A 450,845-nucleotide genomic window follows, 5' to 3' on the forward strand; every position below is an offset into this window, starting at 1 on the left:
AGGTGTCACATATATTGTATTTGTGGTTTCCCCATCTACTTGAACATTAGCTCTCTTTTCTCCAGGACTAGAATCATTCATTTTTCCAATAAAGATAAGAATCCTGTTTTCGCTCGCATATCCGCCCAAAATGTCATCAATTTTATCTTTCTCAGGAAATTTTTCTAAATCATCAAGATGCTTGTTTAAAAAAGCTTTACCTCGTTCTTCTTTCTTAGCCATAGCCCATATAGCTAGTAATAATTGCCCATGCGATGGGTCTTTTGCTTCAGTATCTGGAATGAGATTATCAAGATCCAACTCACTTATTGCTAAGAAATTATATTTTTTGACCATTCGGTAATTGAATTTACCTAATTGCTCCAATAAGTCCTTCTTCTTATCAATACCATGCTTTATCTGTAGCTGGAATAAGCCCAATGGAATGTAGTCTTCAGATTTGTATTCATCAGTTGTACTCATCTTATTAATTGTATATAAGGCATCATCTTTGTATTCTTCTGTATGTAGCTTATGTTGATGAAGATATTTATATTGAGCTCCGGACTCGGATGTAAATTCAGACAGCGCCTCTGCAATATTGACAAGGCGAGCAATACCTAATGCAGAACTCTTATATTTATCATCAATTCTTGCAAATAAAGAACGAATCAACTGTTCGGGCCATTTAGAATCATTTCCTTTATCTGCTCTATTTTTTATCGCTGCTAAGGCTGGTCCGGTTCCCCCAACATCTGCCCAAGTCTCAAGTGCGGCTCGTAAAGCTCCAGTGGGTTCAATACCTTCTTTGACATACTCCAGTTTTGGAGCGATGAACTTAGGATCTTTATCGTCCTCTAACGTCAATCGATTTTCACTATCAAAAAAATCTCCCCCAGACGTGGTTGAAGCACTTGAACCAACAGATTCTATCTCTATACCTTTACCAGCAGCCCATTTGGTGACATAAGTCGCCAGGCTAGGATTTTCTGTAATGTATTTTCTAATTTCAGCAGCATCATTAACTACCTCATTGGTCAGATTAATTTTACTTATATCTACACTATTAGAGTTCGTTAGGCATGCATTGAAAACCACAACAGCCTTATCCTTTCCAGTTTTTTTGACAAGTTTTTCAAGGATATCATCAAGAAATTCAGAGCTGTTTATGAGATTTATCCCTTCTACCGTATTTTCCTTATAATCATTAGTCATTCCAGTTACCTCGATTGAGCGTGCATTTCCATGCCCAGCAATCATCACTTGGTCAATCACACCATCTTTTGCATGTGTTCCCAAAAATGCATTCATTTTTGTTTTCGCACTTGCTAAGTTTTCTTCACCCTCAATCATTAAAACATATAGCTCAGAATTAGTTATCAATTTTGTGAGTTTGCTATCGCGAAAAAAAGCTCCATTGTGATCCAACTGGGAATGTAGTATAAGTGTCAGGGGTTTCTCCTTGCTAGTGTTTTCGAAGTTTTCTTTTAATTTATCCAGCGCATTTTTTTCAAACCGGTGATAATTCCTGATTGGCCCCTTTATAACTGTATCATTATATATAACTGGATCAACACCATCATTGATTTTAAGACTTAAATATGCCCAAATCTCTCTTCCATTTTTAGCCGCAAGGTGAGGTTTACAAGTATCATAATATGTTATGAAGTCTTCTACACGATTGACACCATTAAATTTGTAAAGATGACCAAACATCTCATCAGTAAAAATATGAGCGAGAAGGTTTGGTGACAATTTTTTTTCAAGTTTGAGTATATTTTTCCCAAAATCCAATGCTATATCTATGTCAGTCTGCTTTTCGCAATGAGCACTTTTCTTCTGAACACCTCTTGTATATGCCATGATCTCTGCACTTTTGTTTGGATCAATTGTATCTGAACCATCTGTGTTTTTGATCTTCGTCCATAGGTCTAATAACTTAAAATCCCCACACGCACCATCGACACCATGATTGTTTCGGAGAAAACTCAATAGTGATATAATAGGAAATCGTTCCTTTTGATCTTTAACACCTCTATGCCAATCTGCCTGTTTATTGGCGTATGCCAGCAGTTGAGTTACTGTCATGTCCATCACATCATTGTATTTTTTAAAGTCAGAAACTGTTTTTATTACACGTTGTATTGCTAATAAAGAATTTAGATTTTTATCAAACCCGACTTTGTAATTGCTATTCACTTTATTTTTTAATTGTCTAGTGGGTGTCATCCTACCTTCTTCATAATTTTGATTTGGACTTGATTCTCCTCGAAAGTTAGTTAAACCTTGTGCCCTTGCTCCCATAACATCTGCTTCTCTCTCTAAACCAGCATCGTCATTAATATTTACTTTACTTTTTAACTGTCTGGTTGGTTGTACTCTACCCTGTTTTTGCTGTACTACATGCCAAGCCTCATGCGGTAAATGTTTTTGCTGACCTGGAGCCAAATGAATATCTGTGCCTTGTGCATAGGCATGTGCGTGTAGCTGTGCCGGTTTGCTAGAGTTGTAATGTACCTTTACATCATCCATACTATAACCTGAGAGGTTTTCGATACCAGATTTGAGTTTGTTGGGTAAGCCGGTTTTGTTTTTGTATTGGATGGGATTAGTGGTATCCTCAGCACTACCCATTGCAGATCTTAATTTTCGTTGTATTGCTATAGCCGGACGATTATCTACTATAGTAGCTTCACCACCTTTGTCTGTTCTAGGTTCTTGCTGTACTCTCTGTACGGTATTCTTTTGTGATTCTTGGATATTTTCTAGCGGTGCTTTCATTTTATTAAACTAAAAGTGGAACGATATATGATATACAGATTACAAATCTGATCGATCCGGTTTATATTCTTTTCTTCCCATTGTTAACACCACTAGTCACAGACTAGTCGTATCCGGGATTAAAAGTTAACTGGTATATGTAACCCAGATTATAAATCCTCGCTATCGGATTGTTAGGTACAATGATTAATCTTTACCTTTTTTAATTCTTTTTCCAAAATTGTAAATACCATTAGTAATAATACCTGGCATAGTAAATGGATAATCGAACGTTTTTTTGTTTATCAATGTGTAATTCTCCCGCTCAAAATCTTCTAAAGAATCCTCATAATCACTAATTTGCTGTATATGTGCATTTCCTATTTTCCATATCCCAGGATGTTCTAGTCCAAATTGGTGTGCAAATCGTTGCATATGATATCCTCTTCTTGTACTGTAAGAATTGGGCCTCTTTTGATATTTTTTCCTGTTTTTATATAAATATGCTGCAGTTAACGGATTTCTTCTATCAATATTAGGTCCTAAATACTTGTTTACTAAGTTTTCTATTATGTCTGTCACTTCATTAAGTTTTTCCTCAAACAACGGTCCCTGATCCATATCCTTGATCTCTGTAAACAGCTGTTTGTTATCTTCGGCTTTTAAAAAATTATGAAACTCCAATAATCCCTCATTATCAATAGTTTCCGGATGTTCATACTCAACAACTCCTATCTTTTTAAGTTCAAGACTTCTCATTTCATTTTTTATTCCATGAAATAATTCTAATATATCTTTAGTTTTTTTTGCTTTTCTATAGCCTCCAATCATCACTAATAAAAAACATAGTCTATCAAGAAATCGTAATACTCGTGAATCTCCATAAAAAGAACGATCTACATTATCTAAGGAATCAATATCATGATGTAATTCATCTTCTGTCCAATAAGACATCCTGGTATTAAACTTCTCATTTACATAAATTTGCTCTACTCTTCGTGTTCTTTTGTCTGAGACATTATGATTTTCTCCTACGATATTTAATTTACCGGGATCTATGTTTTTATCTAATGCTTTTAACTGTATAAACGTAGTAGTATTCATTTGATGTTGTAGCAACCGTTGTTGTACTATTTTCTCTCGATTCTTTAATTGTAATGCCTTTTCCCCCATCACATCAGCCTCTTTCTCCAGGCTGGCATCATCATTAATGTTCACTTTACTTTTTAGCTGTCTTGTGGGCTTTACTCTTCCTTGTTTCTGCTGTACTACGTGCCAGGCTTCATGCGGTAAATGTTGTTGTTGTCCAGGTGCTAAGTGAATGTCCGTGCCCTGAGCATAGGCATGAGCTTGTAGTTGGGCAGGTTTACTGGAGTTATAATGTACTTTTACATCATCCATACTGTAGCCAGAGAGGTTTTCGATACCAGATTTTAGATGATCTGGTAGTCCTGTTTTATTGGCTTTTCGCTGTACTGGATTTGTGTTACTCATAGAACTATTTATTACACCTTGTAACTTACGCTGATCGATAGTAGAGGCACGGTTATCCATAAGTTGGGCCGTGCCTCTGGTACTAGGCTCACTAGCAACACTTGGGGTAATCGGATTTTGAAGTTCTTGTGTTTTATCTGCTTGTATTTTCATGTTTTTTCGTTTTTAAACTTGAATACTAGTATTATACTACTTTGTCATGCTGAGCCTTTCGAAGCAAACTATATTTTAAAAACCCCTTCAACAAGCTCAGGGTGACAATCAGATTGGTATGCGATGGTGGATCCCGATACTTTTTTCATCAAGTATTCCTCTGCATATTTCATAATCAATACCGGGATAATTCCCCCTTATTTTCCCACCATCTATTAAAATATTTATGTTTCTTATATAGTATCGTATCGTTTAGTTTAAAATAATCCCTTCCTTCTGTAATTCCTTTCGTATAGCCGTTTCCAGACTTTGTTGAGTGATCGTTTTTTCGTTATTAGTTACGGCTTGTAGCGTACATTTGCGCACTACATTCATCATTAATCCACCAGAAATACCATAATTCTCGGCTATCTGCCATAGATCAGCTTCTTCATCCAGTGGTAATTTCACAGCAAAGGATTGTTTCCAAAGTTGATAGCGTTCTTCTACGCCTGGCATCATAAACTCTATCATCGATTGAAATCTCCGGGTAAAAGCATCATCTATATTATCCTTTAGATTACTTGCGAGGATCACTACTCCGGGGAAATCCTCGATGCGTTGTAATAAATATCCAATCTCCTGGTTTCCATATCGATCATTGGCACTACTTACTTGGGTACGTTGCCCAAACAAAGAATCTGCCTCATCAAAAAATAAGATCCAATCGTGTTGTTGTGCCTGATCAAATACCTTCGCTAGGTTTTTCTCGGTTTCGCCAATGTATTTAGAGACCGTCATGCTCAGGTCAATTTTATAGACTTGTCTACCAGTACTTTTCCCTAGTAAAGCAGCAGCCATACTTTTACCGGTCCCCGGCGGGCCAAAGAACAGACTTTTATACCCCGGTTTTAGTCTCTTGCCCAATTCTAATGCTTCTAAAACAGTTTGCCCATGAGTCACCCAATCCCTGATTTCCTGTAAGCTACGGGCTGTGGATCTAGAGACGATGAGATCCTGCCACGATAACTTCGTATGCAACTGTTGCGCAGGAAAATCAGGGCTATACATTGCTTGATAGGGTGTGCCAGTTAATATATTGGCTACATATTCGTTAGCAATCATCCAGATACTACTCAGTAACGGGTTATTCCCTTTGGTTCTGGATACGTTGATCATCCCTTGTCGTATTGGTAAAAAATCCTGCGTAATCAAAGTATGATATTGTAAACGCTTGTTAAGATCATCTCCAGCTAGTAAGAACATTGCAGTTTCTGCTGTAGGAATCAAGCCTAAATGTCCTTCTAACAATAATCCTCCGAATTCACTATATCGGCGGTCATAGTCTTTGTTTTTTGTCAGTAATATGTCCAGAACTTCTGGTTTAATATGAGGAACCAATGCCAGAATCAGTAACAATCGTTCTGCAACCTTGAGTTTGTGTTGTTGTATAATAAAATGAGCGTAGCTTCCTTCTTTGCCTGATAGGTTTGGCGGCACTAATTCCTCTATAGACGTATATGGGGTTTCTTGCTGAAAATGTAGTTCCAAACGAGTTTGAAGCACTAGGCTTAGCCATGAAAGTTCTGCTACTAATACCTCAGCATTATGATCACTAATATGCCTATCAGTTGACTTCTTTATACCATTGTTTTCATCGATGACCATTTGTTTTTTCATAGTGCAACTATTTATTTTTATATGTTCTCTTGGTCAACTCTTGAACCTTTTATTCTCTCTGAATACGAGCTGAATCGAAAACTTATTTTTGATGTCAGTCTGAGCTTGTCGAAGACCTGTTTAAACACATATCTTAATTATACTTTGATAGCACTTAGACAGGCTCAGTGTGACATTTATTTTTTATACATTTTATTTATAACCATTCTACTACAATAATATCTTGCATCCAGGGAAGCTTTACGGTATGAAAACCCCAAGGCAATTTTTCTAAAGTAATATCATGAGTTTCTCGTTGTACTTGCAATAACCAATGTCCATCTCTGGTGCGTAAGGACCCCGGGCGACATAGATAAGAAGTTCTAAATCCATCTATGGATAAGTTTTTCCAATGCGGACCTTGTCCTATCACCGCGGTTAGCAATCCTTCTGCAATTGTTGTTTCTTCATCCGATAGTCTGATTGGGGATATTACTTCTTCTATTGTGATACCACATAACAATTTGTTTAATGGTAATGCTCCTTCAAACAGTTCCTGATCATCTTCTTCACATAAATACTGTAATGCACATATGGCAATATGACGAGCCGTTTCATTGATAAAGGTTTTATCTTTGATCAACTCCAAGTTCTCAAAAAAGCGTTCTAAAAATGGCCAAAAGAGTACTAGCCCTGCATTTTTTATGGGAATAAAATCAGTGTCTTCAAAAGGAGAGGACAACTGTTCTATCTCCATTAATGTCGGTTTTGATGCTATTTCTTGCAATTCTTTTTGTATTCCCTGGATATAGGTTGCCAAGGGTCTTAATACACTATTGACATCTACCGTTTGCTCTTGCGTGTCACTTATATCTTTTAGCAGTTGTATGCATTGTTTCAACGTATTAACAGGCAACTGATCGAAAAAAGGATTGTTTATGATGGTTGATAGTTGTCTAAAAAATTCTTGCCATACGATATTCTTAGCTTGCCTAGTTTTATAGCTAGCTACTAAAGATTTGATCTCATAGACATCCTGTGCTTGATATTTTTTGCTACTTCCTTGATAATCTATTCCTAATGATACCAACGTAGCTTGGAAACACTCTTGTTCAAACGACTTATAGTCTTTGGTTGTATCAAACTTCTGAAACGCTGTTTTCCAAAAAGTAGCCTGTATCTTTTGCGATGTGATGCCGTATTTTTTGTGAATTCTATGTTGAAATTTTTCTAAAGCAGACACTATTTCTTGTACAGGAATCTCCGAAATCAACTGAAAAGATTGAAGCAATTGTGTCGCCGTACTTATATATACAAAACGTTCTAGCTGCTGGGTACTCCATCTCAATTGTTTTAGCAAGGTGATGAAAGTGGTGTTCGGCTTTTGCAACAATTCTTCTAATTGCTCCAAAACATATGCTTTGGTTGTGTCCTTTGCCCACCACGGCAATATCCCGGTTTTCAGATAATATGCTACTGTTCTAATAGGTGTTTTTTCTTTGAGTTGACTGACCTCATCTTTTTGTTCCACTTCATCAGATTGCTGATATCCAGTGAATGCTTCTTGAAGTTTTTTTTGTAATTCTTCCTCAAAAACAGTCGCGAAATCTTTTACAGATACCTTTCCTAAATCTAATGTAAGTCGATCAATCTGCAACGGTTGATCACCCATATTATTAGTAGTATTCCCAAATATACGATCCATAACCGTTGTTAACTGATGCCGACACAGCGCACTTAGTTCTTGCTGTACAGCAAAAGTATCTGCAGTAGAAGGCAAGTGAATTTCTAGAATCTGTTTATTAATAATATGTTTTTGCTGTGTCATAGTACTACTTATCCATTGTTGATTTCTTCTAGAAAACGATGATGGGCATGGTCAAATCGTTGCATTTCTTCTTGATCCAACCATTGGATATTGGTCTTGATATGTACCGGGGTCTCCTCACGTATCGTTAATGCAATGAATTTCTTAAAATCTTCATCTTGATATTGTTCTATCCACGCTGGCATTGCGAAAGTTAGTTGTAAAGAATACGGATCTTTTGGAGCGGTTGTATGCATCCATCGACCTACTTTCTCCTCTTCTATAAAAGGCTCTGCGATTTCGAACCCATCTTCCAATATTGAAACTACTTTATGTACCCCATTATAATTTTTGGTTCTGGTAATTTCTATCTCATCTCCTACTCGTAACCAATGTATTCCTGTTTTGCAAAATATGTGATCTGATGCTGTAGAAGACGTTTCAATACTATTAATACATGTAGATTGTAGATAGTACCGAATATCGGGTGTACGCTGAAATAAACCTCCAGTTTCTGACTCTTGAAAAGGAGCCTTGATTTCAAAAAAATCATCTCCGATCGCTAACACAGTATAAACCCCTTCGAATTGTGCATTACCAGTGATACGTATTTCTTCTCCAAGTTCTAAGGTATGATTTTCGACGATGCATCGTGTAAATTCCTCTGTGATGGCTACTTCAAATCTTTCGATTTGTAATGGAATATACTTTGCGGTAAATGAATAAGGATATCTTTTTCTAGGTCGTAACAAAATATGTTCTACCATATGCATTCCAGCAGTATTACCATCTCCTATGTTTCTACGGCTATAGTCCTCGATTCCTATTTTTAATGCAATTCGCTTTTCTAATCCAGAGCTATTTTTGGTATCCCAAAAATCTTTAGTCATATCATACGCTTTGGCTTTACATGCACTGACAACAGGATATTCTTTTAAAAATCGAGCCTTATCCTTTATTATTTTTTTATCTATAGCGGAAGTATCGTTAGTCAGATCTTTTAAGACCAGACCATAAGCTGTAAACTTCTCTGCAAATCGTGCCAGTAAATGATTCAAAAATTTATTTTTTCGTAATAATGTAGTAGTAGTATCGGCTGTTATTTCGCTTAGATAACTTTCATAATTTTCTTTATTACCAATCACTTCTGATACTCCGGGAACGCATTCCAACAGGGACTGGTTAAAATAGGTTCTGGTATCTTCTCCATCAAAACTCATGAGTTTTTTGAAATGTGCTAATTGCGAAAAATAATTAGCCAATGTTTGCTCAAAAAACAGCAAATACCCACTAAGCTGCTTTGCATGTGCTTTTCTTGCAGGAGAAGCCGAATCTGGAAGTCCCATTTCACCAATACCGTAATTCGTGGGAAATTGGTTTTGTATCGAATCATAATTTTCTAGTTGCTGTGCCTGTGTTTCTGGCATGATCATATCCAACTCTTTACCTGATACAGCTTTGGAAACACTCTCAACTCTTTTTTGATTGTATCTCTTTTTGATCCTTTCGGGATCGATGCTTACTGCCAGCCCTTTGGACGTAAATGATAATTCTACTAACGTGCGTTCGATATCCAAAATTGGAGTTTTGGAAGGATCTAGTGGCAGCAACCAATTTTTTACTGTATTGGTTCCAGTACCCAATGCAATTTTGTCAATAGCTAATACTCCGGTTTGATCCATAATTTCTTTAATCACATCAGAAGTTTGGATCTCTTCTTTTCGATAGTTTTGTATAAGATCCTGATCATCGATAAAACCGTTTAGCAGTCTTGGCCCATCAAAAATTTCATCGGTTCTTTTTCCTTTTTCTAGCTGTTGTTGCAAAGTATAGAAAGGAATACGAGGTGAAAAATGTGTTCCCACACTACACAAAATATTAGCTACCATCTCATTAACATCATCTACCGTATCCGCAATTTCGATAACTCCATGTAATCGGACACCTTGTGTATCTAGTAATTTTATTTCTTCGAAATCTTCGCAAATCGTGCGACATCCGTAAAGCCTTTCTTTTACATCCTTAATTATTGTACTCCCTGGAATATCAAACAACCCATCTTTTTCAATAAAAACCCGAAACAATCCTTTAGGTGTGTTGTTCTCCTCTCCATCCGCTACCGAGATCCCGCTTATTCTTTTTTGGGTTACTTTTTCTATCCAGGCATTTTTAACCCCATCGACATCAATCACCACTTTGCGAATATCCAATAAAGTCACTGGATTTGTGGTTAAAATAGTGGCCGGACTATAGAGATTTTTATAGGTACTCTCGGTATCACTACCTATGATATACTGGATATCATAGTCCACTCGATAGGCCAAATCCGTAATGGCATAGCAAACTTGTTCTAAGATGGTAATCCCTGGATCGTGGATATTATGATCTGTCCAGGTATCCCCTGCCATTTTTTGAATTAGTTGCATCCCTTCAGCTCGTAGGAATTCATAGCTCAATGCGGAATCTTGTGGAACTTCTCTAGGTATTGTTATTGACGGTGTCATAATAGTATGTTTTTTGGTAAACTTTTACTTCACGGCTTGCAGTAAGATGCCTTCAAAACCGGAAGCATAATTGTCATTACCCCCAGATCCAAACTGCTCTACGTGTACTTTATCTCCAGCCTGCAACAATGTAAGTACCGTTCTGGAATTCATATGAAGTTTCGTTCTAGCAATCAACCAAGAACGTTCTTGTCGTTCTTCTTCTGTAGATCCTGCTCCATTAACAAATCCAGTATCATTTAACCGCAGCTTCCATCCGACATCGCCATCATCTGTATTATGACGCATGCACATGGTAAACAGATACATTCCTTTTATCGGGGCTCTGAAATGCCTATTATCTTTGAAGTGACCTCCCATGTTATAGTTAACTTGCTTAAATTGAAGCGGGTTTTTGGTCCCTTTCATATTAGTACTAAGCGAAACTGAAAAAGCAACTACATACTGTTGCGGGATATGGATATGACCGTGTGTAGTCATTCCACCTTCTGCAAAAATTTCAAGCCTTCTTGATGACTCTTTTTGATCTGAAGACATTCCAAAAATTCGCATACCAAAGTTCTCATTTGCAGCGATTTTAGCAGAATGTTCAAATTGACCCGCATTACCCCCTCCAAACAAAATACAATTGTTTGTAATATGCATTGCCTCATCAGGTACCGATGTTTTTCCTGTTCCAGTTATGGATAATGGAGCTTTTGGTGCATTGGTACCGATACCAAGTTTTGTTTGAAAGAAACTAGCATCTTCCTTTTTCGAAACTTCAAAAATGGTAGTCCGTTCATTAGAAGTATCAATGACCGATAATAATGAGGATGTATTTTTACTTTCTACCGTAAGTTTGGATGCGGGTTCTAAGGTTCCTACACCGACATTACCTTCTCCTGATTTGATAAACAATCGACTTTGACCCGTAATATCTTTGATATTAAATCCAGGTTGATTGCTATTGGGTTCTTCTGAATTTACTCTGGGATTCAGATTGAAAGACCATTGTGGATTATCATCGGTTAAGCTTTCGTAAACATCCAGTACCTCCTGGGTGCCTAAGGGTTCCCCCTCAGCCTGTATTGATAGCGGATTGCCCTGTACTTTGGCAATACCATCTTCTGCCTGGTTGAGTCCTGCTTCTATAAAATCGGCAAACTCTTCTTGTGTCGGTTTGTCATTGATCTTAAAATATTCTTTAAGTTCTGTTCGATTTTTCTTATTGATTTCCATACGATTATATTCTTTTTGTTCTATCTTTTTTTATCTATGAACAGTTGCTCTAAAGTTGGCTAACTGGGTTTGATTTAATCTTTTAGGCTTTTTTTAAAATATTTCTCTTCGTCCCATTGAGTGATTTTATCATTAGCAATAGCGGTTGATAAAATTTTATCGAGATGCAAACAATGCTATGAACCTTAAATCGACCTCGATACAATTTTTCTCCATTATTATTCCGAAAAATCAGATTTAAAATGCATCAAGTAGATCATTACATATTTCTATTGTCTCCACTTCAAACTTTTATCGTACTATAAAGTCTTTGTTGATTTCCATATAGTTAATTCCTTCAAAACTGTCTTCTTCAAATCCACCTTCATTGACCACATATACTTCGTGTATCTGTGCTGCCACCATAATCATATCAGGTTGAGAGGGGATGACTATCGATTTTCCATCATGAAGACTTCTTACATCAGTAAACGTCTCTCCATCTTCGCTCTGAAATAACTTCAGATTGGCTACATAATCGATATAGGGTCTTTCTGCAATAAAATTGATGATCACACTGGCATGAAGTGATCCTCCGATCTGTATATCTCTATCTTCACCATATGCCCATGGTGACATAAAGCGTTTGATCTCTTCTATCAACTTGTCTTTATAAAAATCTTCATCGTATCCTTCGTAAAATTTCACAATACACTCTGTAGATACTTGCAGGTACAAAGGGTTTGTTACTACTATATCTGCATAGCTAGGCGCATGCATTTGTGCATATTTTTCAATCTGAAACAGGGTGTCAGCCGCTACCTTTGGAGCAAAGGGGTCGAAGGGTAATTTTCCTTTAATATCTGGTACCACAATCACATCTACTCCTCCTGTTCTATCTTTTGCCGGAAGACATTTAGTCTTGTATATCTGAGGAAACTGATTCAATATTAAATGTTCATAATCCCACATTGTAAGTGCCCTGTTTTTATGTCGTAACCGTTCGCTAACACGTTTGTATAATGCATCTCCGTTTTCGGCTGGTTTTCCTTTGCTAGAGGTAAAGGGTTGTGTAATCTTGGCAACCTCCCGTATTGGATTAAGCACTTCTGTAATCGTATCGATGGATAAGGGATTTTCGAAATGTGTAGGATCTACTTCTATTCCAGAAAGTGTAGCACTTAATACCTGACTTCTAATATCAATGGTATCTGATACACCATTTATATCTTTAAAAACACATATTTTAATCCAATGTAAATCGTTAGGCATTAAGGTGCCACCGGTAGTTGCATCTGCAGGTATTTTTATTTTTACAATCCCTGTATTTACCAATCCATTTGTTGTATCTTCTAAAATTCCTGAAGGTGTTATAACCACCCATTCATTATTTCGAATATAACTCCACTGCAATTCAGGTTTTTGAATATCGGGATCAGCACTCCCTTCTGCCATCTGAAACAAAATAGATAGTATCTGTGGCGCTTTCAATTGATCGATTCCCAGATACAACGAACCTTCATCTGTATAAACAGGTATTAGATTTGCCTTGTTTCCTGGGGATATAAGGTCATATCCAAACGGATGTATATGCCAGATCTTGTTTGTGCTTTTTGAAGACTGTACATCTGCTGTGATATCTGCACAAGCTATATAAGAAACTCCTAGTTTTTTTAGCTTAGGCTGATATGGCAAATTAATCCGTAGATTTTTTATTTCTTCTTTTCCGGATAATGCTTGCTTTGTAAATAAAGTATTATATGCGGTATGCTGAAAATTTACAGGTGTTAATTCTATTCTAAAATATCGATCCCAGGATACTACCTCCTCTTCATCCATCTCGATATCAAAACGCTCTTTGTATTCATAATCCGGACTTGTTTCTTTCATTCTAGAAGGTATATCCGTAATCGGAATGGCACCTTCTTTTGTAAACAAAGGGAAACCTTCTGATACTTTATTTCCTTCAGTATTTTCTATCATAGTAGATAGTAACACTTCTGCATTACTATCATGAAAAAATACATCTGCTTTAAAATCACTGTCATCTTCAATAATTGCAGCATTTGTTGCTAATCGTTGTTCGATGAGTTTAGACAGCTCTTCTTCGCTAAGTGCTGCAAGTTCTTCTTCTGTGTGATTGGCCTGTATTAACCAGTAATTCTTATAATATTCTGTAAGAGATTTGGGTTGTTGTACCCATTCCAGCTCCAGATGTAAGTCTTTTATTCTTTTCTGAGCTATTTCGTCATTTGCAATATAGAAACTGCTTCCTATTTCTGGTTGGAATCCAAAAGGCTCAAAAGGTTTTTTGGTATCAATGGTATTTTGATCGTTCTGTAAAATACTCTGTTGCATTCCCTGTACATCTACCTTGATATGTGCTTTTTGTAATCCAAGGTTTATTAAATGTTGATAGCCGCTTCGGTAGCGTTCTTCCCCTTTATTTTCTTCTAAAAAATGATGAAGTGTACATACCAACGTTGGATGCTCTGATGCTACAAAAGAAGAAGATTCTGATCCAAAAGGTGTGACTGGCGAATCATTATCCTGAAGTTGTATTTTAATTTTTAAGGAATTTAGATACACCTGATCTGGTGCATATTTTTGTGCTTTCTCGACATTCTTGTCAATCAACCCTACTTCTTGAACCTCTAGTATCGAAGTATCCTTAATCCCTATAATTTTATATATTTTTTGAGTGGTATCTACGATAAATTTACCAACATCTGTGATATCAAAGCTTTGATTATCGATGCTAGTAATCGTAGTGTCATTTATTCTAATATCCAAAGCAATTTCTGAAGTCTCCCCTAAATAATTCCCTAAGGAATAGGTTACTTTATTAGGTGTAAACCACTGTTCATTACTACTAAGATAGGTCTGAAAAGGATCGTTTTTATCAAAAATCGACTGTAAGCTTTCTATCGTACGATTTTCTTGTCCCAGATCTAGTAGTATCTCAATAGTACGTTTACCATCTTGGAGCAGTAAGGTAGGAGAACTTATAGCAAAACCAATCTCAGATGGTTTTAGGGAATGATCCGATATACCTGATTGTCTATTACCAAAAGTCTTAAATCGCTTACTTTCTGCTTCTTCATCGTATTTGCTAAAAACAAATTCTTTGGCATCCGTTGTGGCATAAATATCTGATAACTTTTCTATGCTAGGCGGAAATATAGAGACCGATCGCATCTGGCGCTCAGCGAATTCTAAAATACGATATACTTTATCCCTATCATCTTTGGGAGCCTTAGCATCTGCTTGGGTTTGCATGATATGTATAAAATCAGGCTTCTCTAATTGCAGTTCTACTTTTACATACTCTAACGCTTCTTCATCTGTAGTCTGTATATCTTCGAATACCTGATCTAACAAAGTTTTTTCTCCATTATATAAGGGCAATGCATCTCCGGGATTTGGATTTCCGTATACTTTTCTCATCATTACATCAAATCCTTCAACATCCTGTAATTCTCTAAGGTTTTGTTGTCTTTGATGTATGATTTTATTCTTATAAGCCTGTTCCAAGTGCTCATATACAGGCTGCCAATCTGTAAGGATCCCTTCTTTTTCTTCTTGATGTTTTAGAAAAATAAGATCAAAATGATCTTTTTTTAAAAATAGCTCTTGGGTTACATAGGAAATCGCAGCTGAATCCCCTTGTTTCACTTCTTCATTCAGCTCAAAAATATCTGCAATCCGATTCCCTGGAAAATCCGGAAGAGCATCTCCAGGATTCGGGTGTCCCAGAGCCATTTCTATCATATCAATAAACGCTGCATCCTTGGTTTTATCGCGTTCTTGATGTACCTTTTGGATGGTAAGAAATTCTTTTGTTACAAAAACATTTTTAAGCTGTGTGATTTGAGCCTTGCTAATTACTGTATCTTCATTAGTGATGTACAGCAATTGATTACCCGAAGCATCTTCTCCAGCCTCTAATACAGTTCCCTTGTTTACTTCTAAGTATTCAGTATTCTCTTCTAACTCTAATAATACATTGACCACATCTGGCACTGCTCCTTTTATACTCAATCCGAGACGTTCTCTAAAATAAAAATCAAGATGTCTTCCTGTAAGTCCATTCATTTTGGATTTCACATGATTTAATAACTTTAAGAAAGTCATAAACAGTGCTACATGAGGTTTGGATAGTTTGGCTTTCTTTTCTGAATCGTTATAAAAACGTTCAGGATTTTCTACATATGCAGCTAATAGATCAGCCCACCGTTTTTGTTGAATCCTTCTTTCTTCCGGAGAATTTTGGTTAAATATTTGCGGATCGTCAATTAAAAAAGACTCCCAAGTAGTAGTAGGTCTGTTTTCTGTATCAAAAAACTGAAGTTCTTTGGCTATACGTTGTGCTTCGGTAATCAGTTCTTCGATGCTACGATCTTCTATCGCTACATAATCTGGACGAATCGCATCTGTATTACGATCCTGCTGACTGGTTCCGTCTCTAAGGAGTATATTATCTGAATTTTGAATATGAGTCATTGTTTCTACTACTTTACTAGGTTTAAGTGGCTTGTATTTTTGTATTCGTAGGTATTAATTCTCCTTGTCCGGGATACATCGGCACAGGGTCTGGTGCGTTCGTTGGAGGCGGTTGTTTTGCCTGTGTTGTAACTTTGAACTCAGCTATAAACATATTCCCTTTCAGAATAATACTTTTAGTACCACTTTTACTTTTTTTTGTTAATTGATCTGAACCTAATTTTTTTATGATTAAAGTTCCTTGACCTGGAACTATAAAAGGAGGTGCTACATATGAACAATTGGTCACTTCTACTTTTGCTTCATCACCGTCTACACAAACTTTTTTTCCTTTAATGGTTGCCTTTCCTGAAGCTACCATTTTTCCTGGTTGTACACTTACCAAGGCACTCCCAAATACAGGAAGAAAATTAACCTGATCACCATCTATAATTATTGTATCCATTTTTTTGTTTTGTAATTTCTTTTTAAAGATCAAATGCCACAGTGGCTGCTTCATTAACATAGAAGGGATATACCAGATTAAATCGATTGTTAGTCGTTCGGACTATATAATCCACAGCGATCTGCACCATGCCTTTTTCCGGATCTATGTCTGCGACGTCTACTGCATTTACCTGAATTCTTGGTTCATGTAATAATAGTGCACGGGATACCATATTGCTCAATTCGGTAGCAAATCGCTGATCCATTTCCTCAAACAAAAACTGAGTAAGATCACATCCAAAATCAGGATGCATCATCCGCTCATTTAAAGAAGTAGACAATAAAATCTGAAGACTTTGTTTGATATCTTCTTCTCCTGTTGTAAGTCCAACATCTGCACCTCCTCCTGAAAAAGAAGGAGGGAACGCCCAACCGTTTCCTAAAAACTTATTGTCCATCTTTTACTGACATTTTGGATGATTCACTATTTGCCATCTGGCTATTATCCTCATAGGATTTTAATTGTGAAGCTCCTTGTTGTTGTATTTTCTCTATGAGTCCTGCTACCTTGATATACGGCTGTTGACCAAGTCCAGCAAGTATTGTATTGGTTTCTGAGACCGTTAATTCGAGTTGTATATTATTTTTATCCATATGTATACTTATATTAAATCCACCTTTTTCCCTTTTATTTTAATTTTCCCTTTAGCATTAATACTAAGATCTCCCTTAGCATCTATCATGAAATCTTTAGCACTCATCAACTTGACACCATTTTTGCCTAACTCTATTATATTTCCGTGAGCATCTTCTATATTAATCTTCTTTTCTTTTTGGTTGATACAAATAGTCTGTTCATTTGTATGGTCTGTATCTGCGGTAGATAAGGTTACAGTCTCTTTTTCTTTATCAAAGAGAAGTTGAAAATTAGACTTGGTAAAAATTCCCTGGTACGTATTTTTTTTCTTTACTGTATTAGGCACTTTATTACTATGCATTGCTCCCAATACAATGGCTTGTCTAGGATCATCATTTAAGAAACCTATCACCACACGATCTCCTTTTTCTGGCGGAAAGAAAATTCCATGATCTGCTCCCGCATCCAACGAAGTAAACATCGCCAATACCCCAGTAGGTTCTCCTTCTTGATGAAACGCCGGTATATGTACCTGAAGCCTGAAGCCATGATCTGCATCTTCGATATGACCTAAAACAGTACCAATCTGCAGACCATTTACACCTGGAAGCAATCCGGCTGCTTGTGTTTCTATAACATCTGATTGAGCGCTAAACCAGTTTGCATCCATACCTATTTGTAGATAGGTATACCATCCTGAGCCCATAACGAATGTATTACGAACACCTGTGATGATGTGATTTCCGTTAAATCGACTTACATTTTCAATTTTTATCGTCTGTCCTACCTTAAGCTTTCCATTTCCATCAATTTTAATGGTTCCCTGTACTGCAGAAAGTCTGGATTTTATATACTGTGCATCCGACCAGGATTGAAGTTCAAAAGGATTTGCGGGCACCGGATGAATCAATTGTGCTTCTGTAGCTCCCACCGTATCTGATAACATCGGTACATCATACCCTATGCTTCCTAACGTTTGTTCTTCGGCTTTTTTAGGAAAACTTAATGCCAATTCTTCGCTCTTGGTATCTAAGCCAAACGTATGAATCTTCTCATATTGCCCTTGACTACTCAATTTTAAATCAAAATGTGCCAAATCAATGCCAAAGGTTAAGGTAAGATCTGGATTTTTGATATTTGGTGTTTTTACCGATAGTTCCCCATTATCAACTGCTACTAGCTGCCCATTAGCTTCTGCTCTTGATATCATAAAGTCCCAATCCGACACATAGTATTGTACCATTTGCGGATGTGTATACAACGTATCATCAATTTCGTTTACTTTTAGATCTTGGTATTTGCTAATTAGATCTTTTATGATTTTAGTGTCTGTAAGATCTTTATAGACCCTATTTTTTCGTAAACTGGTCATTTTAACACAAGGATCACAAAGCTCTATGATTAGTTCTGATTGATATTCAGATCTTTCTATTTCCTGATTAATAACAATACCTTCAAAAATCTTTTCTTCAGTAGTGTTTTTTCCTTCATATCGCATAAAGATTTCTATCAGGGATCCTGGTAAAAAAGCATCTCCATCCAGTGTTTCGAACTTTTGTTTCGCCACACAACCATCATGCAACTTCAGTTCTGCCATGGGTATTTTATTAAACTCTTTACTAGTATCCAAAGACATCAGTTGATACGTCCCCAATGGAATAACCCTTCCGTTGCTTTTGATGGTATTTGTTACTACTGTTGATGCCATATGTTATTTTTCAATTGGTGGAAAATAAATTTCTTGTCCTGGTGTAAGATTCCTAAAACTCTTAAGTTTATTAACCCGTGCTACTAATGGATAATACATAGGTGAACCATATATATCCTGACACATTAATGGTAACTGATCACCTGCTTTTACCATTCGATAATGTGTTAAATCGGGAGATTCTAATCCTAATTTTTTCTTTTGTTCATCAATTGCATCATCTTCTACAAAAGAAATATTGAGCTCTGCACGTAACGGATGTCCGCTCCTATCAAACAGGGTATAATTAATATCTAAGCTAGCCAGTCTACAATTAAAGTTTATTGTTTTCCCCCAACTCAATACCAAAAAAGGTGGTTCATGAAGTTTACCTTTGACTTTTACAATGTTTGTCAAAAAATAATCTATTTGATCTTTTACACTTTTTTGGATTCCTAATGCTAGTTTTGCTATAGTTTCCGCTCCATATTGATGTACATTAGTTCCATCAAAAATCAATTTCATTCTTACGGTAGATAATGCACTGTAGGTAAACTCAGCATCTTCCTTATTCAGAGGATTATTAGGGTTTCTAGCAAACTTATTAGTAAAATTTTGCTGCACTAATTCTGGGTTATACATCACCTCAAAATCAAGTCCATTCGCTGTTCTTTCCTGATTATCAAAAGAGGTAATTTTAAGTTTTTGGAGTTTAAAGGGTCGTAATTTATCCAATACTGACATAGCTATCTAAGGTTTTTCTTTTTCAATATTTTTAATACCTGTTGTACACATTCCTGTACCAAAGCGTTCTGTTCTTTTCCTGCAACCTGGGATGTTTCCGTATTAGATTGCTCCGTATCTGATACTATGGCTCTAATAACGATTTCTTTGATCTCAACAGCCATCTTTTATATCCTTATAATTTGAAATCGTGTATAGGCTAACTCCATAGTGTCAATAGCTACGGTATTGGATTGCGCATCCAGATCAGATACGGACCATTTTACTGGATATGCTTTTAGAAACATCCATCCTCCTATTGGAATACCTTCTTCATTAAATACAGTAACTAATACATTGGAAGGATTAAACTTAAATAATGAAAATGTCGCATTGAATTCTAAATTTAAAGGAGAAGGAATCTCACTTGTAACATATCCTCTTTCTAACACCAAATTGTTATAATTCATCATTTTTGGTGCGCGATGCATATGTAAATTTTCTCCACCTTCATTAATAGTTTCTAACTGTACATCTGTGCTAATACCACTCACTTTTTGAAACCTAAGATCAATAGGATTGGGAACTATCCCACCTGCCAAAAAGAACACTCCAAATCTGTGTGATAATGTGGGTTCCCGGTCTGCAAAATTGATTGCTTTTAAAACATCTAACATAGTGTAATCTTTAATTGTGTTTTATTCTTAAATCGTGAGCTATCAAATTCAGACTTTCAAAGGCGATTTCACTCGCACTTGCACTGAATGATGGTGCATCTAATTTGAAAGGTAATGCTCGGGAAACCTCCCAAATTACGATGCCCATCCCAGCTTCATCACATAGTTCTATTCTGATATCTTTTTTTTCTCCAGACTTGATCCAGTCATACAGATCACTGCGACGTTTGACGATCCCTCTTTTTAAGGTGATATTAATCGGTTTTCGTTGACCTCGAATCAAATGATCCCCTACAGCCCAGCTAAAGCCGTGTCTGTATAATACATGGTCATGATCAATTTCTAATCCCGAAATCTCTGAAAAAGACATGATTTCAATCCCATTAATAGTTACCTGATAATTATAAACGGGTAAGGGATACTTTTCTATAATTCTTTGTTTGTCAATTGCCACGATTTGCTATCTTTTAGATATACATTAACCCTACACCTTTCTGAGTTGGTCTAGTATGAAATTAGAATATTACTTGTTTTACTATTTTGCTACGAATGACTTTAGCGACTATGCTTCTTCCATTGTGACTCTAGATGCCATTAGATCCAAAGATTCTATAGCCACATCGTTAGAACTAGCGTCGAAAGAAGGCGCTGTAAGTTTGGTAGGAAATGCATCGATGACCTTCCAGCTTACCACGGTACTACCGGTTTCGTCTAAAAGATGTACTACAATATCTCTTTTGTCGATTTGGTTGAGTTGAATATCATTGATCCAATCATAAAAAATAGGAATACTTTTTCCTTTTACCAGTCCTTTTTTCATAGAGATGTTTACCGGTTGTATCTGCCCAGGCATATACATAATATTAGGCCCTACTTTACCTCCTGTAGCAAAGCTTTCTTTATAGGTATGTGTTTCGAAAGATAGTTCTAGCCCTGATACTTCAGAGAAACTAATTGACTCTCCATTAATATCTACCCTATAATTATAAATAGGTAATGGATAATCCGTTTTTATTTGTGCTTTTGTTAACGCCATTTTTTTATTTTTTATATGTTTTCTTCTCTATAGATTAGGCCTCCTGTAGTTTGTGGGAGAATTTTAATATGATAAACTCAGCAGGACGTACCGCAGCAAGTCCTATTTCTGCAATCATTCTTCCATTGAGAATGTCTTCTTGTGTCATCGTTTTTCCTAAGCCGATATTTACAAAATAGGCTTGTTCTTCTGTGGCTCCTGCCAGGCCACCTTGTTGCCAGATTCCATAAAGGAAACTTTCGATCATGGCCTTTACCTTTAACCAGGTTACAGCATCATTAGATTCAAAAACAGCAAACTGAGATGCTTTTTTGGTAGATTCTTCAATCATATTGAATAATCTTCTAACTGGTACATATCGCCATTCATTAGAATTTCCGTCCAACGTACGAGCACCCCATACCAAGGTTCCTTTACCTACAAAACCACGAATGGCATTGATGGATTTACCATTATTGGAATCTATATTCAATTGTTCCTGATCCTTGGATGTTATTTTCTTTACAGGTGCTATCACTCCATTTAAACTTACATTTGCAGGAGCTTTCCATACACCTCTTTCTCGATCTGTAGTTGCATAGGCACCTGCCACTGCTGGACTAGGAGGTAAGATGATTCGTTGTTTTGAGACTTCGCTCACTATTCTATTGTATAACTCCGATTGCGTTTCTTTGATAGCAAATAAATTAGTGTCTGCTCCATCACCTCCACTTACGACTAGATTCTCTGCTCTTGTATTCGATTTTACGAGCGCAGCGCTCTCTATTACAATAATGTCAAAATCACCCTTACCTGTAGAATCGTCCCAAGCTTCAATAACTTTAGATGCTTCTGTACCATCTCCTACATTGGTAATTGTCAATGTTGCTTCCTCAATACTAAAAGAGGGTGTATTACCAGATCCTTTGTTAATTTTTACTTTAGGATTATCTTGTGCAGCTCCGTTATATACGATAGTAATAGCTTCATCTATTTCTAGCTTAATGGTTTCTTGTGCTGAAGAACCAGAGATGATCACATTTTCTTCTTGATACTTGTACGTAAGTGAAGTCTGTAAATAGGGTGTATATGCTGCCCCGTATTTTAGGTTTTTAGTACCAATACCGTTTCTAAAAGTTGCAGCTCTTTCATCCTTATTTTGGATATCAAAAATGCAAAACCTGTCTTTTAATTCCTGGCATTGACTTAAGGCAGTTTGGCATACCAAATGATAATCAGCTGGTTCTAATTGAGTGGCTTCCCCTAACATAATTAAGGTAGGTTCATCTTCTTTACTTACCGCTTCTAAACCTGCCATAAAAGAAGCCGAGTTAGGCGTATCCTCATAGCTCCCGATTGATACAATATAACAATCCCCTCCGCCGTTTTTAAAATATAAATCAATCGCATGATACAAAGTATGCTTCGGAGGAGTAACGGCTATATCATTTATTACTCCTTCGTTTACAGTTACATTAAAAGATGCAGACTGAGCACCTCCAAAAAGCTCTTTGAATTCCAACAGTGTGGATATTCTATAGGCGGTATTTTTGATACTCTCACCATTTTTTTCGGTTTTCTCAGTATATCCAATAAAAGCAGGTACTGCTGTGGAAACTTCTGCTACAGATTGTGGTAATAGAGGTACTTCCTCTGTATACACACCTGGTGTTGAAAATTTAGACATATATTTAAAGTTTTAAAATATTTATAATTAGCATCACGTAAATCGATGTGATTCTTTCAGTATGCTTTTTTCTTACTTAATTTTAATTATTTGAATACCGTTTTGTTCTTCTTTTGGATTTGGTAAATGGCTCATAAGCACATCACCATTTTTGATCAATTTGATATTTTTTATAGGTTTATTGCTGTAGGGAACCAAATCTTTAGACTCAAAAGCCTTTATTTGAGTATTGGGGAAATTTAATCGTAAGGAAGTTACAATCTGATCTGTAGTATTTTCGCTAATAATCATTTCATTAAAACTGATTTGCTCGTCTCTAGATTCTAATGTTATGTTTGGATCATCTGTATTAGAAATAAAGTAATACTTCCATTGTATAGCCTTAGCAGCAAACTGGATCTGGTATGTAAATGACATGCTATCTTCCTCTAGCTGCATTTCACTTCCTTTGATTTCTACTTTTGCCAGAGCAGGAAATCCCTGACAAGTTCCTTCCTGATCAATTGCACTAGCCACTAATCCAACTTGTTTTTTATGTAATTTTTCATTGGTAAAAAGCATCATTTTACCTTCTTCTACCGTAGACATATCTGTGAATTCCCGAACCGTATCTGAAGTGGGAAAAATGTAAAAAGCAAATACATCATTCTGGATCTTTTCAGAAAAACCTGTGTTTTCTTCATCAATTCCAACGAGGCAACGTATTCCTGTGGTTGTTTTTTTAAGAAGCAATCCTCGTCTTTTTAAAAGCTCCTCTGTTTCTACTACCGGAGTGAGTAGCAAATCGGCTGTTTCTCCCGTAAAATAAGAGTGTTCTATAGTAATAGAAAAGAATTCTTGATACTTCATCATCTTGTTTTTATCTCAGCTTTATCAGCTATTTTCTTATGCTTGGTTATTTATACTATTTTCTTGTTCTGTTTCCTCATCTTCTTTGGTTTCTGGAAGAGGGTATTTTTCGCCAATTGCCAGATTGATATCTTGTAGAGGAGTTCCCACAAATTCTATACTTTGCTCATCAATAAAGGATAGTAATCGTACTCTATACAGTACTGATGGCAAGTAAGAAGTGTTTAGAGAGTGCCAGACTTGATTTTGTTCTTCTAAAGGAAGTGAAATTAGTTCTACAATCAATTTCTCTATATTTTCCTCAGAAAGTTGCGGGGAGTTAAGTGGATTAAAAATCCTATTGACTTGAAAAAATTTGATTACGTGGGATAAAAATTTTAGCGCCTGATCATATTTACTGAACTTGGATACAAAAAGAATCAAAAGCTCAATTCTAATTTCGGGATTGGTTTGTGTTCTTATACCATCTCTTACAATTCCTGAATATTGATCGGGATTTCTAAATTTTCTATCTTCTGAAATATTGATAAGAAATGGAGTAATCTTATCATTAGTAAAAGAAACTGGATCATTATTACTCGTACTAATAAATTCTATTAAATCTGATTCTGTAGTTCCTACTACATTTTTAAAATACTCATTGAGCTTATCCTTCAAAACGCTTAATACAACATCAACCATAGCACACTATAAGTTTATTAATTTTTTGTTGTATCAAAAGTAGCCCACGATGTCTTGTCTCTACTAGAACAAGTCCGGCAAATCCATAAAGATTTCCGACATAGCGATGCTAAAAATCCGACATGCTATAATATTTACGACGTTTGGCAGTGCGCTGCGCAAATTATTTTATCGAAGGGTAGTGAAACCGAAGATATTGATCGATGATTAGAAGACAACGTATATTCTTAAAACACTCCGACCTATTGTTAATTTAATAAACATAAGCAGGTTAATAAAGCCCTTAGAACATTTTGATATATAAATTTCTACATCTTAGAGATTATTTGAAGGGTACAAACTTTTATTAGCTATAAGCATAGCGTTTTTTGTCAATTTAGTAATCGTTGGATAATCAAAATTATCATTTTCATCTTTGATCATTAAATTAGATCCGATCCCTACACAATATGCTCCGGCATTAAACCATTCTCTGATGTTACTTTCTTCTGTAGTAACTCCACCACTAGGCATAATATTTGTCCAAGGACACGGAGCTTTTACTCCTTTTATAAAACCTGGACCTCCAATTTGGCTGGCTGGAAAAATTTTCACGACTTCTGCTCCTAACTCTTCAGCATAATTAATCTCTGATAAGGTTCCACATCCAGGAATCCATGCGATTTTTCTTCGATTACATACTTTTGCCATATCAGAGTTCAAAACTGGAGATACTATAAAATTAGCTCCGTTCTGCATGAAAAGAGAAGCTGTTCCTGCATCGACTATAGAACCAATACCTAATATCATTCCTGGAAGCTCTTTATTCACCCATTTGATTAATTCAGAAAAGATTTCATGTGCATGATCTCCTCGATTGGTAAATTCGAAAACTCTGGCACCCCCATCATAACAGGCTTTAATAATTTTTTTTACAATCGAAATGTCTTTATTATAAAATAAGGGGATAATCTTAGTACTTCCCATTACTTGTATTGTTTCTATTCTAGTATATTGTGACATGTTATCTTTTTATTCTTCCTGTTAAACCACCATTTACAACCAATTGAATTTCATTTTCTGTAACTAAATTAGCATCGCCTTCTATAGTATGTTTTAATGCACAAGCAGCATTAGCAAATTCTAATGCTTTTTGATCTTTATAATGCAACAATCCATGAATTAATCCAGCGGCAAATGCATCCCCTGTGCCAATTCTATCCACAATATGAGTCATCTCTAATTCTTTAGTCTCATACAACTCTTTCCCATCCCACATGCGCGATTTAATTTTATGCCAATTGGCATTAACAGAAACCCTTGTTTTATCAAAAACTCGGTTTATACTTGGAAACGCTGATATCAGATGTTTACAACTTGCTACAAATCCATTTACATCATTTTCAAAATTAGTATTTAATAATTCATTTATTTCGTTTGGGCCGCCTATAAAAGTATCTGATAACCCTACCAATTCTCCTAATATTTCTTTAGAGTTACCTCCATATTGCCAAAGATTTGCGCGATATGCAGGATCTGCAGATATAGAAATATTTTTATCCTTAGCAATTTGTAATGCTTTCTTTAATCCCTGGGAAGCTCCTTTTGACAAAGCTGGAGTAATTCCTGTCCAATGAAACCAATCGCAATCATTAAAAGCTAAATCCCAATCTATTATTTCTGAATTCATCATGGCAAATGCAGAATGAGATCTATTATAAGAAATCGTACTAGATCTCATAATTGCTCCAACTTCTAGGAAATATAATCCTAAGGGATAAGTAGAAGTCATAAGCATACTTGTATCTACTCCATATTGGTTTAAAAAACTTTTTGCTGCTTCACCAACAAAATCTTCTGGAACAGCAGCAACATGTTTAACGTCATTTCCTAATTGAGCTAATGATATTGCCACATTTACTTCGGTTCCTCCAAAATAATATTCTAATTGATTGGACTGAACTAGTTTTTTGTTCCCCAGCGGTGAAATTCTCATTAGAATCTCACCAAAAGTCATTATTTTTTTCATTCTATGTTTATAATTTTACAATCACCTTTTTTCCCTAAAAAAAGATTCTTTAATTTGGCTCAGTTTTTATTAAAACCCCACTCAATATATCTTTCTATTTTTGATATGAGACATACAAAAGTTTAATTGTATTCAATTCCGTTGGGGGAAGAATATCACAAATAAATAATGCTTTTATACTTATGTTCTTCTACATATAAATTTTAAAAACTACATAAAAGTGGGGTTAAAAAAATTAGTTATTTATTCATTGTATACATTAGTTTTTGATCAATTTTAAAGTTGATTTACTTTTATCTAAATTATCTATTACAATAAAATAAGCTCCTTTTGGTAAACGTTCTATATTGATCATATGATCATGGCTCAGTTTTTCCTCAATATATTTGGCTCCTTTTATATCATATACATGTATATCATGCTCAATTTCTTTGTTCAATCCTCGAATAAATACTGTTGCAGTAGAAGGATTAGGAAAAAGACTTAACGTTCTCAAATCTTTATTTTTACTAAGCGTTCTATTATTATTTATTCTGGTTAATGTAATTTTATCCAAATTCCATTGCCATGGATTCGTCCCAGATGCAAGTACTCGTACTGTATGATTTCCTGATGTCAAATTTGTTATCGTATTAGAAGATACTAGTGCACTATAATTATCCCACTGACCACTATTAGTAACATTATCATTAGCTACTACAACACCATCGATTAATAACTGAACCTGAGCATTATTAGATGGAGTAGATATCTGATACTCAATTTTATAATTCCCAGAGCTACCTACATTGATTGTATATTCTGTCCAATCACCAGTATTGACATAATTGATACTAGTTCCTGTGGCGTTTACACCAAAGCCAGGACCTCCCGCATTACTATCATTATAAGTGCCTCCTGTATTAATAAAGTCTTCTGCCTCTATTACAATATCATCTGTAGTAGGGTTACTTGTTACTGTTACCGTAGCTGTCGTTGTAAATCCTCCATCAGTAGTATTCAGCGTAATTGTTGTAGTACCGTTTCCTATAGCGGTTAAAACACCGCTTTGATTTACGATAGCTACAGAAGTATTACTGGAAGTAAAAGTCATTGTTTTCACAGAAGCATTCGCGGGAATCACAGCACCTGTTAAATAACCGGTTTCACCCACAGCCAAAGACAAATTATTTGGTGTTACAGTCACCCCAGTTACAGGAATAGTATTGTTAGATGAGATAGGTTTATATACCCGCAGCCAATCTACTTTCATAGTGTTTCTTGCAGGATCATTTAATTGCGCATCGGTTGGAGTACGACCAGCTAATACATGCCAATCTTGAGATTCTACATTAATAATAATATCCATTTCTTTTGTAAATCCATTCCCTCCTTGATAATTAAAAGGGTCTATAACACTTACAGAAGATGTATTACTTGCTGCTTGTAAAGTTTGAAATGAATAACTACTCCCAGTAGCATATTGTACCGCTAACTGAAATCCATCACTACCTGTATCCAGAGCTCCATTAGTCATGGTCGGATAGGTATAAAACCAGGTACCATTTCTTTTTGTTGCAAATGCTTTATCATATAAAACTCTTACTAATTCTCCATCCACATAATATTCAAAATGAAAAGGACTGATCCAGTTTACCCCAATACGCACATATCGTCTATTACCATTATTCCATGACCATTCTCCCCAATTATTTACATCTGATCTACTCCACCAACTATTACGATCTCTTGGTTGGTAATCTGTAAATGGATTACGAACAAAAGAGTGGTGACTTAAGTGAATAAATTCAGAAAAAAATGCATTACCCTGCTCATCACCACCATAACATTCTATAATATCAATTTCTTGTGTATCATCAGGGCTTAGCAACCAAACATCAGAAGCCAATACAATATCTGCTACACTTACATTTGCTTCTACATAAACCGGAAATTTCACTCTACTATTAGATGTTATACATCCTGCATTAACACCCGGCACTCCTAATTTTGCAGTACTAGGGTTTCTAGAGGCTCGTAGCACTAAATCACTTCCATTAACCGATACATGATTATATTGCCAGTAGGTTGTACCTGGGCCATCCCATCCGTTATGATAGAAGTTATACCATTTATTACTTCCGAAATTTGAACGTTGATTCGTTTCATTAAACGTATAATTAAAACTATCTGAAGGTCCTTCTTGAAGTTCCCATGTTTTACCTTGACCTGCATTGGCAGGGACTGAAATCCCATTCCAATCTTGAGCTTGTAGTTGTAAAAAAACCAAGCAAAACGCAATTAATAATGTTTGTGTTTTCATATAAAAATGATTTGTGTTAGTTAAAATTTATTTTTGGTATTAACGGTTTTAAAAGTGTTGATATCGTTCTTTGATGATATCAACACTTTTAAAATACCTACTATGCCTTATGGGTTTCTTAAATCTGAAAAATTATATCAATTAGTTTTTGATCAATTTTAAAGTCGTCCTTTTTCTTTCGGAATTATTAATCGTAATAAAATAGGCCCCTTTTGGTAAACTCTCTATATCTACCATATGGTCGTGACTAAGTTTTTCTTCAAGATATTTGGCTCCTTTTATATCATATACACGTATGTCATGCTCAATTTCTTTGTTCAATCCTCGAATAAATACTTTTCCTGTAGAAGGGTTAGGAAAAAGACTTAGCTCTCCTAAATCTTTATTTTTGCTCAGTGTCCTATTATTATTGTTTATTCTGGTCAATATAATTTTATCCAAATTCCATTGCCATGGATTCGTCCCAGATGCAAGTACTCGTACTGTATGATTTCCTGATGTCAAATTTGCTATAGTATTAGAAGATACTAAGGCAGTATAACTATCCCACTGACCATTATTAGTAACATTATCGGTAGCTACTACAACACCATCGATTAATAACTGAATCTGAGCATTATTAGATGGAGTGGATATCTGATATTCAATTTTATAATCCCCGGTAGTGCTTACATTGATTGTATATTCTGCCCAATCCCCATTATTAACATAATTGATGTTCGTTGGGGTTCTGTTTACACCAAGACCTGGTCCGCCGGCAAAACTATCACTAAAAGTTCCTCCGGTATTTACAAAATCTTCTGCTTCGATTATGATTATGTCATTTGTAGGAGGGGGGGTATTGTCATTTACAGTAACTGTGGTAGAGGAAGTAAACCCTCCATCTACTGTTGTTGCTGTTATAATTGCATTACCATTAGCGTTTGCAGTTACTATACCATTAGTGTCTATAGTAGCTATTGCTGCATTATTAGTACTCCATGTTACATTTTTATTAGTTGCATTGGCAGGAGAAATGGTGGCATTAATTGTTGATGTCTGCCCTTGATTTAGGATAATAGTATCTGGAGAAACATCAACTCCTGTAACAGCAATAGGGTCGGGATCAGTACTACCATCTGATCTACCAGGTTTCTTAGAGAAATCCCATGTTAATAAATTAACTATGTTAACTTCTCCAACATGTTGAAAATCTACAACAATAGTGTTGTTTGTTTGTACCAAACTTGCCGGAACCGGAATTTCTAAAGCTCCAAACCATTTTGACCTATTTTGAGTTTCTCCTCTCCAATCAAAAGGAGTTTCTACTTCAACTCCATTAAAAGTTAATTTATTAATAGATAAGAATCCATTCTCGGTTTGAGGTGCATCAAAAAGAGTAACTGTCATTTTTATCATTGCTTCGGCTTTGTCTGCATCAATAGGTACCGTAACATTATTTACAAAAAATGTATTATCTCCACTATTAATAGCTACTCTTTGATTGTTACTAACAGGTTCTCCGTAAAATTTGTTTTCTACTGAAGTTTGATTGATTGCAACGACATTAGGCAATGTATATTTTAATATCATTGTTGCTTCTGCCCCTAACGTAACTGATGATGGAATATTATTAGTAGTATTATCATCTAAAACAATATTTCTAACTCCTTCTAAATAAAGATGCTTTATACGAACACTTGTTGGATTATTATCATTATCCTCGAATAAATTCAGACTAATAGTCGTATTTTGTTCTTGTAGGTTATTTAAAATTAAGTACACTTCATTACCATCAACATAACTATCCACCTGTATATCAGGGTCTGAGGATTTAGTATCAACTCTTGTTCCATCAACATCATCCCATAGTTCGTACCATTTTACAAGCTCACTATATTCCCAAACACCATCACCGTCGTCATCACGTAAAGTTTTATAATGATATACAACTTCTGGTATACCATCACCATTATTATCGATATCTCTAAACTGCGCTTTTAATAAGTGAAAAGGCATTGATAATTCGATATAATCAGGTCTTTCTAAAAACTGCATCATCATTGCACTAAAAGGTTTTAGGTTTTCCCAATCAAATCGGGTATCGTGTGGCATTGGGTCCCATGAATTAGCAACTGCTCCATATTCAGAAATAATAACAGGCTTTCTATTATTTTTCCCATTCATAAATACATCGTACCATTCTAACATTTCTAAAGTAGCTTCCACATGTCCACCTGATCTTCTTTGTCCTCCTTGATTCTGATATTGAGGCCAATCATAAAAGTGCACTGAATAAAAATCCATATTATCACCAACTCTGTCAATAAATTCTTTCCAAATTACATCCCATTGGTACCATGGTGTATCTCTTGGACGATTAAATAAAGGTGTATCCACCTGGCTTCTTGCATATGCCTTAGCTACTTCATCTGCTGCTGTATTTCCATAAAAACCATCTACATAACTAGCTGTTGCAAAGCGAGAAATACCATCACCCCTAAATAGATCATGTAATCCCCAAGTCATACCTCCAATTTTAGGAGCACGATTACCTAATCTTTGTTTAATACCTTGAGCTACCAAATTGTGGTACTCCATAATATCTTCCCAACTTGACATCATAAATTGCCCGGTATTTAAAGGGAAATCAGGTTCGTTGATTACTTCCCAGTATTCTGGCATAACAACACCTTCTTGACTTGCGTTTTCAACAAAAAACTCTTCTAGATATTGAACCATCCAAGCTGCAGAAGTTTCTATGTCTTGAGGAATCCAGGTGAAACCATTTTCTCTTCCCCATGTAGATCCATTTAATCCATTTTCAAAATAAGAAAGTGTTGGATAAGTAGGATGTGGGTTAGTTCCCATTATTGCTCCTCTAGATTGCTCGTTCTTATATTTAAGCAAACCTCTGTCTGTTATTCTTTGCTGATACTCACCTTGCCAAAAATCTAATAATACAGATAAACTATCAGGATCATGATGTTGTCTGTTATTTTCATCTTCTGGTGAGAATTGATGTAAAAAAGATGCAACTCCGTTATCACGACCTAACTGCACATCTAGATCTTCGAACAAGCGTTCAGCTTTATCTAATTCTCCTTCCCATGCGTTTTCATAAAGACTGGAGTGCATGGTAATATGTCTTTCTCTTCCAAAATCAGATATTCCTCCTACAGAATGTTTGATATTTAGATTTACATCTACTTCTACGTTTTGGGCTCTGTTTACTATGGGATATAATAAAATGAGGCCCATTACTAAATAATGATTAATTGTTTTCATGTTAAATACGTTTGTGTTTATATAATTTAAAGGGTTAATACGCAATTATGTGATATACATTGATTGTTAGTGAACTCTAGGTTGTTTATAATTCACCGTCTAAAAAGCGAATCGCTTTTTACTAAAATGGATATCATGGATAAGCTTGAGATTACTAAAAAGTAACTTCTGCGCTCTATTTTTTAAATCATTAAACAGCTAAAACCAAAAGTAGATTTACTTCAATTTGCTCTCTAGTCTAGTTCAGAATAGACATTAGTTTATATAAACTTTTTATTCCAAAAATGGATAAAAGCAAATTATAAGAGTAAAAAAAATGAAGTCTTGTGGATTGGTTAACGTGCTATATATAGCCTGGTCCATAAGCCTTTTCTTAGGTTATAAGTGTTTTAAGAGTTTGTGTTAATAGGTTAATAATTTTATCAGTACTTATATCTTATGTATTTTATAAATAGTAGTTTTTAAATCAGACATATATTGATTCATGATAAAAATGAGGTCACTTATAGTAAATAGTTTTTCTAATAAATAACCTCATTTTTCAGTATTCAAAATTGACTAAACAAATTTTATTTAATTAAGGCCTAAGAATTACTTCACTAACTGATAAATCATCAATATAAACTCTAAGATCATTATCATTGCCTTCATTTAAGAACCTAATCATTATCTCTTTAGGTCCATCAGAAGCAGTAGTGGTAATAATTATTGAATTAAATACCCACTCGTTAAGAGGAATATTAAGGAATGGAATTACTGGTCCTGCAATACTATAATTAGGCCCCCCTGTTTGATTAAAATAATATCTAAACTCTGGGTCAAATCCTGTAGTAGCACGATCAATACTAGTTTCTAAATACGACCAAACCCCTAGTTGATATGTTTTTCCTGTTTCAAATGGAAATTCTTTCCCTTGGTTATATATAACACTATTGGTATTAGCACTTGCAGTAACAAGACCACTGTTTATACCGGTATGAGCTCTTGTGTTATTCACTGTTAAAGTTGCATCAAGTGAGGTCCCAAAAGCAAATCCTCCATCTATCCAATCCGAAGAAAGTGAGTTTTCAAAACCAGGATCTGTTGTAGCAGCTGTTGCCTCTAGCAAATTTGGACTTTGTTCAAATATATTCATTGGTACATCAGTAAAACTATCTGATTGGACTCCATCAGCAGTGGATAGCCCTCCCGCTGTATATGAGACCGTTACCGTATCGTCTATATATATCAACTCTCCGTCTAAAGTAATATTCAAAATATTTCTTTCAGTAGGGTTAATACTTACACTACTAATTGTAGCAGGTATTACACTACCTCCATTTTCAATAGCAATAGAAAAATCCGTCGCATTAATTGTTGTTTCATCCATTTCTCTACTAAATTCGAGGGCTAGAGTACCATCCCTTTTTCCTTCAACATTACCTAATGTTACAGGGTCTGTAGAAGGAATAACTTTAATTAATTTTTCAAACGATATAGTATCACCTCCAAAAGGTCTTGGTGTATTCGCTATTACTTTGAAATCATATACTCCTATACGTTTATAAGACACATCAACCTGATTCATAGTACCTACCACTTCATCCGGATCTCCTCCATCCAGTGTCCAAGCAATATTTTGTGGTAAACCTACAGGATCAAAAGTGTAACGAACAGATCGACTTGCGATAACTTCATTTTCTACATTATTTGATAAATTAAGAGCAGCCCCAAGAGAACCATCTGGATTAATATAGTTTGCTTTTAGGTCAATTTTAATAGGCTCTAGTACAGTAACTACTATCGTTGTATCTAATTTGGTTCCTCTTTGTACACCATTTACGAATGCACTTTCTTCAAAAGTTTGAGTTAATGTTACATTATGTTGCCCAACTCTATTAAAAATGGGTTTTATCCTACTTTCACTAGATTCAGTAATATTAGCTACACCTTCTGGAATGCTCCAGGTTCTAGAGATAACACCCGAAGAAATGTCTCCAAATGAAAGAGAAGTATTCACACGTATAGCATTACCTTGAGTTTGCTCTGAAGTAAAGATTACTCTTTTACTCGGAATATCAGTATCAACATCATCATTTTGACAATTGGTCATCAAAAGAATTGTAGTTACCAAAAGCATTATTATTTTTAAATATTTTTTCATATCATCAATTTTTTATTAACCACCAATTTGATCGTTTGTTTGTAATTCAATAGCAGGTACCGGTAAATAATCATGAATTTGTGGGTTATAATTTTCACTAGGAGTACGAAAATCTGGTCTTACTTTCTCTCTAATGAATAAGGGCGCAACCCCTGCACCACTGCCAGGCACATTAGGATCTGCAATTACATCTAAAATTCCTGATTGATTTTGAGTTCTCCACAACTCATCTTGGGCAAGCTCATTCAATACACTTCCTGCAATTCCCCAACGTACTAAATCTTTCCATCGAAAACCTTCAAAACATAATTCTAATGGTCTTTCTACTCTTCTAATATGAGTTCTTACACTTTCTACACTTGCAACTGCAAAAGATCGTGGCCTTGATGCTACCTGTTCACTAATATGAAACTCAGGAATGCCTCCATCATCTGTTATGTATTGTCTTAATGTAATTACACCTGCTCTTGTTCTCACTCTATCTATGAAATCAATAGCAGTATCAAAATCTCCATTAGCTTCTAAAACAGCCTCTGCATACATTAAATAAACATCAGCCAATCGAATAACTCTATAATTAATTTCGGATCTTCTATTACCATCTTCCTGTTCGAGATGATACCAGTTCGAGTATTTTTTAACATAAGAACTTTGTCCAAATACCCATCCAGGTCTACTTCCTATTGGCAAACCATAATAAAGTCCATCTCCATCAATAGGTACTATACTTGCTCCCATTCTTTTAGACTGGGTATTACCATCATTAATAGGGTTACTGGGATCAATTTCATCCCTAACAAAAAGTTCATGCATGTAGTATGTGGGCAATATAGTATTAAAACCACCAAACCTTAGATGGCCAGTCGATAGTGCTACATCAGCTGTTTCTGAACCTGCTACACCTGGGTAATTGTCTACGACAATACCATTTCCTCCTGGATTAAACTCTACAGAAAAGGGTACTTCAAAAATAGATTCTACATTAAAACCTTCTTCATGAGAGAAATTATCTAGGTTATTAGGAGCCAAACTATAAATACCAGCATCAATAACTTCTCTAAATTCTCCGGCTGCTTGAGACCATTCCTTACTATATAAATAGCTTTTTCCTAACAAAGAAGTAGCAGCTCCCCAGGTAACCCTTCCTTCTTCATTATCAGGCCATGACTGAGGTAAATTTGCTTTGGCGAATAAAAGGTCTGGTAGAATCACCTGATCGGTAATTTCTTCTATTGAACTAAATGGAATCGATAATTCTTCATTCGTATTAGGAACTGAAGTTCTTATCACACCGCCACCATAAGAATGTGCTATCTCAAAATAGAAATATGATCTTAGAAAACGAACTTGAGCCTCTACCAAAATAGCTTCTTCTTGAGTAGGGAAAACGTCACTATTAACTTCTAACTGGTCAAGGATCTGATTTGCTCTAAAAACACCAATATATAATGCACTCCACTTATTAACGACATGAGCATCTCCATCATTAACATTTAAATTAGAAAGACGAAACCATGGAATATAAAAATCCTCTGATCCAGCCTCATCTCCACGTACCATTTCCAAAGGTATCCCAGCTCCACTAATTGCCTGAAATTGTAATGCACCATATGTAGCAATTAAAGCGGCATCAAAATCTTGGGGAGTCTTCCAAAAAGTAGCTTCTGTAACTGCATTTGGGTTTTCTATATCTAACACATCTTTATCGCAACTTATCGTAAGAAGCGAAATAAAACATAATATCAGAAAAACTTTAATTTTATTATATTGTATCATAATACTTAATATTTTTTTTAGAAATCAAGTTGAAGACCAAATAAAAATCTTCTTGTAATAGGATAAGACACGGCATCTACTCCTCTTGTAAAAATTCCATCTCCAGCTACTTCGGGATCAAAACCTGTATAATCTGTAAAAGTAAAAGGATTTTGTGCTGTAGTATAAATTCTAACTTTACTGAAAAAATCAGGTAATGAAGTCTCTGGAATAGAATATCCTAATGTGATATTACGTATACGCAAATAGGATCCGTCTTCTAAAAAGAAGTTTGATCTAGGCCTAACACTACTAGAGATTCCGTTATCTCGCGCTGGAATGTCAGAGGTTGGATTTGACGGTGTCCATTGGCCAAATTGCTCTAAATGTCTACCATATACAAAAGCTACTAAACGAGAAGCATTATAAACTTCGGCACCATAAGCCAAATAGTTTTGGATAAAAAAATCAAAGCCTTTATATTCTAAGTTTATATTAAGACCCGCTTCAAATTCTGGTTGACCCGAACCTGAATATACTCTGTCATCATCATTAATCAGACCATCTCGAGCATCAGGAACACCATCTCCATTGGTATCAACAGTAAGTTGATCTATAAAAGCAAGGTCACCTAGCTGTGCTGCGTTACCACCAATTCTACTATTATAATCATCGACCTGTTCCTGGGTTTTTAAAATTCCATCATTTTGAATTAAGAAGAAGGCACCTGCTTCGTATCCTTCAGCCAAGAAAGTTGTTAAATCATTATTCGCTTGACTAAATATAGTCTGTCCCCCAGCAAAACCTCTTGATACGCCATTAAGATCGGTAACTTCATTTTTATTTTTAGTAAAAGTCCCAGATACACCCCACTTTAAACCATATTTTGTTTGGTCTCTATACGATAATGCAATTTCAATTCCTTTATTGGTAAGATTTCCTGCATTTACAAGGCGAGCTCCAAAAACATTACCTTGGACAGGGGTATTAGCTCCTGCAGAAGCAGGTAATCTCTCTTGTAACAAAAGATCTTCTCTGTCATTTTGATACACATCCAATGTAAGGTTCAATTTATTACTAAACATTCCCAAATCAAGACCTATATTTTTAGATATTTTAGTTTCCCACTTGATATTTTCATCAAAAAAGCGTCGGGCAGTTTGACCAAATTCTAATTCACCACCAAAAATATAATTTACCCCAGTTTCAATTTGTGGATTAAACAGATACGGGGGAATATTTTGATTTCCAATTTCTGCCCAACTGGCTCTTATTTTTAAATTGTTAATAGCGTCTAGGTTTGCATTCCTAAAGAATGGTTCTTCACTAACATTCCAACCTACAGAAAATCCAAAAAAGTTACCAAATCTATTATTAGGTCCAAAATTAGAAGATCCATCCCTTCTATAACTTCCAGAAATAAGATAACGATCATCAAAATTATATTGAATCCTCGTTAAAAGTCCTGTTAAAACGTTCTTGGTATCAATTCCAAGTGGGGTTGTACCATTTTCTCCTTGTGAAAGCACGCTAGTAGCATTACTGGGCAAACCTATTATACCCGTTTGAACATTTTTTGAATCAAACTGTTCATAGGACGTCAATGCTAATAATTTTAAACCATGCTTCCCAAAATCTTTAGAATAATTTATAGAGTTTTCTATAGTACTTCTTTCAGAAAATATAAAACTTTCGTCAAGTAATGCATCTACATTAGAACCATTGGGGACAAGTGCCCCAGTATTATCGAATAACAGATATTGAGGTCGAAAGAATTTACGCCTGAAATCAAATGTGTTTCTACCCAAATTAGCTCTATAGGTTAACCCCTCAAGAATTTCAAAATCTACACTAAATGCAATATTAGAAGTTCTTGTCACTCTATCATCTTCATTATTAAGTAATCTTGTTAAAAAACCTAATAATACTGGGTTTGAACTACTACCTTGATTTAATTGAACAACTCCGTTTACAGGACTTATATCTGCAATTGGAGCCTGAAAAGGCCTTTGAGATATTGCAAATTCATATAAGCCAAATGGTTCTTGTTCTCTATTTTCTTCGGTAAACCCAATACTAGAGAATATTTTAAGCCTGTCCTTTTTGTATTCACCAGTTATCCTGGTAGTTAACCTATCAAAACCCGAATTAATCAAAACACCATCTTGTTCAAAATAAGAACCATTAAGGTTAAGTGTTAAATTTTCGCTTCCCCCGGAAACGTTAATACTATGATTTTGCATTAACGCATTATCATTTTGGATATCATTAACAAAATCACTATCAAAATCTAAGGCATTTGGACTCAAAAACAATAATTGGTTTGTAGTTCCTAATCTTTCATTAACTGCTAAATCAGAAAAATACTGTTGATCAGTATTCATTAAAGGAATTCCCGAGGTGATATTTTGGGCAGCAATGTACGTATCATATTCTACTCTTAATTGTCCTTTATTTCCTCTTTTGGTAGTAATTAAAATTACACCATTTGCAGCCCTTGTACCATATATAGATGCAGAAGCTCCATCTTTTAATACATTTATAGATTCAATTTGATTTGGAGCTATGTTTGGATTACCTTGAAAAGGTACTCCATCAACTACAAACAAAGGCCCTAAAGACCCTGGACTCAAAGACCCGACACCTCTAATCTGAATATTAGCGACATCGCCAGGACGGCCATTAGCCTGTATGTTAACACCTGCAATTTGCCCTTGTATCGACTCTCCCAAATCTGATACAGGAGCTTTGGAAATGATATCTGAGCTCAACCTTGTTACAGCTCCAGTAACTTCAATTTTCCTTTGAGTACCGTATCCAACCACAACAACCTGCTCCAGCTCTTGACTTGATACCTCCATAACCACATTAATTGTAGTTTGCTCCTCTGTCTTAATGGATTGCGTTATAAATCCAACGGATGAAAAAACTAAAATTTCACCTTTGTTGACTTTAATAGTATAATTTCCATCAAAATCTGAGACAGTTCCCCTGTCAGTCCCCTGTACTAAAATATTTACCCCAAGTATAGGAATACTACCATCTGTTATTGTACCTGAAATATTTACTTTTTCTTGCGCTTGTGCAGTCGCAGAAAAAATGATCAAAGTAAACATCCATAACAAATGATATTTTCTTTCAAAAATTGTTTTGTTTTTTTTCATAAATAAAATAGCTTAATAAAAATCTGTGTCTTTTGAAGATTCCGCATGTTTTTAAAAAACCTATCGCGAAATATTCAAAACAAACATATAAATCTTAAATTTTTATTAAAAAAAAACAGACTAGACTAAAACTAGACGGTCATTTCTCAGGTATAAAACCAAGTCTAAAAAGCTAAAAAACAACTACTTAATTTAAAACGAATGATCTCGGGAATTTTGGATTTTGTGAATTTTTAAAAATTTGTATCCCTTATATTTTATCTGTATCTAAAATTACATAGTAGTTAAACATACTCACCTATTATTAATGAATTGACATTTTTAGGTATTTGATATTATTAAAATCAAAAAGCTCTTTTCTCAAAAAAAACATATCTGCTTATTTTTTTATTACTTGTGTTGATCAAAACAATTTCAATAGTTTTTGAACACAATAATAAATGAAGACTTTATATTATTTCAATCAAATAAATCCCAGTATACCATAGTAAAAACCTATAATTATACGATAATGCATAGACTCATCATCAATATAATCTGTCTTGTTAATTTGTCTTTAAAAAAGGATAGATAACGAAAAGGGTATAGGGGTTCTTTTAAAGTCTTTTTAAGTTTTATCAGAGTATTGTATAGTTTTTGTCTAGTGTCATTTTTATTCTTAAAAAATAAAGAGTACTAATTTTAAAGCATCAAAATTCTGGGCAATACCATAGTCTTTTTTGTTTTAAAACCTCGAAAATGATTTCTAATACTATTTATAGTATTCTTTTCTTCCGTTTTTTGAGTCTTTTATTAAACAAAAGACAGATTATTTATTCATAAATCTTTATGCTTTATAATCGTCTTTGCGCTTTACATTATAGACTAAAGAATAGAGTGACGACTAAAAAAATCCATCTCTTAAAGCCCTGAATAAAATAATTACTTAAACTAAATTCTTATGAAAATGAAACTGTTTTTATTAATCACTTGTGCCTATGTTTTTATTAATTCCTGTTCTAGTGATAATACAACTACCGAAACTCCAATAACAGAAGCAGAAACTCCTGACCCAGAACCAGATCCTGATCCTGTAGATCCAGATAGTGTTGGCACTGATTGGGAAGGTATCGCCGTTCCTGCTTCTGCGGGTGAAGGTAAATCATGGAAGCTACAAAGCGACTCCTCTGATGATTTTAATTACTCCTTTGCAGCAACCTCAGCTGAAGCTACTTTTGGAAATAAGTGGACTAATTTTTATCATAACAATTGGGAAGGTCCCGGACCTACAAAATGGGTAAGACAAAATGTATCTGTTTCTGGTGGCGAATTACAAATAAAAGCATCTAGAAATGATGGTGAAATGAAATCATTTGATGTAGATTGTGATACCGACGGAGTAACAGAAACCTGGACTTTACCAACGACAAGAGCCGGATGTATAACCTCTACCAAAAGAGTCTTATATCCTGTATATATCGAAGCTCGTGTAAGAGTAGCAAATGCAGTAACTGCTTCTGATGTTTGGTTATTAAGTCCTGATGATACACAAGAAATTGATATTATCGAAGCTTATGGTGGAAAAGGTGAGGATGATCGAAATGTTTGGCTTGCAGAACGCGTACATTTGAGTCATCATACTTTTATTCGTGATCCTTTTCAGGATTATCAGCCTACAGATATTGGTAGTTGGTGGAGAAAAGACGGAGTAAATCAATGGGGAGGAAAATGGGTACGCGTAGGAGTATACTGGAGAGATCCTAAGCATCTTGAATATTACATAGATGGAGAACATGTAAGAACATTATCTGATAATGCTTTTGCAAGTCGTGACATAAATGGTAATTGGCAATATACCTATCCCAAACCTTTAGAAGGAGGAGTAATTCCTAAGGGCGGAAATGGGTTTCAGGCGACAAATACTGCTACAAGTCTTGAAGAAGCTCAAAATTCATCAACAACAAGTGTAATTGATCCATTAAATTACTTGGCAAATGGAATGAACTTGGATAAAGAAATGGATATTATCATCAATGTTGAAGATCAAAACTGGAATGCTTGTAACGGACGTACACCTAAAGATTCTGAGATTCAAAACACAGATGACCATACATTTAAAGTAGACTGGATTCGTGTTTATAAACCAATAGATGCTAATTAATCTTTTTATCTAAATATAACAACAAAAAGCAGCCTTGTATTCTTACCAAATACAAGGCCGTTGTTTTAACATATTTGAAATAGTTAAAAAAGTTTGATTATAAAAAAATAGAGAGATTTCTCCCTAAAAATCAAACTCAATATATTTTAAATTATATAAAATTTATAAGTATCCTTATAAAGAATGGTACCTTTAAGATCATAGTTAAATCTTGACTTCTATAATCAAAATTTTCGATCAAAAAATTCAGCTAAAAGAACAACAATTTTATTGCATTCCGTTTCCTACTGCAATAACAACAACTCCTATAGTCATAGTTATCAAACCTAGATATAAAAACATTTTAGGTTTTGTACCGGTTTTACTCCATTCACCAGTTAAGAGTCCTGTAATTATAGCAACTGCTACACATGATGTATTAAAAATCGCATAACCGACTGTATTACCCGAAGACCCAAGTTTATAAGCTGCAAAGGCAAACGTTCCTGAAGCTGCAAAATTCAATAAAGCCATTATAAAAGTAGATATTATGTTTTTGCCTGTATGAGAAGAACTAAACTTACCCCATAGTTTTTTTACACTCAATTGATACATAAAATAAGGTATAACAAAAAGACCTCCAGAAACATATATAACAATCATCACCATAACGGCAGTTACCCATTCTGGATTTCCTGCTTGTTGACTAGCTTCATGTAAATAAGGTCTTCCAAAAGCATTAGCATAACTAAAGCCTGTTGCTAATAACCCACCTGCAACGGCTATAATAATACCAATGATCATAGACGAATTTTTATTATTACTGGTATCTTGATTTTCTGTATTTTCATTTTGTCTAAGAATACCTGCTTTTCCGTTAAAGAACACACCTAAAAGCACAATAATAATTCCTATTAAAATCACGCTAAACACATTGGAAGGTGGTAAACCATCTACAAGAAATGGCAACAATGAACCTACTAAAATTACAGTCCCTATGAATATAGAAAACCCTAAAGACAAACCAATATGATTAATTGCTTTACCCCACATCATTGCTCCAACTCCCCAAAGAACACTAGCAAAAACCATTTTCCAAAGAATATCTGTAGGGATATTAGTAATAATACTATTAAATCCTGTAACTAATAAAAAACCCGCCGCAATCGGAATGATGAACATGTTAATTAAAAACATCATTCCCCAGGTATTCTCAAATTCATAGCCTTTGGTGTATTTTTCTGGTAATGCATATAAACCTAACATGAGACCTGCAATAATGGCAATTAAAACTCCTAAAATCATAATATTGAATTTTACTTAGATGAAGTGTGAATATTTATTTGTTGTATGGTATTTATTAAGTAGTGTAAAATTTAAAGATTGTTTTACTGGTGTATGGGTCTCTTGGATATGTGATTGCTTTTGGAGCGATATCAAGATTTGGCCCATTAGGATATCTATGCGTCTCACAACAAAAAGCTTTATATCTACCATATTGATCTCCATTTTCTCTTTTTAAATGATCTGAAGTAAAGTATCCCGAATAAAAAAGCATTCCAGGTTCTGTAGTTAAAACATCCATTGCTCTACCACTTTTAAAATGTTCAATAGAAGCTACTTTCTTTAGTTGGAAATCTTTTTTAAAAAGGAAGTACGTATCAAAACCTGTTTCCATCTGATTCAAAGCTTTACTAAATAGTTTCCCTTTTCTAAAATCTTCCGGTCGATCAACCACTTCTATTTTATTACCTTGCGGAACTCCTTTTTCATCTCCTTCAAGAAATGCTTCAGAATGTATAGTTACTTTATGGTTGTGAATAGTTTCTTTAAAACCCGACAAATTAAAATAAGAATGGTTGGTTAACGAGATAGGAGTGGCTTTATCTGTCTCTGCATGGTAAGAAATAATTAATTCATTGTTGTTATTAAGGGTAAATCGTGCTTTTACATTTACATTTCCAGGATAACCCTCTTCCATGTGGCCGCTGTGAAGAGTTAATGCTAAAAGAACTTCATTTTCTCCTTCTGTAGATTCATCTATTTGCCACATACGTCGATCAAACCCTTGAATTCCACCATGCAAATGGTTTCCTCTATCATTTCCTGCAAGAGTATACTCTTCGTCTTCTAATCTAAATTTACCTTCATGAATTCTAGAAGCATATCTACCTATTGTTCCTCCAAAATAAGGAGCATTATTTTTATACTCCTCAGAAAAATACCCTTCTATATTTTCAAAACCACAAGTAATTTCCCTGACATTACCTTTTGCATCAGGAGTAAGAATAGATGTGATCGTAGCTCCATAATCCGCTATTTTTACCACCACACCATTATTATTAGACAATGTATATAGGGATACTATATCTTTTTCGAAGTTTCCAAAATTTGTTTTCTCTATTTTCATAATGATCAAAATGGGTGGTTATTATTGTTGTTAACTGCGATTTTGGTTATACTTATTTTTTTTCGAAAGGATTTAGCTTTTTCCAGTCAAAAACTACCCCTATCCCAGGAAAATCTGGAGCCACTGCCCTGTGATTTTCAACTACCAAAGGTCTGGTTGTGTATTCATCAATTGGGAAACTATGTACTTCAAGCCAACCTGCATTTTCTTGTGAAGAAACCAAACTAACATGTAGTTCCTGCATCCCATGTGAACATACAGGAATACTATGTTCTTTAGCCATTTTTGCTACCTTAAGCCATCCTGTTACCCCACCACAATTAGAAGCATCTGGTTGTATAAATGATAGCCTGGATTGTTTAAAGGCATATTCAAATTCATGAATGGTATGTAGATTTTCTCCCATTGCGAGGGGAAAACCTGTTGTATTTACAATTTCGCCATAACCTGTATAATCATCTGGTATTATAGGCTCTTCAAACCAGGTTATATCAAACTCTTTGAACCTTTCAATAGCCTCTATTGCCTTTTCAATACTCATCGAGTAATTAGCATCAACCATAAAAATTATGTCAGTACCTATGTACTCTCTAACCGCTTTGATTCTTTCTATATCCTCATCCAAATTTTCTCTACCAATTTTAATTTTGACAGCATTAAATCCTCTGGACAAATATGTTTTCATATTATTAAGGAGTTTCTCTATAGGAAACATTAGATCAATCCCCCCACAATATGCTTTACACGTATTATTTGCTCCTCCTACTGCTTTCCATAATGGTTGTCCCATCTTCTTACAGCGAATATCCCAAAGCGCAATATCAATAGTAGAAATTGCAAAAGAGGCTATTCCTCCTCGGCCTACATAATGTATATGCCACTCCAGAAAATCATAGATTCCCTCGATATCAGATCCATCTTTACCTAATAATACATTTTTAAAATCATGTTCGAGCATTGCTTTAATGGCATGACCACCTTTTCCACCTGTATAGGTATATCCAGTTCCTGTACTGCCATCACTAAGGGTAATGGTAGTTGTGACTAATTCAAAATGATAATGATCTCCATGTTTAGCATCCGATAATACTTCTGGTAAAGGCACTTCGAATAACCTAATATCAATTTCTATAATTTCGTTATTCATATATTTATATATTCGATTTATTTATAGTTTAGGTAAAAAGTCTTCTTTTCTAAGTATTGTTCAAAACCATATTTACCATCTTCTCCACCACTTCCAGATAATTTATATCCGTTATGAAATCCTTGATGTTGCTCACCATGCCCTCGGTTTATATAAATTTCTCCATATTCTAATTCATCTTTACATCTCATTATAGTTTTCATATCTTTTGTAAATATCATTGCTGCTAAACCATATTCACAATCATTTGCATATGTTACAACCTCTTCAAAAGTTTTAAATTTTAGGACTGGTAAGATTGGTCCAAAAGATTCTTCATGAACAATAGTCATATCCTGTGTTACATCGGTAAGTACTGTTGGTTCGAACCAGTACCCTTTTTCAAATTCGGATCCTTTTGGTCGCTTTCCGCCTGTGGCTATGGTTGCTCCTTCTTTAACACTAACTTCTACCAGATGCTCCATGTGTTTTAATTCTGAAGCATTTACTTTAGGTCCCATATCTGTATCTTCTAACATCGGATCCCCAACCTTAAGAGCTTTTGTAGCTGTTATAAATTTATCCATGAATTTATCATAGATTCCCTCATGCACATACATGCGTTCATTACATGTACAAACCTGACCGCAATTATCAAAACGAGAATGTAAAGCAGAAGCTACGGCTGCATCAATATCTGCATCTTCAAACACTATAAAAGGTGCTTTTCCTCCTAACTCGAGTTGAACATGAGTTAAATTTTGAGCTGCATTTCTAGCAATTTGTTGTCCTACAGGAGTAGAACCTGTCATGGTAATCATTTTTGTAACAGGATGTTCTACCAAAGCATTCCCCATAGCTCTTCCCGGTCCTGTTACAATATTAATTACCCCATTAGGAATCCCTACTTCTTTAGCTATATCTCCAAGTTCTAAGGTAGCAAGAGGTGTTTCTGAAGTGGGTTTGATTACCAAAGTATTTCCCGCGACCAAAGCTGGTCCTAATTTTCTTCCGGCTAGAGCCAAAGGAAAATTCCAGGCGGTAATAGCTACTACAACACCTCTTGGTATTTTTTGGATCCATATTTGCTCATTTTCATTATCTGAAGGTAAAATATCACCTTCAATTCTTCTAGCCCATTCGCAAGCATATTGAATAAAAGTAGCGGTAACTTCTACTTCCATTCTAGCTACTTTAAGTAATTTCCCTTGTTCTTTTACTAATAATTCTGCTAAATATTCTTTTTTAGCTAATATTTTATCGGCAAATTTATATAGTAATTCAGCTCTTTGTCGAGCAGGAATTTTCTTCCAGGACTTAAATGCTTTATCTGCTGCTTCAAGTGCATTAATACCTTCTTCAGGAGTTCCATTTTGTATCTTGGCAATCACTTCTTCTGTTGAAGGACTTATAACATCAATAGTTTCTCCAGATGTTGATTTAACCCACTCCCCATTAATAAACAGTTGATATTCTTTTACGTTGCTCATTTTATTATTTTTTGATGTTGTTCACTAATTATCTCCCCATCCATCCTCCATCAACAACTGTAATGGAACCACTCATATAATTTGCAGCTTCGGATGCTAAAAACACTACAGGGCCAGCAAAATCTTCGGGATTCCCCCATCTACCAGCTGGAATTCTAGAAAGAATTGAAGTAGATCTATCTGGGTCATTTCGTAAGGCTTCTGTATTATCTGTTGCAATATATCCCGGTGCAATAGCATTTACATTCACTCCTTTTCCTGCCCATTCATTAGCAAAAGCCATTGTCATCTGGCCAATAGCTCCTTTACTAGCTGCATATCCAGGTACAGTAATTCCTCCTTGAAAAGTTAGCAAGGATGCTGTAAATATAATTTTACCATCCCCTCTATTAATCATCTCTTTTCCTATCTCTCTGGTAAGGATAAATTGAGCATTTTGATTCACCTCAATTACTTTATCCCAGTATTCATCAGAATGTTCTGCTGCTGGAGCTCTTAATATTGTTCCTGCATTATTCACTAGAATATCAATAACGGGAAAGTCTGATTTTAATAGATTAATAAAGTTGTACAAAGATTTTCTATCAGAAAAATCACATTGATATGCCTTAAAGGTTTTTCCTATTGCATTTATTTCTTTCTCTATTTCACTTCCTTCTTTTTCTAAACTAGCCGAAACACCAATAATATTTGCTCCTGCTTGTGCTAGACCAATTGCCATAGCTTTTCCTATTCCTCTTTTACAACCAGTTACAAGGGCGGTTTTTCCTTCTAAACTGAATTTATTTAAAATACTCATTAATTTGTGTGTTGTTAGTTTATGTTTATTGTTGACAATCCATTAATATCTTAAGCCCGTCAGGTTTTTTATCTATATTTTCAAACACTTCCTGAATTTTGGTAAGTGGTTGTATATCGGTTATTAATTTTTCAAAGTGGAGTTCATTATCGGTAATTAATTGAATGGATTTTTCATAATCTTCTTTTTCATATACCCTGGCACCGATAAGTTTAAGTTCTTTCCAGAAAAACTTAAATAAATCAACATTTTTCTTTTCTCCATGAATTGCTACCATTACAATTCTTCCTCTAATTCCTGCAACTTCTGTCATAATATCTAGAGCAGGTTGTACTCCTGCAACCTCAAAAACCACATCTGCTAATCGTCCGTCAGTTTTTTCTTTAACGTATTGTATCAAATCCATTTTTACCGGATTTACCGCATCAAGCCCCAGATCTTTTGCTTTGGCAATTCTTACAGGATTCACTTCAGATACGATTACATTCGCTCCCGTATCTTTGGCTACCATAGCTACGAGTAGACCAATTGGCCCTCCTCCTAATATTACTGCTGTTTCTCCTGACTTCAATTCGCTAAGTCTGACATCATGCACCGCTACTGATAACGGTTCTATAAGCGCTGCGAGTTTTAAATCTGTAGCTGTTCTTAATTTATGAAGTGTAAAAGCCGGTACGTTCCAGTATTGTTGCATCGATCCAGGGCTATCTATCCCTATAAATTTTAGATCTTCGCAAATATGATTAAATCCTTTATCAGAAGGCTTTACACCACGATCATCCAGAGGTCTTACAACTACTTTATCTCCGACTTCGTATCCAATAACATTTTCACCTAGTGCATCAATAGTACCAGACATTTCGTGACCAATAGTTATAGGAATATTTACTCTTTTATCCATCATACCATGATAGATATGCACATCTGTACCACATACACCAGAATATGCCACTTTAATACGCACATCACCTTTTACAGGTGCTTCAAGGTCTTTCTCTATTACATTGAAGGTTTTATTACCCTCGTATCTAGTTGCTTTCAATGTTGTTATGTTAAGTTATTAATTGTCTTTTTGTGTTGTTTCTTTTTTCTTCCCATCCGGTTTTTTGGCTCCTTTAGCTACGTGAGACGTCTTTCTGTAGGAATCGAAACGCATAATACTTTGTTCATGCCAGTTGTTATATACATGAGACAGCCCCCAATCAAAAATCTGAGTCGGATTATCATCCGGAGTATTTAAAGTTCGATTTAAACCAATAGCATGAGGCATATTTGCACCTTTTACAGCACCTTTGATTTCAAAATTTATTCCGTCTGGTGACCATTGTATCGTATTACGTTCTGGTCCATCTGTAGTAATTAGAGAAGCAATACCTCCTTTTGTCGGCCATACACAAATTTCATGACCCGAATTAGAAATAGGGTTATACTTAGATTTGATATAAGGGCCTTTAGGGTTATCTGCTATAGCCACACCGTGACGGATTTGACGTCCTCCAAATAAGATTTCTTCTCCCATTTGTTCTCCTTTGTAATACAAATAAAATTTACCTTTATAAGGTATAATACACGGATCATGAACTTTATGAGAATCAAAATCTCCCTTTTTCTCGACTAAAAATCTATTTTGTTCTGTTCCTTTCCAAACTCCATTATCAGCGGGACTTAGAATAGGAGTTTCACTCTTTGTCCAAGGACCATTTGGAGAAGTAGACCAGGCTAATCCCACTTGATTCTTAACGCGAACGTTATATGGGGATTTTACCGTTTGGTAACACAGATAATACATATCCTCATGTTTCATGATTTCTACTGTAAATACTGATCTGTCATCATATGCCCCTTTTTTCCCCCTTGGTACTGCCATACCTTCTTCTTTCCATGTCCAGCCATCTTCTGATGTTGCAAACCATATATCGCAGCGATCCCAAGGAAAAACTTTGTCATTTTCTATATCTCCTCCAAAACCATCAGTTTTACCCACACTTTTTGAATACCACACATAATACTTACCATTTTCTTTAATCATAGCTGATGGATCACGACGTACTACCCCCTCTTCATGTGCTAAATCTCCTTTTAATGGTTTCATTGCATTAAAGACTCGATACCAATCATTTTCTACATATTCCCATTGCAAAGCTCTTTTGGAAGCCGCACTCAAATGATCTTTATCTGTAATACCAAATCGATCTAGTTTTTCTTGTGACACATCTAATCCTAGGTCATTTATATTTTCCTTAGTTTTAGTTTCTTCTACTTTTGGAGTTTTGATTTCTGCTTGGTTACTACAAGCAATCAAAAGAACAAGAGATAAGAAGTACACTATGCATTTATAATTTAAGTTCATGAGAATATTCTTTTTGAGTTTTTAGTTATTCAATGGTAATACGAATAGTATTACCGGTTAAATTTTTTGAAGTTGCTTTAATTGTCACATCTGCTTTTTTGGTTTTTGATTGTAAAAGCAGCAAACATCTGCCTTTATGTGTTACAATTTTGTTTGATTGATAATCTTGCACATTACTTGCCCAACCATTATCCACACCGAGAATCTTTGCTTCTCCTTCTACTGTAAAGATCACTTCTTCATCACTGGTTGTAACAGGAATACCATGTTTATCTACTAATTGTGCTACCACATGAGCTGTATTATACCCATCAGCTTTTAGCTTTATTTTATCTGTTGTAATTTTTATACGCTCTGCCTTACCTGAAGTATGTATTGTTCTAATTTCTTCAACTTCTCCATTGTTTAATCCAACAATTTTTAATTCACCTTTGGTATAAGGAACTATCCATTTATATATCCTGTCTTCAAAATCTTTTAGTCTTTTGATTCCTAAACTCTCTCCATTAAGACACAGTTCGATTTCATTACAGTTTGAATATACTTCTACCACAACCTTATCTTTCTCTTCATAATTCCAATGATCATTTACATCATGCCAAACCCACAATGCTTTTTTCCATGCATCTTTTACTTTTTCTACAGCTAATCCAGTGTTTTTTTCTTCTATGTATATTGATTTATCCAGAGTTTGCGTAGTGGCGTATATATGAGGCTCTTCGTTCCACAATGTCTTCATCATATGGTACGAAGGTTTTTCGAAACCAGCTACATCTAGCATACCACTGGGAGTAGCTTTTCTTGGCCATTGATCGTTTGATTCTCCCATATAATCAATTCCTGTCCATAGGAAAGTTCCAGAGATAAAAGGTCGTTCTTCAACAGCTTTCCATTCATGCCATTGCACAAGGTTTTCTGTACCCATGATGGGTTTTTCTGGATAATTTTTATGCCCATAATCATACAGAATTCGTCTATAACTATAGCCAATAACATCAAGCGCATCTGCATAACCAGAAAGATGACTTGCCGAAGGTAAAATACAATTGGCTGTGATATATCGAGTAGTATCCATTTCTCTGGTCCACTTCGCCAATTTCTTAGCCGTTTCACCAATATCATATTTCCCTTTGGGTAAGGTTTCTAGTTTTTCTTTAATCTGATCTATGGTATGTGGAGGTTCTTCCCAAAAATAATTTCCATTCCAGTTCATATTATTAAAAAAGCCTGTTGCATCTGCATTTCTTGGATAGGTCCATTCTATCTCATTTCCTATACTCCATTGAAAAATAGAAGGGTGATTGCGATGCGCTAACATAGTATTCTTAAGGTCTCGTTCTGCCCATTTTTGAAAATGTTGAGTATACCCTCGAGTTACATCATCTACACTTTTCTCATTTGTATTTAATCTTTTATCTTTTGGATTATCCCATTCATCAAAAAATTCATCTTGAACCAAAAATCCCATTTCATCACATAGATCCAGGAATTCTTGTGAACCAGGATTATGAGCAATTCTAATCGCATTACATCCTGCATCTTTAAGTTTTTGCAATCTTCTTATCCAAACATCTTTGGGTACAGCGGCACCTACAAGTCCTGCATCATGATGAAGGCAAACTCCTTTTATAGCAGTACTAATATCATTTAAGAAAAAGCCTTTATCTGCATCAAATTTTATGCTTCTTACTCCAAAGCGTACATCATTTTTATCTATCAACTTACCCTCTTGTGCAATGGTGATAATTGCTGTATACATTCTTGGTGATGTTATACTCCACAAAAAAGGTTTTGGTATATTAAGAATGCTTTCCACGTCAATTTTCTGACTAGCTTTTACCTTGTATTTTTTTGAATATTCTGAAACAGACGTATTCTCATCATCATAAATCTTAATTTGTAAATCAAAATCTTGTTCTGATGTGTTATTGTTTTTTATAGTTGTTTTTATATGAGTCTTAGCAATGTCTTTAGATATTTCTGGAGTAGTCACAAAAACTCCCCATACTGGAATATGTAGATTGTTTTTATGTATTAGTTTCACATTTCTATAGATCCCAGACCCTGTATACCATCTACTGTCTACAAATCTGCTATGATCAACCTCAACTTTTATAGTGTTCAATTCACCATTATCTCTTAGTCTTTTGGTGATGTCAAAATAAAAAGGAGAATATCCATATGGATGGATTCCCAGTAACTGATCATTTAAATAGACTTTGCTATTGTTATAAACACCATCAAACAACACATACGTTGTTTTAGAATCATCTATATTTAATAAAAAATCTTTTTTATATATTCCGATACCTCCAGGCAGATACCCAGTTGCTCCTTCTCCTTTTGGATCAAATGAAAAACCTACACTCCAATCATGAGGTAAATTTATGTTTTTCCAGTCTGTATCTTCAATTTTTACAGGTGTTCCAGAGCGTTCTAAAAGTTTGAATTTCCAATCAAAATTAAAATCATGTTTACCTATTTTTGAATATTTTTGGGCACTACTTACAAAAAAAACGCACAGCAGAAGTAACGTAAGGAAGGATCTCAATACCATATCTAAATTGTAGAATAAAATTTTCTTACAAAGATCAATACTAATATTAGAACCTTGTTTTAACCACAACTAGACATAAACTAGACATTTCATTTTTTACCCCTTAAATAACTAGACAAAAACACGATTTTATAGGTAGGGGACAATACACAAACATCACTCCTCTAATAATTTTTGTTAATTTATAAGAAAAAATTACTTTTTTAAACTTTTACCTAAACATTCCTCAACCAACAACTAAACAATTATTTAGTTAGATTTGGTTCATTAGATTCATTGTTTGGAAGATAATTTCTGTTAATTCTAGATTATGGAGCGTCAAAAAATATTGAAAAGAATCAAAATGATGAAAAAAATATTATTAGTATCCGGTTTTTTAATATTTACTTTATCTCAGAATTTTATATTCGGACAGGTACCATATCAAACAAATCAATATTTAGAAGAAGCAAGAAAAAATAAGTTTGTCAATTTTGATAAGGCCGTACATAATTATGAAAAGAGTATTGACTATTTTACTTATAAAAAGGATACTTTAAATCTTATCAATAGTATTCATGAATTATCTGAATTATACGGACACAATCTAAATTATGGTAAATCATATGATGGATACTGGAAAGCCCTATTTCTAGCAGAAGAAAGTAATGATGAATTTTCTAAATCAAGAGTATATCAATCTTTAGGTTGGTTATACAGTTTTTACAATAGAAATAAAAAAGCATTAGAAAATTTTGACAACGCTTTACGCATCAGTAAAAATCTGTTCTCAAAAAAAGAAATTGATGCGGGTTATCTTATCAGTGATTATTTCTCGATAGCTAGTTTTTATCGGTACAATAGGGACTTTGAAACTGCAAAAAAATATGTAGATAGCTGTTATATCCACTTTCGTTCTCAAAATAGTGACGTTCAAAATTATTTTTTAGAATCAGAACGAGGATTTTTATTAGCTACTAGCGGAGAATTTGATATTGCCGAAGAGATGCTTACAAATTCTTATGAATATTTTAAAAAAAATAATGAATCCTATTTGGTTATTGTACACTACTTTTTTGCACAATTATATCAAATGAAAAGAGATGTAGATAAAAGTAAATTTCACTATACGCAATCTTTAGAATTATCTGGCAAATACAATAGCCATATGAATTATCAAATCATAAATCATAAAGAATTATCTCAAATCTATTATGGTTCTGAAAAATACAAACAAGCTTTCTTTCATCTGAATAAAGCCATTGGCTTAGAAAACAAAATATTTGGTATCAATAGTAAAAACAATGAATATTTATTTGAGATAAAAGACAAATATCGAATCCAAAAAAACAAACAAGAACAGATACTAAATGAGCAAAAATTATTAAAATTAGAACATAAACAGAAAATATCAACACTAAGATCTATATTATTGTTTGTTACACTATTTTCACTTATTGTATTTGGTTTTATGGTATTCAAAAACTTAAAACGAAAACACAAAAGAGAAAAGATTTTATTAAAACAAAAACAGAAACTCAAGCTAAAAGAAAATAAAAAGGCAATAGAATTAAAAAACAAAGAATTAGCAAAATCTGCTCTACAACTCATAGAAAAAGATGAATTTATTGCTGGTTTAAAAAACACTCTTACCGACAATAAAGAAGATCTAAATCCAAACTCGATAAATAAAGTCATAAAATCTATTAAGTCTGGTGTTGGTAGTAACTGGAAAGAGTTTGAAGCAAGATTTATAGATATCAATCAAGATTTTTACAAAAAAATCAAAAAGGATTTCCCACCATTAACCCAGACAGATTTAAAAATTTGTGCACTAATAAAACTTAACTTTTCAAGTAAGGACATGTCTTCACTTCTTGGAATCTCAATAGAAAGTGTGCACACCTCAAGGTATCGACTAAGAAAAAAACTAAAATTAGAAAGAAATGATAATCTAGTTGAATTTGTTTCACAATACTAATCTCAACATGTTTTTTTATTGAACAAAATCTAAAAACAAGATTAAGGGAGTTTTTATTTTTTGTTGTCTGTCATCAAATCTTCTTTGCTATACTAGTAAATCATAATGTATCATGATGATCACATATATATTATCTTTTAGTTATTGTAGCATCAGAATTCATAATCGTACTAGCAACAACTGCATTTGCCGCTATCATAGGGAGGTTTTCATTTTCTTGAAAGCGGATATCTCCAGAATTTAACCAACCTCTTGCCTTATCAATATTTTCTGTAAACTTTTTAAATTCCTCATTTTGTAACTCCATCAACAGTTGTAATTCTTTTGTTGTTATCGTCTTTCCTGTTAATCGTATATACGCATCGCTAATTGCATCTTCAATACTCAAAAACGAAGTCATATTTTTACCTATTACTTTTGCTGTTTCTATATACGTAGGATCATTAAGGAGTACCAATGCCTGTAAAGGAGTATTGGTTTCTTGTCTTCTGGTAGTGCAGATATCTCTTGTAGGGGCATCAAAAGTAGCTATAGTAGGATTGGGAGCTGTTCTTTTCCATATAGTATACATACTTCTTCTATATAGATCTTCTCCCGATCCTCTTTCATATGCTATATGTGTCATTTTCCATAATCCTTTTGGCTGGTATGGCTTTACACTCTCCCCTCCTATTTTTTGATTTAACAACCCACTAGCGAGTAATACATTATCTCGTAACATTTCTCCCGACAATCTCTTTCTGGGACCTCTAGCCAGTAATTCATTATCCGGATCTATCTCTCTTAACACATCTGACACATTAGAATCTTGCTGGTACGTATTAGACATTACAATTAACTTATTTAATGTCTTAAGGTTCCATCCTGTTTTTATAAATTTTATTGCCAGCCAATCTAATAATTCAGGATGTGTTGGCAAGGTTCCCTGATTTCCAAAATCTTCAGAAGTTTCTACAATACCGGTACCAAAGAAATTCTGCCAGTATCTATTTACCGCTACTCTTGCCGTTAAAGGATGGTTGGGGTCTATTAACCATTTAGCGAGACCTAACCTATTTTTGGGTAATTTTTCTGACATAGATGGTAGACTTTCTGGAGTATCCGAAAATACCTCTTCACCGTAAACATCATATTGTCCTCTTTCTAACACATAGGTTTTACGTAAATTCAGAGAGTCTTTCATCACCATAATTTCCTTGATATTATCAACACTATCTGCATATTGAGTACGCAATTCTTGTAATAATGATAATGCTTTTTTTACAGGCTTTGATTTTGTAGACAAATAATAGTTTACTAATTGATCTTTATCTTTTTTAGACAATTCATTTTCGTTTTTTGATAGTATTGGATCAAGAAATTTGCTATTTGATATTTTAAGAATTTCCAGATTGGTTAATTCCTTATCAAAGACCATAAGATCATCTACTATTGATTTAGCAATTCCTTTACCTCTCCATCTTGCTCCAATTTGTAATCCAGGTTCTATAGGTTCTGGATAAATATAGTCTTCATAATTGTGAAAGATAATATCCTTATACAGGTTATCTATTTCTACATTAGACTTCATTTCCTGACCGTCAAGGTATATTTTAAAGCCTTTTGCTTTACTGGAACCGTCATAGGTTAAGGTAAGATGTACCCATTGATCTCTGGGTACTTCTTTAATAGTTCGTTTTACAATAGCATTATCTGGCCATACATGTGCCATCAAAAGTTCTAGCGTATTATCGGGTTTAATAGTTAAGTGATACCCTCTATAACTATGCAATCTGGTTCCCTGTGCTTTATGAAAAATCACTCCTTCTTTTAGATCTTTGGGTACAAATATTCGTACTGCGATACTAAAAGCCTCACTACGTTGAAAAATACCGATATCACCCAAATCTAACCATGCATCCCCGTCAAGCTGAAGTCCTTTGCCAGAATACCCCAGAGTTAAAGTTGTTTTTTCATTGTTCGTAAATTGGGTCTTCATCGTACCATGTTCTCTACGATTAAGTTTATTTTGTAATGAATTATTTTCAAAGTCAAAATAGGCTGATAGATGATCTGTATCTTTAAATGAATCTGTTTTATATTTTTCTTCTGCAATCCAATCCTTTGCATTTTGTAACTGATTACTTTTTATTTCCTGAATGTTTTGAGTCTCTTTATCAATCAGAGTATTGATATAGGACATCATTTTTTCTTCTTCTTTCGTTGGGAGAAGTAATGTAGGTACGGGCATAGACCAATCCCATGGAATTTGGCCAGACTCATTTATCTGATTAAAAAAACTATACAACTCATAATAATTTTTTTGTGAAATAGGATCGTATTTATGATCATGGCATTTTGCACAAGCTACCGTTAATCCCATGATACCCTGTCCCATAACATTGGTTCTATCTGAAACGTATTCTGATCGAAATTCTTCATCTATAATTCCTCCTTCAAGATTTTGAGGATGTAGACGATTAAATCCTGTTGCTAATACCTGTTCTTTTGTAGGGTTATCTAATAAATCCCCTGCCAACTGCCATGTAATAAACTTGTCATAAGATAAATTTTCATTGAAAGATTGAATTACCCAATCTCGCCAGGGGCTCATATCCCGATATCGATCTACGAAATATCCATGAGTATCGGCATACCTGGCTAAATCTAACCAATCAACAGCCATTTTTTCTCCGTAATGAGGAGAATCTAAAAGACGATCTACTTGTTTTTCATACGCATCTGTAGATGTATCATTTGTGAAATCTAAAATCTCTTTTTTGGTAGGTGGTAATCCTGTGAGATCAAGTGAAACGCGTCGTAATAGTAGTTCTTTATTCGCTTTTTTAGAAGGTGTGATATTATGCTCTTCTAATTTGGCCAAGACAAAATTATCAATCGGATTAGCTACCAGGTTCTCATTATTCACTTTGGGTATTTTGGGTAAAGATGCTGGTATAAAAGCCCAATGATCTTTATACTCTGCTCCTTCATCAATCCATTTAATCAGTATTGCTTTTTCTTCTGGAGATAGTGACAAATATGATTCTGGTGTTGGCATCACCACGTTAGGGTCATTTGATAAAATTCTATGAAAAACTTCAGATTTTTTTAGGTTGCCCGGAGTTATAGCAAATTTTCCTGGAGACTCTTTTAACTCTATAAGTGCGGTCTCTGGATCATGCAATTGAAGCCCTCCCGATATTTTTGCTTTATCTGGTCCATGACAGCTAAAACATTTATCAGATAAAATTGGTTTTACATGAATATTATAATCTAGTTGCTCTGGGAGTTTTTCATATGCATGAGCTACATCTTCTGGTAATGAAGGGGTACAACCAACACATAGTAATAAAAGCAAAAATGCAGAAAGAAAGAATTTTATTTTCATAACTAATTTAGAACTAAACTTCAGTTACAAAATTAGTGCTTCACTCTTTTTTTGATTTTAATTGAACTAGACAAAAACTATACAAGTACCCTCTAAAAACTAAATCATTGAAGAAAAAATATTTTTTTTAAGTGAATGAAGTAAGAAGTATTGAAACAAAAAAACAGCTACATTTCTGTAGCTGTTTCTTATCTATTTATTTTCTTACTCAGACTTAGCACGGAAAACATTTCCGCGCCATCATATCTGAGCTATCGGGGTCACAGACTAGCGGGAGCGGGTGTACGATCTGGAGTTACAAATCCGTACTATCGGGTATTTCCCTTCCAAGTATTTGACAAATCATTACTATTTATATATGATTTCTTCTTATACCTAAAACAGTTACCGTTAATAGCAATATAAATATTCGAGCTATCCAGTTTTAAATACATACTATATTTGTTTCCAAATTTCGTGTCTACTTCTTTAGACTCATTAAAAGTGGTGATAATATGACTTATCTTATTAGAGTCTTTTATCCTTATAGTATCAAACTTTTTATTATCAACAATCATGATTTCATTTATGTTATTTTCTGTTATTATCTTTTTTTTACAGCTAAAAAAAAGATATAAAACAAAAAACAAAAAATACGTTTTATTCATTTTTAGCTTTTTTTCTTTTTACTACCTCCACCAGAAAACTTTGCAGAATTAAAATCTTTATTTACAGCTTCTCCAGGATCTTTTAAAATATATGTACTTTTCATTTTTTTAGTCTCTCTAAATAATCTATTGGGAGTACTTGCATCGTAAGAAAGGGTTACAGGCTCCTCTGCGTCTATATAACTATCACTAGCTGTTTCAATACCTTGTATGCAATAATCCGTACAATTAAATCTAATATTATTGTATTTCTGTTTTTCTTCAATAAAAGACTCCATAGTTGATTTCACCTCTTGATCTTTGTCAAATGAAGTTCTTAAAAGAATTGCGCCATCAGGAGCTTTCCAATCTTCAGCTCCTCTTGTTGGATCATCATACAATAACTCTCTTAACTCTTTAACCATTCCATTGTCTGCATCAGCTCCCATAAAATAATCAGGTTTTCTATCACGATCTACACTATCTGTGATTGGATTAAAATTATCATCTGGCCATAAATTATAAAATGTAAAAGTACCATCTGGGATATAATTTCCATCCACATCTTTTTTATAATTTCCATCATCATCTTTTTCATAATTTGTCACAGCTATTGCAGCATGGCCCCATCTTTCATTGTTAGTTGTCCAAATAAGAAGGATTACATCCATCCCATCAGGATCAACATACTTAACAGGATTGTTAATTGTATAGTTATAAGAGGAATAACCATAATATTTTTCTGCCATTGGATCTAAGTTCATCCATCTCCCTAATGTGGGATCATAATTACGCGCAGTAATATCAATCCAGCCCAAACCAAGTTCATTCTGTTCTTCTTTCCCACCAAACTTCAATAATTGTGCAGTAGAGTTCCCTAAAGAAGATATTGTATTGTTATATCCTTTATGAGTAAGGCCAAAGGGATAATAATTGTTCTCTTCTATAATTTCTAGATTTCCTACATCATTTTTGGTATAACTTAAACGAACATTATCAAGGTGATCTTTGTATTGGTAGACATATCGATACCCCTCGACTCCGCTCGGGGTGACAGTAGGAGTTGCATATCCTTCAGGAGTACTCATATATTGCAATACGTTATTCTTATAAATATAATTCCCAGCATATTCAGTTTCTATTAAAGAACTTCCACTTGGTGCAATTTTCTTCAACTTAGTACCAGTGGCATCATAAATATAAGTAATATCTCCTGTTCCTTCACTATTGGATATAGAAACTGTTTCTGGTAAATTTAAATGATTGTAGGTTATACTAGTAATTCCTTTATTTTGATCACTAATCATATTACCATTAACATCATAAGTGAAATCATTGTTGGTATTCGTACCATCTTCAAATCCACCAGCTCCACTCCATTGATCTTTTACCTTCAATAATTTATTACCATGATCATAGTTATAGGTAAGGTAATCCATAGCCGCTCCAGCTACTTGACTTCCTTTTTTAGCTCTATTCAAGGTCAATAAATTTCCATTTTTATCATAGGAAATATTAGTAACATTAAACCATCCTGGTTCATCTAATAGTTCTGTATTATATCCTGCCGATTGTATTCTATTTAATGCGTCATAACTATAGTTATAATGTCGTTTTTTATTGTCATTTTGAGTTTCCCATTCGGTTCTACTAATATTTCCATTATATAAAGGGTTGTTTCCTTGATTATAACCGATACTAAATCCAAATAAATCTCCATTACTCGTAGTCCCTTCATTAATTGAGGTTAACCATCCTCTCACATTGTATTGATAGTTTACTTCTTGCAACCTACTTGCATTGAGTGTAGTCGAAGTGCCACCTACTTTTTTACTCGTTAATTGTCCTAATGCATCATAATTATTTTCTGCAATAACTTCTTCTGCTTGCGTATTGATCTTTTGGGTTTGTTTTAATAGTCGCCCCGTATGATCATAAGTAAATTTGTCTACTGTTACGATAGCCGCATTAGTACCTTTAGTATGCGTAGTTTTGGTTTCTTCTACTCTACCTACAAAATCCAACTTGCTTTCTATGATATCGGTAGTATTGAGATAGTCATTTTTACTTGCAACATAAATGGGTCTTGCTTTGTCATCATAATAAGTAACGGTAGTGATCCAATCATTAATTCCTAACACGCGTACTTTACCACCCGTAGCTAGCGATCGGGTACGATCTGTGGTGCCTACTCCGTAGACCGTTCCCGGATTCGATAGCCCATTGATATCAAAACTATAATTATCATAATAGTTAACTGTTAGTATTTCTAGATCTGCAGTTGGGAACGCTACATTGCTATAATACACTGTAGTTCCTCCTAAAGTAGTAGCTGGTTCTCTTGTTTCCCAAAACGTACTCACTCCGCTCATTGCCAGGAGTAAAGTTCCTCTATTACGTGTACTCTTGTACTTACCAGTATATGCTACTCTTCCTAAGGCATCATATTTGGTAAACAACCATTCTCCTTTAGCCTTTTGATTAGCATCTTGAGTTAATATCGGTTGATCAAGTTTATCGTATATGATATACTCCCATCCCTTGCCTGGGATTTTCTTTTCTACCAGGCGATTTCTATGATCATATTTGTATTGGTAACACAACTCAGAAAGCTCGATATTATATACTGGATCATTGGTAGTCACCTTTGGTGGAATCACATAGGTTAGATTGTCGAATTGATCATATACATAATACGTATCATGAGGGATTCCTTCATTAAACGTTTGTTTTAAAACCACTCTCCCTCTTTTGTCCTTGTATTCTTTGCTTGTATGATCCTTAGGATGCGTTTGATTAGGTTGCCAGTTTTCATCTTTGATTATCGTAACATATAATTCCCCAGCAACATAAAATCCATCTTTTACCAATTGTGGTTTCCCTGTATTTCCACCAGAAAAAGTAACCTTAAAACGTACTACCTCATCAACAATATTAGTATCCCAGTCAAACTTGATCGTATGATCATCATTATTTGTTGGGTTTGCTTTCCAATCCTTCCCCGGAGCACCTTGTTCTGCTACTCTATTTAAAGGTGAAGGTTCAAAAATACTTTCAGAATACGCGTTAACATCTGCCAAAGCCATTCCTGTAAAGTCATCGCCATAGGTATTTTGGTAATAACTATTAATAGTCGTATTTACATTTACAGTTCCATAACTCCCCAAAGGAGTAGTTGTATTGGTTGCTCTTTCAAAAGGTAAATGTTGTTTTGCCTGTCTGCCATAGACATCATATCCGATATGGGTAACAATATCCTTTGCTGTTGGTGAAGCTTTGATTCCTACTTGTTGCTTTGGTCGTCCTAATCCGTCAAAATAAGTTATGTTCTCGATCACATCTCTATTAGTAGTAACCCCTGTCATCGATTCCATCTCATTTTGATATACTCTGGTAAAGACATAATTCTCATTACTAATAGTAATCTCCTGATAAGGAGTACCTGCACATCCACTATTTTCTCCTGGCACTTCTGGACACTGATCATTGGCATTGGTGACATATCCTGCTGGAGCAATACATTGCGTTAAGGTGTCATTGGGGTCACCAAATCCATCACCATCAATATCTGCATACCATATTGGGATAGGTTGAATACTATAATTTACTGTTCTCGCCGCACTCCAGCATAGAGAACTATTGTTTCTGGCTCTTAGGTAGTATACACTGCCACTAGTACGGGTAATTGAAGTACTAGAGTTCGAAGTACTCGTGCCTGAAGCACTACTTTGCCAATACCATGTTACTCCGCTAGGAGCACTACCTTTGGTAAGTACACTACTACCACAATTATTAACTACACTAGCAGTAGGGACAGCAGGAATAGTATTAATACTATAGCCAACACTCTTAGACGAACTCCAACATCCTGTACTATTGTTTCTGGCTCTTAGGTAATATACACTGCCACTGGTACGGGTAATTGAAGCACTTGCATTAGAAGTACTCGTACCTGAAGCACTACTTTGCCAATACCAAGTGATACCACTTGGAGCACTACCTTTGGTAAGTACACTACTACCACAATTATTAACTACACTAGCAGTAGGAACAGCAGGTATAGCCTTAATACTATACCCAACACTATTAGATGAACTCCAACATCCTGTGCTATTGTTTCTGGCTCTTAAGTAATATACACTGCCACTGGTACGGGTAATCGAAGTACTTGCATTAGAAGTACTCGTACCTGTAGCACTACTTTGCCAATACCATGTGATACCACTTGGAGCATTACCTTTGGTAAGCACACTGCTACCACAATTATTGACTACACCAGCAGTAGGAACAGAAGGTATAGCATTAATACTATAGCCAACACTCTTAGCCGAACTCCAACATTCTGTGCTATTGTTTCTGGCTCTTAAATAATATACACTGCCACTAGTACGAGTAATCGAAGCACTTGCATTAGAAGTACTCGTACCCGAAGCACTACTCTGCCAATACCATGTCACTCCACTAGGAGCAGTACCTTTGGTAAGTACACTACTACCACAGTTATTAGATACAGTTGGCGCAGTTGGTTGTGCTGGAACTGCCTTGATATAATAATTAACTTTCCTTACCGTTCCCCAACATAAAGAACTATTGTTTCTGGCTCTTAGATAGTATGCATTACCACTAGTACGAGTAATTGAAGTACTAGAGTTCGAAGTACTCGTGCCTGAAGCACTACTTTGCCAATACCATGTTACTCCGCTAGGAGCACTACCTTTGGTAAGCACACTACTACCACAATTATTAGATACAGTTGGTGCAGTTGGTTGTCCAGGCACTACTTTAATACTATAGTTTACTGTTTTTGAAACACTCCAACATAGAGAACTATTATTTCTGGCTCTTAGGTAATATACACTGCCACTAATACGAGTAATCGAAGTATTTGCATTAGAAGTACTCGTACCCGAAGGGCTGCTCTGCCAATACCATGTCACTCCACTTGGAGCAGTACCTTTGGTAAGCACACTGTTACCACAGTTATTTACAACACTAGCAGTAGGAACAGAAGGTATAGCCTTAATACTATAGCCAACACTCTTAGCTGAACTCCAACATCCTGTGCTATTGTTTCTGGCTCTTAGGTAATATACACTGCCACTAGTACGGGTAATTGAAGCACTTGCATTAGAAGTACTCGTACCTGTAGCACTACTCTGCCAATACCATGTAATACCACTTGGAGCACTACCCTTGGTAAGTACACTACTACCACAATTATTCACAACACTAGCAGTGGGAACAGCGGGTATAGTATTAATACTATAAAGAATACTTCTACCATTACTCCAGCATCCTGTAGTATTATGTCTAGCACGAAGGAAATATACACTCCCACTAGTACGGGTAATCGATTGAGCTGAATTTGCTGTACTGGTTCCCGAATCACTACTTTGCCAATACCAGGTATTACCACTTGGAGGAGTGCCTCTAGTGATAACTGTATTTCCACAATTTTTAGTAATTGATGGAGCTGAAGGAAAACTTGGTGCTGCTATAATATTATAACCAACACTTCTGGCTGTGCCCCAACATCCTGTACTATTGTTTTTTCCTCGTAAATAATGAACACTACCACTTGTTAATGTGATCGATACTCCAGATCTTCCTGTATTTGTACCTGAAGCACTAGTTTGCCAAAACCATGTAATGCCACTTGGAGGATTACCTCTTGTAAGAACACTATTCCCACAATTATTGTTTACTGATACAGTCGAAGGGATTGGTGGTTTTGGAGATTCATCTACACTACCATCACAATCATTATCTTTACCATCACATAACTCTGGTGCTCCAGGGAATATAAATTCGTCAAAATCATTACAATCTCCTTTTTTACTTGCATATCCTGGGTGATTTTGTCCGTCATCAAAAATAAATGTATCCGACCTTCCATATCCATCATTATCACCATCCAGGTATAATAATCCAGTACCACTTCCTCCACCAAATTGTGAAAAAGCACTTGCTGTACCCATCATTACAATGATAAGTACTATATAGTTTTTTATTATATTTTTCATTGTCTTAGTCCTCATTAGTTCTTATACCCATATTTGTTTTCAGAAATCAATTTTCCAGTATCATCTTTTACATGCTCCAGGCGATTAAATATGTCATAATGATATGTCATCGTATACCCTCTTGGGTCGGTCACACTAGTCACTCCAATTAATGGGTCATAGGTAAAAGAAGTAATCTGTGCATTGACAAAATATGTATGTGACCTCAAGTCATCAATTAACCCACGAATCGTTGCTTCTTGCGTTGGCGTGGTTTCCTGATTTGTATTGGTTTTTAATTGAGTAATCAAGGTATGTACTGCAGCAGGCATATCGATATAACTGGCATGATCAATCTTGGCAATTGGATACCGGTCATTATACCCCCAGATATAGATGGTATGGCTACCATCGGTTTGTGTAACCTCTAAAGGATTACCTTGACTATCGTAATTCAAATATTCAATACGATTTTCTAAATCTCGACTCCCCTTAGCCACTTGTACGCTCTTAGGTAGAGTGATGCTTCCAAAAATCTGGTACTTGGTAAGTTGTTTTGTTGCTAATACATTATTGATACGGGTTTCCTGCTGAATAGGTTCTGTAATACGATAGTACACACTCTTTTTCAGATTAGAAATTGCACTATATTCTGTAGCAGTTAATGGACTCCCCAATGCATCTGCAGAAGACACATCATCAGGATAATAAGTTTTTGTTTCGACACTATCCCCATTACTATCTGTTGTAGTTGTAGTTGTTGGAAATGTTCTTCCCTGATATCCTTGATCAAAGGTGTATTGTGTTGTTATCTTTACATTTCCAGATGGGTAATAACTTGTTTTTTCGGTTCCTGTCATCAGGTATCGATCACTAAAGTTATTGTACATTGTATATTCAGGGCTAGCACTACCGATATATCCCATCGCAATATTCCCTGACAAAAACTCCCCTTTTCGAGTATAGATATTGCTCAGTTCTTCTACGATAGAGAAATTCTGACTCGATGGATTGAACTTATATACTTTTGTTCCTAATAACAGACCTCTTTGGTGAGAATAATCTTTTGCTGGAGCAAAAGGGTATCCTTCTCCTGGGAGAAATTGATTGTTTTCGCTATACCTATGATCATCCGGAATAAATCTATAGGTATACTCCGTTTTCCCTTGTGAATTATCTGTATTAAATTCAGTCACATTCGTATATCCCACATGATACGAGCTCAATCCGTTTTGAGGAAAGAGACTGTTGGATTGGATAATATTAAATGTGCAATTTAAACTCCCATCAAAAAAAGGAGCTCTTAGATATATGAAAGAAGGAGGATTAGACGCAAAACCACTAGATAACTCAGGATGTGCAAACTGTCTATACTCGTATTTTTTAGTATTTATAAGTGAACCATTGGTATCTTTAAATCTCATCTCCTTGATACGAAGTCCTCCTGTAAAAGCTATAGAGGTACTACTACCATTATTATCCACAACCTCTTTTTTATAGAAATATAGACTAGCCGTATTATCATATCGAGGAATTCCATTCTCCAGACTAGTAGGAATTAGTCCGTTTTGAGCATTAACTGTATACGTCCCTGCTTCTAATTCAAAAGGTTGCGCATCACTACTGTTTCCTCTAAAAGTTCTTAAAGTATTCCCGCTAGCATCGGCAAGCCATAGCGTTGGACAATCATTAGAACCAAGATTATTATCACAAGCGGCAACAGCAGTACTTCTGTAATAGATCAACGTTTTTTCTGGCAATGTGAAAGAAGAACTTAACACTTCACTAGAATCTGGAGAAGTCGTTATTTGTGAACCAGTAATGATTACAGATTTTAGTGTATTTCCTGCAAAAAATGCTTTCCCTCCAGTTACTGTATTGGATTCATAAACAAATTCTGTACTTCCTTTAGTGGGGTATACGATTTCCTTTAATAATAGGGTCTGAGCAAAATCGGAATTGACTGCACGATCTGCTCCATTAACATCAACCGGATTTCCATACCCATTGGTATACACTGCTCCAGGATATAAAACATCGTTATCAGCTCCATTAGAATAATCCCAAAAATCTTTGTTAAATGATAATCGCTCTGGAAAAGCATGATCCTCATAATAACTGAAACTGTGTTCTTTATTAATTACACTCCCTTTTTGTTGTTTGATTTTTTTAAGGTATAATTTCTTAGTACGTTGATCTAAATCACCATATGTTCCTAACCTCTCCCAAGGAGCAGTAGTAAAATATCCATGTTCAAAACGGTAACTATCAATAACATTATCATTAGCATCTTTAAGCGTAACCGCGGTTAAGGCTTTATCATTCTTAAGATCATTACGTGAAGTATCGTAATTAAACTGAATACTCCCTTGTGTTCCTTCTATAGTGGTAAGGTACGTTGGTAGATAACGATCTTCAGAAAGTGAAGTAGATACATCTGGGACATTACAGTTCCCATTTGCTCCCGGTACAATTGATGGAAGATATTTTTTTTGATCCAAAAGACTATAATATACTACATCTGTAGTCCCTTTGGAATAGTTAAAACGAACACTATTCCCTTTATAATCTCTAATCTGAGTTAAATACCATCCAGAAGTATGAAAAGTAAATCCTGACGGAAGTTGTGAGTTTTCTCCATAAATCAGATTGCGTTTAACTTCTGTCACTAACTCTGAAGATCCAGGAATAATCCCAAAAGTATAGGTCATTCCTTGAGGAGTAATTACTTCCCAACCCAAAATGGTCGTAATATTATTTACCTGACCTGTAATTTTTCTAATCTGGTGATCATTTTTAGGGTGGCTATAAATTTCGCCTTGTTGATCAAAAAAGAATTTGCCGCTCCCTCCCGGAAAATTAAAATAATATAAATCAGACTCATAATCCTGAGTTTTACTGCGTACTGCATCATCAAAAGCCAGTGCTTGTTGTTGTGGAGTTAAATTAAAGAAAGCATCTACAGTATTAGTAGTATTCAAAAACCCTTCTTTTTCATCATCTGGGATACCTCTTACTTGTCTGGTAATCATCCCTCCTGCAGCAAGACTCCAGCCTATACCTATACGTGAAGCAATTTCGTTAACCTTAATACCAGAAGCATGATAATTTACCGATACGGGAACTTCTATCCCAAACTCGGATAAACTCATCAAAGGAATTGAAATATTAGGAGTTCCTGTATTTAAACCTACAGGGATGTCGGTATATTTCCCAATAGCAGCAACCTCTGGTGTTGGTGGTGATAACTGTGGTAATTCCTGGCCAAAAGTGAAGGCATAAAGCATGCCTATGACACATAGCAAGTGTTTTCTAATCATAATGGATTGAATTTTTTGTTTAATGATATTGCTTATAAACCTATACTGGGTTTCGTTTTCGTACTACTTAGGAGTACGGGTATCTCCCCAACTATTCAGTGCTTTTTAAAATCATTTGAATGAACATATAGTTTTACCTTGCAATACTAAGGCAGACCCGTCCCGTTTTTTGAGACTGAGGAAAAAATATTTTTAGTGTACTTATATTCTCTTCATCAAAACTGACAAATATCATACTTTCAAAAAGGGAGGTTGGATACTTTTGACCTATCAAAACAACACTAAAGAGTTAGACACTATAACATTACATACTATAAAATGGCGCCAAAATGGAAGAGATCAATACGGTAAGATTATATGGTGCTGGAGGACATGCTCAAATCATACATTCAGTTTTAAAGCAAAACAGGGTTGCTGTTACAGAAATATTTGATGACAATCCTTCTGGTTGTCATCCCAAGTTTAAACATATATCAATTTTAGAAATAGATAAAGACTTTTCTCAAGAAGGAGATCCTTTTATTATCGCTATTGGAGATAATTTTCAGCGATCTGAGATTGCTAAATTTTTACAAAGTGAATTTGCAACAGCGATACATTCATCCGCCATTATAGATCCAGATATAAAAATAGGAAAAGGCACTGTTGTTTATGCCGGAGCTGTAATCCAACCCAATACTACTATTGGAAAGCACGTAATTATAAATACATTGGCAAGTGTAGATCACGATAATGTAATTGAGGATTTTGTTCATATTTCGCCCAACACCACCCTCTGCGGACTCGTTCATGTGGGTGAAGGGTCTCATATCGGTGCCGGAGCAGTCGTTGTACCAAAAATTAAGATTGGCAAATGGTGCATCATTGGAGCAGGAACAGTAGTTATACGAGACATTCCAGATTACGCAGTCGTAGTTGGTAATCCAGGAAAAATTATTAAAATGAACTATCCTGAGGAGTCAAAGAAGTAAGAAAATAGTGCTTACTATATCAATAATTATTCTACCTCCATGAAATAGTTACTATTCAAAAAGAGATTGCACTCCGTTTTCTAATGTATACAGTGTTGAAATCTCCTTATCACTTAAGTTTCTATTAAAAATAGATAATTCATCCATTAGTCCGATATACCCTAAACCTAAATAGATATTAGATTTATCCAGTTCCCATGTAAATGGATCTGAAATGTTTTTTCTAGTTCCTTTTAATTCACCATTCATATAAAGAGAAGCTTGACCATTTTCTGTATTAAGGTTAGAAAAATTGATCAGGATATGAGTCCATTCACCTTTTCTGAACGGTGGATTTTTCACTACTGGTTCTAATTGCTTTATAAAAATTGGATTTTCGTTATCAGGTCCATTAGGAGTTGGATTCCATACATCTCTATCCCCAATCACACCTAATCTAAAATCTCTGGGGTTTTCTTTAGTAAAATCTACCCAAATCGAAGCATCATTATAACTTACATCTGTAATTTGTATAGGATCGCAATATCCTGGTTTTAAATCTGTGGCTGGATCTAAACTTAGCCAAAATGAAATAGCACCACTCCAATCACTTGTGTTATACGCAATATTTTTTGCACTTGGGTAGTATATATTCCCACGACTTCTTTCTGTAAACAAAAGTCCATCACCATAACGTCCTTTATCTTTTGCAATACTAATATCTGGTTTATGTAAACCTACTTGTGCAGAATCACGAGCTTTACGCGAGGGAACGGTATAAAGGTTATCATCTCCTAGTGCAAAATCTGCCTGTACACCTTTATCAAAAGAGGCATATAAGGTAAGGGATGATTTTAAATCTGCTTGGGTTGTATCCTGAGCGCAAGAAGCGAGCAACATAGGTAAAACACCAAAAAATATAACTAGTTTTATAAACGTTTGATTTTGCATTATAGTAGTCTTAAAAAATAATGCCTTAAAGGTATACAATTATAGTGTGAAAGAAATCCTAAAAACTAAAAGTGATAAAACACTATACTTTATTGATCATTTTGAGTTTAGAAGTAATCATTAGATATTTTTTATAAAAGCCCGAAAGTTTTCTATGTTTTAATTCTAGATGCCTACCTCGTTATGAATTATTTAGAATTTTCAGGCTTTTGATCTTAATACAATTGATATCAACCGTTTATTATTAAATATCTTTAGCTATAAGCTTTTATTACATGTTAATGTCTTAACTCATTAAAATGTTACCACATCCTGAAAAAAAAATCATTGTCTTCTACTTATATACTTCTAGAATTAAAAATTTACAACAAGAGACTAGTTCTGGCTAGTTTAGAAATAACCCACTTGGATCTTAAAAGTGAGATTAATCCCCAAGTAGATTAGCTCCTAAGTATCAGATATGTTTATAACATATCTGATCTACTATGGTTCTAGACATATCAACGTTGGATCTGTTGGTGAATAACAAACAAAAGACTCTGGCTGACAAGGATTTGGCCTACAACTTCCCGGGCATGTTTCACACCCTTGTGGTATGCCGTTAAAACCACCGTTAATTGTTCCTTTTTCTGATCTTTCCAGAGTTTTCACCCCTTCTAGATTTAAAATGTTTTGTAACATAATTAAAAAATTAAATATTTATGAAAACCTGAACTTTTATAGACACTCAGGATATATGTCTTTTGATATGCGATGAGTTTTTAATGTATTGACCTCTTAAAATGTTACCTCAATTTTTATAGAATGCATAAAAAAACAGCTACAAGTTGGTACCTATAACTGTTTTTTGTTTTTGAAAAAATCTCAGATTGCAAATCTGAATGATCTGGTGTTAATCTCTCCAAGTCAAATCAACATTGCTCCCATAACTACATTGTGGCGGAGCATCAAAGGGTAATGCGCAGAAAAATCCATTCCAGTCTCCTCTACAATGATCACATTCTTCTTCATTGGTAGGTGGAATTCCAGATCCTTTGAGGTGTACCAATTGATTTTTGTTGAGTTTTGAAACTCCTTCTAATTTTAAAATGTTGTGTAACATAACTAAACGTTTAAGTATTAATGAAACCCAAATTAATTTATAGACACTTGGGATTTATGTCTATTCTATTTTTCAAATGCCTAACCATTTGTTAGAAAAAAGTCAGAACTTGGATCACCAATACTTTCTATCATTTCATGTGTTCCTTCTTTTCCAATAAATAATGGTGTTGTATTTTTTTTAGTAAATGCACCGCCCTTTATTGTATTCATTTGGTTTAACCTGGCTATAGAAAACTTGTTAAGTGATAAGTTTTTTGATATCCTTTTTTGATTATTTTTTTTCATAATGTTTATACTTATTTTATATGTACCGTATTTTTTATTATTCTTAAGGTAAGCTCGGATTAAAAAGGTAAATCCGAGCTATCTGGATTTAAATTCAGGTGTTTTTAAGTAAGACAATACCCGTCTATACATACTCCACCTGGAGCCTCATTTCTACAATCACTCGTTGTTCGACATGTACGAAGACATGAATCAGGATTAGCATGCCCTCCCAATATTGACTTTTGAGATTGTTTTTTTAATGATGCAACTCCCTTTAATTTTAAAATGTTTTGTAACATAACTATACATTTAATGATTTAAGAAACCCAAATTGATTTATAGACACTTGGGAATTATGTCTTTATATGCATGATGAACCTTTAATGTATTAACTATTCAAAATGTTACCCCTTGTTCTTTCTCTATTATTGCATTATTTCAAGAATATTTTGATTCTATCTTTTTAAATGAACATCGATATTAGCAGAACCAGCATTATTAAATGATTTTATGAAATCATCATAACCATCTCCATTAAAATCGCCTGTATTCCAATTTTCATTTCCATACATTCCTCCTTGTCGGGTTTCCCATCGTTGCATAGAAAAATTACTTCCATTTGAAATATGAACATCAAAACTAGCACGACTATCATCTTGGAAAACTTTAGCAAAATCATCTTTCCCATCTCCGTCAAAATCACCTGACATCCATATTTCATTTCCATACATTCCTCCTTGTTTAGCTCCCCAATGTTCCAAAGAGAAACTGTTCCCGTTTGAAACATGAACATCAAAATATGCTAAAGAGTTACCATCAGGAAAAGCTTTGGCAAAATCATCTTTTCCATCACCATTAAAATCTCCAGTGACCCATTTCTCGTTTCCGTACATTCCTCCTTGTTGTGTTGCCCACCTTTGTATTACAAAGCTAGTTCCATTCGAAACATGAACATCAAAGCTAGCTCGATTTCCATCTTGAAAAACCTTTGCAAAATCATCTTTTCCGTCACCATTAAAATCTCCAGACAACCATGTTTCATTTCCATACATTCCTCCTTGTTTGGCTCCCCAATGCTCTAATGAGAAGCTACTCCCGTTTGAAATATGTACATCAAAATATGCTAAGTAGTTATTATCAGGAAAAGCTTTGGCTATATCGTCTTTTCCATCTCCATTGAAGTCTCCAGTCACCCATTTTTCATTTCCGTATATTCCACCCTGTTGAGTTGCCCATCTATAAATTGAAAAACTGCTTCCATTAGAAACATGAACATCCATACTGGCTAAACCGTTATCATCAAAAACTTTAGCAAAATCGTCTTTCCCGTCTCCATTAAAATCTCCTGTCAGCCATATTTGATTATCCCAAAAACCTCCTTGCCGATGTGCCCAACTTTTCATTTCTAGTAACCCTGGTTGTGGAAATAAATAAGTAATCGCTTTAATATCGCCCAAACTGAAATTATCAATCGTACATGCTGCTCCTCCATTCATTACAGATTGAGAATCTGTATTTGGCGTTCCTGGAATTGAAATCCCGAAAGATGAATTTGTATGAGTAATTCCTAAATTATGCCCTATTTCATGTTGTACATTAGAAATTCTCATGTTTTGAGTAATTGATTTATTACAATATTGATTAGAATCAAAATCGGGATTAACCCAAATTTTCTTGCCTGGTAATCCATTTACCGTTGGCCATGAACCTCGTCCAAAAGTATTTGAACCCAAATTAACATTTGGATCCTGTGAATCATATATAATTTCAATATGAGCCTTGGTAATTGAGTTTGTTATTTTTAGATTAAGTCCAGAATTAATAGAGTTCCATCGGTAAATAGCATCAATACTAGCATTTTGCCAGTCTGAATTCATTCCTGGATGTATATAAATATTAATATCATTAATAATCAAAAGGTTCTGATGTCTTCTTTGTTTAGCACTAGCGGTTTGTTTGGAAGCATATTCTTGATTTTTATAAAAAACTATATCATCATCTACTAGATAATAGGCGCCTTTATCTACGATTATATCCCTCGGAAAACCCCAACTCATTATAGATTTTAATACTAAATCATTTTGAGGTTCTGATGCAACTTCTTTTCCAACAAAGTCATCATCTTTAGAACATCCTATAGTTAACATCAAGATCAAAAGGGATAAAAAACTTAAGTAACTTAATTTATTGTTTTTCATTATTTTATGTTTTTAATATGTTTAAGTCAGTTTAATGTATTAAGCAAAGAAAATGTTACCCTCCTTGTTGTATGTTTTTTTTGGATAAAAAAACGAGTAGTTAAAAAATTGAATCAAAAAGACTCAAAACCTAGTCTATTATGTTCAAAAAGAAACCCAAAAGCTTCTATAAAGAACCATTCGGGTTAATTAGTTAATGAATAGTATAGTCTTCCTTTACTTTCTAGAAAAACGTTGTTTTAAATCGTCATAAATTGGTTTTGCACTGTTTACTCCTTTTTATTTGCTTCATTTATCTGTCCATAGCACAGTTGTCACCCTGAATTTATTTCAGGATCTTATAAATAAGAGTTTGATTATTAACAAAGTGAGATGCTGAAATAAATTCAGCATGACACCGATAGGCTGATATGACGAAAAACGGATAATTAAATAAATTTATTTTATAAAAAGAGCTCCCTGATCAGAGAGCTCTTTTTTAACCAATGCTTTTTTTGAATACTAGATCATTTGACTATAAATCGTAAGGTATTATTCTTACCTCCTTCTTGTTCTATTCTTAAAAAATACATTCCCGTGGTTAACTGTTTATCAAACACAATTGTTTTTTCTTCTGTGTCTGATTTTACATTTTCACTGTGAACTAGTACTGCAGTAGCGCTATATATTGTATACTTAAAATTATTTTTTACACCAGAAAGTGTTATACTATTTCCCTCTATAATCGTAGGATATAAGATGATCTCATTATCCGTATTTTTGCCAATCACGTCAATAAATTTTGAGTCTCCTCCTTCTTCTCCTTCTTCATTAGAAAATGGATTTCCGGGACCTTCCTTACATATAAATCCCGAAGGAGCTTCTCTAATTATCATGAATTGATCTGATACATTAAACCTTACTTTTACTTGTGGAAACCGTAATACTTCTGATTCTGAATTTGACTTTGCTTGTGCTTCAGATCTATTTCCAGAACTTTTAGAAAATCCAATCAACGGACGTAGTATCCCTCGACATAAAAAGTAGTGTGCAATAAAATATGTATCTTCTACTGATATACTGGTATTACTATCTAGAACAAAAACTTCTTTTCCCGGATTAGTAAACTTTTGCAACTCTCCAATACCCGAAAAACTCTGCAATCCTATATTATTTATGATATGTATACTTCCTACTTTTTTAAGGGTTTTCAATGCATCTAGATTAGTAATATTACCAGCTATTGATTCTGCTATGGTAATTCTACCTTTAACAATTTCATAATCAAAGTCATCTACTTCTGCTTGTGAAGTTAGCATGATATCTCCTACAAAAGTTTTGTAACAGGCTACTAATATAGAATTTACAGTACTAGTCTGTGCTGCATTATTTTCTATTGTTATACCTCCTCCAACAGCATTAACGGTTTTTAATAGGTGTACAACTCCACAAGCATTTTCTAAACTTCTATTATTTGTTATTTTTAAAGTTTTGGTAACAGTTTTGGTATTCTGTAATCCATCTACATCTGCTAATTGGGAATTATTAAAAATTGAAATAAGACCATCAATTCTTTCTAGATTTTCTAATCCTGAAAGAGATCTTAAATTTGGATTACCTCCTATTTCAAGCTGAATTATATTCTTACCTATAGCATTAGAAATTCCTGAAATATTTTCTAAGTTTTTATTATTGTACAATACCAACCTGTTAGCAAGAGAAGTTAAATTAGACAAATCGTTGAAATTTGTTATATCACAATTATTTAAAACTAGTGCTCTTACATCTTTTAATCCAGAAAAACCACTGAAATCGCTTAGGTTGTTATTTTTAATTCTTAATTCTTTAATTGAAAGGATATTAGCAAACACATGGATATCGCTTAACTTAAAATTGTTAGTCAATTCTAGATTACCTTTTATTTCATTAAGCTTAGTTAAACCATCTAAATTTGACAAATCATTACCTATAATTCGTATATCTGTACCGATGGTAGTTAAATTACTAAGTCCTGTAAAACTCACCATACTTCTATGTCCTTTAATCTCTAGAAAACCTCCTATTTGTTTTAGATTCACAAAACCATCTAAATCGGTTAACCCTTCATTTGCAAGTAGATTTAAATTCCCATTTAAAGTTGTTAACGTGTTGAATGCTCTTAAAGAAGTTATTTTTTTATTAATAGAAATCACCAAATTGCCATTAATTATTTCTAAACCAGATAATCCATCAATATTTGCCAAAATTGCATTTTTTGATAATTCAAGAGAACCATTAATCATTTTAAGGTTATGAAAAGCATCCAGATTAGTGATACTAGTATTGCTTTTAATATAAAGTCCTCCTCCCAAAGTTTCTAGTGTAGCTAAACTTGATAAGTCTGTAATATCTCCTGCTACATCTTCCTGGATCGTTAGATTTCCGGTTATTTCACAATAGTCAAAAGTATCGACCTGGGCTTGAGAAGTAAGTATTAAATTACCTTCATAGATCTTACAAGTATTACAATTAGCAATAATATCCTGTACAGAACTGGTATTAGCCGAATTACTATTAATTGATGGATATACCTGCACATAGCTAGGATCATAGGTTATAATGGGTATTATACCGCATGCATTGGATAACTTTGGGTTTCTTTTTACTCGTAAAGAAAAACCTTCAAACCCATCTAAACGGGTAACATTAGATAGTCCGTTAAGGTTATCTAGCATAGCATTATTTTCAATGACAAGTCTTTCTGTTATTTCAGTGATTTTAGATAAACCATCAATATTATTTAATACCGTATTGTTTGAAATTGTGATAGATCCAAATCCAATATTTGAGAGATTAGAAAGTCCATCCAAATTTGATAATGTCTCGTTTGATATAATTTTAAGGTTTCCTTTAATTGATGTTAGCATTAAAAGGTCGTTTAGGTCTACAATTGCTCCTGGAGATTTTTCCTGGATAACTAAATCCCCATCAACAGAGGTATAGTCAAATAAATCAATATCTGATTGTTCATCTATAGTCAAGTTTCCAGGATACACTTGGGCAAAGGTTGTATGTAAACAACAAAGAATTAGAATATAAAGTAGTGTACTGTTTTTCATTTTCTATTTATTTTAAATTGTTAAAAATTTGATTTCGGGTTTAATGTATTTGTAGTTATAATTGTTACCCTAAAAAATTTAGAAATGCATAAAAAAAGTTCTCGATAGATGAGAACCTTTTGTATTATATGAATATTATTTACTTTATCTAATTATAAATCGAAAGTTAGAGTTTTCACTTTCTTCCAGTATTTTTATTATATATATTCCTGAAGTAAGTTGTTTTTTAAAATGTATGGTTACATTTTTTGACCCTTTGAGCATAGTCTTTTCTTCTATTAATCGACCTGATATAGTATATATTTTGTAGTTAAAATCATTTTCTAAACCAGTAATATGAATCTCTTTTCCATTAGAAATGGTTGGATATACATTTTTATTTATTTTTTGAGATAATAGCTCAGAAGGGTTAACCTTGGATCCATCTTCACCATCTTCATTTGCAAATGGATTACCTGGTGTTGAATCTTTATCACAACTCTCTGCACTTTCAGGAAAAAGATATACAATAAAATCTTGTGTTGATTTTTTTCTAACCTTTAATCGCAATGCAATATTATCACATAAAAAGTATGATCTCGCTTCTTTAAAAACACCCTCTGGGAGAGCAGGATTATTATCTAATTCTAAATCTCCACCAATACTACCTTTATTTTTTAATCTACCTAATACATAAACATCCTTAAGTTCTGTATTATTTTTTATGATTAAATTTTCACCTACTCCTTTAAGATTCCTTAATTTTTCTATATTTTTTATCTTACCCGTCATTTCATCTGATATGATTAAAGAACCTTTTATATAGCAATAATCAAAAGCATCGACTTCTTCTTGTGTTTTTAACCATACATCATTTTCGGGATGAGTACATGCTAAGGATTGGCAATTATTAATAATATCTATTACATTACTTGTAATTTCTGAATTATTTGCAACAGAAATTGATCCAATTGCGGCTTCGGTCTGGAACAACTCTACAATACTACAAGCACTGATTAATTTTTTATTAGCAGTCAAAATAAAATTTCCTTTTATTTTTTTTAAATTCAATAAAGAATTAATACTTACCAGTGCCTCATTATTCTTAATAATAAGGTTTCCTTCAATTACCTCAAGACTACTTAATCCTTCTAATTTTCTAAAACCACTATTTTGAATGTTTAAATCCCCATGAACAATCGGGATACTAGATAGTCCATTACTATTAGAAAGTGCTCTATTATTTATAATGGTGATATTTTTACCAATTTTTTTTATTAAACGCAATCCGTTGATGTTCTTGAGTGAATTATTGCCTTTAATTTCAATACTTCCTGTTATTTCTTTAATCCCCTCAAGTCCATCGAGGTTTGACAACTTACTATTTCGTATAATCTTTAAATCTCCATCCAGAAAGGTAAGTTGAGATAAGCTTTTAATATTTGTGATTATAGATTGAGAAGTAGAAATAACATCAGGGTTTTCTACATACTCTCTGATAATCAAATTGCCTATAATTTTAGTCCCTTTAAAATTATCTACCTCTTTTTGCGAAGACAGGACAACATCACCTTTATGAGTTTGTGCATAAAAAAATGAAGTTATAAACACCGCTAGTAAAAAACATAATTTCTTTCTCATTCTAATTTTTGGTTTAGTTCTGTTTTTCGTTTAAGACAATTAATTACTACTCCTACGTTTCAAGGTTTCTTAATCAAATTGCACCTTTAATGTATTTTCTAAATAAAATGTTACTGTAGAGTACTCCAATTTTATTTAAGACTTATCCCGAGATATTATATATTTCTTTTTAAACCAATAAAAAAAACATAAAAGCAAAACTAAAATAAGTACAATACCTATTGGAAAAAATGTGTCCATATACCTATTACTCACCAGATCAATGGAGCCTGTATCTCCTATCAAATAAAAACCTCCCCAATAAAAGGGAGCAGCCTGATAAACATTAGTTTCCTCTAGATACTGTAATTTAGCTTGTTGTAATGCCTCGGCCTTATTCATCCCTTTTTCAAGATTAACATAGAAATTTTTCATCAACACCGGAGTAGTCTCATCAGAGACTTCCCAATTGGTCAGCAATAAACTTTTGGTTCCTGCATATTGAAATGCTCTCCCCAGACTCATAATTCCTTCTCCTCCAGAAATTTTTCCTGCACCTGTATTACAGGCACTCAATACAGCAAGTTCTGCAGGTATTTCTAAACCATAAATTTCTTGATTATATAAGTAGTTGTCTTGGTTAGATCCTTCTACCTGAGTAAAATGTAATTTAGAATTCTCAGGCTGTTTATTATCTATTTCGCCATGAACTGCCATATGTATTACCGCATAACGATTGGCATTTTTTTTAAAATTAGATTCTATCGCATGTTTCCCATAAAAGTAAGCTCCCCCTACAATATCAGAAATCGCTTTTATTTCTTTTCTTGCTCCTGGTAAATTGTCTTTTGTGTTTCTTAACGTATTCATAGAAATTACCTGATTTGTAGAAAAAGAATCATCATCATTCGAAAATGAAAAAGCTAAACATTCATTTAATACATCTGTCTTTCTGGTTTTATCAGTAAAAAATAAATCAGCAGAATTAGCATAACTAATCATCTGCTTTTTAACAAAATAAGGTAATTTTTTTGGATTTTGATTTTCGGAATCTTCTGTTAACAAGAGATCAAAATTAAGATGCCATAACATTCTATCGGGTATGATAATTAAATGTTTATTATACTTGTCGATAGGCATAGGAGCGATGAGTTGCAGATACAGTTCACGTCCAATTTTAGTATACCTCTCTATGTTTTTTGAAGTAATTGCATTTCTAAATTGAATTATTTTCTCTTTACTGCTTGTAGTTTGTATTTCTTCTACAGAAAATATGTGCTTTGATATCATAAAAGCATATGTACTGGTATCAGTCACAAAATATTCTAATAGTGTTGTTTTTTCTGGAATTCTTTTTTGGATTTCAGTAACAGAAATAACAGAAGCATCATACTTAAGTTGATGGTATTTGGGGTACTGAAATTCAATTTCTTTCATTAATGAATCCTTTTTCTTAGTATATGAAAAAACCAAATCAGTAAATTTGTTTATCCTCATAGAATCTTTAATTGTTTTTTGTTTATACTCATGAAGTTTTGAGGTATAATACCCTAACTTATCTCTCACTTCATCCATGAGTTTAATCTTACTCTCTTCTATTCCGACAAAATGCTTTGCTTTTATTTTTCTAAGTTGCTCATCTAATAATCGAGCTCTATTTTTTTCTGAAAAATAGAATGCCTTTTTTGCATATTTCTCATCTTTTGTTTTTGCATATAATAACAAAGCAACCTTAACTGCATCTTGATATACATTCACTGTAGTTTTTTCTAATGCTACTTTATCTGTAGTTAACATATATGAATTTCTGATTTTATCAATTAACGAATCGCAATACAAGAAGCTTGTGAGTGATTGTTCAAAATCTTTATCTATTTTATTGTTTTCTGCTCTTAGTTTAAGACTCTTTGCTTTTCCATAAACAGCTGATAACATGGTATAACTATTAAAATAGTCATCTAAAGACGGTAGTTTTTGCAGAGAGGCGTCTTTAAAACTTTTAGCCCCAGCAATAATAGCATTATGATACTCTTCTATTGCCATAGAATATTCCTTATTCATTTCATATATCCTAGCCTTATTATTATAACATTCTGCTGTATTTTGGTTTTTCTTTCCAAAGTTTTTGAGAGCTATTTTTAGATTTTTATCATAATACTCAATAGCATCTGGGTATTTTTGTTGCAATTCGTATAGTTTTCCCAATTCATCGTTAACCAACAACATTTCTCTATGATCTTCACCAAGTATTTTTTTGATAATATCTCTTGCATTCGTCAAGTAATCTAATGAAGTATTATAATCTTTTTTTAACGCATATGTCCCTCCAATATTTACCTTTACTGTAGCGGTTTCAAAATTATAATCACCATATATGTCTTGGTTAATCTTAAGTGCTTTATTATAATACCTAAGTGCTTGGTCTAATTTATTTAACCTTGTATATTGTGTAGCAATACCGGCATAAAACAATGCAAAACTTTCAGAGTCCTCTTTGTTTGTTTGCTTTAAAATATGTAATCCCTTTTGAAAATACTGTAGTGCTCTAAAATCCTCTTCTATATAACTATAATTAGCGCCAAGATTATAGTATTTCCTAGTTAGTTTAGCGTGATTTTCTCCATTGGTCTCTATGATTAGAGCGATAGCTTTTTCATAAAAAGGTACTGCCTGGTGGTAAAACCCAGCTCTGCTATATAGCACAGCCATGTTTAAATATACTGTATTAAGAATGTTTTTATCTTTCTTATTGTAAAGTTGCTCATTAATATCTAAAGCTTTAGAATAGTATTTTTTTGCATCGTCTACAAATCCTAATCTATCGTATACAATCCCTATATTATTATATAAAATTCCAGTTTTTATATGACTGAAACCAACGTTTACTTCTGTTATTTTTAATGCTTTTTCATAATAGCCTAAAGCTTCATAAAATTGATTTCTTTTTTTATTTACCTTAGCTATAATTGATAATGCATTTGCTTCTTCTAGAGAATTTTTATCCAATAGTTCATTACAAATGTTAATTACCTGATTAGAAAAATCAGTTACCTGATCAAAATCTCTGAGACTATAATGATTTTTGGCAATTTTATTAAGACTTTGTACATATCTCTTCCAAGCTTTATGCCTCATAAATATTGAAGCCGCATTTTCAAATGAATTAATGGATTTTTGATATGCTCTTTCTTTTAGAAGCGAGTCTCCTTTTACAAAATATTGATGAGCTTGTAATGTATCTTCTTTAACCTGTGCATGTATAGTAATATGAGTAAATATTAACATTGCACCCCATACCATCTTTAATATTATTTTCATAAATGTTACTATATTTTCTCTTACCACAAAATTCACACCAAAATCAGAGCTTTATTTTACTCTTCTATTTAACTCTCCAAAAATAAATATGTTACTTTTATGATCATTATTTCGCAAAAAAAAGGTAACAACTTATGTATATTTAACATTAACCGATGAGTAACAGCAATCAAGACAGTATTATTGAAGGAATTGTTGCAGGAGATGAAAGGATTATAAAAAAATTTTATGAAAAACACTTACCTCAGGTAAAAAGCTATATCTTAAAAAATTCTGGTAGTGAAGCTGATGCTGAGGATGTTTTTCAAGATGCAATGGTTTTTGTGTATGAAAAACTCGAGAATAACTCTCTGCAACTTACTTCCTCATTAGGTACGTTTGTATATTCTGTATGTAGAAATTTATGGCGAAATAAGCTCAAAGGGAATAAAAAAACTGTACATAATGAAAGCATACTTTCAATATCTAAAGCTAATGATATGGATATCATTGATCAGATCAATGATAATGAAAGGCGCTATGTATTTCAAAAATGTTTTTTAAAATTAGGGACAGGTTGTCAGGAACTTCTTTCTCTCTTTTTTGAAGGAGTATCTATGAAAGATATTGCAAAGCAAAAAGGGTATTCTGAAGCTTATACTCGAAAGAAAAAATTTGAATGTAAAAACAAGTTGGTAGCGATGGTAAAAGAAGATCCTATTTTTGAAGAAATCAAAATAAATACTAAATAGCTTTTATTATGAAAATGACGCAAGAATTATCAGAACAGATCGAAGCCTATATTGAAGGTTCATTATCTGGTAAAGCATTAACAGATTTTGAAAAGACTATAAAAGCTAATCCCGAATTGGAAGAAGAAGTTAAAATACAAACCGAACTCTTTAACAATCTTAGAAATAAAAAATCTCTTGACTTTAGAAAAAAACTAATTGAAATAAATAAAGAGATTAACGATGAAAAGGCTTCTGAGAAATCCAACACTTTTACTTTTTGGAAAATAGCAGCATCAATTTTAATTTTAATTGGTATTTCTTCTATTCTATGGTTTACTAATACTACTTCTGAAAATTTATTTGCTCAATATTATACCCCATATCCCATTGGAGATATCAAAAGAGGAGATCAAACTTCTATTGATGATAACTTTAAAAAAGTAGTATTGAATTATAAGAAAAAAGAATATCAAAAAGTTATTCCTTTTCTTGAGAGTACAATAGAAAAAAATCCTAATGATGAGCAATTAAAACTATGTTTAGGGAATAGTTATTTAAATACAAATCAGTTAAAAAAAGCTGAAGCATTGTTTCTGAGCTTTTCTGCAGAAAGCAAATACTATTCTGATGCAATATGGTTTCTATCTCTTACATATCTAAAAATGGAAAAAGAAGAGCAAACAATTTCTCTACTCGAAAAACTCAGTTCATCTAATAACATTCATACAGAAAATGCTGGTAATCTATTGAAAGATCTTGAATAATGAAGTAAAAATATCCTTGTATAAAGAATAATTTAGGAGTAAACTCTTAAATTACTTAATCTGCAATACCTGTTCTACTTATTCTAATGCTTTCACCATTATCATCTTTTTCTAACTTCACAGACATTCCACCACCTTCGCTTCGTATAGTATAGGTAATCACAAAATCATTTTCTTCATTTTTGCGAGTTACCTCTAGTTCATCAGACCAGCTATATTCCTTTTTATCGGGGTTTGTAATGATGAGTGTCTCCCCTTCAAAATCTAAGTTGGGAAAACCCAATTTTTCAGGGACATTAAACAATTGCTTTGCCAATAAAAATGCTTCTGACCATCTATCTGTTTTCAAAAATATGGTTTCTTCCCTTAGATAATACCCATCATAATCCCTTGTGATAGTTTCAAACAAAACTATCTTACCTGGACTACTTGGCCTGGCTCTTTCTACATAATCAGATACTTTTTCTTCTACACGTGGAGGAGCAATATCGGTTAGGTATCCATCAAAAACATACCCTTCTTTGTTATTGTAATTCACTTTTACCATGACTCCAGAAATATTATCTGCTTTTAACCAATTCTTTTTACTACTGGTGTCTTTTTCTAGATCTTCAACATATACTTTTTCACCGTATTTTATGGTAAATAATCTTTCTGATTTTAATGAAGCTGTATTCCTAAGAGATAAGCCATTTTTTGCCAAAATATAATACGCTTTAGTCGGTTGAGCATGGACAACACCAATTATAAAAAGAGTAAGAAAGAATATTTTGTTTTGAATTAGCCTCATCCTGTTCTGATTTTATCGAATAAAAATAAGAAATGCTTCTCTTATGGGAAGCATCTCTTATTTTATATATTTAGTAAAACAGTTTATTTTACGATCTGTTTTCCTTTAAATTTCCATTCTGTAATTCCCCCATCCAAGTCATAAATTTTAGTGAACCCAGCCTTTTTCATATATGCAGAACATTTACCGCTTCTTCCTCCTCGTCCGCAATATACCGCTACAGGTTTTGTTTTATCTACTTTGGCTATAAGGGCTTCAAAATTATCATCTCTAAAATCAATATTTGATGCTCCATCAATATGTCCATCTGCATACTCACCAGGAGTTCTCACATCAATAAGCTGTACTTTTCCCATTTCTAATAGTGAATCCATTTCTTCAACTGTAATTAACTCTACTGTAGAAGATTTATCTTCAACTTGTTTACAATTAAAAAGTAATAAAGAAAAGAAAGTAACTAATAAAAAAGGTTTAATTCTCATATATGTTATTCTGTGGTCTCGCCTTCCCATGCCATAAAACCTCCAATTAGGTTATATGTGGTCTCGAAACCCATTTGATTCATTAATGCACATGCTTGTCCACTACGCGCTCCAGAGCGACAATAAATATAATAATTTTTAGATTTATCTAATTTTTCAACCTCATCAAGAAACTCTTGCCCCAGACGAATGTCTATATTTAACATTTTTGGTATAAAACCTTCTTCTACCTCTTCTTCTGTTCTTACATCCAAGATTACCGCATTATCATCATTAACAATACGTTCTTGCCATTCTTCTTGAGTAATATCTGCCATTATAAAATATATTCTACGTAAAAATTAGACTCCTGTTATTTATATTCCTTACAAATATAAAGAGTACTTCATAAAATGTATAAAAACTATACATTCATTTATAAAAAACTTAAAAAAAATAAAAATTATAGAAAGAGTTCTACGCTTTTATACTACATCCAATAGCTTTTGTAATTTCTACGGGTACTTTTTCTCCTTTAAGTAAAGCATTTACTGCATCCTCAACATATTTTTCGGTGGCAGAAGAGGCATCTTTGTAGTTATTATCAATAGCTCCTATATATCGAACAATATTTCCTTTATCAGTTTTCTCAAGAACATATACATGAGGTGTTTTGGTTGCACCATACTGAGGATATATCTTTTGGCCATCATCAAAAAGGTAAGGAAAAGTGAAACCTTTATCTTTTGCCCGTATGATCATATTATCAAAACTATCATCTGGGTAAGCTTTTGGATTATTAGGATTTATAGCAATAACGGGATATCCTTTGGTTTTAAAATTCTTGTCCAAAGCAATAATTCTATCCTCATAAGCCACAGAGTATGGGCAATGATTACATGTGAAAATCACAATAAAGCCCTTAGCATCTTTATAATCAGCCAGTGCAATATCGGTATTATCAATATTTTTTAGTTTAAAATCTGTAGCTATGTCTCCAATTGAATATCCTCCATCAGTTTCAGGATTAGATACTTTGTCTATAGCAAAAGCACTTATAGCAATAATAAAAGCTACTCCAACAAGAATTTTTAACGTTTTCATATGCATTTAGATTTACAATAATAGTTAATAAAGATATTTAAAGCATTTTTTTGAGCTCTTTTTCCAATTCATTATAGGTAAAAGATCTTTCATAAAAATTAACGGTTCCTCCTTTGTATATAATTGTAGCTGGTATAGAACCAGACCAATTCTTACTTACTTTTGGTATCCAATTATTAGCATCTGGATCATCCAATAGGACTACCTTACTTTCTATTTTTTGTTTTTTAACAAAAGGAATTAATTTAGACTCTACATGCTTAGGCAAATCCAGACTTACCAAAATAACTTCTACTTCATCATCAGGGTACCTACTATTAATCAACTCAAAATAAGGGAGTTCTGCTACACAAGGTTTACACCAAGTAGCCCAGAAATTAATAACCCTAGTTTTTTCATCATTAATCGTTAATAAAGGTTTGAAGCTTTCAAAATCATACACTGGTATTTCTACTCCTTTACTTTTAAAAACATCTTTAGCATCAAGAGCAATTGTCTGCTCTCCTTTACAGTTAGCAAAAAATATAACCAGCACTATATATAAAATCCATTTTAACATGACGCCAATGTATCAAAACCATTGTTTAGGGAAAAGAAAATTAACAAGGTTTCCATCTTTTATCTAAATATTTTCAGAATTTTTCACAAATGTTTAACCTAATAGTAATACTATTCTTAATGGCAATAATACTATTTAACCTTGCTTTAAATTTAATTTTAACAAAGAATTAATATCATTTTATAATTTTAAAAAGAAAAACCGACATACATTTGTACATACAAATATTGTACATACAATTGAAAATAGAAAACATTATAAAGACAGAAGTTGAGCTTCCAATTTCCAGAAAGGCAATAGTTAATCTACTCTATACCGAAAATTGGATAATGGAAAAAATCAATCTTGAATTAAAGACATATGACATCTCCATTCAACAATTTAACGTATTGCGTATTTTAAAAGGTCAAAAAGGCAAACCCGCTAACCTTTCTACAATACAAGAAAGAATGGTAAGCAAAATGAGTAACACGACAAGATTGGTTGACAAGCTTATTCACAAAGGGTATGTAAAAAGAGATACTTGTCCGTCTAATAGAAGAAAAGTTGAAATTACTATTACTCAGGAAGGAAAAACATTTATAGATAACATAAGTCCGATAATGACCACGTTCGAGGACCAGCTAACATCAAATCTTTCAAAAGAGGATTTGACACATCTCAATGAGCTCCTCAATAAACTAAGAGATATAAATTAATCATTAACTATATATAACTATTTATTTTAAAAATCATGAAAACTAAACTTAAAACATTAATCTTAGCTATTGCAGCTATAGCTACCACTTCTACTTTTGCACAAAAAAAAGAAGTTAAAGCTTCAGAAAGTACAATCAACTGGACTGGTAAAAAAGTTACTGGATCACATACCGGAACACTTAATTTATCTGAAGGCTTTCTTGTATTTGACGGAGAAAATATTACCGGAGGAGAATTTACTGTTGATATGACCACACTAAAGGTTACAGATCTTGAAGCAGGGCAAGGAAAAGAAAAACTTGAAGGACACTTAAGTTCTGATGATTTCTTTAGTACCGCAAATCATAAAACAGCAAAACTAGTGGTAAAAAAAGCTAAAAAAACTGATAAAGGCTATAAAATTGCAGGAGATTTAACTATCAAAGGAAAAACAAACCCTATCGATTTTGATTTGGCCATTAATGGTAATGCTGCTTCTACTACGCTTAAAGTAGACAGAACCAAATATGATATTAAATACGGATCTGGAAGTTTCTTTGACAATTTAGGCGATAAAGCGATCAGTGATGAGTTCGAATTAGCTGTTAATTTAAAAATGTAAAATTTTATAGCTTCAAATTATAATTAATTTATATATTTGAGCCAAGAAATAAAAAATGAAAGTAATCTTAACAAATAATTGGTGGTGGTTATCTCAAAACGAAAACGTCGTGAGATAGTTCCTGTTATTATGTTAAGTAAACATATCAAAGGCTTGTCAAATCACGACAAGCCTTTTTTTTGTTACCTAATCAAAGACTTTAAATTATAAATCAGTAAAGTATAAAATGAGTTATAAATTAACCACACATTTCAAACAAATCCTGGCAGACACCTTTACTCCAGTAAGTGTTTATCTAAAGATTCGAGATCGTTTCCCCAATAGCTTACTATTAGAAAATAACGACTATCGAGGCAGTGAAAATAGTTTTTCTTATATCTGTTGTAATCCAATTGCAAATATCAAAATAGAAAACGAAATTATTTATCAATCTTTCCCTGATAAAAGCATTAAAGAAATTCCTATTACAGAAGACACTAATATCCCTGAAATTGTTGAACAATTTGGTAAGCAATTTGAAACCACAAAAAGTAACTTCAAATTTATTAACAATGGTCTTTTTGGATATATAGCATATGATGCTGTTCGATATTTTGAAGATATATCGATTTCTAAAAAAGAAGGTGCGCTAGACATTCCTGATTTACAATACACAGTATATCAAAACATTATTGCTATTAGTAATTTTACCAATGAAGCCTATATTTTTGCACATTGTTACGAATCTGAAAGTAATATCTCTGAAATTGAATCTTTACTTAAGGTTAAAAACTTTGCTTCATATAATTTCGCTACTATAGGAGATACAACTTCAAACCTTAACGACGAACAATATAAAGAACATGTAACATTGGCAAAAAAGCACTGCCTAAGAGGCGATGTTTTTCAGTTAGTACTGTCCAAGCGCTTTTCGCAGAAGTTTAAAGGAGATGAGTTTAATGTATATCGAGCACTACGAAGTGTTAACCCTTCTCCGTACCTGTTTTATTTTGATTATGGAGATTTTAAAATATTCGGAAGTTCTCCTGAGGCTCAATTGGTGGTAAAGGATGATATGGCAGAAATTCATCCTATTGCCGGAACCTTTAAACGTACAGGAAATGATGAACAAGATGCAGAATTAGCAAAAAAATTATCTGAGGATGAAAAAGAAAATGCAGAACATGTAATGTTGGTTGATTTGGCACGCAATGACCTAAGTCGCAACGGAAGTGATGTTACCGTAGAAACCTATAGAGAAGTTCAATTTTATTCTCACGTAATTCATTTGGTGAGTAAGGTCACTGGTAAAAAACACCAGGATACAACTACCATGCAAGTTGTAGCTGATACCTTTCCTGCAGGAACTTTAAGTGGGGCACCAAAGCACATGGCCATGCAACTTATAGAAAAATACGAGACCGTAAATCGTGATTTCTATGGTGGAGCTATTGGTTTTATGGATTTTTCGGGAAACTTTAATCATGCTATTATGATTCGTACTTTTTTAAGTAAAAATCACCAATTACATTGGCAAGCTGGAGCTGGATTGGTTAACGAATCAAACGAAGAAAACGAATTACAGGAAGTATATAATAAATTAGGAGCATTAACCAAAGCATTAAAACTTGCTGAAGAAATATAGGAGCTTAGAAACTCCAAAATCAAAAAATGAGTAAAAAAATATTAGTAATAGACAATTACGATTCATTTGTATACAATCTGGTTCATTATTTAGAAGATTTAGGTTGTGAAGTTATCGTAAAACGTAATGATCAGTTACGATTAGAAGATGTTGAACAATACCAGAAAATCTTACTTTCTCCAGGCCCTGGTATACCCGAAGAAGCTGGTTTATTAAAAGACATCATTAAAACGTACGCCAATACCAAAAGTATTTTTGGAGTCTGTCTGGGGCAACAAGCTATAGGCGAAGTTTTTGGCGGGGATTTAGTCAACCTTGAAAATGTATATCATGGTGTTGCTACAAACATCACATTATCAGTAAAAGATGAACCTCTTTTTGATGGGTTAAATGAAAACTTTGATGTAGGTCGATATCACTCATGGGTAGTCGCTGATCAAAACTTACCAGACTGTCTCCAAGCAACATCTTATGACGAAAATGGTCAAATTATGTCTTTACGCCATAAAGAATTAGATGTACGTGGAGTACAATTTCACCCAGAATCAGTATTAACTCCTGATGGAAAAAAAATACTGGAAAACTGGATAAAGGATTAATTTTTTCATGCTCTCAATAATGAGAGACTCAATATTAAATAATAAAAGAATTTCTGCTTTTGTAGAAATGATAAGAAATAATTTTTAGATGAAAAATTTACTAAATCGATTAATCAATCACGAAACCATCTCTAAAGAAGAAGCAAAAGGTGTTTTGGTCAATATTTCTAAAGGAGAATATAATCAAAGTCAAATTGCATCATTCCTTACAGTATATATGATGCGTAGTATTACTGTAGAAGAATTGGAAGGATTTAGAGATGCCTTACTAGAACTTTGTATTGCTATAGATTTAAGTGAGTATAATCCGGTGGATCTTTGTGGTACAGGTGGTGATGGAAAAGATACTTTTAATATATCAACGCTTTCTTCTTTTGTTTCTGCCGGAGCAGGAATTAAGGTGACTAAACATGGTAATTATGGAGTTTCGTCTAAATGTGGAAGTTCTAACGTGATGGAACATCTCGGTATTAAATTTAGTAATGATAAAGATTTTTTAAGACGAAGTATTGATAAAGCTGGTATTTGTGTCCTACATGCTCCATTGTTTCATCCTGCCATGAAAAATGTAGCACCAATTCGTAAAGAATTAGGTGTAAAAACATTCTTTAATATGCTTGGCCCTATGGTAAATCCAGCATTTCCTAAAAATCAGATGGTTGGAGTTTTTAATCTCGAACTAGCAAGAATGTACGGGTATTTATACCAAAATACAGATAAAAACTTTACTATAATTCATGCATTAGACGGATACGATGAAATTTCTTTAACAGGAAGCACAAAAACCATTTCTAATCGTACAGAAGGAATGTTAACACCACTGGACTTTGGAGTATCCGCATTAAGACAAGAACAAATTGCTGGTGGTGATTCAATAGAAGAATCTGCTAATATATTTATGAATATTCTAAGTGGCAAAGGCTCAGAAGCACAAAACAATGTGGTTTGTGCTAATGCAGGAATGGCAATTGCTACAGTTAAAGGCCTTGAACCAAAACAAGGGTTCGAAAAAGCAAAGGAGGCACTACTTTCTCTAAAAGGACTTGCTGCATTGAAAAAAGTACAAGAGCTTAGTAAAAATTAAGAAAACAAATTTTGTTTTTCAGGATAAACTGGAATTTAAATACTAACTATAATTAAGAAGATCCTGAAACAAGTTCAGGATGATAGGAAATGAACATATTAGACAAAATAATAGCCGATAAACACAAAGAAGTAAAGCTTAAAAAAAGTTTAATTCCGGTTACGCAACTTGAAAATTCTGTATTGTTTGAGCGTAAAACAAATTCGTTAGCAAACGCATTACGAACTAGTGCTACAGGTATTATAGCAGAACACAAGCGCAGGTCTCCTTCTAAATCTGTAATTAATCAAAATGTAAGTGTCCAAGATGTTGCAGAAGGATATGAAAAAGCTGACGTATGTGGAATGTCTGTTTTGACCGATGGAAAGTATTTTGGAGGTTCTTTGGATGATCTTCTTTTAGCAAGATCTTCTGTTAAAATGCCTTTACTTCGCAAAGAATTTATCATCGATGAATATCAACTATTAGAAGCTAAAGCCCATGGAGCAGATGCCATCTTACTAATTGCTGCAGTATTAACACGCGATCAGATTAAATCCCTATCAGAATTTGCAAAAAGCTTATCTCTGGATGTGTTATTAGAGGTTCATAATCAAGAAGAGCTTCAGAAATCGATTATGCCTTCATTAGATATGTTGGGAGTAAATAACAGAAATCTAAAAACCTTTGAAGTGAGTACCGATATCAGCAAATCACTAAGTACGCAAATACCAGATGATTTTGTTAAAGTTTCAGAAAGCGGAATTAGCAGCATCGAGGCCATAAAAGATTTAAAACAATATGATTATAAAGGTTTCTTAATTGGCGAAAATTTTATGAAGACAGAAAACCCGGGAGCTAGCGCTATAGAATTTATAAAACAACTAAAATGAATACAATATTAGTAACTGGAGTAACAGGAAATATAGGCTCACATGTATTGTTTGAACTACTGTTTGATTTGTATTCAAAAAGTGAAGAGGCAACTATCTATGTCTTGATTCGTAAACAACCTAAAAAATCTGCAAAACAACGTTTATTAGACGAAGTTTTTACAGAACAGCTTATTCCCAAAAAAATAGTTCCTTTCTATAAAGAATACTTAGAAAAATACATCCACGTCATTGAAGGAGAAATCAACAACTTTATACTTCCCGATGATGCGGGAAATGATTTGATCGTATATCATTTAGCTGCTTCAGTAAATTTAAGCAATACCGAAAAAGCAAAAAACGAAATTGCTCATGTAAATTATGTCAATACACAAGCATTTTTTGAGACTATTAAATCGAGAACAAAAAAATTAGTCTTTGTAAGTACAGCTTTCTCCAGAGGTGAAATAGAAGGTGAAATTACCGACGATTATCACTCTGTTACAAATTTTGATTTTAGAAACTTTTACGAAGCTTATAAAATGAAAGTTGAAAAATTGATCTTACAAATTGCCAAAGAAAATAATTTCAGTTGTACCATTGCCCGTCCAAGTGTCGTATCCGGAAGACTTATTGACTATCCAAAATTTGTAAGCAGTCGATATATTGTATTCTATGCTATTGGTGAGTTCTTCAAAAAAATAAAAAAGACACATCCAGAGCTGGGAAAAGTTAGAATGGTATTAAACATGGATGGAGGACTTAATATTGTCCCCGTAGATTATGTGGCCAAAGGAATCATTCGTGCAACAGATATCGATGAAGAGCAACTCAATATTACATTAACTCAAAATGTTCCAACACAACATATTATCAAAAGTATTTTACAAAAATGTGGTGTAGAGATTGAATTGGTTGATGAAGAACCAAAAGACAAAACAAGGATTGAAAAATTATTTTATAAAACAATTGGTAGTCAATTGGTAAAATATTCAACATCCAAAAAACATAATTTTGAGTCTAAATTGATAAGAGAATTACTAGCTGATATTGAAGAACCTAATATGCTCGATAGCTTTAGTGAGGTATACAATTTTGCTCACAATATTAATTTTGATAATAACAATATTAAATTAGAACCAAATCTTTAACATTGAAAACTAAAAATATAAAAATAAAGGTTTGTGGAATGAAGTTTCCCGAAAACATTAAGGATGTTGCTCTATTACAACCAGACTATTTAGGGTTTATTTTCTATGAGAAATCTCCAAGAAATTTTGAAGGAGGTATCCCTAATATTTCAGAAAAAATCAAAAAAACTGGAGTTTTTGTGGATGCTTCTATCGATTTTATTATCAAAAACGTAAAACAACATGATTTCAAAGCTATCCAGTTACATGGTAATGAAAGTGTTGAATTTTGTATTGAGCTTAAAAATGAGCTTAATAGCCCTGACAGGTTTTTAAAACCTATAGGGTCTCAGCATATAGAATTATGGAAAGTATTTTCTATCAAAGATCAATTTGATTTTGATATCCTAAAACCATATGAAGGAATTGTAGACTGCTTCTTATTTGATACCAAAGGCAAAGAAAAAGGTGGTAATGGATATGTTTTTGATTGGCGGGTTTTAGAAGGATACTCTTCTTCTACTCCATTTATTTTAAGTGGCGGTATTGGTTTAGCCGAAATTGATGCTGTTCAAAATTTTCTAAACAGACCAGAATCTAAATACCTATATGCCATTGACGTTAATAGCAAGTTTGAAGATTCACCTGGATTAAAGAATACAGAAAACATAAAAAAATTTAAAAAACAAATAGTATCACTCTTAGGAGAATAAAAAATTATAGTATGACTTATCAAGCAAATGAAAAAGGATATTATGGAGATTTTGGAGGAGCATATATTCCCGAAATGCTATATCCTAACGTAGAAGAATTAAGAACTACATATCTCGATATTATGAATGAACCTTCTTTTAAAGAAGAGTTTAATCAATTACTAAAAGATTATGTGGGCCGTCCATCTCCTTTATATTATGCTAAACGACTTTCAGAAAAACATAACACAAAAGTATACCTAAAGCGTGAAGACCTTAATCATACTGGAGCTCATAAAGTAAATAACACCATCGGTCAAATACTTGTAGCCAAAAAATTAGGTAAAAACCGAATCATTGCAGAAACCGGAGCTGGACAACATGGGGTTGCTACTGCAACAGTTTGTGCCTTGATGGGGGTAGAATGTATTGTTTATATGGGAGAAATTGATATTAAAAGACAAGCTCCTAATGTGGCTCGTATGAAGATGCTTGGTGCAGAAGTAAGACCTGCTAAATCTGGAAGCAAGACGCTTAAAGATGCCACCAATGAAGCAATACGAGATTGGATCAATAACCCTGTAGATACGCATTATATTATTGGTTCTGCTATTGGCCCACATCCCTACCCAGATATGGTGACACGATTTCAATCTATAATCTCTGAAGAAATCAAATGGCAATTAAAAGAAAAAGAAGGAAAAGAACATCCTGATTATGTAGTCGCTTGTATTGGGGGCGGAAGTAATGCTGCAGGAACATATTATCACTTTCTGGATAACCCAAACGTAGGCATTATTGCCGTTGAAGCAGCCGGAAAAGGAATACATAGTGGAGAAAGCGCAGCTACATCTCAACTAGGTAAAGAAGGTATTATTCATGGTTGTAAAACGCTATTGATGCAAACTCCTGATGGACAAATTACAGAACCTTATTCAATTTCTGCAGGGCTTGATTACCCTGGCGTTGGACCTTTACATGCGCATCTATATAAATCTGGACGAGGAGAATTTTATTCCGTAACAGATGATGATGCCATGACTGCCGGGTTAGAACTATCACAATTAGAAGGTATTATTCCTGCTATAGAAACCTCTCATGCATTGGCTATTTTTAATGATAAAAAATTTAAGCCCGATGATATCGTTGTGATCAGTCTTTCTGGCCGAGGAGATAAAGATCTTAATACATACATAGATTATTTTAAACTGTAAAATAGTTTATTTTATCTATTTCAAAAAAGAATTAAAACTTGTCATTCCAGCCTTGACTGGAATCCACAATACAAACTAAAGAATGAAAAGATTCTCTCCTTCGAGAGAATGACATAAAATAGAACTTTTATGAACAGAATTAATACAGCCCTAGAACAAGACAAAAAAATACTTTCTATATATTTTACTGCCGGATACCCATCACTTCATGATACTACAAAAGTGATTCAGGATTTAGAAAAAAATGGAGTAGATATGATAGAAATCGGATTACCTTTTAGTGATCCCTTAGCCGATGGACCAACTATTCAGGAAAGCTCTACCATAGCGCTAAAAAATGGTATGACGACTTCTATTCTATTTGACCAGCTAAAAGATATTCGAAAAACCGTAAATATCCCTTTAATCATAATGGGGTATTTTAATCCAATGATGCAATATGGTATAGAGGCATTTTGTGCCAAATGTCAAGAAATAGGTATTGATGGGTTGATTATTCCAGACCTACCAGTAGCAGAATATCATGAGCATTATCAGGAAACATTTGAAAAATACGGATTAATTAATGTATTACTTATTACTCCTCAAACTTCTGATGAACGAATACGATTTATCGATAGTGTCTCTAACGGTTTTATATACATGGTGAGCTCTGCAAGTACAACAGGAGCCAAAAACACCTTTGGAAACACACAACAAAAATATTTTGAGCGTATCCAATCTCTTAATTTAAAAAACCCACAAATTGTAGGTTTTGGGATAAGCAATAATGAAACATTTATGCAGGCCACTAAAACAAGCCAAGGAGCTATTATTGGTTCTGCTTTTATAAAACATTTGACTCGCCAAGGAGTAGATAAGATTGGAGATTTTGTAAAAGAAATACGATAACCATCCTATAAAAAATAATTGATATGCTCATTAAAAAAATCACAACATCTGTACTCCTAATTATAATATCATTACAATTTAGTTTTGGGCAATCCGATTTTAAAACCAGATTATCCAATGCCGGATTAGAATTAACAAAACAAGAAGTTACTTATGATCCTGCTTATTTCTCTATTGATTATCCAAATGGAGATGTCCCTAGTGATAAAGGAGTCTGCACAGATGTCGTGATAAGAGCATATCGAAAACTAGATATCGATCTACAAAAAGAGGTACATCTGGATATGAAAACTAATTTTAATCTATATCCAAAAAACTGGGGATTATCTAAAACCGATAAAAATATCGATCATAGAAGAGTTCCTAATCTAATGAAATTCTTTTCTCGATTTGGAAAAGTAAAACCTATTTCCAAAATATCAGATGATTATATTCCTGGAGATATTGTCTGTTGGAATCTTGGTGGAGGAATTACTCATATCGGATTAGTTGTTGACAAAAAATCTGCTGATAAAAAACGATATATGATTGTTCATAATATTGGCAGTGGTCAAGTATTAGCTGATTGTCTTTTTGACTATAAAATTATTGGTCATTATTCTTACAAAAAGTAGTTTTCAAAATTCTAAACCTTAATCTAAGCACATCTGTATTGTATCTTTAATATTCGTAAAGTATTTGCTCGTCCCAAAACTCTAGATTTAAAAGTACTTTATTACTATCTACTATTCGAATTGGTCTTAAATCAAAAGAGTATGTTTTTGAAATAAAAGCATTGCATAACTCTTCGTTTTTAAGCAGAATTCTTAGGTCTCGTTGTTCTGGATTAGATTCGGCAACTCTATTAGCATCTACCAATTCAGTTACCCAGGTTTCACCACTACAACCTCCAGATCCGATGATAACTTCTAAACAATCTCCAGTTATCTCAACACTTTGAATTGAAAATACAGAAGATTCATTATTCTTATATTTTAGAATATCTATACTAGTTATTTGGTCACATTTAGAATCTATAAATTCATCATTATCATCTGAATCACTACAGGACACAAATAACATCAAGAAAAGGCAGAAAATTGTAAAGATCTTTTTCATGTTCTTCTTTATACCAAGATGATGAAATCTAGAAAAGGTTGTGTGCAAACTCATATTTTATTCTCGGTTTAACACATAGTAAGTTTAAAGATTTGTGTGATTTATCAAATAGATCGCAATTTTTGGATTAAAATCTATTTTTTATTTATAACATTATTCTTGTTTCATTCAATATCAGGTGACCAATGAGGATCTAAGGATTTACCATGTCCTTTAGGACACTTTCCATATCCAAAAGAACTAGAACTCCAGTGTTTACTACAGTAAAATTCACAGCAACTATCACAATAGCCAGCCATATCATAAAATTGATCTCGTATTTTACTCGCAATATATGGTTTTGTAAATGCATCAATTATCCTCAATTTTCGTTTCAAATTGATAGCATCTCCAATCTCTCCATTATTTCCTCCCGGGCCAGAATATAGTAAATAAGTAGCATCAAAGTTTCTAATTTTTTTGTATTGATTTAATTTTTCATTACTCCATTCATTAGCTCCTTTAGGATATAGATTTGGTTCTACAATTTCAATTTTGGCAACTGAATTATTACACTCCGAACACATGGGTTCAAAACAGATTGACTTTATATTAAGTTCTTCTATTCCTTGACTTAATGAAACATCTATTTTCTTAACGAGTCGATATTTTTTCTTATCAAATTCTTCTTTATGTTTTTCATCATGTGAGTATTCTTTAACAAGTTCGATTACCCCTTCTTCACATAGTTTTTCTAAGTCATCATAAGAGATATCGTTTAAGGAAAAAGATTCAGGCTTTCCATTGATTTCGAGAAACCAGGGATACCACATTACACCCCAAAATTCCCAGTGATATTCAAATTCAAAACAATTAGCCTTTTCACATTTTTCTCGGATTTCAGAAATTAAAACATGTAATCTTTCATTCATTCTAAAGTGCTTTAATCATTTCTTCATATTCGCAAATTTTCGTTTCCAATCTTTTATTTAAATAATCATTCTTATTTTTTAGAGTAGATGAGATTAGCTTTGCTTCATTACAATATTTAATTATTTTATCTTTACTCCAATGTTGTGGTGGGGTTTGTAAATTTGTTATTCTATCAGCAATTTTAACAAGACCAACCTCTTTTTTTAATTTATTTATGCGAGTTAAGCTATCTATCATTTTTTCCTCTTTGGACACTAACTTTTCATCTTTTGTTAATGCGCAAACCGCTTGAGCAATAGTTTCATTAAATTCTTTTTTAATTTCATCAAAATCTGCTGTTGTATCTTCAATTGTATCATGTAATATAGCTATCTGAATCGCAAAATCAATATCAAAAGTTTTATCAAAATTATATGCAATTAATACTTCCATAGCAACATTAGAAATATGTAACAGATAATTAGAATTTGTTCCTGGGACTTTCTGCTCACTGTGTTTTTCGCCAGCAAACTTCATTGCTTTTTGATATAATTCTTGTGTCATTTTATTATTTAACTTATAGTGGATAGCCTCTACTGCATTATAGGTTTACATCTCACAGGGAATAAACAAATTAAGCAAACCTTATTAATTTTTATTTAATAGTTCTTAATCATCCCAGACCTGAACCCCAATACATCTCTAATATCATACTAATTCCTATATAAATGTACACATATCTCCCAATATTGATATATACATAAGCCAGTAATTCTTTTCTTATTGTTTTTCTTTTTATACAATTCTATCTATGATAGCATTAACCTGATCAACCATGAATCTGTATTCTGTTTTGCAAATATGTTTTTCATCCTTGTCTGGTTTGAAGAAAAAACAGAAAATTATATTTAAATCCGTATATTAGTATATAACACATAATCAATTAATTAACGCAAAATTTAATTTATGGGCAAAGGAGATAAAAAAACACGTCGTGGTAAAATATGGATAGGAACTTATGGTAGATTAAGACGCCGAAAAAAAGCAACGGCCGTACCTAAAGTTGCAAAACCTAAAGCTAAATCAACAACTAAAGCCAAACCAAAAACAGAAGTAGAACCTGAACCAAAGGCCAAACCAGTAGCAAAAAAAAGTACAGAAAAGAAAGTGGAAAAAGAAACATAAACAAGATGAATACATATTTTAGAAACCCTAAATTCAATACGATTGATTTTAGGGTTTTCTTTTTCTTTTGTAGTTCTATCGAGATTAATTATCATTGTATTTCTAAATATAAAATCCATGGCCAAAAAATTACTAGTATTATTAATGACCATTCTTATTGTTTCTTGTAATGACAGTAAGACGCAAAAGACTTCAGACGCTCTCGATGAAGTCGAGTCTAATGAGAGAAAAGATAACACCAATAATCCAGTTGATGAAAATTCTAGCAATACATCTAACCTCAACGGAGTTGATTTTTCAGCAGAAGTAAAGAATTTTATCACCTGTAAAAAAGCTGCTACAGAACGTAATGACTGTAGAAATAGTATTACTAAAATTATCACTAAAACATATGATCTTACAGAATTTAATGATCCTAAATTAGGCTATGTAGTTTATGATAGTATACGACCTATTGTAGAAAGATCAAGAGAATGGTTACAACTTGGCTCTATAAATCAAGAGACAATAAATCAGGCCTTAGCGCATACCAATCGTGGAGGTTTATCATTAATCATCGATACTGCTAACACGTATGGACATGTAGTGATGATTATTCCTGGTGAGACTAAAAAATCAGGTTCATGGGCAATGAAATTACCTAATGTTTTATCCTTAACAAATTACAAGCCAGAAAAATCATTCTATAATAAATCACTCTCCTATGCAATGCAAAAAAGTGATGATTTAAAGATTTTTTTGAGGCAATAAAAAAATAAAATCTCTAGTTAAAAGAATTTTTGATACTGCATTACCCTATAATCAATCGTATTGAATTTAGGGTTTTGTTTTTTTAACTCTTTATACTCTTGTAAACTACCAATAGCTCTATTCGCAGCTCCTGATGGCGCTGTTAATGACACGGTTTTTATTATTCTATTTTCACGGCTCTGCTTACTTAATATAAATTGATGTATTCTCGGAATTTCATTTGACACCACTTCTAGTTTCATATCATATTCTTTGAGATGTTTTCTGAAAAAATATTCAGGGCCGTTTTTACTATTACCTCCGGTAAATATTAAAGTATCTATTTTTGGATATTGCAACAAATATCCTATGAGATCTCTTAACTTAATGTTTTGCATTCCCAAATCTGAAGCATCAATCTTTTGACGATTACAACTATGAACTATATCACAGACTCCAATACCTCTTGATGTTAAGAAATCTTTTCTTTGCTTTGCCGCCATCTCTGTAGTCTCAAAAACCAAATTAAGTCCAAAAATCCGATCCAGAACCGGCCATAGTAATCCGTTACTGCTACCATAGCAGAAATCTACATCCTTTTCATTAAGTTCTCTAGTGGTAAACCGTGGTGGTGGAAGCGTTCCTACAATTAATTTTGTTGCTCCTTCTGGAAAAAAGGGTTCGTATGGATGGGTATGTATGAACACTATAAAGATTTACAAATTATGATTCACGAAGGTAGGAGTTATATCTAAAAAGTAAAAATGGTAGTTTTTTTAAATTTTAATTTCTGTTTATATATATGATATCGCGTGAGGGATAGTAGTGGCATCCTTTTTTATTTGTCTACTTCGACAAGCTTAGCATAACAAATAAGAAAGATATAGCGAATAGCCCGACCCGAAATGTAGTGCAGGGGCACGCCCAAAAAGATACACTATCAATTATAAAAAGGATTCCAGCCTGCGCTGGAATGACAAATAGGAAATTCTAATCCTATGCATCAGATATTTTTAGAACTGGAAGTAAATAAAGGGTTGAAAATCGGCCGCATACGTTTGATAACATATAATAGCGACTACCATAGCTACAACTGCTTTAATCACTATATTACTTTTTATAAACTGCTCTAAAATCCAATCTTTGGTCTTATAAGGCAACCAATGTGTAATATACCCAATCCCCATTATGATGAAAACTGTACGGTATTCCCAAAGTACAAGCAACGCATTTTTCCAGTCCATATTGGTTGCTACTTGTTGATAGAAGCGACTAATATGATCCATACTATTACCTCTAAAATAGATTCGTGTAAACGTGATAAATATAAAGGTAAATCCTATTTTCCATACCGTAGCCAACCATGCGTTAGAATTTTCATAAGGACTGATTTTTCGCCAATATTTATAAACAACAACTCCTAATCCGTTTAATCCTCCCCAGATTACAAATTTCCAGGAAGCTCCATGCCATAACCCTCCTACTAGCATGGTAATCATAATATTTACATTTCGATTAAAATGCCATGCTAATTTTGAAGAAAATAGAGTAATGATTAATACCAACCCTATCCCCGCAGTTGCTATAATGGCAATTCCAAAATCTGCATAAGCAAATACTCCTAAAAAAGTAAACACTGTTATGAAGATATATGAAAAAATACTTCCATTACGATTACCTCCTATGGGTATATATAAATAATCTTTGAGCCAACTTGATAAGGAAATATGCCATCGCCTCCAAAAATCTCCACAATGAATTGCTTTATAGGGTGAATTAAAGTTAACAGGTAATTTATATCCCATAAGTAATGCTAATCCGATAGCTATATCGGTATATCCAGAGAAATCTCCATAGATTTGCAATGAATATCCAAACATTGCCATAATATTAGTAAATCCAGAGAACATCTCGGGGACATCAAAGACCCTATCCATAAAATTAGCCGCAATATAATCGGCAAAGAGCATTTTTTTGATTAACCCCTTTAGGATCATAAAAGTAGCATTACCAAAGTCTTGTTTGGTAATATTAATCTCTTTTCGAATCTGCGGTACAAAATCTGCCGCTCTTACAATTGGTCCAGCCACTAATTGAGGAAAGAAACTCACAAAGAAACCAAAATCTATAATCGATTTTAGAGGTTTGATTTGTTTTCGATAAATATCTACACTATAACTAATGGTTTGAAAAGTATAAAAGGAAATTCCTACAGGAAGAATAATTTTATCAACCGTAAAATAATCCACTTCACTCCAGGTGTTAGCCCATTGTGCCAGATAATTTATAACTTCATAATCAGTTTGAAATAAATAATTATAGGAATCTGTAAAGAAATAAGCATACTTAAAATAACAGAGCGTCCCCAGGTTAATAATAACACTTATCGCAACTAATATTTTTTTAAAAATAATAGATTTACTATTATAAATAGCCTTACCCAGAAAAAAATCATTGACCGTGCTAAACAATAATATCCCTATAAAAAGACCACTGGTTTTATAATAGAATAAAAGGCTTATTGCAAAAAGATAAGCACTTCGTAGCGCTTTTTTACGGTAAACTATGGCATAAATAAAATAGATTGCTGCAAAGAAAATCCAGAAATTTGCCTGTGTAAAGATTAATGGGAAATCTTCTGAAAAAGAAAATATGTCAATGAGTCTATTCATTAATAATCTGAGTCAAAATAGAGTTTGGTTCCAATTGTAGTTCGTTCTCCCATGAATGTGCCAATGCTTCTAACAAAAGGTCTGCTTTTATTCGGTATCCCATTACTGTAAAATGAATCCGATCGCGAGGCATCAATTTATGAGTATACCAACTCTGCGAAGAATTGAACCCTCCCATAATTTCATAAAAATCCCAAACCGCCATTTTCTGTTCTTTGGCAACTTCATAAATAATTTTTTCTGCCACTCGAGTTCTAGGATTAGGAAATTTCTTCTTATAATATGAATCATTAGGTACAGTAAGTAATACAGCACAATCTGGATTTGCCTTTTGTACCAATTTAATTAAATCAGTATAATATGTTTTATATGAATCCGGATTAAAATCAGGGTGGTATGCATCATTGGTACCTATTGATACAATAAATAAATCAGGAGTATATAACATTAGTTGATCTTCAAAATATTTACAACGATCATAATAGGAAAAACTACCTCCGTTTACTCCGATAGAAGTATATTCAATCCCTTTATTTTCATTCATTAATTCTATCCCCATCATTAAAAACTCTGCATTTTCTACATTTTCAACTTTGCGAATACAAAACTCGACTTCATCTACTGTTGTATTTAAAGTATACTCGATAAAATGTGCTTTCTTATCCTCTTTGACCTCAGAAATTATAGAATCTTGTTTAAAAGATATTTCATAGTCTGTACTCCAATTATCATAAAAGATCCTGATTTTATTAAAATCATACATATTTTCATGATAGTTATTCCCATTAACTTTTAATTTAACATTGGATATTGTATCCTTAAAAACTGCGGTTACACCTGATAATCCCCACGCTACGCTATCTTTTCTTACCGAACATCTGTATCCTTTCCATTCCCCATCAAATTTGACTCTATAGTTTCCTGGGTTATTAGTTTTGGCAATACTGTAAGGATAAATAAATCCTCGTTGCCCTTTTGAGGTTGGGCTCATTGTCTGAAGATAAGACCTCAAACGGTTTGAATAAATATCTGCCTGGATATGAGAACCTCCAATATGAAAAATATGAAGATTTTCTTCTCCTCCTTTTGCAATCGTATCTAGTTTATGAAAGAGTTTTTTAAACGCTGGAGAATCCTCTGCCATCTTGATAGTGTTCGCTTTCCAATTCACAAAAGGATATTTATCTCGTACGGTGTCTAAAACATAAGTTTGTGCCATTGCTGGTAAGGCAAAAAGGCATAGGTAAAAGAGTAATTTGCTACGCATCATCATTGTTTTCAGGTTCTTTAAGGTCAAGGTATAGGGCTGTAAAAAATAGTTCTGAAATTATTTTGGTTCCTTTCCAGGTAAAATGCATATAATCTTTGGCTGTGAGTTTTTCATCTACCCATAGTTTCATAGATCCTTTTCCTCCCATCGCATCAAACATACTCCAATATGCAACATTATTCTCTAGACAGGTTTCTGTTAGTTTTGCATTAAGGTACGGTAACATCGGGTAGGTTTCCATTTTACCGTTTACCGGAAGACACATATCTGTAGGTCCAATAAATATGAAACTTGTATTTTTTGCACGTCGTCTGATCCAATTTACCTGGCTCGTTACTCGTTTAGCATATTTTTCTACATCTATAGAATCCTTAAGATATGGCATTGTGTTTCCACCATATTGCATGATCACAATTTTAGGCTTCAATTGCCTTACCATTTGGCTATAGGTCGACGCATTAGAATTTGCAAAAATAGTTCCCGAAGCGCCTCTCATTGCCACATTATCAATTTGTACTCTAGAACCACCATCTAAGGTAAGTCCATAAAAATCTGCACTAACTTTGCCTTCTAGTTCGATTTTTAAATCTGTTGGAGTAACCGAAGTTCGAATTTTGTATTGATGGTATCCTCCATCTGCAATCAGGCTATCTTGTTGAATCAGATTACCATCATTATATACTGATATTTTTATTGGGAAATTGCAATTACCATAGTGTAGACCAATATTTGTAAATCGCCTGAATTTGGCATATGTTTTCTTTGATTTACCAATCTTTACAGAAGCTTTTATGATTGGTAAGGAATCAAGTGCTGTACTATCTGGAAGTACTTTTTGATATGCTGTAAACCGTGAAACTGATAAATAGGCTCCATATTTTTTATGAGAAAACTTTTTCTTGGTTGGATCAAAAAACGCAAAACGCTCCCAGTGTTCACTTGGCTCTACAACAGCGCTTATCTGTCTATAGACTGGTAACACAGGAATAAACCCAGGACCGCTCCCACCATACATCCCCTGGAGTCTGTTACGTAAATACCCTGTTATACGATCTCCTTCGATTTGAGAATCTCCATAATGTATAATACGACATGATTTTGAAGAGAGTTTTTCTCTTAATTCTGTTGCAAAATCCGGGTTTTCTTCTGGATATTTAATCCTAACGATTCGAGTAGTATCAATTTTGGAGAAATCAGGTAATTGTTTTATTTCTTCTGCTAAAGCAATATCATTCTTGGTTTCACTTGTTTCAATATCTAATGGTGTTACAATTTGCGTAACTTCTAAAACATCTTGTCGTGTCAGAGATGAATCTTTCTCTAAACCCAAAAAAGTAGTATATGCCGGATATTTAACAGCTACTCCCTCATAAGAAAATCCATCATCCTGAGTTTGAGCTTTCTGAACGCCCCCTTTTTCACTCAAAAACATGAGACCGAACAATCCCCCTAATACGAATAGGATAAATAATGATATTTGAATAGGTCTGATTCTCAATGTTTCCCAGAAATGTTAAGGCAATGTAAAAATAGAAAGATTTTCTGAACTACAAAGTAGTTTCATGAGTATAGACTATTATTATCCTGTATAAAAGGGTAAAAAAAGAGTCATATTGTGACTATGACTCTTTAGATTATAAACAAAATGATACATTATTTGACTATGCATCAATCTCGATTCCACCTCCCGATCCACCACATTGAGTAGCATTACGTATTATCGCCGGGTAGTTTAAAAGGCAAAATTGACTAGCCCCAGAAGGCTGGCTGGCAGTTGTACCAGGACAATTACAATCAAGTCTGCAAGGACCTAAATGAAAAAACGGATAGCAATTCCCTCTTGATCCACCACCAGAGATGGTTTTTTGTTCTTTTTTACTAATTTTTGAAGTTCCTTTAAGGTTTAAGAGTTTTTTAAACATAATACATGAATTAAAATTAAAAATCCTTGAAAATTTACCGACACCAAGGTTTATGTCTATTTATCAAAGAGTAATTGTAAAGTATACGTTTAACAGAAAACAACAACTGAAAAGTTCAGTATGATGTATTTGTCATTAAAGGGTAGATATATTTAGTAATACTTCTAAAAGTAAGAAATTCAAACACATAAACATATTAAGCATATGTTATATTTTGAAAAAAGCAATAGTACTAAACACAATTATTTCAAAAAAGGAATACATATTATGGGATGTCTAAATAGAAGAAACTAATTTCTTTACATCATGTACTACTGTTCTATATTTATTACGATTAGGCTTGGACATGTGTTGTGCCTCTGTAAGGATTTCGAATAAAATCTCTTTTGCGTCTTCTGTTTTTCCCTTTTTTAGCAAAAATTGAGCGAGAGTATAGCGCTCTTTATAATTAGAGTATCGTTGATCTATTTGCCGTAGATGTTCTTCTGCTTTTTCAGACTGTTGATCTTCTTCTAATGCTAAACCATATAAAAACTGACTTCGGGAACCTTTAAAATCTGATCTATCTACTATCTTTTCTGCACTCGAAATAATTTTTTCGTAATTTTTAATTTGATAATATCCCTCTATAAGTTTTTTAAGCACTCCAACATCATTGTTTGTATTATGTGCTTTTTCATATTCTTGTATAGCATAAGTATAATCTCCTGCTTCTAATAATGCATCTGCCAAATTTACTCTGTTCTGAAAAGTATCTGCAAAATCTAATTGTTTCTGTAAATCCTTAATTTTTTTAGTAGGATTGATAACATTAACAATTTCATCCTGAACCACATCCAAATCTTTCTTATTAAAAACTTGAGTAAATAAGTATATAATACTTCCTAATACAGGCAGAAGCATAATAACAAAAAACCAATAATAATTACTTTTATTCTTGATCGCGTGATAAACACAATAGCCTTGTAAGGCAATGATTAAAAAGTACTGCATCCCGTAAAAGTAGGTAAAACTATTTAAGCATAATTACTAAATCATCAGCATTTACCATTGTACCAGGTTTGAGTACAATTTTCTTGATTACAGCATTTTCGTTAGCCGTAATAGTCGTTTCCATTTTCATAGCTTCAATAACAAATAACGGATCATTCTTTTTAACCTCTTGACCCGTTTTAACTAATACAGAAGATAAAGAACCTTGCAGCGGAGCTCCTATTTGTTTGATATCTGTTTTATCAACTTTGGCATTTATCACTTTATCTACCTTAATTGATTTGTCTTGTACTTCTACATTTCTGGTTTGACCATTTACTTTAAAGAATATAGTAACTTTTCCATCTTCATGAGGTTCTCCTATTGATATCAATTCTATCAGCAGAATTTTCCCTTTATCCAACTCTATAATGATTTCTTCTCCAGGAGTCATCCCATAGAAAAAGTTTTTGGTCGGAATATTCATCACATTACCATATTTTAAATGATGATTATATGCTCCTGTAAAAACTTTTGGGTATAGTTTATAAGAAAGGAAATCGGTAATATCCAATGCCCTTCCCATTCCTTTTTTAAATACTTTTTCGAAGTCTTTAAATTCAGTTTCAAAATCTACAGGCTCCAAATGTGCATTAGGTCTATTCGTAAATGGTTTCTGATCCTTAAGAATTGATTTCTGTAATTTTTTAGGAAACTTCCCTACGGGTTGCCCCAATTCACCTTTAAACAAACTCACTACTGATTGTGGAAATGAAATTGTTTCTCCTCTTTCTTTTACATCCTCTATAGTTAAGTTATTACTTACTAAATACTGAGCCATATCGCCCACTACTTTAGAACTTGGTGTAACCTTAACGATATCTCCAAAAAGCTCATTAACCTCTCCATACATTTTAGTAATTTCATGAAAACGATCAGAAAGTCCCAATGCTTCTGCTTGCGGTTTAAGGTTTGAATATTGTCCTCCCGGAATCTCATGTTGATACACTTCTCCTGTTCCTGCTTTTAGCCCAGACTCAAAAACATAGTAATATTCACGTACTGCTTCCCAATAATTAGAATACTCATTTAACTTGGAAGTATCCATAACATTTTCACGTTCGTGAAACCTCATCATCTCAAGTACTGCATTAAAATTTGGTTGAGCTGTTAATCCCGAAAGACCTCCCAGAGCTACATCCACTACATCTACTCCTGCCTCAATTGCTTTGAGATATGTTGCCGATTGCACTGAAGAGGTATCGTGTGTATGTAAATGTACTGGAATATTAATTTCTGATTTTAAGGCAGAAACTAATTCATAAGCTGCATACGGTTTAAGTAATCCTGCCATATCTTTTATACCAAGAATATGAGCTCCTGCATTCTCAATATCTTTTGCTAACTGAATATAATAATCAAGCGTATACTTAGTTCTATTAGGATCTAATATATCTCCCGTATAACACAATGAGCCTTCTGCTAAGCCTTGTGTTCTTGTACGAACATGTTCTATACATGGAGCTATGGATTTCATCCAGTTTAACGAATCAAAAATTCTAAAAACATCAACTCCATTCTCCCAGGATTGTTCTACAAACTTTCCTATCAAATTATCAGGATATGCGGTATATCCTACTCCGTTAGATCCACGAATTAGCATCTGAAGTAATAGATTAGGCATAGCTTTTCTTAATGCGCGTAGTCTTTCCCATGGATTTTCATTAAGAAAACGTAAACAAACATCAAAAGTAGCACCTCCCCAAACTTCCATACTAAAGATTTCTGGATGATTTTTAGCAAACCCTTCTGCCACTTTTATCATATCATAAGTTCTCATCCTTGTTGCGATTAGACTTTGATGAGCATCTCGCATTGTAGTATCAGTAAAATGAACTTTCTTTTCATTTTTTAACCATGTGGCAAACTTCTCCGGGCCTAATTCGGTTAATATATTTTTAGTTCCTTTTGAATATCCTGCGGTTTCATCAAATTTTGGAACTATAGGGGTAACAAAAGTTTTAGTTGGGTCTATTTTTTTAACATCCGGATTTCCATTCACTATAATATCACCCAAAAAATTTGCTAGTTTGGTGGCGCGGTTCCTAGATTCTCGGATTGTAAATAAAGATTTTGTATTCTGAATAAAATTAACGGTTACCTCTCCTTTTCTAAAAGTTTCATGTTTTAGAATATTATCTAAAAATGGCATATTGGTTTTTACGCCACGTATTCTAAATTCTGAAAGTGCTCGCCGCATTTTTCTGCATGCTCCATCCAAAGTTCTACTATTTGCAGAAACTTTAACCAACATCGAGTCAAAGAATGGAGAAATCGTTACTCCCTGATATACACTTCCTGCATCTAATCGGATTCCAAATCCAGAAGCACTTCTATAGGTTGTTATCGTACCATAATCTGGCTTAAAATCATTTTCTGGATCCTCTGTAGTTATTCTACACTGTAATGCAAACCCAGTGGTTTTAAGACTTTCCTGACTTTCTATTTTTATTTGTTTATCCGATAGTTTATATCCTCCTGCAATAAAAACCTGAGCTTTGATTAAGTCTATTCCTGTGACAATTTCTGTAACGGTATGTTCTACTTGTACACGAGGATTTACTTCAATAAAATAGATACTACTATCTTCATCCACCAGAAATTCTACGGTACCAATATTATTATAGTCTACGGCTTTGCATATTTTAAGCGCATATTCATACAAATCTTGTTTTATTTGTTCTGACACTCCAAAAGAAGGAGCGTATTCTATTACTTTTTGATATCGTCGTTGCACAGAGCAATCACGTTCAAAAAGGTGTACCATATTTCCATATTGATCAGCTACAATTTGTACTTCTATGTGTTTTGGATTCTCTACAAACTTTTCAAGAAAAACCGTATCATCTCCAAAAGCATTAAGAGCTTCTCTACGTGACTCGGGATAAGCTTTTTCTAATTCTTCTTTATTGCGAATTACTCTCATACCTCGGCCTCCTCCTCCTGAAGCTGCTTTTAACATAACAGGAAATCCAATACGCTTAGCTTCTTTTATAGCTATTTTAATATCCACCAGATCTTCCTTATTGCTTTGAATGATTGGTATATCATTATCTATAGCTACTTTTTTAGCTGTAATTTTATCTCCCAAAGAGCGAAGAACAGAAACTTTAGGTCCTATAAAAATGATATCATTCTCTAGGCATTGTTGCGCAAAATCAGCATTCTCTGAAAGAAACCCGTACCCTGGATGAATTGCATCAACATCATTATCCTTAGCTACTTTGATGATCGCTTCGATATTAAGATATGGTTTTAACGGCTGGTGATTCTCACCTATTTGATAAGCTTCATCTGCTTTATACCTATGCAAAGAATATCGATCTTCATACGTATATACCCCTACCGTTTGCAATCCAATTTCTGTACATGCTCTAAAAATTCGGATTGCAATTTCCCCTCGATTAGCAACTAAAACCTTCTTGATTTGCATATTGTAAATTTTGAGTTAAAAACACTTTTAGCGAACATTCGCTGCGAAGATATTGATAAGAAATATGCTATGCAATAGAATACTCAAAATATATAAGTCAAAATAACTTATAACGTGACTTAGAAACTAAAAAAACTCTATTGCATAACCAAAAACTAACGGTTGTATTATTAAAAAAATAACATTCGAAATAATTTGAATAAATTCTTTTAAATCTTTTTTTATTGTAAAAATAAATTTAGTATGATGTACACCCTCATATCCCTGCAACTCTCATTATAATTATCCTAACGAATACTTATATATATTTCTGCTAAGTACACACAAAAAGAGACAGGGGGAAAACCCCTGTTAAGAAAAGCACAATTAACAAAAAAATTAACTCGATTTTAATTTTCTCAAAAACCTTATCATTTAGTTTTGCCGTCCAATAAATAAACATAAACAATCTATTAAACCTTTTTATTATGAAAAACAAAATCATCCCATTTGTCAGTTTAATTATAGCTACCGCTTTTTTATTCAGTTGTAGTAGTGATGATGATGGGGATAATAATGGAGGCATAAATGCCGAAGCCTCTACTTCTAAACAATACAAGAGTTTGGAAGCAGCTACTGATCAAATAAACGATTTAACATCGGGTGCTATTAATACTGGTATGCGATCTTCTGGCAAATTCAGTCAAAAAATGAGTGATTGCTACACTATAAATCAGGAATTAAATGAAGATCAGACAGGTGGTACTGTAACCATCGATTTTGGAGATGGATGTGAAGTTGAAGAAGGAGATGTCATTTCTGGTAAAATATTAATGTCCTTCTCTTTTGATTTTAACGGCGAAAACATTTCTATCACATCAGATCAAACTATGGAAAATCTTGTTTTCAACGATATGACTGTAAATGGTACAACCAAACTGATTATTTCTATTACAGAACAAGGAGAAATCATTAATACCACTTCTAATATAGGTTTTGCATGGGCAGATGGTTTAACTGCTACCATTGAAGAAACTGGAAAAAATGAATTTTTTACAAATAATGATACTTTTGAGTTTTATAGCTTAAGTACTAATAATGGTAGTGCGAAGTTTAGTAACGGCGATTTATTTTCATTTACAACTACAACTCCTCTACGTATTGAAGATAATTGTGAATATCCTGTAAGTGGAATTATCAAAAACACCGAAAATACAGTTACCAAGACTTTAGATTTTGGAAATGGTGAATGTGACAGTATTGTAACTGTAACTGATGCTGAAGGAAATACAACCAATGTTGATCTTGAAACAGCAGATGATGATTTAATATTCTAATTCTATTGTTAACTTGTAAAAAGCCGTTTCAGTTAAATAACTCAAACGGCTTTTTTGTAGTATCCAATTAAGAATTAATATTACTTCTGTATTTTATTATAATACGCTTTCTCCGTTACTTCGGACCATTTCGCAATTCTATTTTGAAAATTAGAATAGCTCTCATATACTTCTTTTGACAAAGGATCATCACCTATCATTTCTTGTAATGCTTCCTCTGTGTATCCTCTTAATGCATCCAAAGTTTCTTTAGAAAATTCTCGAATCTCGACATTTTCTTCATTCACTAATTTATCTAGATAGATACCATTTTGTTTATCAAACTCTGACAAAACCCATACCTGAGCTCTTTTAGCTGCTGCTTGTAATACCGCTTGTAAATGAGGCGGCAAACCGTCATGTAAATTTTTATTAATAAAAAACTCTAACTGGGAACCTGTTTCATGCCATCCCGGAGTATAATAGTATTTTGCAATTTTGTGAAATCCCATTTTATAATCGTGATATGGACCAATCCATTCTGTTGCATCAATTACTCCTCTTTCTAAACTTGTATACACTTCACTTCCTGCTACCAACACTGCAGCTCCGCCTGCTTTTTCTAGCACTTTTCCTCCAATCCCCGGAAGGCGCATTTTTAATCCTTTAAAATCTTCTATAGAATTAATTTCTCTATTAAACCATCCTCCCATCTGAACACCGGTATTTCCACCCATAAACGGAACAAGGTTAAATTTAGCATAAGTTTTTTTCCATAACTCATATCCTCCTCCAACTTCTAACCAAGACGTTATTTGTTGACTATTCATACCAAAAGGTACTGCAGCAAAAAACTGAGCAGCAGGTGTTTTTCCGGCCCAATAATACGCTGCGCCACACCCCATCTCAACACTACCTTGGGATACCGCATCAAAAGCTTCTAATGGAGGAACCAATTCTCCTCCTCCATATACCTTAATTTTGATTTGTCCATTAGACAACTCATCAACCCATTCAGCATATTTTTCTGCGACCTCACCTACTACAGGAAAATTAGGTGGCCATGTTGTGGTCATCTTCCAATAAAATACTTTATCCGGTTTGCTTACGTCATATGAATTGGTATTCATACTTGCAGGAGGATCTCCCAGGCAAGAAAAGAATAACGTGGATATCAATACCAATATCAGTGATTTTTTTGCTTTATATTTTTGAGTTTTATCGAACTTCATATGTACTATAAATAAGTTATGAAATATACTTTTAGCTTTATCTAATAGAACTAAAATCAAAATTATTTAGAGATAAAAATAATCTCAGGAAAAAATACTACTACCCCAACAATAATCAATTGAATGATTATAAAAGGTATAATTCCTCTATAAATTTGACTGGTCTTTACACTTTCTGGAGCTACCCCTTTAAGATAAAATAGTGCAAATCCAAAAGGTGGAGTTAAAAATGATGTTTGTAAGTTTAATGCAATCAAAATCCCAACCCACAACATATCCATCCCAAAAGCATTAAAAATAGGGGTTACTACAGGAACTATAATAAAAACAATTTCTATAAAATCAATAAAAAACCCAGCTATAAAAATTACTACCATTACTAATAACAAAAATAGTAAAGGTGTTAGGTTTGATGACATAATCAATTCCTGTAAATACGAATCTCCACCAAGAGTTCTAAATACTAACGTAAATGTTGTTGCTCCTAAGAGAATAAAAAATACCATTGAGGTAAGCTTAGCAGTTTCTTGAGCTACTTCTTTTAAAATATTGAATGAAAACTTCTTTTGTATAATAGTCAATATTGTAGCTCCAATCGCTCCTATTGCAGAGGCTTCTGTTGGAGAAGCCACTCCAGTAAAAATAGACCCTAATACCAGTACAATTAATAGTATTGGTAGAAATAATACTTTTATAATTTTTATTGTAAAGTTATCTCCCCTGAATTCTTTTATTTCCTCTGCAGGAATACTGGGAGCATCTTCTTTATGAATAAAAGATTTTATCAGGATATAAAGAATATATAAACCAACAAGTATAATCCCGGGTAACAAAGCTGCAGAAAACAAAGCACCCACATCTACAGATGCTGCTCCTCTCGATGAACTATTAATCGTATCTGCTAGTAAAACCAGTACAATAGAAGGTGGTATAATCTGTCCTAAAGTTCCTGAAGATGCAATTACTCCCGTAGCTAGTTCTGTTTTATATCCTCGTTTTAACATAGTAGGTAAGCTTATTAACCCCATAGTCACTACAGTTGCGCCTACTATACCTGTAGAAGCTGCTAATAATGCCCCCACAATCACAACAGAAATTGCCAAACCACCTCTAACTCGTCCAAACATCATAGCCATAGTTTCTAATAAACTCTGAGCTAGTCCAGATTTTTCTAACATAATTCCCATAAAAATAAACAAAGGTACAGCCATTAATACATAGTTATTCACTACCCCCATAATTCTGGATGGAAGTAAATAAAAAGTGGACATCTGAAACTGTTCCGGAGCAAAAATTGATACTCCAAAAGCAAATGCTACTGAGATCCCCCCTAGTGTAAAAGCTACCGGGTATCCTCTTAAAATCAGAATAAAAATGATTACAAATAATAGTATTGCTAAGTACTCCATTTACTGATCTTTATTAAATATAGTTTGAATTGATTTCAGCATATTAGAGAGTCCTTGAAGTGATAAAAAAACAAACCCCAAAGTAATACAAAATTTAAGTACATATAAAGCTGGTAAGCCTCCTGGCTGAGGAGAGCTTTCTCCAATCATAAAAGATGATAGCCCATAATACCATGAGGAAACAATGACTACATAACACCATGGTATTAATAAAAAAGCGCCCCCTAAAAGATCAACCCATGCTTTTCCTTTTTTAGAAAGTTTATTATAGAATACATCTACCCTAACATGCTTTCCGTATTTAAAGGTATATCCTGAAGCTAATAAGAATAACATTCCGAAAAGATAAATCTCTATTTCTATTATCCATACATAAGTAAACTTAAATATATATCGAGCAATCACATCAAGACCTATAACCACAGCAAGTAAAGCAGCAATCCAACTAACCAGCACCCCTATTTTTTCACCAATCTTATCAAGGAAATTGATAATTTTTTGCATCTAATAATTTGTGTTGTAAATATTAGGGATGAAGATACTAAAATTAGATACATTTAAGAATGGTACTTACTTAAAAGCTAATACCTACCCAGGAACACTATGTTTAATAGTAAGAAAAAAACACTTTTTCTTAAGAATCGGATGATAATGATTACACTATCTCACAAAAACCAACTCATTAGGTTTGGTGGTATATTCTTCACTAAAACCATAACCTTCATAGTTAAATCCTTTTAAATCCTCGATAGTTTTTGCATTAGTATCAATAATATAACGCACCATCATACCTCGCGCCTTTTTTGCAAAAAAGCTAATCATTTTAAGTTTATCTCCTTTCCAATCCTTAAATTGAGGGGTGATTACAGGAACTTTTAATGCTTTTGTATCTACTGCACTAAAGTATTCATTACTCGCAAGATTGATGAATAATTCATCCTCCTGTAGCTCTTCGTTTATCTGTTGCGTAACCGTTTTTTTCCAAAACTCATACAAATTATTTTTTCGTCCTATCTTAAGTTTTGTACCCATCTCAAGACGATATGGCTGCATAAGATCCAAGGGTTTTAAGATGCCATATAATCCAGAAAGTATTCTTAATTGATCTTGTAACAGATTTAATTTTTCTTCTGATAGTGTGTACGCATCCAATCCTGTGTATACATCACCGCTAAATGCATATATTGCAGGTCTTGCATTTTCTACAGTAAAAGGAAGACTCCACTCCTGATTACGTTGCCAATTGAGTTGTGCAAGTTTATCACTTATACTCATTAACTCAGAAAGCTTTTTTGGAGATTTCTTTTTGAGCACTCCATTTAACTTTTCTGCTTCTGGTAGAAAGACTGGAGATGAATGTTTTTTAGTGGGTAATGCGGTTTCAAAATCTAATGATTTGGCTGGAGATACTACAATTTTCATTTATACAACTTTTTTGTTTTTCAAAAATACGATTGTGTATTTAGAATTAAAACTTACTGACCTATTTCTTCTCTATTTAGGTATATATAAAAGTTATTCTATTTGATATATTCTTTTATTTGTTTTGCAAACGTTTCTTCATCTTTAAATGCCAGAAGATTTCCATCTGGATCAAAAAACTTTGCTACAACACCCCAACTATGTTCCTGATATTCTACTGGTATCTTTTCTGCACTTAAATCGAGGACTATCTCTTTTACGTTTATAACGTGCATTCGAATACAACTAAATGCCTTTTTGACACCTCCATCAAGACTCAAATAATCTGCCCTATCTTCCTTTTCTATCATTAAATATGTTCCAAAAAAATCAAAACATGTTAATTCTTTATTTTGAAACAAAATATCCAGTTTTAAAACGGTACTATAAAATAGTATACATTCTTTATATTTTCTCACATAAAGAATATGTCCTGTTCGTTTAATATCCATACAAAAGAATTTTATAGTTAAAATACAATTGTATGTTGTACATATAAATCATTCATACTATTTCTTAATTATTCATTCATAAAAAAAATTTATCAACACTACCAAAACATAGGCCATTCATCATAAAACACTGGTTTTGAAAACAATGTACAATTTGAAAAATGTTAAAAAAAACCAAAAATATTTTTCCGAAGCAAAATAATTTAATTACTTTTAACACAAATAACGTAACACATAGAGGTAAAACCCTCATTTCGTCAAAAATTGTATGAATCCAAAACTTAGGTAAGAAAAGGATTCGTAGTCTAATTATTCACAAATCTCCTTAGTACAATAAAACTAAACTCTTTTAGACAATTTTTTGGTGTAACTATTTTAATTATGTGTACTATGTTAAGATCTTGGTGTAAACCTACTATTTCCATTTTTTTTATAATCATTTTCTTGTATTCTTGTGAAAAAGAAGAAATCATTTCTATTGAAGAACAACAAGTAGAAGAGTTATCTATTTCAGAAACTGTTCAGGATTCTACCTATACCGATGCAGAATTATTAAAGGTATTAGAAGAAGAGTTGGAATTTATAGAACTTGAAGAAAAAGGAAATATTGTAGATATTTCTCATATGGATATCGTCAAAGAAAATCCTAAAAAAGTCTATGTACATTATCTCCCATGGTTTCAGAATAAAGATTTTGATGGGTATTGGGGCCAACATTGGACTATGAGCAATCAGAATCCCGAAATCAAAAATGAAAATAATACGTTACAAATTGCCTCTTATTATTATCCTCTTATTGGTCCTTACTCATCTAGTGATCCAGACTTACAAGAATATCATTTTCTAATGATGAAACTTTCTGGAGTCGATGGTGTAATCTTTGACTGGTATGGCAGTAGAGACTTACATGACTATGGGCTAATTAAACAATCTACAGAAACTTTTATTGGTACTCTAGAAGATTTGGGAATGCAATTTGCCATCATGTATGAAGATCGAGTGGCAGCACAAGCTGCAGCTCAGTCATTATCTTCAAACATCATAGAAGCTGCTCAAGAAGATCTTACATACATTAATGAACAGTATTTTTCGAGTCCAGAATATATCAAATACAATGATAAAAACGTACTATTTATATTTGGTCCTGATTTTTTGACTACAGAAAATGAATGGAATCAAGTATTTGATATTTTACCCGCAGATAATCGTCCTGATTTCTTGACCTTATGGGCTGCTAAGAATCGGGTTGGGGTAAATGCAACAGGCGAATTTTTATGGGTAGATAAAGATCACCTTCTTGCTCATGACTACTATTATGATACATATCAAATGCAAAACAATATTACTGTTGGATCCTCTTATCCAGGATTTAAAAGTTTCTATGCAGAAGGTGGATGGTCTGATGGAATAAATGACTGGACGATTGATACTGATCAAGGACATACTTTTGTAGAAACTCTTAACTATACTCATCATGAACTCTCAGATTTTATTCAGATTATTACATGGAATGACTTTGGAGAAGGGACTATGATAGAACCTACAGCAGAATTTGGGTTCACTTATTTACAAATCCTTCAGCAATATACTGGTGTTTCTTTTACTCCTGATGATCTGCAAATCGCCTTAGATTTATACAATACACGAAAAGATTATAAAAACAACTCTCGAGTTCAAAAAATTCTAAATCGATCATATAAATATATCAAAAAACTTAAACTAAAACGAGCCGATAAAATTCTTAAAGCGATAAGAAGATTTTATTAAAACCTTCTTTCTATAAACAAAAAAGCCTGTCTATATAGACAGGCTTGTGTTTTAAAAAAGTCAAATGTATATTATAATACTTTCACGTTTACCGCGTTCATTCCTTTTTTACCTTCTTTAAGGTCAAACTCTACTTCGTCACCTTCACGTACTTCATCAATTAAGCCTGAAATGTGTACAAAATGATCTTTGTTTGATCCTTCTTCTGTGATGAATCCAAATCCTTTGGAGTCATTAAAAAATTTTACTGTTCCTTTGTTCATTATAAAATATTAAAACGCGAAGTTACTATTATTTCACCATTAATCCTTATTTATTTACAAATAAAGTTTTTGATAACCTATATTTAATCTTTTATAAATACTTTGATAATAAACAAAATAGCTGTATCACGCGTTCTTTTTCAAATTTAAATTGTGGCATTTATTTTTTTCATTTCCCCTCCTTTTTACAGTTATTTTCTACCTCTTTCAGCATTGCGCTCAATTCGTTTTTCCCTAACCATTTTCCTTTAACCATAACACCTTCAATAGTTTTTGTATTACGAATATCTATTAGAGGGTTTTTATTTAGTAACACCAAATCAGCCAACTTTCCTTCTGTAATTGTACCACTTACTGAAGTTCTGTTTAGGTATTTTGCAGGGTTCACTGTAGCTGTTTTTAGGGTCTCATAAGGAGATAACCCTGCATTGCATATCAGCTCTAACTCCCGATGTAATGAAAAACCAGGTAAAAAAAGGCCATATGTATCACTTCCTGCAAATAACAGTACTTCTGCATCATTTAATATTTTGGTAAAGTCCTTCTGCCATTGCAATTCTTTACTAAGTCTAATCAGAGATGCTGGCGCGGTAAACCAAGTATTAGAACGGTAATGAGTTGAATCTGATAAACAATATGCAACATAAGCTTTAGGTCGATATTTTATAACATCACTTTTCTTTAAAACAGCAAATTTTTTATCGTCTGCATATCTACTAATCATCTCATAAACCCCTAAAGTTGGGGATACGTATAAACCGCTCTGTTTAATTATCATAGCAGCTTGTTTTAAATACGAAGTATCTGCCTTTTGTTGAGTATTGAATATATTCATAAACTCTTCTACATGTGCTATAGATTTCATCCTTAATGAATATTCTAAAGGAAGTTTACGTTGTCCGTGACCTACAACAGGAATATTATACTTACCGGTCTCTTCCAACAATTTTGTATATATTTCTTTAGGAAGGTTGTCGGCTATTTTTAAAAAGTCATACCCTCTTTGATGATGTGTTTTTACGACATCAATTACATCTGTGACTGTTTTTAGATCATTTGCCTTCAGATAAGGTCCTGTAGTAACATAATAAGGCCCAAACAATTCATTGTTTTTAACTTTTTCTCTAATAGCTATATGATCTTGACCTTCATACTCTGCCATATTTCTTGCAGTTGTGACTCCATTAGCGATCAAAAGTTTAAATTCATCTTTCACATCATTTTCAAGATGATAATGCATTTCTGCTAAACCTGGAATCAAATATTTATCTTTTGCCTGAATAATGACATCTATCTTTTGTGATATTTTTTTTGAAGCAGGTTCTATTATTGATATTTTTCCATTTACAGTGATCACTCTTTGATTATAAAGAATGATTTCTTTATTCATCGGAATCACATTTACATTTTCAAAAGAAGTAGTTTTTCCATTTGTATTCTGGGAATATAACATAGCAAAATTGCCTGCCCATAACATACTACCTATTATTAAAGCTTTACTAAATCTAGACATCATATTGTTTTAAGGATTATTGATGTCAAAGCTAATAACGATAGAAGTTTTGAATGTTCTGGATTGTCAGAACCTGAGAAATCCGAACTTATTTATTTTGTTTCTTGAACTGATTGGGAGACATTCCTAATTCTTTTTTAAAAGCAGTATAAAAAGTAGTTTTCGAATTAAAACCAGCTTCTAGACCAATAGCAAGAATACTGTATTTGTCAAATTCTGAATCTAAAATCATTTGCTGAACATCTTTTAGCCGATAACTATTTATGAATTCTGAAAAATTCTTACCACTTTCCATATTAATTTGTTCTGAAAGGTATCCGCTACTAATCCCTAGTTTTTTGGCAACTATATCACGACTAATATCAGGATTATGATGAATGTTTTCAGACTCTATAAGCATTAATAATTGCTCTATATAGGGGTTTACATCCTTTTTTACAGTTTTTTTTTGATCGTGCTTCGCTCTTTTAAAACGATGACTAATTTCATATTGATCATTTGATAATTTAAACTGATATAATCCTTTATAAATCAACCAATACATAAATACAGAGACTCCAACCCATAAATAAGTCAAAGGCATTTTATAACCATACATAAATCTCATTCCTTCCAAAACAATTCCATAAATTTCTAAAAGAGAAATAAAAATCCATATCCGTTTAATCCATTTAATGTCAAACTGTGTTTTTAAATAAAATAAGAACCAAAACGAAGTCACCATAAAAGCTACCGGATAAACAACCGAGAGTATGCTTATTATTTTGTAAAATAAAAAAACAACTTCCTTTTTATTTGTCAATGCAATTTTATAAACCTCAAAAATTGTATCTAAAGATATAATGGCATTAATACTGCTTAAGAAAAGGAAAGGAACATACAATAAATAAAGCTTACGGCTTCCTCCCAAAGGGTGTCTTATTTTTTTTATAAAAAAAATAAATAATGTAACCGGGTAAAGGAATTGCCATAAAAACACATCTAGAATTGAAATCACAAAAGGGTTTTTTTCTAGATCCCAAAACCAGTTATTTACTCCAATTATTGATAAAATAATAAGAGTATACCCCAAATATGTATTGTCTTTATTTTTAAAAAATTTCGAAAACAGGATGACAATACCTAAAATAAATCCATGAATAACCCCAATCAGAACAAATATTTCTAAGAAAGAAATTTCCATGATGTAGGTATTAAAGGTTTATCTTAATCACCAGCTAATTGATTTTTGGCATAATTCCTCCATCGCTCTACACAGTGTTGGATGTCATCAGGAATAGGAGTTTCGAAATGCATTTTTTTTCCGGTTATCGGGTGTTCAAAACCAAGAGTTCTGGCATGTAAAGCTTGTCGAGGTAAAATTTTAAAGCAATTTTCGACAAACTGTCTGTATTTAGTAAATGTAGTACCTTTTAATATTTTATCTCCTCCATAGCGTTCATCATTAAAAAGCGTATGACCAATATGTTTCATATGCACTCTTATTTGATGAGTTCTTCCTGTTTCAAGTGTACACGAAACTAGGGTAGCATACCCTAATCGTTCAATAACTTTATAATGAGTAATTGCAGGTTTCCCTTTTTCTTCCTCTTCTCCTTCAAAAACAGTATTCTGTAATCTATTCTTAGGGTGACGACCTATATTACCTTCTATAGTCCCCTCCTCTTCGCTAATATTTCCCCATACAATAGCCACATATTCTCTTTCACTGGTTTTATTAAAGAATTGCTTTGACAAATGAGTCATTGCCTCCTCTGTTTTAGCAACTACGAGTAATCCACTGGTATCCTTGTCAATACGATGCACTAATCCAGGACGATTACTACTATTATTAGGTAGATTATCAAAATGATAAATTAAAGCATTAATTAAAGTTCCTGAATAATTTCCATGACCAGGATGTACAACCATCCCTGCTGGTTTATTAACCACAAGCAAGGCATCATCTTCATACACAATATCCAGTGGTATATCTTCTGGAGTTAATAGATTTTCGTAAGGAGGATGTGAAAATAATACCCGAACTACATCGTTAGGTTTTACTTTATGATTTGATTTAACGGCTATATCATTCACAAATACGCTACCATCTTTAGCCGCTTGTTGAATCTTATTTCTAGTTGCGTTTTCAACAAAATTCATTAAAAATTTATCTACCCGCAAAGGAACCTGTCCCGCACCTGCAACAAAACGATAATGCTCATATAAATCATCATCGGTAGTATCAAAATCTTCTATGTTCAAGTTTTCCTCCAAAATATTTTATATTAATTGGAAAGGTTTATTGTCCCTCTTTTTCCATCCCCTAGTACCAAATCTATGGTAGAAGTTTTCATTAGTTTAGTTCCTGGCTTTAGTCTTTTTCCTTTATGTCTTAGTTCTAAAACCATATCTCTTGCAATATTTGGCTGATATGTAACGGTGCCTATTTTAAAACCAAGAGCAATTAATTTTGGTTCTGCCTGCCTTCTTGTTCTTTGTATTACTTCTGGCACTTCTATCTTACGATAACCTGATGGGTTTAAAGTCACATATATCTTACGGTTTTCTTTTACTTCACTACCTGCAACTGGATTTTGTTCAATAACAGAATATCTAGGAAAGTCCGGGTTAAAACTCGCAGAATCCTGAACTTCGTATCTCAAATCTTTTTCTTCAAGTACTTTTCCTACCTCATCCAAAGTCTTTTTACTTAAACTTGGTACTACAATACGTTGATCATGATTTGTAGTACCTTCTAACCACTGTAGTGCTACATATGAGAGAATAGCAATCATCGCAACTGCTATCACCAGTTGAATCAAGAATATTTTACTATAAACAAACTTAAAAAGGTCCTTGAGAAAATTGATAAATACGCTCATAAATACATTATATAATTTGGACAAATATATAAAAACGGAAAGTTTTACGCTTTTCTTATTAGAGAAATGATATTTTTGTTTTCAAAAGCCAATCAATGAAGAAAAACATCGCCATTTTGATGGGAGGATATTCAAGCGAATTTGAAATCTCTATCCAAAGCGGAAATGTAGTCTATAATAAACTTGATAGAGACCAATATATCCCTTATCGCATTCACATTACTAAGGACAATTGGTACTATGTAGATGATACTGACCAAAAACATCCCATAGACAAAAATGATTTCTCATTAACTTTAGATGGGACAAAAATTATTTTTGATGCTGCTTTTAATACGGTTCACGGTACACCTGGTGAAGATGGTTTGCTTCAAGCTTATTTTGATTTAATAGGAATTCCGCAAACTGCTTGTGATTTTTATCAGGCTGCACTTACATTCAATAAACGTGATTGTATCAGTACCTTAAAACCTTACGGAATACCTACTGCAACTAATTATTTTTTAAACCAAGGAGATCATATTGATAGCAAAACTATTTTGGACACTGTTGGATTACCTTGTTTTGTAAAAGCTAATAAAGCTGGTAGCAGTTATGGCGTATCCAAAGTGAAAACTGAAGCAGAATTACTTCCTGCAATAGAAATCGCTTATAAAGAAGATGATGAAATTATCATCGAATCTTTTTTAAGTGGAACTGAGGTTTCTGTTGGGGTCATTCAACATAACGGAAAAGATGTTGTACTGCCAATCACAGAAATTGTAACAGAAAATGAATTCTTTGATTATGAAGCAAAATATTTAGGAAAATCTGAAGAAATTACTCCAGCACGTTTGTCTGAAGAAGATACCAAAAAAGTTAAGGACCTGGCACTAAAAGTGTATCAAATTCTAAAAATGAAAGGATTTTCTAGAAGTGAATATATTTTTCATCACGGCGAACCTTATTTTGTAGAAATGAATACAAATCCTGGATTAAGTGAGGCCAGCATTCTTCCTCAGCAAGCTCATAAAGCAGGAATTAATTTGCAAGAATTATTTTCTAATGCTATAGAATCTTGCTTAACAGCAAAAAAATAGAAGTATTAACTAGTGATTTATATTTTCTAATTTCTTAAATGATAAATTCATTTATCTTTGTGAATACAACAATCAATACTCACTCATGAGAAGAGCTGTTTTTCCGGGATCCTTTGATCCAATAACTCTGGGGCACTATGATATTATAGAAAGAGGCCTTACACTTTTTGATGAAATTATTCTTGCTATAGGTATAAATGCCGAAAAAAAATATATGTTCTCTCTAGAAGAACGAAAGCACTTTATGGAAGAAGCGTTTAAAAACGAATCTAAAATTAAAGTAATAACTTATGAAGGGCTAACTGTGGATTTTTGCAAACAACAAAATGCTAATTTTATTCTTAGAGGACTTCGCAATCCTGGGGATTTTGAGTTTGAAAAGGCAATTGCCCATACCAATAGAAAAATGTCTGATATTGAAACTGTATTTCTATTAACCTCTTCTGGAAAAAGTTATATCTCTTCATCCATAGTTCGTGATGTGATTCGACACGGTGGGGATTATACAGGATTAGTTCCAGATACGGTACGTGTAAAATAATCTCTTAAAACAGATAACACCAATTTGGCTTAGTGCTCCTTAATAATTAATACAGAGCTATCTGATTTTTGATCATATTTATAAACACAAACTCATGAAACGCACAATAGGAGCTCTCTCATTAGTAGTCAAAGACTATGATGAGGCTATTCAATTTTATACAGAGAAACTTAATTTTGTTTTAATAGAAGATCGCATTGTAGATGATGAAAAGCGTTGGGTACTCATTGCTCCTCACAAACAAGCAGAAACCCATATTCTATTAGCTCAAGCAGCATCCTCTTCGCAGGAAAAAGCTATTGGTTCTCAAACTGGTGGTCGAGTTTTTCTATTCTTACATACAGATAATTTCTGGAGAGATTATAATAACATGAAATCTAAAGGAGTTTTATTTCGAGAGGAACCCCGAGAAGAAATCTATGGAACAGTAGTCGTTTTTGAAGATTTGTATGGCAATACATGGGATTTGATTGAAAAAAAGACTTTGTAATCAAAGCTATAATTATAACAAATGTTTTTATTGAAGTAACTTTTGGTTAATTCTCTAAAAAATCAGAATTCTTCTAATTAAAAAATACCAAAACTCCATAAATTGAGTTTTTAACCTTAACTAAAACTCTAAATTATGATAGCCAAAAATCTAAAGTATATCTTATACTTTTTTCTTTTCACTACATTTATAGCTTGTAGTAGTGATGACAATACAGAACCCGAAGAAACAGGAGAAGAAGTTACTCCAACTCCTACCCCCACTCCAACTCCTACCCCTACTCCTGACACTAATCCTAATAATGGAGAATGTGAGAGTGGAAAAACTGCAGTATTTACAGAAAAAGACGGTTTACTTATTGTAGAAGCCGAAAATGGAAATTTCTCTGGTTCTGCGTGGGAATTAACAAAAAGCCTTTCTGATTTTTCTGGAGATGGTTATTTGGTATGGAACGGTGCAGATTCTTTTGGTGAACCTGGTAATGGATTATTAACCTATAAAATCAGAATTGCTCAACCTGGAACATATCGATTCATATGGCGTTCATATATTACCATAGGAAATAATGGCACTGAACATAATGATTCCTGGTTGAGAATCCCTGATGCAAAACACTTCTACGGGAAAAAAGGGAATGGAAATATTGTATATCCAAACGGAACTACACTGGATCCAATTCCTGAAAGCGATGGGCAAGCAACTACTACTCCTATGGGCTCAAGTAAAAATGGATGGTTTAAAATTTATATGAACAGTGCTAGCAAATGGCATTGGCAATCTTCTACAAGTGACAATGATGGGCACAATATTTTTGTAGTCTTTGATAGTGCTGGAGATTATACAATTGAAATCTCAGGAAGATCAAAAGGACATGGGATCGACAAGTTTGTATTATTTACAGAAGGCGTAACACAAGAAACGGCTATAAAAGACGACGCTGTTAAAAGCGAAATAAAATGTGAGTAATACGATCATAAAAAACAATATAAAAAAGCTCTTCAAAAAATGAAGAGCTTTTTTATTACAACATCTTAACAAATATCCTTCTTTTAAAAAAATAAACAGAAGTATCATTAAACCATTTACAATATTATAAGTCCTAGATATAAACCTGCTATTATGAATACATTAAGTGACAAAGAAATTCAACATCTATACTGGCGATTTGGTTTTGGAATTTCACCATCACAATTAAAGACAGCAAGAATATTATCCAAAAGACAAATTATAGATCAACTATTTTCAGAAAGTAGGCAGAGTACTGCATTAACAATGGATCTCGGAGCATTAGAGAAAAATCCTTCAGAATTATCCAAAGAAGAAAGAAAAAAGCTACGGAAGCTCCAAAGAAAAAAAATGAATGAACTTAATATTATTTGGTTCACTCAATTAACGACAACAGAAGAAATTTTACGTGAGAAAATGACATTATTTTTTCATAATCATTTTGCGGTTAGACTTAAAATGCCAAGAGTTTGTATACATCTCAATAACATCATCCGTAAACATGCATTAGGAAATTTTGGAGACATGTTAATGGAAGTTTCTAAATCTCCAGCCATGCTAATTTTTCTAAATAATCGTCAAAATCGAAAAAATCACCCTAATGAAAATTTTGCTCGGGAAGTTATGGAACTTTTTACACTAGGTAGAGATAATGGCTATACTGAAAAAGATATTAAAGAAGCTGCTAGAGCCTTTACAGGATGGAATTTTAAGAAAGACGGAGCTTTTATTTTTAGAAGTAATCATCATGATTATGGAACAAAGACAGTTTTAGGAAAAACAGGTGACTTTACAGGTGAAGATGTTATCAAGATACTCTTAAAAGAAAAACAAACAGCTCAATACATTACCAAAAAATTCTATCAGTATTTTGTAAATCCGATACCAGATCAAGATCGCATAAAACAATTGTCTGATATTTTATATAACTCTGATTATGACCTAGGGGTATTAATACAATCTACAATTGAAAGTAATTGGTTTTATAACACAAAAAATATTGGAGTGAAGATTAAATCTCCTATAGAACTCATGGTAGGTCTTAACAGGCCTTTCAAAGTAAAGTATGATGACCCTAAAGTAATACTATATCTACAACGCAAACTAAATCAGATGCTATTTTTTCCACCTAATGTTGCAGGATGGCCTGGTGGAAAAACCTGGATAGATAATTCTACCCTAATGCTACGTCTTAAATTAGCATCAGTAATACTTAATAGCGGTATTATAGAGTGGAATGATAAAGGTGATATGCCTGAGAACGTAATGATGAAACAGAAGTATTATCAAAAAATGAAAACTCAAATCGAGAAAAAAGTAAAAGCCACCCCCGATTGGGATAACTTTATGTCAGGTTTAGATCAAAAAGATAAAATAACATTATCATACTACTTACTTCAACCAGAACCGTCTAAAATTGCAAAAAAAGTGTTGAAGGATTTGGATTCATCAGACACTAAAAATTTTATTGTCGAATTATTAAGTCTACCTGAATATCAACTTTGCTAAGTCAAAAAATATGAAACGAAGAGATTTTTTAAAACAATCAGTTTTTGCATCAGGGATGACATTGATTCCTTCTTTTTTAAAGGGTATGGAGTTTTTATCCCCACAACAATTATCTGGATATAAAAATGTAATCATTATTCAACTTTCTGGTGGAAACGATGGTTTAAATAGTATTATCCCCATTAGCAATGATATCTATCACAACTTAAGACCCTCTATTGCAAAAAAACAAACACAAACTTTAAAAATAACAAATGATCTGGCTTTTAATGAAAACCTTAAAGTAATCAAAGAACTATATGATCAGGGGCAGGTTTCAATAATTAATAATGTAGGGTATCCAAACCCAAATCGATCACATTTTAGAAGTACTGATATATGGCAAACTGCGAGTGATACAAATCAATATTTACATACAGGATGGATAGGAAGATACTTAGATTCAAACTGTCAAAATCCATATCAAGCAGTAGAAGTAGATAATTCTCTTTCTCTTGCCATGAAAGGTAATCAAATGAATGGTATAGCAGTTTCTGATCCTAATCAACTGTATAAAACTACTCGAGAGCCATTTTTTAAAAATATCGTTGCCAATACTACAAAAGAAATGTTAGACGAGGACAATCAAGGATATCTATACAAAACGATGTTAGAGACCTACTCTTCTGCTTCTTATATTCATGAAACTTCCAAAATTTATACAACCACAACCGAATACCCTCAACATCATTTTGCTAAAAACCTAAAAACTATAGCTGATTTTATAATCTCAGGTTTAAAAACAAGGGTATATTATAGTTCATTAGGAGGGTTCGACAGCCATGTAAACCAATTGAATAGTCAGGATAGATTACTCAAAGTATACTCAGAAGCTATAGGTGCTTTGGTGAGTGATCTAAAGAAGAATAATCGTTTTAATGATACATTAATCCTAACTTTTTCAGAATTTGGAAGAAGAGTAAAACAAAATGGAAGTCGAGGAACTGATCATGGAGCGGCCAATAATGTGACGGCCATTAGCGGTTCTCTAAAAAAAGCAGGGATTTATAACGAATTACCCGACCTCTCTAATCTTGACGATAATGGAGATATAAAATATACAGTCGATTTTAGAAGTATATATGCTACAATTTTAAATAATTGGCTAGAAGTAGACAGCCACGATGTTCTAAATTCAGATTTTAAGAATTTAGAATTCATCTAATATCAAACATTAATCATTTAAAATCCAGTAGTTCTAAAATGTGATATTGCACCAGGGAATCAACTCTTTAATACGTTCTTTCTCTTTATTGGAAAAAAGATTTTTAGGAATATCGAGATATTCTAGTTTTTTTAGATTTTTAATACTCTCTGGTAAATAGGTTAATTTATTACCTCTTAAGTCCAGATGTATTAGCTCTGATAGTTCTCCTATAGCATCAGGAAGTTCCAGAATTTCGTTCTCTGCAAGGTCCAAAATTTCTAAATTAGACAATTTACCAATAGATTCGGGAAGTTCTGTGAGCCTATTATCTGACAAATCAAGTCGCTCTAAATGAATTAACTTTCCTATACTTTTTGGTAATTCGACAAGCTCATTATTTTGAGCATCTAATTTCTGTAAATGTGTTAAGCTTCCTATCGACTTAGGAAATGTACCAAGTTCATTATATTCTACTTCCAGCCATTCGAGGCAGCGCAGAGCTCCAAAAGATTTAGGTAGGGTTTTAATGTTATTAGAAGAAATTCGTAGTCTTTCTATGTTTTTTAATTTTCCGATAGTATTGGGGAGGTATTCAATTTCATTATCCATAAAATCTACTTCTCTCAAACTTTTCATATTTCCAATAGATTCAGGTAATGATTTTAATTTACCCTTATTTATTTCCAATTCATTGACCTTTTTTAATTTTCCAATGGATTCGGGTAACTCAACAATTTGAGAAGCACCTATATCTATATTAATAAGGTTAGCTAATTCTCCAAAATTATCAGGTAATCTAATTAAATTTCTGGCCTGTATCTTTATCGCTATTAAATTAGTAAAATTGCCAACAGCTTCTGATAGTTCATTTTTTTTCAGACAATGAATCCTTAATAACTTTACCTTTTTAGGAGTTTCTAAAGCTTTTCTCAAAGTACAGTCTTCTTTGTATACCTTTTTATATTCTTGTCCATTAATTGATAAGGCGTACATCAAAACGAAAAGTAAACCGTATTTATTGATCATTGGTTTTAGGTTTAATACTTCCTCTAAATTTATGTCGCTAAAATAACAGTAAAATCCAAACTACTCTCCCCTGTTTATAGTGAAAATATTATCTCTCTACAATTTGGTTTCACATAATAATTCTTAAACATTTAAACAAACAATATGATTTTTTTTAAAGTTATTAATACTACTGACACACCCTTGTCATAATACCTATATAATTTTATCCTGGTATTAATTTTTAACAATCAAAAATCATGATAAAAACAAAACTTGACCCTTTTTGGGTTATTGGGGTTTCGGTGCGTACTACTAAAAAAAACGAAAAGTTTGCAAAAGACATTCCTGCTTTATGGGATACATTTATGGCTGATGGAACAATGCACAAAATACCTAATAGAATTGAAGATTCTATTTATGCAATATACACAGATTATGAAAGTGATCATACCGAAAGCTATACTATGGTGTTGGGCTGTAAAGTAGAAAATCTGGATTCGATTCCCGAAGGTATGACAGGTGTACAAGTACAAAAAAGTATGTATTCTCGATTTACAGCAAAAGGAGATATCACTCAAGGTGTAATTTATGATAAATGGATAAACATATGGGAAACAGATTTAGATCGAACTTATAGTACCGATTTTGAAGTTTATGGAGAGGAAGCTCAGAACCCTAGAGATGCAGAAGTGGATATTTTTGTAGCAATTAAATAAGATCATAACCTAAAGAAATACCTCATAAGAAAAATTAAAAATTGATATTATTTTTTTATGAGGTATTTCTTTAAACGTATTAGTTATTTTTATAAAAGACTAAATCATTCATGGATACTTTCATTAATAACTTCTTTAATATAATTTTTTCTATATTCTCTTGGAGAACTCCCTTGTTTTCTCTTAAAAGTTCTATTAAAATTTGACAGCGTCTTAAATCCTGATTTATATGAAATTTCATTAATAGCCATTTCTGTTTCCAGCAATAATTTGGTAGCCACTCGTATTCTAAAATCAAGAATATATTGTGTAAAATTCATATTCGTCCTTTTTTTGAAAAAATGGCTAAAAGCTGACTCAGACATATTAGCTATTTTTGCAATGGTACTTAGAGTAATATCATTAGCATAATTGTTCTCTATATAATGAAGTACAGCATTGATTCTACGACTTTTTCCTTGAGAAATATGATTAGCAATGGGAGAACTTGCTAAAATCTTTTTATCTGAAGATATAGCCAAATCTTTTAAAATTTCTAGAAATAATAGAAATGTATCAAAATCATCTTTTTCACATAACTGAATTATTTTTTTACCAATCCTATCCTTGGTTGGATTAGAAAAAGTAATTCCTTTTCTCGAAAATTCTAATAGTTCCTTTATTTCTTTAAATAGATCATAATTAAGTAATTTAGACCCTAAAAAATTTTCTTGAAACTGAATTGTAATCACTGTTGCATTACTTGTGCATTCTTCAGTTTTCCATATATGTTGTAGATAAGGACCTATTAATACTAGGTCTGTATTCTCACAATCCTCAATAGAATCTCCCACAATTCTCTTACCACTAAAATTTAAAATAAAGTTAATCTCATACTCTGGATGAAAATGAAGAGGATAATCAAAACGAGCATTTTCATGTTTCAAAATTATAAAAGGATCCTCTGATTTTACTGGTGTTACTTCTCTAATTATTTTCATTTGGGGTTTAATGTTTGATATTTAGAAATTATCTAAAAATACCATTTTTCGTTAATCAAGAAATTAAAAAATAGAAATCTTTAGATCCAAAACCTTATAACAATTTGATTATCAACATTCTGAATCAAAACTGAAACAAACTTCTTTACTAAATTCATAAAACGCACACAAATAAACATTAAAGTACCATTAGCACGTTATCAACTCTATTACTTTTACAAAAAATTAACATTTAAGTCCTTATATCTATGAGAAAAACTTTACCAAAGTATTTATTTTTAACTACAATTGCTATGCTTTGCTTTGCTAGTATGTCTGCACAAATTGTCATAACGGGGCAAGTTACAGACAGTTCCGGAATGCCTATTCCGGCAGCTGCAGTAGTAGAAATGGGTACCACGAACGGAATCGTTACCAATTTTGATGGTGAATACACCATTGAAGTTGCTGACAAAAATGCCATTCTAGAGTATACATATATAGGGTTTACATCCCAAAGTATACCTATAGACGGAAAGTCTGTAATCAATATAGTTTTGCAAGAAGAAACTTCTCAACTTGAACAAGTTGTTGTTATTGGTTATCAATCAGTACGTAAAAGTGATTTAACAGGAGCTGTGGCAACAATAAACTTAGAAGCTGAGAGCCTGTCTGAGATTCCTGCAAACTCTGTAGAAGAATTATTAATCGGTAGAATTCCTGGTTTAGTTATTGGGAATCCGTCTGATGCTCCCGGGGCCGGATTAAATGTAAGAATACGAGGAGCAAGTTCATTTACCGCAACAACTCCTCTAATTGTTGTTGATGGTTTTCCACTAGGAGATGCCGGAAATTTAAAGCAAATTAATCCTGCAGATATAGTTTCTGTAGAAGTACTAAAAGATGCATCTGCAGCTTCTATTTATGGTTCTAGAGGAGCTAATGGGGTCATACTAGTGACCACTCGAAGAGGCAAAGAAGGGAAGATGCAAGTTAATTTTTCTGCACTAACTACAATTAGTAGGTTTTCATCAAAATTTGATTCATTTGAAAACCCTGTGGACTTAGCTGTATTAACCGATGAAAGCCGAATAAACTCAGGACTTACACCACTCTATATTGGAGCGCCTGATATTAATGGTACATTTTTTCCTTCAATAGATCAACTAAGAGCTGGTTACCCTACTACAGACTATATCGAATATTCTTTTAGAGAGCCCTTAAATTATAATTACAATCTAAGTATTTGGGGAGGTAATGAGAGTACTAAATACAATTTTGGACTTAACCTAAATACACAAAACGGAGTAGTACGCGATGATGATTTATCAAAATTCACAGTAAGTTTTGGAATTGATCAAAAACTAACGGAAAAACTTAGTCTAGCTACAAACATTAATTTTTCTCGAGGAAGAAGAAATGATAATAGCGGCTTATCTTTTAATAGAAATCCGATTTTTCCTTTATTTAATGAAGATGGTAGTTTTTTTAGAGCAAATGATAATGATTTTGGCAATCCAGCAGCGCTTACTTCTTTAAGAGTAAACGAATCTACCACTTTGGATTTAACATCTTCTTCTATACTTCTTTGGGATATTAATGATGCTTTACAATTTAAGTCTCAATTTAACTATAGTTTAGGTTCTTCTTTTCAAGAGCGATTTTTCCCTTCAATATTTACTCAATTAGGTACAGAGGGTAATGGCGTAGGATTTCATGACAACTTTCAAAATCAACGTGTAGTTGTTGATGCATATTTCACCTATAATAAAACAGTAGGTCAAGATCATGATTTTACATTGTTAGGAGGGTATTCTAGTGAATATTTTGAAGTTCGTACCTCTCAATTAAGAGCGCAGGATTTTGCAAATCAATCCTTAGGAGCAGGAAATTTGGGATTAGGTAATGAACAAAGAGTATCCAACAACTTTGAAACCTCAACATTATCATCTTTAATATCACGTGTTAATTACTCCTATAAAAACAAAATTTTATTTACATACACAGGAAGACTAGATGGCTCTTCAAATTTTGGAGAAAATAATAAATATGCTTTTTTTCCATCTGGTGCTATAAGTTGGAAAATGCAAAATGAGCCTTTCATTAGTAACAACCTTCCATTTATTAATGAACTTAAACCTCGAGTGAGTTGGGGGATTGTTGGAAATCAAGCTATCGGAGCATTCGAAACTTTAAATAGACTGGGAGAAGGTCGTTTTTTTACTAATGGCGGTTTTGTTACAACAATTGGTCCTGGTATCATTAGTAACAATGGAATATTTGCAGAATCTCGTGGGTTAGGTAACCCAGATCTAAAATGGGAAACGACAGAAATATTTAACATAGGATTAGATTTTGCTGCGTTTAACAGAACTGTAAGTTTTACCTTAGACTTTTATAACAAAATCACCAATGATTTATTGTTAGATAGTAACCTACCTCCCACTTCTGGGTTTGATTTTTTAAGAATCAATGCTGGTGAAATAGAAAACAAAGGAGTTGAAGTTAGTCTTAATCTAGATATTATTAGAAAAGAAGATTTTAATTTCTCTGCAGGTATAATTTTTAACAAGAATATAAATAAGGTTACCAGTTTGGGGCCTTCTGAATTTACTTCAGTTTTAAATGATGATTTTGGTAATCAGTTTAGATTTACCGGAGTTAACTTCAGAAATCAATTTCGCTCACCAATAAATACACTAACACTTGACCAACCTATAAATGTATTTTATGGAGCTAGAGTTAGACGTATTATTCAAACTGAAGAAGAAGGATTAGCATCTGGTTTTTCTGGAGCTAATGCTCAAGCAGGAGAATATTTGTATGAAGACCTTAACAAAGATGGCGTTATTGATCCTTTTGGAGCCGACAGAACCGTAATCGGAGATCCAAACCCAGATTTTACTGGAAGTTTAACATTAGATTTCTCATACAAAAACTGGGAATTGACCGCATTATTTAATGGTTCTTTTGGTGGAGATGTAGTTGATATTAATAAATTCAGCACTCAAGCTGGTGGAGGTAAAGCAAGTAATTTATTTGAACGCTGGACTCCTGATAATCGCACAAATGAATACCCTTCTTTAAGAGAAACCAGAAATGTAGCATTCTCTGATTGGTGGATACAAGATGGTTCTTTTGTAAGAATTCAAAATCTTAGGTTAGGATATAATATTGATGCTTCTAATATAAACTCTCTTGACGGAGCAAAAGTTTACATCAATGCAGACAACGTATACAATTTTACCAACTATGATGGTCTAGACCCAGAAGTTAATCCACAAGGAGTAGATGAAAATAGTATTCCAAGATTACGAAGGTTTACATTAGGTGTCGAAGTCAATTTTTAGTTTAAAAAATGAATATCATGAAAAAAATATATAACATATTTCTAGCAATTACGGTTTTAGGTATAGGGTCTTGTTCCCTTGATCCAGACCCCACTACATTTCTATCTGATTCTAATTTTTTCAGTACTGCAGAAGAAACCAATTCGGCTGTATTGCATTCTTATCAGGCAATGACTTTTTTGGACTATTTAAGACCATATATGAATATCCCTATTACTGCTTCTGAGGAAGCTTTTCCTAAAGAAGGGGAAGGGTTGAATATTAACCAATTTGAAGAATGGAATGTTGATGACAGAAATCAAAATTTAGAACAGTTTTTTAGACTTTCTTATGTCGGACTCAATAGAGCCAATACGGTAATTGAAAAAACCAAAGAAGCCAGTTATGATGAATCTTTGAGAGCAAAATATCATGGAGAAGGTTTATTTTTAAGAGCTTGGCACCATTTTATGCTAGTAAGATTATTTGGATCTACACCTCTTAGAGTATCGGCTGTGGACCAATTAGATGAAGTTCGCGGTATTCCTGACGCTTCTATAGAAGAAGTATATACATCAATACAATCAGATTTAAAAGAAGCAATAAACCTATTACCAATACAGAGAGAAGGAGGAAGAGCCGATAGAGTCGCTGCACAGGCATTATTATCCAAAGTATATATAACCATGGCTTCTGCGCGTCAATCAGGCAGTCCTGGTTACGAATGGGTATCAGATGCAGATACATTTTATGGCTTAGCCTCTGAGATGGCTTCTGCTGTCATTAACGGGCAATCAGAATACACTTTTGATCCTGATCTATTAAACATTTATAATGTTGCAGAACCTCAAAGTTTTAATGGACCAGAACATATATTTTTTATTCCTCAGGATAGAAATGGATTAGTAGAAGGAGAATTCTCTAAATTGTCTAAGTTCTTTATTCCCGCAGATACTCCAACAACATCATTTCTCGCAGACGGCACAGCTACTCATGGTGGTTTTGGAGTCTATGTATCAGAGCTTCCTTTTCTAGCCTCATTTGATAATACCGATCGCCGTAAAACAGAGCTTATAGTAAATGAATTATTTGATGAAAACGGAATTTCCTCATGGACTCCTTCAGGAGGGGAATCGGCTCCTTTTTCAAGAAAATATATAGATCCTAAGTTTATTGGAGATAACACAAGCACGCATCCTTACTTATTAAGGTTTACTGATATATTATTGATATATGCAGAAGCAGAAGGACCATCAGCAGAAGGCTATACCGCTGTAAATCGAGTAAGACAAAGAGCTGGTCTTCCTGACCTAACTCCTGGCTTATCTATCACTGATTTTAGAGATAAGATTATTGAGGAACGTTCTTTTGAACTTGCTTTTGAAGCAAATAGGCTATATGATTTACGCAGAACCAATACCGTAGAGAGCGTCTTACAGGATATTTATGGAAAAGTTATTGTTAATAACCCTTACTTCTATCCAATACCAGCAATAGAAAGACAATTAAACCCAACAAACTAAAGAGAAGGAATTATGGAAAAAAACATTTTAAAAAAAATATTCCTAACTATAATAGTGATTACAATCACTATTTCTTGTCAAGAAGATCCATTTGAAGATACTGTTAGTAACGACAGACAATTTTTGAGTTTTACTATACCGGGTCAAGTTGGCCCTGCTGTTATTAGACCTACAGGAGATAATGAAGGTACTGTCGAAATATTCGCTGTATTATCTAACGTAGATTTATCAAATATTATCCCTGTACTTTCTATATCTGAATATGCACAAGTAAGTCCGGGTAACGGAGATATCGTAAATTTTAATAATGATGATCTTTCTATAACATATCAAGTGATTTCGGCATCTGGAAAAGTTCGAAATTGGGTTGTTAAAATCACACCTTATGAATCTGCTATAGAAGGAAAATGGAATGTAGATAAAATACTATATGACTGGCAGGTTGGCATTAATCAAACATGGGGGTATGGTGTATTTGGAACATATGACGAAATTACGGGATATGACCCTGAAGCATATGTTCCAGAGGTATTTTCTAAGGACTTTCCTAATGTAGCTTTTGAAGAAGATAATACTATAGAATTTATAACTAATCAAATTAACGAAAATGGAAACCCAGAAGGAACTTTCTCTTTTGGAGCAGGTGCAGATAATGAATTTTCATCCTTCATTCTTGATCCAGATCGTACTGGTGTTGCCAGAGATTATTCTGCTCGGTTTAGAAAAATACACCAAGGAGATGGAGTATGGGAATTTAATGAAGGAACCAAAACCTTAACTCTTTGGAAAGGAAGTAAAGCTGGAGCTAAAACAGAAGGTATAGTCTCTACAGATGATTTGGGTAATATAAGAATCGCATATAATACTTGGGAAGATGATTTCCCAGATGATCCAAATGACGGCGAAGCTCATATCCAAACTGCTATTACTTTATATTATCATTTTATCAAATAATAGCAACCTACATATCTTTCAGTTTTTGTCTTGTACTTACATGACAATTTTAATACTCGAAAGATCTTTAAAAACGCAAAATACAAGAAATGAAAAAAGAAATAACTATAAGGAAAATGATTAATTTTTTTAGTCTAGTCCTATTAATAAGTTTTACGAGTTGTAATGATGATTGGGAACCAACGATTGATCCAATAGAATCAGGTGATCTAGTGGTTAAAACCTCTCAAGTAATTAATGAGTCTTATATCGGGAATGGAGCACAATGGGATCCATATCCACAAGCATATAGATACTGGGGAACACCGATTAGTGATGCTGATTGGAATAAACTATATACAAGATTAGATTACATGAAACCTAGTTTTATGCGTGTTGTAATAGGTTCTTATGATAAATATGCATTAGCTGGTGCAGATGAATACAACCCTGAAGATCTGTTTGAAGGTCTAAATAAAATATTACAATATTGTCAGGATAATAACATAACTGTAATGTTAGGAGATTGGGGATACAATCAGGTGGATATCAATAGTGAAATGATTTTTGAAAACAGGCTAAAGAATGCTGCACGATACATAGATTTTTTAGTTAGAGAAAAAGGGTTTACATGTATTAAACATTATAGTACGATTAATGAACCTAATCTTGGAGGTTCTGCAACTGATGGAAATTATGAACTATGGAAAAACGCTACTCAATATTTTTATCAAGAATTAGAAGCCCTTGGAGTTACAGGTAAAGTAGGAATAGCTGGTCCAGACATTGCTCCTTTTACTAGAGATATAACCTCATGGATAACCGATACAACAAATGATTTTGGGGATAAAATATCGCTATATGATATACATACATATCCTCCAAGAGAGTGGATGTTCAATGGTGATTATGACGAGTTCTTAAAAATTTACAAAGATGCTACCCCTGCAGGTTCCCAAATCGTTATAGGAGAATTTGGGTTTAAGTATGAAACAAGTACTTCTACAATGGATACAGAGTTATTTAGGCAAAACCTTAGTGCAATTAACTCAGACCCAAATGTTGCACGTGATTCTAATACATTGATAGATGAGTTTTTTCATGGAGTTGATATTGCTGCGGCAACTATGAAAATTGTGAATGCAGGATACTCTGGAGCTGCCACATGGAATCTGGATGATGCAATGCATAGTGGTTCAACATCTGGGCAGGATCTAAAAATTTGGGGATTCTGGAATATTTTAGGACAAGAACTTTTGGGTAAACCCGAAAAAGAGGAATTAAGACCTCATTTCTACTCATATTCTTTACTTACTAGATACATGCAAACAGGAGCCAAAGTCTTTACCGTTGACATTCCTAACAGAATTGGCTTGGATGCAATCGCAGTAGAAAAAGATGGAAAATATATGATTGCAATTAATAATATATATACTGAAGAACATTCTCTAAACATAAAATTTGATAACAAATTACAGCTTTTTGAAGCCAAGAAATTTATATACAGAGAAAATGACAGAAAAGTTGATGATAATGGTTTTCCGGTTCCTACTGAAGAAGGATTAACTCTAGATTTTGGTGCTGGAGAAGATATTATTATTCCTGCACAAACACTAACAGTCATTACTAACTTTGACTATTAAACGATAAAAAATAATAACCCATATTCTTTTAATCATAAACAATATTCTTAAACATATTAAACTTGTCTATGGTTATTTACACTAAAAAAAGATCAAAAAATGTCTCATGACAATACTATCCAGCGACAGATAGATACATTTCGCTTAGAAAAATATATAAACAATCCTATTTTAAAACCAAACTATACAAATGACTGGGAAAGCCTTGTAGTTTGCAATCCTGGAGTATGGTACGAAAACGGGAAATTCTCCATGTTATATAGAGCTGCTGGAGATGACGAAGAACACTATATAAGATTTGGCTTAGCAGAGAGTACCGACGGAATTAATTTTACAAGAGTATCTGATCAACCTGTATTTTCACCAAGCGTTGATGGCCCTGATATGGGAGGAGTAGAAGATCCTCGTATTGCTAAATTTGGAGATGATTTCTATATTACATATGCTTATAGACCATTTCCTCCAGGACAATATTGGAAATTTGAACATGATGTCATTCTCCTTCCAGAATCTGGAGAAGATACTCCTTTGGTATACAAAAAAAACATAGCAAACTCTGGTCTGGCTATTTCTAAAAATTTAAAAAAATTTAAACGCTTGGGAAGAATTACATCTTCTCATCTAGACGATCGTGATGTGATTCTTTTTCCTGAAAAGATAAACGGTAGATTTGCAATGTTACATAGACCGAAAGAATGGATTGGTGAAAAATATGGTGTAGATCAACCTGCCATCTGGATTCGATTCTCTGACGATCTAATGGTGTGGGAGGAAGAAAGCACTCTACTTTTTGGAGGAAGAACAGGGACTTGGGAAGAAAAAATTGGAGGAAGCACTCCCCCACTTAAAACCAAAGATGGTTGGTTAATCATATATCACGGAGTAGAAAATGGAGGTCAGGGATATTACAGAGCAGGAGCAGCTTTATTAGATCTTTATGACCCAACCAAAGTAATAGGAAGGTTATCAGATTGGATTATGGAACCTGAGCATGATTATGAATTAGAAGGATATTATAAAGGTTGTGTATTTCCTACTGGGAATGTCATTATTGATGATACATTATATGTCTATTATGGAGGAGCCGATAAATACATTGGTTTAGCAACCTGTAGTGTAAATGAACTGCTAAAACAACTAAAAAAATAATTTTCAATGAAAAAAGCAGCAATCAAAATCATTCTATTTTGTCTCTTTTGGGGAAATTTTTCCTGTAAAAATGAAATAAAAGAACCAAAACCAGTGGATGCCACCATTTCATTTTTAGAACAAAACACTATAGATTTTCCATTTATTGGACATGGTGTACAATGGTCTGCGTATCCACATGCCGACTCCGAGGACGCAGAATGGGGATTTTTAATGACTGATGAAAAATGGGAAGAGTTATATCGAAGACTAGACTATGTAAATCCACATATTATTAGAGTGATCGATTCTGCTGGTTGGCGCTATTATAAAGGTCTAGATAAAAAAGGAAATCCAATTATAGACTACAATTCACAAGAAGTAGCAACACTATATAAGCTATTGGATTATTGCCAGAAAAATAATATCACTGTATTATTTGGCGAATGGGGAGCTCCTGATTTTGGAAGAGAGGATAAAAACATCCCTTATATTCAATTAGCAAATGATGATCGATGGATTTCGATGATATCAGGTTTTTTACAACATTTAATTATAGATAAGAAATATACTTGTATTACCTACTATAATTTGGTAAATGAGCCAAATGGTTATTGGGCTTCCACAGATGGTGACTGGGATCAATGGAAAAATGGATATCTCAAATTAGCGGCAAAATTTAAAGAAACAGGCTTAGATAAATACGTACAACTTGCAGGTCCGGATGCAGTAGTACAATGGAATCATCCTACTCATCCTAAAAAAGCTATAGATTGGGTATATTCTACTGTTAGCGAACTCGATAGCGTAACTGCTTCTTATGATATTCATATTTATGCTGATCAACATCTGGTAAGAACAGGAAATTTAGAACGATTTTTACTCCCAATGGCAAAAGCAGCTCAAGATCAAAAGAAACCTTTTATTCTTGGAGAATTAGGAATGAAGTATACAGGTGAACTAAAAGAAGAAAATACAAAAAGAGGGCAAGCCGATCCATACGCCGGTGCAGATGACTCTAGCATGTTTGTCTATGATTATTTTTATGGAGTAGATATGGCTGATGCAACTGTACAAAGTATGTTAGCCGGTTTTGGTAGTGCAATTGCATGGGATCTCGATGATGCCATGCATACCGTTGGAGATTTAGGAGATAAAACTCAATTAAAAAAATGGGGAATGTGGAATATTTTAGGAAAAGAGTTAACGGGTGATATCAAAGAGTTAACTCCCAGGCCTTGGTCCTATACCTGGACATTACTTTGTAATTTATTACCTCCTGGATCAAGTATTATAAAAGGCACTGATTTACCAGAAGATGACAAAATAAGATATGTCGCAGCAAAACATGAGGATAATTTTACAGCAATTGTTGTAAATCAATCCAAAGAAGAAAAAAAATATTATCTAAAAACCGATATTTCTATTGCTGAAAAAACAGTATTTCTATATGAATATTCAGAAAATAACAGACCTGTAAATGCTTCAGGATTTCCCACTATGACAAAGGTACTAACAGATAAAATAGATGACCAAGGTGTTTACATTGAAGTAAAGCCTAATAGTGTCGTATTTGTAAGCACTATAGTTGTAAAGTAGTGAATATTATACCCAATGTAAAATCTTCTAAGAATTCAATTACAATATTAAAGTAAATTATGGGATACAATTTAGAATTAATAGATATTTTAGTTTTAGTCATATACTTCATTTTTGTAGTGTGGTTTGGTTTAAGGTATTCTAAAAAAGGTAGCTCTTCTACAGATAATTATTTTCTTGCTGGACGAAATATGACATGGCCCATTATTGGTTTCTCTTTATTTGCTGCTAGTATTTCCAGTACCACATTAATTGGTAAAAGTGGAGATGCCTATTCAACAGGAATTGCTGTTTTTAATTATGATTTAATTTCTGTTTTGGTAATGGTCTTTTTTGCCATGTTCTTTTTACCATTTTATATCAAATCAGGAATCTTTACTATTCCAGAATTTTTAGAAAAACGTTTTGATGTTCGGTCTCGGTATTATTTTTCTTTTATAACGCTACTTGGGTCTACTTTCCTTGATGCTGCAGGAGCTTTGTATGCCGCCGCATTGTTAATGAAATTGGTTTTTCCTGCTCTAAGTATTATAGAGTTATCTGTAATATTTGCCATTATTGTAGCTGCATATACTATTCCTGGAGGATTATCTGCAGCAATAAGAGTCGACTTGATACAAGGTATTATATTACTAGTGGGTACATTTATTTTGACATTTTTAGTGATGCAAAATGGAGGTATTGATTATCTAAAAGAACTTTTATTGAAAGAAGATTTAATGATGAAACTCATTAGACCAATGAACGATAGTTCTGTACCATGGTTAGGAATGATAGTAGGAATTCCTATTCTAGGATTTTATTTCTGGGGAAACAATCAAGTATTAGTACAAAGAGTACTTACAGCAAAATCAGTAGATCATGGTCGAAAAGGTATTCTTATGGTAGGTTTTTTAACAGTTCTAATCTTATTCGTCATCATTTTTCCTGCTGTCATTGGTAAACATTTATTTCCTGGCTTAGAGAAGAATGATATGATATATCCAAAATTAGTGATAGAAATAATGCCCGTTGGAATCTTAGGGCTTATGTTGGCAGCTATGGTCGCTGCACTTACCTCTTCGTTAAGCGCATTATTGAATTCTGTAGCTACTTTATTTACAATGGATTTTTATGTTAAAGCAAAAAAGAAGACTTCTCAAAAAGAGCAAGTCATTGTAGGTAAAATTGTTTCCATAATAGTCCTAATTTTAGCTTTGGTATGGATACCTTTTCTTGCAAAATTTGATTCTCTATTGAAATACTATCAAGAGATGCTTACGTATATAGCACCGCCAGTGGTAGCTGTATTCTTTTTGGGAATCTTTTGGAAAAGAATAAATAGACATGGAGCCTTTTGGGGACTTATGGGAGGAGCATTAATGGCTATAACAACTGTATTTCTTAAAATAGTTTTTAATTATGAACTACTTGGAGATTTTCATTTTCTTTTAAAAGTTCCTTTTTATTTTATAGGTAGCAGCTTGATTATTATTATAGTGAGTTTATTGAGTACGCCTGATGATTCAGAAAAGATTAAAGATTTTATCTGGACACGAAAAATATATCAGGAAGAGACTGAAGAATTAAAAGGAACACCTTTTTATAAAAATTTTAGATTTTGGTCAATAGTTTTAATCGTCTTCTGTTTTACAGTATTGTTTATGTATCAGTAAAAATGCTATCATTTTAATAAAAAATTCATGATAGTACTACCTATAAGCATAATACAATCACTTTTACCTATAAATAACAATTAGTTTTATACAAAGAATTTAAACCCTAAATTATGAATTATAACATTACTAAAAATCTTTTTTTTACTTTGAAAAGCATCCATTTAAGGATGCTAATACTCTTTTTTTTGTCCTTTACAAGTTTTATTATTCAGGCTCAAGATCCGGGAGCACCTACTGGATTATCTATTTCTAATGTAACCTCTACAGGGTTTACTCTTACTTGGGATGCGCAACCTACGGCCACAGGAACTAATATTTTCATTGTAGATCCTGCTGCCAGTAGTGGGGATGTATATATTACAACAGTAGCTGCTGGAGTCAATACTTTTGATTATTCAGGCACTTATGGTTCTATAACCATTCAGGATGGCGTAACTTACCTTGCTAAAATTCAACCTTTATTAGATCCTGATTTTAATAATTATGCTGATACTAGTGTAACTACTGCTGCTCCTACAGCAGACCCGGGAGCTCCAACGGGATTGGCAACTTCCAATATCACTTCTACTGGTTTCACACTTACCTGGGATGCAGATCCTAATGCAACTGGAGGAACTAATATTTTTATTGTTGACCCTGCAGCTAGTAGTGGAGATGTTTATGTCACCACAGTAGCAGCTGGAGTTAATACTTTTGATTATTCAGGTACTTATGGCTCTGTTAACATTCAGGATGGGGTGACTTATATTGCAAAAATACAAGCATTACCCGATGCTGATTTTAATGCTTATGCAGATGTATCTGTAACTACTGGCGGAACTCCTCCTCCTGTTGATCCAGGAACTCCCACTGGATTAACCATTTCTAATGTGACAGCTACTGGTTTCACACTTACCTGGGATGCAGACCCTTTAGCCATCAATGGAACTAATATATTTATTGTAGACCCAGCAGCTAGTAGTGGGGATATTTATATTACAACCGTAGCAGCTGGAGTTAACACTTTTGATTATTCTGGTACTTATGGCTCAGTCACAATACAAGATGGAATGACATATCTTGCCAAAATACAAGCATTACCAGATGCCGATTTTAATGCTTATGCAGATATTTCTGTAACTGCAAGTACTCCACCACCACCTGTTATTGAACCAGGAAAACCAACAGGTTTATCCATTTCTAATATCACTTCTTCTGGTTTTACACTTACCTGGGATACAGACCCTTTAGCCACAAATGGTACGAATATTTTTATTGCAGATCCAGTAGCTGGTAGTGGAGATGTATTTATCACAACTGTAGCAGCCGGAATTAACACTTTTGATTATACTGGTACTTATGGATCTATAACCATTCAGAATGGAGTAACTTACCTTGCTAAAATTCAAGCCTTGCCAGACACGAATAGCAGTGCATTTGCCGACATAGAAATTACTGCTCGTGATATTTCAGACCCAGAAACACCAACAGGATTACAAGTTTCTACTATTACAGCGACAAGTTTTACCATTAGTTGGGATGCAGATGCTAACGCTACCGAAGGATTTAATGTTTTTATTACCGAGCCCGGTGTTAGCAGCCAAGATATATTTGTAGCGAATATTCCTGCTGGTTCAACAAGCTTTGATTTTTCTGGTACATACGAGTCCATTACAATTCAGGATGGAAGAACTTATCTTGCAAAAATACAGGCTTTACCAGATGCTAATAGTAATGCTTTAGGTAGTATTGAAGCTACACTTCCAGAATGCCCTGCTGGTAATACAATGAGCTTATACCCTATTCCTGCAACAGATATTGTAAATGTTTTAAACCATGGTTCTTCTGTTATCAAAAAAATGACGTTGACTAATACTAATGGTGAAATAATAAAGATATCAAATGAAGCGCAACTAAATATTAATGATGTTGTATCTGGATACTATTTTGTTATCATTGAGGATCAAAACAGAAATAAAACCGTAAGAAAAGTAGTAAAACAATAATAGTTATTATCTACTTTTATTTGTTAGAGTGTCAATTTTTAGCAGAATGTAGTCATTTTTACAACTAAGATAAAGTTATTTTTACGGCGAAAAATCACCTCGAAAATTGAGGTATTTAGAACACTAAAAATCTTTTTTTGTCTTAAAACCTGTGCCTCTTGGCATTCTGTATCAGCAGCATCCCTACTTATGTTCAGGATCCAGGGGCACCATTTAGAATTAATAAAAAAGATTACATTATCAATTAAATAGAACAGATTAAATTGTCAAAATGTGAAGCCTTACTAGAGAAGTAAGGCTTTTTTTTATGTTTAATTCGTTAAAACATGAAACTATTTTTAGTTCTTAGAGTGTCTATTTTTAGCAGAATTTAGTCATTCTCACATTGACATTAAGTTTAATTTTACCCAAGAAGATGAATTCTCGATTTAGGAATTTTAGAATTAAACATCTTCGCCCCAAAAATTAAGTGCTTCTGGCTACCTTTTCTTCCCCCCTTAAATTTATTTTCCAATTTATAGGTTTGTTTCAGAGGCACTATCTGGGGTTAATATCTCAGTTTATATATTATCATCAAAAAAGCTACCTTGAGTTAACAGGTAGCCTTATTGATTGGCTGATAATTACTTATTTTTTAATCAACTTAATCATTGGTGCATTATCTACAGAAATAAAATACATACCTCTGCTTAAACCTGTGACATCTATTATATTATCAATAGCATTCGAATTTATCTTTTTTGATATTATTTCTTTTCCACTGAGGTTTAAAATACGCACATGAGCATCCTCGCTTAAGTTATAAATTGTAAATTTATCAGCAACTGGATTAGGCGCTATTAATAGATTTTGTTTATTAAAATGTAAGGACCGGTTTACTTTTTTATTTTCTGTTACCGTTACATTATTAATCTGGTCTGCATCTATCGCTTCTTGCCAATTTGTACCTAAAGGTCGTATATGCGTTTTAAATATATACCCAGATCCTGGTACTGGTGGTGAAGCTAAATTAACTGTGATTGATTTTACCTCTCTTCCCATAGGAACTATCCCTTTTTGCTGTCCCATCCAATTAGTAGACGACCAAAATTCTACTACTATTTCTCGATCTGTTGATGCCTCATAATCCAAATTAAAAGTATAAGAAGTAGTTGATGGAATTGCGGTTGGTGCATCCTTAAACGATACAAGGTCATCATACTCTATTATCTCCGAAATTATTATGTTATCTATCTGAGCCGTATCTAAAACTTTTTCTTTATTTGACCCAATCGGTCGTATATATGCTTTTAAAGAATATTGATCTCCTGGGACAGTAGGAGATTTTAATCTTAACATAATGGATTTTGATCCAAAACCAGCAGGAACAATTAACCGTTTACTGCTCGCCAATTGACCTTTTGGAGACCAAAACTCTGCTACAATCTCTCTATCTACTGTTGCTTCATACTTAACATTTATACTGTATCTATCGGCTATTGGAAGAGTTTTAATAATTTCAGGGAAAATAATAGAATCCTCACCCCCCACTACATCTTTATCGTACTTTTCGACTTCTAAAATCATAGAACTTACTCTTCCCCCACTATCAGGAAAGTTTACTGTAATTGTATTATCAACTTTTAATAATCCCATTGGAAAAGGGACATCTATTGTTCCAAAAAAATCATCTCTGTTTTTTTGGTCATACCCCTTCCAATTCGAAGGCACATGTACTTCTATACCATTTATTTTTACTATTGGAGATTTAGACTTATTATGTTTTCTTCCGATTGCCATTTTTAACGTAGCATAGCCGCTCCCAATATTCACCCCATTGTAAGCAAAAGAAATTTCTGTATTTGCTTCAATTTTCTGTAGGTGTTTGTCTGAGTAGTAGTTTGTACTTCTAATTGCATTTGAAAATACTAATGTAGTACCAAATGTATATTCTAAAACAACGGTTTCATTAGGAATTAACACTATAGTATTAGGTATTTTTTCAATTTCAATATCTGTATATACTGGATTGGCATTGTCATAAATCTTTAAACTTTTAACTCTTACCTTTTCTACACCTTGTAAATCAGAAATCATATTTAATGTAATGCTTTGTGCCGTATCATCCAGGTTATTTAATGCTACATAAACCTTATTATTTTTAGTAAAACCATGAATTTGAACATCGGGATTACTACTATTTACGTGGATTCTTTTTCCTTCTACATCAGACCATAATTTATAAAAATCTATTTTGGATGTATAACTCCAATCTGCTAAGATTGGTCTATTAGGGTTATCCGTAGGTATTATAGTCAATGGTCTCCATAGCGCCGGAACGTAAGTTTGATAATTGTTTGAAGCATTTATGTACCACGTAGCTTTACCTGTAATAAAAGGGATTGAAATTGCCATTCTATCTTCTCTATCTAATAGGTTAAACAAAATTGAGTTAATCGATTTTAGTGTCAGTGCACTTTTAATATCGCTATATCCCGCAGGATATCCTCTTTCTATCCCACCATACTCAGTAATGGCATGAGGTTTTACTACACCCCATTTGGTATAACTATAGGTCTCAATAAGATCTAAAATCGCTTCTGAATTACTTCCAGATCGTTTATTATCTTGTCCTGTAACATTAATCCCATCATAAAGATGAGTAGCAAAGGCGTCCATATGTTCTCCTGCAACATCCATAAACATTTTCATACGTGTATCCCAATGACCAAAATCCCAAAGCTCCATTGATGGCCAGGCACTAGAGTAACCAATTACCTTCATTTTTGCCAGCTCTGGTGTTTCATCAAACTTCTTACCAATAGCACCAAACCATTCTGCCATTCGAACTCTCATTTTTTGACCATCTGGTTGTTGTTCTGCAAATACAGCATCTCCAGAATGCACAAAAGGCTCGTTCATAGGTTCAAAAAACTCTGGTCGGCCGGTATCATTTACATGATTTTTATAATATTCTGCAGCCCAAGCTGCTCCAACCTCCTTACTTAAATTATACCGCACCACATTTCTAGGATGTTCGGTAGCTATAAAACGAGTAACATTACGTGTTGTAGTATCATCAGAATTGTTATAAGAAGGATACTCCCCTACAACTCCGGTTTTACTTTTTGCATATGAGAATGCTCCCCAAAATCCTCTGCCGGGTGTTACATTAAAATCTGTATAAAGTTTTTTGTGATCAGTATCATTTGAATTACTATGAATGGTGAAATATTTGGTTCTATCAAGTTCTGATATTTCTCCTAAATATCGTTCTGTAGATATATCAACATCTACTTTCGTCTGTGCAACGACGTGCTGTAATGACAAGATTGCCATTACCCACAGGGTAATGTTTAGAGTTTTCATGTTTTTGTGTTTTAATTTTGTTACTGGTTAATAAATATTATGATATGAATAGTTTTATCTAGAAATGAAGAAACCTGTTACAAGTTTCAAACTAGACAAAATGCCTTATTTTCAATTAGATATTATAATTTAGCATTATCACAAAGTAACTATGACACGTTTTTTTTAAAGAGACTATCAAAAAAACATCAACATGCAGTTTAGGAAACATAATTCCCCAAATTAAAAAGAAGAAAAAATAAACTGCTTAAAAGATTTGAAACAGCGCTTCTCTTTTTAAATGTCAATTTTACATTTAAAAATAATGAATATATTAACATTATGTATAAATTTTAACTAAATAAATACGGGTTTTTAACCTAAATCAGCAAAAACCAGAATATCACTATGCAAATCCATGAAACCGCTTTTGTAGTATCCACCTATCGATCTTATTTTGAAGAAATCAGCAAAGATATTTATGCCAAATTATGGAATAATGAAGCAACTGATGCTTTGATACCCAATATTTTGGAAAGTATTTCTAAAGATGAAGCAATTTTACATAGTCTTAGAAATCGTTTTTTCTATGAACGAATGATATCTTTCTTTACTGAAAATAATGGGGGTACTCTTATCAATTTTGGATCTGGATTCAGTATGTATCAATTTTTGATAAATGATAATGTAAGCACTATAGAAATAGATCAAAAAGATATCATCGAATATAAAAAAGAAAGAATTGATGATTGGATTAATCAAGGTAAACTTCCTCGAAGAGAAATTCGTTATACCGCAATAGACTTCAATCAAAGTGCTGAAGAAGAAATTATTGATACACTTCAGCCTTTAATCAAAAAAAGGCCCGTTTTTATTCTAGTCGAAGGAGTTTTATTTTTTTTAACTTCAAAAACCACTGATAAACTTTTTAGAGTTTTCAATAGACTACAAAATCAAGGAGGTTTAGTAGGTAGTGTAAGTTACCTTCCTGAAGTTAAAGAAACTTCGGTATATAATCGTTTACTTCATTATTTTGACAGTAATAACAACACCAATGATTCATTTAATCATCAGACGATAACAAACTCATTTTACAAAAATATAGAAGGTTACCTTTTGGAAGAGCATATAGACGAATTCGAACTAGCTAAAATTTATGCTCCTGATAACATCATTAAGAGTAAAACTGATATTCTTAATGAGAATATGTATATTTTACGTAAAAGTTAGATGTTGATGTTTTTTTCATTTCTAAAACAAAATTGTATCATTATTTTTTCCAAAATATTCTTATTTCGAATTATTTTTTTGTGTTTCATTGAGAATTGAAAATCGAGTATGTTTTTATGTGGGAAATTTCCCCATACCTGTGCAATGTTTTCCGATCTCCTAACAGCTTTATTTGCCTTTAAGCATAAAACTGATCATTGTCTGTAAGAATAATCTTATACGCTGAAAACCAAGCTTATACGTTGATTTTTATTAAACTTTTTGGTGACTTCAATAATAAATTCTTGTTAACTTTGCCCAAAAGTAAATTAGTAAAATATAAATTAATCAAAATCACTTATTATGAAACAAAAGTACTTATTGGGGTATTCTTTTATTGCTTTATTTTTAATTTTTGCTTCTTGTAGCAAAGATGAAAATGAAATCGTTGAAAATGGAATTGTGGAATCTGAAAAAGTTACATTAGAGCCTGATTTTATTGAAAATGATGGATCAGAAGGAATAGAAGATGAAGTACAATTAGAAGAAGAGGAAGCACCTTCTTTAACAGAAAATAACTCAAAAACTTACGGTCACCGTAGATATAAATTACTTACTCCGTCAGATGTAACTCCTGCAGATTTAGAAGCATGTGGTCAAACGACAACTATGCCATTATTGGTAGGGTCTAGAAAAATAGAAGTTGGTAACGTTAACGTATCTAATGATGAGGAAAATTTATACTTAACCTTTAAGGCTAATAGCAATTACCTTATGAAAAAAGTATATCTATATATTGGGGCAAAACAAAATATTCCTTTTTATTCTAATGGTTTTCCTAACCTACGTAAATTTAACTACAAAGCTTTTCCATACTATTTTGGGGGGATGAAAGAAGCTACTTATGTTATTCCATTATCTTCAATAGAATTAGATTGCTTCGAGATAGTAGCCTATTCTAAAATATACAGTAAGAAAAGTAATTGTTTCTATACTTCGTTTGCTTATGACCAAACTTTAGATCAAGAATATACTTATTATAATCATTACTATGGTTGTGTTTACTATGGTGATTGGATAAGATCATTTGAGTATTGCAAGCAAACATGTAAAGCTGATTGTACAGAAGTTTATGGATATCATGAAGATTGCGGAATCTGTGAAAATGGTAATCTTAATACATTCTTTGCATATTCTTTCCTTGATCGTAGAGGTGAAGCTGGTGTTGATGTAGAATTAATCACAAGTCCTGAGGGATGTGATATTACCAATAGTGAAGAAGTTGGACATATCAATATTTCTTCTATCAGTGAAACTAAGTTAAAAATAGAGTATCAACTAAGTACTGGGTATGAAATGTGTGAGTTAAGTTTTAGTTATGGTATTTCTAGATTTAATACTCCTAATAACTATTCTCAGCAATTTGACACTCCTACAACTTCTTATAGTTTTGAAATAGATAAGCTTACAGGAGCTAACATTTATTTAGATAGTAAGGCTCAAATTACTAGTAGTAATTAATCAGTGTAATAAGTTTTCCTAATTATAAGGAACTTACAATAAAAAAACCGGGATAAGATTTAAAATCTTATCCCGGTTTTTTATTAAATCACTTTTTGTTTTATTTCATAGCTTTTGCCATAACATGATATCTTGGATCGTCAATATCATGCTCTATAACACTAGCCAATCTGGGAGAAGCTTTAATCATAAGCGCTTGGCACTCTTCGCTAAGGTGCTTAATTTTAACCCTCTTACCAGCTTCTTCATATTTTCCTACAAGATTAAAAATAGCTTCTAATGCTGAGTGATCGCTAACTCGTGATTCTATAAAATCAATTTCTATATACTCAGGATCATTAGCTACATCAAACTTATTATTAAATGCTTGTATACTACCAAAGAAAAGAGGGCCCCATATTTCATAGATTTTGGTTCCATCTTCTCGAACATGTTTTCTAGCTCTAATTCGCCTTGCGTTTTCCCAGGCAAATACTAAGGCAGACATAATTACTCCAGCAATTACAGCAACTGCCAGGTCAAAGAAAACCGTTAGTGAAGAAACTGCTATTAACACAATGGCATCTGCCAAAGGAATCTTATTTAGAATTCTAAAACTAGACCAAGCAAATGTACCTATTACTACCATAAACATTACACCAACTAAAGCAGCAATAGGAACTTGTTCTATAAGTCCTGAAGCAAATAATATAAATAATAACAATGTCACAGCTGCAACAATTCCAGAAAGCCTTGTTCGACCACCACCTTTAATATTAATAATGGATTGACCAATCATTGCACAACCACCCATTCCACCAAAAAGTCCAGTTATGATATTCGCACCTCCTTGAGCTAAACACTCTCTATTAGAATTACCACGAGTCTCGGTCAATTCATCGATAAGATTTAATGTCATTAAAGATTCTATTAATCCAATGGCCGCAAGAATCAAAGCATAAGGACCAATAAATTTAAAAGTCTCCCAGTTCATAGGTATTTTACTAAAAATATCGAACTGGAACTTTGGTAATCCTCCTTTTAAACCTTCTCCTCCACCATCTCTAATAAAACTACCTACGGTAGCGACATCAAGTTTTCCCAGAATTACAATTGCAGATACCACTACAATAGCAAGCAGGGCTTCTGGAAGTTTATTCGTTAATTTTGGCAATCCCCACATGATTAACATGGTGAGCAACACCAAACTTAACATTAATAACAATTCATTTGTTGGTATCCAAGACTTTACCTTACCTTTTTTATTAATGCTATATATAGCATTGTCTTCAAAATTAAAAGTAACTTCTTTTGTAATTAAATCAAAAACCTGCCCTTCATACACCATGTATTTTCCTTCATTAGAATTGATTTCTTCTAATCGATTACTATCAAAATTGAATACTGCTCTATCTGTAGTCACATCATAGACCTTGTTATCGTCTCTAATTTCAAATTTTTTCTCTACCGATTCTGTTTTATATTTATCATTCCCAAAAACGTCTTTCTCACCTTCTTTAAACATCCCTAATTGAGAAAGGAAAATCACGATTGCCAGACCATTTACAAATCCCATCATTACGGGATGCGGAATCAAACGTACAAACTTACCTAGCTTAAAAACACCAGCTAGCATTTGTATTACTCCCATAAGAATTACAGTTGCAAATAAATAATATAACCCTAGTTCTTCTCCTGGATCACCCATAGCGTTTCCTTCTGCTACCAAGCTTACCATTACTACTGCTAATGCTCCAGTAGCTCCAGAAATCATCCCTGGACGTCCTCCAAAAATAGATGTTATAAATCCAATCATAAATGCAGCATATAACCCTACTAATGGATCAACACCAGCTACAAAGGCAAAAGCAACCGCTTCCGGAACTAAAGCTAAAGCAACTGTTAATCCCGATAAAATATCATTTTTGGCATTAGCCACTCTTTTTCTAACAAACTCAGTCATAGTTATGGTATTTCAGGCTGCAAAAATACAGTTATTTTGTGGCTTCACAAGTAAAATAGAATTCTATTACAATCACTAAATCTAACTAAAACGTTATAGAAGATTATAAAATTCGAAATCTTAGTATATTTGATCTTTACACACATCATATATGCAAAAAATTACTTTTATTCTAGGTTTCTTAGCTATCATTTCATGTACCCATAAAGAGAAATCTGATACCAAAGATTTCAATTTCACAACTACTTTTGAGAAAAGTAACGGGAACAAAACTGCCATATATCCGGAGGTTATAACATACTATCAGCATTTAGCAGACACATATTCTTCTGTTAATATCGAGGAAATCGGAATGACCGACAGCGGAAATCCTTTGCATATAATTACACTAAATCCTGATACTACTTTCGATTTTAACGAGATTCGAAAAGCCAAACGAATTATACTTATTAATAACGGAATTCATCCTGGTGAAAGTGATGGTATAGATGCTACTATGTTATTGTATAGAGATATTGCTGAAGGTAAAATCAAACCTCCGGCAAATACCGTATTAGTGACAATTCCAGTATATAATATTGGAGGAGCCTTAAATCGAAACTCTGGAACACGAACGAATCAAAATGGCCCTGAAGCTTATGGTTTTAGAGGAAATGCACGTAATTATGATCTAAATCGTGATTTTATAAAGAATGACACAAAAAATGCCCGTGCTTTTGCAGAAGTATTTCATGCAGTACAACCAGACGTTTTTATAGATAATCATGTGAGTAATGGGGCTGATTACCAATATACTCTTACTCACCTTTTTACTCAACATAATAAGCTGGGTAATGAATTAGGCGATTACTTACATCAAGAAATGCATCCACAATTAGAATCTTTACTAAAAAAGAAAAACTGGGATATCACGCCCTATGTAAATGTTTGGGGAACTACACCTGACAAAGGCTGGACTCAATTTCTTGACTCTCCAAGATATTCTACTGGATACACAACACTTTGGAATACTCTGGGAATGATGGTAGAAACTCACATGCTAAAATCTTATAAAAAAAGAGTTGAAGGAACATATGAGCTTATGAAATCGATGATTGAAATCACCGAGAGAGACGGAAGTAAAATTCGTTCTTTACGAGAGACAACCTTCAATAAACAAACCGAACAAAAAGAATACCCTGTGAATTGGAAAGTAGATACTACACAAATCACAAAATTTAATTTTAAAGGATATGAAGGTGAATTTGTAACTAGTAAAGTTACAGGAGCAAAACGATTAAAATATGATCAAAATAAACCATATCAAAGAGAAATTAGCTATCAGAATTATTTTAAAGCCATCACATCAATCAAAGTCCCTAACGCTTATGTAATACCAAAAGGATGGTGGAAAGTGGTTGATTTATTAAAATTAAATCAAATTGAATTTGAGGTGCTGAAAAAAGATTCAATCATTGCAGTAGAAACCTATTTTATTAAGGATTATAAAACTCGAAAAGCTCCTTATGAAGGGCATTATCTTCATTATCAAACTTCAGTAAATAAAAAATTAGAATCCATAACCTTTGCTAAAGGAGATATTATAATCCCAACAAACCAAAAAGGATTTAGGTATATTATAGAAACTTTAGAGCCTGAAGCTTCTGACTCATTCTTTAATTGGAATTTCTTCGATACCATTCTGCAACAAAAAGAAGGATTCTCACCTTATGTTTGGGAAGACAAAGCTTTTGAAATATTAGAAAAAGACGAAAATTTAAAAATAGCATTTGAAGAAAAGAAAAAAGATACTGCTTTTGCTAATAATTGGTATGCACAACTGGACTGGATACACAAACATTCTAATCATTATGAAAAGGCACACTTACGGTATCCTATTTACAGAATTTTAAAATAAATCCTACTCTAAATTTAATCTATCAATTCTAGCTTCAATACCAGAAGTTTGCATTTCTTTTTCTATGCTATCAAAGTTAGTTTTATCAACGCTTCTCTCTATACTTCCTTTTTTTAGGTAATGTAAATAATCACAGGTTTGGTGTAATGTCGAAAAAATGTGAGAAGAAAGTATAATAATTTTATCTAGTTCTTTTAACTTAGATAATACTTGATTGATTATAATATTACTATGAATATCAACTCCATTAAATGGCTCATCGAGAATAAAAACATCATTATTCTGAAGTAGAATTGCTGTAAGAGCCAGTTTCTTTTTCATTCCTGTTGAGTAAGTCTCTGCATATTTATCAAGTGGTAAATCAAAAATGTTTTTTTCTTTAAAATCTCCTATCTTGATTTTCCTGGCATTACACAACAGCTGTAAATATTCTTTCCCGGTGATCTTAGAAAAAAAATAAGGATTAGTTGGCAAAAAGCCAATCGATTTTTTTATTTCACCTTTGTTATATTCAATTTTTCCTTTAAAGCTTTCCATTCCCGAAATACAGCGAAATAACGTTGTTTTTCCCGCTCCATTTTCTCCAACAATACCGTGAATCTCTCCTTTTTTAAAAGATAGACATATGTCATTAAGCACATGGTGATTATTGTACGCTTTATATAAAGAATCAATAGATATCATTTCAAAAGGGAATTTAAATTACGTTGCGCTTTAAAATAGAAATACGGAATAACTATCAACATAGCAGGCGGAAACAAAATACACAATACTCCTATTATCCCCTGAAACATTCCAACACCGTCTCTAAGAAAAGCATATTTTATTACTATATACATAATCATGTATAACAATCCCAAAAACGAAAAGATTAAGGCGATATGCATTTGATTTATATAAAATATTGATAAAATCAAAAAAATCGGAAAAGTCAATACAATACTATACTTAGATGCTATACTTATTTTATGTTTTAAAAACCCTTGTGGGTTCATATCATGAATCCAAATATAAAACTGAGGATCAGGTTTTGAATAATACATAGAGCATATAAAGAAAATAGATAGTATCGAAAAGATGCCTAAATTAAAATTATTAACATTGATAGAAATAATAGCAATGCCATAGGACAATAAAAACATCCAGAATGTTTTGCGAAATCCAATAACAAACTCAAATGGCCATCTAAAAAACGGTGTAGGCAGGGTTAAATTAAATTTACCTGGCTTTTTTATAAAGGAAATGAAAATAGTCATTCCAAAAACTATCAAAGCCTCTTCATAGTACATTCGAAATATCAAAAACAAAATAAATGGTATTGCTAACAGTATATGATTTATTACCACAATACTTTTAAAATCAGTCAATAAAAAATGTTGCTTGATAAGTTCATCATGCTTTGGGTAGCGTATTATAAAAACTGTCACTATCCCTATTAACATATAAAAGTAATTTGGATACATTACTTTATCAAAAAAACTTGTAGACCCCCAATAAAACAAACCAGGGATGATTAGATATGCTATAAGTGGCTCTATTCCAAAATCTTTTAGATGACGATTAAGCCGTTTAAAAAGTAAAATAAAATAGAGTTTCATTAATCAGGATAAATAATCATGAGAAAATAATTGTTTGATATTCGCATAGGAATCCAATAAAGCTTTTCTCGCTTTTTTTCTATCCTTCCATTTCACTTTAGTAATTCCTTCATCTTTTTGTGGGATAAGTTCCCCATCATATCCTGTTTTCATTTCAAACCAATACGTAACCTTCAACCTAAACTCTCCACTTCTTTTAAAAACGTGATAGCTTCGATATAAAAATTTAGTAATTTCTAATCCAGACACTCCTGTTTCTTCTTCTACCTCACGTATTGCAGCAGTTTCCATATCTTCATTCTTTTCGGCCTTACCTTTAGGCAAATCCCATTTTCCATTACGACGAATGAACAAAATGTCCTTATCAGTGTTATATACCTTTCCCCCTCCCGCAACAACAACGGGTAATTTGGTATATAAATGCTCTATAAGTTTATCTTCTCTTTTATGATACAGGTGATACTTTGCCCCTTCGTTTGTAGTTTCTTTTTTTAAAATATCTCTTATAATTGTTGGAAAGTCAGCCTCTTTGATTGGGATCATTTTATAATCCTCTATAGACTTTTTTGTAGATAGAATAATAGGTGTATTATTCACAAAAACTTTATACATTTGCAACTATGATTTTTGATAAAGATACAGCAAAAAAAACTGCTGAATTACTACTGCAAATTAATGCAATTAAATTAAATCCGCAAGACCCTTTTACCTGGGCTTCTGGATGGAAATCTCCGATCTATTGTGACAATAGAGTTACGCTTTCATATCCTGAAATTCGTAATTACCTAAGAGAAAACCTCGCTCGATTCATTGAGCAAGAATATGGCAAACCTGATGTAATTGCCGGAGTGGCTACGGGAGCTATTGGTATCGGAATGTTAGTAGCACAACAACTTGATCTTCCTTTTATCTATGTACGCCCGGAAGCAAAAAAGCATGGAAGAAAAAATCAAATCGAAGGTATTATCCCTACCAATAAAAATGTTGTAGTTGTTGAAGATTTAATTAGTACAGGAAAAAGTAGTTTAAATGCAGTAAAAGCACTTAAAGAAGTTAATGCTAATGTAAAAGGAATGGTTGCTATTTTCAATTACGGTTTTGATATTGCTGTAGAAAACTTTAAAGAAGCCGCATTATCCTTGCACACACTAAGCAATTATGACAACCTGCTAGAACAAGCGTTGGACACCAATTACATAACAAAAGAACAACAACAAACATTACAAAGCTGGAGAACTAATCCTTCAGAGTGGAACATATAATAATTTAATGCTATGAACTTAGAAAGCCCTACGGTAACTGTAAATAAATCTGCAGAAGATGTATTCGAATTTTTGACCAAAGTGGAGAATTTTGAACAGTTAATGCCAGAAAGCAAACAAAAATTTGAAAAAATAAGTGATTCTCGATTTCTTTTTCAATTAAAAGGAATGCCAGAGTTAGTCTTAGATCAAAAAGAAAATACAAGTCCTAGCAAAGTTGTTTTAGGAGCTGCAAGTGATAAACTTCCTTTCACCTTAACAGCTGATATTATTGATTCTGGAGATGGAAAAAGTACAACCAAGCTAACTTTTGATGGGCAATTTAATGCAATGATGTCGATGATGATCAAAAACCCTATTCAAAATTTCATCAATACCCTTAGCGAAAATATAGGAAAACTATAATTAATACAATAGTTTAATTTCTTTCAGGTCAAAATCAGAGATGACTTCATCTTCTAATAGAACTTGTAGTTTACCCTCTTTGGTAATACTCTGAATGATTCCAACAAAAGATTCTCCCTTTACATCCAAAAATGTAGAGGGTTTATTTTTTCTAAACAACAATCCCTCATACTCTTTTTTTAATTTTCCAAAATTAGAAACAGATAACATTGAGAATCTCAGTTCTATTTTGGTTAACAATGAATTTAGAACTTCCTCCACATCATAACTTTGTCCCATTCTCATTTTTAGTGACGTTGCCAGAGGTAGATTATCAAATTTAATTTGATTAATATTAATTCCAACACCTATAATTACTCCCGTTAGACTGCCATTCTTGACTACATTTTCTATCAAAATACCACATATTTTTTGTTTATCTGACAGAATGTCGTTAGGCCATTTTATAGATAATTTTGGGATCATAAACTCTTTTAATGTATCATAAACTGCCAAGGACACAGCAATAGAAATATGAAACTGATCCATTAACTCTATTCCTTTAATCTGCATAAACACACTACATGTGAGGTTTTCTCCCGGGTTGCTTTGCCAAGTTGTACCCATTTGACCTTTACCAGTAAGTTGTTTTCTAGCAATAACACAAACAGAGTCGGTTAATTGTTTTTCACGATTAAGATCTCTAAGAAAAATATTTGTGGAATCAATGGCATCAACTTTGATTATATGCATACAATAAGGTGTAAAAGTTTTGCAAATGTCTAACTAATACAGACATTAAAATCATAAAAAGTAATAACTTTACACAAATTAAAAAAATGCATGACTAAAAAAGAAATCGGTAACGATCAATTAATTGCTCAAATATTAAAAGGTATTGAAGAAGTAAAAGGTAATGATATTAATATTTTAGATCTTAGAGATATCGAAAATACAGTCTGTAATTACTTTGTCATCTGCAATGGAACCTCCAATACTCAGGTAAACGCGATTGTTAATTCCATCCAAAAAACAGTTAGCAAAGAACTTAAAGATAAGCCTTGGCATGTAGAAGGCAGTGAAAATGCAGAATGGGTATTAATTGATTATGTAAATGTAGTGGTTCATGTTTTCCAGAAACATATAAGAGAATTCTATGATATAGAAGGACTCTGGGGAGATGCAAAAACTACAATTATCCAAACAAATTATTAAAAGAAAACCGTAAATGGCCAAAGACAATAAAAAACCCGAACTTAATAAAAAACCAAAATTTAGCGCATATTGGATTTATGCTATAATCATTGTTGGATTTTTAGTATTGAATTTTATGGGAGGAAGTGGGTTAGGATCAGCTCCTAGCACATCCCCATCAGAGTTTCAAGATTTTTTGAGTAATGGAGAAGTAGAAAAAGTGGTGATTATAAATCGCCGTAAAGCTCAGGTATTTCTTACCGGAGAAGCTAAATCATTAGATAAGCACATAAAAAATCAGAACAAATCTATTTTACCTGCTAGTCCTAACGATCCAGATTATCAATTTGAATTTGGTGATTTACAGAATTTTGAAAATAAAATTGCTACGATAAAGAAGGAAAATAATTTATCTACACAAGTAAATTACGATACAGAAAGTAATGTATGGGGAGAAATCTTCATTACCTTATTACCTTTTGCGTTAATTATTGGAGTTTGGATATTTATCATGAGAAGAATGAGCGGTGGTTCTGGAGGAGGTGCCGGCGGACAAATTTTTAATATTGGAAAGTCCAAAGCAAAGCTTTTTGATCAAAATACAGAAGTTAAGGTTTCTTTTGAAAACGTAGCTGGATTAGAAGGAGCAAAAGAAGAAGTTCAAGAAATTGTTGATTTCCTTAAAAATCCTGAAAAATACACTTCTTTAGGTGGGAAAATTCCTAAGGGAGCATTATTGGTAGGACCTCCGGGAACAGGTAAAACGCTTTTAGCTAAGGCCGTTGCTGGTGAAGCCAAAGTACCTTTCTTTTCTTTATCAGGATCAGATTTTGTTGAAATGTTTGTAGGTGTCGGAGCTTCTCGTGTACGAGATTTATTTAAGCAGGCAAAAGAAAAGTCTCCAGCCATAATTTTTATTGATGAGATTGATGCTGTAGGTAGAGCCAGAGGAAAAAGTAATTTCTCCGGATCTAATGATGAAAGAGAAAACACACTAAACCAATTATTAACAGAAATGGATGGTTTTGGCACAAACACTAACGTAATTGTGATTGCTGCAACTAACCGAGCTGATGTATTAGATAAAGCATTACTTCGTGCTGGTCGTTTTGATCGCCAGATATATGTCGATCTTCCAGACATCCGTGAGCGTAAAGAAATATTTGATGTTCATTTAAAACCTTTGAAAAAAGTTGAAAATGAATTAGATACTGAATTCATGGCGAAGCAAACTCCTGGTTTCTCTGGTGCTGATATTGCCAATGTATGTAATGAAGCTGCTCTAATAGCTGCCAGAAAAGGCAATAAAGCGGTTGGAAAACAAGATTTCCTTGATGCCGTTGATAGAATTGTAGGCGGACTAGAAAAAAAGAATAAAATCATTACTCCTCAGGAAAAACGAGCTATAGCTTTTCATGAAGCAGGACATGCAACCGTAAGCTGGATGTTAGAACATGCTGCTCCATTAGTAAAAGTGACTATTGTTCCTAGAGGTCAATCTCTTGGTGCCGCATGGTATTTACCAGAAGAGCGTCTAATCGTAAGGCCTAATCAAATGCTTGATGAAATGTGTGCCGCTTTAGGTGGTCGTGCTGCCGAGAAAGTAATATTTGATGAAATCTCTACAGGTGCATTAAGTGATCTTGAAAAAGTCACTAAGCAAGCAAGAGCTATGGTTACAGTTTACGGACTAAATGATAAGGTAGGAAATCTTACATATTATGATTCTTCTGGGCAAAGTGAATACAATTTCACAAAACCGTATAGTGAACAAACCAGTGAGCTAATTGATAAAGAAATCTCGAATATTATCGAAGTTCAATATCAAAGAGCAATTGACTTATTAGAAAAACATAAGGATAAACTTACAGAACTAGCAGAAGTACTTCTTGAAAAAGAAGTTATTTTCAAAGATAACTTAGAAAAAATCTTTGGAGAACGACCTTTTGGTAAAAAAGAGGAGGAAATCATCATAGAACCTTCTTAAATATAATATTTTTTACTTGTAAATTGAAAAATCTTAACCTAACGGAATATTAGGTTAAGATTTTTTTTATCTTTGAATGTAATGTAAAACCGTAATTTCCCAATCCTAATTCAAAAAATGAGTCTATTTAGAAGAATTTTTTCATCAAAATCTAAATCAGACCAAAAGAGTAAAGAACGTCACATAGACGATCGCAGTAAATACATGCCGGAAATTGATTTACCGATTGACGAAAGTTTCATGATCAATTTTAAAAGAAATGGTGGTAAGTTTATTTATTGTGATAATAACAATGAAGTTTTAGACTCTTTTGATAAGATTTTATTGGAAAATGATTGGTACGAAAAAGATGTATGTTCATTTGACATGGGACTAGAACATAGATTCTCTGGTTTTAATCTTAATTTTGTAAAAAACGCTTCTACATCTTCTTTCTTTTTTGCCACTTGTGAATATTTGATTGCCGATAGTGGAGCCATACTCATCTCATCAAACCAACTAAAAGAGAAAAAGCTTACCGAACTACCAGATCATTTTGTAATTTTAGCAGCTACTAGTCAACTAGTTAAAAGTATCGGGGAAGGACTAAAAGGTATAAAGAGTAAAAACAAAAATTCAATCCCTTCCAACATTACTACGATAAAGGATTTTGAACCTCAAAAAGAAAAGGATTTCTTAAGCTACGGAAGTAGTTCAAAAAATTTATATTTGCTCCTGCTGGAAGATTTATAATATGAAGGAACTGCTCACTAGGTCTTTGTCGGGATTACTATATGTCTCGATATTACTAATATCAATATTCATCAATAGATATACTTTTATTGGGGTATTTTTTGTTTTTGGAATCATTTCTATATATGAATTCCAAAAACTAATTCATCTCAAAAACAAAAGATTGTATATCATATTCATTACTTTTTTAGGAATCCTACAGGTATTTCAAGATCAGATTTATGTTATTATTCCTTTTTTAGTTTTAACTATCATTACAGAATTGTTTTTGGTAAAAGATTTAGTTACCATTCGTATTATTCCAATGTTCGAAAAACGAAAATATCGAACTAGTATCTTTTATCTTATAACAGCTATTATATTTCTAACTCTTATCCCTAGTTACTCTGGTCAATATCAACCTATAATCATTGCTGGTGCTTTTTTGATTACCTGGACGAATGATTCTTTTGCATATTTAGTTGGGAAAAATTTTGGAAAACATAAATTGTTAGAACGCATATCTCCTAAAAAAACAATTGAAGGATTTGTTGGAGGTTTTATCTTCTCAATATTAGCTGGTTATTTAATTGCCGTGCTCTCACATTCGTTATCTATTACCATTTGGTTGATTATAAGCATTATTATGAGTATTTTTGGCACATTAGGTGATCTTATTCAATCTAAGTTTAAACGACAAGCAGGTGTTAAAGATAGTGGTACAATAATGCCTGGCCATGGTGGCATATATGATCGATTAGATAGTGTTATATTTGCCAGCCCATTTTTATATGCATTTTTACAAATCTTACATCATGTTTCATAAAGAAGGATATAAAATAATTTCAGTTACACTAGTGCTTTTTCTTGGTATTAATGTAGCATCTTACGTCGCTATTCAAAACGACGAATGGCAAATTGCCATATTTTCGATTACTTTAATATTTCTGATTTTAATATTACAATTTTTCAGAAACCCTAAAAGAAAAACAAAAGTTGATGACCATACCGTTGTTGCTCCCGTTGACGGAAAAGTAGTTGTAATTGAAGAAGTATTTGAAAAAGAACATTTTAACGACAACAGACTTCAGGTTTCAATCTTTATGTCTCCTATAAATGTGCATGTAACTAGACACCCAATTAATGGAGATGTTGTTTTAAGCAAGTACCACCCTGGAAAGTATCTTGTAGCATGGCACCCTAAAGCTTCTGAAGAAAATGAAAGAACAACGGTTGTAGTAAAAAATAGTGGTATAGAAGTACTATATAGACAAATTGCAGGTGCACTAGCCAAAAGGATAGTAAACTATGCAAAAGAAGGAGAAAAAGTAGTTCAGGGATCTGATAGTGGATTTATTAAATTTGGATCTAGAGTTGATGTCTTTTTACCGATAGGAACAGAAATAAATGTAACTCTAGATCAAAAAGTTAAAGGAGGAGAGAGCATTATTGCTAATGTATAGTCATGACCGAAGAGGAATTAAATATTAATTTCAAGCGTGCGTTTGAGCGCGCCAGCAACACCAAAATACAATTGCCTCCAGATGTTATGCTTCATTTTTATGCTTATTACAAACAAGCAATACATGCTGAAGGCTCTGGATTCTACAACCCTTCTGGAGATAGCGAATTGAGAAACGCTTTTAAACTAAATGCACTTTTTCAAGTAAAAAGCCTTACACCAGACGAAGCTAAATTAAAATATATCGAATTAGTTAATAAATACATTACAGATTCGGAATAACTATACTCCAGCTGCTGTATTTGTTAATGCATCCAATGCATTAGAAATAGTGGTTAATAAATCTTCATTGCCTTTTATCCCATGACGTTCTTGTAGAAAAACAGGAGTATTATACGATATGTTTACTTTACCATCATTATCTTGCCAAACTAGTATTTTCTGAGGTAAATCTATCCCTATTGTCTGTACATTTTGCATCAATGGTGTCCCTAAATTAGGGTTACCAAAAACTACCAACCGAGTTGGGTTTAATTCTAAATTTACAGATTCTGCATTAGCTTGATGATTAACCTCGGCAACTAATCTTAGATTACTATTGTTTTGTATTGCTGCTATCAAACTATTATATGTGTCTTCAAAATTTTGATTACTAATCTTTGTAAGAATCCCTTCTTCTTTATCTATAGATTCAGCATTGTTTATCTCTAATTCTCCACTGCTATTTAATGTTGCAAAATTCTTTAATGCTTCTGCTATGGTGTTTAATGATTTTACATCTTGTAGATCATATCTCTTTTGGAGATAATCTGTATTATTAAAAGCTACTCTTACGTTATTTGACGCATCTCGAAACACAAATAGTTTTTGAGGCAAATCTAATCCTGCTAACTGGTTTTTCTGCATTAAAGGTGTTCCAAGGGCAGGATTTCCAAAAATAATGACTTTTGTACTATCCAACTCCTTATTCACTGATAATGCATTTGCTCTATGATCTACCTGGGCAACTATATTTATTGGTCCTACTGCTTCTAAAGCTTGTACAATATCAGCTTCAGTAACCGCAAAACCAGTTTCACTAACTATATTAGATATCCCTGGCACAGAAATATTTACTGGATTAGATACATCATCATTATCATCACAAGAAGATATAAAAACTAAAAAAAGAAACATATAGAGCACACAATTTTTCATTTGTTTTTCATTTTAATATTAGCAAATACTTGGATATATTGGCTTTTGCCTGATATAAAATGAAAACCATAAAGAGTACTCTTTATTTTCTGATTTATTATAAGATTAACAAATCTTCACAAAATAATGAGGTTTTTAACATCATAAAGCGAGTACCTCCTCTATAAAAATCACAAAAAAACCTTGATTATTTTATAAATCAAGGCTTTATATAAAATTAAAAAAAAGATGAAATTAACTTCTAAGCCCTTCCAAACTTGACTTTAAGGTGGCTATTTTAGCTTCAGCATCAGCTTCTTTCTTTCTCTCTGTTGCAATAACTTGCTCAGGAGCATTATTTACAAAGCGCTCATTTTGCAACTTTTTCTGTACAGATTTCAAAAAACCTTCTGTATACAGCAATTCATCTGTTAACTTTTTAATCTCTTCCTCTACATCAATCGCTCCAGAAATCGGAATAAAATACTCATTAGACTTTACCCTGAAAGAAAGGGCTCCTTCTACTTTTTCTTCAACATAATTTAATCCCGATAGATTTCCAAGTTTACTAATTACAGTATCAAAAGTTGTTTTTAGTTTTTCGCTATTAAGAACAAATAACTCTATTGTATCTTTAAACGGTATATTTTTCTCCTTACGTATGGTACGGATTCCAGAAATTATATCTCCTGCAACTTCAAATTCTTTGATTAAATCTTCATTAACAGATGTCTCTTCTGGCCAACTAGCAATAATTAGAGCCTCTTCAGCACTTCTGTCAGAAATCTGTTGCCATATCTCTTCAGAAATAAAAGGCACAAAAGGGTGTAAAATCTTAAGATTATCTTCTAATATAGCTATTACCTCTTGATATGTATTAATATCAATTGGACTACCATATGAAGGCTTAACCATTTCTAAAAACCAACCACAGAAATCATCCCATATCAATTTATAAGTAGTCATTAATGCATCACTAATCCTATATTTGTTATAGTTATTTTCTAATTCTACAAGTGCTTTCTGAAATTTTGAACGATACCAATTAATAGCCACAACTGAAGCCTCTGGTTGTTCAATTGTCGTATCTACCTTCCACCCCAAAACGAGCCTGGAAGCATTAAATATTTTATTTACAAATGCACTACCTTGTTTGCACAAATCCTCATCAAACATTAAATCATTTCCGGCAGGTGAACTTAATAACATCCCTACCCTGATACCATCTGCACCATATTGACCGATTAAATCCAGTGGGTCTGGCGAGTTACCCAAAGACTTAGACATCTTACGTCTTTGCTTATCTCGCACTATCCCAGTAAGATATACATTTGTAAATGGTTTTTCCTTACGATATTCATATCCAGCAATGATCATACGAGCTACCCAGAAAAACAAAATCTCTGGAGCAGTAACCAAATCGTTAGTTGGATAATAATAGTTAATTTCTTTATTATCAGGTTCTAGAATACCATTAAAAACGCTCATTGGCCATAACCATGAAGAAAACCAAGTATCCAAAGCATCAGGATCTTGTGTAAGATCTGTATCTTTTAACGAATCATTGCCCGTTTTTTCTTGTGCAAGAGAAAGTGCTTCTTCTCTACTCTCTGCAACTACGAAATCTTCCTTACCAGGACCATAAAAATATGCCGGGATTTGATGCCCCCACCAAAGTTGACGTGAGATATTCCAATCTCTAACATTCTCCATCCAATAACGATAGGTACTGATAAATTTCTCAGGAACTAAATTCACTTCTTTATCCAGCACAGCATCTAAAGCTGGTTGAGCCAGGTCTTTCATTTTCAAAAACCACTGATCACTCAATTTTGGTTCTATTACCGCTTTAGTTCGCTCACTAGTACCTACTTTATTCAGGTGAGTTTCAGTTTTCTCTAAAGCTCCAATACTCTCGAGTTCTTTAACAATCTCTTTACGAACAACAAAGCGGTCTTTTCCTTCATAATGTAATCCAGCAGCATTTAACGTCGCATTATCATTAAAAATATCAATAACTTCAAGACTATGTTTATCTCCTAAAACCTTATCATTAGGATCATGCGCTGGTGTCACTTTCAGGCATCCTGTACCAAATTCCATATCCACATACTCATCTTCTATTATTGGAATCACACGATTAGCAATAGGCACAATCGCTTTTTTACCCTTAAGATGTGTAAATCTTTCATCATTTGGGTTAATACAAATTGCAGTATCTCCCATAATAGTTTCGGGACGTGTTGTAGCAATAGTTAGTGTATCTTCACTCCCATCAATTTTATAGTTTAAATAATATAACCCACCTTGTTTTTCTTCATAAATCACTTCTTCATCAGATAAAGTAGTCTTGGCCTGAGGATCCCAATTTACCATTCTATACCCTCTATAAATAAGGCCTTTATTATATAAATCCACAAAAACCTTAATCACAGAAGCAGAGAGATTTTCATCCATTGTAAACGCAGTACGTTCCCAATCACATGAAGCACCTAACTTTTTAAGTTGCTCTAGAATGATACCTCCATGTTTATGAGTCCATTCCCATGCATGTCCTAAAAATTCTTCCCGTGTAAGATCGTTTTTGTTAATTCCTTCTTCTTTTAACTTTGCAACAACCTTAGCCTCAGTAGCAATTGATGCATGATCTGTACCTGGCACCCAACAAGCATTATACCCATTAAGACGAGCCCTTCTAATAAGTACATCCTGGATAGTATTATTGAGCATATGCCCCATATGAAGAACACCTGTAACATTTGGTGGAGGAATAACAATAGTATATGACTCTCTTTCATCAACTTCAGAATGGAAATAATTGTTTTCCATCCAGTAAGAATACCATTTCTCTTCTACCGATTTTGCATCATATTTTTCCGCTAAAGCCATACTTTGGTCTGGTTTTTGAATTTAGAAGTGCAAAAGTAATTATTATAGTATGAAGTACGAAGTTAGAAATATGAAAATTTAAAAAAACCTAAGGTCAAAAATCACTAAATATTATACTTTAACATAAGCTATATAACCTAGTATTCACCTTATACTCTAACTTTTTCTGTTTAATTTGTCCCTTCTCTCTTTGAGTTGTGATTTTGCAGTTGAATAAAAAGTAAGTACTTTTACACTTAATAAAAACCTACATTATGAAAAAAATAATGATGATTTTATGTGTTTGTTTTCTGGGTATAACCCTAAACGCACAGGATAAGGCACAAATAAAATTTAAATCAGAAGTCGTCGATTATGGAGAAATCGCTAAAGGTAGTGATGGGGTTCGTCAATTTGAATTTACGAACACAGGAAAATCACCTTTAATCATTTCTAGAGTATATTCTAGTTGTGGGTGCACAATTCCAAAAAAGCCAGAAAAACCGATTGCTCCAGGAGAATCAGGTGTTATTGAAGTAAAATATGACACTAAAAGAGTTGGACCAATACGTAAAACAATTACTGTGTACTCTAATGCTGAAGAAGCTACAAAAGCAATTAAAATTAAAGGAACAGTACTTGACAAAAGCGTTCTGGAAAAAAACTAAAATAATTATTAGTATATCATAAAAAAGGGATGTTATCAGATAACATCCCTTTTTCTTTTTTTAAATCACCTTCTTGAGATAAAAATGATACTTTATCTCCACTCCTAACCGTTCTATTTTCATCGTTATCTTCTTCCCTTCCTCAGAATAGAACAATTCGTTAAGGTCTGAAAGTTTATAATTAAATGCTTTTTTCCCATTTACCTCTAAAATAATATCTCCCTTTTGCAACCCAGCAAGATTGGCAGGTGAATTAATTCTAACATCAGAAATCTCATATCTGGGAAGAAGCACAAAATCATTAGATAACTCAAGTGTCTTTTTTGTGACTACTTCATTTAACCCAAGATGAACTGTGTTATTTTCTTTATATCCTTTAATGGCAGTAAAACCACTATGCTGGATTGTAAGTCCACTCATGTTATAATTAAAAGGCTTTCCGAAATATCCATTTTTTTTAAAAGATATTTTTTCGCCAGGATAATCCACAATCAAATTGAACCTTCGCAGAATATTACCTCCTAACGAACCTTGTCTATCATTTTGAGATATCCCCTGTATATAAATTGAATCCGGAAAGGAAGCTGTAATCTCTTTCATCACAAAATCTCCTAAACGAAGCTCCTTAATTTTGGTTTTTTGTCCATATATATCACCATTAAATCCTTTTCCTAAAAAATCTCTAAATGAATTCCCCCTAACATGAATACCATTTTCTTCATTCTCAAATAACCATAATGAAGAACCAGACCCAGAATCCAATAATAGATTAACATCAATCAATCCTTTATCCGATTTATATTTAGCTGTAACAAATGGTCTTTTTCTATTATTACGGAATTTGATTTTAGTCTTGTAACATTTTTCACATTTTTTATATGCATAGGTTTCAGGCTTATTTATTTTTATAACTCTTTTAGAGTAATTGATCTCCACTACAAAATCTTTAAAGAGATCATAACCTATAATACCATGTATAGGAAACCCCATTCGAGGGGAAAAATTAATGGTTTCATCCAAAACCAAGTAAATTTTATGGTTTCTACTCGTTGCTTTACCTATTTTAACTTCATTATTAATTGACTTTATAGCTTCTACCGGCTCATTATCTCCCAAACCTCTAAGGTAAATTTTTGAAGCATCTTTAAGTTCAAGCGAGCTTTTATTGTCAACGCTAAAGATAATTGTAGACCCCACACCCGTATCCAAAATAAAGGAAAGTTCAACTCCATTTACAACAACTGGTATGATAATAAGGTTATTTGCTAATTCAAATCTAAGTTTGTTATGTTTTTTTCCTACAGGAAGTCTGAAATCCTTTTGAGCAAAAAGAACAACATTTAATAATAGTAATACTACTAAAACCTTACTTTTGAGAAAATGGCAAAAATTCAATGATAAAATCTTCATTACACTAAATATAGAAAAATAGTTGAAAAATCACATCAATTATACCGTTATATCTTAAATATTTTAAGAAATTTACGGCTATTTTTATTTTATTAAATTAGATCAGATGCCAATAGTATCATATAAAGGCAAAGCTATGCCAGAATCGCCAATTAGAAAATTGGCTCCTTTTGCAGAAAAAGCTGTAAAAGAAGGCAAGCACATATACCATCTTAATATCGGTCAACCAGATATCAAAACACCGATTGAAGCCATGGACGCGATACGAAACCATAATTTAGATATTTTGGCATATAGTCATTCTGCCGGTTTTGAAAGTTTTAGAAAAAAACTAGCAGGATATTACGCAAAACATGATATTACTATTTCATCTGATGATATTTTGGTAACCACCGGAGGGAGTGAAGCACTAATCTTTACCATGGGAAGCATTACCGATCCAGGTGATGAAATTATAGTTCCCGAACCTTTTTATGCTAATTATTATAGTTTTTCGACTCAATCAACAGTAACCGTAGTTCCTGTAATTTCTAAAATCGAGACTGGGTTTGCATTACCTTCAATCAAAGAATTCGAAAAACTTATTACCAAAAAAACTAAAGCAATCTTAATATGTAACCCTGGTAATCCAACAGGATATCTGTATAGTAAGGAAGAGATTAAGCAATTATCAGCACTAGCAATTAAGTATGATTTATTTCTAATCTCTGATGAAGTCTATCGAGAATTTGTTTATGATGATTCAGAACACTATTCTATTCTTCAGGAAAAAGGATTGAATGAACATGCAATTATTGTAGATTCTGTCTCAAAACGTTATAGTATGTGTGGAGCTCGTATTGGATGTATTGTAAGCAAAAACAAAAGCGTAATGCAAACCGCTATGAAATTTGCCCAAGCTCGATTAAGCCCTCCTACTTTAGCACAAATTGCCAGTGAGGCTGCATTAGAAGCTCCAGACTCATATTACACAGAAACTATTGCAAAATATAAATTAAGGCGAGACACTCTTGTTTCTGGACTTAGAGAAATCCCAGGCGTAAAAGTAGCTATGCCAAAAGGTGCTTTTTATTGCATCGCAGAATTACCAATTAAAGATGCTGATCATTTTACTCAGTGGCTTTTAGACAAATTTGATGTGGATAAACAAACGGTTATGTTAGCACCTGCTTCTGGATTTTATTCAAGTCCGGAAAAAGGAAAAAACCAAGTACGAATTGCTTATGTACTTAACCGAAGAGATCTTAAAAAAGCAATTGAAATTCTAAGGCTAGCTCTAGAAAAATATAAGACAGATGAAGATTGAGCACAAAAAATCTCTAAAAGAATATAACACATTTGGAATCAACGCTATTGCATCAGAATTTGTTGCAATCACATCAGAATCCGAACTTAAGTACATCCTTTCAGAACATAGTAAAAAGAACCTTTTTATTTTAAGTGGAGGGAGCAATATGTTGCTAACAAAAAATCTGGATGCGTTAGTTCTCCATATAGCGATAAAAGGAATTGAAGTAGTAGAAGAATCTGAAACTACAGTTTTAATTTCTGCCTGCGCAGGAGAAAATTGGCACGATTTTGTTCAGTATTGCATTCAGAATAATTATGGGGGATTAGAAAATTTATCTCTAATTCCGGGTTATGTAGGTAGTGCTCCGATTCAAAACATTGGCGCATACGGTGTCGAACTAAAGGATACCATGGTTAGCTGCGAGGCTATTAACATTATAACCCAGGAAAAACAAATTTTTCAAAAAAAAGATTGCAAGTTTGAGTATCGCAATTCTATTTTTAAAAATGAAGTAAAAGGAGAATATATTATCACAAAAGTAACTTTTAAACTGACCAAAAAAGATCATAATCTCAATACTGATTATGGAGCAATAGAAAGTGCATTAAAAGAACAACACATCAAAACCCCTACAATTAAGAATATTTCTGAAGCAGTAATTCAAATACGTCGAAGCAAACTTCCTGACCCATCAGAGATAGGAAATAGCGGAAGCTTTTTTAAAAACCCTGTCATTTCTAAAGGTCTTTTTACCAAACTTCAAAAAGTACATCCAAGTATCCCATCATATATCATAGACGAAAATAACATTAAAATCCCGGCAGGTTGGCTTATTGAACAATCAGGGTTTAAAGGAAAGCGTTGGGGTGATGCCGGAGTTCATGAAAAGCAAGCATTGGTACTTGTAAATCATGGTAATGCTTCTGGAAAAGAAATTCTTGATATAGCAACAAGAATTCAACAAGAGGTCAAACAAAAATTTGATATTACCTTGGAAACAGAAGTAAATATCATATAAACGTGTTATCAAACTATGATCTACAACATTATAGTTCAATAATTCTGTACTTAAATATTTATTAAATACCTGCTTAGCCATACATTCTTTGTATCTTTGTGATCTATTTTGATGTATTTGATTATGAAATGAGGTATTGATATTTTAGAAGGTCTACTACTAAATGCTTAATAACAAATTTCATTTGAAAATTTAAAACAATAAATAAAAACGAATGAAACTTTTATTGCTAACAATTGGCTTATTACTTTTGGCCTTTGGAGGAATCGCTATCAAATTATGGGCTAAAAAAGATGGTAAATTCGCGGGTACCTGCGCAAGTCAAAGCCCTTTTCTTAATAAAGATGGAGAGTCATGTTCTTTATGTGGTAAAACTCCAGATCAGTTTTCAAACTGTAATGATGATGGGCATTCTAAATAGCCTTATCTTTTTTATCTATTCTATTCAAAAAAAAGTCATTGAAAAAAAAAGAACATCTTATTTTATTAGAAGATCATATTAAGAAGGCAAAAGAAGGAAAGCAAATATCTTTTAATTATCTTCTTGATACATTTTGGAATGATGTTTATAATTTTCAACTGAAAAGGACACAGGATGAATATGAAGCAGAAGACATTACTATTCAGAGTTTTTCAAGAGCATTCGATAAGATTAATACGTTTAAAGAAGAATATAATTTCAAAACATGGTTAATTCAAATTTCGAAGAATATCCATATTGATTTATTACGAAAAAAAAATGCGTCTATACAATCCAAAACGACGACTCAGGTAGATGATTCTGTATATAAAATAGTGGATGACAACCCTACACCTGAAGATAAATTAATAACAGAACAAAACTTAGCTCAACTACTCCTTTATATAAAACAGCTGAAGCCTAATTATCAAAGAATAATCAATTTGCGTTATTTTCAGGAATTAAGTTATAAAGAAATTGCAGATACTCTTAATGAGTCAATGAATAATGTAAAAGTAAAATTATTAAGAGCTAAAAAATTACTCTCGGAAATAATTAACAGCTCTAAAAGCTAATACTTAGCTGCCAAAATTATCTTAAATTAAATGAGGTAAACCTTTTAATTACACTATATAGCGGCTCAATCCATTTATCGTTTATTTTTTTGTCATATTTAACAAACTTTTGAACCAGTCCTTTTGGTGCAGAAATCTCTTTTTCTATTGCAGTAATGTTAATATATCTCTGATTATTAAGCAACCATTTTTCTACACGCTTTCGATTATTTTTTATTTTTTTAGTGCTTACTACTTCTTCGAGCATCATTTTTTTCTCTTTTGAAAATATAACTACCAAATTCAAAAAAAATTTTATGTTAACTTAATTTTAACTTGATGTTAGCACTTTGTTTAGATATGGTTTAACTGTACTCAAAATTAAAATCATAATCACCATTAAATCAATATTCTAAAAAAAAGGAAGTTGCTTTTATTATTCTCGACACATAAATAAAAAAATATGTACCCAACTTAATCCTTATATCATTTTCGCTAAGAAAAGGATATGATAATCATAGAACAATACTAAATCTTACTATTTCTTAATGCCTTTACAATTTCAATATATCAATACAACTTTAATAAGAACTTATTATTAATCTAAGCTTTCTTTGTATTTTTGCTAAAAATATTGCTTGTATGAATAATGATGTTGCCAGTGTAGCACCTCCTAAAGGAAAACCAAAATGGTTACGAGTTAAACTTCCTACCGGAAAAAAATATACAGAACTTAGGGGATTAGTAGACAAATATAACCTACACACAATTTGTACTTCGGGGAGTTGCCCTAATATGGGAGAATGCTGGAGTGAAGGTACAGCCACTTTTATGATTTTAGGTAACATTTGTACGCGTTCTTGTGGTTTTTGTGGAGTAAAGACAGGAAGACCCGAAACTGTAGATTGGGAGGAACCTGAAAAAGTAGCTCGATCTATAAAAATAATGAACATAAAACATGCTGTTGTTACTTCTGTAGATAGAGATGATCTTTCTGATGGAGGTTCAATTATTTGGTCAGAAACTATCCAAGCCATTCGCAGAATGAATCCAGAAACAACATTAGAGACGTTAATTCCGGATTTTCAAGGAAAAACAAAAAATATAGATAGAATTATCGCTGTAAAGCCAGAAGTAGTTTCTCATAATATGGAAACTGTAAAAAGACTAACACGCGAAGTTCGTATTCAGGCTAAATATGAACAAAGCCTTCAGGTATTGAAATATCTTAAAGATAATGGAATTGACCGCACAAAAAGTGGAATCATGCTTGGCCTTGGCGAAAAAGAAGAAGAAGTTATTCAAACATTGACAGATTTAAGATCAGTTAATTTGGATATTGTGACTATTGGACAATATTTACAGCCAAGTAAGAAACATCTACCTGTAAAAGAATTCATAACTCCGGACCAGTTTAAAAAATATGAAGAAATAGGCTTAGATATGGGATTTAGACATGTAGAAAGTGGCGCCCTGGTAAGATCTTCATATAAAGCTCAAAAACATTTAACATAATTCTAAATCAAGGGTAAGAGTTTAATGAATACACCTATAAGAATTGCAATCAACGGATTTGGAAGAATAGGTCGTAATCTTTTTAGATTATTAATCGATCACCAAAGCATAGAAGTCGTAGCTATAAATGACCTTGCAGATACAAAGACATTAAGTCATCTTTTAAAATATGATAGTATTCATGGACTTTTACCTTTTGAGGTATCTCATGATAATAATCATATTATTGTTGATGGAAAATCTACACCACTACTTAATGAAACTGATCCGGCACATTGTAATTGGAAAAAATATGATGTAGATATTGTCATTGAAGCAACAGGGAAATTCAAAACAAAAAATAAAGCAGAAGGGCATCTAAAAGCTGGAGCTAAAAAAGTTATTCTTTCTGCACCTTCTATAGAAGATAGTATTAAAACTGTTGTTTTAGGTGTAAATGAGGAAATTATAGATGACTCAGAAACCATAATATCAAATGCTTCCTGTACTACAAACAATGCAGCACCAATGATAAAGGTCGTTAATGACTTATGCGGAATAGAACAAGCTTACATCACTACTATTCATAGTTACACAACAGATCAAAGTTTACATGATCAACCTCATAGAGACTTAAGAAGAGCTAGAGCTGCCAGCCAATCCATTGTTCCTACAACAACGGGAGCCGCAAAAGCTTTAACAAAAATTTTTCCTGAATTGAGTAGTGTTATTGGTGGATGTGGTATTCGTGTTCCTGTCCCCAACGGATCCCTTACAGACATTACTTTTAATGTAAAAAAAGAAACATCTATTCAAGAAATTAACGAAGAGTTTAAAAAAGCATCAAACACATATTTAAAAGGAATTCTTTCATACACAGAAGACCCAATCGTATCTGTTGATATTATAGGTAATCCTCACTCCTGTATCTTTGATTCGTTGATGACATCTGTTATAGGAAAAATGGTAAAAATTATTGGTTGGTATGATAATGAAATCGGCTATAGCAGTAGAATAATTGATTTAATTATTAACATTTGTAAGAAATAACTATCTTAGTTGAGATATTTCAGAGGAAAAATGCCAACCCAAATCAGATATTTTATAATAAAAATTTTACTTATTTGTTGTTTTTTCAGCTATTCACAAACAAGTGAATTTGAAGAAAACATTCAGATAAAGGATTCTATTGACAATTATTTACTCAATGCTTACAGGTCTATTGATCAAGCTCAATTAAAACAAGCTCTATTTAATATTTCTTTGGCAAAAGAAATAGCTATGGATGATCGAGACCGAAGCTATCAAGCAAAAACGAGCTTAGTCCTGGCAAAATTATATAGTCAACTAGGGGATTTAAAAAAAGCAGAAGAACAAGTCCTTGACGCAATTAAAATTCAAAAAGAAGATAATGACAAGGTGATGTTAACTTGCTCATATGCACTTTATGGTTCTATTGCAACACAAACAAAAGACTATAAAACCGCTGAAGATGTATTAAAGAAGGCTCTTGCATTTACCAAAAATAATCATAATGAAGATGAAGAAGGATTCATCAATCTAAATCTTGGTATTTTGTCTCTGGAGCAAGGACAGCCAGAAGTAGCAATACAATACTTCAATAAAGGTCTTCCAAAAATCACCTCTTTAAATCAATTTTATAATAAAGCAAAACTATATATAAACAAAGCTAAAGCCCAATTATCTCTAGAGCAATATGATGAAGCCAAAGAGTCTAACGATCTTGCTATGCAAATAGGAAAAAAGATGGGTTATGCTGTAATTAGATCAGAATGCTATAAACTATATAGTGATATTTACGATAAAAAAGAGGATTATTTAACTTCTTTACAAAACCTAAGAACTCATCAAAAAATCAAAGACTCTTTATTTAATACAAATAAAGAAATTATAGTTCAGGAAGCAGGTGCAAAATTAAATTTAAATGAAAACAATGTCCTTATTGAAGAATTAACTGAAGAAAACATCCAACAACAAAAATCTTTAAAACTTGGACGCTTAACCACCATCCTGAGTATTGCACTTATTACAATACTCTCTTTACTGACACTTTCTCTTTATAAAAACAATAACTTGAGAGCCAGAGCTAATGAGCTATTGCAAAATAAAAATACAGAACTTATACTAGCCAAAGAAAATGCAGAAAGAGCTAGTGAAGCTAAAGTTCAATTTCTCTCCACAATAACTCATGAACTAAGAACACCATTATATGCTGTTACTGGATTAACTCATTTACTTCTTGAGGAAAGTCCTACACCTAACCAGAAAGAACATCTTAATTCCCTTAAGTTTTCTGGCGAATACCTACTATCGCTTATAAACAACATACTAGATCTAAATAAACTAGAAGCCAATAAAGTAGAAATAGAAAACACATCATTTAATTTAAAGAAAAGAATAAATGACGTATTAATTGCTTTAGGAAAATCTGCTAATGATAGAAATAATAAACTTCATTATGAATTTGATGAATCTATACCTTCTAAACTAAAAGGAGACCCATTAAAAATATCTCAAATCTTAATCAATCTTATTGGTAATTCTATAAAATTTACCCAAAAAGGAGATATCTGGATACGGGTAAAACCAATTAGCAAATCCGAAAACAAAGTACTTCTCAATTTTGAAATTGAAGATAATGGAGTGGGGATTTCTGAAAAGAAGCAACAAAGTATATTTGAAAATTTCACACAAGGCTCTGTTCAGATAAATAGAAAGTTTGGCGGAACAGGATTAGGACTCTCTATCGTAAAAAATCTTCTATCCTTAATGAATAGTGAAATCGAATTAGAAAGTAAATTAGGAAAAGGATCCAAGTTTTTATTTAATCTTGAATTCGAAATTTTTGAAGATAAAAGCCCTAATTATGCTGAAGAAGCTAAAAGAATAGACTATAACATCCTAATAGACAAACGAATTCTTGTTGTAGAAGATAATAAGATCAATCAACTGATTACCAGAAAAATATTAGAAAAAAATAAAATAAAGTGTGATGTTGCTGATAATGGTGACATTGCCGTTAATAAAGTCAAAGAAAATACTTTCGATTTGATTCTTATGGATATTCATATGCCAGGAATTAGCGGAATTGAAGCCACTAAACAAATTAGAGAATTCAATAAAGAAATACCAATAATTGCATTAACAGCAGTTACTCTTGACGATAATCTAGATGAATTCTATGATAACGGTTTTAATGACATCATACCTAAACCTTATAAGACTGAAGAGTTTTTCACTAAACTCCATAAAGCTTTTGTAAAAAATCAAACAACAGCCTAAACTGGCATAGCTTTTGATAAAAGCTTAACAAAGCTTATCTTATTACAGGTAAGTATTTGAGTTAGCCATACACATATAATAAAAAGAGACTTTAACTAAGGTCTCTTTTTATATACTCCAGCAATTTATCATCAAATACATTAGCATCTTGAATAAAACTGACCTCTATAGGTTGATACCACAATTCATCTTCAGATATATGAGAAGATAACCTCACATAATCTTTTTCTGTAGTTATAATAAATTCATGAGTTCTTAATTCATCTAATTCTTTATCTGTAAAACTATGGTGGTCTGGGAAATTAATATGTTTAAACTCTAGCCCTAAAGAGGTGTAATAATCGATTAGAGGCATCGGATTTGCAATACCAGTAACTAATGTAAATGACTGGTTTTTTATAGAATGTATTGATTTGGTTTCTGACACATTCACAACATCCTTACCATAGGCAATAGAAGTAAAAAACAAGAATTGATCAGGTTTCAAAGCCAATTTGCTTGCGATTTCCTCCCTTTCTTTTAAAGATAGATTCTCAGGACATTTGGTAACTACAATAATATTAGCCCTATTAGCTCCTTTTCTTGATTCTCTTAAGTTTCCTGTTGGCAAAACAATATCATCGCAATACAAGTTATAATATGCAGTGAGTAGAATATAAAAACCCGCTTTCACTTTTCGATGTTGATACGCATCATCCAATAAGATCACTTCTGGTCTGGGATTTAATGATCGCAAATTAGCTATACCATTACGTCGATCAGCATCTACCGCAACTATAACATCAGTAAATTTTTTCTTAAACTGAAGAGGTTCATCACCTACCGCTTTTGCAGTAGCAGAGGTAGTAACCACTCGAAAACCTTTAGTCTCTCTTTTATATCCCCTACTTAATGTTGCTAAACGTTTTTTATCATTCAATAATCTAATTAAATATTCGATCATTGGAGATTTACCAGTTCCTCCTACACTAAGATTTCCTACCGCAATAATAGGAAAACTATAAGTATTAGATTTCTTTATTCCAACATCATACATTTTATTCCGCAACCAGGTAACGAAGTAATAAAAAGGGACAATTGGCAAAAGTATCTTACGCAATAAGTTCACACGCTATTTTTTTATATACACTCAGCAAACAAAAGTATAAAACGAAACTTTGATTATTGAGAAAAGTTTTTTTACATTCAATTTTTATTACTTTAATAAGCTTTTAAAACCTCAATTAGCACAATTTAATCAAAAAAATATACCATAATGCAAATAAAAGAAGTTACCCAACATCTAGAAGCTATGGCACCCTTAGCATATGCAGAAGATTTCGACAATGTTGGATTACTGGTCGGCAATCCAGAAACTATAGTAACTGGGGTATTAGTTACTTTAGATACTCTTGAAACTATAGTAGATGAAGCCATAGAAAATAACTGCAATCTAATTGTAAGTTTCCACCCAATTGTTTTTAAAGGCATTAAAAAATTCAATGGAAATAATTATGTAGAACGTGTAGTAATTAAGGCTATTAAAAATGATATAGCCATTTTTTCTATGCACACTGCTTTAGACAATGCATTATATGGTGTAAACGATATGATGTGCGAACAGCTAGGGCTGATAAATCGTAAAATTCTGATTCCGCAAAGCGGAAATATTAAAAAACTAATGACTTTTGCTCCTATAGCTGAAGCTGGAACACTACGCACTAAACTTTTTGAAGCCGGAGCAGGATCAATAGGTAATTATGATAATTGCAGTTTTTCATCAGAGGGAACAGGAACTTTTAGAGCCTTAGAAAATGCAAACCCTTCTATTGGAGAAACAGGAAAAATTCATCATGAAAAAGAAATTCAAATTCAGGTTACTTACCCCAAACATTGCGAAAGCAAGATCCTAAAAGTCCTATTTGAAAATCACTCTTATGAAGAAGTAGCGTATGAAATCACTACTCTAGAAAATAAAAATCAAAATATTGGGATAGGAATGATTGGCGAACTTCCTCAAGCTTATGATGAATTAGAATTTCTCAAACACATTAAAAAAGTATTTAAGACAGGTTGTGTAAAACATTCTGCACTCGGCAACAAGCCTATCAAAAAAGTAGCTGTTCTGGGCGGTAGTGGTAGTTTTGCCATAACAAACGCGCAAAGAGCCGGGGCAGATATTTTTATTACTTCAGATCTAAAATACCACCAGTTTTACGAGGCAGAAGGAAAACTTATATTAGCCGATATTGGGCACTATGAAAGCGAACAATACACAAAAAACCTAATTGTTAGCTATCTTAGAAAAAAAATCAGTAATTTTGCCATCATTTTATCGGATAAAAACACCAATCCCATTCAATACATATAAAATATGGCAAAGAAAGAAGTTACTGTTGAGCAAAAATTAAGAGCTTTATATGACTTGCAATTAATTGACTCTAGAGTTGATGAGATCAGAAACGTGCGGGGAGAATTACCTTTAGAGGTTGAAGATCTTGAAGATGAAGTAGCCGGATTAAACAAAAGATTAGAAAAGCTAAATAACGATCTTGACACTATCGACGAAGGTATCAAGAACAAAAAGAACCTAATAGAGGAAGCTAAATCTCTAATCAAAAAATACGGAGAACAGCAAAAAAATGTTCGTAATAATCGCGAATATAACTCTCTTAGTAAAGAGGTTGAATTTCAAGAATTAGAAATTCAATTAGCAGAAAAGCACATCAAAGAGCATAAAGCACAGATTGTTCAGAAAAACGAGATCATCGATCAGACTAAGGGGAAGCTTGCAGAACGTAACGAGCATCTTAATCACAAAAAAGGTGAACTAGATGCTATCTTAGCAGAAACTGAGAAAGAAGAACAATCATTAATAGCTAAATCTGAAGATTACCAAAAGGATATCGAAGATCGTTTGATTGCAGCTTATAAAAGAATCAGAAAAAATGTAAAGAATGGACTAGCAGTAGTAGCCATAGAACGTGGAGCTTCTGGAGGATCGTTTTTTACTATTCCACCACAAGTACAAATGGAAATAGCTTCTCGTAAGAAAATTATTACCGACGAGCATAGTGGTAGAATTTTAGTTGATCAAGAATTAGCTAGAGAAGAAAAAGAAAAAATGGAAGCTCTTTTTGCTAAACTATAGTTGAAAAGAATTCCGAATGTCACATAATAAAAGGCCTCAGTTTTTACTGAGGTCTTTTTGATTAAATACAATTGAGTCTTTTACAAATCGAGCATAAAATGAATCATATCCTCATCATAGGCTTTGTCTGGCCAGAACCCAACTCTTCTGCAGCAGGAAGTCGAATGCTGCAATTAATAGCATTATTCACTTCACAAAACTGGAAAGTTACTTTTGCTTGCCCAGCCGTAGAAACTAATCACACGGCTAATTTTAATCATCCAAATATCTCCAAAGTAACTATCGAAATAAATAATTCCAGTTTTGACCATTTTATCAAAAAAACACAACCAACAATAGTTGTGTTTGATCGATTTATGATAGAAGAACAGTTCGGATGGAGGGTAGCTCAACATTGCCCCAACGCATTAAGAATACTAAATACCGAAGATTTACATTCTCTTAGAAAAACGAGACAAGAATGTTTTAAAAATAAAAGGAAATTTGAGATCGAAGATCTTCTAAACAACGACTATACAAAAAGAGAAATAGCAAGTATTTACCGATGCGACATCTCACTAATAATTTCAGACTATGAAGTTAAACTTCTTAAAGAAAATTTCAAAATAGATCAAAAATTACTGCACTATTTACCTTTTTTATTAGATCCTATTACAATAGAAACCAAAAACAACTGGCCAGATTACAAAAATCGCAAGCATTTTATTACTATTGGAAATTTTAGACATGAACCTAACTGGAATAGTATTTTATTCCTTAAAGAAACCATCTGGCCGTTAATTAAAGAAGAACTCCCAGAGGCTGAATTACATATCTACGGATCATACCCTCCCCCTAAAGCCATGAAGCTTCATAATCCAAAAGACAGATTTCATATCAAAGGATGGGCAAAAAACTCCACAGAAGTACTACAAAACGCACGCGTATGCCTTGCTCCATTGCGATTTGGAGCCGGAATAAAAGGCAAACTTACAGAATCAATGTTATGCGGCACACCAAGCATAACAACAAGTATTGGAGCAGAAGGAATGTTAAACGAAGAATCAGACTGGAACGGCTTTATTACAAATGATCCCAAAAAATTTGCTCAAGCAGCCATAAAACTATATTCTACCCCCAATCTTTGGACACAATCTCAACAGAATGGAATAGAAATTATAAATACCAGATTTCAAAAAAATATGTTTTCTCAAAATATTTTAAACGAAATAAAAAACATCCAAAACAACCTAAAAGAGCATAGGACACAAAACTTTATAGGAACAATGCTACATTACCACACACTAAGAAGTACCGAATTTATGTCTCGATGGATTGAAGAAAAAAATAAATAAAAGAAATATGTAGCACCCCACCCCATCTAAATAAACCCCGAAACAAACTTAAATCATTTTCATAAATCAACAGAAAGCAAAAAACAAATGAAGTTTATAGTTATTTGAGGAAAACTACAATCAAAAAAACCCTCCCTTATCAGATGATCAAAAAATTAAACCCCTTGATTAAAAACAGAATAAAACTATCTAGAAAGGACTCATACACAAAACCCCACTAACTTTTGAACTGCTTCACGTCAAATGCAAAACAAAAAAGCTTCTCCATAATATGGAAAAGCTCATTATATTATAAAACGTAAAGAACTATATAATTATAGTGCAGCTACGTGTTTTGCTAATTGCGATTTTAAGTTAGCAGCTTTATTCTTATGAATAACATTATTCTTAGCTAACTTGTCAAGCATAGAAACTACTGTTGGAAACAAAGTCTCTGCCTCTTTCTTATCAGACTCACGTAATTTTTTGATAGCATTACGAGTTGTTTTATGCTGATATCTGTTTCTAAGACGCTTTGTCTCGTTACTTCTAATTCTTTTTAATGCTGACTTATGATTTGCCATCTCTCTTCTATTAAATTTCTTTACTATATCATTCGTAGCCCGTAGGGGAATCGAACCCCTCTTACCAGGATGAAAACCTGGCGTCCTAGCCGATAGACGAACGGGCCATTTTCCTTTTTCAAGGATTGCAAATTTATAGCTTTCACTTTAAATCTGCAATTAATTTCAATATTCGTAGCCCGTAGGGGAATCGAACCCCTCTTACCAGGATGAAAACCTGGCGTCCTAGCCGATAGACGAACGGGCCATGTTGTCTAATTGCGGATGCAAAAATACAACTATTTTTCAATGCCACAAGTGTTATTTTATTTTTTTCTAAAACTTAATATGCCTTAGCAAATAATACACGGTTTTTAGAAGGCTTACCGCTATAAACACATTGCCCATCTTCTGCTTTTACATCAAAAGGAATACAACGTATAGTAGCCTTTGTTAGCTCTTTTATCTTTTGTTCTGTTTCTTCAGTCCCATCCCAATGAGCAGAAATAAATCCTCCCTTATGTTCTATTACATCTTTAAATTCATCGAAAGAATTCACTTCGGTAATATGATCATCTCTAAATTGAGTTGCTTTCTGATGTAAACTTTCCTGAATTTCCACTAATAAAGATTCTATAGTAGTTACCACCTCATCTTTTGCTACGAATTGCTTCGTAAATGTATCACGACGAGCAAGTTCTACTGTTCCTTTTTCTAAATCTTTTGGTCCAATAGCAATCCGTAAAGGCACTCCTTGCAATTCGTATTGAGCAAACTTAGCTCCTGGCCTATGAGTATCTCTATTATCAAATTTTACTGAAATTCCTTTAGATCTTAAATCTAAAACTAAGTCATTAGCTACTTCAGAAATTTGAGCTAATTGCTCTTCTCCTTTATAGATCGGAACAATTACCACCTGAATTGGAGCTAGATTTGGAGGTAAGACCAAACCATTATCATCACTATGAGTCATTATCAAAGCCCCCATCAGACGTGTAGAAACACCCCAAGAAGTAGCCCAAACATAATCCATTTTACCCTCCTTTGATGTAAATTTTACATCAAAAGCTTTAGCAAAATTCTGTCCCAAAAAATGTGAAGTACCCGCTTGTAGAGCTTTACCATCTTGCATCAATGCTTCGATACAATATGTGTCCTCAGCCCCTGCAAAACGCTCACTTTCAGTTTTTCTCCCTTTAATAACAGGAATAGCCATAAACTCCTCTACAAAATCAGCATACACATTATTCATTTGCTCAGTCTCAGCAATTGCTTCTGCTCTGGTTTCATGCGCTGTATGCCCTTCTTGCCATAAAAACTCTGCTGTCCTTAAAAACAATCGTGTACGCATCTCCCAACGCACTACATTAGCCCATTGATTAATTAGTAATGGCAAATCTCTATACGATTGAATCCATCCTTTATATGTATTCCAGATAATAGCTTCTGAGGTTGGACGAACAATCAGCTCTTCTTCTAATTTTGCCTTTGGATCTACAATTAATTTAGAAGCATCTTCAGGATCTGTTTTTAACCTATAATGAGTAACCACAGCACACTCTTTTGCAAATCCTTCTGCATTTTTTTCTTCTGCTTCAAATAGACTTTTTGGAACAAATAATGGAAAATATGCATTTTGATGCCCTGTTTCCTTAAATTTTTTATCCAATTCTGCCTGCATTTTTTCCCAAATAGCATATCCATATGGTTTAATTACCATACAACCTCTTACCGCCGAATTCTCGGCTAAATCAGCCTTGACGACTAATTCGTTATACCATTTTGAATAATCTTCGCTACGTTTTGTTAAATTCTTACCCATAAACCTCTATTTGGCACAAATGTTGTGGCTTTGTTAAATATAATTTAATTAGCGCAAAACTAACTAAATTTGTAATGTTCAACAATAAAATAAGAAGATATGCGACTTAAAAATTATTTTCAGAGAAACGGTGCAATAGGGTTTTTACTTTTAAGCACTTTATTTATGTTGACGTCTTGTGGTTCATATGAGTACGTACCTTATAGAGATGGAGTCTATGGAGAAACAGGAGGCCAAAGAAATGTAGAGACTCAACCGCGTAATACAGATAAAAAATCCAATTATTATTCTAGCTACTTCTCAGAAAAATCAGCATTGATCGACGAGGCTATTGAACAAGATGCTATTTTTACAGATGTAGATTCTTATTCTAGCGAAGGGTATAATGTCGCAGATACTACCGCTACAACTGCTCTAGGTTATGAAGCCGGGCAACCTGCATGGGGAAGTAACCCTACAGAAATTAGCGTTAACCTATACAATACCGGTTGGAATAACTGGGGTCCTGGATGGGGATGGAATGGATGGTATGGTCCCGGATGGGGATGGAATGCCGGATGGGGATGGAATGGATGGAATGCCGGATGGGGTTGGAATGGATGGAATGCTGGATGGGGTTGGAACGCCGGATGGGGTTGGAATGGCCCTGGATGGGGAATTGGATGGGGATGGGGACGCCCTTGGTATGGTAGAGGCTTTTACGGACGTGGATATGGAGGTTACTATAATCGCGGATACCGAGGTTATTATGGAAGAGGAAACCGATATGCATCTTATAATATAGGATCAAGAAATTCATACGCCTATTCTACAAGAAGCCGCAGAGGCTACAGTTCGAGATATAGTACAAGAACGAGAAATTCTTCGGGCTACAACACTAGAAGCAGACAAGGTTATTCTAACAGGCAAGGCTATTCTAATAGACGAGTAAATGCCGCGAGAAGAACTCGATCTTCATCAGGCAACTATTACAACAGATCCTCAAACAACAATTATTCTTCTCGCTCTAGATCTTCTTCGGTAGGTAGAAGCAGTACTGGCACCAGAAGATATTCTAGCCCTACATCAAGAACAAGAAGTAGTGGTTATTCACCATCATCACGTAGTTCTTCTTCTAGAAGCAGAAGTTCTGGATACTCAAGAGGAAGCTCATCAAGAAGTAGTGGATACTCTAGATCAGGAGGTAGCAGATCAAGAAGTAGTGGTAGCCGAGGAGGAAGTAGAGGCCGTGGAAGAAACTAAGGACTTTCATCTAACTTTTTTATTATTAATTTCTTATCCTTATTTAAGATATTCTGTAATTCATAATTAAAATAACGAATGAAAAAGCTATTCTTATGTATAGGTATACTATCTATGCCTTTTTTGAACGCTCAGGACATAACCGATGCGCTACGGTATTCTCAGCAAGATATTTTAGGAACTGCCCGATTTAGAGGGATGAGTGGTGCATTTGGTGCATTAGGTGGAGATTTATCAGCATTACAGGTTAATCCCGCTGGGTCTGCAGTTTTCTTAAACTCTTATGGATCTGTGACCCTTTCAACAAATCGAATTAGTAACGACGCATTCTATTTTAACACTTTCAATTCTACGAATACCAATAACGTAAATTTTAATCAAGTGGGTGCTGTATTCGTTTATAACAACAACAATAATACTTCTGGAATTAACAAATTATCACTGGGTATCGTATATGACCAAACCTCTGACAATGCAAATGAATTTTTTGTATCAGGTAGAAGCACAAATTCTATTGACACCTTTTTTCTTTCTGAAGCCCAAGGTATCCCACAAGGTTTGATCTCCAGAAGATCTAGAGAAACAGTAGGTGATCTTTACAGCTTTCTTGGAGAAAATGAAGGCTATAGCGCCCAGCAAGCTTTCCTAGGTCGCGAAGCTTTTGTTATAGAAGCCAATGACGTTAATGATCCCAATAACACCACCTATTTTTCAAATGTTGCTCCAGGTGTTTTTGATCAGGAATATTTTTATGAAAGCACAGGTTTAAACGGAAAATTCTCTTTAAACGGAGGAGCGCAAATAAATCAAAATCTTTATATCGGAATCAATCTTAACTCTCACTTCATTAACTTTGACAGAGTAACCGAGTTTTTTGAAGGCAATAACAATACAGGGAGCAATGTAAATGAAATCATATTTACAAACAGATTATCTACCATTGGAGCTGGCTTTTCTGCTCAAATTGGAGGAATAGCTAAACTATCCAAAATGATTCGAGTAGGAGCATCTTTTGAGTCTCCCACATGGTATTATATAGAAGAAGAAACTACACAGCGATTAGAAACTTTAAGTGACACCGATGGAAGAGCTATTGTAAATCCTAATGTAATTAACATTTTCCCAGAATACAAACTGCGTACTCCTGCAAAAGCCACGGGAAGCATCGCCTTTTTATTCGAACAACAAGGATTAATAAGTTTAGATTATTCTTATAAAGACTACTCTACAACACAACTTAGCTCTGATGAAGGAGGAAATTTTGCAAATCTTAATCAAGAAATCGAAAATAGTCTACAAAGTTCTTCAACAATCAGAATTGGTACAGAATGGAAATATGACAGATGGAGTTTTAGAGGAGGATATAGTTTTGAAGAAAGTCCGTATAAAGACGAACTTATCATGGGAGATAGAACAGGGTTCTCTATAGGAGCTGGATATGATTTTGGAAAATTCAAATTCGATGTAGCATATGACTACACTCAACAAGAACGAGAAGAACAATTTTACCCTAACTCTGCTTTTACAAATTTCGCAGTTATTGACACTTATGTTGATAGCCTGACTTTTACTCTTGGTGTAAACTTTTAAAGTAAAGCATTAGTATAAATAAAAAATAGCTGGAAGATGATTTCTCCCAGCTATTTTTTATTTATAATTATATATCTACTTATCGTATTAAGGAAAAATTACCTGCAAAAACCCTTCTCCTCATATTTGGATCCCTAGGTTCATTAAACTCAACTCTAAACCAATAATCTGAAGAAGGCATGTTTCTACCATTATATGTACCATCCCATCCTGGCCCTCCTGCCCTAAGCTGCTTCAACAACTTACCATAGCGGTCAAATATATAAATCTGTGCTGTGGGCTGATTCTCTATATTAATAAGACTCCAGGTATCATGAAAACCATCTCCATTTGGAGTAAAATACTTAGGATATCCCAAAATCATAATAACTTCTGATCTCTCTTCACTATCAGGGCAATTTGCATATCGCGCTGTCACAAAATAATCCCCAGGAGGAACATTAGTGAATACAGGAGATGACTGAAAAGGTCTATATTCTATAAAACCATTTCCTAGATCGCGATCTAGTCTATATTCAAAATCTTCAAAACCTGCATTTTCAACCTCTGGAGTAGCTTCTACCTCTGCTGTTATTGTATAACTCCCGGCAAAAGACTCTTCAGCAATACTATATCCAACTGACACTACTGCGTTAGAAACATCCAACACCACCAAATCATCTCTACCAACCTCAACTGTCCTAGCAGCATCTGAATACCCAATCAATTGATAAGCACCCGGAGCATTCACTTCTAAAAATGGAAACATCCCTTCAGGGTCTGGTACAGCCGTTGTAAAATTAGTAGAACCTACTGCATCACTAAACCATCTATAACTTATTGCTCCTGGGAATCTCCCTTCAATGGTAACAGGAAACTCTCCACATGTTGCAATATCAGGCCCAACACCAGGATCTAAAATACTACAATCTGTTGTTCCCGCGTCTGATTCATCAAGATTAGTTTGCTGAAGCTGTATTACACCTGCTTCATCTGCAAAATTAGTAATCAAAATTATATAATATTCACCTGTCTGGGCATTAGGTATGGTAAGCGTCTCAACGAATGTATCATCTTCTGGCGTCCTTGCATAACTACAATCTATTATGTTAGTATTATCAAGGTTATTTAAATAATAATCAGGATCATCAACATTATTTACACACTCAGCGGGGCGTATATTGTCTCCATCCCCATTATTATCACATCCCCGAGAAAGATCATCACAATCTACTATAAAAGAAGTTGGAAATGGACCCCATGCGATAAAATCAACATCAAGCTGCCTTTCTCCTCTATCTAAATTACTATTATCATTACCATCTACCCATTGTTGAACATCAAAAACTAAATTTCCTGATTCATCAATACGAAGAAAGTACCAAGCAGGATTAGGGGTTGTATTTAAACACCCTACTTCTCCTAAACCATCCATATCCCCTACAGTATTAGGAAATGTAAGTTCTCTAGAAGCATCAGAACAAAAAGGTTGGGCTAATCTACAAGCCACATCAAAATCCTGGGCATAAGAAAAAGTGCCTTTAAAAAACAGGAGTATAAAAAGTAATGAAATTTGAGGTAATACTTTTGCCATTTTCATATAACGTTAAAACTAGTTTTTTCGTGTGTTACAGTTCAATTTGGGACTTAAATATACAGAACTTCTCCAAAAAACCTAACATCTATAATTGTTTAACATACCTTTTACCAAGTAAAACAACAAAATCGTATCTTTGCAACCCACATTATAGAGCGCGTTATACAATACTTCTCTATTTATGTTCGAAAAGATAATAAAGTAAGAAATGTTTAAAAAAAATTCATTACACTTTATTATTTTTTTGGTTGGATTTTAATGAATTATAAAATTTTGAAGTGTGAAAATTGACAAGGCCCTTGAAGCTATTGAAGCGCTAGGTGATAATCATGTAGCTACTAGCGCTACCACTCCTCTTAGAGAAGATGCCTTTAAACTTAGTGATAATGAAAAAATTGCTTTGATTAAAGAAGATGTTAAACATATTTTAGAAACTCTAGGATTAGACTTAACAGATGACAGTCTTAAAGGTACACCGCAACGTGTTGCTAAAATGTTTGTAAATGAAATTTTTTCTGGACTACATCCACAACGTAAGCCCGATGCTTCTACATTTAAAAACCATTATAAATATGGTGAAATGTTAGTAGAGAAAAATATTACAGTGTATTCTACTTGTGAACATCACTTATTACCGATTGTAGGTCGTGCGCATGTAGCTTATATTTCTAACGGCACTGTAGTTGGGTTATCCAAAATGAACCGTATTGTAGATTATTACGCCAAAAGACCACAAGTACAAGAGCGTATGACTATGCAAATTGTTCAGGATCTTCAGGTCGTTTTGGGAACAAAAGATGTTGCATGTGTAATTGATGCAAAACACTTATGTGTAAACTCGCGAGGGATCAGAGATATCGAAAGCAGCACAGTAACCAGTGAATTTGGCGGTAAATTTAAAGAAGACTCTGTAAGAAGAGAATTTTTAGACTACATTAAGTTAGATACTACCTTTTAATTTTATTTTCATCATAAATCACAAGCATTCATAAAAATTATGGCAGCAAGTCCGTTGTATAAAAATCAGGAATTAAAAATTTACAATTCTATTTCGGGTCAGAAAGAAATATTTACACCTATCACAGAGGGTAATATTGGTATGTACGTATGTGGCCCTACAGTTTATAGCAATGTACATTTAGGAAACTGCCGTACATTTATTTCATTTGACTTAGTATTCAGATATTTAAAACATCTGGACTATAAAGTTCGTTATGTAAGAAACATAACAGATGCCGGACATCTTGAAAACGATGCAGATGAAGGGGAGGACAAAGTAGCTAAAAAAGCTAGACTCGAGCAGCTAGAACCTATGGAAATTGTACAGCGATACACTTTGGATTTTCATCAAGTAATGTCAAAATTTAATTCGATTCCGCCAAGTATAGAACCAACCGCGACAGGTCATATTGTTGAACAAATTGAAATCATTAAAACCATAATCGATAATGGTTTTGCTTATGAGTCTAATGGCTCTATATATTTTGATGTGCAAAAGTTTAATAAAACTAATCATTACGGAAAATTAAGCGGCAGAAACCTTGAGGACATGATTGCAAATACAAGAGAGTTATCTGCTCAAAGTGACAAGAAAAACCCTCAGGATTTTGCATTATGGAAAAGAGCAGAACCTCAACATATAATGAGATGGCCTTCACCGTGGAGTGATGGTTTTCCTGGATGGCATTTAGAGTGTACTGTAATGAGCACAAAATATCTTGGCGAACGATTCGACATTCATGGCGGCGGAATGGATTTAAAATTCCCTCATCATGAATGTGAAATTGCTCAAGGAGAAGCTGCATGTGGACAAACACCAGTAAATTACTGGATGCATGCAAATATGCTTACTCTTAACGGTAAAAAAATGTCTAAATCGACAGGAAATACCATATCTCCTGAAGAATTATTCTCTGGTAACAACACTATTCTCAATAAGGCTTTTGAAGCTACTGTTGTACGCTTCTTTATGCTTCAAGCACACTATAGAAGTATTTTAGACTTCTCTAATGATGCCCTTGAAGCCTCAGAAAAAGGGTTTTACAGACTAATGGACGCTATCCAAACTATTAAATCATTACCAACAGATCAAATCACTGAAGGGTTTGATGTTCAATTATGGAGAACAGCTTGTTATGATGCAATGAATGACGATTTTAACAGCCCTATTCTGATTGCAAAATTATTTGATGCTGTAAAATTTATCAATACAGTTAAAGAGCAAAAAGCTAAAATATCTGCAGCAGATCTTGAAATTCTTAAACAAACGATTCACGGTTTTGTTTTTGATGTATTGGGACTGGTAAACATAAATGAAACTTCTTCTGATATTAGTGATAAACTTTCGGGAACGGTTGAGTTGTTAATTAAGCTTCGAACCGAAGCTAGAGCAAATAAGGATTTCGCTACCAGCGATAAAATCAGGGATGAACTTTTAGAAATTGGCATCCAACTTAAAGATGGTAGAGAAGGCACTAGTTTTTCATTAAACTAAACTATTTTGGCTCTCAAAACCACCATAAAACAAATTCTCATATTTCCATTTATCATTTTGGTAAAGCTATATCAGAACTTGATTTCGCCATTAACCCCGGCTACATGTCGTTATCAACCCACCTGCTCTCACTATACGGTTGAAGCATTACAAAAACATGGATTGTTTAAGGGAGGAATGTTATCGATAAAAAGAATTTTTAGTTGTCACCCCTGGGGAGGAAGTGGTTATGATCCTGTTCCTGATACTGATAAAGAACCGACGAATTAATACCTCAATTAAAAACGCTCAAGAATTTATTTAAATACCTATATTTACTTTCGAAAAATAAAACGCATTCATGATATTATCAAAAATTATATGGAATCCTGTTGAAGGAATAGATCTCGGCTTTTTTGTTATTCGTTTTTACAGTTTAATGTTCGTAATTGCCTTCTCATTAGGTTGGTTCCTGATGAAAAAAATCTATATCCGCGAAAGTATTTCAATAGAAAAATTAGATTCTATATTTATCTATGCGGTCATAGCGACACTACTTGGAGCGCGTTTAGGACATGTATTCTTTTATGATTGGGATCATTATAAAAATAATCTTTTAGAAATTCTTTTACCTTTTAGATTTAGACCAGAGTTTGAGTTTACAGGTTTTCAAGGTTTAGCAAGTCATGGTGCAGCAATCGGGATGATTATTGCAATGTATTATTATTCTAAAAATGTAATTCAAAAGCATATTCTTTGGGTATTAGACAGAATAGTAATCCCTGTAGCTTTTGGAGCTATATTTGTTCGTTTAGGAAACTTTTTTAATTCAGAAATTATTGGCAAAGCATCTGGTGATTCTGCTTTTGGAGTAAAGTTTGTTCGTGATGGAGTGAGTAAAGCCCAAGTAATACAGGAAACGGGGATACAGAATGTAAATGAAGCCTATTCTGCATTAGTCAATAACCCCAAATTTTCAAGCTTGCTGGATACCATACCTTATCGTCATCCAGCACAACTATATGAAGCTTTTGGCTATGTATTTGTTGCAATTATTCTTTGGGTGATTTATTGGAAAACAGATAAACGAAATAATAAAGGTTTTCTGTTTGGAGCATTTTTAGTTTTGCTCTGGACAGTACGCTTTCTCGTAGAATTTGTTAAGAAAAGCCAAGGAGGGTTTGAGGATGCCTTAGGAGAATCTTTATCTACAGGACAATGGCTAAGTATACCTTTTATCCTAGCTGGTTTATATTTCATAATACGATCAGGGAAAAAAGCTTCTACATAAAACACTATTGCCCTCGCAGGTTTTTAAAATCTGCGAGGGCTTTATAAAAAAATACTTGTTTTTGATAACGTATTTAATCACTTATCACTATTTCTTCATCATATATACAAAGGTACATCACTTACAATTGTACTAAGTTTTTACGCTTTTATTGAATTCATATATTAAAATAATGTTTTTTTTAAAGGAATTTATTAACTAAGGTTGTTCTAGTATTGAAACGATCTTGGCTTTTGTTATTTATAGATAGACCAAAAATTAAGATTCCTTCGTTATATATTAAGAGTATACAACTATTATTTAAAATTATAAACATGAGAGTAATAACAGGTATCATAGCTGTTTTTTTAATTATATCGATAATAACATCTTGTGAATCAGATTCAGACATACCCGAAGACATTGATCAATCAGAGGTTGATGAAACAGGTGGTGATGAGGGTACAGGAGACACAACATCTACAATTGATTCTTTTGGCTTATTGCAAGCTTCTGGAAACAAAATTGTAGATAAAAACAATAATCCTGTTCAACTAAGGGGAATGTCCTTATTCTGGAGTCAATGGATGGGACAATATTATACCAAAGAAGCGATTAGCTGGTTAAAAAAAGACTGGAAATGTAATATTGTTAGAGCAGCTATGGGCGTAGAAGATACTGATGGTTATCTTTCTAATAAAGAAACAGAAAAACAAAAAGTATATACTGTTATTGACGCCGCAATTGAAGAAGGTATATATGTTATTGTAGATTGGCATAGTCATCACGCAGAGGATCATCTTGAAGAAGCTAAGGCATTTTTCTCTGAAGTTGCTCAAAAATATGGTAGCACCCCAAATATCATTTATGAAATCTATAATGAACCTCTCAACGTTTCCTGGAAAGATGTATTAAAGCCATATCATGAACAAGTAATTGCCGAAATTAGAAAACATGACCCTGATAACTTAATTATTTGTGGTACGCGTACATGGTCTCAAGATGTTGATGAAGTTATCGGAAATACTATAAATGATATTAACGTAGCCTATACATTACATTATTATGCTGCTACTCATAAACAATTCCTAAGAGATAAAGCGCAAAAAGCTCTAGATAATGGTATCCCTCTTTTTGTTACAGAGTATGGAGTTACTGAAGCTAGTGGCAATGGTTTTATTGATACTAATGAAGCAAGAGCATGGTGGGACTTTATGGATCAAAACAAAATATCATGGTGTAATTGGTCTATTGCAGATAAAGAAGAAGCCTCTGCATCACTTAAACCTAATGCAAGTGGCACCGGTGGTTGGACAGAAGATCAAATCACCATTTCGGGTACAATGGTAAGAGAAGAAATAAAAACTAAAAACCCCTGATTAATATATTGTTTACTAAACCTAAAAGCCTCATAAATTCTAAATTTATGAGGCTTTTTATTTTCTTAATATTTTTTTCTAAAATACTTCGTCTGACTCTTTCAGTTTTTCTGTATTTGCTACTAATTGAAGTTCATCGACTATTTTCTGGATATCTCCATCAATAATATTCCCTAGATCATATAAGGTAAGACCAATTCGGTGATCAGTTACTCTACCTTGTGGATAATTATAGGTTCTAATTTTTGCAGAACGATCTCCAGACGACACCATACTCTTTCTTTTCTCAGAGTCAGCCGCTTGTTTCTTTTCTAATTCAAGGTCATATAACCTAGAACGCAATACTTTCAATGCTTTTTCAAGGTTTTTATGTGATGATTTCTGATCCTGACAACTTACAATCATTCCTGTTGGTTCGTGATGTAATTTGATTGCAGAATAGGTTGTATTTACCGATTGACCTCCTGGACCTGTAGAAGTTGTACGTTCAATACGTACTTCTTGCATATCCAGTTCGACATCAAATTCTTCAGCTTCTGGAAGAACCATGACTGTTGCGGCGCTGGTATGAACTCGACCTTGAGTTTCTGTCTGAGGTACACGTTGTACTCGATGTACTCCAGCTTCAAATTTTAAAGTTCCATACACATCTTCCCCATTGACTTCAAAAATAATTTCTTTATAACCTCCACTAGTCCCTTCATTTAGATCAACAACACTGGTGCTCCATCCTCTACCTTCACAGTATTTTGTATACATACGAAACAAATCTCCCGCAAAAATACTTGCCTCATCCCCTCCTGTTCCTGCTCGAATTTCGACCACACAGTTTTTAGCATCTTCGGGATCTTTAGGAACCAACATAAAACGAATTTTCTCCTCTAAGGAAGGTAATTCTTCTTTTGCTTCTTCCAATTGCATCTTTGCCATATCCACCATCTCTGCATCACTACCGTCTGCTATAATCTCTTCTGCTTCTTTAAGATTATTAGTTAATTCTATATAGCGATCCCGTTCATCCATTAATGCTTTGAGATCTTTATACTCTTTATTAAGCTGTATATATCTTTTTTGATCTGCAATAATATCTGGCTGAATGATTAAATCACTCACTTCATCAAATCGTTGCTTTACAATATTTAATTTATCAATCATAGTACATTATTCCTGTCTGTAGAAGATACAAAAGTAAGCTTTTTTGTCCAAAATGCATACAGAGCCTAAGAATCTAAGTATCATATTATTCCATAAAAATCGTATTTTTGTGTTTGTATGAAAAAAAGGATAAGCTTTCATCATAAATCTACAGTACTTAACTGTTTTTTTGCTATTGCTATTTTATTTAGCTTTGGTGGATATTCTAATTATTCTTCTCCAAAGATTAAGGAAACTACTATTGAATCCATAGTAATTCCTAAAAGAATATCTAATAACATTGTTTCTTTTCAACCTTCTACTAGTCAGAAAAAAAACATTGTTTTTTCTTATATCCCACACAAAAACCTAAGGATGTTATCTTTATTTCATAGTAGAATTAGCTTAACTAAAGATAAAAAACAACGCTCTTTTATTCCTTTGTTCTACAAACAAAAAATAATTCGCATTCCATTTCATTCTTCTACGGTTAGTGAGGAAGAACCTTTTCACTTCAATTTAATAACTGGATAATATTCATTATCCACCTGCAACCTTTTTTAATTAATAACCAAGTACTATCGTTTACTTCTAATATAGAGAAGCAAATGCCTTTACATATTCGATGAATTGAAAATGAAAAAACTTAAAAAACTAATAAAGCGATTCGCTTTAATACTACTCATCATCATGGCCTCATTACTTCCTGTTCCTATATTTTTCACCAAAAAAGAAGGTAAATTTAATGATGAACATACTATTGAATTGGTAGAACAAAAACAGGAAGATACAATGATCAAAACCAAAAAACTAGGAGAAGAACTCAACTCCTAGTTTTTGGAACATCTTCTAATGTATACCAACCATTAATTTTTTGATTATTGGTGAAATTACGAGTGCAATTATTCCGATTACAATAGTAATAACACCAAAATTGGCATATACTGAAACATAAGAATACAGTTGCTGAAATGCTTCTGTCTGGCCATTTTCTGTTACAGCACCTGATAAACCGGTAATAACTTCACTTATCTTTCCAGAAAACCCTTTTGAAAAAATGCTAGTCTCTCCTTCTTTTACTGTGGTAAGCTTTGCTATTTTACCAGCAAAAAAGTGTCCATAGAAATTAGCAGAAAACCAAACTCCCATAATAAAAGTTACATATTTCACAGGAGATAACTCTGTGATTTTAGAAAGTCCTATTGGAGATAAAAACAGTTCTCCTATGGTTAATATCAGATATCCAAAAATGAGATAAAGCATTGGTGTTCTGGCATATTCATCGACCCCTTGTGCAGACATTCCAAAAACTACAAAACCCAGTCCGAGAAACAGCATTCCCAGGCCAAATTTAATAGCAGAATTGGGATTTGCTTTTTTCTTACTTAGAAATGTCCATAATATGGCAAAAGGAACTGCTAAAACTACGATCCAGATGGAGTTTACACTATTGGTCTGAGCTGCGTTAATCCCTATCAGATTTACATTTCTATCCGCAAATAAGGTAAGTGAACTTCCTGCTTGTTCGAATACCGCTGCGAATAAAGCATATAAAGTTGTAAAATAGACTGCTACTAATAACCTTTTTCGTTCTTTGAGGCTTACTTTAATTAATATATATGTAATATATCCAATCAAAAATAAAGAAGCAATCCAAACCAAATAATGTTCAAACTCGTTAAACCTTATGATCAAGGCAAACAAAGGAACTGATAACCATGCTATCAACCAAATTCGCCCTCCTTTATTAAGTCCGTATATTTTCTTTTCATAATTTTTTTTATCTGGCACTAACCCTTTATCTCCAAATATGGTTAATTGAGTTCCTCTTTTAAAAACTAATAACCCTACCAACATTCCAATCCCTGCTAATAAAAATCCGTAATGCCACCCATACAACTCTGCAAGCCAAGCACATAATAGAGGTGCTATTGCTCCTCCAAGATTAATTCCTAAATAAAATATTGTAAACCCTGAATCTCTCCTTCTATCTCCTTCTTCATATAATGTCCCTACCATTGTAGAAATATTAGGTTTAAAAAAACCATTACCAACGATTATAAGCCCTAGTGAACCATAAAAAAACACAGGCTGTTCAATGGTTAGAAAAAAATGCCCTGCAGCCATCAAAACTCCTCCAAGTATAATAGATTTTCTATACCCAATATATCTATCTGCTATAATACCTCCAATCATAGGAGTTACATACACCAGGGACATATATGCGGCCATAACACCAAACGATTTATCATCAGAATACAGAAGGTGTTTTGTCATATACAACACCAGAAGTGCTTTCATACCATAAAATGAAAACCGTTCCCATAGTTCGGCAAAAAACAGGTACAATAGTCCCTTTGGATGTCCAAATACTTCTTGTTTATCTACAACAGTGTGATCTAAATTCATGTTATGTGTTTACATTATTATTAAACACAAAGCATGGATAGTTTTTGGATAACTAAAAATGAAGTTCTAAAAAATAGTAATTTATATTAAATTGTGATTCTGAAACAATTGATTACAAATAATCACAATTCATATTTTTAACAGGTTTTATTAAATTCTTCTAAGAGTGTTTCATCTATACTTATATTCTCAGGAATCACTCTAAGTCTATATTTTCCCTGTCCCATAAAAGTGAATAAATCCTTTCTCTCTAATTGCGATATTGATTCTAATTGAAGTATTGAATTGATATTCTCGATAATTCTACTTAGATAGGTTTGACTTTTTATTTCTCCCCCAGAGTTCACTAATAAATATTGCCCATCCCCTATTTCGTATTTTCGTTTTACAGCAAATTTCAACAGATTTTTATACTGTGTGGTTTTGGAACCAAAATCTATGGTTTTATCATAGATTTCTTTAGAAGGAATTGTCATTTTCACCAATGACCAATCCATAAATTTAATAGTCATTTCACTTGGTTTTGGTGTTAATGCCAATTGAATTACCCAACTTGTCGCTAACACCAGAAAAATTGAAATAAATGTCGTTTTGGCTATAATCTTTATCAAATGTCCATATAATATATCATCCATAACTACGAATACATCTGGCATTTGCGATACCAACATTAACAAAAAAGCAAGTACAGAAATTATTGCAACCAACTTTAAATCTCTGTTCATGAATGTCTTATAAAAAGATACTATTAACAAATACATTAAGAAACATGAAAGAATTAAATCGGGAATTCCGCTTATACGAATTCCGTTTACAACTGGATTATCTTTATACCCCTGAATCAAAAAAAAAGTTACTGTAGAAACAGCAATTATTAAAATGGTTAAAACAATGGTATTTTTTCTGTTTTTATATAAAAATCGTGGTGCAAAATCGAAATAAAATAATGCTAATAACAAAGCAAGCGTATTTAAAACGGAAAAAAAGCTATACCCTACATCAAATATAATTGTGGTGTCAAAAGATAAAAGATTACCTAGATAGATCCATGTACCAGAAAACACCCAAATAAAAAGAGCTAAACTTAAATATAGTAGGCCTTTATCTATTCTTTTTTGTGAATCATCTTCTTCCAAAAATTGTTTGAAACGTTTTCTTATATTATACCAGATTGCTAACAACAATATCCCTCCTATCAAAGAGATACAGATATGAGCTAGGCTATAAAATTCAGTAATATCTGACATATAGTGAAGTCTAATTATCCATGTCTAATGTACACATATCTCCAAAAATAAGCATATTCAAGTTTTGAAATCTTTCTAAAAAATTAAAAAAGTCATAAACTTGGAATAAACTAGTAACATTTTGTCTTAATAAAACATTTACTATTAAACCTAAAAAAACTAACAAATGAAAAACATTGTAATTTGTTTGATAATGCTCATAGCATTACAAAATTTAAATTCTCAGGAGATTTTAGATTTACCACCTAATTTAGAACCTTCAATAACCGAAGGAGATGTTGATTTAGCTTTAGATAAGCTTCACAATTATCTAGAACACATCCATAATTATAAAAGAATAAAAAAGATCTACGAGGGAAGTTTTGAATTTTCAGAAGCCAGATGGGGAAAAGGTACTTGGGGAAATGGAAAATTTGATAATATCATAAAAAAAATGTACCAAAATGAAAGATATGAAGATGCATATAATGAGTGGTACGGACTCGGGGTAGACAACGGTTGTCGGCCTCAAGTTAGGGATATTGGCAATATAGTTAAAGGATATATAAGTATATATGGTAAAGGGATAGCCAATGATGAGAATATATTGAATTATATAAAATGGGGAGTTGAGAAATTGCTCACAGAACAAATGCCTCCTAGTGAAAATATAGAAATCGGACTCGTCAAAGGAGATTATGGCTTTATGAGTTGGCGAGATAGGCCTAGCAAAAATGAAGTTAATCGAGATGATTTTCAAAACATTTCAGGAGAAAAAAACAGGCCAGAACAATATGATTCAGGTATTGCAATAGATGCGCTTAAGGAAGCTTATTATTTTTTCAAAAAACACAATTATTACCCTGATTTAGTCCCCAAAATTTATACTGCAATTGAACAATCAGCCTGGTGGTTTTCTACTCAAATGATTGACAATTTACATATTATGAGATCTGATGGGTCAGTAAAAGGGAAAAGCCTAACTCGCAATACAAATCAAAATGCTTTTTCTATATGGGGTTTAATTAACGCGTATAAAATAACTAAAAAACAAGAACATCTGGAAAAAGCAATTGATGGTTACGAGAAAACAATTAATTTTCATCAAAAGGATGATGGCGCTTGGTTTTACAAATTCAATGATCCAAAGGACACCCTTCAGATAAAAGAAGAGTTTCATGACTCACAAGGACAATATATGGGTGTAATCCTTAAAGTTATCATTTTATTATACGACATTACTCCATGTTATTATACGAGTAAATTCGAGGGGCAAGGTATTGGTTATTCAAAAAAAAATCTAAAAAAGAAAATACTATTAACTATTAACCATTTCTTAAAAGATGGTCTGGTAAAAGATTATGCAAATATTTCTCCTAAAAGATTACATATTAATGGAGAAATTAATGACTATAAAGATTATGAACACGCAGCGGATATAGATTCAGCAATAGAATTGTTTGATGCATTTGACAATTTATTATCGAGTGAACTATATAATGAACTTAGTGCTGCAGACCAGAATAAAATTAAAAGAATTCACGGAGTTTTAGCCAAACCACGTTTAGAACAAATTAATAACAATAAACTACCAAAACCATTTTTAGTATTCGAAAACCTTGCTACTTTTAAGAAAAGGAAGTTTAATGAAAATAACACTGCTAGAAACAATGAAGTGATCCTATGCAGTAGTTTGGGGGATCATATTGGACAAAATAAAATAGGAACTTATGATCTTCTGGGAAATGAACAAATTGGTTATTCTAATTCTAGTCATCCATTTGATTTAATGACCACTGGAGATTTTGATAAAGATGGAGAGGATGAAATTGCTTTATATCGTAAAAGTGATGGTAGAATTTCTATTTACAACTCGGGTTATATTGCATATACGGGATGTAGTCCTGTGCATATAAAGAGTATCGAAACAGGGTTTAAACTTCATGATCATATGGAAGCATTAGATTATGATGGAGATGGCTATAAAGATGAAATAGTTATGCATAATAAATATTACTCTGGAAATACCAATAGAATAGACATATTAGATATTAATGGTTATATATCCAGCAAATATTCAAATGTAGGAAGCCAATTTGATTTAATGACTACCGGTGATTTTGATGACGACAATGAAGATGAAATTGCATTTTATCGTAGTGATGATGGTAAAATTACTGTCTACAACCCCCAGTATGCGAATCAATCAGGTGGTTATACAGGATCTAGTCCTGTTCATGCCGGGACAATTGTAACTGGCTTTACACTACATGATAACATGAGTGCTATGGATTACAATAATGATGGCAAAGATGAAATCGTAATGCACAACAAACAGTATGCAGGAAAAACCAATCGAATTGATATATTAGACCTTAATGGATATATTTCTAGTAGTTTTTCAAATTCCTCAGATATTTTCGACCTAATGGCAACTGGCGATATTGATAATGATGGTAGAGATGAATTAGCATTTTACACTAAAAATAACAAAGGCGTTACAATATACAACCCAGAACATATTATTACTGAGGGAGGGTATACTCAAAATAGCCCTATATATGAAGGTCGTATTGAAACAAATATTTCTAATTACAATCTATTTTCAATTTTAAATCATAACGAAATTTCCTCCAGTTCTAAAAGTAATGATTTGGAAGAAGGAAATAGGGTTTTTGAAATATCGAATACAGAAAATAATAAACTTGAAGTTTTTCCAAATCCCTTTCATGACAAGTCAAATATTAATTTGACTCTTACTAAAAAAGGTAAAATTGAACTTTCTTTATTTGATGCTTTAGGCACAAAAAAAGAAACCGTAATAAATCAAAATAAAGCTGCGGGAATTCACAAATATCAATTGAACAATACACTTTCAAAAGGTTTGTACTTCTTGGTTCTGAAAATCAATGGAGAGTATATAGAATCAATCAAATTAATCAAGAAATAAGTATACAGTTTTAATTAATAAAAATAATAAAGCCATAATATTTTGATTAGATATTATGGCTTTATATACAATTGATTTTAAATAAGTGATAAATGGAATAATCAATTTATTCTCTTATCAAAACCAAAAATCTTCCAAAATAAGCATATTCAGGTTTTGAAATCTTCTTAAATTTCTAAAAATGAAAAATCTTTTTTTAAGTAATTATATGTTTTTACGACATTATATATAATGAAGAGTTTTCAAAAAATAGGATTAGGTGGTGGTTGTCACTGGTGTACAGAAGCAGTTTTTCAATCTTTAAAAGGTATTCTAAAAGTAGAACAAGGATACATTAGAAGTTATGAAGAAAATGACTATTTCTCTGAAGCTGTACTTGTGTATTTTGATCCCGGGCAAATCCTTCTCAAGGATATCATTGAAATTCATTTATATACTCATAAAAGCACATCCAATCATAGTTTTAGAGAAAAATACAGAAGTGCTATATATTATCTAGAAGAAAGTAAAAAACAAAATGTAGAGCACATTCTTAATCAGCTTCAAGAAGAATTTGATCACCAATTAGTAACTAAACCTCTAAAATTTCAAGAATTTCAATCTTCCAGGGCGGCATTACTTGATTATTATACAAATAACCCTGAAAGGCCTTTTTGTAAAAAATACATCAATCCTAAATTGGATTTCTTAAAGGAAAAATACGCTAAAGTTATTCGATAGTTAACTATAAATATACGCTCCAAACTCACTCTGTATAGTAAGTTTTTTTTCTTCAGAAGCTTCTACTCTTCCAACAATACGAGCATCTACATTAAAGCTTTTAGAAATTGCTATAATTTCCTCTGCTATTTCAGGAGCAACATATATTTCCATTCTATGCCCCATATTAAACACCTGATACATTTCTTTCCAATCAGTCCCTGAGTTTTCCTGAATTAATTTAAAAAGAGGAGGTACATCAAATAAATTATCTTTTACAATATGAAGATTATCTACAAAATGTAGAATTTTAGTTTGTGCTCCTCCGCTGCAATGCACCATCCCATGTATAGTTTTACTATCAAATTGAGATAAGGTTTTCTTAATAATAGGAGCATAAGTTCTGGTAGGTGACAATACCAGTTTACCGGCATCTATTGGAGCATCTTTAACCTCATCAGTCAAGTTTGTTTTTCCAGAATACACTAAATCATTAGGAACTGAAGGATCAAAACTTTCAGGGTATTTTTCTGCTAACACCTTACTAAACACATCATGACGTGCAGATGTTAAACCATTGCTTCCCATACCGCCATTGTATTCTTTTTCATAGCTGGCTTGACCAAAAGAAGCTAATCCCACAATGACGTCACCTGCTTTTATATTTGCATTATCAATTACATCTTTACGTCTCATTCGAGCAGTTACGGTAGAATCTACTATAATTGTTCTTACCAAATCCCCAACATCTGCTGTCTCTCCTCCTGTAGAATGAATTTCTACTCCGAAACCTTTAAGTTCATCCAACAACTCTTCGGTACCATTAATAATTGCAGAAATTACTTCTCCCGGAATTAAATTTTTATTTCTTCCGATAGTAGAAGATAACATAATATTGTCTGTAGCACCTACGCATAATAAGTCATCAATATTCATGATCAACGCGTCTTGTGCAATTCCTTTCCAAACGGAAACATCTCCTGTTTCTTTCCAATACATATATGCCAGAGAAGATTTGGTCCCTGCTCCATCGGCATGCATAATCAAACAATACTCTTCATCCCCGGTTAAGGAATCAGGAACTATTTTACAAAATGCTTTTGGAAAAAGTCCTTTATCTATATTCTTAATTGCACTATGCACATCTTCTTTGGAAGCTGAAACTCCACGTTGCGCATAACGTTTACTTACTTCTTGACTCATTGTATTGGAAATTAAAGCGCAAAGATAATTCAATTTAATTCATAGACTAAATTGAAAATACAAAATTCCAAACCCTACTATATTTTTTTAGGATTTGGAATTTGATATGATACTCTAGAATTGTTGTTATTCCCAATCTGGCATAGCTGCTTTTTCTATGATAGTTGTTCTATCGTCGAGATCAGAAATTAAAAATGTAACAATATTTTTTGCCGAAATACCATCATTTGAAGTGTTCACCACAATTACACTAGCTTCATTAGGCGAAAAACGTGCATCAAGATCATTCGTCCCTGCTGGTTTATCAGTGGATAAATCTGTACTTGTCATTGCCATAAAATTATAAACAAATACGTGAGAATCTAATTGTCTATAATTTGTTGGGGTTTCAGAACCTGATATATCCCTGCTATACAACAATTGATTTCCATCTACTGATAGATTTATACTTCCTGCTGCCCCATTTTCTCCTGTAAGCACAGTATTTTGCACTACTCCTGCTTCATTAATTGTAAAAATCTGAACCGAGTATCCATCCAGGTCATTCGTCTTTAAAGCAATGATACCGGTACTTTCATTTTTATCAACTTCTGTAATTAAATCTCCTGTTGTCTGATAGATTAAGACCAAACCACTCCCATCAATATTTATAGAATACAATTTATCTTGATTTGGAAATAATAATTTGGCTCCATTAGCATCCCATGAGAAATCAATCTCTTCTAGATTAAATCCAGATACTCCTATTGTTGAAGTCACTTGCTCCACATCTGAGCCATCCTCGTTCATAGTAAACAAATGTGTTTGTGAACCTACAGATTGTAAAAAGGCTATTTTCCCTGTAGTTACATTTCTTCTTGGTCTAAAGCTATTTTTAGAAACTGATGTAAGTGGAATTTGCGTTCCACCACTTTCATCAGCAGAATAAATAACACTATTACCTCCTACTAATTTGGTAAAAACGATTCTATTATTTGGTGCATTTGCAGTCTCAAAGGCAAATGTGGTACTGTTTACGGTAGCATTAATACCATCACTAGCACTTACTTGCCAGAAATATTTTAATCCATATGTAAGTCCAGAAACTGTATACGTAGTATCTGTTATATTTTCAAAAGTTTCTATGGTAGCATTTTCTTCATTTCTTAAACTTACCGTATACGTAATGGTATCATCATCGGGGTCACTGGCACTCCAAACCAGCTTTACCTCTAGAGGAAGATCAACTGTATTATCCACAGGCGTTACTAATGTTGCGGCAGTAGGAGGTCGATTTGTGGCTGTTTCTATATCCATTTCAAAAACAATTTCTATCTCATTACCTGCCAAAACTGTAATCCCTTCAAAAACTGCCAGTAACCCTTCTCTCTGAGCAGAAAGAGAATAATCTCCCGAGGGTATATTATCTATTTGATAAACGCCTTCTGCATTTGTAAAAACTGTACTTGAAGCTGGATTCGTTGATATTTTTACATTCTCTAATGGTTCATTAGTTCCTTTCCTGACTACCGTTCCTTTTACAGATCCGAGCCCTTCTAAATCAATAGTATCTTCGCTACATGAAACGGTAACAATAATAACAAAAGCACTTATTATTTTTATGATATATTCTTTCATCTGTTTTTATTCTATTTTCTTCCTTTTAACAGGATTACCAAAGTACCAATTAAGTCCTAAAGAAAAATTAAAATACTGATCATCTCGTTTTCCTTGAACTATATTATCTAATTCATCACTTAACACCAAATTATGTGTAGCACTTAGTGAAATACCTACTTTATCCGAAACTAAATACTCTATTCCTCCACCATATTGAAGTTTAAACAATGTATTATCAAAATCATCATCATTTACAATTCCCATTCCCCCATACAGAAATGGCGATAGTTTTTCAAATGGTAATAAACTCAATTCGGTATTGAGATCAATAGCATTAAAACCATTTGAAAACGAGTTTTCATTTGTCAATTCAAATTTATTAATACTCGAATTTACGTTGAGGTACGGGTTAAAATACCATCTTGCTCCTGCTTTTACAGAATATGTAAGTTCTGGATTATTAAGATCTCCTCCAATGAGCGCAGTACCTCCTTTAAGAAAAACACTCGTTTTAGATCTTCTTTCTTTAAAGTATCGATCGTATAAGGCTGTATTTTGAGCTTCATTCTTCTCTGCTTTATATTTTTCTACTAGATTCTCAACAACTTCAGGTTCGGCATTAACTTCCCATAACTTATCCTCTACACCTTCAACAATCAGAGATTCTACTGCTTTTTCAATAGCTTCTGAAACTGCCATCTGTGCAGGTTCATTTTTGGTAAATCCGGTTTCGGCTTCTAATAATCTTCTAAATCTCACATATCTAAAGAAATTTGCATCTAGTGCTTGTGATAAGATTGTTTTGGATACATATACAGTTTTAAGAATTTTGCCACTAGATGTAGAAACAGCTCGTAAATAGATTGTAATTCTATCTTGTCTATATTGTGTAGAAGCTCCGACTCCAAAATACCTTGCTCCTAATCCTCCTGTAATGATATTAGAATCATAAGAAACTATACCTCCTTCTAGAATAATGCCTGCATATAATAAAGGGGGTAACTGAGGTTCGTTTGGGTTTTTATTTTTTCTATATTCTTTTCTGGTAGAGCGTATAATATTGCGCTCATTAAGTAAATTGCTTAGATTTTCTCTTTCAATAGGTACAAACCACTTAGAGTCTTCTAAAGCCTTAATTAAAATTGTTGTCGCTCCCTGAGTAACAGCTGTACTAAAAGTATTTCCACTTTCTGTGGGTTTGTATTGACCTGTTTGATCTCTAAATTTATACACCCCAACAACCAAAGGTTCTACTGGCGAGGGAAAATCTCTTAGTGTTTTAGTAACTTCTGTATCTTCTCCTATTCTGGCACTTTCTATGGTTATGGGTTGGTTAAAATAAGTTCCGCATCCAGATAAAAAAAGCGCACAAGAACATACTACAATTACATTATAAAATTTATTGTACATTAAAATTTAATTAGGAATTATTACTTGGGACTGATCTCCTGTACTTGTGTCTAAAATATTGATAACCAAACCTTCACCTGATGGAAAGATCTCAACGAATAATGTCCCAAAATTGAAAGTCCCTTCTGTAAGACCATCTTCACCAAATTGTTCATTAAATAATGTTCTGGATATTTGATTCAATAATTGACCATTAAGATTTTCTGTGAATCTCTCTAAATCAGACCTTTGGTCCCTTGATGAATTATTATCATCTGTAAATTTATTTTGAGCTTCTGCAGAACTGAGTAACCATTGATAATTAAATGTATCCCCTCCAAATGCAGGGTTTACAGGTCTATACACCAAATCTTGTCCAAAGGAAAAACTACATATCGAAAAAACAAGAAATATTGTTATTGTAATTGATTTCACACGTTTAAAATTTTATATTTAATTGAAAAACTGAGAATGCCTATACAACTTTACTAGGTTTTATTCTCTCTTCAAAAATCTTAATCATTTGCTTTTACAAGAAAAGATTAATTTTTTAATGTTCATTCTATCCTGACTATTTTAATATTGAAAAATATCGTTTTTCTGCTTTTTCAGGTCTTTAAAATATTTATACACTTTACGAATCGCAATTTTCGACATTTGTTCTAAATATTCTAAATCTGGTTTCCCCAAAAATTCATGAATAACGTTATCTTCTATTTTTACCTGAATAATGGTACTACGTCCAAAACTTAATTTTTCAAAGACTCCAACGACTTTGTTTCCATTTATTTGCGCTAAGGTATATGTAGTATAAAAAAATTCATAAAAATCTCTCCCTGGTTTTGTTTTTGTTTCTTCTACAACAATCCCTTTTAATACGATTCCATCATCTGATGATTCGTCTTCAATTTTTTCAGTTTTTTGATGCGCCTCTTCATTAAATCCTATCCTATCTTTACCAATGATTTTATCTTCTTCATAAATTAGTAACAATACTACTAACTTATCATTTTGTGTGATATTAACAATGCCTCTTGATAGTTCTTTACTTTCGTTTGCTTCTAAAGTAAATCTATCTTCTTGATCATTTTTGGTAACTAAATTATTAGCATCTGTTTTAAAAGCCGTGACTGAGTACCTTAAGCTTTTATAAACTTCTGTAGTATTAGTTACAGTACTTATTACTGAAATAACACCATCAACAGTTTCAGTTTTAATCTTAGCAACTACATCTGTATTTGTAAACTGAGCAACCGAAACCTGAAAAAACAAAGATAGAAGTATGACTAATCTTGATTTCATACTTTACATATATTGGGAATGCTTAAAAACTTCTTATGATTACTGTTCTGGCATCACCAGACATCCTAAATTTTAAGTTCTTTGACAATTCATTACTACCAAATCTTTCAAAAATTAAATTATTTCCTTCCTGAATGAGTTCTAAGTTTGTTGATATATCAGGATTAAAGGAAAAATCGATCACGGCATTATTATTTCCAGTTTGAGTAATTATCTTGTTTATATCTCTTGAAGATTCATTTATTTCTACTCTATTATCATCTCCATTTTGGATAATTTTTATATCCGAAGATTCTGCATTAATATTTGACAGTATTACATTATTAGCTCCTATTTGTTGAATAAAGACTGCATTTATTCCATTAGAAACAGATGCCCTATCCTCAGTTTGGGACAAGGTATTATTGACTTGAGATAACGTAATAAATTTATCCTTGTCACTACCAAAAAACTGATCTTCTTCTTTTATATCCTGTGCATAGGACACAGAAGAAGAAAGAACAATAAAAAATAGTAATACTTTTATAAAACTAGTGTTATTCATCTTTCAGAATTTAGAAAATCAATAAAGAGTTATGCTTAATATGGTATTAAGCATAACTCCTATAAAGATCGTTAAAACAATATAATCTCTATTTATTAACGAGCTCCTCCTCCTGAACCACTTTGAGTGACTACAGCAGAATTATTAGTTCCATTTTGAAGAATTGTACTCATGTGACCATCTCCTATTTGAGTTACAAAAGTATTGTTCCCAATTCCTATTTGAGTATCTTCTGCAACATTCTCATTTCCACTTTGGAAAATATCACTTACATTACTAGCTCCATTTTGAGCTGAAGCAGCAAAGTTTTGATCTCCAAGTTGAAATTGAATAATAGAATTTAATTCACCAGCAACACCAGTAACTCCTTCTTGCGAACCTTCTGCAACATTACCATTTCCTAATTGAAACTGACTAGTTCTATTCTCACCTCCAAAGAATGCTATGTTCTGAGTAGCAGAAGCACTGTTTCTATCTCCTAATTGAGTTTGAACGATAGAGTTATTATCTTCTTCATGTCTTCCAAATGCTTCGTTACCATTACCAATTTGAGTTTGAGTTATCGCCCCTCCTCTTGATGTAAAGAAAAGCCCTCCTTGCTCAGCAACTGCACTGTTTCCATTACCTAATTGTGTTTGAGTAGCTATATTGTCAGTTCCAGATTGCGTTGATGATGCTTGGTTTTCATCACCAGTCTGTGTTTGACTTAAACTATTGTTACTTCCGTTTTGAGAACCAACAGCGCTATTTCCGTTTCCTGTTTGTACTTGGACTGCTACATTTTCGCCTCCAAAAGAACCTAAATTTTGCTCTGCACTTGCATCATTAGAATCTCCTTCTTGACCTTGCTGAATTACATTACTATCTTCTTCGTGATTAGCAAATGCATTATTTTCGTCTCCGATTTGCACTTGCTCTACTCTTCCTCCTCTAGAATCAAAAGTAGCACTTCCTTGTAATGATGTTGTCGTGTTTCCACCACCTTCTTGATCCTGACGAACAGAATTAGCAGGTCCCCATTGTTCTGCAGTTGCCATATTGGCATCTCCAATTTGTGATTGTGTTGAAATATTTTCATTACCAACCTGAGCAATAGACGCAGTATTAAAAGTTCCCTCTTGCTGAAGTTCACTAAAGTTGTCTATTCCTTCTTGTGTAGAAGTTCCAGTGTTATCGTCACCAAATTGGGCTTGAAAAGCAGAATTTGTAATACCTTCCTGAGATATAGTAGCGGTATTCGCATTACCTTCCTGAATTTGAATAGCTAAATTACCTCCTCCTGTAAATGCTAAATTCTGAGTAGCTCTTGCAGAGTTACCATTTCCAGCCTGTACTTGGCTTACTTGATTTGCATCTTCTTCATGTTGAGCAAAAGCAGAATTTTTATCTCCATTCTGAGATTGTTCGACGATACCATTTCTTGAATTAAAATCTGCACTACCTTGGATAGCTTCTGCATTATTGGCTAACCCTTCCTGGTTCGTTAGAGAAGAGTTTGAAGTTCCAACTTGAGTAATTGTAGCAATATTGTCTACTCCCGTTTGACTGACATTACTATTGTTTGATTGCGCAACCATTGCTGTGGCACTTAATAAAGCTGCCAGACTAAAAACTACTTTTTTCATACGTAATATATATTAAAATGATTAATGTGTTCTATTCTATAAAAATTACAGCATAAGACCGATGGGATTAGAAGAATCTAATCCATTAAGCTATCGGTAAAAAGTGTATTTTGGGACTCTAAGGGGTACAATCAAACGATTTGCTGTAATTTTCGATATCAACAAATTTAGAAAAATATTAAGGCTATTTTTACGGATTCTTTAACTATTCGATGAAATACATATTAAAAAACCATAGAAAATCAGCTTTCTATGGCTTTTAAAGGGTTTGACAAAAGTTAACTTTTCATTAAAATTATCTTAAAAAAACAACTCGTAAGATAATTCTTACCTACCGTGTAAAAAGGAGTTCTCTATACTTTGTAAGAGGCCATAATTCATCATCAACCAATAACTCTAATTTATCACAGCTATATCTAATCTCATCAAAAATTGGCTTTACTATATTACAATAATCAGAAGCTTTTTTCTCTAAATCTTCGAGGTTGTTTGCTTTTCTACGTTCTTCGGTCATATCATTAACCTTAGTATTAATTTTACCTATATAATCAGAAATTTCTTCTATTATCCCCATCTGTTCCTTAGCATATTTTTTAAAGTCTTTTCCATATAATTCTTTTAAACCAGATACATTATTGATCAACATATTCTGATAACGTATTGCGGTAGGAATTACATGATTTCTAGCAATATCTCCTAGAACACGTCCTTCAATTTGAATACGCATTACATATTCCTCTACTTCAATTTCATAACGAGCTTCTGCTTCGATCTTATTCATAACCCCCATTTTTTCAAAAAGCTCCAGGTTTTTTTTAGAAACTTTTGCTTTTAATGCTTCGGGAGTAGTTTTATTATTACTAAGTCCTCTCTTTTTTGCTTCTTTTTCCCATTCTTCACTATATCCATTTCCTTCAAAAAGTATGTTTTTAGACTTCTTTATATATTCTCGTAATACATTAAAAATAGCTTCATCTTTTTTCAATCCTTTCTTATCAACCAAAGCATCTACTTCTTTTTTAAAATCTAAAAGCTGTTTGGCTACAATTGTATTTAAAATCGTCATTGGGTTTGCGCAATTAGCTTTAGACCCAACCGCTCTAAATTCAAACTTATTACCAGTAAATGCAAAAGGGGAGGTTCTGTTTCGATCTGTATTATCCAGTAATATCTCGGGTATTTTCCCTACTACATTCAACTTCAAATCTGTTTTTTCCTGAGGAGATAATTTACCATCTGTAACGCCTTCTAATTCTTTTAATACAGATGTTAATTGTTCTCCTATGAATACAGACATAATAGCTGGTGGAGCTTCGTTAGCACCTAAGCGATGATCATTACTGGCTGAAGCAATTCCAGCCCTCATCAATTCTTCATTTTCATTAATTGCCTTTATGGTATTAATAAAAAATGTTAAAAACTGAAGATTACTCATTGGTGTTTTTCCCGGACCTAATAGATTTACACCAGTATTGGTTGACAAAGACCAGTTATTATGTTTACCAGACCCATTAACACCTGCAAATGGTTTTTCATGCAGTAGCACCTTTAATTGATGTCTTGCAGCCACCTTATCCATAACATCCATTACCAAAGAATTATGATCAACTGCCAGATTAGTTTCTTCATATATCGGCGCCAATTCGAATTGATTAGGAGCCACCTCATTATGACGTGTTTTTACGGGAATTCCCAAAAGCATACATTCTGTTTCTAAATCCCTCATATAATCAAGGGCTCTTGTAGGGATACTTCCAAAATAATGATCATCTAATTGTTGTCCTTTTGCAGAGGAATGGCCAAGAAGTGTTCTTCCTGTCATCAAAATATCAGGTCTGGAATATGCTAATGCACTATCGATTAAAAAATATTCTTGTTCCCATCCAAGTGAGGCATTTACTTTTTTTACATTTTTATCAAAGTATTTAGCTACAGCTGTAGCAGCTACATCAACAGCATGTAAAGCTCTCAATAAAGGCGTTTTATAATCAAGGGCTTCTCCTGTATAGGCTACAAAAACTGTAGGAATACACAATGTGGTACCATAGATAAATGCTGGAGAGGTTGGATCCCATGCAGTATACCCTCTAGCTTCAAAAGTATTTCGAATACCACCATTTGGAAAAGAAGAAGCGTCAGGTTCTTGTTGCACTAATTGCCCTCCACCAAATTTTTCCATTCCTTGTCCGTTACCTATTGTTTCAAAAAAGGCATCATGTTTTTCTGCAGTAGCGCCAGTTAATGGCTGAAACCAATGTGTATAGTGCGTTACGCCTTTAGACAATGACCATTCTTTCATCGCTGATGCTATCTGATCCGCTACTCTTCTATCAATCTTGGAACCATTTTCTATAGCATCCATAACACTATTATAGGAATCTTTGGTTAAGTATTGAAGCATCGTTGTTTGATTAAATACATGTTCACCAAACAATACAGATCTGCGTTCAGTTTCTTTAACTACCACAGAACTACGATTTAACGTCTCTTTTAGCGCTTGAAATCTTAGTGTTGACATAATTGAGTAAATTTTACTGCAAATATAGAAGAAGTTTTTATTGTTAATATTAAAATAATGCTGTTTAAAAATTAAAAAAAACAAAAAATACCCTATAAAAAAGTAGGGTATTAATAAAATTTGGACTAAAAACTAACTTTACCCCCCTGTTTTTTTTATGTTTATAAAAAAGAAAGCTAAATTTGTCAACTATATAGAGTTCAATTTATAAAGTGTTAATTATGAGTAAAGCTAAATTAGAATATATCTGGCTAGATGGTTACAAGCCAACTGCTAATCTAAGAAGTAAAACAAAAGTTGAAGAAGATTTTAGCGGTAAGCTTGAAGATTGCCCTATGTGGTCTTTTGATGGTAGTTCTACAAAACAAGCAGAAGGTGGTTCTTCTGATTGCTTGTTAAAACCTGTAGCTATCTACCCTGACCCTTCAAGAAACAATGGTTACTTAGTAATGACTGAAGTGTTAAATGCAGATGGAACACCTCACGAATCTAATGCAAGAGCTACAATCGATGATGATGATAATGATTTTTGGTTTGGTTTTGAGCAAGAGTACTTTATCATGGATTCTGCTACACAATTACCTCTAGGATTCCCTGTAGGTGGTTACCCTGGACCTCAAGGTATGTATTACTGTTCTGTTGGTGGAAAAAACACTCACGGAAGAGATTTTGTTGAAGAACATGCTGATCTATGTATAGCTGCTGGTCTTAATTTTGAAGGAATCAATCAGGAAGTTGCAAGTGGGCAATGGGAGTTTCAATTGTTTGCTAAAGGAGCGAAAAAAGCAGGAGATGAAATATGGATTGCAAGATATTTATTAGATCGTCTTACTGAGCAATACGGATACTATATTGAATACCATCCAAAACCAATTAAAGGGGACTGGAACGGTTCTGGTATGCACGCTAACTTCTCTAACGAAGTATTAAGAACATGTGGTTCTAAAGAAGTATACGAAACTATTTGTGAAGCATTTAGACCTGTTACCAAAGAACATATTGCTGTTTATGGTGAGTTTAATGACCAAAGATTAACAGGAGATCACGAAACACAATCTATCCATGAATTCTCTTTCGGAGTATCGGATAGAGGAGCTTCGATAAGAATTCCTATTATTACTGTAGAAAACGGATGGAAAGGTTGGTTAGAAGATCGTCGTCCTGCTTCTAATGGTGATCCTTATAAAATTGCTGCAAGAATTGTAAAGACTGTAAAAACAGCAGACGTTACCGCTATGCTAGCTTAATAATGTATTGTAGTAACTAACATTATGTTGGTTAAACGCTAAAAACACCTCTGAAAGAATTTCAGAGGTGTTTTTTTATACTATCTATAAAACAAAGGACAAGCCACTTTTTCTACTTCATAAATACCAAAGCAATAAAAATACAATATGCTACAAAAATTAGAAATCCCTTTGGACGACCCAGGATCATTTTTTTAGGAATAAAAGCTAAGGGAAGTAAAATTATAGCAAATCCAAGCATCCAGTATATATTTACACTCATGAGGGTCTCATCTTTTACTGCTATGGGTTGAATCAAAGAAGTAATACCTAACACTGAAGCGATATTAAAAATATTAGAACCTATAAGATTTCCTAACGAAATTGCCTTTTCTTGCTTTAATGCTGCGATAACAGACGCTGCCAATTCTGGAACACTTGTTCCTACAGCAATAAGTGTAACCGCAATCACACCTTCACTAATTTCCATTTTTAAAGCGATGGCTTCAGCTCCGTTAACCAGTAGTTCAGAGCCAAAATACAAAGCACCAGCTCCAATAAGTAGCCAAATTACAATTTTAAAATTAGACGTTTTTTGAAGAGCATCATCTACCTCTTCTACCATCGTATCAGAAAATTTTCGAGCCCTTCTAATCAATACAAAAAGATAAACAAACAAGGATAACAATAATCCTAAACCTTCTAACTGTGTTATTACACCATCATTATCCAGTAAAACATAAAGAGCTAAGGACAACAATACCATTACTGGCCAATTAAATTTATAAAAATCCTTATCAATTGCCAAAGGGCCAATGATTGCCGTAATACCTAATACCAAACCAATATTGGCGATATTAGACCCAATAACATTACCTAAGGATATGTCTGAAAGCCCATCCATTGCTGCCTGAACACTTACAAGCAATTCTGGAGCAGATGTAGCAAAAGAAACTACAGTCAATCCAATAACCATACGAGACAACTTAAGCCTAAAAGACAATGCTACCGAAGATCTAACTAAAAACTCCCCTCCCACTACCAGAAGCACAAGTCCTATAATAACATACAGTATACTAACAAACATAAATTCTAAATTTGTTTGCGAATATAAAATAAGTATCTCGTAGTTTATAGCTCTATAGCTGATTTTTTCTCTCCTAATGAACGATATAAAATATTAAAAACTAGAATTATAGTTAAATAACTATAAAAATAGTTGTAAAACTAGAATTATAGTTTTAGCTTTGATCATTCTTAATAATAGACTCATGGAAAAACTAACAAACAAAGAAGAAGTTGTAATGCAAGCGCTATGGAAATTAAAAAAAGCGTTTGCAAAAGAAGTTCAGGCTGAACTCAATAATACAGTTCACTATAATACAGTTTCTACTATTATAAGAAATCTTGAAGATAAAGGATATATAGCACATCAAGCTTTTGGAAAAACACATCAATATTATCCTATAATTACCAAAGAAGATTATCGAAGTGCATTCATCAGTAAGGCCATGAAACAATATTTTAATGATTCTTACAAAAACATGGTTTCCTTTTTTGCTAAGGAAGAAAAAATTACCGCCGAGGAATTAAGAGAGATTTTAAAAGTAATAGAAAAAAAAGAGTAAACCATGGAAACATTTTTAATCTATATATTTAAATCAAGTGTATTGCTTTCTATATTCTATTGGGTATACTATCTACTATTAAGAAAAGATACATTTTTTACCATAAACCGCCACTTTTTACTATTAGGAGTTTTTATTTCAATACTTCTACCTTTTGTTGAGTTTACTACGATCAAATTTATAGAAGCTCCTCTTTTTTATGCTACAGGAACAGACTCCTCTGCACCATCATCTGAGGTACGCAAAAGTACAAATTGGTGGATGATTGGCTGTATGATCTATAGTATTGGAGTCCTTATCCTGTTCATTCGTTTTGGCTTTCAATTACTTTCTTTAAAAAGGCTAGTAGCCCATAATCAGGTTATAAAAAATGAAGAGTTTCATTATGTAGAGGTCGCAGAAGAGATTGCGCCATTCTCTTTTTTTAATCTTATTGTATATAACCCTGCGCTTAATTCTTCTAAAGAATTAGACATGATTCTTAAGCATGAAAAAGTGCATGTAAAACAATATCATACTATAGATGTCTTGATCATAAACCTTATCATCATTTTTCAATGGATTAATCCTTTTGTCTGGTTATACAAAAAAAGTCTGGAACAAAATCTTGAATTCATTGCAGATCGCGAAGCAATCAATCAATTATCTTCTAAAAGAGAATATCAATTAACGTTGGTTAGAGTATCATCAAACAACTACTCTGCCATCACAAATAATTTTTATCAATCATTAATCAAAAAGCGAATAGTTATGTTAAACAAGCAAACATCCCAAAGCAAGAAATTATGGAAAATCACCATCATTCTTCCTTTACTAAGTCTATTTTTATGGAGTTTTAATACTACCGAAATTATCAAAATTAAATCTGGCAAACAATCCGGAAATGGAATATCAAAAGATATTATCTCCCCAAATGCAGGTAAAAAAACGATACAATTTATAATCGATAAAAACTCTACTAAAGAAGATCTTAATAAGGTTAAAAAAATACTAAAGAACGATTATGACGTAGAAGTTAAGTTTTCTAGTATTGAGCGCAATAACAAAGATGAGATTATTAATATAAAGATAGATGTTGCATCCAAAAAAAGTACCGGAAATTATGCACTAAAAAATGATGAACCCATCCATCCTATTATAATTTCATACAATAGTAAAACAGGTAGCATTAGTATTGGCGGAGGATCATCTGCTGGAAATTCTGAATATGTATGGGTAAATAGTAATGGTAAAGCCAAAGGCAGTAATCAAATTATCCAAATTCATTCTGATGAAGATGATGGACACTTTGAAATGCATACAGAAGACAAAAGAACCTTTGCTTATATCACCGGGAATTCTAAAAAAGATCCTTTATTTATAATTGATGATAAAGAATCAACTAAAGAAAAGATGGAAAAAATAGATTCTGATCATATAGAAACTATTAATGTACTTAAAGGAAAAGCTGCAGAAAAAAATATGGAAGCAAAGGTAAAAACGGAGTTGTAGAAATTATTACCAAAAAGAAATAATCAAGTCCAAATATAAATCTAAAAAAACTCACTTGAAGAAAGTGAGTTTTTTGTATTTTAGAACTATGCAAAAACAATTCTTTTCTGTTATCGCAAAAATAAACAAGGTAATACTTCCTAGTTTTACAAAGAGAAGGTTAGATCTTAGCAAAGCTTCCAAACTTCAATTACTGCTATTTGGTTGGCGATTATATGTAACCAAAAGAGCATTATAATATCTTTTATTTTCCCAACAAGAAAAATTTTGCAACACTCCTGTAAATATTTCGTAATTAAAGATGAAATAATATCTGTTCAATAACATAACAAAAAAATATTTAGTATGAAAAAATGGATCATTTTAGGAATGGGCATACTAGGTACGCTTTCCTTAACAGCTTTTACAACATCCATAAATCAGCACACCAAACTATATAAGACACAGTCTGATGAAATAACTGCAATTATCAATAAAGATACTTCAGAGCAAGAATTAGAAGACCTAAAAATATTCTTTTCAGAAAATGGTATAGAACTTATTATAAAAGAAATACAATTTAATGATCAAAATGAAATTACAAGTCTAAGCCTGATCTTAAAAAAAGGGAACTCAAAAAGCCAATACTCCTCCTCTTCAAACGAGCCTATTTCAAAAATAGAATTAGGATATAAAGATGATAGTTTATTTATTACAAATTCGGGGATGTTTGATATTGCTACATGGAGAAATCAATCTGGATTTAGTCAGTCTCATATGGATATGGATAGCATCATGAAGAAACATAATTTCGCCTTTGATTTTAATTTTGACGAAGAAAATGATTCTTTATTTTTTAATGGCAGTTTCGATATACAGAAACTGAAAGATCAAATTATGCAATCTTTTAGTTTTGAAGAAGGTGAAGACGGAAGTTTTATTTTTAATGGACAACAATTGCATCCATTCCAAAACAAAAATACTCAGAAATTTAGTTTTGTTGACAACCCTGATATTGAAAAACTTATCATAATCGATGGAAAAGAATCTGATTTTGATACATTAGATCATCTTGCAAAATCAGACCAACTATCAGAAGTAGATTTTCTTAAATCACAAACCGCAATCAGCATCTACGGTGACAAAGCAAAAGACGGCGCAATTATCGCAATAACAAAAAAGTAAATTACTTTTATGCCGAATTTTATAAAAGCCTTCTGTAAAATGAAGGCTTTTTTATGCTCAATATGTTAAAAGAGAAGAAATTGGTGCATTAAGTTTGTCCTTCCCGCTAAGGAAATCCAATTTCATTATGAAATTACATTGCACTACTACTCCACCTAACTCTACAACCAAATCACACACTGCCTTGGCAGTACCTCCAGTTGCCAGAACATCATCATGAATCAACACATGTTCTCCTGGCTGTATAGCATCGATATGAATTTCGAGGGTGTCTTCTCCATATTCGAGGCTATAATTTTTGGATTTTACCTTATAAGGAAGTTTTCCCTTTTTGCGAACTGGGACAAACCCCGCTCCTAAACGTTCAGCAATCATACCTCCAATAATGAATCCTCTCGATTCAACCCCTATTACTTTATCGATGTTAACACCTTTAGGACTTAACGCCGCTAATTGATCTGCACAACTCACCAAAGCGCTATGATTCGCTAGTAAAGGAGTAATATCTTTAAATATAATGCCGGGGTTCGGAAAATCAGGAATATCTCTAATAAAATTATCTATCTTCATTGGTCGAAAATAATGAAAATAAAAAAAAGAGCAAATAAAAGAAACAAAAGCTAATCATAGGACTATGAATATGTATAGCTTATCTATTTAACATCAAGGCACTTAAATTCCATCTTCATATATATCATTTATCTCATCATATCTAGTTGGTTTTTTTAGTTTCTAAAAAGTCAATATAAATGTTGCCAGCTATATAAAAAACATTTATATTTGCACCCGCAAAACGGCCTCGTAGCATAACTGAATAGTGCACTTGATTACGGCTCAAGAGGTTGCAGGTTTGAATCCTGCCGAGGTCACAAGAATTACTCATAAAGAGTATTAAAACCTTACAAATCCTATGATTTGTGAGGTTTTGTTGTTTTTGGGCGATAATAAGATTTGAATTGATATGATTCTAAACGTTAACAAATCGGTGAACAGATTTTTAATCAATCAACACTGTTAACCGAATAAATGGTAAGCAGCAATTATAATAATACTCATCTTTTACTATTTAAATTGGATTTTTGCATTTTCACTTTATAGTTTCAATAACAGAATTTACAAATTCGTACACATTAAAAGAAGGTGTTGCCTGAGAGATACAATAAGACAATACCGTTTTGGTCTTGGGCGCATAGCCAATATAAGTGCCATAAAAACCGTAGTGGCCATAAAAAGTTTCACCACAATAAACAGATTGGTAAACACCAAGGCCATAAGGTAATTCTGTTTCTTTGGTGGGTTGTACAGCTATCATTTTTTCTAGCGATTCATAACTCATCAATTTTCCATTGAAGAGTGCTTTTATAAAAATGGTTAAGTCTTGATGGGTGCTCACTAATCCGCCACCAGACCAATCAAATGATGTGTTTATAGCATTAAAATCTGTATTACCTACATATTGATGAATTCTTCCATTATTGGAATGTGTTTTTTCGTAGAATTCAAAGTACGTGTCTTGCATTTTTAATGGATTCAGAATTCTATCCCGAATGGACTGAGACAAGGATTTCCCATCTAGTTTTTCTATCAAAAACCCCAAGAGTACATAGTTCATATCAGAATAACGCCACTCTTCTCCTGGTTTAAATTTTGCATCTTTATTAAGCTCAAATTCGAAATACAAATTTACCATATCTTCAGGTCGATACTGTCGGTTTGGTGTTGCCATTACCTTGCCGAAAAAGGCTTCTTGTCTATCATTAAAAATATCGGCTAGACCACTTCGATGCGATAGTAAATGTTTGATAGTTATAGCTTTTGAGAAAGCGAAAGCTTGATAAAGATGAAATTTCTCGAACTGCAAATCATTCATTCCGTTTAGGTGTTTATAAATTGGGGCATTCAAGCGTAATTTTCCTTCTTCTTCTAATTGTAAAATAATAGTAGCCACAAATAGTTTAGTGCTACTGGCAATACGAAACTGGTCTGTAATTTCTATTGCGTTTCCCTCTCTTTTTCTTTTACCTACTGCTTCACTTGCTAATACATCGCCGTCATTCTCTATGAATATAGAAATACTGTAAACAGGATTATCAGTATTATTACTTATTTTTTCATTCATAAGTGATGATAGTTGTTGAGCATTTCCTACTAAAGGAAATAATATCAAAAGTGTAATTAGTGTTTTCATAATACGTTACTTAAATGGTGTATGATTTTAAATACCCTTGGTGCTGAAAACCCAGTTTGTGATAAATGGGCGCCCCTAATTTTGAGGCTGCCAAATGAATAAATTCACTATCATTTTTTAAGGCAGTAGCAAGTAAATGTTCGGTCATTTTCTTTCCTAATCCGAATCCTCGAAATTTTCTTTTGGTGCCAATCATATGCAGTCCAAAATCCCCAATAGAATCTTGAAATACAATTCCACAGCTTACATAGTCTCTTTGGTATCTCCCTATAAAAAGCTGAACCTTCTTACTATGTATCAAGGGAGCTATTGTACTCTCATAAATCGTATATCCAAAAGACTTCGAAGCAATTTTTGCAAACATTTTGGCTCCAAAGGCATCCATCACTTTTTCAATTTCAGGATAGTTGGCATACTCTACTTCTGCTGTGTTATGCATTGTCATTGCTGCTACAGAAGAGGTTTGTCTAAACCCTTGTGCCTGTAAGAGGTTTTCAAGGGTTTCATTTTCTTCTACTGCAACCGATTTGGCCAATTGGTAACTGGCTATTTTATTCTTTAATCCAATGATATGGTGCTCTTTGAGGTCAAATATTTTAGAGGGCCAAGTGGTGTCTTTGGGGAAAAGACTGGAAACCCCCTCATATTGATTGAAATATCCGCCCATTTGACCGAGGTGCCTCCAAAATTCAAACTGATGTTGTATCGCAGGTATCATTTTTAAGCATATTCAATAGTGGATGCTTCAATAAGCGCAGCAGAATCTTCGTAGAAACGATACTCTTTAACCATTTCATCTTCTACAATACATAACTGTACCCAATTGCTATTAAAGAGTTTTCCTGAACTCTTTACTAAATGTGAAAAAGTCCCTTTGGCAACCACTAAATTATCAGCTGCTTCCATAATAGTTTCAACATTAAATGCCTTGGTTTCAAAAAGGGATACAATGTTATTCAGAAATTGCCTCGCTTCATTTCGTGTACGATAGATACCGTGAAGTTGTTCGGTAGGGCGTTCTTCTTCTTTTACACTTACGATATAACATTCAGGATGAAAAACATTCATTACAGCTTCTAAATCCCCTTGCTGAAAAGCATTAAAATAGGCTTGGACAACTTCTGCATTGGTTTTCTTTGGTTTATAGTCCGTCTTCACAAAAGCATAAAAAGCTTTATCCAATTTTTCTAACTCTTCAATATTGCTAATGGTATTTGTTTGGATGTCAAAATTCTCCTTAAAGCTTCCCAGTGAATGAGTTGCTCTTACTTGCCCACCCCATATCGGCACCAACTTTTCTAACAATGCTAGCTGTGTTTTTGCTCCTGTGACTCCAGGAGATGTACTTAACAGAAAGACGGGTTTATTTCCAAAGAAACGTTGGGTAATGACAGAGAGCCAGTCTAATGTGTTTTTTAAAAATGCAGTAGGTAACCCGTTATGTTCTGGCGATGCTATTATAAATCCCTCGCTCTCTTCAAATATGGTATACAACTGCTGTATTTGTTTTGGAATTCCATCTGCAAGAATTTGTGGTGAGAAAATATCCACATCAAACTTCTTTAGGTCAATAAATCTAATGTCATAATCCGAGTATCGTTCAATTACTGATTGGATTAGTTTTTCGTTAATGGATTCTGGACTGTTGCTTCCAGAAAAAGCTACTATTTTTTTCATTTTATTCTATTTTAAATTAATACAAATTTGATGATGTCCTGCTTAAATCATTTATTCAAGCGGGAGTATGATTTGTTCGAAAAGTGTACTGTAGAATCGTTAGTGACTCTAACCAACTCTGGCTCCAAAATGATTGACTTTTGATAGCCATTGTATGCGTTGTTTTTTAGTTGAGTCCTTCACAGCTGCCAGATAGGTAACCTTTACAGGTTTTACGCCACAGAACTCCAAGACTCCTTTTTTTAGCTGATTGATTGCTGGGTTTTTCATCACCAAACTATTATACCAACTTACGGTATCTGCTGTCACTATAATTCGAGCTGTTTTACCTTTCAATAGTTTGTCTGGAAACAGTTTCCCCTTTTGGTATTTAAAGGTGATACCTGGTAGGAAAGTACGGTCGATAAAGCCTTTCAGCAAAGCAGGAAGACCATACCACCACATCGGGAATACCCAAACGAGATGTTCTGCTTCTTTAATCTTTTTGATGGCCATTTCTAAATCAGGCTCTAATGCATAAGGAATCCTATAGCCATACTTTAAGTTTGGGTCAAAATGAAGCTCCGAGAGATTTAAGGTCTCTACCAAGGAATTACCTGAAATTGCTCCTTTTTTATAGCTTTCCGCCAAAGCCCAGTTGTAACTTTCTTTATCTGGGTGTCCGTTGATGATGAGTACTTTTTTCATTGTATGTTCGTTTTTTGATGCTTCGACTAGGCTCAGCACAGGTTGATGATTTTAATTTTGAATGATTACTGAGACGTTTCCTCGTTTTCTACTCGAATCTACATAGTGATGTGCTTCAATAAGGGTTTCTAAACTGTATTCTTTATCTATAAATGGCTTAATTCTTCCACTATCTACGAGTTGGCGTATTTTCAGGAGTAGTTCCGTACTTTCTTTGGTGAGCATTTTTGTGGAAACGAATTGACCACCACGCTTTAAAACTTTTTTAGCATCTGACTTTGAAGTTTTTCCTACGGTGTCGAACACAATATCGTAGCGTTCGGATGATTGGGTATAGTCCTGATTCTTGTAATCGATTATCGCTTCAGCCCCTAGTTGCTCCACCATCTCCAAATTATTGGTGCTACAAACCCCTGTAACGCGAGCTCCAAAATGATTCGCAATTTGTACCGCATAACTTCCCACACTGCCTGAAGCGCCATAGATGAGTACTCTTTGGTCTCTTTCAATATTCGCCTTTTGCAGTAAATACAAAGCTGTCATACCACCGATGGGTAATGCTGCAGCTTCTTTATGGAGCAGTTGTTTTGGTTTCTTGATGACAACACCTTGATTCCAATGTTCGGGTACACACATATATTCTGCATAGGCTCCTGTTTTTAACATTGAAGTGGTTCCGAAAACTTCATCACCTACTTTAAACTTCGAGACCTTGCTTCCAACTCGTTCAATTACTCCCGACCATTCGTGACCCAAGATTTGTTTTTTTGGTCGGAACAATCCGAACATCAAACGGGCTGGGAACCAAACTAGCAGTGGAAAATCAGATGCCCGTAATCGAACGTCACCTGCGGTTACCGAAGTAGCATATACCTTTACCAAAATTTCATTGGGTTTTGTTGTGGGTTTTCCTAGCTCTTTCAATTGAAGGACTTCTGGCGAACCATATTTAGAATACACTACTGCTTTCATTTTTAGAGATTTTATTGATGAATAAACTCGTATAATTTGATGGTACAAAGATGCGATTGATTAGGTCACCAGTCGTTCCGGAATGTAATTCCGAACTTCTTTAAATTCCTTTCAAAAGATATATCCATATAATGCGCGACAAGCGAATGTTAAAGGATGATAATAAAAGAATGGTCATAGCTATCCATGGAAGAATCCATAAATCGAAGGTGTCCTCAAAAAAGAAAGTTCCAATGATATATACTGCCACAGCTTGTGCAATTCCCAAAGCGTAACTCACATACATCGCACCGAAGAAAAACCCAGGTTCTTTCTCAAAGACATATCCACAATGGGAACAACTTTTGTTCATCTTAGGTTTTCTAAAATTGAAATAGATGTTCTTTTCTTTATAAATCTGGCCTTTATCACAGTTAGGGCATTTGTTATTTAATATCTTCTGTATCATCACTTTACATTTTAATTGATTTTGCTTCTGCGAAATAGAAGTCTCTCAGTTTATGTGTTCCATAGCGCATTGCCACGTTATCATTGGCCATTAAGGTCAGAAAGAACTCAATTGGGCCATAGGTCTCAACGGAAGTGAACGTGCGCACCGACCAAAGGCTGAAACGTCTCACCCAATCTGGTAAATGCCAGATATTGGTCACTTTACTATGAGCATCGAAGGCAAGTTCTGCAATCTCGTTTTGTGTAAGTACGTCTGGTCCACCTACAGAACATTCATTGGCAGGGTCATCAATCATATCCAAGATGATTTCTGCCAAATCGGCTCCGTGAATGGGATTCATCAATTGTTCTCCATTTCCAAAAAGGAACACACGTCCTTTACTTGCCATTTGAAGAAAGTCCTTCATATCGGAGAAAAATCCATTCGGTCTAATCACCGTGTATTCAAGCCCTGAGGTTTTCAATGCATCTACGAAGGCTTCTTTTGCTTCAAAAATCTTTAGGTCTCGATGTTTGTCTCCATTAATTGCAGACACGTAAATGAACTTTCTCACACCCGCTCTCTGGGCTTCCCGCAACAGATTTAAGTTGGCTTGATAATCTACATCCATATATGTGAACCCATCTTTTTGGCGCGTAATACCTATGGTCGAAATCACCGTATCAATTCCTTCGCAGCTTCTCAAAAGCGTATCAGGTTCGGTAACTGTAGCTTCCATAATTTCTATGCTTGGAGACTTATATTGTTCCAATCTGTCTCTCTTTCGGGTAAGCAGTCTTGCAGGCTGTCCTTTGGCTACGATAGCTTGTGTAATATGATTTCCTAAATATCCAGTTGCACCTGCAATAAGTATGCGTTTATTATTTACTTTTCGTAACATCACAATTCTTTTTTCTTCCATTAATTATTATGCAAATACTCTTGCACACCTTCTTTAATAAGCTGTAATACAGCTTCCCATATAGGGGTATTATCAGAAAAAGTGGCATCCATATTGGCAATTACAAAGAAACCTGAACTGCCATCTGTCTTTATTTCCATATGACTGGAAACACCTAAACTATTGCCGCTGTGCACCCAACTATTTCCTTTTTTGTACCAGTACAAACCGTGGTTTTCGGCAAATCCATCGGGTACAATACCCGCGTCAAGCTGTGGGGTAAATAATAGTTCATAAAAAGCTGTTCCGAAAAGCGTATTGGATTGTCCTTTGATGCCTTTGGTCATATCCAAAAGGTAGTTAGCCAAGTCATCATTTGTAGTGTATATACTTCCTTCAGGATAGCCATGATTTCCATAAAATGGAAGCGGTGTATTCTTATCCAAGTAAGGAATAGCCCATCCTTCTTGATTTACCTCTGTTACATTAAAAGTAGAATTGTTCATTTGTAACGGCGATAAAATGTGTGTCGCTACATAAGAGGCAAAATCTTCTTCCGTAGCCGATTCAATGACAAAGCCCATTAATGACGTTGCCACATTGGAATATGCCCATGTTTCACCTGGTTCTACATCAATAAAGTTGGAGTTGCCATACAGCTCACCATCTTCTAAAAAGTATTCAGCCAGATATTCTTCAAGTGGAACAGGATTCATTACTTCCAATCCTAGAGGACTGGTTAAGATATTGGCACCTGTCGTACTCATATCCTGATTTAGCAATACAAAATAATTGGCCTGAAGATAAGTGCTTTGGTCATCTACAATACCTGAGGTATGGGTTACCAAATGTCGCACACGAATTACTGCATCAGGGTTTTCCAGATTAACAATTTCTATTGGTAACAGGCCATTGATAGGCGTATCTAAAGTAAAATAGCCTTGTTCAATAGCTTTGGCCGTAGCAGCACCTACAAAAGACTTACTTAAAGAAGCAATATTGATAACTGTTTGGTTATTGAAAGCTCGTTGCGTTTCAATATTTTCAAACCCAAAGGAAGTTTTGTAATCAATAGTATTTCCTTGTGCAATACTCACTGCAAAACCAGCGATTTCTTGCGTTTCAATGACTTCTTCAAGGTATGCGCTTAGGTCTTCTTGGGTTTGAATTCCAGTAGGATCGGGCTGAATAAATGTTTCGTCGTCATCGCTTGAGCACGATGTTGTAGCTAATAGCAGTATTGTTAATACCGTTCCTGAAATAAATCTGATAATTGTTGTCATAACTATTCGTTTTTTTACTCCGCATCGTTGCGAAGTGGATTGATAAATTTTTGATGGTACAAAGATGATTTGGAAAGAAAAGGCAATCGTTCTGAAATGAAAATCAGAACCTATACAATGAGAATCAGAACTTTTTAAACCCTGATGAAATGATAAATACTATAGAAGCTTACTTACGAATTATTTTTTAACCACTGCTTGGGAGTTATGCCTGCAATTTTTTTAAAGTAGGTATTAAAAACAGTTTTGGAGTTAAATCCACTTTCGTAAGCCAATCCCAATAACGTTAAATGGCTATTTTCGGGCAGTAAGGCTATCTTTTGAAAATGTTCCAACCGTTTACCATTGACCAGCTCTGTGAAGTTGGTTTGAAGGTAATCATTGATAAACTTTGACAGGCGATTGGGATGGATGGCCAATTCTTCCGCTAAAGAACGAAGCGACAAATCTGAACGAAGAAAAGCTTGCTCACGACCCAAAATTTGATCTAGCGCATTTTTTAATTCATCAGATTCTTTTTGGGTAAAGGATGGGATGTTATCGGTTTTTGATGCTTCAATCGAGAAGGTTGTTGCTTGGATTCCTTTAAAGATTGTACTCTTTAATTCTTTGAACATTTGCGTGCTTCTTAAAGGCACTAAAAATGGGTCAAATTGAAAATTAATGATTTGCCCGATGCGCTCTTTAACCATTTTCTCAAAGCGTTCAAATGCAGCATCCGTTTTTTGACAATGTACCAAATAGTAGAAATCCCAATACACCATTAGGTTCAAATTTTCTGACATTAAAGTTTCATCGAACTCTGGAATTTTTTGATGGTGAATCGCCCCGTAAATGGCATTAATCATAGCCACAAAATCATCATTTAGGAATGATTTGGCATAGGCTAGCATTGCATCCTTTTCTTTTAAGAATAATAGACAAGCTACTTTTAAGTGCCTACTCAATGTAAAACTATTATCAAGCTTGAGGGAGTTTTCAAAGCTACCTAAGGCAGTTTGATAATCTCCCTGCAAGTAATGTATATTTCCTTTGGTGTAGTAATGATTGGGTGATAATGGATTAATTTTTAGAATCTGTTCGGTCTGTTCCAAAGCCTTATCAAAAAAACCTGTTGCAGTATATAACTCTGCAAGGGCTTCCATACCTTCAGAGAAATGTGGATTTATTTTAAAACAACTCTGAAGATCTCGATATCCCTCTTCAAACTGCCAATTACCCCAAAAATGTATCGTTGCTTTTGCAAAATATCCAGTATAGGAATTTGGATTCATTGCCAAGCCTTTGTCCAGATACTGGTTGGCTTTTTTGAGTCCATCCTCTCTATTCATATGCCCCCAACTTGCATTAATGGCATAACACCAGCCAATAGCAATAATGGGGTCGGCATAAGAAGCATCAAAGTCAGCCGCTTTTTGATAAAAGCCAATTGCTTTCTCGAGATTCGGCAGATTCCAGGTCAATTGAAAATACCTGCCTTTGAGATAGAGTTGATACGCTGTTAAATTCTGTGTTTGTACACTCGATAAAGATTCCTCAATCTCAATATGGCCAAAATTCTCACGAATTTTATCCGCTATCAAAAGACTGATTTCATCTTGGAGTGCGAAAACATCATCGAGTTCTCTATCAAATTTTTCAGACCAAAGCAGAAAACCTGTATCAGTTCGTGTCAATTGGGCTGAAATGCGGATTCTTTCTTTTGCAATACGAATACTTCCTTCTACGGCATTGGTTACGCCAAGTTCATTACCTATAATTCGGATATCGGTAGGTTTATTTTTAAAAGCGAAAGATGATGTTCGAGCGGTTACTTTGAGCGTATCTATCTTGGTAAGTGCATTAATAATTTCTTCGGTAATACCATCAGAGAAATATTCATAGGAAGCATCACCACTTAAATTCTTAAATGGTAAAACGACAATAGATTTGTCTATGGATGATATATTGGAAGTCGATAGATTCAATCTTTAAAAACACCTCCGTAAATTTAAGAAAGTGTTAAAAGAAAATTTAACATTCTTACAAAGAATTTTGAATTCCTACTTATAAGCAGACTATCATCCAGCTTATTAAACAATTTTATATTTTTGTTCTGAAAGTCAAATGATATCATTTGCAATCAAACTGAACGACAACAATTCGGTCAACAGATTTTGCAAGACTTAAAAATCGTTTAAAATAAAGGCTTCAAAGGATTTAGACTTAATCCTGCCTAGGTCACAAGAAATCAACAAAAAGTTGAAACGAAGCAAGCTCCAAATAAAAGAACTTGCTTTTTTATTTTAGACAAAGCTTAGGTTTCTTTATTTTAAGCTTTATAATTACCAATTGAGATTATTTCACAAGTCATTCTCATTTTTGAAGTATTGATTATCAGAACAAAATCGTAACAATATCAATAATTAATGTTTCGGCAATTTCAGAAGCTTGGTTAGATAGTATGATTATAGTAGTGTTTTGCTCTTCTGTAAACCTGAACATTTGGGCATAAAAAACGCCATTTCCTCCATCGTGCCAATGGACTTTTGTTCCATCTTCCAACTCCTGTATTACCCAACCATAGCCATAATAGGAATCTCCTTCAGTCTCTTCTAGTATATGCTGAAAAAACAACTTTTGTTTGGCTTCTTCATTTAGAATTTCATTAGTATTCAGTGCTTCGTGCCACTTCTTCATATCCTGCGTACTAGATAGAATACCACCATTTGCCTTAAGATTCCAGTAAGGTCCCTCGTCAAACCATAGATCGTTACTATTAGGAACTCCAAAATCGGTACCTTCTTGATATCCATGAGCTATGTTTTCTGATTGAAAGTCTGGCGATCGATATCCGGTTTTGTTCATTCCTGCTGGAAGCCATAAATTATCCCTTAAGTATTCTTCATAAGTTTGTTCTGATATTTTTTCGATAAGAATTCCTAAAATACTATATCCTACATTAGAGTATTTGTACCTTTCTCCTGGAGAGAATTGTAGTTCTGATGAAAAAGTTTGTGCCAAGAACATTTCGGTATCCACAACCTCATAATCTGAACCTATAGATTCGAGAAGCCCAGAAGAGTGTGTAAGTAATTGATGTATGGTGATATTTTGTTTTTCTATTGGAACATTTTCTAAATATGCATGTAAACTATCTTCTACAGATAGTTTTTCTTGCATTTCTAATTTGAGAATTGCTGCTGCGGTAAATTGTTTGGTTACAGATCCAATATCAAAAATAGTATTTGGATCGTTTTTTTGATCTTCTGCCAGATTCTTAAAACCATACCCATTATTAATAAGTATCTCATTGTCTTTTTTAATAAGAACACTACCATAAAAGCCATCTACTTCTTTTTCGTTAAGCAATTGTATTAATTGAACTTTTTGTGAATCTTCATTTGGTGAAGATTCATCGTCTTTTGAGCAACTCGTCGTCAATAAGATTACTAGTACTGTTAAGAATGTATGTTTCATTATTTTTATTTTTAGGCAAATCTAATAGAACACCATAACGAATTGTTCGAATTTATAGAGTCGAACAACTTAGCAAAAAAATAATTTTAGTTTGTAGTCTGTTGTTTTCTATAATTACTAGGGGATACACCAGTTATCTTTTTAAAAGTAGTATTGAAAGTAGTTTTGGAGTTAAAACCAGATTCAAAGGCTACACCTAACATGTTTAAGTGTTTTTTGTTCGGGTCAATCAGTATTTTTTTGCTTTCTTCTACACGATATTCGTTAATAAAGCTATAAAAGTTTTTATGAAAATAATTGTTTATAAAATACGATAAGAAATGAGATTTCATTCGTAACCCAAATGCTAATTTAGGAAGTGTGATGTCACTTTCTAGGTAAGGCTGTTTTTCTATCATATATTGCAAAATAAAACTTTTAGTTTCCTCAATTTTTAAAGGAGATAACCTCAAATTTTCTGTGTTCGGTTGATATTTATGTTTTATTACTTTATCAATATTTTCTAATTGCGTTTTTTCATAAGGGAAAATTTCTTTCTGAAGTACAATATGATAACCCATATAAAACAACAATAAAAACTCTATAATATCAGCTATGCTAATAAGTGTATAAGAGCTACTAAAACTAAATATAATCTCGGTAAAAATTAGTATCGTTGGAGCTAATAGTAAATAGAGTAACCATTTTAAATCAATCCTATAAACATCAGCTGATAAATATTTAATAGATTTTTGATGTCTCGATATAATCAATGATGATTTTATAAGAACAAAAATACAGAATGCTATGAAAAGGATATCATACCATGGTTGGTACAATTCATTTTCGGTGATGAATACTTTTTTACCAAAAAAAGAAAAAGATTTCAATAGGATATCGACTATCCAGGGAATAAATAAAATAACATCATTCCTAGTTAGATTTTTGATAGGTTTTACAAAGGAGTGGACTGCCAGATAAAGAGAAATAGGGATTAGAAAAACGATAATTTCTTTACAAAAAAACAATAAATAATGAGAAACATTAGAGTTAAATTCCCCTAAGATATCAACTAAAAAAACAAGGCTAAGCCCAAAAATAAATACAGTTAACCATTTATTGGCTATATTATTTACCTTTTTAGAAATGGTAAAAGTAATAGCAGTAAGTAATATAGAAATTCCAAATTTTGTAGATAGAAAAATTACAAATACAATGTCGATATCAGAGAAGTCATAACTCATTATAGTTTAAAAGTTTAATGGCTGTGTAAAATATCCATAAAAAATAAAAGAAGAAAACAATTCTTTGACCGAGAGCAGGCATGTTTGGAAAGACAAAGGCCCAAGCACCAAATATAATAGTTAAGTATGTAAAGATTAATGTTGGCTTTTTAATTCTTTTCCAATAATCTGTTTTATCCATTAATCTTGGATAGGTAAAAGCTCCAATCAAAAAGAAAATATAACTTCCAAAACTCCCAATGGTGTGCAAAAGCATTGTAGTTGACTGTTTGTTATCAAAATCTCCAGGAAATATACCTGATATCGCCATAAAAACACCACTCAAAAACATGCCATATAGAGGTAGTTTACTAGATTTCTCAATCACTATATTTTTATACAGACCAAAAGCATAAATTGCTATAAACAATCCTGACATAATGTAACCGAAACTATTCCATATCCATCTATTGGGCGCATCGATTGAACCAAGTTCACTAATAGCTTTGGTAAACATTGAATATTCAGGACGCATTGATGACATTATTACGTAGGTCACTAAAAAGATTATGGTTGCTGTAATTCCTATTATTCCGTAAGATTTGTTAGTCATTTTGATTTTTGAATTCAACAGTCTTTATTTTTAATTTTTTTTAATACTTTACCTCTCTTAATGGTTCATTTTCAAAATATTGCAATGATGCTCAGTATGATAAGCTGTCCAAATTACTATTTCTCTAATAGTCATTCTTCCCATAAGAGGATGCGGAAGCAGATAAATATCTAAATCATGCTCAGTCCACTTTTGAAATTTCTTAATTAGCACCTTTTTTTCTTTGTCTAATTTAGAGAGGTAAGAAATTTTATCTGAATGTTTGATTATTGGCATGTTCTTGGAAATATTGGCAACAACACCTGGATTGTTTTTCAACTTATCTTGATATTTTTTAACTATCTGCGAGTATGTGCGATTCTCTCTATTATTAGTTCCAAACTTATATTTTAAATAAAATTTTGGGGTCCGCAACGCTTTGTTTAAGTAATTTTCACTTTGAATTAAATGAACTATATGTTCTCCAGTATTCCACTTACCTTCAGGTCCTTTTACCCAGTTTTCATCTGGAAGATTTTTTAACCATTCATAGAGTATCTGGTGTTTCTGCTCTAGGATATCAATTACTTCTTTTTTTATCATACTTTGATATTTGGACTCAATTTATAGATATTAAACCCATGGCTGGGGTATTAATTAGTAATCTCCAATGTAAAAATTGATTGGTTTACTCGTTTCTCAATTGAAAAATAACATCTAGAATTTCAATATCTGGAGTTTGATTAATTGCGTAGGCAGAAGGTATACTTTTAGCTAATTCAGATTCTTGGTATTTTTTTAGAGATTGCTCAGATTCCCAAAGATATACACCTCCGTATTCTCCTTCATTACTTGTTTTTATATAATATTTTTGTAAAAGCCCAGGAATCGATTTAAAGTTAATTACTCTTTCTTCGGCTCTTTTTAATAATTCATCTTCTGGCAGATCAGATTTTAGCTTAATAATTTGTAGTATCATAGTAATTAGATTTTAAAATTGCAATCTATTTACTTTTTATGATTGAAAATTGTAAAAATCGGTCGTTTTCATTCTTTAATAATACTTTTGGTGTGTATTCTGTTATTTTCTTTATTTCTTTTATAAAATGAGATTGATCGAAATAGCCTTCTAGCGGATATAACTGTCCATTTTTTATTTGGCTATAGGTAGAAGCTCCTTTTCTAATATTACAGTAGCTTTTTAAAGAGAATCCAAAAGTAGATTGGAAATAGCGATTTATTTGGCGTTGCGACCAATGGGCTTTTTGAGAATAGTACTCAACAGTTTCATTGCCTTTTGTTTGATTAATTGTTTTTAGAAGGATACTTTTTTTAGAATGCGTTAAGTCCTGCTCATTAAGATGGGCTATTAGACATTCGTTTAAGTATTGAAACATAAAAGCATCGCTTTGTTTACTAAATTGATTTAGCCCTAAATACGATTTTTCTATTCTATTTATTTTATTAAGTAATGGAGCAATACTGTCTTTAATAATATATTCTACTGCTAATAACCTAAACTGTATTCCGTATATTGTTGTTTTTGGTGAAATAACTACATTGGTTTTTTTATTCCATAAACCTGTTAAAAACACACCTTTAAGATTATTATTTTGATAACAAATTAATACATCAAAAAAGCCATCTGGAAAAATGGTGTAAGATTGAGATGCCTTAGTCTTATTTTCAACTTTCCAATAGCATCTTATATAATCTTTAAGGTCTTTATGTGCTTGTTGTTGAGTATAAATCATTTAAAATATTTAGTAAATGCATAGTTGCGGAATAAGTTTAAGCGAGACATTCTGTAGTTAACAAAAATAATTAATGATAGTAAATTTCTGTTGAGAAGATACCAAAGCAATTAATTTTACTCGTTTTATATGCTATTCCTTTTTTATTACAATATTTAGTAATTCATTTATTTACATTATTCCAACCGATACTAAAGATAGAATTACAGCAGAAAGTGTCCAAATTCTTACGTTTAAATTCCTTGTATGTTTTTCAAGAAAAGCAATAACAGCAATTACTCCAGCAGTCAATATTAATATTCTAAACAAAATATCTAGATATTTTGATAGATTATATTTCGTTTTTAATTCACATTTGAATGACACTACATTTAACAACGAAATAAATAGTATATATATGTGATTTGCTCTTATTTGCATTCTCACAACTTTACTGTTAATATTTTCGGGTTTAAAAGTATTCCTTCATATACTATCCTGTTACTAGAAAACCAACAAATAATATTAATCAAAATATAAGTTTATTTTTTTAAAATTCATTTGATTATGCTCTATTAATTTTCAGAATTGCACAAAACTTTTATGTAATAACATAGGAATACTAGATTCACTATGGATGTAGCGTATAAGCTTACGATAAGTATGAACTATATCCTTCTAATCTATAACTAAGCTAAATTTTATATTTATTGTATCAATACATATTGGATTTTCTATTGAGAATAAAACGTGTATATTTTAATGCAAATTGTTAATCACCTACTCTACTTTAAAATGTTGTTCCAGAAAATCATATACTAGATTAAAATGTTCTAATGGAGCAGCATGTCCGCCATCGAGTTGTATATGTTTGTAATAATGTTTATAATTATTTTTTTTAAGACGTTTTATAATTTGTTCAGACATTTCTGGAGCTGGCCATTGGTCATCATCTTTACCTGAAATAATTAGAACCGAACCATTAATATTTTCTACTGGAATTTCAGCCTCTTTAACAGCATCTTTATCTTCGAGCATCATAGCATGCGCCGTGTATAAGTCCCCCTTTATGGCTGGTATGATAGTTTTTAATGGAGCAGGAACGTAAGGGACTTCGTTATTTTTATAAATCCATGACGATGTGTTAGCGTATATAGTAATGGCAGGAAAGCTAACATTAGATGTAGAACCTGCTATAACGCCATTAAAATCTTTATATCTACTCGCTAAATTTAAAACCAACTCTCCACCTCGAGACCCTCCAAATAAGATAATTTTTGATCCATCTATTTTAGGGTGTTTCGCTATAGATACAATAGTATCTCTTATAGCATCTAGCGAAATTCTATCTAAATGGTCTGGTGCGCCTACCGATTTAAAATAGCCAATAGCAAGTACCGCATACCCTTTTTGATTTAAACTATCTCGTTTGCCTTTTAAGTAGTTTCTAACCCAATCATTTCCTCCACCACCGCCACCAAAGCCTACAAATAAAGGTTGCTTATCAGAATTTCCAAGATATAATTTTGTTTCAACCACTCCATGTTTATCAGACAATTTTGGAACATGGGTAAAAAGATAGATAAATCCTAAGAGTAGAAGTGATAAAAACGCTATTGTCGTTATTTTGATTTTTTTTCTCATTAGTTTTTGATTTCTATTTTTTATTTTGAATTATGCTCAAAGCTCTTTGAAAAGAAGCTATTGTTCTAGAAATATCTTCTTCGGCAGGGTAAATATTTCTTTCGAAAATTGTATTATAGGTATGCTAACGTATAGTCTTGGACTTGATCAAATAGTTCGTTGTTTCTAATCTCAAGAAACATTTGTTTTTGCAATTTACTCCCCTGGGTTATATAGTAGTTTATCCATTATCGAAATGATTTCTTTGCGTTAAAGTATTTTACTTTAGTCTTTTCTTCTATCTTTTAAATCACTCACCTTAGTAATAAATCTGAATTTTAACTTCATAATTGGTAATATCATTGAGCTTAGATTTTTAAATCGCAATCTATTTACTTTTTATGATTGAAAATTGTAAAAATCAGTCGTTTTCATTTTTAAGCAATAAATATATCTCATTGACTTAATTATATTCTATTGTGATTGACACCTACAAATATTATAATATATCTACTCGAAGAAATTGGTGTATATCAAATACTCTTTTTATGTTTTTTTTTAGCTTTGAACCAGTATATATTTAATATCAATGGTATATATTTTGAATCTAAAGGATTGAAAACAATCCAATTTATTAGAATAAAAAAATAATTGGAAGATAAGCTCCATGGTTTGAATGGATGAAAAATTAATATAAGGAATAGTAAATATGAAAGATATTCAAATTGACAACTATTTAAATAGAATTGAACTATCAGATTGTAATCATGATATAGAAAGTTTAATTAAGTTACAGCAAAATCATATGGAATGCATCCCATTTGAAAATTTAGATGTTGTAGTAGGCAGGCCTATACATTTAGACAATGATCACCTTTTTGAAAAGATTGTCATGAAATATCGTGGTGGTTATTGTTTTGAACTCAATTTATTGTATGCATCACTTTTAAAGTCATTAGGATTCTCCATACAACCTGTATTGGGAAGAGTATGGCTTAGAAATCCAACTAAAACACCCCCAAGAAATCACTTAGCGCATTTGGTTAAATTAAATGGAGCAACATTTATCACAGATGTTGGCTTTGGAGGGCTAACAACAAGAATTCCTTTAAATATTAATGACAAACATCAAGTAAATGATAATGATGGTATTGTTAGAGTATTACCACTCGATACTAATCAATATATGATACAGCGCGAGGTAAAGGGTATTTGGGAAAATCAATATAGTTTTGAGAATACTTTAATTAGCACAGAAGATATTACTATGTCAAACCACTACATGTCAACACATCCTAATTCACACTTTAAAAAAGACAATTTTATAGGAAAATTTACCAAAACTGGAAGAATAGGTCTTTTCAACAATCAAATGTCCATACGAGAAGGAATTGAAATTGTTGAAAAAAAGCAAATTAAATATGGTTCGAAGTGGATTAACACTCTTAAAACTAATTTCAATTTGACTGCAAATTTTTCTGATAAGGAATTGGTGAAAATATTTAATAATATATAAATCAAAATCAAATTATCGTTCACTCGCTGGATTTAAAATAAATCAATCCCTTTCTATGAGAAACCGGGTTTAAAACTAATCGTAAAATCAATTCTAAAATCTAAATACTATCTCAACAGGTATTGTACAAATCTATCAGCTATTACTATTCCTGATTGTTTATTTTAGTTTTAATTTCTTGATACTTCTTCTTTAGTTTTTCATAATGAACCCCTAGCCTTTCATCCTTTTTATTAGCTATAAGTACCTCTATAAAAATCGAAAATAAGAATTGGGATTTACTTCTTTCACAGGCTAGAAGTAGAAATTCGTCTTTTTATTACATGTTAACAAAAAGTTATTAAAAAACTAAAATCATTAAAGGTTATATTTTAATAAAACAAATCCTCTATGAGATTATCAAAGGAAGATTGAATGTAAAATCAGGAGATTCGAAAGAGTTTCTTAAAGTAAAACTTTTTATTAAGTATGATTTATGTTTTTGAAAAATTAATAAGGAAGTAATACAAACATTAACATATGATAATGAAAAAAACATAGAGTTTATCGACAAGAATTTTACTTTCATCAACTGAAAAAAACATCACTAATCATCAACCTAAATACCCCAAAAGTGCTTACAAAAAAGACTAAACTCTTGTCCTTATTGCTAAGTTGTTTATCGTGTTTTATAGTTGAGAGTCGCGACAACTTTAATGATTCAGATTCTTTGTCTCTAAAGAATACTATACAAAATGAAAGTCTAAAAAATAAAACTGAAGAAGTTTACGTTGACAAGTTCTATAAAAAATCTCCAACCTCTATTGAAGTTGAAAGTGCTATAGCTGAAGCACAATCTATATTCGAAAAAATTGAGGATTCAGAAAATTGGATCTCTTCATTTTCAAATAATAATGGATTGATGTTACCGGCAGGAATAAAGCAGATTGTAAATGAAGTCGAATACCAATTAGCATTCGCAGAAGCTCAGTTCGGAATAGAAACTGTCTTTAAAGTCTTTGTGAAAGTAGTATTACCTCAATCTGATAAAGATGGAAAACCTATCGAGCTTTTTTTTGGAGCCGATAACGTAAAATTGTCTAAGCAAGGAGGTCTTATTGGTAATAGCAATACAACAGGAAACGCAAATCTTATATTATTAGGGAATACACAAATTGCTTTTCATGTATCAAATTGGGTATTATCCTTAAAAGGTAGCCCACACTATACTAACGCTACGACACAAAACACATCATATGTATCTATAGATTGTAATGGAATAACGGGAATGAGTATTGATGGTGAAGTTCACATTTCTCGAAGTTTATTAATCCCAGTGCAATCTAACGGACAACTAACACAAAATGAAACCGATAGGGTAAGTGGAACTTTTACCACTACGGCCGCATCTTGGAATGATTTAATCGTAGATATTGACCTCCCTCCTTTTGTATTAGCTAATCAGGAAGATCGATTTATGTTTACCAGTAATGAAGCTATTTTTGATTTTAGTGACGGTAGAAATCCAGAAGGCATCACTTTTCCACAACAATATCAAGATCAAGGTGTATTACTACCAGACGAAAATACATGGAGAGGTATTCATATCAAATCTTTACAAATAGGATTGCCTAAAGTATTTAAATCAAAACAAAGTATACAAGCTAATGATAGGGTGTATTTTGATGCAACTGATCTTGTGATTGACAACAACGGTGTTTCTGGCAATTTTTTTGCAGAAAATGTAATTTCTATAGAAGATGGCATCACTTCAGAACCTGTAGGTTGGTCCATGTCTGTTTCAGAAATTAGTTTAGAGTTACTAAACAATAGCATTGTAGAGTCTAAATTTTCTGGAGGAATGCGTCTCCCTATTTTTGAGGATTTAAGTAGAAACACAAGTGAAATAGATTTTACTTCATATAATGATGATAATGGTATTTTGCCTGAAGATAAAGATACTTCTCTTTTAGAATATGAAGGAATGATTTCTGATGACGAATATAGTACCAATATAACGGCGCTCAATGAAATGAAAATTCCTGCATTTTTGGCTTCAGTAAAAATGAGAGCAGGATCTTATATAAAAATGCCGGTAGAAAAAGATGATGCAGGCAATGTTAATTTTAGACCAGAGACCAATCTAAATGGAATAATGACTACCATTATTTCTTCAAAAAGACAGAGAGAAGCTTCAGAAAATGCAACATATTCATATGATACAGATTTAGGAAAAACCGAAGATGAGACTGATATGGTTCGATTTCATGGGATCACCTTCAAAGGACTTAAAATGAAAACTACCAAAAAGTATATGGATATCAAATACTTTGGGTATACAGAAGGGTTGTCTTTTGGAACTAAAGGGATGCAAGTATTATTAGATGGAATTACCTATAAAACCAATCCCGAAAAGAATGAAGATATTCTTGGATTTGATATCAGTTTTGAATTGTCGAATCGAAGAGCCAAAGATACTATACGTAAAAAGGAAGCACGTAAAGAATCATTACTTATTCAAGCCATGGGTAGCCTCGATATTGTTTCAGAGAGTGTAATCACCGAAGATAGTGAAGTGCAATATAAATATAAAGCTTTACGAGTTGCAAAAATTGCTGTCAAGGGTAGAATATTTAAGTTGAAATTTAAAGGAATTGGCAGAGTATTATATGATGATCCGGTTTATGGCAATGCTGTGGCAGTTGATGCCGAAGGAAAATGGGATTTTAAATCCACTTCTGAATCTGCTGGCGAGGATGAAGATGAAGATAATAGCGAGACGAATATTCGAATTAAAACAAAACTTATTTTTTCAAGAGATGATGTTGCTTCTTATTGGTTTGCAGATGGCTCGGTAGAGCTACCAGTGGGAATCAATGTGGCACCTAATTTAATGTTGAATGGTTTCAGTATAGGGTTTTATAACAATATGAGACGTAGAATGGATCCTAGCTATGCTAGTGCAAAAGTATCTCCTTCAGGATTTTCTTATGAACCCTCCCCTGGATCTTTTGGATTTAAAATGATGCTATTTGGATATTCTATAAAAAAGGAGTTTTTAAGGGCAGGTGCTGGATTAGAACTGAATATTAATAAATCAGGAGGCATCAATAGTATTTCACTTGTAGGACAACTTAGAGGATTAAATAAAGTGGATAATCCAAACTTTCCTTTTAAAAAGAAGCTATCTAAACAAGTCTATGAAAAAGACGCAGATGGCAACAATACTGTTAAAAAAGACAAAGGATTGAAAGTTGTTAAAAGAGATGAGAATGGAAAGAAAATCCAGAAAAAAGATGAAGATGGAAACCTTATGACAAATTCTAGTGGTAAACCTATTTATGAAATGCGAACACAAATAGAATCAAAACCGGTTAGAGAACAGTATGATCGTGTCACTAAAGGCGAAATTAGAGATGATCGATCACTATCAGAAAAAATAGCTCAAGAAGAAACGGGTACCGAATCTAATGATATCCAGTCTATGCCAGATGCTGATGGTGTAGATGCATACATTATAGGTCAAATTGATTTTCAAAATAGCGCATTTTACTCGTATTTAGATATATATGTAGATATAGCAAAAGGTATAATTATTGGAAAAGGTCGAGCAAAAAAAGCGGGTGAAGGTATTATGATAATTAATAAAGATGAATGGTATGCGCATCTAGGTAATCCTGTAAATAGGAATGGGTTTTCTGCTGGGTTTGGTGATTTAAGAGTGGATATTGGTGGTTATGCCATGATGGGACAAAATCTTCCTAAGGCTACTCCACCTCCATACAGAGTAGCCAATATTTTGGGAGATAAACTTAGAACTTTGGAAGCCGAACAAAATAGAAATGATCATAGTATTTCTGCCGGTCAAGGGGCCGCGTTTGGGGTTGGATTAGAATTCGATACAGGGAATTTAAACTTTGGCCCTTTATATGCACGATTTACAGCCGGAATCGGATTTGATGCAATGATAAAAAAATACAATAACACAATGACCTGTAATGGTATATCTCCAATAGGTAGTAATGGTTTTTATGCTACAGGACAATTTTATGCCTATATGCAAGGAGAATTAGGAATAGGTTTCAAATTCTTTGGGGATTATAGAAGATTTCCAATTATAAAAGGTGGCGGTGCATTTTTAGGAAGGATGGGAGGCCCGAATCCGTTTTGGTTTCAAGCTAGATTTGCGGCAAATCTTAGCTTGTTAGGAGGAATGGTTAAAATAAAAGTTAATGAAGATATACAATATGGAGAGGTATGTAATCCAGTCCCGGATAATGGATTAAATATAGAAATAATATCAGATTTCACTCCTTCAGATAAAGATACAAATATAGACGTGTTTACATCACCCCAATTAGCATTGACTATGGCTGCTAATACACCTATAGAGTTACCAAATACAAATGATGAAATAAAGACATATAAAATAAAAGTCAAAACATTTACGATTACAGATAGTAATGGAAATAAGATTTTGGGGGAACAAAAATGGAATCCAGAAAATGATAGAGTGACTTTTGAGTCGATGGATATATTACCTCCTAATCAAGAACTTAAAGCCAAAGTAGAAGTTGTTTTACAAGAAAAAATTGACGGCATTTTTCGCACGTTTAAGGTAAATGGAGAAGAGTATGTTGAAGAGAGAAATATAAATTTCACAACAGGAGATGCACCAAGTTATATTCCTTTAGAGAATATAGAATACGCTTATCCAGTGGTAGGTCAAAAATTGTTTTATAGAAATGAACACCCGACCGGATACTTAAAACTTAAAAAAGGACAAGATTATTTATTTGAAAATTCGCAATGGGAAACTAATGTAAAATACATTAATGTAGTTACAAATACTACAAAAGAAACTCAACTTCAATACAATAATACCAGTAATCAGTTGTCTTACAATATCCCTAAGATTGAAAAGAAAACAGACTACACTATCAAGATGGTAAGTGCACCTAAAACGAATGTAAATACCAGTCAAGGGTTTTCAGATAATGATTATAGTGTAAATAATTATAATAGTGAAGGCACAGCTATTAATGTTAGAAAAAATAAAGCACAAGCAGTTGTTAGAGAAGATAGTGAGATTGAACGATTGACCTATGATTTTAGCACTAGTAATTATAATACGTTCCGAAACAAAATGCAGTCCATCAATATTAATAACAATTTTGTAGGTAAAGTATATGTTGATGCAGTTTATTTATCATCTACCATAGCAGCTCATGAAGAAGGGTTCGATGTCTTAGAATTAGAAGGAACTAAATACTCTGGCAATAAACCTTTAATAATAGCTAATTCTACTTTGGAAGATGAGTATTTTAAAAAAGATATTGCTCCCCTCTTATATAATAATTATCCAATTGCAGGAAAGTATAGTTTTAGTCGTGATACTAATGTTCTTGGCATTGCACCTTCAAAAGCAATTTCTGTTAGAACAAATTATCTCGCTAGTTTAAAAAACAATACAGATACAGAGTGGCGTCTAAGTAACTTTCCTTACAAATACATGTTACCAAAAGCGTATAGAGATGATTATGAAGATATCATGGTTCGTATTAGCAATGACTATCATGATGGAGTTTTGAGTGGAGGAGATAATGCGCTACAATTTCTTGATAATAGATTTGGATTTATGAGAGAAGGTAAATACAAAACACGTCTTAGTTATGTATTGCCTGGAGGTATTCGCAAGTCATATGCAATGTTTGAATTTGAGTATTAGTTGATTTTATGATGAAAAAAATAACGATATATTTAGTTTTTACTTTATTCTTAGGAGTACCTCAACTACTATTTTCTCAGCAAGAAACTGCTGAGATTAAGGTGTTGGCTCTTAAAAGAGGCAATCATATTAAGTTACGTTGGGGGCCTACATCTTCTATAGCATGGTTGAAATTAAACAAGTACGGATATGAGATAGAGCGAATTACAGTTAAAAAAAATGGAAAACTGATGCCTCCGTCTTATGAAAAAAAAATACTTGATACCGTGGCTCCAAAACCTTTAGAAGAATTTAAAGCATTGGCAGATACTAATAATTATGCCTTGGTTATAGCCCAATTGATATATGGTAAAAACAGTATTGAAGCCGTAGAAAATCCAATTCAGAATATTCTAAAAACAAAGAAAAGTGTTGATAATAAATATTCATATGTGTTATTGTCTGCAGATATGGATTTTGAGGCAGCTACAATGGCTGGTTTAGGATATATGGATACTAGTATTGAAAAAAATGTTGTATACCTGTATCGCGTAAAGAGTTTAGCTCCAAAAATTAAAATAAAAACTGGGCTAAAACTAATAGATGTTGAAAAAGAAGAAATATTACCAGCTCCAATAGATCTTTTTGCTTTACCAGAAGATAAAAAAATTACATTAACATGGGATAAGGAAATCTATAAGTCAATTTATACAGCATATCACCTTGAAAAATCTGAAGACGGCTTAAATTTCGATAGAATAAATGGAAATACCCCATATGTCAATTTTAATCATGAAGGATCATTAAATAAACAAATGTTCTTTACAGATAGTATTACCGAAAATTATAAAAAGTATTATTACAGACTTATAGGAATTTCTGCTTTTGGAGAAAAAAGTCCACCATCAAAAATATTATCTGCAAAAGGCATCTCAAAACTCACAACTACTCCTAAAGTTGTATCTCATAAAGTTGAATCTCTTGATCAGGTACTCTTGAATTGGGAATTTGACAAAGAAGCCGAAAAACAAATTAAAGGTTTTTCAATTGATTGGGCGTCAAAACATGATGGCCCATACACCACAATAAAAACGAATATTCCCAATCATACAAGATCCACAACAATTCAAAAAGTAGAGGCTTCTAATTATTATAAAATTAATGCTCTTGGGATAAGTCATCAAAAAACTACCTCGTTGATGCATTTTGTACAACCCATAGATTCAATACCACCACATGCGCCGATTGACCTTACAGGCACTATAGATTCTTTGGGGATAGTTAATTTATCGTGGCAAGCTAATATTGAAAAAGACATATTGGGATACACGGTTTTTAGAGCAAACTTAAAGCAAGAAAATACGATACCTTCTAATGCTGAACTTATCACTACAAATAGCTTTACAGATACAATAAACATAGAAACATTAAATTCAAAAGTTTATTATCAAGTTATCGCTTTGGATAAGCGCTATAATCAATCAGATCGTTCTGAAAAATTAGAGTTGAAAAAACCTGATATAATAGCACCAACTCCACCTGTGTTTAAAGATTATAAAGTCACAGAAAAAGGAATTTCTTTACATTGGATCAATAGTAGTAGTGAAGATGTGATCTCTCATCATTTATACAGAAAAGAACTTGAAGAAGAAAATGATTGGCAACACATTTTTGAAACCGATACTATTGCACATTATACTGATAATACTATAAAATCGGGTACTAAATATCGATATGCAATCTTTGCAGTAGATGATAGCCAATTAAAATCTGAACCTTCTACCCCATTAACTATTACTGCTAATATGATGCACAGAAGTAATATTATAAAAGGGTTTAATGCTATAGCAGATAGAGAAACAAAAAATATAACCCTTTCATGGCGAAAAATGCCTGATCAAGTAGCAGAAATATTAGTGTATCGATCTAAAAATAAAGAAGCTCCCATGTTATGGAAACAAATACCGTCACATATTAATAAAATAGTAGATACAAGGATAAACCCTGACAACACCTATACCTATATTCTTAAAACCATTTTTGAAGGGTCAATACCCCAGACCGAAACAGTAGAAGTCATTTACTAGCAACGTACACCATCATGAGAAAAATAATCATACTACTGGTACTTATAACAGGAACAATCTCAAACATATCTGGTCAAGAAGGTATCACTTTAACCGAAGGTAATAAAGCTTATTACAAACTTACAGTTTCGGGAAACAGATCCTATTCTGATGGCCCTTGGTTTTTTGGCACTACAGTATGTGATAAAGGAATTAAAGAAATCCGTTTTCTTGATAAAAACAACCAGAAGGTTAAAACCGTTGGCACCAATGGAAAAACGGGTGTATTCTCGTATAATACCGGTGACCATGAATTTACAAAAGACCAATTCCCTATTCAAATTCATATAGATAGTGATTTTGTAGACAGGCTTTTATGTAAAGGGTTTGCTATTTATGATTTTCCTCAGAGTTGGTATACCGATGATTTTAGGAATAGAGGCATGGATGTTATAAAAGTAGAATATAATAGAGCGTGTTACCCCCAAGGGTATACTGGATTTTGGAGTCCGGATGGGAGAAATTATGGAGATATATTTTACTATCATGCTGCTTATGTTTATATGCGAGATCTTGAAGTGAAATCTGATCCCATAATAGAATTAAAAACTCCAAGCGAACCTTTATACTTAGGAGATGATGAATATATAACCGTTGCGGTTCCTGATAGTTTCATAGAGAATTATTCCTACTATTGGAAATACAAAGTAGGTAATGACCGTTATAGATCGATTTCATCGCGATATGTCAATGTAGAAAATGGTAAAAAAGTACTACGCATAAAAGGAAAAGAATTTTTAACTCCAGCCGCATATGGTAAAAGAGTAAGATTAGAATTAGATGCAGGTTGCGGAGTTTCAAATCCTATATCTTTTACTTATTATCCATCTGCTCCACACGTTACAAAAATTGAAACTGTTGACCCTATTTGTTATAGAGGCGATGGTGAAGTTAAAATATCCTTTAGTAGAAACCTGAATAATTCAGTACAAGAAAAGTTAACCATCAATCTTGCCAATAGTTTAGGCGTAATACATTCCAGTGGTATTCATACTTCTTTCACACAAGATAATAATAAATACAGCTATACATTTACAGGAGTAAAAGCTGGAGAATATAACATAGAGTTTGCAGGAGGAAATATGACAATCGGAGGCCAGATACTAAGTACAGTAGTTAGAGATCCTAAAGATCCGATAAATATTGTAGATCCTACACAAGTTCTTTTTAGCACTAATATTAAAGATTCTAGCTGTAATGATGGTGATGATGATCCTGATAATAATAATGACGGAAAAATTACCATTACTGCAGAAGGAGGTCGTGATGGTGTTTATCAATACTCGATTCAAAGTGTAAGTAATACGAATCTTTTGAGTTGGTATAACTTTGAAAATAATGATAGTCACATAGTCGAAAATCTTCAACCTGATCTTTATAAAATTCGGGTACGAAAAAAAGTTGGAAACATCTATTGTAACGGATATCTTAAAGATGATGTTTCTGCAATAATTGCAATAAACTTCATCAAAGAGCCTACCACAATCTTAAAGGTGGATAATGTGTTTTATAAAGAACCCACTGCATTTGGTTTTGAAGATGGTAAAATCAGGTATCTAATTACAGGAGGGACTCCTTTTGATGATGGAACATATACATATGAATGGAAAGATTCACAAGGAACTGTTCTAAACACTGTGCACACCGAAGTTCTGCCCGATGACGAAGGATCTGTAATCACCCTTCATTCTATTGGAGCCGACATATATACACTAAAGGTTACAGATAAAAATTATAATGAAGCTACATATACGACAGGCTGTTTTGAAGAAAACATAACATTCAACTTAAAACAACCCGACCCTCTTAAAGTAACTTTTGAAATTGTAAATCCTATTTCATGTAATATAAATAATGAATATAATAATGGTAGGGATTTTGAACCACCTTTAAATATTCCAGATCAGTTTCAGGATGGTGAACTTGTGGCTCATGTTACTGGGGGAGTTCGTTATAACACAGAGGCTATTGTTAGCCCAACGATCAATGTCCCTCGTAACCAAAAAGGAAATCAGCTTCCATACTATTATCATTGGAAAAAGAAAATAAATAATGTCTGGAAAGCAATACCAGTAAACGATAGTATAATTAATCATCAAAGTTTTGGAGATTATGCGCTAAACATTACAGATAAAAATGGAATTGTATTAGGAAACTATATTTCTATAAAAAATAGTGATGATGAATTAGAATACATCTTGGCTACAGCTATAGATAGTACAATGTATTTAACACAACCAACTAAACTAGAAATCACTTTTGAAAAAACTATTATAAGTTGTTTTAGTGGCGCCGATGCTACTGCCAGAGCAATAGTAAAGGGAGGTACACCACCATATTCTTATTATTGGAGCAACGGAGCAAATAGTGCCTTTGCCAATAACTTAAAAGCAGGTAAGCATTCAATTTATGTTACAGACAGTAAAGGCTGCACAATTGAAGGCATTGTTAGCATTGACCAACCTAATGGATTAGAAATCCAACCTATAAATATTACAGAGCCTACTTGTCATCAAGGTAACAATGGACGTATACAGATAACAGTAAAAGGAGGCAACCCTCCATATAGCTACTTGTGGAATACAGGTAACACTTCTACAGAAATAAAAGACTTAACAGCGGGTACATATATTTTGGAGGTCACAGATAGTAAAGGGTGTAAAGCATTTTATGAGAAAATTGTAAAAGACCCTGAACCTATAGTCATCAACTTAAACGAGAAAAAATCTCTATGTGATGGACAAACTTTATCCCTGGATGTTACAATCAATGACCCTAAGGCTACTTATTCATGGTCTGCCAACAATGGGTTTACAAGTAACAGTGGTACAATACTGATTGATCAAACTGGATTATACACAGCTACAGTAACCAATGGTTTAGGATGTAGTAACCAGGCAACCATTAAAGTAGTCGTTTTTGATACTGCAATCGATGCCCATTATTTAATCGCTACACAAGCTTATGTAGATCAGGAAGTGACTCTGATTAATATTAGTGATCCAGTTGGAGAAAAAGTGGAATGGAGTATCTCTGAAGAGGTTAATATAATTAAAGAAGATAAAAACGAACTTACGGTAATCTTTGATAAAGAAGGTACTTATGAAATTAATTTACGATCTCACATGGGAGATTGTTTTGAAGATTTTACTAAAAAGATCATAGTACAACCGGCCATAGCGACCTACAAACCGTCTGATAACGATAGCTTTATAAAAGAATTCATCCTATTTCCTAATCCCAACACAGGAGCATTTCAATCTAAAATAGCATTAGAAAAAGCTTCTGATATTTCGGTTAAGATCATTAATCTATCCTCTGGAGCTGTTCTCAGTGAAAAAATAGGACAAAATAATACAGACTTCTTATTAGACTATTCTGTTTCATTTCCTTCGGGAGTATATTTAGTACTTCTAGAAACCCCTCAAGGATCATCAAGGCGAAAACTTGTAATCGAATAGACTAGTTCAAAAAAAACAGAACCCAAAAGAACATGAAAAAAATAGGTCATATTCTACTCTTACTATTGTTTTGGTCTTGTCTTAAGGAAGAAGCTGTACCTGTACTGGCAGATTTTGAATATAAGGTTCTTGAAAACGACTATTCTATTCCGGTAAGTGTCATTTTCTTTAATAGAACAGAAGGGGCAGATCAATATGAGTGGCGTTTTGAAGGAGCAAATCTTTCAAGATCCATAGATAGAAACCCGGGTATCATTAAATTCAATACTAAAGGAATCTATACAATAACACTTACTGCTACTAATATAGATGGTTCTGAAGACACCAAAGCCTTAGATATTAAAATTGACAACCCGGTAACAATTGATTTTACGGTCACTAACTTGATCAATACTTTTTCTCCTGCCACCTATACTATTAAAAACTTATCCCAGGGAGCAGATACCTATACATGGATATTTGAAGGAGGCACTCCGTCAAGTTCTACTGATCAAGATCCCGGAGAGGTCGTATTTAAAGAACCAGGAGAGCACATCATATCATTAGAGATTAGTAATGGTAGAGAAACCTATATAAAAAGCACATCTATTAAGGTAGCACCATACCTAATTACTGACTTTGATTACACCATTGCTTTTGAAGATGATGATTATCAAATACCCGCAAAAGTTAATTTCAAAAACACATCGATTAGTGCAACCGGCTATACATGGAACATTGAAGGTGCGGATATCACCACTTCAAAAGACAAAGATATAGAGGTAGTATTTAATACCGTTGGTGAACAAAAAATTACCCTTACAGCCACTAACGGTAAAGAAAGTAACACAACAACTCAAAGGATTACATTGTATAAGAATACTAATTTACGAGAGTTTAAAAATGTAAAGTTGGGAATCAATACAGCCCATAAAAATAATACTGTAGGTAGTTTTTTCAGTATTTCAACACGAGAAGTGTATACCAAGCAACAAATAACCCCAGAGATTAGCAAAACAATCGACTTAGTTTTTTATGGATTAAACAGCACATATCAAAGAAATCAATTTGTAAGCCCTAACAAGCTATCAGGTACTCCATTTGACGATATCCGGGACCCAAAAACAACTGTATTTATAAATACACAAGAATTATGTGGTTGTTCAGCTTCATTAACAGATAAACAGTTTGATGAAATGAAAGATGATACGCTACTTAGAAATCTTACTATTGACACAGATGACAATCTATATTTTGATAATTCTACTACCCCTAGAATTATACTATTTAAAACACAAGAAGGTAAAAAAGGGGCTATTAAAATTAAGGAGTTCAGAAAAGATGGAGAAAATTCATACATCCTGGTAGATATAAAAACACAGAAAAAAATAAGATAAGCACCTGAAAATATGAGCCATAACTACAATAATACAAATAGAAAATGTTGAATAGCAAATTCTATACATGTACTGAGCTAAGTCGAAGGATAACCCCAAAAAAAGCAATAACGGAACTGATGAAAGAAAAAATCACACCTTGTTTAGTGATATCATTGTTTTTAATAACATCTATATATGCACAAATATTACCGGTTCAATCTACTACACAGTTAATACCGCCTTATAGTTTAAAATTATCAGATTATAGTACTGCTACTTTAGACAAAATATTTCTAAATATCGTATTAATTGATGTTCTCGAACCTACTATACAGGTTAGACTTAAGATGTTTATAGAAAATAGTGCCGGATTATCTATACAGAGCAGAGACCTGGTTACAGGAGCATCTCCAATTACCTTAGAAGGTGGAATTCCGACAAGATTAGGTAATCTCGATTTACAACCTTATTTCGAATTGAATAACTTGCAAGGAATTACTCCACAACAATACAACACTACTTTACCCGAGGGTTTATATCGTTTCTGCTTCGAAGTTTATGATATTATATCAGGTAAGAAAATATCCAGAAAAGATTGTACTACAGTATACCTTGTACTTAACGATCCTCCTTTACTAAATTTGCCTTCACGAGGAGAACAAGTGGTTGTCAAGAACCCGCAAAATATATTTTTCACATGGACTCCCAGACATCTTAATGCAACCAACGTAGAATATGAATTCACCCTAAAGGAATTATGGGATCGAAATACAAATCCACAAACCGACTTTTTAAAAAGTCCTCCCCTATTTGAAACCACAACTCGTGCCACAGCATTATTATATGGACCTGGAGAAACACAACTCTTACCAAATAAAACATACGGCTGGCGAGTTAGAGCTTATGTAAACGATGGGATTAGTAAAACTTCTGTATTTAAGAATGATGGTTATAGTGAAATCTATCATTTTACATATAACGATACTTGCGAAGAACCTAAATATATATTAGCAGAGTCAGAAGGTATGACCAAGGAAAGTATTACCTGGGAAGTTTCAGATCATATACAGTACCAAGCTGAATATCGAAAAAAAGGGTCAGAAAATGATTGGTTCAAAGGAAATACTACGGTAGGTACAATAACGATATATGATCTCGAACCAGGTACTACTTATGAATACAGGATTGGAGGGCAATGTATAAATAATGGCCCTTATGTATATTCAGCAATTTCAGAATTTACCACCAGTATAGCCGCTGTGGATAATATGGTTTCTAATTACAACTGTGGTATAGCACCAGATATAAAAATCACTAATCAAGAGCCTCTTTCAACATTAGATCCAGGCAAAGGTTTTACAGCAGGAGACTTTGATGTAAGCTTAGAAGAAGTGAGCGGTGGTAATGGCGTTTTTAGCGGCAAGGGATACATCACGGTACCTTATATGAGAGATGCAAAAATTATGGTTGACTTTAATAATGTCAGAATCAATACTGAATACCAATTAATTGATGGTGTTGTCAATACTAGTAAATAGTGCCATTAGTATTACGATATCTTTTTACACACTTGTATGGGTGCATTTAAATGGGATAAAAAAATAGTGACGATTTGAAAAAGATATTCCTATTTTTAATGTTTCCTATATTTTCTTTTTCGCAAAATATAGATAACCAATCTATTACTAATATTATAAAGAGTAAACCAGTCGAAATAAACGGTCAAATCTCTGCTAATAGTATATATTATAATGCAAATAAGAACTCAGGTAGAAGTCCATTTACCTATTTTCTTCAAGGAATGCTTAATGTAAGTATATATAGTTTTTCAATGCCTATAGAATATAGTTTTTCTAATCAGGGAGAAAACCTGGATTACCAACTCCCTTTCGAATATAATTCACTTAGTCTACATCCAACATACAAATGGGTAACTGCACATATCGGAACAGTAAATATGAGTTTTTCTCCATATACTATGAACGGTCATCAGTTTGTAGGAGGAGGTGTTGATTTAACTCCTTCAAAATCTCTAACGATTAACGCTATGAGCGGTGAACTGCGAAAAGCAATCCATGATGATGGTAATCCCAGAACAACTCCGTCGTATAGTCGTATAGGATATGGTATTAAAGCACAACTTAAGAAAGGAAAATATAGTCTTGGGGTTACAGGTTTTTATGCAAAAGATGATGAAAACTCTATTGACTTTATCCCAGAGGCCAGAAATATACTGCCTAAAGAGAATTTAGTCCTTAGTATTGAAGGTGAAATAAAAATGGGAAAAAACTATACATTACAAACAGAATATGCTTCTACCGCAATATCACAAGATATAAGGGCTACCCCCTTAAAAACAAATGACTTTTCTCTTACAGGAGTCTTTTTTAATAATCGTATCTCTACAGAATATCATAATGCGATCAAAACTCGTTTTGGATATACTCAAAAATCAATCAATCTGGGGATAGGTTATGAACGTATCGATCCCGGGTATGAAACATTAGGGGCGTACTTTTTTAATAATGATTTTGAAAACATAACCCTTGACCTTGCTAACACATTTTTCAAAAACAAATTATCACTTTCTTTAAATATTGGTTATCAAAGAGATAACTTAAACAATGCAAAAGCAAACAGTACAAATCGCACCATAGGATCAATCAATGCACAAGCTACCTTATCAGAAAGATTAAGTCTTACAGGGTCATTTTCTAATTTCACAACCTATACCAATACCCGTCCTAATCAGTTTGATGATGTAAATGATGCTGATGTATTAGATGAGCAAGTAGAAGAATTAAACTATAGACAATTATCCAGGAACGCTACTGTATCGATGAATTATATACTTTCTAATAAGAAGACATCAATTCAAAATCTAGCAGTGAATTATGTCTTAAATGATGTAGCAAATGAGCAGGATGGAAATGTAAGAATCGGAGACGTTTCAAGTTTTCATAATTTAAGCTGTGCGCATAGCATAAATATTCCTAAAAATAACATTTCGATAAGTACAGCAATCAATGCAACCTATAATACTGTAGGTAGAGAAGAATCTACGACTTGGGGGCCAACGCTAAGCATCGGCAAACGTTTTTTTAATAAAACCTTAACCTCTCGCCTGGGAGGATCATACAGCCAATCCAGCGGAATATCAGGAAACTCAAAAATCACTAATTTTAGACTCAATCTTGGGTATGTAGCATTCGAAAAGCACAATTTTAGTTTAAACGCAATACAATTATTTAAGTCTGTGGATCAAAAAGATAATTTTAATGAGTTTACAGTCACTTTTGGATATCACTATGCTTTTGGATTTAAAAAACCAAAAATTAAAATCAATAGAAAAGAAAGAAATCGTAGTGATTCTATTAAGATAAGATATAAGCAATATTTTTTTGAAGGACTTCCTAAAGAGATCACTCCAAACTTAACTTTAATACCAGAAAAAGAAGGATTTGCTCATCTAATCAAAGGAAAAAAACAAAGACTTAGCACACTTACCAATCAGTTGATTGAAACTCAGGAAAAAGATAAAAAAGTATATAAAGAAGTGGCCTTAAGTTATCTTAAGGAAATGGACTCCTATTTTGATTTTATAGATTTTTATAATCAAAAATTGTATGAATCTTATCTAAAACTGGTAGAAGAAGCTCAACAAATAGATAGACAAATCAGAGATGAATACATAATTTTAAGCGCAAAAATTAATAGCGCTGATGACAAAGATCCAGAAGATTTAATACAACAAACCATATTGCAAAAAAGATATGAAGCTCATAAAGAGCTGTTAAACTCCTTAATATCATGGAATCTTAAACTTGAGCATATCAAACATCCCAAAGAAGAAATGAGGAATTTTAAAAAGAATTACGCTGCTAAAGTGTTTGAAATGTTTCAAACAGATCGTTCTGATACAGAGATTGTAAAATATATAGAAATACGTCTTGCTGACAGGTTTCACAAAATGCTTTAGTATCGCATACCTATTTTATCTAACTTTATTGCTGATAGCTATTCCTGTTATATTAAAAAAACATCATACCATATTCTTTCGTATAATTCTTGTGTATAATTGATTAAAAATGAAAAAGTACCTGACACTATTATTCTTATTTTTTTCAGTAGTGGGGTTTGCAAAACTGAAAATTGCTACGGACACTATATCTTTTTGGAAAGTTTATAATGGAGGGAAACTTATAAAAGTAGGTGATATTTTTAGTAAAAATTCCAAGATCATTTTAAAGAAAGGAAAAATTAGAGCTATTGACACATTAAATGTAAAATACTTTGATGATACTCCTTGTCATGATTGCAATGGAAGTTTAACAATCAAGACTAAAAATGAAATGGAAATCAAAAAAATTGAAAATCTAAAAAGCAATTATGATTTCGATGTAAAAACTACTGATGTACAAGTTTTAGCGTTTAAGAACAAAAGCTCTATTTTGAAATTTTATTATCGAGAAGATGATTCTCAAAATGAAATTTTATTATTTGAAATTGAAATAAAATAAAACTATATGTAACAATGTGTATAATATCCATGATACTTTCGGGATTCAAACTCATCATATAAGAAACGTTAGCAGCAATTAAATACGATATATAAATGAAGCCAGAAGATTTTATAACAGCATATGAAACTGCTTTAAAAACGCAGGAATGGAAAAATATTGAACCATTATTTCATGATAATGTTTGTGTGACATTTTCAAATGGAACTGTGCATAATGGAAAATCAATGGTGAAGGTTGCTTTTGAAAATAATTTTTCGGTAATCAAGAATGAAGAATATTCAATACAAAATGTCAAATGGGTATTAAAAAACGAGTCAATTGCTGTTTTCTTGTTTGATTTTTTTTGGGAAGGTGTTATTAATAAAAAGTATACAAAAGGAAACGGAATTGGGACTTCTGTATTGATAAACAAAAATGGAAAATGGATTCTATTGACAGAAAACCTAAGTAAAAAAGCAACTTGACAAATCAATAGAAGGAATAAAAACAAAGAATTCTATGTCCAAGTATTGAGATTGAATTCGTTATATAATTAAATTGAAAGAAATGGCAAATATTAGACACAACTTAACAATTACCGCATCTACTAAACAAGTATATGATGCAATAACATTAGAAAATGGTTTAAAAGGCTGGTGGACACAAGAAGCTACTGCAAAACCAGAAGAAGGAAACATAAATCATTTCAAATTTGGTGATGAATATTTCAACAAAATGAAAATCTTAAAACTAGATCCCCCAAATCAAGTTCATTGGGAATGTGTAGATGGAGATAAGGAGTGGATCGGAACTAATTTGTCTTTTGAACTGGAAGAAAGAGACGGCATTACTTTCCTTAGATTCTCCCATTTAAATTGGGCAGAAGAAAGTGAATTCTTTGGATTTTGCAGTCATCATTGGGGTAGGTTTTTAGATAGCCTTAAATCATTGTGTGAAACTGGAAAAGGTCAACCATTTATAAAATAGATTACTGAAATATAATTCACTCTGCCGTATAACAAAGTGAATTATGATATTTATCGACTACTCCAAAATGTGTCCGACTGATTGATTGATGATAGTTCCTGTCATATAACTTGCTAAATCCGATGCTGCTAAGACCACAACATTTGCTGTATCTTCTGTAGAAGGGAGTTTTTTCATTGATGTTTTATTTTGCGTTATAAATTGCTGCATTTCATCTCTACTCATTCCCATATTTGATCCCATAGTAGCAAAAGTATAGTCAATTGTAGGTGAATCGGGCATTGCTTCTGTTCTTACACCAATTACTCTTACCCCTTCTGGCCCCCACTCATTTGCCAAACTCTTTAGTAAACCTTCAGTAGCAGCATGAGATGCTGTTAATGCTGGACTCCATGGAGAGCCCACCTTAGCCAAGGTAGAAGTGATAAATATGATAACCCCATCCCCTTGTTGCGACATTATTGGGTATGCTGCTTTAGCAGTAAGAAACTGGCATGCAGTAGTGGATTTCAAAGGCATCATAAATTGCTCTAAAGATACTTCCATAGCAGGTTTTCCATGATTATACTCTGCTGGATCCGAAGCACTTAAATTAATCACAATATCAACAGCTAAGTTTTCTTTTTTAAACCAATTAAAATACTCTTTAACGGCGGTCTCATCTAAAGTGTCCAACTTTCTTATTTCTCCTATCTCTGATTCTTCTGCTATGCCATCTACATTAATATCAGACATATAAATAACGGCCCCATGTGCCTTTAAAGTTCTTGACACTTGCATTCCTGTAGCTCCTTTGGCTCCAAAAACAAGCGCATTCTTGTTTTTTAATAATTGATTATTCATATTTTGAGTTTTAATTTTGACTATTCGCTACTAAGTTTGGAGCTCCAATTCCCGTTTCTAAATATTGCTTAAGGCTACTTGCTATAAAATGAGTCCACCCAGCATCACAAATTTCATAACAATTTAAATTTGGGGTTAACCCTTTGTGGGTAAATGAAACTTCTATCATCTCATCACTTAGCCCTTTAAAAACAAAAGATATTTTGCTATTCAACCATTCTTTCTTTATGTTTTTAAGACCTGAAAATGAATGATTTGCATAAATACATCTCCAAGTGACATGACGAAATTCTTCCAATTCTGAAATTACAAAACGCCATTCTGTATCTTCTTCAAAAAAAACAGAAAACTCATGTCCAATTTCATTAGCTACTTTGTTATCTACGTTTCCCCACCATTTATTCACTTCAGTTGTTATTGCTTCAAATGCTTTTTCTTTTGATGCTTTAACTCTAATTGTTTTTTTAAAATCCATATTCATTTGTATTAATTTTATTATCTAAAATATTCTGGAGCTAAACTTATCCAACCTCGAGTTGTATTTTCATATAGCTTTTTATACTTCTCATAATCTTTAGAATTATAAAATTCTTGAGCATTCTTAACCGATTTAAACTCTATCACTACGACAACTTCTAATGGTGACCCAAATAAATTTTTAGATTTTGGCGTTGCCACCAAAAATTTTCCATTAAACTTTTCCAATACTTCATTTATTATTTTCACAGGAGGAACGTAATTCTTCTTATCTGTCACTGTATAATTTTCTATAAGATAACCTCTGTTCATAAATCTAATTTTTCATGTATATTTGACCAGTTGCAAAAAACAACTAGACAAATATATAAAACTAATTGTTTTTTACAACTAGTTTTTAAATAAAACTAAAAAAATGAAAGAGTCAAAATCATTGTGTCCTGTAAATCAATACCTTGAAGTCTTTGGAGATAAGTGGACTTTACTAATAATAAGGGATATTATGTTTGACGGGAAACGATACTTTAATGAAATAAGAGATTCTGATGAGAAAATCGCAAGTAATATTTTAACAGACAGACTTAATAAATTGGAAAAATCAGGTGTTATACTTAAAACAAGAGATATTAAACACAAGCAAAAAAACATATATACATTAACCAAAACGGGCATTGATCTAATGCCTATTATAATAGCAATGTCTGAATGGAGTTTAAATCATAGAAAAGTTTCTGATAAAGATAGAATATATGTCTCAAACCTCATAAAGGGAGGTAAGGCATTACAAAACAAAATGAGTGCAGCCCTTTTAGAAGAGTTTGAATCTATTTCTAAAAATTAGATTACATTTTTTTTGCTAAAAGAAGTAAACAAATGTAATTTACCTAGAGAGAAATATTAATTGAATTATGGAATACCTAATTAAACAAAACATTTAAAAAAACTATAATGTAAACAAAATGTATAACTAATGATATGAAGTTTTATAAACTATTTCTAATACTAACTTTTATTATAATACATCTATCTTGTAAAGCCCAGGAATTAGATTCAAGAATCGAGATTGTTCCTGTAATCATTGAGCAAGAAGCAACATCTATTTGGAGAACGATCAATGATATTGCTTTTTTTGAAAAACAAGGCTATACCATAAACCTTCCTAAACACAAGTTAATCGATTCACTGATTGTTAAATCAAAAAATGGAACATTTAGAAACGAAGATTTTACATCCATTTACACTCTTTTAGAAACCAAAATATTCAATAAAGAACACTATACTAAAGCCATTGAAAAATTAAATAAACATAGCAATCTTATTAATTCATTAATTAATCAAATTGATGCTCAAAAAAAGGATTGGGATTGGGAGTTCAATATATTTGATACTTATAAAATTATATTAACTCTGTATGGAACAGGAGGAAGTTATGATCCCGATGAAGGAACTATAACTTTATTGACCACTCAAGAAGGCAGTTTTATGAATTATCAAAACCCTGCAAATACTATAATCCATGAAATCACTCATATGGGAATGGAATACTCAATTGTTCAGAAATATAAGCTTTCTCATGGCAATAAAGAGCGTATAGTTGACACCTTTGTCTTTCTAATGTTTAAAGAAGCACTTCCTGAGTATCGTATCCAAAATATGGGAGACATAAAAATCGATAATTATTTAAATACTCAGAAAAATATAAACGCACTAGATGAAATAGTATCAAAATTTGCCAACTAATTGTTTTAGCAAAATATTAACCTGTGATGCTTGGTTTCCTTTTACTATTTTAGTTATTTAAAATATGCGACTAACTATCCCCTATTAGTTGTAAAAAAATTAATACAAACATTATGAAGAACAAATTATCCTTACTTATAGTCGGACTTTTGTTCATTTGCTGTTCTGACAAACAAAAGACAAAAAATGACACTCCTATTACAATAGTAAATAAGTTCGATCATGAAGAGGTAAAGTGGTTCAAGACCAAAGGAAAAGGAACGATAAAAGGAGTCGCAAAATTCAAATCAAAACAAGGAGATTTACGCTTTGGAGAAGAATTTAGAATAGAATTAATGCCTAACTGTCTTTATACTGAGGAGAGGTTAAGTAAAATATACCAAAATAAGAATTCTGGATTTATTTATGTAGAAGATGGTATTCCCAAATTTACTCCTGACCCCAAAGGATATCACGAAACAAAAAAAACAATGTGTAATCAAAAAGGTGAATTTAAATTTAATAATCTTCCTAAGGGTGACTATTACATCATTGCTTTTATGTTATGGGATAAAACAGGAGGTGGAATAATGCAGCACGTAGTACTTTCTGAAAATGAATCAAAAAGTATCAAGATGATTAACTTTTAATAAATCAAACATAACTTCTCCTTACTATGTATAAAAAAAGAGGATATGTAAAATGATCTATTTACCTAACCTAGATGCACATAACTAATCTTATCTATCCATAAAAAACTCATCATATGAAAAAACATCTTCCAACGATTAACTTTATCCTTTTACTCCTGCTGGCTTGTTTTATTTTTTTTGACAGACAAACCAGTGCAATCGAAACATTTAAAGAAATACAAGCGGAAAGATTAAGCATTATTGGTGCCGATAAAAACCTATATATAGCTATCAGCAATCCAGAAAAACAGGCTTTAGCCACTACTCATGGTGTGCCTAATAATCCCGGTTCTGATAGAGATTTACCCGGAATAATATTTTTTAATCGTGTTGGCGATGAAGTAGGTGGTATTTATTATGATGGAACAGATGATGAAAATTTTGCCGGAATAACTTTTGATCAGCAAAAAAATGATCAGATTATGGCAATTATGAAGGATGAATACATCGAAAAAGGGGAATGGAAAAGGTGGTATGGAATGTTCTTTAGAGAAAGGTCGGATTCCATCAGAGTTCAAAAACTTTACGATAAATTTCTAGAAAGAACCAAATCAATGACCAAACAGGAAAAGGATAATGAGTATTTAAAATTTAAAAAATATCTGGATTCAGAAATTAATATTTATAGAATGTTCCTTGGTCGGGAAGAAAGTAAAAACACCGGCCTATTCATTTATGATTCTAAAGGTAATGAACGGATCAAAATTTATGTTGACAAGTTTGACAATACTCGATTTGACATTTTGGATAAGGATGGAAATAAAATTAATGCCGAGAACGATGTAGAAGAATAAAATGTTTTATAACTATTAAATGATTACAACTAAGAAAATAACATAGCGAGATTCTGATGGAATTTATGAAGGTTTTTTAGCTCATAATCAAAATATTAAAACCAAAATGCCCGTCATACTAATTGCCCATGCATTTGGAGGCCAATCCATATTTGAAGAACACAAAGCGATTGAACTCGCCAAATTAGAGTACATTGGTTTTGCAATTGATATTACTTATCTTAATAATCTATTATAGAGTTCTGCGTTTATATTTATATAAAAACCTATCGAAATATGAAAGTCTCAACCAAACTAATGTCACTCTTATTAGGATTAGTGATTTTGGCCTGTAAATCTGACTCAATTTCTAAAATGAATATTGGTATAGAAAAAATTGAGAATGGTTTGATTACGACCGCTTCTATAAATGGTAAAAATGGAGAGTATAATATTTATAAAAGAATGGAATATTATGGTGTTCCTGGGGTTAGTATTTCGGTTATAGACAAAGATACCTTCCGAATAAAAAAGGGTTACGGTCTTCGCAATATCGAACAAAAAGATTCTATTGACTCAAATACAATATTTCAAGCCGCGTCTGTAAGCAAGCCTATAACCTGTTTTGCCATATTAAAAATGGTAGAAAGTAATTTAGTTTCCTTAGACGTAGATGTAAATAGTTATTTAAAAAATTGGAAAATAGATTATTCAAATTATAAGGATTCTACTAGAGTTACTCTTCGCCAACTCTTGTCACATAAATCTGGATTATCTGTTGGAGGGTTTCAAGGCTATGAAAATAAAGATAGTATCCCAAATTTAATAAGTATTCTAAATGGAACCAGCCCTTCTAACAATACACCTGTGAAGTTAAAATTTCAACCAGGCTCAGATTGGTCTTATTCTGGAGGTGGATATGTTGTCATACAAAAAATCATTGAGGATGTCTTACAAGAAAGATACTCGGATGCTATGGACTCTATAGTACTAAAACCCCTTAAAATGGATTCGAGTTTTTTTGATCCAACTTTTGCAGATAAAAATAAAAACGTAGCTCTAGGGTACAATTATGATCGCAGCCTTGTAGGTAGTGGCTGGAGATTTTATCCTGAGCTGGCAGCAGCTGGATTATGGACCACCCCTTCTGATATATTAAAATTCATTGTGGCAATTGGAGATTCCCTTAATAAGAAACCAAATAGTCTTTTAACTGCTGATAGTGCGAAGGAAATGCTTGACCTAGGTCTTTTTGTGGATAATAAAGAAGAACCGACCGTATTTTCCTTTAGAGGAACAAACAAAGGATACCGTTGTGAATTTATCGGATTTACGAAAAATGGCGAATGTAATGGGGCGATGGTTATGACAAATTCATATGCAGGAAGGTATTTAATTCAAGAAATTTTACGATCAATAACAAGACAATATGATTGGAGATATCCTTTCGCAAAAGAACCGGTTGAATTTATCCAAAACCTAACTAACAATAAACCAATACATCAATTCAGTGGTGATTATCAATACGCTGATAGTAAATTCGTTTTTTCAGTAAAACCTTCAGATAGCCTATTGTTAATAGAAAGACATTGGAATGGAAATTTTTCTTATTTGACACAAATTTCGGATAGTCTATTTATTGATACATCAACCTTGAATGAATACAAGTTTGTCTATAATCAAGAAAATAGAAATCCTATCCTAATTGTCAATAACAAACGAGAATATAAAAAAATAAAGTAACTGCGCTTAATGTTGACTATAATTCATTGTAATTAATTATTGATACGACTCAACTTACCAAAACCCATATGTATTTTCTATTCAGTTTGTATTTACTAAATTGGGTATTTAAACCATCTAACACATCTTATACATGAATTGTTGGCAATACTAAAATCTATAAGAATGAAATGTAGTATACTATTCTTAATCTCACTTGTAATAAACTGTAGTGTCTTTAGTCAGAATAAAACCAATACAAGTATAGCAGAAACGGATTATTTTGAATTCTATAGTGATTATTGGATCAATCTTCATCATTTTTTATTTCAAAAAGCTAGTGGTGATCAGGAAAAAAGGATACAAGAAGATGGACACCGATTACTGGATATTAATGAAGCAGTCGTATATAAAAACTTGAACGATAAGCAAGCAAAAAAATTAACTGAAGCAATTACATATTACAAAAAGAACATCATCGATAGAAGTTTACACAGAGGGCTTGGCAGAGAACGCGTTTGGCTTCAAAAACAACCAATAGACCAACCTATAACAGATACCTTGTTTTCTAAACATTATACAAAAATTCTAAATCAAGCTTCAGAGGTATACAGAACTACGTTTTGGCCTATTCACACGAAACAAAATAAGCAGGTCATCACAAAACATCTGTCTACAATTAAAAAATTAGAAGCCAATGTATTTTCTAAAATGGTAAAACTCGCTCTCACCGATTGGCCCACAAAAACCAAAGTTAGAGTCGATTTAACAGCATATGCAAATTATGCGGGTGCTTATACACCTACACGACCTAAATTTAACCTTTTTATATCTACATTAGATCCTAGAATAGAAAGTACAACAGGTATTGAAATCCTATTTCATGAAGGATCACACCTATTCTTTCGGTATGGCGGTCCTTACAGAGAAGGCATTAGTAAAACCTTTAATAAAAAAGGGTTAAAAATAAAGTATCCAGGGCATTTATGGCATGCATCTATGTTTTATTTATGTGGTAGAGTTGTACAAGACGAATTGAAAAAACTGGGGAGTACTGCACATCAATTAATTATAGATGATCGGAATGTTTATAGTAATTATAACACCCCTGAATTTAGAAAAGCCTTAGAATCCTATTACCAAAATGAACATGATTTTGAAACCACGATAATTAAATTATTGGATAACTTAAATAGTCAATAAAAATAGATAGAAATTTGGTACGTTAAATTAATATACAACAAGTAAAACAAAAGATATTTAAGTTTCACCTTTAACAGGGTGTAATTATAACAACATAAATGATAATTTTGAAACTTAAATACATAACCACTATACATAATGAACACTAAAACTTTCTTACTTTTTTTTATAGGTATTACAATCGTAGGCTGCTCAGGAGATACTCCTGATAGTTATTTTGGTAAGACAACATTAAATGTCAATAGGTATTTTAATTTTGGAAAAAGAGACTTTACAAGTATGCAACAATCCCAAAAGCAAAATATGCTCATCAAACTATCTGATAGTGAAATAGGGTATACAGAAAGTTATGTCGAACATATAGAAACCTATTTAATCCCTTTAATCAATGAGGATATTAAAAAAGTAAAAGATCTAAAACCTACAACAGATACTCAGGAATTAATCGATGCATCTTTAGAAGTATATACCTTTATACAACAATCGTATGAGACCGATTATATGGCAATAGCAAAAATGATGGATGCCAAAGAAAGTCAGAATAAAATTGATGCAGCCATCGAACAGCTACAAGCCGAAAAAGCATCCCTCCTCAATGATAAAAAGAATAAATTATACTTTATAGCCAAACCTTTTGCAGAAAAAAATGGTATTAATGCCGAGTTTAGATAAGATTACAAAGTGGAAACTATATCGATCACCTTAAAACTTGTGCTGCAGATCCTGCTAAAGGGCTAACCCTGGTTTCTAATTTTGATGAACCAATAATCATTTAAAAATAAAACGTAGAACAATACCCTGTACACCTCATTATGACTGAATTCTAAATCAAAATTCATTGCAATTTCATTAACTTTGAGTAAAGCAAAAAAACCTTGCGGATATTTTCCACAACGAACCATACCTAAACATGTTGACAAACATTAAGAACACCGTGATAGAATTCAGACCTCTTAATAATTTATCAGTTTATTTAGATCGTCTTACAAAAGGTCGATTATGGATTAAGGTAAGTATTGGAATCATTTTAGGGGCGGGATTAGGGATTCTACTTAATCCATCTACAGGACTGCTTTCAGAGGATATTAGTTTGCGGCTGGCCGATTGGCTTGATCTACCGGGTCAAATTTTTATGAGGCTGGTTCAGATGATCATGATCCCATTGATATTTACATCAATCATTACGGGAATTGTGAGTAACACCTCAGAGAACCTTAAAACCTTTGGTCTTCGGCTATTACTGTATTTTGTTTTTACTACTGCTATTGCTATCATAATAGGTCTGGCTGTAACACTTATTTTGAGACCCGGCCAGTATATTTTCACACTTGGTGGATTTCCAAATAGTGGTAAAAGTCAAATCGTTACTGATGAACAGACTAGTCTTATTGACAACATTCCAAATGCTATATCAAACCTTATCCCTAATAATCCGCTGGAGTCCATCTTAATGGGAGAAATGTTAGGCGTTGTAATTTTTACCATCATAATTGGTGTAGCAATTACCCAACTCAGTCAAGAAACAGCAAGACCTATTATTCGTTTTTCAGAAGCTATTCAGAAAATTTGTATGATCATAGTATCATGGGCTATGATGCTGGTCCCCTATGCTGTATTTGGTTTGATAGCAGCTTTGTTATCCAGAACAAGCATTGAAATATTCCTTGGTTTAGGATACTATATGGTTGTAGTTATACTGGGTCTGATCGTATTAGTGACATTCTATTTAGTACTGGTTTTAGTAGTAGCCAAGAAAAACCCTTTCAAGTTCTTAAAAGCAATTAAGGAACCACAACTATTGGCATTTTCTACCGCCAGTTCTGCTGCGGTTATGCCGCTTTCTATGAAAACAGCAGATGAAAAATTAGAGGTATCCTCTAATATCAGTGATTTTATTATTCCGGTTGGAGCCACAATTAATATGGATGGAACAGCATTATTTCAATGTGTAACGACTTTATTTCTGGCACAAGCTTATGGCATCGAATTGACCATAATCAACCTACTATTAATCACCTTCACCGTTGTGGCCGCTTCTATAGGAACTCCCGCCATTCCAGGAGGTGGAGTTATTATTTTGACAACGGTATTACAGAGTGCAGGAATTCCGATTGATGGTCTTATTATTATTATTGGGATAGATCGTATTTTGGGAATGTTTAGAACAGCTGTTAATGTAACCGGAGATCTTACTGCATGCTTAATCTTTAACAAGTTTTATGGGACTACATCAAACACTAAAACACGTACCAATGAAGACAAAAATATTACCTATCATAAAGTCGAATAAGATTTTGGGCATTTTAGCCTTACTTGTTTTTATCGGAGTTCTTGTATTCGATATATTTCATCTTTCTGCTTCTTACGGAATCGTGGAAATCAATAGTATAAACTCTCTATTATTAGTCCCATTCATAGTTCTGGTATGCTGGTTTGGGATATTACTTGGAAAATCAAAACTATCGGATGAATTTGATATGGCATATCAAGGAAAAATTAGCAATAGAGAAAAAGAAGTTATTGCTCTAATAGTCACAGGAAAGAAAAATAAAGAAATTTCGGATGAACTTTTTGTAGATATTTCGACTATAAAGTCACATATAAATAACATCTACCGAAAAACGGGAGTGAAAAACCGAAAAGAACTCATTTCGGTTGCCAAATCAGTTCTAGAAAAGGATTGAATCTACAAAATCCACCCTTTTTTCAGCCCTTTAACAATAGACATTCAAATTATTCTTGAATAAAATTGTAGAAAATTTTAAAGATCTACAACAATGAAAAAAATTAGAACACCAATTTTCTATGGCTTTGTAATTGCTTTGGCAGGAACCGTCTTAATGATTAGTTTGTTAGCACTTGATTTACTTGGTCCCAATGCCATCTCTTCTGATAGAGAAATGATTGGAGGGACCATCTTATTTTTAATGCTTTACCTCTTTTTGTTAATCGGAATTTATTTTGCTTTAAAGAAGAAAAAACAACAAAACAATTCTCAATTAAGCTTTAAAAATTCACTATTACTAGGTTTTATGATAAGCATATCGACTGCTTTATTTAGTATGGTTTTTACCTATATTTTCTATGAGATATTATATCCCAAATATGTAAATGAACTTCTTTTAGCGATGAAAGAAAAGATGAACCTTTTAAGCATCCCAAAAGAGAAAATCGATGAAAAGCTTGCAGAAAGGACTACATACTACAGCACCGCTATCCAAAGTGGTTATTCTTTTATAGGAAATTTTATTACCGGTATGGCATTTACTCTTTTATTGAGTTTTTTTTTAAAGACAAACAAAAAGATATAAATAAAAAGAAATAGGAATGATTACAATAACTTATAAAAAAATAAGGTAATTTGGATGTTTAGTATTTTACTAACAACAAATCAATGATTAAAAAACTATTAAAAGTAGTACTTGCCTTGATTCTTATTGTTTCCATTGGCGCTGGGTACCTTTATTTTAGATTACATAATGATATTGATAATATTCTTGATGCAAAAAGTGATTGGCGAAGTGAAGTGCTGGAATTTCCATTACTCTTTGCTGGAGATCTGGACTATGAAGGTGAAGAACATATTCGATTTGCTCCGGGTTGGGGAGAACCCAATAGTGAGGATTACTTTTCGTATGTATTTGTATGGATGATTAAAGAAGACCCTAATCTCAATCCCTCTGAATTAAAAAATATCATCAGTACCTACTTTGATGGATTGATGAATATGGGGGCAATAACCAATCTCAGTTTCTTTAAAGATATTCCAGAAACTATAACTACCATACAACAAATAGATACAAATACATATCAAGGTACTATAACCCTTTATGATGAATTTTTTTCAAAAAAGATCTTTGTACTTAATGCAAAAATCAAAAATGAATATTGCTCTACTAAGGAAAAACATTTAGTTTGGTTTTATCTGTCTCCACAAGAATACAATCATCCCATTTGGAACGACCTTATAGGTATACAGTTAACATCAACATGTGATTAGTTCATAGAGGAAACACTATGAACCGTAAAATAATAGTAAACAAAACTGCTTCTCTATTGGGCGTAGCTAAGTATATTTCTGGTAATGAACTCCTAATTAGGACTCAATTCTTCCTTAATAATGGATTGAAAATATCGTACTCCCAATTGACCTCCGTAGGCTAACACAAATATTCCTGCGGTAGGTTTCCAGCCATCTTCTAAAAAAATATTGACTTTCTCTTCTAATTTGTGTTCAGATTGATCAGATAGTATTTTATATTCCATAAGTAATTTTTGATTAAACGTATTTCACCTAAAACAAATTTATTTTAAGTTTTCTTCATTTTCTTACGGATTACCGTAATGAGATTACCATATAAAACCCTTATCAGAGTTACATCAACAAAAAAAACACCTGATCTACTAGAAAACAGATCATTAGCCAAAACATATACCATGAAGTATAAAAAATGGTCAGTAGTTTTTTTTCACTATTTAGTTTCATCCCAATAGTAGCCATCTGGATAGATTCTTTCTCCAAAAATAGCAGTTTCCACTCTAATTATCGTAGCTCCTTCTTCTATGGCGATCTCCAGATCACCACACATCCCCATAGATAATTCATTCATGGTTACATTGACAATATTGAGGTCTATCACCTCATCCTGGATTTGCTTTAATAACTGGAAACATGTTTTCACTTCTGTAGTATCAGAGCTAAGCAATCCTATAGTCATCAAGCCTTTTATATGAATATTCTTGAATAAGTTCTTGCACTTTATTCTCTCCAATAATCGTTTCTCTTTGTTGTAAACCAAAATTTATCTTGTCTGTATCTACTATTTTTGTAGCCAGTAATAAACGAACCTGCTTTGGATCTCTATGAACACGTATACAGGTTTCCTGTATTCTTTTATGAATACAGCTTAAATTACCTGTAATAGTTTCCATTATTCCACAAGTGCTTGATGGTCTGGACAATCGATTTGAAGTTCGTGATTATTGAGTGACTTTTCCAAGAAAGAACAATAATGCTCATTACCATTTTTTGAATAATGATAGCAGGTTAGACACATGCGTTGGATTGATATTATTGAATTTCGGTTTAAATTTTCAATAATCTTTAACAACCCATTTAAAAATATCCCTTTTGTGGTATCTGTTAATTTACCTATAGCATGATCTAATGCATTGGTATACCCTGAAACTTTATTTGCTATTTCTTTTCCTTCTTTTGTTAACTCGACCATATAGCTTCTGGAGTCATAGGTATCAGGAATTTTTATAAGCATCTTTTTTTCGAGCAATACTTTAACCGAATCGCTTATGGTTGCTTTGGTCAAATCAAATTCTTTAGCAAAGAAACTCACCTTTAACATCTCCTGCTCATGAGTAAGGCAGAATATCAAAATTTGTATTTGTATAGGGCTTATTCCGTATTTCTTACTTTCCTGCCATAAGAGCACTCTGAACGTTTTAGATATTCGTTCTAGGGCTTGAGTAATTTTATGATTTATCTCTATATCAGTCATGATCTTGGGTTACCAGGATTCCTTTGGATTCTTCTCTTTTAATGATTTCCTTTTTCATTTCCTTATACATATGATCTTTTGCCTCTGCATACGAGATCCCATAGACTCTTTTTACATTTCTATGGCTTTTAGGAAATTTAGTCAATATATCGTCATAAAACGTATCTAATTCATTTTGATCAGGAAGTTCAAATTTTAATTTTAATTGAAAACGTCTCAATAAAGCAGTATCAATACTCCTGGAATGATTGGTCGCTGCAATTAACAAGGTCGTATCGGGCAGGTAATCAATTAACTGAATTATTGTATTGACCAGACGTTTCATTTCTCCAGAATCCTTATTATCATAATCTCGTAGTGTACCGATATAATCAAATTCATCTATAAACAATACCGCTTTTTCTCGATCTGCTTTGCGAAATACATTGGTCATATTCTTAGCAGTTTCTCCTAACTTCGAAGAGACAATGTTTCCCAGATCTAAAATCATCATCTTTTTACCTATCGCATTGGCAATAGCTTTTGCCGTAGTTGTTTTTCCACAACCTGTATGGCCGTATAACAACAATTTATTATCCACCGGCAAGTTATAGCGCTTTAAAGCTTCAACGTGCTTAAACTCCTTTAATAATTGATCTAAAGCATTTTTATTATGCTCATTAAAATGAATTTTATCCAAAGGAAGTATCGTTTCTTCCTTATGAATCAACAAATCATATATATTCATTCCCTTCTACTTCTATATCATTAAGATTACAAAGTTAGCAATCCTAATTAAAAGAAGTAATCTTATCGGCTATTTCTTTATAAGTAATATGACCAAACCACTCTGCTATGATTTCATAACTATTATTAAATAAAACAAAACTTGGGGTACCTCTCAATTGATTTAAGGTAAATGTAAGTGCTATTTTGTCTAATGACCTTAGATAATGAGCAACTCTTTTTTGCTGTGCTACTTTTTCAAAATCTGGCCATAGTGCATAACTAGGATTGATGTTACAAATAGTTTCTATGGCAACATTTATATCGCTTAGGGTTTCTTCTATCTTATCCATCACAATAGGAAAATCCAGTGAATATGGAAGCGTTTCTATACCTTGTTGTAACATCATCTTTTTGGTCTCCCCTACCAAAGCCCCATCATTAACCAAATGTGTTGTATGCGCTATGGTATTTTTGTCATAATCCTCAAAAGCTGTGGATAAGGCTAAAAAAGAAACATCTTCTTTATGAAACTGGTGATATAGTTCATTAAAGAGCGGTAATGCATAAGAAAAGCATCCCGGACAATTTACTTGAAAGACCAAAAGGAGATTAAGATCTTTGATCTTAAAATCTCCTTGTAATGTCTTTTCAAAATGTAATTCAAGTTTTTTCATATTAATTACAGTGTTCCATTTCAATAATATAATATCCTTTTTGTCGAATTTCTTGTTCAACGGCTTCCGGAGCACGCTCCATATGGCAAAAATTACATTCTTTTGTCGTTAACTGAAAATTTAAAATCCCTTTTTGGGCTAAATATTCCTTTCCATAGGCATATACATCTTCTACTGATGTATGATCTTCAACCAAGATATCAAAATGTATGTTAACATTGGTTGCTTTGGGCACATAGGTATCATAAACAGAAACTTTCATCATCGTTATTTCAATTTTACAGTATAGGGTAATGATAAATCTCCACTGGCTACACTAAACACATCATAGACTCCTAACATAGGTTGATCTTCTTTACTTGTATTTACAATCATATAGGCTGCTACTCCATCATATTTAAAAGAAGTTTGATTATTCATTCTGTAATCAGGAATTACCACTTTGATCGTGTTCTCTATTGTCGTCACGGGAAAACCTGGAGAATCCATATACATAGGCATTCCTGGATTTGTAGGTGGTAATGTAACATTATCTGTATCTGTAAATTGTTTTACAGCCAATCCTCCTGGTACACGCTCATCTTTATGCAAAACTACCCAGTGCGGGTGCCAGATCACGCCATCATTATCAAAGATAGCATCATTGTTTTCATCCCAGATTGGTGTATCATCAAAATCAGGATGAGAAGTAAGTGCCATAGCAACTATTCCTTCTGTCTGACTAAAACCTACATCAGTTGGTTTTAAAGATGTAGGGAAAACATATCCTAATACAGGTGCTCCATCCAAAGATCCATTAGGAGTTGGAGTAGTTTTACCTGCTGTTCCTTTAACATTGATTTCCCATACACTTATACTTAGATTAGAATGATGTGTTACTTCTGCATTCTTAATGACAAAGTCGTCGTTGTTATATGGTCTTTCCTGAGCACATGAAGTGGTTATTACACCAAGAACTAAAATTGCTAATATTACTAGTTTATCTAATTTCATTTTATCTTATTTTTAAAAGTTAGGAATCTTAAAATTAGGATTCCTAACTTTATAGATTAAAAAAATTACCCTTTTACATCTGCCATTGAGGCTCCAAAGTTTAAATGCAATACATTTCCTTTTGGAGTTAACAATGCTGGTACCGATTGCACTCCTGCTTTTTCGGCTTCGGGGATTCGGTCTCTGACCTCTCCTATATTTACTATTTCGACATTTTCATTACCTACTAATTCTAAAATGTCATGTTCTGCACTTATACATACTGAACATCCTGCATGATAAAAAACTGATTTATTCATAATTTTATTTTTATACTTTTTATTTTTTAGCAATATTGCCAATACAAATATAGTTAGGATTCCTTACTATATAAAATATTTTTTCACTTTTCTCATTATTCATAAGCAATTAATGTCATTAGGTCCTTATATTACTCATCTTTCCTACCTCATAATTTTTATGTTATCAAGCTTTACCTTTTATATTATCTAAAGAACGGATTGCAAATAGTATATATTTCTAAAATTTAATTTTGCAGTTACAAAAACATTCTTATCTTTGTACTGTAACAATTTTTAATACAGTTATATTGGTCAAAAGCAAATTTTCCATATCGTTACACATTATGACACTATTGGCTTTGTATAAAGATGATTGGTGTTCTTCTTCTGACATTGCGAGTAGCCTAAACATTAACCCTGTTCTGGTTAGAAAGGAAATTTCTGCTCTTAAAAAAGGACATTTGATTGAAAGTAAAGAAGGAAAAAATGGAGGTATACGTTTGCTTAAGGATGCAAATAAAATTTATCTATCTGATATTTTTACAGTAATAAAAGGAGATAGTAGTGTCCTGTCATTATCCAATAATATACCAGACCCAACGTGCAGAATTGGAAAACAGATAAACACAAAACTCGAAACGCTGTTAGAAACTATTGACAATTCTATTGTAAGGGAATTAAACAAACAAACCTTGGAAGAATTTAAAAATCAATTTTAGCTTTTTTTTAACCAAAACTGTAACAAAATAAATTACAGATAAAATAAATTATTTAAAATGAAAACAAAAAAAATACTCCTTGGACTACTCGGTCTTGCTTTGTTGTCTGGATGTACCAGTATTGATCAACAACATAAAAATTCAATATTAATTAAAACCGAACCTATGAAAACAAAAAACAAAGTAGTAAAAATTGATGATATATCTATTTTCTATCGAGAAGCAGGAATACAAAACAAAGAAACTATTTTGATGTTACATGGTTTTCCTTCTTCATCTCATATGTATAGGGATCTTATAGGACAATTATCCAATGAGTATCATATTATCGCACCAGATTATCCTGGTTTTGGTTTAAGCTCTATCCCTCCTATATCTGAGTTTGAGTATACATTTGAGCATATAACTGACATCATGAATCAGTTTGTTGATAAACTTAAGTTAGATGGTTTCTATCTATTGGTTCAGGATTATGGTGGGCCCATTGGTTTTAGAATTGCATCGCAGAGACCAGAACTCATTAAAGGGTTAATAATTCAGAATGCAAATGCATATCTGGAAGGATTTGGAGAATGGGGTATTAAAATTGGAAACTATATGAAGAATAATGATATCGAAGCTCTAAATACTTATAAAGATCATTTGATGTCTTTAGATGGTATAAAAGAACAATATCTAACTGGAGTATCAGATACCACCAAAATTGACCCTATTTCATATCTCACAGACTATGCTTTTTTAAATCGTAATCATGTCAAAGATATACAATCGACAATGTTTGATAACTATAAAACAAACTTCGCCAAGTATTCAGAATGGCAAGAATATTTTAAAATGCATCAACCTCCAACATTAGTGGTTTGGGGAGAAAATGATAAATTTTTTAGCAAAGCGGGAGGAGAGGCATTTAACAAAGATCTCAAAAACATAGAATCTCATTTTTTTAATGGAGGACATTTTATGCTAGAGGAATATGCCATAGAAGTAGGTGATCTAATTGATCATTTTATAAAAAAACAACACTAAAATTCTTTTGTTATGAGCACTTACTTTCATAAAGGAGAATTAGAGCTTCAAAAAAAATATGACGCCTGGCATGATCCAAAATTAGTGGAGCGGTTACTTAAGGATAGTATAGTAAGCACTCTAATCCCATTCATTGAACATCAAACCACATTAATTTTAAGCACCTATGATGATGACAATATATGGGCATCTATGCTTATTGGAGACACTGGCTTTGTCAAAGTAAAAACATCAAAATTAGTACATATCGATCTCAGTAAAGTAAAAAGTACCAAAACAGATATTGGTTTTAAAAATATCAAAAAACATTCAAAAGTGGGACTTCTTTTTATCGATACCTCTACACGAACCAGATATCGTCTTAATGGTTTTGCCCATTTATCTAAAGAGTTATTAAGCATTGAAGTGTTAGAAGCTTATCCTAATTGTCCTAAATATATTCAGCAGCGTGTCATCACTCTTTCTGAAAATACTTCGGGTCTAGGAATAGAAGTGGTGAAAGGAATGACCTTATTGGATCATCATAAAGAATGGATTAAAGAGGCTGATACATTTTTTCTTGGAAGTATGAACACTGATGGAGATATGGATGCATCTCACCGAGGTGGACATTCTGGTTTTGTCGACATATTAAAAAATGGAACCTTAAAAATTCCAGATTATACGGGAAATAACCTATTTAATACGTTAGGGAATTTCCTTGAGTATCCAAAAGCTGGTTTGTTATTTATAGATTATGAAAAAGGACACTCCTTACAATTGTCAGGGAATGTAGAACTCTTATTGGATCAAGAAACCTCATCGGATATAGAAAAAACTACCGGAACCGGACGATATTGGTTGTTTAAAACCAAACATTGGATTCAAACCCAAAACCATAATAAAGTAGATTGGAAATTTATCAATTTTTCTCCTTTTAACCCATAAACAAATATTCATAAACCATAAAATCATGAATGAAATATTAAAAAATGAAATTAGAAACGTCTTAAACCAATGGTTAAAAGCATTTAACGACAATGATCTGGAAGCGTTAATGCAGTTATATGATCCAGAAATAAATTATATGAATAGTAATGTTCCTATACAAGTAGGAATTCCTGTTGTAAAAGAAGGATTTGCCGCAAGTTTTCATATCCAACCAAGTGTGGTTTTTAAAGAAGAACAGGTCATTGCCCAAGATGGGTTAGGCTATATTGCAGGGCAGTTTAGAGTCACAGGAACAAATCCAGAAGATGGAGAAACCATTGATGAAGCGGGTCGTGTGGTATGTATTTTTAGAAAAAACACCGAAGGTGATTGGAAACTTGTCTTTGATATGGATAACCGACCACCAGACATCAATTTATAAACTTCAAAAAGATAATAATGAATACAGAAATAAAACGTAAAGCAATGCGTCCTCGTGATATCGCAAATCATATTAGCGAATGTATTAAAGAAGGAGATCTGGAAAATATAGTAGATTTCTTTCACCCTGATTATATAATGTCTTTTCCGCCTTCAGAGAATCCTAAAAGTGGTCTAGATACAATACGTGAAGTCTTTGGTGAATTTATAGCATCCAAATCTATATTATCAAGTGAAGTTACTGGAGAAATCATAAATGGAGACACAGCTCTTTTACAAGCAACCTGGACCGTCACAGATATCTCTGATACCATAATAGCAGAAGGAAAGTCTACCGAGGTGATAAAACAAAGAATAGATGGTTCATGGGTTTATTTTATAGACTGCCCAATGGGACTTCCTAAAATATAAGCAGACCAAGAATATTACAAAAGCCTTATAGATTTTTATAAGGCTGTATTTTTTTTAAAATTTAAAAACGAAACTTTAGAAATCACTTTTTTTCTCCTAAATGTTCTTCTTTTAATTTTTTAATAATATCTCGAATAGCCTCTTCTCCTCCATCTAGAATTGCCTGTGTTTTTATAGCATCTTGCTCATTTACTGGCTTATATTTTAAACTCCATCTGGCATTTTCTATTAAGATCGGAAAAAGATCAACTCCCTTTTCTGTAAGTAAATAGATAATCTTTTGCTTATGACTGGGGTCTTTTTTTTTATGAATTATCCCTTCTTCCTCCATTACCTGAAGACGATTTGCTAAAATATTAGTAGCGATCTTTTCTTTGGATTGAAGAAATTCTCTGAAATATTTCTTTCCATCAATCATCATATCTCTAATAATCAATAACGTCCATTTATCTCCAAAGGCCTCTAAAGCTAGGTATTGAGGGCAATATGATTTATATTTTTTTTGTTTTTTCATATCTAATAGCTTAAAAGCAATTTGCAAAGTAAAAATATTATTTATAATATTACAACTAGTTGTTTTACACAACCAGTTTTCAATATTCAAAATTATGTCACAACTAAAACAAAATGATAATAGTTATCAAAAATATGTCATCATCGATACAAACGTTATTCAGGTTTTTGAAGCATTAACTACTAACATGGATAAATGGTGGGCCAAAATAGAAGGTTCGGCTCAAAAAAAAGGTGATGTATTTAAAATATCTTTTAATGGTAATTCGTATTGGAAGTTTAAAGTAACTAATATAACCGAATTTAGCAGTATTTCCTGGAAATGTATTGCATCCCATCAGAATCATAATATTAACGGAATGGACGAAGAATGGCTTGATTCTACATTACATTGGGAGATTAAGGAGAACAATGATCTCATACAAGTGCACTTTTTACATCAAGGTTTAGTCCCTCATGGTATCTGTTATAATGCATGTTCATCTGCCTGGGACTTCTATATTACAGACAGTCTAAAAAGATTTTTAGAACATGGAGAAGGCAAACCTGAGTTCATGTAATTTTTTTATCGCTTGCTATATATTTACTATCAAGAAAGAAAACAACACAAATTAAGATTACAAACAATCAGTCTCTCAAAACACATATCAAAAAAGCATTTGACGCTTTAACAATAAATATTGAAACCTAGTGGATAATCGCAGATCATTCTCCACAACGATTATGATTTTTGTTCTTCTACTTAGGATCATTTTGTAACAAATGAATTAAAGGTGTTTCAGGAAGAAAATGAGTAATTATATAATTCTTTATGTATTTCTTTTTTTACCGTGAGAACACCTTATATATTGTATCCTGTAATTATATCTTCCCTGATTGTTCTAAATCTTCTATTTTATCTTTTGCCATCACAAAATCAGCATCTAATTTTATGGCTTCCTTATACAATTTTATTGCCTTGTTTAGCTGATTATTTCTTTCATAATACACCCCCAAAACATAAGTTGTATAAGCATCGTCTGGAAATATCATTTTAGCAAAATCTTGAATTTTTATTGCTCTTTGAAGATTATTTTTTAGGTAATTATCAACGTATGATAATCTAATTAGATCATCGGGATGAATAAAAACCCAGTTTTTAAACTTTGCTTTGTTTTCTAGATATATTTTTTCGGCTTGTTCAATGCCTTCGTTTTTTATAATTTCAATAAATTCCTTACTTGTTGGAGGCACTTCTTTATTTTGAAGCTTATAGTTTTCTCTTAAATACTCATACGTTTCTGTATTAGGGGCTTTCATTTTTGAGATTACATATTTTATTCTTTTTTCAGCTTGTTCATATGCGCCTTTTTTTGATAATTTATCTGACAAATTAAGTATCTCACCTGGGTATAGGTCTACTTTCCAATTCATTGATTCAAAATCATTTTCTGTTAACTTTTGATTTTTGATAATCAATCCTTCTTCGGGAATCCATTTATCATATTCTAAATCCCGGGCCACCTGTTTTGCAAACTTTTCTCCTTTTAACTTTGAAACCAAATGAAGAGCGCCATCGATTCCTGCAGATATTCCCGCGGTAGTTATTACTTTACCATTATCCACAAATCGTACATTATCTCGTACATCAATTTTTGGAAACGTAGTTTTTAAATACTCGATTGATTGATGATATGTAGTTGCTATCATATGATCTAAAAATCCGATTTCGGCTAGGAAAAAAGCTCCTGTACAAACAGTAAATTGTAATTTAGTTTTAGAAGATACATCTTTTACCCATTCTTTTATATTATCTTCTTTTGCAACAGCTAGATCTCCTCCTCCAACAAATGCAATAATATCAGGTATAGGAGCATTATCTATTGAATAATCAGGAATAATGGTTAGTGAATGCATTGCTTTCATAGGTTCTGTTGTTTTTGCCACGGTATATACATTAAAACCTGCTACTATAAAAACTTCCATGGGTCCTGCAAAATCTAAAATCTCCACGTTATCTTGTAAGAAAATAGCAATATTTTTGATTTCCGTTTGATTTTGACTATAGGTGAAAAATTGAAAATGTAGCCCCAGAATTAATACGATTAATTTTTTCATAATGTATGAGATTAATTATTGTTTTTTAAAGAATACTCCTCTATATTCACTAGTTTCAAGTCCGATAATGATATCCTTTTCATTTCTTTTAAAGTTCATTATATGAGAAGAGTGTGATGTCAAAAATCTATCTTTCTCTAAATAAAATATTGGAAATAACCTCCCCTCTTTAAAAAGGTGAAGTTGACCTTGTTCTTTATTCAGTTTAATAGATATTTCTTCAGTAGATATTGACATAAAAACCCCTCTATACTGTTGCAAGATTTTGATGTTGTTCATGTCTTTATAAGGGTTTTCTTCACATGGTACTACTCCTCGATTTGGCACCCAATCATACTCCATATAAAAAGCTGTTTCTCCTGCTATTGCTAAGCTATTGAGTTTGGCAACCATATGTAAAGCCCCATCTATTCCTGCTGATACACCTGCAGTGGTAATCACATTTCCATTATCAACATATCTAACCCCTCTTAAAACATCTATTTTGGGATAGTTTTGTTCTAAAACATCCAAAGTATTGCGAAACGTTGTTGCTTGCTTGCCATTCAAAATTCCTGCTTCTGCCAATATTAAAGCTCCGCTGCACACCGAGAAATAGTACTTCGTATTCTTCTGTTGCTTTAGCCATTCTATAAGTTTTGGATCTTTTGAAGGTAAAATGGCATTACCTCCAAAAAAAACTAAAATATCAACAGAGGGCGCATCTTCTAAATCATAATCAGGGGTAACTTTTAGTATCCCTTGAACAAATACCTGATCTTTATTTTTGGAAATTGTAATGACATCATATCCCGAATAATTAAAAACCTCCATTGGTCCGGCAAAATCCAATATCTCTACTCCGGATTGTAAATAAAATCCAACTTTCATACGATTTTTTTTAGGCGATTCTTTTATTTCTTCTTGTGTAATTAACTTCATATTACAATGCTCACAAACACCTGCTGTTTCAAATTCTAAATCATCACATCTTCTATTGCATGGAGGGCAGACATAGATTTTTTTATCATTAGATGCTAAAAAAAATTCTGGGACTACCACTCCTTGAGAAAAACACAGATTGGTACCTAAAAAAAAGAGTAATATGACAGCAATTTTCATAGTATCTAAGATTGATTACTACAAAATTAATTATGACTGCTATTTATTAAAAGGACAGAATAGGATGATTTTGGGACATTATTTCTATTAAAAGAACATTAAAAATCAGGAAGGTGTTTTCTGTATTTATTTAAGACCACTCTTAACTGACTAACACTTTTAAACCCACATTCATCAGCTATTAACTCAATTTTATTTTTCTCTGAAAGTAGATTTAATGCTTTTTCTACTCTAAGTTTTTCTGTATACAAATGAATAGTTATTCCTGTAGTTTTCTTAAATAATCTAGTTAAGTTTCTAGAACTCATGTGCACTTCTTCAGCTATATCAGAAATATTAAATGATCTATGTATATTCTGAATTATAAATTCCTGAGCATTATGAATTCGTTCCTCAAGGTGATTCCTATATTGAAGATAGATACTAAGCTGTGGATCAAATTCACCTCTCCTAAAATAAATCACGGCTTCCTTTGCCACATCAACTGCTATTTTACTTCCAAACTTTTCTTCCAAAATATATAATGCCAGATCGATTCCTGAAGAGATTCCAGCACTCGTATAAACATTGTCATCTATAACAAATAATCGATTATCCTTCACATCTATTTTTGGATATCGCTTTTTAAATGTCTCTAACCTTTTCCAATGTGTAGTGCATGATCTTCTCTCCAGAATACCAGATTCGGCTAGCAAAAATGTACCCGTACAAACGGAACAAATATGAACTCTTTTGTTATTCTGGATAGATAACCATTCAAAAAAAGGAGTACAATTTTTAATAAAATGAGAGTTCTGAAGAAGTGAGAAATATATACCTGGCACAAATATAAAATCTCTATCCGTTAGTTGAAACTCACTAAAATGAATCAAGTCAGAAAAAATAAGTCCGGCACTACTGGTTACTTTATTTTCTATAGTTGGAGTTACAAAATGTAAATCTACGTCAGCTCCGTACTCCTTTGCTTCGTAAAAAATATGAGCAGGACCATTGATATCTAAGAGATGTACCTTGGGAGGTACAACAAAAAGAACCTTTCTTCTAGTTGTATTATTATCCTTATGCAATGACTTAAAATTATGTTTTGAATTTTAAATAAACTTTAATCCGTATCAAAAAGCAATTCAGAATCTAAATCTACGCATTCAATTCCATTTCTTTTGAGTAGATCTATAACTTCTTGTGAAATATCACTTGTACATTCGATCCTTAATACATTATCGCAATCTTCCAGATCAAAATTCCACCTAATTATTGCTGGTAATGCATCTATAAATGGTGAGATCGAATTTGCTTTTTCAGTAGAAGTTACAGTCGTTTTAAATACTAAAATCATTTGTTCTCATTTATGATTTCTTCAAGATCGCTCCAGACACCTCCGTTGTATACCTTTTTAATCCCCCGCTCTTTTAATAAATTCACTGCTTTAATACTTCTCAATCCATGAGAACAACAAGTAATATAGATTTTACTTGTATCCAGCTCAATATACCTTTCTCTTATGCTACCAAGAGACATATTAATAGCGTTATTAATATGACCTTCTGAAAACTCTTTTGAAGTTCTAACATCTAAAATAATTGCACCTTTTGCTACTAAACGATCTAAGTCTTTGGCAATATTTACTTGCTGATATATTTTATAAGTACCATATATGATGATTACAAGTATAAGTGTTAAGAGTATTTTGTTCATAATGTAGATTGATGTATTTCTTTAAGTATTTTTTTATCGATATAAAAAGTGCCAAAAGGAAAGAAACAAGCAATAATAACTTTACTTGTTGTTCTTTTAAAATTCCATTTCTGTTCTACTGCAACCTTCAATGTATTAAAAACAAAAAGTACAAAGAATATTCCATGAGCCTGTCCTATAAATTTTACCAGAATTGGTTCTCGAAGCATATACTTAACCGGAACAGCTACAAACATCAATAACAATAAAGAACATCCCTCAAGATATCCTAATATTCTTAATCTTCCGATAGTAGAGTTTAAATAATTCTTCATTATAATGAGTTTAAAAAGTTCTTATGTAAGGGCGATTTGAAAGAGGAGAAAATGGCCAGGGGATTGCTATTAGAATAATTAGTAATGCGATTGTAAACCAGATCACCGTAGTTTTATATTTATCTTTTTTATTCAATTTCCTTTTAGCTAAAGCAGAACCTATCGTTAAAACTATAATAGCCGAGCACATCAATAAAAAATGAATCAAACCAAAAAAAACTATATCCATTTCATAAAAAGCATCTTTAAGGTTTCTCCAGAAGTATTGAATAATTGGACTTTGAGCGTATAAAATAATTCCTAGTACTAACTGAATGTGAGCAATCGTAACAGTCCAATGGCGTATTGAATTATCTATTTTGTAATATGGTAAATTGTAAAAGTACCCTTTATAAGACCTGTATAACGTCAATATTAACGCCAATAAAACCAACCATTTTACTAATGAATGTAAGATCAAAACTGTAGTATACATATATTATTTCTCTTATTATTTTTTAAAACTTACCAAACGGTATGTTTTTGATTAAAAAAAATTACTCTATACTGCTTAAGTATCTTTTTAACTCCTTTAAATATACCTGATAGCAATCAACACCATACAACTTACCTAGGTTTCTAATCCCCATATAACTTGTAATAATAAAGACAGATGATTCTTTTACGTTTAATTCTTTACAAATTTGACCAGCTTTTTTACCTCTTGTTAGGACTTCTTCTAAGGTATTTTGCATTTCATCAATAAGTCTTGACAGTGCTTTGTTAAAGGAAGCATTAAGTGGAGCCATCTCTTCAATAATATTTACAGCAGGACAACCGTATCTTGGATCAAAGGCAGGATCTTCAATCAAAATAGATTTGATCATATCATAAATGCTTTGAGTTGCCGGTTTATTCTCATTTAAAGGAATGACTAATGCTTTATACATCCCCGGATACATTATTTCATTGATCATAGCCAACCCCATTTCATCTTTATTTTTAAAATGATAAAAAAATGACCCTTTAGAAACTGAAGTAAGCGCAATGATATCATCCACACTAGTCGATTGATATCCCTTTTTGTAGGATATCTCAAACGCTTTCTCCAGAATCGTATGCCTGGTGTATTCACCTTTTTTCAAAAACTTACCATTTAGTATGTTTTACAAATATACAGATTTATTTAAAATAAGCATGTCACGTTCATAAGGTTTCAATTGTCATATTGTATTAAAACGAAAAGTTTATCTATTTTACAATGTAAATTAAAGCTATACTATTCGTTCATAATTTCTAAACACTACTATGAAATGAAAAATGACACTTTAGACCTACATACCTATCACAACCTCTTGTTTCCTTACGCTTATAATATTTTAGGATCTGCAGAAGATGCTAAAGATGTTGTTCAGGAAGTTTTAAGTAAATATTTAAAAATAGATGCTACTGTTAAAAACGAAAAAGGGTATCTTATTACCAGTGTTATTAATCAAGCTATAAATATTAAAAATAGACAGAAAAAGAACCTTTCTGGAGATATTCTTCTGCCAGAACCTATTGCTACAGAAGAGTCAGATATAGCATTACATCTAAAAGATATTATATCCTATTCTTTACTCATTCTACTGGAACAACTTAATGTAAAAGAAAGAGCTGTCTTTATTTTAAAAGAAGCTTTTAACTATTCTCATCAGGAAATTGCAGAAGTAATTTCGGAGACTAAAGAAAATTCAAGAAAACTACTTAGCCGTGCAAAATCAAAGCTCAGAACCTCTAAAAGACCTAATAATACACTAAAACGTAGTGAAAGCAATATCTATTTAAAAAAATATATCGCTGCTATCCAGGATAGGGATGTAAAAAAACTAGAATTACTTTTTACAGAAGATATACAAATTGTTGCTGATGGTGGTAACGAAATTAAAGTGTTACGAAATCACACTAGCGGAAAATCAGCATGTATCGACCTCATGTTTGAAGTATTCAAAAAATTTCTACAACACCAAGAAGTAAAGCTCACAGAAATTAATCACCAACCTGCAATTCTTTATTTTACAAAAGGCAAACTATTATCTTGCTTGGTTTTCTCTATTGATGATAATGAAAAAATCTATCGCATAAGCTCTATTATAGATCCTAAAAAGCTAATTAACATTACTGAGCATATTAATTAATGTCACGTTTTCTTTTTCTGGTTTGTCTTATTAGCAAATCTAAAATTTAAGAAAATGAAAATATTGTTACGGATTGATTCCAGCTCAAGAACAGAAGGTTCACATTCAAGGAAACTTGCAGATTTTATTGAAAAACATTGGAAATCTAATCATCCAGATGGCCAAGTACGATATCGTGATTTAGCAACATATCACATACCACACATACAAAATGATACTATCCTTGGTTTTTATACTCCAGAACACCAACACAACAACGTCCTTAAAAAAGCACTATCGACCTCTAATGAGTTAATTAGTGAATTAGAAAATGCAAACGAAATTCTTATTAGCAGTCCGCTATACAACTTAAACGTTCCTTCTAATCTTAAAGCCTATTTTGATCAAATTACCAGAGTTGACAAAACATTTGGAGTTGATGAAAAAGGGAATTATTTTGGAATGCTAAAAGAAAAAATAGCATACCTAGCACTTGCAAAAGGAGGTTCTTATAAAGGAACTCCAATGGAAAAATATGATTTTCAGGAGCCTTATCTAAAAGCAATTTTACATCACATTGGTATTGATGTAAAAAATACATTTTCTATTGAGGGTACTTCTAACCCAGAAGTATTACAAAAAAAACTCAATGAAATTCATCAACAAATTCAAGAAAACATTTAAAAATAGTATATCATGAAAGAAGATTTTTTTAATGATGCATTAGAAAACAATGCTGTAGTTGTTCAACCCAATGAAGGAGAAACGTTTACTATGAACGGTATTTCTTTTACTTTTAAAATTACCAGTAAAGTGTCTAATGATCAATTGGGAGTTTATAATATTGTTTTAGCTCCGCGAGCAATTGGTGCAAAATTGCACTATCATAGATTTATGGATGAAACTTTTATTGTAAATAAAGGAATATTAACAATTATTACCGGTACAGATAACACTACTCATAAAGTTGGACCAGGTACCGTGATATATGCACCCAGATTTACTCCCCATGGATTTCAGAATGACACTAATGAAGAAGTCAACATAACTCTTATGTTCAATCCATCTCAAAAGCGGGAAGGTTTTTTTAGAGGGTTGAATGAAACTCTTAGTGATCAACCTATTGATCCTGAAAAATACTTAAAATTGTATAATAAATACGATAGTTTTCCTGTGGACACAGCGAATATGTTACCTATAAGAAACAAATAGCGTTTTCAAAAATACTAAGTATATGTAAATTTAAATTTAGGATGATAACAGATTTGATAATTATCCTGATAAACCTTTACATTCTTTTTATGTTTATTGTTATATCTCAAATGTTTCTTATAAATTGAGCATTTATTATCGCATACAATGAAAAAGAAAAGAATAACCTTAAAAGATATAGCAAATGAATTTAATGTGTCTATTGCTACAGTTTCTAAAGCTCTCAATGATAGTTACGAGATTAGCACTAAGACTAAAGCTAAAATTCAGGAATACGCAAAAGAACATCATTACAAACCCAATAGTATTGCGTTAAACTTACAAAATAAGAAGACCAAAACTATTGGGGTTATTATTCCGAATATCTTAAATCATTTTTTCACCAAAGTATTTGTTGGTATAGAAAAGACAGCTACCGAAAAAGGCTATAACCTCATCACTTGTATTTCTAATGAATCTTATGAAAAAGAGGTTAGCGCAATGGAGCTTCTTAAAAACTCTGCATTAGATGGTTTTATTCTTTCTATAGCAGAAGAAACGCAGGTAAAACAAAACTTCACTCATTTTCAAAACACAATAAATCAAGGCATTCCTATTGTTATGTTTGACAGAGTAACTGATGATATTGAATGTGACAAAGTTATTGTTAACGATAAAGAAGGAGCATATAACGCCACAAATCATTTTATAGAAACTGGCTGTAAAAACATAGCTATTGTTTCTACTATACATAACCTAAGCGTAGGGAAACTAAGATTAGAAGGATATAAGAAAGCACTTTTGGAAGCAGGTATTCCGGTAGATGAATCTCTTATCTTAAAAGTGGATGAATTTAACGATATCAATACTTTACTAAAAGCCTTGCTAGACTCTAGAAAAGTTGATGCGATGTTATGCTTAGAAGAAGATTCTGCAGTAAATACATTAAAAATGGTTTCTTCAAAAGGATATAAAGTTCCTGAAGATATTTCTATTATTGGTTTTACTAACGGAGTCCTGCCTAGATATGTTACACCCACCATTACTACAATTAGTCAACATGGTATCTACTTGGGAGAAACTGCTACCAAAATGCTTATTGAAAAATTAGAAAATGAGAATTCTGAAACATCTCATACTACAAAAGTGATAAAGACCAATCTCATAGAACGTGAAACCACCAAACCTCTCTATTAACGTATATTTTTTGCTATACTAAATTTAAAAGTGCTGCTATTTTTATAAAGTTCTTTTGCTTTTAAAAGTGCAGACGGAAAATGCTCATGATTGGGAGCGTCTGGATAATTCTGAGTTTCAAAACAAATTGAAGGAAATGTACCATATTTTACTCCATTTCTGAAGTTCCAATCCGGAAATTCTTCCAAGGTATAAATAACAACTGCAGGTTGATTTGTATACACATCCATCTGAATCCCTGTTTTTGGAGAATAAACAGATGCCTTTGCTTCTTTTTCTTTATCAAAAATAAAAGCATCATCAATGATTCCTTTTTCTTCAAGTATATCTAGTTTTCTTGATACCAAAAAATCATATTTTGTATTAGCAACGGACTGTATTTTTCCTGTTGGTAAATGTTTTTTATCAACCTCTAAATAAGTAGAGCAGTTCAACTTTAACTCATGATCAGCAATTGTATTCTCTCCACTTAGATTATAGTATGCATGATTTGTAAGATTTATTATAGTATCCTGATCTGAAATTGCCTGATATATAATATTTAATTCATTATCATTAGTCAATTGATACGTCACTTTAACCCCAAGGGCCCCTGGATATCCTTCTTCCATATGTTCACTATAGTAAGAAAGAGAAACTGATAATTCTTCTTCATCGATATCATCTATTTCCCAAACTTTTTCATCAAAACCTTTTCTTCCCCCATGCAGATGAACTCCTTGTTCATTATGAAGTTGATATTCTATACCGCCTACAATTATTTTTCCCTTAGAAATCCTACCTGCATACCTCCCTACAGAAGCACCTAAAAACTTGGATTCCTTTCCTTCTGATTTTGTAATATAGTCCTGCAATGTATCAAAACCTACAACCACATTAACTAATTCTCCTTCAATATTTGGTACTTCTAAACTCGTAATGGTTGCTGCAAAATTGGTAATTTGCAATTGCATCCCATTGTTATTTTTTATCGATAAAATGAATACTTCTTTTTGATTATGAAAGCCAAATGATTTCTGCTGTATTCGTGTTCTTAATTTCCTCAATCTAAAAATTTATTTATTGTAATTTAATCAAAGTTATACATATAATCGGTAAGAATCTTTAATATCATTTATTTTACAAAATATCACAACCTATCCGAATTGAACATTTAAAAAAAACCAGAAACTACTATTTAAAATAGTAGTTTTTGGTTTTTATGTTTGTTAAGAGTATTCTTCAAGAACACTCAATAGACCAAAAAAATAAATTCTAAAAAAATCTTATATATATTGATTTATAATATTTTCAAAAAGCTCTTGTTTACCGCTTTGTAATTCTAATTCTCCATTTTCTACAGCGATATCATAAAGTTTGTTTAGATCTAGTTTTCCTTCTTCGAATGCTTTACCATTACCTGAATCAAAAGAACTATATCTTTTTTCTCTTAAACTCTCATATGAAGAAGATGAAATAATCTTATCTGCTATAGTTAGAGCTCTTGCAAATACATCTGCACCTCCAATATGTGCCAGGAATACATCTTCCATATCTGTAGAGTTTCTTCTTATTTTTGCATCAAAATTTACGCCCCCTCCTTGTAAACCACCAGATTTAAGGAAAACCAACATTGCTTCTGTTACTTCAGCAATATTATTTGGAAATTGATCTGTATCCCAGCCGTTCTGATAATCTCCTCTATTAGCATCAATACTCCCTAGCATGCCTGCATCTGCAGCAACTTGTATTTCATGCTGAAATGTATGTTGTGCCAATGTAGCGTGATTCACTTCTATATTAATCTTAAAATCTTTATCTAATCCATGTTCTTTCAGAAAAGCAATAGAGGTTGCCGTATCAAAATCATATTGATGTTTCATAGGTTCCATCGGCTTTGGCTCGATAAAAAATGTTCCTGTAAACCCTTGCCCTCTTGCATAATCTTTTGCTGCAGTAAGGAATTTACCCATATGGTCCAACTCTCTTTTCATATTGGTATTAAGAAGTGACATATATCCTTCTCTTCCTCCCCAGAAAACATAATTTTCACCATTTAGGGCAATGGTTGCATCCAATGCTAACTTTACCTGACCTCCAGCTCTCGCTAGCACATTAAAATCAGGATTTGTAGCAGCTCCATTCATGTATCTCGGGTTCGAAAAGCAATTCGCAGTTCCCCATAATAATTTTACACCAGAAGCTTTTTGCTTTTCTTTTATATACTCTACAATGCTCGATAATCTTTTTTCAGATTCTGAAAATGTCGATGCTTCTCTTACCAAATCATAATCATGAAAACAGAAGTAATCAAATCCCATTTTGGTAATAAATTCAAAAGCTGCATCTGCTTTTTCTTTTGCCGCCGTAATGGCATCCTGAGATGAATCCCATGCAAAATTTAACGTCCCTGGCCCAAATGGATCTGCTCCTGTGCCGCAGAAGGTATGCCAATATGCAATAGCAAATTTAAAATGTTCTTTCATTGTTTTACCAGCAACCACTTTATTAGCATCATAGTGCTTAAATGCCAATGGGTTATTCGAAGTAACACCTTCAAACTTTATATCTCCAATCCCTTTAAAATATTCTTTATCTCCAACTAAAGCCATCTATTTATTCTTTTATGATTTTTTTTAATTCTTTTTTCCAATTATTATACGCCTCCAAATAATCTTCTTTATTCTGAAGTGGGTGATATGTCATTACATGATCATTTTTAGTAATCATCGTACCAAAATCTTTAAATGTACCTTCACTCAAACCTGCTGCTCGAGCTGCTCCTATGGCACCTGTAGTATTATAAATTTCTATTTCCTGATTTATTAGGGTTGCAACAGTATTTGAAAAAATCTCTGAACGGAATAAATTATCATTACCAGCACGTATCACTTTAATATCTGTTCCATCTTTCTTTAAAATTTCCATCCCATACACAAATGAAAATGCAATTCCTTCTAATGCTGCTCTAAAGATATGAGACCTTGAATGTTTATTTAAATTAATATTACATATATGAGTTCCGATGGTTTGGTTGTCAAACATTCGTTCTGCACCATTACCAAATGGAATTAATTGTAAATTATTAGAACCTATAGGCACTTTTGAAGCATGAGAATTCATCGTCTGATAAGAATTCGTCTCAAGGTTAAGATTATTTTTCAACCATCTATACTGAATCCCAGCTCCATTAATACATAACAGTTTTCCAATACTTGTAGTTGTATCAGAATGATTAACGTGTGCAAAGTTGTTAAACTTAACTCCTTCTTTTGCATAAAGGGTATCTGTTACCGCATAAAGAACACCAGACGTCCCTCCTGTAGCAGCAACTTCTCCCGCATTAAAAACATTAAGGGATAAGGCATTATTGGGCTGATCCCCCGCTCTATAAAGGATGGGGATTCCAGCACTAAGGCCACTTTCTTCTGCCCCTTCTGAAGATAGTTCTCCCTGGTTAGAAAACGTCGAGACTACCTCTGGTATCAAATCTGGATCTATATCATAATGTTCTAATAACCATTTTGCAGGTTCATCCTTTTTAAAATCCCAAAGTGTACCTTCTGATAAACCAGATCTTGTAGTATTAGCAATTCCTGTAAATTTATAAGCAATATAATCTCCCGGTAATAAGAACTTATGTACTTTTTTATATTTTTCAGGTTCATTATCTCTTACCCATTTTAATTTAGAAGCAGTAAAATTTGCAGGTGAATTGAGTATCGTAGTCATACATTGTTCCTCCCCTATCTCTTGGAATGCTTTATTTCCTATTTCTACAGCTCGGCTATCGCACCAAATGATAGAATTTCTGATCAATTCTCCATCCTCATCTATAAGCACTAATCCATGCATTTGATATGAAATCCCAATTCCTTTTATTTGATCAGGACTGATCATATTCTCTTTAAGAATACGTTTTGAAGCTTTACAAACATTTTGCCACCAGAATTCTGGATTTTGCTCTGCCCACTCTTCATGAACCGAAATAATATCCATTTCTTCCTCAGGTTCATTTACTGAAGCAATCGACTTACCAGTTTTGGCATCAACTAAAGCTGCTTTTATTGAAGAGCTTCCGATGTCAAATCCTATATAATACATACTATTAATTTTGAGGGTCCTAAATTAATTTTTATAAGATTTCATTCAAAGAAAGTATGCTTTAAAACCCCAAAAATCACTTTCAAAAAAGCAAAAAAAAAGAATATTTACATGCAGAAAAAACTCACAAAACATTAAATATCAAATATATACAAACGTTTTTACAAACATTTCTTTTTCTCTCAAACGTTTAAGTAAATAATCAACTTACTAAAGCATCTATTCTTCATTTTTAAACCTTAGGAACGTAAGTAAACAAAATTTTAACATTTAAAATTTTGTTTTACTAGACGAGTGGTCATACTTTTGTGTCGGAAAAGAAAGATAATGTCAAAAACCCTAAAACACGAAACAAAAGCCGATCACCTTCTTGAGAAAGGTATGGAAATTGTTTGGTCAAAAGGGTACAATGGTACAAGCGTAAATGATATTGTTAAAGCCGCTGAAGTACCTAAAGGTTCTTTTTATTTCTATTTTGATAGTAAAGAAGATTTTGTTGTTAAAGCACTGGATAAATATTTTTCTTCACAATTTACACCTGCATTAAATATTTTACAGGATAAATCAGTTTCTCCGAAACAACGTTTAACCAATTTTTATGAGTATAGGATTGAAGTACTCAAAAAAGAGTTAGAATGTAAACTAGGCTGTATGGGATGCAATTTAAGTAATGAAATGGCAGAACATAATGACAATATTCGTGAAGCCGTTTTGCTAAAAAATAATTTTGTAAAAGGAGAAATTACAAAAGTAGCTCTAGAAGCTCAAGAACAAGGAGAAATTGAAGCCTCAATGGATGTAGTGAGCATGGTAGAATTTATAGAAGATGCAGGTAAAGGTGCTATGACGACTATGAAAGAAATGCAAAGTGCATCGCCTATTGACAACCTCTTAAAAATGACAAAAAAGGTATTTTTAAAATAATTTTTTTTTGATCACATTATAGATGACTGGTCAATTATTTAATATTAAACAATTCTAACCTATAATTATGAAGTAAAATTTAATAAATCAATAAACAATCAAAAAAATAGATGACCGGTCAAGTATTTAAATTTTTCTTTCGTACCGTGTCCAATTATTAATCATTTATTCGTCTACATATAAAACTCGCATCATGTCTTCTTATTTTAACCAACAAGTCGACTGGTCAACTAATCAATAAAAAAATGAATGCACTTAAAAAAGCGAGCAACGTTACTAATACGTTTGCAAAAAAATGGGCTGAATTTGTTATCAAATTTAAATGGCCCGTACTAATTACAACGCTGATTTTAGCTTTAGGGCTAGGTTCACAAGGTAATATGGAATTTGATGGAGATTATCACGTATTTTTTAGTGAATCCAACCCTGAATTAGAAGCCTTTGATGCTTTACAGGAGAAGTATACCAAAGATGACAATATTGTTATTGTTTTATCCCCTTCAAATGGTGATATATTTACCAAAGAAAATCTTATTGCGATTGAAGAACTCACTGCAGAAGCCTGGAACACTCCTTACTCTTCCAGAGTAGATGCTGTAACTAACTTTCAGCATACAAGCGCACAAGGAGATGATCTCTATGTAGATGATTTATCCTATGAATCTGCATCCAAAACAGATGCCGAAATCAAAATTATTAAAGAAAAAGCACTTAAAGAACCTTTACTCGTAAATCGCATTTTAAATGAAAAAGGTAGTGTTACTGCAATTAACGTTACTGTTAGACTGCCAGGAGAAGATAGTGCAAAAGAAATTCCAGAAGTAACTGCTTTTATTCGTGGAGCCATTTCAGATTTTCAGGAGAAACATCCAAATTTTCAGGTACATTCCTCAGGTTTAGTACCTCTTAATACAGCTTTCTTCGAATCTTCTATGAGAGATATGATGTTAACTATGATTATGCTAATTATTGTAATCATTACTACATTGATTCTTACCAGAAACTTTTTTAGCACCTTAGCTACTTTAGTTGTTGTATTATTCTCTATTATGAGCGCCATAGGGTTTGTAGGTATTATGGGTATTAAACTCACTCCTCCTTCTTCTGTATTCCCGACTATGATATTAACTCTCGCTGTAGCCGATAGTATTCATATACTGATCACTATGCTTCAGAAAATGCGTAAAGACGGATATACAAAAAAAGAAGCTTTAGCCGAGTCCATGCGTCTTAACTTTATGCCAGTTTTCATCACCAGTTTAACCACAGTTATTGGATTTCTAACTATGAATTTTGGGGATGTTCCTCCATTTTGGGACCTCGGAAATATCACAGCATTCGGAATGACAATGGCGTTTATTTTCTCCACAACTGCACTACCAGCCCTAATGGCAATTTTACCCGTAAAAGTTAAAGAGAAAAAAGAAACAACTGAAACAGAAAAATTGGGATGGTATACTAACCTTGGTCTTTTTGTAGCCAAACAACCTGTAAAACTCACTTTGATTTCAATAACCATCATTAGTGGACTTACTTATTTGGCAACCAAGAATCAATTTAATGATGAATTCATCAATTATTTTGATGAGACCGTACAATTTAGAAGTGATACTGATTATATAAGTAACAACTTAACTGGAATATACAATGTTGAATTTTCTGTAGGAAGTGGTGAAAGTGGTGGAATTAATAATCCACAGTATCTTAAAAAATTAAATGAGTTTGAAGACTGGTTAGATGAACAACCAGAAGTTGTTCATGTAAATGCTTTTAGCGAGGTTGCCAGGAGGGTAAATAGATCCATGCATGGCGATAATGAAGCCTATTACAATGTTCCCAGTAACAGGGAAGAAGCTGCTCAATATCTATTATTATACGAGCTTTCTCTTCCATTTGGATTAGACCTAAATAACCAAATTAATGTAGATAAGTCTGAGACACGAGTAACAGTAACTATCGAAAATATCTCGAGTGCAGAAATGATTGCTTTTTCTAAACGAGCAGAAAATTGGTTAAAAAATAATACTCCAGAACCTATGCATACTATAGGAGTAAGTCCAACACTTATGTTTTCAAAACTAGGGTTTCGTCAAGCCGATAGTATGTTTAAAGGAAACGTTATTGCTTTAATCTTGATTTCTTTAGTATTAATGTTTGCTTTAAGAAACTTTAAGCTGGGGCTCTTAAGTATTATCCCGAATGTGACTCCTGTCTTGGTTGGGTTTGGTTTTTGGGCTATGTACAAAGCACAAATTAATACTGGTATGGTTATCGTTTTTGGTATGACTCTAGGAATTATAGTAGACGATACGGTTCATTTTATGAGTAAGTTTCTTCGGGCTCGTAGAGAACTTGGATATGACTCAAAACAAGCTGTGATTTATGCCTTCGAAACCGTAGGTAAAGCATTAGTAACGACAACCATAGTTCTCCTGGCAGGATTTGCAGTACTATCTACCTCATCGTTTGCTTTAAATAGTTACATGGCACGAATCACGGTTATCATTATTCTAGCCGCACTAATTATCGATTTTATATTACTTCCCTCACTACTTATTCTTGTGAGTAAAAAAAGTGAAACCAAAGCTCCTGTGCAGGAACTAAAACCACAAGTACAACTTGATAAATAACATATCCAATATTAAAAATTAAAACAATGAAAAAGCTAATTTTTACAGTAATAGCATTAGTAGCAATAACCAATTTAAACGCTCAAAATGCTGCAGAACGAGGTTTACAAGTTGCTAAAGCAGCTGATAAAGCCGATCAAGGTTTCAATAGCTCTATTGTAAACCTAAAAATGACCCTTAAAAATAAGAATGGGCAAACCAGTGAACGATTATTAATAACAAGAACTTTAGAGCAAACAGAAGATGGGGATAAATCTTTAATCGTTTTTAATAGTCCAAAAGATGTAAAAGGTACTTCCACACTTACCTTCACTCATAAAGTCGGATCAGATGATCAATGGTTGTTCTTACCTTCTATTAAAAGAGTAAAAAGAATCTCTTCTAATAACAAATCAGGTCCTTTTGTTGGAAGTGAATTTGCGTATGAAGACCTTTCTTCTCAAGAAGTTGAAAAATACACCTATACATTCTTAGAGGAAAAAGGAAATCTTCTGATTGTAGAACAAGACCCCGTTGACCCAAAATCTGGTTATACCAGACGTCTGGTAACCTATAATAAAGAAAAAGGATATCGTCTTGAAAAAGTGGAATTTTACGATCGAAAAAATTCATTATTAAAAACGCTCAATTATAGTGATTATAAATTGTACAAAGGCAAATTTTGGAGAGCACTCACTTTGCATATGGTAAATCATCAAAGTAATAAAGAGACTGTTTTAAAATTTGGTGAATATAATTTTGAAGCAAAACTTGCAGAGGAGGATTTCACCCAGGTGGCGCTTCAGCGTGCCGGACAGTAAATACATATCATAATGGAACACACAAGGTTAAGTTTACTATACTCTATAGCAGTTCTTTGGATTAGTGGATTGTTATTATTAGTTAAGCCAAGCCTTGTGTTCTCCTTTTTAAATAGTAGCACAACATATCCGCTAGAATTGGCTAACTTATTGGGAGTACTATTCTTAATCATAGGGTCTTTTATAACTCTAATATTTAAGTATAGAGTAGAAAAGATTTATAAATGGACGATCTTGATTCGTATCTTTTTTAGTTTATGTTCCTTAGGACTATACTTCGTATATCACAATTCTTTTTTCGTTACTCTGCTTTTTATGATTCTTATCGGAGTATTGATTACAGTGCTTGGCCTTGTCAAAGACCAGGAAATAAAAAAATAGTACATGAAAATTAAATATATTTATTACCTACTTCTGTTATCAGGAGTATTTACTACATATGCTCAAAACGAAGATGTAAAAAAAGTCAATCATGATTTTGAGCTAGAATTAGAAAGTGAATACCGATATTTTTATGACGATGCTCTTTTTGAAGATCAGAAAGATCATTTCCCTTCTTTTGCTATACGTCCAGAATACGCTATTGATTGGAACAAAGGTTATGAAAGTATCAATTTTAAAGGTTTTTTCAGACTTGATGTTGATGATGACCGTACTCATTGGGATATACGAGAATTATATTATCAAAAAGCCAAAAATAATTGGGAATTCAGTCTTGGACTCAAAAAGGTATACTGGGGTGTAACCGAAAGTAACCATTTGGTAGATATTATTAACCAAACCGATGCAGTTGAAACTTTTGATGGTGAAGAAAAACTCGGACAGCCTATGGCACAATTTACCTGGATTACTCAAAATTTAGGAACTTTTGATTTCTTTTATCTCCCCTATCACCGTAAACGTACCTTTGCCGGTGAAAAAGGAAGATTACGTTTTCCTGTAGTTATTGACAAAGAGGATTTGCAATATGAAAGTAGTGCAGAAGAATGGCGTCAGGATATTGCATTTAGATGGAAGCATTATTTTGATATTGTAGATATTGGAGTATCACACTTTTACGGTACAGGTCGAGAACCTCTTTTTGATTTTGATGCTACAGGAAATATTAATGCCTTTTATCCTGTCATTAACCAAACTGGTTTAGAATTACAGATTACTCATGATGCTTTTCTCTGGAAACTAGAATCTATTTATCGTAATGCAGATGCTCAGGATTTCTTTGCTTTGGTTGCTGGTCTGGAATATACGTTTTCTAATATTGATGGAAATGGCCTGGATATAGGATTATTAGGAGAGTATTTGTATGATGAACGCGATGAACTTGCTTTAAATGCATTGCAAAATGATCTGTTTTTTGGAAGCCGAATAGCTTTTAATGACACTCAAGATACTTCAATCTTAATTGGAGGTATTACAGATCTAGAATCTGATAGTACCATATTCAGTCTAGAAGCTTCTCGACGTTTTGGCAGTAGCTGGACTGCAGAAGTAGAAGCTCGAATATTTAATAACATCGATCAAAATGAATTAATCTTATCTAATTTTAGAGAAGATAGTTTTTTCAGAATTTCAATTTCTAAATATTTTTAAGTATTAATTTCTAAATCCTTTTCATAGAAAGAAAGTTTTTTACTCTTCATACAGCAAGATATCTTTTAGTATTTTTACTAAACAAGTGATATCACATGAAGAGAAAACAACCTGTAAAAATCAAAAAAACAAAGTTAGCTAAGAGCTTTGGAAAAGCTCCGGGAACTGTAGTATATATAGGTGAAAAAGAGCATCTTTCAACAAAAATAGAAATTCATGATTACACTAAAGATTCTTATAAGATAACCGAAACTGATAATATTGAAGATGCTTTTGTATTTAAAGGAAATGATCATACTTCCTGGATTAACATAAACGGATTAAGTCACACAAAAGAGATTACCCGAATTGGAGAATTTTATGGATTACATCCTTTGTTGCTTGAAGATATTGTAAATACAAATCAACGTGCCAAAATAGAAGAGTATGAGACTCATGTTTTTTTGGTTTTAAAAATGATGTATTTTAATAAAAAACAAGAATTTACGGTAGAACATATATCAATTGTACTTGGTAAGGGCTATGTAATTACTTTTCAAGAGTCAGAAGAAGATATTTTTGACCCCCTGAGATCAAGAATATCTAATTCAAAAAGTAGAATTCGTAATTCTTCTTCCGATTATCTTGGATATTCACTGTTGGATGCTGTCTTTGATAATTACTTTGTAGTAATTGAGCATTTAGGAGATAAAGTAGAACTTTTGGAAGATGAACTATTTAACGAAAAAACTAATAGCAATATCACGCAAGATATTCAATCCCTAAAACGTGAAATCCTTAGAATACGAAGAAGTGTTCTACCATTAAGAGAAGTTATTGGTAGAATAATAAAATCTGAAACCGATCTTATTCAAGAGAAAAATAAGGATTATTTTAGAGACTTATATGACCACATTATTCATGTTCATGAAAATATTGATGTATATCGTGAAATGATTTGGGGACTAATGGACATGTATATGACTACCATAAGTAATAAAATGAATGGAATAATGAAGGTCCTAACCATCATTTCAACTATTTTCATTCCCCTGACTTTTATTGTAGGGGTTTATGGAATGAACTTTGAATACATTCCCGAATTAAAGTGGAAATACAGCTATTATGTCCTTTGGGGCATTATGTTCCTCTTATTTTTGGCATTATTAATATTCTTCAGGAAGAAGAAATGGCTTTAAATTATTCATAATATCACCACGAATTTCCAAATAAACAAAAACAGTTAAATCACGGTTAACATTTAGATCCAAGGAGACACTTAAAGGCTTAGAGGATTTACAGCCAAACTATTAAACAACTTAGCTTTTGTTGTAAAAAACTTATTCTGTACTTCTATTTCCTTAAGTTTTGCATCAATAAGGCTTTTTTCTCTTGAATTGATGAGAAATAATGAACTCTCTCCAAAACTAAATTTACGTTCTTCTGCGGCAAGCAAAGTATTATAATCTCTGACTATATTTTCTATTAACTCATTTTGGTTAATAAAGGATTCTAATTCTGCAAATATAGCTGTCACTTTATTTTTAATTTGTAATTGTGTAGTTTCAAGTTCGAATCTAGCATCTTGAACTTTATACTTTGCCAATTTTAAAGCTCCTCGTTCTTTCCTTAAAAAAAGAGGGAAGCTAAAACTAACACCACCCTTATATTCTGCAGTGTTAAAAGATCGTGCTGTTTCTGGTGTTTCTGTTAAAAAATTATATTCTAGATCGATCTTTGGTAATAGCTTATTAGCTTTTAACTTTCTATCGACTTCCAAACCTTCAATTTTATATGCTAAAGATTTAAGTTTAGGGTGGTTTTCTAATGTAAAACTACTTAACGGACTACCTTCTATTTCTAATGTACTATCAATAACTTCTTCAACTTTCTGATCTGGTATCACATTAGATTGCAATTCTATTGGCACATTACCTTCTAACCATAAGAAATTAGATAATGCTAAGGACGACTTCATGAGTTTTACTTTTGCCTGTTCAAGGCTCAAGGTTCTATTCTGAAAAGCAATTTTAGCCTCTGTTGTATCAATAGCTGCTTTATCGCCAGCCAAAGCACTCCTTTTCACACCTTCAAAGCGAATTTTAGCATTTTGTACAAAGTCATTATAAATCTCTTTTTCAGCATAAGCTCTTAACCAATCAAAATAAGCTAAAGAAGCATCATATAAAATTTGATTTACCAATAGATCTCTATTTGCTTTAGTTTGTTCTCTAAAAAATTTAGCTTTACGCAAGGTTGCCATTCTATCATTAATCAATAAACCTCGTGCAATAGGGATAGAGACTCCTGCACTAAAAAGACCATCATCAGGAACAGAATTTTGGGGATTTAGAAAATCACCATCATTTTGTTCAAAACCTCCTTTAAACTCTATACCATACCAGGTTGGAATCTTAAATGTAGCATTTAACAGATCATAATACTCTGTTCCTTTAAATTTCTTTCTATCATAATCTACTTCCATTTTAGGATCAAACCCTCCGCGAGCTTTCATAAGATTTGCTTGTCCGATATCTATATTTAACTCAGCTTGCTTAGTTATCGGATGATATTTTTTTACATACCCCAGGTATTCTTTAAAATTAAGAACAATAGTATCGGTTTCTATTTCTTGAGAAAAGAGTGAAGAGACCAAAAAAAGTAGGGAATACAATAAATAGTTCCTCATTTTATTTTTTTTCAGATATTACTTTTTCTCCATTAGGTTGATAATAATTTGGTGGGAAACCGTTGAGTTTACGCCATAATTCAAACCATATAGGTACATCTTCTAATAATGCAAGTGTTCTGGCTCCGGATCCAACTTGTATTTTTGGCCACTCATGATCATCTTGATCAGGAGCAATTAGAATTCTGTATTTTCCATTTTTACTGATAAAAGTTTCGATAGCAACAATCTTTCCTCCATAAGTACCATATGAAATATTAGGCCATCCGCTAAAAATAATTGCAGGCCAACCATCGAATTGTATACGTATCTTTTCACCTAAGTGAATTAAAGGAAGATCAATAGGTTTTACATAGGTTTCTACTGCCAAATCATATTCAGAAGGCATTATATTCACCAACTGATCTCCTTCTTTGAACGTTTCTCCTACTCCTGATCGTAATGTTTTATTAATAAAACCACTTTGGGGGGCTTTAATGTAATGCATATCATTACGCATTTCATAATTCGTATATTGATTTTCTAGTTTGGTCACCTGAGCTTCTGCATCAAACTGGCTAGATTGCGCCGTAAATCTATCACTCTGCGATTTTGATATTTTATCTGTGTACTCTGCTTGAACGCGATTAATTTCTACCTGTGCATTAATCACTTCATTTTTGCTAGCTAACAATTTATTTTCTTGCGAAATCAATTTTGCCTGTGTTTCCTGCAATTTCAATCTTTTTTCCTCTACATCTGTAACTGCTTTTAATCCTTCATTCTGTAATTGCTCAGTACGATTATATTGACGTTCTGCTATTGTAACATTGGTTTTTGCAGCTTCTAAATCTATACTGTCACTTTGTACCTTTAGTTTTGATTGTAACAGTTTATTTTTGGCTTGTTGTAGTTTTAGACTTCGCTCATTAACCAAAGCACTTGCTTGATTTTCTAAAGCCTTCACCTTTTCCTGATAGGAATTCACTGCCATTGATTTTGCCTTAATTTGTTGACCAGTACGCGCTACCAGATTAGGATCAAAATATTCATTTTTCACTTCAGAAATAAATAAAATAGTATCTCCTTTCTTTACAAAATCTCCTTCTTGAACATACCATTTTTCTATTCTACCTGGTATCGGTGATTGAATGGTTTGCGGACGTTGATCTGGTTTTAACGTGGTTAAATAACCATCTCCAGAAATATTTTGAGTCCAGGGAAGAAAGAGTATAATAAATACAGATACGGCAAATATTTTCAAAAAACGATTAAAATATTTATGATGCCTTTTGTGAAAGACCTTTTGAATCGCATTATAATCAGAAAGGTCAACCTTCTTATTTAATGTATTATGTGAGATATTCAACATAGTTCTTTATTTATCACTTATAATTTTACCATTTTCGATATTGATAACTCTACCGCATCGTTTTATCCATTTGTTATTTTGACTCACTACAACTAGAGCCCAAGGGTTGGAAGAGTCTGTAAGAAAATCCATAATTCTATTTACTTCCTGATCATCAAACTGATCTAATGGATCTTTTAAAATTAAAAGTTTAGGTTTTCTAACAATACTTCTAGCCAAAACTATCTTTTTAGCTATAGTATAAGACATTTGTTTTCCTTCTGGATACAGTATCGTTTTTAGACCTTTGGGTTGTTCCTTTACAAATTGAGTAAGTCCAACTTTTTCAAGAGCCCAATACACATCTTCAAAAGGGATATCGGTATCCCCAAAAGTTATGTTTTCCAGTATTGTACCTTCAAAAGGGGATTCCTCTGTTAGAGACTGTCCCAAATGAGCTCTGTAGTAATTAAGATTAATTCCTCTAAGTTCTACATCATTTATATAAATACTCCCTATATTAGGTTCGATAAGCCCAGCTATTAATCGTAATAACGTTGATTTACCAGATCCATTAGACCCCTGCACCAGAATAGTACAGCTTTCTGTTATTTTGAGTGAGACATCATCCAATATTTTTCTTTTGCCTTCGGGAGTAGCATAAGAAACGTGATCTAGTTCTACTGTGAATCCTTCATTTGTTTTAAAAGGTTTTTCACCTTCTTGCGGTTCTAAATCTTTATCCACAACCTGTCCTAATTTTTCGAGAGAAGTTAGAACATCATAGAAAGATTCTAAGCCAGTTATTAATTTTTCTACAGAACCAATAACTAATACTATAATAATTTCTGCAGCAACAAATTGTCCTATATTCATTTCTTGATTAAGGACGAGAATACCTCCTATGAGCAAAAGTCCAGCAGTTACCAAAACTTTAAAACCAATCATTTGAATGAATTGAATCACTAGCACTTTAAAATGACTTTCTCTTGCCGAAAGATATTCTGATACTAATGCATCATTTTTTTGTAATGCAAGATTTGTTTTTCCAGAAAGCTTAAAACTTACTATAGATCTCGCTATTTCTTGAATCCAATGTGCAACTTTGTATTTACTTTTGGATTCTTTTAGACTTGTTTCTAAACCACGTTTAGCAGTATATTTAAAGACTATATACACCAGAAGTAATAATAATAATCCATAAATTATAAAAAATGGATGATAAAATGAAAGCAGCGTCAATCCAAAAATTATCTGTAAAAGAGCAGCCGGAAAATCAACTAATATCTTAGCTAATCCTTTTTGAGTTGTTAACGTATCAAAAAAACGATTGGCCAACTCTGGCGGATAATAATTACGTAATTCACTCATTTTGATTTTCGGGAAACGATATGAAAATTCAAAAGAGGCTCTTGTAAAGATTTTTTGTTGAACATTCTCTATTATCCGAATTTGCATAAGTTGTAATAATCCAACAAACAAAACACCTGCGGTTACCAGAATTACTAAAATAATCCAGGAAGTGCTAATTTGAGCACCTTGTACCAGATTGATAATTGCCTGAATACCTAGAGGAAGTGAAAGATTAACTAATCCTGCAAATATCGCATAATAAAATGTCTGCAAAATATCCTTTTTGTCAAGCTTCAAAAGCCCTATTAGCCTTTGCCAAGCCGTCAAAACGTTTTTTGCCATAAATTATTTCTTTATCGAATTAAAAACAAGGTTCATAAAATAGGTTGTGGGAGTCACATTTTTATTACAATCAGTTAATGAAGGAAAATGCTCTCTTAAAAAATGTTGATGTAGCGCTCCTTCAATAATTGTACTCGATAAACTAGAGCTATATTGATATTGAGAATCAAATTCTTTAATCATATCACTAAGTCGCATTACCAAACGTTTATAAATAGAGAAATAACCTTCTTTATTTTCTTCATCTACTTCTTTGGTTAAATATGATTTAGAATATTCGTTAATTACAATTTTGTTTAAAAGCACTTCATTAATATGAGAAAAAGAAGAATCCTCTTTTACCGACCTGGTAATGATTTCTATTGCTTTTTTTAATTTTTCTTCCGGATTAGCAATACTATTGGTCGAAAACACTAATTGATATTCTAGCCATCCCCAATACCAAGATGTTAAATACAACAATAGCTTATGCTTGTTTTCAAAATATCGATAAATAGAACTTTCATTAGAACCAATTTTCTCACCAAGTTTCTTAAATGTGAAACTTTCAAAACCAACTTCCTGAATCATAAGAATACTATGCTCTATGATTCTTTTGCCTAATGCAGAAGATTCTGGATCTTTGATATAAATCTTCTCATTAATCCTAACTTTCAAATCCTGAAGTAAATATTTCATTTGTTTATCTTGATTAATTTTAAAAACATTTAGTGCAAATTTAAAAGTAATACTATCAATTACTAATAGATTAACTTTTATTTAACCAATGATATATTTACAAGTCCTTAATAATTAATAATTTTATAATTAGACAAGCCATTTAGTAACCATAAATAAGAATAGTCATGAAAAAAATTCTAATTTTTGCATTATTATCATTTTTTATAGCAAAAGGACACGGAAACACGTCTAATGCACAGGATCCAATTGAAGTTGGAGATATTTTGGTTATCGGAAAGCCTTCTGCCCAACAATATCAGCACATACACTTTCCTAAGACAAATTTCATTATAAAAAAAGGAGGTATCCCTAATTACAAATCGTTGATTGGAGAACGCGTAATCGTTACCGAAGTAGCTCAAGATAAAGAAGGAAATCGCAAGATTACTTTGAAAAGGGAAGATGGACGTAAATTCTTCAATAGTATATCTCGAGTTAAAATAAACCTAGAAAAAGCGCTGGAGAACAAAGAAGTTGCCCTCGTTAGATGATCAGAAAATAAAAAACCATCCCTAGTAAACGGGATGGTTTTTATGCAAAAGTTCAAAGCTTTTGTATTAAATTTTAATTCTTAGTATAATGCTTCTAATGCTATACGGTCAAAATTACTGAATTCTCCGTCTTCATTACCGCTAAAACAAGCGATCATAAAAGAATCAGTATCTAATCCTGCTTGACCTGTTTGGTTGGCAGTCGGTGTACCTGGAATGTGGATTGCTCCTACACCTCCATCACCTTCATTAGAACCATCAGGGCAATTTCTTCTTGCATAGTTAGTATGTCTTAGACCTACAGAGTGACCCATTTCATGACCAATTACATGCTCATTAACATTAGTACTAAAACTATCAGTACCCGCATTGATCTGAATGTATTTGTTAGGTCTACCACCACTTGGGAATCCTGCAGAACCACCACCACCAGAACGGTTATTGTTATATACAACCATATCTACATTACTACCTTGATCTGTACCAAAAGTAAGTACAAAATTAAGGCTGATATTAATACGGTTATAGTTATTTACTGCCCATTGTAAACCAGTACGCATTTTACTGGTAAGTGCATTTCCACTTCCAGTCCAACCCGTTACACGAATAGTTCTACCTTGACTTACAAGATTTCTTGTTCTATACTGCTTAGCATTATTTTCACCCTGTTCTAATGCATGTATGTTTTGTGCAAGTTGATCTAATGCAAAGATAATATCTCCATCTGCAAGAATAGCGTCAAAAGGCTGTTGTCCCGGGTGTTGTACAGTAATATATTCTGCACCAAAATCACTCACACCAGTTTTCAAAAGAGCTTCTCTATGCTCTTTAGATATTGATTCTGTAACTGCTTCTGGTTGAGCTTCGCTGGCAACATCACTTTTTTCACAAGATGTTGAAAAACCAGCAACGATAGCGCAAAGCGCTAGTACTTTGATTTTTTTCATTTTAATAAGTTGAGTTTGTGTAGTTATTAAACTAAAATAGAATTTTTACATCCTATCCTAAATGCAATTATGTAAAAAACTTTGAACTTTTTAAATTTTTGCGAGCTGAAGATATGATATTTTTTTTTAAATATCAGTTAATATTTTAAAGAATTCTCTGTAAATACGGTAAAACCGTAAGATTCTTCTAAAGAAAACGAGGAGAACTTAAAGTGTAATTAATATAAAATCGATCAAATACACAAAGTATGAATTGTACAAATATGTGAAAAAACTGTTAAAACAAAAGAAAAACAAGGATGTTAAATAAAACTTAAACTACCCCAGGAAAAACAGACAAGAAAGTTTTTTCTTACAAATTATAAAGTTTACGATACAAATGTTAAAAAAAACTAAAAAAATTATATATATAACAAATCAATAAAAATTGTACTTAAAAATAACATGATATAAATACAATATTCATCCCAATGGAAGAAAAAAAAGATAAAAAAAAGCCCAATATATGGGCTTAAAAATGATATAATTATTTGGTTCTTTTATACAATCTCTGCACTTAAGCCTGCATCTAACAGCTTAGAACAACGAGGCACTAATTCTTCATACACTCCAGTTTTTACCGTGCATTTTCCTTTGTAATGCACCAATAAAGCACATTGTTCTGCTTGTACAGGAGTATGCTCGCAAGTATATATTAATGTTTCTATTACATGATCAAATGTATTTACGTCGTCATTATACAACACAATCTCATTATTACTTTGATCAACGGTTTTCTCTAGAACCTCTTCTAAAACCTTTTCTTGAGTACTCATAGGGAGGTAAATTATTTTATACAAATATAATAACTTATAACATATAACAATCAATCAACATGTTATTTTAAACCATAAGATGCTGCTATCCAATTATTTCTACTGATATGATCAATATAATTCAAAGTATTGCTCTTACACTCTCTAGTAATCATTTCTAAATCTTCTTTGTAAAACCCACTTAAAAACAATTTCCCTTTAGGGTTTAGAGATGCCACATAATGCTTAATATCTTGCAACAATATATTTCTGTTAATATTAGCTATAATAACATCGTATTTCTTTTCTGAAAGAAGTAAAACATCTCCTTCATAAGCAGTTATACTCTCGCAATTATTACGTTCTATATTTTCTACAGTATTTAAATAACACCAATTATCTATATCTATTGCATCTATTGGCTCAGCTCCTCTCATTTCGGCTAAAATTGCTAAAACTCCAGTACCACAACCCATATCCAATACCTTTTTACCTTTCATATCATTTTTTAAAATATGCTGAATCATCATATGAGTAGTTTCATGATGGCCAGTACCAAAGGACATCTTGGGTTCTATAACAATATCGTATGTAGTATTTGGTTTTTCATGAAATGGAGCTCTTACGCTACAAATATCATCGACAATAATAGGGCTAAAATTCTTTTCCCATTCTTTATTCCAATTGATTTGCTCTATTTCTTCTATAGTATAGTGTATTTCAAATTCTCCCGAATTCAACACATAAATCCCTTCTAGAATTTCTTTATTCCATTCTTCTTTTTGAATAAATGCATTAACTCCTTCCTCGGTTTCTACGAAGCTTTCGAATCCTGCATAACCTAATTCTGCAATTAAGATCTCAGTTGCAGGTTTTTGGGGTGAAACTTTAAAATAATATCCTATATATTTTGTATTCGACATGTTGATTTTTTATGCTTTTGCAAAGGTACTCTTTTAGCTTAATAAAAAAGCACCCTCATAATAAAGAGGATGCTTTTAAATGTATTTAATTTTATGATACTTCTAGATTGCGTTTGCAATTGCTGCAAAACTTTTTGCATCTAATGATGCTCCTCCGATCAATCCACCATCTACATCTGGTTTTGCAAAAATTTCTTCGGCGTTAGCTGGCTTAACACTTCCTCCATATAGAATAGAAACTGCATCGGCTATATCTTGACTATAGGCCTTTGCAATTGCACTACGGATAAAAGCATGCATTTCCTGAGCTTGTTCTGGAGATGCCGTCTCTCCTGTACCAATAGCCCAAACAGGCTCGTATGCAAGAACTACATTTTTCCAGTTAGTCTCTGCAATATGAAAAAGACCGTTCTTTAATTGGTTTTCTACTACAGAGAAGTGATGATCACTCTTACGATCTTCTAATTCTTCTCCGAAACAAAAAATAATAGTCATATTATTTTCTAGCGCTGTATTTACTTTTTCTACAAGTAAAGCATCTGTTTCTCCAAAATACGCTCTTCGTTCACTATGTCCCAAAATCACAGTTTCCACTCCAATATCTTTAAGCATATCAGCAGAAATCTCTCCTGTATAAGCACCATTTGTTGCCTGATGCATATTCTGTGCAGCAACAGTAACATCAGATGATTTTAAAGCTTCTACAGCACCATATAAATTAGTAAAAGTAGGTGCTACAATTATCTCTGCATTCGATGATTGTCCAAGTTCTGTTTTCAACTCTGAAAGTAATGTCTTGGTTCCTGCCAGATTTTTATTCATTTTCCAGTTTCCGGCTACAATTTTTTTTCTCATTAATTTAAATTTTATGTTTTGGTTAAAAGTGTGGTTATACGATTACAAAGCGGTGAGTGACTATATTCTTATCCTTGGATCTAGCCATCCATATATAATATCGACAAATATATTGATTAGTATAAACATAGTTGCTATAATCAAAACAGCTCCCATGATTACCGGAAGATCTAAGGTGTTAAGTGCATCAACAATTTCTTTTCCTAATCCGTTCCATCCAAAAATATATTCTACAAATACTGCTCCTGCCAACATTGAAGCGAACCATCCAGAAATAGCCGTTACTACGGGATTAAGAGCATTTTTTAATGCATGCTTTTTAATCACTTGAAACATAGAAAGTCCTTTTGCTTTTGCAGTACGTATATAGTCCTGACTCATTATTTCTAATAAAGAATTACGCATTAATTGAGTAACTACGGCTAGTGGTCTAATACCAAGTACTATAGATGGCAGGATCAAATTTTTCCATTGAATATAACTCCCTTCTCCAAAATCATCTACTTCATACAAACTTCCTGTCATGTTTAAATTAGTAAACTCCTGTAACACATAACCAAATAACCATGCAAAAATGATTGCGCTAAAAAAAGAAGGAACACTCATCCCTAATGTACTTAACAATTGAATTACCTTATCCGGCCATTGATCTTTGGTCAACGCGCTTATTATCCCCATTAGGATTCCTACAATTATCGCAATACAAATTGCAGAGATTGCGAGAACCGCTGTATTTGGCAATGTTTCACTTATTACTTCACTAACATATTTTCCGTTCTTTTGAAAAGATTCTCTTAAATAAGGAAGTTTAAGTACTGTGACACTTTGATCAGTTTTAAATAACTGAATCGCTGAATATTTTTCGCTCTCAAAATGCGAAAAATCATCGGGATTTAAACTATGAAATGAAATAGGTGAAAGGTCATTTAAGTAGTATAAATATTGCTTAGAAATAGGCTGATCAAAACCATACTTCTTTCTTACATTATTTAATTGCTCTTCACTTTCGTTCTGTCCAAGCATCATTTGTGCCGGGTCACCTGGTAGTAATGTAAAAAGCAAAAAAATTACCGTTACCACACCTAATAAAGTAAGTAAAGCATATCCTATTTTACTGATAAGGTAACTAATCATTATTATTTATTCTTTTCTATAAGCTCTTCAACCTCTTCTAACGTATACAATTTATAAGGAACCCCTAAAATACGTTGACAATACTCCTCTATAGTCTCGCTTAATCCAGCATTTTTCCTTCGCTGATTAACAGATTCAGGATCTTTAATTGGCCAAATCAAACTAATCGATTTTCCTTCTTTTTGATCTATAGTTTCAATATATGTTCCATACGTCTGCGCCGCACCTTGCTTTACCAGATGAAGATCCTCTGCCATAGCAGCGTAATCAGAACCAAATTCTCCTTTTTCTCCAGCTGCTTTAATTAAAGGATAATATTCTTCGAATTTATTAGAATTCATAATCACATGCAAAGCAATTACATTCGTCGGAGAATCACCAACTAAAGTTTTACCAGGATATCCATACTTTTTAAATACCTCTTCTACATAAACCAATTGCGTACTATCAATTTCTTTTCTTTGTTCCCACGAAATATCATGCTGTAGGCTTCCATCTTCTGATTTTGGACCTAAATTAATAATACTATCTAATTGAGCTTTTAATTCTCTATTAACTTTAGGTTTAGGTGGGCCAACTTTTTCCAGCGTAAGCTTTTCTGCATCATTCCAATGCAGCTTTTCTACTATAGTTCCCTTTTTAAGTTTTACAATCCCAGGATTAGAACGCAATATTGTTTTCAGTGCAGTTTCATCAGTGGTGTAAAAATCAAAGTTAAGATCATATTGTTGCTTCGCCTGCGATATATCTTTCGGAGTAGAAGCTGTAAGACCAATTACTTCATAACCTTGAGATATCGCTTTATTTGTAATATCTCTTACCGAATTAAAACCTTCAGCTTCACTTTTAGACAAGTTATAGGTTACAATCAGTATTAAATTTTCTCTTTCAAGAAATTCAACAGTATAATCAATATCATTCTTTTCTATTGCAAAATCATGGATAGGAGGTTCATATCCTTCATCTATAGTTTCTGTTTCAACTTCGATAAATTCACCATCTACTTTTGGATAATCTCCACTAGTAGTCACAATTTTTTCTTCTCCGTTTACATTAAATTTCCAATGGTATGCAAACTCTGCCTTTGGTGCATCATCCGGAACTGCCATCCCCTCTTGTATATTGACTCCTACTTTATAAGCTCTAAAATCAAAAGCAGGCATATGCATTAAAACATAATACGCAAAAGCTAAACAAGCAGTAAAAGAACCAAAAACAACCCATTTATGAATCGCTAATGGATGAATAGGTGTTATATATTTTCTACCAAAGAATAAAACCAATACAAGAACTAAAAGAATTACATCTTTTGTAAAAGACTCCCAAGGAGTTAATGGTAGGGCGTCTCCAAAACACCCACAATCCGTAACCTTATTAAAATACGCCGAATAAAACGTAAGAAATGTAAAAAAGACAATCATTAACAATAACGACCATACTGTAAACTTTGGCAAGTACCCTAATAACAAGGTAATTCCTAATATCACTTCGAAAATCACCAAAAAAACCGCTATCAAAAGCGCAAACGGAATCAAAAATTCTAAGTTAAGCACACCTTCTCCAAAATACTCCTGAAGTTTATATGAAAACCCTAAAGGGTCATTTAGTTTAATAAATCCTGAAAATAAAAAAAGTGCAGCTACAAATATTCTGGAAAAGTTAACGAGTATTTTCATTTTTAAGCCCTAATGTTTTTATATAATTTCACAATATAGTTATGAATACACTATGTCATTTTTAGTTTAACAGTATTTTATACAAATCACTATTTTGCTTCACCCAGATGAATCATTGCAAAAACAGCATAATTAATCATATCTTGATAATTCGCATCAATCCCTTCACTAACCAAAGTTTTTCCTTTATTATCTTCAATCTGTTTCACTCGTAATAGCTTCTGAATAATTAAATCAGTAAGCGAACTTACTCTCATATCACGCCAAGCCTCACCATAATCATGATTTTTATTCATCATTAATGTTTTTGTAATATCAATATGTTTATCATACAATACTGAAATTTCTTCTGAAGATAAATCTGGTTGTTCGGCAACTCCTTTTTCGAGTTGAATCAATGCCATGATACTATAATTAATGATCCCTATAAATTCTGGAATCTCTCCTTCATCTACTTTACGCACTTCATTTTCTTGTAAACTTCGTATACGTTGAGCTTTAATAAAAATCTGATCGGTTAAAGAAGGGAGACGTAGTATTCTCCATGCGCTGCCATAATCTTTCATTTTTTTGACAAATAGATCACGACATACTGTAATCACTGCGTCATATTGTGTAGACGTATCTTGCATAAAACTGTTGAATTTTGCGTAAATTTCGCTTTAATATGGGAATTAAAAAAATCATACCTCAAGTTTAGAAACAAAAAATGTGAAATGAGTCATAATAATGCTACCAATCTTAATCGAAATGACTATTAATCAATTTCATTTGAGCATTAAAAATCATTATCGATAAACCAATCAAACTTCAAAAATGACGATCAATTGCAGAGGCCGCCTAATCGATTTATTTACTCCAAAAGTGATGGGTATTCTTAACTTAACTCCGGATTCTTTTTATGATGGAGGAAAGTATAAAAACGAAACTGAGATCTTAAAAAAAGTGGAGCAAATGCTTCTCGAAGGAGCTACTTTTATCGATTTAGGAGCTTATTCATCCAGACCAGGAGCGGATCATATTTCTACCGAACAGGAAAAAAAAAGAATATTACCTATAGTATCATTACTACTAGATAAATTTCCTGAAATTTTATTATCCATAGATACATTTAGAAGTGAAATCGCAACGGCATGTATAAAAGCCGGAGCAGCACTTATTAATGATATTTCTGCTGGAAATATGGATCAAAATATGATTCCTACTGTAGGAGAATTAGAAGTCCCATATATTATGATGCATATGAAAGGAACTCCACAAACTATGAAAACGCTAGATCAATACGATAATCTTATTCTTGAAATAAACACTTATTTTTCAGAAAAAGTTTCCGAAGCAAAAAAACACGGAGTGAATGACATTATTATAGATCCAGGATTTGGTTTTGCTAAAAACATTTCTCAAAATTTTGAGCTTTTAAAAAATCTAAAGCTGTTACAATTTCATAACCTACCAATTCTAGCTGGAATTTCAAGAAAATCTATGATATACAAAACATTACATCTAAAACCTTCAGAAGCTTTAAACGGTACTACTGCGCTCAATACAGTGGCAATACTTAATGGAGCTTCTATATTAAGAGTTCATGATGTTAAAGAAGCCATGGAATGCTTAAACCTGATGAATCATCTATAATAAACCTAGATTTAAAAATGCTTTTTAAGCTTTTCAAATCTAAATTTCACTAATTTTTCTATTTTTACAAAAACACCAGACATTTGGATTTAATAAACCTTAGAATACTAGACATACTTGATATTGTACTTGTTGCCTTTTTATTGTACTATATCTATAAGTTGGTTAAAGGTACAGCCGCGATTAATATTTTTATTGGAATCGTAATTATTTATCTAGTCTGGAAACTCACACAATTCTTAGCTATGGAGATGCTGAGTAGTGTTTTAGGAGAATTTATTGGAGTAGGAATGTTTGCTTTAATTGTCGTTTTTCAACAAGAAATACGAAAATTTCTTTTAATGATCGGTTCTACTAATTTTGGAAGAAGACGTAAATTCCTAAGACAACTAAAATTTATTAGGGATACTCCTGAAGACAGCCTTACCAATATCCCTGCTATTGTCACCGCATGTATAGAAATGGGTAAGACTCATACTGGTGCTCTTATTGTTATAAAAAGAACCACTTCTTTAGATTTTGTCAAAACTTCTGGCGATTCTATGGATGTAAGAGTTAATACTCCTATAATAGAAAGTATTTTTTACAAAAATAGTCCGCTTCATGATGGCGCAATGATTATAGAAGATAATCACATCGTAGCCACAAGAGCAATTTTACCAGTTACGAATGACAACAATATGCCTTTGCGTTTTGGACTTAGACATCGTGCCGCAGTTGGAATAACCGAAAAAACAGATGCTTTGGCTCTAGTAGTAAGTGAAGAAACTGGTAAACTCTCTTATATTAAAAATGGAGAGTTTGTTATATATAAAACAGAGGAAGAGTTAATAGAAAAAATAAAAAGGGATTTAGATTAATGAATGAATTAATACCTATCACAAATTGTAAGAATTGTAATCAACAAATAGAAACTTATAATTTTTGTCCCAATTGCGGAGCTAAAAAAATCAACAAACGAATTACATTTAAAAACTTGCTTCATGAATTTGCCGATCGCTTTCTTAATCTAGACAATTCGTTTTTCAGAACTTTTTTACATTTATTCACAAAACCTGATGAAGTAATTGATGGTTTTATAAATGGACTTAGAAAACGATACATAAATGCATTTAGTTATTTTGCTATCTCTATAACCATTACCGGGATATATTCTTTTTTGGCAAAAAACAGACTGGCAGAACTTATGAACAAAATATTTAGTTCTCTTCCAGAAGAGCAAATAGCATCTCAAGAAATTGCTCTAGACTTCACTTTTAAATATCAATCACTATTAAATCTGTTGTTAATACCAGTGCTCGCATTATTATCAAGATTAGTTTTCTGGAATTATAAAAAATATAACTTAACAGAACACTTTGTTATTTATCTATATGCATATTCGCATATAGTAGCTTTTATGACAATCATATTACTCCCTATTACTTTTTGGTTTGATAATATCTTTAATATAATGATAATTCAATTTTCTATATATATCATTTACATTACATACGTTTTAAAACGACTTTATCAAATTAATCTAAGGAGAACACTTATTAAAACCTTGTTATTTTTCATCTTTGGAGTAATATTCTACTTGATCATAGGAATAATTATAGGCTTAATCATGGCTCATACTGGAGCTATGGAAATCCCTGCTAAATAAATCCAAGAAGGCATCATTACTCCGTAACGGTAGCAAATTGAACTTCGTACAAGCTTCTATAATACCCATCATTAATCTCTAGCAATTCGTTGTGATTACCTTGTTCTACAATCTCGCCTTGATCCATTACGATAATCTTATCAGCATTTCTAATCGTAGCTAATCGATGTGCGATAACTATAGAAGTTCTGCCTCTTGTGATCTTATTTGTAGCATCCTGAATGAGCTGCTCACTATGAGAGTCTATAGAAGACGTAGCCTCATCTAATACCAAAATACCTGGATTAGCTACATAAGCTCGTAAAAAAGATAATAATTGTCGTTGTCCAGATGAGAGCATTGCCCCTCTTTCTTTTACATTATACTCATATCCTCCCGGAAGACTCATTATAAAATCGTGGATTCCAATTTCTTTTGCCGCTTTATGTACATTTTCTTCGAGAATATGAGGATTATTAAGAGTAATATTATTTAAGATGGTATCTGCAAACAAAAACACATCTTGTAGCACTACAGCAATATGACTCCTTAACGAATTTAATTCTACATCTTTTATATCTGTATTATCAATAGAAATCACACCATTGTTTATTTCATAGAATCGACTTAACAGATTAACGATGGTTGATTTCCCTGCTCCAGTTGCACCAACTATAGCAACAGTTTCTCCTGCTTCAACATCAAATGAGATCCCTTTTAAAACCTCTTCATCCTTAATATAACTGAATCTAACATTCTCAAATTTAATTTTCCCTTTTACACTATCCAGCATCAGTTTTCCATTATTTTCAATTTTAGATTCAGTATCTAAAATAGCAAATACTCTATTAGCAGCAACCATCCCCATTTGTAGCGTATTAAACTTATCTGCAATCTGTCGTAATGGTCTAAAAAGCATTTGAGCCAATTCTATAAAAGCAATAACTACTCCCAATGTAATTACATCACCCTGAGCTGCTTTTAACCCACCAAACCACACAATCAATCCTATAGCGACCGAACTAGACATCTCTGCAATGGGAAAAAATATAGAGTTATACCAAACTGTTTTTATCCACCCTTTTTTGTGCTTTTCATTGATCTCTTTAAAAGTAGAATATTCAGTTTCTTCTCTGGTAAACAACTGAACAATCTTCATCCCGGTGATTCGCTCTTGTACAAAAGAATTTAAATTAGATACTTGAGTTCTTACTTCTTCAAAAGCTGCTTTCATCTTTTTCTGAAAAACTCTGGTAGCATATACTATTAAAGGTAAAACTGCTAATACTAATACGGTAAGTTGCCAACTTTGATATAGCATATAACCAAGAATCACTAACATCTTTAAGAGATCACTAATAATCATAAATAATCCCTGACTAAAAATACTGGCTATAGTTTCAATATCACTTACTGCTCTTGTTACCAATCTACCCACCGCAGATTGATCATAATATTGCTTTTTAAAGCCAAGCATATGCTCAAATAGCTTTATTCTAAGATCGCGAATCACTCCTTGCCCTAACCAATTAGCAAAATATATGAATAAGAATTGCGAAATAACTTCCAACAAAAGAACTCCAACCATCGAACTGATAAAGAATATCAAAAGTTCATTATCCTTTGGTATAATTGTTTTATCAATTGTTTGCTGTAACAGGTACGGTCTTAAAACAGCAAATATTGATAATAATATAGCCGAAAAGGCTACAAAATAAAAAGTCAGTCGGTACGGATTAGTATATGTAATCAACCGTCTGAATAATTTAAAATCAAAAGCTTTACCACTCTTTTCTGCCATCTATATACTATATATTATTTGGGGATATTCTACTGCTGTTAAATATAGACCATGAGCCGGTACCGAATATCCAGCCTGGCTACGATCTTCACTCTTTATAATATGTATCAAATCTTCTTTATTCAATTTATGTTCTCCAATCTCGATGAGAGTTCCTACAATTGCTCTTACCATATTTCTTAAAAAACGATTTGCAGAAATTTTAAATATCATTTGATCATTCTCAATCTCCCAAGAAGCATTTGTTATCGTACAATTATACGTTTTTACATCGGTTTTAGACTTACTAAAGCATTTAAAATTAGTGTAGTTTAACAGTAATTTAGCAGCTTCATTCATCGCAACGATATCCAACGGTTTCTTTACATAATATGAAGCATTAATCTTAAAAGGATTCTTAAGCATCGTAACATAATACTCATATGATCTACTTATCGCATCAAAACGAGCATGAGCATCGTCTCTTACTCTACTCAATTTATAAACAGCAATCTGTGCTGGCAAAATTGCGTTAAGCTTATATTTTAATTCTTCTGATTCTAATCTATTTTCATAATCAAAATGTGCCATGATTTGTTTTGCATGAACTCCTGTATCTGTTCTTCCTGCGCCTACAACAACAACTTTAATTCTTAATAATGTAGATAATGCCTGTTCCAAAACTTCCTGCACCGAAATTGCATTTGGTTGTCGTTGCCATCCATGATATGGAGTTCCGTTATAGGAAAGTTCTAAAAAATATCTCATCTATTAATTATATATCTTTAAATATCATTCATCCAAAATGTATAAAGTATTGATTAAGGTAAACTATACATTAACATCATTTCAAAAAGTAATATTCTATTTTTGCACAAAGCAGAGGCAAATATACTTTAAAAATGGAGACAGAAGTTATGGTTCGTCTTCTGTTTTTCTATCATTCTATAACTCATAATTATAATCCTATTTTGAAAAAAATTCTTTTACTTAGTGATACACACAGCTATATTGATGACAGAATTATTCATTATATAAATGAAGCTGATGAAGTATGGCATGCCGGGGACATTGGAGACCTTAAAGTAACTGACACTATCGAATCTCTGAAACCTCTCAGAGCTGTATATGGTAATATCGATGATGATAAAGCCAGAGCTACATATCCTTTACACCAACGATTTGTTTGCGAAGGAGTGTCGGTTTGGATAACCCATATTGGTGGATATCCTCCCAAATACAATATAAACACTAGAGACGAGATCAAGGCCAACCCACCACAACTCTTCATTTGTGGACATTCTCATATCCTTAAAGTAATACCAGACAAAAAAAATGGTGTACTACACATGAACCCTGGAGCTGCAGGAAAACATGGATTTCATAAAGTTAGAACAATGCTTAGATTTACTGTAGACTCTGGCAATATTGAAAATTTAGAGGTCATCGAATTAGGGAAAAAATAAAACCCGGAGTTGGCATACTCCGGGTTTTAACGCACTAATACTACTAAGATTTTAGGTTTATCGTAATCGATCTACAGATTTTACAAGATCTTCATCCTTTTTAATAGCCTTGTTGGCCATCACTAATAAAACGATAGAAATAATAGGAATGAATTTCCCAATACCCTTCATAGGATCAGATCCTCCAGGTAATGTTAGTGACCAATAAACAAATACTCCTAGTAAAATAAAGTTTAATAAGATATTGAGACGCCCCAGTACAAACTGAAGCTTTCTATTTTTGAATAAAAAAATGGAAATCAAAGATAGCATCGATGATCCCATAAACCCTCCTAGAAGAAAAAAATCCTCCTTTATATATAACTCTTCACCATTTTCACCTAACCCATATGGTAAATACATACAAAGCACACCAGAGACTATGGCTGCTAATAAAAGGTAAATAGTTTGAATCCTTTGTATCATTACATTTTTTTCTTAAGGAAAAGCAAAAATAAGAGTTTCTTTTTAAAAATATGTGCAAAATATTAAAATAAAGTTGTATACTTGCAACGCAAAACCTGTAACCTTCTCAACTAAGGTTACTTACCTTCAAAACAAAATTTTCCTAGAATTCTTCTTTAGAAAATTTATATCTAAACGTAAATTATATAACACATTTAAATGTTAGAGATTTCTGAATTAAAAGCAAAAAAGCTTCCTGAATTGCAAGAGATTGCGAAAAACCTTAATGTACCCAAATTTCGCACATTAAAAAAACTAGATTTAGTATATCAAATATTAGATCACCAAGCAGCAAATCCTGATGCAGTAAAAAAGGATACACCTGGTGAGACTTCAGAAAAAGTAAATTCTGACAAACCAAAACCAAATCCTCGCCAGAGAAGACCCAGAGCCCGAAAACCTGAAGGAACTGGAAAACCTGCTCCCGTTAACAAGGAAACAAAAGCACCACAGGAGCAAAAAAACGAGACAAAACCAACTGCACCAGAGGACACTATTGTAAAAAGCAATGACAATTCTGAAAAGAAAAAACCTCAGCAAAATAGAGACAACAGAAATAGAGGTAATGAAAAATCTCAACAAAACAAACAACCGCAACAGTCTCGAAACAATAACAAAAAAGAAAACGGAAATCGGGATAACAGAAATCGTTATAAAGAACCAGACTTCGAATTTGATGCCATAATTGAAAGTGAAGGAGTTCTAGACATCATGCAAGATGGCTATGGATTCTTAAGATCAAGTGATTATAATTACCTTTCATCTCCTGATGATATTTATGTATCTCAATCACAAATACGTCTTTTTGGACTTAAAACAGGAGATACCGTATTAGGACAAGTTAGACCCCCTAAAGAAGGAGAAAAATATTTCCCTCTTATTAAGGTAAATAAAATTAATGGTCTTGACCCTCAAGTCGTGCGGGACAGAGTCTCTTTTGAACACCTGACTCCGCTATTTCCTCAAGAAAAATTTAAACTAGCAGAAAGACAAAGTACTATTTCTACTAGGATAATGGACCTTTTTGCACCTATAGGTAAAGGACAACGTGGTATGATTGTATCACAACCTAAGACTGGTAAAACAATGCTACTAAAGGATGTTGCCAATGCAATTGCAGCAAATCACCCAGAGGTATACCAAATGATTCTACTTATAGATGAAAGACCTGAGGAAGTTACAGACATGCAACGTAATGTAAAAGGAGAGGTAATCGCTTCGACATTTGACAAAGAAGCTAACGAACATGTAAAGGTTGCTAACATTGTTTTAGAAAAAGCAAAAAGATTAGTCGAATGTGGTCATGACGTGGTAATACTATTAGATTCTATTACCAGACTTGCTCGTGCATATAACACAGTACAACCTGCCAGTGGTAAAATATTGAGTGGTGGTGTTGATGCTAACGCATTACACAAACCAAAACGTTTCTTTGGAGCCGCTCGTAACATAGAAAATGGAGGATCACTTACTATTATTGCAACAGCATTAACAGAAACAGGATCCAAAATGGACGAAGTCATCTTTGAAGAATTTAAAGGTACAGGTAACATGGAACTTCAATTAGATCGTAAAATATCTAATCGTCGTATTTTCCCAGCCATCGACCTTACTTCCTCAAGTACACGTCGTGATGACATATTACTTGACGAAACAACAATTCAGAGAATGTGGGTAATGCGTAAATACTTAGCAGATATGAATCCTGTTGAAGCAATGGAATTTATTAATGAGCGTTTCAAACAAACTAGAAACAATGATGAATTCCTGATTTCTATGAATGGATAAATATTGTAACACCAAAGAACATAAAAAATTAAAGACGGTTATCAAAAATTGATAGCCGTCTTTTTTTTTATTTACCACCACCATATACATTATATTTTTTCTATTTAATTTTACTTTTTAAACCTAGTCAACTGAAAGTTTTTTAAAAAGAAGTTGACCAAACTAAAAAAATATACACTATGAAGAATATATTATATATATTATGGAGCGCAACGTTATTACTATCCAGTTGTCAAGGCAATAGTCAATCAGTAAAAGGCGAAAAAGAAAATAGCCAAAAACAGAATATAGCCCCTGTGCAGGTTGAATCCGTTGACGGATTAGAAAGAGCTTATTTTGCCAGTGGATGCTTTTGGTGCGTTGAAGCCGTTTATGAAAGTGTAATAGGAGTAAAAGAATCTATCTCAGGGTATTCTGGAGGACATACAGAAAACCCAACATACCAATCAAGCAATACAGGACGAACCGGACATGCCGAAGCGGTAGAAATAATATACGACCCTAAACTTGTTTCCTTCTCAACACTTGTTGATGTTTATTTTGGATCACAGAATCCAACTCAAGTAAACGGACAAGGCCCAGATCATGGATCACAATACAGATCGATTATTTTTTACCAAAACGACGAACAAAAACAAATAATACTAGAAAAAAAGGAAGCTCTTTCTAAAAAGCTAAACAAAAGAATTGCTGCAGAAGTTATGCCTTTTCAAAAATTCTGGAAAGGCGAGGGATATCACCAGGATTATGAGAAAAGAAATCCAAATAACCCTTACATTCGCAATGTTTCTATACCCCGATTACTAAAATTTCAAAGAAAATTTCCTAATCTTATTAAAGAAAAACACTAAAAACAGGTATATCTCGTTACTTAAACCGGAATAAATTTGGTGATAACAACATAATAACCGCGTTGTTAAAGCTGTGTTAAAAACAATACATCCCGGACACCCCATAAAATTAGACATTTTTCAATTTTATTTTGTCTTTTTTACTCAAAATACAAAACCGACAAGAAGCTTATAAAAAATGAATCAAATCGGTTGTAATGCTAAAAAAAATCGTTGAAAAACACAATTTGATGTAAAGAAAACACTATTTTTATGCAAATAAAATGAAAACAAGTTGTGTTTTTCATATTAAAACATTACTTTTGAGTCTGATTTAATGGTTTTCTTTTCAGTATTTTAATCGTAAATATTGAAGTTTTGCTAGAGCAAAAACGAATTAACACGCTGAAAAACAAGTCATTAACAAACAAAATGTTCTTTTAAAAATTGTATTTTTTGATAGTTTTAATACATTGTATTAAAGTATTGAATTAGCGCTAAATTATTTTTGGCACCTTTTTTGGAGTTCGATTTTTTGATGGTAAATTATGTTTTTTATAACATTTTAAGTTAAGAAAATATTAATATTGAATTTGAATTATAACCCAATCTACTTAAAAACAAGAGATATGAAATCTATTTTTACATTTATTCTGCTTTTGGTGATTACCTTTTCGTCTCATGCTCAAGATGGACAATATTTAATGTCTGTTAGTAAATTATCAGTACATAGTGGTCCAGGTTTAAACTTTAATACTATTGCTGAAGTTCCTCAAGGAACTCAAGTATATATTATGAGTTCTAATTATGGAGACTGGAGTGCTATACAGTACAAGAGTATGAATGGTTTTGTACTAACCAAAAATTTAACAAAAGACAGCAGTATTGCTGACGCAGAAAGAGCAGCAAAAGAGGCTGCTGCAAAAAGAGAAGCTGCAAAACAAGCTGCTGCTCAGGCTATCGCAAGAGCTGAAGCCGCAAAAAGAGCTGCTGAAGAAGCTGCAAGAAAAGCTATTGCTGATGCAGAACGCTTAAAAAGAGAAGCTGAAGCTAATGCAGCACAAGCTATTGCTGAAGCAGAAGCTGCAAAAAGAGCACAAGATGCTACTGCAAAAAGAGCACTGGCTGATACAGAAGAAACTAGAAGAGCACTAGAAGAAGCAAACAGAAGAGCTGCTAAAGGTAGCGCTGTTACTTCTGCTCCTATTGAGTCTGCATCTCCTTCTTATGGTTCTTCTACAACAACAAGTACTCCTAGAGCTGCTTCTATAGAAGTATCTCGAGAAGACAAATATTCTAGTTGGGAGAAAAAGACATATAAATCTGGTGCAACTCCAAAATCATTTAACTTTAAAGGTAAGTTTGACTATAAATTAGACAACTACCTAAAAATTAAAGTAGGAAAAAATACAGAAGTAGTTGTTAAAATGTACAAAATGGGTAAAACCAAGGCTGACGATGAGTTAGTTCGTGTTACCTATATCAACTCTAACACTACACAATTTATTAGAAACGTACCAGTTGGTGAATACTATTTAAAAATAGCTTACGGTAGAGACTGGAGAGAAACTGTTGTTGATGGTAAAAAATTCGGTACATTCACTAAGAATGCACTTTATGAAGAAGGAAAACAGATTTTAGATTTTAATACTGTTAAGACTTCAAAAGGTATTAATGTTCCTTCTTACAACTTAGCACTTGATTTATTGCCTAGTGGAGGTGGATATTCTACTGGAAGTGAGGATAACATTTCTGCTGAAAAATTTAATGCAAACTAAAAAGCATTAATTATCAACAATATTAAAATACTACATATATAATCACCAAAATATAAATGTAACATAAGACCCAGAACTCAAAAAAGAGTTCTGGATTTTATGTATTATAAAGATTATTCTAGCAGAATTAATCTTATACAATTAAAAAAGCCTGCTAAACATAATGTTTAGCAGGCTTTTTTAATACTTTAATTTTTTCACGTAATAAAAGTTATTTTTTATTACTACGATGCCTTTCTCTTGCCAATAATGTATTCTTAAGTAACATTGCAATTGTCATTGGTCCTACCCCTCCAGGAACCGGTGTAATAAAAGATGCTTTTTTGCTTACATTTTCAAAATCTACATCACCAACAATCTTATATCCTTTTGTAGCAGACTCATCAGTTACCCTTGTAATTCCTACATCAATAACCACAGCATCATCTTTTACCATCTCTGCTTTTAGGAAATTAGGCACTCCTAATGCAGAAATTACAATATCTGCCTGAGAAATAATTTGTGTTATATTTTTAGTATGACTATGTGTTAACGTCACTGTAGAGTTCCCTGGCCATCCTTTTCTACCCATCAAAATACTCATGGGTCTACCTACGATGTGACTTCTCCCGATAACTACTGTATGTTTCCCTTTAGTATCTACATTATAGCGTTCTAACAATTCTAAAATACCAAATGGCGTTGCAGGAATAAAAGTGGACATATCTAATGCCATTTTCCCAAAGTTCATCGGGTGAAAACCATCTACATCCTTATCAGGATCTACCGCTAATAAAACTTTTTGCGTATCAATTTGTGGTGGTAGTGGTAATTGCACGATAAAACCATCGATATCATCATTTTCGTTAAGTTCTTTGATCTTAGCTAATAATTCTATCTCACTTGTAGTACTTGGCATTTTAACCAAAGTAGATTCAAAGCCTATTCTCTCACAAGCTCTTACTTTGCTACCAACATAGGTTAAACTCGCTCCATCATTTCCTACCAATACTGCTGCAAGATGTGGGACTTTTTCACCGCGTTCTTTCATTTTTTGAACTTCAACAGCTATTTCGTCTTTAATATCGTTGCTTACTTTTTTTCCATCTAATATTTCCATTCCCCCTAATTACCTTATAATAATATTATCTTTAGTTTTATACTTATCGCATTTTGCCCATCATTTGCATCATCCGTTTTCCACCGCCTCCTTGCATCATTTTCATCATCTTACTCATCTGATCAAATTGTTTAAGCAATTGATTTACCTGTTGTATCGATGTTCCAGAACCTTTACCGATACGTTTTTTTCTACTAGAATTAATGATTTGTGGTTTTGATCGTTCTTCTGGAGTCATAGAATGAATAATAGCTTCAATATGTCTAAAAGCATCGTCATCAATATCCATGTTTTTCATCATTTTTCCAGCCCCAGGGATCATTCCGATTAGGTCTTTCATATTACCCATCTTCTTAATCTGTTGAATTTGTTTTAGAAAATCATCAAATCCAAATTGATTTTTAGCAATCTTCTTTTGTAATTTTCTAGCTTCTTCTTCATCAAATTGCTCCTGAGCTCTCTCTACAAGAGATACTACATCTCCCATCCCAAGAATCCTATCTGCCATACGAGAAGGATAGAAAACATCAATAGCTTCCATTTTTTCTCCTGTACCAATAAACTTAATTGGTTTATTTACAACAGATTTAATAGATATTGCTGCCCCTCCTCTTGTATCACCATCGAGTTTAGTAAGGATTACTCCATCAAAATTTAAAACATCGTTAAAGGCTTTTGCTGTATTTACTGCATCTTGACCTGTCATAGAATCAACTACAAATAGTGTTTCATTAGGTGTAATTGCCTCATGAATATTAGCTATCTCTGTCATCATAACTTCATCCACAGCCAAACGCCCCGCAGTATCTATAATCACAACGTTACATCCGTTTTCTTTTGCGTGTGCTATACCTGCTTTTGCAATAGCAACAGGATCATTATTACCACGATCACTAAAAACCTCTACACCAATTTGGTCTCCAACTACATGCAACTGATCTATTGCAGCCGGTCTATATACATCACAAGCAACAAGAAGCGGTTTTTTTGTCTTCTTAGTGGCTAGAAAATTAGCAAGTTTTCCAGAAAAAGTAGTTTTACCAGAACCTTGTAGTCCTGACATTAGAATAATTGATGGTTTCCCAGATAAATCAATATCTTCTACATCTCCTCCCATCAATTCTGTCAATTCATCTTTGACAAGTTTTACCATCAACTGTCCTGGTTTAAGGCTTTTAAGTACATTTTGACCTAAAGCTTTCTCCTTTACAGTAGCAGTAAATTCTTTTGCTATTTTATAATTTACATCAGCATCTACCAAGGCCCGACGTACTTCTTTAAGAGTTTCAGCAACATTTACTTCTGTTATCTGTCCATGCCCTTTTAGAATGTGTAAGGCTTTATCTAACTTATCACTTAAATTATCAAACATATATTTTCTGGTATTATGAAAACACTATCTTTATCGATAGATCGGTGCAAATTTAAGGATTTGAAATGTATAAAGAAAGCCCACAATTACAGAATTATAGATTCCTAATTAAACGCTAAACTTATTTAAAAAACAGATGATCTTTTTAGTTTATTTTCAGTAAAAATTCAACAATAAAAAAAGCAATCAAAACTCATAAAAATATGAATCATGATTGCTTATACAACTTTTTACTCTTTTTAATGGGTAAAAGAAGGTGGAATTAACACTCCTTTAATCACATGTACAATACCATTAGAAGCCTCAATATCAGCAATATCTACTTTTATTCGATGATTTAGGATCACTTGACCTCTATAATTTCTTTGGATAGTTACTTTTTCACCCTGCAAAGTAGTAACAGTATGTTCTTGCAATAAATCTTGCGCAGTAAATTTTCCAGAAACTACATGATACAGTAATACTTCTTTTAATGCGTCTCCACCTGGAATTACATCCAGAGCATCAAAAGCGGTATTTGTCGGAGCAAAAACTGTAAAAGGACCATCTCCGCTTAAAGCACCAACTAAATCTGCAGACTGCAATGCTCCTACCAATGTAGACAACTCTGGAGTTGCGATGGCTAATTCTACTATTGATGGTAAGTTTGTAGGAGGAAGTAAAACTCCTTCTATTACATGCACAATACCATTAGAAGCCTCAATATCGGCTAAAGCAACTTTAATAGTTCCGTTAAGGAATACATTGCCATCACCATCTGCCTCAATAGTAACTTCATCTCCTTGTAGCGTAGTAACTGTTTGCTTTTCAAGTAAATCTGCAGCTGTAAATTTACCAGCAGCAACATGATATAATAACACCTCTTTTAATGCGTCTCCACCAGGAATTGCATCCAGAGCATCAAAAGCAGCATTTGTCGGAGCAAAAACCGTGAAAGGACCATCTCCGCTTAAAGCATTAACTAAATCTGCAGACTGCAATGCTCCTACCAATGTAGACAACTCTGGAGTTGCAATGGCCAATTCTACTATTGATGGTAAATTTGTAGGCGGAAGTAAAACCCCTTCTATTACATGCACGATACCATTAGAAGCCTCAATATCAGCTAAAGCAACTTTAATAGTTCCATTAAGGAACACATTGCCATCACCATCTGCTTCAATAGTAACCTCATCTCCTTGTAACGTGGTAACCGTTTGCTTTTCAAGTAAATCTGCGGCTGCAAATTTACCAGCAGCAACATGATATAATAACACCTCCTTTAATGCATCTCCACCAGGAATTGCATCCAGAGCATCAAAAGCAGCATTTGTCGGAGCAAAAACTGTAAAAGGGCCATCTCCACTTAAAGCATCAACAAGATCTGCAGACTGTAATGCTCCTACCAATGTAGACAATTCTGGAGTTGCAACAGCGATCTCTACTATACTCTGTAATGGCTGAGTGGATGGCGGTAGTAAAACGGCATCAATTACTTGTACAACACCATTGGTTCCTCCGATATTAGCAGAAAGTAATTTTACCGTATCATTAATAACAATTTCATTATCATCATTAAGGCTTACTTTTATATTTTCTCCCTGTAGGGTTTCAATCATTTCTTGCTCAAGTAGTTTTGGCGTATTCAATCTACCGCTAGCTACATGGTATAACAAAATTTCTTTTAGCTGATCTGCTGCAGGTATTTGATCCAATGCTTCGAATGCATCATCTGTTGGTGCAAATACTGTAAAAGGCCCATCACCTGTAAGTGGCTCTACCAAATCTGTTGCTTGTAAAGCTCCAACTAATGATGTAAATCGACCATCTTCTATAATAAGTTCTACTATAGTCTTGTCAGGAAAAACTGTATTTGTCAATTTAGCTTCCCAACTTCCTCTTCCAACACCAGAAGAGGTAAATAATCTAAAACTTCCTTCTAAATCTCCTTCTTCTCCTACCCTTCCGATACCAAAAATCAGATCTTGTCCTGGAGGATTTATAATAAGATACACTATTCCATCACTAATAATAGCACCACGAGTTCTCGCTTTTGTACCATCTGGCAACTCTAAATTACCTCTTACAATAGTAAAACTAGAATGATATAACGTAAAATTAAGTTTTAACTCTCCTGCTAACTCTGTTCCAGCTGCAGCTCCACTATTAACAGTTCCTGAGAAATCATATACTCTTTTTTCTCTACTGATGTCAAAACCAAAGAATTTACTATCATCATTAGATGTCTTATCTTCTTCGACGGATAGCTCGCCCTCCATTATATTTTTTGTCATCTCTTCGATAGCATCGAAGCTAATTATTTTGGATTCTTCAAATTCAACACCTTGTTCTGGCGTGGTGGTTGCACTATCATCACTTTCACATGAAGTGATAAGGAAATTCATTAAAATAAGGCACAAGAAGGGTACCGTTAACCTTTTGATTAGCGTTTTCATTTTAGTAAGTTTTAAAATTAGTGAATAAAGATTATGTATGTAAAACATCTAGGCTGTTACCTAAAAATGTAACTTAAAAACAGGAAACAGCCTAGAAATTTTTATAAGGAATGGGTGGTATTTTACATTACAGGTAACAATACCTGATCAATAACATGAATTACGCCATTTGATGCTTGTACATCTGCAGCGACTATATTACTTGGATCCATATTAGTAGCTCCTTTAACTGTTGGAGGCATAGCCGTTAAAGTAATAGTTCCATTTAAAGTCATTGCCATAGGAGTACTTGCTAACATATCAGAAGTTACGTTACTTCCTGCAACAACATGATGATTTAAAATTGCCGCCACATCATTTTCGTCTGTTGGTACCGTAATAGCTGCAAATGCATCGTTATTAGGCGCAAATACTGTAAAAGGCGCAGGACTTGTTCCTAATGCTGTGTTTAAAATAGCAACAAAATCAGTAGAAGGCGTTAATGTAGTTAAAGCTGCAACTAAGGTTGAAAAATTGGCATCTGCAGTAGCAAAAGTTACAACAGTCGGAAGCGTTATTACTGCATCTACAATATGAATCACTCCGTTACTTGTTACAATATTTGCTGTAGTCACAGTAGAGATACCATTAAATTCTACTCCTCCATCGGTATTTATATATATACTTAAGTTTTTATCTGTAGTTCCATAGGTTGCCAAAGTATTACCATATCCTGTAGATAAATCTGTTGATTGTAATTTACCACTTATTGCATGGTTTAATAGAATTTGTTCAAGTTGTGTAGAAGACAATCCTGAAACATCTCCTAATGCAGTGAAAGCAGCATTATTTGGCGCTAACAATGTTAAACTACTAGCTTCATCACTTAATGCAGAAATTACCGTAGCACTGTTATCAGTTGCTACTGTTGCCAAAGAAGACAAATTAGGATCAATCGCTACAAAATCAATCATTTTTGGAATACTAATTACTTTATCTACTGCATGGATTACACCATTTGATCGATCAACATCTGCAGTTGTTACCATAGCTTGGTTATTAATTTTAACCTCACTACCAGATTTTGAGATATAAGAACTAAAGTCCGCAACGTTAGTAACATAACCGGTTTCTATTTCGCCAGAAGTAACTTTAACATTTAAAACGTGGTTAAGCAATATCGGAGTTAATTGATCTTTAGTTGCTGTTTCTAATGTTAATCCGTTTGCGGTTAAAAACTCATCAAAAGCTGCATTATTAGGTGCAAATACAGTAAAAGGTCCGTTACCAGAAAGCGTCTCTACTAATTCTGCTTTTTGCAAAGCTGCTAATAAAGAACTATAATCTGCATTTTCTGCTACAAAGTCAGCAATTGTTGTAGATGTGGATGGAAAGGTTGTATCGTCATCATCACTACAAGAAAAAACAGTTACTGCGAGAAAAGTAATTAAGACTGTTTTAAAAAGGGTTTTGAATTTCATGGTTTTTCAATTTATTGTTCGATCATAAAACAACTTACAAAATAAAACTCTAACCCTCTAAAGTGATTTTAGCATTATTTTAACTTTTTGTTTAATTTTTTATAAAATCTGTTAAACAAAAAAGTCGTTATTCAAAATAACGACTTTTTATCATTTCTTATGTCTTAATTTTTATTAATTATCATTTTCATCACATGCTGAAGCTACATCCATTATAGAACTTAATAACTCCTCATTATGCTGAGCATCTACTTTTTCACCATTATGAAGTAATAAATCAATTGGATAATTTATACTTACTGAAGTATTATCATTTAAATCTGACATAAACCTGAATAGCACTGCATCATGATCTATATCTACGGTTTGTAATTGATTCGTATTACTATCAAAGGTAGAAAATTGCACAGGATATATAAAATCTATACACTCTATATCGTCATCAACAGATTTACAAGACCCTGCAAAAACAGCAAGAGCTAACTGACTTGCAACAGGTTCTTCTTGATGATTAAGCAGTGTTATTGTTATTGGAAATTGAATTTCGATTACATCAGAATTAGACAAATTATCATAGTCATCGATTTGATCAATTATGACTTCATTGCCGTTTAACAAAATAGTATATGGCAAATTTATACTAAAACAATTGGCATTATCCACTACATCATCATACGATCCATCATGAGTTACTATATTTTTCATTAAACCTGCCAATTGAGAATTTTTAGGAATTGTAGTATCCTCTGCTGGAGTAATTAACTCTCTCTCTTCCTCTTGGCACGCTATAAATGCTAAACCTGTCACTACAAAAAAGCACAATATTATTTTTTTCATTTTCAAAGCGTTATTTTCCTTAATAATTTAAAATAAAACAATATACAAGATAAAACTCCTACGTATAAAAACTATTTTTTTTAATTTTAACAAAAAAATTAATGCCAAAAGATCTATTTGAGAATGTTTGTGAGGAAAAGTTATTCTCAGAACTTTTTAAAAAACATGCTAAAGAATTGCATGACTTTATATATTATAAATATGGAGAGCACATTCATCCAAAAGATAAGGTACAGGAAGCATTTATAAAGCTTTGGGATAATTGTAAAAAAATCTCACTTCAAAAAGCAAGGAGTTTTCTTTTTACTGTAGTAAACAACCTATCATTAAACCAAATAAAACACAATAAAGTAAAATTAAAGTTTCAGCAAATAGAACACAAGGATAAAACCAATGAAAATCCTGAATTTATCTTAGAAGAAAAAGAATACCTTCAAAAATATCAAAAAGCCCTTTCTAAACTTACTGAACCTCAACGCGTAGCATTTCTGCTTAATAGAGCAGAAGGAAAAAAACATAAAGAAATTGCTGAATTACTAGGTATTTCAAGAAAAGCTGTAGAAAAAAGAATATACGGTGCATTAGAAAAGCTCAGAAAAGAAATTGAAGGAATTTAATACGTAAGGGTAGGAATTTTTTAAATACAATTGTTATATAGATAGAAATCTTGCTATGAAAGAGAAAGATCTCATAAATAAATGGTTGAATAATGCACAACTCACGCATACAGAATCAGAGGCGTTTAAGAATTTAAATGCCTATGATTCTTATGTCAGAATTTCGGATACTGCAAAGAATTTTAAAGCTCCCGAATATGATATCGAATCTAATTTAGAAGATTTAAAGACCACTCTTATCGATCATAAAAGTACTGCCGCATCAAAACATTATATTACTATTCTAATGAGAGTTGCAGCAATATTTGTTATAGGAATAGGCACCTATTTTGCTCTATTTTATACTACTGAGACAACAGTTGATTCATTAGCCAGTCAAAAAATATCTGTAGAATTACCCGATCATACTGTGGTTCAATTAAATGCTCTATCATCTATTTCATATCAGGAAAAAGATTGGGAAAACAACCGTAAAATCAAACTTGAAGGAGAGGCTTATTTTAAAGTTGCTAAAGGAAAAAAATTCGATGTACAAACGTCGTCTGGTATAGTAAGTGTATTGGGCACACAATTTAATGTTAAACATCGTGATCATTACTTTGAAGTCATTTGTTATGAAGGTCTCGTAAGTGTAACTTATGACAGAAACATAGTTAAATTGCCTGCAGGAAAGACTTTTAAAATACTTAAAAATGTAATCTCAAAAGGAGAAACAAATATTATCCAACCAGATTGGATTGAAAACAAAAGTATGTTTTCCAGCACTCCTTATTCCTATATTCTTAAGGAATTTGAAAGACAATATGATGTCACTATTATTGCAAATAATATAGATCAAAATAAACTTTTTACGGGTAATTTTGTACATTCAGATATTCAAACTGCTATACAATCTATTACTATACCTATGCGTTTGAAATATAAGATCAATGACAATAACATAACCTTATACAAAGAGTGATCAAAACCAAAATCACAGCTTTATTTATTGTTTTATTTTTTACTTTCTTTCAGATGTATACTCAGCCTGAACAGAACTCTATATCTCTTTTTTCATTGTTAAATCAAATACAGGAAAAATTTGATTGTAGTTTTTCTTATGCAGATAATGACATCAAAGGGATTACGTTATTAAACCCACCAGAAATATCTGATTTACAAGAAATCATTCAATATTTAGAACAAAACACACCTCTTAACTATACATTCTTAAGTGCAAAAAACATTGTATTAAGCCTTACTATAAACGAGAACAGAATCTGCGGAATTTTACAATCTTTTGTAAATGAAAAAAGAATTTCTAATGCTACCATACAAACAAGAAATAATGCAGTTATTAGCAATGAAAAAGGAGAATTTAATCTTGAGATACAGGATATAAATGAATTAGTGCGTATTAGTTTTATAGGTTTTAAAACACAAACATTTCTTGCTAAAGAACTTATTAATACTCCCTGTATCACCATTGTTTTGATGCCAGAAGTACAATATTTAAATGAAATTATCCTAAATGACTATTTAATAAAAGGTATTGATAAAAAATCTGACGGATCTATAAGTATTGATTATAATGATTTTGGTATCCTTCCTGGATTGGTCGAACCTGATCTATTACAGACTATCCAAGCTTTACCAGGTATATTAAGTGTAGAAGAAACAGTTTCTGACATCAATGTAAGAGGAGGAACCAATGATCAAAATCTTATTCTTTGGGATGGAATTAAGATGTATCAATCCGGACATTTTTTTGGACTCATCTCTGCATTTAATCCTTACTTAACCAAAAACGTACAATTAATTCGAAACGGATCTAGTGCAAGTTATGGTGGTGGTGTTTCTAGCATTATATCGATGAACACAAGTAATGAGATTAACAAAGAGCGTGATATAAGTTTAGGAATTAATATGATTAGTATTGATGGGTATATTGACACTCCTTTAGGAAAAAAATCATCTTTACAGTTATCGATGCGTAAATCTATAAGCGAAGTATTAGAAACTCCAACATACACTCAATACTTTGACAAAGCTTTTCAGGATTCTGAAGTACTAAACACCATTGATAACACTTTTAATACAAATGATGATTTTTCTTTTTATGACATAAGTTTGCGTTGGTTATACCAATTGACTCCACAAGACCTTATTAAAGTAAACGCTTTGGTGATTAGAAATGACTTAGATTTTCAGGAGAATGCTACTATTAACCAGGTTAATATTGCCAGAGAAAGCAATGTAAATCAAAATAATAGTACTGGAAGTATTTGGTACCAAAGAAAGTGGAATGACTTTTTTAGAAGTGAAATCCTTATGTATGGCACTAGTTTTACCCTAGAAGCTATAAATTCAGATATTTTTAACGATCAGCGATTACAGCAAGAAAATAAAGTTTTAGAAAGTGGAATTAAGTTGAATACACTTCTTAAAATTAACTCCAATTTTAATGTAAAATCTGGGTATCAATTTAACGAAACCGGTATCACAAATCTTAGGGACGTAAATAATCCTACATTTAGAGATCTTATTAAAGAAGTAGTACGTACCAATAGTATTTTTTCTGAAGTCGAACTTAAATCAAAAAATAACAATACTCACCTTAATCTCGGGGTACGTTTTAACTATTTTGACAAATTCGATACGTTTATCGCAGAGCCTCGTTTGAGTTTTAATCATAAATTTCTTGATCACTTTACTGTAGAAACACTTGCAGAATTGAAAAGTCAGATAACCTCTCAAGTTATAGAATCACAAAATGATTTCCTAGGAGTAGAAAACAGGAAATGGGTACTTTCTAATGACAATAATATACCAATACTTAAAAGCCAACAAGTATCTCTTGGGTTGAGTTACAATCATAATAACTGGTTAGTTAGTACCGATACTTATTATAAACATATTGATGGTATTTTATCACAAAGTCAAGGATTTCAAAACCAGCTTGAGTTTGAATCTGATCATGGTAGTTACACGGTAAAAGGGGTGGATTTTTTAATCAATAAGAGATTTGAGAAATTGAGTGCATGGTTGAGTTATTCTTATGCTACCAACATGTATTCATTTAATACATTGAGTGAACGAGATTTTCCTAATAATATAGATATTAGACATAATATCAACTTTGCTGTTTCATATACTCTTGACAATTTTAAATTTTCTACAGGTATCAACTGGCATAGTGGTAAACCTACTACAATTCCTATTGCTGGGGATGAAATTAGTGAAGATGGCAGTATTAATTATAATCACCCTAATAGTGATACTATAGAAGATTACACCAGATGGGATGCATCTGCAACGTATAATTTTAAACTTTTTAAAAACACGAATAGTCTCTTAGGTGTATCGGTTTGGAATATCTTAAGTCAGGAAAATATAGTTAACAATTACTATAGAACAAATAATACTCAAAATGTGGAAGAAGTTAGGCAGTTTGGACTAGGATTTACACCTAACGTTGTATTTAGAATTAACTTTTAATGTGTTTAACTCCGCTATATGTTATTACCTCATCACCTCCAACAACTTGTACAGCATTTTTTACAATTTCAAAACCTTTTTTCTCAAAAAATGAGCGAGTTAATAGGTTTATTTGAGTAGTTAATACGGTAATACCTGAACGTATTGCTATCTCTTCAATAGACTTATACAACTCACTAGCAATTCCTTGTCCGTGATAATTCATATGAACAAAAATATATTCTATATTTCCTTTCTTGTCCATAGAAAAAGAACCTACGATCTCACCATTTAGTTTAGCATTATAAATAAAATCCTTTTCGAATTTATTTTGCCAATAGATTTTATTTGTTGCTAATCGAGAGTAAATCTTGATTTCAGATTTTGTAAATATCATCGAGCCATATGTAGTAACCGTTTGATAAAACAAACGTTGCATCAAAGGTAAATCTTGATTAGTTGCTCTAGATACTTCGCATTTCATACTTCAAAAATAAAAAACATGACCTATAAGATAGCAATTATCTCTGATTTTTACCTTATACTTTTAGACGAAAGAACTAAAAAATCGACAACCTTCACTTTTTAAATTCAAAAAGCATTGATTTTCAACACATAAGTCTACATTCGCTCTGGAACATTTATTCCTAAAAGTTGAAATGCAGATTTGATAGTGCTCCCCACCAAACTTGATAATTGCACTCTGAATATTTTTTCAGAGTCTGTATCTGCTCCAAATATGGATACATTCTGAAAGAACGAATTATAGCTTTTCACCAAATCATATGTATAATTTGCCACTATTGCAGGACTAAGTTCATTTGCTGCATTTTGGATAACATCGGGATATAACTCTAATTGCTTAATGAGTTCCTTTTCTTTTTGCTGTAAGTCTATATTAGTAATTGTTTGAGAATATTCGAAATCAGCTTTACGCAAAATTGCCTGAATACGAGCATATGTATACTGTATAAACGGCCCAGTATTTCCTTGAAAATCCACAGATTCTTCAGGATTAAAAAGAATACGTTTTTTAGGATCCACCTTCAAAATGAAATATTTTAAAGCACCTAAACCTATGGTATTATATACCTCTAATTTATCTTCTTCTGTATATCCTTCTAATTTACCAAGGTCTTTTGAGATGTCTCCAGCGGTCTTTGCCATTTCTAAGATCAAATCATCTGCATCGACTACTGTACCTTCTCTACTCTTCATCTTACCGCTAGGTAAATCTACCATACCATAACTTAAGTGATGTAAATGCTTTGCCCAATCATATCCTAATTTTTTTAGAATAGCAAATAGTACTTTAAAATGATGATCTTGCTCATTTCCTACGGTATAGATCATTCCACCAACATCAGGATTATCTTTAATACGTTGAATTGCTGTCCCAATATCCTGAGTCATATAAACAGAAGTTCCATCACTACGTAGCACCAATTTATCATCTAGTTTTTCTGCACTAAGATCACACCAAACAGATCCATCTTCTTTCTTATAAAAAACACCTTTAGACAGACCTTCTTCGATATTATCTTTCCCCAGAAGGTACGTGTTGCTTTCATAATAATAGCTATCAAAATCTACTCCAAGAGTCTTATATGTTTGATTAAAACCTTCATAAACCCATCCATTCATCATTTTCCAAAGTTGAACCACTTCTTTATCTCCGGATTCCCATTTACGAAGCATTTCTTGAGCTTTTATCAAAATTGGAGCCTCTTTCTTCGCTTCCTCTTCTGTTTTACCTTCGTTGATCAATTGTACTATTTGATCTTTATAGATCTTATCAAATTTCACGTAGTAGTTACCTACCAGTTTATCCCCTTTAAGATTCGTAGATTCTGGTGTTTCTCCATTTCCGTATTCCTGCCAAGCAAGCATTGATTTACAAATATGTATTCCACGATCATTAATAATCTGAGTTTTATATACGTTCTTACCGCTCGCCTTAATAATCTCTGCTACAGAATATCCTAACAGGTTATTTCTAACATGACCAAGATGTAAGGGTTTATTTGTATTTGGTGAAGAATACTCTACCATTACAGATTTATCTTCTTTAGAAGGTGTAACAAAACCATATGCTACATCGTTTCTGATACCATTGAAAAATTCAAGGTAATAAGCATCCAAAATGACAAGATTTAGAAATCCTTTGACTACATTAAAATCATTAATTTCATCTACATTGGAAACCAAATATTTTCCAACAGCTTCTCCTATCTGTACAGGATTGCCTTTTACTACACGAAGCATTGGAAATACTACTACAGTTATATCTCCCTCAAATTCTTTTCGGGTTGCTTGTAATTCTACAGATTCCAGACCAGCACCATACAACTCTTGTACAGCTTCTTTTACTTTTTCTGAAATGGTTCTTTGTAAACTCATCTTCTAAAATTAAGCTGCAAAGATAATAGAAATTATAGTGTCTCCATAGGCGTTCCCTCTTCATTTCACTATATTGTAAATAAAAAAAATGTTAGTCAACAACTCATATAAAAATCCTGAGTTAACCAAAAAGATAAATCACGAAGTTGGCGCTCCTTTTACCTTGAAACAACGTATTAAACTAGGAGGTATCGGCTCTCCTAAACTTCATATAACTGAAAGTAGTATCCAAATACACAACTTACTTATACTTGATAACACACTAAATACCTGCAATATAGAATTAAGACCTAAAGGAATTCTAATAGGTTTTCATGTGAGATTAGAAACATACCTATTAGTCATCCCTTTTTATAAACTAAATATTTACAAAGGAAAAGCCGAAGAATACTCAATCTACCGAGATCACTATTTTATTAAGTTTAGAGCATTAAAAAATGATGTAGCAATACACAAATTTGTAAAAAAAATCTTGTCCTATAAAATAGATAACAGTCCTTCTAACATTCATGACTTATAGAAAATGAAAAAATAATTCTTATGTATCTAAGTTAATTTCTTCGTACCTTAAACATTAAAAATGCGAATTCTTCTTACTGGAACCAATGGATATATTGGAATGCGACTTTTACCCTTACTTCTTAATGCCGGGCATACAGTAATATGTTGTGTTAGAGATAAGAATAGACTTTCTATTGATCAGGAAATTAAAGAAAGAGTAGAAATCGTCGAAATAGATTTTTTAGACACACCTGATACTTCTTTATTACCCAAAGATATTGATGCGGCATATTATCTAATTCATTCTATGAGTTCCTCTACAAGTGATTTTGATAAAAAAGAAGAGATTGCTGCGAAAAACTTCAATATATACGTTAAGCACACCAACATAAAACAAGTAATCTATTTGAGCGGTATTGTTAATGAGAAGAATTTATCTAAACATTTATGGTCAAGAAAAAATGTTGAAGAAACATTATACAAAGGAAATTACAACCTTACCGTTTTACGTTCTGGTATAATCGTAGGTTCTGGCAGTTCCTCTTTTGAAATCATTAGGGATTTATGCGAAAAACTGCCTGTAATGATTACTCCAAAATGGGTAAACACCAAAACTCAACCTATAGCGATTAGGGATGTACTTAATTTTATGGTTGGTGTTCTTGGAAACTCTAAATGCTATAATGAATCATATGATATTAGTGGACCAGATGTTCTGACCTATAGAGAAATGTTGATGTCGTATGCAAAAGTAAGAGGAATTCGATTATACATCATCACATTACCTATCATGACTCCAAAATTATCGTCATATTGGTTATATTTTGTTACTTCGACCTCATATAAGTTAGCACTAAATCTAGTAGACAGTATGAGTATTCCTGTAATCGCAAATGATAAGCGTCTTCAAGAAATTTTATGTATTTCACCAATGACGTATGACAAGGCTTTAGAATTAGCATTTATAAAAATAGAGCAAAATCAAGTTGTTTCTAGCTGGAAGGATTCTATGATTAGTGGACGTTTTGAAAAAGATATTCAAAAATATATTACTGTACCCAGACGTGGTTGCTTTAAAGATCAAAAAAAGATTAAACTAACAAACTCAGAAAAAGCATTAAATCGTATTTGGGCAATCGGGGGAGAGACGGGCTGGTACTATGGAAATTGGATGTGGAAAATCAGAGGGTATTTTGACAAATTTTTTGGAGGTGTGGGTTTACGAAGAGGGCGAACACACGCAGATGAGATATTTTCTGGGGATGCTTTAGATTTTTGGAGAGTACTTGTAGCTGATAAAAATAATATGCGTCTATTATTATTTGCCGAAATGAAAGTACCTGGAGAAGCGTGGCTAGAATTTGACATTGATGAAAACAATATATTACATCAAACCGCTACTTTTAGACCCAAAGGTATTTGGGGAAGATTGTATTGGTATATCATGGTGCCCTTTCATTATTTTATTTTTGGAGGTATGATTCGTAAAATTGCTGCTTTAAATTAATTTTACTAGGATAAAACGCTAAGTTTTATCGGTAAATTGCATTTTTTTGACATTTTTTCATATATTTAGTAAAAAACTATATGAAGCAATTTTTACCAATTATTTTTCTATTAATTGTATTTAATTCTTGCAATTCTAAACCTATAAAAGATATAGAATTACATAATTTGGCAACATTAATGATTGGTGAATTCTCTAATAAAGAACAATCAAAAAAAGATAATGGCTTTTCCCATTCACATATGATAAATGTAAGAATCTGGAAAGATAAACCTGGATATTGGATATATTCTGAATTGTCGGCAGTAAAAGAAAACAATTATGTGTACAGTCAGAGAATAATAAATTATGACAGAATAGATTCAATTACTTTTAAAAGTACAGGATACAGAATTCTTAATGAAAAAGATTATAAATTAGGGTGGAAAGACATAGAAGTTTTTGACAAGTTGACTTTGGATAGTTTACAAATCAGAAAAGGATGTCAGGTATATTTTAAGAAAAAAACTTCGACCATATATTCTGGAAAAACAAATAAAGGAACCTGCTCTAGCAGCATTGATCATGTAGATTATATCTCTAGTTCTTTTGTAGTTAGTAAGGATAAAATATCAATATGGACAAGAGGATATGATGAAAAAGGAAAACAGGTTTGGGGGAAAATTAGAGGTCCTTTTAAATATAAAAGATTAGCAAAAAATTGATATCAATTTCAATTTATAAAATCTTCCAAAGTTTTGTTTTCCAAAACCTTAAGTGTATTATCTCTTACTTCTATCATAACACTATGGACAGCACACTTATCCTCATCGGGACAATCGTCACATTTTTCATAAAAATTAAGACTCACACAAGGGAGCATAGCTATAGGACCTTCTAAAACTCTAATCACAGAAGCCATTGTTATTTCTTTAGGCTCTTTAATTAAGTAATATCCCCCGCCCTTACCTTTTTTTGATCCTAAAAACCCGGTTTTCCTCAACGTTAATAAAATACTCTCTAAAAACTTTTGAGAAATATTCTCACTAACTGCAATTTCTGATATTAAAACCGGATGTTCACATCTTTTTCTAGCAATATATGTTAACGCTTTTAAGCCATATTTTGTTTTTTTTGAAAGCATATTTTGTTTATTTCACCTATACATATTTACTATTTTCTTATCCAACCAAATAGCATATACAACTAATAGTAAAAGGATATATCCAGAAGAAATACTTTAATACACTTCAATCCTATATCTATTTTTTTGGAAGAAAAACTTCAGCCATCATACAACGTGCACTTCCTCCTCCTAAAGTTTCAATAGTATTAAGATCACTATGTAGAATTGCACAATGCTTTTCTATCTTGGTTATTTGATCTTTACTTAAACTTCTAAATGCTGCTGATGACATGACAAGATAACGCTTATCTCCCGAACCTACAACTTGAAGCATGTTGCCTGCAAAATTGTTAACCTGATCTTCGGTAATTGCAATAATATCTTTTCCATCTTTCTTTAGATGATCAATAAGGTTTTTTCGTTCTTTTTTATCGTCTATACACTCCAGGCATACTACCGCAAATGTTTCTCCAATCCCCATCATTACATTAGTATGGTAGATTGGAAGTCTTTTTTCACCAACAGTTTGGTATGCAATAAAAACAACAGGGGTATATTCGAAATCCTCACAAAATTCGATGAATAGCCCTTCATCTGCTCGAGCAGATAAAGCGCAATAAGCCTTTCTATTAGTTCTATCCAACACAATACTTCCTGTACCTTCTAGAAATAGTTCTTCATCTTCTGCAGAAGTATAATCTACAATGTTTTTTATTTCAAAGCCTGTAGCTTCTATCTGATTTAAAACCTCTGGCTTACGTTCTTTTCTTCTATTAACAGCAAACATAGGATATAAACCAACATCTCCATTTTCATGAAAAGACACCCAGTTATTAGGAAAAATAGAATCTGGAGTATCATTTTTGGGGTCATCATCAATCACTATAACCTGAACTCCAACTTTTTTTAATGAAGCAACAAACTGATCAAATTCTTGCTGTGCTTTTACATTAGCTTTCTCTGCAATAATACCAGGATTCTCTTGATAATAATTATTTACAGCTGTTTGCTCATTCATCCTAAACTGTACCGGACGAATCATAACTATGGTATTCGTTACTTGTCTCATCTGTTTTATTTTTTTAAGATTCGAGATAGTATATAATATTTACTTCTCTAAATGATATACTAATAAATAGTATTGTATATTTTATTAATCTCTTATTAATGGCATTGTAGAACAACGCAATAACCCTTCTTGTTTTGCTATTTCTGCATAAGGGACTTCCTCTACTATGATATTATTGCTACGCATCCAAGTATTTAATCTTGTGAAATTCTTCTCTGAAATAACAACATCTTCTGCTATAGAAAAAATGTTCGAATTCATATTATACATTTCATTTTTATCAATATGAAAAAGGTTTTCATTACCAAATAGATTAACAAGATATTCATAATCTAAAACATCTCTAAAACCTTCTTTATGGATGATAGCCTTATTGTTTCCTACGGGTTGAAAACAACAATCCAGATGTAATGCATTATCTCTGGGATCTTTCATTGACTTATTAAGATCGAATTCTTTAACTATTTTATTTGGGAAAAGAGATTGTATATAGGCTACCCCTTTCATATTTGTTCTGGCAACAATACAATCTGAGTAATCATCACCTTTATATGTCCCAATAAATATATGATCATTATGTACCATGATATCACCGCCTTCAAAATGAATATCTTCTGACGGAGCTTTATAGACTTTATCAGGATCTATTTGGTCTATAACATATTGAATTGCTTTTATTTCTTTTTCTCTATCGGGAAGGATATTAGATTTGATAAATTTATCTTCTATTACCAAAGCAATATCTCTTGCAAAGATTTGATTATAATCTTTTATTATATCCGGACGATATACTTTTACATCATATTTTTCAAAAACTTTGGCCACAGATTCCATTTCTGTAACCATAGCAGATTCTTCAGGATACGTTCCTGCCTTTATATGTTCAATAGATTTAGGATCATAAGCTTCCTCTATTTTTGGAACTGGACCATTACTCTTTGCCGTTCCTAAAACCACTGCTCTTAATCTAGACGTTTCGTTCTGTATATTTAGTTGCAAAAAAATAAGTTTTTAAGTGTAAATAATTATGTTAACCCGAGTAGTTAGGCAAATATATAAATAGACAATCTCTGAAAACCAATTTTATGCAAAAAAATATCAATTCTTTTATTAAATTCGAAAAATGAGCATCTTTAGAGAAGCTCATCTTATCAATCTAACAAAAAAGGCGTTGAATATAACTCAACGCCTTTTTACATAATATTATTAAATATTAACGTTCGGATACTGTTTTGAACGTTCTATGATTTTCTCCAATATATATTTGCCTTGGTCTCCCTATTGGTTCTTTACGAAGACGCATTTCTCTCCATTGAGCAATCCATCCAGGTAATCTTCCTAAAGCAAACATTACAGTAAACATTTCGGTTGGAATACCTAACGCTCTATAAATAATTCCTGAATAAAAATCCACATTTGGATACAATTTTCGTTGTACAAAATATTCATCTTCTAAAGCAACAGAGGATAGTCCCTTTGCTATATCAAGAACAGGATCTTCGATACCCAAATCACCTAGCACTTCTTCTGCAGATTTTTTAATGATTTTAGCTCTAGGATCAAAATTCTTATATACCCTGTGTCCAAATCCCATTAAACGGAAAGGGTCATTTTTATCTTTAGCTTTGTTTATATATTTTGCCGTATCTCCACCATCTGCTTTAATAGCTTCAAGCATTTCTATAACTGCCTGATTTGCCCCTCCATGAAGAGGTCCCCATAGTGCAGATATCCCTGCAGATAATGACGCAAATAATCCAGCATGAGAAGAACCTACTATTCTTACTGTAGAAGTAGAACAGTTTTGTTCATGATCAGCATGAAGAATTAGCAATTTATCAAGTGCATCATAGACTAATTTATTTGGCTCATATGTTTTATTAGGTCTTGCAAACATCATTTTATGCAGATTCTCTACATAACCTAAAGAACTATCTCCATAATCTAATGGTAAACTTTTTCTTTTTCTCATCGTCCAAGCTGCAAGTACAGGAAATTTTGCTAATATTTTTACAATAGCATTGTACATTTCCTCTTCAGAATCAACATCAACAGATCCTGGATTAAAAGCAATCAATGCACTTGTTAAAGAAGACAATACTCCCATTGGATGAGCACTTTTAGGGAACCCGTCCAAGATTTTTTTCATATCCTCATCTACATGAGATTCTTCCTTAATATCTTTATCGAATTTTTCTAATTGCACTGCAGTAGGTAATTCTCCAAAAATTAATAAGTAGGCAACTTCTAAAAAATCTGCTTTTTCTGCTAATTCTTCGATAGAATATCCTCGATATCTTAAGATTCCTTTTTCTCCATCTAGAAAAGTAATAGCACTCTCGCAACTTCCAGTATTTTTATATCCTGGATCAATTGTGGTAACTCCATTAGTTACCCCTCTAAGTGCTTTAATATCAATTCCTAATTCATTCTCTGTTCCTTCTATTATTGGGAACTCATACCTATTACCGTCGATTTCTAACGTAGCTGTTTTTGACATGTGATTATTTTAGAATTTTGCTGTTATTGTAGATTCGCTAAATTACGAAATATAGTGTTAATATGTTATTAATCGTAAGATGATTTTTACCCTTACAACCTATTTCCTAAATTATTCAAAAAAAAAGAGACTACCTTTTCAGATAGCCTCTTTATTACTATTAATATATCGTATTATTTTATCTTAAAAGCGTTCTCTTTTGGATAGTAAGCAACAACACCTAATTCTTCTTCTATACGAAGTAATTGATTGTATTTTGCCATTCTATCACTTCTAGATGCAGAACCTGTTTTTATCTGTCCTGTATTTAAAGCTACTGCCAAATCTGCTATTGTATTATCTTCGGTTTCACCGGATCGATGAGACATTACAGAAGTATATCCCGCATTATGAGCCATATTAACTGCTGCAATAGTTTCGGTAAGTGTTCCTATTTGATTAACTTTAATAAGAATTGAATTTGCAATACCATTTTCAATTCCTCTAGACAATCTTTCAACATTGGTTACGAATAAATCATCTCCAACTAACTGAACTTTATCTCCTATTTTATCTGTAAGGTATTTCCAACCATCCCAATCATTTTCGTCCATACCATCTTCTATAGAAATAATAGGATACTTTGAAGCGAGCTCTGCAAGGTAATCAGCCTGCTCTTCACTTGTACGAATTACTCCGGTATCTCCTTCAAATTTGGTGTAATCATATTTACCATCAACATAAAATTCTGCTGCGGCACAATCTAGAGCAACCATTACTTCGTCTCCAAATTTATATCCTGCCTTTTCTACAGCTAGAGCAATTGAATCCAAAGCATCTTCTGTACCATCTAAAGTCGGAGCAAAACCACCTTCGTCACCAACAGCAGTACTTAATCCTCTATCATGTAATACCTTCTTAAGATTATGAAAGATCTCTGTTCCCATTTGCATAGCATGAGTAAAATTCTCAGCTTTTACAGGCATCACCATAAATTCTTGAAATGCTATTGGCGCATCACTATGTGATCCACCATTAATTATATTCATCATAGGAACAGGAAGTGTATTAGCACTCACTCCTCCAACATAACGGTACAACGGCATGTTTAATTCATTTGCAGCTGCTTTTGCAGCCGCTAAAGAAACACCTAGAATTGCGTTCGCCCCAAGTTTTGATTTATTAGGAGTTCCATCAAGTTCTATCATAGTTCGATCTAATAAATTCTGATCAAATATAGAATAGCCTAGTAACTCTTCAGCAATTATTGTATTTACATTTTCAACAGCCTTAAGCACTCCTTTACCCATATAGTTTTTACCTCCATCACGTAACTCTACAGCTTCGTGTTCTCCAGTGGACGCTCCAGAAGGAACCGCTGCTCTTCCTAGAACACCATTTTCAGTAATCACGTCTACTTCTACAGTTGGGTTACCACGTGAATCTAAGATCTGTCTAGCGTGAATATTAATAATTACACTCATGTCTTTAATTTATTTTGTTGGATAATTTTAATTCTTCGCAATATACAAAACCAGTAAACTTTAATCCCTTCAAAAAAGTCTTAATTTACTAGTAAAACCACAATATTATAGTCAAGTTATCAACTATAACGTTATAGCATAATACATTGCAAAAATGCTTTACATATCATTTAAACAATCTAAGTTTTACGCAGTAATTTTTGCGTTCTTAATATTTTCAATAAATTGATCAAATAAGTAAACTGAATCATTTGGTCCCGGACTAGCTTCTGGATGGTATTGTACAGAGAAACAATTCTTATTTTTCATTTTAATCCCTGCAACTGTATGATCATTTAGATGCACATGTGTTATTTCTACCTCAGGATGTTTTTCAGTTTCTTCTCTATGTATTGCAAAACCATGATTCTGAGAAGTAATCTCCCCTTTACCTGTAATTAGGTTTTTTACAGGATGATTAATTCCTCTATGCCCATTATGCATTTTATAAGTACTAATCCCATTAGCCAATGCAATAACCTGATGCCCTAAACATATACCAAAAAGTGGTAAGTCATTAGCCAAAATATCTTTTGCCGTCGCGATAGCCTCTGTTAATGGCTCAGGATCTCCAGGTCCATTTGATAAGAAATATCCATCAGGACCCCATTCACTCATCTCTGCAAAGGTGGCATTATATGGAAACACTTTTACATAAGCATCTCTTTTGGTTAGATTACGAAGAATATTTTTCTTTATCCCTATGTCCAATGCCGAAATTTTATAAGTAGCATTAGAATCTCCAACAAAATAAGGTTCAGATGTAGAAACTTTTGAGGCCAACTCTAAACCATTCATGTTAGGCACTGCTGCCAATTGTTCTTTTAATTTCTCTATACCATCTATTTCAGTTGAAATGACAGCATTCATCGCTCCATTATCTCTAATATAGCTTACTAAAGCCCGTGTATCTACATCAGAAATTGCCAGGAGGTTATTTTTCTCTAAAAATTCTTGTAAAGAACTATCCGCAAGGTCACGAGAATATTCATAACTAAAGTTCTTTACTATAAGTCCAGCAATTTTCACAGAATCTGACTCGACCTCTTCATCATTAGTACCATAATTACCAATATGGGCATTAGTGGTAACCATTAATTGTCCATAATATGAAGGATCAGTAAAAATCTCCTGATAACCTGTCATACCTGTATTAAAACATACTTCACCAAAGGCACTACCCTCTTTACCGACAGCTTTACCGTGAAAAATTGTACCATCAGCTAATAACAGGATTGCTTTTTTTCGAGATTGATATTTCATTTATTTACGTTTATTGTTTTCAAAAATCTTTCAGAATCTACAAAGTAACTATATTGTTATTATAATAATTTCAAATTCTGTTATCTTCTATTTAATTTAACAACATATTTCCTTTAAGGCGGAAATTAAACCATTATAATTATTCAAAAAAAAAGGATAAACGACGAACGTTTATCCTTTTAGTATTATGTGTGATATACACTATTCATTTATTCTTCTTCAGAATTAGCAGTTTCTTTAGCTGGTGCCGCCGGAGCAGTTTCAGCTTTCTTTCCTTTTCCTCCTCTTCTTCTTGCTTTCTTCTTTGCAGGTTTTCCAGCGTTATATAACTCGTTATAATCCACTAGTTCAATCATTGCCATATCAGCATTATCACCTAGACGATTTCCAAGTTTAATAATCCTTGTATATCCTCCTGGTCTATCTCCTACCTTAGGTGCAACGTCTCTAAATAGTTCGGTTACTGCATATTTATTTCGTAATCTACTAAAAACAATACGTCGGTTATGAGTAGTATCTTCTTTAGATTTAGTTACTAACGGCTCCACAAATTGCTTAAGCGCTTTTGCTTTTGCAACTGTAGTATTGATTCTTTTATGCTCTATTAGAGAACAAGCCATATTCGCAAGCATAGCTTTACGATGTGCCGTTTTTCTCCCTAAATGATTTACTTTTTTTCCGTGTCTCATGACATTTAATTTTAATCATCATCTTGCTTCAACCCTTTCTGGGGAGCAAAATATGATGGATTAGTCTTTATCTAATTTATATTTAGAAAGATCCATACCAAAGTTAAGTCCTTTAACATTAACTAGCTCTTCAAGCTCGGTTAAAGATTTCTTACCAAAGTTACGGAACTTCATTAAGTCATTTTTATTATAAGATACTAAGTCTCCTAAAGTGTCTACCTCTGCTGCTTTTAAACAGTTAAGTGCACGTACGGAGAGATCCATATCGATCAACTTTGTTTTTAACAATTGTCTCATGTGAAGTGATTCTTCATCATAAGTTTCTGTTTGTGCAATCTCATCAGCTTCTAATGTAATACGCTCATCAGAGAATAACATAAAGTGATGAATTAATATCTTAGCAGCTTCAGTTAATGCATCTTTTGGATGAATAGATCCGTCAGTTACAATTTCGAAAACTAATTTTTCGTAATCTGTTTTTTGCTCTACACGATAATTCTCAATGCTATATTTAACATTTTTAATTGGAGTGTATATAGAATCTGTAAAAATGGTTCCAATAGGAGCGTTAGCTTTCTTATTTTCTTCAGCAGGAACATAACCTCTACCTTTTTCAATAGTAATCTCAAGGTTAAGTGCTACTTTTTTATCCATATTACAGATAACTAGATCAGGATTCAATACCTGAAATCCAGAAATAAATTTCTGAAAATCTCCAGCAGTTAATTGCTCTTGACCTGAAATAGAAATAGTAACAGATTCATTATCTATATCTTCTATCTGACGCTTAAAACGTACTTGCTTAAGATTTAAGATAATTTCTGTAACATCTTCTACTACTCCAGAGATTGTAGAGAACTCATGATCTACACCTTCTATTCTAAGAGAAGTTATAGCGAATCCTTCTAAAGAAGATAGCAAAACTCTTCGTAAAGCATTACCAACTGTTAATCCATACCCTGGTTCTAATGGTCTAAATTCAAATTTACCATCGAACTCAGTAGAGTCGATCATGATAACTTTATCGGGCTTCTGAAAATTTAATATTGCCATGTTATTTTTTCTTCTTAGAGTTATTACTTAGAGTATAATTCGACAATGAATTGTTCGTTTATATTTTCCGGAATCTGAATTCTTGCCGGAACCGACACAAAAGTACCTTCTTTAGTATCGTTATTGAATGTAATCCACTCATATACTTTGCTATTATTAGCAAGAGAATTTTGAATTACTTCTAATGATTTTGATTTTTCTCTTACTCCAACCACATCTCCAGCTCTTAATTGGTAAGACGGAATGTTAACTTGTTGACCATTAACAGTAATATGCCTGTGAGAAACCAATTGTCTTGCTCCTCTACGAGAATTTGCTAATCCCATTCTGAATACTACATTATCCAAACGTGATTCACATAACTGAAGTAACACCTCACCAGTAATACCTTGTGCACGTGTAGCTTTTTCGAACATATTACGGAACTGACGTTCTAGAACACCATAAGTATATTTTGCTTTTTGCTTTTCCATTAACTGGATAGCATATTCACTTTTCTTACCTCTACGTCTGTTATTTCCGTGTTGCCCTGGAGGGTAATTTCTTTTTTCGAATGATTTATCATCTCCGAATATCGCTTCACCAAATTTACGAGCGATTTTAGTTTTTGGACCAGTATATCTTGCCATTATTAATAATTTAGTTACTGAGGATGATTATGAATTAAGGTCTCTTTCCTTCGATAATCATTTTTCCCCATTTAGATTTACTTACTTATTTTAATTTATATATAATAAAGATCCCGAACAATGTTCGGGATAAAATTATACTCTACGTCTTTTAGGAGGGCGACATCCATTATGAGGCATTGGAGTTACATCAATGATTTCTGAAACTTCAATTCCTGAATTATGAAGAGAACGTATTGCAGATTCTCTACCATTACCTGGACCTTTTACGTATACTTTCACTTTCTTAAGCCCTGCTTCGATAGCAACTTTAGAAGCATCTTCTGCAGCCAATTGAGCCGCATAAGGAGTATTCTTTTTAGAACCTCTAAAGCCCATTTTACCAGCAGAAGACCATGAAATAACGTCTCCTTTTTTATTTGTTAGTGAGATAATAATGTTGTTAAAAGAAGCTGTTACGTGTGCTTCTCCAACAGACTCAACAATTACCTTACGTTTTTTTGAAGTTGACTTTGCCATACTACTTATTATTTAGTCGCTTTTTTCTTGTTAGCAACTGTTTTTCTTCTTCCTTTACGTGTTCTAGAGTTATTCTTAGTACGTTGTCCTCTAAGCGGTAAACCAGCTCTATGACGAATACCTCTGTAACATCCTATATCCATAAGACGTTTGATATTCAACTGTACTTCAGAACGTAATTCTCCTTCTATGGTATAGGCTCCAACGGCTTCACGGATAAGACCAATTTGGTCATCATTCCAATCAGAAACTTTTATACTCTCATCTACTTTGGCAGTCGCTAAAATCTCTTTAGCTCTACTTCTACCAATTCCGAAGATATAGGTTAATGCTATAACTCCTCGCTTTTGTTTAGGTATATCTACCCCTGCAATTCTTGCCATAATTACCCTTGTCTTTGTTTAAATCTAGGATTCTTTTTATTAATCACGTAAAGTCGGCCTTTTCTACGCACAATCTTGCACTCGGCACTTCTCTTTTTTATTGATGCTCTAACTTTCATCTCTTTGTTTTTAATTTCTAAAACACGTCGAAACATATTTTAAAATGAATCAGTAACAAGATTTTTCAGCCTGCAAAAGTACACAAAAAATCTTAATTTACAATATTCTTAATTTATTTAGTATCTATATGTTATCCGAGCCTTAGTTAAATCATAAGGACTCATTTCTAACTTCACTTTATCTCCTGGTAATAATTTTATATAATGCATACGCATTTTACCAGATATATGGGCAGTCACAACGTGACCATTTTCTAACTCAACTCGAAACATTGCATTAGACAATGCCTCAATAATACTTCCGTCTTGTTCTATTGCCGGTTGCTTTGCCATTATGCTACTGCTTTACGGTTTTTACCTGTTTTCATCAATCCATCATAATGTCTATTCAACAAATATGAATTAACCTGTTGCATCGTATCAATTGCTACACCTACCATAATAAGTAGTGATGTTCCTCCAAAAAATAACGCCCAACCTTGTTGCACATCTAACAACTTAACCGCTATTGCAGGGAATACTGCTATTAACGCTAAGAAAATTGAACCTGGCAATGTAATTTGTGACATTATCTTATCTAAGTATTCTGAAGTTTCACTTCCTGGTCTAATACCCGGAATAAAACCTCCACTACGTTTTAAATCATCTGCCATTTTATTTGTAGGTACTGTAATTGCGGTATAAAAATATGTAAACACAATAATGAGCACCGCAAATAGAACATTATACCAAAGTCCAAAAATATCACTAAAAGCAGCTGCTACACCTTGCGAAGCATCTGAATCTGAAAGACCAGCAACTGCCGCAGGAACAAACATAATTGCCTGAGCAAAGATAATTGGCATTACACCAGAAGCATTTAATTTTAATGGTATATATTGACGAGATCCAAAAACATTTTTCTCATATCCACCACCTGCTGTTCTTCTCGCATACTGAACTGGTATCTGACGAACAGCCATTACTAACAGAACAGAAGCTAAAATGATTACAAACCAGATAACAAGCTCAATTAAAACCATTATCATTCCACCACCATCACCAGAAACTCTTGAAGAAAAGTTCTGTACAAATGATTGTGGAAGTGTAGCGATAATACCTACCATAATCAATAAGGAGATACCATTACCTATACCTTTATCTGTAATCTTCTCACCTAACCACATTGCAAAAATACAACCAGTAGATATTATGATTACAGAAGATACAACAAAAACTGTTTGACTTATTTCAGCACTAAATGCAGAGGGAGGAAGTGTAGCAAATAAATTATAAATGTACCCAGGCCCCTGAACCAAAGTAATAGCAATAGTTAACCAACGTGTAATTTGATTAATCTTTTTTCTACCGCTCTCTCCTTCTTTTTGTAATTTTTGTAAATATGGAATTGCTATTCCCATTAACTGCACTACAATAGAAGCAGATATATATGGCATAATACCTAGTGCAAATACTGAAGCATTAGCAAAAGCTCCTCCTGTAAATGCATTAAGGAGTCCCAGCAAACCGTCTTGGGTCTGTGTACCAAGGTTTGCTAGTTCTGAGGCATCTATTCCTGGAAGTACTACTTGTGCTCCGAATCGATATACTAAAAGAAGTCCTAGTGTAACTAAAATTCTATTCTTTAGCTCTTCGATTTTCCAAATGTTTTTTATTGTATCAATAAATTTCATGAATTGTCTATTATAAGGTTACTGCTTCACCACCTGCTGCTTCTATAGCAGCTTTTGCAGTGGCTGTAAATTTGTGAGCTGAGACTTTTAATTTAGCCTTCAGTTCACCTCTTCCCAATATTTTAACCAAATCATTTTTCCCAGCAAGACGTGTATTTAAAAACACATCCAGATCCGCAATATCTTTAATTTTTCCATCATCTACTAACTTTTGTAGTGTGTCCAAATTAATCCCCTGATATTCTTTTCTGTTAATGTTTTTGAAACCAAACTTTGGCACACGTCTTTGAAGTGGCATTTGCCCTCCTTCAAAACCGATCTTTTTAGAATAACCAGATCTTGATTTCGCTCCTTTATGTCCACGAGTAGCAGTTCCTCCTTTACCAGAACCTTGTCCGCGACCCACTCGCTTACTATTATTTTTTACCGAACCTGCAGCAGGTTTTAAGTTACTTAAATCCATTTGCTTTAATTATTTTGTTTCTACAGAAACTAAATGTTTAACTTTATTTACCATCCCAAGGATATTCGGAGTATCATCATGCTCCACAACCTGGCCGATCTTTTTAAGACCTAGAGCTTCTAAGGTTCTCTTTTGTCTTTGAGTGCGGTTAATTGCACTTTTTACTTTAGTAATTTTAATCTTTGCCATCGTTCCTGATTTATCCTTTAAACACTTTCTCTAGTGAAACACCTCTTTGAGCTGCTACCTGCTGCGCACTACGCATCTGTAACAGAGCATCAAATGTTGCTTTCACCACATTGTGCGGGTTAGACGATCCTTGGTTCTTAGAAAGTACATCATGTACTCCTACAGATTCTAATACTGCACGAATAGCACCACCAGCAATTACCCCGGTACCAGTTGCAGCAGGTAAAAGCAATACTCTTGCTCCACCATACTTACCTTTTTGTTCGTGTGGCAAAGTACCCTTATGTAATGGAATACGAACCAAATTCTTTTTTGCATCTTCTACTGCCTTAGCGATAGCTTCTGCTACCTCTTTAGACTTTCCTAAACCATGACCTACAACACCATTTTCATCACCAACAACAACAATTGCAGAGAAACCAAATGCTCTACCACCTTTTGTTACCTTAGTCACACGTTGCACACCAACTAAACGATCTTTAAGTTCAAGTCCGCTTGGTTTTACTAATTCTGCGTTTTTATATTTCTGATACATAATTTCTTAGAATTTAAGTCCTGCTTCTCTAGCACCTTCTGCTAATGATTTTACTCTACCGTGATATAAATATCCTCCTCTATCAAAGGACACAGTCTCGATACCAGCTTTCTTAGCTTTTTCTGCTAGCGCTTTCCCTACCAAGTTTGCTTTTTCTATTTTATTTCCTGTTGCCGAAGCAATGTCTTTATCTCTTGAAGAAACAGCACTGATAGTTTTACCAGTTACATCATCTATAACCTGAGCATAGATTTCTTTATTACTTCTAAAAACAGATAATCTAGGACGTTGTTCTGTTCCGCTTACACTTCCGCGGATACGCTTTCTTATCTTTAATCTTCTTAAATCTTTTGAGAATGCCATAACGTTAGTTATTATGCAGATTTACCTGCTTTTCTTCTTAATTGTTCTCCTACGAATTTGATTCCCTTCCCTTTGTAAGGTTCTGGTTTACGGAAGCCTCTAATTTTAGCTGCTATCTGTCCTACCAATTGCTTATCATGAGAAGTTAATTTTACTATAGGATTTTTACCTTTTTCTGAAATTGTTTCAACCTTAACTTCTGGTGCTAAGTCTAAAACTATATTATGAGAGAATCCTAAAGCCAAATCTAATTTCTGACCTTGATTAGAAGCTCTGTAACCAACTCCTACCAATTCTAACTCTTTAGTAAATCCTTCAGAAACACCAACTATCATATTATTAATCAAAGCTCTGTACAAACCATGCTTTGCCTTATGATCTTTAGCTTCAGTAGGTCTTTCTAAAACTACCTGGCCTTCCTCTACTTTCACATCGATACTATCGATATCTTGAGAAAGCTCTCCTAATTTTCCTTTAACAGTAACAACATTACCTGTCACTTCAACAGTGACACCAGACGGAATAGTTACTGGATTTTTTCCTATTCTTGACATTTCTTTTGTCCTTTTATACTGTTAATATACGTAACAAAGCACTTCACCACCTACGTTCTCTTGCTTAGCGCGCTTACCGGTCATTACACCGTGAGAAGTAGAAACTATCGCAATACCTAATCCATTAAGAATTCTTGGAATATCATTCGACCCAGCATACTTACGCAAACCTGGCTTACTGATTCTCTGTAATTCTTTAATAACTGGCTCTTTAGTTAACTTGTTGTACTTAAGTGCTATCTTGATAGTACCTTGTGTAGTATTATCTTCAAATTTATAACTCAAAATATATCCTTGATCGAATAATATTTTAGTGATCTCTTTTTTAACCTTCGATGCAGGGATCTCAACCACTCTGTGTTGAGCACTATTTGCATTACGAATTCTGGTTAAATAATCTGCTATAGGATCTGTATTCATTGTATTTAATTTATGGTATTGGTTTTCAATTTGTTTAATCGAACCTTAAACCAATTAATTTAATTTATTATTACCAACTAGCTTTTGTAACACCTGGAATTAATCCCTTATTCGCCATTTCTCTGAAAGTAACACGAGAAATTCCAAATTGACGCATATATCCTTTTGGTCTTCCTGTCAGCTTACAGCGATTATGTTTGCGAACAGGCGAAGCATTTTTAGGCAACTTCTGTAATGCTTCATAATCTCCAGCTTCTTTTAAAGCCTTACGTTTTTCAGCATATTTCTCTACAGTTTTTGCTCTTTTCACCTCACGGGCTTTCATTGATTCTTTAGCCATAATTAATTCTTTTTAAAAGGTAATCCTAGTTCGGTTAACAATGATTTTGCTTCTTTATCGGTTTTTGCCGAAGTTTCGAAAGTAATATTCATTCCAGAAATCTTATTTACTTTATCAATATCGATTTCAGGGAAAATAATCTGTTCCAGAATACCTAGTGAGTAATTACCTCTACCATCAAAACCTGTAGCTTTTATTCCGCTAAAATCTCTAACACGTGGTAAGGCAGAAGTTATCAAACGATCTAAAAACTCATACATTCTTTCTCCTCTTAACGTAACCTTTGCTCCAATTGGCATTCCTTTACGTAATTTGAAAGAAGCAACATCTTTTTTAGAAATTGTCGCTATAGCCTTCTGACCAGTTATAGTTGTTAATTCGTCTACTGCATAGTCGATTAACTTCTTATCAGCTACTGCAGCTCCAACACCTCTACTTAAAACAATTTTTTTAAGCTTTGGTACTTGCATTACATTATCATAGCTGAATTCTTCTGTAAGAGCTGACATTACTCTGTCTTTGTACTCTTGTTTTAATCTTGGGATATAAGCCATAATTATATTACTTCATTAGATTTTTTAGAAAATCTCACTTTCTTATCTCCTTCTACTCTATATCCAATTCTTGTAGTTTCTCCTTTAGAAGTTAACAACGATAAATTAGATATATGAATAGGTGCTTCTTGTTTTACAATTCCTCCTTGTGGATTTGTTGCACTAGGCTTCTGGTGTTTTGAAACTAAATTAACACCTTCTACGATCGCCTTGTTCTTATCTTTCAATACTTTTTGCACCGTACCCTCTTGACCTTTATTGTCTCCAGCGATAACTCGTACTGTATCTCCTGATTTTATTTTTAGCTTAGTCATCTTTACAAATGTTTTAAAGCACTTCTGGCGCTAGTGAAACAATCTTCATGAATTGCTTATCACGAAGTTCTCTTGCAACAGGACCAAAAACACGTGTTCCTCTCATTTCTCCTGCAGGGTTCAAAAGAACACATGCATTATCATCGAAACGAATATAAGAACCATCTGGTCTGCGCACTTCTTTCTTGGTACGAACTACAACTGCAGTAGAAACGGCTCCTTTTTTAATGTTTCCATTTGGAGTTGCTTCTTTTACACTGACAACGATTTTGTCTCCTACAGAGGCGTATCTTCTTTTTGTACCACCTAAAACACGAATGACTAAAACTTCTTTACCACCTGTGTTGTCTGCTACTTTTAATCTAGACTCTTGTTGTACCATAATTACTTCGCTCTTTCAATTACTTCTACTAATCTCCAGCATTTGGTTTTACTCATAGGTCTTGTTTCCATGATCTTTACAGTATCACCAATATTGCAGTCGTTCTTTTCATCGTGTGCAACGTATTTTTTCGTTTTCAACACGAACTTTCCGTACATCGGGTGTTTTACCTTTTTAACTTCAGCAACCACAATTGATTTCTGCATTTTGTTACTAGTAACAACACCTATACGTTCTTTTCTTAAATTTCTTTTTTCCATCTTTCAGCAGAATTAACCGTTTAATTCTCTTTTTGTTAGCTCTGTAGCCATTCTCGCAATAGATCTTCTTACTTTACGTAATTGTAAAGGGTTTTCTAGCGGTGACATGGCATGAGCCATTCTTAAATCTGAATACGCTTTTTGAGATTTACCAAGTTCCTCTTGTAATTCAGCTGTAGATAATTCTTTTACTTCTGATTGTTTCATAGTCTCTCAAATATTAAGCTTGATAATCTCTAGCTACGATAAACTTAGTTTTTACAGGAAGTTTTTGTGCTGCAAGACGTAATGCTTCTTTAGCAACGTCATAAGACACACCACTTATTTCAAATAAAATTCTTCCTGGTTTTACTACTGCTGCCCAATACTCAACAGCACCTTTTCCTTTACCCATACGTACTTCAAGAGGTTTCTTAGTGATAGGCTTGTCCGGGAAAATTTTAATCCACAGAGCACCTTCTCTTTTCATATAACGAGTAGCAGAAATACGAGCTGCTTCTATTTGTCTAGCAGTAACAAAACTTGAATCTAATGATTTAATTCCGAAGGTACCGTTAGAAAGAGTATGTCCTCTTTGAGAAAGACCCTTCATACGTCCTTTTTGTTGTTTACGGAATTTTGTTCTTTTAGGCTGTAACATTGTTAATTTACTTTAAAAAATTACTTTCTACGACGTGATTTGTTATTACCACCACTTCGTCCACCTCGGTTGTCACCTTTTCCTTGTTTCTTGGATAAACCAACCAAAGGAGAAAGCTCTCTCTTACCATATACTTCACCTTTCATGATCCACACTTTAATACCCAATCTACCGTAAGTAGTATGAGCTTCTACTAAAGCATAATCTATGTCAGCTCTAAATGTTGATAAAGGAATACGACCTTCTTTATAAGACTCTGAACGTGCCATCTCTGCCCCATTCAAACGTCCTGAAATCTGAATCTTAATACCTTCTGCATTCATTCTAATTGCAGCCGCAATAGCCATCTTGATAGCACGACGATATGAAATACGACTTTCAATCTGTCTTGCTACACTAGATCCTACTAAAAATGAATCAAGTTCTGGTCTTTTGATTTCAAAAATATTGATCTGAACTTCCTTTTCAGTAATTTTCTTAAGCTCTTCTTTCAACTTGTCTACCTCCTGTCCACCTTTTCCGATAATGATACCAGGTCTGGCAGTGGTGATAGTAACGGTTACAAGTTTAAGCGTACGCTCAATAATTACTCTAGATACACTAGCTTTTGATAAACGTGCGTGTACATACTTTCTAATCTTATCGTCTTCGGCAAGTTTATCACCGTAGTCATTACCTCCATACCAGTTGGATTCCCATCCTCTGATAATACCAAGGCGATTTCCGATTGGATTTGTCTTCTGTCCCATATCTATTATTAGCTTTGTGTATTATTGTTTGCTGCAACCACAATTGTAACGTGATTAGAGCGTTTTCTTATTCTGTGTGCACGACCTTGTGGAGCAGGACGAAGTCTTTTTAACATACTTCCTCCGTCTACACGGATCTCTTTTACAAAAAGATCAGCATCTTCGATGCTAGCGTCTTCATTTTTCGCCTGCCAATTAGCTATTGCTGAAAGCAATAACTTCTCCAAACGACGTGATGCTTCTTTAGGGTTAAATCTAAGAATCTGAAGCGCCTTTTCAACTTTTACACCACGTACAAGATCAGCTACTAAACGCATCTTACGAGGTGATGTAGGGCAGTTATTAAGTTTAGCAAAAGCAATCTGCTTTTTCTCTTCCTTAATTCTATCTGCCATTTCTCTTTTACGAACTCCCATGACTTAAATTATTTTTTACCTTTATTTTTAGCACCAGCGTGGCCTCTAAAGGAACGTGTTGGCGAAAATTCTCCTAATTTATGTCCCACCATGTTTTCTGTAATATATACAGGTACAAATTGGCGACCATTATGTACTGCGATTGTTTGACCAACAAAATCAGGTGTTATCATCGAAGCTCTTGACCACGTTTTGATTACTGATTTTTTGTTAGCTTCAACATTTGCAGCCACTTTTTTCTCTAACTTATAGTGAACGTAAGGTCCTTTTTTTAATGAACGTGCCATATCTTATTATTTCTTTCTACGTTCTACAATATACTTATTACTCGCTTTCGTCTTAGAACGGGTTCTATATCCTTTTGCAGGAAGACCTTTTCTAGAACGTGGGTGACCTCCAGAAGAACGTCCTTCACCACCACCCATTGGGTGATCGACAGGGTTCATCGCCACAGGTCTCGTACGTGGACGACGACCTAGCCATCTTGTTCTACCTGCTTTACCACCAACGATCAACTGATGATCACTGTTTGATATCGCTCCAATAGTAGCCATACAATTAACTAGTATCATCCTTACTTCTCCAGAAGGTAATTTTACAGTAGCAAACTTACCATCTCTTGCCATAAGCTGAGCAAACGAACCAGCACTACGAGCCATAACGGCACCTTGACCTGGACGTAATTCTATACAAGAAATAATAGTTCCTAAAGGGATATCACTTAATGGCATTGCATTTCCGATCTCTGGAGCAACGTTACTACCAGAAACTATGTTTTGACCAACTTGCAAACCATTTTGAGCTATAACATAACGCTTCTCACCATCCTGATAATTAACAAGCGCTATAAATGCAGTTCTGTTTGGATCGTACTCTATTGTAGCAACGGTAGCAGGGATTCCTTGCTTATCTCGCTTAAAATCAATAATACGATACCTTTTTTTATGACCACCACCTTTGTAGCGCATGGTCATTTTTCCTTGACTGTTTCTACCTCCAGATCTTTTTTTCGGAGCCAATAGGCTTTTTTCCGGCTTATCAGTAGTAATGGCGTCAAATCCATTTACTACTCTAAAACGCTGACCTGGGGTAATTGGCTTTAATTTTCTTACTGACATTTTTTAGTCTTAAAGATTACTATATAAATCAATTACTTCACCTTCCGCCACCTGTACAATTGCTTTTTTATATGCACTTGTTTTACCAGTGACCATACCCGTTTTTGTATAACGTGTACTACGGTCTGGACGGACATTTAATGTTCGAACTTTAGTAACAGATACACCGTAAGCAGCCTCAACTGCTTTTTTGATCTCTACCTTATTCGCTTTCTTATCTACTACAAAACCATAGCGATTATACACTTCACTATCTGCAGTAGCCTTTTCCGTAATAATAGGTTTTATTAAGATACTCATGGCTTCTATTTACTTAAATTCGTTTCAATTCCTTTCAAAGAACCTTCCAAAAGTATAACACTATTAGCATTAAGTATTTTATAAGTACTTAATTCTGAAGCAGTTACAACTTCTGAACTTTTCAAATTGCGTGACGACAAATATACATTTTTATTTGACTCAGCCAACACAAACAAAGATTTTTTGTTTTCAAGCCCTAAAGACTTCAAAACAGCAGTAAAATTCTTAGTTTTTACAGTATCAAAAGTAAAATCCTCTACAACCGTAATTGCCTTGTCATTTGCCTTAATACTCAATGCTGATTTACGCGCTAACCTTTTCAGGTTTTTATTCAATTTGAACGAATAGTTACGTGGTCTTGGACCAAATACTCTACCCCCTCCTTTAAAAATAGGAGACTTAATACTACCTGCTCTGGCAGTACCTGTTCCTTTTTGTTTCTTTATCTTTCTAGTACTACCTGCGATATCTGCACGCTCCTTAGCTTTATGAGTTCCTTGACGTTGATTAGCCAAGTATTGTTTCACATCTAAGTACACAGCATGATCGTTTGGCTCAATACCAAAAACAGTATCAGAAAGGTCTGCCTTTCTTCCTGTTTCTTTTCCGTTTATATCAATTACCGCTACTTTCATTACTTCTGAATCGTTACATAAGCGTTTTTATGTCCAGGAACACATCCTTTAACAACAAGCAAATTCTTTTCAGGAACTACTTTTAACACTCTTAAGTTTTGAATTTTTACTTGATCTCCACCCATTCTTCCTGCCATTTTCATTCCTTTGAAAACTCTTGCAGGATAAGATGCAGCACCTATAGAACCTGGAGCTCTTAAACGGTTATGCTGACCATGAGTTGCTTGACCTACACCACCAAAGTTGTGTCTTTTCACAACCCCTTGAAAACCTTTTCCTTTAGAAGTTGCTGAAACATCAACAAATTCTCCTTCAGCAAAATGCTCTACTGTTACCGTATCTCCTAATTTGTACTCCTCCTCAAAACTTTTGAATTCGACAACTTTACGTTTAGCAACAGTTCCTGCTTTTTTAAAGTGACCTAAAGCCGCTTTAGTAGCATTTTTGTCTGCTTTGTCATCGAAACCTAGCTGAATAGCCTCATAACCATCAACCTCTTTAGTTCTGACTTGGGTAACCACGCATGGCCCAGCTTCGATAACTGTACATGGAATATTCTTTCCATTTTCGTCGAAGATGCTGGTCATACCGATCTTTTTTCCTATTAACCCAGACATATTTATTAATTATTAATTAGTATTCATTTTTATTTTTGCAAAAAAACAGGGTCAAAATACCTCAACCCTGAATGTATTTTTTTGCCGTTTTTCCCTTGCGCGCAGCTTGGGACATTTATCGTAAGATCTTCTTACTTAAAAGCTGTATCAAACTTTGATCTCAACCTCTACTCCACTTGGTAATTCTAGCTTCATCAACGCATCAATTGTTTTTGAAGACGAGCTATAAATATCCAAAAGTCTTTTATAAGAACTTAATTGAAATTGCTCTCTAGATTTCTTATTAACGTGCGGAGAACGTAATACTGTAAAAATCTTCTTATGTGTTGGCAATGGAATTGGCCCAGTTACTACAGCACCAGTACTCTTTACCGTCTTTACGATTTTCTCAGCAGACTTATCCACCAAATTATGATCGTAAGATTTTAGTTTTATTCTAATTTTTTGACTCATTTCTGTAATAATTAAGCGTTAACTCCTTTTGCAGCTGCGATTACTTCTTCTGAAATATTAGAAGGAGTTTCAGCATAGTGAGAAAATTCCATTGTAGACGTTGCTCTACCAGACGACAATGTTCTTAATGTTGTTACATACCCAAACATCTCTGAAAGCGGAACAGTAGCTTTTACAGTTTTTGCACCTGCACGATCTCCCATATCACTTACTTGCCCTCTACGGCGGTTAAGATCACCTACGATATCACCCATATTTTCTTCTGGAGTAATAACCTCTAACTTCATAATTGGCTCCATAATTACGGCTTTAGCAGCTTTCGCTGAATTTTTAAAACCTAATTTAGCAGCTAATTCGAAAGATAGCTGATCCGAATCCACATCATGATAAGAACCATCCTTCAATGTTACTTTCATAGCATCCACCTCATATCCTGCCAACGGTCCATTCACCATTGCCATTTTGAATCCTTTCTCAATTGACGGTATAAATTCCTTAGGAACATTACCACCCTTAATTGTAGACTCAAACTGAAGTCCCACTTGACCTTCATCAGCTGGCTCAATAGTAAATACAATATCTGCAAACTTACCACGACCACCAGATTGTTTCTTATAAACTTCTCTATGATCAGCTGCTGCTGTAATAGCCTCTTTATACTCTACTTGTGGCTGACCCTGGTTCACCTCCACTTTGAATTCACGTCTTAAACGATCAACAATAATATCCAAGTGAAGCTCACCCATTCCAGAAATAATAGTCTGACCAGAAGCTTCATCAGTTCTTACTGTAAATGTTGGATCTTCTTCAGCCAACTTAGCCAATGACAATCCTAATTTATCAACATCTGCCTTAGTCTTAGGCTCAACCGCGATACCGATTACAGGATCAGGAAAATCCATAGATTCTAAAACAATAGGATTTTTTTCATCAGACATAGTATCACCAGTCTTGATATCCTTAAACCCTACTGCAGCTCCAATGTCTCCTGCTTCTATATAATCTATTGCATTTTGTTTGTTAGAATGCATCTGATAAATACGAGAGATACGCTCTTTTTTACCTGAGCGATTATTCAAAATGTAAGAACCAGCATCTAAACGACCAGAATATGCTCTAAAGAATGCCAAACGACCAACAAAAGGATCAGTAGCAATTTTAAATGCAAGTGCCGAAAAAGGCTCTTTTACATCTGGTTTACGCAATTCTTCTTGATCTGTATTTGGATTCACCCCTACTATACCATCTTTATCCGTTGGAGAAGGCAAATAACGACATACCGCATCTAAAAGGAATTGTACTCCTTTATTCTTAAATGCAGATCCACAAATCATTGGAATGATACTCATATCCATTACAGCAGCACGAAGAGCAGCATGCACTTCATCTTCTGTAATAGAATCCTCATCTTCCATAAATTTTTCTAAAAGGTTTTCATCATAAGCAGCAACTTCTTCAATAAGCTTACCTCTTAACTCAGCAGCCTCAGCTTTTAATTCTTCAGGGATATCAATAACATCAAATGTAGACCCTTGCGTTTCATCATGCCAAACAATAGCACGGTTTTTAACCAAATCTACAATTCCCTTAAAATCTGCCTCATCACCAATATTCATTACAATCGGCACTGCATTAGATCCTAACATATCCTTAACTTGTTGACAAACTGCCATAAAGTTAGATCCTTGACGGTCCATTTTATTCACAAAACCTATACGAGGTACTTTATAATTATCAGCAAGTCTCCAGTTAGTTTCAGATTGTGGCTCAACGCCATCAACCGCACTAAATAAGAATACCAATCCATCAAGAACACGAAGAGAACGGTTAACTTCAACCGTAAAATCAACGTGACCCGGAGTATCAATAATATTAAAGTGATAACCTTTAGTATCATCTATCGGCTGACCATTTTCTGTTGGAAACTTCCACTCACATGTAGTAGCAGCCGAAGTAATTGTAATACCTCTTTCCTGCTCTTGCTCCATCCAGTCCATCGTAGCAGCACCATCGTGCACTTCACCTATCTTATGACTTACACCCGTATAATAAAGAATACGCTCTGTAGTTGTAGTTTTTCCTGCGTCAATATGCGCAGCAATACCTATATTTCTTGTATATTTTAAATCTCTAGCCATTTCTTAATGATTAAAATCTAAAGTGTGAGAATGCTTTGTTTGCTTCAGCCATCTTATGAGTATCTACTCTTTTCTTAACCGCTGCTCCTTCTTCTTTTTCTGCTGCAATAATCTCTGCTGCTAGTTTCTGAGCCATAGATTTCTCGTTTCTTTTACGAGAAAACTGAATCAACCACTTCATAGCGGTAGATATTTTACGGTCTGGTCTGATTGGATTTGGAATCTGGAAAGTAGCTCCACCTACACGTCGACTTCTAACCTCCACATGTGGCATTACATTAGATAATGCATCTTTCCAAATCTCTAATGACGTTTTTTCGTCATTTTGTTTTTTCTCTTCTACAATGTCAATAGCATCATAGAAAATTTTAAAAGCAGTTGACTTTTTACCATCCCACATCATCATGTTTACAAAACGAGTCACTAATTGATCGTTAAAACGTGGATCTGGCAAAATTGGTCTTTTTTTAGCCTTTCTTTTTCTCATGTCTTCTTCTTAAAGTTTTTTAATTACTTCTTAGGGCGTTTTGCACCATACTTAGATCTACGTTGTGTTCTACCTTCAACACCTGCGGTGTCTAAAGCTCCACGAACAATATGATATCTAACTCCTGGTAAATCTTTTACCCTTCCACCTCTAACTAATACTATCGAGTGCTCCTGGAGATTGTGACCTTCACCACCGATGTATGCGTTTACTTCCTTACCATTTGTTAACCTAACACGAGCTACTTTACGCATAGCTGAATTTGGTTTTTTTGGTGTAGTAGTATAAACACGCGTACAAACACCGCGGCGTTGCGGGCACGAATCCAAAGCAGCCGATTTACTCTTCTTAGTTATTTTGGCTCTACCTTTTCTTACTAATTGTGAAATTGTTGGCATAATTTGCTTTACACTATATATTAAATAATTTTTATAATATTCCCTTTAAAAGGGCTGCAAAGGTAGAAATATTTTTCAGCAAATCAAATCCTAATTGATTAATTTTTATTCATTTAAATATATTACCCAAAACTTATCGAACAAAAACAATGAGATTATGATTATTTCCAAGCTTCAAAACTAATATTATCTAATCAAACAAAATCTTAAATACAACATTAAACTACAGACACATCATTATAGCCACTTAAGTCAACCTTATATTACATAAAACACAACACAATAACACATCAAACAAGACCTAACCACAACACACAAGCCCCTTTTTTAAGCATTAAAATCAAAGTAGAAAAAGAAACAATCATTTTAAAGAAAAAAAAAAAAAGAAAATGATTATTAAATTATTATAATTTAACATTTAAAAATCTTAATAAAAGTTAAAATAATCAAAAATACACCTATTTAATGCTATTTTATTGTGAATTTTGAAATTGACCAATTTAAATAAATCACACACAATGAAATCATCAAGGAAGCAAATTCTAATGCTTTTTACAGCATTAGTCGTGCAATTTTCTTTTGCACAAGAAAAAACCATAACAGGTAAAATCACAGACGACATTGGCTCACCTTTACCAGGAGTAAACATTATTGTCAAAAACACGAACACTGGTACCCAATCAGATTTTGATGGAAACTACAACCTTCAAGCATCCCAGGGAGACATACTAGTCTTTAGTTATCTCGGCTTTACAAACAAAGAAGTAACCGTAGGAACCAGCGACACAGTTGATATTCAATTAGAATCTTCTGCCTCTCAATTAGAAGAAGTTATTGTCACAGCTCAAGGTATAAAACGAGAGAAACAGGCTCTTGGGTATGCTGTTGCAGAGGTTAAAAACGAACAATTAGAACAAAGAGCCGAAGGAGATATTGGTCGTGTCTTATTCGGAAAAGCCTCTGGAGTTAACATCACTCAACAAAATGGTCTTTCTGGATCAGGAACCAATATTGTTATTAGAGGATTAAGTTCTTTTAGCGGAAGCAACCAACCATTATTTATTGTTGACGGAGTTCCTTTTAGTAGCGACACCAATTCACAAGGGTCAAATGACGGAAACAGTCAGAACGATTTTGTAGACGGAAACTCCGGTTCAAGTAGATTTTTAGACCTTGACCCTAACAGCATTGAAAGCGTTAATGTACTAAAAGGTCTTGCGGCCGCAACACTATATGGTACAGCAGGACGAAACGGAGTTATCCTAATCACCACAAAAAATGGATCTGCCGGAAATGCACTTAAAAAGAATGAAGTAACGATAACTTCATCATTATTTTTTAATGAAATCGCATCTCTCCCCGATTATCAAAATCAATATGGAAACGGTTTCGACCAAGCATTCGGATGGTTCTTTAGTAACTGGGGACCAAGTTTTGAAAGAGAAGGAGTTGCAGGATGGGGAAATGGTATTGACAGCGACCCCAATAGAGGTTTTAACGAAGATGGCACCTTAGCGCATCCATATAGTACAGCTGCTTCAGCTACAGGTATTCCCGCAGCATTTCCAGAATTTGCAGGAGCTCGTTATGAATGGAGACCATATGATAGCGTTGAAAATTTCTTCAAAACCGGAACTGTCGCTAATACAGCAATTAATTTTAGAGGCGCATCAACAGACAACAAACTAAGCTACAATGCCAATTACAGTTATTTAGAAGATGAAGGTTTCACTCCAGGAAACACACTAAGAAGAAATACCCTTGGATTTGGAGGAAAAGCCGTCCTGTCTAATAAATTTACAATCTCTAATACATTAAATTACTCTAAAACAGATTTCAGATCACCACCTGTCTCTGCAAGTAGAGGTAATGGATCATTCGGAACAGGTTCTTCAGTTTTTGGAGAATTATTCTTTACACCAAGAAGTGTAGACTTAATTGGGCTACCATCTGAGAATCCTCAAGATGGATCAAGCGTATATTATCGACAAAACAATAGCATACAACATCCTATCTGGACGGTTAACAATGCCCTAAACAGGCAAACGACAAATAGAGTATTTGGTAACGGAACGTTACAATATGACTTTACCGACAACTTAAACCTAATCTATCGATTCGGAATTGACAACTACACTGAATCAAACATCAACCAACAAAACAAAGGAGGGGTTAGTGATGACGCTGCCTTACGAAGTGGAATTTACCAAACCTGGACCAACATTAATACCATCTTCGATCACAATATTATCATTAATGGAAATTTTGCATTAAACGACAACATTGGCATGACATTTAATGTAGGAGGAACCAGCAGAAGAGAAGTCTTCGAACGTAACGGTGTTGCGAGCAGCAGTCAAGTAGAGTTTGACGTATTTAGACACGTTAACTTTCTCAACCAAGATGAGATTGAATTTAAACAAGAACGAAACATAGTCGGCTTATATGGTCAAGCTGATTTTGACTATAAAAAAATGCTCTATCTTGCTTTAGCCGGAAGAAATGATTGGGTTTCTAATTTAACCACAGAAAATAGGTCTATTTTTTACCCTAGCGCAAGTGTTTCTTTCTTACCAACTACCGCATTTAAAGGACTAAGGACTGATAATGGAATAAATTATTTAAAGGTCAGAGCCGGATACGGTACATCTGCAAACTTTCCCACTGGCTTCCCAGTAGCTGTTACTTTAGATTTAGACACTCAAAACTTTCAGAATTCTGATAGCGGAAATGATGTTGTAACCAACTCGATTCCTCCAAGAGAAGGGAATCCAAATTTAAAACCTGAAAGATTAAATGAAATAGAATTTGGTATAGAATCTCGGTTTTTCAAGAATCGCATTAACCTAAACGCTTCGTATTACAACAGAACAACCAAAGACCTTATTATAGACAGACCTTTAGATCCTTCTACTGGAGCCACCATAAGAAGTGAAAATATTGGGGAAATAAAAAGCGATGGATTTGAAGTAGATTTAGGTGTAGACATTGTCAAACAGGTCAATAATGGATTTACATGGAACACCAATATCAATTTTACAGCCAGCGAAACAACAGTTGAAGATCTTGGTGCAGATACAGATATCATAGTATATTCTGGGTTTTCCAACTTAGGTAATGCCGCTATTGAAGGAGAACCACTAGGAGTAATTGTAGGAAGTCGAATTCAAAGAAACGATAATGGAGAATTTTTAGTAAATGATGCTGGTAATTACAGAGAAGAAGAAGGAACATTTGTTATAGGAGATCCTAACCCAGATTACCTCTTAAACATAAATAATTCGTTTTCCTTCAAAAATTTCAATTTAAGTTTCTTATTCACTTTTGTAAAAGGAGGAGATATTTACTCTAGAACCGTATCTACTTTATTAGGTAGAGGGCTAACAACCGACACGGTAGATCGTGAAAACACATTTATTCTGCCAGGAGTTAGAGATGATGGCTCCCAAAACAATATCCAAATAAACAATTCCACTTTTTACTTTTCGAATGTATTGTTTGGCCCGGATGAATTGGGCGTGTTTGACGGAACCGTACTTAGACTACAAGAACTATCATTGGGATACACCATCCCAACTAAATTTTTAGACAAAACTCCTTTTGGAGCAGTAAGTATAAATCTTACCGGATATAATTTATGGTTCGATGCTTTTAATATACCTGATGGAACCAATTTTGACCCTAACGTTGCCGGACTTGGTGTTGGTAATGGTCGTGGATTTGATTTCTTAAACGGACCGAGTTCAAGAAGGTATGGTATGAGTATTAAAGCTTCTTTCTAATAAAAAAAAACAATCATGAATATACTAAAATCAATATCATATAAAGTATCAGTAATTATCATTCTGATTATAGGAATGTTATTTACCGCCTGTGAAAGCACAGAGCTAGACCTTACTGAGAACCCTAATCTATTAGACCCTTCTCAATCCAACCCTGATCTATTTCTAAATTCAATTCAAGTAGATTTTGGAAAGGTCGTTGAACGCTTTGGTGCCATTGGTAGTCAGGTCACAAGAATAGACAACATGAATGGGAGGGATTACCCAAACGTATACTCTCCATCAGACTTTAATGACCTTTGGAGCGGATCGTACCAATCTACCGGAGTATCTTTTCCAGATCAAAACGGGCATAATCAAACATTTAACGGAATTCTGGCAGACGCAAGAGCACTTGAACCCATTGCTACTCAAAACAACCTATATCATCATTTAGGAATATCTCAAGTTATTGAAGCATATATTATCGTAACGCTAGTAGATTTTTTTGGCAACATACCTTATAGTGAAGCTCTTCAGGGAAGCACAAATTTAAATCCTAAAGTAGATGATGGTTCTTTAATATATGATGCTGCATTAAATTTACTGAACAATGCCATAATAAATTTCAATAAAGATGCTACCAACGAACCCGATAACGACTTCTATTATAATGGTGATTGGGAAAAATGGATTACAGCAGCTAATACTATAAAAATGAAGATTTTCCTTCAAAAAAGATTAGTTGACCCCCAAGCCATAACAAATTTTAACAACATTGTCAGTGATGGCGATTATATCCAAAGCCCTGATGAAGACTTTCAATTCTCTTGGGGAACAAATGAAATTCAACCCGACAACCGTCATCCCAGATATGCCAACAACTACGAAGGAGATGGTGCCGATGAATACATGTCAAACTGGTTGATGAATCTAATGTCTAACTCTGACGATCCAAGAATCAGATATTATTACTACAGACAAACTAATGTTGTTCCAGGAGCAGAAACAGCTCCTAATGAAGAAACACTAAGCTGCTCATTAGAAAGTGCTCCCCAGCACTATATTGATGGTGGATTTACGTTTTGCTACTTAAACAATGGGTATTGGGGACGTGATCATGGTGATGATGACGGAGTACCACCAGACGGTTTTTTAAGAACAAATTTTGGTGTCTATCCTGCAGCTGGTCGCTTCGACGATAGTAGCTTTAAAGGAACACAACAAGGTGACGGAGGTCAAGGAGCAGGAATCACACCTATTCTACTTTCTTCCTGGGTTGATTTTATGATAGCAGAAGTGGCCATGGAACAAATGAACACTTCTTCTGCAAGAATAGCTTTATCTAGCGCTATAACAAAATCAATAAATAAAGTATCGACATTTGGATCCTTAGACAGCTCTGCAAACCTAGTATTTGAACCCAATGCAACCGCAATCACCACTTTTATTAATGATCGCCTTGCAGATTTTGATGCAGCAGCAACACCAGTTGATAGATGGAATGTTATAGCAGAACAATATTGGATTGCTTTGTTTGGAAATGGAATAGATGCATACAATTTCTACAGAAGAACAGGATACCCAACAACCCTACAACCAAATGTAGAACCATTTCCTGCTACAGGTAATTTTATCAGATCATTTCCTTATCCGGCAGATTTAACAACCAACAATTCATCTGTAGATCCTAAACAAAATTTGGATCAAAAGGTTTTTTGGGACAACAATGACGATTCGCCATTATTTCCAATCGCTAACTAATTTAATCTAATTAAAACTTAAAAGATTAAAACAAAACATATAGAAAAATGAAAAGAATAATCAAATATCTAAATATACTGCTCCTTACGGGCTTAATCCTTGGGTGTAGCAGTGATGACAAAACTGTGGACGTAATACTTGACAGCGTTACAAGCGGTGGAGTATTAAGAACAATTGACATTGACAACAACCTTATCTATAATGACTTATTACTAGAATTTGACGAAGGAGCCAATTACACACTCACTTTAGAAGAACAAGACAATCAAAATGGTGAGTTGCTAGACCAAATTGAAATCTATGCTAGATTTGTTGAAAATACACGGATCGACACTAACATGGATGGAGTAATAAACGACGACGACGATGACTTATCAACAGAAGAAGGACTTATAAGAACATTAACAGCTTCTGATTTCCAACCTGGAGAAAGAGGAGTGCCTATTTCTGTAATTACCTTTACTGCAGATGAATTTTTAACATTTACTGGAGTAGATGAAAGCAAACTTCAAGGAAAAGATGATTTTGCAATTAGATTTGTACTTAAACTTAAAGATGGAAGGACATTTTCTGTTGATGACGCCAATGGGAATGTATCGGGAGGTTCATACTTCTCTTCACCATACACTTACAGAACAACAATAGGATGTACTATCACAGAAACTCTTGCAGGTACATATACTTATAATGTAACCTCTTTGATTCCTGCACCAGGCGGAAGGAGTCAATGTAACAGCATGTCGCTTCCAAGTGGAGAAGTCACCTGGACAGAAAGCGAAGACAGAGGTGAATATAGCACTACCGATTTAAGTTTTGGGCAATTTGATAATTGCTATACTGGAACATTTAACACAATTAATTTCTTAAAAGGAACAATAATTTGGGATTGTACTAAACTAGTAGCAGATGGTGAAATCATAGTAGAAGAAGACACTAGTGATGAAGAAGAATTCACCTATACCTATAAAATAACACAGATAATAGGAACCGATATTACTATAGATTTCAGCAACTCTGCAGGAGATAGAGGAACAGTTGTTTTGACCCGTCCAGATAGTAAAATATGGCCTGTGCTTTTTAAGGTTGAAGACGACTAATATCCATAAAAAAACATTAGAATACATTTTTTCTTACAAAAAAGAGGAGATTTTCAATTGAAAATCTCCTCTTTTTACAACTTGATACAAGACCAACAAAACAAATACAACTCAATATTTAACAACCCTTTAAGAAGTTGTTCATTATCTGATACTTAAACAAATTAAAAAACACAAAAAACTTCACAACCACCGTATAACTTACCCACAACAACATCTAAATATTTGGATATATCCAAATAGCTGCAATTTAAATTTTAATAACAAAAAGTTGTTTTATAAAGATATTATTATGATTTTTGGAACTGGCTAATTCAAATAAATTGTAAAATGAGAACAAAGTTTAGTGGAATTTTAACGCTATTACTAGCGTTTGTTGTGCAATTCACTTTTGCACAAGAAAAAACAATTTCAGGAACTGTGACCGATGATAAAGGGTTACCTCTTCCTGGGGTTAATGTTGTTGTAAAAAATACAGCAAGCGGTACGCAGACTGATTTTGATGGTAATTATACCCTTCAAGCGAATCGGGGTGCAGTACTTTCTTTTAGTTATGTCGGTTTTGACACTAAAGAAGTTGTAATCGGGGATGGTGACTCCATCAATGTTCAATTATCAGCTTCTGCTTCAGAATTGGAAGAAGTTGTTGTAACTGCGCAAGGTATTAAGGCAAAACCAAGATCCTTGAGTTACGCTATTGCAACAGTTGCAGATGATGAAATCGAAAACACTGGGGAGGTTAACTTAGTAAGTTCCTTAACAGCAAAAGCTCCAGGGGTTTCGGTTGTAACATCTTCAGGTTCTGTTGGTGCATCTGCTAATATCAGAATTCGTGGTAATACTTCTATATCAAGAAGTAACTCTCCTTTATTTATTGTTGATGGTGTACCTATCGATAATAGTAGTACAGGAAATGCTACAAATGGAGCTGACCAATCAAACAGGGCGATTGACATCAATCAAAATGATATTGAAAGCATTTCAATACTTAAAGGTATTGCAGCACAAACACTTTATGGTTTAAGAGCTGCCAACGGGGTTGTATTAATAACTACCAAAAAAGGTAAAGTAGGTGCCCCTACTGTCTCTGTAAGCTCAACTGTTCAAATCAGTGAAATTACTCAAACACCAGATTTACAAAGGCAATTTGCTCAAGGTAGACCAGTAGGAGGAGTTCCTACTCATAGAGGTCCTGAAACTTTTGAAGGTTTTAGTTGGGGTCCAGCTATTTCTGGTCTTGAGTATGATGGAGACACTTCTTATCCATATCACAGGTTTGGAAGATTAGTTCCTACAGGAACTGGAAATGGAAGAGCTGCAGAATCTTATGACAATGTAGACAATTTCTTCGTTAATGGTTTATTAACAGATCTTAATGTCTCTGTAAGAGGTGGTACTGAAACTGTAAGATATTATTTATCTGCTGGTAAATTAGATCAAACAGGGGTTGCTCCAACTGAAAACTTTGACAAAAGATCTTTCAGAGCAGACATTACTGCTGATCTTTCTGAAAAGTTTGAAATCTCTGCAAGTGGTTCATTCGTAAACTCAGGTGGACGAAGAGTGCAAAGAGGATCTAACATCTCTGGTATTATGCTAGGTTTGTTAAGAACAACTCCAACTTTTGATAATGGTAACGGATTAACAGGTAGAGATGCTGCAGAAACTAATTCTGTATTCCAATTGCCTGACGGTACTCAAAGAAGTTATAGAGCTGGTGTATATGACAACCCATTTTGGACTGTTGCAAAAAACCCTTCTAGTGATGATGTAAACAGATTTACAGGAAGACTATCTTTCGAATATAGACCAATGGATTGGTTAACATTACAAGGAAGATATTCTTATGATAGATATAGTGATGTCAGAAAAGCGTCACAAGACATTAATTCAGCTTCAAATCCAGGAGGTAGAGTATTTGACGACAACATCTTTAACGAAGATATCACAGCTAACTTCATAGCTTTAATTAATAAAGATATTTCTGAGAACATCACCTTCAATGGTATTTTAGGATATGAAAACTACACAAGTGACTTCTTAAGAAGAAGTGTTCAAGCAGATGGTTTAACCATCCCTGGTTTCTTTGATGTTTCAAACTCTTCAACTCAGATTAATACAAATTCAGTATTTAAGAAAAAGACAGACGCAGTTTTTGCTGACGCAAAGTTTGGAATCAAAGACATGATCTTTATTAATGGTTCTATAAGAAATGACTGGTCTTCTACTTTACCAGAAGACAACAACGATTTCTTATCTTATAGTACTGGTTTAAGTTTTGTATTTAGTGAACTTATCGAAAGTGATGTGTTTACATATGGTAAATTAAGAGCTTCATACGGTAGAACTGGTAATGACGCGCCAATATATGCAACTCAAACTTTCTACGAATCTGGTTCAGCTAATGGAGATGGCTTCATTGGAAACAATAATTTCCCATTATTTGGTGCAGTTGCTTTAGAAAGAGATGGACAATCAGGAAGTCAGCAAATTGAACCAGAAGAAACAACTGAATTTGAATTTGGTGGAGAATTAAAATTCTTCAACAATAGAATCGGTTTGGATATTACTTATTATGACAAAGAAACTACTGGTCAAATATTTGCCGTTGATGTAGCTCCATCTACTGGTTTTAATGGTCGTAATGCTAATGTTGGTAAAATTGAAAATAATGGTTTTGAAATTGGAGCTAACTTTACACCAATTCGTACAGATGACTTTTCTTGGGATCTTAATATAAACTGGACTGCTTATGATTCTGAAGTTATTGAATTAGCTCCTGGAGTTGAATCATTTACTTTAGCTGGATTTACTTCAGTTTCTTCTAGAGTACTTCCTGGAGAATCTTATGGGGCAATATTTGGAGACAGATTCCTAAGAGATGATAATGGGAATATATTAATTGATGATACTGGTTTTCCTATCACTGACCCAACATCTGGTGTAATTGGAGATCCAATTCCAGATTGGCAAATGGGTATTAGAAATACTGTTTCTTACAAAAACCTTTCTCTATCTTTCTTATTTGATATTAGAGAAGGTGGAGATGTATGGTGTGGTACTTGCGGTATCATAGACTACTTCGGAGTTGGTCAAACCACAGCAGATCAAAGAGAAATTACAGATTATGTATTTGAAGGGGTTGTGCAGTCTACTGGACAACCAAATACAAGGCAAGTTGCTTTAGCTGATCCCGCAGGAGGTTTAGGTGCGAACAGATGGGTTAGATATGGTTTTGGAGGAGTAGGAGAAGATAGTGTATATGATGCCTCTTGGGTTCGTTTAAGAGAAGCATCTATAAGCTATAAACTAGGGGAAAAGTTATTAAATGGTACTCCTATTAGTTCTGGATCTATTACATTCTCAGGGAGAAACCTGTGGTTAGATACAAACTTTCCAGGTATCGATCCTGAAACTAACTTAACTGGAGATTCTAATGGTATTGGTTTAGAATATTTTAACCAACCAAACACCAGAAGTTATGCCGTTTCACTTAAACTTAATTTCTAAAAAAAGTAAAAATGAAAAGAATATATAAAATCAATAAGGTTTTTATTTTCATGATGGTCATAGCTTTTACGCTTTCATCATGCGAATATGGTACTACAAACGAGGACCCTACGCGTCCAGGTGGTGATATTATTCCTATAAATGCGGTGATGCCAATTATGCAAGCTCAATCGCACAGAAATATTACCGCAGGATTGGGTCGTTTATCAGGAATCGTAATGCAACAATGGGTTGGTTTTGATGCACAACAAGTAGCTTATACTAGTTATGTAATCGGAGAAACGGACACAGATAACTTTTGGGATACCGGTATTTACACTGGATCTATGAGAGATTGCGTTGATATCATTAACAGAAGTACAGATACTGAAGGAGTTAACAGCAGAGGTGTTGCAAAAATATATCTTGCTGCTAACCTTGGAATGACAACGAACTCTTGGGGTGATGTTCCTTTCTCTGAAGCTTTTGTTGGAGAAGAGAATTTAAATCCTTCATATGATACTCAAGAGTCTATATATGGTGAAATATTCAGATTATTAAACGAAGCAGAAGCAGATTTACTTGCAGAAGATTCTTCTGGAGGAATTCAAGGAAGTCTTGTGACCTTAAGTAATGAAGGCTGGATTAAAGTCGCAAACGCATTAAAAGCTCGCTACTATATTCAGCTTACAAAAAGAGATCCAAATGCAGCTAGTAATGCACTTTCAGCTATTGCAAATGCAATGGATAGTAATGCTGATCAAGCTCAATTTAATTTTGAAGATACTCAAAATGGTAGTAATCCATTGGCTAGATTTGGTCAAGATAGACCAAACACCATGATTATTGATCCACAATTTGATGCACTCATGACTGGAGATCCTCGTAAAAGCCTTTATATTGATAATTCTGGGGCTGACCCTGTATACTATAATGGTGGTACGAATCTATTCTGGGCAAGACAAGACACTCCTGGTCTTTTGATGACATATGCTGAACAAAAATTTATTGAAGCCGAAGCTATAGAAAGAAATGGTGGTGATGGAACATCTGCTTTAGCCGCAGCTATAACTGCTAACATGCAGTTTATAGGTGTGCCAGCATCTTCAATAGCAACATACCTTGGAGGACTATCTCCTTTAGGAGGAACTTTAGAGGCTGATATATCTGTAATTATAGGTGAAAAATATAAAGCATTATATGGGAATACACCTATTGAAATTTGGAATGATTATAAAAGAACAGGATATCCTGCCTTAACTCCAAATGCAACTGGATCAAATGGATTTAATCCATCTGGAGTAATCCCAAGACGTTGGTTATATCCAATTTCTGAAAGAGTATCAAATCCTGGACCTTATCAAGAAGCAATTACTAGACAAGGAAGTCATTTACTAGACGGACAAACTTGGGCTTTTGATTAAAAAGGGTTTCCAATACTATTAATAACATTATAGTAAATACAGTATAATTTTACTGTTATATAAATAAAAAAATAAAATAAATGAAAACATTAATAAGAAGCATATTTTTCACTGCGCTGATAATCTCTGCGGCATCTTGCTCAGACGATGAAGATCCTGGAGCTACTGGTGTAAGCTCAGGAGCCACAGCTATATTAACTGACTCTCAAATAAGTGTATTTGATGTTAGTAAAGACTTAGCAATAGAAATAACTGGAGATGCCCAAGTTAGTGGAATTGAGGTTTTTAATGGGTCAACCAAGATTGCTGATGCAACTGTATCTGGTAATGGAGCAACGTTCAATTCTTCTTCTCTAGGAGCGCTTGGATCTGGATCGATAGGTTTAGATTTTGTACTTTCAATAGCAGGAGGAAATTTTCCATCTACAGTTTCTGCTCAGACTATTAACGTCTCTAAAGTTATAAGTTTAACTGATGAAGTATCATCGATTAAAATCAAGGATACAGCATCTACTAATTTGATTAAATACGTTACTTCAACTGCTGGAGCTACAATAGACGATATCGTTGTAACATGGAGAAATGGTAAAGCAGGAATGGAAACTGATATTTCAACAGGATTTGACACTGATGAAGGGACTATTGACCTCAAAGATCGTGACTACATTACCGATTATGGTCTTACAAAAGGGGATACTTTAATTTATTCTTTCTCTGTTTCAAGTGGAGCTCTTACTGATAAAGTAGAAGCTACAATTGCTATAGTACCACAACCTTTCAATGATGAATCATCGGGGAATTTAGCGAATAACACTACTAGTAATCAATTAGATTTACTAACTGGAACTTCTTTTATTGATGATGCATTTTCAGGAGATATTGACTTCGTAGGCCCACAAGGATTTGGTGCAATTAACAACACTGTTGATATGGAGAATTATGCTGTTGACATAGCATTTGTAAAGCTTACCGATACTGGAGCTGCATTTTATGCTGATTATAACGATGTTGAACAAGCAAAGGTGGATTTTGACGCAGGAGTTTCTGCTACAACTATTCAAGTTGCAAAAGACGATATTATTGTATATAAAATTGTTAGAAATACAGGAACAACTGCAATGCCAGTTTTAAAAGATTTCTATGGTAGTATTTTAGTAGGAGACATCACTATAGTAAATGGAATGGCTGTAGATATGGATCTTTCATCTAAAGAAAACAGTATTATAGATTAACATAATCTGAAAATCATTTTAAAAGAGGCTATCAAATAGATAGCCTCTTTTTTTATGTATAATATCCAAAATTAATTTCTATTATATATATCTTTGATCCATATGAAAGATGAATCCCTTATTTTTGGCACTAGAGCCATTATAGAAGCAATAAATGCTAATAAAAGTATTGACAAACTATTCATTCAAAAAGGGTTACAGGGCGAACTATCCAGAGAGCTCATGAATTTGGTAAAAAAGAATAATATCACATTTACCTATGTTCCTGTAGAAAAATTAAACAGGTTGACAAGAAACAATCACCAAGGTGTTGTAGCTTACATCTCCCCTATTGATTTTTATGATCTTGAAAACCTTGTAATGAATGTAATAGAATCAGGAAAAACACCTTTGTTTTTAATTCTGGATCAACTCTCTGATGTTCGTAATTTTGGTGCTATTATTAGAACAGCAGAATGCACAGGAGTCGATGGTATCATCATACAGAAAAAAGGAGGAGCTCCTGTGAATGCAGACACCATTAAAACTTCTGCTGGTGCCGTTTTTAAAATTCCAATTTGTAAAGTAGATCATATCAAAGATGCTATGTTTTATCTACAAGGATCTGGCATACAAGTAGTGGCTGCTACAGAAAAAGCAGATTCTACTATTTATGACACAAATTTAACTATTCCTTCTGCAATTATTATGGGAAGTGAAGGAAAAGGCATATCTCCTTCAGTATTAAAATTAGTAGACCAAAGTGCAAAATTACCAATGTATGGTGACATTGCGTCTTTAAACGTTTCTGTTGCTTGCGGTGTAATTCTGTACGAAGCCATTAGACAGCGCTTATAACAACCAGTGCATCATTCTACGTCTGGCGTTGATGGTTTATTATCTCCTTCGGTTCTGGTTTTGTACTCATAAATTATTTCCACACTTTCTTCTGCATCTTCTTGTTCTATATTTTCTATAAAATTGCCATGCTCATCAAAATGCCTTAGAAATTCATCTTCCTCAGGATTATAATCTTCAGATTCCCAAGTATACAATTGTTTTTTCACTACCCCTCTTTTTACAAAAAAACCTAATATAGCACCAGATATAATACCAGATAAATGGCCTTCCCATGAAATTTTGGGATCAATTGGCAACACATACATTACCATACTACCATAAATAAAAACAACAATAAAGGACAAAGCTATTAATCTAAAATGCTTTGCAATAATTCCTTTAAAGAATAAAAACCCAAAAAGCATATAAATTACTCCGCTTGCTCCAATATGATTTGCTGGCCTGCCCAATAACCATGTAAGAAAGCCTGTTAGGAACACTCCTACAAACAATACTTTCCAGGCGTTATTTTGATAAAAAAAGAACAATGCTGCTGACAATATCATTAACGGCAATGTATTATGCCATAAATGAGTAAGATCTGAATGAATAAAAGGAGAGAATATAATACCTCGCAACCCAACAACCGTTCTTGGATAAACTCCAAAATCATTAAAATTAATCCCTGATCTAACTTCAACCCAAAACACAATCCAGATTAGCAATACAAATAATAAAGGATACCCTATCACCCCGGTATTAAATCTAAAATGATCACTTTCTTCATTCATAACATCCATAATATATCAAAAAAAATTCCAAAACATCAAGTTCGGTTAAAATGGCAGTATTTTTAAACTCTAGTCTTACATCCTTAAACATATTAACTCATTTATCTGTTGATTTATTTTCTATTTAGATTGATGGAAGCTTCGTAACTTTGTACGTATGGATATAAATAAACCTTTGGCAGAACGTATACGTCCCAAATCATTAGAAGAATACCTTAGTCAGGAACATCTAATTGGCAATGATGGGTCGTTGACTCAACAGATCAAAAAAGGACTCATTCCTTCCCTTATACTCTGGGGTCCTCCTGGAGTAGGAAAAACAACTTTGGCTAATATCATTGCAAATGAATCGGGAAGGCCTTTCTACACGCTAAGTGCAATAAATAGCGGTGTAAAAGAGGTAAGAGAAGTCATTGACAAAACAAAAAACAGTGGAGGGTTATTTACTGCCAAAAACCCTATTTTATTTATTGATGAGATTCACCGTTTTAGCAAATCTCAACAAGATTCTTTATTAGGAGCAGTAGAAAAAGGGTGGATTACTCTTATAGGTGCTACAACAGAAAACCCAAGTTTTGAGGTAATACCTGCACTCCTATCACGCTGTCAGGTATACACTCTTAATCCATTTGGGAGAGAAGAATTAGAAGCTTTGTTAAAAAGGGCGATGCGCGAGGACGAGTTTCTTAAACCTAAAAACATCAACCTTAAAGAAACCGATTCCTTACTTAGGCTAAGTGGCGGCGATGCACGTAAACTACTTAACATCTTCGAGTTGATAATCTCAAGTCAGGATCAAGATAAAATTACAATTACGAATGATCTTGTATCAAAACTAGTTCAGCAAAACACAGTTAGATATGACAAGACTGGAGAACAGCATTATGATATTATTTCAGCATTTATCAAATCTGTTCGCGGCAGTGACCCTAATGCTTCTGTTTATTGGCTTGCACGAATGATTGAAGGAGGAGAAGACCTTAAATTTATCGCTAGAAGGATGATTATATTAGCTTCTGAAGATATTGGAAATGCTAATCCTACAGCTTTAATCATGGCAAACAATACCTTTCAGGCAGTGAACACTATTGGATACCCAGAAGCCCGAATAATACTAAGTCAATGCGCTGTGTATTTAGCATCTTCTCCAAAAAGCAATGCCTCTTATATGGCTATTAATAAAGCACAGCAATTAGTAAAACAAACAGGAGATCTTTCTGTTCCTTTACATATACGAAACGCTCCTACTAAGCTCATGAAAGAATTAGGTTATGGAGAAGATTACAAATATGCACACGAGCATGAGAATAACTTTGTTAAACAAGAATTTTTACCAAAAGAAATTACAAATACCAAATTATATAATCCAGGAGATAATCAGCGAGAAAATGGTTTTAGAACATTTCTAAAAACAAGATGGGGAGATAAGTATAAATACTAGTTATTGAACCATAAAATACATCAAAATTACCTCTTGATCATAAATAGATTATTGTCTTGCAAAGGTATCAGTGATCAATTTATTCGTAACGGGGTTGATGCGTTCCAAAATGAAATTACCATATGCATCAAAATATCCATTTCCGCTTAAATCTCCTGCTTTCACGATATACGTCTTTCCATTTGTGGATTTAAAAAGTTTCCCTATAGCAACTTTCTCATCTTTTTGGAATAGTTCAAATCCATATTCTTGCTTCTTAAAAACAAAACCGGTATCATTAAATAAATAAGTGATTTCTTCCTTTGAAACAGGAGCGTTAGCTATTACTTCCTCTACCCTAGGCTCTTCTTTCTTTACTACTTCTTCTTTCGCAGGTGCATTTTCATTTTGGGTTACAATTTCTTCTTTATAACCACTATACGCATAATTTAGAGCCTCTACATCTTTAAATGCATCTCTTAAGGCTAATTGATACGCTTTTTTAAAATCTTTCTCCCTAGTGCTTCCTTCTGAAGATGAAAACACCACCTTACCACTACAATCTGTTAATTCAATAGTAAGCCTTGTAACAAAAACACCGTTTCTCTTTTTAACATCAGCCCTTAATGAAGAACAACCATTCCTCCTAAGTTCATCAGGCAAATTATCACTTTGTAAAAAGGCTTTAAACCCATATTTATTAAATAAAAACTTCGTGAGCGAATTAAGTTGATATGTATCATTCCCTTTTAAAAAACCATAGCTTTCAGGAACAATTATATATTTATAATCATTAATATTTTTTTGAGCATTACTACTGAGTGTAAAAGTTAAAACAAGCCCTAAAAACAAAATTCGTAACATATGTATCACATTATAATATTAAACCCCAGTTGCAAAGAAGCACCTCTTGCTTTTGCAAGATTAGTATATTCTAGTAAATTATTAGCCGAAATATAAAAATTAATTTTATCAATATGGGTAGATAATAGAAATCCTATGTTATTATATGAATAATCATCAATCGTGTATGTTAGTTTTGTTCTTAAGAAACTAAAGAAACGCTTGTAATAAAACAATGAAGCTGCGTATTGCGGTCTCTTGGGCCTAAACTGACTAAACAACTGTATTCCAAAAGCATCCAGATAAGGAGGTTGCTCTCCTTCGAGATAACAATTACATGTTCCATCATCATATTTATTAAAAGAATATTTAACTGATCCATTAAATTTTAGTGGTCGCATCGTCACATACGTTGTACTTAATGTATCCAAAGGAATAGCTTCTTCTAGTTCATCCAAAAAGTTTTCAGGATTTTGACCAGAGAATTGAATTGGAGTTTCAAAACCTTCAAACACATAATTACCCCGTGCGCGATAGGTTTCTACATCCTTATTATACACAATGACTCCTAAATCGTTCACACTACCTGTAATTGCAAGTTGTTCATTTATTTTATGAGTAAATCCTAAATCAATACCAAGCCCCAGATTTCCTCCCAAAAGAGCTCTGCCAATCAACTTATTTGCAATTTCTTTCCCTTCCAAATCCTTAAGACCTCTATACCCAGATGTTCTAAGTGTGACATCTGCATTACTTATTACATGCTGGTAGATATTACTTCCTTGCGGCGTTTCTAACGTTGTAAAAGTTCCTTTGTTTTTGGCACTTCTAGCATGAAATATACTAGAATAAAGTTTTGCTCTTGCCCCAAAAGTCATGCTTTTATTGACTTTTTTAGTATATCCAAAATGATATACAGCAAGTAGCTCTGCAGAACCACTTATAGTAGAAAAACGAAATGACTGATTAAGGAAATCCTGATTACCTTGGTAAGCCAAAACAGCAAAATCTTTGGGAAAATACCCGATAACATCTAATTCTTGATAAATCCCTCCAGAAAAATAGATTTTCTCATTTTTTTTACTCTTCCAACCAAAACTTACAATTTCTAGTTGTTGCGTAGCAGTTAGATAGTCTTTACTTGTCAATGTATTAAGTGTAGTTTCTATTTTATCATTAATATCCCTACCATCATCTGCAAAAACGTCATAAAGCGAAGCCCCTTTTAACCCAGCATTGACATGAATTTGAGATAAAAAAGGTACTCCAAGATGATAATTAAACCTCACATCTGCTCCTGGGTTAAGCAACAAGGATTGAGGAAGATCTGTAAAATCATATAAAGTCTCTTTATTTTGAGAATACCCAAAAAGACTTAACAAGCTTATAGCAAATAATAGGATAGCTCTCATAAGTCGTAATTAAAGAAATAAGTACCCTTAGACCTCAATTCGAGAATTCCACGCAAAGAGCTATTTAAATTCTGAACACGTATTGCAGAAATTAGTTTTGCCGTAGTTGCCAATATATTAATCGTAGCATTATCTAACGTAATTATCTGTGTAGTTACAATTGGTGTTGTACCTTCGCCGTTACCGGCATTGGCTGTAATGGTATAAGAAGGTCCTATTAAGACGTCATTATCATCCAGAAACCCAAGAGTAAATTCAAAATCCCTCTCAATTGTATTCCTGAATTCGAAAGTTAATTCTACCCGTTCCAGATTATCAACTATAAAATCAGTGCTTAGAAGATCATAATTTAATGTATCCCTAACAATAACATCGGGCACTATAATACTTGGATCAATACCTGGATCTATAAATCGATCGGTGTCAAATCTAGAATACACAAAATCTACTTCAAAAACTGGAGTCAACACCACATCCTCTGCTTGATCAAAATCCACATCTTTTACACAAGAAGTCATGCAAGCAATCAAGCATATAATGTATAGCAATACATAGTTTTTTTTAGTCTTCATTCTGGAGCGTGTTCTTTTTTTATAATTAGTTAAAATACAAATACTTACACTAAAGATAGTTTTTAATTTCTTTCAATTCAGAAACTTGAATATTCTGAAAAGGCAACTCTTCTTTGTGATAATTAAAACAGATGGTATCTAGACCCACTGCTTCAGCTCCTCTAATATCAGCTTCATAATTATCCCCTATCATAATACTGTTATCAAATTTTGCACCAGATTTCTGTATTGCTTGTTCAAAAATAAATGGATTTGGTTTTTTCACTCCTGTTTCCTCACTATTAGTAATTGTATTAAAATAATGACGTATACCCGAATTTAACAACTTCTGGTTTTGCACCTCTTCAAACCCATTGGTGATAATATGTAATTCATATTTTGGGTTTAAATATTCTAATAAATCTTGAGTACCATCAATCAAATAATTATGAAGTGGTAAGAAATTTATATAATCTTCAGATATATCATCAATTACTCCTATAGAAAAATTCTTCTCAAAGCACGTAAAAGCTTCTATAAGTCTTGCTCTGCGTAACTCTTCTTTATTTATTCTTTCTTCCCTATACAATTTCCAATATTTCATATTTATTGGCTGATACGTCTTTAAAAAAATATTGATATCAATATCAATATCAAACTTCTCAAAAATCATTTTAAACGCTAATAACGAATTCCTATCAAAGTCCCAAAGCGTATGATCCAGATCAAAAAAGATATGTTCTATTTTATTTTTCATCCTCTATATTCCAAATAAATTCTAAAATTGATTTCCAAAAAGGTTGTTGTTCAAGGTCACTAAGAGATACATTACTAAAAATCGGAATAAAAACTCCATTTACCTTTTTAACTTTTTCTATATAATCTATAATTTCTTTTTTAGCAGATAACGAATCACTGACATCATTTTTAGTCCCTAAATTCACATAGCAAAAGGAGTTTACTATTAAAGGAGTTTGTACTTCATAATCCAAATCATAAAACATAAATGGAGAACATGTTCCTGCACGAAATCCTGAATACTTAGAATACCCCATTGAATAATCCTCACCGACTTCTAATTCAATAAAATTACGATATGCTTCTGGTAATTTTATTTTAAAAAAAGAACACATTGTATACCGCAATCTCCTGTTTAAAATCGTTTCTATACGTAATTTTTCCTTTTTTAAAACCAATAAATCACAAACAGCCTCATAAGATGCTTTAAGACCTACATCCATATAATCAGCTATATGTTTAATAACGGTTTGATGTTGTGGCCTATTGTAGCCAACATTTTTTTCGTAATTAGAATAATCCCCTAATCCAAATAATACTTTAGCTTTTCTCCTTTTGTTTTTCTGAAGCTTTATTATAAAATCAAATGTATTATAAGGATCCTTTTTAAGGCCAATCAGCACTTTTATTCTATCCCCTAACTTGTCAAGTCTTAATTTCCATAAATCCCTTAAACCTCCACCTACAGATCGCAGAATACCCTTGTTTTTATATACAAACGTTTGATGTACAGAAATGACTGGTATAATTGTAAATTTCTTTTCTTGAAACATAATATCGGGATATTTTTCAAGAAGTACTTCTTTAAATTTGTAAGACCAAATATCTACAACAGGATCGTGTAAGAAATCATGAGTATATGCAATGCTCTCTGTTGCTGGAAAACGTCCCATAGCATCCTTTACATGAGGCAGATATTCTTCATATCGGGTTAGCAAATAAAAAGTAGCAGCAAAAATATCAAATGGTAAAGCCGAGTCTTTATGTTTTACTTCAAAAAAACATTTTGTTTCTTCCCAATCAAAAACCTGTATATCAAGATCGTTTAAACCATGTTCAAAGAGTAAATCTGCACTTTGAAAATACAACTCCTTACCTAAAGGCTGTTTTCCATACGACAGTTTAGGACCTTCATGCGCTATAAAAGTTTCTATTTTGGAAGTCAAATCAACATTAAGTCCCAAAATTCGCTTGCAAATTTGTTTAAAAGTATAGGATACTCTAGGAGTAATTTTCTGTACGTGAATTAGTAACATATATTTTTTATAGAATGTTCTATTTTAATATTCCAAACTTTTTAATATTCTTAAAAGTAAGTTTTTATTTTTCAAACTATTCTATACCTACAACAAACAGGTCCAGAAATACCCTACTTTTTATTTAATTAAAATAACACAATTATAATATTAACTCATCTGCAAAACTAAAATAACGATCTTCTGTAACAACTATATGATCTAATAATTTAATATCCAATGTTGAACCAGCTGCTTTTAATTTCTGCGTTAAGTTTTTATCAGATTGACTGGGCCGTAAAGAACCACTTGGATGGTTATGTCCAATTATTAAGCTAGTAGCTCCATATTCTAAGGCTAGTTTAAAAACAATACGTGCATCCACCAAGGTTCCTGTTTTTCCTCCTACACTAATTTGTTTTTTACGAATTACATCATTTGCATTATTTAAAAATAACACCCAAAATTCTTCGTGCTCAAGATCACCAATAATAGGTTGAAATAGATGAAAAGCGTCTCTACTAGATGTGATTTTTGAAACTTTAGCAACACTTTCATCTTTTCTTCTTCTACCCAGTTCCAGCCCAGCAACAATAGTTATTGCTTTTGCCTCACCAATCCCCTTAAAGCTCATCAGCTGTTTTAAAGACAATTTACCTAAAGCATTTATCTCATGATTTACACTAGCCAAAATGCGTTTACTTAATCCTACTGCACTCTCTTCTCGATTGCCCGAACCTATTAATATAGCCACAAGTTCTGCATCTGTTAATACATTCTTCCCTTTAGCGATTAATTTCTCTCTTGGACGATCATTTTCACTCCACTCCTTGATAGAAAATGAAGCATTTAATTTACTCATGTCATCAATTTAATAGTTAAAAAAAGTAGGACTATCTGTCCAAAAATATAAACTATTTATCTCAAACACAATGTATTATTGAAGAATAAATATGATAAAAACCAAGTGGTATTTTTAACAATTCTTTAGAAATTCACCCCATTTATTTGTTTGAAAATGAAAGTTTTACTATATTTGGGCACCCTTAATTGAAAAATGAACATTTTAACAACTTCAAATTAACCTATTTATGAAGAATATTTTTACTTTCGTTTTACTTCTTGCAACATTGAGTTTTTACGGGCAGGATAAGAAGATTTCGTTTCTTAATTTAGTAGGAAATAACATACAAGTGCCTAATGGTTGCCAAGCTCAATCAGAGTATGAATTGCAAGCTTGTAATGGAACATCTATAAAGTGGGATTATTATACTGATGATATGTTATCTGCAGTTTTTGATGCTACGATAAGTGCTTTTGCTGAAAGTAATGGTTCTAAAAGTGAAGTAACTTTTACTTCTTTTGGATCTCAGTTAAAAGGATATAAGTTTAAAATGGGAACTACGTTTCAGTACTTTCTATATGGTACTATTAAAGATCAACCTTTAATGATCAATTTGGGTACTCCAAAAGACATTGCAACCAATGATGATTTAGATGGTTTCTTAAGTCTTTTCTTTGATGAAGTAAGTTAAAAAACATATATATACATATTTTAACAAAGGCTAATCGTAATGATTAGCCTTTGTTTTTTTTAAATATATTATTTTTGAGTATGATCATTTTAAAAATTAAGTCCTATGAAATCTTTGTTTGAAGAATCTACTCAACATGAAATTGAAAATCGCATTCATCAATTATCTGTATCGAGTAGACCAGTTTGGGGGAAAATGAATATTTCACAGATGTTTCATCATTGTCAATTTCCTTTAAAAATTGCATTAAGAAAAGAACATCCAGAGCTTAAACCCAACCTGTTTGCAAAATTGTTCTTCAAGAAATCAATGTATAATGATAAGCCTTGGAGGAAAAATTTGCCTACACATTCTAAACTCAAAGTTATTGAACAAAAGAATTTTGAAAAAGAAAAAGAAATACTCTTAAGCTTAGTAGCCGAGTTTTCTAATCAAAAAGATAAAAAAGAATGGGATCCACATCCCATGTTTGGAAATTTCACAAACGAACAATGGGGAAAAATGCAATACAAACACCTTGATCATCATCTTCAACAATTTAATGTATAATTACTGTGTATCCACCAAAACATCACCAAGAGTATAATATTGAAAATATTAAAAAAGTAGCCTTAGAGTATCCTTTTGCAACTTTAGTTTCTGCTAAAGAAAAAACACCTTTTGTGACACATGTTCCTTTAGTGTTCCACAATGATAAACTTGTAGGTCACATTGATAAAAATAACCCTCATGTAGAATTATTAAAAGACAATTATCCTGTCACTGCTATTTTTCAGGGACCTCAAACATATATTTCTCCCTCAATCTATACCACCAAATCATTACCGACATGGAACTACATCATTGCTCATGCCAGAGGAATTGTAAAAGAGATTAAAGACTCTGATATTATTAAAAGATCCATAGTGACAATGACAGAATACCTAGAAGCTCCGAATCATAGATTTGTTTTGGATCACAATGACGAAAGGATGGATCGTCTTATTAACTATATTCACGGTTTTGAAATTGACATACAACATTGGGAAGGGAAATTTAAATTGAGTCAGGATAAAGTTCCTGCAGATATAGAAAATGCAAAACAAGAATTAATCAAAAACAATCAAAACAATATTGAAGACTTTGTGAATCAATTATTTAAAAATCACTTCTAGTCTTCAACAAGTTGTTTTACCTCATCAAAATCTAACCCTCCATAGTTACCGCTACTCATTAATAATAATGCAGAATTGGTAAAATCTTTTTGTTTCAAATAATGTTGAAATTGTTCTGGATCGGTATAAATAACCAAATCATTACGATTAAAGGCTTGAGCTATTTGAGATTCTGAAACTTCATCTAATTGCTTGATTTTTACCGCATGTGGAGAGTAAAAGACCACAGCTTCATCAGCCGAATTTAAAGCACCTTCATACTCTTTTAAAAACTCTGCGTTTAAACTACTATACGTATGTAATTCTAAACAAGCGATCACTTTTCTATTTTGATATTGCTCTTTTACAGCTTTGGTAGTAGCACTTACTTTAGACGGGCTATGTGCAAAATCTTTATATGCCACCGCATTAGAACTTTCTGCAATTTTTTCTAATCGTTTTGAAGCTCCTTTAAAAGAAGCAATAGCTTCATAAAAATCATCTTCATCAATTCCCATATGCTGGCATATCCATTTGGCTCCAGCTAGATTACTTAAATTATGTCCTCCAAAAATTTCAATTGGCATTTCCCCTTCTGGAGTATCTAATAAAGTGTCCCCATCTTCTACTCTAAACATTGGTGTAGTATATGCAAATTTACGGATTGGATTTTCTGTTAACTCGGCTAGTTTTTTTACTTCAACATCTTCTTCATTATATACTAATGCTCCTCCATTAACAATAGAGTTCATAAAAACTTTAAACTGATCAACGTAATTATCAAAAGTCGGGAATACGTTAATATGGTCCCATGCAATACCACTCACTAAAGCAATATTAGGTTGGTACAAATGAAATTTTGGTCTACGATCAATCGGTGATGACAGGTATTCATCTCCTTCTAAAACTATAAAATCATTCTCATCGGTAAGGTGAACCATAGTATCAAAACCTTCTAATTGTGCTCCTACCATATAATCAACTTCTTTTTCATGATAATGCAATACATGTAAAATCATGGAGGTGATAGTTGTTTTTCCATGTGATCCTCCTATGACCACACGAGTTTTATTTTTTGATTGTTCGTATAAAAATTCTGGATATGAATAGATTTTTAGTCCTAATTCTTGTGCTTTAAGAAGCTCTGCATTATCACCCTTGGCATGCATCCCTAAAATAATTGCATCAAGATCAGAACTGATTTTCTCTGGAAACCAGCCAAATTCAGTAGGAAGTAAACCATACCGATCTAATCTCGATTTTGATGGTTCAAAAATAGTATCATCACTTCCTGTTACCTGATATCCTTTCTGATGCAAAGCAATGGCTAGGTTATGCATGGCACTTCCTCCTATTGCAATAAAATGTACTCGCATAATTAACTCTTAAATCTAAGGGTAAAGATACAATTAACAACGAGCTTATAAAATAATGAAGTCATGAAAAATAACACGTCAAAAAGACAACAAACACACACATATTAAATCTTTTCCTCATTTCTAAGCGAGGATTCCTAAACAAAACAGGTATTTCCCTCAATAGTCATTTTATATAATACTATTAACTATTTTATTAGTGGTCAAATCAGTACAACGATGATTTTTAATTTATATCAACAAAATTGTTATGGCTCATTTCAAATACGTAGCTTTATAATGTTATTTACAAATTATAAGACGTTACCAAACACAATGGCATAACACTTGTTTACGTTTGTTTAACAGCCTAAAACCATTATGATGCAAAAACATATCATCCTTATTATACTATGTATATTAAACCTATATACTATGAATAGTCAAAATGATTATCAAAATGATTGGAAAAAAGTAAAAGCTTTTGATCAACAAGGACTACCAAAATCTGCGGTAGAATTAGTAGAAGCAATATATAGTAATGCAAAAAAAGAAAATAATGACAATCAGGTCATAAAGGCTTTAATTCATAAGGCAAAATACATGCTTACTCTTGAAGAAAATGCGCAGCTTACTATTATTAAGGATTTAAAAAATGAAATTAGTCAGAGTGTATTTCCTAAACAAAATATCTTAGAAAGTATCCTTGCTAACTTATACTGGCAATATTTTCAACAAAATAGATGGAAATTTTACAACAGAACTCAAACTTCTGAAAAAGTCGATGAAGAAGATTTCAGGACCTGGGATTTAGAAACTTTATTCGCAGAAGTGCATACATATTATCAAAAATCTCTTCAGAATGGAGTATTAGCACAACAAACAGAACTAAAGAAATTCGATGAAATTTTAAGCACCTCATCTGGCTCAAAAAAATACAGACCCACGCTTTATGATTTTTTAACGCATAATGCTTTAGATTTTTACAAAACTTCTGAAACCAATATTACAAAACCGGCATATGCCTTTGCAATAGACGATAAAAAATATTTACAAGAACACACTACTTTTTCATCTTTAAAAATAGAAACCAAAGATTCTTTATCATTGCAGTTTAATGCTTTGAAATTGTTTCAAAATTTAATTCAATTTCATAAAAAAGATACAACACCCGAGGCGCTTATCGAAGTAAACATTGAGCGTATTAATTTTATATATCAAAATGCCGTTTTTAATGATAAAGAAGCTATTCTTCTGGAGTCTCTGAAATCAGAAAAAACATTTTTCTCTTCTCACGAAGCTTCTGCTTTATATGATCATGAAATTGCAAATCTTTATAAAGAACAAGCCTCATCTTATATTCCAAAAGAAAATGAAACACATCGTTGGAAATTAAAAGAAGCTATCGATTTATGCGATGCTGTAAGCAAAAAATTCCCAGACTCAAGAGCTGCTAACAAATGTAAATCATTAAAGAGTCAAATTCTTCAATATCAGATTGATATTAAGACAGAAAAATATATTCCAATTCAGACTTCAGGTCGATTATTAATTACATATAAGAATTTAGACAAACTTTATTTTAAAGCTTTAAAAATTACTCCAAAACAGCTTAAAAACTTAAATGATTTATATCAAACAGAAGATCAAATAAAATTCTTAAGCGCATTAAAAGTTAGTAAAACATGGGAATCTGAAATATGTAACGAGTATGATTACCAAAGTCATACTACAGAGGTTTTATTACCAGAATTAGATCAAGGTTCATACTTAATTCTAGGTACTATTACAAAAGAGCTTTCTAAAGAAAGTATGTTTTCTTTTGGCTCGACTCAGATTACTAATTTAGCATTAATAGAAAATAGAACTCCACAAAAATCAATATTTCAGGTTTTAGATCGTAATAACGGGGCTCCAATCCCTAATGCAAAAATACATTTCAAAACAGATAACCAGAGAGGATATGGTAACAAGCTCGACAAAACTTTAGTAACCGATGAAAAAGGTCAAGCTTATCTAACATTAAACACCTACTATTATGATGTTAACATTACCGTATCGTATGAAAATGATAAAGCCCGATTTGAAGGGTATTACCTAAATCAAGGATATAACCCTAATCGTAATAATGAAAATATTAGCTCTACTTTTCTATTTACTGATCGTAGTATTTATAGACCTGGACAGACGGTATATTTTAAAGGGATTATGATGTCTTCTTCTGGCAAAGAAGATTTCACAGTACAGTCAAACCAAGTCGCTTTTATTACTCTTAGAGATGTAAATAACCAGGAAATAAAAACGCTAACTTTAGCAACCAATGATTACGGTTCTTTTAATGGAGAATTCATACTTCCTTCCTCAGGATTAACAGGTAATTATACTATTCAGACGAATAATTACCATAGTACTTCTTTCTCGGTCGAAGAATATAAACGCCCTAAATTTGAGACTAAATTTAACCCTGTTACCAAGACTTATAAAGTAAATGATTCTATCACACTTACCGGAGTAGCAACAGCTTATGCAGGAAGCTCAATTACTGATGCCAAAGTAGTATATCGTGTACATCGTAAGGTGCAATACCCTAGTTGGTGCTATTGGTACCCAAGATACTCAACACAATCACAAGAAATCACACACGGCGAAACCAAAACAAATGAAAAAGGAGAATATACGATTGATTTTGCTGCAATTCCTGATCTAAATGTATCCAAGGAAAACCTTCCTATCTTTAATTATGAAGTAACTGCAGATGTTATCGATATCAATGGAGAAACAAGAAGTTCCTCTACGATAGTTAATGTCGGTTATCATGCATTGACCGCTGCTGTAACTATTCAAAATAAAATTGACAAAACTGAAAAAGATCATAAATTCACAGTAACCACTTTAAACTTAAATAATGAACCAATTGCGGCAAAAGGAACAATCAAAGTTTTTAAACTAAAAGCTCCTTCTACACCTATACGTATTCGCCCCTGGAAATCTCCGGATTATGAAGGGTTTAAAGAAGAAGAGTTCAAAAAACTGTTTCCGCATGATGCATTTAAGAATGAACATGATTATAGACAATGGCAAAAAGGAAAAGTTGTATTAGAAAAAACATTTAATACTTCTAAGGCAGAAAAGAATGAAAAAGGAACACAACAACTTGATCTTGGTACCATCAAAAAATGGGAATCAGGTAAATACGCTGTAGAATTAAATACTAAAGATCGATTCGGACAAGAAGTAAAAGACATACAATATATTACTTTATATGACCAAGGAGATAAAAGTATTAGTGATCAGCAATTGTTTGAGATCACTACCAACAAAGCTTCATACAAAACTGGAGATGAAGCTATTGTAAAATTAAGCTCTGCCTCAAAAGATATAACCATTACAGTAGATATTGAAAAAAATTATCAAATTATCGAGACCAGACTTATCAAACTTTCTAACGGAAGTAAAACCATCAAGATTCCTATTGAAAAAGAAGATCTTGGAGGGTTCTCTGTAAGTTATAGTTACCTAAACTATAATGGTTATCAAAGTGGAGCAATCACAATTGCTGTGCCTTATGAAGCAACAGAACTTAGTATAGAAACTAAAACATTTAGAGATAAGCTACTTCCTGGTCAACAAGAGACATGGAGTTTTACTATAAAAGGACCCCAAGGAGATAAAGTAAGTGCCGAACTATTAGCAAGTATGTACGATGCATCTTTAGATCAATTTAGACCACATCAATGGTATTTCAACCCGATAAACAGACCAATATACAGAACGCAATCGAGAAGACTGGCCACAAAGGGTTTTGAAATAGAAAGTTTTAGAATAGAGAATCAAAGTAGTAACTACTTCTATTCTAGAACCCAGGGATATGACCAGCTTAACTGGTATGGCTTATATTTTGGACAACAACATTATTTTAGAAGTAGAAACAAAATGATGAAATCTGCTTCTGCCCCATCACCGATGGCCTCCATGTCCAAAAAAGAAGGAATGGCCGATGAAATTGTAGCTGAAGAAGCTGAATTTAATGCTGTCGAAGATGATGAAGCCCTTGGAGGACTCGCTCGTGAACAAAAGGAGGATTCTGTGGATGCAAAAGAAGATAAAAAAGAGTCTTCTCTGGAAGGAGTAAAGATTAGAAAAAACCTTCAGGAAACTGCTTTTTTCTTTCCAAACTTGACTACGGATGCCGAAGGTAATCTAAGTTTCAATTTTACTGCTCCAGAAGCATTAACCAAATGGAAACTACAATTATTAGCACATACCAAAGAACTCAATGCAACTACAACAACTCTGGAAGCTGTAACTCAAAAAGAATTGATGATTCTTCCTAATCCTCCAAGATTTTTGAGAGAAGGGGATAAAATTGTTTTGAGCTCTAAGATATCTAATCTAGCAACAAAAGACCTTAGCGGTGTTGTCGAATTACAATTATTCGATGCAATGACCAATACTGCAATAGATACAGAATTACAAAACAATAATGTTCGACAAGACTTTAATGTAAAAACAAAAGGAAATACCAATGTATCCTGGGAATTACAAATTCCGGATAATATACAAACAGTACAATACAAAATTATTGCTAAAGCAGGAGATTTCTCTGATGGAGAACAAAATGTATTGCCTGTCTTAACTAATCGCATGCTAGTTACAGAAACACTGCCTATGTGGATTCGTTCTGATCAAACCAAAACATTCACATTAAATAAATTAAAGGATAATACTTCTAGTACGTTAAAACATCATAAGCTCACATTGGAGATGACTTCTAATCCTGCATGGTATGCTGTACAGGCATTACCATATTTGATGGAATATCCTTATGAATGTTCAGAACAAACCTTTTCTAGGTATTATGCAAATACGCTGGCAAGTCACATTGCCAACTCTAACCCAAGGATTCAGGAAGTATTTAATCAATGGAAATCGACTGATGCATTATTAAGTAACTTAGAAAAAAACCAGGAATTAAAATCTCTTATGATCCAAGAGACTCCCTGGTTACGTGATGCACAAAGTGAAACAGAGCAAAAGAAGAGAATTGCATTACTGTTTGATCTTAATAAAATGAATAATGAGTTACAATCTGCTCTTAATAAATTAAAGCAATCTCAATATCCTTCTGGAGGTTTCCCCTGGTTTAAAGGAGGTCGAGAAAATCGATATATCACCCAACATATTGCCTCTGGTTTTGGACATTTAAAGAAGCTTGGCATCAAGCAATTTAATGGAGATACAAATAACATGCTACAAAATGCAGTTCGTTTTCTTGATCAAGAATTTGTTAGAGAATATGAAGAGCTTAAACGCTATTGTAAAAGGAATAAAATTGATATCAACAAAAATCACTTGAGCTATACGCAAATTCATTACTTATATATGCGAAGTTTCTTCCCCGATATTAAAAGAGCCAAAAATACTAATGAGGCTTGGACTTACTATCTGGGACAATCAGAAAAATACTGGCTAAGTCAGGGACTATATGCAAAAGGAATGCTTGCTCTTATATTACATCGTAATGACAAAGGCAATAGTGCTACTAAAATTATCCGATCTCTGGATGAGACAAGTGTTTCTAGTGAAGAATTAGGAATGTACTGGAAATCAAACACCAATAGTTGGTATTGGTATCAAGCACCTATTGAAACGCAATCTCTTATGATTGAAGTCTTTGCCGAAGTCGAAACAGAACCAAAACGAACGAAAATCATTGATAATCTAAAGATATGGTTACTTAAGAATAAACAAACTAATCGATGGAAAACCACTAAAGCTACTTCTGAAGCTGTATATGCACTGTTACTCCAAGGAAGCGATTGGTTATCTGTTACCGATATGGTAGATATTGTCTTAGGTGATCAAAAAATCGATCCTTCTACTTTAGAAGACGTAAAAGTAGAAGCTGGAACCGGTTATTTTAAGACTTCGTGGAATGGAAATGAAATACAACCGAATATGGCTACGGCCAAAATCTCTAAAAAAGGGAAAGGTATTGCCTGGGGAGCTTTATACTGGCAATATTTTGAGAATCTAGATAAAATCACTCCCGCTAAAACTCCATTATCTTTAAAGAAAAAATTGTTTGTTAAGCAGAATACTGATAAAGGAGAAGAGATTACAGAAATTACTTCTAAAACCAAATTAGAATTAGGTGATTTGGTTCGGGTACGAATTGAATTGAGATCTGATCGTACTATGGAATTTGTACATATGAAAGACATGAGAGCTTCTGGTTTAGAACCCATTAATGTGATTTCACAATATAAATGGCAAGATGGTCTTGGGTATTACGAAAGTACTAAAGATGCCTCGACTAACTTTTTCTTTGACTATTTACCTAAAGGAGTGTATGTTTTTGAATATGACTTAAGAGTAAACAATAAAGGGAATTTTTCTAATGGTATTACCACAATACAAAGCATGTATGCTCCAGAATTCTCTAGTCATTCTGAAGGAGTGAGAGTAAACATACAATAATGTAAAATTATTTTTTAAGTATTTTTATAGACCTCACAAATTGTGAGGTCTAATTATAGTATACATCCCCTAATATGAAGATCATTAAAAAAGTATTTAAATCTATAGGAGTATTTCTCGCTCTTCCGATGTTATATATTATAATATCATTAATCCTTACCTATATACCTGTAAACAAACAAGAAAACAAGAACAAAATGACACATACTGTATATCTAAACTCTAATGGTATACATCTGGAAATCATTATTGCAAAAAACGATTTAAACAAAACTATCCTAAAGGATCAGGTATACAATTCCCAAACTCGGTATTTCTCATTTGGATGGGGAGATAAAAACTTTTATGTAGAGACTCCTACCTGGGCTGATTTTACTTTTATGAACGGATTTCAAGCATTGTTCCTTAATAGTCAAGCATTATTACATGTTACTAGATATTCTTCAGTTCAAAAAAATTGGGTGGCAATAAAAATAAATCAAGCACAATTAAAACAAATTAACCTCTATATAAGTGACACATTTCGATTAGATTTTCAAAATAAAAAAGTGCTGTTACCTGGTTTAGGCTACACCAAAAATGACGATTTCTATGAGGCTCTTGGAAACTATACTTGTCTCAACACCTGTAATAGTTGGATAAATACTGGATTAAAACAAAGTAATATGAAAGCTTGTCTATGGACTCCATATGATTTTGGATTAATGGCTATGTATAAAAACAAATAAAACGACCTTGTTTTGAATACAAAGTCGTTTCTTTTTATTTCACTAAACTGACGGGTATTTGCTATTCTTTAGGCATCATGATTGCATCTACCGTATGAATAAATCCATTAGAAGCCTCAACATTAGTAGTGATTAATCTTCCTCCATTACCACTTTCATCTATTAAGTATACCGTGCCTCCTTTTAAAGAAGCAGTAATACGAGATCCTTCAAGAGTTTTTAAAGGAATACTTCCTCCTCCTTCCTGTACCGCTTTAACAATATCTTCTTTTGAAATTACACTAGGAATGATATGATACTTTAATATTGTTGCTAAGCGTTCTTTATTTTCTGGTTTCAACAATTTCTCTGCTGACTTAGGAGGCAATTTGTCAAACGCCATATTTATCGGTGCAAAGATTGTAAATCCTCCATCTTGTGTAAATGTTTCTGTAAGCTCAGCTGTTTTAATAGCTTCTGATAACGTAGAAAACCCTTTATCTACCGATGTAAATTCAATAATAGTAGGCAATGTTTCTTCTACCTCTCCTATTTCCTTTATCTCAGAGATTTTTTGAGCTATTAATTTCCCATTTTCATCTTTTGTTACTTTATATTTCTCAGACTCATTGCATGAAACGGTTAGCACTATTATAGATAAGGCAAAAAAAGGTAATATATTTCTAATTTTCATTATAAAGAGTTTTCAGTTTTAGAGTTTTCTAACGCGACAAGTATAATTTCCTTTGGTAATCTTTGGTTAAATAAATCTTAATAAAATCCTAAATCATTGCTTCTGTTTTTTTAAACCTAAAGGCATTTCGTATCATCATTATGCCATAAATATAGTTGAGATTGCTTAGTTACATATCTAAATTTATTATCTGTAGAGCTTCTTTTAGTATTCGTTTTTATTCTGTAGATATTTAAAATTTCTTAATCAAGATTAATTTTTTAGTCTTGTCATATCCCGAATTTTGTTTTAAATACATAAAATCATATATCATGAAAAAAGACAGAATTAATATTAATAAGGTTAGTCCAAAAGCTTATGAACCAATTTTTGCTTTACATCATAATTTAACAAAGAGTTCATTAACCAATTCAGAATTTCTTTTAATACAAATACGAGGCTCACAGATAAACGGATGTGCATATTGCGTACAAATGCATATCAAAGAAGCCATTGAAAAGGGTGAAAAACAGTATAGAATTCATGCATTACCATTTTGGGAAGAATCTCCGTTTTTTACAGAACAAGAAGAAATTATTCTTGCAATGACAGAACAGGTAACTAACATTTCTCTATCAGGATTAAGTGATGAATTATATCAAAAAGCTATCACAACATTTGGAGAAGAAAAAGTCGCTGATATTATAATGGCCATTTGCTGCATCAACGTGTGGAACAGAATAGGCAGAGCTACTTTATTGACTCCTGAACCCTCTCAAAGTTAATTGTAAATATGTAGTACATGAAGATTGTTTATATCAAACTCTTTATAAGAGTCAGTATTGCTATAGGGTTTTTATCTGCAGTGGCAGATCGTTTTGGAATGTGGCCAAAGGAAAAATCAGCCTGGGGTAATTGGAGCAGTTTTATCGAATACACCAAACTACTTAATCCATGGATTCCGGAAAATTTTATAAATTTTACTGGAATTGTAGCAACTGCTGCTGAAATTGTATTAGCTATATTTCTGTTAATCGGTTTTAAAACCTCTCTATCCGGAAAATTAAGCGGTTTTTTGATTCTCATTTTTGGAGTAGCAATGACCATTACCACGGGGATTAAAGCTCCTTTGGACTACTCTGTATTCTCTGCAGCAGCAGCCGGTTTTGGATTAAGCCTGATCAACGAAAAGTATCTTGAAATCGATATGTTATTCGATAAAAAAAATAGTGATTAGAGTATTAAAGTTATTTCTAATAAAAAAGGCTGATTCTTTCTTTTCACAAAGAATCAGCCTATGATATAATATTAAAAAAAACTATTATTCTAAATTCTAAAATAAATATGACTCACTAACCATAAATAAGAACACTCAACTCATAACAAGATTAAGTATTTAACATTTGCCATAATTTATCCTTTAATTCCTGTAATCCTTGTTGAGCAACTGAAGAAATGAACAAGTAAGGAATATTAAGTTGTTCATCAAGTTCAGCTTTTAACTCTTCTTGTAACTCTTCATCAAGCATGTCACATTTAGAAACCACTAAAAGCCTTTCTTTATCTAATAAGTCGGGATTATAACGCCTTAATTCATCTAATAGAATTTCGTATTGTTTTTTGATGTCTGGAGCATCAGCAGGAACCAGAAACAATAAAGTAGAATTACGCTCAATGTGACGCAAAAAACGATGACCAATACCTTTTCCTTCTGCGGCTCCTTCAATAATACCCGGGATATCAGCCATAACAAAGGTTTGAAAATCACGATACTCTACAATACCCAAATTTGGTTTTAAGGTAGTAAACTCGTAATCCGCAATCTTAGGTTTCGCTGATGTGATTACCGACAACAATGTAGATTTCCCTGCATTAGGAAACCCTACCAAACCTACATCTGCCAATATCTTAAGTTCTAAGGTGATATTATGTTCTTGGCCTTCTATTCCTGGTTGAGCATAACGAGGAGTTTGATTTGTTGGGCTTTTAAAATGCCAGTTTCCTCGGCCTCCCATGCCTCCTTCAGCGGCTATGTATTCTTGGCCATTTACAGTAATTTCATGAATAACATTCTGGGTCTCGGTATCCCGTATTACGGTTCCTAGAGGTACATCTACATAAATATCTTCTCCATCAGCTCCGGTACTTCTACTTTTACTACCATGACCTCCATGCTCGGCTCTTAAGTGACGTTTAAATTTAAGATGATGTAATGTCCACATATTAGAATTACCACGTAAAATAATATGTCCTCCACGTCCTCCATCTCCACCATCAGGTCCTCCTTTGGTAATATACTTTTCACGGTGTAAGTGTACAGAACCTTTACCTCCGTTTCCGGAAGTCAAATGCAACTTTACATAATCTACAAAATTTCCTTCTGTCATAATTCTCTTTTCTCGTTTGTTCGGTATTTACAGTATATAGCCCCGAAAAGGTAAAATTTAACTTTCCATCTATAGTAATTGTAGTTCTCTTAAACTCTGGACTACAAATTATCGATAGTTTCGCTTAAGCGAATAGTAATTTCATTTACGGCACCTACTCCATCAACTCCAAAATATTTATTTTCTTTCTGGTAGTAGTTTTTTAAAATTGCGGTCTCATCATAATATACTTTAATACGATTACGAATCACTCCTTCATCAGCATCATCTGGACGCCCTGATGTTTTTCCTCTCTCTAACAATCGTTGCACTAATACCTCATCATCGACTTCAAGGGCTACCATAGCACTCACTTCAGAACCTTTTGATGCTAATAATGATGCTAATGACTCTGCTTGAGCTTCAGTTCTGGGAAAGCCATCAAAAATAAAACCTTGAGCATCAGTATTTTTATCAACTTCGGCATTAAGCATATCAATAGTTACCTCATCTGGTACAAGTTGCCCTTTATCTATATAAGATTTGGCCAACGTACCTAGTTCTGTAGCATTTTTTATGTTATATCTAAAAACATCTCCGGTAGAAATATGCACCAGATTGTATTTCTCTTTTAAAACTTCTGCTTGTGTTCCTTTTCCTGCTCCTGGAGGGCCAAATAACACCAAATTTGTCATGTTTCTTGATTTTAGTTGATAAACTTCAGTGAGATTACGACCTAATCCATTATAATCTAATCCATATCCCACAATAAATTTGTTTGGGATTTCAATCCCTATATAATCTATAGTATTTTCTTTATGATAAGCCTCGGGTTTAAAAAACAATGTAGCTATTTTAAGAGTAGCACAACCTTTATCTTTTAACAATGTAGTCAATACCTCTACCGTATTACCTGTATCTACAATATCTTCCAGAACGACAACCGTTCGACCTGACACATCTTCATTTAACCCAATTAATTCGTTAACTTGATGTGTAGTTTTGGTACCATCATAAGATGCCAATTTTACAAAACTAATTTCGCAATTAGAATTAAATCGCTTCAAAACCTCTGAAGCAAACATAAAAGCACCATTCAACACTGCTATAAACAAAGGGTTTTGATCTTTTAAATCTTCATTTAATCCTATAGCCACTTTATCTATTGCAACTGCAATTTCATCCTCGCTAATAAAGGGAACAAACTCTAAGTCGTGCAGTTTTATCATGCTTTTCTGTAATTACCCTTACTTATTTTTTGATTTAAAGGCGCAAAGATAGTAATTACAAATAAGACTTATAATAGTTTAGCTATTGCATTTACCTTACAATATTATGGTTATTCCTTTTGAAAAAATTATTTTTGTCATTTTAAAGCAAATTTGAAACCCTACAATGACAAATTTTTTCTCATCGAACTTTAAGCTAGGAATATTAGGAGGCGGTCAACTAGGCAAAATGATGTTATATGAAACTCGAAAGTATGATATTAGAACTCATGTTCTTGATCCCAATCTTGATGCCCCTTGCAAAATAGCGTGTGATCATTTTCAACAAGGTAATTTAATGGATTATGAAACCGTCTATAACTTCGGAAAAAAAGTAGACATCTTAACATTTGAAATTGAAACCGTAAACTTACAAGCTTTAGTTCAACTTGAAAAAGAAGGGAAGAAAGTATATCCCAGTGCTAAAACATTAGAAAAAATACAAAATAAAGGCAGGCAAAAACTTTTTTATCAGGAACATAAAATCCCTACAGCTGCTTTTACCAGGTTTTCTAATAAAGCCCATCTTACCGAAGGAATCACCAGCAATAAAATCAAACTTCCCTTTGTATGGAAAAGTACGCAAGGTGGATATGATGGCAAAGGAGTTACGGTGGTAAAATATGGAGCAGACCTGGTAAAGTTACCTGACACAGAATGTATTGCTGAAAGTCTAATTGATTTCAAAAATGAATTAGCAGTAATTGTTGTTCGTAATGTAAGTGGCGAAATTAAAACTTATCCTGTGGTAGAAATGGAATTTCATCCAGAAGCTAATCAAGTCGAATATGTAATATGTCCTGCTAGAATAGAAGAAAAAATTGCCAGAAAAGCAGTTGAAATTGCAGAAAAAGTATCTCAGGCATTTGAACACGTAGGTGTTTTAGCTGTAGAAATGTTTCAAACCCAAGACGACCAGATTCTTGTTAATGAAGTTGCTCCCAGACCTCATAATAGTGGGCATTACAGTATAGAAGCAAGTTATACAAATCAATTTGAACAACACATAAGAGCAATCCTGAATTTACCTCTTGGAGCCACTGAAAGTAAAGTAGCTGGTATTATGGTAAATTTGGTAGGTGCCGAAGGCTATACAGGCGATGTAGTATACCAAAACATAGAGGATATCATGAAAATGAAAGGGGTGACACCACATATTTATGGTAAGAAACAAACACGCCCTTTCAGAAAAATGGGGCACGTCACTATTGTTCATCAAGACATTGATAAAGCAAGAGAAATTGCCCAAAAAGTAAAAAATACAATCAAAGTGATTAGTAACACATAATAACTTTAGGGAAATCTATTTTATCTCTAAACATAAATTGGCTTATCAAAATTAAATAATAAAGACAACAACATTAATACATATCATAATGAGCAAGGTGGGAATTATAATGGGTAGTACAAGTGACATGCCTGTAATGGAAAAAGCTATAGAAATATTACAAGGTTTTGACATTGAAGTCGAAGTAGATATCGTTTCGGCACATCGTACCCCAGAAAAACTTTTTGACTACGGCAAAAATGCACATAACCGTGGTATTAAAGTTATTATTGCTGGTGCAGGTGGCGCAGCTCACCTTCCTGGTATGGTAGCATCATTATCTCCTTTACCTGTTATAGGTGTTCCCGTTAAATCACGTAATTCTATAGATGGTTGGGATTCTGTATTATCAATTTTACAAATGCCAGGTGGGATTCCTGTTGCTACGGTAGCATTGGATGGAGCTCTAAATGCAGGTATCTTGGCTGCTCAGATCATAGGGACAGGTGACACTTGTGTTCTGGATAAGGTTTTAGTATATAAAGAAGGATTAAAACAGAAGGTAATCGAAGGAGCGAAGCAAATAAAGAAATAAAAAAAAGAGCCACTTTTCAGTGGCTCTCTTGAATATCAGGTCTCACAAAAGAATATAACAATATTTATTAACCAACTTAAATATATTACACAAAAAAATTCATTGTAAGACCATTACTCTTAAAACCTACAACAAAGGTAAAACCTTACTTTAATTACACAATAAAAGTAGTCATAAAATTTATACAATTTTCGACGAATTGCATTTTTTGTCGACGAATTGCATTTTTTGTCGTTTTTAGAACACTTTTTTGATCGAAAAAACAGACACAATCATAAAATTTCTTTAAAAAAACCTCCTTTTTGGCTCAAAATAGAAAGAAAGAGCTGCAAAAATTGCAGCCCTTTCGATATATTTGGTCTTCGTATTAAAACAATTATTAATATTCATACCCCAAATAAAAATAACATTCCATTTTAATACTTGACCATACTAATAAACCTGATCAAATCTATTAGTATAAAAATTAGTTTGGTTTAAAATCGATATAACTAAGAGACGTTCTTCGACAAAAGGTCATTTTTTTCGATATAAGAACATAAATAATTAACAACAAAAGAAATTATCAATATAACAATGAAAAATCCATTATTAAACTCGTTTGATGCAGCGCCATTTTCAGAAGTAAAATCATCACACTTTTTACCAGCTATCAAAAACGGTATTGATATCGCAAAAAAAGAAGTTGATGCCATAGTTTCTAATACAGAAAAGCCATCTTTTTCCAATACTATAGAAGCCCTTGATTATTCTGGAGAATTATTAGATAGGGTTACCAGTGTGTTTTTTAACTTAAATAGTGCTGAAACAAATGAGGAAATTCAGAAAATAGCACAAGAAGCATCTCCTTTACTTTCTGAGTTTAGTAATGATATTGCACTTAACCTTGATTTATTTAAAAAAATTGAAGTTGTTTATCAACAGAAAGATATATTACAACTCACTCCCGAACAATCTAGATTACTTGAAAAGAGGTATAAATCATTTTCAAGAAACGGAGCTAATCTTCCTGATCAAAAGAAAGAAAAGCTTAGAGAAATTGATAAAGAACTTTCAACAATAAGTTTAAAGTTTGGTGAAAATATACTTGCTGAGACTAACAAATTTGAAATGCTACTCACTAATGAGTCTGATTTAGCTGGCTTGCCTGAAGGAGCTAAAGAAGCTGCTAAAGCAATGGCAGAAGCAAAAAGCAAAGATGGCTGGTTAGTGACTCTTGATTATCCCAGCTATATTCCTTTTATAACCTACGCCGATAATCGTGAACTACGTAAAAAACTAGCTCTTGCTTTTGGTGCAAAAGGATTCCATAATGATGAGCTTGATAATCAGGAAATTGTTTTAAAAATTGTTAAACTTAGACATGAGCGTGCTCAACTTCTTGGGTATTCTTCTCATGCAGAATATGTTCTGGAAGAAAGAATGGCAGAAACTCCTGATACTGTTTTTTCTTTTCTAAACGAAATTTTAGATAAAGCAAAACCAGCAGCAAAAAGAGAATTTAGTCAACTCGAATCATTTGCTAAAGATCTTGATGGAATTGATCAATTGCAAAAATGGGACGGCGCATATTATTCTGAAAAATTGAAACAAAAACTTTTTGATCTTGATGATGAAAAATTGAAACCATATTTCAAACTAGAAAATGTAATTGATGGTGTCTTTACAATAGCATCTAAATTATTTGGACTCCAATTTGAAGAAATCAATACTATAGATAAATATCACGAAGAAGTTAAGACCTATAACGTAACTGATCTAGAAGGCAATTTTATCGCATTATTTTACGCTGATTTTCATCCTAGACCCGGAAAACGAAATGGAGCATGGATGACTTCATATAAATCTCAAATGCGAAAAAATAATGAAAACATAAGACCACATGTTTCTATCGTTTGTAATTTTACAAAACCCACCCCAAGTAAACCTTCATTATTGACATTTAATGAAGTTACTACTTTATTTCATGAGTTTGGTCATGCTTTACATGGTATGTTAGCCAATACAACATATCCGGGATTATCAGGAACTAGTGTATATTGGGATTTTGTAGAACTGCCGAGCCAGGTAATGGAAAATTGGTGCTACGAAAAAGAAGCTCTTGAAATATTCGCCAAACATTATGAAACAGGAGAAGTTATTCCTATGGAACTGGTACAAAAAATCAAAGAATCTGCCACTTTCATGGAAGGAATGACAACACTAAGGCAACTAAGTTTTGGATTATTAGATATGTCATGGCATGCCGGAGATCCAAGTGCTATTAAAAATGTTAAAGAGCATGAGAAAAAGATTTTTGCCGAAACTTCTTTATACCCTAATGTGTCAGAAAACTGTATGAGTACTGCTTTTTCACATATTTTTCAAGGCGGTTATTCTTCTGGGTATTATTCTTATAAATGGGCTGAAGTATTAGATGCTGATGCTTTTGAATATTTTAAAGAAAACGGAATCTTTAATACTGAAATTGCTGACAAGTTTAAGGAACATGTATTATCAAAGGGAGGAACCGAAAACCCTATGACATTATACAAACGTTTTCGTGGACAGGATCCTAAACCTGAAGCACTTTTAAAACGTGCTGGTTTGATTAAATAAAATCTTATGTCATATCGAGCGTAGTTGAAAAAGTATATTTTACCTCAACTACGCTCCTTATGACTAGTTACATTATTTCTTTATCATTTGTTTAGTATAACTCTTTGCTCCATTAAAAAGTGTCAAAAAATAAATTCCTGAAGAAAACTTAGAGGTATTGATCTGAGTAATTTTGTTCTGAAGCTTCAACTCTTGTAAAATATTACCCTTAATATCCACAACAAGAATACTACCTGATTTCCATAAATCATTATTGACAGTAACCGTGACATATTCCCCATCTACCGGATTAGGAAAAAGCTCAAGTAATGCAGTATCATCTATAAGTTTTGTCGTTGTTGAACTTCTTGCAGATGGTCCACATTCACCAATACGATTCCAACCTGTATTGGTTCTTTCATATAAACTACCCTGATACGTTACTTGATCCCCAGGTTGATAGCTAACAGAGGAGTTATATGGAGCGACCCCTGCACAAATATCTGTATTCCCTCCTCCAGAGGTTTCAGACATCTTTATATCATCAATAACAATATCTCCTTGCCAACTATTACCAGTTAACGCATTAAACCTTAATTGTACTTCACCTCCGGTATATGCATCAAGATTAACTGTTGCTATATTCCAGTTGCTTCCTTGTGACCCTGATTTACTAAAAATACTTGTCCATGTAGTCCCGCTATCAGTACTAGCTTCTACAGATAAACTTCCTACTGCACTACCTAGCATATGATATTGAAAACTTAGCGTAGCTGTTGATAGTCCCGAGAAATCAAAACATGGAGAAGTAAGTATTGCTCTCTTATTAGGAAATCCTGTTCCATTTCCTGAAGCTTCTACATAAATATATGAAGTCCCTTCTATCGCACTGCTTGGTCCTGTTCCATTAGAAGGAGTTCCATTTGAATCTATAGTCCAATTTAAGTTATCTGAAGTTGATTGTGACCAGGCTCCAATAGTACTTTCGAATCCTTGTTGATATGGAAATGCAGTAATATTAGATGTACATTGGCTACCTCCTCCACCTCCTGTGGTTACTCCATTAGATATTTCGATCAGGTATTCTAAAGCTAACTTTGCAAATTTAGCCGCATGTGTTGCATTAGGTGTGGGAGATCTATCAAACGTATCTCGTGTTGTATGGATATTTGGATTACTCTCGTTAAATGTCGCTTCAAATGGAAAAGTTACATCGTACCCTTGCTGTGCCCAACTATAATGATCAGAACAGCCATAATTACATTGTGATGTCCCATAAGTAATTTTATGAGTTCCTGAAGCATTATAATAATTCATTAACTGGATAAGAAAATCATTCAAGGTATCATCATTATATGAATCTGTAGAAACATATACATCATTGGTCGAGCCTTTATAATTAGTCATATCTAATTGCATATAACTTACTACATTTACATTTCGGCTTTTATAATCTTCTGCAATTTCTTTAGATCCTCTAAGTCCCACTTCTTCTGCTGCAAAAGCCATAAATTCTATAGTGCGTTTAGGCTTAAAGTCCATTGCAAATAATACTCTGGCTGCCTCTGTAATAGTTGATATCCCAGAAGCATTATCATCAGCTCCCGGAGCATTTGAATTATTATTATTTCTTGCTGTAGAATCAATATGCCCTCCAATGATGACAAATTCACCTGGCTCCTCCGTTCCGGTTATTGTCATTATAACAGATGGCATTGCTGTACTATTATGGTTTACAATGCGTACAGAAACATCGCTTCTTCCTTGTGCGAGACCTTCCCATTTTGTTTTTAAATCCAAAACAGCCTGACGAGCACTATTTGTTGTATGATACCGTGTACCATAATTCTCCAGCTCCTGAATCTGATTAGCAATATTAACATTATTCACCAAATCAAGACTTTGCCGTACCAAAGCATCTTGTGTAATAGAAAAATTGGTGCTCATCTTCTGAACCTCTCTTTTATTAATGTTTTGGATAGATTGAAGTGCAGCTTTTTCTGAGGTCTCATAAATAAACCCGGGACCATGAACTAATACTTTGTGATGTAATTCTTCTGCAGCATTAGGGCTAAGCATTACTGCACTATATCCATTAGCAGAATTAATGATTTTAATGTCCTCTGGATGATTAATTTTGAGCCCTTGGGCATCTTTGGTTTGCATTGTAGCAAAAAACATGTTGCCTGCCTCTTGAGCAAAACTATGCATCATAAAAAAGCATAGCAAAAGTGTTGAAATAATTCGATTAAATTTTTTCATTATTATATGAGTTTGTGTTAGACTTATAACTTACACAAAATCAACCTTTAACAAAAATGGTATCCCCGCAAAATAATAACTGTATACACTTAAGCTTAAGTGAATTTTCATTATAAACATAAATATCTTTCAATATTTTTTGAAAGTTTAGAATTTTTTATATATTTGTACTATGAATTATGATGAAGCAAAAAACAAATTTATCTCTACTTGGGGATCTCTAGGATCTTTATGGGGAATTAATAAAGCCATGGCACAAATACACGCCTTATTATTAGTTTCACCAGAACCGATGTCCATGGAAGATATCATGGAAGAATTAAAGATTTCCAGAGGGAATACAAGCATGAATTTACGCCAATTAATGGATTGGGGAATTGTTTTCAAAGAAAACAAAATGGGAGAACGAAAAGAATATTTCACTTCTGAGAAGGATGTACAAGAGTTGGCAAGACAAATTGCTAAAGAAAGAAGTAGAAGAGAATTAAAACCAACCATCAAGATCTTAAAAGATGTTTCGAATATTGATGAAGATGGCACCGCCAAAACAAAAGAATTAATAAAGCAAACCAAAGCATTGCACGAAATGGCAGACACCCTTGACATTATGATGAATAAGGTGGTTGGTCAGGATCATAATTGGATTACAAAAGCATTGGTAAAATTAATTAAATAAAAATAATATTCTAAAGTAAGAAGGAGGAGACTCTTTTTTATTTTTAATTATACTTTCAGTTTTTTCTGAAACTTTAAAATAATCAAAACATGAAATTCAATATCCCAATCTGGTTAATAGTCGTAGGAGGAATCGGCCAAATATTTACCGCATTAATCTACCCTTATATCAGGCATAGAGTGTTTGATTGGTATAATGATGTAAAACAACTAAAACCCCTTAATCAAGAAATAGCAAAAACTTACGGAAGATACATACAGGGGCTTAATTTTTCATTTGGATTAATTGCAATTCTGATCCCATCATACTTAAAAGAACAATCACCCCTTGCAATTGCTTTAACGGGATTAATAGCAGCGTACTGGGTTGGAAAAGTGGCTACTCAAATAGCTTATTATCCCATGTATGAAATCCCGAAAAAGCAAATATTTAAAATTGGCGGACACTTTATGAATGGTCTATTTATTCTTTTTGCCTTGGTATACAGTTTATTAACTATTCACAATTGTATTGGTTTTTTTAATCACAATTAAAACTATGAACCTAAACTTAATCGCATATAGTATTTATTTACTCATAACTTTAATCATTATTATTAAAGTGGGTTCTATCTGTCATCGTAATGGAAATATTTTTATTTCTAATCTTATTCCCGATGATATAGAATATGGTATACGAATCAACAATTTACTTTTAACGGGGTATTATCTATTAAATATTGGATACGCAGTAGTTACTTTATCCAATTGGTCAACTATACTCAATCTACCTCAAATGCTAGAAATTATATCATATCATACCGCCATCATTATATGTGCTTTGGCTTCATTACATTATTTCAATCTGTTTTGGATTACAAAATTTATTAAAACTAGTAAAAAACTATAAATACAATACTTATGGAAACTTCTAAGATTTTTATCGGATATATGATTTATCTACCTATTACAATCATTCTAACCTATTTCGTTTCAAAAACACTATTCAAAAACGGAAAAACATTTATGATTGATATTTTTAAAGGTAAAGAAGATATTGCTTTGGCTACAAATCGATTATTTGAGGTTGGTTTTTATCTCTTAAACATTGGCTGGGCTCTACTAATCCTTAAAATTAATACCTATCAATTTCAGAATACCTACCAAAACCTAGTCGAGGTTTTAAGCTCTAAAATAGGAGGTTTCTCCATTTATTTGGGCATCATGTTATTCCTTAATCTCTTTTTATTTTTCAGAGGAAGAAAAAAAGCAAATAAAAGAATGGCAATGTCATCTCAGGTATCCAGGCCTCAAGGTCCAGAAGTTCGATTATAAATTAATTAGTTCTAATCAAAGAGTATTTTTTTCACTCTGTTAAATAGCAATGTTATGAGTACACTTACCATATTACATAAACTAAAACTCAAAAGATCCGCTACCAAAGAAAAAATAATCAGGTTTTATGATGAAGCAACCGAGGATTATGAATTCTGGAGTAAAGATTTTAATATGCATTTTGGGTATTATATCCCATTTAAAACCAGTATTTTCAAAAGAGATACTATGCTAAACGAGATGAATGGGCAGGTATTTGATCGTTTACAAGTTTCAAAACAAAACGCACTAATTGCTGACCTGGGTTGCGGAATCGGCGGGGCTATGCGATATGCACTTAGAAAATATCCTCTACTACGTATCATTGGTGTAACAGTATCTCCTTTTCAGGTTAGTGAAGGAAACAAAAGATTACAGAATATGAACGGATTGATTCTTGAAGAAAACTATACGCGTACATCTTTTAAAACTAATAGCGTAAATGGTGCTTATGCTATAGAGAGCTTTTGTCATTCTGGACATAGTGCAGCAGCTTTCAAAGAAGCATATCGAATACTAAAACCAGGTGCTAAACTCGTTATTGCAGATGCATTCTTAAAAAAAGATGAAGAAGACTTATGTGTCGGAAGCAACTATTGTTATGAACAACTTTGTAAAGGATGGAGTCTAGAAGGCTTAGGAAGTATGGATAAAATAAAGCTTACTTTAGAACAGATTGGTTTCAAGAATATAGTTATAGAAGATGTTTCTGCAAGAGTAGCTCCCTCTGTACTTCATGTGCCTTTTGCTATCACTGGTTTTATGTTAAAAAAACTTTTTAGAAAAGAATCATTAAAACCACAAAGCTGGAAAAACCTTAAAGGGTCTTTATTTGCATTACTCTCTGGCTTGCATATGAGAAGTTTTGGGTATTATCTAATTACTGCAGAAAAATAAAATTAGAAAAGAAATGAAAAAAATAGTAATCGCAGCTGGAACAGGTTTCCTTGGAGAAGTACTGGTAAGGTATTTTAAATCAAAAGCAGAAACCATTGTAATTTTAACCCGTGGAAAAAGTAAAACAGAAAATAATATTCAATTTGTGCATTGGGATGCTAAAACTATTGGAGATTGGGTAATAACACTAGAAAATGCTGATGTTCTTATTAATATGACCGGCAAATCAGTAGATTGTAGATACACTCAAAAAAATAAAGACCTCATTCTAAACTCGAGAGTAGCATCAACCGCTATCTTAGGAGAAGCTGTCAATATGTGTGAAAACCCTCCTAAAACTTGGTTAAATTCGTCTACGGCTACCATCTATCGGCATTCTTTGGATAAAGAAATGAATGAAACCGATGGAGAAATTGGTAGTGGATTCTCTGTTGATGTCGCTACATCATGGGAAAAAACTTTTTTTAATCAACAAACTCTTAAGACCAGAAAAATTGCACTACGAACCTCTATTGTTTTAGGTAAAAAAGGAGGAGCTTTCCCCCCAATTCTAAGATTGACAAAAATCGGTTTAGGAGGAAAACAAGGTCCTGGGGATCAAAAACTGAGCTGGATACACGAAGTAGACTTTGCAAGAAGTGTAGAGTTTATAATAAACAATTCACATATTAAAGGCGTAATTAATATTGTAGCTCCAAAACCATCAACTAACTTGGTCTTCATGAATACACTTAATAAAATTGTAAAAAACCCTATCGCAATTCCGATCCCAAAACCAATACTAGAACTGGGAGCTCGAATTATAAGAACAGATACAGAACTTATACTCAAAAGTAGAAATGTAATTCCTTCAAAACTTATAGATAATGGTTTTCAGTTTTTATATCCAGATCTCGAACTCGCTTTAATTTCTCTTACATAATACTATTTATGACAACAATACACCTTACTACTAAAATAAATGCTCCTATTGAAAAAGTGTTTGACTTGGCAAGAAGTATTGATTTTCATGTAGAATCTGCCAGCAAAACAAAAGAAAAAGCAATTTCTGGAAGAATTTCTGGATTAATAGAATTAAATGAAACCGTTACATGGAAAGGCAAACATTTTGGTTTCTATCTTAAACATCAAAGTTTAATCACAGCCTATAACTATCCCAATCACTTTACAGACCAAATGGTTAATGGGCATTTTAAAAGTTTTAGGCATCAGCATATTTTTAATCCAACCTCATCAGGCACAGAGATGATTGACATAATAGAATATAAAGTCCCTTTAGGTTTTCTGGGAAGAATTCTAAACAGTATTGCCATAAAAAATCATCTTACAAAATTCTTATTATCGCGTAATAGATCAATAAAATTACACTTAGAACGTAAGGAAATCTAAAAAATAAGACTAAGATCTTTATTTAGTATAGATTAAATAAATATTCGTATAGAGTATTCTTTCGGTAAAGCATTTATAAGATTCAACTTTTTATCCTATTTTTGGTGATCATAACAATAGAAAAGACCATGTCAACAAACACCATAGACCCCAACACATGGGTGGATAAGTACAGTGATTATCTGTTTAACTATACCATTGTCAGAGTTGATGATAAAGAAATCGCACAAGATTTAGTGCAAGAAACGTTCTTTGCCGGGCTTAAATCCATGAAAAATTTCAAAGGAGAAGCTAGTGAACGTACTTGGCTGATTTCCATTCTGAAAAGAAAAATCATTGATCATTACAGAAAAATTAATAGTAATAAAGGTAAAGCAGAGGTAAGAATTAATTATAGCACTGATTCTGAAACTGAAGGTGATTGGTTAGAAGAGAGAGTTGCTGATCCTTTTGACGGTAATGCAGAAAGCGAAATAGAAAATGATGAATTGGGTTTAGCAATACATAACTGTATGGAAAAACTACCCGAAAAACAATCCATTATTTTTAAAATGAAAACAATACAAGGTTTCGATACAGAAGCTATTTGTAATGAATTTGATATTACTGCGTCTAACCTATGGGTTATCATTCATAGAGCCCGTACGGCAATGGCCGAATGTTTAGAAAAAAATTGGTTTTAATAAAAAATGAGTAAAGAAAAGGGAATTTTAGTCAGTTGCTCAGAAGCAAATCACTTCTGTGATAAGAATCAGTATAAAGAGGCTACTTTTTGGGAAAAAGTAAAACTTAATATACACTTGATATATTGTAGAGCATGCAGAAAATATACTGCAAAAAACATGAAATTAACAAAATTAGTAAAAGATCCAAAAGTCATCAGTATTAATCGATCAGAAAAAGAATCGATGAAAGAAAGACTAAAACAAAAAATGTCTGAATAACATAAGACATATACATAAATATAATACCCCAAAATAAAAGAATTACGATAATAGTATAATGGAAAAAACTACTAGACTATTTGTATCCTGTGAAGAAGCGAAGTATATCTGTGATAAAAACCAGTATGGTGAAGCTACACTCATAGAACTTATCAAACTTAATATTAGGTTGATGTATTGTAAAATGACAAGAGCATATTCAAAGAGGAATGGAAAGCTTACTAAGGCAATGGATAAATCTAATATTCAGTCAATACCTTCTACTGACAAGGAAGTTATGAAACAAAAACTACAGGAACAATTAACCAAATAAATTCTGTAGAATGATTACTATACCCAACCACATAATAGGAACACTTTCTACCCAAAAAGAACAATAATATTCTGATTGTTTTTTCTCTGTTCCCCATAAAAACAATAAACTAATTGTAGTCACTAAGATTGTACTTAAAATCTCTACAGAGGGAAGCAACCCTCCCTTTGTAGCCGTTAGCAACAAAAAAACGACTAGTAATATACTCCCAAAAACTTTTGTTCTTGTTATTCCGATTTTCTGTGGTACCGTTTCCAAAGTGGCCTCGTCATATTGAAGATCTCTTATTTCAAAAGGTAACATCATTACTATGATAAAAAGAAAACGCTGTACCATCTCTATCCAAAAATCCAAATTAAAACTCCCTTTTGCAAAAACTACAGGAACCATAACAGTAGTACCCGCCCAAATTAAACCAATAATGAAAATTTTCACCCCCGCAACATTCCTCAAGTTTTTCTTATTTGGAAAAACAGGTACAATATAAAGCACTGTAAGTGCAATAAGCGGGATCATATACAAAAGAATTTCGATAGAAAATTTAAATGCCAGATATGTGAATAACAAACTACTCAGAATCGTTAATACACGAATCCCCTTCATTGATTTTGTTAATCTTTTGTGATACAATTTGGATGCATTAGAATATTTCACAAAATTATAAGCAGTAACAGACCCAAAAAAGCTAAAGAAAAGAAACATGTATGCACTCGAAATACCATATTTCATTAAAGTAATCTGAACCAAAGAAACACTTGCTAAAGCAACATGTATACTACCGTGGATGTAAAATCTAAATATACTTTTTAAGGTTTTCACGTTATAAATTTAGGGGTATGTGTTAATAACACCCCGAAATTGGTTAAAAACTTGATACCTTATGGTTAATTTATTGTGAAATTTTTATGGTTTAAATATGTATTTTTGCGGTCTTAATCTCAACTGTTTTTTTCGCTATGAAAACTGACTCTTTTAAACTGCGCCATATTGGTCCATCAGAAAAGGATTTAGGCAATATGTTAAATACAATAAAGGTTGATTCTATGGATCAACTTATCTATGAAACTGTTCCTGATGATATTCTTCTAAAAAACCCACTCAATCTTGCTTCTGCTATGAGTGAACAAGAATATTCCGCACATATGCAAAAGCTTTCTGCAAAAAATAAAGTCTTTAAAACATATATAGGCTTAGGATATCATGAAGCATGTTTACCTGCAGTTATTCAACGTAATATCCTTGAGAATCCAGGGTGGTATACAGCTTATACTCCATATCAAGCAGAAATTGCTCAAGGTAGATTAGAAGCATTGTTAAATTATCAAACCATGATCTGTGATCTTACCGGTATGGAATTGGCTAATGCATCATTACTAGATGAGAGTACGGCAGCAGCAGAAGCCATGACAATGTTATTTGCAGTTCGATCTAGAGCACAGAAAAAAAATGAGGTTAATAAATTTTTTGTTTCCGAAGAAATACTTCCTCAAACACTTTCTTTATTAAAGACAAGAGCAATTCCTTTAGGTATAGAATTAGTAATAGGTGATCATCAACACTTTGATTTCTCTACTGATTTCTATGGTGCTATTGTGCAATATCCGGGTAAATCTGGACAAGTCTATGATTATGCCGATTTTGTGCAAAAAGCACATCAATCTGAAATTAAAGTAGCGGTTGCTGCAGATATTTTAAGTTTAGTAATGCTCAAATCACCAGGAAGTTTTGATGCTGATGTTGTAGTAGGGACTACACAACGTTTTGGAATTCCTTTAGGATATGGTGGACCACACGCTGGATTCTTTGCTACAAGAGAAGCATTTAAAAGAAATATCCCCGGTAGAATCATTGGAGTTACACAGGACTTAAATGGAAATCGAGCGTTGCGAATGGCATTACAGACCAGAGAACAACATATCAAACGAGATAAAGCTACCTCAAACATTTGTACAGCTCAAGTACTACTTGCTGTTATGGCTGGAATGTATGGAGTATATCATGGTCCAGAAGGGTTGACCTATATTGCTTCAAAAGTTAATGCAACTGTCAATACTTTAGCTAAATCTCTAGAAAATTTAGGATTTGAACAACTTAACGCAACATATTTTGATACTATACGTATAAAAGCAGATGCTAACGTAGTTAGAAAAGCTGCCGAAACCCTTGAAGTTAATTTTTTCTATCCAGACGCAAATACAGTCTCTATCTCTCTTAATGAGGCTACGACGATTGAAGATGTAAATACAATTATCAAAATTTTTGCACAAGTAACTAATAGTAAGACTATTGATAAGATAGAACAAATAGAAGATATAAATTCTATTGATCAAAACTTAAAACGTAATACCGAATTCTTAACAAACGAAGTATTTAACGCTTATCATTCTGAAACAGAATTGATGCGTTATATCAAAAAACTAGAACGTAAAGATCTTTCTTTAAATCATTCTATGATTCCGTTAGGTTCTTGTACCATGAAACTCAACGCTGCCTCAGAAATGTTGCCACTCAGTGATCCACAATGGGGTAACATTCATCCTTTTGCTCCTATAAATCAAGCTATTGGATATCAAGAGGTATTAAATAAACTTGAGGATCAACTTACAGAGATTACTGGTTTTGCAGCTACATCTTTGCAGCCTAACTCTGGTGCACAAGGAGAGTTTGCTGGTTTAATGGTCATTCGTGCTTATCATGAATCGAGAGGTGATCATCATCGTAACATATGCTTAATTCCTTCTTCTGCACATGGAACTAACCCTGCATCAGCCGTAATGGCGGGAATGAAAGTAATTGTTACCAAAGCTACCGAAGAAGGAAATATTGATGTAGAGGATCTTAGAGAAAAAGCCTTAAAACATAAGGATAACCTTGCTGCTTTAATGGTAACTTATCCTTCAACTCATGGTGTATATGAGTCAGCAATCAAAGAGATTACTAAAATTATCCATGATAATGGCGGTCAGGTATATATGGACGGAGCTAATATGAATGCCCAGGTTGGTTTAACCAACCCCGGGGCTATTGGAGCCGATGTATGTCATCTTAATTTACATAAAACATTTGCAATACCTCACGGTGGAGGTGGCCCCGGAGTTGGACCAATTTGCGTTGCCAAACAACTAGCTCCTTTTTTACCGGGTAATCCAATTATTAGTACTGGAGGAGATCAGGCTATTACTGCAATTTCTGCAGCTCCCTGGGGATCTGCATTGGCATGTTTAATATCTTATGGATACATAACCATGCTTGGAGCTGGAGGGTTAAAGCAAGCTACAGAATATGCAATCCTAAACGCAAATTATATAAAAGAAAGACTAGATGGCCATTATAGTGTGCTCTATGTAGGCGAAAAAGGAAGAGCTGCTCATGAAATGATTATTGATTGCAGGCCTTTTAAAGCCAATGGTATCGAAGTAACAGACATAGCAAAACGCCTTATGGATTATGGTTTTCATGCCCCAACAGTTTCTTTTCCTGTTGCAGGAACTATGATGATAGAGCCCACCGAAAGTGAAAGTAAGTCAGAATTAGATCGTTTTTGTGACGCAATGATCTCAATTCGTCAGGAAATAGCAGAGATCACTACGGATAACACAAATAATGTTATGAAGAATGCTCCTCATACGTTGGCAATGTTAACTGATGATAATTGGGATTTCCCATATTCAAGAGAGCAAGCAGCATATCCATTATCATATATAGCAGAAAATAAATTTTGGCCATCTGTAAGACGTGTAGATGATGCCTATGGAGACAGAAACCTAATTTGCACCTGTACTCCTATTGAAGAATATATGGAAGCCGAAGCTTAACATTTAAGCTATACAAATTATAAAAGAGGCAACTATATAGTTGCCTCTTTTTGATTAAACTCAAAATTCTATGAAAGATATTACATCACGAAAGGATATCATATTTCTAATGGAAACATTTTACAAGGAAGCATTTGCTGATCCTATGATAGGTATTTACTTTACCGAAATCGCAAAAATCAATCTTAAAGAACATATTCCGCAGATTACAGATTTTTGGGAACAACAATTATTTAGAACAGGAGGATATAAAAAAAATGTAATTCAGATTCATAAAAACTTAGACAATCAAAAAAAAATTAAAAAAGTTCATTTTGATACTTGGTTATCCCTATTTCGTAACACAGTAGATATTAATTTCGAAGGAGAAAAAGCAGAACTTATAAAAACAAGAGCGCTATCTATTGCCACAGTTATGCAACTGAAAATTGAGTAATTTATATTTATTTCTGACTTCAAAAGTAAGTTTGGGCGTTGTAAAAAATATTATGCACGCATAATAAAGTAATCCCATATGTTTACCTTACCTTGTACAACATACAATTTGGGAACGATGAATATCAAAATAACGGGCACGGGAAGCTATATCCCTAGTGAAATTGAGAAAAATGAGGATTTTGTTAATCATCAGTTTTTTAATAATGACGGCGTTCAAATCGAACATGACACTACTACAGTCATAGACAAATTCAAAAAAATCACTGGTATTGAAGAGCGTAGATATGCCTCTGCTAAACAAAATACTTCTGATTTAGCATTTCTTTCTGCCGAAAAAGCTATTGGTAATTCTGGAATTAACCCAGAAACGCTTGATTATATTATTGTAGCACATAACTTTGGAGACGTAACCAAAAATTCTGCACAAGGCGATGCCGTACCTAGTCTCGCCGCAAGAGTAAAACACAAATTAAAAATAAAAAACCCATATTGTGTTGCCTATGATGTCCTTTTTGGGTGTCCTGGGTGGATAGAAGGTGTTATACAAGCCCGATCATACATTAAAAGTGGTATGGCAAAAAAATGTCTTATCATTGGAGCAGAAACTTTATCTCGAGTTATCGATAAACATGATCGTGATTCTATGATCTATTCTGATGGATCAGGTGCTGTAATATTAGAAGACACAAAAGAATCAGGAGGGATCATATCTTCAGTTAGTGCTTCTTACACCTTTGAAGAAAGTAATTTTTTGTTCTTTGGAAAAACATATAACAACACTTCTTCAGACCATAATAAATATATCAAGATGCATGGAAGAAAAATATATGAATTTGCCTTAAACCATGTTCCTAATGCAATGAAAGCATGTCTTGACAAGACAGGTTTTAATATCTTTGATGTCAAAAAAATACTTATCCATCAAGCTAATGAAAAGATGGACGAAGCCATTGTAAAAAGGTTTTATAGCCTTTACGAACAAAAAGTCCCTGATCATATTATGCCTATGAGTATCCAAAAATTAGGAAATAGTAGTGTTGCTACAATTCCAACACTATATGACCTGATTCTAAAGGGGAAAATAGAAAATCAATCTATTCTCAAAGGAGATATCTTATTATTCGCCAGTGTTGGAGCCGGTATGAACATTAATGCTTTCTTATATCAATTTTAATCCATTGATAAAATTCTTTTAGATCTATCTCGGTAATCTATGTAATTGTCTATTTTTACAATCATAATTATTGACCTAATTATTATGTACGAAGGAACTTTTCCTCACAAACGATATCAAAAAACATTAGAATTTTTAAGAGACAATGTCCCTGCTCCTGCTACTATTTTAGATTTAGGAGTTCGAAATCCTTTTGTGGACTTCATGGAAAAGGAAGGCTATACGGTTTCAAACACTTCTGGTGAAGATTTAGACATTGACACCAAAGCTGTCCAGACTGATACCGTTGAAGTCTTAACGGCCTTTGAAATTTTTGAACATCTTATCGCCCCATTTAACGTCTTAAGAGATTGTAAAGCAGATAAGCTTGTAGCCTCCATTCCCTTAAAATTATGGTTCTCCCCTGCCTATCGAAGTAAGACCGACCCTTGGGATCGACATTATCATGAATTTGAAGACTGGCAATTTGATTGGCTTCTTGAAAAAGCCGGGTGGAAGATCATAGCTAGAGATAAATGGACACATCCTATTAAAAAAATTGGATTTCGCCCACTTTTACGATTTTTTACACCAAGGTATTATATTGTATACGCAGAAAGAATCAAAAGTAATTAGTATGCTTCTTCTATAAATTTAAATTTATACTATTTCTTGAAAACATATATTGTCATACCAGCGCATAACGAAGAACAATTCATTGCTAAAACTATTGAGTCTTTGGTATCACAATCTGTTTTACCTCAAAAAATAGTTATCGTTAATGACAACTCCACAGATACTACGGTAGATATCATAAATAAATTTATTGATCAATACGATTTCATAAGTTTAATCGATACCAATTCTTCAGAAGAACATATGCCAGGCAGTAAAGTAATCAATGCTTTTTATCAAGGCTATAGAACACTTGACACTGATTATGATATCATTTGTAAATTTGATGCTGACTTGATTTTCCCTTCAAATTATATAGAACAAATCATAGAACTTTTTAAAAAAGATAGCAGCATAGGAATGGCAGGAGGATTTTGTTACGTCCAAAAAAATCAGGAATGGAAATTAGAAAACTTAACTAACAAAGATCATATTCGGGGAGCATTAAAAGCATATCGAAAAGCATGTTTTAAAGACATTAATGGTCTTAGACCCGCAATGGGATGGGATACCGTAGACGAATTATTAGCTCAATACCATAATTGGAAAATTAAAACAGATGCATCACTACATGTAAAACATCTAAAGCCTACCGGTAACACATATAACTCAAAATCAAAATATAAACAAGGAGAAGCTTTTTACCGTATGCGATATGGTCTTTTGATTACTTTAATAGCTTCTGTCAAATTAGCGTTACGGAAACGACAACCCAAACTCATCAAAGATTATTTGGCAGGATATTTTAAAGCTAAAAAGAAAAAGCAAACATTTCTCGTTTCACCAATTGAAGGAAAGTTTATTAGGAATCTGCGCTGGAAAAAGATGAAAAAAAAATTGATCTAGTATTATTTAAATCTTAAAGTATAGCTAACGCTTTGAAATTGACATTGTAAAATTCTTATATTCAACCCATAACTCATTCAAAATATAGACTCATGAAAATCAAATCTTTTCTTCTATCACTAGGTTGTGTACTATTTTTAGTTTCTTGCAATAAAGAAAACAAAACTGAAAAAGTAGATTATGTTCTTTTCTCAGGAACAGTAAAGAATGCCGTAGAAAATGAAATTAAAATATATGGAGATGGTAATAATTTCGGTCAAACTATAGTAATTAAAGAGGATGGTACATTTTCTGACACCTTAAAAATAGATACTAAAGGTACTTATGGTTTTATAATTGGTCAAGAACGTTCTAGTATATATTTAGATTTTGGAAATCAATTAAATTTATCAATTGATGTTAAAGAATTTGATGAAAGTATAAAATATACAGGGGCTGGCTCAGACGAAAACAACTATTTAGCAGAAAAACTTTTATTACAGGAAAGCTTTTTATCTGAAGGACCTGAAGGATATAAAAATCTATTTAGCAAAGATGCTAAAGAATTCAAAAATGAAGCATTAAAACAAGAGCAAGCTAAAAATGAACTTTTGAAAAAATTCACCAATATAAACCCCGAATTTGTCTCAATCCAAACCAGTGATAATCATTATGAATATCTATCTATGATTAATGATTTTAAAGGAAATCATGCATATTACACAAAAAAAACAGGATATAAGACTCCCGCAGGCTTCCTTGATGAATTAACAAGTTTTGATATTGATAATTCTAAAGATTTTGAATCTTCTCAAGCATACAGACGATTAGTAATGAGTGTCTTTGACAGAATCTCTAGCGAAAAATCTGATGCAGATAGCATCCCGTTTGACAAAGCTCAAATGGAAAGCTTATCAAAGATTAAAAGTAAAAACATTAGAAATATTTTGATTAAAAATATTGCTTATCAAGTCTCTCCTAGGAATGATAACGCTGTTGAATTGTACAACATGATTATGGCGGTCTCTGATGATGACGAGTTTAAAAGTGAATTAACACAACAATTCGAAAAAGTAAAGCAATTAGTTAAAGGAAATGAGTCTCCTGTATTTAATAATTATGAAAATTTTGCAGGCGGAACTACTTCGCTAAACGACCTTAAAGGAAAATATGTATATATCGATGTTTGGGCAACCTGGTGTGGCCCGTGTAAAGCTGAAATTCCACATCTTAAAAAAATAGAAAAAGAATTTCATAATAAAAATATCGAATTCGTTAGTATATCTATTGATAAAAAAGCACAACACGATGCTTGGAAAAAGATGGTTACAGAAAAAGAGTTAGGCGGTATTCAATTATTCGCCGACAACAATTGGTCTTCTCAATTTATTGTTGATTATGGGATACAGGGAATACCTAGGTTCATTTTAATAGACCCAAACGGTAAAATTGTAAGTGCCAGTGCTCCTAGACCATCTGATGCCAAACTTCTTGATGTTTTCAAGGAATTAAAAATATAAATGAAGTTATTCTGATTAAAAATCAAGACATACTTAAAAGGCTAAATCCTATTGATAATAAGATTTAGCCTTTTACTATTACGATTGTATGTATTGATTTAATTATTCTAAAACAAATGACAATACATCTCCAGTCGCTCCATTTGGAAAAGTAATTCCTAGCAACGCAGAAATTGTTGGAGCGATGTCTGGTATATGTGTTTTTCTTGTTGTGCTCCCCTTTTTAATACCATAACCAAAAAATAATAATGGAGCATGGGTATCATAATTTAAGCCACTTCCATGAGTAGAACCGGTTTTTGAATACGAAATCGTAGCGGGGTCTAAAACAATAACCACATCTCCACTTCTTTTTTGATTATATCCTTTCTGTACCAAAGCTACAATACCAGAAGAAAACTCTCCATTTTGCAATTGACTTCTGGTAAAAACTTTGTCTATCTGATCTTCTTGTAATACAAAATGAGCTATTGCATTCTGCAATTCTTCTGACACAACATTATTTTTTGACAATGTTTTATAGTTAAAAAACACTTGATTGTTAGAAATATTTTCAATCAATCCGTCTACTTTAAACTTTTCTTTCACAAATGTCTCCACTTTGGTTTTAAAAGCATCTCTATCAAAATAGCCCGAAGGAATTTTAACCGACTGCAAGTAAGAAGGTACATGAACTGCTCCATGATCAGCTGTTAAAAAAACTGTATACTCTCCTTTACCTACTTTTGTATCTAATGCAGTAAAGAAACGTCCCAAATCCTTATCTAATCGTAAATATGTATCCTGAATTTCTTTTGAATTTACTCCAAAATTATGTCCAACATAATCTGTACTAGAAAAACTAACCGTTAAAAAATCTGTAACCTCATCAGCACCTAATTCTTCTCCCTCAATCGCTGCTATTGCAAAATCAGCCGTTAGACTATTTCCAAATGCAGATGATTTTAAAATATCATATCCAGAATTTTCATCTTTTAATTTAGCCAAGTCATAAGGGAATGTAGCTGTCTCTTTTCCTTTATACCCTCCTTCAAATTTATTTTGATCCTCACCACTTTCGGTATATGTTTTAATATCATACAATGTATTCCATACCTTAAAATAAGATTTGGCTTGACCAGAGTTATTAAATTTTTCAACCCAACCTGGTAAATCATTTCGATAGTATGTACTTGTGATCCATTTTCCTTCGTCCTTCCCTCTAAACCAATATGCCGCATTAGCAGAATGCCCTGCAGGCAAAATAGCTCCTCTGTCTTTTATTGCAATTCCTATAGTTTTTCCCTTTAACTGGGTATGTAATCTATTTTGATCGGTTACGGTGGAGGTTTTCATACGATGAGGCGACATTCTTTCCATATCACTCTCTGAACCTACTGCCTTAACTGAAGAATCACTAGCACAATACACCATCTCTTTACTAAACTTATCATACCAATGATTAGAGATTATACCATGGTTTTGCGGTGTTGTTCCTGTAAAAACAGAAGCATGGCCGGGTCCTGTATATGTAGGTACATAATTAAAATGGTTATTCTTACAATTATACCCCTCTCGAATCATACGTTTAAATCCATCTTCTCCAAATCTACCATAAAACCTTGTGATATAATCATATCGCATTTGATCTACTACAATACCAACAACAAGTTTTGGTGAACTATTAATCTTATTCTCCTGCGAATTACAAGGAATACACAGTAAGGCTAACCATGTTATTAGAAATACTTTCTTTGTCATTACTTTATAAATTTAAGTCGCTAAAGTACTATTTGTACAAATGTAAAACTTTAATAGAAGGTTAAATGCTGTAGCTATTTTTTTTTCTATTTTAGCCTTTCTAATTATGCAGCATGTTTTACTTAGACGATATTGGTCGATATTTTTTAATGTTAAAAGGAGTTTTTAGTCGAATGACTAAAGGTTCTGTGATACGAAATCTAATATTTAAAGAAATCGATGATCTCATTATTGGTTCTTTAGGTATAACTGTGTTTCTTGCATTTTTTATCGGAGCTGTTGTTGCGATTCAGACTGCACTTAATCTTACAAATCCTTTAATACCAAAAAAACTTATTGCTTTTGCTTCAAGACAATCGGTTATCCTCGAATTTGCGCCGACATTTATTTCTGTAATTATGGCCGGTAAAGTAGGTTCTTTTATCACCTCAAGCATAGGAACAATGAGAGTTACAGAACAAATTGATGCACTTGAGGTTATGGGTATTAATTCTCTTAATTACTTAATTTTCCCAAAGATCATTGCTATGCTCACCTATCCTTTTGTTATTGCAATTGCAATGTTTACAGGTATATTTGGAGCATATGTTGCTGGAGTCTATGGTGGATTTGTTTCTACATCAGATTTTTTAACTGGGCTTAGAGAAGAATTCATCCCATATCATCTTGTCTATGCATTTATTAAAACGTTTTTATACTCTTTTTTACTAGCTACAATACCATCATTTCATGGATACTACATGAAAGGTGGTGCATTAGAAGTTGGTAAAGCAAGTACTTCTGCTTTTGTATGGACTACAGTAGTTATTATTATTTCTAATTATGTACTCACACAGTTATTATTAAGCTAATGATAGAAGTTACAAACCTACATAAAGGATTTAACGGAGAGGAAATCTTAAAAGGAATCACTACTACTTTTGATCGAGGTAAAACCAATCTTATTATTGGTACCAGTGGAAGTGGAAAAACTGTTTTTTTAAAATGTCTACTTGGTCTTTTTACTCCAGAACAAGGCGCTATATGTTATGATGGCAGCACATATTCTGAACTATCCGAAGAACAACAAAGAGATTTAAGAGAACAAATGGGAATGGTTTTTCAAGGAAGTGCATTATTTGATTCTATGACAGTAGAAGAGAATGTAATGTTTCCTTTGATGATGTTTACCAAGCAGAAAAAAGATGATATGCTTGAGAGAGTTCATGAGGTTTTGAATCGAGTTAATCTTGAAAATGCAAATAACAAACTTCCTTCTGAAATTAGTGGAGGGATGCAAAAACGAGTTGCTATAGCTCGAGCTATCGTAACCAGGCCAAAATATCTATTCTGTGACGAACCTAATTCTGGACTGGATCCAAGAACAGCAATTGTCATTGATAATCTCATTAAAGAAATCACAGAAGAATATGACATCACTACTGTGATTAACACTCACGATATGAACTCTGTAATGGAAATCGGAGAAAAGATTGTTTTCCTTAAAAATGGATACCTAGAATGGGAAGGTGACAAAAGCCAGATTTTCAAGACTGATAACAAAGCTGTAACCGATTTTGTATATTCATCTAACCTTTTCAAAAAAGTACGTGACGCGCAGATAAAAGGGTTATAAATTTTAAGAAAAGTAAGTCTATCTTTTTTAGTAGTAATTAGCTCTTGTCTTATTCAGAAAAGTTTTATTTTCTAACATTTCAATAAAATAGTAAATGTTTTAAAAGCTATAGTCTACAAACCTTCTAGTTTCATTCTTTTTTATTCATTCAGTATATCTTAAATAATCTTATACATAAAAAAATGTACTAAGTAATTTTATATAATTTTTATTTTTTCTTCAATAAAACTATTAAGTTTTTTTTGCAAAGATTCAGAAATTGCTCCCCCCTCTATCCAGGTATGTATATCCCCAAGATAATGCATCCCCAAATAATTAGCAGATTCTATAAAAGGCATAGTGAATCCATTCTTAAGCTCTGCATCAAAACCGCAGCTTACCATACCCATTATTTTCCCTCTCAATTTTCTTCCGATCTCTTTTTCAATTTTCAAGCAGTCTGTTATTCTGTCAAAAAATATTTTCATATCACCACTCATAGCATACCAATACACGGGAGTAGCAAAAATTATAATATCATAGGCATTCACAATTTCTTTCATTAAAGGAATAAAATCATCATCAATGTTTTCTGATTCATAATCATATGCACTAATGCGTTTTGATTTTAAATCTATAACATCAAACCCTGTCCTTTCTTTAATATAAGATACAATTATATTAGTGTTTCCTTTGCTTCTCGAACTTCCCTGAATAAGCACTCCTTTTTTATTCATTTTGAATATATTTAATTAAAAAGCAAAGCTATTCTGTTTAAAGCAATTATCAAATAAGGGGTGATTTTTACCCTATAAAGTATTTCCAAATTTTGAAAGTTCTTCAAAAACTGAAGAAAGTTTGGTCCCTAAGTCAGTAATTGAATATTCGGTTCGTTTAGGAAATTCATTAAAATCCTTTTTTTGAATTAGTCCATCATCAATCATTTCCTTTAACTGTTGCGTTAATGCTCTTTTTGAAGCTTCGGGAAGGCCTTTTTGAATATCTTTAAGCCTAGTATTTCTCTTCAAAAGCTCATTGAGTATTGCGGGCTTCCATTTTCCCGAAATAACATGTAATGCCTTTTCTATAGCGCAATCACTTTTTAACGGGGTTTTTCTCTGGTATGCACTCATGTTTCAAATTTCATTCAAAAATGAAGATATAAATAAATCGTATGGATTTCGATAATTATCAATTCTTGATTGGAGTACATATCTCAATCAAAAACCCATTATTATCCTTAACATATCCAACTTTTTGTCCCCAAGGTTTAGTTATAAGTTTCTCTACTTCGATGGCACCTGCTTTAATTGCTTTTTCAAAATCAAAATCAATATTTTCTGTGGTAAATGCCAATTCTACTCCAAATGGCTTTTCTAGAAGTGAGCTTTTTATAAATCCGTCCTTAACATTAGAGTTTCCTAATTCTATTGATGCAAATGCAATTGTTGTTTCTCCAGAAATCAATTCGCTATAATCATTTTCTGGTGTTATAAATTTCTTTTTAAATCCAAATGCCTTCTCATAAAAATCAATGGTTTCAGGAACATTTTCTACATAAATAATGGTGTATGCAAATTTCATAATTTCTTTTTTATAGAGGGTATACAAAAATCTTATTATCTCAATCCAATACAAAATGTAAAACAAAACAATGTGTTTTCTAACATATAATTGTAACACATGATATTGACACTCTACCTTTCGATCGGAATATATAAATCAACTACGCACTTATTTTCTGGGTGTTTACGGAAATCGTTATGGTAAATTTCAAATGGATTTTGTTCTGCTCTTTTATATCCGTTATTACTCATCCAAACAAACATCCCGCTCCAGGATTTTTCAAAATCATCAGGTGTAATTTCAAAACGGCCTACGATGCAACTTCCTTTTTTGATTTGAACTTTACTTATTCCCCCTTCTTCTTCAAAAGGTTCATTTGTGAGTACGCAAATACTCATACGCACTTTATCTTCTGCTGTTATTTTAAAGCTATCATGAAAAATTCTTGTCATTTTAGTCTCAGGATTATCCAATAACCTTTTTGATCTAGCCCATTTTAACATTCTTTCGAAGGCATTTTCTATTCCATCTATTCCAATATGAGTGCTACTGGCAAAATGTAATTCTGGTATTTCTTTAATTTCAATATTTGCATTCATTTTAATCCAATTTAAATGATTATTAATATTGCAAATATATTTTTCGAAGATTAGTTTTTCTTGACCATTCTTGCTTTCTACTTTACTTATCTTGCTAAATTTTCCTGGATTTAGTTTTCTAAATTCTGAAGGAGATACACTGTAAAAATTCTTAAAAGCCCTGGTAAATGCAGAATTACTATTAAAACCATATTGAAGAGAAAGCTCTGTAATACGTACTTCTTTTTTGTGCATCAGTATAGAAGCCATTTTTTCAATTCGCCTTCTTGTAATATAAGCATTAAGAGTTTCATTAACCATCGCTTTAAAGATTCTATGAAAGTGAAATGGCGAATAGTGAGCCGCATTAGCAACAGACTCTAATGATAATTCTGAGTCCAAATGATCATCAATAAATCTTAGAGCTTTGTTAACTCGATTAATATAATCTTTGCGAATCTCGTTTTCTGAAATTATCATTTTTGTTTTACGTTGAAATCATCCAGCACCCATCATAGTTTGGTTACTCTATTCTACATATAGTGTATCAGCTTTCATTTCCTTGGTTATCCATTTTTGTAATGCATTCACCCTAATTTGATTCAGACTATCTGATACTTTAAACTTCCATCTAGGAAAAATAACCTGTACTGTATCTACTTTTAAAAAATTCGATTTCAACACTTCACCATATCCAAGTTCTGCCAGGTCTGGAAATCTGATTTTTGCATCTTTTGCAATATTACTATAAGGCATTACATCCACAGGCACTACTTTATTTGCCTCTTTAAGTTGAGTTTCTAATCCGGCTATTTGGATTTTTAGATCTTCAATTTCATCAAGAAGTTTATCATTATCTTTTTCTAAACGATTTAATTGCTCAATAGAACGATCATAGGCTTTTGAGATCTGGTCAATCCCTCTTGATTTATTTCCATTTATAGCTAATGTAAAATCACTAATACTCGAATACTTTTTAATTTCATTTTGCAAATCGCTTACTGTTGCTTCTGTGATTTCTCCATCAAAATATAGTTTTATAGATTCGTTATCATAATCATAGAAATCTTTTCGTAGATATAAGTTTTCATTAGCATCAATCTCATTTAACATAAAAGCTTTGTAATCTCTCTTAGCATTACTCTCATTAAGAGTTACATAAAATGTATAACTTGCAGGAATCATAGCAAATATAGCTAGTAAAGAAGCAAGTTGAGCAATACGTTTTCGCTTTGCAGAATTTGCATAACGAATCATCGGAAAACGTAATAATTTTGCAACCGTAAATGTTGACAATGCTATAAATATCGCATTGATTGAAAATAAATACAAAGCACCTACGGCATATTCTAACTCCCACTCTGCTATACCATATCCTACAGTACACAAAGGAGGCATTAAAGCAGTAGCAATTGCTACTCCTGCTATAGCATTAGGCATTGTACCTTTCTTGGATTTTGCGATAATTAATGCAAGGCCTCCAGAAACTGCTACCAATACATCCAAAATAGTAGGAGCTGTTCGTGACTCTAATTCGGGAGTTAATTCTGTTAGTGGAGAAACCCAAAAATAAAGTGTAGCGGCAATTACACTTAAGCCTACCATCACTCCTAAATTCACCATAGATCTTTTTAATGTATCTATATCATTAATAGCAATAGATAGACCTACCCCTACGATAGGCCCCATTAATGGAGAAATTAACATCGCTCCAATAACCACGGCAGTAGAACTTACATTAAGACCTATAGATGCTACAAATACCGAAAAAATAAGAATCCAAGCAGTATGTCCTTTAAATGGAATATCATTTTTAACATCCTCAATTGTTTGATCTTTGTCTGTTTCTGATCGAATATCCAAAAGTTCTGAAAGAAATTGGCTTATACTTTCAAAAAGCCCTTTTGCATCTCTTTTTACTGATTCTGCCATCTCTTCCTGATCAGGAATCGGTTGGTTGGTATTCTCTTCCATAATAAATTTATCCGTATTGTTCTCCGTATTTTTCTTTTACTTTTTTAAGTACTACTTTAATATCCTGTTCTTTGCTTTTAGGGTAAATCAAGAGTACATCTTCTTTATCAACAATGATATAATCCTCTAAACCATCAACTACGACAATTTTATCGCTTGAAGTTCTAATCATATTATTAGACGCATTTACTGCCAAAACGTTAGCATTAACGACAGCATTATTTGCTTCTGTTTTATCTAGTTTATCATATAATGATCCCCAGGTACCTAAATCATTCCAATCAAATGTTGCAGGAAATACATATACATTCTCTGCTTTTTCCAAAATGGCATAATCAATAGATATATTTTCTGCTAGCGGGTAATTAGTATTGATAAAATCACCTTCTTCCTTGGTATTATACACCTGTATTCCTTTTTCAAATAATGCAGTCATTTCTTTTTGAAATCTACTAAATGCTGTTATAATGCTTTTAGCACTCCAAATAAATATTCCTGCATTCCATAAATAATTCCCAGTACTCAAGAACTGTTTTGCAGTATCATAATCTGGCTTCTCAGTAAACTGAATTACTTTTTTTCTTGCAACTTTGCTTTCTTTATCATAATGAATATATCCATAGCCTGTATTAGGAAATGTTGGTTGAATCCCCAAAGTCATGAGAATATCGCTTTTAGAACAAGCTATAAAGCTTTGTTCTAAATTTGCTATAAAGGCGGTTTCATCTTCAATCCAGTGATCGCTTGGCGCTACAACCATTACTGCATCAGGATTATCTTTTTGAATTTTTAATGATGCATACAGGATACATGGTGCTGTATTACGCATCGCTGGCTCAGTAACTACCTGCTTCTGTTGTACTTCTGGCAATTGTTCTAAAACCAAATCATTATAACGCTGATTAGTAAGAATAAATATATTCTCTTTTGGAATAATCTTAGTTAAACGAGAAAAAGTACGTTGAATTAAAGTTTCTCCTGTACCCAACATATCATGAAATTGTTTCGGAAATTCTGTTGTACTTACTGGCCAAAACCTAGAGCCTACTCCGCCCGCCATAAGAATAGCATAATAATTTTTGTTCATAAGTCAGTTTAATAATTCAACTTCTGCGTTTGGATTAAAAAGGTAAACTCTTCCTGTATCAAGTTCTACGCATTCATAGCGCTTTACTTTCTTATTACCTTTTTTGAAGATTTTTCCATTATATAATCGAAAAACACTTCCTAGGGGTAATTCAAAGATATAATTTTTATCATTAGCAGGATCAAATTGTTTTAATGCTAATGCTAATTTTTCATCAGTATCACTACTTGCTCTTGGGTTTTTAAAATGATTCGCTATGACAGGTAATAGCTTAGATGGAAAAATCTCTGGATTAATGTAGGGTAGCATCAATTTCTGAAAAGTATTTTTCCATTCTACACCATGAGGTTTTATAAATCTCCCATACTGTTCAAAAGCGACCAAATGAGCAATTTCATGAATTAGTGTAATGAGAAAACGATATTTATTAAGAGAGGCATTTACTGTAATCTGATGTCTTCCATCAGGCATTTTGCGGTAATCTCCATGTCTTGTAACTCGTTCATTAACGATTTTAAGATGTACATTACATTTTACAACCAAATCAAATGCCCTATCTACAGATCGTTCTGGAATATATCTCCTTAATATTTCTTTCAAGCGTATAAAATTATTAATCTTCCTTTTTGCTTTTGCAAAATACAAAATTAAGCGCACCAGAATAGTACGCTTAATTTATTATTTTTTATTTCCTTATCCACTTAAAATACACAAAAATCAAAGTTCCTAAAATTAATAATGGCCAGATATAAAATAATAGCAACGTTAGATTTTCTATGATAGACCAACCAAATGACATGCCTTGTTTTGCTTTGTCCAAGAAACCTGGGCGATACTCTGCTGGTTCTTCTTTAGGGATAATGGTCTCATAAATATCTATTTGAATTGTGCTAAAAGACACTTTATTGGTTAAATAATTTAATCTTCCTTGTGCTGACTCAATTTCTTCCTGAAGTTTACTCAGTTTTTCTTCTGCTTTTAGAATATCTTCTACTGTCTTAGCCTTGGTTCTTAAAATGTTTTCGTAACGCTGTTTTACTTCGAATTTTGTCTTTAACCGAGAAGTTATATCTACATATTCTTCTGTTACATCTACAGTAGAAATATTTTTATAATCCACAAATTCTGCCAGCCCACAAACACCATCAAGCACCACATCAAATTCATTCTGAGGAATCCTGATAGTGAAACGATTTTCTTTAGCATAATTTGTATTTGTAAATCTTTCATCAGAAATATATCCGTTATGTTCTGAAGCAATCTTCTTTGCTAATATTGTTGCTTTTTCAACGCTTGCAACTTTGATTCTGCAATTCGCATTTCTGATGATTTTTATCTGATTATTTATAACATTTTTATTTTTTACTTCTATCCCTCCAGCATCTTCAGTCTGATGTGTATTTAAAAGAGCAGTTTCTCCCGTTTCCTCTAATGCGATACTTTCATCATATTTGTTCTCATATTTAGAACAAGAGAAGATTGAACACATAAAAACACTTAAACAAAAATATATTTTCGCGAATCTAAATCCCATACTTTTAATATTACTTTGCTCCTTCATAACTACTAATTAACCTTACAAACTCTGCTCTATAACCCAAAACATCTTTACCCTTATTATTTTGAGCTAGAGATATGATATCTTCTGTATTCTGATTCTGGAGGTATTTAGAATCCCTTAACTTCATTCCAAACCAAGCAACAGAAGAAGCAAATTGAAAATCTGTTGACATTTCTATTTCTGTATCCATCGTAAAGACATGTAACATTTCTATACTTTGATTTTCTTTTGGGTTTTTATACCTTACCTTAACGGTAAACATTTCATTACCATAGTTGTTTTTCTCCGTCTTATTGGCGTATTTTAAATCTGAAACATCTTTGAGATATCTACTTTCTACTCCTTTAGGTATTACCTCATACAGAGCAGTGACAGTATGACCGCTTCCTAACTCACCAGCATCTTTGGTATCATCAATAAAATCTTCGTCATCAAGCAATCGATTTTCATATCCTATTAAACGATATGCTGTAACCTTTGCTGGATTAAATTCGACTTGAATTTTTACATCCTTAGCAATGGTAAACAACGTACCGCCAAACTCGGTTCCTAATACACGTTGTGCCTCTTGCATACTATCAATGTATGCATGATTACCATTACCTGTATTTGCCAATGTTTCAAGTTTACTATCTTTATAGTTATTCATCCCAAACCCTAAACAAGTTAAAAACACTCCGGATTCTCTCTTAATTTCAATAAGCCTCTTCATTTCTTTATCCGAACTTTCACCTATATTAAAATCTCCATCTGTAGCCAAAATCACCCTATTATTCCCATTTTTAATAAAATTTTCCTCAGCTATTTTATAGGCTAACTCAATACCTTCTCCACCTGCTGTTGAACCTCCTGCCATAAGATCCTCTAATGCTTGTATAATTTTCTGTTTATCGTCACCAGAAGTGGGTTCAAGAACAACTCCTGCTGCTCCTGCGTATACCACAATAGAAACTTTATCGTTTTCTCTAAGCTGACCGACCAACAGCTTCAATGCGCTTTTCAATAATGGCAATTTATTTGTTTCCCCCATGGATTCTGAAACATCTATCAAAAACACCAAGTTAGAAGCTGGAATGTAATCTACTGGTACTTCCTTACCTTTTAATCCAATTTTCACCAATCTTGTATTATTGTTCCATGGTGTAGCTCCTGATTCTGTATGAATTGCAAATGGATGTTTATCGGTTGGCTGATCATATTCATATTTAAAATAATTGATCATTTCTTCAATTTTAACAGCATCTTTTTCGATTTCTTGTCCATTATTTATCATTCTACGAATATTACTATATGATGCCCTATCAACATCTATAGAAAAAGTAGAGACCGGCGAAAAACTCACCCTTTTAAAATTGTTCTCTAGTATTTCTTGATACTCCTCTGAATTCTTATCTACTCCATCTAAATATTCTAATTTGTATTCGAAATCAACTTCTTCTTCTGTAATACCAGATTCATTAATATGGTTGACTCTTTTAGGTAATTGATTACAAGAACCAATACTTAAAACTAATAATCCCATAAATACTACTTTGATTTTTTTAATCACCTTTGTTTTCATCTATATACTTTTTATATTGTTATCTGAAAACAAACTTAGAAGCTAACCAGATGAATCTATTGTAGAACACTTGTAAAGCAATTGTAAATCATTTTACAAAACACAAACACCTTATTATCAAAATCATACAATTATTACTTCTGAAGAAAAAATACTATTCGATCTCTTAAAAAAAGCAGTTACACAACATTTTTTAACTGCAAATAACGCTTCGAGCATAGATATTGCTGAGTGGAAAGGGCAAGATATTGTCGTTTTTCAGGAAGATTTGCAAAAACATGTTAAAGCGACTATTAGCGAAAAATCATTTTATAGTTATTTCAAAAACTCCTCAGAGAAATTACCCCGTGTAGATATTTTAAATCTACTTTCTAGATATTGTGGTTATATCAACTGGAATGATTTTAAAAGTAATCATAATATCGATTCCAACCCTGCAAAATCCTTTACTATCCCCAAATGGTTTTGGATAGTAATTTTGGGGTTTGGTGTATTCATTTCTATCTACTTTTTAATCCCTACCAAAAGAACATTTACCTTTTGTTTTATTGATCAAGATAGAAATCAGCCTCTAACCAAAATACCTATAGATATTATCATACTAAATGATAAAGAATCTCCTTTTCATTCAAAAAGCGATAGTTTGGGTTGTTTCACCTGGAAAACAGAAGATGATTTTATTCATTTCATTATACAGTCTCCATATCATAAGACAGATACCATATACAGAATAGCTTCTTCTGACACACAAGAGGAATTACAAATCCAAACAGATGACTATGCGCTGATGTTACATTATTATGCTAACGGAAAGGTAAAAGATTGGAAAAACAGGAAAAAAGAACTATCCAGAATAATAGCAAATAACGCAACTATTTTTCAGGTTTTGCCTTATGGATTAGGTATTGAAATACATACAAAAGATGAGTTTATAAATAAATTAACTACCCCTACAAAAAGCTTAAAGAATATTGAAATTATAGAATCTCGTAGATTAAACGGACAAATTGTTAAACTTAAATTTAAAGTAAAATCATGAAACAGTTTGTGTACATCATAATATCGACATTAGTATTTGCCTGCGCTAAAGCTCCTTCAAAAGAATTAGACATGGAAGCTTCAGAAACTATTGAAGCATTTGAAGAAGATAGTCGTCCTATCATTTCAGAAAATGAAGCTTATATCATCCTAATTACACAAAAACTACAGGAATTTATTGACAAAGAAACGTTAGAAAAATCTCATCCAGACTTTAGTTCAAGAAGTAAACAAAATAGTGTGCTGTCTATTAAAGATACTAATATCAAAGAAGTTAACTTTATAGGGACTTTTCAAACTGTTTCGGATTCTATAAAAACAGTAAAAACAGAAGTTGTCTTTGCTACTACTATAGATACAATCATCACTACTATCAAGACTTCAAACATAGAAATTGAAGGAGAACTATTAAAAACTACAAAAATTACTTTTGACACTATAGGAACTAAATCCACATCCGACTTGTAGTTAAAAAACAGAATCCGTCAAATTTATTGACGGATTCTATAACCAAACTAATTATATTAGAATTTAAGTATAACTTAAGTTATATTGACATACTCAACAATCAATAAAACTCGATATAAAAATCATTAAATGTCGTCTATTAAAAAAATATTTTGGATAAATCTATAGCACATATGGTTTATCATAACCACAACAGGTATACATATCATTGGAAATAATATTACAAGAGTTAACAGATCATTACTACAGCTTCTAATTTGAAGATTATTAAAAAACACTTAAGTTATAAAACAGAGTTTTTAAACAAAAAAGCAGATAACAGATAAAATTTACCACCAAACACTGTAAATGTAATGCAAAACTCTTTTTTCACTTTACTAAGGAGTGCTATTAGAAACCTGAAGAACTTTTCCATTATAAAAGGAGTTCCCGGTTAATGAAAAGTTTTTGATATAACTTGCCATTTCTATTGCGGTTAGAGGTGCTTGATACCCAGGAAACGCTTCTTCTAACATTTCTGTTTGAACTGCTCCAAGTGCTAAAACATTAAAAGCAATACCACTTTCTTTATATTCTTCTGCCCACAATTCACTTAATGTGATCACTGCTCCTTTACTAGAGCTATACGCAGCCAGTCCGGGAAATTTTATACTTCCTTGTATCCCTCCCATACTACTTATGGTAACCACATGACTACCTGATGTCATAAAAGGTAAAATCAAACGTGTAATTTCGGCTACTCCAAAAACATTTACCTTATATACTTCCTCAAAATCTTGTGTAGAAATTTCGCTAAAAGGTTTATGTAATAATTTACCTGCATTGTTTATCAAAACATCTACCTGTTTCCAAGTGGATGAAATATAATCTGTCATCTTTTTTAAATCCCCTGTATTACAGATATCAAAAGAAAACGAATGTATGTTTTTATGTCGCAGTTCAGCAATAGGTTTTTCGTTTCTGGATAAAGCTAAAACCTGATGTCCCTCTTCGGCAAATAATTTTGCCAGTTCGAAGCCTATACCTCTGCTAGCGCCAGTTATGATAATGTTTTTCATTCTATATGAATATACGTTATAGATTTAAAATCTGCGAGGTGTACTTAGTTAATTTAACTTAATTTCTTTATCAGTTGTATTCGCCATTTTTTCAATAACAGGAACACAATTATTAATCAGTTCTGCCATAAATTCAAAATTCATTTCAGATACTTCGTCATCTACATGGTGGTAATAGTCATAATTTGTAAAATCAAAGGTAGAAATGGTTTGGCAAGGCACCTTAAATTGTTCATAGAAAGGATAGTTATCACTTCTTCTGAACAATTGAAACTCTTTAGCTTTAGCCAAGTACCCTATCAATTCTGATCCAGCATAATCGTTTATTTTTTGAGCCATATTAGACATTTCAAACCCTGTAATATATGCTTTATAGGATTTATCATTTAAAGGCACACCTATCATTTCAAAATTAACCATGGTGTATAGGTTAATATTCTTTTCTTTTAGGACTTCAGCCAAATGTGCAGAACCCAATAGCCCTCTTTCTTCAGCTCCAAATAAAACAAAAAGGATACTTCTTTTATTATTTTTTAATTGGGCAAACTGCTTGGCTAATGAAATAACTGCACTACTACCAGCAGCATTATCATTAGCTCCATTAGCAATAGTATCACCATTAACCTCCTTACCTGTTCCTATATGATCAAAATGTGCTCCCAAAATGATGAATTCATTTGATAAAGTAGCATCTGTTCCTTTGAGGTATCCTACCATATTATATGTCGCCGTTCCTTTAACATCAAAAGCATTTCTATAGGTATCAAAATAAGGAGCAATCCCATATTTCTTAAACTCCCCTTCAATAAATTGAGCTGCCTTTTCTAAACCCTCACTTCCTGTATCCCGACCACCTAACTCATCACTCGCTAAAAAATTCATAATATCTGCAACGTCTGAAACCTTGGCTTTTCCTAAACCACCATCTTCAGTTGTTTTTACTTGAGACTGAGCAGTAGTAGTTTGATTACAACTCATAAATAAGATCGCAATCAGAATGATAAAAATATTTTTCTGCATAAGAATATGTTTTTGATAAAGATAAAAAATCCCGCCTCATTTGAGACAGGATTAATTGTGAATATTATTTAAAGTATTTGAAACTATGCCAACATAGTAACCGGGTTTTCTAAATACTGTTTTAGTGTCTGTAAAAATTGAGCTCCTGTAGCTCCATCTACTGTTCTATGATCACAAGCTAAAGTAACTTTCATTGTATTACCTACTACAACCTGACCATCTTTTACTACTGGTTTTTCTACAATCGCTCCTACTGATAATATTGCAGAGTTAGGCTGATTAATAATAGAAGTAAATTCCTGAATACCAAACATACCTAAGTTTGACACTGTAAAAGTACTACCACTCATTTCTTGTGGAGTTAATTTCTTATCACGAGCTCTAACTGCTAAATCCTTAACCTTAGCTCCAATTTGAGTAAGAGACATATGATCAGCAAAAGGTAATACTGGAACGACTAAACCATCAGGCACAGCTACTGCAACACCTATATTAATATGCTTAGCATACTTAGTAGTATTATCTGTCCATTGCGTATTTACTTGTGGATGTTTACGAAGTGCCATTGCACATGCTTTTACCACCATATCATTAAACGATACTTTTGTATCGGGTAATTCATTAATATTTTTTCGAGAAGCCATTGCATTCTGCATATCCACTTCTATTGTTAAATAATAGTGAGGTGCAGTAAATTTAGAAGCTGATAGACTTCTTGCAATCGCTTTACGCATTTGCGAATTCTTTACCTCTTCAAAACTCTCTTCTCCTGCAGGAGTAAATGTTTGTACTATTGGTGTAGGGGTTGTTTCGTTAGTTGATACTGGAGTACTAGTAGGAGCAGAAGGCGTAAATGTTTCCACATCCTTTTTTACGATACGCCCATTCTCACCAGTTCCTTTGACCTGAGAAAGATCAATTCCTTTATCCGCTGCAATTTTCTTAGCTAAAGGAGAAGCAAATATTCTACCTCCATTAGTTGTTGCGACAGGTGCCGTTTCTGTTTTTACTTCGGGTTTTGCTTCTGTCTCAGATTTTTGATCACTACCGGTTGAACTAGCAACAGTCACGCCATCTTTTAAACCTGAAACATCTGTGCCTTCAGGCCCTATTATTGCCAACAGCACATCAACCTTTGCAGTTTGTCCTTCTTCTATACCTATATATAATAGAGTTCCGTTATAGAAAGATTCAAACTCCATTGTAGCTTTATCTGTCTCTATTTCAGCCAAGATATCTCCTTCTTCTACAGTATCTCCAACTTTTTTCAACCAGGTTGCTACTGTTCCTTCTTCCATTGTATCACTAAGACGAGGCATAGTAATAATTTCAACTCCGTCTGGTATTGCTGTAGATTCAGATGACGTTGGAACCGCCGATTCTTCAGTATTTTCTTCTTTTGGAGCATCAGCAGCCGGTGCAGCACTTCCATTCAACAAACCAGAAATATCTTCACCTTCTTCTCCGATAATTGCTAATAACTGATCTACTGGTGCTGTTTCCCCTTCTTGGATTCCTACATGAAGTAGTACTCCATCATAAAAAGACTCAAACTCCATTGTAGCTTTATCGGTTTCTATTTCAGCCAGGATATCTCCTTCGCTAATTGTATCTCCTTTTTTAACAAGCCACTTCGCAACAACTCCTTCTTCCATGGTGTCGCTCAATCGCGGCATATTAATTACTGTAGCCATAATCTATTGTGGTTTGTGTGATAAAAATGGATAATCATCCTGTTCATATACAACATCGTACATTACATTCTTTTCTGGGAATGGTGATTCCTCAGCAAATTTCTGACATTCTGCAACTCTATCTTTTACTCTTTTATCGATCTCAGCAACTTCTTCATCTGTAGCATATTTTTTATCTTTAATAATATCCAAAACCTGAGTTATAGGGTCTATTTTTTGATACTCTGCTACTTCTTCCTTTGTACGATATTTTTGAGCATCACTCATAGAGTGCCCTCTATATCTATATGTTTTTAATTCTAAAAATGTTGGCCCTCCTCCTGTTCTTGCTCTAGTAATAGCTTCATCCATTGCTTCAGCAACTTTTATAGGATTCATTGCATCTACAGGACCAGAAGGCATTTCATATCCTTGTCCTAGTTTCCAGATATCAGTGTGGTTTGCTGTTCTTTCTACAGAAGTACCCATAGCATATCCATTATTTTCTACACAAAACACTACTGGTAATTTCCATAGCATCGCCAAGTTAAAAGTCTCATGCAACGATCCCTGACGAGCAGCTCCATCACCAAAAAATGTAAGTGTCACTGCATCTCTTTTATGATACTTATCTGCAAATGCCAAACCAGCTCCCAAAGGTATTTGTCCTCCAACGATACCATGTCCTCCATAAAATCGATGTTCTTTTGAGAATATATGCATCGATCCTCCTAAACCTTGAGAAGTACCAGTTCCTTTACCATACAACTCTGCCATTACACGTTTTGGGTCAACACCCATACCTATAGGCTGTACATGATTACGATAAGCTGTTATCATTTTATCTTTTGTAAGATCCATTGCATGTAAGGCTCCTGCTAAAATAGCTTCTTGCCCATTGTACAAGTGTAAAAAGCCTCTTACTTTTTGTTGGATATAAACCTGAGCCAGCTTATCTTCGAACTTTCTCCAGAAAAGCATTTCTTCGTACCAATTTAGGTAAACTTCTTTAGTGATCTTTTTCATTTATAATTGTGTGCTGATGTATATATAAAAAACCAGTTTAAAAACTAGTAATTATTTAATTTTTCCTCCTTATTTATTAAGAGAACGAAAAACAAAAATAACATATTCGGAATTAAGGAGAAAGGAGTTTGCGCATAAAATCAACGAAAACGTTATAAATACGAATTATCAAAAATAAGCGGCAATAAATTAGCTAAAGAAGAAGATTTGACCACTTTTCCTGTCTCTCCCATAAAATAAATAGCTATTGGCTTGTTCTGTTTTATCTCATACTCTGCTATTGATTGCCTACAGGCACCACATGGAGGTGTTGGAGTAACCAATTGATGTTTTAAGGATTTAGCAGATAATGCCATTGTAACAATGGGAATTCCTGGATAATTAGCTCCAGCATAATATATAGCTGTACGTTCTGCGCATAATCCAGATGGGTAACAAGCATTCTCTTGATTATTCCCCAAAATCACTTCGCCATTTTCTAATAACAAGGCTGCTCCTACCAGAAACTCTGAATAAGGAGCGTATGCTTTATCTCTAATCTCAAAAGATTGTTGCATCAGTTTTTGTATATCTACAGGTAATTCATCAAATGAATCATATACCTGTAGAATAGATTTTAGTTCTACTTCCTTCATCTATACTTTTGTCTTATGATTTTCTGATCATCTAATTCTACACCTATTAAACATCCAATAGAGCTTCACAATGTACCACAATCAAAAAAAGTATCAAACTTTACAGTTGATACTTTTTTTAATATTATTTACAATATTATGATTTAATCATAATATTCATCTCCAAAGTTAAACGAAAGACCAAAACGAAGCGTTGAATCAAGTGGACTTCTAACAGAAGATGTGGAGAATAAATATGAAATATCTAAATTGATAATATTATATTTAAAACCTGCACCTAGTGATAAAAATTTACGAGCACCTTTTTCTTCGGCTTCATTAAAGTATCCAGCTCTAAAAGCAAATACTTCTTTATACATATATTCTGCTCCCAATGACCATGTAATTTCTTTTAATTCTTCACTAAATCCATCTGGTGCATCACCAAATGAAGAAAATATAGATCCAAAAGCGCTTTTATCATTATATTCTTGATTTGCAGCTTGTTGTTCTTCTGGAGTAATAGTTCCATCACCATCCGCATCAGGATCCAGCGGAGTTGGAACAAGAAGTTTACTAAATTCTAACGATGGAGTAATTCGGTTATCTTCATTAAAGATAAAATCAAAAGAACCACCTAATCTAAAATTTGTTGGTATAAAATTCTCTTGTCCTGCATCATCATATTTTATTTTTGGACCAATATTAGAAATTGTTGCACCTGCTCTCCATCTACCATTAAAAGAATTAAAAGCTATTTCATCACTTCGGTAAAAACCTGCGATATCAACTCCAAAACTACCTGCTGCACTTGCATCGGCACCAGTGCCCTGAAGTCTTAAATCAGAACGTAAATAACGTCCTGCTACCGCCATAGAGAAATGATCATCCAGTTTTAATGCATATGAAATATCTAAAGTTAGCTCATTTGGCTTTTGCACATTGGGTGCATCTGTAGGACCTTGTCTAAACTCAATATCACCTAAACTAAAATATCTAAAACTTGCCGCAACAGCACTTCTTTCATTTATACGATTAACATAATTTACATTCCCTAAAAATATATCGTTAACCAGATTACTAAGATACGGAGTATAATTAACCCCTACGCCTTGCTTATTTTTAATAAAGGCGTACTTTGCAGGGTTCCACTGCTGTGAAAACGCATCTGCAGACGTTGCAACCCCCTGATCTGCAAGACCCGCTGCTCGTGCATCAGCAGCAATTAACAAAAACGGTGTGGCTGTAGTAATCGCTCTGTTCTGTTCCTGAGACCTTGTTTTTGAAGTAAAAATTGTTGCAAATACCAGGCTAAGGATTAATATTCTTTTCATATCCATTAAAATTGAGTTTGACAAATATATAGTTATTTAGTGATTAAGAATAATTGAGTTCTTAATTTTTTCAAGTTGCTGATTAATTAACGTCGAATTTAGAGATATCTTATATATCATTCAATTTTCGGTAGGTTTAATTTTAATAAAATATCTTCTTCTTCATAATCAACAACCACCGTATTCTTTCATAAAATAATAAAAACCAACCACTTACACTTATTGTTTTAATTAAAACAAACCACTTATTATTTGTTGGTTTTATCACACGTTCAAATATCAACCAAATTCTGAGCTAAAATAACACTGTTGCACATAATTATGTATATATAACAAGATTTTTTAGCAATACATATGGTTTTTAGTTATTTATTACTGTTTAACCTTAATTTGAACATATTAATTAATATATGAACTCATAATTCAACTACTTTTTATTTTTCATAAATATCGATGTTGTTTAAAAACGTGTAGAATAAAATTCGAATATATTTTTAATCCAAAAAAAAGGTATTCTGAAGTATTTACAGACATAATTATTAAAAAAAGTTGGCTGTACAGGGCTTTTTAGAGTAAAAATTAACCTTTATATATTTGGTAGGTATTCATTTTTAAAAAAAATAAAATTTTAGGAGTTTATTTTTTGCATATTTTTTTCTCTAAAACTCAGAATAAAAATTTTACTATTATTCAATTGTAAGACTATTTGTTTCAGCAAAAGCAGCATCGCACACCCAACCCCTTAGTTACTGAAAACAAATTCATTACATTAAAAAACCAAAAAAGAACACAGTTCTAAATTCATTCTAACTTTCAAGTTTTATAAAAAAAAAAATAATAAATTTATAAATATTGCGTTAATCCAAAGTCGTTATAAATTCATAAAAAAATGTGAATTGATAATATTTTGAAAAAATTAGGGTAATTTTAACGTTTATTATTTATATTGCAAGCCCTAATTTCTACTTTAACGAACTTAAGATTATGAGAAACGCGTTTATTTTTAAGTCGCTAATGGCACTTTCCGTTAGTGTTTTACTATTTAGTTGTTCGAAGAACAATTATGGTGACAATTCCAGAGCCACAGGTTGGAAATACAATTCCAAGGATGGTGGATTTCAGGTACAGACAAATTATAAAGAGCAAGAAACAGGACCTGGTTTAGTTTTTATAGAAGGTGGTACCTTTACTATGGGACGTGTACAGGATGATGTAATGCATGACTGGAATAATACTCCAACTCAACAGCATGTTCAATCTTTTTATATGGATGAAACAGAAGTAACTAATGTAATGTATCTGGAATACTTAGATTGGTTAAAAGGTGTTTATCCTCCTACTGAACCAAAATACAGAAACATTTACTATGGTGCTCTTCCTGATACTTTAGTTTGGAGAAACCGACTTGGGTTTAATGAAATGATGACAAATAACTATTTACGTCATCCGGCATATGCTAATTACCCTGTAGTTGGAGTAAACTGGATTCAGGCAATCGAATTTAGTAACTGGAGAACTAACCGCGTTAATGAAAGAATTCTTGAAGAAGAGCAAGTTATTAAAGAAAATGCTCCTTTCGAAGATGTTTCTGCAGAAAGTACATTTGACACAGATACTTATTTAAATGCTCCTTCTCAAACATACGGAGGTAATGATGAAGCTATTCGTGGCGGAAGAGCTTCAGAAAGATATGAAAAAAACAACGACTCTACAGGTTTATACATTCAACGTAAAGATGGATTACTTTTACCTAAGTATAGACTACCGACAGAAGCAGAATGGGAATATGCTGCTTTAGGTTTAGTTGAAATTAGAAGCTATAACATCTACAGAGGTAGAAAAAAATACCCTTGGAGTGGAAAATACACTCGTTCTGGACAAAGAAGAACTAGAGGTGATCAATTAGCTAACTTTAAGCAAGGAGATGGAGATTATGGTGGTATTGCAGGATGGAGTGACGATGGTGCTGATATTACTGCCCCAGTAAAGTCTTATGACCCTAATGATTACGGATTATATGACATGGCAGGAAATGTTGCAGAATGGGTTGCTGATGTATACAGACCTATAGTAGATGATGAGTACAATGACTTTAACTACTACAGAGGAAATGTATATACTAAAAATGCTATCAATCCTGATGGAACTGTAAAAATCGTTATGACAGACTCTATAGTATATGACACCTTAAGTAATGGTAGAATCATATCTAGAGTTTTACCTGGTGGTATTTTACAGGTTCCTATCGATGATAATGAAACCTATATGAGAACTAACTTTACTGATAGTGATAACAGGAACTATCGTGATGGTGACAAGAGTTCTTCTAGATACTATGAAGGATATCAAGACGAAAATCTTCCGAACAGAAGAATGTATAATGCTCCGATTCATTATGTAGGCCCTAGTGCAGAAGACAGCACAAAAATGGATAAAAAATATGATGAATCTAGCAAAAGAACAACAATCGTTGATGATAAAGTACGTGTCTACAAAGGAGGTTCTTGGAAAGACAGAGCGTACTGGTTAGATCCAGCGCAAAGAAGATTTATGCCTCAATATATGGCTACAGATTATATCGGTTTCAGAAATGCAATGTCTCGTGTTGGTACGAAAGCAAGAAAACAAAAAACACCTAGACATCAGAAACCAAGAAATTAAGATTATTTAAAGTTCGTTATAAATATTAAAGCCCTGTACAATTTTGTCAGGGCTTTTTTTAATATCAATACTTAATGACTATTGCCCAAATACATCAATTGTTTCTAGAAAGCAATACCGTATGCACTGATACTCGAAAAATTAAAAAAAAAGATATCTTCTTTGCTCTAAAAGGAGAGAATTTTAACGGAAATACATATGCTGAAAAAGCATTAAAATTAGGTGCATCCTACGCTATAGTAGATGAAAAAGAGTTCAAGACTTCTGAAAAGCACATTCTAGTAAATAATGCTTTAAAAACATTACAAGAACTAGCATCTTATCATCGAAAGTATTTAGGCATTCCCATTATTGCTCTAACTGGAAGTAATGGAAAAACAACCACAAAAGAACTCATCAACAGCGTACTCTCTTCTAGCTTCAACACGACTGCTACGATCGGCAATCTCAATAATCATATTGGAGTCCCGCTTACTCTTTTATCAATGTCTAAAGATACGCAAATAGGGATTGTAGAAATGGGAGCAAATCATCAGGGCGAAATCGAGTTCCTCTCTTCAATTACCAGCCCAGACTACGGCTACATTACTAACATAGGAAAAGCACACCTAGAAGGTTTTGGAGGTATCGACGGTGTTTTAAAAGGCAAAACCGAGCTATACACTTATTTAAAAAATAACAACAAACTTGTCTTCCTTAATTCTGACGACAAAAAACTTCAAAATGCTTCTTTAGGCATTAATGCTTATACTTTTTCTACATCTTCTAAAACCGATGTTACTATTCAATTAACAGAAACTAATCCCAACGTTAAAGCCACTTATCAAAACTTAACAATAAACAGTAATTTAGTAGGTGCTTATAACTTCACCAATATTGCAGCCGCAATAACCATTGGGCGTTATTTTGAGATAGATATTCAACTCATTAAAAATGCTATCGAGTCTTATATCCCAAAAAATAATCGCTCTCAAATTCTTGAAAAAGGAAATCACACTATTATTCTGGATGCATACAATGCAAATCCTACCAGTATGGATGCTGCAATTAGTAGTTTTACCCAACTAAACCATAGTCACAAAGTTGTATTTCTTGGCGATATGTTTGAACTTGGAGAAGCAGCAGCATTAGAACATCAAAACATTGCCGATATAATCAGTAATACAAATGTTAATAAAATATACTTAATTGGAAGTAATTTTTTTCTCACTCAATGTAAAGATCCTCGAATTAAAAAATTCAAATCTTATGAGGATTTAATGAGCAATTGGAGTTTAGAAAACAAGAAAGATGCGATCCTCATCAAGGGTTCTCGAGGAATGCAACTAGAAAGAATACTTGAGCTACTTTAGCCATTAACAGCCCCGTTTTTAACAAAGTTTTCAAGATTTTTTATTGTTGTACTCATAGATTTCCTAAAAATTCTTTTCATAAAAAGCCATAACAAGAACTTATTAAGTAATGATTTAGCCTTGGGATACAGCTCAACGGTTAATAAACATGAATTTTCGGATAGAGGTCTTATAATAAAAAAATTATAAAGAGCATCAACTGGGACATCTGTTGTACGTTCTCCATACACAATTTCATTACCATTTGCTGCTTTCGTAACTGTTGTAAAGTTCAATCGTTTTCCATCAATAACGCATACATGCTCTGTTCCCAACCGGGTAACTTCTTCAGGGTTATATTCGAATTCACTCACTCCATTCACCCAATAGTGTCTATAACTATAATTAGTAATGTACTCAAACAACTGCTGTCCAGAAATACCAAACTCTGTGGTCAAAACAACACTCGGAGCACATTTAAAATCTACCACTTCAGGAATTGCAAATGGATTAAGTTTTAATTTAGCTTTATCTATCTCAGAGAACACATACCTAATTTCTTTACCATCATATACATCACTTCCTTCTACAAAATTATACAACTTGCTTTTATAATGAACCGGAAGACCTATAAACTTTGACACCTCACTACTTAATAAAGCATAATTATCACTTGGAACAGAATTTTTAAGTAATCTATGAGCCTCAATAACCGATTGGCCAAATGGTTTGCGCTTCTCCTGTACAGTAATAAACTGCAATTCACTACAATGTACTACAATTTTCAATTGTAGATTTGGTGCAGTAGCACAAGCATTACAAGGACAAATACGATTTTTCTCCAAAAGCTTAAGATGACTATAAAAACCAGTAAACATAGTCTCTATCTGCGCTAAAAGCTTTTCCTGTGATGGAATCTCATTTTCTTTATAAAAAAACAAAGCATCACCCTCTACCTCGGCCAGTTTTAAATCCTGAGTATTCGCATTAATAAGAACTTCTAACAGCTCAGAAATTACGTGTTGACTATGTTCTACCTCTGTATTTTGAACAAAATATGTAAAACCTGAAATATCAGGGATAAACAATAATGAATTTGCCATGCAGATATTTAATATACTCTAATTTACCTAATAGAAATGATGTGCGTTTTCCATATATCATTGTTCAAATCAATTTGTCCCACAACACAATTATCACATCAAATAAGCGATACTATACAAATCTATACAATTTAAAGAGATAGATTACACTTTTAATCGTTAGTAAATACATAAATCATCTTTCCTTAAGCTTGTTTAAGCTACGTAATTCGATTCTAACACAAGTTACACCTCTTTCATAGAATTCTGCTTTATATCGCATATTTATAGCCTAAAAAATTATCTATACTTTCAAAAGGTAGTATTAGACTCCTATTTTTGATTTGGAGTTTCTTCTGGAAATAAAAAAAAACCTACACAAATTGTGTAGGTTTTTAATTTAAAGTGGGCGCTAAGGGATTCGAACCCCTGACCCCTTGGGTGTAAACCAAGTGCTCTGAACCAACTGAGCTAAGCGCCCGCTATCTTGCGATTGCGGATGCAAATATAAGACAGTTTTACAGTCTACCAAAAGAATTTTAAAGAAAATTTAAATTATTTCTGCAACAACAAATGTGCTCCCTCCTACATATACAACATCACGTTTTGTAGCCACCTGTAATGCAGCTTCATACGCCTCTTTTACCGTACCATACTCTTCACCAAACAAATTATACTCTAAAGCCTTTTTCTTTAATTTTTTTGCATCCAACCCTCTTGGGATATTAGGTTTAGAAAAATAATATTGAGCTTCTTTTGGAAATAAAGACATAACACTATCTAAATCTTTATCATTAACCATTCCCAAAACGATATGAAGGCAATCGTATTTTTCTTCTAATAATTGCTCCAAAACTTTGGTTAACCCATCTTTATTATGAGCGGTATCACATATAACCTTAGGCTCTTTATGTATAATTTGCCATCTTCCTAACAATCCTGTATTGATTACAACCTTAGTAAGACCTCTTGAAATAGAAGGTTCATTAATTTTCCACCCTTGTCTTTGTAAGATCAAAATTGTTTGCAGTACGGTTCTAATATTCTCTTTCTGATAATCCCCAAGTAAATCTGAAGAATACATCTGACCATCATATTCTATTGCAAAATGTAAATCACTATTACATTTTTTAGCCTTTTCTGTAAAAACCTTTTTTGTTTCAGGTGTAGTTCTCCCAATTACTACAGGTACATTTTTTTTAATAATTCCAGCTTTCTCTCCTGCAATCTTTGTTAGCGTATTTCCTAAAAATTTAACATGATCCATTCCTATATTAGTAATGACAGAAACTTCTGGAATAATAATATTAGTAGAATCTAATCTCCCTCCAAGCCCTACTTCAATTATTGCAATATCAACCTCTGATGTTGCAAAATAAAGAAATGCCATCCCAACGGTCATTTCAAAAAAGGATAATTGATTTACCTCAAAATAGGATTTATATGTAGAAACAAAATCAACAACATACTGTTCTGGGATCTCATTACCATTAATACGAATACGTTCTCTAAAATCCTTAAGGTGTGGAGATGTATATAACCCTACTTTATATCCTGCTTCTTGTAAAATCGATGCCAACATATGACTTGAGGATCCTTTTCCGTTGGTTCCTGCAACATGAATACTCTTAAACTTGGTTTCCGGGTTTCCTAAGTATGCAGCTAATTTAATGGTATTATGAAGATCAACTTTATATGCACTAGCGCCATCACGCTGGTACATTGGCAATTGGGCAAACATCCAATCGAGAGTTTCCCTATAATTCATATGCTATATTATTCGGAAAGTTTAAACTGATAGATAATAGTTCCTACTTGTTTTGCGGGAGCTTTAGAGTCATTATTAAATCGTGTAGCCAAAGCAGCTCTCTTTGCCGGCTCCATTAAGCATGAAGCACTATTCGTTGTTCCTTTCATCCCAGGAGTAGCTCGTATTACCTTACCACTTTGATTAACTTCTATTTTCACTACAACAATACCAGATTCATTACAATCCTGAACAAATTTTTCTTTATTAAGTGCTTTCCTTCCTCCTAATCGATAATTCCCATCACCATCCAGTCCTTTACCTGTGCCATAATATGACTTAGCATTAGGATCTCCATCTGGACGGCCTTTATCTCCAGGTGATCTATCATCACCTTCCCCTCCTTTGGCTTTACCATCACTTTTGGGGCCATTAGAAAAACTATTCAATATATCCAGAGTAGATTTATCTGGTTTTGGATCTGGTTTCTTTTCCTCTACCTTCTTAACAGGTTTTTCTTCTGTCTGATTCTTTGAAGGTTTCTGATCAGAAGGCTTAGGTTTTTTCTTAGGTTCATCCACCTTTTTTTTAGGTTTCTTTTTTGGTTTTTTTTCAATTACCGGAGCATCATCCAGGTTTTGAGTAACCACCTTATCTTCGATTTGGGGTGTTTCTTCTTGTGGTTCTGGAGTAGATGAGGTTGTTTCTGGCGTGGTTTGTTTTGGCGTAGATTTGATCGGTTTATTAGGTTGAACATTACCTGATCCCGTCTCTGTAGTTCCAAAATTCACCGCAATACCACTTTCCTCCTCAGGATTTATATAACTTAAACTTAGATAAAACAATAAAAATATAATCCCAATGTGAACTATTATAGTCAGTATAAAGGATTTTCTTTTATGTTTTGTATCAAGCTTTATCATATTATTATTCAGGTCTTACCGCAAGTATTACTTTATATTTATTTCTATTCGCAATATCCATTACACCAACCGCCTTCTCTATCGGAACTCCTTCCTCGGCTCTTAAAATAATGGTAGGCTCATTGTTTCCTTGTAATCTAGATAATAATTCAGATTCTAACCTACTTTGACTTATACGTTCTTCATCAATATAGTATTGTAATTTATTTGTAATACTAACCGATATGTTTTGCGCATTAGAACTTTTTCCTTTTGCCTTTGGTAATATTAAATCCAAAGCCTCTGGAGTAATTGCAGGTGATGTCAATAAAAAGAATACCAATAACAGAAATACAATATCTGTCATTGAAGACATGCTAAATTCTGGACTAACCTTATTTCTTCCTCTTAAATTCATACTATGCAGGTTCGTTTAACAAGTCCAAGAAATCTACAGCATTAGCTTCCATACTATGAATCACTTTATCCGTACGTACTACCAGATGATTGTATCCAATATATGCTACAATTCCTACTACTAATCCACCTACAGTGGTTGTCATCGCAGTATAAATACCTTCAGCCAGAACCCCCATATCGGCAGTTCCTGAACTAGAAGCCAAATTATGGAATGCCAAAATCATACCAATTACTGTTCCTAAAAATCCAATCATGGGAGCTGCTCCTGCAACCGTTGCTAAAATACTTACATTTTTTTCCAGTTTATATACCTCTAGTCTACCTGCATTTTCAATAGCTTTATTTATATCCTCCAAAGAGTGACCTATTCTAGAAATTCCTTTTTCGGTTAATCTTGCTACGGGATTATTGGTTTGAGCACATAAAATTTTTGCTGCTTCAATTTTACCACTAACTACACTATCTCTAATTTTACTCATAAAACCTTCATCATATTTTGAAGCTGCTTTAATTGCAAAGAGTCTTTCAAAATAGATATATACAGCTACAAAGAGCAATACAAAAAGAATAGAGATGATAACTACAGCACCGGTACCTCCGCTAAACAAAAGGTCCATAATAGATAATGAAGTTTCTTCTAATTCTGGGTTATTTTCTGGGGTGTTTTGGGCTAAAACACCAAGCATAGATAAATACGTCATTTTGATTTTGTTAATTTAGTGTTAGTATACTAACGTTATTTCTGTAGGTTAAGTATGTTTTTTCTCTTTACAATATATATATTATTCCCAATAAACCAATACCTCCGAGTACTATTGTATATGGAAAGGCCATTTTTACCATTTTCATATAGGATAATCCAATCAATGGAGCTAAAGAGGAAGTTAGTAAAAATAAGAACGCCGCTTGTCCATTAGGTGTTGCAACACTTGGTAAATTTGTTCCTGTATTTATTGCAATTGCTAATTTTTCAAACTGCTCCCTAGATATTGCTCCGTTATCAAAAGCCTGCTTAACTTCTCCTATATATACTGTAGCCACAAAAACATTATCACTTATCATAGATAATACTCCATTAGCCACATAAAACATGGAAGGCTGCTGTCCTGGATCTAGAGATAATGCCCAATCAATAATCGGTTTAAAGAGATGTTGATCATGAATCATTGCAACAATGACAAAGAAAACCACAATCAAACCTGTAAATGGAAGTGCTTCTTCGAATGCTTTTCCTAAATGGTGCTCTTCTGTAATCCCCATAAATGCCGTCTGTACAATAATTAATGCTAATCCAATAAACCCTACCGGAGCCAAATGTAATGCCAAGCCAACAATCAAAAGCAGAGCTGATACAGCCTGTACTATTAGTCCGTATTTGGATTTATCAGATCTGTTAGCATCTTCCTTTTCTGTATAATTCTCAATAATATTTCTAGCAACCTCTGGTAATTTTGCACCAAAACCAAAGGATCCTGTAGTCTCCAGAATAACCGTTGTAATAAGCCCTGCTCCTAAAACAGGCAATGAAATTGGTGCCATTTTAAGGAAAAATTCTATAAAATCCCATCCCATTCGCTCTCCAATTAATAAATTTTGAGGCTCACCAACCAATGTACATACTCCTCCTAGCGCAGTACCTACAACACCATGCATTACCAAACTTCTTAGAAAACTTCTAAATTGCTCAAGAGTTTCACCACTTAATTCTTTTTTATCTAAAACTCCACTCTCATCGTAGTCTCCAGACCCAGAATGAATCTTATGATATACTCCATAAAATCCTACTGCTACACTTATCAAAACAGCAGTAACCGTTAGAGCATCCAAAAATGCAGAAAGTACTGCTGCTAAAAATACAAACAGTAAAGAAAGTATCATTTTAGATTTTATTTTAGTAAATACTTTACTAAAAATATACATTAACAAGGGTTTCATAAAATAGATTCCCGCTACCATAAACACCAACAGTAACACAACTTCTAGATTTTGATCTACCTCATGATAAGCGTTTTTTGGTGTTGTTAGATTTAATGCTAGAATTTCTATAGCCAGTAACCCTCCTGATTGCAATGGATAACATTTAAGTGCCATCGCTAGAGTAAAAATAAATTCTCCAATAAATAGCCAAGCTGTCACGGTTGGCCCCAAAATGAAATAAGAAAATACATTAAAAATTAAAAATCCGATCATTAGAGTTTTATACCATTTCGGACTATTACCTAAAAAATACTTAAACATAGTTGTACTTGATTAATGCGATTAATACTATATCAGCTGTTTGAGAGCAATCTCAAATGCTGTTTTACTTATATTAGTTTGTGTTTGTTTATTATTGTAAGTGCTTTGAATAGCTCTTTTTATGGTTTCTGATGTATCCATAAAAATAGCTTCATCTGTCATTTGTACTTTGCGCTCCATAAAATATGCAAAAACTCTTGCCATTCCACAATTAGAGATAAAATCAGGTATCAAACTTACTCTCTCATCCGTATATTCCATGATTGGTCCAAAAAATATTTCTTTATCAGCAAAAGGAACATTGGCACCACAAGAAATCACCTCAAGACCCGAATTAATCATTTGACTTATTTGATCTTCTGTTATTAACCTTGACGCAGCACATGGAGTAAAAATTTCTGTTTTGAGCGACCATATTTTTTTATTTAATTCTTCAAAAGGAATAAGGTTTTCGCTATACAGTTTATTTCCTTTTTTATTTAAATACAGTTGTTTAATTTCTTCAAAAGAAAAACCGTTTTCATTTATTAACCCTCCGGCATGATCGATTATTCCCACAATCTTTGCTCCCATTTCTGAAAGATAATAAGCAGCTGCCGATCCTACATTTCCAAATCCCTGTACTACAGCTCTTTTCCCTTTTACTTCTCCACCATAAATATCGTAATAGTGTCGAACAGCTTCAGCAACTCCATATCCAGTAATCATATCTGCAACAGTATATTTCCTGGAAACATCAGGAGAAAACATAGTATTTTCTAATACCTTAATCACTCCTTGTCGTAGCTGTCCAATTCTATTTATTTTGTCAGCCTCGGTGGGCTGAAAATGACCATTAAAAACTCCTTCCTGAGGATGCCAAACTCCACATTCTTCTGTAATAGGTATCACTTCATGAATCTCATCAACATTAAGATCTCCTCCAGTTCCATAATAGCTTTTTAGTAATGGGGACACTGCTTTGTACCATCGTTTAAGCACTCCTTTTTTACGCGGATCTTCTGGGTCAAAATTAATACCAGATTTGGCTCCTCCTATTGCAGGTCCAGATACTGTAAACTTAACTTCCATTGTTTTTGCCAAAGAAAGTACTTCATTCATATCCAAACCCTTTCTCATTCTTGTTCCTCCTCCAGCTGCTCCTCCTCGTAAAGAATTTATAACCGTCCAACCTTCTGCTTCGGTTTCTGCATCTTTCCAATTAAAAATTATTTCAGGCTCTTTATTTTCGTATATTTTTAATAACTCTTTCATTCTTTTAAATTTCAATCCATTGAATACATAACTGTATGCTTTTGCAGCAACATCCTTTATACTTGTCTTTTTTTAAATAAAATAATCCCTCCATTACAGAGGTTAGAGTTGAGTCATATTATAGGGTATTACAATACATTGAAATTACAGTCAAAATGCGACTTCACAAATATAAAAAACTAAATACGTCAAAAGGATAAATAAAAATAAAATTATGCTAATAAACAATAGAATGTTTCGCTTGAGATATTATCCTAGAACTTAGTAAAGCATATTCAAAAATTTCCTTAAACAACACTAATAAAAATCATTATATCAAAAAACGAAAAAAACAGCAAAACTATCATATTATCACTTATATTTGTGGGATTAATAAAATTTACGAGATTATCTCGATTTATTTTCATTGAAAAGTAAGAATTGCGTGTTATGCGCGCACAGTAAATTATACAGAAATATGGACTTTAAATTATCCGAAGAACAGTTAATGATACGAGATGCAGCTCGTGATTTTGCCAAAACTGAATTATTACCAGGAGTAATTGAGCGTGATAACAAACAAGAATTTCCTACTCAACAAGTAAAAAGAATGGGGGAACTTGGATTTTTAGGCATGATGGCTTCTCCAGAATATGGAGGAGGAGGAATGGATACCATCTCTTATGTTTTGGTTATGGAAGAGTTATCCAAGATAGATGCATCTTGTTCTGTTATTGTATCTGTAAATAATTCTTTAGTATGCTGGGGACTTGACACCTATGGTACTCCAGAACAAAAAGAAAAATATCTAACAAAACTTACCACAGGAGAATCTATTGGAGCGTTCTGTTTATCTGAACCCGAAGCTGGTAGTGATGCAACATCTCAAAAAACAACTGCTGTAGACAAGGGAGATCATTATATTCTTAACGGAACCAAGAACTGGATCACTAATGGAGGATCTGCAGATTACTATTTGGTTATTGCGCAAACGGATAAAGAAAAAAAACATAAAGGTATTAATGCATTTATCGTTGAAAAAGGATGGGAAGGATTTGAAATTGGTCCCAAAGAAGATAAGTTAGGGATACGTGGTAGTGACACTCACTCTCTAATTTTTAATGATGTAAAAGTTCCTAAAGAAAATCGTATTGGAGAAGATGGTTTTGGGTTTAAATTTGCAATGAAGACTTTAGCTGGAGGGCGTATAGGAATTGCAGCTCAAGCACTAGGAATTGCAGCAGGAGCGTATGAATTAGCAAAAGAATATGCTAAGGTTCGTAAAGCTTTTGGTACTGAAATTATGAATCATCAAGCAATCGCTTTCAAACTTGCAGACATGCATGTACAGATTGAAGCAGCTCGCATGCTTGTATATAAAGCAGCTATGGACAAAGATAATCACGAAAATTATGACTTATCAGGAGCTATGGCAAAACTTGTTGCATCTCAAGCTGCAATGGATGTTAGTATAGAAGCAGTACAAGTACATGGAGGTAATGGTTTTGTTAAAGAGTATCATGTAGAGCGATTAATGAGAGATGCTAAAATCACTCAGATCTATGAAGGAACCAGCGAAATCCAAAAGATCGTAATATCACGAAGTATTCTTAGAGATTAATTAGTTAAAATTCTCTAATTCAAAAAGCCCAGTTTGTTTTATACAAACTGGGCTTTTTTTGTTCATTCCATTAATTAACTTTTATACTATATATTAACCATTTCATTTATTTAAAAACCTCCTTCTATAAAATCAATAGTAAGAATAGTACATGGGGGAACTCTTGATTGTCCAACTCCTTTTGGATCTCCTCCTTTAATTGATAATTTTTTTATATTTGACAATTTTGCAATCCTAATTTTTTCTAAATTTATCTTTTTCTTTATCATTATAATTTACTGTAAATATTAAAAATCAAAGATAACTTCCTAAACTAATAATCATAAAAAAATATTAAACGAGTAGTATAAATTTATAAATATGTACCGTTTGACACCTCCCATATTCATCTAAATTATACTTTCATTATATTTTTTGATATATTCAGCAGGATTACAACCAGCTTCTTTTGAAAATGCCTTTGCGAATGATTGAATATTATTAAACCCTACTTCATTAGCCATAGAACTAATAGCATATTGTCTGAATATTTTGTTACTTTCAATTTCATTTATGCAATATTCTATTCTCAGGCCATTAATATACTGTGTAAAGTTTTTTTGTTTCTCAAGATTAATCACTCTAGATAAATAGGTCGAATTGGTTTTTAGTTTTTTAGACACCATAACCAAGGTAATGTCATTCTTTAAATATTCTTTATTATTTTCAAAAACATTCAATTTTTGAAGAATTTCAAGCTTCAGTTTCTCAGAGAGTTCAAAACCTAAATAACTAGAAGGCTTCTTTTTACCATCTTTTAATTCTTTTACTTTTTCAAATTGCTCGTCTAACACTTCTTCATATTTATTTTTCTTCCATTTATAAAGAAATAAATACAATAAGGTTATCACAAGAATAAGCAAACATCCAAAAATTATAAGCTTGAACCTCAAAACTTTATTATTATCAACTGTCTGCTCAAATAACATTTCATTATCTCTGATCAATTTAGGCACATCATACTTTTCTACAATTTCTTGATCAAGTCTATTATATTTTTCTTGAATGAATTTTTCATATTTAATCCATTTTTCCAATAACTCTAGTAATTCAGATTTATCTTCTTTTTGAGAATAATACTCTTTCAAAATCTCAAAAACTTCTCTGATCTCCAACCTATAATTAGACAGATTAGTAATAGATTCTACTTTCTCCAAATATTCAATAGCTTCAGCATCTTCTCCTAATTGCTTATAACTTTTAGCCAAGTATAAGTAAGACACTCTTACTTTAATATCATCTACATTATTATCAAATAACCTGAGAGATTTTTGCAAACTATCTATAGCAGGTTTGTATTTTTTTCTGTGGTAATTATTTACTCCTGCCGTAAATACCAATTCTGGATAAAAATGATGATAGTAATTAGTCAAACTGTATTTAATACCATTTTTAATATAAAAATGAGCAGAATCATAACTTTTGATTCTATTATAAGAATCTGCTAATAAATAAGTAGTAGAAATATAATTCTGTTCATTTTTCTTAACATCTTGTTTTTGAGATAATATTGAAAAATGCTTTTTATATATTTCTAAAGCCTCTAGATTTTTTCCCAATATTGTCTTTAATTCAGCAATTATACCTTCAGCAGCCATAACCTGAATTTCGAAATGGTTATCCTCTGCAAGTTTTTTGGCTTTCAACAAGGATTCTAATGCTTCGTTATATCTTTCCATATCCCGCAAAACACCACCTTTAAAGATATAGCCTGTTGCAGGATAATGATTTCCCTTGAGATGTTTAGTAATATCGATAATAGAATCTGAATATTTTAAATAAGTTTCAAATTCCCTTTTACACATATACATAAACATCTGATATCCATCTGCTATTCTTGCCTTATCCCCATTTTTTTTTGCCTTAGAAATATAAGAATCACTTAATTTTCTTCTTACAACAGAATCCAAATCCTTTCCTTTCCAAAACATGATTGCCAATTCTTGAAGTGTTTTTTCTTGTAGTGAATCAGAAGAACTATTATAGATTTCTTTCTGTTCTTTCATAGAATACAATGTAGATATAAAGCATCCTATTATTACAAATAAACTAATAACTCTCATATGTACTCTAACCAAGGGCAAGGATTAGTTTTTAACAAAATTTTGGGTAAACATACAAAGAATATTAAAGGAAATGCAAAAAAAACAAGGTTATCATGACAATTCTAAAAAAGGATTTGAAGTTACAAAATGGTAAGGTAAAATTTATAAATCGATAAGGTAAAATTTATAAATACTGACTATTATTACTTGAATACACCTACCACTTTTCCATAAATTCGCTTCAATATTTAATGAATAACAGTATAGTTATTCAGGATAAAGTAATCTATTATTTCTTGTCTCATGGCATTAGTTATTCATTAATAAGAAAGACATAAACCTTGAGTGTCCTAAAAAAATCAAGGGTATTAATTTTATAAATCAATTAATAAATGAAAAATTCAATTTTAAACTTAGGAAAAGTTTTAACTAAAGAACAACAAAGAAACGTTACAGGTGGAGATGGAGACGACGTAATCTGCGATGACAGACACTGTTGGAAAGGAACTGCAGACAAAATGATGATCCAACGAGCAGATGGAACTTACGTAGCGTAACATCGCATACGCTAGCAGTTAAAAGCGAGAACCGAAAAGCTTAATAAAAATAGAGTAGGTATAATTCTTAAAAATTAATTATGAAAAATTTAGAGCAATTTAAAATAAACGCAAAACAACTAAAAAAAGTTTATGGAGGAGACAGGCCTAAAGCAACTGCTATTGATACATCAGGTCTTGAACGACCTATTGAACCAGTAGGTACCGGCTTCGATACTGAGCTCGTACTTTAATTAGAAAGCTAGAGGTTTATTATCCTAAATCTCTAGCTTTTTTCTTTTTGTCATATTTATTTTTAATCTTCTAACAAAATCTTCTCAATTTCATTAAAGGATAATTTTCCTACAATATTTCCTTCTGGAGAAATCAAAAACTTTGCAGGTATCTCTGTAACACCATATTTTCTGGCAATTGAAGACATTAACACAAACCTGTTTTGATTAACTATTTGATTTTTCCATACAAACCCGTCCTTTTCTGAAGCTTTTTTCCAATGCTTATTATTTTTTTCTAAGGCAACTGTAACTACTGTAAGCTTATCTGAATATTTTTTATATAAAGCGGCTAATTTTGGATTCTCTTTTCTACAAGGAGGACACCAAGAGTCCCAAAAATCCAGTAAAACATATTTCCCTTTTAGATCTGATAGTTTAAATAATGTACCATCTATAAGGGTGGTCTCAAAATCGGGAGCTTGCTTACCGTTGTTTACCCCATTATATTTGACAAAGCCATAAAAAGAGATAGTAACTATAACCGTTATGAATACTAAGAATCGAAGTGTTTTTTTCATTTACACGTTATTTACAATCTATTAAAATACATATTTAAGATAAGTTTCTCTCACTCTCTTGTATATAGTATAGTATTTTGTTTAGATTTATGTATAAAAAAAACCCTTCAATAT

At 33.1% G+C, this 450,845-nt stretch carries 405 protein-coding genes, 4 tRNA genes and 2 pseudogenes (1 of these 411 only partly in view); 170 read left to right on the forward strand and 241 right to left on the reverse strand.

Translation table 11 applies throughout. From position 1 onward, the window contains the following. The 26 genes from PQF96_RS03810 to PQF96_RS03935 form a co-directional block, all read right to left on the reverse strand. Positions 1 to 2,760, reverse strand: the 5' portion of a protein-coding gene (locus PQF96_RS03810) for an eCIS core domain-containing protein (protein ID WP_271765132.1). 213 nt of this gene lie to the left of the window's left edge; the window shows 2,760 of its 2,973 coding nt (coding positions 1-2,760); it begins with the start codon at positions 2,758 to 2,760; its stop codon lies off the left edge, out of view. Between the two features lie 186 nt (positions 2,761 to 2,946). Then, entirely contained in the window at positions 2,947 to 4,386 is a 1,440-nt protein-coding gene (locus PQF96_RS03815; protein WP_271765133.1) for an eCIS core domain-containing protein, read from the reverse strand. 252 nt (positions 4,387 to 4,638) lie between these two features. Next, positions 4,639 to 6,045: an ATP-binding protein gene (locus tag PQF96_RS03820; RefSeq protein WP_271765134.1), complete on the reverse strand. Its 1,407-nt coding sequence runs from the start codon at positions 6,043 to 6,045 to the stop codon at positions 4,639 to 4,641. 196 nt (positions 6,046 to 6,241) lie between these two features. Next, entirely contained in the window at positions 6,242 to 7,852 is a 1,611-nt protein-coding gene (locus PQF96_RS03825) for a contractile injection system tape measure protein (protein ID WP_271765135.1), read from the reverse strand. A gap of 8 nt (positions 7,853 to 7,860) precedes the next feature. Further along, positions 7,861 to 10,335, reverse strand: coding sequence for a hypothetical protein (locus PQF96_RS03830; protein ID WP_271765136.1), 2,475 nt, complete (start codon positions 10,333 to 10,335; stop codon positions 7,861 to 7,863). Between the two features lie 24 nt (positions 10,336 to 10,359). Beyond that, positions 10,360 to 11,556: a C1q-like domain-containing protein gene (locus PQF96_RS03835; protein ID WP_271765137.1), complete on the reverse strand. Its 1,197-nt coding sequence runs from the start codon at positions 11,554 to 11,556 to the stop codon at positions 10,360 to 10,362. Positions 11,557 to 11,847: 291 nt separating this feature from the next. Then, positions 11,848 to 16,038, reverse strand: a complete 4,191-nt coding sequence (locus PQF96_RS03840; RefSeq protein ID WP_271765138.1) for a baseplate J/gp47 family protein — start codon at positions 16,036 to 16,038, stop codon at positions 11,848 to 11,850. A gap of 22 nt (positions 16,039 to 16,060) precedes the next feature. Further along, complete coding sequence (locus PQF96_RS03845) at positions 16,061 to 16,483, reverse strand: hypothetical protein (RefSeq protein WP_271765139.1); 423 nt, start codon at positions 16,481 to 16,483, stop codon at positions 16,061 to 16,063. 22 nt (positions 16,484 to 16,505) lie between these two features. Further along, positions 16,506 to 16,922 carry a GPW/gp25 family protein gene (locus PQF96_RS03850; RefSeq protein ID WP_271765140.1) on the reverse strand — a complete coding sequence of 139 codons (417 nt, stop codon included), beginning with the start codon at positions 16,920 to 16,922 and terminating at the stop codon, positions 16,506 to 16,508. Further along, positions 16,912 to 17,118: a hypothetical protein gene (locus tag PQF96_RS03855; RefSeq protein ID WP_109438876.1), complete on the reverse strand. Its 207-nt coding sequence runs from the start codon at positions 17,116 to 17,118 to the stop codon at positions 16,912 to 16,914. Before PQF96_RS03855 ends, PQF96_RS03850 begins: the two co-directional genes overlap by 11 nt. Before the next feature lie 8 nt (positions 17,119 to 17,126). Next, positions 17,127 to 18,809 (reverse strand): phage baseplate assembly protein V, encoded by a 1,683-nt coding sequence (locus PQF96_RS03860; protein ID WP_271765141.1) that lies wholly within the window; start codon positions 18,807 to 18,809, stop codon positions 17,127 to 17,129. A gap of 3 nt (positions 18,810 to 18,812) precedes the next feature. Then, positions 18,813 to 19,532 (reverse strand): CIS tube protein, encoded by a 720-nt coding sequence (locus PQF96_RS03865; protein WP_271765142.1) that lies wholly within the window; start codon positions 19,530 to 19,532, stop codon positions 18,813 to 18,815. A 2-nt stretch (positions 19,533 to 19,534) separates the two neighbouring features. Beyond that, positions 19,535 to 19,696 carry a DUF5908 family protein gene (locus PQF96_RS03870; RefSeq protein ID WP_271765143.1) on the reverse strand — a complete coding sequence of 54 codons (162 nt, stop codon included), beginning with the start codon at positions 19,694 to 19,696 and terminating at the stop codon, positions 19,535 to 19,537. A 3-nt stretch (positions 19,697 to 19,699) separates the two neighbouring features. Continuing rightward, positions 19,700 to 20,188, reverse strand: a complete 489-nt coding sequence (locus PQF96_RS03875; RefSeq protein WP_109438879.1) for a phage tail protein — start codon at positions 20,186 to 20,188, stop codon at positions 19,700 to 19,702. A gap of 10 nt (positions 20,189 to 20,198) precedes the next feature. Next, positions 20,199 to 20,642 carry a phage tail protein gene (locus PQF96_RS03880; RefSeq protein ID WP_271765144.1) on the reverse strand — a complete coding sequence of 148 codons (444 nt, stop codon included), beginning with the start codon at positions 20,640 to 20,642 and terminating at the stop codon, positions 20,199 to 20,201. Between the two features lie 108 nt (positions 20,643 to 20,750). Beyond that, complete coding sequence (locus PQF96_RS03885) at positions 20,751 to 21,224, reverse strand: phage tail protein (protein ID WP_271765145.1); 474 nt, start codon at positions 21,222 to 21,224, stop codon at positions 20,751 to 20,753. Positions 21,225 to 21,258: 34 nt separating this feature from the next. Then, positions 21,259 to 22,890, reverse strand: a complete 1,632-nt coding sequence (locus tag PQF96_RS03890) for a phage tail sheath family protein (RefSeq protein WP_143916004.1) — start codon at positions 22,888 to 22,890, stop codon at positions 21,259 to 21,261. A gap of 72 nt (positions 22,891 to 22,962) precedes the next feature. Continuing rightward, on the reverse strand, positions 22,963 to 23,739 hold the full coding sequence (locus PQF96_RS03895; RefSeq protein ID WP_271765146.1) for a hypothetical protein: 777 nt from the start codon (positions 23,737 to 23,739) through the stop codon (positions 22,963 to 22,965). Between the two features lie 36 nt (positions 23,740 to 23,775). Beyond that, positions 23,776 to 24,420 (reverse strand): DUF4255 domain-containing protein, encoded by a 645-nt coding sequence (locus PQF96_RS03900; protein WP_109438884.1) that lies wholly within the window; start codon positions 24,418 to 24,420, stop codon positions 23,776 to 23,778. A gap of 315 nt (positions 24,421 to 24,735) precedes the next feature. Then, positions 24,736 to 25,422, reverse strand: coding sequence for a bifunctional 4-hydroxy-2-oxoglutarate aldolase/2-dehydro-3-deoxy-phosphogluconate aldolase (locus tag PQF96_RS03905; protein WP_271765147.1), 687 nt, complete (start codon positions 25,420 to 25,422; stop codon positions 24,736 to 24,738). Position 25,423: 1 nt separating this feature from the next. Further along, a complete protein-coding gene (locus PQF96_RS03910) occupies positions 25,424 to 26,428 on the reverse strand; it encodes a sugar kinase (protein WP_271765148.1) in 1,005 nt (334 codons plus the stop codon). Positions 26,429 to 26,687: 259 nt separating this feature from the next. Beyond that, a complete protein-coding gene (locus tag PQF96_RS03915; protein ID WP_271765149.1) occupies positions 26,688 to 28,730 on the reverse strand; it encodes a carbohydrate-binding protein in 2,043 nt (680 codons plus the stop codon). Between the two features lie 141 nt (positions 28,731 to 28,871). Beyond that, entirely contained in the window at positions 28,872 to 31,997 is a 3,126-nt protein-coding gene (locus PQF96_RS03920) for a carbohydrate-binding protein (RefSeq protein ID WP_271765150.1), read from the reverse strand. 577 nt (positions 31,998 to 32,574) lie between these two features. After that, on the reverse strand, positions 32,575 to 34,140 hold the full coding sequence (locus PQF96_RS03925) for a hypothetical protein (protein WP_160114371.1): 1,566 nt from the start codon (positions 34,138 to 34,140) through the stop codon (positions 32,575 to 32,577). 15 nt (positions 34,141 to 34,155) lie between these two features. Continuing rightward, entirely contained in the window at positions 34,156 to 35,916 is a 1,761-nt protein-coding gene (locus PQF96_RS03930; protein WP_271765151.1) for a RagB/SusD family nutrient uptake outer membrane protein, read from the reverse strand. A 17-nt stretch (positions 35,917 to 35,933) separates the two neighbouring features. Further along, positions 35,934 to 39,059 carry a SusC/RagA family TonB-linked outer membrane protein gene (locus PQF96_RS03935; protein ID WP_271765152.1) on the reverse strand — a complete coding sequence of 1,042 codons (3,126 nt, stop codon included), beginning with the start codon at positions 39,057 to 39,059 and terminating at the stop codon, positions 35,934 to 35,936. 940 nt (positions 39,060 to 39,999) lie between these two features. Between PQF96_RS03935 and PQF96_RS03940 the strand changes: the two genes are divergently transcribed. Beyond that, a complete protein-coding gene (locus tag PQF96_RS03940) occupies positions 40,000 to 41,199 on the forward strand; it encodes a LamG domain-containing protein (RefSeq protein ID WP_271765153.1) in 1,200 nt (399 codons plus the stop codon). Between the two features lie 267 nt (positions 41,200 to 41,466). Here PQF96_RS03940 and PQF96_RS03945 read toward each other — a convergent pair whose 3' ends face one another. From PQF96_RS03945 to PQF96_RS03980, 8 genes are read right to left on the reverse strand one after another with little or no spacing between them, the layout of a single operon-like run. After that, positions 41,467 to 42,483: an L-rhamnose/proton symporter RhaT gene (locus PQF96_RS03945; RefSeq protein WP_109438892.1), complete on the reverse strand. Its 1,017-nt coding sequence runs from the start codon at positions 42,481 to 42,483 to the stop codon at positions 41,467 to 41,469. 55 nt (positions 42,484 to 42,538) lie between these two features. Continuing rightward, positions 42,539 to 43,588 (reverse strand): aldose epimerase family protein, encoded by a 1,050-nt coding sequence (locus PQF96_RS03950; RefSeq protein ID WP_271765154.1) that lies wholly within the window; start codon positions 43,586 to 43,588, stop codon positions 42,539 to 42,541. 52 nt (positions 43,589 to 43,640) lie between these two features. Continuing rightward, the gene (locus tag PQF96_RS03955; protein ID WP_143916013.1) at positions 43,641 to 44,735 is read right to left on the reverse strand and encodes a mandelate racemase/muconate lactonizing enzyme family protein; all 1,095 of its coding nucleotides are present in this window, start codon (positions 44,733 to 44,735) and stop codon (positions 43,641 to 43,643) included. Between the two features lie 17 nt (positions 44,736 to 44,752). Next, a complete protein-coding gene (gene aldA / locus PQF96_RS03960) occupies positions 44,753 to 46,204 on the reverse strand; it encodes an aldehyde dehydrogenase (RefSeq protein ID WP_271765155.1) in 1,452 nt (483 codons plus the stop codon). Positions 46,205 to 46,232: 28 nt separating this feature from the next. Further along, positions 46,233 to 46,997 carry an SDR family NAD(P)-dependent oxidoreductase gene (locus tag PQF96_RS03965; protein ID WP_271765402.1) on the reverse strand — a complete coding sequence of 255 codons (765 nt, stop codon included), beginning with the start codon at positions 46,995 to 46,997 and terminating at the stop codon, positions 46,233 to 46,235. Positions 46,998 to 47,028: 31 nt separating this feature from the next. Continuing rightward, positions 47,029 to 48,045, reverse strand: coding sequence for a zinc-dependent alcohol dehydrogenase (locus tag PQF96_RS03970; protein WP_109438897.1), 1,017 nt, complete (start codon positions 48,043 to 48,045; stop codon positions 47,029 to 47,031). Between the two features lie 18 nt (positions 48,046 to 48,063). Next, positions 48,064 to 49,353, reverse strand: coding sequence for a glycoside hydrolase family 117 protein (locus PQF96_RS03975; protein WP_271765156.1), 1,290 nt, complete (start codon positions 49,351 to 49,353; stop codon positions 48,064 to 48,066). Positions 49,354 to 49,378: 25 nt separating this feature from the next. Beyond that, positions 49,379 to 51,910, reverse strand: coding sequence for a glycoside hydrolase family 2 TIM barrel-domain containing protein (locus tag PQF96_RS03980; RefSeq protein WP_271765157.1), 2,532 nt, complete (start codon positions 51,908 to 51,910; stop codon positions 49,379 to 49,381). A gap of 346 nt (positions 51,911 to 52,256) precedes the next feature. Here PQF96_RS03980 and PQF96_RS03985 point away from each other — a divergent pair, with 346 nt between their 5' ends. Then, entirely contained in the window at positions 52,257 to 53,870 is a 1,614-nt protein-coding gene (locus PQF96_RS03985) for a tetratricopeptide repeat protein (protein WP_143916019.1), read from the forward strand. Between the two features lie 130 nt (positions 53,871 to 54,000). Here the strand turns inward: PQF96_RS03985 and PQF96_RS03990 are convergent, their stop codons facing one another. The 3 genes from PQF96_RS03990 to PQF96_RS04000 form a co-directional block, all read right to left on the reverse strand. Next, entirely contained in the window at positions 54,001 to 57,240 is a 3,240-nt protein-coding gene (locus PQF96_RS03990; protein WP_271765158.1) for a DUF1553 domain-containing protein, read from the reverse strand. Between the two features lie 649 nt (positions 57,241 to 57,889). After that, a complete protein-coding gene (locus PQF96_RS03995; protein ID WP_271765159.1) occupies positions 57,890 to 63,889 on the reverse strand; it encodes a DUF6443 domain-containing protein in 6,000 nt (1,999 codons plus the stop codon). A 14-nt stretch (positions 63,890 to 63,903) separates the two neighbouring features. Continuing rightward, complete coding sequence (locus PQF96_RS04000) at positions 63,904 to 67,188, reverse strand: RHS repeat domain-containing protein (RefSeq protein ID WP_271765160.1); 3,285 nt, start codon at positions 67,186 to 67,188, stop codon at positions 63,904 to 63,906. Positions 67,189 to 67,517: 329 nt separating this feature from the next. On the opposite strand from PQF96_RS04000, the gene PQF96_RS04005 reads away from it, so the two are divergent. Continuing rightward, a complete protein-coding gene (locus PQF96_RS04005) occupies positions 67,518 to 68,159 on the forward strand; it encodes an acetyltransferase (protein ID WP_109438904.1) in 642 nt (213 codons plus the stop codon). Between the two features lie 51 nt (positions 68,160 to 68,210). Here the strand turns inward: PQF96_RS04005 and PQF96_RS04010 are convergent, their stop codons facing one another. The 9 genes from PQF96_RS04010 to PQF96_RS04050 all read right to left on the reverse strand — a co-directional run bounded on the left by PQF96_RS04010 (position 68,211) and on the right by PQF96_RS04050 (position 80,652). Continuing rightward, positions 68,211 to 69,089: a LamG-like jellyroll fold domain-containing protein gene (locus tag PQF96_RS04010; RefSeq protein ID WP_271765161.1), complete on the reverse strand. Its 879-nt coding sequence runs from the start codon at positions 69,087 to 69,089 to the stop codon at positions 68,211 to 68,213. A 483-nt stretch (positions 69,090 to 69,572) separates the two neighbouring features. Continuing rightward, the gene (locus PQF96_RS04015) at positions 69,573 to 69,770 is read right to left on the reverse strand and encodes a hypothetical protein (protein WP_271765162.1); all 198 of its coding nucleotides are present in this window, start codon (positions 69,768 to 69,770) and stop codon (positions 69,573 to 69,575) included. Positions 69,771 to 69,981: 211 nt separating this feature from the next. Further along, positions 69,982 to 70,191 carry a hypothetical protein gene (locus tag PQF96_RS04020; protein WP_271765163.1) on the reverse strand — a complete coding sequence of 70 codons (210 nt, stop codon included), beginning with the start codon at positions 70,189 to 70,191 and terminating at the stop codon, positions 69,982 to 69,984. 80 nt (positions 70,192 to 70,271) lie between these two features. Then, positions 70,272 to 70,403: a hypothetical protein gene (locus tag PQF96_RS04025; RefSeq protein ID WP_271765164.1), complete on the reverse strand. Its 132-nt coding sequence runs from the start codon at positions 70,401 to 70,403 to the stop codon at positions 70,272 to 70,274. A gap of 179 nt (positions 70,404 to 70,582) precedes the next feature. Continuing rightward, on the reverse strand, positions 70,583 to 70,759 hold the full coding sequence (locus PQF96_RS04030) for a hypothetical protein (protein WP_271765165.1): 177 nt from the start codon (positions 70,757 to 70,759) through the stop codon (positions 70,583 to 70,585). A 156-nt stretch (positions 70,760 to 70,915) separates the two neighbouring features. Further along, complete coding sequence (locus PQF96_RS04035; RefSeq protein WP_271765166.1) at positions 70,916 to 72,658, reverse strand: reprolysin-like metallopeptidase; 1,743 nt, start codon at positions 72,656 to 72,658, stop codon at positions 70,916 to 70,918. A gap of 506 nt (positions 72,659 to 73,164) precedes the next feature. Next, positions 73,165 to 75,735: a leucine-rich repeat domain-containing protein gene (locus PQF96_RS04040; RefSeq protein ID WP_271765167.1), complete on the reverse strand. Its 2,571-nt coding sequence runs from the start codon at positions 75,733 to 75,735 to the stop codon at positions 73,165 to 73,167. Between the two features lie 144 nt (positions 75,736 to 75,879). Further along, positions 75,880 to 77,355, reverse strand: a complete 1,476-nt coding sequence (locus tag PQF96_RS04045) for a T9SS type A sorting domain-containing protein (protein WP_271765168.1) — start codon at positions 77,353 to 77,355, stop codon at positions 75,880 to 75,882. A gap of 135 nt (positions 77,356 to 77,490) precedes the next feature. Further along, positions 77,491 to 80,652 (reverse strand): CHAT domain-containing protein, encoded by a 3,162-nt coding sequence (locus PQF96_RS04050; protein WP_271765169.1) that lies wholly within the window; start codon positions 80,650 to 80,652, stop codon positions 77,491 to 77,493. A gap of 155 nt (positions 80,653 to 80,807) precedes the next feature. Between PQF96_RS04050 and PQF96_RS04055 the strand changes: the two genes are divergently transcribed. Next, positions 80,808 to 81,383: an RNA polymerase sigma factor gene (locus PQF96_RS04055; protein ID WP_271765170.1), complete on the forward strand. Its 576-nt coding sequence runs from the start codon at positions 80,808 to 80,810 to the stop codon at positions 81,381 to 81,383. Positions 81,384 to 81,391: 8 nt separating this feature from the next. After that, positions 81,392 to 82,129, forward strand: a complete 738-nt coding sequence (locus PQF96_RS04060) for a tetratricopeptide repeat protein (RefSeq protein WP_271765171.1) — start codon at positions 81,392 to 81,394, stop codon at positions 82,127 to 82,129. 55 nt (positions 82,130 to 82,184) lie between these two features. Here the strand turns inward: PQF96_RS04060 and PQF96_RS04065 are convergent, their stop codons facing one another. The 5 genes from PQF96_RS04065 to PQF96_RS04085 form a co-directional block, all read right to left on the reverse strand. Further along, positions 82,185 to 82,919 carry an SH3 domain-containing protein gene (locus PQF96_RS04065; RefSeq protein ID WP_109438906.1) on the reverse strand — a complete coding sequence of 245 codons (735 nt, stop codon included), beginning with the start codon at positions 82,917 to 82,919 and terminating at the stop codon, positions 82,185 to 82,187. A gap of 83 nt (positions 82,920 to 83,002) precedes the next feature. After that, the gene (locus tag PQF96_RS04070; protein ID WP_271765172.1) at positions 83,003 to 83,401 is read right to left on the reverse strand and encodes a rhodanese-like domain-containing protein; all 399 of its coding nucleotides are present in this window, start codon (positions 83,399 to 83,401) and stop codon (positions 83,003 to 83,005) included. Positions 83,402 to 83,406: 5 nt separating this feature from the next. Beyond that, positions 83,407 to 83,718: a rhodanese-like domain-containing protein gene (locus tag PQF96_RS04075; protein WP_271765173.1), complete on the reverse strand. Its 312-nt coding sequence runs from the start codon at positions 83,716 to 83,718 to the stop codon at positions 83,407 to 83,409. A 139-nt stretch (positions 83,719 to 83,857) separates the two neighbouring features. Next, entirely contained in the window at positions 83,858 to 84,484 is a 627-nt protein-coding gene (locus PQF96_RS04080) for a thioredoxin family protein (protein WP_271765174.1), read from the reverse strand. A gap of 37 nt (positions 84,485 to 84,521) precedes the next feature. Next, positions 84,522 to 85,043, reverse strand: a complete 522-nt coding sequence (locus PQF96_RS04085) for a TlpA disulfide reductase family protein (RefSeq protein WP_271765175.1) — start codon at positions 85,041 to 85,043, stop codon at positions 84,522 to 84,524. 239 nt (positions 85,044 to 85,282) lie between these two features. Here PQF96_RS04085 and PQF96_RS04090 point away from each other — a divergent pair, with 239 nt between their 5' ends. The 11 genes from PQF96_RS04090 (at position 85,283) to PQF96_RS04140 (ending at position 95,042) form a co-directional block, all read left to right on the forward strand. Then, a complete protein-coding gene (locus PQF96_RS04090) occupies positions 85,283 to 85,741 on the forward strand; it encodes a MarR family winged helix-turn-helix transcriptional regulator (RefSeq protein WP_143916060.1) in 459 nt (152 codons plus the stop codon). A 35-nt stretch (positions 85,742 to 85,776) separates the two neighbouring features. Further along, complete coding sequence (locus PQF96_RS04095; protein ID WP_143916038.1) at positions 85,777 to 86,343, forward strand: YceI family protein; 567 nt, start codon at positions 85,777 to 85,779, stop codon at positions 86,341 to 86,343. Positions 86,344 to 86,569: 226 nt separating this feature from the next. Then, the gene (locus PQF96_RS04100) at positions 86,570 to 87,967 is read left to right on the forward strand and encodes an anthranilate synthase component I family protein (RefSeq protein ID WP_271765176.1); all 1,398 of its coding nucleotides are present in this window, start codon (positions 86,570 to 86,572) and stop codon (positions 87,965 to 87,967) included. Positions 87,968 to 87,993: 26 nt separating this feature from the next. After that, positions 87,994 to 88,566 carry an anthranilate synthase component II gene (locus PQF96_RS04105; protein WP_109438913.1) on the forward strand — a complete coding sequence of 191 codons (573 nt, stop codon included), beginning with the start codon at positions 87,994 to 87,996 and terminating at the stop codon, positions 88,564 to 88,566. 88 nt (positions 88,567 to 88,654) lie between these two features. After that, positions 88,655 to 89,650 (forward strand): anthranilate phosphoribosyltransferase, encoded by a 996-nt coding sequence (gene trpD / locus PQF96_RS04110; RefSeq protein ID WP_271765177.1) that lies wholly within the window; start codon positions 88,655 to 88,657, stop codon positions 89,648 to 89,650. An 89-nt stretch (positions 89,651 to 89,739) separates the two neighbouring features. Beyond that, a complete protein-coding gene (trpC, locus tag PQF96_RS04115; RefSeq protein ID WP_271765178.1) occupies positions 89,740 to 90,522 on the forward strand; it encodes an indole-3-glycerol phosphate synthase TrpC in 783 nt (260 codons plus the stop codon). Continuing rightward, positions 90,519 to 91,652: an SDR family oxidoreductase gene (locus tag PQF96_RS04120; protein WP_271765179.1), complete on the forward strand. Its 1,134-nt coding sequence runs from the start codon at positions 90,519 to 90,521 to the stop codon at positions 91,650 to 91,652. The genes trpC and PQF96_RS04120 overlap by 4 nt, the downstream gene beginning before the upstream one ends. A gap of 2 nt (positions 91,653 to 91,654) precedes the next feature. After that, a complete protein-coding gene (locus PQF96_RS04125) occupies positions 91,655 to 92,344 on the forward strand; it encodes a phosphoribosylanthranilate isomerase (RefSeq protein ID WP_333967947.1) in 690 nt (229 codons plus the stop codon). A gap of 11 nt (positions 92,345 to 92,355) precedes the next feature. Then, positions 92,356 to 93,537: a tryptophan synthase subunit beta gene (trpB, locus tag PQF96_RS04130; protein ID WP_271765180.1), complete on the forward strand. Its 1,182-nt coding sequence runs from the start codon at positions 92,356 to 92,358 to the stop codon at positions 93,535 to 93,537. 129 nt (positions 93,538 to 93,666) lie between these two features. Then, on the forward strand, positions 93,667 to 94,428 hold the full coding sequence (trpA, locus tag PQF96_RS04135) for a tryptophan synthase subunit alpha (RefSeq protein ID WP_271765181.1): 762 nt from the start codon (positions 93,667 to 93,669) through the stop codon (positions 94,426 to 94,428). Positions 94,429 to 94,451: 23 nt separating this feature from the next. Beyond that, the gene (locus PQF96_RS04140) at positions 94,452 to 95,042 is read left to right on the forward strand and encodes a DUF1287 domain-containing protein (RefSeq protein WP_271765182.1); all 591 of its coding nucleotides are present in this window, start codon (positions 94,452 to 94,454) and stop codon (positions 95,040 to 95,042) included. Between the two features lie 46 nt (positions 95,043 to 95,088). On the opposite strand, the gene PQF96_RS04145 is transcribed toward PQF96_RS04140, so the two are convergent. The 3 genes from PQF96_RS04145 to PQF96_RS04155 all read right to left on the reverse strand — a co-directional run bounded on the left by PQF96_RS04145 (position 95,089) and on the right by PQF96_RS04155 (position 96,981). Next, positions 95,089 to 95,526 (reverse strand): hypothetical protein, encoded by a 438-nt coding sequence (locus tag PQF96_RS04145; RefSeq protein WP_160114376.1) that lies wholly within the window; start codon positions 95,524 to 95,526, stop codon positions 95,089 to 95,091. Positions 95,527 to 95,690: 164 nt separating this feature from the next. Continuing rightward, positions 95,691 to 96,437 (reverse strand): hypothetical protein, encoded by a 747-nt coding sequence (locus PQF96_RS04150; protein WP_271765183.1) that lies wholly within the window; start codon positions 96,435 to 96,437, stop codon positions 95,691 to 95,693. Position 96,438: 1 nt separating this feature from the next. Continuing rightward, the gene (locus tag PQF96_RS04155; RefSeq protein WP_109438923.1) at positions 96,439 to 96,981 is read right to left on the reverse strand and encodes an HD domain-containing protein; all 543 of its coding nucleotides are present in this window, start codon (positions 96,979 to 96,981) and stop codon (positions 96,439 to 96,441) included. A gap of 402 nt (positions 96,982 to 97,383) precedes the next feature. On the opposite strand from PQF96_RS04155, the gene PQF96_RS28600 reads away from it, so the two are divergent. Together PQF96_RS28600 and PQF96_RS04165 are read left to right on the forward strand one after the other, a co-directional pair. Next, positions 97,384 to 97,602 (forward strand): 30S ribosomal protein THX, encoded by a 219-nt coding sequence (locus tag PQF96_RS28600; RefSeq protein ID WP_333967948.1) that lies wholly within the window; start codon positions 97,384 to 97,386, stop codon positions 97,600 to 97,602. A 117-nt stretch (positions 97,603 to 97,719) separates the two neighbouring features. Then, positions 97,720 to 98,352, forward strand: a complete 633-nt coding sequence (locus PQF96_RS04165; RefSeq protein ID WP_271765184.1) for a hypothetical protein — start codon at positions 97,720 to 97,722, stop codon at positions 98,350 to 98,352. Positions 98,353 to 98,369: 17 nt separating this feature from the next. On the opposite strand, the gene PQF96_RS04170 is transcribed toward PQF96_RS04165, so the two are convergent. The 7 genes from PQF96_RS04170 to PQF96_RS04200 form a co-directional block, all read right to left on the reverse strand. Then, entirely contained in the window at positions 98,370 to 99,038 is a 669-nt protein-coding gene (locus PQF96_RS04170; RefSeq protein ID WP_271765185.1) for a uracil-DNA glycosylase family protein, read from the reverse strand. 306 nt (positions 99,039 to 99,344) lie between these two features. Then, positions 99,345 to 101,003 carry an MBOAT family O-acyltransferase gene (locus tag PQF96_RS04175; protein WP_271765186.1) on the reverse strand — a complete coding sequence of 553 codons (1,659 nt, stop codon included), beginning with the start codon at positions 101,001 to 101,003 and terminating at the stop codon, positions 99,345 to 99,347. Continuing rightward, positions 100,996 to 102,270, reverse strand: coding sequence for a GDSL-type esterase/lipase family protein (locus PQF96_RS04180; protein WP_160114378.1), 1,275 nt, complete (start codon positions 102,268 to 102,270; stop codon positions 100,996 to 100,998). Before PQF96_RS04180 ends, PQF96_RS04175 begins: the two co-directional genes overlap by 8 nt. Continuing rightward, positions 102,263 to 103,699, reverse strand: a complete 1,437-nt coding sequence (locus PQF96_RS04185) for a GDSL-type esterase/lipase family protein (RefSeq protein WP_160114379.1) — start codon at positions 103,697 to 103,699, stop codon at positions 102,263 to 102,265. The genes PQF96_RS04180 and PQF96_RS04185 overlap by 8 nt, the downstream gene beginning before the upstream one ends. 235 nt (positions 103,700 to 103,934) lie before the next feature. Beyond that, complete coding sequence (locus PQF96_RS04190; protein ID WP_109438934.1) at positions 103,935 to 104,195, reverse strand: hypothetical protein; 261 nt, start codon at positions 104,193 to 104,195, stop codon at positions 103,935 to 103,937. A gap of 276 nt (positions 104,196 to 104,471) precedes the next feature. Continuing rightward, positions 104,472 to 105,188, reverse strand: a complete 717-nt coding sequence (locus PQF96_RS04195) for a hypothetical protein (RefSeq protein ID WP_271765187.1) — start codon at positions 105,186 to 105,188, stop codon at positions 104,472 to 104,474. A 19-nt stretch (positions 105,189 to 105,207) separates the two neighbouring features. Continuing rightward, complete coding sequence (locus PQF96_RS04200) at positions 105,208 to 108,660, reverse strand: pyruvate carboxylase (protein WP_271765188.1); 3,453 nt, start codon at positions 108,658 to 108,660, stop codon at positions 105,208 to 105,210. Positions 108,661 to 109,127: 467 nt separating this feature from the next. Here PQF96_RS04200 and PQF96_RS04205 point away from each other — a divergent pair, with 467 nt between their 5' ends. Continuing rightward, positions 109,128 to 109,976, forward strand: a complete 849-nt coding sequence (locus PQF96_RS04205; protein ID WP_271765189.1) for a hypothetical protein — start codon at positions 109,128 to 109,130, stop codon at positions 109,974 to 109,976. Between the two features lie 80 nt (positions 109,977 to 110,056). Here PQF96_RS04205 and PQF96_RS04210 read toward each other — a convergent pair whose 3' ends face one another. The 5 genes from PQF96_RS04210 to PQF96_RS04230 all read right to left on the reverse strand — a co-directional run bounded on the left by PQF96_RS04210 (position 110,057) and on the right by PQF96_RS04230 (position 114,509). Next, complete coding sequence (locus tag PQF96_RS04210) at positions 110,057 to 111,187, reverse strand: TRAP transporter substrate-binding protein (protein ID WP_271765190.1); 1,131 nt, start codon at positions 111,185 to 111,187, stop codon at positions 110,057 to 110,059. Between the two features lie 62 nt (positions 111,188 to 111,249). Further along, on the reverse strand, positions 111,250 to 112,596 hold the full coding sequence (locus tag PQF96_RS04215) for a TRAP transporter large permease (protein ID WP_109438939.1): 1,347 nt from the start codon (positions 112,594 to 112,596) through the stop codon (positions 111,250 to 111,252). Then, positions 112,597 to 113,100: a TRAP transporter small permease subunit gene (locus PQF96_RS04220; RefSeq protein WP_271765191.1), complete on the reverse strand. Its 504-nt coding sequence runs from the start codon at positions 113,098 to 113,100 to the stop codon at positions 112,597 to 112,599. Positions 113,101 to 113,256: 156 nt separating this feature from the next. Further along, the gene (gene yaaA / locus PQF96_RS04225) at positions 113,257 to 114,018 is read right to left on the reverse strand and encodes a peroxide stress protein YaaA (RefSeq protein WP_271765192.1); all 762 of its coding nucleotides are present in this window, start codon (positions 114,016 to 114,018) and stop codon (positions 113,257 to 113,259) included. Between the two features lie 98 nt (positions 114,019 to 114,116). Then, entirely contained in the window at positions 114,117 to 114,509 is a 393-nt protein-coding gene (locus tag PQF96_RS04230; RefSeq protein WP_271765193.1) for a glyoxalase/bleomycin resistance/dioxygenase family protein, read from the reverse strand. 444 nt (positions 114,510 to 114,953) lie between these two features. Here PQF96_RS04230 and PQF96_RS04235 point away from each other — a divergent pair, with 444 nt between their 5' ends. Next, complete coding sequence (locus tag PQF96_RS04235; protein ID WP_271765194.1) at positions 114,954 to 116,276, forward strand: glycoside hydrolase family 71/99-like protein; 1,323 nt, start codon at positions 114,954 to 114,956, stop codon at positions 116,274 to 116,276. A gap of 71 nt (positions 116,277 to 116,347) precedes the next feature. Here the strand turns inward: PQF96_RS04235 and PQF96_RS04240 are convergent, their stop codons facing one another. The 5 genes from PQF96_RS04240 to PQF96_RS04260 all read right to left on the reverse strand — a co-directional run bounded on the left by PQF96_RS04240 (position 116,348) and on the right by PQF96_RS04260 (position 120,916). Further along, positions 116,348 to 116,539: a cold-shock protein gene (locus PQF96_RS04240; protein ID WP_034244160.1), complete on the reverse strand. Its 192-nt coding sequence runs from the start codon at positions 116,537 to 116,539 to the stop codon at positions 116,348 to 116,350. A gap of 169 nt (positions 116,540 to 116,708) precedes the next feature. Next, complete coding sequence (locus PQF96_RS04245; RefSeq protein WP_271765195.1) at positions 116,709 to 118,055, reverse strand: amidohydrolase family protein; 1,347 nt, start codon at positions 118,053 to 118,055, stop codon at positions 116,709 to 116,711. 85 nt (positions 118,056 to 118,140) lie between these two features. Next, complete coding sequence (locus PQF96_RS04250; RefSeq protein ID WP_271765196.1) at positions 118,141 to 119,235, reverse strand: helix-turn-helix domain-containing protein; 1,095 nt, start codon at positions 119,233 to 119,235, stop codon at positions 118,141 to 118,143. 23 nt (positions 119,236 to 119,258) lie between these two features. Then, complete coding sequence (locus PQF96_RS04255) at positions 119,259 to 120,308, reverse strand: RluA family pseudouridine synthase (RefSeq protein WP_407933702.1); 1,050 nt, start codon at positions 120,306 to 120,308, stop codon at positions 119,259 to 119,261. Positions 120,309 to 120,319: 11 nt separating this feature from the next. Further along, positions 120,320 to 120,916 carry a PASTA domain-containing protein gene (locus PQF96_RS04260; RefSeq protein ID WP_109438947.1) on the reverse strand — a complete coding sequence of 199 codons (597 nt, stop codon included), beginning with the start codon at positions 120,914 to 120,916 and terminating at the stop codon, positions 120,320 to 120,322. Between the two features lie 95 nt (positions 120,917 to 121,011). On the opposite strand from PQF96_RS04260, the gene PQF96_RS04265 reads away from it, so the two are divergent. The 6 genes from PQF96_RS04265 (at position 121,012) to PQF96_RS04290 (ending at position 126,744) form a co-directional block, all read left to right on the forward strand. Further along, a complete protein-coding gene (locus tag PQF96_RS04265; protein ID WP_271765197.1) occupies positions 121,012 to 121,995 on the forward strand; it encodes a D-alanine--D-alanine ligase in 984 nt (327 codons plus the stop codon). 85 nt (positions 121,996 to 122,080) lie between these two features. Beyond that, positions 122,081 to 122,536 carry a pantetheine-phosphate adenylyltransferase gene (gene coaD / locus PQF96_RS04270; RefSeq protein ID WP_271765198.1) on the forward strand — a complete coding sequence of 152 codons (456 nt, stop codon included), beginning with the start codon at positions 122,081 to 122,083 and terminating at the stop codon, positions 122,534 to 122,536. Between the two features lie 94 nt (positions 122,537 to 122,630). Beyond that, complete coding sequence (locus tag PQF96_RS04275) at positions 122,631 to 123,026, forward strand: VOC family protein (protein ID WP_271765199.1); 396 nt, start codon at positions 122,631 to 122,633, stop codon at positions 123,024 to 123,026. A gap of 135 nt (positions 123,027 to 123,161) precedes the next feature. Then, complete coding sequence (locus tag PQF96_RS04280) at positions 123,162 to 123,992, forward strand: hypothetical protein (protein ID WP_271765200.1); 831 nt, start codon at positions 123,162 to 123,164, stop codon at positions 123,990 to 123,992. Positions 123,993 to 124,145: 153 nt separating this feature from the next. Then, positions 124,146 to 125,540 (forward strand): DUF1800 domain-containing protein, encoded by a 1,395-nt coding sequence (locus PQF96_RS04285; RefSeq protein WP_271765201.1) that lies wholly within the window; start codon positions 124,146 to 124,148, stop codon positions 125,538 to 125,540. A 10-nt stretch (positions 125,541 to 125,550) separates the two neighbouring features. Next, a complete protein-coding gene (locus PQF96_RS04290; RefSeq protein ID WP_271765202.1) occupies positions 125,551 to 126,744 on the forward strand; it encodes a DUF1501 domain-containing protein in 1,194 nt (397 codons plus the stop codon). A 33-nt stretch (positions 126,745 to 126,777) separates the two neighbouring features. On the opposite strand, the gene PQF96_RS04295 is transcribed toward PQF96_RS04290, so the two are convergent. Next, positions 126,778 to 127,752 (reverse strand): leucine-rich repeat domain-containing protein, encoded by a 975-nt coding sequence (locus PQF96_RS04295; protein ID WP_271765203.1) that lies wholly within the window; start codon positions 127,750 to 127,752, stop codon positions 126,778 to 126,780. Between the two features lie 239 nt (positions 127,753 to 127,991). Here PQF96_RS04295 and PQF96_RS04300 point away from each other — a divergent pair, with 239 nt between their 5' ends. Next, positions 127,992 to 128,450: a GyrI-like domain-containing protein gene (locus PQF96_RS04300; protein ID WP_167571891.1), complete on the forward strand. Its 459-nt coding sequence runs from the start codon at positions 127,992 to 127,994 to the stop codon at positions 128,448 to 128,450. 104 nt (positions 128,451 to 128,554) lie between these two features. Here the strand turns inward: PQF96_RS04300 and PQF96_RS04305 are convergent, their stop codons facing one another. Further along, entirely contained in the window at positions 128,555 to 129,430 is an 876-nt protein-coding gene (locus PQF96_RS04305; protein ID WP_271765204.1) for an AraC family transcriptional regulator, read from the reverse strand. A 248-nt stretch (positions 129,431 to 129,678) separates the two neighbouring features. On the opposite strand from PQF96_RS04305, the gene PQF96_RS04310 reads away from it, so the two are divergent. The 8 genes from PQF96_RS04310 (at position 129,679) to PQF96_RS04345 (ending at position 143,207) form a co-directional block, all read left to right on the forward strand. After that, positions 129,679 to 132,759, forward strand: coding sequence for a SusC/RagA family TonB-linked outer membrane protein (locus PQF96_RS04310; RefSeq protein ID WP_271765205.1), 3,081 nt, complete (start codon positions 129,679 to 129,681; stop codon positions 132,757 to 132,759). Positions 132,760 to 132,776: 17 nt separating this feature from the next. After that, the gene (locus tag PQF96_RS04315) at positions 132,777 to 134,261 is read left to right on the forward strand and encodes a RagB/SusD family nutrient uptake outer membrane protein (protein WP_271765206.1); all 1,485 of its coding nucleotides are present in this window, start codon (positions 132,777 to 132,779) and stop codon (positions 134,259 to 134,261) included. 12 nt (positions 134,262 to 134,273) lie between these two features. After that, positions 134,274 to 135,215: a hypothetical protein gene (locus tag PQF96_RS04320; protein ID WP_271765207.1), complete on the forward strand. Its 942-nt coding sequence runs from the start codon at positions 134,274 to 134,276 to the stop codon at positions 135,213 to 135,215. Between the two features lie 89 nt (positions 135,216 to 135,304). Next, positions 135,305 to 136,837 carry a cellulase family glycosylhydrolase gene (locus PQF96_RS04325; protein WP_109438959.1) on the forward strand — a complete coding sequence of 511 codons (1,533 nt, stop codon included), beginning with the start codon at positions 135,305 to 135,307 and terminating at the stop codon, positions 136,835 to 136,837. A 99-nt stretch (positions 136,838 to 136,936) separates the two neighbouring features. Beyond that, positions 136,937 to 137,986, forward strand: a complete 1,050-nt coding sequence (locus PQF96_RS04330; RefSeq protein ID WP_109438960.1) for a glycoside hydrolase family 130 protein — start codon at positions 136,937 to 136,939, stop codon at positions 137,984 to 137,986. A gap of 6 nt (positions 137,987 to 137,992) precedes the next feature. Continuing rightward, entirely contained in the window at positions 137,993 to 139,564 is a 1,572-nt protein-coding gene (locus PQF96_RS04335; RefSeq protein ID WP_271765208.1) for a hypothetical protein, read from the forward strand. Between the two features lie 59 nt (positions 139,565 to 139,623). Next, positions 139,624 to 141,219, forward strand: a complete 1,596-nt coding sequence (locus PQF96_RS04340) for a sodium:solute symporter (RefSeq protein WP_143917573.1) — start codon at positions 139,624 to 139,626, stop codon at positions 141,217 to 141,219. 113 nt (positions 141,220 to 141,332) lie between these two features. Beyond that, on the forward strand, positions 141,333 to 143,207 hold the full coding sequence (locus PQF96_RS04345) for a T9SS type A sorting domain-containing protein (protein ID WP_271765209.1): 1,875 nt from the start codon (positions 141,333 to 141,335) through the stop codon (positions 143,205 to 143,207). Between the two features lie 627 nt (positions 143,208 to 143,834). On the opposite strand, the gene PQF96_RS04350 is transcribed toward PQF96_RS04345, so the two are convergent. Continuing rightward, positions 143,835 to 146,555, reverse strand: a complete 2,721-nt coding sequence (locus PQF96_RS04350) for a T9SS type A sorting domain-containing protein (protein WP_271765210.1) — start codon at positions 146,553 to 146,555, stop codon at positions 143,835 to 143,837. 387 nt (positions 146,556 to 146,942) lie between these two features. On the opposite strand from PQF96_RS04350, the gene PQF96_RS04355 reads away from it, so the two are divergent. After that, a complete protein-coding gene (locus PQF96_RS04355; RefSeq protein WP_109438965.1) occupies positions 146,943 to 147,764 on the forward strand; it encodes a class I SAM-dependent methyltransferase in 822 nt (273 codons plus the stop codon). Between the two features lie 342 nt (positions 147,765 to 148,106). After that, positions 148,107 to 149,264 (forward strand): hypothetical protein, encoded by a 1,158-nt coding sequence (locus PQF96_RS04360; protein ID WP_143917570.1) that lies wholly within the window; start codon positions 148,107 to 148,109, stop codon positions 149,262 to 149,264. Positions 149,265 to 149,364: 100 nt separating this feature from the next. Here PQF96_RS04360 and PQF96_RS04365 read toward each other — a convergent pair whose 3' ends face one another. Continuing rightward, positions 149,365 to 151,206 carry a SulP family inorganic anion transporter gene (locus PQF96_RS04365; protein ID WP_271765211.1) on the reverse strand — a complete coding sequence of 614 codons (1,842 nt, stop codon included), beginning with the start codon at positions 151,204 to 151,206 and terminating at the stop codon, positions 149,365 to 149,367. Between the two features lie 151 nt (positions 151,207 to 151,357). Here PQF96_RS04365 and PQF96_RS04370 point away from each other — a divergent pair, with 151 nt between their 5' ends. Beyond that, complete coding sequence (locus tag PQF96_RS04370; protein WP_271765212.1) at positions 151,358 to 153,103, forward strand: M14 family metallopeptidase; 1,746 nt, start codon at positions 151,358 to 151,360, stop codon at positions 153,101 to 153,103. 3 nt (positions 153,104 to 153,106) lie between these two features. On the opposite strand, the gene PQF96_RS04375 is transcribed toward PQF96_RS04370, so the two are convergent. Genes PQF96_RS04375 through PQF96_RS04385 form a run of 3 tightly spaced genes read right to left on the reverse strand, consistent with a single transcriptional unit; the run spans position 153,107 to position 155,313 of the window. Continuing rightward, on the reverse strand, positions 153,107 to 153,787 hold the full coding sequence (locus PQF96_RS04375) for an ABC transporter ATP-binding protein (RefSeq protein ID WP_271765213.1): 681 nt from the start codon (positions 153,785 to 153,787) through the stop codon (positions 153,107 to 153,109). Further along, the gene (locus tag PQF96_RS04380; protein ID WP_271765214.1) at positions 153,784 to 154,701 is read right to left on the reverse strand and encodes a hypothetical protein; all 918 of its coding nucleotides are present in this window, start codon (positions 154,699 to 154,701) and stop codon (positions 153,784 to 153,786) included. Before PQF96_RS04380 ends, PQF96_RS04375 begins: the two co-directional genes overlap by 4 nt. Before the next feature lie 3 nt (positions 154,702 to 154,704). Continuing rightward, positions 154,705 to 155,313 carry an NUDIX hydrolase gene (locus PQF96_RS04385; RefSeq protein ID WP_271765215.1) on the reverse strand — a complete coding sequence of 203 codons (609 nt, stop codon included), beginning with the start codon at positions 155,311 to 155,313 and terminating at the stop codon, positions 154,705 to 154,707. An 8-nt stretch (positions 155,314 to 155,321) separates the two neighbouring features. Between PQF96_RS04385 and pyrE the strand changes: the two genes are divergently transcribed. Beyond that, positions 155,322 to 155,963 carry an orotate phosphoribosyltransferase gene (gene pyrE / locus PQF96_RS04390; RefSeq protein WP_271765216.1) on the forward strand — a complete coding sequence of 214 codons (642 nt, stop codon included), beginning with the start codon at positions 155,322 to 155,324 and terminating at the stop codon, positions 155,961 to 155,963. Between the two features lie 12 nt (positions 155,964 to 155,975). Next, positions 155,976 to 156,368 (forward strand): SRPBCC family protein, encoded by a 393-nt coding sequence (locus tag PQF96_RS04395; protein WP_109438972.1) that lies wholly within the window; start codon positions 155,976 to 155,978, stop codon positions 156,366 to 156,368. On the opposite strand, the gene PQF96_RS04400 is transcribed toward PQF96_RS04395, so the two are convergent. Further along, positions 156,369 to 157,100, reverse strand: a complete 732-nt coding sequence (locus PQF96_RS04400; RefSeq protein WP_271765217.1) for a biotin--[acetyl-CoA-carboxylase] ligase — start codon at positions 157,098 to 157,100, stop codon at positions 156,369 to 156,371. It lies immediately after the preceding gene. A 90-nt stretch (positions 157,101 to 157,190) separates the two neighbouring features. Here PQF96_RS04400 and rsfS point away from each other — a divergent pair, with 90 nt between their 5' ends. From rsfS to PQF96_RS04430, 6 genes are all read left to right on the forward strand, one after another. Then, entirely contained in the window at positions 157,191 to 157,562 is a 372-nt protein-coding gene (gene rsfS, locus PQF96_RS04405; RefSeq protein ID WP_109438974.1) for a ribosome silencing factor, read from the forward strand. Positions 157,563 to 157,575: 13 nt separating this feature from the next. Then, positions 157,576 to 159,528 carry an ATP-dependent zinc metalloprotease FtsH gene (ftsH, locus tag PQF96_RS04410; protein WP_109438975.1) on the forward strand — a complete coding sequence of 651 codons (1,953 nt, stop codon included), beginning with the start codon at positions 157,576 to 157,578 and terminating at the stop codon, positions 159,526 to 159,528. A gap of 117 nt (positions 159,529 to 159,645) precedes the next feature. Continuing rightward, positions 159,646 to 160,260 (forward strand): LUD domain-containing protein, encoded by a 615-nt coding sequence (locus tag PQF96_RS04415; protein WP_271765218.1) that lies wholly within the window; start codon positions 159,646 to 159,648, stop codon positions 160,258 to 160,260. Between the two features lies 1 nt (position 160,261). Then, positions 160,262 to 161,065, forward strand: coding sequence for a phosphatidate cytidylyltransferase (locus PQF96_RS04420; protein ID WP_109438977.1), 804 nt, complete (start codon positions 160,262 to 160,264; stop codon positions 161,063 to 161,065). Further along, on the forward strand, positions 161,055 to 161,702 hold the full coding sequence (locus PQF96_RS04425; protein WP_109438978.1) for a phosphatidylserine decarboxylase family protein: 648 nt from the start codon (positions 161,055 to 161,057) through the stop codon (positions 161,700 to 161,702). Before PQF96_RS04420 ends, PQF96_RS04425 begins: the two co-directional genes overlap by 11 nt. A gap of 2 nt (positions 161,703 to 161,704) precedes the next feature. Next, positions 161,705 to 161,983 carry an acyl-CoA-binding protein gene (locus PQF96_RS04430; protein ID WP_109438979.1) on the forward strand — a complete coding sequence of 93 codons (279 nt, stop codon included), beginning with the start codon at positions 161,705 to 161,707 and terminating at the stop codon, positions 161,981 to 161,983. Here the strand turns inward: PQF96_RS04430 and PQF96_RS04435 are convergent, their stop codons facing one another. Next, positions 161,984 to 162,898, reverse strand: coding sequence for a DUF302 domain-containing protein (locus PQF96_RS04435; protein ID WP_271765219.1), 915 nt, complete (start codon positions 162,896 to 162,898; stop codon positions 161,984 to 161,986). A gap of 234 nt (positions 162,899 to 163,132) precedes the next feature. Further along, positions 163,133 to 165,766 carry a valine--tRNA ligase gene (locus PQF96_RS04440; RefSeq protein WP_271765220.1) on the reverse strand — a complete coding sequence of 878 codons (2,634 nt, stop codon included), beginning with the start codon at positions 165,764 to 165,766 and terminating at the stop codon, positions 163,133 to 163,135. A gap of 254 nt (positions 165,767 to 166,020) precedes the next feature. On the opposite strand from PQF96_RS04440, the gene PQF96_RS04445 reads away from it, so the two are divergent. Further along, positions 166,021 to 166,413: a DUF1573 domain-containing protein gene (locus PQF96_RS04445; protein WP_109438981.1), complete on the forward strand. Its 393-nt coding sequence runs from the start codon at positions 166,021 to 166,023 to the stop codon at positions 166,411 to 166,413. 60 nt (positions 166,414 to 166,473) lie between these two features. On the opposite strand, the gene PQF96_RS04450 is transcribed toward PQF96_RS04445, so the two are convergent. Continuing rightward, positions 166,474 to 167,823 carry an aspartyl protease family protein gene (locus PQF96_RS04450; RefSeq protein WP_271765221.1) on the reverse strand — a complete coding sequence of 450 codons (1,350 nt, stop codon included), beginning with the start codon at positions 167,821 to 167,823 and terminating at the stop codon, positions 166,474 to 166,476. A 106-nt stretch (positions 167,824 to 167,929) separates the two neighbouring features. On the opposite strand from PQF96_RS04450, the gene PQF96_RS04455 reads away from it, so the two are divergent. The 4 genes from PQF96_RS04455 (at position 167,930) to PQF96_RS04470 (ending at position 171,167) form a co-directional block, all read left to right on the forward strand. Continuing rightward, positions 167,930 to 169,129, forward strand: a complete 1,200-nt coding sequence (locus PQF96_RS04455) for a pyridoxal phosphate-dependent aminotransferase (protein WP_109438983.1) — start codon at positions 167,930 to 167,932, stop codon at positions 169,127 to 169,129. Continuing rightward, positions 169,119 to 170,132 carry a UDP-N-acetylmuramate dehydrogenase gene (murB, locus tag PQF96_RS04460; protein WP_271765222.1) on the forward strand — a complete coding sequence of 338 codons (1,014 nt, stop codon included), beginning with the start codon at positions 169,119 to 169,121 and terminating at the stop codon, positions 170,130 to 170,132. The genes PQF96_RS04455 and murB overlap by 11 nt, the downstream gene beginning before the upstream one ends. Positions 170,133 to 170,346: 214 nt before the next feature. Next, positions 170,347 to 170,553, forward strand: coding sequence for a membrane or secreted protein (locus tag PQF96_RS04465; RefSeq protein ID WP_109438985.1), 207 nt, complete (start codon positions 170,347 to 170,349; stop codon positions 170,551 to 170,553). Positions 170,554 to 170,591: 38 nt separating this feature from the next. Next, complete coding sequence (locus tag PQF96_RS04470; protein WP_235011038.1) at positions 170,592 to 171,167, forward strand: RNA polymerase sigma factor; 576 nt, start codon at positions 170,592 to 170,594, stop codon at positions 171,165 to 171,167. A gap of 16 nt (positions 171,168 to 171,183) precedes the next feature. Here PQF96_RS04470 and PQF96_RS04475 read toward each other — a convergent pair whose 3' ends face one another. Continuing rightward, a complete protein-coding gene (locus PQF96_RS04475) occupies positions 171,184 to 171,417 on the reverse strand; it encodes a hypothetical protein (protein WP_109438986.1) in 234 nt (77 codons plus the stop codon). A 371-nt stretch (positions 171,418 to 171,788) separates the two neighbouring features. On the opposite strand from PQF96_RS04475, the gene lipA reads away from it, so the two are divergent. From lipA to PQF96_RS04490, 3 genes are read left to right on the forward strand one after another with little or no spacing between them, the layout of a single operon-like run. After that, positions 171,789 to 172,661, forward strand: a complete 873-nt coding sequence (gene lipA, locus PQF96_RS04480; RefSeq protein WP_109438987.1) for a lipoyl synthase — start codon at positions 171,789 to 171,791, stop codon at positions 172,659 to 172,661. Positions 172,662 to 172,685: 24 nt separating this feature from the next. Next, a complete protein-coding gene (gap, locus tag PQF96_RS04485; protein WP_271765223.1) occupies positions 172,686 to 173,690 on the forward strand; it encodes a type I glyceraldehyde-3-phosphate dehydrogenase in 1,005 nt (334 codons plus the stop codon). A gap of 30 nt (positions 173,691 to 173,720) precedes the next feature. Continuing rightward, positions 173,721 to 175,943 carry a response regulator gene (locus PQF96_RS04490; protein ID WP_271765224.1) on the forward strand — a complete coding sequence of 741 codons (2,223 nt, stop codon included), beginning with the start codon at positions 173,721 to 173,723 and terminating at the stop codon, positions 175,941 to 175,943. 91 nt (positions 175,944 to 176,034) lie between these two features. Here the strand turns inward: PQF96_RS04490 and lpxK are convergent, their stop codons facing one another. Then, the gene (gene lpxK / locus PQF96_RS04495; protein WP_271765225.1) at positions 176,035 to 177,051 is read right to left on the reverse strand and encodes a tetraacyldisaccharide 4'-kinase; all 1,017 of its coding nucleotides are present in this window, start codon (positions 177,049 to 177,051) and stop codon (positions 176,035 to 176,037) included. A 147-nt stretch (positions 177,052 to 177,198) separates the two neighbouring features. Here lpxK and PQF96_RS04500 point away from each other — a divergent pair, with 147 nt between their 5' ends. The 3 genes from PQF96_RS04500 to PQF96_RS04510 all read left to right on the forward strand — a co-directional run bounded on the left by PQF96_RS04500 (position 177,199) and on the right by PQF96_RS04510 (position 180,407). After that, entirely contained in the window at positions 177,199 to 178,293 is a 1,095-nt protein-coding gene (locus PQF96_RS04500; RefSeq protein ID WP_271765226.1) for a Nif3-like dinuclear metal center hexameric protein, read from the forward strand. A 3-nt stretch (positions 178,294 to 178,296) separates the two neighbouring features. Next, entirely contained in the window at positions 178,297 to 179,073 is a 777-nt protein-coding gene (locus tag PQF96_RS04505; protein WP_109438992.1) for a zinc ribbon domain-containing protein, read from the forward strand. 98 nt (positions 179,074 to 179,171) lie between these two features. Then, entirely contained in the window at positions 179,172 to 180,407 is a 1,236-nt protein-coding gene (locus PQF96_RS04510) for a glycosyltransferase family 4 protein (RefSeq protein ID WP_271765227.1), read from the forward strand. Positions 180,408 to 180,721: 314 nt separating this feature from the next. Here PQF96_RS04510 and rpsT read toward each other — a convergent pair whose 3' ends face one another. From rpsT to proS, 4 genes are all read right to left on the reverse strand, one after another. Continuing rightward, positions 180,722 to 180,970 (reverse strand): 30S ribosomal protein S20, encoded by a 249-nt coding sequence (rpsT, locus tag PQF96_RS04515; RefSeq protein ID WP_024770782.1) that lies wholly within the window; start codon positions 180,968 to 180,970, stop codon positions 180,722 to 180,724. 35 nt (positions 180,971 to 181,005) lie between these two features. Further along, positions 181,006 to 181,077 (reverse strand) — tRNA-Glu (locus PQF96_RS04520). Positions 181,078 to 181,145: 68 nt separating this feature from the next. Further along, positions 181,146 to 181,217, reverse strand: a tRNA-Glu gene (locus PQF96_RS04525). Between the two features lie 75 nt (positions 181,218 to 181,292). Next, complete coding sequence (gene proS / locus PQF96_RS04530; RefSeq protein WP_109438994.1) at positions 181,293 to 182,771, reverse strand: proline--tRNA ligase; 1,479 nt, start codon at positions 182,769 to 182,771, stop codon at positions 181,293 to 181,295. 99 nt (positions 182,772 to 182,870) lie between these two features. Between proS and PQF96_RS04535 the strand changes: the two genes are divergently transcribed. Both PQF96_RS04535 and PQF96_RS04540 read left to right on the forward strand, forming a co-directional pair. Further along, entirely contained in the window at positions 182,871 to 184,013 is a 1,143-nt protein-coding gene (locus PQF96_RS04535; RefSeq protein WP_271765228.1) for a hypothetical protein, read from the forward strand. A gap of 78 nt (positions 184,014 to 184,091) precedes the next feature. After that, positions 184,092 to 185,603, forward strand: coding sequence for an OmpP1/FadL family transporter (locus PQF96_RS04540; RefSeq protein WP_271765229.1), 1,512 nt, complete (start codon positions 184,092 to 184,094; stop codon positions 185,601 to 185,603). Positions 185,604 to 185,682: 79 nt separating this feature from the next. On the opposite strand, the gene PQF96_RS04545 is transcribed toward PQF96_RS04540, so the two are convergent. Continuing rightward, entirely contained in the window at positions 185,683 to 187,176 is a 1,494-nt protein-coding gene (locus PQF96_RS04545) for a T9SS type B sorting domain-containing protein (RefSeq protein ID WP_271765230.1), read from the reverse strand. Positions 187,177 to 187,459: 283 nt separating this feature from the next. Here PQF96_RS04545 and folE point away from each other — a divergent pair, with 283 nt between their 5' ends. The 5 genes from folE (at position 187,460) to PQF96_RS04570 (ending at position 192,301) form a co-directional block, all read left to right on the forward strand. After that, positions 187,460 to 188,137, forward strand: coding sequence for a GTP cyclohydrolase I FolE (gene folE / locus PQF96_RS04550; protein ID WP_109438998.1), 678 nt, complete (start codon positions 187,460 to 187,462; stop codon positions 188,135 to 188,137). 39 nt (positions 188,138 to 188,176) lie between these two features. Further along, complete coding sequence (gene cysS / locus PQF96_RS04555) at positions 188,177 to 189,673, forward strand: cysteine--tRNA ligase (protein WP_109438999.1); 1,497 nt, start codon at positions 188,177 to 188,179, stop codon at positions 189,671 to 189,673. A 24-nt stretch (positions 189,674 to 189,697) separates the two neighbouring features. Beyond that, positions 189,698 to 189,943 carry a membrane protein insertion efficiency factor YidD gene (gene yidD / locus PQF96_RS04560; protein ID WP_167571976.1) on the forward strand — a complete coding sequence of 82 codons (246 nt, stop codon included), beginning with the start codon at positions 189,698 to 189,700 and terminating at the stop codon, positions 189,941 to 189,943. Positions 189,944 to 190,013: 70 nt separating this feature from the next. Beyond that, entirely contained in the window at positions 190,014 to 190,943 is a 930-nt protein-coding gene (lgt, locus tag PQF96_RS04565) for a prolipoprotein diacylglyceryl transferase (protein ID WP_109439001.1), read from the forward strand. A gap of 314 nt (positions 190,944 to 191,257) precedes the next feature. Then, positions 191,258 to 192,301: a glycoside hydrolase family 5 protein gene (locus PQF96_RS04570; protein WP_271765231.1), complete on the forward strand. Its 1,044-nt coding sequence runs from the start codon at positions 191,258 to 191,260 to the stop codon at positions 192,299 to 192,301. Between the two features lie 78 nt (positions 192,302 to 192,379). On the opposite strand, the gene prfA is transcribed toward PQF96_RS04570, so the two are convergent. Continuing rightward, a complete protein-coding gene (gene prfA / locus PQF96_RS04575) occupies positions 192,380 to 193,456 on the reverse strand; it encodes a peptide chain release factor 1 (protein WP_109439003.1) in 1,077 nt (358 codons plus the stop codon). Positions 193,457 to 193,573: 117 nt separating this feature from the next. On the opposite strand from prfA, the gene PQF96_RS04580 reads away from it, so the two are divergent. Both PQF96_RS04580 and PQF96_RS04585 read left to right on the forward strand, forming a co-directional pair. Continuing rightward, on the forward strand, positions 193,574 to 193,969 hold the full coding sequence (locus tag PQF96_RS04580; RefSeq protein ID WP_271765232.1) for a hypothetical protein: 396 nt from the start codon (positions 193,574 to 193,576) through the stop codon (positions 193,967 to 193,969). A gap of 102 nt (positions 193,970 to 194,071) precedes the next feature. Then, a complete protein-coding gene (locus tag PQF96_RS04585) occupies positions 194,072 to 194,269 on the forward strand; it encodes a hypothetical protein (RefSeq protein ID WP_271765233.1) in 198 nt (65 codons plus the stop codon). A 15-nt stretch (positions 194,270 to 194,284) separates the two neighbouring features. On the opposite strand, the gene PQF96_RS04590 is transcribed toward PQF96_RS04585, so the two are convergent. Together PQF96_RS04590 and PQF96_RS04595 are read right to left on the reverse strand one after the other, a co-directional pair. Continuing rightward, a complete protein-coding gene (locus tag PQF96_RS04590; RefSeq protein WP_271765234.1) occupies positions 194,285 to 195,844 on the reverse strand; it encodes a peptide MFS transporter in 1,560 nt (519 codons plus the stop codon). Positions 195,845 to 195,981: 137 nt separating this feature from the next. Continuing rightward, the gene (locus PQF96_RS04595; protein WP_109439006.1) at positions 195,982 to 197,091 is read right to left on the reverse strand and encodes a hypothetical protein; all 1,110 of its coding nucleotides are present in this window, start codon (positions 197,089 to 197,091) and stop codon (positions 195,982 to 195,984) included. Positions 197,092 to 197,257: 166 nt separating this feature from the next. Here PQF96_RS04595 and PQF96_RS04600 point away from each other — a divergent pair, with 166 nt between their 5' ends. Next, positions 197,258 to 200,020: a T9SS type A sorting domain-containing protein gene (locus PQF96_RS04600; RefSeq protein WP_271765235.1), complete on the forward strand. Its 2,763-nt coding sequence runs from the start codon at positions 197,258 to 197,260 to the stop codon at positions 200,018 to 200,020. A gap of 231 nt (positions 200,021 to 200,251) precedes the next feature. Continuing rightward, a complete protein-coding gene (locus tag PQF96_RS04605) occupies positions 200,252 to 200,740 on the forward strand; it encodes a peptide-methionine (S)-S-oxide reductase (protein ID WP_271765237.1) in 489 nt (162 codons plus the stop codon). Here PQF96_RS04605 and PQF96_RS04610 read toward each other — a convergent pair whose 3' ends face one another. The 8 genes from PQF96_RS04610 to PQF96_RS04645 all read right to left on the reverse strand — a co-directional run bounded on the left by PQF96_RS04610 (position 200,741) and on the right by PQF96_RS04645 (position 210,899). After that, positions 200,741 to 201,922 carry an AIR synthase related protein gene (locus PQF96_RS04610; protein WP_271765238.1) on the reverse strand — a complete coding sequence of 394 codons (1,182 nt, stop codon included), beginning with the start codon at positions 201,920 to 201,922 and terminating at the stop codon, positions 200,741 to 200,743. A 126-nt stretch (positions 201,923 to 202,048) separates the two neighbouring features. Further along, on the reverse strand, positions 202,049 to 203,539 hold the full coding sequence (locus PQF96_RS04615) for a carboxypeptidase regulatory-like domain-containing protein (protein ID WP_271765239.1): 1,491 nt from the start codon (positions 203,537 to 203,539) through the stop codon (positions 202,049 to 202,051). A 6-nt stretch (positions 203,540 to 203,545) separates the two neighbouring features. Further along, positions 203,546 to 204,931: a CsgG/HfaB family protein gene (locus PQF96_RS04620; RefSeq protein ID WP_271765240.1), complete on the reverse strand. Its 1,386-nt coding sequence runs from the start codon at positions 204,929 to 204,931 to the stop codon at positions 203,546 to 203,548. Between the two features lie 6 nt (positions 204,932 to 204,937). Continuing rightward, a complete protein-coding gene (locus PQF96_RS04625) occupies positions 204,938 to 205,345 on the reverse strand; it encodes a curli production assembly/transport component CsgF (protein WP_109439011.1) in 408 nt (135 codons plus the stop codon). A gap of 141 nt (positions 205,346 to 205,486) precedes the next feature. Continuing rightward, positions 205,487 to 206,212, reverse strand: a complete 726-nt coding sequence (locus PQF96_RS04630; protein WP_109439012.1) for a CsgE family curli-type amyloid fiber assembly protein — start codon at positions 206,210 to 206,212, stop codon at positions 205,487 to 205,489. A 22-nt stretch (positions 206,213 to 206,234) separates the two neighbouring features. After that, on the reverse strand, positions 206,235 to 206,756 hold the full coding sequence (locus PQF96_RS04635) for a hypothetical protein (protein ID WP_109439013.1): 522 nt from the start codon (positions 206,754 to 206,756) through the stop codon (positions 206,235 to 206,237). 95 nt (positions 206,757 to 206,851) lie between these two features. Beyond that, a complete protein-coding gene (locus PQF96_RS04640) occupies positions 206,852 to 208,381 on the reverse strand; it encodes a hypothetical protein (protein WP_271765244.1) in 1,530 nt (509 codons plus the stop codon). A 331-nt stretch (positions 208,382 to 208,712) separates the two neighbouring features. Further along, positions 208,713 to 210,899: a glutamine synthetase III family protein gene (locus PQF96_RS04645; RefSeq protein ID WP_143918053.1), complete on the reverse strand. Its 2,187-nt coding sequence runs from the start codon at positions 210,897 to 210,899 to the stop codon at positions 208,713 to 208,715. A 221-nt stretch (positions 210,900 to 211,120) separates the two neighbouring features. Between PQF96_RS04645 and PQF96_RS04650 the strand changes: the two genes are divergently transcribed. After that, on the forward strand, positions 211,121 to 212,146 hold the full coding sequence (locus tag PQF96_RS04650) for a glutamine synthetase beta-grasp domain-containing protein (RefSeq protein ID WP_109439016.1): 1,026 nt from the start codon (positions 211,121 to 211,123) through the stop codon (positions 212,144 to 212,146). 112 nt (positions 212,147 to 212,258) lie between these two features. On the opposite strand, the gene PQF96_RS04655 is transcribed toward PQF96_RS04650, so the two are convergent. Then, positions 212,259 to 213,212, reverse strand: a complete 954-nt coding sequence (locus tag PQF96_RS04655) for a calcium/sodium antiporter (RefSeq protein WP_271765245.1) — start codon at positions 213,210 to 213,212, stop codon at positions 212,259 to 212,261. 184 nt (positions 213,213 to 213,396) lie between these two features. Here PQF96_RS04655 and PQF96_RS04660 point away from each other — a divergent pair, with 184 nt between their 5' ends. The 4 genes from PQF96_RS04660 to PQF96_RS04675 all read left to right on the forward strand — a co-directional run bounded on the left by PQF96_RS04660 (position 213,397) and on the right by PQF96_RS04675 (position 216,408). Then, positions 213,397 to 213,753 carry a BlaI/MecI/CopY family transcriptional regulator gene (locus tag PQF96_RS04660; protein WP_109439018.1) on the forward strand — a complete coding sequence of 119 codons (357 nt, stop codon included), beginning with the start codon at positions 213,397 to 213,399 and terminating at the stop codon, positions 213,751 to 213,753. Between the two features lie 3 nt (positions 213,754 to 213,756). Then, entirely contained in the window at positions 213,757 to 215,244 is a 1,488-nt protein-coding gene (locus PQF96_RS04665; RefSeq protein ID WP_271765246.1) for a M56 family metallopeptidase, read from the forward strand. A gap of 88 nt (positions 215,245 to 215,332) precedes the next feature. After that, positions 215,333 to 215,482, forward strand: a complete 150-nt coding sequence (locus PQF96_RS04670) for an SsrA-binding protein (protein WP_271765248.1) — start codon at positions 215,333 to 215,335, stop codon at positions 215,480 to 215,482. A gap of 107 nt (positions 215,483 to 215,589) precedes the next feature. Beyond that, a complete protein-coding gene (locus tag PQF96_RS04675) occupies positions 215,590 to 216,408 on the forward strand; it encodes a hypothetical protein (protein WP_271765250.1) in 819 nt (272 codons plus the stop codon). 57 nt (positions 216,409 to 216,465) lie between these two features. Here the strand turns inward: PQF96_RS04675 and PQF96_RS04680 are convergent, their stop codons facing one another. After that, positions 216,466 to 216,978 (reverse strand): adenine phosphoribosyltransferase, encoded by a 513-nt coding sequence (locus PQF96_RS04680; RefSeq protein ID WP_271765251.1) that lies wholly within the window; start codon positions 216,976 to 216,978, stop codon positions 216,466 to 216,468. A gap of 225 nt (positions 216,979 to 217,203) precedes the next feature. Between PQF96_RS04680 and PQF96_RS04685 the strand changes: the two genes are divergently transcribed. Then, positions 217,204 to 217,277 (forward strand) — tRNA-Arg (locus tag PQF96_RS04685). A 218-nt stretch (positions 217,278 to 217,495) separates the two neighbouring features. On the opposite strand, the gene PQF96_RS04690 is transcribed toward PQF96_RS04685, so the two are convergent. The 17 genes from PQF96_RS04690 to PQF96_RS04770 all read right to left on the reverse strand — a co-directional run bounded on the left by PQF96_RS04690 (position 217,496) and on the right by PQF96_RS04770 (position 233,176). Continuing rightward, positions 217,496 to 218,596 carry a serine hydrolase domain-containing protein gene (locus PQF96_RS04690; protein WP_271765252.1) on the reverse strand — a complete coding sequence of 367 codons (1,101 nt, stop codon included), beginning with the start codon at positions 218,594 to 218,596 and terminating at the stop codon, positions 217,496 to 217,498. Positions 218,597 to 218,606: 10 nt separating this feature from the next. Continuing rightward, entirely contained in the window at positions 218,607 to 219,314 is a 708-nt protein-coding gene (locus PQF96_RS04695; protein WP_271765253.1) for a GNAT family N-acetyltransferase, read from the reverse strand. A 2-nt stretch (positions 219,315 to 219,316) separates the two neighbouring features. Beyond that, positions 219,317 to 220,273 (reverse strand): NAD(P)H-dependent oxidoreductase, encoded by a 957-nt coding sequence (locus tag PQF96_RS04700; protein ID WP_271765254.1) that lies wholly within the window; start codon positions 220,271 to 220,273, stop codon positions 219,317 to 219,319. Positions 220,274 to 220,381: 108 nt separating this feature from the next. After that, positions 220,382 to 220,999: an NAD(P)H-dependent oxidoreductase gene (locus PQF96_RS04705; protein ID WP_370444688.1), complete on the reverse strand. Its 618-nt coding sequence runs from the start codon at positions 220,997 to 220,999 to the stop codon at positions 220,382 to 220,384. 12 nt (positions 221,000 to 221,011) lie between these two features. Continuing rightward, positions 221,012 to 221,932 carry an NAD(P)-dependent alcohol dehydrogenase gene (locus PQF96_RS04710; RefSeq protein WP_271765255.1) on the reverse strand — a complete coding sequence of 307 codons (921 nt, stop codon included), beginning with the start codon at positions 221,930 to 221,932 and terminating at the stop codon, positions 221,012 to 221,014. Positions 221,933 to 222,032: 100 nt separating this feature from the next. Then, positions 222,033 to 222,380 carry a DUF983 domain-containing protein gene (locus PQF96_RS04715; RefSeq protein ID WP_109439028.1) on the reverse strand — a complete coding sequence of 116 codons (348 nt, stop codon included), beginning with the start codon at positions 222,378 to 222,380 and terminating at the stop codon, positions 222,033 to 222,035. A gap of 4 nt (positions 222,381 to 222,384) precedes the next feature. After that, positions 222,385 to 223,284: an SDR family oxidoreductase gene (locus PQF96_RS04720; RefSeq protein ID WP_235011039.1), complete on the reverse strand. Its 900-nt coding sequence runs from the start codon at positions 223,282 to 223,284 to the stop codon at positions 222,385 to 222,387. Further along, the gene (locus PQF96_RS04725) at positions 223,284 to 224,546 is read right to left on the reverse strand and encodes a serine hydrolase domain-containing protein (RefSeq protein ID WP_271765257.1); all 1,263 of its coding nucleotides are present in this window, start codon (positions 224,544 to 224,546) and stop codon (positions 223,284 to 223,286) included. Before PQF96_RS04725 ends, PQF96_RS04720 begins: the two co-directional genes overlap by 1 nt. 173 nt (positions 224,547 to 224,719) lie before the next feature. Beyond that, positions 224,720 to 226,513, reverse strand: a complete 1,794-nt coding sequence (locus PQF96_RS04730) for a helix-turn-helix domain-containing protein (protein WP_271765258.1) — start codon at positions 226,511 to 226,513, stop codon at positions 224,720 to 224,722. A gap of 409 nt (positions 226,514 to 226,922) precedes the next feature. Continuing rightward, positions 226,923 to 228,005, reverse strand: a complete 1,083-nt coding sequence (locus PQF96_RS04735) for a serine hydrolase domain-containing protein (protein ID WP_271765260.1) — start codon at positions 228,003 to 228,005, stop codon at positions 226,923 to 226,925. Positions 228,006 to 228,091: 86 nt separating this feature from the next. Beyond that, positions 228,092 to 229,228, reverse strand: coding sequence for a helix-turn-helix domain-containing protein (locus PQF96_RS04740; protein WP_271765262.1), 1,137 nt, complete (start codon positions 229,226 to 229,228; stop codon positions 228,092 to 228,094). Beyond that, positions 229,218 to 229,820, reverse strand: coding sequence for a DUF998 domain-containing protein (locus PQF96_RS04745; protein WP_271765263.1), 603 nt, complete (start codon positions 229,818 to 229,820; stop codon positions 229,218 to 229,220). Before PQF96_RS04745 ends, PQF96_RS04740 begins: the two co-directional genes overlap by 11 nt. Before the next feature lie 57 nt (positions 229,821 to 229,877). Next, complete coding sequence (locus tag PQF96_RS04750; RefSeq protein ID WP_271765264.1) at positions 229,878 to 230,402, reverse strand: DinB family protein; 525 nt, start codon at positions 230,400 to 230,402, stop codon at positions 229,878 to 229,880. 85 nt (positions 230,403 to 230,487) lie between these two features. Then, on the reverse strand, positions 230,488 to 230,778 hold the full coding sequence (locus PQF96_RS04755) for a YdhR family protein (RefSeq protein ID WP_109439035.1): 291 nt from the start codon (positions 230,776 to 230,778) through the stop codon (positions 230,488 to 230,490). A 25-nt stretch (positions 230,779 to 230,803) separates the two neighbouring features. Next, on the reverse strand, positions 230,804 to 231,553 hold the full coding sequence (locus PQF96_RS04760; RefSeq protein ID WP_271765265.1) for a helix-turn-helix domain-containing protein: 750 nt from the start codon (positions 231,551 to 231,553) through the stop codon (positions 230,804 to 230,806). A gap of 171 nt (positions 231,554 to 231,724) precedes the next feature. Beyond that, positions 231,725 to 231,862: a hypothetical protein gene (locus tag PQF96_RS04765; protein WP_271765266.1), complete on the reverse strand. Its 138-nt coding sequence runs from the start codon at positions 231,860 to 231,862 to the stop codon at positions 231,725 to 231,727. Between the two features lie 450 nt (positions 231,863 to 232,312). Then, positions 232,313 to 233,176, reverse strand: a complete 864-nt coding sequence (locus tag PQF96_RS04770) for an acyl-CoA thioester hydrolase/BAAT C-terminal domain-containing protein (protein ID WP_109439037.1) — start codon at positions 233,174 to 233,176, stop codon at positions 232,313 to 232,315. A 688-nt stretch (positions 233,177 to 233,864) separates the two neighbouring features. Here PQF96_RS04770 and PQF96_RS04775 point away from each other — a divergent pair. The 10 genes from PQF96_RS04775 (at position 233,865) to PQF96_RS04820 (ending at position 252,791) form a co-directional block, all read left to right on the forward strand. Then, the gene (locus PQF96_RS04775) at positions 233,865 to 234,671 is read left to right on the forward strand and encodes an arylamine N-acetyltransferase family protein (RefSeq protein WP_271765268.1); all 807 of its coding nucleotides are present in this window, start codon (positions 233,865 to 233,867) and stop codon (positions 234,669 to 234,671) included. A 709-nt stretch (positions 234,672 to 235,380) separates the two neighbouring features. After that, the gene (locus tag PQF96_RS04780) at positions 235,381 to 240,378 is read left to right on the forward strand and encodes a hypothetical protein (protein WP_271765270.1); all 4,998 of its coding nucleotides are present in this window, start codon (positions 235,381 to 235,383) and stop codon (positions 240,376 to 240,378) included. 8 nt (positions 240,379 to 240,386) lie between these two features. Beyond that, positions 240,387 to 242,444, forward strand: coding sequence for a fibronectin type III domain-containing protein (locus PQF96_RS04785; protein ID WP_271765271.1), 2,058 nt, complete (start codon positions 240,387 to 240,389; stop codon positions 242,442 to 242,444). Positions 242,445 to 242,458: 14 nt separating this feature from the next. Next, positions 242,459 to 245,944 carry a T9SS type A sorting domain-containing protein gene (locus PQF96_RS04790; protein ID WP_271765272.1) on the forward strand — a complete coding sequence of 1,162 codons (3,486 nt, stop codon included), beginning with the start codon at positions 242,459 to 242,461 and terminating at the stop codon, positions 245,942 to 245,944. A gap of 32 nt (positions 245,945 to 245,976) precedes the next feature. Next, complete coding sequence (locus tag PQF96_RS04795) at positions 245,977 to 247,320, forward strand: PKD domain-containing protein (protein ID WP_271765274.1); 1,344 nt, start codon at positions 245,977 to 245,979, stop codon at positions 247,318 to 247,320. A 119-nt stretch (positions 247,321 to 247,439) separates the two neighbouring features. Continuing rightward, positions 247,440 to 248,840: a fibronectin type III domain-containing protein gene (locus tag PQF96_RS04800; protein ID WP_271765275.1), complete on the forward strand. Its 1,401-nt coding sequence runs from the start codon at positions 247,440 to 247,442 to the stop codon at positions 248,838 to 248,840. A 74-nt stretch (positions 248,841 to 248,914) separates the two neighbouring features. Continuing rightward, positions 248,915 to 251,281 (forward strand): hypothetical protein, encoded by a 2,367-nt coding sequence (locus PQF96_RS04805; RefSeq protein WP_271765276.1) that lies wholly within the window; start codon positions 248,915 to 248,917, stop codon positions 251,279 to 251,281. A gap of 109 nt (positions 251,282 to 251,390) precedes the next feature. Further along, positions 251,391 to 251,822 carry a hypothetical protein gene (locus tag PQF96_RS04810; protein ID WP_271765277.1) on the forward strand — a complete coding sequence of 144 codons (432 nt, stop codon included), beginning with the start codon at positions 251,391 to 251,393 and terminating at the stop codon, positions 251,820 to 251,822. A gap of 95 nt (positions 251,823 to 251,917) precedes the next feature. Then, positions 251,918 to 252,289 carry a nuclear transport factor 2 family protein gene (locus tag PQF96_RS04815; RefSeq protein WP_271765278.1) on the forward strand — a complete coding sequence of 124 codons (372 nt, stop codon included), beginning with the start codon at positions 251,918 to 251,920 and terminating at the stop codon, positions 252,287 to 252,289. Positions 252,290 to 252,371: 82 nt separating this feature from the next. Further along, the gene (locus PQF96_RS04820) at positions 252,372 to 252,791 is read left to right on the forward strand and encodes an SRPBCC family protein (protein ID WP_271765279.1); all 420 of its coding nucleotides are present in this window, start codon (positions 252,372 to 252,374) and stop codon (positions 252,789 to 252,791) included. A gap of 57 nt (positions 252,792 to 252,848) precedes the next feature. Here PQF96_RS04820 and PQF96_RS04825 read toward each other — a convergent pair whose 3' ends face one another. Genes PQF96_RS04825 through PQF96_RS04835 form a run of 3 tightly spaced genes read right to left on the reverse strand, consistent with a single transcriptional unit; the run spans position 252,849 to position 254,423 of the window. Next, on the reverse strand, positions 252,849 to 253,634 hold the full coding sequence (locus PQF96_RS04825) for an SDR family NAD(P)-dependent oxidoreductase (RefSeq protein ID WP_271765280.1): 786 nt from the start codon (positions 253,632 to 253,634) through the stop codon (positions 252,849 to 252,851). A 10-nt stretch (positions 253,635 to 253,644) separates the two neighbouring features. Continuing rightward, the gene (locus PQF96_RS04830) at positions 253,645 to 254,109 is read right to left on the reverse strand and encodes an SRPBCC family protein (protein ID WP_271765281.1); all 465 of its coding nucleotides are present in this window, start codon (positions 254,107 to 254,109) and stop codon (positions 253,645 to 253,647) included. A 20-nt stretch (positions 254,110 to 254,129) separates the two neighbouring features. After that, positions 254,130 to 254,423: a DUF1330 domain-containing protein gene (locus PQF96_RS04835; RefSeq protein ID WP_271765282.1), complete on the reverse strand. Its 294-nt coding sequence runs from the start codon at positions 254,421 to 254,423 to the stop codon at positions 254,130 to 254,132. A 103-nt stretch (positions 254,424 to 254,526) separates the two neighbouring features. Between PQF96_RS04835 and PQF96_RS04840 the strand changes: the two genes are divergently transcribed. The 12 genes from PQF96_RS04840 to PQF96_RS04895 all read left to right on the forward strand — a co-directional run bounded on the left by PQF96_RS04840 (position 254,527) and on the right by PQF96_RS04895 (position 264,220). Next, positions 254,527 to 254,952, forward strand: coding sequence for a winged helix-turn-helix transcriptional regulator (locus PQF96_RS04840; RefSeq protein ID WP_271765283.1), 426 nt, complete (start codon positions 254,527 to 254,529; stop codon positions 254,950 to 254,952). A gap of 134 nt (positions 254,953 to 255,086) precedes the next feature. After that, positions 255,087 to 255,851 (forward strand): hypothetical protein, encoded by a 765-nt coding sequence (locus PQF96_RS04845; protein ID WP_109435082.1) that lies wholly within the window; start codon positions 255,087 to 255,089, stop codon positions 255,849 to 255,851. A gap of 113 nt (positions 255,852 to 255,964) precedes the next feature. Beyond that, complete coding sequence (locus PQF96_RS04850; RefSeq protein ID WP_271765285.1) at positions 255,965 to 256,480, forward strand: hypothetical protein; 516 nt, start codon at positions 255,965 to 255,967, stop codon at positions 256,478 to 256,480. Positions 256,481 to 256,596: 116 nt separating this feature from the next. Further along, the gene (locus tag PQF96_RS04855) at positions 256,597 to 257,316 is read left to right on the forward strand and encodes a hypothetical protein (RefSeq protein ID WP_271765287.1); all 720 of its coding nucleotides are present in this window, start codon (positions 256,597 to 256,599) and stop codon (positions 257,314 to 257,316) included. A gap of 106 nt (positions 257,317 to 257,422) precedes the next feature. Then, a complete protein-coding gene (locus PQF96_RS04860) occupies positions 257,423 to 257,554 on the forward strand; it encodes a hypothetical protein (protein WP_271765289.1) in 132 nt (43 codons plus the stop codon). Between the two features lie 38 nt (positions 257,555 to 257,592). After that, the gene (locus PQF96_RS04865; RefSeq protein WP_271765290.1) at positions 257,593 to 259,038 is read left to right on the forward strand and encodes a serine hydrolase domain-containing protein; all 1,446 of its coding nucleotides are present in this window, start codon (positions 257,593 to 257,595) and stop codon (positions 259,036 to 259,038) included. Between the two features lie 165 nt (positions 259,039 to 259,203). Further along, a complete protein-coding gene (locus PQF96_RS04870; RefSeq protein ID WP_271765292.1) occupies positions 259,204 to 260,220 on the forward strand; it encodes a hypothetical protein in 1,017 nt (338 codons plus the stop codon). A gap of 138 nt (positions 260,221 to 260,358) precedes the next feature. Continuing rightward, on the forward strand, positions 260,359 to 260,892 hold the full coding sequence (locus tag PQF96_RS04875) for a hypothetical protein (protein ID WP_109435087.1): 534 nt from the start codon (positions 260,359 to 260,361) through the stop codon (positions 260,890 to 260,892). A 238-nt stretch (positions 260,893 to 261,130) separates the two neighbouring features. After that, positions 261,131 to 262,510: a dicarboxylate/amino acid:cation symporter gene (locus PQF96_RS04880; RefSeq protein WP_271765294.1), complete on the forward strand. Its 1,380-nt coding sequence runs from the start codon at positions 261,131 to 261,133 to the stop codon at positions 262,508 to 262,510. Further along, positions 262,473 to 262,904: a helix-turn-helix domain-containing protein gene (locus PQF96_RS04885; RefSeq protein ID WP_271765295.1), complete on the forward strand. Its 432-nt coding sequence runs from the start codon at positions 262,473 to 262,475 to the stop codon at positions 262,902 to 262,904. The genes PQF96_RS04880 and PQF96_RS04885 overlap by 38 nt, the downstream gene beginning before the upstream one ends. A 93-nt stretch (positions 262,905 to 262,997) precedes the next feature. Then, positions 262,998 to 263,531 carry a DUF4199 domain-containing protein gene (locus tag PQF96_RS04890; RefSeq protein WP_271765297.1) on the forward strand — a complete coding sequence of 178 codons (534 nt, stop codon included), beginning with the start codon at positions 262,998 to 263,000 and terminating at the stop codon, positions 263,529 to 263,531. 83 nt (positions 263,532 to 263,614) lie between these two features. Continuing rightward, positions 263,615 to 264,220, forward strand: coding sequence for a hypothetical protein (locus tag PQF96_RS04895; RefSeq protein ID WP_109435091.1), 606 nt, complete (start codon positions 263,615 to 263,617; stop codon positions 264,218 to 264,220). Between the two features lie 92 nt (positions 264,221 to 264,312). Here the strand turns inward: PQF96_RS04895 and PQF96_RS04900 are convergent, their stop codons facing one another. From PQF96_RS04900 to PQF96_RS04935, 8 genes and pseudogenes are all read right to left on the reverse strand, one after another. After that, positions 264,313 to 264,486: a DUF1737 domain-containing protein gene (locus tag PQF96_RS04900; RefSeq protein ID WP_109435092.1), complete on the reverse strand. Its 174-nt coding sequence runs from the start codon at positions 264,484 to 264,486 to the stop codon at positions 264,313 to 264,315. A gap of 206 nt (positions 264,487 to 264,692) precedes the next feature. After that, positions 264,693 to 265,152 (reverse strand): annotated as a pseudogene (locus PQF96_RS04905) (hypothetical protein). Further along, on the reverse strand, positions 265,152 to 265,733 hold the full coding sequence (locus tag PQF96_RS04910; protein ID WP_271765298.1) for a MarR family winged helix-turn-helix transcriptional regulator: 582 nt from the start codon (positions 265,731 to 265,733) through the stop codon (positions 265,152 to 265,154). Before PQF96_RS04910 ends, PQF96_RS04905 begins: the two are co-directional and overlap by 1 nt. Next, entirely contained in the window at positions 265,726 to 266,460 is a 735-nt protein-coding gene (locus PQF96_RS04915; RefSeq protein ID WP_143918237.1) for an AAA family ATPase, read from the reverse strand. Before PQF96_RS04915 ends, PQF96_RS04910 begins: the two co-directional genes overlap by 8 nt. A 43-nt stretch (positions 266,461 to 266,503) precedes the next feature. Then, positions 266,504 to 267,115 carry a hypothetical protein gene (locus PQF96_RS04920; protein ID WP_271765299.1) on the reverse strand — a complete coding sequence of 204 codons (612 nt, stop codon included), beginning with the start codon at positions 267,113 to 267,115 and terminating at the stop codon, positions 266,504 to 266,506. 1 nt (position 267,116) lies between these two features. Next, entirely contained in the window at positions 267,117 to 267,380 is a 264-nt protein-coding gene (locus tag PQF96_RS04925) for a DUF2024 family protein (RefSeq protein WP_271765300.1), read from the reverse strand. Positions 267,381 to 267,382: 2 nt separating this feature from the next. Then, complete coding sequence (locus tag PQF96_RS04930) at positions 267,383 to 268,108, reverse strand: hypothetical protein (RefSeq protein ID WP_109435096.1); 726 nt, start codon at positions 268,106 to 268,108, stop codon at positions 267,383 to 267,385. Positions 268,109 to 268,173: 65 nt separating this feature from the next. Then, the gene (locus PQF96_RS04935; RefSeq protein ID WP_109435257.1) at positions 268,174 to 268,407 is read right to left on the reverse strand and encodes a thioredoxin family protein; all 234 of its coding nucleotides are present in this window, start codon (positions 268,405 to 268,407) and stop codon (positions 268,174 to 268,176) included. A 290-nt stretch (positions 268,408 to 268,697) separates the two neighbouring features. Here PQF96_RS04935 and PQF96_RS04940 point away from each other — a divergent pair, with 290 nt between their 5' ends. From PQF96_RS04940 to PQF96_RS04960, 5 genes are read left to right on the forward strand one after another with little or no spacing between them, the layout of a single operon-like run. After that, a complete protein-coding gene (locus PQF96_RS04940; protein WP_271765302.1) occupies positions 268,698 to 269,108 on the forward strand; it encodes an Rrf2 family transcriptional regulator in 411 nt (136 codons plus the stop codon). Positions 269,109 to 269,165: 57 nt separating this feature from the next. Further along, the gene (locus PQF96_RS04945; protein WP_271765304.1) at positions 269,166 to 270,134 is read left to right on the forward strand and encodes an alpha/beta fold hydrolase; all 969 of its coding nucleotides are present in this window, start codon (positions 269,166 to 269,168) and stop codon (positions 270,132 to 270,134) included. A 12-nt stretch (positions 270,135 to 270,146) separates the two neighbouring features. After that, entirely contained in the window at positions 270,147 to 271,061 is a 915-nt protein-coding gene (locus PQF96_RS04950; protein ID WP_271765305.1) for a pyridoxamine 5'-phosphate oxidase family protein, read from the forward strand. Positions 271,062 to 271,086: 25 nt separating this feature from the next. Beyond that, positions 271,087 to 271,485 (forward strand): YybH family protein, encoded by a 399-nt coding sequence (locus PQF96_RS04955; RefSeq protein ID WP_143918242.1) that lies wholly within the window; start codon positions 271,087 to 271,089, stop codon positions 271,483 to 271,485. Positions 271,486 to 271,502: 17 nt separating this feature from the next. Next, a complete protein-coding gene (locus PQF96_RS04960; RefSeq protein WP_109435101.1) occupies positions 271,503 to 271,895 on the forward strand; it encodes a YybH family protein in 393 nt (130 codons plus the stop codon). 82 nt (positions 271,896 to 271,977) lie between these two features. Here the strand turns inward: PQF96_RS04960 and PQF96_RS04965 are convergent, their stop codons facing one another. After that, on the reverse strand, positions 271,978 to 272,409 hold the full coding sequence (locus tag PQF96_RS04965; protein ID WP_143918243.1) for a winged helix-turn-helix transcriptional regulator: 432 nt from the start codon (positions 272,407 to 272,409) through the stop codon (positions 271,978 to 271,980). Positions 272,410 to 272,503: 94 nt separating this feature from the next. On the opposite strand from PQF96_RS04965, the gene PQF96_RS04970 reads away from it, so the two are divergent. Next, entirely contained in the window at positions 272,504 to 272,968 is a 465-nt protein-coding gene (locus tag PQF96_RS04970; RefSeq protein WP_271765306.1) for an SRPBCC family protein, read from the forward strand. A gap of 270 nt (positions 272,969 to 273,238) precedes the next feature. Then, positions 273,239 to 273,445 (forward strand): DUF2933 domain-containing protein, encoded by a 207-nt coding sequence (locus PQF96_RS28630; RefSeq protein ID WP_407933707.1) that lies wholly within the window; start codon positions 273,239 to 273,241, stop codon positions 273,443 to 273,445. Between the two features lie 511 nt (positions 273,446 to 273,956). Here the strand turns inward: PQF96_RS28630 and PQF96_RS28635 are convergent. The 8 genes and pseudogenes from PQF96_RS28635 to PQF96_RS05010 all read right to left on the reverse strand — a co-directional run. After that, a pseudogene (locus PQF96_RS28635) lies at positions 273,957 to 274,505 on the reverse strand (DJ-1/PfpI family protein); the annotation flags it as partial. A gap of 15 nt (positions 274,506 to 274,520) precedes the next feature. Then, positions 274,521 to 275,606 carry a DJ-1/PfpI family protein gene (locus PQF96_RS04980; protein ID WP_200825096.1) on the reverse strand — a complete coding sequence of 362 codons (1,086 nt, stop codon included), beginning with the start codon at positions 275,604 to 275,606 and terminating at the stop codon, positions 274,521 to 274,523. 98 nt (positions 275,607 to 275,704) lie between these two features. Continuing rightward, positions 275,705 to 276,673: a GlxA family transcriptional regulator gene (locus tag PQF96_RS04985; protein WP_109435105.1), complete on the reverse strand. Its 969-nt coding sequence runs from the start codon at positions 276,671 to 276,673 to the stop codon at positions 275,705 to 275,707. A 35-nt stretch (positions 276,674 to 276,708) separates the two neighbouring features. Then, complete coding sequence (locus PQF96_RS04990; RefSeq protein ID WP_271765309.1) at positions 276,709 to 276,942, reverse strand: hypothetical protein; 234 nt, start codon at positions 276,940 to 276,942, stop codon at positions 276,709 to 276,711. Beyond that, positions 276,939 to 277,301: a rhodanese-like domain-containing protein gene (locus PQF96_RS04995; RefSeq protein ID WP_143918248.1), complete on the reverse strand. Its 363-nt coding sequence runs from the start codon at positions 277,299 to 277,301 to the stop codon at positions 276,939 to 276,941. Before PQF96_RS04995 ends, PQF96_RS04990 begins: the two co-directional genes overlap by 4 nt. After that, a complete protein-coding gene (locus PQF96_RS05000; RefSeq protein ID WP_109435108.1) occupies positions 277,298 to 277,615 on the reverse strand; it encodes a DUF3817 domain-containing protein in 318 nt (105 codons plus the stop codon). The genes PQF96_RS04995 and PQF96_RS05000 overlap by 4 nt, the downstream gene beginning before the upstream one ends. Before the next feature lie 10 nt (positions 277,616 to 277,625). Then, on the reverse strand, positions 277,626 to 278,090 hold the full coding sequence (locus tag PQF96_RS05005; protein WP_271765310.1) for a hypothetical protein: 465 nt from the start codon (positions 278,088 to 278,090) through the stop codon (positions 277,626 to 277,628). A 61-nt stretch (positions 278,091 to 278,151) separates the two neighbouring features. Next, the gene (locus PQF96_RS05010; RefSeq protein WP_271765311.1) at positions 278,152 to 278,739 is read right to left on the reverse strand and encodes a TetR/AcrR family transcriptional regulator; all 588 of its coding nucleotides are present in this window, start codon (positions 278,737 to 278,739) and stop codon (positions 278,152 to 278,154) included. Positions 278,740 to 278,907: 168 nt separating this feature from the next. Between PQF96_RS05010 and PQF96_RS05015 the strand changes: the two genes are divergently transcribed. From PQF96_RS05015 to PQF96_RS05030, 4 genes are all read left to right on the forward strand, one after another. Beyond that, entirely contained in the window at positions 278,908 to 279,771 is an 864-nt protein-coding gene (locus tag PQF96_RS05015; protein WP_109435111.1) for a sigma-70 family RNA polymerase sigma factor, read from the forward strand. 54 nt (positions 279,772 to 279,825) lie between these two features. Then, positions 279,826 to 280,434 (forward strand): FMN-dependent NADH-azoreductase, encoded by a 609-nt coding sequence (locus tag PQF96_RS05020; protein WP_143918250.1) that lies wholly within the window; start codon positions 279,826 to 279,828, stop codon positions 280,432 to 280,434. A gap of 12 nt (positions 280,435 to 280,446) precedes the next feature. Further along, positions 280,447 to 280,962 (forward strand): cupin domain-containing protein, encoded by a 516-nt coding sequence (locus tag PQF96_RS05025; RefSeq protein WP_271765313.1) that lies wholly within the window; start codon positions 280,447 to 280,449, stop codon positions 280,960 to 280,962. A 147-nt stretch (positions 280,963 to 281,109) separates the two neighbouring features. Beyond that, positions 281,110 to 282,138 (forward strand): LacI family DNA-binding transcriptional regulator, encoded by a 1,029-nt coding sequence (locus tag PQF96_RS05030; protein WP_109435114.1) that lies wholly within the window; start codon positions 281,110 to 281,112, stop codon positions 282,136 to 282,138. On the opposite strand, the gene PQF96_RS05035 is transcribed toward PQF96_RS05030, so the two are convergent. From PQF96_RS05035 to PQF96_RS05045, 3 genes are all read right to left on the reverse strand, one after another. Then, the gene (locus PQF96_RS05035; RefSeq protein WP_271765315.1) at positions 282,135 to 283,184 is read right to left on the reverse strand and encodes an aldose epimerase family protein; all 1,050 of its coding nucleotides are present in this window, start codon (positions 283,182 to 283,184) and stop codon (positions 282,135 to 282,137) included. The genes PQF96_RS05030 and PQF96_RS05035 overlap by 4 nt on opposite strands. Positions 283,185 to 283,403: 219 nt before the next feature. Continuing rightward, positions 283,404 to 284,729, reverse strand: a complete 1,326-nt coding sequence (gene xylA / locus PQF96_RS05040; RefSeq protein WP_109435116.1) for a xylose isomerase — start codon at positions 284,727 to 284,729, stop codon at positions 283,404 to 283,406. Between the two features lie 4 nt (positions 284,730 to 284,733). Next, positions 284,734 to 286,221: a xylulokinase gene (locus tag PQF96_RS05045; RefSeq protein ID WP_271765316.1), complete on the reverse strand. Its 1,488-nt coding sequence runs from the start codon at positions 286,219 to 286,221 to the stop codon at positions 284,734 to 284,736. A 327-nt stretch (positions 286,222 to 286,548) separates the two neighbouring features. Here PQF96_RS05045 and PQF96_RS05050 point away from each other — a divergent pair, with 327 nt between their 5' ends. The 6 genes from PQF96_RS05050 to corA all read left to right on the forward strand — a co-directional run bounded on the left by PQF96_RS05050 (position 286,549) and on the right by corA (position 293,343). Further along, positions 286,549 to 287,145, forward strand: a complete 597-nt coding sequence (locus tag PQF96_RS05050; protein ID WP_109435118.1) for a TetR/AcrR family transcriptional regulator — start codon at positions 286,549 to 286,551, stop codon at positions 287,143 to 287,145. Between the two features lie 245 nt (positions 287,146 to 287,390). Then, complete coding sequence (locus tag PQF96_RS05055) at positions 287,391 to 289,775, forward strand: efflux RND transporter permease subunit (RefSeq protein WP_271765318.1); 2,385 nt, start codon at positions 287,391 to 287,393, stop codon at positions 289,773 to 289,775. Between the two features lie 26 nt (positions 289,776 to 289,801). Then, positions 289,802 to 290,575, forward strand: coding sequence for an outer membrane lipoprotein-sorting protein (locus PQF96_RS05060; RefSeq protein WP_109435120.1), 774 nt, complete (start codon positions 289,802 to 289,804; stop codon positions 290,573 to 290,575). Positions 290,576 to 290,587: 12 nt separating this feature from the next. Next, positions 290,588 to 290,956, forward strand: a complete 369-nt coding sequence (locus PQF96_RS05065; protein ID WP_271765319.1) for a hypothetical protein — start codon at positions 290,588 to 290,590, stop codon at positions 290,954 to 290,956. 3 nt (positions 290,957 to 290,959) lie between these two features. Continuing rightward, positions 290,960 to 292,165 (forward strand): hypothetical protein, encoded by a 1,206-nt coding sequence (locus tag PQF96_RS05070; RefSeq protein WP_271765321.1) that lies wholly within the window; start codon positions 290,960 to 290,962, stop codon positions 292,163 to 292,165. 95 nt (positions 292,166 to 292,260) lie between these two features. After that, positions 292,261 to 293,343 (forward strand): magnesium/cobalt transporter CorA, encoded by a 1,083-nt coding sequence (corA, locus tag PQF96_RS05075; RefSeq protein ID WP_271765322.1) that lies wholly within the window; start codon positions 292,261 to 292,263, stop codon positions 293,341 to 293,343. An 80-nt stretch (positions 293,344 to 293,423) separates the two neighbouring features. Here corA and PQF96_RS05080 read toward each other — a convergent pair whose 3' ends face one another. From PQF96_RS05080 to PQF96_RS05095, 4 genes are read right to left on the reverse strand one after another with little or no spacing between them, the layout of a single operon-like run. After that, positions 293,424 to 294,833 (reverse strand): TolC family protein, encoded by a 1,410-nt coding sequence (locus PQF96_RS05080; RefSeq protein ID WP_109435123.1) that lies wholly within the window; start codon positions 294,831 to 294,833, stop codon positions 293,424 to 293,426. 1 nt (position 294,834) lies between these two features. Further along, a complete protein-coding gene (locus PQF96_RS05085) occupies positions 294,835 to 296,184 on the reverse strand; it encodes an HlyD family secretion protein (RefSeq protein WP_109435124.1) in 1,350 nt (449 codons plus the stop codon). A gap of 6 nt (positions 296,185 to 296,190) precedes the next feature. Beyond that, a complete protein-coding gene (locus tag PQF96_RS05090; protein ID WP_271765324.1) occupies positions 296,191 to 297,858 on the reverse strand; it encodes a peptidase domain-containing ABC transporter in 1,668 nt (555 codons plus the stop codon). A gap of 3 nt (positions 297,859 to 297,861) precedes the next feature. Beyond that, positions 297,862 to 298,536, reverse strand: a complete 675-nt coding sequence (locus PQF96_RS05095) for a TetR/AcrR family transcriptional regulator (protein ID WP_109435126.1) — start codon at positions 298,534 to 298,536, stop codon at positions 297,862 to 297,864. A 167-nt stretch (positions 298,537 to 298,703) separates the two neighbouring features. On the opposite strand from PQF96_RS05095, the gene PQF96_RS05100 reads away from it, so the two are divergent. Then, positions 298,704 to 299,069 carry a hypothetical protein gene (locus PQF96_RS05100; protein WP_271765325.1) on the forward strand — a complete coding sequence of 122 codons (366 nt, stop codon included), beginning with the start codon at positions 298,704 to 298,706 and terminating at the stop codon, positions 299,067 to 299,069. Positions 299,070 to 299,149: 80 nt separating this feature from the next. Here PQF96_RS05100 and PQF96_RS05105 read toward each other — a convergent pair whose 3' ends face one another. The 7 genes from PQF96_RS05105 to PQF96_RS05135 all read right to left on the reverse strand — a co-directional run bounded on the left by PQF96_RS05105 (position 299,150) and on the right by PQF96_RS05135 (position 306,030). Then, positions 299,150 to 300,016 (reverse strand): M57 family metalloprotease, encoded by an 867-nt coding sequence (locus PQF96_RS05105; RefSeq protein ID WP_271765327.1) that lies wholly within the window; start codon positions 300,014 to 300,016, stop codon positions 299,150 to 299,152. A gap of 539 nt (positions 300,017 to 300,555) precedes the next feature. Then, the gene (locus PQF96_RS05110) at positions 300,556 to 300,831 is read right to left on the reverse strand and encodes an ATP-dependent Clp protease adaptor ClpS (RefSeq protein ID WP_109435129.1); all 276 of its coding nucleotides are present in this window, start codon (positions 300,829 to 300,831) and stop codon (positions 300,556 to 300,558) included. A 62-nt stretch (positions 300,832 to 300,893) separates the two neighbouring features. Further along, complete coding sequence (gene prmA, locus PQF96_RS05115) at positions 300,894 to 301,733, reverse strand: 50S ribosomal protein L11 methyltransferase (protein ID WP_271765329.1); 840 nt, start codon at positions 301,731 to 301,733, stop codon at positions 300,894 to 300,896. 102 nt (positions 301,734 to 301,835) lie between these two features. After that, complete coding sequence (tpiA, locus tag PQF96_RS05120; protein WP_271765330.1) at positions 301,836 to 302,588, reverse strand: triose-phosphate isomerase; 753 nt, start codon at positions 302,586 to 302,588, stop codon at positions 301,836 to 301,838. Positions 302,589 to 302,648: 60 nt separating this feature from the next. Beyond that, on the reverse strand, positions 302,649 to 303,722 hold the full coding sequence (locus PQF96_RS05125; protein WP_271765331.1) for an ABC transporter permease: 1,074 nt from the start codon (positions 303,720 to 303,722) through the stop codon (positions 302,649 to 302,651). 2 nt (positions 303,723 to 303,724) lie between these two features. Next, positions 303,725 to 305,398: a BT_3928 family protein gene (locus PQF96_RS05130; protein WP_271765332.1), complete on the reverse strand. Its 1,674-nt coding sequence runs from the start codon at positions 305,396 to 305,398 to the stop codon at positions 303,725 to 303,727. Positions 305,399 to 305,487: 89 nt separating this feature from the next. Continuing rightward, the gene (locus PQF96_RS05135; RefSeq protein ID WP_271765333.1) at positions 305,488 to 306,030 is read right to left on the reverse strand and encodes a DUF1599 domain-containing protein; all 543 of its coding nucleotides are present in this window, start codon (positions 306,028 to 306,030) and stop codon (positions 305,488 to 305,490) included. A 184-nt stretch (positions 306,031 to 306,214) separates the two neighbouring features. Between PQF96_RS05135 and folP the strand changes: the two genes are divergently transcribed. From folP to PQF96_RS05150, 3 genes are all read left to right on the forward strand, one after another. Continuing rightward, positions 306,215 to 307,033 (forward strand): dihydropteroate synthase, encoded by an 819-nt coding sequence (folP, locus tag PQF96_RS05140; protein ID WP_271765334.1) that lies wholly within the window; start codon positions 306,215 to 306,217, stop codon positions 307,031 to 307,033. A gap of 83 nt (positions 307,034 to 307,116) precedes the next feature. After that, positions 307,117 to 307,893, forward strand: coding sequence for a diadenylate cyclase CdaA (gene cdaA, locus PQF96_RS05145; protein ID WP_109435136.1), 777 nt, complete (start codon positions 307,117 to 307,119; stop codon positions 307,891 to 307,893). Beyond that, complete coding sequence (locus PQF96_RS05150; protein WP_109435137.1) at positions 307,893 to 308,681, forward strand: DUF3667 domain-containing protein; 789 nt, start codon at positions 307,893 to 307,895, stop codon at positions 308,679 to 308,681. Before cdaA ends, PQF96_RS05150 begins: the two co-directional genes overlap by 1 nt. Before the next feature lie 16 nt (positions 308,682 to 308,697). Here PQF96_RS05150 and PQF96_RS05155 read toward each other — a convergent pair whose 3' ends face one another. Beyond that, a complete protein-coding gene (locus PQF96_RS05155; RefSeq protein ID WP_271765335.1) occupies positions 308,698 to 310,461 on the reverse strand; it encodes an ABC transporter ATP-binding protein in 1,764 nt (587 codons plus the stop codon). Then, positions 310,462 to 311,208, reverse strand: coding sequence for a tRNA pseudouridine(38-40) synthase TruA (gene truA, locus PQF96_RS05160; protein WP_271765336.1), 747 nt, complete (start codon positions 311,206 to 311,208; stop codon positions 310,462 to 310,464). It lies immediately after the preceding gene. Positions 311,209 to 311,411: 203 nt separating this feature from the next. Here truA and PQF96_RS05165 point away from each other — a divergent pair, with 203 nt between their 5' ends. Then, entirely contained in the window at positions 311,412 to 311,906 is a 495-nt protein-coding gene (locus tag PQF96_RS05165; RefSeq protein ID WP_143915365.1) for a metallophosphoesterase family protein, read from the forward strand. A 57-nt stretch (positions 311,907 to 311,963) separates the two neighbouring features. Here the strand turns inward: PQF96_RS05165 and PQF96_RS05170 are convergent, their stop codons facing one another. Beyond that, positions 311,964 to 312,371, reverse strand: coding sequence for a DUF4293 domain-containing protein (locus tag PQF96_RS05170; RefSeq protein ID WP_109435140.1), 408 nt, complete (start codon positions 312,369 to 312,371; stop codon positions 311,964 to 311,966). Between the two features lie 198 nt (positions 312,372 to 312,569). On the opposite strand from PQF96_RS05170, the gene rho reads away from it, so the two are divergent. From rho to PQF96_RS05185, 3 genes are all read left to right on the forward strand, one after another. Next, the gene (gene rho / locus PQF96_RS05175) at positions 312,570 to 314,198 is read left to right on the forward strand and encodes a transcription termination factor Rho (RefSeq protein ID WP_271765337.1); all 1,629 of its coding nucleotides are present in this window, start codon (positions 312,570 to 312,572) and stop codon (positions 314,196 to 314,198) included. 179 nt (positions 314,199 to 314,377) lie between these two features. Continuing rightward, positions 314,378 to 315,049 (forward strand): peptide-methionine (S)-S-oxide reductase MsrA, encoded by a 672-nt coding sequence (msrA, locus tag PQF96_RS05180; RefSeq protein WP_271765338.1) that lies wholly within the window; start codon positions 314,378 to 314,380, stop codon positions 315,047 to 315,049. 608 nt (positions 315,050 to 315,657) lie between these two features. Next, positions 315,658 to 316,806 (forward strand): SH3 domain-containing protein, encoded by a 1,149-nt coding sequence (locus PQF96_RS05185; RefSeq protein ID WP_271765339.1) that lies wholly within the window; start codon positions 315,658 to 315,660, stop codon positions 316,804 to 316,806. A gap of 211 nt (positions 316,807 to 317,017) precedes the next feature. Here the strand turns inward: PQF96_RS05185 and PQF96_RS05190 are convergent, their stop codons facing one another. The 5 genes from PQF96_RS05190 to PQF96_RS05210 all read right to left on the reverse strand — a co-directional run bounded on the left by PQF96_RS05190 (position 317,018) and on the right by PQF96_RS05210 (position 324,009). Then, complete coding sequence (locus PQF96_RS05190) at positions 317,018 to 317,905, reverse strand: bifunctional 5,10-methylenetetrahydrofolate dehydrogenase/5,10-methenyltetrahydrofolate cyclohydrolase (RefSeq protein ID WP_109435144.1); 888 nt, start codon at positions 317,903 to 317,905, stop codon at positions 317,018 to 317,020. Positions 317,906 to 317,948: 43 nt separating this feature from the next. Beyond that, positions 317,949 to 319,277, reverse strand: coding sequence for a signal recognition particle protein (gene ffh / locus PQF96_RS05195; protein ID WP_109435145.1), 1,329 nt, complete (start codon positions 319,275 to 319,277; stop codon positions 317,949 to 317,951). 239 nt (positions 319,278 to 319,516) lie between these two features. After that, complete coding sequence (locus PQF96_RS05200) at positions 319,517 to 321,712, reverse strand: fasciclin domain-containing protein (RefSeq protein ID WP_271765340.1); 2,196 nt, start codon at positions 321,710 to 321,712, stop codon at positions 319,517 to 319,519. A 122-nt stretch (positions 321,713 to 321,834) separates the two neighbouring features. Next, the gene (locus tag PQF96_RS05205) at positions 321,835 to 323,172 is read right to left on the reverse strand and encodes a fasciclin domain-containing protein (protein ID WP_271765341.1); all 1,338 of its coding nucleotides are present in this window, start codon (positions 323,170 to 323,172) and stop codon (positions 321,835 to 321,837) included. 174 nt (positions 323,173 to 323,346) lie between these two features. Continuing rightward, entirely contained in the window at positions 323,347 to 324,009 is a 663-nt protein-coding gene (locus tag PQF96_RS05210; RefSeq protein WP_271765342.1) for a hypothetical protein, read from the reverse strand. 101 nt (positions 324,010 to 324,110) lie between these two features. On the opposite strand from PQF96_RS05210, the gene PQF96_RS05215 reads away from it, so the two are divergent. Genes PQF96_RS05215 through PQF96_RS05225 form a run of 3 tightly spaced genes read left to right on the forward strand, consistent with a single transcriptional unit; the run spans position 324,111 to position 328,103 of the window. Further along, on the forward strand, positions 324,111 to 324,626 hold the full coding sequence (locus PQF96_RS05215) for an RNA polymerase sigma factor (RefSeq protein ID WP_271765343.1): 516 nt from the start codon (positions 324,111 to 324,113) through the stop codon (positions 324,624 to 324,626). 55 nt (positions 324,627 to 324,681) lie between these two features. After that, positions 324,682 to 325,587, forward strand: a complete 906-nt coding sequence (locus tag PQF96_RS05220) for a FecR family protein (protein ID WP_271765344.1) — start codon at positions 324,682 to 324,684, stop codon at positions 325,585 to 325,587. 53 nt (positions 325,588 to 325,640) lie between these two features. Further along, the gene (locus tag PQF96_RS05225) at positions 325,641 to 328,103 is read left to right on the forward strand and encodes a TonB-dependent receptor (RefSeq protein WP_271765345.1); all 2,463 of its coding nucleotides are present in this window, start codon (positions 325,641 to 325,643) and stop codon (positions 328,101 to 328,103) included. Here the strand turns inward: PQF96_RS05225 and PQF96_RS05230 are convergent. Together PQF96_RS05230 and argS are read right to left on the reverse strand one after the other, a co-directional pair. After that, entirely contained in the window at positions 328,093 to 328,566 is a 474-nt protein-coding gene (locus tag PQF96_RS05230; RefSeq protein WP_109435152.1) for a GNAT family N-acetyltransferase, read from the reverse strand. The genes PQF96_RS05225 and PQF96_RS05230 overlap by 11 nt on opposite strands. A gap of 137 nt (positions 328,567 to 328,703) precedes the next feature. Next, a complete protein-coding gene (gene argS, locus PQF96_RS05235) occupies positions 328,704 to 330,482 on the reverse strand; it encodes an arginine--tRNA ligase (RefSeq protein WP_271765346.1) in 1,779 nt (592 codons plus the stop codon). Positions 330,483 to 330,570: 88 nt separating this feature from the next. On the opposite strand from argS, the gene PQF96_RS05240 reads away from it, so the two are divergent. From PQF96_RS05240 to PQF96_RS05250, 3 genes are all read left to right on the forward strand, one after another. Further along, positions 330,571 to 331,002, forward strand: a complete 432-nt coding sequence (locus tag PQF96_RS05240) for a hypothetical protein (protein WP_109435154.1) — start codon at positions 330,571 to 330,573, stop codon at positions 331,000 to 331,002. A 60-nt stretch (positions 331,003 to 331,062) separates the two neighbouring features. Further along, complete coding sequence (locus PQF96_RS05245; protein WP_271765347.1) at positions 331,063 to 332,490, forward strand: SDR family oxidoreductase; 1,428 nt, start codon at positions 331,063 to 331,065, stop codon at positions 332,488 to 332,490. 80 nt (positions 332,491 to 332,570) lie between these two features. Next, the gene (locus tag PQF96_RS05250; protein WP_109435156.1) at positions 332,571 to 333,194 is read left to right on the forward strand and encodes a chromophore lyase CpcT/CpeT; all 624 of its coding nucleotides are present in this window, start codon (positions 332,571 to 332,573) and stop codon (positions 333,192 to 333,194) included. Between the two features lie 8 nt (positions 333,195 to 333,202). Here PQF96_RS05250 and PQF96_RS05255 read toward each other — a convergent pair whose 3' ends face one another. The 38 genes from PQF96_RS05255 to rpsL all read right to left on the reverse strand — a co-directional run bounded on the left by PQF96_RS05255 (position 333,203) and on the right by rpsL (position 357,319). After that, positions 333,203 to 333,613, reverse strand: a complete 411-nt coding sequence (locus PQF96_RS05255) for an RrF2 family transcriptional regulator (RefSeq protein WP_109435157.1) — start codon at positions 333,611 to 333,613, stop codon at positions 333,203 to 333,205. 118 nt (positions 333,614 to 333,731) lie between these two features. Beyond that, positions 333,732 to 334,664, reverse strand: a complete 933-nt coding sequence (gene ctlX, locus PQF96_RS05260; protein ID WP_109435158.1) for a citrulline utilization hydrolase CtlX — start codon at positions 334,662 to 334,664, stop codon at positions 333,732 to 333,734. An 84-nt stretch (positions 334,665 to 334,748) separates the two neighbouring features. Then, complete coding sequence (locus tag PQF96_RS05265; RefSeq protein ID WP_271765348.1) at positions 334,749 to 335,663, reverse strand: dimethylarginine dimethylaminohydrolase family protein; 915 nt, start codon at positions 335,661 to 335,663, stop codon at positions 334,749 to 334,751. Positions 335,664 to 335,877: 214 nt separating this feature from the next. After that, entirely contained in the window at positions 335,878 to 337,164 is a 1,287-nt protein-coding gene (locus PQF96_RS05270) for a citrate synthase (RefSeq protein WP_109435160.1), read from the reverse strand. Positions 337,165 to 337,337: 173 nt separating this feature from the next. Next, positions 337,338 to 338,627 (reverse strand): phosphopyruvate hydratase, encoded by a 1,290-nt coding sequence (gene eno / locus PQF96_RS05275; RefSeq protein ID WP_109435161.1) that lies wholly within the window; start codon positions 338,625 to 338,627, stop codon positions 337,338 to 337,340. Positions 338,628 to 338,813: 186 nt separating this feature from the next. Then, on the reverse strand, positions 338,814 to 339,929 hold the full coding sequence (gene carA / locus PQF96_RS05280; protein WP_271765349.1) for a glutamine-hydrolyzing carbamoyl-phosphate synthase small subunit: 1,116 nt from the start codon (positions 339,927 to 339,929) through the stop codon (positions 338,814 to 338,816). Positions 339,930 to 340,138: 209 nt separating this feature from the next. After that, positions 340,139 to 340,618 (reverse strand): 50S ribosomal protein L17, encoded by a 480-nt coding sequence (rplQ, locus tag PQF96_RS05285; protein WP_109435163.1) that lies wholly within the window; start codon positions 340,616 to 340,618, stop codon positions 340,139 to 340,141. A 60-nt stretch (positions 340,619 to 340,678) separates the two neighbouring features. After that, entirely contained in the window at positions 340,679 to 341,671 is a 993-nt protein-coding gene (locus PQF96_RS05290) for a DNA-directed RNA polymerase subunit alpha (RefSeq protein WP_024770856.1), read from the reverse strand. A gap of 23 nt (positions 341,672 to 341,694) precedes the next feature. After that, entirely contained in the window at positions 341,695 to 342,300 is a 606-nt protein-coding gene (rpsD, locus tag PQF96_RS05295; RefSeq protein WP_109435164.1) for a 30S ribosomal protein S4, read from the reverse strand. A gap of 135 nt (positions 342,301 to 342,435) precedes the next feature. Next, positions 342,436 to 342,819: a 30S ribosomal protein S11 gene (gene rpsK / locus PQF96_RS05300; RefSeq protein WP_025666464.1), complete on the reverse strand. Its 384-nt coding sequence runs from the start codon at positions 342,817 to 342,819 to the stop codon at positions 342,436 to 342,438. Positions 342,820 to 342,827: 8 nt separating this feature from the next. Continuing rightward, positions 342,828 to 343,202, reverse strand: a complete 375-nt coding sequence (gene rpsM, locus PQF96_RS05305; RefSeq protein WP_109435165.1) for a 30S ribosomal protein S13 — start codon at positions 343,200 to 343,202, stop codon at positions 342,828 to 342,830. Between the two features lie 2 nt (positions 343,203 to 343,204). Then, positions 343,205 to 343,321 (reverse strand): type B 50S ribosomal protein L36, encoded by a 117-nt coding sequence (gene ykgO / locus PQF96_RS05310; protein WP_013621733.1) that lies wholly within the window; start codon positions 343,319 to 343,321, stop codon positions 343,205 to 343,207. A 117-nt stretch (positions 343,322 to 343,438) separates the two neighbouring features. After that, positions 343,439 to 343,654: a translation initiation factor IF-1 gene (infA, locus tag PQF96_RS05315; RefSeq protein ID WP_008613577.1), complete on the reverse strand. Its 216-nt coding sequence runs from the start codon at positions 343,652 to 343,654 to the stop codon at positions 343,439 to 343,441. Continuing rightward, positions 343,654 to 344,994, reverse strand: coding sequence for a preprotein translocase subunit SecY (secY, locus tag PQF96_RS05320; RefSeq protein ID WP_109435166.1), 1,341 nt, complete (start codon positions 344,992 to 344,994; stop codon positions 343,654 to 343,656). The genes infA and secY overlap by 1 nt, the downstream gene beginning before the upstream one ends. A gap of 10 nt (positions 344,995 to 345,004) precedes the next feature. Then, on the reverse strand, positions 345,005 to 345,457 hold the full coding sequence (gene rplO, locus PQF96_RS05325) for a 50S ribosomal protein L15 (protein WP_109435167.1): 453 nt from the start codon (positions 345,455 to 345,457) through the stop codon (positions 345,005 to 345,007). Positions 345,458 to 345,466: 9 nt separating this feature from the next. Next, positions 345,467 to 345,646 (reverse strand): 50S ribosomal protein L30, encoded by a 180-nt coding sequence (gene rpmD / locus PQF96_RS05330; protein WP_027392536.1) that lies wholly within the window; start codon positions 345,644 to 345,646, stop codon positions 345,467 to 345,469. Positions 345,647 to 345,656: 10 nt separating this feature from the next. Next, positions 345,657 to 346,181: a 30S ribosomal protein S5 gene (rpsE, locus tag PQF96_RS05335; protein ID WP_109435168.1), complete on the reverse strand. Its 525-nt coding sequence runs from the start codon at positions 346,179 to 346,181 to the stop codon at positions 345,657 to 345,659. A 6-nt stretch (positions 346,182 to 346,187) separates the two neighbouring features. Then, the gene (gene rplR / locus PQF96_RS05340) at positions 346,188 to 346,544 is read right to left on the reverse strand and encodes a 50S ribosomal protein L18 (protein ID WP_109435169.1); all 357 of its coding nucleotides are present in this window, start codon (positions 346,542 to 346,544) and stop codon (positions 346,188 to 346,190) included. Positions 346,545 to 346,555: 11 nt separating this feature from the next. Beyond that, positions 346,556 to 347,098, reverse strand: a complete 543-nt coding sequence (gene rplF / locus PQF96_RS05345) for a 50S ribosomal protein L6 (protein WP_109435170.1) — start codon at positions 347,096 to 347,098, stop codon at positions 346,556 to 346,558. A gap of 21 nt (positions 347,099 to 347,119) precedes the next feature. Then, positions 347,120 to 347,518 carry a 30S ribosomal protein S8 gene (rpsH, locus tag PQF96_RS05350; protein ID WP_109435171.1) on the reverse strand — a complete coding sequence of 133 codons (399 nt, stop codon included), beginning with the start codon at positions 347,516 to 347,518 and terminating at the stop codon, positions 347,120 to 347,122. A 70-nt stretch (positions 347,519 to 347,588) separates the two neighbouring features. Beyond that, a complete protein-coding gene (gene rpsN / locus PQF96_RS05355; protein ID WP_108866676.1) occupies positions 347,589 to 347,858 on the reverse strand; it encodes a 30S ribosomal protein S14 in 270 nt (89 codons plus the stop codon). A gap of 2 nt (positions 347,859 to 347,860) precedes the next feature. Then, a complete protein-coding gene (gene rplE / locus PQF96_RS05360; RefSeq protein ID WP_109435172.1) occupies positions 347,861 to 348,412 on the reverse strand; it encodes a 50S ribosomal protein L5 in 552 nt (183 codons plus the stop codon). 2 nt (positions 348,413 to 348,414) lie between these two features. Then, positions 348,415 to 348,726, reverse strand: coding sequence for a 50S ribosomal protein L24 (gene rplX / locus PQF96_RS05365; protein ID WP_109435173.1), 312 nt, complete (start codon positions 348,724 to 348,726; stop codon positions 348,415 to 348,417). 13 nt (positions 348,727 to 348,739) lie between these two features. Continuing rightward, a complete protein-coding gene (gene rplN, locus PQF96_RS05370) occupies positions 348,740 to 349,108 on the reverse strand; it encodes a 50S ribosomal protein L14 (protein ID WP_027392543.1) in 369 nt (122 codons plus the stop codon). A 2-nt stretch (positions 349,109 to 349,110) separates the two neighbouring features. Beyond that, complete coding sequence (gene rpsQ, locus PQF96_RS05375; RefSeq protein WP_024770871.1) at positions 349,111 to 349,368, reverse strand: 30S ribosomal protein S17; 258 nt, start codon at positions 349,366 to 349,368, stop codon at positions 349,111 to 349,113. A 12-nt stretch (positions 349,369 to 349,380) separates the two neighbouring features. Then, the gene (gene rpmC / locus PQF96_RS05380; RefSeq protein WP_025666452.1) at positions 349,381 to 349,575 is read right to left on the reverse strand and encodes a 50S ribosomal protein L29; all 195 of its coding nucleotides are present in this window, start codon (positions 349,573 to 349,575) and stop codon (positions 349,381 to 349,383) included. A 13-nt stretch (positions 349,576 to 349,588) separates the two neighbouring features. Beyond that, entirely contained in the window at positions 349,589 to 350,008 is a 420-nt protein-coding gene (rplP, locus tag PQF96_RS05385; RefSeq protein ID WP_109435175.1) for a 50S ribosomal protein L16, read from the reverse strand. 20 nt (positions 350,009 to 350,028) lie between these two features. Continuing rightward, positions 350,029 to 350,757, reverse strand: coding sequence for a 30S ribosomal protein S3 (gene rpsC, locus PQF96_RS05390; protein WP_271765350.1), 729 nt, complete (start codon positions 350,755 to 350,757; stop codon positions 350,029 to 350,031). A gap of 8 nt (positions 350,758 to 350,765) precedes the next feature. Next, positions 350,766 to 351,173, reverse strand: a complete 408-nt coding sequence (gene rplV, locus PQF96_RS05395) for a 50S ribosomal protein L22 (protein ID WP_109435177.1) — start codon at positions 351,171 to 351,173, stop codon at positions 350,766 to 350,768. An 8-nt stretch (positions 351,174 to 351,181) separates the two neighbouring features. Further along, on the reverse strand, positions 351,182 to 351,460 hold the full coding sequence (gene rpsS, locus PQF96_RS05400; RefSeq protein WP_024770876.1) for a 30S ribosomal protein S19: 279 nt from the start codon (positions 351,458 to 351,460) through the stop codon (positions 351,182 to 351,184). Positions 351,461 to 351,466: 6 nt separating this feature from the next. Then, positions 351,467 to 352,291 carry a 50S ribosomal protein L2 gene (gene rplB, locus PQF96_RS05405; RefSeq protein WP_109435178.1) on the reverse strand — a complete coding sequence of 275 codons (825 nt, stop codon included), beginning with the start codon at positions 352,289 to 352,291 and terminating at the stop codon, positions 351,467 to 351,469. 9 nt (positions 352,292 to 352,300) lie between these two features. Next, positions 352,301 to 352,591, reverse strand: a complete 291-nt coding sequence (rplW, locus tag PQF96_RS05410) for a 50S ribosomal protein L23 (protein WP_109435179.1) — start codon at positions 352,589 to 352,591, stop codon at positions 352,301 to 352,303. Between the two features lie 5 nt (positions 352,592 to 352,596). Then, positions 352,597 to 353,226 (reverse strand): 50S ribosomal protein L4, encoded by a 630-nt coding sequence (gene rplD / locus PQF96_RS05415; protein ID WP_109435180.1) that lies wholly within the window; start codon positions 353,224 to 353,226, stop codon positions 352,597 to 352,599. Then, positions 353,226 to 353,843 carry a 50S ribosomal protein L3 gene (gene rplC, locus PQF96_RS05420; RefSeq protein ID WP_109435181.1) on the reverse strand — a complete coding sequence of 206 codons (618 nt, stop codon included), beginning with the start codon at positions 353,841 to 353,843 and terminating at the stop codon, positions 353,226 to 353,228. The genes rplD and rplC overlap by 1 nt, the downstream gene beginning before the upstream one ends. A gap of 147 nt (positions 353,844 to 353,990) precedes the next feature. Beyond that, complete coding sequence (gene rpsJ, locus PQF96_RS05425) at positions 353,991 to 354,296, reverse strand: 30S ribosomal protein S10 (RefSeq protein ID WP_010181931.1); 306 nt, start codon at positions 354,294 to 354,296, stop codon at positions 353,991 to 353,993. Positions 354,297 to 354,307: 11 nt separating this feature from the next. Next, complete coding sequence (gene fusA, locus PQF96_RS05430) at positions 354,308 to 356,434, reverse strand: elongation factor G (protein WP_109435182.1); 2,127 nt, start codon at positions 356,432 to 356,434, stop codon at positions 354,308 to 354,310. A 10-nt stretch (positions 356,435 to 356,444) separates the two neighbouring features. Further along, positions 356,445 to 356,921 carry a 30S ribosomal protein S7 gene (gene rpsG / locus PQF96_RS05435; RefSeq protein ID WP_024770882.1) on the reverse strand — a complete coding sequence of 159 codons (477 nt, stop codon included), beginning with the start codon at positions 356,919 to 356,921 and terminating at the stop codon, positions 356,445 to 356,447. 23 nt (positions 356,922 to 356,944) lie between these two features. Further along, positions 356,945 to 357,319, reverse strand: coding sequence for a 30S ribosomal protein S12 (gene rpsL / locus PQF96_RS05440; protein WP_024770883.1), 375 nt, complete (start codon positions 357,317 to 357,319; stop codon positions 356,945 to 356,947). A 518-nt stretch (positions 357,320 to 357,837) separates the two neighbouring features. Between rpsL and PQF96_RS05445 the strand changes: the two genes are divergently transcribed. The 7 genes from PQF96_RS05445 (at position 357,838) to rlmB (ending at position 370,923) form a co-directional block, all read left to right on the forward strand. Further along, positions 357,838 to 361,101, forward strand: a complete 3,264-nt coding sequence (locus tag PQF96_RS05445; RefSeq protein ID WP_271765351.1) for a SusC/RagA family TonB-linked outer membrane protein — start codon at positions 357,838 to 357,840, stop codon at positions 361,099 to 361,101. A gap of 15 nt (positions 361,102 to 361,116) precedes the next feature. Next, a complete protein-coding gene (locus PQF96_RS05450) occupies positions 361,117 to 362,844 on the forward strand; it encodes a SusD/RagB family nutrient-binding outer membrane lipoprotein (RefSeq protein ID WP_271765352.1) in 1,728 nt (575 codons plus the stop codon). A 47-nt stretch (positions 362,845 to 362,891) separates the two neighbouring features. Then, the gene (locus PQF96_RS05455) at positions 362,892 to 363,941 is read left to right on the forward strand and encodes a hypothetical protein (RefSeq protein ID WP_271765353.1); all 1,050 of its coding nucleotides are present in this window, start codon (positions 362,892 to 362,894) and stop codon (positions 363,939 to 363,941) included. 330 nt (positions 363,942 to 364,271) lie between these two features. Then, complete coding sequence (locus PQF96_RS05460) at positions 364,272 to 367,451, forward strand: SusC/RagA family TonB-linked outer membrane protein (protein WP_271765354.1); 3,180 nt, start codon at positions 364,272 to 364,274, stop codon at positions 367,449 to 367,451. An 11-nt stretch (positions 367,452 to 367,462) separates the two neighbouring features. After that, positions 367,463 to 368,854, forward strand: coding sequence for a SusD/RagB family nutrient-binding outer membrane lipoprotein (locus tag PQF96_RS05465; RefSeq protein ID WP_271765355.1), 1,392 nt, complete (start codon positions 367,463 to 367,465; stop codon positions 368,852 to 368,854). Between the two features lie 80 nt (positions 368,855 to 368,934). Continuing rightward, positions 368,935 to 370,086: a hypothetical protein gene (locus PQF96_RS05470; RefSeq protein WP_271765356.1), complete on the forward strand. Its 1,152-nt coding sequence runs from the start codon at positions 368,935 to 368,937 to the stop codon at positions 370,084 to 370,086. A 102-nt stretch (positions 370,087 to 370,188) separates the two neighbouring features. Then, positions 370,189 to 370,923 (forward strand): 23S rRNA (guanosine(2251)-2'-O)-methyltransferase RlmB, encoded by a 735-nt coding sequence (gene rlmB / locus PQF96_RS05475; RefSeq protein ID WP_271765357.1) that lies wholly within the window; start codon positions 370,189 to 370,191, stop codon positions 370,921 to 370,923. Between the two features lie 11 nt (positions 370,924 to 370,934). On the opposite strand, the gene PQF96_RS05480 is transcribed toward rlmB, so the two are convergent. Then, positions 370,935 to 371,696, reverse strand: coding sequence for a rhomboid family intramembrane serine protease (locus tag PQF96_RS05480; RefSeq protein WP_271765358.1), 762 nt, complete (start codon positions 371,694 to 371,696; stop codon positions 370,935 to 370,937). Positions 371,697 to 371,859: 163 nt separating this feature from the next. Here PQF96_RS05480 and PQF96_RS05485 point away from each other — a divergent pair, with 163 nt between their 5' ends. Continuing rightward, a complete protein-coding gene (locus tag PQF96_RS05485; protein WP_271765404.1) occupies positions 371,860 to 373,137 on the forward strand; it encodes a replication-associated recombination protein A in 1,278 nt (425 codons plus the stop codon). Positions 373,138 to 373,185: 48 nt separating this feature from the next. On the opposite strand, the gene PQF96_RS05490 is transcribed toward PQF96_RS05485, so the two are convergent. The 6 genes from PQF96_RS05490 to radC form a co-directional block, all read right to left on the reverse strand. Next, on the reverse strand, positions 373,186 to 373,980 hold the full coding sequence (locus PQF96_RS05490; RefSeq protein ID WP_271765359.1) for an RNA-binding protein: 795 nt from the start codon (positions 373,978 to 373,980) through the stop codon (positions 373,186 to 373,188). Positions 373,981 to 373,985: 5 nt separating this feature from the next. Continuing rightward, positions 373,986 to 375,371 (reverse strand): DUF5723 family protein, encoded by a 1,386-nt coding sequence (locus tag PQF96_RS05495; RefSeq protein WP_109435190.1) that lies wholly within the window; start codon positions 375,369 to 375,371, stop codon positions 373,986 to 373,988. Then, a complete protein-coding gene (locus PQF96_RS05500) occupies positions 375,368 to 375,943 on the reverse strand; it encodes a hypothetical protein (protein WP_271765360.1) in 576 nt (191 codons plus the stop codon). Before PQF96_RS05500 ends, PQF96_RS05495 begins: the two co-directional genes overlap by 4 nt. Before the next feature lie 49 nt (positions 375,944 to 375,992). Continuing rightward, the gene (locus PQF96_RS05505; RefSeq protein WP_271765361.1) at positions 375,993 to 376,679 is read right to left on the reverse strand and encodes a YjjG family noncanonical pyrimidine nucleotidase; all 687 of its coding nucleotides are present in this window, start codon (positions 376,677 to 376,679) and stop codon (positions 375,993 to 375,995) included. Continuing rightward, positions 376,669 to 377,976 carry a polysaccharide deacetylase family protein gene (locus PQF96_RS05510; RefSeq protein WP_271765362.1) on the reverse strand — a complete coding sequence of 436 codons (1,308 nt, stop codon included), beginning with the start codon at positions 377,974 to 377,976 and terminating at the stop codon, positions 376,669 to 376,671. The genes PQF96_RS05505 and PQF96_RS05510 overlap by 11 nt, the downstream gene beginning before the upstream one ends. Positions 377,977 to 378,118: 142 nt before the next feature. After that, positions 378,119 to 378,817, reverse strand: coding sequence for a RadC family protein (gene radC, locus PQF96_RS05515; protein ID WP_271765363.1), 699 nt, complete (start codon positions 378,815 to 378,817; stop codon positions 378,119 to 378,121). 229 nt (positions 378,818 to 379,046) lie between these two features. Here radC and PQF96_RS05520 point away from each other — a divergent pair, with 229 nt between their 5' ends. The 3 genes from PQF96_RS05520 (at position 379,047) to PQF96_RS05530 (ending at position 380,644) form a co-directional block, all read left to right on the forward strand. Then, a complete protein-coding gene (locus tag PQF96_RS05520) occupies positions 379,047 to 379,490 on the forward strand; it encodes a hypothetical protein (protein WP_109435195.1) in 444 nt (147 codons plus the stop codon). A 105-nt stretch (positions 379,491 to 379,595) separates the two neighbouring features. After that, positions 379,596 to 380,039 carry a DUF1569 domain-containing protein gene (locus PQF96_RS05525; RefSeq protein ID WP_271765364.1) on the forward strand — a complete coding sequence of 148 codons (444 nt, stop codon included), beginning with the start codon at positions 379,596 to 379,598 and terminating at the stop codon, positions 380,037 to 380,039. Positions 380,040 to 380,044: 5 nt separating this feature from the next. Next, entirely contained in the window at positions 380,045 to 380,644 is a 600-nt protein-coding gene (locus PQF96_RS05530) for an FMN-binding negative transcriptional regulator (RefSeq protein WP_109435197.1), read from the forward strand. Here PQF96_RS05530 and PQF96_RS05535 read toward each other — a convergent pair. Beyond that, positions 380,641 to 381,999: a UDP-N-acetylmuramate--L-alanine ligase gene (locus PQF96_RS05535; protein WP_271765365.1), complete on the reverse strand. Its 1,359-nt coding sequence runs from the start codon at positions 381,997 to 381,999 to the stop codon at positions 380,641 to 380,643. The two genes, PQF96_RS05530 and PQF96_RS05535, sit on opposite strands and share 4 nt — an antisense overlap. 414 nt (positions 382,000 to 382,413) lie before the next feature. On the opposite strand from PQF96_RS05535, the gene PQF96_RS05540 reads away from it, so the two are divergent. Next, the gene (locus PQF96_RS05540) at positions 382,414 to 388,458 is read left to right on the forward strand and encodes an alpha-2-macroglobulin family protein (RefSeq protein WP_271765366.1); all 6,045 of its coding nucleotides are present in this window, start codon (positions 382,414 to 382,416) and stop codon (positions 388,456 to 388,458) included. A 74-nt stretch (positions 388,459 to 388,532) separates the two neighbouring features. Further along, positions 388,533 to 389,186, forward strand: coding sequence for a DUF2459 domain-containing protein (locus PQF96_RS05545; protein ID WP_109435200.1), 654 nt, complete (start codon positions 388,533 to 388,535; stop codon positions 389,184 to 389,186). 61 nt (positions 389,187 to 389,247) lie between these two features. Here PQF96_RS05545 and PQF96_RS05550 read toward each other — a convergent pair whose 3' ends face one another. Continuing rightward, complete coding sequence (locus tag PQF96_RS05550) at positions 389,248 to 389,859, reverse strand: fasciclin domain-containing protein (RefSeq protein ID WP_109435201.1); 612 nt, start codon at positions 389,857 to 389,859, stop codon at positions 389,248 to 389,250. A gap of 311 nt (positions 389,860 to 390,170) precedes the next feature. Between PQF96_RS05550 and PQF96_RS05555 the strand changes: the two genes are divergently transcribed. Beyond that, entirely contained in the window at positions 390,171 to 390,623 is a 453-nt protein-coding gene (locus tag PQF96_RS05555; RefSeq protein WP_109435202.1) for a carboxymuconolactone decarboxylase family protein, read from the forward strand. A 17-nt stretch (positions 390,624 to 390,640) separates the two neighbouring features. Continuing rightward, positions 390,641 to 391,075 (forward strand): DoxX family protein, encoded by a 435-nt coding sequence (locus PQF96_RS05560; RefSeq protein WP_271765367.1) that lies wholly within the window; start codon positions 390,641 to 390,643, stop codon positions 391,073 to 391,075. A gap of 151 nt (positions 391,076 to 391,226) precedes the next feature. On the opposite strand, the gene obgE is transcribed toward PQF96_RS05560, so the two are convergent. Together obgE and PQF96_RS05570 are read right to left on the reverse strand one after the other, a co-directional pair. Next, positions 391,227 to 392,225 carry a GTPase ObgE gene (obgE, locus tag PQF96_RS05565; protein WP_271765368.1) on the reverse strand — a complete coding sequence of 333 codons (999 nt, stop codon included), beginning with the start codon at positions 392,223 to 392,225 and terminating at the stop codon, positions 391,227 to 391,229. Positions 392,226 to 392,326: 101 nt separating this feature from the next. Further along, entirely contained in the window at positions 392,327 to 393,433 is a 1,107-nt protein-coding gene (locus PQF96_RS05570; RefSeq protein ID WP_271765369.1) for an adenylate kinase, read from the reverse strand. 166 nt (positions 393,434 to 393,599) lie between these two features. On the opposite strand from PQF96_RS05570, the gene PQF96_RS05575 reads away from it, so the two are divergent. The 3 genes from PQF96_RS05575 to PQF96_RS05585 all read left to right on the forward strand — a co-directional run bounded on the left by PQF96_RS05575 (position 393,600) and on the right by PQF96_RS05585 (position 397,932). After that, entirely contained in the window at positions 393,600 to 394,760 is a 1,161-nt protein-coding gene (locus tag PQF96_RS05575; protein ID WP_109435206.1) for a 5-(carboxyamino)imidazole ribonucleotide synthase, read from the forward strand. A gap of 88 nt (positions 394,761 to 394,848) precedes the next feature. Further along, on the forward strand, positions 394,849 to 395,334 hold the full coding sequence (purE, locus tag PQF96_RS05580; protein ID WP_271765370.1) for a 5-(carboxyamino)imidazole ribonucleotide mutase: 486 nt from the start codon (positions 394,849 to 394,851) through the stop codon (positions 395,332 to 395,334). 576 nt (positions 395,335 to 395,910) lie between these two features. Continuing rightward, a complete protein-coding gene (locus PQF96_RS05585) occupies positions 395,911 to 397,932 on the forward strand; it encodes a M3 family metallopeptidase (protein ID WP_271765371.1) in 2,022 nt (673 codons plus the stop codon). A 72-nt stretch (positions 397,933 to 398,004) separates the two neighbouring features. On the opposite strand, the gene PQF96_RS05590 is transcribed toward PQF96_RS05585, so the two are convergent. Next, on the reverse strand, positions 398,005 to 400,173 hold the full coding sequence (locus PQF96_RS05590) for a M20/M25/M40 family metallo-hydrolase (protein ID WP_271765372.1): 2,169 nt from the start codon (positions 400,171 to 400,173) through the stop codon (positions 398,005 to 398,007). 172 nt (positions 400,174 to 400,345) lie between these two features. Between PQF96_RS05590 and PQF96_RS05595 the strand changes: the two genes are divergently transcribed. The 10 genes from PQF96_RS05595 (at position 400,346) to PQF96_RS05640 (ending at position 405,744) form a co-directional block, all read left to right on the forward strand. Next, entirely contained in the window at positions 400,346 to 400,849 is a 504-nt protein-coding gene (locus PQF96_RS05595; RefSeq protein WP_109435210.1) for a GbsR/MarR family transcriptional regulator, read from the forward strand. An 89-nt stretch (positions 400,850 to 400,938) separates the two neighbouring features. Next, the gene (locus PQF96_RS05600; protein ID WP_271765373.1) at positions 400,939 to 401,382 is read left to right on the forward strand and encodes a hypothetical protein; all 444 of its coding nucleotides are present in this window, start codon (positions 400,939 to 400,941) and stop codon (positions 401,380 to 401,382) included. A 4-nt stretch (positions 401,383 to 401,386) separates the two neighbouring features. Further along, entirely contained in the window at positions 401,387 to 401,737 is a 351-nt protein-coding gene (locus PQF96_RS05605; RefSeq protein WP_109435212.1) for a hypothetical protein, read from the forward strand. 11 nt (positions 401,738 to 401,748) lie between these two features. Further along, complete coding sequence (locus PQF96_RS05610; RefSeq protein WP_271765374.1) at positions 401,749 to 402,162, forward strand: hypothetical protein; 414 nt, start codon at positions 401,749 to 401,751, stop codon at positions 402,160 to 402,162. A gap of 54 nt (positions 402,163 to 402,216) precedes the next feature. Further along, positions 402,217 to 403,098, forward strand: coding sequence for a methyltransferase domain-containing protein (locus PQF96_RS05615; protein WP_271765375.1), 882 nt, complete (start codon positions 402,217 to 402,219; stop codon positions 403,096 to 403,098). Positions 403,099 to 403,111: 13 nt separating this feature from the next. After that, positions 403,112 to 404,020 carry a TIGR01777 family oxidoreductase gene (locus tag PQF96_RS05620; RefSeq protein WP_271765376.1) on the forward strand — a complete coding sequence of 303 codons (909 nt, stop codon included), beginning with the start codon at positions 403,112 to 403,114 and terminating at the stop codon, positions 404,018 to 404,020. A gap of 8 nt (positions 404,021 to 404,028) precedes the next feature. Then, the gene (locus PQF96_RS05625; RefSeq protein WP_271765377.1) at positions 404,029 to 404,487 is read left to right on the forward strand and encodes an SRPBCC family protein; all 459 of its coding nucleotides are present in this window, start codon (positions 404,029 to 404,031) and stop codon (positions 404,485 to 404,487) included. Positions 404,488 to 404,615: 128 nt separating this feature from the next. Then, the gene (locus PQF96_RS05630; RefSeq protein WP_109435217.1) at positions 404,616 to 405,170 is read left to right on the forward strand and encodes a sigma-70 family RNA polymerase sigma factor; all 555 of its coding nucleotides are present in this window, start codon (positions 404,616 to 404,618) and stop codon (positions 405,168 to 405,170) included. A gap of 6 nt (positions 405,171 to 405,176) precedes the next feature. Further along, positions 405,177 to 405,431: a hypothetical protein gene (locus PQF96_RS05635; RefSeq protein WP_109435218.1), complete on the forward strand. Its 255-nt coding sequence runs from the start codon at positions 405,177 to 405,179 to the stop codon at positions 405,429 to 405,431. Positions 405,432 to 405,489: 58 nt separating this feature from the next. Then, positions 405,490 to 405,744, forward strand: a complete 255-nt coding sequence (locus PQF96_RS05640) for a hypothetical protein (protein WP_271765378.1) — start codon at positions 405,490 to 405,492, stop codon at positions 405,742 to 405,744. On the opposite strand, the gene PQF96_RS05645 is transcribed toward PQF96_RS05640, so the two are convergent. Further along, complete coding sequence (locus tag PQF96_RS05645) at positions 405,733 to 406,563, reverse strand: UbiA prenyltransferase family protein (protein ID WP_271765379.1); 831 nt, start codon at positions 406,561 to 406,563, stop codon at positions 405,733 to 405,735. The genes PQF96_RS05640 and PQF96_RS05645 overlap by 12 nt on opposite strands. Positions 406,564 to 406,700: 137 nt before the next feature. Between PQF96_RS05645 and gcvP the strand changes: the two genes are divergently transcribed. The 6 genes from gcvP to PQF96_RS05675 all read left to right on the forward strand — a co-directional run bounded on the left by gcvP (position 406,701) and on the right by PQF96_RS05675 (position 414,170). Then, on the forward strand, positions 406,701 to 409,559 hold the full coding sequence (gene gcvP / locus PQF96_RS05650; RefSeq protein WP_109435221.1) for an aminomethyl-transferring glycine dehydrogenase: 2,859 nt from the start codon (positions 406,701 to 406,703) through the stop codon (positions 409,557 to 409,559). A 70-nt stretch (positions 409,560 to 409,629) separates the two neighbouring features. Next, a complete protein-coding gene (locus tag PQF96_RS05655; RefSeq protein WP_109435222.1) occupies positions 409,630 to 409,995 on the forward strand; it encodes a group III truncated hemoglobin in 366 nt (121 codons plus the stop codon). Between the two features lie 117 nt (positions 409,996 to 410,112). After that, positions 410,113 to 411,171 (forward strand): 3-oxoacyl-ACP synthase III family protein, encoded by a 1,059-nt coding sequence (locus PQF96_RS05660; RefSeq protein WP_271765380.1) that lies wholly within the window; start codon positions 410,113 to 410,115, stop codon positions 411,169 to 411,171. Positions 411,172 to 411,255: 84 nt separating this feature from the next. Beyond that, positions 411,256 to 411,786, forward strand: coding sequence for a methyltransferase (locus tag PQF96_RS05665; RefSeq protein ID WP_109435224.1), 531 nt, complete (start codon positions 411,256 to 411,258; stop codon positions 411,784 to 411,786). 36 nt (positions 411,787 to 411,822) lie between these two features. Beyond that, positions 411,823 to 412,671 carry a glycosyltransferase gene (locus PQF96_RS05670; protein ID WP_271765381.1) on the forward strand — a complete coding sequence of 283 codons (849 nt, stop codon included), beginning with the start codon at positions 411,823 to 411,825 and terminating at the stop codon, positions 412,669 to 412,671. A gap of 92 nt (positions 412,672 to 412,763) precedes the next feature. Then, positions 412,764 to 414,170, forward strand: coding sequence for a TlpA family protein disulfide reductase (locus PQF96_RS05675; protein ID WP_271765382.1), 1,407 nt, complete (start codon positions 412,764 to 412,766; stop codon positions 414,168 to 414,170). A 102-nt stretch (positions 414,171 to 414,272) separates the two neighbouring features. Here the strand turns inward: PQF96_RS05675 and pafA are convergent, their stop codons facing one another. Then, positions 414,273 to 415,910, reverse strand: a complete 1,638-nt coding sequence (gene pafA / locus PQF96_RS05680) for an alkaline phosphatase PafA (RefSeq protein WP_271765383.1) — start codon at positions 415,908 to 415,910, stop codon at positions 414,273 to 414,275. A gap of 113 nt (positions 415,911 to 416,023) precedes the next feature. On the opposite strand from pafA, the gene PQF96_RS05685 reads away from it, so the two are divergent. Next, complete coding sequence (locus tag PQF96_RS05685) at positions 416,024 to 416,761, forward strand: MlaE family ABC transporter permease (RefSeq protein ID WP_109435228.1); 738 nt, start codon at positions 416,024 to 416,026, stop codon at positions 416,759 to 416,761. After that, positions 416,761 to 417,525, forward strand: coding sequence for an ABC transporter ATP-binding protein (locus tag PQF96_RS05690; RefSeq protein WP_109435229.1), 765 nt, complete (start codon positions 416,761 to 416,763; stop codon positions 417,523 to 417,525). The genes PQF96_RS05685 and PQF96_RS05690 overlap by 1 nt, the downstream gene beginning before the upstream one ends. Before the next feature lie 197 nt (positions 417,526 to 417,722). Here PQF96_RS05690 and PQF96_RS05695 read toward each other — a convergent pair whose 3' ends face one another. The 9 genes from PQF96_RS05695 to PQF96_RS05735 all read right to left on the reverse strand — a co-directional run bounded on the left by PQF96_RS05695 (position 417,723) and on the right by PQF96_RS05735 (position 425,831). Beyond that, positions 417,723 to 418,241, reverse strand: coding sequence for a flavodoxin family protein (locus PQF96_RS05695; protein WP_109435230.1), 519 nt, complete (start codon positions 418,239 to 418,241; stop codon positions 417,723 to 417,725). A 72-nt stretch (positions 418,242 to 418,313) separates the two neighbouring features. After that, the gene (locus PQF96_RS05700) at positions 418,314 to 418,637 is read right to left on the reverse strand and encodes a winged helix-turn-helix transcriptional regulator (protein WP_143915315.1); all 324 of its coding nucleotides are present in this window, start codon (positions 418,635 to 418,637) and stop codon (positions 418,314 to 418,316) included. Between the two features lie 58 nt (positions 418,638 to 418,695). Next, positions 418,696 to 419,088: a VOC family protein gene (locus tag PQF96_RS05705; protein WP_109435232.1), complete on the reverse strand. Its 393-nt coding sequence runs from the start codon at positions 419,086 to 419,088 to the stop codon at positions 418,696 to 418,698. A 113-nt stretch (positions 419,089 to 419,201) separates the two neighbouring features. After that, complete coding sequence (locus PQF96_RS05710) at positions 419,202 to 420,128, reverse strand: AraC family transcriptional regulator (protein ID WP_271765384.1); 927 nt, start codon at positions 420,126 to 420,128, stop codon at positions 419,202 to 419,204. Between the two features lie 48 nt (positions 420,129 to 420,176). Further along, the gene (locus tag PQF96_RS05715) at positions 420,177 to 421,622 is read right to left on the reverse strand and encodes a DUF389 domain-containing protein (protein WP_271765385.1); all 1,446 of its coding nucleotides are present in this window, start codon (positions 421,620 to 421,622) and stop codon (positions 420,177 to 420,179) included. Positions 421,623 to 421,629: 7 nt separating this feature from the next. Then, positions 421,630 to 422,709 (reverse strand): mannose-1-phosphate guanylyltransferase, encoded by a 1,080-nt coding sequence (locus PQF96_RS05720; RefSeq protein WP_143915311.1) that lies wholly within the window; start codon positions 422,707 to 422,709, stop codon positions 421,630 to 421,632. A 3-nt stretch (positions 422,710 to 422,712) separates the two neighbouring features. Further along, entirely contained in the window at positions 422,713 to 423,309 is a 597-nt protein-coding gene (locus PQF96_RS05725) for a SprT-like domain-containing protein (protein ID WP_109435237.1), read from the reverse strand. An 85-nt stretch (positions 423,310 to 423,394) separates the two neighbouring features. After that, positions 423,395 to 424,198 (reverse strand): DUF4349 domain-containing protein, encoded by an 804-nt coding sequence (locus PQF96_RS05730; RefSeq protein ID WP_167571726.1) that lies wholly within the window; start codon positions 424,196 to 424,198, stop codon positions 423,395 to 423,397. Between the two features lie 55 nt (positions 424,199 to 424,253). Beyond that, positions 424,254 to 425,831, reverse strand: coding sequence for a vWA domain-containing protein (locus PQF96_RS05735; RefSeq protein ID WP_271765386.1), 1,578 nt, complete (start codon positions 425,829 to 425,831; stop codon positions 424,254 to 424,256). A gap of 268 nt (positions 425,832 to 426,099) precedes the next feature. Between PQF96_RS05735 and PQF96_RS05740 the strand changes: the two genes are divergently transcribed. Further along, entirely contained in the window at positions 426,100 to 426,870 is a 771-nt protein-coding gene (locus tag PQF96_RS05740; protein WP_271765387.1) for a hypothetical protein, read from the forward strand. Then, entirely contained in the window at positions 426,867 to 427,337 is a 471-nt protein-coding gene (locus PQF96_RS05745) for a hypothetical protein (RefSeq protein ID WP_271765388.1), read from the forward strand. The genes PQF96_RS05740 and PQF96_RS05745 overlap by 4 nt, the downstream gene beginning before the upstream one ends. Positions 427,338 to 427,714: 377 nt before the next feature. Here PQF96_RS05745 and PQF96_RS05750 read toward each other — a convergent pair whose 3' ends face one another. The 6 genes from PQF96_RS05750 to porV form a co-directional block, all read right to left on the reverse strand. Further along, the gene (locus PQF96_RS05750) at positions 427,715 to 428,395 is read right to left on the reverse strand and encodes an SDR family NAD(P)-dependent oxidoreductase (RefSeq protein ID WP_109435241.1); all 681 of its coding nucleotides are present in this window, start codon (positions 428,393 to 428,395) and stop codon (positions 427,715 to 427,717) included. 48 nt (positions 428,396 to 428,443) lie between these two features. Next, positions 428,444 to 429,415 carry a M28 family metallopeptidase gene (locus tag PQF96_RS05755; protein ID WP_271765389.1) on the reverse strand — a complete coding sequence of 324 codons (972 nt, stop codon included), beginning with the start codon at positions 429,413 to 429,415 and terminating at the stop codon, positions 428,444 to 428,446. A gap of 83 nt (positions 429,416 to 429,498) precedes the next feature. Beyond that, positions 429,499 to 431,109: a pyruvate dehydrogenase complex dihydrolipoamide acetyltransferase gene (locus PQF96_RS05760; RefSeq protein ID WP_271765390.1), complete on the reverse strand. Its 1,611-nt coding sequence runs from the start codon at positions 431,107 to 431,109 to the stop codon at positions 429,499 to 429,501. A gap of 3 nt (positions 431,110 to 431,112) precedes the next feature. Beyond that, a complete protein-coding gene (gene pdhA, locus PQF96_RS05765) occupies positions 431,113 to 432,114 on the reverse strand; it encodes a pyruvate dehydrogenase (acetyl-transferring) E1 component subunit alpha (protein ID WP_109435244.1) in 1,002 nt (333 codons plus the stop codon). Positions 432,115 to 432,266: 152 nt separating this feature from the next. Continuing rightward, positions 432,267 to 432,749, reverse strand: a complete 483-nt coding sequence (locus tag PQF96_RS05770) for a cytidine deaminase (protein ID WP_109435245.1) — start codon at positions 432,747 to 432,749, stop codon at positions 432,267 to 432,269. 143 nt (positions 432,750 to 432,892) lie between these two features. Next, on the reverse strand, positions 432,893 to 434,062 hold the full coding sequence (gene porV / locus PQF96_RS05775) for a type IX secretion system outer membrane channel protein PorV (protein ID WP_109435262.1): 1,170 nt from the start codon (positions 434,060 to 434,062) through the stop codon (positions 432,893 to 432,895). A gap of 984 nt (positions 434,063 to 435,046) precedes the next feature. Here porV and gldJ point away from each other — a divergent pair. Together gldJ and PQF96_RS05785 are read left to right on the forward strand one after the other, a co-directional pair. Continuing rightward, positions 435,047 to 436,723, forward strand: coding sequence for a gliding motility lipoprotein GldJ (gene gldJ / locus PQF96_RS05780; RefSeq protein ID WP_109435246.1), 1,677 nt, complete (start codon positions 435,047 to 435,049; stop codon positions 436,721 to 436,723). A gap of 74 nt (positions 436,724 to 436,797) precedes the next feature. After that, the gene (locus tag PQF96_RS05785) at positions 436,798 to 438,075 is read left to right on the forward strand and encodes a UDP-N-acetylmuramoyl-tripeptide--D-alanyl-D-alanine ligase (RefSeq protein ID WP_271765391.1); all 1,278 of its coding nucleotides are present in this window, start codon (positions 436,798 to 436,800) and stop codon (positions 438,073 to 438,075) included. Here the strand turns inward: PQF96_RS05785 and PQF96_RS05790 are convergent. The 8 genes from PQF96_RS05790 to PQF96_RS05825 form a co-directional block, all read right to left on the reverse strand. After that, a complete protein-coding gene (locus PQF96_RS05790) occupies positions 438,072 to 439,157 on the reverse strand; it encodes a DUF2652 domain-containing protein (RefSeq protein WP_109435248.1) in 1,086 nt (361 codons plus the stop codon). The two genes, PQF96_RS05785 and PQF96_RS05790, sit on opposite strands and share 4 nt — an antisense overlap. A 385-nt stretch (positions 439,158 to 439,542) precedes the next feature. After that, positions 439,543 to 439,617, reverse strand: a tRNA-Val gene (locus PQF96_RS05795). A 69-nt stretch (positions 439,618 to 439,686) separates the two neighbouring features. Beyond that, positions 439,687 to 440,904: a bifunctional folylpolyglutamate synthase/dihydrofolate synthase gene (locus PQF96_RS05800; RefSeq protein ID WP_271765392.1), complete on the reverse strand. Its 1,218-nt coding sequence runs from the start codon at positions 440,902 to 440,904 to the stop codon at positions 439,687 to 439,689. 8 nt (positions 440,905 to 440,912) lie between these two features. Next, entirely contained in the window at positions 440,913 to 441,806 is an 894-nt protein-coding gene (locus PQF96_RS05805; protein ID WP_271765393.1) for an energy transducer TonB, read from the reverse strand. A gap of 4 nt (positions 441,807 to 441,810) precedes the next feature. After that, positions 441,811 to 442,203 carry an ExbD/TolR family protein gene (locus PQF96_RS05810; protein WP_109438411.1) on the reverse strand — a complete coding sequence of 131 codons (393 nt, stop codon included), beginning with the start codon at positions 442,201 to 442,203 and terminating at the stop codon, positions 441,811 to 441,813. Position 442,204: 1 nt separating this feature from the next. Next, positions 442,205 to 442,891, reverse strand: coding sequence for a MotA/TolQ/ExbB proton channel family protein (locus PQF96_RS05815; RefSeq protein ID WP_109438410.1), 687 nt, complete (start codon positions 442,889 to 442,891; stop codon positions 442,205 to 442,207). Between the two features lie 82 nt (positions 442,892 to 442,973). Beyond that, positions 442,974 to 444,443, reverse strand: coding sequence for a sodium/proton antiporter NhaB (gene nhaB, locus PQF96_RS05820; protein WP_109438409.1), 1,470 nt, complete (start codon positions 444,441 to 444,443; stop codon positions 442,974 to 442,976). A gap of 27 nt (positions 444,444 to 444,470) precedes the next feature. Then, the gene (locus PQF96_RS05825) at positions 444,471 to 445,697 is read right to left on the reverse strand and encodes a Glu/Leu/Phe/Val dehydrogenase dimerization domain-containing protein (protein ID WP_271765394.1); all 1,227 of its coding nucleotides are present in this window, start codon (positions 445,695 to 445,697) and stop codon (positions 444,471 to 444,473) included. Positions 445,698 to 446,154: 457 nt separating this feature from the next. Here PQF96_RS05825 and PQF96_RS05830 point away from each other — a divergent pair, with 457 nt between their 5' ends. Then, positions 446,155 to 447,297, forward strand: coding sequence for an acyl-CoA dehydrogenase (locus tag PQF96_RS05830; RefSeq protein WP_109438407.1), 1,143 nt, complete (start codon positions 446,155 to 446,157; stop codon positions 447,295 to 447,297). A 110-nt stretch (positions 447,298 to 447,407) separates the two neighbouring features. On the opposite strand, the gene PQF96_RS05835 is transcribed toward PQF96_RS05830, so the two are convergent. Then, positions 447,408 to 447,566 (reverse strand): hypothetical protein, encoded by a 159-nt coding sequence (locus PQF96_RS05835; protein ID WP_271765395.1) that lies wholly within the window; start codon positions 447,564 to 447,566, stop codon positions 447,408 to 447,410. Between the two features lie 120 nt (positions 447,567 to 447,686). Continuing rightward, positions 447,687 to 449,342 (reverse strand): helix-turn-helix domain-containing protein, encoded by a 1,656-nt coding sequence (locus PQF96_RS05840; RefSeq protein ID WP_271765396.1) that lies wholly within the window; start codon positions 449,340 to 449,342, stop codon positions 447,687 to 447,689. A 431-nt stretch (positions 449,343 to 449,773) separates the two neighbouring features. On the opposite strand from PQF96_RS05840, the gene PQF96_RS05845 reads away from it, so the two are divergent. Both PQF96_RS05845 and PQF96_RS05850 read left to right on the forward strand, forming a co-directional pair. Continuing rightward, a complete protein-coding gene (locus PQF96_RS05845) occupies positions 449,774 to 449,938 on the forward strand; it encodes a hypothetical protein (RefSeq protein WP_271765397.1) in 165 nt (54 codons plus the stop codon). An 80-nt stretch (positions 449,939 to 450,018) separates the two neighbouring features. Next, positions 450,019 to 450,171, forward strand: a complete 153-nt coding sequence (locus PQF96_RS05850; protein WP_271765398.1) for a hypothetical protein — start codon at positions 450,019 to 450,021, stop codon at positions 450,169 to 450,171. 62 nt (positions 450,172 to 450,233) lie between these two features. Here the strand turns inward: PQF96_RS05850 and PQF96_RS05855 are convergent, their stop codons facing one another. Then, positions 450,234 to 450,731, reverse strand: a complete 498-nt coding sequence (locus PQF96_RS05855) for a TlpA family protein disulfide reductase (RefSeq protein WP_271765399.1) — start codon at positions 450,729 to 450,731, stop codon at positions 450,234 to 450,236. Positions 450,732 to 450,845 lie beyond the last annotated feature (114 nt).

Origin of the sequence: Aquimarina algiphila, assembly GCF_947494415.1 — a bacterium.
GTDB classification, from domain to species: domain Bacteria; phylum Bacteroidota; class Bacteroidia; order Flavobacteriales; family Flavobacteriaceae; genus Aquimarina; species Aquimarina algiphila.

What these genes read in the sequence shown, in the direction of transcription:
- PQF96_RS03815 (WP_271765133.1), bottom strand. Translation starts at nt 4,386, where the DNA reads ATGAAAATACAAGCAGATAAAACACAAGAACTTCAAAATCCGATTACC.
- PQF96_RS03820 (WP_271765134.1), bottom strand. Translation starts at nt 6,045, where the DNA reads ATGAAAAAACAAATGGTCATCGATGAAAACAATGGTATAAAGAAGTCA.
- PQF96_RS03825 (WP_271765135.1), bottom strand. Translation starts at nt 7,852, where the DNA reads ATGACACAGCAAAAACATATTATTAATAAACAGATTCTAGAAATTCAC.
- PQF96_RS03830 (WP_271765136.1), bottom strand. Translation starts at nt 10,335, where the DNA reads ATGACACCGTCAATAACAATACCTAGAGAAGTTCCACAAGATTCCGCA.
- PQF96_RS03835 (WP_271765137.1), bottom strand. Translation starts at nt 11,556, where the DNA reads ATGGAAATCAATAAGAAAAATCGAACAGAACTTAAAGAATATTTTAAG.
- PQF96_RS03840 (WP_271765138.1), bottom strand. Translation starts at nt 16,038, where the DNA reads ATGACTCATATTCAAAATTCAGATAATATACTCCTTAGAGACGGAACC.
- PQF96_RS03845 (WP_271765139.1), bottom strand. Translation starts at nt 16,483, where the DNA reads ATGGATACAATAATTATAGATGGTGATCAGGTTAATTTTCTTCCTGTA.
- PQF96_RS03850 (WP_271765140.1), bottom strand. Translation starts at nt 16,922, where the DNA reads ATGGACAATAAGTTTTTAGGAAACGGTTGGGCGTTCCCTCCTTCTTTT.
- PQF96_RS03855 (WP_109438876.1), bottom strand. Translation starts at nt 17,118, where the DNA reads ATGGATAAAAATAATATACAACTCGAATTAACGGTCTCAGAAACCAAT.
- PQF96_RS03860 (WP_271765141.1), bottom strand. Translation starts at nt 18,809, where the DNA reads ATGGCATCAACAGTAGTAACAAATACCATCAAAAGCAACGGAAGGGTT.
- PQF96_RS03865 (WP_271765142.1), bottom strand. Translation starts at nt 19,532, where the DNA reads ATGTCAGTATTGGATAAATTACGACCCTTTAAACTCCAAAAACTTAAA.
- PQF96_RS03870 (WP_271765143.1), bottom strand. Translation starts at nt 19,696, where the DNA reads ATGGCTGTTGAGATCAAAGAAATCGTTATTAGAGCCATAGTATCAGAT.
- PQF96_RS03875 (WP_109438879.1), bottom strand. Translation starts at nt 20,188, where the DNA reads ATGTTAGATGTTTTAAAAGCAATCAATTTTGCAGACCGGGAACCCACA.
- PQF96_RS03885 (WP_271765145.1), bottom strand. Translation starts at nt 21,224, where the DNA reads ATGGCGTTAACAAAAGCACAAATAAAAACGGATTATCCATTACCTATT.
- PQF96_RS03890 (WP_143916004.1), bottom strand. Translation starts at nt 22,890, where the DNA reads ATGTCTAAATTTTCAACACCAGGTGTGTATACAGAGGAAGTACCTCTA.
- PQF96_RS03895 (WP_271765146.1), bottom strand. Translation starts at nt 23,739, where the DNA reads ATGAAGTATCAAGAATTCTTTTCTATTACTATAGAACACTCTTATTTT.
- PQF96_RS03900 (WP_109438884.1), bottom strand. Translation starts at nt 24,420, where the DNA reads ATGGTTGATGTTGTATTAAGCGTTTTGAAGGATAAGCTCAATGAGTAT.
- PQF96_RS03905 (WP_271765147.1), bottom strand. Translation starts at nt 25,422, where the DNA reads ATGTCACAATATACTAGAATAGAAACAATACAAGTAATGGGAAGTACT.
- PQF96_RS03910 (WP_271765148.1), bottom strand. Translation starts at nt 26,428, where the DNA reads ATGAAAAAAATAATGACTTTTGGTGAGATTCTAATGAGAATTTCACCG.
- PQF96_RS03915 (WP_271765149.1), bottom strand. Translation starts at nt 28,730, where the DNA reads ATGAAAACACAAACATTATTAATTGCGTTTTGCTTGGTTTTTTTACAA.
- PQF96_RS03920 (WP_271765150.1), bottom strand. Translation starts at nt 31,997, where the DNA reads ATGAAAACAATTAATCATTATTTAGTAATGGGCCTCATTTTATTATAT.
- PQF96_RS03925 (WP_160114371.1), bottom strand. Translation starts at nt 34,140, where the DNA reads ATGAAAAAATATTTAAAAATAATAATGCTTTTGGTAACTACAATTCTT.
- PQF96_RS03930 (WP_271765151.1), bottom strand. Translation starts at nt 35,916, where the DNA reads ATGATACAATATAATAAAATTAAAGTTTTTCTGATATTATGTTTTATT.
- PQF96_RS03935 (WP_271765152.1), bottom strand. Translation starts at nt 39,059, where the DNA reads ATGAAAAAAAACAAAACAATTTTTGAAAGAAAATATCATTTGTTATGG.
- PQF96_RS03940 (WP_271765153.1), top strand. Translation starts at nt 40,000, where the DNA reads ATGAAAATGAAACTGTTTTTATTAATCACTTGTGCCTATGTTTTTATT.
- PQF96_RS03945 (WP_109438892.1), bottom strand. Translation starts at nt 42,483, where the DNA reads ATGATTTTAGGAGTTTTAATTGCCATTATTGCAGGTCTCATGTTAGGT.
- PQF96_RS03950 (WP_271765154.1), bottom strand. Translation starts at nt 43,588, where the DNA reads ATGAAAATAGAGAAAACAAATTTTGGAAACTTCGAAAAAGATATAGTA.
- PQF96_RS03955 (WP_143916013.1), bottom strand. Translation starts at nt 44,735, where the DNA reads ATGAATAACGAAATTATAGAAATTGATATTAGGTTATTCGAAGTGCCT.
- aldA (WP_271765155.1), bottom strand. Translation starts at nt 46,204, where the DNA reads ATGAGCAACGTAAAAGAATATCAACTGTTTATTAATGGGGAGTGGGTT.
- PQF96_RS03975 (WP_271765156.1), bottom strand. Translation starts at nt 49,353, where the DNA reads ATGAACTTAAATTATAAATGCATAGTGTACTTCTTATCTCTTGTTCTT.
- PQF96_RS03980 (WP_271765157.1), bottom strand. Translation starts at nt 51,910, where the DNA reads ATGGTATTGAGATCCTTCCTTACGTTACTTCTGCTGTGCGTTTTTTTT.
- PQF96_RS03985 (WP_143916019.1), top strand. Translation starts at nt 52,257, where the DNA reads ATGAAAAAAATATTATTAGTATCCGGTTTTTTAATATTTACTTTATCT.
- PQF96_RS03990 (WP_271765158.1), bottom strand. Translation starts at nt 57,240, where the DNA reads ATGAAAATAAAATTCTTTCTTTCTGCATTTTTGCTTTTATTACTATGT.
- PQF96_RS03995 (WP_271765159.1), bottom strand. Translation starts at nt 63,889, where the DNA reads ATGAAAAATATAATAAAAAACTATATAGTACTTATCATTGTAATGATG.
- PQF96_RS04000 (WP_271765160.1), bottom strand. Translation starts at nt 67,188, where the DNA reads ATGATTAGAAAACACTTGCTATGTGTCATAGGCATGCTTTATGCCTTC.
- PQF96_RS04005 (WP_109438904.1), top strand. Translation starts at nt 67,518, where the DNA reads ATGGAAGAGATCAATACGGTAAGATTATATGGTGCTGGAGGACATGCT.
- PQF96_RS04010 (WP_271765161.1), bottom strand. Translation starts at nt 69,089, where the DNA reads ATGCAAAATCAAACGTTTATAAAACTAGTTATATTTTTTGGTGTTTTA.
- PQF96_RS04015 (WP_271765162.1), bottom strand. Translation starts at nt 69,770, where the DNA reads ATGTTACAAAACATTTTAAATCTAGAAGGGGTGAAAACTCTGGAAAGA.
- PQF96_RS04020 (WP_271765163.1), bottom strand. Translation starts at nt 70,191, where the DNA reads ATGTTACACAACATTTTAAAATTAGAAGGAGTTTCAAAACTCAACAAA.
- PQF96_RS04025 (WP_271765164.1), bottom strand. Translation starts at nt 70,403, where the DNA reads ATGAATACAATAAAGGGCGGTGCATTTACTAAAAAAAATACAACACCA.
- PQF96_RS04030 (WP_271765165.1), bottom strand. Translation starts at nt 70,759, where the DNA reads ATGTTACAAAACATTTTAAAATTAAAGGGAGTTGCATCATTAAAAAAA.
- PQF96_RS04035 (WP_271765166.1), bottom strand. Translation starts at nt 72,658, where the DNA reads ATGAAAAACAATAAATTAAGTTACTTAAGTTTTTTATCCCTTTTGATC.
- PQF96_RS04040 (WP_271765167.1), bottom strand. Translation starts at nt 75,735, where the DNA reads ATGAAAAACAGTACACTACTTTATATTCTAATTCTTTGTTGTTTACAT.
- PQF96_RS04045 (WP_271765168.1), bottom strand. Translation starts at nt 77,355, where the DNA reads ATGAGAAAGAAATTATGTTTTTTACTAGCGGTGTTTATAACTTCATTT.
- PQF96_RS04050 (WP_271765169.1), bottom strand. Translation starts at nt 80,652, where the DNA reads ATGAAAATAATATTAAAGATGGTATGGGGTGCAATGTTAATATTTACT.
- PQF96_RS04055 (WP_271765170.1), top strand. Translation starts at nt 80,808, where the DNA reads ATGAGTAACAGCAATCAAGACAGTATTATTGAAGGAATTGTTGCAGGA.
- PQF96_RS04060 (WP_271765171.1), top strand. Translation starts at nt 81,392, where the DNA reads ATGAAAATGACGCAAGAATTATCAGAACAGATCGAAGCCTATATTGAA.
- PQF96_RS04065 (WP_109438906.1), bottom strand. Translation starts at nt 82,919, where the DNA reads ATGAGGCTAATTCAAAACAAAATATTCTTTCTTACTCTTTTTATAATT.
- PQF96_RS04070 (WP_271765172.1), bottom strand. Translation starts at nt 83,401, where the DNA reads ATGAGAATTAAACCTTTTTTATTAGTTACTTTCTTTTCTTTATTACTT.
- PQF96_RS04075 (WP_271765173.1), bottom strand. Translation starts at nt 83,718, where the DNA reads ATGGCAGATATTACTCAAGAAGAATGGCAAGAACGTATTGTTAATGAT.
- PQF96_RS04080 (WP_271765174.1), bottom strand. Translation starts at nt 84,484, where the DNA reads ATGAAAACGTTAAAAATTCTTGTTGGAGTAGCTTTTATTATTGCTATA.
- PQF96_RS04085 (WP_271765175.1), bottom strand. Translation starts at nt 85,043, where the DNA reads ATGTTAAAATGGATTTTATATATAGTGCTGGTTATATTTTTTGCTAAC.
- PQF96_RS04095 (WP_143916038.1), top strand. Translation starts at nt 85,777, where the DNA reads ATGAAAACTAAACTTAAAACATTAATCTTAGCTATTGCAGCTATAGCT.
- PQF96_RS04100 (WP_271765176.1), top strand. Translation starts at nt 86,570, where the DNA reads ATGAGTTATAAATTAACCACACATTTCAAACAAATCCTGGCAGACACC.
- PQF96_RS04105 (WP_109438913.1), top strand. Translation starts at nt 87,994, where the DNA reads ATGAGTAAAAAAATATTAGTAATAGACAATTACGATTCATTTGTATAC.
- trpD (WP_271765177.1), top strand. Translation starts at nt 88,655, where the DNA reads ATGAAAAATTTACTAAATCGATTAATCAATCACGAAACCATCTCTAAA.
- trpC (WP_271765178.1), top strand. Translation starts at nt 89,740, where the DNA reads ATGAACATATTAGACAAAATAATAGCCGATAAACACAAAGAAGTAAAG.
- PQF96_RS04120 (WP_271765179.1), top strand. Translation starts at nt 90,519, where the DNA reads ATGAATACAATATTAGTAACTGGAGTAACAGGAAATATAGGCTCACAT.
- trpB (WP_271765180.1), top strand. Translation starts at nt 92,356, where the DNA reads ATGACTTATCAAGCAAATGAAAAAGGATATTATGGAGATTTTGGAGGA.
- trpA (WP_271765181.1), top strand. Translation starts at nt 93,667, where the DNA reads ATGAACAGAATTAATACAGCCCTAGAACAAGACAAAAAAATACTTTCT.
- PQF96_RS04140 (WP_271765182.1), top strand. Translation starts at nt 94,452, where the DNA reads ATGCTCATTAAAAAAATCACAACATCTGTACTCCTAATTATAATATCA.
- PQF96_RS04145 (WP_160114376.1), bottom strand. Translation starts at nt 95,526, where the DNA reads ATGAAAAAGATCTTTACAATTTTCTGCCTTTTCTTGATGTTATTTGTG.
- PQF96_RS04150 (WP_271765183.1), bottom strand. Translation starts at nt 96,437, where the DNA reads ATGAATGAAAGATTACATGTTTTAATTTCTGAAATCCGAGAAAAATGT.
- PQF96_RS04155 (WP_109438923.1), bottom strand. Translation starts at nt 96,981, where the DNA reads ATGACACAAGAATTATATCAAAAAGCAATGAAGTTTGCTGGCGAAAAA.
- PQF96_RS28600 (WP_333967948.1), top strand. Translation starts at nt 97,384, where the DNA reads ATGGGCAAAGGAGATAAAAAAACACGTCGTGGTAAAATATGGATAGGA.
- PQF96_RS04165 (WP_271765184.1), top strand. Translation starts at nt 97,720, where the DNA reads ATGGCCAAAAAATTACTAGTATTATTAATGACCATTCTTATTGTTTCT.
- PQF96_RS04175 (WP_271765186.1), bottom strand. Translation starts at nt 101,003, where the DNA reads ATGAATAGACTCATTGACATATTTTCTTTTTCAGAAGATTTCCCATTA.
- PQF96_RS04180 (WP_160114378.1), bottom strand. Translation starts at nt 102,270, where the DNA reads ATGCGTAGCAAATTACTCTTTTACCTATGCCTTTTTGCCTTACCAGCA.
- PQF96_RS04190 (WP_109438934.1), bottom strand. Translation starts at nt 104,195, where the DNA reads ATGTTTAAAAAACTCTTAAACCTTAAAGGAACTTCAAAAATTAGTAAA.
- PQF96_RS04195 (WP_271765187.1), bottom strand. Translation starts at nt 105,188, where the DNA reads ATGCAGTACTTTTTAATCATTGCCTTACAAGGCTATTGTGTTTATCAC.
- PQF96_RS04200 (WP_271765188.1), bottom strand. Translation starts at nt 108,660, where the DNA reads ATGCAAATCAAGAAGGTTTTAGTTGCTAATCGAGGGGAAATTGCAATC.
- PQF96_RS04205 (WP_271765189.1), top strand. Translation starts at nt 109,128, where the DNA reads ATGAAAAACAAAATCATCCCATTTGTCAGTTTAATTATAGCTACCGCT.
- PQF96_RS04210 (WP_271765190.1), bottom strand. Translation starts at nt 111,187, where the DNA reads ATGAAGTTCGATAAAACTCAAAAATATAAAGCAAAAAAATCACTGATA.
- PQF96_RS04215 (WP_109438939.1), bottom strand. Translation starts at nt 112,596, where the DNA reads ATGGAGTACTTAGCAATACTATTATTTGTAATCATTTTTATTCTGATT.
- PQF96_RS04220 (WP_271765191.1), bottom strand. Translation starts at nt 113,100, where the DNA reads ATGCAAAAAATTATCAATTTCCTTGATAAGATTGGTGAAAAAATAGGG.
- yaaA (WP_271765192.1), bottom strand. Translation starts at nt 114,018, where the DNA reads ATGAAAATTGTAGTATCTCCAGCCAAATCATTAGATTTTGAAACCGCA.
- PQF96_RS04230 (WP_271765193.1), bottom strand. Translation starts at nt 114,509, where the DNA reads ATGGATATTAAACGAACAGGACATATTCTTTATGTGAGAAAATATAAA.
- PQF96_RS04240 (WP_034244160.1), bottom strand. Translation starts at nt 116,539, where the DNA reads ATGAACAAAGGAACAGTAAAATTTTTTAATGACTCCAAAGGATTTGGA.
- PQF96_RS04245 (WP_271765195.1), bottom strand. Translation starts at nt 118,055, where the DNA reads ATGATGTCTAGATTTAGTAAAGCTTTAATAATAGGTAGTATGTTATGG.
- PQF96_RS04250 (WP_271765196.1), bottom strand. Translation starts at nt 119,235, where the DNA reads ATGGAAATTTCTTTCTTAGAAATATTTGTTCTGATTGGGGTTATTCAT.
- PQF96_RS04260 (WP_109438947.1), bottom strand. Translation starts at nt 120,916, where the DNA reads ATGAGCGTATTTATCAATTTTCTCAAGGACCTTTTTAAGTTTGTTTAT.
- PQF96_RS04265 (WP_271765197.1), top strand. Translation starts at nt 121,012, where the DNA reads ATGAAGAAAAACATCGCCATTTTGATGGGAGGATATTCAAGCGAATTT.
- coaD (WP_271765198.1), top strand. Translation starts at nt 122,081, where the DNA reads ATGAGAAGAGCTGTTTTTCCGGGATCCTTTGATCCAATAACTCTGGGG.
- PQF96_RS04275 (WP_271765199.1), top strand. Translation starts at nt 122,631, where the DNA reads ATGAAACGCACAATAGGAGCTCTCTCATTAGTAGTCAAAGACTATGAT.
- PQF96_RS04280 (WP_271765200.1), top strand. Translation starts at nt 123,162, where the DNA reads ATGATAGCCAAAAATCTAAAGTATATCTTATACTTTTTTCTTTTCACT.
- PQF96_RS04285 (WP_271765201.1), top strand. Translation starts at nt 124,146, where the DNA reads ATGAATACATTAAGTGACAAAGAAATTCAACATCTATACTGGCGATTT.
- PQF96_RS04290 (WP_271765202.1), top strand. Translation starts at nt 125,551, where the DNA reads ATGAAACGAAGAGATTTTTTAAAACAATCAGTTTTTGCATCAGGGATG.
- PQF96_RS04295 (WP_271765203.1), bottom strand. Translation starts at nt 127,752, where the DNA reads ATGATCAATAAATACGGTTTACTTTTCGTTTTGATGTACGCCTTATCA.
- PQF96_RS04300 (WP_167571891.1), top strand. Translation starts at nt 127,992, where the DNA reads ATGATAAAAACAAAACTTGACCCTTTTTGGGTTATTGGGGTTTCGGTG.
- PQF96_RS04305 (WP_271765204.1), bottom strand. Translation starts at nt 129,430, where the DNA reads ATGAAAATAATTAGAGAAGTAACACCAGTAAAATCAGAGGATCCTTTT.
- PQF96_RS04310 (WP_271765205.1), top strand. Translation starts at nt 129,679, where the DNA reads ATGAGAAAAACTTTACCAAAGTATTTATTTTTAACTACAATTGCTATG.
- PQF96_RS04315 (WP_271765206.1), top strand. Translation starts at nt 132,777, where the DNA reads ATGAAAAAAATATATAACATATTTCTAGCAATTACGGTTTTAGGTATA.
- PQF96_RS04320 (WP_271765207.1), top strand. Translation starts at nt 134,274, where the DNA reads ATGGAAAAAAACATTTTAAAAAAAATATTCCTAACTATAATAGTGATT.
- PQF96_RS04325 (WP_109438959.1), top strand. Translation starts at nt 135,305, where the DNA reads ATGAAAAAAGAAATAACTATAAGGAAAATGATTAATTTTTTTAGTCTA.
- PQF96_RS04330 (WP_109438960.1), top strand. Translation starts at nt 136,937, where the DNA reads ATGTCTCATGACAATACTATCCAGCGACAGATAGATACATTTCGCTTA.
- PQF96_RS04335 (WP_271765208.1), top strand. Translation starts at nt 137,993, where the DNA reads ATGAAAAAAGCAGCAATCAAAATCATTCTATTTTGTCTCTTTTGGGGA.
- PQF96_RS04340 (WP_143917573.1), top strand. Translation starts at nt 139,624, where the DNA reads ATGGGATACAATTTAGAATTAATAGATATTTTAGTTTTAGTCATATAC.
- PQF96_RS04345 (WP_271765209.1), top strand. Translation starts at nt 141,333, where the DNA reads ATGAATTATAACATTACTAAAAATCTTTTTTTTACTTTGAAAAGCATC.
- PQF96_RS04350 (WP_271765210.1), bottom strand. Translation starts at nt 146,555, where the DNA reads ATGAAAACTCTAAACATTACCCTGTGGGTAATGGCAATCTTGTCATTA.
- PQF96_RS04355 (WP_109438965.1), top strand. Translation starts at nt 146,943, where the DNA reads ATGCAAATCCATGAAACCGCTTTTGTAGTATCCACCTATCGATCTTAT.
- PQF96_RS04360 (WP_143917570.1), top strand. Translation starts at nt 148,107, where the DNA reads ATGAAACAAAAGTACTTATTGGGGTATTCTTTTATTGCTTTATTTTTA.
- PQF96_RS04365 (WP_271765211.1), bottom strand. Translation starts at nt 151,206, where the DNA reads ATGACTGAGTTTGTTAGAAAAAGAGTGGCTAATGCCAAAAATGATATT.
- PQF96_RS04370 (WP_271765212.1), top strand. Translation starts at nt 151,358, where the DNA reads ATGCAAAAAATTACTTTTATTCTAGGTTTCTTAGCTATCATTTCATGT.
- PQF96_RS04375 (WP_271765213.1), bottom strand. Translation starts at nt 153,787, where the DNA reads ATGATATCTATTGATTCTTTATATAAAGCGTACAATAATCACCATGTG.
- PQF96_RS04380 (WP_271765214.1), bottom strand. Translation starts at nt 154,701, where the DNA reads ATGAAACTCTATTTTATTTTACTTTTTAAACGGCTTAATCGTCATCTA.
- PQF96_RS04385 (WP_271765215.1), bottom strand. Translation starts at nt 155,313, where the DNA reads ATGTATAAAGTTTTTGTGAATAATACACCTATTATTCTATCTACAAAA.
- pyrE (WP_271765216.1), top strand. Translation starts at nt 155,322, where the DNA reads ATGATTTTTGATAAAGATACAGCAAAAAAAACTGCTGAATTACTACTG.
- PQF96_RS04395 (WP_109438972.1), top strand. Translation starts at nt 155,976, where the DNA reads ATGAACTTAGAAAGCCCTACGGTAACTGTAAATAAATCTGCAGAAGAT.
- PQF96_RS04400 (WP_271765217.1), bottom strand. Translation starts at nt 157,100, where the DNA reads ATGCATATAATCAAAGTTGATGCCATTGATTCCACAAATATTTTTCTT.
- rsfS (WP_109438974.1), top strand. Translation starts at nt 157,191, where the DNA reads ATGACTAAAAAAGAAATCGGTAACGATCAATTAATTGCTCAAATATTA.
- ftsH (WP_109438975.1), top strand. Translation starts at nt 157,576, where the DNA reads ATGGCCAAAGACAATAAAAAACCCGAACTTAATAAAAAACCAAAATTT.
- PQF96_RS04415 (WP_271765218.1), top strand. Translation starts at nt 159,646, where the DNA reads ATGAGTCTATTTAGAAGAATTTTTTCATCAAAATCTAAATCAGACCAA.
- PQF96_RS04420 (WP_109438977.1), top strand. Translation starts at nt 160,262, where the DNA reads ATGAAGGAACTGCTCACTAGGTCTTTGTCGGGATTACTATATGTCTCG.
- PQF96_RS04425 (WP_109438978.1), top strand. Translation starts at nt 161,055, where the DNA reads ATGTTTCATAAAGAAGGATATAAAATAATTTCAGTTACACTAGTGCTT.
- PQF96_RS04430 (WP_109438979.1), top strand. Translation starts at nt 161,705, where the DNA reads ATGACCGAAGAGGAATTAAATATTAATTTCAAGCGTGCGTTTGAGCGC.
- PQF96_RS04435 (WP_271765219.1), bottom strand. Translation starts at nt 162,898, where the DNA reads ATGAAAAATTGTGTGCTCTATATGTTTCTTTTTTTAGTTTTTATATCT.
- PQF96_RS04440 (WP_271765220.1), bottom strand. Translation starts at nt 165,766, where the DNA reads ATGGCTTTAGCGGAAAAATATGATGCAAAATCGGTAGAAGAGAAATGG.
- PQF96_RS04445 (WP_109438981.1), top strand. Translation starts at nt 166,021, where the DNA reads ATGAAAAAAATAATGATGATTTTATGTGTTTGTTTTCTGGGTATAACC.
- PQF96_RS04450 (WP_271765221.1), bottom strand. Translation starts at nt 167,823, where the DNA reads ATGAAGATTTTATCATTGAATTTTTGCCATTTTCTCAAAAGTAAGGTT.
- PQF96_RS04455 (WP_109438983.1), top strand. Translation starts at nt 167,930, where the DNA reads ATGCCAATAGTATCATATAAAGGCAAAGCTATGCCAGAATCGCCAATT.
- murB (WP_271765222.1), top strand. Translation starts at nt 169,119, where the DNA reads ATGAAGATTGAGCACAAAAAATCTCTAAAAGAATATAACACATTTGGA.
- PQF96_RS04465 (WP_109438985.1), top strand. Translation starts at nt 170,347, where the DNA reads ATGAAACTTTTATTGCTAACAATTGGCTTATTACTTTTGGCCTTTGGA.
- PQF96_RS04475 (WP_109438986.1), bottom strand. Translation starts at nt 171,417, where the DNA reads ATGATGCTCGAAGAAGTAGTAAGCACTAAAAAAATAAAAAATAATCGA.
- lipA (WP_109438987.1), top strand. Translation starts at nt 171,789, where the DNA reads ATGAATAATGATGTTGCCAGTGTAGCACCTCCTAAAGGAAAACCAAAA.
- gap (WP_271765223.1), top strand. Translation starts at nt 172,686, where the DNA reads ATGAATACACCTATAAGAATTGCAATCAACGGATTTGGAAGAATAGGT.
- PQF96_RS04490 (WP_271765224.1), top strand. Translation starts at nt 173,721, where the DNA reads ATGCCAACCCAAATCAGATATTTTATAATAAAAATTTTACTTATTTGT.
- PQF96_RS04500 (WP_271765226.1), top strand. Translation starts at nt 177,199, where the DNA reads ATGCAAATAAAAGAAGTTACCCAACATCTAGAAGCTATGGCACCCTTA.
- PQF96_RS04505 (WP_109438992.1), top strand. Translation starts at nt 178,297, where the DNA reads ATGGCAAAGAAAGAAGTTACTGTTGAGCAAAAATTAAGAGCTTTATAT.
- PQF96_RS04510 (WP_271765227.1), top strand. Translation starts at nt 179,172, where the DNA reads ATGAATCATATCCTCATCATAGGCTTTGTCTGGCCAGAACCCAACTCT.
- rpsT (WP_024770782.1), bottom strand. Translation starts at nt 180,970, where the DNA reads ATGGCAAATCATAAGTCAGCATTAAAAAGAATTAGAAGTAACGAGACA.
- proS (WP_109438994.1), bottom strand. Translation starts at nt 182,771, where the DNA reads ATGGGTAAGAATTTAACAAAACGTAGCGAAGATTATTCAAAATGGTAT.
- PQF96_RS04535 (WP_271765228.1), top strand. Translation starts at nt 182,871, where the DNA reads ATGCGACTTAAAAATTATTTTCAGAGAAACGGTGCAATAGGGTTTTTA.
- PQF96_RS04540 (WP_271765229.1), top strand. Translation starts at nt 184,092, where the DNA reads ATGAAAAAGCTATTCTTATGTATAGGTATACTATCTATGCCTTTTTTG.
- PQF96_RS04545 (WP_271765230.1), bottom strand. Translation starts at nt 187,176, where the DNA reads ATGGCAAAAGTATTACCTCAAATTTCATTACTTTTTATACTCCTGTTT.
- cysS (WP_109438999.1), top strand. Translation starts at nt 188,177, where the DNA reads ATGGCAGCAAGTCCGTTGTATAAAAATCAGGAATTAAAAATTTACAAT.
- lgt (WP_109439001.1), top strand. Translation starts at nt 190,014, where the DNA reads ATGATATTATCAAAAATTATATGGAATCCTGTTGAAGGAATAGATCTC.
- PQF96_RS04570 (WP_271765231.1), top strand. Translation starts at nt 191,258, where the DNA reads ATGAGAGTAATAACAGGTATCATAGCTGTTTTTTTAATTATATCGATA.
- prfA (WP_109439003.1), bottom strand. Translation starts at nt 193,456, where the DNA reads ATGATTGATAAATTAAATATTGTAAAGCAACGATTTGATGAAGTGAGT.
- PQF96_RS04580 (WP_271765232.1), top strand. Translation starts at nt 193,574, where the DNA reads ATGAAAAAAAGGATAAGCTTTCATCATAAATCTACAGTACTTAACTGT.
- PQF96_RS04585 (WP_271765233.1), top strand. Translation starts at nt 194,072, where the DNA reads ATGAAAAAACTTAAAAAACTAATAAAGCGATTCGCTTTAATACTACTC.
- PQF96_RS04590 (WP_271765234.1), bottom strand. Translation starts at nt 195,844, where the DNA reads ATGAATTTAGATCACACTGTTGTAGATAAACAAGAAGTATTTGGACAT.
- PQF96_RS04595 (WP_109439006.1), bottom strand. Translation starts at nt 197,091, where the DNA reads ATGTCAGATATTACTGAATTTTATAGCCTAGCTCATATCTGTATCTCT.
- PQF96_RS04600 (WP_271765235.1), top strand. Translation starts at nt 197,258, where the DNA reads ATGAAAAACATTGTAATTTGTTTGATAATGCTCATAGCATTACAAAAT.
- PQF96_RS04605 (WP_271765237.1), top strand. Translation starts at nt 200,252, where the DNA reads ATGAAGAGTTTTCAAAAAATAGGATTAGGTGGTGGTTGTCACTGGTGT.
- PQF96_RS04610 (WP_271765238.1), bottom strand. Translation starts at nt 201,922, where the DNA reads ATGAGTCAAGAAGTAAGTAAACGTTATGCGCAACGTGGAGTTTCAGCT.
- PQF96_RS04615 (WP_271765239.1), bottom strand. Translation starts at nt 203,539, where the DNA reads ATGAAAGAATATATCATAAAAATAATAAGTGCTTTTGTTATTATTGTT.
- PQF96_RS04620 (WP_271765240.1), bottom strand. Translation starts at nt 204,931, where the DNA reads ATGTACAATAAATTTTATAATGTAATTGTAGTATGTTCTTGTGCGCTT.
- PQF96_RS04630 (WP_109439012.1), bottom strand. Translation starts at nt 206,212, where the DNA reads ATGAAATCAAGATTAGTCATACTTCTATCTTTGTTTTTTCAGGTTTCG.
- PQF96_RS04635 (WP_109439013.1), bottom strand. Translation starts at nt 206,756, where the DNA reads ATGAATAACACTAGTTTTATAAAAGTATTACTATTTTTTATTGTTCTT.
- PQF96_RS04640 (WP_271765244.1), bottom strand. Translation starts at nt 208,381, where the DNA reads ATGAAAAAAGTAGTTTTTAGTCTGGCAGCTTTATTAAGTGCCACAGCA.
- PQF96_RS04645 (WP_143918053.1), bottom strand. Translation starts at nt 210,899, where the DNA reads ATGTCAACACTAAGATTTCAAGCGCTAAAAGAGACGTTAAATCGTAGT.
- PQF96_RS04650 (WP_109439016.1), top strand. Translation starts at nt 211,121, where the DNA reads ATGAGTAAAGCTAAATTAGAATATATCTGGCTAGATGGTTACAAGCCA.
- PQF96_RS04655 (WP_271765245.1), bottom strand. Translation starts at nt 213,212, where the DNA reads ATGTTTGTTAGTATACTGTATGTTATTATAGGACTTGTGCTTCTGGTA.
- PQF96_RS04660 (WP_109439018.1), top strand. Translation starts at nt 213,397, where the DNA reads ATGGAAAAACTAACAAACAAAGAAGAAGTTGTAATGCAAGCGCTATGG.
- PQF96_RS04665 (WP_271765246.1), top strand. Translation starts at nt 213,757, where the DNA reads ATGGAAACATTTTTAATCTATATATTTAAATCAAGTGTATTGCTTTCT.
- PQF96_RS04670 (WP_271765248.1), top strand. Translation starts at nt 215,333, where the DNA reads ATGCAAAAACAATTCTTTTCTGTTATCGCAAAAATAAACAAGGTAATA.
- PQF96_RS04675 (WP_271765250.1), top strand. Translation starts at nt 215,590, where the DNA reads ATGAAAAAATGGATCATTTTAGGAATGGGCATACTAGGTACGCTTTCC.
- PQF96_RS04680 (WP_271765251.1), bottom strand. Translation starts at nt 216,978, where the DNA reads ATGAAGATAGATAATTTTATTAGAGATATTCCTGATTTTCCGAACCCC.
- PQF96_RS04690 (WP_271765252.1), bottom strand. Translation starts at nt 218,596, where the DNA reads ATGAAAACACTAATTACACTTTTGATATTATTTCCTTTAGTAGGAAAT.
- PQF96_RS04695 (WP_271765253.1), bottom strand. Translation starts at nt 219,314, where the DNA reads ATGATACCTGCGATACAACATCAGTTTGAATTTTGGAGGCACCTCGGT.
- PQF96_RS04700 (WP_271765254.1), bottom strand. Translation starts at nt 220,273, where the DNA reads ATGAAAAAAATAGTAGCTTTTTCTGGAAGCAACAGTCCAGAATCCATT.
- PQF96_RS04710 (WP_271765255.1), bottom strand. Translation starts at nt 221,932, where the DNA reads ATGAAAGCAGTAGTGTATTCTAAATATGGTTCGCCAGAAGTCCTTCAA.
- PQF96_RS04715 (WP_109439028.1), bottom strand. Translation starts at nt 222,380, where the DNA reads ATGATACAGAAGATATTAAATAACAAATGCCCTAACTGTGATAAAGGC.
- PQF96_RS04720 (WP_235011039.1), bottom strand. Translation starts at nt 223,284, where the DNA reads ATGGAAGAAAAAAGAATTGTGATGTTACGAAAAGTAAATAATAAACGC.
- PQF96_RS04725 (WP_271765257.1), bottom strand. Translation starts at nt 224,546, where the DNA reads ATGACAACAATTATCAGATTTATTTCAGGAACGGTATTAACAATACTG.
- PQF96_RS04735 (WP_271765260.1), bottom strand. Translation starts at nt 228,005, where the DNA reads ATGAAACATACATTCTTAACAGTACTAGTAATCTTATTGACGACGAGT.
- PQF96_RS04740 (WP_271765262.1), bottom strand. Translation starts at nt 229,228, where the DNA reads ATGAGTTATGACTTCTCTGATATCGACATTGTATTTGTAATTTTTCTA.
- PQF96_RS04745 (WP_271765263.1), bottom strand. Translation starts at nt 229,820, where the DNA reads ATGACTAACAAATCTTACGGAATAATAGGAATTACAGCAACCATAATC.
- PQF96_RS04750 (WP_271765264.1), bottom strand. Translation starts at nt 230,402, where the DNA reads ATGATAAAAAAAGAAGTAATTGATATCCTAGAGCAGAAACACCAGATA.
- PQF96_RS04755 (WP_109439035.1), bottom strand. Translation starts at nt 230,778, where the DNA reads ATGATACTACAAATTATTAAGCTAAAATCTGATCTGCCAGAAGATGAA.
- PQF96_RS04760 (WP_271765265.1), bottom strand. Translation starts at nt 231,553, where the DNA reads ATGATTTATACTCAACAACAAGCACATAAAGACCTTAAAGATTATATA.
- PQF96_RS04770 (WP_109439037.1), bottom strand. Translation starts at nt 233,176, where the DNA reads ATGAGAAAAAAAATCAAAATAACGACAATAGCGTTTTTATCACTTCTA.
- PQF96_RS04775 (WP_271765268.1), top strand. Translation starts at nt 233,865, where the DNA reads ATGAAAGATATTCAAATTGACAACTATTTAAATAGAATTGAACTATCA.
- PQF96_RS04785 (WP_271765271.1), top strand. Translation starts at nt 240,387, where the DNA reads ATGATGAAAAAAATAACGATATATTTAGTTTTTACTTTATTCTTAGGA.
- PQF96_RS04790 (WP_271765272.1), top strand. Translation starts at nt 242,459, where the DNA reads ATGAGAAAAATAATCATACTACTGGTACTTATAACAGGAACAATCTCA.
- PQF96_RS04795 (WP_271765274.1), top strand. Translation starts at nt 245,977, where the DNA reads ATGAAAAAAATAGGTCATATTCTACTCTTACTATTGTTTTGGTCTTGT.
- PQF96_RS04800 (WP_271765275.1), top strand. Translation starts at nt 247,440, where the DNA reads ATGAAAGAAAAAATCACACCTTGTTTAGTGATATCATTGTTTTTAATA.
- PQF96_RS04810 (WP_271765277.1), top strand. Translation starts at nt 251,391, where the DNA reads ATGAAAAAGTACCTGACACTATTATTCTTATTTTTTTCAGTAGTGGGG.
- PQF96_RS04815 (WP_271765278.1), top strand. Translation starts at nt 251,918, where the DNA reads ATGAAGCCAGAAGATTTTATAACAGCATATGAAACTGCTTTAAAAACG.
- PQF96_RS04820 (WP_271765279.1), top strand. Translation starts at nt 252,372, where the DNA reads ATGGCAAATATTAGACACAACTTAACAATTACCGCATCTACTAAACAA.
- PQF96_RS04825 (WP_271765280.1), bottom strand. Translation starts at nt 253,634, where the DNA reads ATGAATAATCAATTATTAAAAAACAAGAATGCGCTTGTTTTTGGAGCC.
- PQF96_RS04830 (WP_271765281.1), bottom strand. Translation starts at nt 254,109, where the DNA reads ATGGATTTTAAAAAAACAATTAGAGTTAAAGCATCAAAAGAAAAAGCA.
- PQF96_RS04835 (WP_271765282.1), bottom strand. Translation starts at nt 254,423, where the DNA reads ATGAACAGAGGTTATCTTATAGAAAATTATACAGTGACAGATAAGAAG.
- PQF96_RS04840 (WP_271765283.1), top strand. Translation starts at nt 254,527, where the DNA reads ATGAAAGAGTCAAAATCATTGTGTCCTGTAAATCAATACCTTGAAGTC.
- PQF96_RS04845 (WP_109435082.1), top strand. Translation starts at nt 255,087, where the DNA reads ATGAAGTTTTATAAACTATTTCTAATACTAACTTTTATTATAATACAT.
- PQF96_RS04850 (WP_271765285.1), top strand. Translation starts at nt 255,965, where the DNA reads ATGAAGAACAAATTATCCTTACTTATAGTCGGACTTTTGTTCATTTGC.
- PQF96_RS04855 (WP_271765287.1), top strand. Translation starts at nt 256,597, where the DNA reads ATGAAAAAACATCTTCCAACGATTAACTTTATCCTTTTACTCCTGCTG.
- PQF96_RS04860 (WP_271765289.1), top strand. Translation starts at nt 257,423, where the DNA reads ATGCCCGTCATACTAATTGCCCATGCATTTGGAGGCCAATCCATATTT.
- PQF96_RS04865 (WP_271765290.1), top strand. Translation starts at nt 257,593, where the DNA reads ATGAAAGTCTCAACCAAACTAATGTCACTCTTATTAGGATTAGTGATT.
- PQF96_RS04870 (WP_271765292.1), top strand. Translation starts at nt 259,204, where the DNA reads ATGAAATGTAGTATACTATTCTTAATCTCACTTGTAATAAACTGTAGT.
- PQF96_RS04875 (WP_109435087.1), top strand. Translation starts at nt 260,359, where the DNA reads ATGAACACTAAAACTTTCTTACTTTTTTTTATAGGTATTACAATCGTA.
- PQF96_RS04880 (WP_271765294.1), top strand. Translation starts at nt 261,131, where the DNA reads ATGTTGACAAACATTAAGAACACCGTGATAGAATTCAGACCTCTTAAT.
- PQF96_RS04885 (WP_271765295.1), top strand. Translation starts at nt 262,473, where the DNA reads ATGAAGACAAAAATATTACCTATCATAAAGTCGAATAAGATTTTGGGC.
- PQF96_RS04890 (WP_271765297.1), top strand. Translation starts at nt 262,998, where the DNA reads ATGAAAAAAATTAGAACACCAATTTTCTATGGCTTTGTAATTGCTTTG.
- PQF96_RS04895 (WP_109435091.1), top strand. Translation starts at nt 263,615, where the DNA reads ATGATTAAAAAACTATTAAAAGTAGTACTTGCCTTGATTCTTATTGTT.
- PQF96_RS04900 (WP_109435092.1), bottom strand. Translation starts at nt 264,486, where the DNA reads ATGGAATATAAAATACTATCTGATCAATCTGAACACAAATTAGAAGAG.
- PQF96_RS04910 (WP_271765298.1), bottom strand. Translation starts at nt 265,733, where the DNA reads ATGACTGATATAGAGATAAATCATAAAATTACTCAAGCCCTAGAACGA.
- PQF96_RS04915 (WP_143918237.1), bottom strand. Translation starts at nt 266,460, where the DNA reads ATGAATATATATGATTTGTTGATTCATAAGGAAGAAACGATACTTCCT.
- PQF96_RS04920 (WP_271765299.1), bottom strand. Translation starts at nt 267,115, where the DNA reads ATGAAAAAACTTGAATTACATTTTGAAAAGACATTACAAGGAGATTTT.
- PQF96_RS04925 (WP_271765300.1), bottom strand. Translation starts at nt 267,380, where the DNA reads ATGATGAAAGTTTCTGTTTATGATACCTATGTGCCCAAAGCAACCAAT.
- PQF96_RS04930 (WP_109435096.1), bottom strand. Translation starts at nt 268,108, where the DNA reads ATGAAATTAGATAAACTAGTAATATTAGCAATTTTAGTTCTTGGTGTA.
- PQF96_RS04935 (WP_109435257.1), bottom strand. Translation starts at nt 268,407, where the DNA reads ATGAATAAATCAGTTTTTTATCATGCAGGATGTTCAGTATGTATAAGT.
- PQF96_RS04945 (WP_271765304.1), top strand. Translation starts at nt 269,166, where the DNA reads ATGAAAACAAAAAAAATACTCCTTGGACTACTCGGTCTTGCTTTGTTG.
- PQF96_RS04950 (WP_271765305.1), top strand. Translation starts at nt 270,147, where the DNA reads ATGAGCACTTACTTTCATAAAGGAGAATTAGAGCTTCAAAAAAAATAT.
- PQF96_RS04955 (WP_143918242.1), top strand. Translation starts at nt 271,087, where the DNA reads ATGAATGAAATATTAAAAAATGAAATTAGAAACGTCTTAAACCAATGG.
- PQF96_RS04960 (WP_109435101.1), top strand. Translation starts at nt 271,503, where the DNA reads ATGAATACAGAAATAAAACGTAAAGCAATGCGTCCTCGTGATATCGCA.
- PQF96_RS04965 (WP_143918243.1), bottom strand. Translation starts at nt 272,409, where the DNA reads ATGAAAAAACAAAAAAAATATAAATCATATTGCCCTCAATACCTAGCT.
- PQF96_RS04970 (WP_271765306.1), top strand. Translation starts at nt 272,504, where the DNA reads ATGTCACAACTAAAACAAAATGATAATAGTTATCAAAAATATGTCATC.
- PQF96_RS04980 (WP_200825096.1), bottom strand. Translation starts at nt 275,606, where the DNA reads ATGAAAATTGCTGTCATATTACTCTTTTTTTTAGGTACCAATCTGTGT.
- PQF96_RS04990 (WP_271765309.1), bottom strand. Translation starts at nt 276,942, where the DNA reads ATGATTTTAGTATTTAAAACGACTGTAACTTCTACTGAAAAAGCAAAT.
- PQF96_RS04995 (WP_143918248.1), bottom strand. Translation starts at nt 277,301, where the DNA reads ATGAACAAAATACTCTTAACACTTATACTTGTAATCATCATATATGGT.
- PQF96_RS05000 (WP_109435108.1), bottom strand. Translation starts at nt 277,615, where the DNA reads ATGAAGAATTATTTAAACTCTACTATCGGAAGATTAAGAATATTAGGA.
- PQF96_RS05005 (WP_271765310.1), bottom strand. Translation starts at nt 278,090, where the DNA reads ATGTATACTACAGTTTTGATCTTACATTCATTAGTAAAATGGTTGGTT.
- PQF96_RS05015 (WP_109435111.1), top strand. Translation starts at nt 278,908, where the DNA reads ATGAAAAATGACACTTTAGACCTACATACCTATCACAACCTCTTGTTT.
- PQF96_RS05020 (WP_143918250.1), top strand. Translation starts at nt 279,826, where the DNA reads ATGAAAATATTGTTACGGATTGATTCCAGCTCAAGAACAGAAGGTTCA.
- PQF96_RS05025 (WP_271765313.1), top strand. Translation starts at nt 280,447, where the DNA reads ATGAAAGAAGATTTTTTTAATGATGCATTAGAAAACAATGCTGTAGTT.
- PQF96_RS05030 (WP_109435114.1), top strand. Translation starts at nt 281,110, where the DNA reads ATGAAAAAGAAAAGAATAACCTTAAAAGATATAGCAAATGAATTTAAT.
- xylA (WP_109435116.1), bottom strand. Translation starts at nt 284,729, where the DNA reads ATGGCTTTAGTTGGAGATAAAGAATATTTTAAAGGGATTGGAGATATA.
- PQF96_RS05045 (WP_271765316.1), bottom strand. Translation starts at nt 286,221, where the DNA reads ATGTATTATATAGGATTTGACATCGGAAGCTCTTCAATAAAAGCAGCT.
- PQF96_RS05050 (WP_109435118.1), top strand. Translation starts at nt 286,549, where the DNA reads ATGTCAAAAACCCTAAAACACGAAACAAAAGCCGATCACCTTCTTGAG.
- PQF96_RS05055 (WP_271765318.1), top strand. Translation starts at nt 287,391, where the DNA reads ATGAATGCACTTAAAAAAGCGAGCAACGTTACTAATACGTTTGCAAAA.
- PQF96_RS05060 (WP_109435120.1), top strand. Translation starts at nt 289,802, where the DNA reads ATGAAAAAGCTAATTTTTACAGTAATAGCATTAGTAGCAATAACCAAT.
- PQF96_RS05065 (WP_271765319.1), top strand. Translation starts at nt 290,588, where the DNA reads ATGGAACACACAAGGTTAAGTTTACTATACTCTATAGCAGTTCTTTGG.
- PQF96_RS05070 (WP_271765321.1), top strand. Translation starts at nt 290,960, where the DNA reads ATGAAAATTAAATATATTTATTACCTACTTCTGTTATCAGGAGTATTT.
- corA (WP_271765322.1), top strand. Translation starts at nt 292,261, where the DNA reads ATGAAGAGAAAACAACCTGTAAAAATCAAAAAAACAAAGTTAGCTAAG.
- PQF96_RS05080 (WP_109435123.1), bottom strand. Translation starts at nt 294,833, where the DNA reads ATGAGGAACTATTTATTGTATTCCCTACTTTTTTTGGTCTCTTCACTC.
- PQF96_RS05085 (WP_109435124.1), bottom strand. Translation starts at nt 296,184, where the DNA reads ATGTTGAATATCTCACATAATACATTAAATAAGAAGGTTGACCTTTCT.
- PQF96_RS05090 (WP_271765324.1), bottom strand. Translation starts at nt 297,858, where the DNA reads ATGGCAAAAAACGTTTTGACGGCTTGGCAAAGGCTAATAGGGCTTTTG.
- PQF96_RS05095 (WP_109435126.1), bottom strand. Translation starts at nt 298,536, where the DNA reads ATGAAATATTTACTTCAGGATTTGAAAGTTAGGATTAATGAGAAGATT.
- PQF96_RS05100 (WP_271765325.1), top strand. Translation starts at nt 298,704, where the DNA reads ATGAAAAAAATTCTAATTTTTGCATTATTATCATTTTTTATAGCAAAA.
- PQF96_RS05105 (WP_271765327.1), bottom strand. Translation starts at nt 300,016, where the DNA reads ATGAAAAAAATCAAAGTACTAGCGCTTTGCGCTATCGTTGCTGGTTTT.
- PQF96_RS05110 (WP_109435129.1), bottom strand. Translation starts at nt 300,831, where the DNA reads ATGAGTACTCAAGAAAAGGTTTTAGAAGAGGTTCTAGAGAAAACCGTT.
- prmA (WP_271765329.1), bottom strand. Translation starts at nt 301,733, where the DNA reads ATGTCGAATACAAAATATATAGGATATTATTTTAAAGTTTCACCCCAA.
- tpiA (WP_271765330.1), bottom strand. Translation starts at nt 302,588, where the DNA reads ATGAGAAAAAAAATTGTAGCCGGAAACTGGAAAATGAATAAAAATCTG.
- PQF96_RS05125 (WP_271765331.1), bottom strand. Translation starts at nt 303,722, where the DNA reads ATGATTAGTTACCTTATCAGTAAAATAGGATATGCTTTACTTACTTTA.
- PQF96_RS05130 (WP_271765332.1), bottom strand. Translation starts at nt 305,398, where the DNA reads ATGAAAATACTCGTTAACTTTTCCAGAATATTTGTAGCTGCACTTTTT.
- PQF96_RS05135 (WP_271765333.1), bottom strand. Translation starts at nt 306,030, where the DNA reads ATGCAAGATACGTCTACACAATATGACGCAGTGATTACAGTATGTCGT.
- folP (WP_271765334.1), top strand. Translation starts at nt 306,215, where the DNA reads ATGACGATCAATTGCAGAGGCCGCCTAATCGATTTATTTACTCCAAAA.
- PQF96_RS05150 (WP_109435137.1), top strand. Translation starts at nt 307,893, where the DNA reads ATGAATGAATTAATACCTATCACAAATTGTAAGAATTGTAATCAACAA.
- PQF96_RS05155 (WP_271765335.1), bottom strand. Translation starts at nt 310,461, where the DNA reads ATGGCAGAAAAGAGTGGTAAAGCTTTTGATTTTAAATTATTCAGACGG.
- truA (WP_271765336.1), bottom strand. Translation starts at nt 311,208, where the DNA reads ATGAGATATTTTTTAGAACTTTCCTATAACGGAACTCCATATCATGGA.
- PQF96_RS05170 (WP_109435140.1), bottom strand. Translation starts at nt 312,371, where the DNA reads ATGATACAAAGGATTCAAACTATTTACCTTTTATTAGCAGCCATAGTC.
- rho (WP_271765337.1), top strand. Translation starts at nt 312,570, where the DNA reads ATGTTAGAGATTTCTGAATTAAAAGCAAAAAAGCTTCCTGAATTGCAA.
- msrA (WP_271765338.1), top strand. Translation starts at nt 314,378, where the DNA reads ATGAAGAATATATTATATATATTATGGAGCGCAACGTTATTACTATCC.
- PQF96_RS05185 (WP_271765339.1), top strand. Translation starts at nt 315,658, where the DNA reads ATGAAATCTATTTTTACATTTATTCTGCTTTTGGTGATTACCTTTTCG.
- PQF96_RS05190 (WP_109435144.1), bottom strand. Translation starts at nt 317,905, where the DNA reads ATGGAAATATTAGATGGAAAAAAAGTAAGCAACGATATTAAAGACGAA.
- ffh (WP_109435145.1), bottom strand. Translation starts at nt 319,277, where the DNA reads ATGTTTGATAATTTAAGTGATAAGTTAGATAAAGCCTTACACATTCTA.
- PQF96_RS05200 (WP_271765340.1), bottom strand. Translation starts at nt 321,712, where the DNA reads ATGAAAACGCTAATCAAAAGGTTAACGGTACCCTTCTTGTGCCTTATT.
- PQF96_RS05205 (WP_271765341.1), bottom strand. Translation starts at nt 323,172, where the DNA reads ATGAAATTCAAAACCCTTTTTAAAACAGTCTTAATTACTTTTCTCGCA.
- PQF96_RS05210 (WP_271765342.1), bottom strand. Translation starts at nt 324,009, where the DNA reads ATGAAAAAAATAATATTGTGCTTTTTTGTAGTGACAGGTTTAGCATTT.
- PQF96_RS05215 (WP_271765343.1), top strand. Translation starts at nt 324,111, where the DNA reads ATGCCAAAAGATCTATTTGAGAATGTTTGTGAGGAAAAGTTATTCTCA.
- PQF96_RS05220 (WP_271765344.1), top strand. Translation starts at nt 324,682, where the DNA reads ATGAAAGAGAAAGATCTCATAAATAAATGGTTGAATAATGCACAACTC.
- PQF96_RS05225 (WP_271765345.1), top strand. Translation starts at nt 325,641, where the DNA reads ATGTATACTCAGCCTGAACAGAACTCTATATCTCTTTTTTCATTGTTA.
- PQF96_RS05230 (WP_109435152.1), bottom strand. Translation starts at nt 328,566, where the DNA reads ATGAAATGCGAAGTATCTAGAGCAACTAATCAAGATTTACCTTTGATG.
- argS (WP_271765346.1), bottom strand. Translation starts at nt 330,482, where the DNA reads ATGAGTTTACAAAGAACCATTTCAGAAAAAGTAAAAGAAGCTGTACAA.
- PQF96_RS05240 (WP_109435154.1), top strand. Translation starts at nt 330,571, where the DNA reads ATGTTAGTCAACAACTCATATAAAAATCCTGAGTTAACCAAAAAGATA.
- PQF96_RS05245 (WP_271765347.1), top strand. Translation starts at nt 331,063, where the DNA reads ATGCGAATTCTTCTTACTGGAACCAATGGATATATTGGAATGCGACTT.
- PQF96_RS05250 (WP_109435156.1), top strand. Translation starts at nt 332,571, where the DNA reads ATGAAGCAATTTTTACCAATTATTTTTCTATTAATTGTATTTAATTCT.
- PQF96_RS05255 (WP_109435157.1), bottom strand. Translation starts at nt 333,613, where the DNA reads ATGCTTTCAAAAAAAACAAAATATGGCTTAAAAGCGTTAACATATATT.
- ctlX (WP_109435158.1), bottom strand. Translation starts at nt 334,664, where the DNA reads ATGAGACAAGTAACGAATACCATAGTTATGATTCGTCCGGTACAGTTT.
- PQF96_RS05270 (WP_109435160.1), bottom strand. Translation starts at nt 337,164, where the DNA reads ATGTCAAAAACAGCTACGTTAGAAATCGACGGTAATAGGTATGAGTTC.
- eno (WP_109435161.1), bottom strand. Translation starts at nt 338,627, where the DNA reads ATGAGTGTAATTATTAATATTCACGCTAGACAGATCTTAGATTCACGT.
- carA (WP_271765349.1), bottom strand. Translation starts at nt 339,929, where the DNA reads ATGAAATATCAATCTCGAAAAAAAGCAATCCTGTTATTAGCTGATGGT.
- rplQ (WP_109435163.1), bottom strand. Translation starts at nt 340,618, where the DNA reads ATGAGACACGGAAAAAAAGTAAATCATTTAGGGAGAAAAACGGCACAT.
- PQF96_RS05290 (WP_024770856.1), bottom strand. Translation starts at nt 341,671, where the DNA reads ATGGCAATATTAAATTTTCAGAAGCCCGATAAAGTTATCATGATCGAC.
- rpsD (WP_109435164.1), bottom strand. Translation starts at nt 342,300, where the DNA reads ATGGCAAGATATACTGGTCCAAAAACTAAAATCGCTCGTAAATTTGGT.
- rpsK (WP_025666464.1), bottom strand. Translation starts at nt 342,819, where the DNA reads ATGGCAAAGTCAACTTCAAAAAAACGTAAGGTAATTGTTGAGTCTGTT.
- rpsM (WP_109435165.1), bottom strand. Translation starts at nt 343,202, where the DNA reads ATGGCAAGAATTGCAGGGGTAGATATACCTAAACAAAAGCGAGGAGTT.
- ykgO (WP_013621733.1), bottom strand. Translation starts at nt 343,321, where the DNA reads ATGAAAGTTAGAGCATCAATAAAAAAGAGAAGTGCCGAGTGCAAGATT.
- infA (WP_008613577.1), bottom strand. Translation starts at nt 343,654, where the DNA reads ATGGCAAAGCAACCGGCAATAGAACAAGACGGAAGTATTATTGAGGCA.
- secY (WP_109435166.1), bottom strand. Translation starts at nt 344,994, where the DNA reads ATGAAATTTATTGATACAATAAAAAACATTTGGAAAATCGAAGAGCTA.
- rplO (WP_109435167.1), bottom strand. Translation starts at nt 345,457, where the DNA reads ATGGATTTAAGTAACTTAAAACCTGCTGCAGGTTCGGTAAAAAATAAT.
- rpmD (WP_027392536.1), bottom strand. Translation starts at nt 345,646, where the DNA reads ATGGCAAAGATTAAAATTACTAAAGTAAAAAGTGCAATTAACCGCACT.
- rpsE (WP_109435168.1), bottom strand. Translation starts at nt 346,181, where the DNA reads ATGTATCAGAAATATAAAAACGCAGAATTAGTAAAACCAAGCGGACTT.
- rplR (WP_109435169.1), bottom strand. Translation starts at nt 346,544, where the DNA reads ATGGCATTCTCAAAAGATTTAAGAAGATTAAAGATAAGAAAGCGTATC.
- rplF (WP_109435170.1), bottom strand. Translation starts at nt 347,098, where the DNA reads ATGTCAAGAATAGGAAAAAATCCAGTAACTATTCCGTCTGGTGTCACT.
- rpsH (WP_109435171.1), bottom strand. Translation starts at nt 347,518, where the DNA reads ATGAATACAGATCCTATAGCAGATTATTTAACCAGAATTCGTAATGCA.
- rpsN (WP_108866676.1), bottom strand. Translation starts at nt 347,858, where the DNA reads ATGGCTAAAGAATCAATGAAAGCCCGTGAGGTGAAAAGAGCAAAAACT.
- rplE (WP_109435172.1), bottom strand. Translation starts at nt 348,412, where the DNA reads ATGGCTTATATCCCAAGATTAAAACAAGAGTACAAAGACAGAGTAATG.
- rplX (WP_109435173.1), bottom strand. Translation starts at nt 348,726, where the DNA reads ATGACTAAGCTAAAAATAAAATCAGGAGATACAGTACGAGTTATCGCT.
- rplN (WP_027392543.1), bottom strand. Translation starts at nt 349,108, where the DNA reads ATGGTACAACAAGAGTCTAGATTAAAAGTAGCAGACAACACAGGTGGT.
- rpsQ (WP_024770871.1), bottom strand. Translation starts at nt 349,368, where the DNA reads ATGGAAAAAAGAAATTTAAGAAAAGAACGTATAGGTGTTGTTACTAGT.
- rpmC (WP_025666452.1), bottom strand. Translation starts at nt 349,575, where the DNA reads ATGAAACAATCAGAAGTAAAAGAATTATCTACAGCTGAATTACAAGAG.
- rplP (WP_109435175.1), bottom strand. Translation starts at nt 350,008, where the DNA reads ATGTTACAGCCTAAAAGAACAAAATTCCGTAAACAACAAAAAGGACGT.
- rpsC (WP_271765350.1), bottom strand. Translation starts at nt 350,757, where the DNA reads ATGGGACAGAAGACAAATCCAATCGGAAATCGCCTTGGTATTATCAGA.
- rplV (WP_109435177.1), bottom strand. Translation starts at nt 351,173, where the DNA reads ATGGGAGTTCGTAAAAGAGAAATGGCAGATAGAATTAAGGAAGAGAAA.
- rpsS (WP_024770876.1), bottom strand. Translation starts at nt 351,460, where the DNA reads ATGGCACGTTCATTAAAAAAAGGACCTTACGTTCACTATAAGTTAGAG.
- rplB (WP_109435178.1), bottom strand. Translation starts at nt 352,291, where the DNA reads ATGTCAGTAAGAAAATTAAAGCCAATTACCCCAGGTCAGCGTTTTAGA.
- rplW (WP_109435179.1), bottom strand. Translation starts at nt 352,591, where the DNA reads ATGAGTATCTTAATAAAACCTATTATTACGGAAAAGGCTACTGCAGAT.
- rplD (WP_109435180.1), bottom strand. Translation starts at nt 353,226, where the DNA reads ATGAAAGTAGCGGTAATTGATATAAACGGAAAAGAAACAGGAAGAAAG.
- rplC (WP_109435181.1), bottom strand. Translation starts at nt 353,843, where the DNA reads ATGTCTGGGTTAATAGGAAAAAAGATCGGTATGACCAGCATCTTCGAC.
- rpsJ (WP_010181931.1), bottom strand. Translation starts at nt 354,296, where the DNA reads ATGAGTCAAAAAATTAGAATAAAACTAAAATCTTACGATCATAATTTG.
- fusA (WP_109435182.1), bottom strand. Translation starts at nt 356,434, where the DNA reads ATGGCTAGAGATTTAAAATATACAAGAAATATAGGTATTGCTGCGCAT.
- rpsG (WP_024770882.1), bottom strand. Translation starts at nt 356,921, where the DNA reads ATGAGAAAAAGAAAGGCTAAAAAAAGACCAATTTTGCCAGATCCACGT.
- rpsL (WP_024770883.1), bottom strand. Translation starts at nt 357,319, where the DNA reads ATGCCAACAATTTCACAATTAGTAAGAAAAGGTAGAGCCAAAATAACT.
- PQF96_RS05445 (WP_271765351.1), top strand. Translation starts at nt 357,838, where the DNA reads ATGAAATCATCAAGGAAGCAAATTCTAATGCTTTTTACAGCATTAGTC.
- PQF96_RS05450 (WP_271765352.1), top strand. Translation starts at nt 361,117, where the DNA reads ATGAATATACTAAAATCAATATCATATAAAGTATCAGTAATTATCATT.
- PQF96_RS05455 (WP_271765353.1), top strand. Translation starts at nt 362,892, where the DNA reads ATGAAAAGAATAATCAAATATCTAAATATACTGCTCCTTACGGGCTTA.
- PQF96_RS05460 (WP_271765354.1), top strand. Translation starts at nt 364,272, where the DNA reads ATGAGAACAAAGTTTAGTGGAATTTTAACGCTATTACTAGCGTTTGTT.
- PQF96_RS05465 (WP_271765355.1), top strand. Translation starts at nt 367,463, where the DNA reads ATGAAAAGAATATATAAAATCAATAAGGTTTTTATTTTCATGATGGTC.
- PQF96_RS05470 (WP_271765356.1), top strand. Translation starts at nt 368,935, where the DNA reads ATGAAAACATTAATAAGAAGCATATTTTTCACTGCGCTGATAATCTCT.
- rlmB (WP_271765357.1), top strand. Translation starts at nt 370,189, where the DNA reads ATGAAAGATGAATCCCTTATTTTTGGCACTAGAGCCATTATAGAAGCA.
- PQF96_RS05480 (WP_271765358.1), bottom strand. Translation starts at nt 371,696, where the DNA reads ATGAATGAAGAAAGTGATCATTTTAGATTTAATACCGGGGTGATAGGG.
- PQF96_RS05490 (WP_271765359.1), bottom strand. Translation starts at nt 373,980, where the DNA reads ATGTTACGAATTTTGTTTTTAGGGCTTGTTTTAACTTTTACACTCAGT.
- PQF96_RS05495 (WP_109435190.1), bottom strand. Translation starts at nt 375,371, where the DNA reads ATGAGAGCTATCCTATTATTTGCTATAAGCTTGTTAAGTCTTTTTGGG.
- PQF96_RS05500 (WP_271765360.1), bottom strand. Translation starts at nt 375,943, where the DNA reads ATGAAGACTAAAAAAAACTATGTATTGCTATACATTATATGCTTGATT.
- PQF96_RS05505 (WP_271765361.1), bottom strand. Translation starts at nt 376,679, where the DNA reads ATGAAAAATAAAATAGAACATATCTTTTTTGATCTGGATCATACGCTT.
- PQF96_RS05510 (WP_271765362.1), bottom strand. Translation starts at nt 377,976, where the DNA reads ATGTTACTAATTCACGTACAGAAAATTACTCCTAGAGTATCCTATACT.
- radC (WP_271765363.1), bottom strand. Translation starts at nt 378,817, where the DNA reads ATGAGTAAATTAAATGCTTCATTTTCTATCAAGGAGTGGAGTGAAAAT.
- PQF96_RS05520 (WP_109435195.1), top strand. Translation starts at nt 379,047, where the DNA reads ATGAAGAATATTTTTACTTTCGTTTTACTTCTTGCAACATTGAGTTTT.
- PQF96_RS05525 (WP_271765364.1), top strand. Translation starts at nt 379,596, where the DNA reads ATGAAATCTTTGTTTGAAGAATCTACTCAACATGAAATTGAAAATCGC.
- PQF96_RS05535 (WP_271765365.1), bottom strand. Translation starts at nt 381,999, where the DNA reads ATGCGAGTACATTTTATTGCAATAGGAGGAAGTGCCATGCATAACCTA.
- PQF96_RS05540 (WP_271765366.1), top strand. Translation starts at nt 382,414, where the DNA reads ATGAATAGTCAAAATGATTATCAAAATGATTGGAAAAAAGTAAAAGCT.
- PQF96_RS05545 (WP_109435200.1), top strand. Translation starts at nt 388,533, where the DNA reads ATGAAGATCATTAAAAAAGTATTTAAATCTATAGGAGTATTTCTCGCT.
- PQF96_RS05550 (WP_109435201.1), bottom strand. Translation starts at nt 389,859, where the DNA reads ATGAAAATTAGAAATATATTACCTTTTTTTGCCTTATCTATAATAGTG.
- PQF96_RS05555 (WP_109435202.1), top strand. Translation starts at nt 390,171, where the DNA reads ATGAAAAAAGACAGAATTAATATTAATAAGGTTAGTCCAAAAGCTTAT.
- PQF96_RS05560 (WP_271765367.1), top strand. Translation starts at nt 390,641, where the DNA reads ATGAAGATTGTTTATATCAAACTCTTTATAAGAGTCAGTATTGCTATA.
- obgE (WP_271765368.1), bottom strand. Translation starts at nt 392,225, where the DNA reads ATGACAGAAGGAAATTTTGTAGATTATGTAAAGTTGCATTTGACTTCC.
- PQF96_RS05570 (WP_271765369.1), bottom strand. Translation starts at nt 393,433, where the DNA reads ATGATAAAACTGCACGACTTAGAGTTTGTTCCCTTTATTAGCGAGGAT.
- PQF96_RS05575 (WP_109435206.1), top strand. Translation starts at nt 393,600, where the DNA reads ATGACAAATTTTTTCTCATCGAACTTTAAGCTAGGAATATTAGGAGGC.
- purE (WP_271765370.1), top strand. Translation starts at nt 394,849, where the DNA reads ATGAGCAAGGTGGGAATTATAATGGGTAGTACAAGTGACATGCCTGTA.
- PQF96_RS05585 (WP_271765371.1), top strand. Translation starts at nt 395,911, where the DNA reads ATGAAAAATCCATTATTAAACTCGTTTGATGCAGCGCCATTTTCAGAA.
- PQF96_RS05590 (WP_271765372.1), bottom strand. Translation starts at nt 400,173, where the DNA reads ATGAAAAAATTTAATCGAATTATTTCAACACTTTTGCTATGCTTTTTT.
- PQF96_RS05595 (WP_109435210.1), top strand. Translation starts at nt 400,346, where the DNA reads ATGAATTATGATGAAGCAAAAAACAAATTTATCTCTACTTGGGGATCT.
- PQF96_RS05600 (WP_271765373.1), top strand. Translation starts at nt 400,939, where the DNA reads ATGAAATTCAATATCCCAATCTGGTTAATAGTCGTAGGAGGAATCGGC.
- PQF96_RS05605 (WP_109435212.1), top strand. Translation starts at nt 401,387, where the DNA reads ATGAACCTAAACTTAATCGCATATAGTATTTATTTACTCATAACTTTA.
- PQF96_RS05610 (WP_271765374.1), top strand. Translation starts at nt 401,749, where the DNA reads ATGGAAACTTCTAAGATTTTTATCGGATATATGATTTATCTACCTATT.
- PQF96_RS05615 (WP_271765375.1), top strand. Translation starts at nt 402,217, where the DNA reads ATGAGTACACTTACCATATTACATAAACTAAAACTCAAAAGATCCGCT.
- PQF96_RS05620 (WP_271765376.1), top strand. Translation starts at nt 403,112, where the DNA reads ATGAAAAAAATAGTAATCGCAGCTGGAACAGGTTTCCTTGGAGAAGTA.
- PQF96_RS05625 (WP_271765377.1), top strand. Translation starts at nt 404,029, where the DNA reads ATGACAACAATACACCTTACTACTAAAATAAATGCTCCTATTGAAAAA.
- PQF96_RS05630 (WP_109435217.1), top strand. Translation starts at nt 404,616, where the DNA reads ATGTCAACAAACACCATAGACCCCAACACATGGGTGGATAAGTACAGT.
- PQF96_RS05635 (WP_109435218.1), top strand. Translation starts at nt 405,177, where the DNA reads ATGAGTAAAGAAAAGGGAATTTTAGTCAGTTGCTCAGAAGCAAATCAC.
- PQF96_RS05640 (WP_271765378.1), top strand. Translation starts at nt 405,490, where the DNA reads ATGGAAAAAACTACTAGACTATTTGTATCCTGTGAAGAAGCGAAGTAT.
- gcvP (WP_109435221.1), top strand. Translation starts at nt 406,701, where the DNA reads ATGAAAACTGACTCTTTTAAACTGCGCCATATTGGTCCATCAGAAAAG.
- PQF96_RS05655 (WP_109435222.1), top strand. Translation starts at nt 409,630, where the DNA reads ATGAAAGATATTACATCACGAAAGGATATCATATTTCTAATGGAAACA.
- PQF96_RS05660 (WP_271765380.1), top strand. Translation starts at nt 410,113, where the DNA reads ATGAATATCAAAATAACGGGCACGGGAAGCTATATCCCTAGTGAAATT.
- PQF96_RS05665 (WP_109435224.1), top strand. Translation starts at nt 411,256, where the DNA reads ATGTACGAAGGAACTTTTCCTCACAAACGATATCAAAAAACATTAGAA.
- PQF96_RS05675 (WP_271765382.1), top strand. Translation starts at nt 412,764, where the DNA reads ATGAAAATCAAATCTTTTCTTCTATCACTAGGTTGTGTACTATTTTTA.
- pafA (WP_271765383.1), bottom strand. Translation starts at nt 415,910, where the DNA reads ATGACAAAGAAAGTATTTCTAATAACATGGTTAGCCTTACTGTGTATT.
- PQF96_RS05685 (WP_109435228.1), top strand. Translation starts at nt 416,024, where the DNA reads ATGTTTTACTTAGACGATATTGGTCGATATTTTTTAATGTTAAAAGGA.
- PQF96_RS05690 (WP_109435229.1), top strand. Translation starts at nt 416,761, where the DNA reads ATGATAGAAGTTACAAACCTACATAAAGGATTTAACGGAGAGGAAATC.
- PQF96_RS05695 (WP_109435230.1), bottom strand. Translation starts at nt 418,241, where the DNA reads ATGAATAAAAAAGGAGTGCTTATTCAGGGAAGTTCGAGAAGCAAAGGA.
- PQF96_RS05700 (WP_143915315.1), bottom strand. Translation starts at nt 418,637, where the DNA reads ATGAGTGCATACCAGAGAAAAACCCCGTTAAAAAGTGATTGCGCTATA.
- PQF96_RS05705 (WP_109435232.1), bottom strand. Translation starts at nt 419,088, where the DNA reads ATGAAATTTGCATACACCATTATTTATGTAGAAAATGTTCCTGAAACC.
- PQF96_RS05710 (WP_271765384.1), bottom strand. Translation starts at nt 420,128, where the DNA reads ATGATAATTTCAGAAAACGAGATTCGCAAAGATTATATTAATCGAGTT.
- PQF96_RS05715 (WP_271765385.1), bottom strand. Translation starts at nt 421,622, where the DNA reads ATGGAAGAGAATACCAACCAACCGATTCCTGATCAGGAAGAGATGGCA.
- PQF96_RS05720 (WP_143915311.1), bottom strand. Translation starts at nt 422,709, where the DNA reads ATGAACAAAAATTATTATGCTATTCTTATGGCGGGCGGAGTAGGCTCT.
- PQF96_RS05730 (WP_167571726.1), bottom strand. Translation starts at nt 424,198, where the DNA reads ATGTGTTCAATCTTCTCTTGTTCTAAATATGAGAACAAATATGATGAA.
- PQF96_RS05735 (WP_271765386.1), bottom strand. Translation starts at nt 425,831, where the DNA reads ATGAAAACAAAGGTGATTAAAAAAATCAAAGTAGTATTTATGGGATTA.
- PQF96_RS05745 (WP_271765388.1), top strand. Translation starts at nt 426,867, where the DNA reads ATGAAACAGTTTGTGTACATCATAATATCGACATTAGTATTTGCCTGC.
- PQF96_RS05750 (WP_109435241.1), bottom strand. Translation starts at nt 428,395, where the DNA reads ATGAAAAACATTATCATAACTGGCGCTAGCAGAGGTATAGGCTTCGAA.
- PQF96_RS05755 (WP_271765389.1), bottom strand. Translation starts at nt 429,415, where the DNA reads ATGCAGAAAAATATTTTTATCATTCTGATTGCGATCTTATTTATGAGT.
- PQF96_RS05760 (WP_271765390.1), bottom strand. Translation starts at nt 431,109, where the DNA reads ATGGCTACAGTAATTAATATGCCGCGATTGAGCGACACCATGGAAGAA.
- pdhA (WP_109435244.1), bottom strand. Translation starts at nt 432,114, where the DNA reads ATGAAAAAGATCACTAAAGAAGTTTACCTAAATTGGTACGAAGAAATG.
- PQF96_RS05770 (WP_109435245.1), bottom strand. Translation starts at nt 432,749, where the DNA reads ATGAAGGAAGTAGAACTAAAATCTATTCTACAGGTATATGATTCATTT.
- porV (WP_109435262.1), bottom strand. Translation starts at nt 434,062, where the DNA reads ATGAAAAGAATATTAATCCTTAGCCTGGTATTTGCAACAATTTTTACT.
- gldJ (WP_109435246.1), top strand. Translation starts at nt 435,047, where the DNA reads ATGAGAAACGCGTTTATTTTTAAGTCGCTAATGGCACTTTCCGTTAGT.
- PQF96_RS05785 (WP_271765391.1), top strand. Translation starts at nt 436,798, where the DNA reads ATGACTATTGCCCAAATACATCAATTGTTTCTAGAAAGCAATACCGTA.
- PQF96_RS05790 (WP_109435248.1), bottom strand. Translation starts at nt 439,157, where the DNA reads ATGGCAAATTCATTATTGTTTATCCCTGATATTTCAGGTTTTACATAT.
- PQF96_RS05800 (WP_271765392.1), bottom strand. Translation starts at nt 440,904, where the DNA reads ATGAATTATAGGGAAACTCTCGATTGGATGTTTGCCCAATTGCCAATG.
- PQF96_RS05805 (WP_271765393.1), bottom strand. Translation starts at nt 441,806, where the DNA reads ATGATAAAGCTTGATACAAAACATAAAAGAAAATCCTTTATACTGACT.
- PQF96_RS05810 (WP_109438411.1), bottom strand. Translation starts at nt 442,203, where the DNA reads ATGAATTTAAGAGGAAGAAATAAGGTTAGTCCAGAATTTAGCATGTCT.
- PQF96_RS05815 (WP_109438410.1), bottom strand. Translation starts at nt 442,891, where the DNA reads ATGCTTGGTGTTTTAGCCCAAAACACCCCAGAAAATAACCCAGAATTA.
- nhaB (WP_109438409.1), bottom strand. Translation starts at nt 444,443, where the DNA reads ATGTTTAAGTATTTTTTAGGTAATAGTCCGAAATGGTATAAAACTCTA.
- PQF96_RS05825 (WP_271765394.1), bottom strand. Translation starts at nt 445,697, where the DNA reads ATGAAAGAGTTATTAAAAATATACGAAAATAAAGAGCCTGAAATAATT.
- PQF96_RS05830 (WP_109438407.1), top strand. Translation starts at nt 446,155, where the DNA reads ATGGACTTTAAATTATCCGAAGAACAGTTAATGATACGAGATGCAGCT.
- PQF96_RS05835 (WP_271765395.1), bottom strand. Translation starts at nt 447,566, where the DNA reads ATGATAAAGAAAAAGATAAATTTAGAAAAAATTAGGATTGCAAAATTG.
- PQF96_RS05840 (WP_271765396.1), bottom strand. Translation starts at nt 449,342, where the DNA reads ATGAAAGAACAGAAAGAAATCTATAATAGTTCTTCTGATTCACTACAA.
- PQF96_RS05845 (WP_271765397.1), top strand. Translation starts at nt 449,774, where the DNA reads ATGAAAAATTCAATTTTAAACTTAGGAAAAGTTTTAACTAAAGAACAA.
- PQF96_RS05850 (WP_271765398.1), top strand. Translation starts at nt 450,019, where the DNA reads ATGAAAAATTTAGAGCAATTTAAAATAAACGCAAAACAACTAAAAAAA.
- PQF96_RS05855 (WP_271765399.1), bottom strand. Translation starts at nt 450,731, where the DNA reads ATGAAAAAAACACTTCGATTCTTAGTATTCATAACGGTTATAGTTACT.